The sequence below is a fragment of the Rhizobium sp. AC44/96 genome, from assembly GCF_001692185.1.
Classification (GTDB): domain Bacteria; phylum Pseudomonadota; class Alphaproteobacteria; order Rhizobiales; family Rhizobiaceae; genus Rhizobium.
Map to the genome: position 1 here is coordinate 563,114 of NZ_LXKO01000001.1, position 446,450 is coordinate 1,009,563.

Below are 446,450 nucleotides of genomic sequence, written 5' to 3' on the forward strand. Positions count from 1 at the left end.
AGGATGATGCGGATGACGCCAAGCGCGGCGCGGCGCAGTGCAAAGGGATCCTTCGAGCCGGTCGGCTTTTCGTCGACGGCCCAGAAGCCGATCAGCGTGTCCAGCTTGTCGGCCAGCGCGACAGTGATCGCGACCTTGTCCTGCGGCAACTGGTCGGACGGCCCCTGTGGCTTGTAGTGCTCTTCAATGGCGGTGGAGACGACGGCGTCTTCGCCCTGGAGGGTCGCATATTTCCGGCCCATCACGCCCTGCAGTTCCGGAAACTCGCCGACGGCTTCGGTGCGAAGGTCTGCCTTTGCCAGCACGACCGCGCGATCGACCAGCTTGTAGTCGGCGCCGGCAGGGAAGGCGACCTTCGCCGCCATTGCGCGGATGCGCTCGACGCGCTCCCCCTGGGTGCCGAGCTTGGCGTGGAAGGTGACGTTGAGCGAATCGAGCTTCGCCATGCGCTGGTCGAGCGGCTTCTTGAGGTCGAGGCTAAACTTCTTGGCCGAGGCCTCAAGCGTCTCCAGATCCGGCAGGTTGCCCTGGTCGCGCTTCCAGAAGTGCAGCGCGTCGGAAAGACGGGCGCGCACGACCTTGCCGTTGCCGTGAATGATTTCCTTGCCGCCGTCGCTCGCCTCGATGTTGGAAACGAGGATGAACTTGTTCGACAGCGTGTCGCCGCCGACGGGGCGCGTCACGAAGCACTTCTGGTTCGTCTTGATCGTCAGGCGGATGATCTCGGACGGGATCGAGAGGTAATCCTCCTCGAAGCTGCCCATGAGCACCTGCGGCCATTCGACGAGGCCGGATACTTCTTCGAGCAGGCCCTCATCTTCCACCAGTTCCAGGCCGTTCGCGAAGGCGACATCCCGGGCGTCGTGCAGAATGATGTCCTTGCGGCGCTCGCCGTCGAGGATCACCTTGGCCTTCTCCAGGCTCGCAACATAATCGTCGAAGCGCTTGACGGTAATCGCGTCCGGCGCGTGGAAACGGTGCCCGTAGGTCACGTTGGAGGCGACAATGCCGCCGACCTCGAACGGGATGACCGTCGTTTCCTCATGATCGGTGCCGAACAGGCAGATGATCGATTGCAGCGGGCGAACCCACCGCAGCGAACCCGGCTGCGCGGACGCTTTGCCCCAGCGCATGGGCTTCGGCCATGGGAAATCGCGGATGATGGCTGGCATGATGCCGGCGATGATGTCTTCCGCGTTGCGGCCCGGCTTGGAGATCACGGCGATGTAGAAATCGCCCTTCTTCGGGTCGCTCTGAACCTGCGCCTCGGAAATCGAGGCAAGGCCGGCGCCACGCAGGAAGCCTTCGATCGCCTTTTCGTTGGCGTCGGTGCGCGGGCCTTTGCGCTCTTCGCGCACGTCGGCGGAGCGGGCGGTGAGGCCGCGGATATCGAGTGTCAGCCGGCGCGGCGTCCAGTATTCGCGCGCACCTTCGTAGGAAAGGCCTGCTTCGATGAGTGCATCGGTCACGAGCTTCTTCAGGTCGCCGGCGGCCTTGCGCTGCAGGCGGGCCGGGATCTCTTCGGAGCGGAGTTCTAGGAGCAGATCGGGCATGTTACTTTCCTTGCCTTCTCGGGGGAAGGCGCCACAAGGCGGGGCTAAAACGGTCGCCTCTGCTAGCAAAGAATGGCGCATCTGCACAACCGCAAAAAAGGGATGAGGGAGGCGGGGAGGGGATTTTGGCAGCCAGTGTGCCGTGCCGCAGCCTTTGTTGTTTGGAAATAGACTCTTACCGCGCGCTCGAATGTCGATGTCGGCGATGGTCCGATGCTGTCATTTTGAAAGCAATGAAGCGATCAATGTGCACAGCGCCCAATGTTACGAGAGGTGTCGCAACGAACTCCGCCGAGTGCGACACCTCTCGTTATTGGCTAGAGCAGACGTACCGACATGCCCCCATCGACGATCATGGGACTGCCGGTCATGAACTGGGACCGATCGGAGAGCAGGAAAACCGCAGCCTGAGCAATCTCCGAGGCAGAAGCCATCCTCTTCATCGGGTGCAGGCCAGAAACGAAGTTCAAAGCATCCGGATTACCTTCTCCACCTGCAGGAGTAATGGTGCCTCCCGGCAAGAGCGCGTTGATCCGGATGCCGTCAGCGGCATGTTCCGAAGCAAGCGATTGCACGAGCCCGTTCAGCCCCGCCTTGGAGGCGGCGTAGGCTCCCATGCCGGGCAGCCCGCCGTTGCTGAACCCGACGAAAGAGGAGGTGAAAATAATGGAACCGCCGCCCTGTTCCTTCAGGGCCGGAACTTGTGCTTTCGCAGCCCAGAACGCGCTGGTCAGATTTGTCGCAATTACCGTATTCCAGTTGTCGATGGACATCTCAGGCACTGCGACCATATCGCCGACGATCCCGACATTGTTGAACGCACCATTCAGGCCGCCGAAGCTATGAAGAGCCAACTCGGTCAACATGGCAAGATAGGCTCCATCAAGCACATCGCCTGAGCACCAGACCGCTCGACCGCCGCTTCTGGTGATATCCTCCGCCACTGAGCGGAGTTCCTCCGACCGTCTTGCCGCCAAGACGACGTTCGCACCCTCGGATGCAAACAATCGAGCAGCAGCAGCTCCAATCCCGCTGCTCGCTCCGGTGACGATGATTGTCTTGTTTGTCAGTTCCATCTTTACCTCCTGATTGTGATGCAGGAGATGGCTATTGCTCCTTCCCATTCGCCGCCACCCGTTTCCTGCCAGTGCGATAGCAAACGGTGGATGGTCTGCTCGACACCGCTGTGTCTATCCCGACGCTGCCCTCAATCTTCGAATTCAGTAACCACCAATAGCGCAAAGCAGCCGACCGTCGATGTCGGCTATCGGCCGGAAGCGGACAACCGATGACGGGGCGGTGGAGGCGTAGGCGTCACGCCGATGTCACGCGACAGAGCCCGACTAGACGGACATAATTGTTGCCATGCTAAATTTGCTCTTCAACTTTCTGCGCAGTTTCTGGGGCCTCGATCAGCCACAACACTGGCGACGATGCTACACATCGGCCCCCGTAAAGACGATTGATGGCACGTGGACACCGACGAGCGGCAAGACGTGGCGACGACTAAGCTCGGAAGGCAAGTGGGAATATCGCCACGAAGCCTGATTTGTCGGAGGCAGCTTGATGGCGTCGTTGGTGAAAGATTGTCATCTGCCTATGGCCGCTGCCGGCCCAAAGCGGACTTCAGAACGCGCGTTTACCTCTAACGTTACCGTAACGTACTTCCATTTACCTGCTCCTGCTTGTCTCCTGCCGCCACGGCTTGCTCCGTTGCATTCCGTTGGCGAGACAGGAGACAGACAATGTTGAAATCGCATCTCTATTCGGCAACTGCCGTTTCGGTCTTGGGGCTTGTCGCGGCGTCCGTTTTGCCTGCCGCCGCACAGGACAATGCCGCGAAAATCCCGCCGCTGATGGAACAGATCAACAAGGGCAACTGGCTGCCGCAGCAGGAAGCGGAGTCGCTGGTTGATCAATTCTATTATCAGAACGCCGTGCAGGCTTACGTGCTCACCATCCCCATCCTGAATACGATCGGCATGAAGGATGGCTCCGAGGCTGCCTTCGGCGCTGGCTATAACGTGTTGCCGGTCTGGAAGGAGCGCATGGACAGCCGGACATGGGTTCCGACGCCGAATGCGGATGTCATCTACTCGATGAGCTATCTTGATCTGAAGAAAGACGGTCCGCTGGTTGTGGCCGCGCCGCCAAACGTCATCGGCATGTTTACCGACTTCTACCAGCGCACATTGACTGACGTTGGTGCGATCGGCCCCGACCGGGCGCGCGGCGGCCTCTACCTCCTTCTGCCGCCTGATTACGATGGCGAAGTTCCGAAGGGTTACTTCGCGTTCAAGTCGCCAACCTACAACGTGTTCCTGTTCTTCCGGACAATCATGGCGAAGGGCGAAAACGGACCTGATCCGGCCCCGGCCGCCGCAAATGCCGAGCGCACGCGTGTCTATCCTCTCTGGTCGCCCGAGAAGGATGTGAAGCCGATGCAGTTTCCTGACGCGAGCGGCAAGCGCGTCAACATGATGTATCCGACCGGCAGCACCTATTGGACCAAGCTGAAAGCCTTTGTCGATTACGAACCTGTCGCCTCGATCGATCCTGTAACGCGTGGCGTACTCGCCTCGATCGGTATTGTCAAAGGCCAGCCATTCGAACCGACGGACAAGCAGAACGCGGCCCTGCAGAAAGCCATTGAGACGGCTCCCAAGATGATCCTCGCCAGCCGTCAGCTCGGCCGCCCCGACAAGCGCAATCTCTACTATACGGACCGGCAGTATGAGAACATCTGGGCGGGCGGCACGGCCGAATGGATGCAAGACAGCTATCTCGATGTGCTGCAGCGTGCCTCCTATTTCCAGTTTGCCTATTCGTCGGCTCCCGCCATGGTCATGCGGACGCTGGACGCCGGTTCGAAATATCCCTTCACCGCCCGCGATGCCGATGGCAACTTCCTGAATGGATCGAATGGATACAAGCTGCACCTGCCGCCCAATCCCCCGGCAGCGCTGTTCTGGGCCGTGACCGCCTACAACGTCACCGATGGCTCAATGCCGGAGACGAAGCAGCTCCTGCCATCGATCAACGGCTTCTACAAGGTGAAGACGAACGACGACGGGTCGGTCGATCTCTATTTCGGGGCAACCAAACCGGCAGAAGCGCCCGACAGCAACTGGATACAGACGGTCGAAGGCCGTGACTTCATCGCGGCGGTTCGCCTCTACGGGACCGGCTCGGCATTCTTCGACCAAACGTGGAAGCCGGATGACGTCGTGAAGCTCAAATAGTGCCGACCGTGATTTCTTGCTGATCTCAAATCGAGGAAAGTTCAAGTCATGACCAAATCGATGGAAATGAACCGCCGCGACGCCATGAAGACCGGCCTTGGCGCGGCAACATTCGCCGCGCTTGGTGCAAGGGTAGCAACCCCTCTGGCCGTCTCCACCGCGCCGATCCTGGCGGCAAGCGCGATAGCGCAGGCACAGAATGTCGGTGCCGCGTCGGAACCGACCATGCCCGCGACGGGTGTTCTGCTGCAGCCGGGTTACGCCAAGACCATCGCGCAGATGGCCTACGTCTGGGGTTGGCCCATGGTCAACATGCTCAACCGCAACGCCAAGATCACACAGGCTCCATATCCGGGCCTGTTAGGGGGCATCTTGCCTGCCGCCCCGCGCGGCCAGGTCGGCATGCTGCACGACTACATCGAGCCGTCCGAAACCTTTGTGACATGCCCCAACCAGGATGTCGTCTATGGCCTCGGCTTCTTTTCGCTCGACGATGAGCCGGTCGTCGCGCAGGTGCCAGACTTTGGTGATCGCTTCTGGGTCTATGCACTATACGATCACCGCACCGACCAGTTCGGTCATGTCGGCAAACCATATGGAACGAAGCCGGGTTTCTACCTGCTTGTCGGCCCGAGATGGAACGGTCTGAAACCGAACGGAATTACCGACATCATCCGTTGCCCGACAGCGCTAGCAAACGCCATACCGCGTATCTTCCAGGACGACACGCCCGAAGACAAGAAGGCAATCCAGTCAGCAATCGACCAGGTCGTCTTCTATCCGCTGAAGGACTTCACCGGCGAGATGAAAACCATCGAATGGGCGACGGCGAAGGAAATTCCTGTGCCACAATCGACCGACCCCGATGGCGGTGGGGGCGAGACGAAATGGGTCGTTCCGGAAAAATTCTTCGATCAATTCGGCGAAGTTCTCGCCAAGGTCGATCCGCTGCGGGGCGAAGAGGCGATGTACGGCCAGTTCCGGCTATTGCTTGATGCAGCGGAGAAGGATGCGGAGCTGAAGAAGCTGCTTGTGGAGACAGCCGTTGAGACCGAGAAAAATGTCATTGGGCCGTTCTTCGAGTGGAAGCACAACGGTCGCCCGGCTGGCAACGGCTGGAACCGCTCGACCAACAATGCGCAATTCGGTCTCGACTACTTCAACCGGACCGGAACGTCGAAGTCGAACATGTTCGACAACCGGCCGAACGAGACGCAGTATTTCTACACCGACTATGACGCCGGGGGTAAACAGCTTTCCGGGAACGGCAGCTACGCCGTCACCTTCGCGGAGGGACAGGAACCGCCGGTCAATGGCTTCTGGTCGCTGACGCTCTACAACGACAAGCATCTGTTCCACGCGAATGACCTGAAGCGGTACTCTCTCGGTACGAAGAACAAGAACCTCAAGCGCAACAGCGACGGTTCGCTCACGCTTTACGTCGGTGCGAAGTCTCCCGGCAAGGACAAGGAAGCCAACTGGCTCCCGGCCCCGGACGGAAAGTTCTCGCTCTACATCCGCGCCTATTGGGGCAAGGAAGGCATTCTGGATGGTTCATGGCAACCGCCAAAGATCGAAGCAGTGAAGACCTGATAGCTCCCGCGTTTGGTCGGCATGGCGGGTACCGCGTTGGTGCCGGCCTTGCCGTCTTGTTCGTGAATGTCCCCTATTGGCGCAATGCGGCCGGCTGACGGTGCCGGTTGTCGGTCCAGTGCCGCCATATGGAACTCCTCTCGCTGATGAGCAATTTGCACTCCGCCTAACTTGGTCGGCTGCTCGGCCAAGCCGAAAGCGGGCGCTCCGGTTCCGGCGATTAACGGCATCAAAAGCATTTTGCCGTAACGGGGAGCGATGACTTCGAGCGGACTTCGAAACACACTTTCGGCGGCCTTCCTATTACTGGTGATGCTGGCGCAATTCAGCGCCGCATGGGCTGGCCCGGCGGATTCTTCTAAGATTCGCAGTTCTTGCTGGGCATCCGGCAGTCTGTCGGAAGACGTGGTCGCGATCGTCCGAAACGAAGAGCGATGGTCCTGCGGCACCCGGGAATTCTCGATCGACGCCGAACGGGTGCTGCTTCGCTTCGACATTTCCGGCGATACCCTTCCCAGATATCTCCTCTCCAGGCGTAGCGCACTTGAGGCAGTGCATCTGCTTGCAATCGATCGGGACGGCACGGTGCGCGAAAACACCATTCCCGCCGCCGCCTTGTCGAGTTCGATGGCCGGCGGCTACTTCAAGGCTTCCCTGCCGGATGTGACCAGCGAGACCCGGCAGGTCGTCGCCGCAATTGACCTGCCGAGCCACCGGATGACCCTGGAGAGGGCCTATCTGGCACCCGGGGACGCAGCCGACAGCATCGGTGATATGCGGTTCCTGCTCGTTCTGGCGGGACTTGCCGGCATGCTCGTCATGCCTCTCATCTTCAACGCAGCCTTCTATCGGGCGCTCCGCGAACCCTTCGTCCTCTGGCACTCGGCTCTCACATTGTCGCTGCTGATGACCATTCTGGTGTCATCCGGCCTGTCGGTCATGCTGTTCGATCCTCCAGCGATGACGCTGAGCTGGATGACGACGGCGATCTTCGGGATGACGGTCGCATCGGGTGCAATGTTCACCCATAGCTTCGTTGAATCGGGATTGATGCATCCGCTGCTGCGCCGCCTGCTGCCCTATTGCGCGGCATGGGCAATATTCCTGAGCGCGTTTCACGCCGCCTTCCCCTTTGTTGCGCGTCCCATCCAGTCGAGCGCATACACGGCGGCATTCGCGCCGGTGCTTGTCGTCTTCATGGTGTCGGTGATCGATGCATTGCGTCGCGGCAGCCGCGCCGCGAGGTACCAGGCAGTCGGTTACACGCCGATGGTTCTGGTCGGATTGATCCGTCTGGTGACGGGCGTCGTTCCCTGGCTGCACAGCACCGACGCCACCCTGCTGTTTTATATCGGTTGCGTCTGTGAAGTCGTTTTCACGACGCTTGGCGTGGCAGAGCGCTTCGTGACCATCAAGCGCGAACGAGACGGCGCACGCAACGAAGCCGAACTGCTCGAACGGCTGTCCGAAACAGACCCGTTGACCGGATTGCTGAACCGGCGGGCGATCGAGCGGCAATTCGAGCAGCTTCGAACCGACGGCTTCGCCGCGCTGGCTGTCATCGATATCGATCATTTCAAAACGATCAACGACGTAAACGGGCACAGCGTCGGAGACGAGGTGTTGAAGGCCGTGGCCGACGCGCTCCAAGCCGGCCCAAGTGTTCGCGCTTATCGTCTTGGCGGCGAAGAATTTGTGCTTCTTCTGCGCGGCGATGATGCCGACACCCAAGCCGAGCTTCGGCGCCAGGCGATTCCCGCGATTGTCGCCCGTACGGTGTCGGGCCTCGAGCGGCCCGTAACCGCCAGCATGGGTGTGACGGGTCTTTTCGGTAGCGAGGACTTCGTGACACTCTATGAACGGGCCGACAAGCTGCTGTACGAAGCCAAGAGCGCGGGGCGAAATCGAACTCGGAGCGCAATCAAGGCGACGTCGGCGCCGAAGCCCTTGCCGAGCGACCGCGCGATGATCGCCTAGCGAGGTAGGAAAGGTCGACAGAGGGGCGGAGTGCAACGTTCCGGCGCTAGACCGCCTATAACCCGATCGCTACTCTTCCGCTGTGGAAAGCCGACTAGGGCATTGCCTTGCCGCTTTTCGCCGCTATGGTCCCGCAACTTTCGTGAAACGCAGGAACTCTCATGGCCGCTGATCTTCGTTCGCTTGCCGCTGTCATCTCCTCTGAAATCAACGCCCGGCCGGATCAGGCCAAGGCGGCGATCGAGCTGCTGGACGAAGGCGCGACGGTGCCTTTCATCGCGCGCTACCGCAAGGAAGTGACCGGTGGGCTTGATGATACGCAGCTGCGCAATCTGGCGGAACGACTGGTCTATCTGCGCGAGCTGGAAGCGCGCCGCGACACGATCGTGGAGTCGATCACCGGCCAGGGCAAGATGACCGACGAGCTTTCGGGCAAGATCGCCGGCGCGGCCACCAAGGCCGAGCTTGAGGATCTCTATCTCCCCTACAAACCGAAGCGCCGCACCCGCGCCGAGATCGCTCGCGAGCGCGGCCTCGGTCCCTTGGCCGAAGCCATCCTCGCCGATCGCTCCAAGGAACCCGCGACGCTGGCGGAGAGCTACATCACCGCCGATGTGCCCGATGTGAAGACCGCGCTCGAAGGAGCGCGCGACATCGTTGCCGAAGGCATCGCCGAAAATGCCGACCTGCTCGGCAAGCTGCGCGCCCACATGCGCAGCGCCGCCTTGCTGAAGGCCAAGGTCGTCGATGGCAAGCAGGCGACGGGCGAGAAATTCTCCGACTATTTCGATCATTCCGAACGCTGGGCAACGGCGCCTGGCCACCGCGCATTGGCCATGCTGCGCGGCTGGAACGAGGAAGTGCTGACGCTGACGATCGAGGCCGACGCCGAGACCGCATCGCCGAACAAGCCGGTCGAGCGGATGATCGCCGCTGCCTACGAGATCGGCAACAGCCGCCCTGCTGACCGCTGGCTGATGGAGGTCGCCAGCTGGACCTGGCGCGTGAAGCTATCCATGTCGCTGTCGCTCGACCTGATGCGCGAGCTTCGTGAACGGGCGGAGGAAGAGGCCATCCACGTCTTCGCCCGCAACCTCAAGGATCTGCTGCTGGCGGCCCCTGCCGGCTCGCGCCCCACCATGGGTCTTGATCCGGGCATCCGCACCGGCGTCAAGGTTGCCGTGACCGACGCCACCGGCAAGGTGATTGCGACCTCCACCGTCTATCCCTTCCAGCCGAGAAACGACGTCCGCGGCGCCCAGATCGAGCTCGCTTCGCTGATCCGCAAACACAATGTCGAGCTGATCTCGATTGGCAACGGCACCGGCAGCCGCGAGACGGAAAAGCTGGTGGCCGACATGCTGGCCGACCTACCGGCGCCGAAGCCGACCAAGGTCATCGTCTCGGAAGCCGGAGCGTCTGTTTATTCCGCATCGGAGACCGCGGCGCTCGAGTTCCCAAACCTTGATGTGTCGCTGCGCGGCGCCGTCTCGATCGCCCGCCGCCTGCAGGATCCGCTGGCTGAACTCGTCAAGATCGAGCCGAAGTCGATCGGCGTCGGGCAGTATCAGCACGACGTTGACCAGCAGAAGCTGTCGCGTTCGCTTGATGCGGTTGTCGAAGACGCGGTGAATGCCGTCGGCGTTGATCTCAACACCGCCTCCGCGCCATTGCTCTCGCGCGTTTCCGGCCTGGGCGCCTCGATTGCCGACGCGATCGTCAAGCACCGCGATAGCGAAGGCCGCTTCGAGACCCGTCGCGACCTGCTCAAGGTTGCCCGCCTGGGTCAGCGGACGTTCGAGCAATGCGCCGGCTTCCTGCGCATCCGCGACGGCAAGGAGCCGCTCGATGCCTCTTCGGTTCACCCGGAGGCCTATGGTGTCGCCAAGAAGATCGTGGCTGCCTGTGGCCGTGACCTGCGCTCGCTGATGGGCGACAGCGCGGCTTTGAAGTCGGTTGATCCGCGCCAGTTCATCGACGAGAAGTTCGGCTTGCCGACAGTGAAGGACATTTTGGCCGAGCTCGAAAAGCCCGGCCGCGACCCGCGCCCAAGCTTCAAGACGGCGACCTTCGCCGAAGGTGTCAACGAGATCTCGGACCTGAAGCCCGGCATGATGCTCGAAGGCACCGTAACAAACGTCGCGGCCTTCGGCGCCTTCGTCGATATTGGCGTCCATCAGGACGGTTTGGTTCACGTTTCCCAGCTTGCCGATCGGTTCATCAAGGATCCTCACGAAGTTGTGAAAGCGGGAGATGTCGTCAAGGTTCGGGTCGTCGAGGTCGATGCGAAGCGCAAGCGCATTGGTCTGTCGATGCGCAAGGACGATGGCTCACAGGCTCCGGCGCCACGCGGCGAGTCGCGCGGAAATCCGCCGGTTCGCGGCCAGAATGACCGCCGTTCGGCGCCTCCGAAGCAGGAGAGCCAGGGTGCATTCGGGGCCGCCTTGGCCGAGGCCATGAAGCGGAAATAAGCGCTTAGCGGTCAGGTTTGCAAAAATGTCACACTTCGGCGACCATGTTGCCGAGGTGCGAAATACGGCGCTTGTAAGGCGGGAGAGAGGTACTAAGTTGAGTGGACTATCCTGTCACATTGCGAGGCCTTATTCATGGCGTCGGCATTCTTATCGATTGTCCAAAAACTCATCCGCAAGGGTAATTTGAAGCTCACTCTCGCCAATGGCGAGACGCACAAGGTAGGGGACGGAACCGGTGAACTGGTGATCGTCCGCATCGCCGACGAGGAAGCGGAAAAACTGATCCGCCGCGACCCGACCCTCAAACTCGGCGAAATGTACATGGACGGCCGGTTCATTCTCGAACAGGGCAATATCTATGACTTTCTGGAGATGGTGAAACAGAACACCACCAACGAAATCTTCGATATCCCGATGGCTGCCCTCCTGATCGGCCGCATTGCCGTCCAGCAAGTGAAAAGCCGCCTCCCGATCAATCACAACAAGCGCAACGTCGCCCATCACTACGACCTGTCAGAGCGTCTGTTCGAACTCTTTCTCGACGAGGACTGGCAGTATTCCTGTGCCTACTTCAACCCTCCTGGTATCAGCCTCGAGGAGGCGCAGGTCGCCAAGAAGCGCCACATCGCGGCCAAGCTGCTTCTGGAGCCCAACCAGCGCGTCCTGGAGATTGGGTCCGGCTGGGGTGGCATGGGCATGTACCTTGCCGAAGCGACGCCCGGTCTCGATCTCACCGGCATCACGCTCAGTGAAGAGCAGCTGAAGATCTCCCGGCAGCGTTCGGAAAAGCGGGGCCTTGCCGATCGCGTTCGCTTCGAACTGCAGGACTACCGGACGATGACCGGCCAGAAGTTCGACCGCATCGTCTCCGTCGGGATGTTCGAGCATGTCGGCATCGGTAACTTCGGCAGGTTCTTCAAGAAGGTACATGAGCTGCTTGCCGATGATGGCGTGATGGTCCTGCATTCGATCGCCCGCCCGAAACCGAGCTTTGGAACCAACGCCTTCATCGAAAAGTACATCTTCCCGCAAGGCTACGTTCCGTCGATCGGCGAGACGTTGCCGCCGATCGAGAGTGCTGGCCTGCTGGTCAGGGACGTCGAAGTCCTGCCGTTGCACTACGCCTACACGCTGCGCCATTGGCGCGAGCGCTTCGTGGCCCGCAAGGCCGACGCGGTCGCACTCTATGACGAACGCTTCTTCCGCATGTGGGAGTTCTATCTGGCGGGGTCCGAGATCGGCTTCCGCTGGGACGAACTGTTCATCATGCAGATCCAGATCTCCAAGAACCAGTTCTCCACCCCCGACAACCGCAACTACATCGCGGAGAACGAGACGAAGCTGAAGGAGTTCGAGGCAACGCGCCCGCCTTTGGAAAAGGTGATACTGTAAGCCACCGGGAAGGCGCGGCACGACCGCGCCTTTTCTTCTTGGAAAGGGCGAACGCATGAGCAGCGCATTTCCCGAGATCCATCTCGTCCGGCATGGCGAAACGGAATGGAGCCTTTCGGGAAGACATACCGGACGAAGCGATATTCCCCTCACGGCCAATGGCGAGGAGGCTGCGCGCAAGCTCGCCGCGCGCCTTGAAGGCCTCTCCGTCTCGGCGGTGTGGTCGAGCCCGTCGCAACGGGCAAGAAACACCTGCCGGCTTGCGGGGTGCGATACCGATGCCGTCATCAAGCCGGATCTCGCTGAATGGGACTACGGCGCCTATGAGGGGATCACTACCAAGGAAATCCTTGCCGGACGGCCCGGCTGGCAGCTGTTCCGCGACGGCTGCCCGAATGGCGAGACCGTAGCCGATGTCGGCGCAAGGGCGGACAGGATGATTGCCGAGCTTCGCCAGGCAAACACCCCGATCCTGATCTTCTCGAGTTCGCATTTCCTGCGTGTGCTCGCGGCCCGTTGGCTCGGGCTGCCCGCGCAGGATGGCTCGCGCTTCATCCTCGACACCACCAGCATCAGCATCCTCGGCTACGAACATGATTTGACCGAGCCGGTCATCAGACGGTGGAACCAGCGATAAAGCTTTCGCGGCTTTCTGCCGGGCGCGCGTATTGTCGCGGACCGTCGGGCTATACCTTGACCATCCGCTTCGCGCGTCGCTAGATGGCCGCATGCAACAGATCGGCGGAATCAACGGGCGCGTTGCGGACGCGCCTTCCAACAACTGGGTTTACAGGGTTTTGCCCCCGTGGCTCTGGCCCTATGCGCAGCTCGCGCGCTGGGACAGGCCGATCGGCTGGCAGCTGCTGATGTGGCCTTGCTTCTGGTCGGCGGCGATGGCGGCAAATGCCGCTGCTCATGTCGGCCTGTTTTCCGGTGGCCAGCTGATTTTCCATCTGATCCTCTATTTCATCGGCTCCGTTGCCATGCGCGGCGCCGGCTGCACCTACAACGATCTCGTCGATCACAAGATCGATATGGAAGTGGCGCGCACCCGCTCGCGACCCTTGCCGTCGGGCCGCGTGACGCGCGCGCAGGCCAAGCTGTTCATCGTGCTGCAGGCATTGGTCGGGTTACTGGTCGTCCTGCAACTGAACTGGTTTTCCGTCATTCTCGGCATCGCGTCGCTGGCGATCGTCGCGCTCTATCCCTTCGCCAAGCGCTTCACCGACTGGCCGCAATTTTTCCTCGGGCTCGCCTTTTCCTGGGGCGCGCTGATGGGGTGGGCCGCCATTTTCGGCAGCCTCTCGCTTGCACCCATCCTGCTTTACATCGGCGCGGTGGTCTGGACGATCGGTTACGACACGATCTACGCCCATCAGGACAAGGAAGACGACGAGCTGATTGGCGTACGCTCCACCGCTCGACTGTTCGGTGACAAGACCAAGCAGTGGCTGGTCGGGCTTTATGGCCTGATGTTGATCCTCACCTTCGCGGCCTTCGTGCTCGCAGGCGTCGGCATCATCGCCTATATCGGCCTGCTGATCGCCGCCGGTATGTTCGCCTGGCAGATCGTCACGCTTGATATCAACGATGCCGATCAGTGCCTGGCCTTGTTCAAGTCGAACAATCGCGTCGGCCTGATCATCTTCGCTGGCCTGTTCCTGTCGTTATTGTTCGTTCTGCCGTAGGCCACGAACGCAAAAGCCCGGCGCGATGGCCGGGCTTTTTGATCCGATCGGTACCGCCTAGCTGCGGGCGATGATTTCCTTGCCTTCGATCTTCATCGCGACGCCAAGCTTGCCGGTCGTGCGGCGTACCAGGAAGCGGGGGCGGCGGTTGGCGAAGTAGGAGTGGCGGCGGCGTGGCTTCAGCGTGTTGGTGCGCAGGTCACCGAGGTGTTCTTCCAGCGGGCGCGCAACGCCATCGGCTTCGACCATCAGCATCGGAATGCGGAAGGCCTCGGACCAGCCGCGCCAGTCGGCGGCGATATCCGAAAGGTCGTGGGCGACCAGCAGCGGAACGCAGAGCTCCGGGTCTTCATGGTGCAGTTCAAGCGTCACGGTCACTTCGCCGTTGCCATGATCGATGGCACGGGCGGCAACACCCTTGAAGGCGCGCTTCGGCAGGGCGATCGAAAGCGGCAGTCCGCTCGAGGGAAGGATCTTGCGCAGGACGGCGCCACGTTCGTCGATCGTTATGCTGACGTCACTTGTGGAGTCGTGAATGGCGTAGCTTACCTGCTGAGGAAAGCGCGACGGATCGAGACGCAGTGTCGTTCCAGCCCATGCGGGCTTCATAACGGTGTTGTTCATGTTCATTTCTACCCTTGTCTTACCTGAGAGCCGGTTTCCGGTCTTCTCCTCGGGGCTTTTCGCCCTCTATGGCTGAACAATAGGCGCCGCCTGTTCGAGACAGCTTAAAAATCGCGGTTAAGAAAACTTTGCCTCCTTGGATGGTTATCAAAACCGAACGTGGCAAGGTTTCCGGAGGGTGAACACGGCCTGTGCCGTTTTGCGACGGGCCGGGGGTAAGTCTCGGGTAAGGTTTTCATAGCAAAATGAGGCAGAACCTATGCGTCATTCTTTGAAGACTTTGCCGAAAAAGGGCGTCCTATGATTTCCGCTTCGATGGCCTACAATATTCTGTCAGGCGACATGCAGAAGAGCCTCGACCGTGTTGCCTCGCAGGCGACGGTCAAGCGGGATGCCGACTACTACAAAGAAAATATCAATAAAGTCAAAGACGTAGACGATTTCCTCGGCAATTACCGTCTCTATAGCTATGCAATGAAGGCCTATGGTCTGGAGGACATGACCTACGCCAAGGGCTTCATGAAGAAGGTGCTCGAAAGCGACCTGACGGATGCCAAGAGCTTCGCGAACAAGCTGACCGACACGCGCTACAAGGACTTCGCTGCTGCCTTCAACTTCAGCGATACGACGTCGGACGCGCAGAGCAGTGCGCAGGAAGATGACCTGATCGGTCTCTACACGCAGTCTTTCGCAGACGAGAGCAAGGCAGCGTCGACCGAGACGACCTACTACAGCAATGCGATCGACAAGGTGCAGACCGTCTCCGGTCTCGTCGGCGACAGCCGACTGCGCAACTATGTTCTCAAGGCCTACGGCATTGATCCGACCTATGTTTCAACGGACTTCCTGAAGCAGGTGCTGACAAGCGACGTCAGCGATCCGACGAGCTTTGTGAACGTCAACGGCAATGCCAAATACAAGGCGCTGGCGGCGCAGTTCAGCTTCAATGCTGATGGCACGGTCAACGGCACGGCCCAGACAGACACCCAGAAGAACGCCGTCATGGAACAGTATAACCTGACCGCGCCTTCGATCGTGACGCCCGCCGCTGCCGATTACAACAAGGCCTACTATCTGTCCAAGATCGGGACGATCACCAATGTGACCGATCTTTTGGCCGATAGCCGGCTGACGTCCTACATCAAGACAGCCTTCGGCATGGGCAGCAGCTTCAGCAATGCGGCGCTCAAACAGGTCCTGATCAGCCCCAGCTACGCGCATTCGCTCAACTTCGATGCGGTCAATCAGGCGTTCAATTTTAACTCGGACGGCACGATCGCAACCGGCACGTCGACCTACACGCCGCAGAGCTCCGAGCAGCTATCGGCCATGCAGAGCAAGGCTGATAGCAACGCCAGCTATTACCAGACGAATATCGCGAAGGTCACCAATGTCGATGACCTGATCTCCGACACCCGGCTGACGAGTTACATCAAGAATGCCTACGGGCTCTCACAGTCGCTGAGCGATGCGGATCTGAAAAGCATCCTGACGGATTCCACCTATGCCACTGCACACGGATACGACGCCGTACGCGCGGCGTTCAATTTCAACGCCGATGGCAGCGTAGCGGACAACACGTGGGCGCAAACGACCAGCCAGGCTCGCCAGACTGTGACGCGGGTCAGCGACAACGAGGACTACTACAAGGGCAAGATCAGCACGATCGCCAATGTCGATAGCCTGCTCGCCGACCAGAAGATGACGAGCTTCATCAGGGCCACCTATCAGGTGCCGTCCAGCCTGAGCGATGCGGATCTCAAGAGCGTTCTCACCGACCCGGATTTTGCGGCGAGCAACGGCCTCGACAGCCTCAACGCGGCATTCAGCTTTGCGGCTGACGGATCGGCGGCCGCCTCGTCCGGGCCGCAGAGCATCGGACAGCTGGCGACCATCACCACATTCTATAACGCCCGTTACGAGAACGTTCAGCAGCAGGCGATTGATGATGCTGTCTCCAACTACAAGGAGCGGCTGGCCGACGGCAAGGTCAACAAGATCGACGACTTCATGCGTACCAACGCAACGGCCGATCAGGACAAGTCGAACGACAGCCTTCCCGATCCCTATCAGATGGCGCTCCGCGCCTACGGTCTGACAGAGAATGATGTGTCGCGCACGATGATGCGCAAGCTGCTGGCGAGCGACCCGTACGATCCCAAGGGCTATGTCGCATCGCTGAAGGATGATCGCATCACCAACATGGTGCGCGCCTTTAACTTCGGCACCGACGGCAAGATTGCGCCGGAAGTCCAGGCGCTGTCGCCAGCCGTGATGGCCAAGTACGCGACCGACTACAAGTCTCGCGCGCTCATGGGCATGAGTGATGGCGCGCTGAAGGACAAGGCCTCCAAGGATGCCACGACGGCGGTCAACGATTTCGGCAACGGCATGGCCGAGGTGCGATCGCTCGATGACTTCCTGTCCAACGACAAGCTCACCAGCCTTGTTCTGAAGGCAAACGGCCTCGACCCAAAAAAGTACGACAAGGATACGCTGAAGAAGATCTTCACGTCCGATCCCACCGATCCGAAGAGCTACCTCAACACCAAGGCGGCATCCATCTTCAAGGAGATCGTATCGGACTTCAACTTCGATACCGATGGCAACCTGACGCGCGCGAAGATCGGCAAGATCCAGAACACCGGCGCGGAAGATCGCACACAGCAAAGCTATGTGCAGCAGACGCTTGAAACGCAGGAAGGCGAAACGAACGACGGCGTCCGTCTGGCGCTCTATTTCGCCCGCAAGGCGCCGGATATCACCTCGCTCTACACCCTGCTAGGCGACAAGGCGCTGTTTCAGGTGATCACGACAACCTTCAGCCTGCCGAGCCAGATCTCCAGCATGGACGTCGACAAGCAGGCAACCATGCTGAAGAAGTTCGTCAATCTCGACGATCTCCAGGACCCCAAGAAGGTCGACAAGCTGATGAAGCGCTTCACCGCGATGTACGATCTCGCGAACAACACGAGTTCGTCCCCGGCTCTGACCATCCTGACCAACGGTGGCACGACAACCAGCAGCAACGGCCTGTCGACTTAAGGCCGCGTCAATCGGGATCCGCACGCCTTCGCGCGGATCCCAATTCCGATCAGTCGATATTGATGACCTTGCCGGGGTTCATGATGTTGGCCGGGTCGAAGGCACGTTTGATCCTGCGCATCAGATCGATCTCGATGCCGGGCCGGATCGACGCAAGTTCGTCACGCTTCAGCTGGCCGATGCCATGCTCGGCCGAAATCGAGCCGCCGTGGGCCAGCACCAGGCCGTGCACGATATGGTTCATCTCGCGCCAGCGTCCGAGGAAGGCGGCCTTGTCGGCTCCGATCGGCTGGGAAATGTTGTAGTGGATATTGCCGTCGCCCATGTGGCCAAAGGCGCAGATCCGGGCGCCGGGCATCGCCTCCATGACGGCTTCGCCCGCTTCTCGCATGAACAGGGGGATGGTCGAGACGGGCACCGAAACGTCGTGCTTGATCGATCCGCCTTCCGGCTTCTGCGCATCCGACATGCTCTCGCGCATGTGCCAAAGGCCCTTCTGCTGCGCGACTGACGCGGCGATCGTCGCGTCCTGCACGAGGCCGGCTTCGAAACCCTGCTCGAGCAGCGCGTTCATCATGCGCTCGGCCGTTTCTGCTGAATCGGATGTCGAGATATCGATCAGCACATACCATGGATGCACGGATTCCAGCGGATCGCGCACGCCGTCGATATGGCGAGCGGTGATTTCGACGCCGAAGCGGGGCATCAGCTCGAAGCCGGTCAGAGAGGTGCCGCAGAGGCTGGAGGCGAGATTGAACAGCGCCAATGCGTCCTCGACGGAACTCAGGCCGGCAAAGGCTACCTGCTTGCCCAGCGGCTGCGGGAAAAGCTTGAGCACGGCGCCCGTGATGATGCCGAGCGTGCCTTCCGCGCCAATGAAGAGATCGCGCAGATCATAGCCGGTGTTGTCTTTCTTCAGTCGGCGCAGCCCGTTCCAGATCTCGCCCGTCGGCAGCACGACTTCCAGCCCGAGGCAGAGATGACGCATGTTGCCATAGGCGAGCACCGCGGTCCCGCCGGCATTGGTCGAAAGATTGCCGCCGATGCGGCATGAGCCTTCCGAACCGAGCGACAGCGGGAAAAGCCGACCATGCACCTCGGCGGCCTTCTGTACGTCAGCAAGGATCGCGCCGCCATCGGCGACCAGAACGTTCGCGACCGGATCGACATCGCGCACCTTGTTCATGCGCTCGAGCGAGATGATGATGTCCGCCTTGCCTTCGCGTGGCGTTTGACCGCCGACGAGGCCGGTGTTGCCGGTCTGCGGCACGACCGCGGTGCCCGTTTCGGTGGCGAGCTTGAGGATCGCCGATACTTCCTCGACGTTGGCCGGTTTCAGCAGGAGAGGGGAGGAGCCGTGGTAGAGACCGCGGTTCTCGATCAGGTGCGGGGCCAGATCTGCCTCGCTGCGCAATGCGTATTTGTCACCGACGATGGCCGTGAAACGGTCGAGAAGTTCGGGGGTAACGGTTGCGCTCATCGAGCCTTGATCCTCTTGGTTATTCTCTCGGAGCCGCGGCACGCCGCAGCCGGTCATTAATGGCCTCGCCCAGCCCTTCATCGGGGATGGTGGAAACCGCAATGGTCGCCGCGCCGCTGGCGTCGGCCTTCTTCATGTAGTCGAACAGGTTGGCGGCCGCTTCCGCTAGGTCGCCGTCATGACTGAGGTTGAGGACGATCCTGGCGTCGTCAGAGCCCGGCACCTTGGTCGTGCCGAAAGCGATGAGGGCTTCTCCAGCCACAATCTGCGTCGCGTCGAGGCGGACGGCCGCGCCCGGTGCATAATGCGAGGCGAGCATTCCGGGCGCCTCGATTGCGGCGGACGCCTTCTTCGAGCGCAGCAGCTTCTGTCCGGCGACACGCTCGATCTCGGAGGCCGGCAGCCCGCCGGGACGCAGCAGCCTGAGCTTGCCATCCTCGACCTTGACGATCGTCGACTCGACGCCCACGGCGCTTGCGCCTGCATCGAGGATGAGCTTGATCCTGCCGCCGAGGTCCGCCTCGACATGATCGGCGCTGGTGGCGCTGATCTTGCCCGAGGTATTGGCGCTTGGCGCGGCGAGCGGTCGGCCGAAGGCGCGGATGAGCTCGCCAGCGAAGCCCTTGGGTACGCGGATGCCGACGGTATCGAGGCCGGCTGTTGCCAGCGCGTGAATGTGGCTCTCGGCCTTCAGCGGCAGAACGATTGTCAGCGGGCCAGGCCAGAACGCTTCCGCAAGCGCGCGCGAGACAGGGTCGAACACCGCATGCTCTTCGGCCATCGCGAGATCGGACATGTGGCAGATCAGCGGGTTGAAGCGCGGGCGGCCCTTGGTCTCGTAGATCCGGGTGATGGCGGCGGGATTGGTGGCGTCGGCGGCAAGGCCGTAGACGGTCTCCGTCGGGATCGCGATCGGGAAGCCTTCGCCAAGCACCGCGCAGCTGGCATCGATGGCCCGCTGCCTGTCTGTTGTGATGTCGATGATATCAGCCATGTGCCGCCCGGATTTCCATCCGGCAGTCCATATGCCTTCCGCGCGCTGCGATCAATATCAGAGCTGGCGGATGATCCCGATCAGAGCGGGCGAATGATCCCGATCAGAGTTGGCGAATGATCTCGCGAAGCTGTTCGTTGCGCGCGCCAAGAAGCAGCACGTTCTTGATGGCGATCTGCGGATCGTGGGTGCGGAAAAGCAGGCCGTTGCCGCGAACCGTGCGATCGATCGTCATCTTCTCCGCGGTGTGCTCGCCCGGCCGGATGGCGACGGCGAAGTACATGCGGGAATACTGGACATCGATACGCTCGAAGAAGTTGTCGTTGTCGCCGATGTCGGCATAGAAATTGGCGATGTAGAATGCCCAGCTGACATCTTCGTATTGGGCAAACTTCGTCCGCGCCGCCGTTACGTGACAGTAGCCGAGATGCGGACTGTCCTTCAGTGTGCGATGGAACACCATCTTTGGAAACTGGATCGAACGGTGAAAGCCGTTGATGTTCTGGTGCGTCTTCACGCCGGCGGTCTGCAGCTTGCGGCCGGTTGCCTCCGCCACTTCGTCATGCGTGAGATAGCGGCGCTCGGCGGCGAGCCAGTGTGCCCGGTGTCGCGTGATCTTGCCTGTGCGCAGGAATTCGGAATGCGCGGCAACAGGCGATTTGTCCTGCTCGGTCGTATCGTTGCTGACGTCGAAGTAACGAAGTTTCGCCATGGTCCGCATTCCGCATGCTGCTGCTATGGCGGCAAGGATAGGCAATCATGCTTAACGGCCTGTTAAGCGCCCCGTGTGCCTGTCCCGGAGTAAGAAATCACAGTACACCATGTCGCAAACAGGATGCCCTATGCTGAGCAGCCGACGCTTCGCCATCAAGCTCAGTGGTTTTGCCATGTCGCAATTGCCAATAACTGCTTTATTCTCCGCGTGGATGCCGGATCTGCGTGGCGATCCCGCGATACCTTGCTGCCTGTCGTCATTTTCGAAGCCGATGTCGCTTTACAGCCACGAGCCCGGCATACGCGATGATTAAATGTAACTCATGAAGAAGGTCTCCTGGCGGAGAGGGAGGACGTGCTTCCTGCCTCTTCGTCCTCGACAGGAACAGTTCGACCAGACGAGGATATGCAGATGGATATTCGCAGCAACGCGTTGCGGCAGCTCAAGAACCGGCGCGAAGGTTTCAGCCTGGAGCAGCCTTTCTATATCGACGAAGACTACTTCAAGCTCGATATGGAGATGATCTACTACCGCGACTGGCTGTTCATGGGCCATGATTGCGAGCTGCCGAAGCCTGGCGCCTATTTCACGGTGCAGATCGGTCAGTATCCGGTGGTGATCGTTCGCGGTCGCGACAACGTCATTCGCGCTTTCCACAACAGCTGTCGTCATCGCGGTTCGCGCGTCTGCACCAAGGAGCACGGCTCGTCTGTCCGTCTCGTCTGCCCCTATCACCAGTGGACCTACGACCTAGATGGCACGCTCGCCTTTGCCCGGCACATGGGCGACGACTTCGACAAGACCGGCTACGGTCTGAAGCCCGTCCACTGCGAAAACTTCGCGGGCTACATCTTCATCTGTCTCGCCGAAAAGGCGCCGGACTTCCAGCCGGTCCGCGACATGGTCGCCCCCTACATGCTGCCGCATCATCTGAAGGATGCGAAGATCGCGTTCCAGAGCACGATCATCGAAAAGGGCAACTGGAAGTTGGTCTGGGAAAACAACCGCGAGTGCTATCACTGCGCCGCCAACCACCCGGAACTCTGCCGCACCTATCCCGAGGCGCCGAGCGTTACGGGTACGGACGGTGGTGCCGATGATCCTGAAATCGCCGGCCACTGGGCGCGTTGCGAGGCGGCGGGCCTGCCGAGCAAGTTCCAGATCTCGCCCGACGGCCAGTTCCGTACAGCCCGCATGCCGCTGATCGAGGATGCCGAAAGCTACACCATGTCGGGCAAGCGCGCCGTCAGCCGTCCGCTGTCGGAGGACGTCACGATTGACCGGATCGGCACCATGCTGCTCTTTCACTACCCGACGACGTGGAACCATATCCTCGGCGATCACGCGATCTCCTTCCGCGTCCTGCCGCTCAGCGCCAACGAGACGGCGGTGACCACCAAGTGGCTCGTGCACAAGGATGCAGTCGAAGGCGTCGACTACAACCTCGAGGAACTGACCCACGTCTGGACGGAAACCAACGATCAGGACCGTCGCATCGTCGAAGAAAATGCCTTCGGCATCCACTCGCCGGCCTACGAGCCTGGTCCATACTCGATGCTGCATGAAGGCGGCGTCATGCAGTTCCTTGAATGGTACGGGAACTTCATGATCAATCGCCTGCAGGGCGACCAAGCAAAGCTGTCGGTCGTCGCCTGACGAAACGCTGAGATCGGCTCCGCTCTTTCACAGAGGCGGAGCCGCATTACGCTTAGAAATCCTGGTAGTTCAATGCGTTGACCTCCGGTTTCGGCACTGACGACGTGACGAGCGGGTCAGGTGCGACAGCCGGTGGCGGTGCGGCCGCCACCGCTGCTTCAGGCTCCTCGCGCGGGTTGAATTCTATCTTCGCGAGGATTAGCGGTGGGTCGGGTTCGCGGGCAGGCAGCAGCTTTCCCTGTGCCCAGACCTTCGCGAGATCGGCCTTGCCCATCGGTGCGACATTGACGTCGATATCGGTCAGCGTCCCCGGCACCCGGTACGGGCAGCGGCGTTTGCTGCAGTTGAAGCCGGACGAGAACTGCCAGAGAAGGTAGTTGTCCCAATTCCCCATGGGAAACACGCCTTTGATCTCGGGCTTGTAGCGGGCATACCAGAGCGGCAGCCGCGCCAGGACAGGATAGTCGTTGCGGTAGGCGGCGATATACCGCGCGGTGTCGTGATTGGTGTAGAGAACCGGGTAGCGCCCGGTGCGCGCCTTGATATGGCCGACAAAGATCTGCGCATCTTCCAGCGACATGAATTTCTGCGGGTCGATACCCTCCAGGTCGAGGATCATCATCTCGTCCGGTTTCGGATCGGCATAGTCGAGGAAGTGGTTGGCCTGCTCGATCGGATTGCCGGGGCGGGCCAGGTGATAGGCGCCCCAGAGCAGCCCGGCAGCCCGCGCGACCAGCCGTCGGGTCTGGAAAAGCTCGCGGCTCACCGCATACTTGCGCCACATCGTCTTGCAGTGGGCGACGGTATCGCCGGCGTGATCGCCCGTGCAGGAGAAGCTTTCGGGCAATCCATCGGAGGCTTTCGAGATGAAGGCCGCGACACGCTTGTCTGACAGCAGCGTTTCCCAGTCGATTGTGTTGAGCTCGTAGGCATCGACGACGATCGAATTCGATGTGGAGGTCCACGGCAGCGTGTCGTCGGCGGCGGCGCGCTGCGGGGCTCCGGCCGCGAGCGCCAGAAGCAGGATGCGGAGAAGGAAATTTCCACCGGAGCGCTTCATGGAACGAGCGTGGTGAAAACTGGTTAATGTTCAGTTAATCCGATGTCTCTTATAAAGAAAATGCCGGCGAAATGCGAAGGCGGGACTGCCGGGAACATGTTTGCGCGGCGCGCGTTACGCTACGCGTAGGTTTTGAATCGGAGGTCTTATGCTCAGGTCATTTAAGAAGGCTGCTATTGGCATTATCTCGTCCGTCATGCTCGTGGCGGGCTTTACGCCGTCACAGGCGATGCCAATGCCCACCGCAGTGCAGGCCGAGAAGGCCGGCGATGTCCAGAATGTGCAATATTGCCGCTACGGTCGCTGCTCTTATCGTCCCGGTTACCCCGGCTATCGTCCGGGCTACTATCCAGGTTACCGCCCCGGTTACTATCCCGGGTACCGTCCGGCCTATCGCCCGGGCTGGTATGGCGGGTATCAAGGCTATCCATACTATCGCAGCGGCTACCGCTACTATAACGGCTACTGGTTCCCGCTTGCAGCCTTTGGTGCCGGCGCCGTGATCGGCGGTGCAATCGCCTCCGAGCCGCGCTACGTTGCGCCGCCTGCAGGCTCTGGCCATGTCGATTGGTGCTACAGCCGCTATCGCTCGTATCGCGCCTATGACAACACCTACCAGCCGAACAGCGGTCCGCGCAGGCAGTGTGTATCGCCCTATTGATCCGGCCTTTTGTCACAACACGAGCCCGGCAGTGATGCCGGGCTTTTGTTTTAAAGGATGTCGACCCGCTTGAGCAGCCACCAGGCAAGCACGATGGAGGCGATGATCAGGCCGACGGCATACTCGGTGCCGCCAGAGCCCTGCGCGAAGGGCAGGTTTGCCGTGTTCATGCCGAAGAAGCCGGTCACCAGCGTCGGCGGCAGCAGGAAGGCCGTCATGATCGAAAGGATGTAGAGGTGGCGGTTCGTCTCCGATGACAGCTTGGAGTCGATTTCTTCGTGCAGCAGCCGTGCCCGGTCCTGCAGGGCGTAGATGTCATGATCGACGGTTTCTAGGCGGCTGGTCAGGCGCCCGGCCACGTCCTCGAAGCCGAAAGGCATCTCGTCATCATGGGAGGCCGCGGCGCGCCGCATATGTGCAAGCACCGTTCTCAGGTGCCGATGGAGCCTGACAACGGTGCGGCGCACCGGAGCCAGCCGGCGGCGCTCGTCACGCGGCGTGTTGTCGTAGACGTAGTCCTCGATCACATTCAGCTCTTCCGTCATTTCCATGACGATCGCGATAAGCGTGCGCTGGAATTCGATGACGAGGGTCTCGAACAGGTCCACCGGCCGTTCGAACTTCCCCGGGTTCTTCTCCACGAGCGCGCGCGCCCGCTCGACGCTACGCAACGGCTGCAGCCGCGTCGTGATGATGAAGCGGTCGGAGATCGCAAAATGCAGCCACCCGAGATCGGCAGTCTCCTGATCGAACTCGCGCTGACAATCGACGAGTGTGCCGTACAGCATCTGTTCGTCGACGGTGATAGCGGCGTGCGTGTCGCGTGTTGTCAGCGCCGCCTTGGCGTCGTCGTTGAGGCCGTCGATCGTCTCGAGCAATGCCGGGACACGGGCATCGGCGAGATTGAGATGCAGCCAGTAGAAACCGCCTTCCGCCGTCAGGTCCGCTTGCAGGGCACTGTTCGGCAGCCGCACCGCCTTGCCTTCCTCCGGCGAGAACCGGTAGGCCCAGACAAGTCCCGGTATTTTGGCGGGCAGTGTATCCATATTCGCCGGTCCCCTTGTGATGGCGGCATGTGTCTTTAGATAATTTCCATGACGATAGTTTGTGCGGCGGCGCAAGAGCGAATGCAAATGTCATCATGCCGCAAGGCCAAGAGCGAAGAGTTTAAAATTGACGTTTACGTAAAAATCAATTAGCCCTACCACTGGAGGAAGCCTGAGGCGACGCGCACTCCAGGCGGTCATGCGAGGAGACTACCATGTACAAGGCACCTGTCGAAGACATCGCATTTACGCTGAAGCACGTTGCCGGGATGGGACAGGCGATCGAAAGCGGCCTGCTCGGTGATCTCGGTGAAGACCTGGTTGATGCCATTCTCGCTGAAGCCGGGCGCTTTGCGACGGACGAGGTTGCCCCGCTCGCGGAGATTGGCGATCGGCAGGGCGCCCGTCTGATAAACGGCGAGGTGACGACACCGGACGGTTGGCGCGATCTCTACAAGAACTGGATCGCCGGCGGCTGGAACGGGCTCACCGCGCCCGAGGAGTTCGGGGGGCAGGCGCTGCCGCACATGCTCAATGTTGCGGCTCTTGAAATGTGGAACTCCGGCTCGACCGCCTTCGCGCTCTGCCCGACGCTTACCATGGGATCCGTCGAGGCCATCTATACGCATGGTTCCGACGCCCTGAAGAGCCTCTATCTCGCCAAGCTCGTCTCCGGTGAGTGGACCGGCACGATGAACCTGACCGAGCCGCACGCAGGCTCCGATCTCGGCGCACTCAAGACACGCGCCGAACGTCGCAACGACGGCACCTACCGCATCTTCGGACAGAAGATCTTCATCACCTGGGGCGAACACGACGCCGCCGAGAATATCATCCACCTCGTGCTCGCCCGCCTGCCGGACGCTCCGGCCGGAACCCGCGGGATCTCCCTGTTCCTCGTCCCGAAGTTCCTGGTGAATGCGGATGGCTCGCTCGGCGCCCGCAACGATCTCTTTGCCCACTCGCTGGAGCACAAGCTCGGCATCCACGGTTCCCCGACCTGCACCATGATCTACGGCGACGGTCGGTTCGGCGAAGACAAGGGCGCGGTCGCATGGCTTGTCGGCGAGGAAAACAAGGGCCTCGCCTGCATGTTCACGATGATGAACAATGCCCGCCTGGCTGTCGGCATGGAAGGCGTGGCGATTGCGGAAGCCGCCACCCAGAAGGCGATCGTCTACGCCAGAGAGCGCACGCAGGGCAAGGCGCCGGGTTGGACCGGAACCGGCATGAGCCCGATCATCGAGCATCCTGATATCGCACGCATGCTGCTGACGATGAAGGCGCTGACGCAAGGGGCGCGCGCCATCTCCTACAGCTGCGCCCACGCCACCGACATGGCGCATCGTGCCGACGACAATACCCAGCATTGGCAGGAGCGGGCAGCGCTTCTGACACCGATCGCAAAGTCCTTCTCCACCGATGTCGGCGTCGATGTCGCGTCCCTCGGCATCCAGGTCCACGGCGGCATGGGCTTCATCGAGGAAACCGGTGCCGCCCGCTATCTGCGCGACGCACGTATCGCTCCCATCTACGAAGGTACCAACGGCATACAGGCGATCGACCTCGTCACGCGGAAGCTGCCATTGTCGGGTGGCGCGCAGGTGCATGGCTTTATCGAGGAGCTGAAGGGCATTGCTGACACAGTGCGAGCCGTCAATCTGCCGGGCTTCGCTTCGACGGCAAACCGTTTGGACGCTGCCATCACCGATCTGGGCGAGGCAACCGACTGGCTGCTGACACAGCTGGCCGACGGCAACACCGCGGCCGCCCTGAGCGGCGCCACGCCATATCAGCGTCTCTTCGGTCTCGTGCTCACGGGCTGCTACCTCGCCAAGGGAGGCCTTGCCGCCGTTGATAGCGGCGCAGAAGCGCGCGTGGCCCTCTGCCGCTTTGCCGCCGAGAACCTCTTGCCGGAGGTTACCGCCCTGAAAGATGCGGTCATAAGCGGAGCGCCGAGCCTGGCCGCCGCCAGAATTGCTCTTGCCTGAGGAATGCAGATGACCGAGCACATTCTCATCGAACGGCATGCCAGCCATCCCGATGTCCAGATCATTCGCTTCAATCGGCCGGAAAAGAAGAACGCGATCACCCGCGCCATGTACTCAAAAATGGCGGAGGCGCTGACCGCCGCCAACGACGACGCCACGATCCGGGTGACAGCATTCCTCGGCACCGAAGGCTGCTTCTCCGCCGGCAACGATCTTGGTGACTTCCTGGCCGTTGCCATGGGGGGCGGCATGCCGCGCGAGATCATCGATTTTCTCTACGCACTTGTCCGCTCGCAGAAGCCGCTGGTCTCCGGTGTGGACGGCCTGGCCATCGGCATCGGCACGACGATGAACCTGCATTGCGATCTGACGATCGCTTCAACCCGCAGCCAGTTCCGGACGCCATTCGTCGATCTCGCGCTGGTGCCGGAAGCCGCATCCAGCCTGATCGCGCCGCGTATCATGGGCCATCAGCGTGCCTTTGCCTTGCTCGCCGCCGGCGAGCCGTTCTCGGCCGAGGAGGCAAGGGACGCCGGGCTGGTCTGGAAGGTCTGCGCGCCCGACGAAGTCGAGGCCGCAACGCTGTCGGCAGCCGCGAAACTTGCGGCCAAGCCGCCGGAGGCACTGCGCATCGCCCGCGAACTCATTCGCGGCGATCAGGCGGAAATCATCGCCCGCATCGACGAGGAGGCCCGCCAGTTCTCGGCGCGGCTGCACAGCGCCGAAGCGCGGGCCGCGTTCGAGGCCTTCATGCGGCGGTAAGGTTAGAAAAATCTGATTTTCGTCAAATTTTAAGCGTGTCTTAAATTTCATTCTAATATGAGGATGTGACGGCTTGCATTTGCCGCAGCCGTCCGGGCGCATGAGGCGCCTTGCTTCGCTTTGCCCCAGCATTCTGCCGCATTGAGTGGCCCGCGTTCCGCCTTGAGCGACGCGGACCGTTCCCGAAAGGAAATTTCCTTGAAGAAGAAGACGAACCTGATGACGCGCATCCTGTTTGCCGCGTCTGCCGTTGTTCTCGCGGCTTTTGCCGCTTTCTCCTACTACATCAACTCAGTCGAACGGAATTCCGCGACCACCGCGATCGAGGCGAACATCCGCTCCTCGGGCGAGCAGGCCGCGCATAGCCTTGCCAACTGGATGAACGGCCGCGTCACGCTGACCGCCATGGCCGCGAACGCCATTGGCCGCGCCGGAGACCAGAAGGGCGTTGAGGGCGTTCTCCAGAACGATGTTCTCACCAGCCAGTTCGTCAGCACCTATTTCGGCGATGAGCAGGGCGTCTTCACCATGTGGCCGAAGCTGCCGATGCCGGACGGTTATGACCCGCGCAAGCGTCCATGGTATCAGGATGCCGTGAAGGCCAATGCCAGCATCATGACCGAACCCTACACCGATGCATCGAGCGGCGACCTCATCATCAGCGCTGCCGTCCCAGTCAGCCACGATGGCAAGCTTGCAGGCGTCGTCGGTAGCGACTTTTCGCTGAAATCGATGGTCGACATGATCAAGGAAATCGATCTTGGCGGCAAGGGAACGGCATTCCTCGTCAACAAGAGCGGCCAGATCCTCATTCACCCCGATGCAAAGCTGGTGACGAAGACGCTTGCCGACGCATTCCCGACGGCAACCCCGTCGATCGCCAGCGGCCTCGTCGAGACCGAATTCGCGGGCAAGGACGTCCTCGTCAGCTTCATGCCGGTTGCCGGCCTGCCGACCGTCGAATGGTACCTCGGCTTCGTCGTCGATAGCGATGCGGCATTTGCCTCGCTGAACGAGTTCCGGATTGCCGCGACCATTGCTACGATCCTGGCCGTCGGCCTGATGATCGCTGCCATGGCCTGGCTGCTGCACGGCCTCATTATTCGCCCGGTCACCGACATGACGGCCGCCATGCAGAGGCTTGCTGCCGGCGACCTTTCTGTTGCCATTCCCGGCGAAGAGCGCCGCGACCAGATCGGCTCGATGGCCGAGGCCGTTGCCGTCTTCAAGAAGAACGCCGTCGATCGCGAGCGGCTGGAAGGCGAAGCCGAGTCCGGCCGTGCGCTGACCGAACGCGAACGTCAGGACCGTGAGGTCCAGAAGAACCGCGAGGCAACCGAAATCCGCCATGCGGTCGATGCGCTTGCCGGCGCCCTGGGCGCGCTCTCCGACGGCAATCTCGCCCACCGCATCGACACACCCTTCGCGTCGCACCTCGACCGCCTGCGCACCGACTACAACTCGGCAGTCGGCAAGCTGCATGGCGCGCTGCAGATGGTCGGCAACAATGCCCATGCCATCGATGCCGGTGCCACGGAAATCCGCACCGCTGCCGATGGCCTTGCACGCCGTACCGAACAGCAGGCCGCTTCCGTCGAGCAGACGGCGGCAGCGCTCGAGGAAATCACGACGACGGTCAAGGATACCGCTCGTCGTGCTGAGGATGCCGGCAAGCTCGTCTCGCGGACCCGCTCGGGCGCCGAAGAGTCCGGCAACATCGTCAGCAAGGCTGTTTCTGCGATGACCGAAATCGAGCAGTCCTCGCAGAAGATCGGCAATATCATCAGTGTCATCGACGATATCGCCTTCCAGACAAACCTTCTCGCACTCAACGCCGGCGTCGAAGCCGCTCGTGCGGGTGAAGCTGGCAAGGGCTTCGCCGTCGTCGCGCAGGAAGTGCGCGAACTGGCCCAGCGCTCGGCTAACGCCGCCAAGGAGATCGAGAGCCTGATCACCGCCTCGAACGCCCAGGTCCGCTCCGGCGTGACGCTGGTTGGCGATACCGGCAAGGCACTCGAAGCCATCGTCGGCCAGGTGCAGGAGATCAGCCGCCACGTCGACGCGATCGTGACCGCAACCCGCGAGCAGTCGACGGGCCTCGCCGAAATCAACACGGCCGTCAACACCATGGACCAGGGGACACAGCAGAACGCTGCCATGGTCGAGGAGCAGACGGCTGCCAGCCACGGACTGGCGCAGGAAGCGGCCAAGCTCATGCAGCTTCTCGGCCAGTTCAACCTGCAGGCTTCGCATCACAGCATGGCATACAGCCGCCACGCCGCCTAATCGAAGCAGAGATGGAACAATCGAAACGCCCGCGCTCGTCGCGGGCGTTTTGCTTTGCGGGGCGCGCATCGCCAGAAGCCGTTCGGCGCTGATTAAAAAGTCATACTTTTAATCAAATCTTACGGATATTTGGCTTTAGTGACATGCAATGCATGACGCAGGCCGGATGTCATCCGGATACCCCCGCAACCCCATCAGAACGAGTGACCGTACGGGCGATCGATCGCGATCGGCTGTGCGAGATCCTCCGCAGTATGAGACCGCCGCATGTCCAAACTGAAGATCAAAACGCTCCTTCCGCTTCTCTTCCTGTCTCTCGTTGTCATTACGCTCGTGCAGGGCGCGATCGCGGCCTTCTCGCTGACCAATCTGGAGGCCAACACCCGGCAGATCGGCGCGCAGAACATTCCGAACACCGAGCGGCTCTATGCCATCGTCACGACGCTGAACGACGTTCGCCGCAGCTACGCCGACTATCTGCTCGCGACAGGCAAGACGGACTTCCGCAATGCCGAGACGACCCTGAAGACGCGCCGCCAGCGTCTCAACACGGCAATCGACGCTTTCGACAAGCAGCCGAAGAGCGACTACATGAGCCAGAATTTCGGCCGCCTGCAAAAGGCGCTCGCCAATGATGCGGCGCTTGCAGACAAGATCATCGCGCTCGCGCTCGACAACAAGCGCAGCCTGGCGAACAGCCTGTATCGCGGCGAACTCTCCATGTCCGCCAACAACATCCAGACCCTCGTCGACGGAATGCTCGCCAAGGATCGGCAGTCGACCGACGCCGCGCTTTCTGCAGCCGCTGGCAACTACAGTGCAGGCATCCTGTCGATCGTCGGTGGTCTTGCGGTCGCCCTGGCCGTTGCCGTCGCTGCCGCCTTCCTGGCATGGAAGCGCATTTCTCAGCCGATCTCGACGATTGCCGCCCGCATGGCCCGTCTCGCGGATGGCGATCTCGACGCCGCTGTTCCCTATGCCGGTCGCAAGGATGAGATCGGCGATATGGCCGCAGCCGTCGCGGTCTTCCGCGATAACTCCTTTGCGCGCCTCGATCTCGAACGCAACGCCGAGCACACCCGCGAACAGGCGCAGGAGGAACGCTCGCGCAACGAAGCCTCGAAGGCTCGCGAAGCCGCCGAAATCCAGCATGCCGTCGCAGCTCTTGCCGATGCCTTGGGCGCCCTCTCGGAAGGCGACCTGACGCGGACGATCGAGACGCCGTTTGCCGATCACCTCGATCGCCTGCGCAGCGATTTCAACGCCTCCGTCGCGAAACTGCGGGCTGTTCTTCAAGAAGTTGGTGAGAACGCACACGCGATCGACGCCGGCGCCGGAGAAATCCGCACTGCCGCCGATGGTCTTGCCCGCCGCACGGAGCAACAGGCCGCCTCCATCGAGGAAACGGCGGCAGCGCTCGAGGAGATCACCACGACCGTCAAGGACACCGCGCGTCGCGCCGAGGAAGCCGGCACGCTGGTCACCCGGACGCGCAACGGCGCCGAAGAATCCGGCAACATCGTCCGCAAGGCGGTTTCGGCGATGACGGAGATCGAGAGCTCGTCCGAAAAGATCTCCAACATCATCAGCGTGATCGACGACATCGCCTTCCAGACCAACCTGCTGGCGCTGAACGCCGGCGTCGAGGCGGCCCGCGCGGGTGAGGCCGGCAAGGGCTTTGCCGTTGTCGCCCAGGAAGTCCGCGAACTGGCGCAGCGCTCCGCGCACGCCGCCAAGGAAATCGAAAGCCTGATCACCGCCTCGAACAGCCAGGTTCGCTCCGGCGTGATGCTCGTCGGCGACACCGGCAAGGCATTGGAAGCGATCGTCGGGCAGGTCCAGGAAATCAGCCGCCACGTCGACGCGATCGTGACAGCAACCCGAGAGCAGTCGACCGGGTTGGCCGAGATCAATACGGCAGTGAACACGATGGATCAGGGTACGCAGCAGAACGCCGCGATGGTCGAAGAGCAGACAGCTGCCAGCCACGGGCTGGCGCAGGAAGCCGCCAAGCTGATGCAGCTGCTGAGCCAGTTCAATCTGCAGGCCGCATCCTACGGCACGGGATCATACGGCCGCTACGCCGCCTGATCGAGGCAGAGACCGAACAATCAAAACGCCCGCGCTCGTCGCGGGCGTTTTCGCGTTCCGGCCTTATTTCTCCAGCGTCGCCACGACCTCGACATGCGATGTCCAGAGGAACTGGTCGATCGGCGTGACGCTGGTGATGCGGTAGCCACCCTCGACCAGAATCGCGAGGTCACGGGCGAGCGTCAGCGGATTGCAGCTGACCGCCACGACCTTCTTGACGCTAGAGCGGGCTAGCTCCTTGCACTGGAACTCGGCGCCGGCGCGCGGCGGATCGAAGACGACAGCGTCGTAGACCTTGAGCTCGGCTGTCATCAGTGGCCGGCGGAAGAGATCGCGTTTTTCGGCGGTAACGGGCTTCAGGCCCTGCGCGTTGCGCGCTGCGTGGTCGAGGGCGGCGATCGCCTTGTCGTCCGATTCCGCGGCATGCACGCGCCCGATGCGCGCGAGCCTGAGCGAGAACGTGCCGGCGCCGGCAAAGAGATCGGCGATCCGCTTCGCCTTGCCGACGTGAGCAACGACAAGCTCCGCCATCGCGTCTTCGGCTTGCTTCGTCGCCTGCGTGAAACCGCCGGGTGGCGGCGAGACGTTGACGCCGCCGAATTCGACGATCGGCTTCACCGGTTCGACGAGGATCTCGCCATTCAGCGAAACGCGAGCGATGCCGCGAAGGGTCAGGATCGTTTCAATCGCCTTGCGACGCTGCTGGTCGGAAAGCTTCTTGACGCCATCGACCGCAAGGTCAAGACCGGACAGTGTTTCGAGAACGGAAATGCGGAAGGCTTCGGCGCTGGTCGCCAGCGCCGCACCGATGGCCTTGATCGCCGGCAGCCTGGCGATGACCGCTGCCGACGAGATGGGACATTCCTCGATCGCGACGATATGGTGGCTTTCGGCCTGGTTGAAGCCGATCAGCATGTCCTTTTCGGTCCGCCGGGCGGCGAAAACGACACGCCTGCGCTCGCCGGGACGGGCCGCCACGAGTTCGCCGACGTCAGGCGTCAGGCCCTTCGACTTCAGGGCGTCGATGACGAGTTGGCGCTTGAAGGCGCGGTACGGGGCATCCGTCAGATGCTGCAGCGTACAGCCGCCACAGGTGCCGTTCACCCCATCGGGGCCGAAATGGCGGCAGGACGGCTCCTGCCGATCGGGCGATGCCGTCGCAATCGACATGATGGTGCCATGGCTTTTGACGCGCGCGATCGCAACCGTCTCGCCAGGCAGAGCGAAGGGGACATAGATCGGGCCATCCGGGCTGTTGGCGATGCCATCGCCCAAGGCGCCAAGTTTCTGGATCGTAACGGTTTCTGCGCTCACGGCTTCGTTCCTGCGAGAAGAAATTCCAGATTGCCGTCGCCACCGGCGATCGGCGAGGGGATGAGGCCAAGGCTCTTCCAGCCCATGTCTTCGACGAACCAGCGTTCCAGCTCGGCAGCGACAGCAGGAGCGGAGGAGGGGTCCTTGAGCAGTCCGCCCTTGCCGATCGCATCGCGCCCGGCCTCGAACTGCGGCTTGACCAGCAGCACGACCGCGGTGGCGGGCTCAGCGAGGTCGAGTGCCGGTGCAAGCGCCAGCTTCAGCGAAATGAAGGAAACGTCGGAGACGATGAACGAGACCGCATGGCCGATATCGTCCGCGACGAGGTTGCGGGCATTCAGCCCCTCGATATTCGTCACGCGCGGATCGGCGGTCAGGCGAGGATGCATCTGGCCATGGCCGACATCGATCGCCGTCACATGCGCGGCCCCGCGCTCCAGCAGAACCTCCGTGAAGCCGCCGGTCGAGGCGCCGACGTCAAGACAGTGCTGACCTGCGGGATCGAGCTTGAAATGGTCGAGGGCCGCCGTCAGCTTCAAGGCGGCGCGCGAGACGTAGTCTTGCGCAGGATCGTCGATTTCGATGACCGCATCCTCGGTAAAGAGCGCGCCGGCCTTGACGACGACCTTGCCGCCCACCTTTACCGTGCCGCGTTGCACGGCATCGCGCGCACGCGAGCGGCTCGCGAAAAGGCCGAGGCTGACGAGAAGCTGGTCGAGACGTTGTGTGTTCTGTTCTGACATCGGCTGTCCATGACGGTCAAAGCCGCCAGTTGCAAGCCTTTTGTTGGTTCTCACAGCACGCGGACGTCTCGCTCAGTTCCAGGAATTCGTTCCGAGGTCCTTTTTGCCAACCATGACTTCGACCGATTTGTCGCCGGTCTTCACCCAGGTCTCGCAGATTTCCTTTCCGGCGTCCCGTCCGCCCTTCCACGTGCGGCAGAACTTGTCCTTCTTGATGGCCCACACGCCTTCGATCGGGATGACCTGCCCGTTGTCGAGCTTCACCTGGCCCTTTCCCTTGCCGTCCGCGCCAAGCGAGAGGGTGCCGGCATATCCCTTTCCGGGACCGCCGAGGATCAGCTCTTTGCCTTGGCCGAGCAGGGCCGTCAGCTCCTGGCCGGTCATCTTCTGCTTTTCAGCTGCGGCTGCGGCTCCGCCGATAAGCAAAGTGGCAGCCAGAACCCCGACGACGACACGCATGCCGATCCCCTCCTTGATTTATGGATCGCTAATATACATTCATCGAGTGAAGCCGGAAGAGAGATTCTTCACTGCTGAGTTGAAGTGGCCTATAGCGACCACCCGAGCGCCATAGGCTCCTGATTCACCGAAAAGAGCGTTGTCATGAGTTTTGTAACGGCCGTCCTTGTTCATGTCGCTTCGATGTCCGAAGGCATGGTGTGGTATCGGCGGGCGTTTCCTGACGCGGTCGTCGAGATCAGCGAGCCATCCGGCTTCGAATTCCTGAAGATCGGCCAGACGCAGCTGGAGATCGTTCCAGCCGACGAAAAGGTCGCCAGCGGCGCAGCCGGCTCTGTCGTCTACTGGTGGGTGGATGATTTCGATCGGACGCTCGCGCACCTCCAGAGCGTCGGCGCTGTTCTCTATCGAGGTCCCATGAAGATCGATGGAGAACTCTGGATGTGTCAGGTCCGCGATCCCTGGGGCAACTGCATCGGCATCCGAGGACCGCTGGCCAAACCTGAGAACAGCGAAGTCTCGCGATAACGCAATAGTGACTGGCGCGGTCGCCACCCGCGGCCGGGGCTAGTCAAGCGACTTGTTGCGCCGCACAATTTTTTAAATAAATCGAAAGCCTTGCCACCTATGGTTTGGCTGATTGCAGCGGTCCGTGGCCGCTTTTGCCATGATGGCCCTCAATCAGATCTGCCGATCATGTTCGCCGAATTACCAAAGTATGCCTCCGCATGCTCTGGCTTTGCCATGCCTGTGCGCTTCAAGAGAGATTGACTGATGTTGGCCAAGAACATGTCCCTGAACGGTAAGCTCGCCGCGACTTTCGCTGCGCTGATCCTTATCTTTCTATCCGTTTCCAGCTTTGTTTACTTCAAGGCGAATGTGGTTGCCGAAGCTGCCGTTCAGCAGAAGAAGTCGGAACTGCTCGTCAACCAGATCGACGATGCGCTGCAGGCGATGCTTGAGCAGGCCGTCAACCTGCGCGGCTTCCTGTTGTTTCGCAGCGACAGCACCTATGGCGATATTTTCGCGAACCGCGAGCGCATGCTGAAGGCGATCGATGCCGCACGGACGACGGCTGCCGGCAACGCTGATTTCGTCGGTCAGATCGACGCCATGCAGAAGGCCGCAGATCTCTATTTCCACCAGCTTGCCGAGCCGCAGTCGAAGGCTCGCAAGGAAACCGACATGCCGATCGACCAGATCGTCAAGATCGGCGTCAACGAGACCAAGGGCCAGCTCGATGGCTTCCGTCAGGCTTCCGCCAAGATCAAGGAGGCCGCACGTGATGAGTCGAACGCGCTTGCCGACAGCAAGGCGCAGGCGAGCCGGGCGCTGAACATCAGCCTCTTCACCGGCGGGATCGCCGCTGCCGCTGCTGCTGTCCTGCTTGCCTGGATGTTGTCGCGCAGCATCGTTCGCCCGATCGTCGGCATGACGTCTGCCATGGGCCGCCTGGCCGGCGGTCAGCACGATATCGACGTTCCAGCGCTCGATCGCCAGGACGAAGTCGGCCGGATGGCCCAGTCGGTTCTCGTCTTCAAGGATGCCGCGATCGAGAAGCTGCGTCTGTCGGGCGAAACCGATCGCATGCGTGGCGATGCCGAGCGCCAGCGCCAGATGGGCGACGAGCAGAAGGCACGCGAGGAAGCGGAACTGCGCTTCGCCATCGAAGGCCTCGCCAGCGGTCTGTCCGATCTTGCCAACGGCAATGTCGCCGTCCGCATCACGACGCCTTTCGCGTCGCAGTTCGATCGCCTGCGCAACGACTTCAACAATGCCGTCGAGAAGCTGCAGGCTGCCCTTCAGTCGGTTGGCCGCAATGCGTCTGCCATCAATGCCGGCGCCGGTGAAATCCGCTCGGCCGCCGACGATCTCGCACGCCGCACCGAGCAGCAGGCCGCAGCCGTCGAGGAGACGGCCGCAGCGCTCGAGGAAGTCACCACCACCGTTCGCGACTCCGCCAAGCGCGCCGAGGATGTCGGCCAGCTAGTCGAGCGCACGCGCCTTGGTGCCGAGAAGTCGGGCGATGTCGTCCGCAAGGCGGTTGCCGCCATGCAGGAAATCGAAAAGTCGTCCGATGCGATCAGCAACATCATCGGCGTGATCGACGACATCGCGTTCCAGACCAACCTTCTCGCCTTGAACGCCGGTGTCGAAGCCGCGCGTGCCGGCGAAGCGGGCAAGGGCTTTGCCGTCGTCGCGCAGGAAGTGCGCGAGCTCGCACAACGCTCGGCAAACGCCGCCAAGGAGATCAAGGCGCTGATCAACACCTCGGGCACGCAGGTCGATGCCGGTGTCTCGCTGGTTGACGAAACCGGCAAGGCGCTCGCCGAGATCGTCGGCGCGGTCCAGGAGATCAACAAGCACGTCAGCGCCATCGTCACTGCAACGCGCGAGCAGTCGGTCGGCCTGCAGGAGATCAACACCGCCGTCAACAACATGGACCAGGGCACGCAGCAGAATGCCGCCATGGTCGAGGAGCAGACGGCGGCGAGCCATTCGCTGGCACAGGAAGCAGGCGCTCTCGACGATCTGCTCGGCCAGTTCAATCTCGGTCATGCCCGCGCTGAAGCGCCAAGGGCGGCAGTCGCCAGCCCCGCGTCCCGCCCGGTCGCATCGCCGGCCCGCGCACTGACCCGCACGGTCGCCAAGGCCTTCGGCGGCGGCAGGGCTGCAACGGCGGCTGCGGTTCAGGAAGACTGGACGGAATTCTGAGCTGAAAAGCAGTGACCGGGAAAGAGAAGCCACCTTCTCTAATTCGCCACTGACTTGAACGCGGAAATCTGTACCTACGAGAAACGGGAAACGCTCGCAGCAAGCCGCTGCGAGCGTTTTCGTTTTCCGAAACCTGCTCTACGGTGTGATGGAGAAACCTACGGAATAGGAGATTGCGGACGCATGCTTCATCACATCTCTTTCGGCGTCTCGGACATCGAACGCTCAGCGGCGTTCTACGACGCCGCTCTAGCGCCTCTCGGCTATATTCGTGTCTGGGAGGATCTGAGGCCCGGAGAAGCGGATCAGGCCGTCGGTTACGGAATTGGTGGCGGCGGCGATAAGTTCGCGATCAAATTTCGTCCGGAGGGCCAGCGCCCGCCGGGGCCCGGCTTTCATCTGGCCTTCGCCTCCACGAGCAGACGAGCGGTCGCCGATTTTCATGAGGCCGCGATCGCACATGGAGGCATCGATAACGGGTCGCCTGGTCTTCGTGCCCATTACGGACCACATTACTTTGCGGCCTTCGTGGTCGACCCGGATGGTCACCATATCGAAGCCGTTTTCAATTCTCCTGACTAGCCGCAAGAAAGGTCAAAGGGCAGCGGGAGCTTTTCTCCGGTTGATGACGACGCCGGACTAGCCGGCGGCGCCGACGCCGAAGGCTGCAGGGCGTCCGAGCACCCGGAAGACCGTCGAGACGATCCCGGTGCGGTCGAGACCGGCATGGGCGTTCATCACCTCGGGCTTTGCCTGCTCCATCCAGAGGTCAGGCATCACAAGCGAGCGGATCTTCAGGCCGTTGTCGAGCAGGCCATCCGCCGCCAGGAATTGCATGACCTGGCTGCCGAAGCCGCCGACCGAGCCTTCCTCGACCGTGATCAGGATTTCGTGGTGGCGGGCAAGCTGGCGGATCAGATCATGATCGAGCGGCTTGGCAAAGCGCGCATCGGCAACCGTGGTCGAAAGCCCCGCTGCATCCAGATCCTCTGCGGCAAGCAAACAGTCGGCGAGCCGGGTGCCGAAGGAGAGCAGCGCCACCTTGGCACCTTCCTTGACGACGCGGCCCTTGCCGATCTGCAGGATTTCGCCGCGGACGGGCATCTCGATGCCGACGCCTTCGCCGCGTGGATAGCGGAACGAGATCGGGCCGGCATCATAGGCAGCGGCAGTGCGCACCATATGCTTCAGCTCTGCCTCATCGGACGCCGCCATGACGACGAAGCCGGGCAGGGTGGCGAGGAACGCCGTATCGAACGAGCCCGCATGCGTCGGGCCATCGGCGCCGACGAAACCGGCGCGATCGATCGGGAAGCGAACCGGCAGGCCCTGGATCGCCACGTCGTGGACCACCTGGTCGTAGGCGCGCTGCAGGAAGGTCGAATAGAGCGCGGCAAACGGTTTGAAGCCCTCGGCAGCAAGGCCGGCTGCAAACGTCACCGCATGTTGCTCGGCAATCCCGACATCGAAGCAACGCGACGGGAAGATGCTGGCGAGCTTGTCGAGGCCGGTACCATTCGGCATAGCGGCGGTGATGCCGACGATCTTGTCGTCGAGCTCGGCTTCCTGAACCAGTGCTTCGGCGAAGACGCTCGTATAGCTCGGCGCATTCGGCTTCACCTTGGCCTGCGCGCCGGTGATGACGTCGAACTTGTTGACGCCGTGATACTTGTCGGCTGCGGCTTCCGCCGGCGCATAACCTTTGCCCTTCTGCGTCACGACATGGATCAGCACAGGGCCTTCCGCATGGTCGCGCACATTGCGCAGCACCGGCAGCAGGTGTTCGAAGGAGTGACCGTCGATCGGGCCGATGTGGTAGAAACCCATCTCCTCGAACATGGTCCCGCCGGTCACATAGCCCCGCGCATGCTCGACGGCGCGGGTGATGGCACGGTCGACTTTCTTGCCAAGATAGGCCGTCAGCTTCTTGCCGAAATCGCGGAAGCCCATGTAGGTGCGCCCGGAGGCAAGGCGTGCCAGATAGGCGCTCATCGCGCCTGTCGGAGGCGCGATCGACATGTCGTTGTCGTTCAGGATGACGATCAGCCGGGCGTCGAGCGCGCCGGCATTGTTCAGAGCCTCATACGCCATGCCTGCCGACATCGCGCCATCGCCGATCACGGCGATCACGCGGCGGTCGGTCTTGTCGAGATCGGAGGCAACGGCCATGCCGAGACCGGCGGAGATCGACGTCGAGGAGTGAGCGGCACCGAAGGGGTCGTATTCGCTTTCAGCGCGGCGCGTGAAGCCGGAAAGACCGTCTTCCTGGCGCAGCGTGCGGATCCGGTCGCGTCTGCCCGTGAGGATCTTGTGCGGATAGCACTGATGCCCGACATCGAAGATCAGCCGGTCTTCGGGCGTGTTGAAGACGTTGTGGATGGCGATCGTCAGCTCGACGACGCCGAGACCGGCGCCCAGATGCCCGCCGGTCTTGGATACCGCGTCGATCATTTCATCCCGGACTTCGCGCGCCAGCTGCGGCAGGTCGCGATCCTCCAGCTTTCGGAGGTCGGCTGGATAGGTAACCTTATCCAACAGCGGCGTCTTCGGCGGTTGTGTCACGGGTGGGTGCTCTTTCTTGTCATTCTTGGGCAGGAAGCCTTTAAGGCATAAATTGCGGTGAAAAAAGTCGATTTCAAGAACCGCAGACTCCCTTTCTAAAGGAGATCAGCCTTCGGGCAAAGGTATGAATTCTTCCTCATCCCCCGGAACGATGTCGAACTTCCCAGTCCGCCACTCTTCCTTCGCCTTCTCGATGCGCTCCTTCGAGGAGGAAACAAAGTTCCACCAGATGTAGCGTTTCGAGTTCAGCGCGGCGCCCCCAAACAGCATCAGGTGACAGCCCTGGCTCCCTGCTTCAAGCGTGATCTGGTCGCCGGGACGGAAGACGAGCAGCTGATCGGCGGCAAATTTGTCGCCGGCAACGATGAGGTCGCTCGACAGGACATAGGCCGCTCGCTCTTCATGCCCGGCGCCAAAGGGAAACTTCACGCCGGCCTCGAGGCTGATGTCCGCATAGAGCGTATCCGAAAACACCTTCACCGGAGATTTCATCCCCTCGAAGTCGCCGATCACGACGCGCCCGCGGATCCCGCGTTCGTCGATGACAGGCATGTCGCTTTTTTCGGTATGCGTGAAGGACGGGTCGATCTCTTCCTTGTCGTCGGGCAGCGCCAGCCAGGTCTGCAGGCCCGACATCAGCAGCGGGTGGCCGCGCAGGTTGTCGGGCGTGCGCTCGGAATGCACGATGCCGCGTCCAGCCGTCATCAGATTGATATCGCCGGGACGGATGACCTTCTCGGTGCCCAGGCTGTCGAGGTGGCGGATTTCGCCATCGAAGAGGTAGGTGACCGTCGAAAGTCCGATATGCGGATGCGGCCGCACGTCGAGCGCCTCGTTCGGCTTCAGGATTGCCGGCCCCATGCGGTCGAAGAAGATAAACGGCCCGACCAGACGGCGATCGCGCGTGGGCAGCGCCCGGCGCACCTGGAAGCCGCCAAGGTCGCTGGTACGGGGAATGATGAGGTTTTCGATGGCGTCACACGCAAAGGCGTCGCCGGGCAGGGGGTCTTTACCAGGGAAGAAAGACATCGCAGATCTCCGATGAGCGTTGCGCCTACGCTAACCCTAATGATCGTATCGAACTAGGAAAACTTGTCGTGCCGGAATGGACGCAGCGTTCACGCCAACGAGGGTCATCGCATCCGGTGTAAGGAAATGGCTTATGCGCCGTCCAGCGGCTCTACGCCCTGCGGCTTGCCAGCGCGGTCGAGGCGGATCTTCTCGATACGGTTTTCAGCGGCCGACAGCAGCGTTTCGCAATGCTTCTTCAGCGCTTCGCCACGCTCGTAGATCTCGATGGATTCATCCAGCGCCACGTCGCCACGTTCGAGACGGGCCACGATGCTTTCGAGTTCGGCAACGGCCTTCTCGAAGGAAAGACCGGAAACCTCCGGCTTGACGCTGTCAGTCATACTCAACCCTTCATCATTCTGAGAATATGCAGGCCGGCCGATTCGGCGAGGCCTTCGAGATCATAGCCACCTTCGAGCAGGCTGACGACCCGGTTGCCGGCACTTTTGTCCGCGACCTCGAGCAACCGCCCGGTTGCCCAGTCGAAATCCTCGCCGACGAGATTGATCTGGGCCAGCGGATCGCGGTGATGCGCATCGAAACCGGCCGAGATGATGATCAGGTCGGGACGGAAATCGAAGAGCGCCGGCAGTACCCGCGACTTGAACGCCTCGCGAAAATGATCGCTGCCGACATTGGGCGAGAGCGGCGCATTGACGATCGTTCCGTGCTTGCCGCTTTCGTCCTTCGCCCCGCTGCCGGGATAAAGCGGCATCTGGTGCGTCGAGCAGAAGAGAACCGAGGGATCGTCCCAGAAGATGTCCTGCGTGCCGTTGCCGTGGTGTACGTCCCAGTCGACGATGGCGACGCGTTCGGCTCCATAGGCTCGCTGCGCGTGGCGCGCGGCGATCGCTGCATTGTTGAAGAAGCAGAAGCCCATCGCCTTCGATTTCTCGGCGTGGTGGCCGGGCGGCCGCGAGGCGACGAAAACGTTGTCGGCCTTGCCGGTGAAGACGTCGTCCACCGCAGCCATCGCCGCACCGACGCCCGTCAAAGCCGCCTGCAGGCTCTTCGGGCTGGCATAGGTATCGGCTTCGAGCTGATTGATCTCGCCGTCTTCCTCGGGAATCTGACGCATGACCGCCAGCAGATGCTCCTCCGGGTGCGCGAGGAGAACGGCATCCTCGTTCGCCTGCGGGGCCTGCTTGCGATCGAGCGGCGCGAAATTCGGATGTTCAAGCGCGACGTTGATCGCGCGCAAACGGTCGGACCGCTCCGGATGACCGTCGGGCGTGATGTGATCGAGGAAGATAGAGTGCTCGTAAAGGCGGGTGCTCATATTTCTACTGTATCGATCGGTCCCGTCGCGTTCTACAGCAGATGGCGCGGCACCGCAGGATTTCAACAGTCGCGCGATCCCGCCTACCTCGTATCGTCGCGTTTACTTCACCTTATCCCGGCATTACTGTCGCGGCAGGGGGAGATTTCGGCAACATGAACTCGACGACGCGCTCGAATACCGTGCACATGCATGTTCCGTTTCGCGATGTGGATATGAACGGCCAGATGTTTCTGGGGTCCTATATCTCGCATGCGGAGTCTGTGCTGGCGATTTTCTGGTTGTCCCGCCCCAAGCTGGCGGACGAGCCGCTTTACGTTGCCAGCAAGGTGACCTGTATCCTTCACCGTCCACTGCACTACGACGAAAAGGTCGTCTTTACCGCCTCTGTGGACAAGATCGGCGTCCGTTCCGCCGGCTTCAAGATCGCGGCCGACGCAGGCGGCGAACGCGCCGCCGAGGTCGAAATCATCTGGCAGGCGCAGGCGCCGGAAGACCGCTCCCCGGTTCCTATTCCCGAGGAGACGCGCGACTGGCTCTATAGCTTCATCGATTAGCTTCTGACCGGCAGCAGCGGATAGCCTGCCAATACCGCGCGACCGACGAGGGCCGCGACGAAGGCCTTGAGGACGTCGCCCGGGATGAAGGCCATCGAGCCGAAGAAGGCGGCGCTGAAGCCGATCTTTGCCACAAGCGCGAGATAGATGATGCCGCAGGCATAGAGAACGACGATGCCGCCGATCATTGCGGCCAGAAAGAAGCCGACAGTCTGGCGCGTCACACCCTGTTCGGCCTGCACGAGCCGTTCGCTGAGATAGCCGGTGGTGAAGGCAGCCAGAACCCATCCGATCAGGAAGCCGGTCGTCGGCGCGGCAAAGGCGGCCAGACCACCGCGACCGCCTGACAGAACGGGCAGCCCGATCGCCACCAGAACCAGCACGATCAGCACGGCGATCGTACCCCGGCGCGCGCCCAGCACCACGCCGGCCATCATTACGCCGAGCGATTGGGCGGTGATCGGTACGGGAATGAAGCCGAGCGTGATCGGCGGCAACATGCCGAGAGCCACGATGATCGCGGCGAAGAGGGCGCTGAGGACGAGGTCGCGAGTGCTCATGAACGACTCCAAATTGACGAACTGCTAATTGACATGCCGCCGAACGCCGCGGGCGTCAATCGCCGCCGCGATGTTATCCGCATCTCGCAGCGTCAGAATGATCAGCGGGACCAGTATGGTCGTCGGCTTCATCTTGATGCCGCGCGCTGCATGCGCCTCGCGGATCGCCTGGTAGCGGTTGACGATATCGGGCACGAACCGGACAACTAGGCCGACGGCCAGACCCACGTCATCGGCGCGGACCAGACGCACACGCTCGAGAGGACGGGCGAGCGCGGTGATCTCGTCGATGAACTGGGTGATGGTCGTGGTTGCGGTCACGCTGGCCGCAAAGAGCATCAGCGACGTCAGCCGCAACAGGGAAACGATCGCGGCGTGCCATGGGTTGAAGGCAAGGCTGAAGACCGCGACGATGAGGATCGTCAGGAACACCGGCTTCAACCGTGCAAGCGCCTGGCGAAGCGGGCCGCCGGCACTGAAGTAGATCGCAGCCGTCGCGATGACCGCGAGAACGAGCGGCGGAATGCTCGTCGTCGTAAAGAGAACGACGCCAAGGGCTGCAAGCACAATCAGCTTCAATCGTGCCGGGAGCCGATGCATGACGCTGCTACCTTCGACGAAAAGCGATTGCATCAGCCGACAATCTCCCTGTATCGGCGGATCGCGGCGGCAGCCGGCTCGTCGGCCACGAGCCTTGCCTCGTGGAACACCAGCACGCGTGGATAGGTCGCGACGAGATCGAGGTCGTGGGTGACGACGATGGCGCTCTCTGGCAGGCTGTCGATCAGGTTTTGCACCAGACCGCGGTTTCTAAGGTCGAGCTGATTGGTCGGTTCGTCGAGAATGAGGATCTCAGGGCCGGTTGCCAGGACGGAGCAGAGCGCGGCGATCTGCAGTTCGCCGCCGGACAGCTCGTGCGCGCGCCGATCGGCAAGGTGCGTCGCGCTGAAACGCTGCAGCACGCTTTCGACCCTCGCCTCGATCTCGGCTTTCGAGAAACCGCGGCTTTTCAGCCCGAACGCAATGTCATCCCGCACGATCGGCAGAATGATCTGGTTCTGGGGTGACTGGAAGATGAAGCCGACATCGGTGAGGACGGCTTTTTCATCCGCCGTATAGCGCCCGTTGACGCAGACGCTCCCGGCAGTCGGCTTGGTCAGGCCGTTGACGAGACGCGCAAACGTCGTCTTGCCGGAGCCGTTCAGTCCGATGATGCCAATGCGGCTTTCGGTCAATTCAAGCGTCAGCGGATGCAATGCAACACGCGCGCCATAGGTGACGCCAGCGCCTTCGAAGCGGATATTCAAGCCTGCCCCCTTACATTCAAGGCCGTTCTATAAATGAAAGGGGCGCATTGAAAGCCGAAAAATGCGGTTGACGGCAGCACCCGATCCATCTTTCCTCTCGCAACGGCCATCGCACATAGCGGGTGGCTAGGAACATTTTCCGGATTAATGTGCTTGGTATGACGAAACTTATTTCGAATTCCGATGCCCGCCGTGTCTTTCTCGCCAAACAGGGATTGAGCGCGCCACCGAAGACGGCCTTGACCAAATCAGGACTGCTGAAACTGATCGAGGATATCGGTTTCGTGCAGGTCGACAGTATCCAGACGGTCGAACGCGCGCACCACCAGATCCTGTTTTCCCGCAATCAGACCTACAAGCGCGAGCACCTGACGACGCTTCTGGAAAAGGACGGCGCGCTGTTCGAGCACTGGACGCACGACGCCTCGATCCTGCCGAGCGCATTCTTCAAGTATTGGAAGCACAAGTTCCGGCGACAGGAGAAGGTGCTGATCGAGCGCTGGCGCAAATGGCAGGGTGAAGGCTTCGAGCACGCGTTCGACGAAACCTACGAGCGCGTTGTCGCAAACGGCGCCATCCTTGCCCGCGACATCAAGGCGGACGGACACGTTTCCGGCGGTTGGTGGAACTGGCATCCCAACAAGACCGCGCTCGAATATTACTGGCACACCGGTAAGTTCGCGATCGCCGGTCGGTCGAACTTCCAAAAGATCTACGACCTCGTCGAGCGCGTCATACCGGCCGAATTCCATGAGCCAGAGGTGAGCAGCGAGGAGTTCATCGATTGGGCTTGTCGGAGCGCGTTGGCGCGGCTGGGCTTTGCAACGCATGGCGAGATCGCGGCCTTCTGGGATCTGCTCTCCCCTGACGAAGCGAAAGCCTGGGTCGCGGCACATCGCGACGAATTGACGGAGGTGCTGATCGAGCCTGCCTTGGGCGGCAAGCCGCGGCCATCCTGGGCATTCACAGACCTGCATGCGGAGCTGGAGGCTGCGCCAGCCGCACCGCCGCGTATCCGCGTCCTCAGCCCGTTCGATCCGATGATCCGCGACCGCAATCGCACCGAGCGCCTCTTCGGCTTCTTTTACCGTATCGAGATTTTCGTACCGGAGCCGAAGCGCGAATACGGCTACTACGTCTTTCCGCTGCTGGAAGGCGATCGTCTGATTGGCCGCATCGACATGAAGGCGGACCGCAAGCGCGGCGTCCTAGACGTCAAGCGGTTGTGGCTGGAACCGGGCGTGCGGCCGTCGACAGGCCGTATCGAAAAGCTGCATGCCGAGCTCGACCGATTGGCCAGGTTCGCCGGCGTCAATGAGGTCGTGCTGATGGACGGCTGGCAGGGCTGATCGAGGCCTGAAGCTAGACGGCATTTTACGAAATATCAACGCAATTACAGAGCGTTAACGTTGAGACGGGTTTACTATGCTTGTCTTGAACTTCTTAAGGCCCGGCTGCGTACGATGGCGTCATGAACACACGAGCCATCAAATTCGCCGTTCGGACGGCGCTAAACAGCCTTCGCCGTGAAGTGAGGGCCTTGCTGCGCAAGCGGCGCGATGCGCGCGCCGCCACGATCATCACCCGCGCTGGACGTGAGGCAAAGATGGAGCCGTTGACGGTGAAATCGACGCTGATCGACGCCGTCTATTTCAGCCAGGAGGATGGCCGGCTTCGCGTCTGCCTGAGCAATGGCCAGGAGCGGCAGTTCGAAGGCGTTGCCGAATCCGAGGTGATCGCCATGGTCACCTCGCAATCGCCGGGGCAATACTACCTCGAAAACGTCCGCGGACGCTTCAAGCGAATCGCGGCCTGATAGACCGGAGCCGGCTGCTTGTCGGCACCGCCGGTCCGAGTGTCTCGCCTCAATAAATCTCGGTCTTGGCGATCTTGATGCCAAAGCCTTCGAGGCCGACGTAGTGGCGTTCGCGGCTGGTGAGCAGCTTGATCGACGAGACGCCAAGATCCTTGAGGATCTGTGCGCCGAGACCGATTTCCAGCCATTCGCTTTCGCGGCTCTGGGCTTCGGCGTGCTCTTCGCGACCCTGCGAGCGCGCCTTCCGGCCGTTGTCGTGGTGACCGACGCCAACCGAGCCTTCGCGGAGATAGACGATGATGCCGCGACCTTCCTCGGCAATTCGCTTCATGTAGTGATCGACAGGACGACGGTTGCCGAAGATGTCTTCGGCAACGCTTTCAGGATGCAGGCGCACGGGAATGTCGATCCCGTCCCGGATGTCGCCGAAGACGACGGCGAGATGCTGCATCGGATCCCAGGGCAGGGAATAGGTATGTGCCTTGGCCTTGCCGAACGGGGTTTCGATGTCGAAGCTCGTTCCGAGTTCGATCAGCGTCTCCTTGCGCTGGCGATAGGCGATGAGGTCGGCAACCGAAACGAGCTTCAGCCCGTGCTGTGCGGCGAAATCGACGACTTGCGGGCCACGCGTGACCGTACCGTCGTCGTTGACCAGCTCGCTGATGACGCCGACCGGGGGCAGACCGGCCAGCCGGCAGAGATCGACGGCGGCCTCAGTGTGGCCGGAGCGCATGAGAACACCGCCTTCGCGGGACACGAGCGGGAAGATGTGCCCGGGGCGGACAAAATCGGCGGCGCCGACATTCGGGTTGGCGAGGTTGCGAACCGTAAGCGTCCGATCATCGGCGGAGATGCCGGTCGTCGTTCCATGCTTGAAATCGACGCTGACGGTGAATGCCGTGGTGTGCGCGGAGTCGTTCTCCGCCACCATGGCATTGAGGTTCAGGCGCTTTGCCTCTTCCTTCGGCATCGGCGTGCAGACGATACCGGAGGTGTGGCGAACGATGAAAGCCATCTTCTCAGGCGTGCAATGCACCGCCGCGACGATGAGGTCGCCTTCGTTTTCACGATCATTATCGTCCATGACAACGACGATCTCACCGGCTTCGAAGGCTCTGATCGCGTCCACGACGCGCTTCTGATCGTAGGACATTGATCGGTTCCTATTTCAAGCGGCCGGTCTGGCCGCGGTCACGAAGGTAGTGGTCGGCGATGGCGCAGGCGACCATGGCCTCGCCGATCGGCACGGCGCGAATGCCGACGCACGGGTCATGACGACCCTTGGTGCGAATATCGACGTTCTTGCCGTCCGCATCGATCGACTGGCGTTCCGTCAGGATCGATGATGTCGGCTTGATGGCAAAACGGGCAATGACCGGCTGCCCGGTCGAAATGCCTCCGAGAATGCCGCCGGCATGGTTGGACAGGAACAACGGCTTGCCGTCGTTGCCCATGCGCATTTCGTCGGCATTTTCCTCGCCGGTGATTTCGGCGGCTTCAAAGCCGTTGCCGATTTCCACGCCCTTGACGGCGTTGATCGACATCAGAAGCGAGGCGATATCCTGGTCGAGCTTGCCGTAGATCGGCGCGCCGAGACCTGCGGGAACGCCTTCGGCCACAACCTCGACGACGGCGCCGATCGAGGAGCCGTTCTTGCGGATACCATCGAGATACTCTTCCCAGACCGGAACGATGTCGGCATCCGGCGCGAAGAACGGGTTCTTGCCGACCTGTTCCCAATCCCAGTTCTGGCGATTGATCTTGTGCTTGCCGATCTGTACCAGCGCGCCGCGCACTGTCACTCCGGGCACGACCAGGCGGGCAATACCGCCGGCGGCGACGCGGGCGGCCGTCTCGCGGGCGGACGAGCGACCGCCACCACGATAGTCGCGGATGCCGTACTTTACGTCGTAGGTATAGTCGGCATGGCCGGGGCGGTACTGCCTGGCGATTTCGCCGTAATCCTTGGAGCGCTGGTCCGTGTTCTCGATCATCATCGAGATCGGCGTGCCGGTCGTGATCATCGTCTCGCCGTCCGCATCCAGCATCACGCCGGAGAGAACCTTGACGAGATCGTCCTCGCGCCGCTGCGTCACGAAACGGGACTGGCCGGGCTTGCGCTTGTCCAGCCATACCTGCAGCTCTTCGAGCTTGAAGCGGAGTCCGGGAGGGCAGCCGTCGACAACGCAGCCGAGGGCAGGGCCGTGGCTTTCGCCCCAGGTGGTTACGCGGAAAAGGTGACCGAATGTATTGTGCGACATATGTTCCGACCGGATCGCGCGCCGGCCGTCACCGGTCGCGCCTTTCTTTGAAAAGCGCGACACTCATAGGCCAAAAAGCCGCGACGGCAAACGGCTTTCTTTGCGCAAAACGGCTGCCCGGGGGAAATGCTGTCTCCTCGGATTGCGAACGGCGGGTTAGGACGCAAGCCGCCAGGAGGTTGCGGTGGCCGCGGCCGTGAAGTCTTCGAAGGACAAGGGCCGAGAGAATGCATAACCCTGCAGCAGGTCGCAGCCGAGCTCGAGAAGCAGGTTCGCATGTCCCGCCGTCTCGACCCCTTCGGCGATCGTTTCAACGCCGAGCGAACGGGCGATGTCGATTATGGAGCTGACGAGGGCGCGCTCCTGCGGGGAACTCATGATCGGTTGCACGAGCTGCCGGTCGATCTTCAGTCGCTTCGGCTTCAGTTTCAGCAGGCTGACGATCGAGGTATGGCCGGTGCCGAAATCGTCGATCTCGATATCGATACCCAGCGCCTTGATGCGTTCGAGATTGTCGGCCGCGACGTCCTCGCTCTCGTCGAGGAAGATCGATTCCACGAGTTCGAAGGAAATCTCGCCGGGCTGGATCTGCAGGCTTCGCAGGGACTGCACGAGGTTCTCGTCGTGCAACCGCCGCGCCGACACGTTGACCGATACCTTCGGAATGACGATACCGCGTGCGGCCCACAGCATCTTGTCGTGAAGCGCCTTCTCCAGCACGATACGGTCAAGCGCCTGCACGACGTTGATCTCGTCGGCGATCTTCAGGAACTTGTCGGGCGTCAGGATGCCCTTGGTCGGATGGTGCCAGCGGACCAGCGCCTCGACGCCGGTCAGGCGCATCGTGCGTGCGCAGAACTGCGGCTGGTACCAGGCCGTGAATTCGTGGTTCTCGATACCAGACAGGATCTCGTCGGCCATCCGCTTGTTGTTGATGATATCGGCCTGGAGATTGTGGTTGAAGAATTCGTAGCGGTTCCTGCCCTGGCTCTTGGCTCGATAGAGCGCGATGTCGGCATTGATGAGCACCTTGCGCGCATCGACATGGAGGCCGTTGGCGAGCGCGATGCCGATCGAAACGCCGCAACGGCAGGCGAAGCCCTGGAAATCGATCGGCTGGCGCATCTCCTCGATGATCCGTCCCGCGAGTGTGGCCATTTCCATGTCGCTGGTGTTCTGCGCAAGGATGACGAACTCGTCGCCGCCGATACGGGCAACGATGTCGTCTGCTCTCAGATTCCTCGATAGAACCCTGGATGCGTGAATGAGCATCGCATCGCCCGCCGCGTGGCCAAGGGTATCGTTGATCTCCTTGAAGCGGTCCAGGTCGATGTGAAGGATGGCGAACTTCTGGCGCGTGCCCCGGCCGTCGGCGGTCAGCCCTTCGAGCGCGATATCGAGCTTGCGACGGTTGGCCAGCGCGGTCAGAGGATCGTGAAGTGAATTGTGCTCGATCCGGCTCTTGGCGAGTTCCAGTTCCCGGTTTTTGGCGATGGCGTCGTCTTTCGCTGCCTTCAGCTGCGCCGTCATCAAGGCGTCTTCGGTCACGTCGAAGGCGACGCCGATGATCTTTAGCTGCCCGCTCGGCGTCTGGTGGACCTTGCCGGTGGAGCGGACGTAGCGGACGCCGCCATCCTCTGTCGGCACGCGGCAGATGAGCGTGTGGGTATCGCCCAGTTGCCGGAAGTGACGCGCGCTCTCGATCGCCAGTTCCCGATCTTCCGGCAGGATGCAGGAAAGCCATGTCGGTTCGAGCATGAAGCCGGTGCGCGGCTCCAGGCTGTAGAGCTCGTGCATGCGCTCGTCCCAGAGGGAGCCTTCCTCGCCAAGTGTGGCTTCCCAGATGCCGCACTGGTAGGAATCCAGTGCGAGATCGAGCTTCCCCGAAAGCTCCGCCAACTCTGCCTCGCGGTGAGAAAGCTCGTCCAGCGCAAGTTCCAGCTCCGCGTTCTTGATGTCGCTGGTGTCCTTGGCGCGGCGCAGGATCTCTGCGGCTTCAGCGTCAACGGTTACATCCCACACGATGCCGATCGTCTTGCCGGCGCCGGCGCCGTCGGTATAGGACGAACCGACCGAGCGCAGGTGGCGGACGCTGCCGTCCTCGAGGACGACGCGGTATTGCGCCGTGTAGGAGGAGCCGTTGGCGTAGTCGTTGAGCAGGTGAACTTCCGCAATGCTCCGATCTTCCGGTGAGATCGCGTCGAGCCATTCCTGCAGCGAGTGGCTCCCATCCTGCGGCGCCTTGCCGTGAAGGGCGGAAGCCTGGGCATCCCAGTAGAGGGCGCGACCCTGGTCGTGCAGCTCCCAGATGCCGATGTTCGACGTTTCCAGCGCCAGGTTGAGCCGCTGTGACAGCTCCAGCAAGGTTGCCTCTCGGGTCTCGAGCTGCCGGATGTTGCGATTGCGCTCACCCAGCAGCAATGTCGCGAAGAAGACCGGAATGATCGTGGCGCAACCGGCGACAAGGATGATCACGCGGAGCGAAAATTGGTTGTCGGGTATCGCGTTCCAGCCGTCCTTCGGCACCGCGGCGATTTCCCAGCGCCCGCCGGCAAAGCTGATCTTGCGGGTCATCGGCTGCTTCGCAAAGATATCCGGCGAGCCGAAGAATGGCGCTTGCCCTGCGTATGGAAGCCCGAGGTCCCGTACGGCGAGGGAGAGATGGTCGAGATGCGGATACTTTTCCTGGTTCTCGCTGTTGCGTGCCGGCCGCAGACCGGTGTTCTCGTAGAACATGTTCTGGTCGATCACGACCTCGACGGCTCCCCAGACGCGGCGAGTGCCGTTTTCCTTGACGAAGACCGGGAAGAATATCGCAAAGGCATCCGTGCCTTCCGAATCCTTGAAAGGACCGTAGAAGCGCGCTTGCTGGTCGCCGGTATTGCGCGCCACCGATTGCCGGCCGAACATGAATTCACGCACGTCCTTTCCAACGCGCGCTTTCGCGAACGTGGCGGGAAACACCGAGCTGACGGTGAAGTCCGGTGCGATGGCGATCTGCAGGAAATGGGGGTTCTGGATGAGCAGCCAGTTTGTCTGGCGCTCCAGTTCTTCGAGATTCACGCCGGAATTGATCGCCACCATGTTGGCGAGGTCGCGCACAACAGTAACGTCCATGTTGATCTGCGCGGAGATACGGGCGCGAATCAGACTTGTTTCGCTTTCTGTACGGATACTCAGCTCGCGCAAATGCGCCTCAGTATTGGCGCGGTCGAGAGCAATGCCGACAATGACGACGATGGCCGCCACAATGCCCGAAACCAGAAGGGATATGCGAGTTTTCCTGAACATGCTCCGCAACATGTTGCCGTTGGCCAGGCGGAATAACAAAACACAGTCTCCCATTTGCTGAAGAGACTTTAGGTAGAAGGAGTTAATTTACGATTTCGTTGAAAATGACCTTGGCTTTGCGCCGACGCATTTTGGGGTGTTTAAGCATTGCTATTGAATATTGTTAAAATGCGATTCACCAATGAGGCGCTGAAGGTCACTCTTCAGGGCAACTTTCGCCATATTCGGGAGATTATCTGTGAGCCGTTGGATGTTTGAGTCGTGCTTTCGAGGGAATGCTGTCATGCGGTTTGTAGTTGCTACGCTTTTGGCCACAGCGAGTTTTCTGTCGCCGATCAGTTCCTTTGCCGAGAGCGCCGATGTCGAGGCGACGATCAAGACTGTCGACATGACCAATCTCAGCCTGACGCTGGACGACGGGAAGACCTATCAGGCGCCCGAGGAGTTCAATTTCGAGGGGTTGAAGGCAGGCGTGAAGGTCATCGTCTTCTACACCGAGGTCGACGGCAAGCGCGTCATCAACGACCTCGATATCGTTCAATAACTGCCGCTCAGATCCAGCCGATCAGCTTGTCGGCTGTCTCTATCCTCAGGATGCGGTCCTGCGGGATTTCGCCTTCCGCCGCCTCGGCCTTCGGGACATCGGCAATCGTGCGGAAGAGACTGCGAATGACGCCGCCATGCGTCACGCACACCGTCGGACGGTCGACGGAATTCAGCCAGGACGCAACTCGCCACGACATGATTTCGTAGCTTTCGGCATCGTCTCCGGGCGGAATGAAATCCCATTTGTTGAGATTGCGCTCGGTGATCCGGTCGCGCGACGTGGCCTTCAATTCCTTGATCGTGTGGCCTTCCCAGTCCCCGAAGGAGACCTCCACCAGTCGTTCGTCGGTGCGGTAGTCCGCAGGTGCAAGGTTCATAGCGCCGCGCATGATTTCCATGGTGGTGCGCGTGCGCCCGAGCGGGCTGGCAACGAAATCGAAGGGAATTGCTTCGACCTTCAGGATTTCGGCAAGGTCGATGCCGTTCTGTCGGGCCTGTTCGCGACCGATGGCATTGAGCGGAATGTCTTTCTGCCCCTGGAGGCGGCGTTCCGCGTTCCAATCGGTCTGGCCATGTCGAATAACGTAGATAAGCAAAGATCGGCTCCGTATTGCGCACGGCCCCTGATCGCTAGCGCGTAACAGAAGGGGCCGCGAGCACGACGCAGTAAAGGAGTGCGATCAATCCTTTATGACGGAAATATCCGGCGCGTCCACCGCCTTCATGCCGATAACATGATAACCGCTGTCGGCATGGTGCACTTCGCCGGTAACCGAGCGCGAGAGATCCGAGAGCATGTAAAGGCCGACATCGCCCACTTCTTCGATGGTCACCGTACGGCGCAGCGGCGCGTTGTACTCGTTCCACTTGAGGATATAGCGGAAATCGCCGATGCCGGACGCAGCAAGCGTCTTGATCGGGCCTGCCGAAATGGCGTTGACGCGAATGTTCTTCGGTCCGAGGTCGACGGCCAGATACTTGACGCTCGCCTCGAGCGCTGCCTTGGCGACACCCATGACGTTGTAGTTCGGCATGACCTTCTCGGCGCCGTAATAGGTCAGCGTCAGCATCGATCCGCCGTCCGTCATCAGCTTCTCGGCGCGACGTGCAACCGAGGTGAAGGAGAAGACGGAGATCTGCATCGTCTTGGCGAAGTTGTCCGCCGACGTATCGATGTAGCGGCCGGTCAGTTCGTCCTTGTCGGAGAAGCCGATGGCGTGCACGATGAAGTCGATCTTGCCCCATACCTTTTCGATATTGTCGAAAACGGCGTCGATCGATGCTTCATCGCTAACATCACAGTGGCCTGCGAGAATGCCGCCAAGCTCTGCTGCAAGCGGCTCGACGCGCTTCTTCAGGGCGTCGCCCTGGTATGTAAAGGCAACTTCGCCGCCCTGCGCATGAATAGCTTTGGCAATACCCCACGCAATCGAGCGATTGTTGGCAACGCCCATGATGACGCCGCGTTTGCCTGACATGAGGCCTGATGCCTGAGCCATATTTTGCCCCCTAAGGAAATTGATCGATCCTGCCTATGGCATAGGCTGCTAAGCGGTTCAAGATTGGCCGCAATCATCAACTGTTAGGGAGCGTAATAAAGGGTGCTCTTGTCACCGAAATTTCATAAAAACAGCCCGTTCTTCATGCTGCGCATGAGATCCGTGACCTTGTCGTCGGGCTTTTCCCACAGGATTATGCGCAACTCGACGACGAGATCGCCCTTGCCGCCTTCGCCATTTGCGAGCCCCTGACCGGTGATTCTAATCGTTTTATCCGATCCCGACCATGCAGGCACGGTGACGGTCAACGCGCCATTCGGGCCGTCGATGCGAGCTTCGGTGCCGAGCACCGCGTTCTCGATGGTGACCGGCAGGACCGTGTGAAGGTCGAAGCCATCCACCGTAAAGCGGGGGTCGGTTGCGATATGGATGTTCACCACCGCGTCGCCGCGTTGCATGCCGACGAGCTTGTGGCCGTGGCCCTTGAGCCGCACCTGGTGTCCTTCGGTCGTACCCGCCGCCAGCGAGAAACCGGCTTCCCGGCCTTCGCCGAGGTCGACATTCACCCAGTTGCCTTTCAGGATGTCGTCGATGGTCACCGTCGCGGTCACGATCTGATCGGGCGCCTTTTCGGGGACAGGGGCGGCGGCGGTGCCTGTGAAGCGGCGAACCAGCGATGTCAGCAGGCTGAGCGGCTGCAGAATTGCCGAGGTCGCCGCTGCGGCTTCCTCCGCCGTTGGTTCAGCCTCGGCCTTTGCAGTGTCGGCAGGCTTTTCAGCTGTTGTCGCTGAGGGCTCGGGGCGTTTTCCTGCGGTAAAGCCCTGGGCTCGACCGCCACCGCTCGCCGCGCGAGCCTGTGTCCCGAAAATGCGTTCGATCATCTCTTCGGCAGGCTCGGCGGCGCCGGTCTGCTGTTGCTTGGCCGCGTCGGCGGCTGCCTTTTGTGCGGCGGCACGGGCAAGCTCTTCCATCACGCGTTCGGCGTTTTCCTGCGCCGCCTTGGCGCGAGCCGCGGCTTCGCGAGCGGCCTGCCGCTGCTGCATGATGGTGTTTTCGTTGCTCTTGGCTTCGGCCATGCGCGCGGCATTGTCGAAGAGGCTCCGCTTCTTGGGATCCTTCAAGGTGTCGTAGGCGCGGCCGATTTCGGCAAAGCGCGCGCCCGCCGTCGGGTCACCCTGATTGTGGTCGGGATGAACCGCCTTGGCCATGTTGCGCCAGGCCGCCTTGATTTCATCCTGTCCCGCGTCGCGCCTGACGCCCAAGATCTTATAAGGATCGCGCATGTTTAAACCGCCGGTGTCCGATACGGTGCGCCCTGTTCTTGCCGGGCACCCGAAGCCTATACAACTCATCTGGTGTGCCACCTCCTGCTTTCCCAGCAGAAAATGAACGCGCCAATTGAGATGATCGTCGGGTAAAGTTGCTAATCAGTCCTTATTTCGCCGATTGCCGTTCGACGGATTTGCGCCGAATGGTTAGCCTTTTGCTAAATCTTGAAGCAAAGTGGCGCCTGCGCCCGTCCCGCAGGCGCAGGACGCGGGAAATCAGCTTTCCGGCTGGAAGCTCAGGAGCTGCCAGTTGCCGCCGCCGACCAGGCATGTCTTGCCGTAGAACTTGGCAATGCCGACATAGGAATGGCGCGTGGTGCGGAATTGCCGGCAAACCTGGCCGGCATCGTTGTTCTCTACGATCGTGTCGATCACGCCGGCGCTGCCGGTCGAGGCGTTGGCCCAGGCGAGCGGGCGGCCTTCCAGGCGTTGGATGTCCGCGGAGGTCACGGCGTTGCCGACGGTCATTTCGTCGGAAATCGAATCGCTCGTGGGTGCAGGCTGCGGCACCGTTCCGGTGGCAACCGAACGGTCGACCTTGGCGCTGCTGAACATGTCGAACCCGCCGGACACGCAGCCGGAGAGCGAGAGCACCGTCATGCCGACAATGCAGAAGGCCGCGCTTCTACGCAGCAAGCCCTTTGTATGACGAACTGACTTTGCTATGACTTCCACCCTGCGTCCTGTCCAGTTGTAAAGATCTGGGCAAATCTCGAATAAACCCGGGGCATTTGAGCTAATATGTCGGCAAATGAGTTAATAAGCAGTGACTTCACGGAACGAAACGAACCGTTCGATCTTTTTGCCGACTGGCTGAAAGAGGCGGAAGCATCGGAGATCAATGACCCGAATGCGGTTGCGCTTGCGACGGTCGATAACGACGGCCTTCCCAATGTCCGCATGGTTCTCCTTAAGGGATTCGATCAGGACGGTTTTGTCTTTTACACGAATTTCGAGAGCCAGAAAGGCCAGGAAATTCTCAGACAGAAGAAAGCCGCCATGTGCTTCCACTGGAAGACGTTACGCCGGCAGGTAAGGCTGCGTGGCCCTGTGGAAATCGTAACGGACGACGAAGCCGATGCCTATTTCAAGACCCGCGCGCGCGGCAGCCGCATCGGCGCATGGGCCTCGAAGCAGTCGCGACCGCTAGAAAGTCGATTCGCTTTGGAGAAGGCGGTAGCCGAATACACCGCCCGATATGCGATCGGCGAGATTCCCCGCCCGGCGCACTGGTCCGGCTTCCGGATACGGCCGGTCTCCATCGAATTCTGGAAGGACCAGAAGTTCCGTCTGCACGACCGCATCGAATTTCGTCGCTCCTCGCCGGATGGCGATTGGGCAAAGGTGCGGATGTATCCTTAAGGTCGACGCATAGCCGACCACCTGGCCTCTATCCCCGATTGCCCATGAGCTTCAGCGGGATGCCCGAGGCAAGGCCGGAGATATAACGCGTCTTCTGATAAAGACCGTTGATGGACAGCCTCGGAAGGTAGGCGATGTTTTGCAGCGATCGCTGCGTCACGACACCGGGCTGTGTCGTGACGGCGACCGCGAAGCCGAGGTCGCGGGCGATCATGGCCTGGCGCTCGCCGACGGCCTCGCGGGTGCCATAGGGATAGGCCAGTGACAGTGGCCGCTTGCCGGTGATCGTTTCGACGTAGTCGCACGAAACCGCCATCTCGTCCCGAACATCAGCATCGGACAGACGCGAGACCGCCCTGTGGCTGACGGTGTGGGCGCCGAGCGAGGCAAGCGGGCTCGCCTCCAGCAGATTGAGTTCGGGTGGTCCCATCACGAGGTCGTCGACGATCTCGCGGGCATCGATCTCGTGTCTCTCGGCCAGTGCATCGATCGCGGTGACCGCTGCCGCTTCATCATTGCGATGCAGATACTCCGCAAAGCGCGCAAAGGCGCTGGCCTTCGCCACCGACGTGGCGAGATCGATCATCTCGCTGCCATTGCCGAAGTCGAAGGGAAGCTTGTCTTCCTTGCGCAGCAGTGCTGCCAGGGTTTCCCACCAGATCGTGTGGGTTCGCTCGGCCAGGCCTTTCGCGACAAAGATGGTAAAAGGCGCCTGATGTCGCTCGAAGACGGGTAGAGCATAGGCGAGATTGTTGCGATAGCCGTCATCAAGCGTAAAGGCCGCGAATGGCTGGCCCGGATTTGCTTCAGCCAGCAAGGCGGGCAGGTCGTCCAGCGAGACAAACCGATAGCCTTCGCTCTTCAGTTGCCGCAGCACGGCATCGAGGAAGGCAGGGGTGATTTCCAGATGCGCGTTCGGCGCAAACGCATTGTCTTCGCACAGGCGGACATGGTGCAGCGTGAAGATGGCGCCACGGCCACGCGCGCCGCGCATGAGCCCCGCCGCACGCAACAGGTTGGCTGCCTCGAGCCCGCCTGTAATGGCGATTCGTTTGGCAAGCATTCCCGCGCTCGCTCTCATCTTTGTCGCCTGCCTCCCGTTTTGAGCGCGAAACTACCAATCCCCAGGTTAAGTCTTACTGAACGCCGATATTTCGTGTGTGGGCTTTACGGTTTTTTCACCATGAAGGATAAAACTTGACAAAAATGGTATCAGTTGCCGCAAAGTCGCTCCAAATAGGCGCCTTCTGTAGCGGAACGGGACAATCCGAATGGCGCCGGTCGTTCGATCTTTGAGGGGAAGTGCATGAATAAGCTGTTGGCCGCGATTATGACCGCGACGCTCGTCGTCGTGGCGCCTCTGTCGGCGATGGCAGGCAGCGCCTCCCTGATCCTCGATGCCAGAACCGGCAAGGTTCTCTCCGCCGAAAATGCCGACGTGCTGAACCACCCTGCATCGCTGACGAAGATGATGACCATCTACATGGCCTTCGAAGCGATCAACCGCGGAAAGATGACCTGGGATACCCCGATCGTCATGTCGAAGTATGCCGCTTCACGGCCGCCGACGAAGCTCGGCGCGCGGGCAGGCACGTCAATCACCGTGCGTGAAGCGATCCTCGGCATGATCACCAAGTCCGCCAACGATGCGGCCGCGGCGATGGGCGAGAAGCTCGGTGGTTCGGAAAGCAATTTCGCACGCATGATGACCGCGAAGGCCCGCCAGCTCGGAATGAGCCGCACGGTATTCGTCAACGCCTCCGGCCTGCCTGACAACCGGCAGATCACGACAGCCCGTGACATGTCCACGCTCGCCGTTGCATTGATGAAGAACTACCCGAACGAATACCGTCTCTTCTCGACCGTGAGCTTCAATTTCCGTGGCCGGACGATCCGGGGCCACAACAATCTCATGTATCGCTACCAGGGGATGGACGGCATCAAGACCGGCTATACCAATGCCTCCGGCTTCAATCTCGTCAGCGCCGTCAAGGACGGCAACCGGCGTGTCGTCGGCGTGGTTCTCGGCGGTCGCACCGCCCGCAGCCGCGACGACAAGATGGCTGGCCTTCTCGACAAGTACCTCGGCCGCGCTTCCTCTGCCGGCAGCGCCAAGCTGGTGGCCAGCGTCAATGCGCGCCAGCCGGTGGAAGTCGCATCCGCCGCTGATGACAGCGATTTGCCGTTGCCTGCCACGGCGCCGCGCGTCGCGAATGTCGCCCCGGCCGCGCCGGAGATCGCCCGCAGCGAGCTTGCACCGCAGGCGCTCGGCTATCTCGGTGACACCGTTCCGCAGGAACGTCCGTCGGCGCTCGACGCCGTGACGCCGTCTTCCAAGCGTGCCCCCTCCGCAAAGTCGCTTGGATCAGTCGCATCGACCGGCGACTGGCAGATCCAGATCTCCGCCGCCCCGAGCGATGAAGCCGCCCGCGCGCTTCTCGCCCAGGCCAAGTCCGAAGGCGGCGCCGCGCTGAAGTCGGCCAACCCCTTCACGGAAGCCGTCGGCAAGGGCGCCAACAAGGTTTATCGCGCCCGCTTTATCGGCTTCCCGAGCCGCGACGCCGCGACCTCGGCCTGCGATGCACTGAAGAAGCGCTCCTACGACTGCATGCTGCTGCCCGACCACGGCTGAACCGCTAACCCATCCGACTGGACATTGCCGCTGAATCAGGGTTCTTCTACGTAAACGAAAGGAGAACATGATGCTGGATGATCTTGCCCTGAAGTTCGAGCGGGCCTCGAGTGCCTATGCCGGAGAAAACGGCATCACCCGCGATGCCGACTGGTTCCTGCTGAAGCTCCAGGAGGAGATGGGTGAACTGACCCAGGCGTGGAACCGTGTGAGCGGACGAGGGCGGCCCAAGGGGCGTTCCGGCGAGGACATGGCCCGCGACCTCGAAGATGAGGCCGCCGATGTGCTCGGCCACATCCTGCTCTTCGCGCACCGCAACGATCTCGACCTCGCCGCGGCGATCAAACGCAAGTGGCGGTTTTCGTTGGATGAATGTCTCTGAGCCTCAGGTGGCGCGGATGCGCAGCCTGTAGAATTTGCTGTCGACGGCCATGACAGGGAAGCTCTTCGGCAACGTGCTCTTCTCGACTTCGACGAAGCCGTTCTTTTCGTAGAAGCGATGCGCGGCGAGAAACTTGTCTGTCGTCCCGAGATAGATGTCCTGAAGCCCCTGCGTCTCGGCGTGCCGCACCAGTTCGGCGAGGAGTGCTGTGGCCACGCCACGGTCGCGGCCGCGAAAATCCACGGCCACGAACATCTTGCGCAGCGCCGCCTGGTCGTTGCCGATATCCTTGAGGCCGATCGTGCCGACCACGGTGCCACCCGATGTCGCCACCCAGAACTGCCCCTTGCCCGACTGGTAGAAATCAGGAATGGCCGCGAGATCCGGCTGGTCGGCGGCCGTGATCGCGATCCCGAACTCCTCGCTCTGGATCGGAAGAATTGTCGAGATCACGCCGTCCTTGTCTGACGGTACGAAGGGGCGAACGCGAATATCTGTCATCGGGGGAGGGCCGTCTTACGCCTTGGTACCGCCAACGGTGACCTGATCCATCCTGAGGTGCGGCTGTCCGACGCCGACAGGAACCCACTGGCCAGCCTTGCCGCAATTGCCGATGCCGGTATCGAGCTTGGTATCGTTGCCGATCATGGAAATCCGCTTCATCGCGTCGGGGCCATTGCCGATCAGCATGGCGCCCTTGACCGCGGGGCCGATCTTGCCGTTTTCGATCAGGTAGGCCTCGGTGCAGCCGAACACGAACTTGCCGGAAGTAATGTCGACCTGGCCGCCACCGAAGGAAACGGCATAAATGCCCTTCTTCACGGACGAGATGATTTCTTCCGGCGATTTGTCGCCGCCGAGCATGTAGGTGTTCGTCATGCGCGGCATCGGGACGTGGGCGTAACCCTGGCGACGACCGTTGCCGGTTGGTTTCATGCCCATCAGGCGTGCATTCTGCCGGTCCTGCATGTAGCCGACGAGCTTGCCGTCCTCGATCAGCACGTTGTAGGCCGAGGGCGTGCCTTCGTCATCGATGGTGATGGAGCCGCGACGATTGTCGATCGTGCCGTCGTCAACGACGGTGACGCCTGGAGCCGCGACCATCTGGCCGAGCAGGCCGGCAAAGGCCGAGGTCTTCTTGCGATTGAAATCGCCTTCCAGACCGTGGCCGACCGCTTCGTGCAGCATCACGCCGGGCCAGCCAGAGCCGAGGACAACGTCCATCGTGCCGGCCGGGGCTTCGATGGCCTCGAGGTTCACGAGCGCCTGGCGCAGCGCCTCGTCGGCACCATACTGCCAGCTACCTTCTGCGATGAAGTCACCGAAACCGATGCGGCCGCCGCTGCCATAGGAGCCCGTTTCCTGCCGATCGCCTTCGCCAACCATGACGGAGATGTTGATGCGCGTCATCGGGCGGATATCGCGGACGCGATGACCATCGGCGCGCAGGATGTCGACGACCTGCCAGCTGGCGGCGACCGAGGCCGTTACCTGCCGCACCTTGTCGTCCTTGCCGCGCAGGTATGCGTCGATGTCCTGCAGAACCTTGACCTTCTCCTCGAAGGTCGGGGAGCCGATCGGGTTCTCGTCGCTGTAGAGCTTCTTGTTGGTGCCCTGCGGTGCCGCGGCATAGCTGCCGGTGTAGCCGCGCGTCACCGCGCCGACCGCATCCGCTGCGCGCTTCAGCGCGGAAACGGAAAGATCCCCCGCATGCGCATAGCCGACCGCTTCGCCCGCCACCGCACGCAGGCCAAAACCCTGCTCGGTGTTGAAGCTGCCGCCCTTGAGGCGGCCGTTGTCGAACATCAGCGATTCCGCCTGGGCATGCTCGATGAAGAGTTCCCCGTCGTCAGCGCCGGACAATGCTTCGGCCACGAGCGAACGCATCTTCGCTTCGTCGGCGTCGAAAAGCGTCAGGAGATCGGTATTCATGTCTTTATGCTCCGCTGCAGCAGGAATGCTTTCAGCCGATGTAGGTCCGGTGGACGGTTCGAGCAAGTCCCGAAATCGAGAGGATCAAGGGAGGGCGTCGTAGCCTTCGGCAAAACCCTTGAGATCGACGGGGATGCCGATGCCTTCTTCGGGCGTCTGGAAGACGATGAAGGTGGCGCTGGCGCCGCTGCGGAAGGTTTTCAGCAGCTCGTCCTCGAGCACGACTTCGGCATAGCAGCCGTCAGCAAAGCAACGGACGAAATAGGCGCGACCGATATCCTTGCCGTCAACGTTGAGGCCGAGGCCATTCGGCAGCAGCACGCCGAGGGGTGCGAGCACGCGCAGGATCTTCGACTTGCGGTCGGCGGTCTTCAGCACGACGACGGAAAGGCCGACTTCCGGCCGGTCTTCGGCGATGACATTCTGCATCAGCGCGCACTGCTCGGTCGAAGCGCCGGCCGGCTTGTCGCACACGACAGACCATGCGCCGTGGTTGGACTTCACGGTGCCGGGCGCCTGCGGTTGCGTCTGCCCGGGTGCCGCCTGCGTCGCAGGTGCGGCGGGGGCGGGCTGCGCGGGCGCAGGTTGCTGTTGGGCGAAAGCGGGAGCAATCGCTGCGGCCGCAATGCACGCTGTCAGCACAACCGGCCGTGCGAGGGAACGGAAACCCATGAAAACCTCTGCAATTCGAATCAGTGCCGCTAAGTTGGGGCCCGCCATGCAAAATGAAAAGCCCCACCCGCTGAAAAGCCGGGGACTACGGCGGAAATGGGACGTTTGTCGAAGAATGTTGGTGCCGCTGGATGGTCTGTCGCGGCATTTTCCGTATCATTGCTAAAAAGATGGAACGTTTCGGTATGCTTGGGGGAATTCGTCTTCAGGCAAAAATGCCGCATAGACAAATGCTTTGGCCTGTTGCGGCGGATGCCAAACTGTGGTTTGAAGCGCAGAAGATGGCAAGGATTCTGCGCGTATTTTGCGCAGATCAGCGCTCGAGGGAGATATTAACGTGATTAAGAAGGCTTATGCAGCTCTGACCGCGCTGGTCTGTCTGCTTTTTGCTTCCGGCAGTTATGCCGACCAGCCACAGCCGTGGCAGGCAACATTGCAGCCGGCGGCCACGCCCATCATGCGGGACATTCATTGGTTTGAGCAATATACCCTGTGGTTTATCGTTCCGATCACGCTCTTTGTTTTGCTCCTTCTTATCGTCGTCTGTCTGAAGTTTCGCGCTAGCGCGAACCCGGTACCTTCCAAGACGAGCCACAACACGCTGATCGAAATTGCATGGACCGTGGGACCGGTCCTCGTATTGCTGTTTCTCGCCGTGCCGTCGTTCAACCTGCTCACCGCGCAGCTGACGCTGCCGGAAAATCCTGACGTCACGATCAAGGCGACCGCGACGCAGTGGCAGTGGAACTACGAATACGAAGGAACGGGCGAAAACCCGCTGGCATTCGATTCCTTCCTGCTCAAGGATGCCGACCGCGCAGCCGCCGGCAAGGAAGACAAGGCGATCTATCCGCGCCTCCTGACTGTCGACAACGAACTGGTTCTGCCGGTTAACAAGACGGTTCGAGTCCTCGTGACCGCGGCTCCGACCGACGTTATCCACGCATTCGCCATGCCGTCCTTCGGCGTGAAGATCGACGCCGTTCCCGGCCGTCTGAACGAAACCTGGTTCAAGGCAGAGCGCGAAGGCCTGTTCTACGGCCAGTGTTCCGAACTCTGCGGCAAGGACCATGCGTTCATGCCGATCGCCATCCGCGTCGTCTCCGAGGACAAGTACAAGCAGTGGCTGACAGCAGCCGCCGCTGATCTGCCCGGAGCCTACAAGGCACTCATGGCCGCAACCGATGGTCCTGCAAAGACCGTTGATGTTGCCGAAAACGTCGCACAGTAAGGGAAGAGGGAACGGGACTATGGCTGGACCTTCCGCACACGATCATTCGCATGATCACGATCACGGCGCACACGCCCATGACGATCATCACCACGACCACTCGCACAAGCCGAGCTTCATCAATCGCTGGTTCTTTTCGACGAACCACAAGGATATCGGCACGCTCTACCTGATCTTCGCGATCATCGCCGGCATCATCGGCGGCGCGCTCTCCGTTGCCATGCGCATGGAGCTGCAGGAGCCGGGCATCCAGATCTTCCACGGTCTGGCAGCCATGGTTTACGGCTATGAAGGCGACGCCGCCATCGACGGCGCCAAGCAGATGTTCAACATGTTCACCACAGCGCACGCGCTGATCATGATCTTCTTCATGGTCATGCCGGCGATGATCGGTGGCTTCGCCAACTGGATGGTGCCGATCATGATCGGTGCGCCTGACATGGCGTTCCCGCGTCTGAACAACATTTCCTTCTGGCTGATCGTTCCGGCCTTCCTTCTGCTCATCATGTCGATGTTCGTCGAAGGTCCTGCCGGTGCTTACGGCGCAGGTGGCGGCTGGACGATGTATCCGCCGCTGTCGAGTTCCGGTACGCCAGGCCCGGCTGTCGACCTTGCGATCTTCGCGCTCCACATTGCGGGTGCGTCCTCGATCCTCGGTGCGATCAACTTCATCACCACGATCCTGAACATGCGCGCTCCTGGCATGACGCTGCACAAGATGCCGCTGTTTGCCTGGTCGGTTCTGATCACCGCCTTCCTGCTCCTGCTGTCGCTCCCGGTTCTCGCCGGCGCCATCACCATGATGCTGACCGACCGCAACTTCGGTACGTCCTTCTTCGTGCCGGAAGGCGGCGGCGACCCGATCCTCTACCAGCACCTGTTCTGGTTCTTCGGTCACCCTGAAGTGTACATCCTGATCCTGCCCGGCTTCGGCATCGTCAGCCACATCATCTCGACCTTCTCGCGCAAGCCGATCTTCGGCTACCTCGGCATGGCCTACGCCATGGTCGCGATCGGTGCAGTCGGCTTCGTCGTCTGGGCTCACCATATGTACACGGTCGGCCTGTCGCTCGATGCGCAGCGCTACTTCGTGTTCGCAACGATGGTCATCGCCGTTCCGACGGGTGTGAAGATCTTCTCCTGGATCGCAACGATGTGGGGTGGCTCGATCAGCTTCCGCACGCCGATGATCTGGGCGATCGGCTTCATCTTCCTGTTCACCGTCGGTGGCGTCACGGGCGTTCAGCTCGCGAACGCCGGCCTCGACCGCTCGCTGCATGACACCTACTACGTCGTGGCTCACTTCCACTACGTTCTGTCGCTCGGCGCCGTGTTCGCCATCTTCGCCGGCTGGTACTACTGGTTCCCGAAGATGACCGGCTACATGTACAACGAGTTCCTGGGCAAGCTGCACTTCTGGGTCATGTTCATCGGCGTCAACCTGGTGTTCTTCCCGCAGCACTTCCTCGGCCTCGCAGGCATGCCGCGTCGCTACATCGACTATCCGGATGCGTTTGCTGGCTGGAACTACGTTTCCTCCGTCGGCTCCTACATCTCGGCTTTCGGCGTGTTGATCTTCCTGGTTTGCGTTTTCGAAGCCTTGGCCAAGAAGCGCGTTGCAGGTGACAACCCCTGGGGCCAGGGCGCCACGACGCTCGAATGGCAGCTGTCTTCGCCGCCGCCATACCACCAGTGGGAGCAGCTCCCGCGCATCAAGTAAGATGCGAGAAATTGCGACCGCCGCATGTTAGAGTGCGGCGGTCGCCTTCAAGTTTGCAGGACGAGATAATGACAGTAATCGGCAATCGCAAAACTCTTGCTCATGACGGCGAATTTCGCCTGTCGGAAGCAAGCGCACGCGATTATTTCGAGCTGCTGAAGCCACGCGTGATGTCGCTTGTGGTCTTCACGGCATTTGCAGGCCTGGTGGTAGCACCCGGTCACATCAATCCGGTTATCGGCCTGATCGCTATTCTCTGCATCGCCGTCGGTGCTGGCGCCTCTGGTGCGCTCAACATGTGGTACGATGCCGACATCGACGCCATCATGACCCGCACGGCCAAGCGTCCTATCCCCGCGGGCCGCATCGCACCGGGCGAAGCGCTTGCCTTCGGCCTGGTTCTTTCCTGTTTCGCCGTCACGATCCTCGGGCTCGCCGTCAATTGGCTCGCAGCCTCGATCCTCGCTTTCACGATCTTCTTTTACGCCGTGATCTACACGATGTGGCTGAAGCGCTCGACGCCGCAGAACATCGTCATCGGCGGTGCTGCCGGCGCCTTTCCTCCGATGATCGGCTGGGCATGCGTCACCGGTACCGTCACCATCGAGAGCATCGTCCTCTTCATGATCATCTTCCTCTGGACGCCTGCGCACTTCTGGGCGCTCGCGCTCTTCAAGATGGGTGACTACGAAGCGGTTGGCGTGCCCATGCTACCGAACGTATCGGGCGAACGCACCACGAAGAACCAGATCGTCGTCTATGCCGTTCTGACAGCCATCTGTGGCGTGCTACCGACCGTTCTCGGGTTTGCAAGCATCGGCTATGGCCTCGTCGCTGCCGCCCTTGGCGCCATCTTCATCTACTGTTCCACCGCCGTCTGGCGGATGCCGGATGGCGATGAGAAGATGGTGCCCGCGAAAAAGCTCTTTGCTTTCTCGATCTTCTACCTGTTCGCCATTTTCTCCGCGCTGATGTTCGACCGGCTGGCAGCCGTGTTGGTGTCGCACACGGGAGGTTTCCTTTGATCGATACTGTCAAGCTTACGGACGCGCAGCGCAAGTCGCGCCGCAACCGCAATGTCGCGTTGGGATTGGTGCTCGCCGGTCTCGTCGTGCTGTTCTATGCGATCACCATCGTGAAGTTTACGTCGGGGCACATGTAAGATGAGCGAGACGCAGCGCACTCCAGGAAAGCCGCGCAATAATGGCGCTGTCGTTTTCATGTGCCTGGCCTTCGTGGTCGGCATGGGTGCTGCGAGCTATGCCGCTGTTCCGCTCTATCGCATCTTCTGCCAGGTCACCGGCTATAACGGCACGACCCAGCGCGTCGAGCAGGCGTCCAACGTCGTGCTGGACCGCACGATGCGCGTCACCTTCGACGCCAATGTCGCGCCCGGCCTGGAGTGGGAATTCAAGCCGGTGGAGCGTGAGGTCAACCCGCGCATCGGCGAAACCATCCAGGTCAACTTCGTTGCGGTGAACAAGTCCGACAAGCCAGCCTATGGCCAGGCCGTCTTCAACGTGACGCCGGGCGAGGCGGGTGCCTATTTCAACAAGGTGCAGTGCTTCTGCTTCAACGAGACAGTGTTGAAGCCTGGGGAGAAGCTTGAAATGCCGGTCGTGTTCTACATCGACCCGGATATTACCAAGGCCGTTGAATCGAAGGACATTCATACGGTTACCTTGTCCTATACGTTCTATCCGAAAGAGGGTCCGAAGCCTGTTGCTTCGAACGAGGGTGGAACGGTGACGCTTGAAAAGAAACTTTGATTGAGGGTTCGTTTCCGGCTAAGCCGGGACGAAGAGGAAGAGATCCGGGGATAGCTTAGATGGCCGAAGCGCATCAGAAAAACCACGACTACCACATTATTGATCCAAGCCCGTGGCCGCTGCTGGCCTCGATCGGCGCCTTCATCATGGCGTTCGGCGGCGTGGGCTTCATGCGCTACGTCAACGGCGGTTCGCTGCACATCTTCGGCATCGAATGGGCCCATCCGTGGCTGTTCTTCATCGGGCTCGCACTGGTGCTCTACGTCATGTTCGGCTGGTGGTCGGATACCGTGAAGGAAGCACATGAGGGCGCGCATACCCGCGTTGTCTCGCTGCACCTGCGCTACGGCATGATCATGTTCATCGCTTCGGAAGTGATGTTCTTCGTTGCCTGGTTCTGGGCCTACTTCGATGCAAGCCTCTATCCGCATGAAGCCATTCAGGCATCGCGCCTTGCCTTCACGGGTGGCCAGTGGCCGCCGAAGGGGATCGAGGTTCTCGATCCTTGGCACCTGCCGATCTACAACACCGTGATCCTGCTCCTGTCGGGCACGACGGTCACCTGGGCGCACCATGCGCTGCTGCACAACGATCGCAAGGGCCTCATCCAGGGTCTGACCCTGACGGTTCTGCTCGGCCTTCTGTTCTCGAGCGTCCAGGCCTACGAATACGCGCACGCTCCGTTCGCCTTCAAGAACTCGATCTACGGCGCGACCTTCTTCATGGCGACCGGCTTCCATGGTTTCCACGTTCTGGTCGGTACGATCTTCCTGGTCGTCTGCCTGATCCGCGCGCTCCGCGGCGACTTCACGCCGAAGCAGCACTTCGGTTTCGAAGCGGCAGCCTGGTACTGGCACTTCGTTGACGTGGTCTGGCTGTTCCTGTTCTTCAGCATCTACGTCTGGGGCGGCTGGGGTGCGCCGCTGGCAGCCGGCTGACGAAAACAGCATCGAATTGAAAAGGCGGGTGCCACGGCACCCGCCTTTTTATTTGTCCTCAGCGCGCCTCGGCGATCCGCTCGAAGGCCGAAGGATCGGGAATTCCAAGATCAAGTTGATGGCGGATCGCCTCGGCGCATTCCGCCGGCGTCAGAACGGAGGTGTCCACCTCCAGATCGTAGATGCCAGGGATATGCACCTTCTCTTGCCAAAGCTGGACAGGCGCTGGAATGGCGCCGTTGCTGTCCGCTTTTACATAGAGGGCTTCGCGGCCGGGAACCACGATCTCGCGACGTTGCATGATGACCTCGATCGGACATTTCACGCCGACAAAGAGGACTGGAAACCCCTCAAGTCGCCGCGCGCAGTCCACCAGAATCCCGAGCGGCTGCGAGTATGCGTCATGGTGACCGAGATCGGCAACGACGTTGAGGCCGAGCCCTACGTGGATGGCGATCGACTCGTAGAGTGCTGCATAGAGGAACGGCACGATTTCCTCGAGATCCGGACGCTCGCCTCCCGGCCGCAGCCCGATGCCCGGCAGGTAGCGTTCCGGCGTCATGCCGTTGTAGGTATCGACGCCGAGGTTCATCCACGGGCCTTCGAATTGCTCCTGGATCGCCTTGGCGATCGAGGATTTCCCGCTACGCGGTGCACCGTTCAGGATGATGATCTGTCCGGCCGAGCTGTCATTGGTCATCAGTTTTCTTCTTCTGTTTGGCGCGAATCAGTGAGGCGAAAGCGCGCAGGCATTTCCTTTCGTTCTGCGAATACTTTATGGGTGAGTTAAGGCGGGTTCCTGGTGAACCACAGCTGATTGGAAGGATAGCATGAACGAAGACGATGCGCATTTCCCACCGGTTGATCCTGTCAAGACGGGCATCAGTGGCTGCTGCCCACGCTGTGGCCAGGGGAAGCTTTTCGACGGCTTGCTGTCGCTGAAGCCGCGCTGTGCGGCTTGCGGTCTCGATTATGATTTCGCGGATGCCGGCGATGGCCCGGCGGTCTTTGTCATCCTGATCGTCGGGTTTATCGTCATCGGCTCGGTGCTCTGGCTGGAGGTGAACTATGCACCGCCGATCTGGCTGCACATCCTTCTCTTCGCGCCGCTGACCATCATCCTGTCGTTGATCTCCCTGCGCTGGTGCAAGGGCATTCTCATCGCCATGCAATACCGCCACAATGCCCGCGAAGGACGCCTTTCCCGTGACTGACATTCAAAGCCCGGCGCCGCGCCGCAAGCTGCCGATCTTCACCGGCGCTGCGGTGCTGGTCGCATTCGCCATCCTGGTCTCGCTCGGCACCTGGCAGGTCGAGCGCCTGCAGTGGAAAGAAAAGCTGCTGGCCGATATCGCCGAGCGCCGTGCCGCTGCACCCGTCCCGTTGGCCGACATCGAGGCGATGGCGGCGAGAGGCGAGGATATCGAGTATCGCCAGATGACGGCGAGCGGCGTCTACGACAACAGTCGCGAACGCCACTTCTTTGCCACCTGGCGCGGCCAGACGGGCTACTATATCTACACGCCGCTGCAGCTTGCCGACGGGCGCTATCTGTTCGTGAACCGAGGCTTCGTTCCCTACGACAACAAGGAACCGGAGATGCGCATGCAGGGCCAGCTGACGGATCGGCAGACCGTCAACGGCCTCGCGCGGGCCAAGCTTCCAGGCAAGCCGTTTTGGGTGGTGCCTGACAACGACATCGCCAAGAATATCTTCTACTGGAAGGACCTCGACGTGATGGCGTCGAGCGTCGGCCTCGACACGGCGAACGTCGTGCCCTTCTTCATCGATGCGGACGATACGCCCAATCCCAAAGGCCTGCCGATCGGCGGCGTGACAGAGATCGATCTCCCGAACAATCACCTGCAATATGCCTTCACCTGGTATGGGCTTGCCGCCACGCTGGTGGTGATTGTGGTGGTTGCGCGGTTCCGCAAGCAGGGGGCAGCGCAATAGTATCGCTTCAATTCTCGCCTATATTGGGTTAGAGAGCGCTATCTTCACACACCGGAACAGACATGAATATTGCGGCCAAACCTCCCTTGACGATCAGGCTTTGCGGGCCGCGCGGCTTCTGCGCCGGCGTTGACCGCGCCATCCAGATCGTCGTGCTGGCGTTGAAGTCCTATGGCGCACCGGTCTATGTCCGCCATGAGATCGTCCATAACCGCTATGTCGTGGAAGGTCTGGAAGCCAAGGGCGCCGTCTTCGTCGAGGAACTCAACGAGATCCCCGAAGAGCATCGCGCCCAGCCGGTCGTCTTCTCCGCTCATGGCGTGCCGAAGTCGGTGCCGGAAGACGCCAGCGCCCGCAATCTCTTCTACCTCGACGCTACATGCCCGCTGGTCTCCAAGGTGCACAAGCAGGCGATGCGCCACAACAAGCTTGGCCGCCACGTGGTCCTGATTGGCCACGCCGGCCATCCGGAGGTGATCGGCACGATGGGGCAGTTGCCGGAAGGCTCGGTGTCGCTGATCGAGACGATCGAGGATGCGGACGTTTACGTGCCGGCCGATCCCGACAATCTCGGCTATGTCACGCAGACCACGCTTTCGGTGGATGACACCGCCGGCGTCATCGCCCGCCTGCAGGAGCGTTTTCCCAATCTGACCGCGCCCTCTGCCGATTCGATCTGCTACGCCACGACCAACCGCCAGGAGGTCGTGAAGCAGGCCGCGCCCGGCTGCGATCTCTTCATCATCGTCGGGGCGCCGAATTCCTCGAATTCGAGACGTCTGGTCGAAGTGGCGCTCAGGGCAGGGGCGACGAAGTCGCTGCTCGTTCAGCGCGCTTCCGAATTGAACTGGGACGAGATCGGCCCGATCTCGACGCTCGGCCTCTCGGCCGGTGCGTCGGCGCCGGAAGTGATCGTCAACGAGATCATCGAAGCTTTCCGCAGCCGCTTTGACGCGAAGGTGGAACTTGCTGAAACCGTTCAGGAAAACGAGCATTTCCTCGTCAACCGCGAACTGCGCAATATCGAGCTGACAACGGCCGACATGGCATTCGTCAATGGTTGAGCGGCGAGCTCGTTTGCCTCAGCGCGTCTGATATCAGCTTCAATCAATACAACATTTTTGCGGGACCTAAATTGGCAGTCTACACCGATATTTCAGAAGACGATTTGAAGTGGTTCCTGACGGAGTACGACACAGGCACGCTGCTGTCGTACAAGGGCATTGCCGAGGGCGTCGAGAACTCGAACTTCCTGCTGCATACCAGCAAGGATCCGCTGATCCTCACGCTTTACGAGAAGCGCGTCGAGAAGAACGATCTGCCCTTCTTCCTCGGGCTGATGCAGCATCTGGCCGCCGGCGGTCTGTCCTGCCCGCTGCCGCTGCCGCGCAAGGACGGCGCTCTGCTCGGCACGCTCTCCGATCGTCCGGCCGCTTTGATCTCCTTCCTCGAGGGCATGTGGCTGCGCAAGCCGGAAGCCAAGCACTGCCGCGAGGTTGGCAAGGCGCTGGCAAAGATGCACGTCGCCGGTGAAGGCTTCGAACTGCAGCGCCCCAACGCCCTGTCGGTCGACGGCTGGAAGGTGCTCTGGGAAAAGTCAGAGGCGCGCGCCGACGAGGTGGAAAAAGGCCTGCAGAACGAGATCCGCAGCGAACTGGATTTCCTCGCCAGCCATTGGCCGAAGGATCTCCCCTCGGGCGTCATCCACGCCGACCTCTTCCCCGATAACGTCTTCTTCCTTGGCGACGATCTGTCGGGCCTGATCGATTTCTATTTCGCCTGCAACGACCTCCTGGCCTACGACGTCTCGATCATTCTCAACGCCTGGTGCTTCGAGAAGGATGGCGCCTATAACATCACAAAGGGCATGGCTATGCTCGAAGGCTATCAGAGCGTGCGCCCGCTGAGCGACGCCGAACTAGCGGCGCTGCCGATCCTGGCGCGCGGCTCGGCGCTGCGGTTCTTCCTGACGCGCCTCTACGACTGGCTGACGACGCCCGAGGGCGCGATGGTCACCAAGAAGGATCCGCTCGAATATCTGCGCAAGCTGCGCTTCCACCGGCAGATCGCAAACGCTGCGGAATACGGGCTCTCCGCATGAAGCACGTCGATATCTACACCGACGGCGCCTGCTCCGGAAATCCCGGCCCCGGCGGCTGGGGCGCGGTGCTGCGCTATGGCGAGGTCGAAAAGGAACTCTGCGGCGGCGAGGCGGAGACCACCAACAACCGCATGGAACTGCTGGCCGCCATCTCCGCGCTGACGGCACTGAAGAGCGCCTGTGAGGTCGACCTCCACACCGACAGCAAGTACGTGATGGACGGCATCTCCAAGTGGATCTTTGGCTGGAAGAAGAACGGCTGGAAGACCGCCGACAAGAAGCCGGTGAAGAACGGTGAACTCTGGCAGGCGCTCGACGCCGCCAACCAGCGCCACAAGGTCACGTGGCACTGGGTCAAGGGCCACGCCGGGCACCCCGAAAACGAGCGCGCCGACGAGCTTGCCCGCAAGGGCATGGAGCCGTTCAAGAAGCGGTAGGGTGGCCGCTCAACCCGCGTAAAAACAGCCACATGAGGCGCTTTCCTGAATCAATCCGGCAAGCGCTTGAATCAACGCTTGAGGAGAGCTGCGGTGCGTGTGATCTCGTTGAACGTCTGGGGCGGCAAGCTCCATGAGCCGCTGATCCGCTATCTACGCGATGCTGATCCCGATGTCCTCTGCCTGCAGGAAGTGACCCGATCGGTCGGCGTCGCCTCCGACTGGCTGGAGTATCGCGACGGTGGCCACATCCTGCCGCAGCGCGCCAATCTCTTCGACGAGATCAAGGCGATCCTTCCCGATCACGATGCCTTCTTCGCACCGACTGCGCGCGGCACGCTCTTTGATGGTGAGACGCTGGTCTGGTCCGAGTTCGGCCTCGCCACCTTCGTGCGCAACCGCTATCCGGTTATCGGCCGCGCGGTGGATTTCGTGCATGGCGATTTTTCCGGTGATGGCTACGGCGAGCACCCGCGGCCGCGCAATGCTGATTGCATCAGGCTCTTCGACTACGCCAGTAACAGGCCCATCACGATCGTCCAGCTGCACGGCCTGCGCGACCTCGCCGGCAAGGGCGACACGCCGGCCCGCCACGCTCAGGCGCAGTCGTTGGTCTCGCTGATCCGTCGCCTCTGGCGTGCCGGCGAACGGCTCGTCGTTTGCGGCGATCTCAACCTCCTGCCCGATAGCGCGACCTTCACGGCGCTGGCCGAACTCGGCCTCACCGATCTGGTCACCTCCCGAGGCCATATCGATACCCGGACCTCGCACTACACCAAGGAGGGCCGCTACGCCGACTACATGCTGGTGACGCCGGATGTTGATGTGGCGATCTTCGACCCGGTGGCGCAGCCCGAGGTTTCCGATCACCGAGCGCTGCTGCTGGAGATCGAATAGGGCATCACTGCCCGGCAATGGCGAGATAGGCCGAGATCGTCGCGATCGACAGCACCGTCGAGGCAAGCACGACGCGCCCCGTCAGGCTCGCTTCCCGGCCATAGAATTCCGCCAGCATGAAAGGCCCGGTGCCGGTCGGCAGCGCCGCAAGCAGGACGGCGGTGTGCACGGCAACCGGCGGCAGCTTGAGCAGCGGACCGGCGATGATCCAGGTCACGGCGGGTTGCGCGATCAGCTTGAGCCCGACGAGGATGCCCGTCGTCGCCGCCCGTTCGGTGGCGGCCCCCGCCTTCGACCCGGCCAGGAACAGCCCAAGCGCGATCAGCGCGCAAGGCGAAGCCGCGCCGCCGAGAAGCTTCAGGAAGGAATGCATGGGCGCCGGCAACTGCACGCCGGAGAGCATGAACAGCGCGCCGATAACAGGCGCGATCAGCAGCGGGTTCTTGGCCAGCGAAACGACGGTCTTCGCCGCGATATCGCGCCGCCGCGTCTCCGACTGCAGCCCGCCTTCGATCAGCACGATCGCAACCGCGAAGAGCACGCAGACCGTCAGGATCGTCGAGATCAGAGTCGGCGCCATGCCGGAATCGCCGACCAGCGACAGCACCAGTGGAAAGCCGACAAAGCCCGTGTTGGCATAGCTGGCATTGAGGCTGTCGATCGCCGCATCGGCCAGCTGCCGTCCCTTGGCCATCCGCCACCACAGCGTCGCTCCGAAGATGATGGCACAGCCCGAGGTAAACGCCAGGATGAAGCCGGGCTGCCAGATCTGCCCAACCTTGGCATTGGCCATGATGTCGAAGAGCAGGGCAGGCAGCGCCAGATAGACCACCAGCCGGTTGACCTCCCGCGTCGCGTTCGGGCCGAGCGCGCCTGATTTCCGCGCAATCCATCCGGTCAGGATCAGGGCGAAGATCGGCAGGACGATCAGGAGATTGGTCAGCATGGGAGGAACTCGAGTTGCAAAGACCATTGTCTAGCGCCTGACATCGAGATAATCCAATGTCGGTTTGATGGCTGATCGATGCTTCTGAGGTATTGAATGGATACGCGCCACATGCGCTATTTCGTGGCTCTTGCCGAGACCCTGCACTTCGGCCACGCGGCTGCGCGCATGAACATGAGCCAGCCGCCCTTCAGCCGCCAGATCGCCTCGATCGAGCGGACCCTCGGCGCCCGGCTGTTCGAACGCAATTCCCGCAACGTCGCGCTGACGGCGGCGGGCAAGCATTTCCTGGAAGAGTGCCGCGCGGTGCTTAGCCATTTCGACGCCGCCTGCCGCGACGTGCAGCTGGTGGCATCGGGCGCAAAGGGCGAACTGAAGCTCGGCTTCATGATGAATGCGGCCTACAGCGTCGTGCCGTCCCTGGTGCGAATGTACTCTGAGACGCGTCCGGATGTGCGCCTCGTGCTCGAGGAACGCATACCGACCGATATCGAGGAAATGCTGATGGAAGGCCGCCTCGACGCCGCCGTCACCTTCGGCGGCAGTCCCGCGCCGCATCTGCGCACCGCACTTCTCGCCCGCGATCGCCTGCGCCTGATCCTGCCGGATCATCATCCCCTGGCGCGGGTCGAACAAGCGGGGCCTAAGCATCTGGAAGGCGAACGACTGATCGCCGCACCCGCAAGCGTCACGCCGACCCTGCGCGACGCCATCCGAAACTACTGCGTGGCCGCAGGCGTCGTCCCGCATTTCGCGCTCGAACCGCGCCTGCAGCACACCATCATCCGGCTTGTCGCCGAAGGCCTCGGCATCGCGCTGATCCCGCAATCACTGTGTACGGACCTTGCCGAGGGACTGGTGTCCAGACCAATCGCAAACGCCCCTGAATTCGACATCGTGCTCTGCGCCTCCGCTACCTCGAACAATCCGGCGGTTCCGCAGCTGTTCGAGGTCGCGAAGTCGCTCCATGGCTCTCTGACTCACCCGGATGGCCGCGACTAGGAGCAGGGGCTTCCTTTTCCGACCGGGAGCCCTCGTGGACATTCCCCAACGCCAATGGCAGTTTGAAAATGCACCATTGGAGAATTGGACATGATCATTCGCTCATGGCGGGCCGTTGCCGGGTCAGAGGCGGTCCTCGAAGCCTATGCACATCATCTGAAGACGACCACCTTCGTGGAGATGGCGGAGTTGCCGGGACATCTTGGTGCAACGCTCGCCCGCAAGGTGAAGGGCCACGACAATGAACTCGTCGTTGTCAGCCTCTGGGAAGACATGGAATCCGCGGCGCACTTCATCAAGGGTGAGTTCGATGACGCCGTCGTGAAGCCGAGCACGCAGAAACTGCTGAAGTCCTTCGATCTCAAGGTGGAGTTTTTTGAGACTCTGGTGTCGACAGGCGTGATCGCGGGACATGATTATCAGCCGTCGGCGGACAGCTTTATCGGCTGAGCGGAGAAGTGACGTGGCATCGACGCTCGGTCGCCTCGCGCCAATTGCTCGTCGTTGGGCCCCCACGGCGCCAGCTCGTTAGCGTCGGAAAACCACGGTGAGAATGGTCGAATAGGCGATGTTCTCCGCACATCATAGCAAGAGCCTCGTGCGCTGGCCTATTTCATCAGAGTACGGGCGATCTGCACGACGGCTACATCGCTGGCGTCCGCCCCTTTCGTCGGCTTCCCAGCCTGCAGCCAGGACGCAGTCATGACTTCCTGGACCTCTTCGTCGCACACAGGGATGCCGGCTTCATGGAAGTCTCGACGGATCGTCGCCAGGATGTCGTTGCGGTCAACATCGAGTGCATCCCTTGCGAGCCCATCAGAATAGGCCTTTGCCTCTTCTCGACTGAATCCCATCTTGTCCGCGGCCCACATGCCGACCAGCTTGTTGCGCCGGACCATTCTCATTGCATCTGTGCGCATCCCAGCCATCGAAATCTCCCGCATTGGCCTTGAAGTAGGTTAGCACAAATCTCAGGCGGGATTTCTGTCAATCGCTCTCGGACCAAACGTTTCGCTCGCGCCCATCCTGAGGGTTCACCAATTACACCGGCAGCCCACCGCCGGGCGATGCCGCCGCCCCCCAAACCGCTAGGCGCCTTGCCGCGTTGCGGTCAGCGCCTTTCGGTATGCCCTCTCATGCGAGAGGGAAGTTCAGGACCCTGTCAGAAAGCTCAGGCACACCGGCCGCTCGAAAGCAGCAATGAGGCCAATGATGTACGAGTTCGACGCGGCGGTAACCCACGCTATCAACGGTCTCTCGAACCGGAACCAGTTTGCCGACCTTGCGATGGTCTACGTTTCAATGATCGGGGTTCCGATCCTTGTCCTGCTTGTGGCCGTACAATGGTGGCGCCGGGACGATCGCAGCCATGTCAGACATGTGCTGGTTGCGTCCGGCCTGTCGTTTCTTCTCGGCCTTGCGATCAACCAGCTCATACTGCTCGTCGTGCACAGGATCCGACCCTACGATGCGGGTGTCACGCATCTGCTGATTGCGCCCAGCGCCGATCCGTCCTTTCCCTCCGACCACGCGACGGCAGCATTCGCGATAGCCGCGGCCCTCCTGTTCCATGACATGCGCAAACTGGGAGCGGCGTTTTTCGTGGCGGCGCTTGTGGTTGCCGTATCCCGCGTCTTCATCGGCACGCATTATGTCGGGGACGTTGTCGGCGGCGCGCTGACGGGTTTTGCCGCAGCGGCTATCGTTCGGTTGATCTACCGCGAAGATACGGCGCTGGATCGAGCGGTGGTGAGGATTCTCTAGCGCCCGTCTTGCCAGGCTCCGGCGCCTCATCTGCAAAGTGCCCGATGGGCACTGTTTCTCCAGCGAAATTTGCTTGGCTGGAGGAGCGGCTGTGTGACAGCCGCTCCAAGCCCTAACGACTTCAAGCGGCCTTCGCGACATCCCCGTGCGGGTCGAGCACGAATTTCGTCGCCGCCCCGTGGTCGAAGCTCTCGTAGCCCTGCACGGCTTCTTCGAGCGGGATCACCTTGGCGTTGACGATATCGGCGATCGGCAGGCGGTCGTGGAGGATCGCCTGCATCAGCTGTCTGTTGTACTTCAGCACCGGTGTCTGGCCGGTATGGAAGGATTGGGCCTTCGCCCAGCCGAGCCCGAAGCGCAGCGACAGGTTGCCGGTCTTGGCCGCACTGTCGACGGCGCCTGGGTCCTCGGTAACGTAGAGGCCGGGAATGCCGATCGAGCCCGCCGCACGGGTGATGTCCATCATCTGGTTCAAGACGATCGCCGGCTGCTCGCCGCCCGAATGGCCGCGTGCCTCGAAGCCGACGGCGTCGATCGCGCTGTCCACCTCGTTGCTGCCGGTCACCTGCGCGATCATGTCGCCCAGCCGGTCGCTCTTCGACAGATCGATCGGCTCGAAGCCGACCTTGGCGGCATGTGCCAGGCGATCCTTGTTGAAGTCGCCGATCATCACCACGGCGGCACCCAGGATACGGGCGGAAGCGGCCGCCGCAAGCCCGACCGGACCGGCGCCGGCGACATAAACCGTCGAGCCGACACCGACGCCCGCACGCACCGCGCCGTGGAAGCCGGTCGGCAGGATGTCTGAGAGCATCGTGAGGTCGCGGATCTTCTCCATCGCCCGGTCACGGTCCGGGAATTTCAGGAGGTTGAAGTCGGCATAGGGGATGGTGACGTAGCGGGCCTGGCCGCCAATCCAGCCACCCATGTCGACATAGCCATAGGCGCCGCCGGCGCGCGACGGGTTGACGGTCAGGCACACACCGGTGTCCTGTGACTTGCAGCAGCGGCAGCGACCGCAGGCGACGTTGAACGGCACCGAGACGATATCGCCGACCTCGAGCATCTCGACATCGATGCCCTTTTCGATGATCTGGCCGGTGATCTCGTGGCCGAGAACCAGCCCCGGCATCGCCGTGGTACGGCCGCGCACCATGTGCTGGTCCGATCCGCAGATATTGGTCGAGATCACCTTCAGGATAACGCCATGCTCTATGCGGCGCCCATCGGGTGCTTCGAGCTTCGGATCATCGATGTCATGGATTTCGACAACGCCGGGCCGCATATAGACGACGCCACGGTTCTTGCTCATTTTCATCTCCTCCGTTGAAAATGCTGCAGGGTTGCGCATGGCTCCTCTTCCTTGCGCAACATAGGGCAGAGCTTAGAGCAGAACAGGCGTGGCGTTGTTCCGTTTACGACGGTTACCGCATTTGAAATGGCCACCCCGTAGAAACGCTTGGGCGAGCCGCGCATGTTGCAGGAGATGCCTTCGTGGGTTGTCCTGTTATGTTTTCTCTCTATTGTGCCGACGATATTATTCGGGAGGTCACCATATGATTCTGCACTGCGTGCTGATGCGGCTGAAGGCCGCGATGTCGGGCGAAGAGAAGCAATCCTTGTTCGAATCGATCGTCGCGCTGAAGCAGTTGATCCCCGGCATCCTCGACATCAAGCATGGCCCGAATGTTTCGCCGGAGGGCCTGCACGCAGGGTTCGTCGATGGCTTCACGGTCACCTTCGAAAGCCCGGAAGCCCGCGATGTCTATCTTGTTCACCCCGAACACGTCGCCGTCGGCGAGCGCATAGTCTCGTCGACGGACGGCGGTCTGGGCGGGCTGATCGTATTCGATCTGCAGGTCTAGCCTTCGCGGGCGATCACATCGTCTTTGCGATCGCGGCGGCGATCTGGTCGACGTTGTAGCGGAACATCTTCTCGTAGGTCGGCGCCGGTCCCTTCGGTGCCGACAGTGACTCGACGTAGAGTTCGCCGCCCGGTTCCGCGCCCGTCGCCTTGGCGATCTGCTTCACTAGGCGCGGATCGTTGGAGTTCTCGAAGAAGTACGTCTTCACGTGCTCCGCCTTGATCTGCTCGATCAGCCTGGCGACGTCGGCCGCCGACGCTTCGCCTTCCGTCGATACGCCGAGCGGGGCAAGAAAGCCGACATTATACTCCCGGCCGAAATAGCCGAAGGCATCGTGGCTCGTCAGCACCTTGCGGCGATCGTCCGGTATGGCGTCGAATTTCGAATGCGCATAGGCATCCAGCGCATCGAGCGTCTTGCCGTAGGCCGCGGCGTTGGCCTTGAACGCGGCGGCATCAGCCGGATCGGCCGCCGACAGCGCCTTCTCTATATTGGCAACCCAGACCTTGACGTTGACAGGGCTGTTCCACACGTGCGGGTCGGTTACCGTTTGCCCGTCCTCTTCCATGGTGCGGGTATTGATGCCGTCCGATACCATGACCGGCTGGCCCTTGTAGCCCGAGGCGCTGATCAACCGGTCCATCCAGCCTTCCAGCCCCTCGCCACTGACAAAGGCGACCTTCGCTGCCTTGAGGTTCCTGGCATCGGCGGGCGATGGCTCGAACTCGTGGGGGTCGCCGTTCGGGCCGACGAGGCTCGTGACCTTCACATGCTCCCCACCGACATGGCTGACGACATCGGCAAGCACGGTGAACGACGCGACCACCTTCAAGGTTTCAGCCGAGGCCGGCATGGCCGAAAGGCTCATCAAGAGAGGGAGCGCAGCGGAAAGAAGCAGTCTGTGGGACATCATGAAAGTCTCCTGGATGTCAGCCCGTCAGATGCGGGCGGGGAAAATAGCGTCGGAGAAGCCCCGACGGTGCGAAAACGATGGAAAGTCCGTAGATCAACGCCGCCGTCACGATCACCGTCGGCCCTGAGGCGAGCTCGAGGTGGTAGGAGGCGATGAGGCCGAGGTAGCCTGATGCGGTGGCACTTGCGGCGGCAACGACCATCATCGATGCCAGGCTGCGCGCCCAGAGCTGGGCGATCGCTGCGGGCAGCATCATCAGGCCCACGGCCATCAGCGTGCCAAGCGCCTGGAAGCTGGCGACGAGATTGAGGACGACCAGCAGCAGGAAGAGCAGGTGATAGACCGAGCCGCGGGCGCCGATCGCCCGAAGGAAGCTCGGATCGAAGCATTCGACGACCAATGGCCGGTAGATGACCGCGAGCACGATGAGCGTCAGCGTCGTGATGGCGCCGATCTGAAAGAGGGCAGGGTTGCCGATCGCCAGAATTGTGCCGAAGAGAACATGCAGCAGGTCGATGTTCGACCCCCGCAGCGACACGATCAGCACGCCGAGCGCCAGCGATGCGAGATAGAAGCTGGCGAAGCTTGCATCCTCCTGCAGCACCGTCGCGCGGCTGACGGCGCCCGACAGGAGCGCCACCGCCACCCCGGCGATCAGTCCGCCCAAGCCCATTGCCGTTAGCGACAGCGATCCGGCGACGAGGTAGCCTATCGCGGCACCCGGCAGGATGGCGTGGCTCATCGCATCGCCGACCAAGCTCATCCGTCGCAGCATCAGAAACACGCCGATCGGGCCGGATCCGAGCCCCAGGCACAGGCAGGCGACGAGCGCACGGCGCATGAAGCCGTATTCGATGAAGGGCCCCCAAAGCAGATCGTGAAGCGTCATCATGCGGCCGGCTCGCAAATGTCCGCGTCCGCATCCCAGCGTTCCGCCATGGCGCGTGCTTTCAGCAGGTTTTGCGCCGACATCACGTCGACGGTCGGCCCCCAGGCGATCGGTTCGCGGGCGAGCAGCAAGGACTGCGGAAAGTGGGCGCGGATCTGCTCGAAATCATGAAGTACGGCAATCACGGTCCGGCGTTCGCCATGCCATCGTGCGATGATATCGAGCAGGTCACGCGTGGTTCGCGCGTCGATCGCGGTGAACGGCTCGTCGAGAAGGATAACCTTGGCATCCTGCAGCAACAGCCGGGCAAACAGAACGCGCTGCAGCTGGCCGGCCGACAGCGAACCGATCTGACGGGTCTCGAAGCCCTCCAGGCCGACAGCAGACATGGCTTGCAAAGCGTTCGTCATCTCGCATTTGCCGACGCGCCCAAACGCGCCGGTTTGCCGCCAGGCACCGACCAAGACCGTTTCGATCACGGAGATCGGGAAGCGTCGGTCGATGTCGGTCGCCTGGGGAAGATAGCCGAATTCGTTGCGCTGCAGGCCGTGTTTGATTGTCCCGGCGGCGGGTCGAAGCTCCCCTGCGATCGCCTTCAGCAGCGTTGATTTGCCGGCGCCGTTCGGACCGGCGATGGCGGTCAGGCTGCCCGCCGTGATCGTACCCGAGATATGATGGACCGCCGGATGCCTGTTGTAAGCGATGGTGACGTCGTCAAACCGGATCAGCTCGGAACTCATGGCAGGCGCGCGGCCCAGCTGATCGCTCCCCAGAGCATGCCGACGAGCAGAAGCACGCCGAGGACGCGCGTGGCGGCGGAATAGCCGATCAGTCTCGTTCTGATGCCCAACCGTGTCTTGCTCATCGATGCCTCATTAATGTAATAACATTACGTGTTATATTATAACGAATGTGGCAAAATGGTGGCGGAACGCAAAGGGTATCAAAAACAAAAAAAGCGGCCAAGGCGGCCGCTTTCGCTGGTCAATCGAGGGCGGCGATCAGAGCTGTTCGAGCATCGTCGCAGCGCCGGAAACCGTGGCCTGGCCAGGGTTCTCCTCGACGTTCAACGACTTTACGACGCCATCTTCGACAAGCATCGAATAGCGCTTCGACCGCACGCCGAGACCGCCGCCGGAGAGATCGGCATCCAGCCCCAGCGCCTTGGTGAAGGAGGCATCCCAATCGGGAAGGAAATGGATCTTGCCCAATCCGCCTGTCGATTGTGCCCAGGCGCCCATGACGTGCCAGTCGTTGACGGCAACGACGGCGATATCATCAACGCCCTTGGCGAGAATGGTATCGCGGTTTTCGAGATAGCCCGGCAGGTGGTTGAGCGTGCAGGTCGGCGTAAAGGCGCCGGGCACGGCGAACAGCACGACCCGCTTGCCCTTGAACAGGCCCTCGGTGGTCGTCTCGACCGGGCCGTCCGCCGTCTTTTCCTTGAACGTTGCCGCGGGAAGTTTGTCGCCGATTGCGATTGTCATGGCACTCTCCTGGTCTTGGCTGTAGGGCGGCCTGAGCCGCGGGATTGGTCGGTGGACTATAGAAACAGCTTAGTCGAAGGCAAGTGGCGTCTCGATCGCGCGAGCGCCATCGATCACCATCACGCTCCAATTCTTGCCCTGAATATCGTAGTTCTTGGGCAGCTTGCCGATGGCGACCGTCGTGGTGAAATCCCTGTCGTCGCGCTTGCCGTCCAGCTGCTCGGTGAAGACGTACCCGCTGGGGCCGGCCACGATCACATCCGGAACGCGGCTGCCGCCTTCAGGCAGGGTCACGGAAAGGCTCAACTCCTTTCGATCGGCAGAAAGCGCATGCGCCGTGACCTGGAAATCCGGGGAAGGGGCCTCTGGCAGGCGTGCGGCCGCAGCGCTCAATATCTGCTCTTCCTCCGGGCGTGAGCGCGCGGCTGGCGAAAGCTCCAGCGTCAGTTCGGCCTGGAATGGCACGCAGATATCCTTGCAGATGCCGATGAAAGCGTTCGCCTTGATTTCCTTTGGCGTCCCGCCCGTGGCCGACAGTTCGAGCGGAAAGGTCAGCGGTGCGTCGTAGGCGACCTCGTCGACGCGTCCGTCGGCGATGTGTTTGGGGATAGGGTAAAGCATCCGGTCGAGCGTGACGCCGCCGTCCGCCGCAATCGTTACCTGCGGCGGAATGCCGTTGTTTCCGGGCTCCCGCCAATAGGTGATCCAGCCCGGTTTCGGCTCGATTTGCAGCCCGGCCCGGATCTTTCCATCGGTATCCGGCGGCAAGGCCACCAGCCGCATCCGCCCGCCTTCGTTGTCGGCCCAGGCGGACATCTCCGCCCGCACGGGAGAAATGACGGACAAACATATGCCGGCCGAAACGACAGCGCGCTGCAATAGTTTAGGAAAGCGGGAAATAATGATCATGGAACAAAGGTTTATTGAAAACCCGGAAGTTCGGCCAGAAGACCGGGCCAATTTATTTTTCATTTTCAGTTGATTGATCTGTGAGATTGGCACATGTTTCATCTGTCGGGGCCTCGTGCGGTCTGGCAGCAGGAGGTACGGATGTCCTTGTCAACGCTGAAAAATGGACGTGAACGCGGCTTCTTCGATGGTCAGTTCCTGATTGCCATGCCAGGGATGGCGGACAGCAATTTTTCCCGAACCGTCATCTACATTTGTGCCCACTCGGATGCGGGCGCCATGGGTTTTGTCATCAACAGACCCCAGGATCTCACCTTTACCGATGTCCTTCTGCACCTGGAAATGATCAAGGACGAAGAGGCGATCATGCTGCCTCCGCATTCGCGCGATCTGCTGATCCAGACGGGTGGTCCGGTCGAAAGCGGTCGCGGCTTCGTGCTCCATTCGGACGATTATCTCTGCGAGTCCAGCATTCCGGTCAGTGACGATATTTGCATGACCGCGACGCTGGATATCATCCGCGCCATCTCGAAGGGCGCCGGCCCCAAGCGAGCGACCATGCTGCTCGGATATGCCGGATGGGGCGCTGGTCAGCTGGAGGCCGAGGTCGGCAACAATGGTTGGCTGAACTGCCCGGCCAACGAAGAATTGATCTTCGACCGCAATCTTGACGACAAATATGAGCGCGCTCTGGCGGGCATGGGCGTCACGGCCGCGATGCTGTCGACCGAAGCCGGTCACGCATAATTCTATCCGGAACGATTTGCGTATCATGGCGTTTCCATCTGGCAGGCGGGCATAAAGCGCGCCAACAAGGAGACACAAGATGGGTAGCACCACCGACAAGATTTCCGGTAAGACGAACGAAATCGCCGGCAAGGCGAAGCAGACAATCGGAAAGGCTTCCGGCGATAACTCCCTTCGAGCCGAAGGCGCGGCTCAGGAAGCAAAGGGCAAGGCCCAGGTTGCGACCGGCAAGGTCAAGGATAAGCTGAAGAATGCTGTAGACCGGCTCTGATCTGCCGATCTCGTTTTTGGAAGTGGCCCGTTGCGTTTTTGCGCAGCGGGTTTTTCTGATGGAGGCGCGCGGTGAGGCTCTTTGTATGTGACAACTGCGACCAGGTTGTTCATTTCGACAATCGCCAATGCGTCAGGTGCGGTCATCGCCTCGGCTTCCTGCCGAATGGCCTGCGGATGCATGCCGTCCAGCAGCAGGACGGAGATCTCTGGCAATACGTCGCCCAACCGGACTTGGTGCGGTTCTGCGCCAACGCTGGCCTCGATATCTGCAACTGGCTCGTCGAGGATGGAGAAGTGGGTGGCTACTGCGTCGCCTGCCGACATAATCGGCTCGTGCCGAATTCGGAGACGCAGGATGGCGTCGACCGTTGGCGCCGCATCAGTCAGGCCCAACGACATCTCTTCTACTCGCTGTTGCGTTGGCGGCTGCCGCATCCGGATCGCACGCAAGATCCCGCTGGCGGCCTTGTTTTCGACTTCCTCGAAGATGTCGTCCAGTCCGACGGTAGTGTGGTCCCGGCGATGACGGGACACGAGGAAGGCCTGATCGCAATTCGCGCCGCCGAGGCCGACGATCTCACGCGCGAACAGGCGCGGACCTCCATGAATGAACCCTACCGAACGTTGCTCGGCCATTTCCGCCATGAGACGGGCCATTTCATCTGGAACCGCCTTGTGCGTGATAGGGGCAACTTCGACGGTTTCCGGGCCGTTTTTGGCGATGAGCGGCAGGACTACGGTGAAGCACTTGCGCAGCACTACGCAAGTGGCCCGTCGGCGGGCTGGCAGGAGAGCTTCATCAGTGCCTATGCTAGCACCCACCCGTGGGAGGATTTCGCAGAATGCTTTGCTCACTATCTCCATATCGTCGACACTTTGGAGACCGCTCGCGCTTTTGGTATCGCGGTGGATCCTCGCGGTCACGAAGAGATGGCGGCGGAGGTGGATTTCGACCCGTACAGGGCGGCAAGCGCCGACCAGCTTGTGGATGCGTGGGTGCCCCTGAGCGTTGCGATCAACTCGATACAGCGCAGCATGGGGCAGCCCGATTCCTATCCGTTCGTGCTCTCAGCCCCGGTGGTGGCCAAGCTCGAATACATGCATCAGCTGATCGCCGGGGCCGCCACGCCGCGACAGGCCGCGGCATAGCTTGGCGCTCTCTGTTTAGGCGCGCCGAGTAAGAGGGAAGCGCTCTTTCAGCAGGCGCAGCACAGATTCCGAGGCCATTGGCGGTCCGAAAAGATAGCTCTGCCCATAGGTGCAGCCCATCTTCGCCAGCTCGATCGCGTCCTCGTTGGACTCAATACCTTCGGCCACCACCTTCATCTCGAGCTCTCGCGCCATCGAGATGACCGAGCGAAGCACGGTCGCCTTCTTGTCGCTGCCGTCGCGCACCAGCGTCTTGTCGAGCTTGATCGTATCGAACGGGAAGCGGGTGAGATAGGCAAGCGAGGAGTAGCCGGTGCCGAAATCGTCCAGCGCCAGTCCGAGGCCGGCGCCGCGCAGCTTTTCCAGAACGAGACGGGCTTGTTCCGGGTTTTCCATGACCATGGATTCCGTCAGCTCGAGCTTGAGGCGCGACGGCTCGCAATGCGTCTTGGCAAGGACCGAGCGAACGTCTTCGTAAAGCGAATTGTTCAGCAGCTGTGCACTGGACAGGTTGATCGAGACGAAGATCGGCAATTCGCCGGTCTGGCTTTCCCAGCTCATCAGGTCGTTCGTTGCTTGTTCCAGCGCGAAGATGCCGAGCGTGTTGATGATGTCGGACGCTTCCGCGATCGGAATGAATTCCGAAGGCGGAATACTGCCGCGCTTGGGATGCTCCCACCGCATCAGCGCTTCGAAACCGGCGATCTCCACATCCTCGAGCCCGGCGATCGGCTGGTACACCATCGAGAGTTCCTTGCGCTCGATCGCGCGGCGCAGGTCGGTTTCGAGCTGCAGCCGATCGGCGCCGAAGTCGCGGAAGGCAGGCTGGAACGGCTCGACGCGGTTGCCGCCGGCGCGCTTGGCGCGGTACATGGCAAGCTCCGCATCGCTCAGCATTCCGGACGCGCTTTCCTGCTGGTCGACAAAGGAGGTGAGGCCGATGGATGCCGTCAGGATGATCTCGCGGTTGGCGAAGTTGATCGGCACCATGATCGCCTTGCTGATGGCATCGGCAAAATCGGCGACCTTGGCCGGGTCTCGCTCCGAAACCAGGATGAGACCGAACTGATCGCCAGCAAGCCGCGCCAACGTATCTTGCGGCTTCAGCAGCCGCCGCAGCCGGCGCGTCAGCGCGATCAGGATGTTGTCGCCCGCGGCGATCCCCAGCGTATCGTTCACGAGCTTATAGCGGTCGATATCGATGACCATCACCGTCGGGCGAAACGCGTCGCCGCTCGGCGCCAGGGTCAGGACGCCCTGCAGGCGGTCGAGGAACAGTTGCCGGTTCGGAAGGCCGGTCAGATTGTCGTGCAGCGCGTCCTGCAGCAGGCGTTCGACGGAATTCTTCTGTTCCGTCACGTCAACGATCGTGCCGACGCAACGGATGATCTCGCCATTGGAACCGAGCACGGGCCGCGCGCGGATCAGCAGCCAGTGGAAGTGGCCGTCTTCGGCGCGAATTCGGAACTCGTGATTGAGGCGCCCGCGGCGATGCTCCAGCAGCACATCGAGCGTTGCCCGGAAGCGGTCGCGATCGTCGGGATGCAGACGCGGCAGCCAGTTGCGGGCCGCCCCGTGCATGGCACCGGCGGGGAGGCCAAGCTTCACCGAAACATCGGGGATCGTGACGACACGGTCGCGCGCTACGTCCCAGTCCCAGACCGTGTCGCCGGAGCCGGTCAGGGCCAGCGACTGCCGCTCGAGATCGGAAAACAGTCCTTGCTGGAACGCGCCGCCGGCAAAGGCGTGCTGCATCACGGTAAAGCCGATCAAGAGCACGATGAGAACCAGACCGCCACCCAGCGCCGGCTGGATGATGTCGTTGTCGAGTCGGCCGGTAATCGTCAGCCAGGCACCGAATATCCAGACGAGGATGAGCGCCCAGGCCGGCACGAGGAGAATTGCGCGGTCGTATCGGTTGAGGCCGAGATAGACGATCAGCAGCAGCCCGACCGTCGCGGTCAGGGCAAAGGAGAGGCGGGCCACGCCTGCCGCAATCGCAGGATCGTAGATCGCGACGCCAAAGAGCAGCGCGAGGCCAAGTACCCAGGCAAGCGTCAGGTAGCCGAGATGCGTGTGCCAGCGATTGAGGTTGAGATAGGTGAACAGGAAGATGACGAAGCTAGACGCCAGCGCGACTTCCGTACAGGCCCGCCATATTCGCTGGTCGGACGAGGCGATGCTGACAAGTTTGCCGAGAAAGCCGAAGTCGACACAGATGTAGCCGAGCACGGCCCAGGCGAGGGCTGCCGTCGCGGGCAGCATCGAGGTGCCCTTCACCACGAACAGGATCGTCAGGAACACCGCGAGCAAGCCGGCGATGCCGAGAACGATGCCGCGATAGAGCGTAAAGGCGTTGATCGTGTCCTTGTATGCATCCGGCTCCCACAGATAGATCTGCGGCAGTTCGGGGCTTGTCAGCTCGGCAACGAAGGTGATGACGGCGCCCGGGTTGAGCGTGATGCGGAAGACGTCCGCTTCATCGCTTGGTTGCCGGTCCAGTGCAAAGCCTTCGCTCGGCGTGATCGCGATGATGCGCTGCGAGCCGAGATCCGGCCAGAAAAGCTTGGAGTTCACCAGTCGGAAGTGGGGCGCCACGATGACGCGCTCGAGCTGTTCGTCGGAGACGTTGGCGAGCGCAAAGACCGCCCAGTCGCCCTGGTGGTTGTCCGAGCTGGCACGTACCTCAATACGGCGCCGAATACCATCGGCGCCTGCCGCGGTGGAGACCTGGAAGGCCTCACCCTGGTTGGCATAGATTTCGGTGGTGGCGGTGAGATCGAGAGCCGTGTCGTCGCGGGAAATCTTTACCGGTTCGGCGGCCTGCACGGCACCTGCCATGAGGGCCAAGGCTGACAGCATAAGCGCTGCGATCACCGCGATCACTCGTCCGGCCGGTGATGAGGGCAGCATACGTTTTTTCGTCATCGGCTGTCGGTTATCCTGCCTTATCGGCGTCGGTGGCCAAAAGTGAGAACATCACATGGTCATGCCACTGACCGTTGATCTTCAAGTATCCGCGCAGATAGCCCTCCCGCTTAAACCCGGCTTTCTCAAGCAGGCGGATGCTCCGAGCGTTGTCTGGAATACAGGCTGCTTCGATGCGGTGCAACTCAAGCGCTGCGAAGATGTAGGGTATAACCAGCCGAAGTGCGGCGAACATATGACCTTGGCCCGCGTGAGCCTCGCCCATCCAGTAGCCGATCATGCAGCTTTGCGCGGCGCCGCGCCTGATATAGCCGATCGTGATGCCGCCCAGCAGCGTCATCGTGTCCTTGCGAAACAGGAAGAGGGGGATCGCCTGCCCGGAGGCATATTCCTGTTTGCCGCGGATGACGCGGGCGCGATAAGCGCCCTCCGTCAGTTCGTCACGTCTCCAAGTTGGCTCCCAGGGCTCCAGAAACTGCCGGCTTGCCGCCCGCAGCTTGTGCCACTGGTTGAAGTCCTGATAACGCGGTAGGCGCAGCACATAGTGCTCGTTCTCAAGCTCGACTGCTTCCGGCTGCCGCGACAGGAACCGAAAAACCGATTTTGGCATCGATCACTCCCGGCAGGATCTACGTCGGTTCAGAGGCTCGCCTGTTTGCTTTGCGCGGCGGGAGCCGACAGGGAGGCGGCGATGTCCTCCATCGGAGCCAGATGCTCGAGCGGGCCGATTGCCGAAAGGGTCGGTACGGTGTCGAAGAACAGGCGTCCGGCAAGATCGGTGAGCCGGTCCACGGTGATGCCTTCCAGCCGTTCCATCATCTCCGGATTGGAGATCGGCCGGCCGTAGAGCATCATCTGGCGGGCGATCTGCCCGGCGCGTGCAGCAGGGCTTTCCTGGCCCATCAGCAGCTGGGCTCGGATCTGAGCGCGGGCGCGTTCGATTTCCTTGTTCTCGATCTTGGCCGACGACTTGTGCAGTTCGTCGATAATAACGGGAACAAGCTCCGGCAGGTTTTCGCCGCCGGTCGCCGCGTGGATCCCGAAGATGCCGGTGTCCGAGAAGCCCCAATGGAAGGCATAGATCGAGTAGCACAGGCCGCGGATCTCGCGCACTTCCTGGAACAGGCGGGACGACATGCCGCCGCCCAGGATGTTGGCGAGAATCTGCGAACAGTAGAAATCCCGGGCGTGGTAGGCCTTGCCCTCGAAGCCGAGCAGGATCTGTGCATCCATCAGGTCGCGCGTCTCGCGGATGTTGCCGCCGATATACTTGGCGGGCTCCATCACCGGCGGCGCGCTTGGCGTCGTCGGCAGCGATGCGAACCGGTCCTCGACCATGCGAACGAATTCATCGTGCTGGACGGCGCCCGTTGCAACGACGAACATCCGGTCGGTGGTGTAGTTCCGGCCGAGATAGCCGCGGATCTGCTGCGGGGTGAAGGAAACGACCGTCTGCGGCGTGCCGAGAATGGCGCGGCCGAGCGTCTGGTCGCGATAGGCGGTTTCGGAGAACTTGTCGAAGACCACATCGTCGGGCGTGTCGTTTGCCGCGTTGATCTCCTGCAGGATGACCTGCTTCTCGCGTTCGAGCTCTTCCTCGTCGAACGCGGATTCGGTCAGGATGTCGGCCAGAATATCGACAGCAAGCGGAACGTGATCCTTGAGGACGCGAGCGTAGTAGGAGGTGGTCTCGGTGGAGGTTGCCGCGTTTACTTCGCCGCCGACGTCTTCAATCTCTTCTGCGATTTCGCGCGCGCTGCGGCGCGCTGTTCCCTTGAAGGCCATGTGTTCGAGCAGGTGGGCAATACCGTGCTCATCTGTCGTTTCATTGCGCGAACCTGATTTGATCCACACACCCAGTGCAACGCTTTCCAGATGTTGCATGGTCTGTGTGACTACTGTCAGCCCGGATTTGAGCCGGGTGCACTCAACTGTCATTGGCTATCTTTCTGCGCCTGCCGTCTCTTAGGACCGGGTCTTCGTGCCGATGAAGGTTTCAACGGCTTTCAGCTCGGGCTTGACGATCTGGTAGCGCTCCTCCTTGTCCATCAAATCAGCAAGCCACGTCGGAAGCGCGGGGTCAATACCGGATGCAGATTTTACGGCTGCGGGGAATTTCGCCGGATGCGCGGTGGCGAGCGTCACCATGGGCGCGTTCGGCTTTTCGTTCTTTTCGGCTACGAAAACACCGATCGCCGAATGCGGATCGAGCAGGTAACCGGTCTCGGCCAAGGTCTTCTTGATGGTCTGCGCGACCTGCTTTTCGCTGGCGCGACCGGCGCGGAAACCCTTCTTGATGAAGGCAAGCGCTTCCGGCGCGATCTCGAAGCCATTCGACTGCTTCAGGCTGTCCATGGCAGCGCGAACCTTGGAGGCATCGCGGTCGTAGGCTTCAAACAGCAGACGTTCGAAGTTGGAGGAGATCTGGATGTCCATCGACGGCGAAGTCGTCGCCTTGACGTCCTTCATCTCGTAGCGGCCGGTCTTCAGCGTGCGGGCAAGGATGTCGTTCTCGTTGGTGGCGACCACCAGCTTGTCGATCGGCAGGCCCATGCGCTTGGCGCAGTAGCCGGCGAAGATATCGCCGAAGTTGCCGGTGGGTACGGTAAACGAAATCTTGCGGTCCGGGCCGCCGAGCGCGATCGCGGTGGTGAAGTAGTAGACGATCTGGGCCATGATGCGCGCCCAGTTGATCGAGTTGACGCCGGAAAGCTTGACCTTGTCGCGGAATGCGACGTCGTTGAACATCGCCTTCACGAGGTTCTGGCAATCGTCGAAATTGCCTTCAACGGCGAGCGCATGGACGTTCGATGCGGTCGATGTCGTCATCTGGCGCTGCTGTACCGGCGAGACCTTGCCGTGCGGGAAGAGAATGAAGATGTCGGTGCGCTCGCGGCCGGCGAAGGCGTCGATCGCCGCGCCGCCGGTGTCACCCGACGTTGCGCCGACGATCGTGGCGCGCTCGCCGCGCTTTTCCAGCGCGTAGTCCATCAGCCGTGCGAGCAGCTGCATCGCCACGTCCTTGAACGCCAGCGTGGTGCCGTGGAAGAGCTCCATGACGAAGCTGTTCGGGCCGGTCTGCACCAGCGGCGCGATCGCCGGATGGCGGAAGGTGCCATAGGCCTCGTCGATCATGGCGCGGAACGTTTCGTCAGGAATCTCGCCATTGGTAAAGGGCGACAGGATGGTGAAGGCGATATCCTGATAGCTTTTGCCGCGAAGCGCCCGGATCTCCTTCTTGGAGAACTGCGGCCATTCGCGTGGCACATAGAGTCCGCCGTCACGCGCCAGGCCTGCCAGCAATGCATCGCAGAAACCGAGGGAAGGGGCTTCACCGCGGGTCGAGATATAGTCCACTGTCGTCATCCTTGATGTGCCGGCCGGGAAAATTCCGGGAGTAAGGGAAGCCATGTCTCGTGGCCCATTGGGCTTGCGATGTCGCCCATCGCCGCTTGCGGTCCCGAAATGTGCATCAAAACAGTGCGTACCCAATCGATTTTTGTTTGCGCCGCTGATATAGACCATCGCAAACTGTCACGAAAGGCCCCGTCTGCAAGTCGTTGGGCCTCCCAAAAAACTTTCTGAAAAGGGTGGAATAATCGTGCTTCGCAAGGTCTCGCGTCTCATCGTTTCTGCATCGGTCGCCGCTATTTTGGTCAGCTGCAATTCGCTCGGCGTCGGCGGCGGGGACAGCGCGACGTCGACATCGACGCAGGCCGGCGGAAATGCCCAGATCATGCCGATGGCGCCTGCAAACCCCTCTTCGAACGATCCATCCATCGGTACCGCAAAGACGGCAACCGGCAATACCGCGCCGGTCGTGCAGGGCGCATGCCCTCAGATCTTCATGAAGGATGCCGAGGCGGTGTTCCGGAGCTATGCAGGCGGTGCGAAGACGGGTGACGCGCAGAAGCTGGCCTATCAGGCTTCGATCGGCGACTACACGCGCCAGTGCACGCTCAGCGAGACGAACCTCAACATGACCGTCGTCGCGCAATTGCGCGTTCTTGCTGGCCCGGCCGGCAAGGCGGGCACTGTGACGCTGCCGATCCGCATCACCGTGCTCGACGGCGAAGATGTGCTCTATTCGGAAGTCACGAATTTCCCGGCGCAGGTTTCCGCCGACGCGGCTACCCAGGTCCTGTTCCGCAAGGATGGCGTCAAGATGCCTGTCGGTTCGGGCTCGCTCGTGCGCGTCAACATCGGTTTCGACCAGGGCGCGCCGAAGGGCGCCAAGAAGAAGAAATAAGCCAGGATCTTCCTTGTCTTACTGAGGTCACCGTGGTCTCGGCCGGGCCGGGGAGAACTGCTGCGTGAAAATCGGACTGGTTTTGAATCCCGCCTCCGGACGGAATGGACGACGATCGTTTTGGCCGACACTGCGGCGTGCAATCGAAAAGCAGGGCGCAGATGTAAGCGTCCGGGAAACCCGCGGCCTCGGCGATGCGGAGCGGTTCGCGCGCGAACTGGCTGTGGAGACCGACTTGGTCGTGGCGGTTGGTGGCGATGGAACGATTGGAGAAGTGGCTGGCGGCGTTCTGAAATCCGGCCGTCCCGATGTCGCCTTCTCCTTCATCGCAACCGGGACCGGCTGTGACTTCGCACGCAACTTTGCGATCTCCCGAGATCCGGCCGCAATCGCCGAGCGTCTGACGTCGGCCACCGTGCGGCCGATCGATGCGGGGTTGCTGACGTGCGATGAGGGGAATGGAGAGACGGTCACGCGTCACTTCGCCAATATCGCCAGCTTCGGCGTCTCAGGCCAGATCGTCCGGGCGGTCAATGCCGCGCGCAAGGGCAGGCGACTTCCCGCTGCAATGATCTTCTTTTGCCATAGCGTGCTGCAGATCCTGCGCTATCGGCCCTGCAACATTCGCCTCCGGCTTGATGGGGAGGATGTCTATGAAGGGCCGATCACGGCTGTCGCCGTTGCCAATGGCGGCTGGTTTGGCGGCGGCATGAACGTCGCGCCCGCAGCGGACGTTGCCGATGGTTTATTTGACGTCGTGGTGATGCGCAGCGCGCCGCGCCTGAAGGTCGTGACGTTGATGAACAGCATATACAGCGGCGCTCATCTCGAGAACCCGCTGGTCAGCGTTCATCGCGCGAAGCTCGTCGAAGCCTGGCAAATCGGCAGCGAGGTTGCGTTGATCGACAGCGACGGCGAAGCGCCGGGCAGGCTCCCGGCGCGCTTCGAGGTTCTTCCAGGCGCGCTGTCGCTCAAGCTCTGATCAGAGAGCGCCTTCCCATTCGGCGAGCGCCGCAACGACGCCGGGGAGATCGATCATCCGCGAGATCACGGTTTCAGCGCCTGCTTCCGTCAGCTTGTCGGCATGGGCCGGATAGGTGTGCGACGCGCCGGTAAAGCCGATCACGCGCATGCCGGCGGCACGCGCCGCATGAACGCCGTGAACGGAATCTTCGACCACGACGGCGCGGTTGGTGGGCACGCCCATCTGCTTGGCTCCATGCAGGAAGATATCAGGCTTCGGCTTGACGCGATCCGCGCCGAGATCCTTGGCGGAGAATATGTTCGGCGCAAAAAGCCGCCCGAGGCCGACCTTGCCGAGCATCATGTCGAGACGTGCGCTGCTGGAGTTGGAGCAGATGCAGCGCTTGAGGTCCAGTCGGGCCAGCGCCGCTTCGACGCCCGCGATCGCCTGAACTTCCTTCTCGAGACGCATGTCGAGAAGCTTCTCGGATTTGTCGAGCAGCGATGCGGAAATCGGGATGCTCGCCTCGCGCTCGACCTGCAGCAGAATGTTCTGCCAGGTCATGCCGGCGAAACGTTCGCCCATTTCCTCGATGCTGATCGGGTAGCCCGCTTCGGTCAGAAGTGTGGACTCAACGTCCGCAGCAATGATTTCGGAATCGACCAGAACGCCGTCGCAGTCGAAGATGATGAGGTCGAAGCCGTCCATATACTCACGCCTTGTTTGGGATGATGCCGCTTTACACGATGCGCCGCCGAACCTCAACCGATGGAGCGGCATGGCTGGATTGCGCGACACGGGCGGCTGTCTCCTTGCCGCCGCAATTGTCTCGAGGGCGCGTTCCGTCTAGCCTCGACAAGCCGATTCAGGGCCTCTAAGGGATTGATATGGGTAAGGAACCTGAAGACACAATCGCCAGCCGTATCAGTCGTGTTCTCGCCGACCGTATCGTCCGCGGGGATCTGGCTGCCGGGGCGCGGCTGCGTCAGGATCATATCGCCGAGGAATTCGGCACCAGCCATGTGCCCGTCCGCGAGGCCTTTCGCCGGCTGGAAGCCCAGGGGCTGGCGATCAGCGAGCCGCGCCGCGGCGTGCGCGTAGCGTCGTTCGACCTCAAGGAAGTCCGTGAAGTGGCAGAGATGCGAGCCGCGCTTGAGGTGCTCGCCCTTCGTCACGCGGCTCCGCACCTGACGCCGGCCATTCTCGATGCGGCCGAAGATGCCGCGCGCGAAGGCGATGCTGCGGCCGATGTGCATGCCTGGGAGGAGGCCAATCGGCGTTTCCATCGCCTTATCCTGGCGCCTTGCAGCATGAGGCGCCTGCTGGCCTCCATCGATGACCTTCACGCGGCAAGCGCCCGCTTTCTGTTTTCTGCCTGGCGTTCAGGCTGGGAAAAGCGCACGGATCACGACCATCGCGCCATCCTGCTTGCGCTGCGCGAGGGGCGCTCGGACGAGGCTGCGGCGATTCTCGAGCGACACGTTCAGTGGATTGGGCGTGCGCCGCAGAGTGCTCAACCGGGCAAGACAGTCCGCGAAGCGTTCGCGATTGTCGGTTGATGTCGAAATTATAGATAATTTTTAGACGAAATTTTTACAATAAATAACAACGGGTTGTTGTCCTGTCCGCGTTGCCTTTGCTCGCCTTCTTTTGTGCGGGAGCGATTTGATCAATCGCTCCCGCTTGCGTTTGGTGCCATTCTCTCTCATAAAAATAGATGGAACTTGATAATTATCTATAATTTTGGAAGGAGAGTTGCATGTCCCTGTTTGAGTCGTCGACCCGTCTGGATTTCGACCCGCTGCGCCTGTCGGCGCGTCCGCTTGCCGTCAAGTCGGCGTTCGTGCTGGCCGGGACGCTGATCCTAGCGCTCGCGTCGCAGATTGCGGTGCCGATGGTGCCGGTTCCGATCACCATGCAGACCTTTGCCCTGACCATGATCGGCGCGCTCTATGGCTGGAGGCTTGGCGGCCTGACCGTGCTGGCATGGCTGGCCGAGGCGATGGTCGGCTTTCCGGTTCTTGCCAACGGCGCCGGTGGCCTTGCGCCGTTCATGGGGCCGACGGCGGGCTATCTCGTCTCGTTCCCGATCATTGCGGCGCTTGCCGGTTGGCTCGCCGCACGGGGATGGGCCGGTGATCGGGTCGTGCTGAGCTTCAACGCTCACCTTGCGGCCAATATCCTGTGCCTTGCGATCGGCGGCCTGTGGCTCGCCTACCTGCTGGGGATGGAGAAGGCCTGGATGTTCGGCGTCGCACCGTTCATTCTCGGTGCTGTCCTGAAATCGGCGCTTGCCGCCGCCGCGCTCAAGGCCGTCCGCGTCTACACCGGCCGCTGAGGTGACGGTTCGGCTACGGGCCCACCACCTGCTCTGCATGCTGACGTTCATCGGTGAAGGCTACACCCCTGCCTTCACCGAGAACTACCGTCGCATTGCGGCTCGGCTCTCGGCAGGCGAGGGGATCGAAATCGTCGCCGGGCCCGACGATATCTGCGCGCCGCTGCTATCGGGCGGCGCCGCGCATTGCCTCAATCCCAGCGTCGTCATGCGTGACGAGGCGGCCGCGGAGGCTGTCGGACGCTTGCTCGGCATGCCGGTCAGCGAAGGGACACGGCTGACGCCCGATGCTCCGATGCTCGCCAGGCTGCGTCGCAACTTCGCGTTCGGCACCATCCGCCGCGCCTGCGAGGATTGCGAGTGGACAGAACTCTGCGGGCATGTCGCGAACAACGGCTTCAAGGATGTCCTGATCGTCGCGCGGTAATCGGTCTTCACACAGGCAAACTGAGCTTCTTCTCGGCTTCGAGATAGAGGCGCTGTTTGTCGGTGACGTAGTCCCGGACAATCGGGGCTGCGTCGCGCGTGCGTGACAGCTGCATGTGGAAGACCAGCTGGCTGCCGGTGCGGAACATCATCTCCGCGCTGATCAGGTAGAATTCCCACATGCGCGCGAAGCGTTCGTCATAGAGCGCGATCACCTTGTCGCGGTTCTTCTCGAAACGTTCGCCCCAGTGCGCAAGCGTCGTCGCATAGTGAACGCGCAGGAATTCGAGATCCGTAACCCAGAGGCTGTTCTGCTCGACGACGGAAAAGACCTCGGAGAGGGCAGGTGAATAGGCGCCCGGGAAAATATACTTCCGCAGCCATGCGCTCGCCATCCCTGGCGGGCTCATGTGTCCGATCGAATGCAGCACCGCGAGGCCATCATCCGGCATCAGCGCGTTCAGCTTCTTGAAGAATTCATCGTAATGCTGGACGCCGACATGTTCGAACATGCCGACGGAAACGATCCGGTCGAACGGTCCCTGTACGTCCCGATAATCCTTGAGTTCGAACCGCACGCGGTCGGCAAGTCCGGCCTCCGCTGCGCGCTGCGAAGCCAGCGCCTGTTGCTCCTTGGAGAGCGTCACGCCGACAACCTCCACATCTTCCATCGCGGCAAGATAGAGGGCAAGGTCGCCCCAGCCGCAACCGATATCCAGGACCTTCATTCCCGGCTTGAGCCCAAGCTTGCTGGCGAGAAGCCGCAGCTTGTTGCGCTGTGCCTGTTCCAGCGTCTCGCCGGGCTCCCTGAAATAGGCGCAGGAGTAGAGCATGTTCTGATCGAGAAACAGTTTGTAGAACTCGTTGCCGAGATCGTAGTGGTGGGCGACATTCTGCTGTGCCTCGCCCTTGCGGTTCGATTGCTGGCGCTTGCGGAAGCGCATCTTGATCGCACGCAGCACCTTCTGAATCGGGTAGGAGCCGAGCGACAGGCGATTGATCGAAAAGAGCGTCAGGAAGTCGCGAAGCGTCGAGCCCTCCTCGAAGCGCATCGTCCCGTCCATATACGCTTCGCCCGCCGCAAGCTCGGCATTGAATACCAGTGTCCGGTAAAGCTTCTTGTCGGTCAGGCGCATCGTGACATGCGGCCCCGGCGACCCCTCGAATACATGGCGCTTTCCGTCAGCATCGATGACGGTCAGGCGACCCTTGCGTATGAACGACTTCATCATGTGGGACAGTGGAAACATCAACACCCCTATTGCTAATGCCGAATCCGACGCACTCATACTCAGCCCATCGATGGGAATTTGCAATGTGTGCTGGAGCGCCTGTGAATTGCCCGTTGAGCGGGTGTCATCGATGGCGCGCTGGTCGGTCTCGCGTCATCGATCCGGGGCTGTCCGTGACGGGGAAGGGGGCTAGGCCTCGACCGGAAAGAGCGACAGGAACTGCCGCTCTCCCTCCGGCGAAAAGATCACCGAGCGGCTGCCTGCCGTTCGCCGCGCCCATCCCTTATCGAAGAAGTTCGCAAGCAACGCCTTGCCGAGGCTGCCCGCCAGATGCGCTCGCCGCTCGCTCCAGTCGAGGCAGGAGCGGCACAGCGGCCTGCGCGACGACTTGAGATCATGCACATCGATGCCAATGCATTTCAACGTGCCTGCACCGGCTTCGGTCAGCGCCAGGCCATCGCCAACGGCGTCGATCGCTCCCCTGGCAACGAGGCTGTCCAGCATCCTCACACCATAGTCGCCCGCAAGGTGATCGTAGCAGATCCGCGCCTTGCGAAGCGCCGGTTCCTTCGGGCCGGGCCGGTGCCGCAACTGTCCGCGCCCGGCGGCAAAGCCCATGATGCTCTCGAGCAGCTTGCCGACACTCTCATCCGCAAGCGTGAAATAGCGGTGTCGTCCCTGCTTGCGCTGCGCCAGCAGGTGGCCGGCTTCGAGCTTCGCCAGATGCGTGCTCGCCGTCTGCACGGTGATACCGCCAACGGCCGCAAGTTCCGTTGCCGTCAGCGCCTTGCCGCCCATCAGCGCGGTCAGCATGTTGGCGCGAGCGGGATCGCCGATGAGCGCACCGATCTGCGCAATGTCGGGGCCTTCATTCATACTTCGCGCTTCCTCCATACTTCGATCGTAACCGAAGCATCGCTGCCGGGCAACATGCGAAAAAGGTCTCACAGCACAAGGAGACGACGATGATGACCTGCTTCATCCGCTATGAGATCGATCCGTTCAAGAAGGATCGCTTCGAGGAATATTCGCGCAATTGGGGGGAGGCGATACCGCGCAACGGCGCCGATCTGATCGGCTACTTCGCCCCGCACGAAGGCTCGGCAACGACCGCCTATGGCGTCTACAACATCGAAAGCCTCGCTGCCTACGAGGCTTACCGCGCAAGGCTCGCCGCCGATCCGTTGGGCCGGGAGAACTACGAACTCGCCAGGCGCGAGCGCTTCATCCTCAAGGAGGACCGCATCTTCCTGAAGAACGTGTCCCTCCCTCACGCAAAGCTGGTGCTGCCATGATCGCGGTCATCTTCGAGGTTCTGCCCTATCTGGGAGAACGCCACACCTATCTCGATCTCGCCGGCGAACTGCGGGCGGAACTGGAAAAGATCGATGGCTTCATCTCCATCGAGCGCTTCGAGAGCCTCACCGTCCGCGGCAAGCTGTTGTCGCTGTCCTTCTGGCGCGACGAGGACGCCGTGAAGGAATGGCGCAATCTGGAGGCCCACCGCGCCGCCCAGTCCGCCGGCCGCAACGGCATCTTCGCGGACTATCGCTTGCGGATCGGCCATATCGTTCGCGACTACGGCATGAAGGAGAGAGCGCAGGCACCCGATGACAGCCGGCTGGTGCATGATCCGGTGGCGACCTAGTCGCCACCGAAGCGCGCGTGACGATCGTCGATGGCAATACGCAACCGCGGAATTTCATCGGTGATCACGCCCCAGAGGATCTTGTCGGAAAGCCCGTGGTATTCGTGGCGCAAGACATTCCCGATCGCCTTGACCTGTGGCCACGGAACTTCCGGTCTCAGCGCCTTCACATCATCCGGCAGGGTGCGGCTTGCCTCGGATATAATTTCGACGGCTCGTTGAAGCGCATGCCGCAGCAGCCAGTCGTTCTGGTAGTCGGCAAGCGTTTTACCGACGATGGCGGACTCGATGCCGTTGATTGCGTCGCGCATGTCATCAATCACATGCCGAATCTCGCGTGGCATTAAAAAACCCGCGTTGCCGATTGTTCGATTTTCGACTTGAGCCTTGGATGCAGGCCGTCGCGCGTGGTGATGTCGACGGCGGTACAGAGCTTTTCTTCCAGCATCAGTTTGATGCTGATCAGGTCAAAAGCATCGAAGCGGCTCTCCGGATCGTAGTCGATGAAGAGATCTACATCGCTTGCCTGCTTCGCGTCATCGCGGGCGACGGAACCGAAGAGATAAAGTGAGGTCGCTCCGAGCGCTTTTATCGCTTCGGCGTTGTTCCTCAACCGTTCAATCGCTTCGTTTCTTTTCATGTTCCTTATCTACCGCATCTCGTTGTTCTTTTCCACGGCGCGTCGATGCCAGTCGATGACGGCCTTTAAGATAGACAAGTTGCACCTGCGATTTATAACGGCCTCTATGGAAAGCCTGTTCGCATTCGCTTCGCTGATTATTATCGCCGTCCAATCGACGGTGGGTTAGCGCGCGTCCGGATTTCCGAACTGCAACCCGCCCATGGAGGCGGGTTTTTCATGTCTGTCTCCTGGGATCACGACCGACAAAGGAGACACCCATGTCATCACATCCGCTCAAGGCGCTGATCGAGGCGGCCGACCGTGCCATCGGCGCGGAGGATTTCGACGCACTCATGGAATTCTATGCCGAGGATGCCACGCTCGTCGTCAAGCCGGGCCTGATCGCATCCGGCAAGGAGCAAATCCGCCGCGCCTTCGTCGCCATTGCCGACTACTTCGATCACAGCATCGTCGTCACGCAGGGCGATATGCAGGTCATCGAGGGCGCCGACACCGCGCTGGTCATCATGGAAACGGTGCTCGAGACGAGTGGCAAGGGCGGCTTGCCGTTGTCGATGACACGGCGCGCGACCTACGTCTTCAGGCGAGACGCGGATGGAAAGTGGTTGTGTGTGATCGACAATTCCTACGGCACCGACCTGCTGAACTCGTGAACGAGCACGCCATGAACGGCAACCCCTGCGGTCGTCGTTCATGGCGATGCGAGCCATTTCGAATAGACGAGCTGCATTTTTTTCCCGAAATCGATCAGCAATTCAGGCTTTGGTAACCAAGATGGGTAACCATAACAGACAGTAAAAAGCGTAATGTGTATGAGCGAGTTTCAAGATGGCGTCAGTATTTCCGCTTGCCGATCTCAAGGCCTCCGCAAAGCCGGGTTCCTGGATCGACACGATCATCAAGGGCGATTGCGTTGCTGCCCTTGAAGCCCTGCCAAACCACTCCGTAGACGTTATTTTCGCTGATCCGCCGTACAACCTGCAGCTCGGCGGCAACCTGCATCGTCCCGATCAGTCGCTTGTCGACGCCGTCGATGACGAATGGGATCAGTTCGCATCCTTCGAAGCATACGACGCCTTTACCCGCGCCTGGCTGCTCGCCTGCCGTCGCGTCCTGAAGCCGACAGGCACGCTCTGGGTGATCGGCTCCTATCACAACATCTTCCGCGTCGGCGCCACGCTGCAGGACCTGAACTTCTGGATCCTCAACGACATCGTCTGGCGCAAGACCAATCCGATGCCGAACTTCAAGGGCCGTCGCTTCCAGAACGCGCATGAGACGATGATCTGGGCGAGCCCGAACGCCAAGGCCAAGGGCTACACCTTCAACTACGACGCCATGAAGGCGGCAAACGACGACGTACAGATGCGCTCCGACTGGCTGTTCCCGATCTGCAGCGGCGGCGAACGCCTGAAGGGCGACGACGGCAAGAAGGTGCATCCGACGCAGAAGCCGGAAGCATTGCTTGCCCGCGTGATCATGGCCTCCTCGAAGCCCGGCGACATCATCCTCGATCCGTTCTTCGGCTCGGGCACGACGGGCGCCGTCGCCAAGCGTCTCGGTCGCCACTTCGTCGGTATCGAACGCGAGCAGGACTATATCGACGCGGCGGCCGCTCGTATCGAAGCGGTCGAACCGCTCGGCAAGGCTGAACTCACCGTGATGACCGGCAAGAAGCAGGAAGTCCGCGTGGCTTTCAATGTGCTGGTCGAAAGCGGCCTGATCAAGCCCGGCCAGGTGCTGACCGATGCGCGCCGTCGCTACAGCGCGATCGTTCGTGCCGACGGCACGGTCGCCTCCGGCGGCGAGGCTGGCTCCATTCATCGCCTCGGGGCAAAGGTCCAGGGCCTTGATGCATGCAACGGATGGACATTCTGGCACTTCGACGATGGGCAATCCCTGCGCCCGATCGATGAGTTGCGGTCCGTTATCCGTAGTGATCTGGCAAGCGCGGGCTGACCCGCGCTCAAACCAGATCGAGTTTGCCTTCTTCCGGTTTTTGTACCTCCAGTTGCGGAAGAAGGTAGAAAACGCCCGGGATCAGCCCCGGGCGTTTTCATTTTGGCCCTTGCGAAATCGCCGTTCCCTGCCATGAAGTAGCAGCTGCTGCTTGAAACCGGGCGAGGGGAGCCGCCATGTATCTCGCAATCCTTCTGCTTCTGATGCTTGTTCTGCCGGTCATATCTATAATCGCGGAAGCCACTACGGCGAACGGCGATCTCGTTTTCCTGATCGGCAAATGGTTTGTCTTCTGGGCTGTCGGCCTGCGCCTGCTGCTGGCAGGCGTCAGGCAGGTTACCAAGCCGTCCTTTACCGCCGAGACCATCTTCGGCGTCACCGACACCAAGGCCTTCCCACTCGTGCAGGAAATCGGATTCGGAAACCTGTCGATCGGCCTCCTTGCGATGGCAAGCATCCTTGTCAGGGAATGGATCACCCCTGCGGCCCTGGTGGGCTGCCTCTTTTTCGGCTTGGCCGGCGTGAAGCACCTGCTCAATCCTCAGCGCAGCCGAACGGAAAATATTCCAATGATCTCGGACCTCTGGATCGCAGCGGTGCTTGCCGTTTTCCTCATCGCCACCGCTGCGGGTTTTCAGGTGCCGATAACATAAAGAGACGCTCCTTGAGCGCCTCTTTGTCAGCTTCATGTCTGGACTGTCACCGGTGCCGCAGCGCCGCCGCTTCCGCTGTTAATGCCAGAAAAACAGGATCAGCAGGATCAGCGGAATCGGAACGCCTATAAGCCAAAGCAAGATACCTCTACCCATCGTAACCTCCCGTCAGCCAGGCTGACTTGTCTGTTGTTGATACGGGCCGTCATTTGCGCCGCTGCTATCAAAACAGTCGAGAATACTGATTGTTCCTGATGCGATGAGAGATTTGCGGGCTCTCATCGCCGGAGTTGGGTCCTAGAAGGTTTGGTAATCCGTCACTTCGACGTTGGTGATGCGGCCGTTCTCGTTGAAGGTGATCGTCTCCTCACCCTCGCGGACCAGCGGCTTGCCGGTCTTGCTGTGTGTGGCGCGGACCGACCAGACGGCGCGCCCGGCACTGGGGCTCACGCGCTCGACCAGCGTGTTGAATGCCGTCTGGTCGGGGTAGTCGTCAAAGTATTTGTGGAAAGCGACCATGATTTCGTCGCGGCCGGAAAGGCTGCCCACGCCGTTGGATATGTAGGTCGCATTGTCCGCGAAGTAGTCCTCGATCATCGCGTAGTCGAGCCGGTTGATGGCGTCGTGAAACAGCGTGATTTCCTTGATCGGATCGAAAGCCATCGTCAAACCCTCACGCCACGGGCGATGAGATCGGCACGCAGCTGGTCGGCGCCGGTAAACAGCACGGCATCCCAGCCGGCGGCCTTCGCGCCCTCGACGTTGGGTGCGGAGTCGTCGATGAAGATCGTTGCTTCAGGCTTCAGCCCGAAGCTGTTCGCATGCGTTTCGTAGATGGCGATGTCGGGCTTGATGAGACCGACATCGCCGGACACGGTGACGCCGCGCGGCTTGGTCAGGAAGGGAAAGCGAACCTGCGCCTCGCGGAACGTGTCGGAGGCAAAGTTGGTCAGCATCGTCACGTCCTGACCGTCGGCAATCAGGCCTTCCATGATCGCGACGCTGCCGTCGTAGGGATGCGACACCATCTCGTGCCAGTGCTTGCGAAATGCGCGGATGTGCTCTTCGCGGGTCGGGTGCGCCTCGATCAGCAGTGCTTCGGCATCCGCCCAGGTGCGCCCACGGTCCTGCTCGACATTCCAGTCGTGCGTGCAGACGTTGTCGAAGAACCATTTGCGTTCAGCCTCATCGGGAATGAGGCGGCTGAATGGAATATTCGGATCGTAATGAATAAGGACTTTTCCGATATCGAAAACGATATGATCAATAGACATCTATCATTCCTTGGAGTGTGTGAACGCGAGGGGAATAGCCGTTGTGATCGCTTTTTTCATGACCGTCGGCAGCGCTTGCGATTCAAGATTTGTAACCGGTTCCCACCAACCGTTATCCGTTTGAATCTGTGCAGGGATTGCGACGCGGTAGATTGAAAGCCGCAATTCGAAATGGGTGAACACATGGGTGACCGTCCCGCATGCCTCCCAGGCAGCCGGGAAGGGGGCGGCATCGGCCGAAGTCTCGCCGTCCAGTCGCGCGGTCCAGCCCGTTGTCGGGATCTCGGTCATTCCGCCCAGAAGACCGCTTTCGATCCGCCGCCGCAATAGAATCTCGCCGTCCTCCGTGACCGCCGCGAACGCCGCGCCGTATCGCACCGGCTTGTCCTTCTTGGCGGCCTTGACGGGAAAATGCTCCGGATCATGCAGCCGCAGCGCCTCGCATGATCCGTTGAACGGACAGAGCGCGCAGGCCGGACGCTTGGGCGTACAGATGGTCGCGCCGAGGTCCATCATCGCCTGCGCGAAATCACCCGGGCGATCAGACGGCGTCAACAGCGCCACCTTCTGCTTCATCAGCGGTTTGGACGCCGGCAGCGGTGTCGCGATAGCGTAGAGGCGGGAAATGACGCGCTCGACGTTTCCATCCATGACGGCGGCGCGGCGATTGAAGGCAATGGCGGCAACGGCAGCTGCGGTATAATCGCCAATCCCCGGAAGCGATTTCAATCCTTCCTCAGTGTCGGGAAAGACGCCATCATGGTCTTGTGCCACGGCTTCGGCACATTTCTTCAGGTTGCGTGCGCGAGCGTAGTATCCGAGCCCGGCCCAGGCGGCCATCACGTCCTCGCTCGGCGCTTCGGCAAGATCGTGCACCGTCGGCCAGCGCGCCAGGAAGTTGGCGAAATACGGCTTGACCGCTGGCACCGTCGTCTGCTGCAGCATCACTTCGGAAAGCCACACGCGATAGGGATCGGCCTTGATGCCGCGCGCCGCCATCGGCGGCGAGACGCGCCACGGCAGGTCGCGGTGGTGGCGGTCATACCAGTCGAGGAGGGGCTTTGCGGAAGGCGCGTCTAGGGTCGTTGAGGTCATCATTTGCCGTGCTGTGGGGAAGTGCCCTATACTTGGCGAAGCAATGCCGCCCGATCAAGGCAGCGGCGCTAAACAGCGGCGGCATATGAAGGTTTCGATGAGTTATCCACGCAAAGGTGAAAAACAGATCTCCGAACTGGCCAACGGCCTGATCGACCCCGTGCTCGCCAAACGCGCCGGCATCAACACCGCGCTGCTTGGCTCATGGGACGAGATCGCCGGCGAGGATTTCGCAGATTGCACCCGGCCAGAGAAAATCGCCTGGGCGAGAGGCAGTGACGACGGCAGCTTTCGCCCCGGTGTCCTGACCATCGCCTGCGAAGGCGCCCGCGCGCTCTTCCTCACCCATGCCCAGGGCGAACTCATCCAGCGCATCAACAGCTTCTTCGGCTTTTCCGCCGTGCATCAGATCCGCATCGTCCAGAAACCGGTCTCGCAGGCGACGAAACGCTTTCGCCCGCCGCCGCCCTTGAAGGGCGAGGCCGCGAGAAAGCTGGAGGACATGATGGAGGGGATCGAAGGCGACAAGCTGCGCGAAGCGGTAAAGCGTCTCGGCACAGCAGTGCTCGGAAAAAAGGGACGTTAGTGCACCGGAAGTATTGCAGTTCGCCAATTCTGTCCGAGATTTAATCCAGTCGTCCCATCTAGGTCACAATTCTTTGAAGAAAGTTAGTGAAGCGAGCCTTGTTCGCGGCTTCGCGCCGTTATATCGCACTCACAGCCGCCACTCTCATTTATGGGGAACTTGATGCCAATGTCCGAAATGCAACTGACGAAACGCCAGCTCCTGGGCGGCGTGGCTGCCGCGACGGCGAGCCTGGCGGTGTTCAGCACCGCGCATGCCGCAGCCGAAGTGCCGCAGCCCGATGGCGACGTTGATATGGCTGCCGTGCTGAAGCCGGGCGGTCTGCCGGAAATGGCGCTGGGCAAGGAAGACGCTAAGGTCACCATCGTCGAATACATGTCGATGACCTGCCCGCACTGCGCGCACTTCCACACGACGACCTTCGACGAAATCAAGAAGAAGTACGTCGACACCGGCAAGGTTCGCTTCATCATCCGCGAATTCCCCTTCGACCCGCGCGCCGCCGCTGCTTTCATGCTCGCGCGCTGCAACCCGTCGAAGCCGGAAGATCTGAGCACCGCCGAGCAGTATTTCCCGATGGTCGCCATGCTGTTCAAGCAGCAGCAGACCTGGGCTGCCGCCGACGATGGCCGTGGCGCACTCCTCCAGATGTCGAAACTCGCTGGATTTACTGAGGATAGCTTCACGAAGTGCTTGACGAACCAGAAGCTGCTGGATGAAGTGAACGCGACGCGGGAACGGGGTTCCAAGGAATTCGGCGTCAACGCCACGCCGACTTTCCTCATCAACGGGAAGCGCTACTCTGGAGACATGACGGTTGACACCATGTCGGCCCTTATCGACAGCCTGCTCTGAGCTGAGCCGTTTCCAATGGACGGGCGACGGCGGAAGCCGTGCGCCCGTTTTTTGTTGCGCCCTCCATGAGGCGGCCGCATGAAGTTCAACAAGCTTCGCGTCGTCGGCTTCAAGTCCTTCGTCGAGCCCACCGAATTCATCATCGAGCGCGGACTGACCGGCGTCGTCGGCCCGAACGGCTGTGGCAAGTCGAACCTTGTCGAAGCGCTCCGCTGGGTCATGGGCGAAAACTCCTACAAGAACATGCGCGCGTCCGGCATGGACGACGTCATCTTCTCGGGGTCTGGCAATCGTCCGGCCCGCAACACGGCCGAAGTCGCCCTCTATCTCGACAATGCCGAGCGTACCGCGCCGGCCGCCTTCAACGACAGCGACGAGATCCAGGTCACCCGCCGCATCGAGCGCGAGCAGGGCTCGATCTATCGCATCAACGGCAAGGAAAGCCGCGCCAAGGATGTGCAGCTACTGTTTGCCGATGCATCCACCGGCGCCCGCTCGCCGTCCATGGTGGGGCAGGGCCGCATCGGCGAGCTGATCTCCGCCAAACCGCAGGCCCGCCGCCAGCTGCTCGAAGAGGCAGCCGGCATCTCCGGCCTGCATTCGCGCCGCCATGAGGCTGAGTTGCGGCTCCGCGCCGCCGAGACCAACCTCGAGCGCCTCGATGACGTGACCTCGCAGCTCGAAAGCCAGATCGAAAGCCTGAAGCGCCAGGCGCGTCAGGCCAACCGCTTCAAGACGCTGTCCGCCGATATTCGCGCGCGCGAAGCGATGCTCCTGCATATCCGCTGGGTACAGGCCAAGGAGGCCGAGGCCGAGGCCGACAGCGCGCTCAACCAAGCCACCTCGATCGTTGCCGAAAAGGCGCAGATCCAGATGGAAGCGGCAAAGACACAAGGGATCGCCAGCCTCAAGCTTCCGGAATTGCGCGAGGACGAGGCACGGGCCGCGGCGGCGTTGCAGCGCCTGCAGATCGCCAAGACGCAGCTGGAAGAAGACGCGAACCGCATCCTGCGCCGCCGCGATGAGCTGACGCGCCGGCTTGCCCAGCTTGGCGAGGACATCCGCCGCGAGGAACGGCTCGTGGCCGACAATGCGGCGATCCTGGCGAAGCTCGACGCCGAAGAGGCCGACATCACCGAGATTCTGGCTGACTCTGGCCGCTATGCCGAAGAAACGCGCGAGGCTTTCGAAGAGGCAGCGATCAAGCTTGCCGACAGCGAGCGCGTCTTCACGGCGCTGACCGCGGAGCGCGCAGAAGCGGCCGCCGGGCGCAACCAGCTTGAACGCGCCATCCGAGACCTCGCGGACCGCAAGATGCGTCTCGAGCGCCAGATGGATGAAGCGGGCCGGGAGCTGTCCGCTGTCGCGGAAAAGATCGCTACCCTGCCGGATCCGGATGAAAAGCGCGCGATCGTCGAGGCCGGCGAGGGCGCCCTTGCCGAGGCGGAGGCTGGTATCCAAGCGATCGAACAGGCGCTCGCGGCGGCCCGCCAGACGGAATTGCTGTCGCGCCCGTCGGTCGAGCAGGCGCGGTCGAAATTGAACGCGGTCGAGACCGAAGCCCGCACGATTTCGCGGATGCTGGCGGCGGGAGCCGCTGCAGGCGAGTTCGCGCCGGTTGCCGAAGATCTGCGGGTCGACCGTGGTTTTGAAACGGCGCTCGGCGCAGCGCTCGGCGATGATCTGGAATCGCCGCTCGATCCAAAGGCGCCTGCGCATTGGTCTGGGAACGGCAATGGTTCGGCTGACCCTGTATTGCCGGATGGTGTTACGCCGCTCCTCAGCCACGTTCGCGCCCCTGCGGCCCTGACCCGCCGCTTGAAGCAGATCGGCCTGATTGCCGATGCGGATGGCCCGAAGCTGATGCCTGCCCTCAAGCCCGGCCAGCGGTTGGTGACGAAAGAGGGTGCTGTCTATCGCTGGGACGGTCACGTCACAGGCGCGGATGCGCCGAATGCCGCCGCCTTGCGGCTTGCGCAGAAGAACCGCCTTGCCGAGCTGGAAAGCGAAGCAGCGCTTGCCCGCGATGTGCTCGTCGAAGCAGAGGAGCAGCTTGCCGCCGCCGCCGAGGCGATCCGTGGCGAGGAGCGTCGCCTGGCCGATGCGCGCGACGTAAGCCGCCTGTCGGCGCGACAGCTTGCGGAAGCGCGCGAGGCGCTTGCAGCCGCCGAACGCGCCTCGGGCGATCTGATCCGTCGGCGTGATGTTGTCGCCGAGGCCGTAAGCCAGCTGCAGTCCCAGCTGGAGGATATCTCCGTTCAGGAGGAAAACGCCCGCATCGAACTTGAAGATGCGCCCGACCTGACTGGTATCGACGACCGACTGCGCTTGCAGCAGGCCGAAGTCGCGACCGATCGTGGCGCCCTTGCCGAAACGCGCGCTCGCCACGAAAGCCTGAACCGCGAAAACGAAGCGCGCCAGCGCCGCCTCGTTGCCATCGCCCAGGAGCGTGACACCTGGCGCCAGCGCGCAGCCAGTGCCGAAGACCATATCTCGACGCTTCGCGATCGCGAGGAAGAAGCGCGGGAAGAAGCAGCCGAGCTGGAAATGGCGCCCGATGAGTTCGACGACAAGCGCCGCGCGCTTCTCAACGAACTGCAAAAGGCCGACGACGCCCGCCGCCGCGCTGCGGATGTGCTTGCCGAAGCCGAACTCGTGCAGCGTGATGCCGATCACAGGGCGGCGACCGCGCTGTCCGAACTCGCCGAAAGCCGCGAGCGCCGCGGCCGCGCCGAAGAGCGTCTCGTCTCCGCGCGCGAAAAGCGGCAGGAGGGCGAAGCGCGTATTCGCGAGGTGTTGAACGTCGCGCCGCACGAGGCCCTGCGCCTGGCCGGTCTGGAGGCCATGCAGGCGGTTCCGGATCTGCGCGAGGTGGAGCGTGAGCTGGAGCGCCTGAAGATGGAGCGCGAGCGTCTCGGCGCCGTCAACCTGCGCGCCGAGGAAGAACAGAAGGAACTCAGCGAAAAGCTCGAGGCGCTGATCAAGGAACGTGACGATGTGATCGACGCGATCCGCAAGCTGCGCGGCGCCATCCAGAGCCTCAATCGCGAAGGGCGTGAGCGTCTGATCGCCGCATTCGATGTGGTGAACGGCCAATTCCAGCGCCTTTTCACCCATCTTTTCGGCGGCGGTACGGCCGAGCTGCAGCTGATCGAGTCCGATGATCCGCTGGAGGCCGGCCTGGAAATCCTGGCCCGCCCACCCGGCAAGAAGCCGCAGACGATGACGCTGCTTTCGGGCGGCGAGCAGGCGCTGACTGCCATGGCGCTGATTTTTGCGGTGTTTCTCACCAATCCGGCGCCGATCTGTGTTCTCGACGAAGTGGACGCCCCGCTCGACGACCACAACGTCGAGCGGTATTGCAACCTGATGGACGAGATGGCGGCCTCGACCGAGACGCGCTTCGTCATCATCACGCACAATCCCATCACCATGGCGCGCATGAACAGGCTGTTCGGCGTGACAATGGCGGAGCAGGGCGTGTCTCAGCTCGTATCGGTCGATCTGCAGACTGCGGAGCAGCTGCGCGAGATCGCCTGAGCCTTTTGGGAGAAAACCCCAAAAAAAGTCAGATGCGGCAGGCATTCTCACCCAATAGTGTGATGTCTTCCTACCAATCTTGTATTAGAGATTACTGCATGCACCGACCAAGATACCGGCTCACAAGCCAGCACGTATCGCGGTATGAATGTGCTGCGGGGGCAATGCGGCTCTCCGCGCCCCGCTGGCACATCTAGGAACCCCCCGTCCGGTTTTCCTGGCTGGACGGAAATAAGGCTTTGCGGGACTTTGTTGCAGTCCCGCAAAGCTTTATTGTTCTCTCGCTCTCTCCGACAAATCGACACACATTTGAGCCAATTTTGTGCGCTGCAACATTTCGGCCGTATTTGTCGATTTTCATTTGAGCACCAACGGATTAAGTTGTTTTCTGATTTGGTGTTCGGGGGGAAGATGACCAAGTGGGTCTACACATTCGGCGACGGTAGGGCGGAGGGGCGTGCCGTTGATCGCGAGCGACTCGGAGGCAAGGGGGCGAACCTTGCCGAGATGTGCAGCCTTGGCCTGCCTGTTCCCCCTGGCCTTACCATCATCGCCGACGCCTGCGCTGCCTATTACAAGGACGGGCGGCGGATTGCCGAAGCGCTCAAGGAGCAGGTCCGCGTTGGCATTGCGGGCATCGAAGCCATTACCGGGCGGCGCTTCGGCGCCGGCCAGAAGCCCTTGCTGCTGTCGGTCCGTTCCGGCGCGCGGGTATCGATGCCCGGAATGATGGATACCGTTTTGAACCTCGGCCTGAACGACGATACGGTTCAGGCGCTTGGCCACGATGCCGGCGATGCGCGCTTTGCCTGGGACAGCTATCGCCGCTTCATCCAGATGTATGCCGATGTCGTCATGGGGCTGGACAACGATGTCTTTGAGGAAATCCTCGAAGATGAAAAAGCCCGTCTCGGCCATGAGTTCGATACGGAATTGAGCGCCGCCGAGTGGCAGCACGTCGTCTCGCTCTACAAGGGCATCATAGAAGAGGAACTGGGCGAGGAGTTTCCCCAGGATCCAGAGATCCAGCTGTGGGGTGCCGTTGGCGCCGTCTTCTCGAGCTGGATGAGCGCGCGGGCCGTGACCTACCGCCACCTGCACAACATCCCGGAGATGTGGGGAACGGCGGTCAACATCCAGGCAATGGTTTTCGGCAATCTGGGCAACGCGTCCGCGACTGGTGTCGCTTTTACCCGCAACCCGTCGACCGGCGAAAAGACACTCTATGGCGAATTCCTTGTGAACGCGCAGGGCGAGGATGTCGTTGCCGGTATCCGCACGCCACAGAGCATCACCGAAGACGGGCGCATCAGCTCTGGTTCCGACCGGCCGTCGATGGAAAAGCTGATGCCGGAGGCGTTCAAGGAATTGTCGCGCATCTGCGGCCAGCTGGAATCGCACTACCGCGACATGCAGGATATCGAGTTCACCATCGAGCGCGGAAAGCTCTGGATGCTGCAGACGCGCGCCGGCAAGCGCTCGACCCGCGCGGCGATGAAGATCGCCGTCGACATGGTGGATGAGAAGGTGATCAGCGAGGCTGAAGCCGTTCTGCGCATCGAGCCCTCGTCGCTCGACCAGCTGCTGCATCCGACGATCGATCCGCGGGTGGCGCGCGAAGTGATCGGCACGGGTTTGCCGGCCTCGCCGGGTGCGGCGACAGGCGAAATCGTGTTTACGGCAGAGGAAGCGGTGGCTGCCTCGGAGGAAGGCCGCAAGGTCATCCTGCTCAGGGTCGAGACAAGCCCCGAGGATATTCATGGCATGCATGCCGCAGAAGGCATCCTGACGACCCGCGGCGGTATGACCAGTCACGCGGCCGTGGTCGCTCGCGGCATGGGGATCCCTTGTGTCGTCGGCGCCGGCACGATGCGTATCGATGCCCGCAACGAGCGCGTGATCGGCGTCGGCGTGACGCTCAAGAAAGGCGATGTCATCACCATCGACGGCTCGGCCGGGCAGGTTCTCAAGGGTGAAGTGCAGATGGTGCAGCCGGAGCTTTCCGGTGATTTCGGGCGCATCATGCGGTGGGCCGATGGGGCGCGCCGGATGACCGTGCGCACGAACGCCGATACGCCGGCGGATGCACGCGCTGCCCGCTCGTTCGGAGCCGAAGGCATCGGCCTCTGCCGCACCGAGCATATGTTCTTCGAAGGCGAGCGCATCCATGTCATGCGCGAGATGATCCTGGCCGAGGACGAGAAGGGGCGCCGCGCCGCGCTGGACCAACTGTTGCCGATCCAGCGGCTCGATTTCACCGGTCTCTTCAACGTCATGCACGGATTGCCGGTCACGATCCGCTTGCTCGATCCGCCGTTGCACGAGTTCCTGCCGAATACCGATGAGGAAATCGCCGATGTCGCGGCGGCCATGGGCATGGAGCCCGCCGCGTTGCGCCAGCGTGTCGATGCCCTGCACGAATTCAACCCCATGCTGGGTCATCGCGGCTGCCGTCTTGCCATCTCCTATCCCGAGATTGTCGAGATGCAGGCGCGCGCGATCTTCGAAGCTGCTGTCGCTGCCGCCCACGAGACGGGCGCGGCCGTGGTTCCCGAAATCATGGTGCCGCTTGTCGGTCTCCGCTCCGAGCTCGACTACGTCAAGGAGCGCATCGATGCGATTGCCCGGGATGTCATGACGGAAGCGGGCATGCGTATCGACTACCTGGTCGGTACGATGATCGAGCTGCCGCGCGCGGCTTTGCGCGCCCACGTCATCGCCGAAGCGGCCGAGTTCTTCTCCTTCGGAACGAACGATCTGACGCAGACGACGTTTGGCATCTCACGTGACGATGCCTCGGCATTCATCCCGACCTATCAGCGCAAGGGCATTATCGAGCACGACCCCTTCATCTCGCTGGATTTCGACGGGGTCGGCGAATTGATCCGCATCGCGGCCGAGCGTGGCAGGCGCACGCGCAACGACATGAAGCTCGGCATCTGCGGCGAACATGGCGGCGATCCGGCATCGATCCACTTCTGCGAAGAAATCGGGCTCGACTATGTGTCGTGCTCGCCGTTCCGCGTGCCGATCGCGAGACTGGCGGCCGCGCAGGCAGTGCTGCGCAACAATCAGTGATGATGGCGATAGTAGTACGGCCCGCCGTAATAGGGGCCGCCGATACCGTAGGACATATCCATCATGACCATGTCGCTGTTGTAGCGGGCCTGGGCGCGGCGATCGAGGTCGATCCGCTGTAGGCATGCGGCAAAGCCGTCTGTGCCGCGCTTGAAGCCGTAGCTCATGCACTGCCGTTCGTCGGCGGCACGGCGTTCCTCCGGCGTCATCGTCTGACAGGCAGCCAAGCCGATTGCAGTCGTGGCAAGGGCGAAAAAGAGGGTGAGCTTGCGCATTGTCATGTCTTCGAAGTTGTGAACCCGTGGAACTTAGATGAAGCCATACAGCTGCGCTCGTCAACCGCCAAAGACGGGGCCCGTCTCGACCGCGTGGTTTCACCTAAAACGCTGCATACAAAGCTTGGTTCCTGCTTTCACCTCCGGCCGATCGCCTGTAAGAAGGCTGCTTCGCACGAGTGGAAGGCATGCATGGCATTACGTGATCGATTCTCGAAAAAGCTGACCTGCCCGCAATGCGGCAACAGCGGTTTTGCCGAAGCGTCGGAAATCGACGACCCCAAGCGCAAGCATCCGGGCTTCACCGTCGATCATCTGCCGCGCGGCCTGTTCATCCAGCGCGCATCGAACCACCAGGAAACCTGCGTGATCAAATGCGAATGCGGGCGCAAGTTCCCGTTCCGGAGCCTGGCAGAGGCCGCAGCCGGCCGCGATTGAATCAGAACCGCTCGAGAACGGTGATGAACGCCTCGGCAAACTGCACGAGGTTGCCGCTTTCCGGCGGGGGCGCCTCGATACGGATTTCCGTTCCATTCTGATCGAGCACGGCAAGAACGATCCGCGTCCCTGCCTCGGCTGAGGGGATGCGCAGAACAGCAATTCTCTTGCAATTGTCCATCAGCCCGTCGGCCGGAAGGTCGAAGAGAAATTCGCCGCCGGCCCGGGTAGACGCAACCCGCACAGCTTCGCAGAAGTCCGCGTCGCCGTTGTAGGTCTCGAGCGAAAGCTCCAGCTCGAGAAGTTCCATGGGCAAGAAAGCGTCGCCGGGATCGATAGGGCCTAGCATCGGCGCCTGCGTGTCCGCTGCGAGCTCTGGTGCAATCATTGCTCTTCTCCTGTTTGTCCTGCCAAGCGGAGGTCGCCACACTGCGACAGATAGGGAATATCAGAAAATGCTCAAGCATGCCATCGTCGTCTTCGCCGTGGATTGCGGGCGCTCTTTCGAGACAACCGTTTCAATTTAAGCGAATCTTGCACTAAACAGAGTCATGGGCGATTTGCGTGTTCATGCGGGACGCGCCGCTTGCGAGTAACCGGTAAGTTTGATGGCAATCCGTTTCGACCGCCCCGTTTCCAGTGCCGCCCGCTTTTCGCGGCGCTTCGGGGCATTTGCGCTGGTACTTTGCCTGGCAGGCCTGGTCGGCCATCGCTTCGTCGGCCTTGCGACGCCTTATCTCGTACTGATTCTGCTCGTCTCCGCCGGTCTGGCGCTGCTGGCAACGTTCCTGGCCTTTACCGGGCTGCGAAGCCTGTGGCTGACAGGAGCCGAAGGCGGGCAGGATGCCATGAAGGCGCTGATCTTCGCGGCGCTGCCCCTGGTGCTTGGTGGGCTTGCGCTTGAACGCTATTTCGCGCTGCCGGCAATCTACGACGTCTCGACCGATCTGGTGTCCGAGCCCGAGTGGCTGAAGCCGCCCAAGGCCGATCAGATCTGGCTGCCGCGTTCCGATATCACGGCTGACGATCGCGAAAAGCAACTCGAGGCCTATCCGGAACTCACCGGTCGCCGCTATGACGGCGCCATCGATCGCGTGCTCGAGGCGGTGAAAAAGGTTGCCAAGCAAAGTGGCATCCGGATTACCCACGCCGAGGGTGACAGCGAACCGTCGCGGGATCCTGAGGACAAGCCGGTCAAGCCGCAGGCGGAGGACGGCGCCGTGGCCGACGCGCCGGAGGCCGTGCCCGTGCCGACGCCACGTCCCTATGACGATGACGTCGCCCAGCTCATCCGCCGCGCCAACGGCGTGACCCTGCAGGGCGAGACGCGAACTCTCGTCCTCGGCCTGCGCTTCGACATCATCATCCGTCTGCGCGAGGAGGCCGAGACCACATTCGTCGATGTTCGCGTTGCCTCCCGTTACGGCCCGTATGATCTCGGCTTCAGCGCCGACATTGCGGAGAACTACCTGAAGGCGCTCGATTCCGAACTGCTCGGCATCGCGGGCAGCTAGCCTACCGGCTCATGATTATCCAAGGAACCGGTTCCGCGCCACGAACTCATAAAGGCTATCCCGCAGCTTGCGCGGCAGGAGGCGAAAGATCCGCACAGCAGACCAAGGGCTGCCGAGTCCGGCAATCATCCGGATCGATCCGTCCGACTTGAAGAACGCCTGGCCGTTTTCGATCAGGATATTGGTTTCATAGTCGCGGTCATCCAGCCCGTAGTGGCGGTAAAGCGCGGCACCCAGCGGCGACTGTGCTGCCAGGAAGCGATACCGCCCGGCCTTGTCATGCTTGAGCGCGAATTGAACCCAAGCCGAGCAGAATACGCATTCCCCGTCGAAGACGATCAGTGGGTTGTCGTCCGCAAACGCCGGAACGGCGGCATCCTCGCGATAGCTGTAATCTGCCGGCATGGGTTACCTCCGGGCCGTCGGTCTGTATCGGCCGAGCAGGTGAGGGGGGCCGTCGGTCGTGACTTCGCCGCGCTCGATCAGGTCCTCGATATGGGCAAGCACGGAGAGGGCAGCGGCGCCATGCAGGCGCGGATCGGTATCCCGGTAGATCACCTTCACCATATCGAGAATGGAGCTATCGCCAGCACGGATCCGCCCGAGCACGGCGCGTTCTCGCATGCGCCGATGGGTCTTCAGTGCGCGCATGAATGACACCGGTTTCTTGACCGGGCCGCCATGCCCCGGAAGCAGCAGGCGATCATGCCGCTCGATAAGCTTGTCGAGGGACTTCATATAATCCGTCATCGAGCCATCCGGCGGAGCGACAATCGAGGTTGCCCAGGCCATGACGTGATCGGCGCAAAACAGGACGCCGGTTCCAGCCAGCGCGAAAGCCGTGTGGTTTGCCGTGTGCCCGGGCGTGTGAACGGCCGTCAGGTGCCAGCCATCGCCATCGATGGTCTCGCCATCGTAGATTGCGAGATCCGGCCGAAAATCGATGTCGGAACTTTCAGCGAAGGGATTGACCTCGCCTTCATGCAGCAGGCGTGCCGCCCGATGCGGCCCCTCCGCGACGATCGGGGCTCCGGTGGCAGCCTGCAGGCGCTTGGCCAGCGGAGAGTGGTCACGATGCGTGTGGCTGACGAGGATATGGGTCACCTCGCGTCCCTCAAGCGCCGCGAGCAATGCCTGAAAATGGTCGTCGTCCTCCGGTCCGGGATCGATCACCGCGACCGACCGGTCACCGACGATATAGCTGTTCGTGCCGTGAAAGGTGAAGGGGCTGGGATTGTTGGCGGTGATTCTTTGGACATGCGGGGCGACGGCCACGGGCTGCCCGTAGGCGGGTTCGAAGGCAAGGTTGAATTCCGGGTTCGGCATGTCGCGTCCATGTGGCCGTGAGGTCGCAATACTTATTTGTATTCGATCTCGATGAAGGACATGGGTTCGTCGCCTGCATTGACGACATTGTGTTCCATGCCGGCATCGCGCCGATAGGCGGCGCCTTTCGCGATGTCCACCCTGCGGCTGCCGTCCTTTTCCTCGAGCAGGAACCGACAATCCGTCATCGGCACGACGACATAGCCCATTCCATGCGTGTGGACGCCGGTATCGGCGCCCGGCTCGAAATCCCAGCGCGTGATCCGCACCACCGCGTCGTCGAGCAGGATGGTCGCAAGGGCAGGCGGGCGGGCGCGGTATTGGCTCATCGTCACTCCGGGGTGTGCAGTCACTGTCCGAACACCTAACATGGCGACGAAGAAAGCGCACAGAAATATGCCGCGCTCGAAACTTAATGATTGTGACCGCAAGCGAGCTTTGCTAATCAGGCGTCGATTTGGCAAGCGGCCTTCGCTGCCAAGCTCTGTTGGGGCGTCGCCAAGCGGTAAGGCACCGGTTTTTGGTACCGGCATTCCCAGGTTCGAATCCTGGCGCCCCAGCCACCTAAATCCAGCTGCATCTTGATGGCCCAGCTTCACTCAGCCGAGACTTATCGACGGCCGTCGATAGCATCAATGTTGTTGCTATTGTTCGCCGTTGGTCGCTGGTGCGTCGTTCAAGACATATTCCATCAGCCAAGCCTGTCGTCTTTCCATCCAGATCTGCTGCGTATTGGCCTTCGCGAAGGCCACTGCCTTGCGCGTCTGTTCCATCAGCGCGGTTCTATCTGCGTCGAGTGCGACGAAGGCATCTGCGAGTTTCTCCGGTGACGGCCAGGCGGCGGTGGTTACCGCGCCGCTCATCTCCGCGAGATCTTTGAAATAGTCGAGATCGAACGCCACGATCGGCAATCCCCTCGCCATGGAATCGAAGGCCGAGCGAGGCGTATCCTCCACCAACGGGCACGCGACAGAGGCATGAAAATTCGCCAGCAGGCGAAACAGTGGCTCACCGTATTTTACGGCCGGGGTGAAGCTCACAGCCTCCGACAGTCCAGCATCATCCGCCTGTCGGCGAAGTGAAGACAGCTCCGGACCATCCCCTATGATCGTCAACCGGATGTCTCTGCCTTTGGAACGCGCCAGACGGATGGCCTCAATGGCAAGGTTTATGCCTTTGTAAGACACCAACCGACCAAAGTAGGTCAGTTGCAGCGGCTGGGTACTGTCGGAAAGCCACGCCAGGCGCTGGTTCAATTCGCCTTCGGATAGAACCTGTTCCGCAGCGTGCGCTGTATCGAGGAAGTTCTTTACATGAGCCCGGCCGCCGCCGAAGTCGCGCACCAGTTGGGGACCCTTCAAGAGCACAAGCTTTGACAGTCTGACCGCCAGCCAGACCTGAAACCAACGTAGAGGATCGTGCACGAACCGATTGGTGAGATAGTTCTTTCGGCTCCAGATCCCGAGTTGCCGGAACCGCAGGCTGTTGTGCCGGAAATCAATATCGACGACGAACAATATGGGCTTCTTGCGGAGCCACGCGATGACATTCACCAACAGTAACATCGGTCGCCACGTGTCGTGAGACAACCCCGAATGAACGACGACCGCTTCGCCGAAGGTTCGGTTGAGAACGCCCACCAGTCGAGGCACATGCCGGAGCCAGAACTCCTTGGCGGATGCACTGGCCGGATATGTGGGCACCATCACAATTCCTTCATCGGCGGTGATGATGCCAAGCGACGGGTTACTATCGAAATCTTCCCGGCTGAGTTCTGGTGCCACCAGTATCACCTTGTCGGCATGTCCGCTGAGCTGCGCCCTGAGCTCTCTAAGGTGATGAGAAAAGGCGCCTTCGATCGCAAAAGAGCTGTCGGAGAGCCGGTAGGCGGGAGCTGGAACTGCGATGACATAAGCGTTGGACGGCGACGCGCTGCCGCCTGCCGAAGCTACTTCGATTGAAGTTTCTTGAGACGTTGGAGCGTTCATAGACCAAGCGATTTTGACTGAAATGGTCCCAGCATGTGTGATCCGAGTAAGAATTGGAAGCTGTTAATAAGGAGGTCTCATACCTCCTTCGAGGCCGCCATTTCGTCGCTGCAAGCGATTGCTCAGTACTGCACGCGAAAGCTTAGCTCGCCGTGCGTCAGCGATTGGGCAGTGGCTGGTACGGCGACGCCCGGGCATTGGCCTAAATGAAAAAAGGCGACCTCAGGCCGCCTTTTGTCGTCAGGTGCTTTTGGCTTACGACTGTGCCGGCGCAAGGAACTCGGCGCAATAGGATGGGCCGTTGACACCAGGGACGTCGCCGGAAACGCGGATGGTGCGGATCGTGTAGTCCGCATTCGTCGTGATTTCCGCCTGGCAGCGCAGGTACTGCTTGCGGGCCGGGGAGATCTGCTTGCCGCGCTTGCCGTCGGCGCCATCGGCATACTTCGCCGGAACCGTGACCGTCTTGTAGCCGCCCTTCCAGGTGTAGACGTTACCGTTGCCCGTGTCGGCATCGGTGAGCGGCGGGCCGAAGGCGGCAAAGAATTTGCCGGCCGACTGGCCAACCCAGCGGCTGGAGATCGGATCGGCGGCAGTCGGAATGGTCGTGCAGCCGGCCAGCGCAATAGCAAGCCCGGCCGCGGCAAAGGTGCGGAGTTTCATCATATCGTCCCTGAAATGGCGCGCATCCAATGCGGGAATCACTGTCTGCGCAGCGGTTCTGCGTGTCCCGATCAGGCCTTTAGCGCGTAACCCGGCAAAAGAAAATCGGCTCCTGTTCGCAAATGCAAAATTTGCCCGGGGTGTGGCTTTTTGCTCCACCTCAAGCGCACTTCGGCGCCTGTCATGGCAGCGTAAAAAAATGCGCCCGCTTTTGAATTTTGGTGCTTGCGCAATAAGATGGGCCGGTCTATGAAGGCGCCGCTGGTCACGGAGTGTAGCGCAGTCTGGTAGCGCACCACGTTCGGGACGTGGGGGTCGAGTGTTCGAATCACTCCACTCCGACCAGTCTGACCACTTGATGTGGTCCAATTATTTCCCGAACCTCTGAAAAATCTGCTCTTACCTTACGCGGGTAGCCGTTCGCAGCTGCGTGCACGCGGGCTGGGGAATTTGCCGCTCGTCGCGGCGGAACATCGACACGGCTGTGGAGTTGACTTCAAAAGAGGAGACAGTCACATGCCAGCCAAGTCCAAAGCCCAGCAAAGAGCAGCCGGTGCAGCCCTTTCCGCCAAGCGCGGGGAAACCCCGAAAAGCAAGCTGAAGGGTGCGTCTCGGGAAATGGTCGATTCCATGACCGAAAAGCAGCTGGAAGATTTCGCCTCTACCAAGAGGAAGGGTAAGCCGGAGCACGTGTCTCACTGACACCCGAAACTCCGAAGCTGTCGCAGAACGATGAGCGAGCCTTGACCGCGGACGACGCATGTCGACGGCTCGCTTGATTTATTGCGAGTGCCCGCATGGCAACTCAGAGTGCCAGATTGAAAACACAGCAGCTGCGATTGGGGAAGGTGGCCCGAACAACGTATGTTCAGGTCGATGTGGCACCTTTCATGCGAGGATGTCGGGGCAGTTGAGGATGTCGGGGCAGTTCGGGATGCCAGCGAAAGAGGGGCGCCTCGAATGTGTCCAAAGCGCCCGCATAGATTCTACCGGTAGCAGACTCGGGTCGATCGCGTGACCCAGCGATTGGCGTGTTCGCTGTAATATCGCTTGTTCTGTGTTCTGCAGGATGCCTTGTGCCGCGGGTATTGCTCACGATAGTAGCGAGGATACTCCGGTTCATAATATCGGCGGTAGGCCGGCCGGTAGCGAGGATAATCGCCGTAGTATCCGTCATGATACCCGGGGCTTCCGAATTGAAAATAGACGCCGTCTGCAAGGCTGGGAGCAGCAGTGGCGGTCAGCGAAGCAAGCGCAACGATTGCGCCGATAAGAAGCTTTTTCATTGTCATCTCCATCAGTTAGACAACTGCATGGATCCGAAAATGTTCCAGTTGGCCTGAATTGGCGATGAAGCCTATGTTCATGTTTCAGTCACGTCGCGCCCGGAGATTTGGGCGCCAGACGAGATGTTCCGAGCGCGCGCAAATGGCGGTTTCGGCAGGCGCGACCGGCAAGGAAAAGCCCCGCCGAAATGACGGGGCTTGCAGCGCGAGAGCGTAGCGGACTTAGAACTTGAAGCTGACGCCGAGCCGAAGCTCATTGGTGCTCAGATCGGTATCGATACCGACAGGCGCACCGGCAATGGTGTTGGTCTTGCTGCCGAAGTCCGTGTAGCGGTATTCGAAGCGACCGATAATGTTGTCGGTGACAGCGTACTCGACACCGGCACCGACGGTGTACCCGACAAAGGTGTCACTGAATTTTTGGCTGAGGCCCGGCACCACGATTGATGTGTCGACATCCGCGATGGCAACGCCACCCGCGACATAGGGCAGGAAGCGGTCGACGGCGTAGCCGACGCGGGCGCGAAAGGCCGCTGTCCAGTTGACATCAACCTGGCCGTCTACCCCTGTAATCGCAACACCCGGTACTGTGAATGCGGACCGGTCGTCCGCGCTGCTGGCCGATATGTCACTCTCCAGGCCGATGACGAAGGAATTTGGCGCCTGGAAATTGTAGCCGATGTAGGCGCCGCCGAGCCAGCCGTCCGGATCCGGATTGCTCTGCGCAAAGCCGCCGAAGTCTACCTTCGAATCGCCCCAGGCGTGACCGGCATCCAGACCCACATAGCCGCCGCTCCAGTCGAACGCCGATTTCGCTGCCGTGTCGGCGGTGAGATCCGCGGACAGTGCCGACCCAGCAGTGGCGGCAACGATGGCAACGGCGGATAAAAACGTCTTCATTTCAATTCTCCCAACACTCATAAACACTGAAGCAACCGGCAATCCTATTCTCCGCGACTCAGTCGAGCTTCACGTCGTATGGTTGCATCAATCTCTCGGCTATCGCGTGTCACGGCGCCAAGCAATAGCAGCGGTTGGAGTCCGCCACAGTTTCCGGGCCTCGTGGTTTGGAAGGCACACTTAGAATTGAGGGGTGGGAGATTCGGTTTTGATGGCGGCCGCGATGCCTCACGGTGCGATCACGATTTCGCAACAATCATTGATGTTTATCCGCCGAAAGGGATCGAGGTATTGGCGCCGCCGGCGTCTGGAAGCTGATGCATTCGGGACTTCCGGCCTGCTGTCCAAGCAGCTCGTCGTTCAGTGACAGTAGCTCTCCGGCGCGCTCTGACACGGGATCTTGTGGTCTCGATGAGAATATGTTGATACCACCACTGGTTTTGGAAATCATGTTGTCCATATTCTCTGCATCAACATTGGAGGTTTTGAATGAGGAAATTGGCGATTGTCGCTGTGGCGGTGTTGACGGCGGTGGGAAATTCCCTGCCGGCAGCTGCCTTTCCCGTGCCTGAAGCCGTTGCCGTTCGTGCTGTGACGGATGGGGACGTACAGCAGGTGCGCACCTGCAGCGGCCCGCACTGCAAACCGGCAAAACGACCTCCGCATGCCGGCAAACCCAATCGCCCGCCGCCGCATCATGCAAACCGGCCGAGCCGGCCTCCGCCACACAATTCGCATCGCCCGAGCAGGCCGCCGCCACACAACTCGCACAGGCCACGGCCACCGCAGAACGGCTGGTACAACGGGCATCGTGGCTACAGGGACTATCGGTACGGCTATCGTCGCGGCAACGATGGGTGGTGGTATCCGCTGGCTGCCTTCGGGACCGGCCTGATCATCGGTGGCGCGGTCGCCAGTCAGCCCAGCTATGCCCAGCCGAGCTATTCGTATGGCAGCGCGCATGTGCAGTGGTGCTACAACCGCTACAAGACGTACCGCGAATACGACAACACCTATGCGCCGAGCGTCGGCGTTCGGGCCCAGTGCGTATCGCCTTATTGAAACGGCGTTAGCGACGAAGAGAAGAAGCCCCGCCCCGCGTGCGGGGTTTCTTTTTTTTGAGCTGTCCCCTCTGCCTGCCGAACGGGAAAAGGAGTCTTGCCAATCTAGATGTTGCCTGCCGCATATCCGGCGCCTAAAGCTGGTAGGCAACTCCGTGTCATGAAAAGTGGATCGATGAGCAACTTCTATTCCAGCTTGGGTGGCCTGCCGCCGCAGACCGAACTACTGTCCAGCAAGGCCGTTTTTACGACCGCCTATGCCGTCATTCCCCGCACGGTGATGACGGATATCGTCACCAGCTTTCTGCCGCACTGGACCGGCACCCGCGCCTGGGTGATCTCTCGCCCGATGACCGGTTTTTCCGAGACCTTCTCGCAGTACATCATGGAAGTGCAGCCGGGCGGCGGCAGCGATCGACCGGAGCCGGAAAAGCGGGCCGAAGGCGTCCTCTTCGTGGTCGACGGCGAGATGACAGTCGAGTTTGAAGGTGCCACCCACCCGATGCGCCCCGGTTCATTCGCCTTCCTGCCGGCAGGCTCGAAATGGACGCTGTGGAACAAGAGCGGGGCGCCCGTGAAGTTTCACTGGATCCGCAAGGCGTTCCAAGAAGTCGAAGGGCTGGAGCCGCCACCCGCGCTCTTCACGCATGAAGAGCAGAATCCGCCGCAGTCCATGCCGGATACCAATGATGCATGGGCGACGACCCGCTTCATCGATCCCGCCGATCTTCGCTACGACATGCACGTCACCATCGTCACCCTGGAGCCCGGCGGCGTGATCCCGTTCATGGAAACCCACGTCATGGAGCATGGCCTCTATGTGCTGGAAGGCAAGGCGGTCTATCGCCTGAACTCCGACTGGGTCGAGGTCGAGGCTGGCGACTTCATGTGGCTGCGCGCCTTCTGCCCGCAGGCCTGCTACGCCGGCGGTCCCGGCCGCTTCCGCTACCTGCTCTACAAGGATGTCAACCGCCACATGTCTTTGTGGTAACCGCCACGGCGAGGTCTTGCATCGGCGCGCGGCACCGCACGGAGCAGACCTTTGTCAGGGCTGCGCGGCCCATGTGCTCCAAAGGAACAGGGAGGCTACGACTTTTTCTCCCGTTGTGACGGGCGGTCTCAGCCCGGAGAATAGGTGGAATGTCATCTTTCCCTGGAGGGCCTCGTGATCGTTGCCTACCTGCTTTTGGTGCATGCGAATTTGAAGCAAGTGACGCGGCTCATCTCGGCGCTTCCCGAGGAGTCGCCAGTCTTTATTCATGTCGACACGAACGCAGGCCGGTTCTACGAAGAATTGCGGGACGCGATGAAGCGTAGGGCGAAAACGTACTTCGTACCTCGCTTCCGCAGTCGATGGGCCAGTCCGGGCATATCGCGCGCAACGTTTTCGTTGATCAATGCAGCGATCGAAAGTGGCGTCGAATTTGACTATGCGACTTTGCTGTCCGGCGCGGATTATCCTATCAAGTCCAATGAACAGATAGCGGATTTCCTTGCGCGCGCGAAAGGAAACGAGTTCATCGAGAGCTTTGCTATGGAAAAGCCGAACCGGTGGACCGAGATGGGTGGCCTCTATAAGGCACCGGACAGGGCGCTTCGATATCACCTCCGCATTCGTGGCCGCGTTTACAACACGCCGATAACGCGGAGCATGCCCTACGGCCTCGTTGCTTACGGTGGCAGCCAGTGGTGGACGCTAACCAGAGCCGCGGTCGAATACATCGACGTATTCCATCAGAAGAGCCCCAAGTTCGATCGTTTTCTGCACGGCACGTTCATTCCCGATGAATTCGTTGTCCAGACCATACTGAGCAATTCGCCGTTCGCCGGCAGGATCGTGGGCGATGACCTGAGGTTTGCGATCTGGGACAGGCCGGTTCCTCCATATCCCGCGACATTGAAGTGTGCGGATGTTCCCGAACTGCTGGCATCAACTAAGCTGTTTGCCAGGAAATTCAGCGACAGCGTCGATTCCGATGTGCTTGATCACCTCGATGCGGCCATTGGCAACAAGGTCGTTGCTGCCTGAGATCACGAGAACCGCTGGCTGGTCGGCAATGCCTGCTGTGAAACGAGGCGCCAGCTCGATGCGCTGGAAGGCAAGCCGATCCGTCGTAGGAACTCAACCGGCTCGTCGAAGCAGGCATCTCATCAGCACGGAACGCCCACTGTTGCCCGCAAATGACATCCTTCGCCTTTCTCCCGTTTCAATATTGAGAAGGCGGCACTTGTCTGCGATGCTCAGGTTTCTATTGCTGAAGCTCCGGGAGACCAACATGAAAACGATCCTGTCCAACCAGAAAGGAAACATCCACCACAAGGACATGTCGCTTCATGATTTCTCGGTTCTCGCGTGCAAGGAAAAGCACGCCACGCCATAAACCCTCTCTTCGGTTCCTCCAGACCCGCCAGACCGACGCCGACCGCGAACGCCGGCGCTCGCGCTGGCGCAAGTTTCTCTCCTATTATCGGCCGCACCTGCCTTTGCTGCTGGCGGACCTGTTTTGCGCAATCCTCGTTGCCGGCACCGCAATCGCTTTGCCGCTGTGCGCCAACTACGTCACGCGCTATCTCCTGACGCTTACCGACACGCCGCAGGCCCTCAATGAGATCCTAGTCATCGGGGCTGCCATGCTCGTGATCCTCGCGGTCCAGAGCGTCGCCATCTTCTTTGTCGACTATCAGGGGCATGTGATGGGCGCCCGGATCGAGGCGGCCGTTCGTCAGGAGCTCTTCGAGCACTGCCAGAAGCTCTCGTTCAGCTTCCACGATACACAGCGCACCGGTCAGCTGATGAGCCGTATCACCAACGATTCGCTATGGTTGGGCGAGCTTTTCCATCATGGCCCCGAAGATCTCTCCATTGCCGTGCTCAAATACGGCGGCGCGATGATTGTGCTCTTCTATATCGATCCGCCCCTGGCCGGTATCATCCTTCTGCTCACACCGCTGGCGATCGCCTATGCGTTGCACTTCAATCGACGCATGAACCACGCGCTTGACGCCAGCAAAAAGCAGATTGCTGCCGTCAACGAGCGCGTCGAGGATGCTTTGGCCGGCATTCGTGTCGTCCAGTCCTTTGCCAACGAGGGGAGGGAGAAGGAGCGCTTCGCGGATCTCAACCAGGGCTTTTTGAGGAGTCGTGCGGACGGATACCGCAGCGAGGCCTGGTTCTCCGTCGGTACGGAGACCTTTGCGCAGCTCATCACCATCCTTGTCATCATAGTAGGGGCCATCCGTATCCTGACGGCGGAACTCTCGGTCGCCGACCTGCTGACATTCCTGCTGTGCGTCGCGGTGCTGGTCGATCCGGTGAGGCGGCTGGCCAACTTCGTGCGGCTTTGGCAGGAAGGCTACACCGGTTTCGTCAGGGCGATGGAGATACTGGAGATCGCGCCCGACATCACGGACCGCCCCGGAGCCCGGCCATTGTCGGTTCCGAACGGCGAAATCCGCTTCTCCGAGGTCACCTTCGGCTATGCCGAGGACGGCGCCACCGTGCTCGACGACGTATCCCTCACCATCGCGCCGGGCGAATTCGTAGCCTTGGTCGGGCCCTCGGGCGTGGGAAAGAGCACGCTTTGCGCGCTCATTCCACGCTTCTACGACATCCAGGCAGGAACGATCCGCATCGATGGCGTCGACCTACGCGACGTGACGCTGGCGTCGCTGCGCCGCCACATCGGCATCGTTCAGCAGGATGTCTATCTGTTTGCCGGCACGATAGCGGAAAACCTGCGCTATGGACGACCGGATGCGACGGATGCCGAGGTGGTGGCTGCCGCGCTTGCCGCGAACGCACATGACTTCATCATGGCGCTGCCGGATGGTTACGAGACCGATATCGGGCAACGCGGCGTCAAGCTCTCCGGCGGCCAGCGCCAACGGCTCACGATCGCCCGCGTTTTCCTCAAGGACCCGGCGATCCTGATCTTCGACGAAGCGACGAGCGCACTGGATAATGAGAGTGAGCGTGCGGTCCAGCGGGCGCTGCTTAGCTTGGCGGAGGGGAGAACCACACTGGTGATCGCTCATCGCCTCTCGACCGTTCGCCATGCCGATCGCATTCTGGTCCTCACGGGCGACGGCATCGTCGAGCACGGCACCCATGATGATCTCATGGCGAATGATGGGGTCTATGCCAATCTGCATCGGGTGCAGGCAAGCATGTAGAAATCGTGGCCCGCTCGATAGGAGCGGGCCACGATCAAGCCTATCGTTAGATATCGCTAGCGGCGTTCGACCAGAGATCGGCGGCCTGCGCGGCCGTCATGCGGCGCACTTCCGCCTCGTCACGGCGCTTGGCGAAGAGCTCGCTTGCCATGATCTGGTCGGCAAGATCCGCCGGCAGCGACAGGATCACGCGGGCATCGCCGCTATGGATACCACCGAGCTCCGAGCGCTTGCCCGTCACCATGCCGCCGGCGACCGTATTGTTGGTCTCAGGATCGATCAGGATGAAGGCGCCCGAGGAGCGGTTCTGCTCGTAGGGGTCGAAGATCGCCGCTTCGTCGAAGGTCAGGTGCACCTTGCCGATGGCGTTCATGTAGAGCGTCTCGGCCGAGGTCCATGTGCCGGTCTTCAGCTGCAGCTGCGCGACAGGTTGAACCTGAACGCGCTGGCGGCGGCTGCCGCTCTTCAGCCAGTAGCGCTTGCCGGACTCGATGCCCTCGGGCTGTAGCGCGACGATCTGGGCGTCGAAAGAGAGGCCCACCTGCGGCTGGCTGTCGATCGAAACGATCATGTCGCCGCGCGCCACGTCCACCTGGCGGTCGAGCACCAGCGTGATCGCGTCTCCGGCGACGGCGGCGTTGCGCACGAGGTCGAAGGTGACGATCTTGGAAACGTTGGCGACCATGCCCGACGGCAGGATCATGACGCTGTCGCCCGGCTTCACCGAACCGCCGGCAACCGTGCCCTGATAGCCACGAAAGCTCTCGCCCGGGCGCGACACGCGCTGGACGGAAAGGCGGAAGCCGACCGTCTGCGACGAGCGCACGGTGGCAAGCTCCAGCGTCTCGACAAGCGTCGGCCCGGCATACCACGGCATGGAGGCTTCGCCGGAATAAACGACGTTCTCGCCCTTCAGCGCCGACATCGGGATGGCGGTGATCTGCTTGACGCCCAGCGACAGCGCGAATTCGCGGAACTCGTGAACGATCTTCTCGAAACCGGCGCGATCGTAGTTTGTGAGGTCGATCTTGTTGACCGCAAGCACGAACTGCTTGATGCCGAGCAGCGAGGCGATCGTCGCGTGACGGCGCGTCTGCTCGAGAATGCCGGCGCGGGCATCGACCAGCAGGATGGCGAGATCGGCGGTGGAAGCGCCGGTTGCCATGTTGCGCGTGTATTGCTCATGGCCGGGGGTGTCGGCAACGATGAACGAGCGCTTGTCCGTCGCGAAATAGCGATACGCGACGTCGATGGTGATGCCCTGTTCGCGCTCGGCCTGCAGGCCGTCGAGAAGCAGCGCGAAGTCGGGCAGGCCGAGGTCGTTCTGCTTGCCGGTCGAATCCCGGCGCAGCGTCGCGGCCTGGTCTTCCTTGACTGCCTTGGTATCCCAGAGCAGGCGACCGATCAGCGTGGACTTTCCGTCGTCGACGCTGCCGCAGGTGATGAGGCGCAACGGTCGCGTGTCGCGCACGGCCTGGGCGGGCTCGGCGGCGGGGGCGGCGATGGCGCTTGCTGTTGCTGCTGCAGTCATCTCAGAAATATCCTTCACGCTTCTTTTTCTCCATGGAGCCGGACTGGTCGCGGTCGATGGCGCGGCCCTGGCGTTCGGAGACAGTGGCAATTTCAAGTTCGGCGATGATGTCGTCCATCGTCGTGGCGGTGGACTTGATCGCGCCCGTCAGCGGGAAGCAGCCGAGCGTGCGGAAACGGATGAAGTCTTCCTGCTTCGTCTCGCCGGGCAGCAGTTCCAGGCGCGGATCGGAGGCCGAAATCATCATGCCGTCGCGCTCGACATAGGGGCGCTTGGCGGCGAAGTAGAGCGGCACGATCGGAATATTTTCCGCCTGGATGTAGCGCCAGATGTCGACCTCGGTCCAGTTCGACAGCGGGAAGGCGCGCACACTCTCGCCGCTGCGGATCTGGCCGTTATAGATGTTCCAGAGCTCGGGGCGCTGGTTGCGCGGGTCCCAGCCGTGGTCCGGCGTGCGGAAGGAGTAGATGCGTTCCTTGGCGCGGCTGGCTTCCTCGTCGCGGCGCGCGCCGCCGAAGGCCGCGTCGAACTTGCCGGCGTCGAGCGCGTTGCGCAGCGCTTCCGTCTTCATGATGTCGGTGTAACGCGCCGAGCCATAGGTGAACGGCGTGATGTTTTCGGCCGCACCGCGCGGATTGATGTGCTCGATCAGGTCGAGATCGTATTCCTTCACGATTTTGTCGCGGAAGGTGATCATTTCCGCAAACTTCCAGCCGGTGTTGACGTGAAGCAGCGGGAAGGGCACGCGGCCGGGATAGAAGGCCTTGCGCGCCAGATGCAGCAGCACCGAGCTATCCTTGCCGATCGAGTAGAGCATCACGGGACGCTCGAACTCGGCCGCCACTTCGCGGAAAATATGGATGGATTCGTTTTCGAGCGCCTTCAGATGCGGATCGAGCGGTGGCTTGGTGCTCTGCGGATTGCTGAGTTCCGTATCCGGACGGGTATCGGGCATGTCTTACTCCAGACTTCGGTCGTTCCAGGCCGGATAGCCGGAACGCAATTTCGCTTGATCTTCGGGGAGCGGCGACGACAGCCGCGCTTCGGTCCCGAACTTCGGGTTACTGTCGGGCGGGGATTGCCGAGGCCTCTTCGGCAACATGCAGACCGCATTCGCGCTTCTCGTCCTGCTCCCACCACCAGCGGCCGGCCCGTTCGGGCTCGCCCGGCTTGATGGCCCGGGTGCAGGGTTCGCAGCCGATCGAGGGATAGCCGCGCGCATGCAGCGGATTGATCGGCACGCTGTTGTCGGCAACGTAGGCCTTGATCACGTCGATATCCCAGTCGGCCAGCGGGTTGACCTTCAGGAGATGGCGTTCCGCGTCATACTCGGCAAACGGCGTATCGGCGCGGTTGGTGGACTGGCCACGGCGCAGGCCGGTGATCCAGATCGTCGCCCCTGCCAGGGCTCGCGCAAGCGGCTTCAGCTTGCGCACGCCACAACAGGCATGTCTGGCTTCGACGCTTTCATAGAAACCGTTCAGCCCGTATTTGGCCGCATAGGCGTCGATATCGGCCTGTTCCGGCTCATAGCGGTTGATGTGTATGTCGTACTGCTTTTCCGTCTCGTCGATCAGGTTGAGCGTTTCGGGGAAAAGGCGGCCAGTCTGCAGCGTCACCACGTCGATCGGCAGGCGATGGTTGCCGATTTCCGCCGTGATCACCTGGTCCTCGATGCCGAGAGAGGTTGTGAAGACCACGCGCCCGCCAAGACCCGATACGAACGACAGGCGTTCTGCCAGGCTAAGGGTAGCAAGTTTCGCGTTCAGCGTTTCCGCTTCTTCGATTGTATGGGCAACAGTCATGGGAATCCTGTCCTTGATGTTGGCCGGAGTATCGCAGGTCAGGAAGGGATCGGACAGAAACGGGCATTTCGAATGCGGGCGCGAAAGGAGCAAATATCTCTCCCCGGCCGCTGCAATGCAGAAAAGCAGCCGCGCCGACGATGGAAATCGTCTGCGCGCCTCAATGTCTATTGATTTAGTAGAGTTACACGTTGCCTGTCAACCGGAAATGTGAATTGATGGCGCGGCAGCCAAATTTTAGCGTAGGGTCATATTCATTGGCCGAGGGCAAAAAACAAGGCCAAAAAACCTTATGTCTCAGGCGTTTCGCTTCTCTGTTCAAATTCCGTTCATGCTGGAAGTGCAATAGAGACATGGTCAGTATTTCGGTGGGTCGGGAATCGGTCTGCCCTGTGTGTGTCGACGGTCCAGAATGATAACGCAGAAAGCCAAATACGCGCTGAGAGCGCTCACCGTGCTGGCCCAGGCCGACAATGGCGAGCCTGTGATGATTTCCGATATCGCGGCGCAGCAAAAGATACCCAAGAAGTTTCTCGAGCAGATCCTGCTGGACCTCAAGCATCAGGGTATCGTGGTCAGTCGCCGCGGCAAGCAGGGCGGCTATCTGCTCCTGAAGCCCGCCGACATGATCACATTCGGCGAAGTGCTTCGCATCATCGACGGCCCGATCGCGCCGCTTCCCTGCCTGTCGATCACCGCCTATCGCAAATGCGATGATTGCGACGGCGAGCAGAACTGCGAAATCCGCCACGTCTTCGCCAAGGTCGCCGACGCCACCCGCAAGGTGCTTTTCTCCACGACCATCGCCGACGCGGTGGCTCCCGCCAAGGTCGCTCAGGTGACGAGGATGCTGGCTTAGAGCCGCCCACAGTCATCGGCTCCATCCGAGCCACTGAATTGTATTCATGCGATATGTGATATACATTGATGATATCATATATCGGAGTGCATGGTAGTGAGGACGCTTGTTGATATCGGCGACGATCATCTGAAGGCGCTGGACGAAATCGCCGCGACGAAAAACGTGTCGCGTGCCTCTCTCATTCGCGAGGCGGTCAGCGCATTCCTCGAACATAGCTCGATCGACGAACGAAGCCAGGCATTTGGGCTTTGGGGGAAGCGGAAGATCGACGGTCTCGCGTATCAGGAGGAGATCAGGGGCGAATGGTGAAGCCGCTGTTCGATACCAATATCCTCATCGATTACCTCAATGCTGTCCCACAAGCCGCTCAGGAGTTTGATCGGTACGACACGGCGGCTATCAGCATTATCACGTGGATGGAAGTGTTGGCAGGCGCCAGACCGGATGTCGCGGATGCCACGCGTCGTTTCTTGGCAGGCTTCCAGATCATTTCGCTGGAAGCCTCCGTTGCGGAGAGGGCCGTCGAGATCAGGCAGGAATATAGGATCAAACTGCCGGATGCCATTATCTGGGCAACCGCCGACACGAACTCGATGCTGCTCGTGACGCGCAACAGCAAGGGTTTCCCGACGGACACGCCGGGTGTGCGCATACCTTATGCGCTCTAGGCTAGCCCGTCGCTTCCTCGGCGTTTGCCTTGTGCTCTGCTGCCCGTCGCGCGCGGATCGTTGCGGCGATGAATACGCGCGACAGGCCGTGATAGAGCGGTTCGCGCGACAGGATGCGTGACGTGATGTAGCCGATCATCGACACGGCCATGATCGGAATCACGGCCTGATGGTCGCCGGTCATTTCGAGAATGATCACGAACGCCGTCATCGGCGCCTGTACGACGCCGGCAAAATAGCCCGCCATGCCGAGAATTGCCGCGAGCGCAATGCTGCTGCCGATCAGTGTGCCGACCGTGCTGCCGAAACCGGCGCCGACTGCAAGCGATGGCGCGAAGATCCCGCCCGGTATGCCCGAGATCATCGAGAGGAAGCTCGCAAGAAGTTTTTCCAGGAAGAAGAACAGCGGCAGGGCCTGTCCCTCGACAGCGCCTCTGGCCTGCTCGTAGCCGGTGCCGAACGTCGTTCCGCCCGAACCGATGCCGATGAGGGCAATGGCGAAGCCGCAAGCGCTGGCGAGAAGGAGCATGCGTTTCAGTGGCTGCGGTTGCGCCCAGCGCCGGACGCGCTGGCCCACATGCAGCGCAAAGCCGCTGAACCCGGCGCCGAGCGCTCCGCCACCCACGCCGCAGATCAGCACAAGCCCCCAATCCGCAAGCTGCATCGGCGCGATCGAGGTCGAGCCGAAATAATTATAGCTGCCGGAAAGGCCGAGTGCGGCAAGGCCCGACAGGATGACGGCCGTCAGGACGAGCCCGTTCGACCTGGATTCGTAGGTGCGGCTCATTTCCTCGATGGCAAAGACGATGCCGGCGAGAGGCGTGTTGAAGGCCGCCGCAATGCCTGCCGCCGAGCCCGCGAGGATCAATCCGCGCGCCTGCGCCATTCCCCCGAAGCGCGCCACGGCAAGCATGATCGAGGCGCCGACCTGCACCGTCGGCCCTTCGCGCCCGATCGATGCGCCGGAAAACAGGCCGAGCACCGTAAGCAGGATCTTGCCGAAGGCGATCCTCAGCGAAAGCAGCCGGGAGCGGTCCGCCTCGTCGTGCAGGTGCCGCGCCGCGATCGCCCGGGGTATGCCGCTCCCCTGCGAATTCGGAAACAGCGTTGCCGCAAGATAGGCCGAAAGCGCAAACCCCAGCGGCGTAATGAGCAGCGGCAGCAGGAATGCCCATTCGCCGGATGTGGTCACGCTGAAAAACGCCTTCTGCGCGAGGTCGGCCAGCTTGGCGAAGCCGACGCTGATCAACCCTATCGCCAACGCTCCGCACCAGAACACCAGTCTCGGGCGCCAAAGCGAAAACGAGCCCCAAAAGACGCGTGAGCGGCGGAGCAGTTTGGATTTGCGGTAGGATGGGGGCATGAACTGAGAGACCGGTAAGGCAACCAAAAATTGGTGGGAATGCTTGCTTCAGCAAAGCCTTATCGGCCTCTAGGGGACCGGGCGCAAGGTCCTAGTTGACCATACGGCCGTTTCTCCTATCATGCATCGCAATTGCAACGCGTGAGGTCTGCCATGAAATCCGCAACGCTTCCTTCGCTTCGCGTCGATCCCGAACTGCGTGCCGCCGCCGAAAGCGTGCTGGAGGAAGGGGAAACGCTCTCCGCCTTCGTCGAGAGTTCGGTCCGTGCGCAGATACATTTTAGACGCACACAAGACGAGTTCATCGCGCGTGGGCTGGCCTCTCGCGATGAAGCGAAGCGAACGGGCGTCTACCATAGCGCGGAAGACGTACACGCTGAACTCCGGCAGATGCTGGCTGACAAGAAAGCCGAGCTCGGCAAGTGAGCTACAAGCTGCGTTACTCGCCAGCGGCACGATTGGAGCTTCGGCGTCTCTACGGGTTTCTTTTGGATCGTGATCCCGTCGCTGCTGAAAAAGCGATCGATGCGATCGAACGCGCAGTCGGAGGCCTGGCGGATTTCCCGTTCTCATCGCGAAAAGCTCGCAACGACATGCCCTTGCTGCGTGAACTGGTCATCCCTTTCAGTAACTCGGGCTATGTCGCTCTTTACGAAATAGAGGATTCGGAAACAGTGACGATCCTCGCCGTCCGCCACCAGCGCGAAGACGACTACCACTGAACCCTACCGGTCACTCAGCTCCCAGCGCGGATTGATCCACGGCTCCTGGTTGGAGCGCGGCAACGGCTGCTTGCCGAGGATGTGATCGGCGGCTTTTTCTCCGGTCATGATCGAAGGGCCGTTGAGGTTGCCATAGGTGACATGCGGGAAGATCGATGAATCGGCGACGCGCAAGCCATCCACGCCGATCACCCGCGTTTCCGGATCGACCACCGCCATCGGATCATCCTTGGCGCCCATCTTGCACGTGCCGCAGGGGTGATAGGCGCTCTCCAGATGCTCGCGCAGGAAGGCGTCGATCTGGTCATCGGTCTGCACCCCTTCGCCCGGCTGGATTTCCGGGCCGCGATAGTGGTCGAAGGCCTGCTGGCCGAAGATCTCGCGGGTGAGACGAACGCAGTGGCGGAACTTCTCCCAGTCCTCCGGGTGGCTCATATAGTTGAAGCGGATGAGCGGATCGGCCTTCGGATCGGAGGATCGCAGTGTAACGTTGCCGCGCGATTTCGACAGATTGTAGCCGACATGCACCTGGAAGCCGTGGCTCTTGGCCGCCGCCTTGCCGTCATAGCTGATCGCGACCGGCAGGAAGTGGTACTGGATATCGGGTTGCTTCACGCCCGGGGCCGAGCGCAGGAAGGCGCAGGCCTCGAACTGGTTGGAGGTTCCGAGGCCGGATTTGGTGAACATCCATTGCGCGCCGGCGACACCCTGCCAGAACCACGGCAGCCACGAATAGAGCGAAACCGGCTTGGTGCTGACCTGCTGGAAATAGAACTCCATGTGGTCCTGCAGATTGGCGCCGACCCCCGGTCGATCGGCCTTGACCTCGATCCCCATGTCGTTGAGGTGCGCGCCCGGACCGATGCCCGATAGCATGAGCAGCTTCGGCGAGTTGAAGGATGAGGCCGAAACGATCACCTCGCGGTTCGCCTTGACGACCTCGACCTTGCCGCCGCGCTCGATCTCGACGCCGGTTGCCCGGCCGTTCTCGATCACCACTTTCTGCGCGTGGCCATAGACGAGCTCGACGTTCGGCCGCTTCAGCGCCGGCTTCAGATAGGCGCTCGCCGCCGACCATCGCCGGCCCTGAAAGATGGTCTGCTCCATCAGCCCGAAGCCTTCCTGCTTCGAGCCGTTATAGTCCTCGGTCGCCTCGAAACCGGCCTGCTTTCCGGCCTCGATGAAGGCGTGGAAAAGGGGGTTCTTGACGCCGCCGCGCTGCACATGCAGGGGGCCGTCGGTGCCGCGCCATCCCTCTTCGCCGCCGTGGCTATGCTCCATTCGCTTGAAATAAGGGAGGACATCGGCGTAGGCCCAGCCATTGGCCCCGAGCTCTTCCCAGCGATTGTAGTCTTCCGCATGGCCACGCACGTAGACCATGCCGTTGATCGACGACGAGCCGCCGATCACCTTGCCGCGTGGCGCGGTGATGCGTCGGTTGTTGAGATTGGGTTCCGGCTCCGAGAGGTAGCCCCAATTGTAGCGCTTCATGCTCATCGGCCAGGCAAGGGCCGCCGGCATCTGGATGAACGGCCCGAAATCGGAACCGCCAGCCTCGATGACGATAACGGTATTCTTGCCGTCTTCCGACAGCCGGTAGGCAAGAGCCGAACCGGCCGAGCCGGAGCCGATGATGACGAAATCTGCCTGCTGCATGATGAGTTCCATAGCTCTCTGTGTCGTGTCGAAGACCCCGCCCCAAACCCCTCCCCACAAGGGGGAGGGGCTTAACCTGCGGCGCCGTTTCAATTCTGCTTTCGATGCGGAGCCAGTGGCGCCGATATCTTGCAAAGTCGGTGCGGCGGGTTAGTCCCTCCCCCTTGTGGGGAGGGGTTGGGGAGGGGCCTTAAACCCTGGTCTCAATACGGCGCCTGCACCGGCCCCATGCCGACATAGACCGTCTTCAGCTCCGAATAGTGCTCGAGCGCGGCGAGCGAATTCTCGCGACCGAAGCCGGATTGCTTCGAGCCGCCGAAGGGGATTTCCACCGGGCAGAGGTTGTAGGTGTTGATCCAAAGCGTGCCGGCTTCCAGCTGGTCGACCACGCGGTGCGCGCGGGTCATGTCAGCGGTGAAGACGCCGCCGGAGAGGCCGAATTCGGTGGTATTTGCACGGACGATCACATCCGCCTCGTCATCGAAGTCGAGCACGCACATGACGGGCCCGAAGATTTCCTCGCGTGCGATCGTCATGTCGTCGGTGACGTCGGCAAACACGGTCGGCTGCACATAGTAGCCTTCGCCGGAGACGTTGTTCGGAATGCCGCCACCGGTGACCAGCGTCGCTCCCTCGGCTTTGCCTTTCTCGATGTAGTCAAGCACCTTGCCGCGCTGCGCCCAGGAGACCATCGGGCCGAGCTGGGTCGCCTCGTCCATCGGGTCGCCGATGGTGATCGCCTCTGTGCGTGCCTTCAGCCGCTTCAGGAATTCACCCTTGATGGCCTTGTGGACGAAGACGCGGGTGCCGTTCGAGCAGACCTGACCGGTCGAGTAGAAATTGCCGAGCATGGCGCCGCCGATGGCGCTGTCGATATCGGCATCGTCGAACACGATCAGGGGCGACTTGCCGCCGAGCTCCATGGTGACATGCTTGAGGCTGCCGGCGGCGGCGGCGGCGACCTTGCGGCCTGTCGGCACCGAGCCGGTCAGCGACACCTTGGCGACATCGGGATGATTGACCAGCAGCGGACCGGTGGTGCGGTCGCCCTGGATGACATTGTAGAGGCCCTTCGGCAGCCCCGCTTCGTGCAGGATCTCGGCGATGGCAAGCGCGCCCAAAGGCGTGTTTTCCGAAGGCTTGAAGACCATGGCGTTGCCGGCGGCCAGCGCCGGCGCACCCTTCCAGCAGGCGATCTGCTGCGGATAGTTCCAAGCACCGATGCCGACGCAGACGCCGAGCGGCACGCGCTTGGTATAGGCGAAGTCGCCGCCAAGCGGGATGTAGGAGCCATTGAGACCGGCCGCGATCACGCCACCGAAGAACTCGAAGCTGTCGGCGCCCGAAGTCGGGTCGGCGACGATCGTTTCCTGGATCGGCTTGCCCGTGTCGAGCGTCTCGAGTTCGGAGAGTTCGCGATTGCGCTCGCGCATGATGTCGGCGGCTCGCTTCAGGATGCGTCCGCGCGCCGTCGGGCTCATGGTCGCCCATTCCGGCTGCGCGCGCTTGGCCGCTGCGATCGCCTTCTCGACGATGGCTGGCGTTGCCGCATGGAGCCTCGCAATGACCTCGCCGGTTGCCGGATAAAGGCTTTCGATGATGCTGCCTGCTTCGTCTTCGACATATTCGCCGTCGATGAAGTGCGACGCCTTCGGTTGGGCTCTGAGGGTCATTGGTTCGGTCCTTTCGGAAAGGCGGCGAGCGCCGAATTGATGTAGTCCTCGGTCAGCGAGATCGACGCCTCGATGCTGATCGGCGCAGATTTCAGACTTTGGCGGATATAGAGCCCGTCGATCATCGCGGCCGCGCCCTCTGCGATGCGTTCTGCGGCATCCGCGGGTCCGAGCGCCTTCAGGCTGGCAAGCAGGTTGGAGCGCAGGCGCCTGGCATAGATGACCAGGAAGCGGCGCGTTTCTTCCGAGCGCTGCGCTTCGGCGTAGAAGGCGAGCCAAGCGGCAATGGTCTGCGGCGCGAATTGGTCGGCTTGGAAACTCACGCGGATCACGGCGGAAAGCTTCTCGCGTGGCGTATGCGCCGCCTTGAGTGCTGCCACGGCATCGTCGCGCAGCTGCTTCAGCAGAAAGCGCACGGTCTCGATCAGCAATTGCTCCTTGCTGCCGAAATAGTGATGCGCAAGGGCGGGGGAAACGCCCGCCTGCCGGGCTATCTCGGACATGGTGACGCTCAGCGAGCCGTGATCGCCGATCACGCGCAATGCCGCGTCTACAAGCGCCTTTCGGCGCACGGGTTCCATTCCAAGTTTCGGCATGAAGTCGCTCCAGATCAACGCATCTTAATTTTGATTGACTGATCAATCAATAAAAATACCGTCGGGTTTTCCGACTTTTATCCCTTTTCATCTATCTTGCTTGTGGCATATTTCCCTTACCAACCGGGAGGTGCATGATGACCGATGTTTCGAATGGAATGCCCTTTTCGTCCCTGCGGTCGAAATGGATCTGGTTCGTGGTGCTGGGCGTGCTTCTGCTGGCCTGCGGTATCATTGCCGCCGGGAATGTCGCGATGGCGACCGTGGTGTCCGTCTTCTATGTCGGCATCCTCATGCTCTCGGGCGGCGTCATCTACCTTATTCACGCGTTTCAGGTGCGCAGCTGGGAGCAGGTGCTGTTCTGGGCATTGAGCGGCGTGCTCTATGTGCTCGCCGGCGTCTTCGCCTTGATGAACCCCATTCTGGCATCGGCGGCCCTGACGCTCTTCCTGTCGATAGCGCTGCTGATCGCCGGCATTTTCCGCGTCTTCATCGGCTGGCGCATGCGCCCGCTGAAAGGCTGGGGCTGGGTGCTGGCAAGCGGTCTCATCACCGCGCTCGCCGGCGTTGTGATCTACCTCGGATGGCCCGCGAACAGCCTTCGGATTCTTGGTCTTTTCCTCGCCTGCGACCTTCTCATTCAGGGCTGGTCGATGCTCGCCTTCGGCCTTGCGATCCGCCGCTGACTTATGCCCGCAATCCACAGGCTCGTCTCACGGATTGTTTCTTTTTTGACAAGCATGTGAGCGGCGTCTAAAATTAAAGACCTGAAGGCAGCCGCGGAAACGGCGGTGTCCGTGGCATCTGCCTGAAGCTGATTGAGAATCCCCCGACTGGGCAGTCTTCTGTCCGACGAGGTAAAGGGAGGAATGTCATGCCTATGGTCACCGTTTCCATCTCCCCGTTGCAGGCGGCGGACATTCGTGCAGCAGTTGACGATGGTAGCTATGCATCGAGCAGCGAAGTGGTGCGTGAAGCATTACGCCTGTGGGATGCCGCCAGGAAGACGAGCGATGTTCTTCCCCACGACGACTATGCGCACGGCGAAGGCAAGTGCGTTGCGGACATGTTTGCCGATCACGAAGCAGCCCATCGCCGCTCCGCCTGATCCCAAATTTTTGGTCCATACGACACGGCCGCGTTGCGCTGATGCGGCCTACGCACCTTTCACAAAAGTTTCACATTGGTGAAAGCGTTCGTTGACTCTTCTCCAGCAAGGTCCCCGCATAAAATAATAAGTCATTGTGGAGATCGGCATGTCTTTGACTGCCGCCGTCGAACCGGCTCTTGTTCGTCGCTTTGCGAGCGATCAGATCGTAACGCTTGCCAAGCTTGTCGTTGAAAATGCCTTCCAGCCAATCGTGGAGGCGGGCACCGGCATCGCCTTCGGTTACGAGTCGCTCATGCGGGGGCAGGAGCGCCTAGGGTTCAATTCTCCGCTGGAGATCCTGGACGAGGCCCACCGGCACGATCAGCTGCTGCAACTGGAGCAGATGGTCGCAAGCCGGGCGCTGGCGAAATTCGCGGCCCTTCCAAACTTTGCCAATGCCACCCTGTTCCTCAATCTCGACGTTCGCCTCATACCCCATGGCGAACGGCTGGTCGAAAATCTGCTGCAGCACCTGAAGCTCGCCAATATCCCGCCATCATCGATCTGCTTCGAGTTCTCCGAGCGCTTCGACAACACCAGTGTTCCCGAGTTCGAAGCGCTCGTCTCGCTGTTGCGCAGGCGTGGCTTCAAGCTGGCGATCGACGATTTCGGCGTCGGTCACGGCGAAATGAAGCTGCTGTGCGACCATCCGGTCGACTATCTGAAGATCGACCGCTTCTTCATCGCCGACATGGACAGCAATCCACGCAAGCGTCACCTGCTGAAGAACATCGTCCATATCGCCCACGTGCTCGGCACGCGCGTGATTGCGGAAGGCATCGAGACCGAGGCCGAGTTCATTGCCTGCCGCGAATACGGCGTCGATCTCGTGCAGGGCTGGTTCATTTCCCGGCCGACGACGCACCTTACCGAGCTGCAGCCATCCTTTCCCCACCTGCAGGACCTCGGCAAGAGCAAGCGAAACACGCAGTCGCTCGATGAAATCCTGATCCGCAAGCAGATCGAGATGCTGCCGACAGTCTACGAGAACGATACGATCGACAGTGTCTTCGAGCTGTTCCGCCGCAATCCGCACCAGGCCTATTTCCCCGTGCTCAATGCCAACGGCGAGCCGCGCGGCATTCTCCACGAGCGCCACCTCAAGGAATACATCTACCAGCCGTTCGGGCGCGATCTTCTGAAGAACAAGGTCTATGAGCGCACCATCTCGCATTTCGTCGAAATGGCGCCGATCGTCGGCCTGGATTCGGATGCCGAGCAGCTGATGGCGATCTTCGCCAACATGGAAGGCAGCAACTGCCTGCTCCTGACGGAAAACATGCGCTATGCCGGCGTGGTGTCCGCCGCCTCGCTCATCAAGGTCATGAACGAGAAGAAGCTCAAGACCGCGCAGGACCAGAACCCGCTGACCGGTCTTCCCGGCAATCACGCGATCCGCGACTTCATGCGTGAATCCAGCCGCGACGGGGATGAGACGCGCCACTTCTGCTATTGCGACTTCGACAACTTCAAGCCGTTCAACGATGCCTACGGCTTCCATCTCGGCGATCACGCGATCTCGCTGTTCGCTGCCTTGATGCGGCGCTACTTCTTTGCCGAGCGCCACTTTCTCGGTCACGTCGGCGGCGATGACTTCTTCATCGGCGTGCACGGCTGGACGAGGGAGGAACTCACGGAAATCCTCGATCGCCTGATCAGCGATTTCCACGACGATGTACTCGATCTTTACTCCGACCTTGACCGCACCGCCGGTCGCATTCGCGGCCATGACCGCGCCGGCACCGAGGCATTTTTCCCGCTGATGCGCTGCTCGATCGGCGTGCTGGAGTTGCCGGAAGGACTTGTGCTCGACGATATCAATCGCGTCAGTGCCGCCATTGCCCATATCAAGGCGGAAGCAAAGGAAAGCGCGGAAGGATTGGTCTTCCATCTGCTAGGCGAGGCGAATTGACGCCTCTGGCAAATCCGGCCTTCTCAACCTCCTGAAGCTGAACTATCTCATGATTCAGAATGAGGAGTCGGGATCATGTCGTTGCCTGCGCAAATGCGCTTTGTCGCTCTGCCGAGCTTTGGCCCGCCGGAGGCCATGAACATTGTCACCGGGCCGCTGCCCGTCGCAGGTGAGGGGCAGATCCTGGTTCGCACCGAGGCAATCGGCATCAATCGACCCGACGTTGCCCAGCGCCAGGGTACATATCCGCCGCCAAAGGACGCAAGCCCGATCCTGGGCCTCGAGCTCGCCGGCGAAGTGGTGGCGATCGGACCCGGCGTCAGCGGCTATGCCATCGGCGACAAGGTCTGCGGTCTTGCGAATGGCGGCGCCTATGCCGAATATTGCGTGCTGCCCGCTGGCCAGGCTTTGCGCTATCCGAAGGGCTATGACGCGGTAAAGGCCGCAGCGCTTCCCGAGAACTACTTCACGGTCTGGGCCAACATGTTCCAGATGGCCGGTTTGACCGAAGGTGAAAAGGTTCTGATCCACGGTGGCACCAGCGGCATCGGCACCACCGCGATCCAGCTGGCGCGGGCATTCGGCGCCGAGGTCTATGCGACGGCCGGCACCACCGAAAAATGCGACGCCTGCGTGAAGCTCGGCGCCAAGCGCGCGATCAACTACAAGCGCGAGAATTTCGCCGAGGTCATCAAGGCCGAAACCGGACAGGGCGTCGATATCATCCTCGACATGATCGGCGCGGCCTATCTCGAGAAGAACCTTGCTTCGCTCGCCAGGGATGGCTGCCTTTCCATCATCGCCTTTCTTGGCGGCGCCGTGGCGGAGAAGGTCAATCTCGGGCCCATCATGACCAAGCGCCTGACGGTGACCGGCTCGACGCTGCGCCCGCGCACCGCGGAAGAGAAGCGGGCCATCCGCGACGATCTTCTGTCGCAGGTCTGGCCACTTCTCGACTCCGGCAAGCTCGCGCCCGTCATCTACAAGACCTTTGCCTTCGACGATGTCGTCGAGGCTCACAAGCTGATGGAAACCAGCAGCCATATCGGCAAGATCATGCTGCGTCTTTGAGCGTCATCGACGCAGCGATCGTGATCAGGCCGGGCAGCGCCATGATGATGTAGAGCCAGTGGGCGGCGGACATGCTGCCCGCGATGCCACCGGGATCAAGCAGGCCGGTGCTGTTGGCGATGACGCCGGCAATGGCGGCGCCGAAGGCGCTGCCGAGCGACTGCACGGTGGAAATCGCCGCCGAAGCCTTGTCCTGCTCGGCGCTGTCGACCAGCCGCAGAACCTTCGTCACCAGATGCGCCCATCCAAGGCCCACGCCAAAGCCCATCATGAACATGCCGACAACGGCCGGCCCGAGGAGCGATAGCTCGGTCGCCTGATTGTCCCTGGCGAGAAAGATCGTCAGCGAGGCGACCGCAACGGTTTCGACCACGCAGCCGATCACGATGGCGTTGCTGGCGCGCTTGCCCGAGAGCGTGCCGCTGAAGAAGGCGGCAAACGTCCAGCCGAGCGCCACGAGTGCGGTCAGGTAGCCGGAGATCAGCGGCGTGACGGCATGCAGGACCTGCAGGAAGTAGGGAATGTAGATGTCGCTCGTCAGCACCAGCAGCAGCAGGAACATGGTGAGATAGACGCGGGCGACGGGCTTGGAGAGCGTAAACGCCCCCGAGGGCAACAGGCGGTTGGCGCTGCGGCGCTCAAGCACGATCATCGTCACGATGGCAATGACCGAGGCGCCGACCAGCATCGCCTTGGATTGGGTCTCGTCGATGGTGCCGGCAAGGCTGACCAAGAGCACGGCGGCCAGCAGAAGGCCGATCTGCAGGATGGGGGTCTTGCCGTGCGCCCGGTCGTCATCGGCAGGCGGCAGAAGCCAGGGAGCAAGCGCCGCCATCAGCACGCCGAGCGGCACGATTAGCAGGAATGCATGGCGCCACGCGCTTCCCTCGGAAAACAATCCGCCAAGCGTCGGGCCGAGAAGGGTCGATACGCCCCAGATGGCGGCGTAGAGCGTCGAGGCCTTGCGCCAGAGCGGTTCGGGGTAGGCGAAGCGGATGAAGGCATAGGCGAGGCCGGCAAGCACGCCCGCGCCGAACCCCTGTACCGCGCGACCGGCGAGGACGACTGCCATCGCGGGCGCCGCCGCGCAGATCAGGCTGCCGGCGCCGAACACCAGCGCGCCGGCCACATAGACGCTGCGCAGGCCGGTTCCGCGCGGCCGCATTGCCACGAAGATCGAGCCGAGGACGGCTGCGGCAACGTAGAGCGTGGTCATCCATGAAAGCAGCGAGAGGCCGCCGATATCCCGCACGATCGACGGGGCGATGGTTGCCGTGATGTACGTCTCGACCGCGTAGAGCGTGACGCCACCACCCAGCATCAGCGTGGCAGGCAGGAGGGGTCGGGAGAAAAGACGAAAAACCGACGGCTTGTCGGGCGCGATTTCGATGCTGGTCATTGCGTATGCCTTGGTGTTTCCGGGGAATTTTCTTTTTACAAGTTATTGCTTGGAAAAATTGCACGAGCATGCTATTAAAGCAAGTGGAAACTTGGAAAAATAAATGCGCCAGTCGCCTGCCAGCAGAATCCTGTTGCTGATCAAGACGGAAGGGCCACAGCTTGCCTCCGCCATTGGAGCGGCACTGGGCATTTCGTCGGAGGCCGCGCGCCAGCAGCTCACCCGCATGGCGGAAGAGGGGCTGGTGGAAGCCATCAGCGAGACCTTGCCCGGCCGAGGACGACCGCCGCAGCTCTGGCATCTGACCGCTGCCGGAAACAACACCTTCCCGGATGGCCACGCCGAACTCACCAGCAGCATCCTGACGACACTGGTCGCTGAGTTGGGCCGGCCGGCTCTGGATACGATCATTGCCGCGCGCGAGACGGAAACGCTGGCCCGTTACCGCGAAGAGATCCGCGCTCCGGATCTCCTGAGCCGCGTGCAGCAGCTTGCGGCGGTTCGTACGGGTGAAGGCTACATGGCCGATAGCTGGGAGGACGCCGACGGATCGCTGCTGCTCGTGGAAAACCATTGCCCGATCTGTGCCGCAGCGACCGCCTGCGCCGGCTTTTGCCGCTCGGAACTCGATGTGTTTCGCACAGTTCTCGACGCGAAGGTGGAGCGCGAGGAGCATATCTTGCATGGCGCCCGCCGCTGCGCCTATCGGATCAACCCGCTCTAGGCGGGCTGCCCGGCCGGCTGCCGGTCGCGCTCGATGAAGAGCAGCAGGCAGACCGAGACGATGCCGACCCCCGCCGAAACCAGCGCCGTGCCGGAATAATCGGTGAACGCGGTGCCTGCCGCGAAAATGGATGCGCTCACACCATTGGCGATGAAGGTGTTGACCGAAATCAGTGAACTGCCGAGGCCAGGGCGATCGGCGATCAGATCCTGCATGTAGGTGATCGGAACGCTGAGGATCGCCGCCGCGCCGCAGGCATTGATGAGCACGAGCGAATAGATCTGCCATGGCGCCCAGACAAAGCCGAGCAGCGTCAAATAGAGGCAATAGATCGCCGCTCCCACGGCAAGCACGTGAACGCTGCGAAACCGCCGTTGCAATGCGCCCCACATCATCATGAACGGCATTTCCAGAAAGGCGACGAGCCCGGCCATGAAGCCGACATCGACCACCGTTCCGCCTGCTGCATGGGTGATGACGAGCGGCGATATCACGCTGTTCACGCGCTGAAGCCCCAACAGCAATGCCATCATGCCGACCCGCACCGCGACATGGGGCGAAAAGACCCTGCCGAGCGACGAGAAGAAGCCGATATGCTGCGTCGCGGGCCCCTCGCGCTTTGGAACCGGCTTGGCAAGAAACAGGTACAGGCAGAAGCAGGTAACGCTTGCTATGCCGGCAATGCCATAGGCCGGCATCATCGACTGCGAGTGCATCAGGTAAAGGCCGATCAGCCCCGGCGCCAGCGCCCAGGAGCCTGAAAACAAGGCCCGTACGGTCGAGGTGATAGCGGCGGCTCTTCCACGGTCCATCGTGTTCGTCGTTGCGCGGATGCTGGCGAACAGGATCGAATATGTCGAGTTGCTGATCGGGATGAACACCAGCATGGCGATCATGAACACCGCTGTCGTGCGAAACTCGTAGATCATTCCGAAGCCGAGCATGCCGCTGACGGAAAGCGCCAGAACCAGCGGCCGGCGATCGCTCAGCTTGTCCGACCAGATGCCGAGCGTCAGGCTGGTGGCGACGTTGACCAGCGCCGCAAGAAAGATCAAGCCGGAATAGGAGCTGTCCGACATGCCGAGTTCGTTGATGCCGATGATCGACTGATACGGCATCGTGGAGGCATAGGTGAAGGCCAGCGCAATGAGCGTCAGCGTGGGAATGCGAATACGAACGTCGCGGACGATGGAAGAAAAGGCGGATGGCATGGCGTGGTTCCCGATGCCCAAGCTTTAGACTGATGCGGCCAGCTTGCCCAACCAGAGTTTTTGATAGAGCACGTCAAATGCTGTGATGAATGGTCGCGCCAGCCCGTGTCGGCGGCTCGTCGCAGCGATTGTCGAAATGCCGTTTGCATTGTCGATGCGATTGGCTATGCCTGAGCACCGTCCAATCAATCCGGATTCTTCCCATGACCAATCCCGTTACCGTCGAAGTTACCCGTGGCGCTCTCGTGGAGAGCCGGCATCGCGGGGCGATCGTTGCCGTCGATGGTGATGGAAAGGTGGTCTTTTCCGTTGGCGATATCGACGCGGGCGTCTTTCCGCGTTCCGCCTGCAAGGCCATGCAGGCGCTGCCGCTGGTCGAAAGTGGTGCGGCGGACGCCTATGGCTTCGGTAACAAGGAGCTGGCGCTTGCCTGCTCCTCCCATAACGGCGAGGACGAGCATGTCGCGCTCGCGGCTTCGATGCTGGCAAAAGCCGGGCGCAGCGTGGAGACGCTGGAGTGCGGCGCGCATTGGTCCTCGAGCCAGCGGGTGCTCATCCATCAGGCGCGCACCATGGAGAAGCCGACGGCACTTCATAACAACTGCTCGGGCAAGCATGCCGGCTTCGTCTGTGCCTGCTGCCATCAGGACATCGATCCCAAGGGTTACGTCGGCTACGATCATCCGCTGCAGCAGGAGATACGCGCAACGATGCAAAGCCTGACGGGCGCCGTGCTTGGGCACGACAATTGCGGCACCGACGGCTGCTCGATCCCGACCTATGCCGTGCCGTTGCGTGGCCTCGCGCACGGCTTCGCGCGCATGACAACCGGGGTAGGCCTCGAACCACTCCGCGCCAAGGCCTCGCGGCGCCTGCTGGACGCCTGCATGGCCGAGCCCTTCTACGTGGCGGGGACCGGCCGGGCCTGCACGGCGCTGATGCAGATCGCGCCGGGCCGCATCTTTGCCAAGACCGGCGCCGAAGGGGTGTTCTGCGCAGCGGTGCCGGAGCAGGGGATTGCGATCGCGCTCAAGTGCGATGATGGACATTCTCGCGCCGCCGAAGCGATGGTCGCGGCCACACTCAGCCGATTCTTCGTGAAGGATGAACCCGTCCGGGCCGCCCTTGTGGCCATGGCGACGGTGAGTATGCACAATTGGAACGGCATCCACGTGGGCGACATTCGCGCGGTGGATGCGCTGACAGTGTAAAGCGTTCCGGAACGGAACACCCGGCCGGCGCAAAGCAGAAATAACTAATGTATGCGAAACTACAGCCCGCGAGAACGGATGCGGTTTCGTAGGTTTAAGCTACTCTTGGCTATGTACATCGAACGCCATGAGGGCAGGATATGTTTGCAGGCCGCTATCTTTGGTGGATGCTGATCGCAATCGCGGTATTCCTGTTCTTTACGATGTGTTTCGACTACGTGACGTGGGCGACGGTCGCGTCATCGGGTTGCGCGCGTGTCGCCGGCTCCTGCGGGCCGATCATCCTCACCATGTCCGGCTCGATGAAACCATCAGGCGTCTATCTCGCGGGCGGCATCATTCTCGTCGTCACCTTCGCCCGCATCCACTACATTTCCCTCCGCTGGATCTGGGTGCCGATCGTGGCCATCTGGTTCGTCGCGTCGGCGCCGTTCCCGCTGTTGCTTGCCAACGGCTGGACGGGTCAGCTGAAGGTCGAGGCCGTGCTCGAGGGGCTCCCCGTTGCCTTCCTTTTCCTCGTGACCTTCTGCCTTTATCTCAGCCTTGCCTTCGAGGAGAGCGGCGCGCGTCCGCTCGGGTCATGGCGCCCGCTGCGGGTGGCGATAGGTTTGTCTGCCGGCTACGGCGCACTGTATGCCTTCTCCCAGGCACCGGCCTTTGCCAGAATTCCAGGGCGCCTGCTGGATGATCCTGCGCTGGCGGCAGCGATCGCCGCTTTCCAGCCGCATCTCCGCGATGTGCTTACGCTCGGCCGTGAAAGTGAAGCGCTGGCATTCCTTGCCCTTGGCGTGTTCGTGCTTGGCCTCGCCGCGAGCCTGTTGCCGCAGAATCTTGAGGAGCTGAAGGCGCGTCTTGCAGCACCCTTCATGCTTCGAGGATCGCGGCATTGAGGTCGCGATAGGGCGCCAGCTGCGCCTCCGTCACTTCGGACGGAACGATCAGGCCGGACACATCAGAGACAGGCAGGATCTGGCAGGCTGAAACGCGATCGAGCTTGTCTTCCGTGAGCAGCACATAGGTATCGGCGGCGCAGCCTGAGATATGCCGCTTGATCGCCGCCTCCTCGAAATCGCCGGTCGTAAGCCCGTGTACCGGGTGGGCGGCTGTCACGCCGAGGAAGAAGATGTCAGGGCGAAGCTGCGAGATCGCAGCCATCGCCACAGCTCCCGTTGCCACCATGGAATGCTTGTAGAGCCGACCGCCGATCAGGACCACTTCGGCGGTCGGATGGTGCTCCAGTTCCGTCGCAATCGTCGGGCTGTGCGTGACGATGGTAAAGGCGAAGCTGCGCGGCAGGTGCCGCACCACCTCCGCCGTTGTCGTGCCGCCGTCGAGAAAGATCATCTGGCCCGGCTTGATCAAGCCCGCCGCCTTGGCGCCAAGCCGCTGCTTGCCCTCCAGCGATACGTCCTTGCGCGTCGAAAAATCCGGCAGCTCTGGCGAGATCGGCGTTGCGCCGCCGTGAACCCGCTTCAGCAGGCCGTCTGCCGCCATTTCCCGCAGGTCCCGCCGGATGGTGTCTTCCGACAGCGAAAGGCTCTCGGCGACTTGCTTGGCAATGACCTGGCCGTCACGGCGCAGAATGTCGAGGATCAGGGATTTGCGTTGCGAGGTCAGCATCGGGCTCACGAAGTTGAATGAATGATCACGAGTTTGCACGAAAAGATTCGACAATCAAGAAATTTCATGCATTTTCGCGCAATCCCGTGCATGAAGCCGGGACTGAAGGAGATGAACGATGTTGATTTTGATTGCAGGCCCTTACCGTTCGGGAACCGGCGACGATCCGGCCAAGATGGCGGCCAATCTGAAGCGCCTGGAGGCGCCGTCGCACGCGCTGTTTAACGCAGGTCATGTGCCGATGATCGGCGAGTGGATGGCCTTGCCGATCTGGCATGCTGCCGGAGGCAAGACGGTTGGCGACGAACTCTACGAGCAGATCTTTCATCCCGTGGCGGGGCGTCTGCTTCAGCTTTGCGAGGGCGTGCTGCGTCTGGAGGGCGACTCCAAGGGGGCCGACAACGATGTTCGCATCGCGCGGGAACGCGGCATTCCGGTCTGGTACCGTCTGGAGGATGTACCGGGCTGCGCCGAGGCGGCGTGATTGTCGAGGCCGGTTTTCCGGCCTCGCTTCCCACTTTTGCATTCGGTCGTCAGCGTTATATGCTTCCCGAAAAAGGGGGATTCGATCATGCTGACATTGTATTTCTCACCGGGTAGTTGTTCGCTGGCAAGCCTGATTGCCCTCGAGGAATCCGGCCTTCGCTTCGAGGCGAAGCGAGTCAATTTCGGCGAGGCCGAGCAGCGTTCTCCCGAGTATCTGGCGATCAATCCCAAGGGGCGCGTGCCCGCGCTGGTAACCGAGCGCGGTATCATCACCGAGACACCCGCGATCCTGGCCTACATCGCCGCCCTTGCGCCGGAGGCAAAGCTTGCTCCACTCTACGATCCTTTCGAATTTGCCCGCCTGCAGTCCTTCAACAACTACCTCTGCTCAACCGTGCATGTGAACCACGCGCATGGCCGCCGCGCCAGTCGCTGGGCGGACGAGCCGGTGGCGATCGAAGCGATGAAGGCCAAGGTCTCTGAAACGATGGCCGACAGTTTTGCGCTGATCGAGGAAAAGATGCTGGCGGGACCATGGGTGATGGGCGATCACTATTCCGTCGCTGATGGCTATCTGTACGTGATGACCGGATGGCTGCGTGGTGACGGCGTCGATCCGGCGCAATTCGCGAACATATCGGACCACCATGCCCGCATGATCCATCGTCCGGCGGTCCAGCGAGCATTGGCGCGTGAGCGTGCCTAATCCCGGAGCTGGGAACGGAAGGCGGATGCGAGCTTCTTCGGTGCACGAAAAAGCCAGGCGTTGATCAGCCTTTCCTTCAGTTCCGCGTCCCCGATCGCGGCGATGCGGACCGGCAGGTGCGGCCACCCAATGTAATGCGGCGTCTGATAGTAGATCTCCGGTGCCATCTCGATCAGCCACTCCTTGTCGTCGATGGGAACCGACAGGACGATTGTGTCGCCGTTCTTCACGGCTACGAACGACTTTCCTCCGACCTTGAGCGCTGGATTGCCATAGGATCTGCTTTCCTCGATGCCCGGCAGGCCGGCTTCCGCAACAAGTCGCAACAGTCGGCTGACGATGGCATCGACACTGTCCTGCATGTTCCACCCGATCTCCGTGTCGGGTGATACTAGCAGATCCTGCCCATCAAGCGCATCTATCGCTCAGTCGCGGCTCAAACTGGCGGGCGCGCGGTTGCGGCGAGAATGGTAGGTCGGCGAGTTCCGTCAGGGACATGCGGGCGACATCGGGATGCGTAAGCGGATCCTTCGCCGGGTTGGCGACGTAAGGTGTCTCAACGGTTTCAGAACTTAAGAAAAACTTCAACAGATCTATCATCTGCCTCACCCTCGCTGGTGCTGTGGGCATGCACGGTTGGCGTATAGGTAGGGACTATCATCGGCGCAGATGCGGAATTCAATTGAGATTAATCAGAGATCGCTTTAGAAAAACTATATGAGGAATCTGAATTCCGTTCACCTGAATGGATTGCGCGCGCTCGAGGCGGTTGGGCGGCTAGGGTCGTTGCAGGCCGCCGGCGACGAGTTGGGCGTGTCGATCGGTGCCGTCAGCCAGCAGGTGATCAAGGCGGAAGCTCAGCTTCAGCAGGTCATCTTCGAGCGCACGCCGAAGGGGATGGTGGCGACCGAGACCGGCGCACGGCTGCTCGCAATCCTGACGGAGGGCTTTCAACGCCTGTCACAGGCCGTCGCCTCGGTACAGCGCAGGGACGACAGCATCCTGACGATCTCGGTGGCGCCGGTTTTTGCGGCGCGCTGGTTGGTCTACAGGCTCGACCGCTTCGCAGAACGCCATCCCGACGTCAACTTGCGCATGGACGCGACCACCCGGCTTGTCGATCCCGCACTTTGCGACGTCGATATCGGCATCCGTGTGGGAGAAGGTCATTGGCCGGGCGTGAATGCCGATCTGCTACTGGCGCAGGAGGTCTTTCCGGTCTGCTCGCCGGCGATGGCCGCAAGGCTGAGCCAGCCGGCCGATCTCCTGGCCTTGCCAGCTATCATCGACGGACACGCGATGTTTGGCTGGGAGGTCTGGATGCGCGAAGCGGGGTTGCCCGGCGCAACGCTCGAAACGCGCCACGTCTTTAATGATGCGTCGCTATGCCTGGATGCGGCGATCGCCGGGCAGGGCGTCATGCTGGCGTGGCAGACGCTTGCCGGCTATGCGCTTGAACAGGGGCAGCTGGTCGCGCCTTTCGCGATCCGTGCCAAGACCGGCTTCGGCCATTATTTCATCACGGCCGAAGGCGCGCGCGAACCCAAGAAGGTGCGGGACTTCAAGGCCTGGATCCGCGAGGAGATGACCAGCACCTTGAAGCTCTTTCCCTGATCAGATCGGCTCCTGCGAGCGCGTCGCCTGCATGGCGATATAGGCCGGGCGGGCCTGGCAGCGCTTGATCCAGGCATCGACCTTCGGATGGGCCGCAAACAGTGCCTGCTCGGTTTGCGCATAGCGCAGCACCTCGGCAAGGTTCAGATCGGCAGCGGTAAAGCGGTTGCCGACGAGGTAGTCCGTGGTCGCGAGGTGCTTTTCCAGCACCGCGAACTGCCGCTTCAACGAACGGGTCGAGACAGCGATCGTCGCCTTGCCCTCGTCGGTGCTTTCCTTCTCGTTGTCGTAGGTCGTCACGATCTTGATCGTTTGCGGCTCGACCTCCGTCGCCGCCCACAGCGTCCACATCGTCAGCAAACCGTCTTCCTCGACGGTTTTGCCAGCAAACTCACCGCCATGCTTGCGCGCGAGGTAGAGAGTGATGGCCAATGACTCGTGCATCACGAGGTCGCCATCCTTTATGCTCGGGATCATCGACATCGGATTGATCGCCACGAATTCGGGCGACAGCGTGTTGATCGGTGCATCCGCGGCCAGCGGATTATCGATCCGCCTTGCCTGCAGCACCGGCACCGACGTGAACTCCAGTCCAAGCTCTTTTGCCATCCAGTAGACGCGCGAGGCGCGCGAACGATAAACGCCGTAGATCGTAAGCATGTCAGAGATCCCCTTGCTTGATATGCAGGGAAACTAGAACCCACATAGCCGCAGCGGAAGTGTCCTGCCCTGATTGATCAATGAAAGGTTTTGATACATCCGCCAACGCGAGGCGCGTTGATGAGGCATGCGTGGTCACGAGATCCGATTGCGCTCGACGGTGAGCTGCGGGTAGGGGTTCTGTCCGTTCGCCGCCAGTTCGTCGGACATCTTCTTGTCCCAGGCAAAGCCGACGACTGCGCCGCCAGCCGTTTCCTGAAACACGTTGTCGGTAATGACGGCAGTTCCCGCACCGTCTGCGACCGACACCACGCAGCCGACCCCGGCCTTGCGGATGATGTTGCCGTTGACGACGAGATTGCGCAGGTAAGGCCCCCAGCCGAGCTGCATGCCCCAGCGCGGCGCATTCTCGATGACATTCCCCGAAATGAGCGTGTCGGCCTCCGCCGCAATCCCGACACCGAAGCCGAGCTCGTGTTCGTAGGGTCCCTTCAGGGTGAGGTTGCGCACCACGTTGCCGGTCACGCTCGCGAGCCTGCCGCCCTTGTCGAAGTTGGCGATCGAGATGCCGTTGGCGGCACCGTCGATCATGTTGCCCGAGACGACGGCGCCCTGGAATTCGAACTCGACGTAGAGCGCCGTTTCGCCGGAGCGCAGGCACTGGTTGCCATTGATCTGGATATTGGAGGCGGAGTTCGCACGGATGGCGCTGAACGCGCAGTCGGAGACGTGGTTGTTCGTGACCGCAACGTTGTCGGCGCGGAAGATGTTGATGCCGTTGCCGTTCTGCCCTGTTCCGCCGTCGTTGGCCCGGATCCGATAGACGCGGTTGTTGCTGATGATGCTGTCGTCATCCGCCTTCTTCCAGCGGTGAATGAGGATGCCGCCGTTGCCGCAGTCGAAGACTTCATTGCCGGTGACGGAAAGCCCGGCGGACTCCACCGCATAGATCCCGGATTGCCCCGCGCCCGATATCCTGCTGCGCTCGATCCGTCCGCCGCAGCGCTCGAGCTGCAGCGCGTGCTTGCGGCTGCCGATGATCTCGCAATTGTCGATGAAAACCTCGTCGATGCCGGAGAATTGCACGAGCGCGCCGGCATAGTCGCCAAGCCAGCGGTTCTGGCCATCGATCACGATATTGGAGAGTTCGATGCGCTTGACGTTCTCGGCCGAAAACAGGTGCCCGTCGCCGGTGTAGACGATCCGCGATGCTCCGGGGACACCAGTGATGCGGGTGTTGTCCGGCAGTGTCAGGTTGGAGACCTTGTAGGTGCCGGGTGGCAGGAACACCGGCACGTTCGACTGCGACGCCTCATCGATCATCTTTTGCAGGCTGGTGCTCTTGCGGTCGCCGCTGGCGGGCAGGGTCTTGTAGCGGATAGCATCAATCGACCCGCGCAGGTCAGCCTGTTGGGCTGCCGCGAAGGCGGCAGGCGCCGACAGCGCCGCGGCCGCAAGGGCAGCAAGACGGAGGAGTTCGCGGCGGGACGGTGTCGAAAGAGGCTGGTTCATGCGCCTGCCATGCAGGAAGCGTGCCGCGACATCTGTATCATTTCGGGTCATTGCGGCGGCGTGAAGCAACGACTTTTAAATCAAGGCGTGAGCGGCGATCTCCCGGTCGGAACACTGCAGCCGGTGGCGTCTGGCATCGGCAGGAATTGCGCTGGCCGTTCCGGCGTTTGCCGCTATCTTAACGCCTGATGAGACCTGATGCGTTGCTCTACCCCGCACCCGAGGGGCTTTATTGCCCCGCCGGACAATTCTATGTCGATCCCGTACGTCCGGTTGAGCGGGCGTTGATCACGCACGGCCATTCGGACCATGCACGATCGGGCCATGCCAATGTGCTCGCCACCCGCCAGACGCTCGATATCATGCGCATCCGCTACGGCGATGGATTCTGTGGACGCGAGCAGGCGGCTGCCCTTGGCGAGATGATGACGGTGAATGGCGTCACCGTGAGCTTCCATCCCGCGGGGCATGTGCTTGGCTCCGCGCAGATCGCCATCGAGAAGGACGGCACGCGGATCGTCGTCTCGGGCGATTACAAGCGCCGCCCAGACCCGACCTGCGCGGCCTATGAGCCTGTCGCCTGCGATGTCTTCATCACGGAAGCGACCTTCGGGCTGCCGGTGTTTCATCATCCGGACCCCTCCGGGGAGATGGCCAAGCTCTACGCCTCGCTACGGCAGTTTCCCGAGCGGACGCATCTGATCGGTGCCTACGCGCTCGGCAAGGCGCAGAGGGTGATACGGTTGTTGCGCGATACCGGCTATGACCAGCCGATCTACATTCACGGCGCCATGGAAAAGCTTTGCGACTACTATGTCAGCCAGGGCATCGATCTTGGCGAATTGCGGCCGGCCACCATCGAAACCAGCGACAAGGCCATGTTCAATGGCGCCATCGTCGTCGGCCCGTCGTCGGCCTTCTCCGACCGCTGGGCGAGGCGCTTCAACGAACCGCTGCCGGCCTTCGCCTCTGGCTGGATGATGGTTCGCCAACGCGCCAAGCAACAGGGGGTGGAACTGCCGCTGGTCATTTCAGATCATTGCGATTGGCCGGAACTCACCGAAACCATATCGGAATTGCGCCCCGGGGAGGTCTGGGTCACGCACGGTCGCGAGGAGGCACTGGTGCGCTGGTGCGAGTTGCAGGGCATCAAGGCCAAGCCGCTGCACCTCGTCGGCTACGAGGACGAGGGCGATTGATGGTATCTTTCATCCTTGAAACCCCCTCCCCAACCCCTCCCCATAAGGGGGAGGGGCTTGCGCGCGCCGCCGCCCGAGGAACACCCGAGAGGGGACCAAGGGGCGGCGGGCGAAGCAGAAGCAACACAAGCCGGACGGTTCTCGCCTTCCCGCAGTGGCTCCCACGAGTTAGCTCCTCCCCCTTGTGGGGAGGGGTTGGGGAGGGGCCCTTGTCATGCCCCCGCAACGCTCTTTCCTCTTTCTCCCTGCCGGCGAGAAGGCAAGGAGGTTGCCGATGAAGGCTTTCGCCGATCTCCTCGATCGCCTCGTGCTGACCCCGAGCCGCAACGGCAAGCTCAAGCTGCTGGCCGATTATTTCAGGAATACGCCCGACCCCGATCGCGGCTACGGTCTCGCTGCCATTGCCGGCACGCTGGAGGTGCGCAACGTCAAGCCGGCCATGCTGCGCGAGCTCGTGCTGGAACGGATGGACGAGGTGCTCTTTCGCTACTCGTATGACTATGTCGGCGATCTTGCAGAGACCATCTCGCTTGTCTGGGACAATGAGAAGGACATCGAGCGCTCGGCGCTCGGTCAGCCGCGCCTCGGCGATGTCGTCGTGCAGATGAACTCGCTCGGCCGCACCGAGGTTCGCAGCTTCGTGCGTGACTTGCTGGATCGCCTCGATCCTTCCGGGCGCTTCGCCTTTATCAAGCTTGCGACCGGTGCGCTGCGCATCGGGGTGTCGGCGCGCCTGGCAAAACAGGCGCTGGCGGATCTGGGTGGCAGGGACGTGACGGAGATCGAAACCCTGTGGCACGGTCTGGCGCCTCCCTACGAAAGTCTCTTTGCCTGGCTCGAGGGGCGCGGCGGCAAGCCGGTGCTGGCGACGCCTGCCATCTTTCACTCCGTGATGCTGGCAAATCCTGTTGGAGAGGGGGATCTGGCCAATCTCGATCCGGGGGACTATGCCGCCGAGTGGAAGTGGGACGGTATTCGCGTGCAGCTGTCGCGCTCGGGCGAAACGCGCAAGATCTACTCCCGCTCCGGTGACGACATCACGACGGCCTTTCCCGATATCGTCGACGCGATCACCTTCAACGGCGTCATGGATGGCGAGTTGCTGGTCGGCGGCACGGCGCGCTCGAACAGTCCGACGAGAACATTTTCAGACCTGCAGCAGCGACTGAACCGAAAGACGGTTGCGGGCAGGATGCTCGAAGACTATCCGGCCTTTATCCGCGCCTACGACCTGCTGTTCGACGGCGACGAGGATGTGCGGGGCCGCACATATCTCGAACGACGCGAGCGTCTTTCGGAGATCGTCGAGGTGGCGCCGCACGACCGCTTCGACCTCTCTTCGCTGGTGGACTTCACCTCGTGGGACGAGCTGGACCGGTTGCGCTCCTCGCCACCCGATCCCGTCATCGAAGGGGTGATGATCAAGCGCCGCGACAGCGTCTATCAGGCGGGCCGATTGAAAGGGCCATGGTTCAAATGGAAGCGCAACCCCTACAACGTCGACTGCGTCCTGATGTATGCCCAGCGCGGCCACGGCAAACGCTCAAGCTACTATTCTGATTTCACCTTCGGGGTCTGGACCGAAACGCCGGACGGCGAACAGCTGGTTCCAGTCGGCAAGGCCTATTTCGGCTTTACCGACGCTGAACTCGAGATTCTCGACAAGTTCGTCCGCAACAACACCACCGAGCGCTTTGGTCCCGTCCGCGCCGTGCGTGCAGACAAGGACTTTGGTTTCGTCGTGGAGGTGGCCTTCGACGGCATCAATCGCTCGAATCGGCACAAGTCCGGCGTGGCCATGCGCTTCCCGCGAATCTCCCGATTGCGACAGGACAAGCCTCCCGCCGAGGCGGATCGCCTCCAAACTCTCATCGCAATGATCGATGCAACAACGGAATGACGGTTTTTCCCTGACGCAAAATGACGCAGGCAATCGATCCTCAACACAATGTGTGTTGGCGAAGCTGCATGCCGGGTGCAATTTTCCCGTTGGACGCGGGGAAAGACGGAATAGCGACATGACAAAAGACAAAGACAACACCTTTCTTCGCCAACGCCGCCTGCTGCTCGCAGGCATGGCCGGCGCGCTCGTTCTGCCGCGCGTGGCCGATGCGTTCGATGTACCCGCCGAGCCTCGCCTGATTACCCGCGACTACGCCAAGGTCCGCAAGCATTTCCACACCAAGCTGCTGCAGAAAGGCCCGGCTCCCGACAAGTACGAGCCGCTCGACGCGCCTGTCGGTGCCGACAAGATCTTCTACCGCTCCGGCTATGGCGGCGAACTCGAACTGATCGCCTGGGTCTCGAAATACAAGCGCGAGAGCAAGCCGAAGCCGGCCGTTCTCTTCCTGCATGGCGGCAACGCCATGGGGCGCGGGCATTGGAACCTGATGGATCCCTATGTCGATGCCGGCTATGTCGTGATGATGCCGACCATGCGCGGCGAAAACGGGCAGATGGGCAATTTTTCCGGCTTCTACGACGAAGTGGACGATGTGCTCTCCGCCGCCGACCGCCTGGCGCATCTTCCCGGTGTTGATGCCAATCGTCTTTTCATTGCGGGCCACAGCATCGGCGGAACGCTGACGATGCTTGCCTCGATGAGCACCGAGAAGTTCCGGGCGGCCGCGCCGATATCCGGCAATCCCGACGCCTTTCGCTTCTTCAATCGCTACCCGCAGGACATTCGCTTCGACGACGAAAACAGCCACGAGTTCGAGGTGCGCACCGCGCTTTGCTACGCGCAGAGCTTCAAATGCCCGGTCCGCGTCGTCCATGGCACCGACGAGTCGCATTTCAACGACCGCGCGGGGCTGCTGGCCAGTCGCGCGCGTAGCGCAGGCGTGCGGATCGAAACAGATACTGTGACAGGCAACCACACCTCGGCGCTGCCGGCGGAGATCGCGCAGAGCATCCGCTTCTTCCACGGAGTCGCTGCGTAGTCGTGCCGGCCGGCAGCGATGCCACCAGCTTCGCGCCAGCCGCGTTTGCCATTCTCGCGCCAGCTATACGTGTCGCTGTCATCGATGAGGGTGGTTTTATGAATGGTCTCAGCCGGGTGTCGTCCATTGCCGGGCTTGCTGTCGCAGCTCTGTGCCTGAGCGGCTGCAACATCCTTATTCCGGATACCGGCGCCACCGATCCCGCCCGTTTCGTGCAGGAGACCTCGCCGGTCTTCTACCAGCCGCCCGGCGTCGATCCCATGCGCGTCAAGCCGATCGATGCGCCGGTGCCGCAGCGCCCCGGCGTCCCGGCAACGATCTATAACCAGACCTATGGCATCCCGGGTGCGAACACGAGCAGGACCTACGGCCTGCCGGTGAGCAACCCCGTCAACGCCGCCCTTTACGGCCAGGTACGCGACACCGATTTCACCCTGCCGGCTATTCCGATCAGCCGCATCGACCCGCAATATCTGCGGCAGGAGGTCGATTATCCGACCAAGGAAAAGCCGGGTACGATCGTCGTCGATACGCGCACAAAGCACCTCTATTTCATCGAGCCCAACGGCAAGGCAATGCGCTACGGTGTCGGCCTCGGCCGCGAGGGCTATGCATGGTCGGGACGTGGCGTCATTCAGTGGAAGGCGAAATGGCCGCGCTGGACGCCGCCTGATGAAATGGTCGAGCGTCAGCCCGATATCCGCTCCTTCTCTGCTGCCAACGGCGGCATGAACCCCGGCCTCGGAAATCCGCTCGGCGCGCGGGCTCTCTATATTTTCAAGGGTGGCCAGGATACGCTCTACCGCATCCATGGAACGCCGGACTGGCAGTCGGTCGGAAAATCGACGTCGTCGGGTTGCGTGCGCATGCTCAACCAGGATGTGGTAGACCTTTACGATCGGGTTCCGGCCAAGGCGGAGATCGTTGTGATGTAGCCGTGCCACAGGGGATGTGAGAACGTTCGTTGAACAGCGGACACGTCTTCGTGAGGTTATGGTTTATTCAGTACAACGGGATAATTTCAATTCTGTCGTCACCGGCGTTGAACAACCCTCCAGGGAACGGCGTTCGTCGTTCCCGCGCTAAAGGAAACCAGACCCGCGTTATGAGCTTTGAAAAAACTATCTCCCGTCGCAGCTTCCTGTCCCTTTCGGCCCTGACCGCGGCGTCGGCGCTGGCAGGCTGCGCCTCCTCTTCGGGCAGCAGCGGGCCGATCGGCCAGCCGATCTCCTTCCCCAATCCGGTTCGCGCCTTCCAGACGACACCGGCACCCACCGACGCCGAACTGGCCGTCATGTATGGTCCCATCGAGGACGGCGGCTTCTTGATTCCCGCTGTTCCCTATCAGCAGATCGATCCGCGCTTCTATCGCCAGCAGGTGATCGATCCGACCGGCGAGGCACCCGGCACCATCGTTGTCGATACGCCTTCGCGCTTCCTCTATCTCGTCCAGCCCGGCGGCACGGCCATGCGCTATGGTGTCGGTATCGGTCGCGAGGGCTTTGCCTGGCAGGGCTCCGGCGTCATCCAGTGGCGTCAGAGATGGCCGCGCTGGAAGCCACCGAACGAGATGGTTGCGCGCCAGCCGGAGCTCGTCAAATACTCGATCGAGAACGGCGGCATGGAACCGGGCCTGAAAAACCCGCTCGGCGCCCGCGCGCTCTACATCTTCTCCGGTGGGGAAGACACTCTCTACCGCCTGCACGGCAATCCCGACTGGCGGTCGATCGGCAAGGCTGTATCGTCCGGCTGCGTGCGCCTGCTGAATCAGGACATCATCGATCTTTACGACCGCGTGCCGAACAAGGCGCCGATCGTGGTGAAGCAGTAATCTTTGAAATGGCCTCTTCCCGGCTACGGGGAGGGGCGTCCATCACGGGTGCTGGGCAACCTGGACCTCGGTGGATGGCGACAGCTCCCGCATCAGCTTCCGCCGGATTGCCTCGGCATAATCCGCAAGACTTCTGACCTCCATGACGAAAGCGTCATCGCCCAGGATCACCCGCTTTTCGTAATAGCCGCGAAGATCAGGCTCCTCGTCGGAAATCACCAATCCGTTGACGATCGTCCCCATCGCTGTCGCCCGCTGGCGCGCATCATAAAGCGATGGCGTCTTTCTGCGTTTCGGCGCGACGGTTTCCTTCCCGTCGCCCGAGACATTGATGATCGTCTTGATGGCGCAGAAGCTGGGATCGGACAACAGGTCGAGCGCCGACCATATTCCGTTGCCGATGTCCGTATTGCCGAACACCGTGCGGTGGTTGGCCTCGATGGCAAGGGCGAATGGCTCTGCACCGGCGCCGTCGGTGATCGAGAACCAGTCAAGTTTCTGGGTCGAGAACTCCCCATCCCCCCAGAAGACCGCCGACACGCGGACAGACCCGGCGTCTTTCAATGCCTTGAGCACGCCATCATCCCGGAAGGCGTCGGCAATGGCGGATTTCTGGAACGCATATTCCTCATCCGTGATGCTGCCGGATCCGTCGACGGCAAGCACCAGAGCGATGTCGGCGCAGGCCGAGGATTGCGACGCGGCCATCGTGAAAAACAACGCCGCAGCCGGCCAGATCAGCTTCCTGAACATCCGCATCCCTCCAGTCCTCGCACCCTCTGAAAATCACTATGACAAGGGCTCGCTTTCCTGCTGTTATATGAGCGTTATAGTAAATGCTAAATTAGAGATTGCACGGGGAAGCGATGCGGTTCACGCTGCGCCTGCATGGTCAATTCCAGCTTCTCTCCCCCGCGGGCGAGAATATCGTGATCGCGTCGCGCAAGCATCAGGCGCTGATCGCGATGCTCGCGCTTTCGAACGGGAAGCCGATTTCGCGCTCGAAGCTTGCAGGCCTGCTCTGGGCCGAACGCACGGAGGAACATGCCCGCAACAGCCTTCGCCAGGCATTCTTCACCATCCGCCATGCGGTCGATGGCCATGGCGTCTCGCCCTTTGTTTTCGACAGTGCATCGGGCTGGGCAAGGCGCGATGCTGTTGCGACCGACATCCACACGCTCGTCGAAAGCGCCGGCGCCGGACGTCTGCCGTCAGCGCTCGATGCATTCGACGGAGAGTTTCTGGAGGGACTGGTGTTCCACGACGAAACACTGGAGGCATGGCTGGTGATCGAGCGGAGCCGGCACCACAACTTGCTGGTCGATTGCCTGGCAGGCCTCGCGGACAAGCTGGAGAGGGCCGGTGACGTCGAGCAGGCTTGTCTTGCCGCACGATGCCTCCTGCGGCGCGATCCCTATCATGAGCCGTCTCATCGGACGATCCTGCGCTTCCATCAGACGCGCGGTGAACGCGCCCGTGCCCTCAAGCACTATGAGAGCCTGAAGGCTCTGCTGGATGCCAATCTCGGTGTCGCGCCGGACCAGGAAACACAGCAGCTGATCGATCGAATTCGCGAGCCACGGCCGCTGCCGCCGGAGGTGGCCAACGGCAAGCCGCGGATTGCGATCCTTCCCATCAGAAGCCTGTCGCACGGTGGCGATGACAAACTCACCGCCGAGACATTGACCCGCAAGCTGATCGGCGAACTCGGCCTGTTCTCTCCGCTTTCGGTAATTGCCGCCGCGACGATGCTGGCGCTGGACGCCCGCCATGAGACGGTCGAGGATATCGGCCAGCGCGTCGGCGCCGACTATGTCCTGGAGACCGCGGTTCAGGGGCAGGGCGAGACGGGATGGGCGCTGGCCCAGTTGATCTCCGTACAAAGCGGCACGCAGATATGGAGCCGCAAATACACGGGAGAAAATCTGGAATCTGCTGCCGGCCAGGACCGGCTCGTGCGCAAGATCAGCGGCAATCTCTATCACATCCTGATGCGACACGCGGCGGCCAGTTCGGCGATGGAGCCGGAGGGCGGGATCGGTACCGAGAAGCTCTACCTGCAGGTCTTCCACCACGTCGAGCGGCCGACGTTGAAAGGCATGATCCGCGCCCGACGGCTCTGCGAACGCCTTCTGGCGATCGATCCTAACCACGTGCTCGTGCGCGAAAGCCTTGCCTGGATAAATTTCCATTCCTGCTTCAACGGCTGGCTCGATGATCCTGATCGCGGTTTCAGGGAGGCGCACGAAATCGTGCTGGCAGGCTTGGCGCTGGATGATCACGAACCTTACCTGCTGAGCGCCTTTGGCCTTGCCGAAATCTACCTCGGAAACGCCCGTGCCGGTCTCGATGCACTGAAGAGGGCGGTGGACCTCAATCCCAATGATGCGGAGTTTCACACTTGGCTTGGCATCGGCCTGACCTTTTCCGGGGCAATCGGCGAGGCGCATCTGGCGTTCGACCAGGCCGATCAGGTCAGCCCCGACTATCATCCGATCTTCTTGTTTCGGGCCGATGCCCACTATACCTCCGGCAACTACGAGGATGCGATCACCTGCCTTGACCGGTTCCTGACCGTGCTGCCCGAATATAACTGGGGACGCCTGTTGAGAGGCGCGTGCTATCAGGCGCTGGACAGTAATGCGATGGCGCGACGCGACGTGGCGCATGTCGGGGAAAACGCGCTGTTGCTCAATGGCCGATATCTCGACCAGCTGCTGCAAGCCCGCACCGCATCCTTCCGGCAAGGTTTGTGGCAGAAGCTGGAAGCTGCGGGTTTTCCCGGGTGAAATGAAATCCTGCGGAATCGGGGAATGAAATGCAGAACGAGCAGGGTGTCCTTCGGGTCTCCATCATTGCGACCGTGCTGGTAGCGGGTATCGGGATCGCTTTCGGCATCCTGTCGCGATCGTCGTCGATAACATTCGATGGCGTCTATGCGCTGGCCGATGCCGGAATGACTGTACTGGCACTGTCCGTTTCCTCGCTGATCGCGAAATCAGCCCAGAACGACGCGCTATCCAGGCGGCTCGGCAACCGCTTCACGATGGGCTTCTGGCATCTCGAACCGATGGTCCTCGGCATGCAGGGCACGCTGCTTTTTGCGGTCGCGATCTATGCACTGATCAATGCGATCATCAGCATATTGAACGGTGGGCATCATCTGGAATTCGGCTTTGCCATTGTCTATGCGGTCGTCACACTTGTCGCCTGCGTGGCAATGGCGGCCTTCGGAACGCGCGCGAACCGCCGGCTGCAGTCGGACTTCGTGGCGCTCGACGTTCGCTCATGGATCATGTCGGGCGGAATTACCGCAGCACTCCTGTTGGCCTTTTTGATCGGCTATGCCGCCGATCAGGCCGGGCACGAATGGCTGTCTCCCTATATCGATCCCGTGGCGCTGGCGATCGTCAGCCTCGTCATCATTCCGATGCCGATCGGAACCATGCGGCAGGCGCTGGCGGACGTGCTGCTGATCGCTCCCGCCGATCTCAAGGCGCATGTCGATCAGGTCGCAGGCGACGTTGTGTCGAGGTTGGGGTTTCTCTCCTACCGTGCCTACGTCGCGAAGGTAGGGCGGGCGATACAGGTGGAGCTCTATTTCATCGCGCCGCAGAACTGGCCCGCCAAGAGCCTGGAGGAGTGGGACCACATTCGTGACGAGATAGGCGAGGCGATCGGTGGCGAGAGCAGCGATCGCTGGTTGACGATCGCCTTTACCACGGATCCCGAATGGGCCGAGTAGTCGACCCGGCTTTAGCCAGTGTAGCTTGAGCGATCCCGCAATGCTGCGTCATCCCCAGAAGGCAGACTTCGCAGCTTCCTTCCTGGCCTCCGAAGGGGAGAGGCCGATATCGTCCAGCTGGTCGCGTGTGAGCTCGGAGAGCGCAGCACGGCTGCGGCGTTTCTCGATGCTGTTCGCAATCATCTTGAGTGCCCGGCGGATGCTCTTCAGGAGCATCTCAAGCCGGCTCGCGTCCCGCCCGTCGGCTGCCGTTTCCATTGTCATGTCTTCAGTCTCCATTGCCTTTTCCCGACAATGCGCTGGAAGTCTGCCTTAATGAAGCTTATGGATCTTATGCAAAGCATAAGGGAAAATTTGCATGGCGTTCGGCTTCGACCAGCTTCAGGCCTTTATCCATGTCGCCGATCTGGGAAGCTTCACGGCAGCCGCTGACAAGGCGGGCGTGACGCAACCTGCCGTGAGCCTCCAGATCAAGCTGCTGGAGCAGCGGCTCGGCGTCCGCCTGATCGAGCGGGTCGGCAGACGCGCGCAGCCGACTGTGGCAGGCATGGATTTCCTGGTTTACGCGCGGCGGATCATGCAGGAACTGGCTTCCGCGGAGGAGGCCATGACACCGCACAAGAGCGGCCAGGCCGGCCGCGTGCGCATCGGCAGCGGCGGAACCGCCTCGGCCCATCTGCTGCCCATGGCAATCAAGATGGCCAAGGCCCGAATGCCTGGATTGGAGATCATTGTCCGCATCGGCAATACCGACGAAGTGCTGCGCGATCTGGAGGCGAATACCCTCGATCTCGCGGTGGTGACGCTGCCGGCTTCAGGACGATCGTTTGAGATCGAGGAGTTCTGCGATGACGAGCTTCTGGCGGTCGCGTCGCATGGTTCATCGTTTCCCGAGGGTGGGCCGGATGCGTCCTTCGTCAATGAGCAGATGCTGTTGCTCTATGACGGAGGCAACACGCGGCGGAGCATCGATGAATGGATGGGCTCTGCCGGTCTCGTGGCGCGGCCGGCCATGGAGTTTGGCAGTGTCGAGGCGATCAAGGAGCTGGTGGCAGCGGGGCTTGGCTGGTCGATCCTGCCTGCCATGGCCCTGAAGCGCGACCGTGCAGGTTTCCTCGAAATCTCGCCGGTCAATCCGCCGCTCGTGCGCAAGCTCGGCATGGTCATCCGCCGCGACAAGCATCTGAGCCGGGGGCTGCGCGAGATGATGAAGGCGCTCCGCGAGGTCGGCTGAGGCAGGCAACGCGCGTGACGAGGGCCCGACCTACGCCGCGGAGGTGAGGTTTGCCCGCAGGCCCTGCAGCATTTCGCGGATCGTCACCATTTCATCGAGCGTGCAGCCTGCTGCCTGGCCGATCGACGCCATGATGGTGTCGACGTCGCCTCTCATCGCATCGCCCTTGGCGGTCAGCGAGACAATGACCTGCCGTTCGTCCCTCGGATCGCGCGTCCGTGTAATGAGACCGTTCTGCTCGAGACGTTTCAGCAGGGGCGAGAGCGTCCCTGAATCGAGATCCAGCTGCTCGCCGATGATCTTGACCGGCAACTCCGATTTCTCCCACAGCACCAGCATCACCAGATATTGAGGGTAGGTGAGGCCGACCTTGTCGAGGATCGGCTTGTAGGCGCGCGTGAAGGCGTGCGCCGTCGAATAGACCGCGAAGCAGAGCTGCCGTTCGAGCCGTTTTTCCTCGTCGGGAATTTCCATTGTCTTAGCCGTCTGCGTTTTCATTTCCGTCATTCCTTACACCTGCATTCTCCGCCTTTCGGTTTCTGAATGCAATTTGCAAAATTAACTTGCGCACAATTTAATTGCGCATTATACAAAGTCCAACCCCAACGCAAAGGAGACTGACATGCCTATCCTCTACACGACCAAAGCTTCCGCCACCGGTGGCCGCGCAGGCCGCGCCGTTTCCGAAAACGGCGTTCTCGATGTCACGCTGACGGTTCCGAAGGAACTCGGCGGTGACGGCGCGACCGGCACCAACCCCGAACAACTCTTTGCAGCTGGTTACTCGGCATGTTTCCTCGGTGCGCTGAAATTTGTCGCCGCCAAGGAAAAGGTCAAGATTCCTGAAGACACCACCGTCAGCGCCACGGTCGGCATCGGCCCGCGCGAAGATGGCGGCGGCTTCGGCATCGAGGTTGCCCTGACCGTCAATATCCCTGGCCTCGACAAGCCGACCGCCGAAAAGCTCGCCGCGGCTGCCCACATCGTCTGCCCCTATAGCCATGCCATGCGTACATCGACCGAAGTTCCGGTCACCGTCGCCTGAGACACAATCCCATAGGCTGAAGAAAAAGAGCGCTGCGCAGATTCGCGGCGCTCTTTTCATGTGAAATAAAGTCGCTATATTCTTTCCAGTGAAAGGATATGCTCATGGTCGCCGTAAATCAGAGCGCCGGTGCGCGCCCCTCGGAAGCCACCGTCATTACCAAGGCGGCCGTCAATGCTGCCGATTGTCTCGGCATCAGCGCCCGTACGCTGTCTGCGGTTCTCGGCCTGTCCGAAGCGACCGTCTCGCGGATGAAGCGGCAGGATTACCTTCTCGATCGCGGTTCCAAATCCTTCGAACTCGCCATTCTTCTCGTTCGCCTGTTCCGCTCGCTCGATGCGATCGTCGGCGGCGATGAAGCCGTTGCCCGGCAATGGCTGCGAAACGCAAACACGGCCTTTGGCGCCACGCCGCTCGAAAAGATCGTCAGCATCTCGGGATTGACCGATGTCATTGCTTATCTGGACGCCCGCCGCGCTATCGTCTGAGCTGCGCGCCGTTTCCGGGCGTTTCTGGCGGCTGGTGGAGGCGCAGCACCAGATCTCGACGTTGAAGATCGTCGATACGCTCGAAGAACAGGCGCTCCTCGAAACACTCCTTGAGGAAAGCAAGCCGGCGCTGCCGCCCGAATGCATCGGGCTCGACTACCTGCTGGCGACCCCCTTCCGCTACGGCGCGGTCTATCCGCACGGTTCGCGCTTTCGCCGGGCAGGGCGCACGCTCGGCGTCTTCTACGCCTCGGAGAAGGTCGAAACGGCGCTGGCCGAAATGGCATTTTATCGCCTGTTGTTCTTTGCCGATTCACCGGCGACACCGCTTCCCGCCAATGCGGCCGAATACGCCGCCTTTGCCGCGTCGATCGAATCGGGCGCAGCTCTCGACCTGACCCTCCCGCCGCTGGACCAGGACCGCGCCGTCTGGACCGACCGTCTGCGCTATGAACCCTGCCAGTCATTGGCGGACGCCGCGCGCGAGGTGGGCTGCCAGGCAATTCTCTATGAATCCGTCCGGGATCCGCAACGCGGCCGCAACATTGCGCTGCTGACCGCTGCCGCCTTTGCCGCGCGCGAACCGGTCGAACGCCAGACCTGGCGCATCAGGCTGTCGGCAGCGGGTGTGCAGGCGCTGTGCGATTTCCCGAAGATCAGGATCGGCTTCGCGCGCGCGGATTTTGCAGACGATCCACGCATCGTGTCCGGCTAGGAAACTCTAGGCAAGGGCCAGCAGATCCTGCCGCAGCCTGTGGCCGTTGCCGTCGGGCAGGGCGTCTTCGAGCGCCTTGTGGGTGCTCTCCCAGATCGGTACGGCCGCAGCCAGCACGGCCTTGCCCTCCGCCGTCAGGCTGAGAAGCCGTCCGCGCCGATCTCTCGGATTGGTCGTGATATCGACCCAACCCTTGCGCTGCAGCGGCTTCAGGGCAGCGGTAAGGGTCGTCTGGTCCATGGCGAGCAGCTTGGCGACCGGCCCCATCGGTGGCGGTTCTGGCCGGTTGAGTGACATCATCAGCGAGAACTGGCCATTGGTCAGGCCGACGGGCCGCAACGCCTCATCGAAAAGGCGCGCCAGCGCCCGCGCTGCCCGCTGGGCATGCAGGCACAGGCAGGTGTCGCGCACCAGAAGGGTGGTTGCAAAGGGAATCTCGACCGCGTTTGACATGCTAAATTTCTATTGATATCAATATATATAGTCAAGGAAAAGGAGAATGGACCATCCCGGTCGCGCCGGAGGAGGGCGCAAGCGATGCAGAACCAGGTCGTTTCCCGTGAAGAATGGCTCGAAGCCCGCCGCGCGTTGCTTCTCAAGGAGAAGGAAGCAACCCACCTCAGAGACAAGGTGAACGCCGAGCGCATGGCCTTGCCCTGGGTCAAGGTCGACAAGGATTACGTCTTCGATACCCCGACGGGCAGGAAGAGCCTGTCTGACATGTTCGATGGTCGCAGCCAGCTGCTGGTCTATCACTTCATGCTCGGGCCGGAATGGAAGGCGGGCTGCCCCGGCTGTTCCTTCCTCTCCGATCACGTCGACGGCACGCTGCCGCATCTCAACAATCACGACGTCACCTGGGTCGCCGTGTCGCGCGCAGCTCTTGAGCGGATCGAAGCCTACAAGAAGCGGATGGGCTGGAAGTTTCCCTGGGCCTCCTCCTTCGGTTCCGACTTCAATTATGACTATCACGTCTCGTTCACCCCTGAGGATCTCGCCAGAGACAAGGTCGTCTACAATTTTACGGCCATTGAACCTGCCAATGCCAACGATGAGCTGCCCGGCATGAGCGCCTTCTACAAGAACGAGAAGGGCGAGGTGTTCCACACCTATTCGAGTTATGCCCGAGGCTTGGAGGAAATGGTCGGGACGTTGATGATCCTCGACCGCGCGCCCAAAGGCCGCAACGAGGAGGGGACAATGGATTTCATCAAGCGCCACGACGAGTACGCGCCGGCGCAACAGGCGTCATCGCACTGCCACTGAGTGATGTGACGATGTTGCCGCCTTGCCATTTCAGCGCCGTGGCGCATTTGGCAGGAATGGGCGGCCAGCCACCGGCTGCCTCAGACTGATCGAGAACTGAACGCATGGGCGTGAAAGGGAGATCACGATGTCCGCAACGCATGGAAAGTTCATCTGGTGTGAATTGATGACACCGGACACAGGTGCCGCCGTGGATTTCTACGGCAAGGTCGTCGGCTGGACGACAACGCAAATGAGCGTACCGGGTATGCCGCCGTATACGATCTTCGAGGCAAACGGTGTCGGCGTGGCTGGGCTCATGGAGTTTCCCGCCGAGCCGGAAGGCAAGGGCATTCCGCCGAACTGGACCGGCTACGTGGCGGTCGATGACGTCGACCAGTCGGCAAAGGATTTCGCCGCAAACGGCGGCTCCGTGCGCCGCCCTCCGGAAGACATTCCGACCGTTGGGCGTTTCGCGGTGGTGGCCGATCCGCATGGCGCGGTCATCTGCATCATGACGCCTGCGCCGATGGACAACCCGCCGCCGGAAGCGCCAATGGGGTCCCCCGGCCAAGTCGGTTGGCACGAGCTTTATGCCGGCAACGGCGAAGAAGCCTTCGCGTTCTATTCGAAGCTGTTCGGCTGGACCAAGGACCACGACTTCGACATGGGCGCCATGGGCGTCTACCGCATCTTCGCCGAACATGGCACGCAGACCGGCGGCATTATGACCAAGCCACCGACGGTGCCGATGCCGGCCTGGTGCTATTATTTCAACGTTCCGGCCATCGATTCCGCGATCGATCGCGTCAAGGCCGGTGGCGGCACCGTACTGAACGGCCCCATGGAGGTGCCCGGCGGCAGCTGGATCATTCAGGCATCGGACCCGCAGGGCGCGTTTTTCTGTCTCGTGGCTCCAAAACGCTAGCGCCCGACCCGGCGCACTCGTTAACGGTTGAGGGACGCCGACGGAGGCGTCCCGACTCACTGCATCGGCCGGCATTGCGCATCGATGCCGATTGCCTTTTCCCCATCTATTCGTTGCAAAAATAGGGGCGAATCGCCCTCGCACAACTTCTCGTTCAAGCGAGCGAGGAAGCCGTATTGCATTCATTTTATTAGAATTTTAGCGTTGTTTTTGGTGGTTTGGTTGCCAATACGGTTAACCGTTCCTGAATATTTTTGGGTGGGTGCATAACCGGCTATATCGGCGGGGTTTCGGGCATATTGCATTTAAAACACCGGCGTAATTGATTGGCCCCAGTTTCACTTTGGGGTATTTTGTATGTCTATCGAAGATCAGCGCATTTCGGCAGTTGACGGTGAACATGTCTCGAACGAGGTCATTTCCGGTATTCATGACGATGCAGCGCTTCAGGCTTCCGCCGCTCAGGGCGTAGAGGTCGCGCAGGCAGACGACGGCCAGCAGGCAGGCAAGACGGATCGCGTTCCGGCCGCTCCCGAGGCTCAAGCCGCCGCACATGCCACCGAAGTGGTTCCAGATCAGAATAACATCGCCCACCTGCCGGCCGGCGCGTCGATCGACGATATCCGGGTCGAAGGACACAACCTCGTTCTCGTTCAGGCCGACGGCACGGAAATCGTCATCGTCAACGGTGCGCTCCACGTTCCGACCTTCCTGCTTGGCGAAGTCGAGCTGCCGCAGCAGGCCGTGATCGCGGCGCTCGAGCAGAGCAAGATCAACGTTGCGGCCGGTCCGGACGGTTCCTATTCCGCCAGCTCCTCGCCATCGAGCTCCGGCGCGCAGTTCCAGGACGGCATCAACCCGGGCGCCCGCACGCCGATCGATATGGCGCGCCTTCTCGCCGACACGCAGCAGCCTGACAACACGCCCGGTAGAGACCGCGAGTTGTTCAACGGCGTGCCCCATATTACCTCGACCACCCTGCTCACAATCACGGAAACGGAAGGCAGCGAAGGCGGCTTCGATCCGCAGACAGTCAGGGGCAGGTTCGGCTTCGATGCCGGCTCGGATCGCGGCGTCATCACCAGCATCAAGCTTGCCGATTCGCTCGATATGGCCGAGGGAACGCAGAACGGCAGCCACCTCGATCTGAAGTCTGATGGCCAAAACGTCGTCATCACTGTCAACGGCCTGACGATCACGGGTACCGCCGGCGGCATTCCGGTGTTCCTCCTCACCGTTACCAATCCAACGACCGGTGCCTTCACCTTCACGCAGCTCGGACCGCTCGATCACCCTGACAAGGGCGACACCGGCGCGGATGACGTACTGCGTCTGCAGTTCAGCTATACGGTCACGGACAAGAGCGGCGACAAGGTAACGGGAATCGGCTCGATCGATATTCTCGACGATGGCCCGAGCCTCGGCGAAGGCGTTGGCCCTTCGGCCGTAAGCGAAGCCGCGATTCATAATGAGGGCGGCGCGAGCACGACCTCCGGCCTTGGCGTCGATTGGGGCGCTGACAACGGCGAACACCGCGATCTGAAGTTCGGTGACATCCAGGAGCAGCTGAGCGGCCTGTCTCACCACGATGTACCACTCACTTACCAAGTGACCGATGGCGGCCACACGTTGACTGCTTATGCAGGTGAGACCCCGGTTTTCATCGTCACGTTGGACCCGCAGGCATCCAACGGCTCGTACACCTTCACGCTTCTTCAAAGCATCGATCACATCGGCGAATCGAATGACAAGCAGGTCGATCTGACCTTCAATTTTGCCGCCAGCGATGCTGACGGCGACACCGTCACCGGTTCGTTCACCGTCATCGTCAACGATGACACGCCGACGATCGATGCCACACCGCAGGCCGTAAACCTGCTGTCCAACGGCGACTTCTCCGGCGGCGACACCAGCTGGACGCAGCATTCCGACTGGGGCGGCCCGCAGGGCGGCTCGGCAACGGGCGGTATCGGCTGGCACATCGAAGGTACGAACGACCCGGTTCAGCTGGAGCGCGTCGAGAGCGGCTATCGCGGCATCTCCTCTACGAACGGCAACCCGATGGTCGATCTCGGCGCCTCGCCGGGCGAGACCACCATCTCGCAGGACATCAGCGGCCTGACGAAGGGTCAGCAGCTGACCCTGACGTTCGAAATCGGTTCGCCGGAGCCGAATTCGGCAGGTCTCCAAGTCTATTGGAATGGCACGCTCGTCGGCACCTACTCGCCGGATGACGGTCAGGTGATGGACAAGATCACGATCACCGGCCTGACGTCGTCGGGCGGGGTCGACACGCTGACCTTCAAGGAAATCGGCAGCGATGCCAACGGCCATGCCATTGATAACACCGGTACCTACCTCGCAAACGTCAGCCTGACGGAGACGGGCGCCAGCGACGTGCCGGTCTTTACCGCCACGGCTGGCGAAGACAGCGAACACTTCTCCTTCCATTTCACCGAAGGCAGCGACTTCTCCTTCGGCGCCGATGGTGCAGGAAGCGTTACGCTGGGTTCCGCGACCGTAGCGACGGCCGGCGGCATCGCCCTCACGCTGGATTCGAAGCTTTATCACTACGATAGTGAGGCCGGCGCGATCATCATCAATCAGGGATCGTTCGAATCGCTGAATGCCGGCGAAATCGCAACGGTTACCATTCCGGTGACGGTCACCGACAGCGATGGCGACAGCACGACGACCGTCTACCAGATCCAGATCATCGGCGCCAACGACGTCGCTTCGATCAGCGGCGACGCTGCAGGGGCCGTTGTCGAGGATGGCGTTCAGCAGGCAAGCGGCACGCTGTTGGTGAAGGACGTCGATCACGGCGAGGCGCACTTCCAGAGCCCGTCTTCGCTCGATGGCGCCTACGGCAAGTTTACCTTCGATACGACTAGCGGCCAGTGGACCTACACGCTGAACAATGCTCTTGCTCAGTCACTGGGCGGGACGGACGTCGTTCAGGAAACCCTGACGGTCAAGTCCGCGGACGGCACTGCCTCGCAGACGATCACGGTGACGGTCACCGGCACCAACGACGTGCCTGTGATTTCGGGCACCGCGACGGGCTCGGTCAAGGAAGACGTCGAGGTCAACGTTCAGCAGCACACGCTGAACACCGGTGGTGCTCTGACTATCGTCGATGTCGATGCCGGCGAGAGCCAGTTCCAGGTACAGTCGAACACGAAGGGAGCCTACGGCACCTTCAGCATCGACAGCAAGGGCAACTGGACCTACACGGCCGACAATGATCAGGATGCGATCCAGCAGCTTGGTGCGAACAAGTCGCTCACCGAGACCTTCACCGTTACCTCCGCCGACGGCACTGCCACGCAGGTGATTACCGTCACGATCAACGGCACCAACGACGTGCCCGTGATTTCGGGCACCACGACGGGTTCGGTCCAGGAAGACGTCAATGTCAGCGCCCAGCACACGCTTGTCGCGACCGGTGCTCTTGGCATCACCGACGTTGATACCGGCGAAAGCCAGTTCAAGGCGCAGACGAACACGAAGGGCAGCTACGGCAGCTTCAGCATCGACAGCAACGGAAACTGGACCTACACGGCCAACAACGACCTCGATGCGATCCAGAGGCTCGGCGCCGATAAGTCGCTGACCGAGACGTTCAAGGTCACGTCCGCAGACGGCTCCGCTACGCAGACGATCACCGTCACGATCAACGGCACCAACGACGTACCTTCCATCTCCGGTGACAAGACCGGCTGGGTCAAGGAAGACAACGTCGGCTTCTTTCAGCATACGCTTGTTGCCAAGGGTGATCTCGATATCAACGACCGCGACACTGGCGAGAGCCAGTTCAAGGCACAGTCGAACACGAAGGGTGCCTACGGCAGCTTCAGCATCGACAGCAACGGCAAGTGGACCTACACGGCCAACAACGACCAGGATGCGATCCAGCAGCTCGGCGCGAACGATACGCTGATCGAGACGTTCAAGGTTACGTCAGCTGACGGCACTGCCTCGCAGACGATCACCGTGACGATCTATGGTACCAACGACGTACCCCTTATCTCCGGCGACAAGTGGGGCTGGGTCCAGGAAGACGTCAAGGTTACGGGCCAGAACACGCTCGTTGCCAAGGGCGACCTCGATATCTTCGATCGCGATACCGGCGAAAGCCAGTTCCAGACGCAGACGAACACGAAGGGCAGCTACGGCACTTTCAGCATCGACAGCAACGGCAACTGGACCTACACGGCCAACAACGACCAGAAGGCGATCCAGCAGCTTGGCGCGTATGACACGCTGACCGAGACGTTCAAGGTCACCTCCGCTGACGGCTCTGCCACGCAGACCATCACGGTGACGATCGTCGGCACCAACGACGTGCCTGTGATCTCGGGTGCGACGACGGGTTCGGTTCAGGAGGACGTCGGCGTCATCGGCCAGAACCTCGTTGCTAAGGGCATTCTTGGCATCGTCGATGTCGACGCCGGCGAGAGCCAGTTCAAGGCGCAGACGAACACGAAGGGCGTCTACGGCAGCTTCAGCATCGACAGCAACGGCAACTGGACCTACACGGCCAACAACAGTCAGACAGCGATCCAGCAGCTTGGCGCCAAAGACACGCTGACCGAGACCTTCAAGGTCACGTCGGCTGACGGCACCGCCAGCCAGACGATCACGGTCACGATCAAGGGCACCAACGATGTGCCTGTGATCTCCGGCGACAAGACGGGTTGGGTCCAGGAAGACTTCAAGGTCAGCGGCCAGCACACGCTTGTCGCGAAGGGTGACCTCGATATCAGCGATCGCGACACCGGCGAGAGCCAGTTCAAGGCACAGACGAACACGAAGGGCAGCTACGGCAGCTTCAGCATCGACAGCAACGGCAACTGGACCTACACCGCCGACAACGACCAGAAGGCGATCCAGGAGCTCGGCGCGAGCAAGTCGCTGACGGAGACCTTTACGGTGACCTCCGCCGACGGCTCCGCCACGCAGACGATCACCGTGACGATCTACGGCACCAACGACGTGCCTGTGATCTCCGGTGCCACGTCGGGTTCGGTCCAGGAAGACGTCAACGTCAGCGCGCAGAACACGCTTGTTACGAAGGGCATTCTGAACATTGTCGATGTCGACGCCGGCGAGAGCCAGTTCAAGGCACAGACGAACACGAAGGGCAGCTACGGCAGCTTCAGCATCGATAGCAACGGCAACTGGACCTACACGGCCGACAACAGCCAGGCGGCGATCCAGAAGCTCGGCGCCGACAAGTCGCTGACGGAGACGTTCAAGGTCACCTCCGCCGACGGCTCCGCGAGCCAGACGATCACGGTCACGATCAAGGGCACCAACGACGCGCCTGTGATCTCCGGCAACACGACAGGCTCGGTCCAGGAAGACGTCAACGTCACCAACCACACGATCGGGACGAAGGGCACGCTTAGCATCGTTGATACTGATACCAACGAGAGCCAGTTCAAGGCGCAGACGAACACGAAGGGCAGCTACGGCACCTTCAGCATCGACACCAGCGGCAAGTGGACCTACACGGCCGACAACGATCAGGCCGCGATCCAGCAGCTGGGCGCGAAAGATACGCTGACGGAGAAGTTCACGGTCACAACCGCGGACGGCACGACCACGCAGGTCACCGTAACGATCAACGGCACCAACGATGCACCTGTGATCACCTCAAATGGTGGCGCCGAAACGGTCGCTCTGACGATCGCGGAGAATTCCTCCATTGTGACCGCGGTGACGGCGACCGATGTGGATGGTCCCACGAAGACCTACAGCCTTGGTGGAGCCGATGCCAAGCTGTTCGACATCGATGCGTCGGGCAACCTCACCTTCAAGAATGCGCCGAACTTCGAGGCGCCGGCCGACGCTAATCATGACAACGTCTATAGCGTTGTCGTCACGGTTTCCGACGGTTCGCTGACTGACTCGCAGACGATCAATGTGAAGGTCACAGACGTCAACGAGGCACCCACTGCCGCCAACGACCAGGCGAGCGTGATTGAGAACAAGTCTGTTGTCGGCACCAATGTCCTGGCCAACGACACCGACCCGGATGCCGGCGACAAGCTCGTCGTCAGCGGCATCAAGGGCGCGAACGGCACGACCGTTGCCGTCGATGCGGCCGGCACGACCAGCCACGGCCAGTATGGCGACCTCGTCATCAAGGCGGACGGCAGCTACAGCTACACCGCCAACGGAATTGCCGCTCAGCTGCTGACCAAGGGCCAGCAGGTCGATGACGTCTTCTCCTACACGATCAAGGATACTTCGGGCGAAGTCTCGACCGCGACCATCACCATCCATGTCACCGGCGACAACAATATCCCGCTGGTTGGTGTGATCTCCGCTATCAACAACGTCGACGAACTGGCCGACGCCAGCGCCCAGGCCGTCCATGTGACCGGTCAGCTGATGGTGGCCGATTTCGATATCGGCGATGTCGAAACGGCATCCGTCACGGGTGCGACGGCGGTCTGGTCCGGCGGCACGCTCGACCCCGCCCTGCTTTCGGCGCTGACCAACAATGCAGCGCTGACCTTCGGATCTGCGCCGGTATCGAACGGTCTCTCGTTCATCGACTGGAAGTACGAGCCGGGTGCTCAGAACCTCGATTTCCTGGCGAAGGGCCAGACGCTTACCGTGACCTACATGGTGCAGGTGAGCGACGGCACGTCCGCGACACCGACGGCCATCACCGTCGTCATCCACGGCACCAATGATGCGCCTGTCGCTCCACCAGTGACGCTTGAGGCGATTGCTGAAGACAGCGGTGCGCATCTGATCACCCAGGCTCAGCTTCTGGCTGGCGCGACGGATGTCGATGGCGACAAGCTTTCGGTCAGCGGCGTTTCGGCTTCGTCGGGCACGCTGGTCGACAACCACGACGGCACCTGGACTTTCACGCCGGCTGCCAACGACGATACGTCCGTCAGCTTCAACTATACCGTGTCCGACGGCACGACGACCGTTGCCGGGAAAGCAACGCTCGACATCACGCCGGTCAACGATGCCCCGACAACGAGTGCCGTGACGCTTGCGGCGATCGCCGAAGACAGCGGTGCACATCTAATCACCCAGGCCGATCTTCTGGCAAACGCATCGGATGTGGACGGTCCGTCCCTGACTGCGACCAACCTGCAGATCTCTTCGGGTCATGGCACGCTGGTCGACAACCACGACGGTACCTGGACCTACACGCCGGCTGCCAACGACGACACTGGTGTCAGCTTCAGCTACACGGTGACGGACGGCACGCTGTCGGCTGTCGGCAGTGCAACGCTCGACATCACGCCAGTCAACGATGCTCCGACGACGAGCGCCGTGACGCTTGCGGCAATTGCCGAAGACAGCGGTGCCCATCTGATCACCCAGGCCGATCTTCTGGTAAACGCTTCGGATGTGGACGGTCCGTCCCTGACGGCGAGCAACCTGCAGATCGCTTCGGGCAGCGGCACGCTACATGACAACGGCAACGGCACCTGGACCTATACGCCGGCTGCCAATGACGACACCGGTGTCAGCTTCAGCTACACCGTGTCCGACGGGACGCTGACGGCTCCCGGCAGCGCGACGCTCGATATCACGCCGGTCAACGATGCACCGACGACGAGTGCCGTGACTCTTGCGGCGATCGTGGAGGACAGCGGTGTTCGTGTGATCACCCAGGCCGAGCTTCTGGCGAACGCCGTGGATGTGGACGGTCCGTCCCTGACGGCGAGCAACCTGCAGATCGCTTCGGGCAGCGGCACGCTACATGATAACGGCAACGGCACCTGGACCTATACGCCGGCTGCCAATGACGACACCGGTGTCAGCTTCAGCTACACGGTATCCGACGGCACGCTGTCGACGGCCGGCAGTGCGGCGCTCGACATCACACCGGTCAACGACGCACCTGTCATCAGCTCCAATGGCGGTGGCGACACCGCTGCGGTCTCGATCAATGAGAACACGACCGCGGTCACAACCGTGACGGCTACCGACGTTGATACGCCGGCGGCAAACCTCGTCTATTCGATTGTCGGCGGAAACGATCAGAGCTTGTTCAAGATCGACAGTGCCTCCGGCGTTCTGAGCTTCAAGGATGCACCGGACTTCGAACATCCGCTCGATAACGGTAGTGACAACATATACAACGTCATCGTTCAGGTGTCTGACGGCAGCAAGACTGACACTCAGGCGATCAGTGTCACGGTCAAGGACGTTCAGGAGAATATCGCGCCGGTTCTGACGCTGTCGAACAGCGCCTATGTTCTCGATCAGTTCAACCAGCAGACCTACAACGGCAATGATGGTACCGCAAACTGGAAGACGGACTGGATCGAGGTTGGTGAAAACGAAGGTAATCCTGCTACGACCGGCGATGTAAAGGTTGTAGGCGGTGCCTTGCTTCTCTCCGATACCGACGCCGAGATCGATAACGTCGGCGATTATGTCCAGCGTACGGTCGACCTTTCGGGTGCGACCCAGGCGACACTGACCTTTGATTACAAGCGCGTCGACATGGAGTCGAGCGATGCCATCCATGTGCAGGTGCTGAACAGCAGTGGCAAGTGGGAGGAAGTGGCCACTGTTAAGGGCAATGGCAACGATGACGCAGGCTACACGACGGTTACCGTTGATCTGTCGGACTACATCTCGTCCTCGACCACCATCCGCTTCTACGCAAATGACGACATCGACGACGGTGACAAGGTCTTCATCGACAACGTGAAGGTCGAATACACGACGACGCCGACCTTTATCGAAGGCGGTTCGGCTGTTGCGGTCGTTATCAATGCCGTGATCGCCGATGCCGATGCCAACATGACCTCGGCCACCGTCAAGCTGACCAACGGCCAGGCGGGCGACGTACTTTCGATCGCGGGCCAGGCTGGCACCAGCGGCACGATCGGCGGCATCACCTACAGCATCAGCGGCAACACCGTGACCTTCACGGGCTCGGCGACGAAAGCTGCCTACGAAGCTGCGATCGAAGCCGTCCGCTTTGCGAACAGCTCGGAAAACCCGAGCGGCGCTGACCGCACTTTCCAGGTGATCGTCAACGACGGCCTCGACTCGAACACTGCGACGACGACCGTCCACGTGACGGGTGTCAACGACGCGCCGGTCAATACGGTTCCGGGTTCCGCGGTTACGGCTGCGGAGGAGACCAGCACGGCCATCACCGGACTTTCCGTCTCCGACGTGGATGCAGGCTCCTCGACGCTGACGACGACGCTCTCGGTAACGCACGGCACGCTGACGCTTGCAGCACTTGGCGGCGCGTCCGTCATCGGCAGCGGAACCGGCACCGTGACGCTGAGCGGTACGCTTGCTCAGATCAATGCAACACTCGCCGGCAACAACGTCTCCTACAAGGGCGAGCTGAACTACAGCGGCTCCGACACGCTGACGATGACGACCAGCGATGGCGGCAATACGGGTACCGGCGGCGTCAAGACAGACACCGACACGGTCTCGATCACGGTGACGCCGGTCAACGATGCTCCGGTCAATACCGTTCCTGGCGCGACAGTGGCTGCAACCGAGGATACCAGCAAGTCGATCACCGGCCTGTCCGTGGCCGACGTCGATGCCGGCTCCTCGATCGTCACGACAACGCTCTCTGTGCTGCATGGCACGTTGACGCTCGGCGCGGTTGGCGGCGGCGCGTCGATCAGCGGCAACGGCACCGGTACCGTCACCTTGAGCGGCACCATTGCCCAGATCAATGCGTCACTCGCTGGCAGCAACGTCTCCTACAAGGGCGAGCTGAACTATAACGGCGCCGACACCCTGACGATGAAGACCGACGATGGCGGCCACAACGGTTCCGGCGGCGCCATGAGCGATACCGACACGGTGTCTATCTCGGTGGCTGCGGTCAACGATGCGCCGGTCGCCACTGACGATCGCATCATTACGAACGCCGGGTCGAGTGGGACGGTGATTGTTCCGGAATGGGCGTTGCTGGCCAATGACAAGGATGTGGATAGTTCCACGCTCGATGTGACGGCAACCAGCAACAATTCTAGCCTGACAAGCAGCCTTACCTCACATCCAGGGTCAGTTACGTTGACCGATACCGGCGGTAGCAGCGGTGGCACTTTTAACTATACGGTGTCTGACGGTGCCCTCACGGGAACCGGCAGCGTGTCGCTCACGCAAGATGTCTCTGGCAGCCTCGATGGAACCAACTCGGCGGATATTCTTGTCGCCGCTCCGATCATGGTATCGCAGATTACAACCCTCGGCTTCGCCGCGGGCGGCTATGACGCTGGCGACGTGGTGTCGATCACTGTGAACGGCGTGGTCTACAGCTATACGGTCGCTGCAGGCGGTCAGACGGCTGAACAGGTCTATGACGCGCTGAAGGCTGTAAACGTCGGCGGGGTCACTCTGGCTACCAGTCTGGCAGCTGACGGTGTCACCTGGGCGAGTGATTTGACCAATAATGCGGTAACGCTTACAAGCGCGCCCGGTGCGGACAACGCCTTCACTATTTCCAGTGCAGTTAACAACGGCGCGGATGTTGGGAAGAATTGGATATATAGTGTCGACTTCAGCGACAACATCTCCTCGTTCACGAACACGAACGAGCACATCGACATCGCCATAAACGGTACGACCTATAGCCAGTATATCTCCGGTGGAAGCAACAGCGGGGCAAATTTTGATACCGCTGCCAATGCCTTGGTCGCAACCCTCAACAATGTTTCGGGTGTCACTGCTAGCTATAACACTTCAACTAATACCTTCACGATCAACACCACATCTGCCGCGACAGTCACTGCAGCATCGACGTCGAATGATACGACAGGTGATGTAACAACTGTGCAGACCGGTACCCTGCCTACCGATCAGGCCGCTCCGACCGTAACCACGACGCAGGCTGCTACCGGTGGGACGCAGATTACAACCCTCGGCTTCGCCGCGGGCGGCTATGACGCTGGCGACGTGGTGTCGATCACTGTGAACGGCGTGGTCTACAGCTATACGGTCGCTGCAGGCGGTCAGACGGCTGAACAGGTCTATGACGCGCTGAAGGCTGTAAACGTCGGCGGGGTCACTCTGGCTACCAGTCTGGCAGCTGACGGTGTCACCTGGGCGAGTGATTTGACCAATAATGCGGTAACGCTTACAAGCGCGCCCGGTGCGGACAACGCCTTCACTATTTCCAGTGCAGTTAACAACGGCGCGGATGTTGGGAAGAATTGGATATATAGTGTCGACTTCAGCGACAACATCTCCTCGTTCACGAACACGAACGAGCACATCGACATCGCCATAAACGGTACGACCTATAGCCAGTATATCTCCGGTGGAAGCAACAGCGGGGCAAATTTTGATACCGCTGCCAATGCCTTGGTCGCAACCCTCAACAATGTTTCGGGTGTCACTGCTAGCTATAACACTTCAACTAATACCTTCACGATCAACACCACATCTGCCGCGACAGTCACTGCAGCATCGACGTCGAATGATACGACAGGTGATGTAACAACTGTGCAGACCGGTACCCTGCCTACCGATCAGGCCGCTCCGACCGTAACCACGACGCATCACGCATCCGATGGCGACACTGTGATGAATGGTCTGGATGGCAACGACATACTCATCGGAGCAGCTGGCGATGACACGCTTGTCGGTGGTTCGGGGAATGACATCCTCTTTGGTGGTGCGGGTAATGATACCTATCAATGGGGTGGCGAGGCGCTGAATGCTGCCAACGCCGACACGATCAAGGACTACGCTACCAACGAACGGATCGACGTTTCGACGCTGCTCAACAATGTCCAGTCGTTGGCAGGCTATGTGAAGATCGTCGTCGTTGGTGACGATCTGAGCGTGCGGATCGATCAGGATGGTGGCGGAGACAACTATGTCGAAGCCTACAAGCTGCTGGGGGCTGCGACAGGGGGCGTCGCCTCCGTCAATGTCTACTTCGGCGGCACGGATCATGCGATCGCCCAGTCCGGCTGGACCACGAACGCCATCGATCCGATCGTCCTCGATCTCGATCACAATGGCATCGCACTGACCTCGCTCGACCAGGGCGTCCAGTTCGACATCAATGCCGACGGTCACAAGGATCAGATCGCTTGGACGGCGGGCACGGATGGCATCCTTGCCTACGACGTGGATGGCAACGGCAAGATCGACAACGGCAGCGAGATATTCTCGCCGCACTTTGCCGGTGGCACCTATGTCGACGGCCTGGCGGCGCTGGCAACGCTCGACAGCAACCACGACGGCAAGATCGATGCCAATGACGAGGCTTTTGCAAAGCTCACCATCTGGCAGGACCTGAACCACAACGGTATCACCGACGCCGGCGAGCTTTCGAGCCTTGCGGATCATTCGATCGCCAGCATCTCGCTGGATGCCAACGCGGCCGACACCTCGGTCAACGGTCAGTCGATCCTGGCGGATGGCAGCTACACCCTGACGGACGGCTCTACCGGCCACTTCGTCGAGGTTGCCTTCGACACGACGCTTGGCGGCAGCACGGACAGCAACAGCGTCCACTCGCTGATCGGCAGCGATGGCGATGACGTCCTGTCGGGCGCCGGCGGTATGTACACGCTGACCGGTGGGGCAGGGGCTGATACCTTCGTCCTCGACACCGACGCGCTTGCCGACGTCAAGCTTGCCGACGTGATCACCGACTACAAGGCCAGCGAGGGCGACACGCTCGACGTGTCGAAGCTCCTCGACAGCCTGCTCGGCCACGAGGCGACCGAAGCCGAGGCGCTGTCCAGCGTCAAGACGACGGTATCAGGTGCCGACACGGTGGTCAGCGTCAATTCCAACGGCGCTTGGCACGATGTGGCGGTTCTCCAGAACACCACGGAAGCCGTCAAGATCCTCTATGACGACAAGCACGACGCGGTCACCGCGCCGCATGTCGGCTGATCCAGGATTGCCGGGCCGCACGGCCCGGCGCATGGAAACAGGAAAAGGCGCCTTGGGCGCCTTTTCTTATTGTACGGACTGTCGCATTGCGGGGTTCGCCCGGATCAGACCAGGTTGAACAAGGCCAGGAGCAACCGGCTTATGCGGCCGGCAGCCTCGAGATCGGCAGGGCCTCGTCGGTCTCCACGCCGCCGCGCTCCAGTGCCATTTCGTCGGCCAGCTGACGGATGTGGTTGAAGTCGGCAGGTCCGTCGAAGACGGCGCCGCCAAGCCGGATGCCGATTGAAAGCGGTGCATCGCCCGCTGTGAAGGCAGCTTCTGCGACACGGCGGCGAATGCGCATGCCGACATCCTGGGCATTCTCGACGCTGGCGCCGGGGAGGAAGACACCGAGCTCGTTGGTCGCAAGGCGTGCCACGAGGTCGCCGCTTCTGACCGAGGACTGAATGATCGATGCCAGAGACTGCATCACGGTGTCCGCCCATTGCGGTCCGTAGCGCCGGCTGATCGTGTCCAGGGTGTCGATGACGACCGCAATCATGACGCCGCCGGCATCGGTCGCGATTCGCTTGCGGCGATCCATGTAGTGTTCAACGGCGGCTGCGAAGGCTGTTCCGTTCAGCGTCTTCGTCACCGTGTCGTGCCGGGCTGCATAGGTCGCGGTTTCCTGGAGCTTTTTGAGCTCCCTGACCTTGACCCGCAGTATTAGAAGAAGCGGAAATGCAACAAATGCCGAAATTGCGGTGGCTCCGGCAAACCCTACCAAAAATGGTCGATCCGGTATTAGAAGGTTTAAGATAAGTAAAAGCCCAACAGAACAGGCCGCGTAGCAGACCGTGCCAAACAAGGCTGTTCTAATAGCTGAAATGATTGTGGCGGAAGAGTAACGCTGGCCGAAATTCATAGCGGGTCAAGGTCCGTTTCGAAGTAACGCCAGATAAACAGGTTCGTGAAAAGTCTGAGTAAAAAAATCCTGTAAAATTCTAGCTTTAGGTCGCTGCGTAGGGGAATTAACTGTCTCTGCAGGAAAGCCCGGCTGCGCAATTGGAATGTGGAAAGTTTGGTGTTACTTGTTTGCCGAAGTCAAATAATCGGTATACCTGTGAGCCGAGCTATTTTGATGTTGAGGGGCATCCGTCTTGTTTAAAGGCAAAAGAATTATCGCAGCTTTGTCTGCCACTGTTGCTGTGAATTTTGCGTTTTATGTTGACGCAAACGCAATGTCATTGCAGCAGGCCATCGAAAAAACGATGAAAACCAACCCGCAGATTCTGCAGGCTGCCAAAGATCGTGAAGCAATCGAGTTCGAATTGCGCCAGGCGCGCGGTTTGTACTTGCCGTCAGTTGATCTTGAGACCGGTATAGGCCGTCGTCGTCTGGACAATTCCAGCTCGGGTACTTTGAGCTCCGACCACGACTACTTGTCGCCGAGCGATGTGGGCGTCACCGTTACTCAGACATTGTTCGACGGTGGCAGCCGCAAGGCGCAGGTCGATCAGCAGGCCTCCCGTGTCGACGGGGCGTCCTTTCGGGTTCTCGAGCGTTCCGAGGCGCTCGCCCTCGAAGTGACCCAGGATTACCTGGAGTACATGCTCCAGAACCAGATCGTCGCTGCTGCCAAGGAAAACGTTGCGTTCCACACCGCGATGGTGGGTGACATCAACGAAAGCATCAAGGGCGGCGCGCTCACCGATGCAGACCGCCTGCAGGGCAGCGAACGTCTTCAGGCCGCCAAGGCTCGCCAGCGCGAAGCTCTGGAAGAACTGGAAGCGACGAAGATCCGCTTCCTCAAGGCCGTCGGCGAGCCGATCGTCAACCCGAGCTCTCCGCCGTCGCTGGCAAAGTATCTGCCGAAGACGCTGGATGACGCCGTCTTCGTTGCCAACAAGAACAGCCCGCGTATCTACTCCGCCAATGCGGACGTCGATGCTGCAGACGCTGGTGTTCGTGGCGCGCGCGCCAACTACCTGCCGAAGGTCAACCTTGAAGGTACGGCCCGGGTCGGCAACGACATCGACGGCGACGAAGGCAACACCAACGACTACGAAGTCCGCGTCGTCGCACGCTGGAACCTCTATCGCGGCGGCATCGATGTCGCGCGCGAACAGGAGCAGATCCGTCGCGCCGGCGAGCAGCGTTATGCGCTTGCCCAGGTTCAGCGTGAGGTTCAGGAATCCGTCCGCTCCGCATGGAATGAACGCGCAAGCCGTGGCGATCTTGCTGGCATTCTCGGCAAGCAGGCAGCGATCAACGATCAGCTGGTTGGCTCCTACCGCGAGCAGTTCAAGGTCGGCCAGCGCTCGCTGCTGGACCTGCTCGATGCGCAGAACACCAAGTTCAACACGAAGGTTCTCGCTGACACGGCGCGCGTCGCCTCCCTGTTTGCCGAGTACAAGATCCTGGCTGCCTCGGGCAACCTGCTTCAGACGATGAAGTTGAAGCCGGTCGACCAGAGCAAGCCATATGCGCGGGAAAATTTTGCTGTACCTGCGAGCGTCGCGAATCCTGGATATGTCGAGCTTGATTCACATCAGAATCCCGGCATGCCTTTGGACCTCCTGGCGCCAATTCGACAGCAATAGTCGAGATATGGCCACGGAACGATGCTGAACGTAGCGCTAGAAACGACCAGCGGAACGCCGCTCCAGACCTTCAAGGCGGCTTTCAAGTCCGTGGCCGCATTCTACGGCCGACCGAGCTCGGATACGGTTCTCTTCTCCGGTCTTCCGGACGAAGTGACCGAATCGTTGGATGGCGACGACGTCGAACGGATGGCCGAGCGCATCGGCCTCCAGGTCATCAAGCATAACGAGCGTGATTGCCGGCTCGGCAATTTCGATTGTCCGGCGATTGTTGCCTTTGGCGACGGCGGCGTTCTGCCGTTGCTTGAGGTGGCCGAGGACGGCTCCTACATCATCGATATCGTGCCGATCGCCGGAAGCGCGATCCGGCTGACGCGGGACGAATTCGTCGCGCTGCGGCCGCAGACAGCCTTTGCCTTCACCCTCTACTACCAGAACGCCTCGGAAGAGGCGCTGGTCGGCAATGCGGTCGAGATCGAAAAGCGGCATTGGCTGGCAACGACGCTGGCACCTTACTGGCGCACCTACATCCGCGTTATGGTCGCGGCGCTGTTCATCAACCTGATCGCGCTGGGATCTCCGCTGTTTACGATGAACGTCTATGACCGCGTTCTTCCCAACAAGGCCATTCCGACGCTCTGGGTGCTGGCGGCCGGCATTTCGATGGCCTACATCTTCGATTTCCTGCTGAAGACGGCGCGATCTTCCTTGATCGACTATGCCGGGCGCAAGGCGGACCTGCGACTGTCGCAGATGTTGTTCGACAAGGTCCTGAATTCGACGCTGGCGTCCCGGCCATTGTCGACCGGCGAATATGCCAACCGCATCACGCAGTACGAGTTCGTTCGTGAATTCTTTACCTCGAATACGATCGGCGTCCTGATCGACAGCCTCTTCGTTTTCGTGTTCCTGGCCGTGATCTATCTGATTTCCGGTTGGCTGGTGGTCATTCCCGCCGTTGCCTTCGTACTTTCCGTGATCATCGGCCTTTACGCTCAGGCCAAGATCGGCAAGCGCATGGCCGCCGCCGCGAACGAGGCCTCGCGCCGCCAGTCGCTGCTGGTTGAAACGATTTCGACCATCGAGACGCTGAAGAGCCTGCGGGCGGAAGCCACCATGCTGCGCCGCTGGCAGGAGCTCACGAAGTATTCGAGCCGCACCAGCGAGGAAATCAAGCACATCTCGACGAACGCCATCAACATGACGATGTTCGTTCAGCAGATGGTGAGCGTCCTCATCGTGATCGCCGGCACCTACGAGTTTTCCGAAGGCCGCATTGCCATGGGCGCGATCGTTGCGACCGTGATGCTGGCAAGCCGCGCCGGCGCGCCGCTCGGCCAGATCGCCATGACACTGGCTCGCTTCCGCCAGGCCACGATGTCGCTGCGGATCCTCGACAAGATCATGGAGCAACCGGACGATCGTCCGTCGACCGTCGGTTTCGTCAATCGCGAGATCACCCGCGGTGCCTTCAGCTTCCAGGACGTGTCGTTCCAGTATCCGGGTTCCGATTATCCCGTCATCAACAAGCTGTCCTTCAACGTTGCGCCGGGTGAACGGATCGGGATTATCGGTCGCATCGGCTCCGGCAAGACCACGCTCGGACGCCTGCTCGACGGCCTGTTTGCGCCTTCAGGCGGCCGCGTCATGATCGACGGCGTCGATATCCGCCAGTATCACATGGCCGAGGTGCGGTCCGCGGTTGCGGTTGCCGGCCAGTCGTCCGATCTCTTCTCCGGCACGGTGAAGGAGAACCTTCTGATCGGCCGGGCCGACGCGACCGATGAGGAATTGCTCGAGGTTGCGCGCATGACCGGTGTCGACGAGTTCGTCGGCAATCATCCGCGCGGTTTCGATATGCCGGTTGGCGAGCGCGGTACCAATCTGTCCAGCGGCCAGAAACAGGCGCTGACGATTGCGCGCCTCCTGCTGACAAAGCCGAAGATCGTCTTTCTGGACGAGCCGTCCGGCGCGATGGACCTTGCGACCGAGCGCCATCTGATCAACCGTCTGTCCAAGGCCTTCAACCGTGACACGACGCTTCTGATCGCCACGCACCGCTACAGCATGCTCGAACTGGTGGATCGCCTGATCGTTGTCGACAAGGGACGCATCATCGCCGACGGACCGAAGCAGGCCGTCATCGAAGCGATGCAGCGCAAGCCCGCGGGGCAACCGAAATGATCAACAAGGACGATCACCCACCATTGCTGGCGCGCTGGATCCTGGCGCTGGTGGCGCTTGTTATCGCGAGCTTCATTGCCTGGGCAGCCATCGCCGACGTCAACGAGATCGCTCGCGGCGAAGGCAAGGTCATTCCGGTCTCGAAGACACAGATCATTCAGGCGTCCGAGCCCGGCGTCGTGCAGCAGATTGCCGTCGTGCTTGGCCAGGTCGTGCGCAAGGGGCAGCTCCTCGTACAGCTCGACAACACGACAACGACGTCGTCGCTCGGCGAATCCGTGGCCAAGGCGAGGGCGCTCGGCGCCAAGGTCGCGCGCCTGAAGCTGGAAGAAGCGGGTGATTACGAATCCCCCTTCGTCTGCCCGGCCGAGATCCTGTCCGTCGCCAAGGATGTGTGCGCCAACGAAACGCAGCTCCTCGCCGCGGATCGCGCCAGCTACAAGAACAAGCTCGGCGTGCTGCAGGAACGCGTGCGCCAGCGCGAGAACGAACTGAACGAAGCACACGCCAATATCGATCGGCTGGTGCAGAATATCGACGGCGCACAGCGCCAGTATGATCTCATTAGCCCGCTGGCCAAGAAGAAGCTGGTTGCCGAGACCGAAGTCCTGAAGACCGAGCGCGATCTCACGGACCAGCAGGGCCAGCTGAAGGTCTATCAGGAAAGCCTCGATCGCCTGCAGGCGGCCGTGCAGGAAGCAAAGCTGCAGCTGGGCGATCTGGCATTGGAACTGCGCCAGCAGGCGTTGACCGACAAGGCGCAGGCGCTTGCCGAGCTCTCGGTGGTCGATGAGACCATCCGCGGCGCATCCGATCGCGTCAAGCGCACCGATATCCGTTCGCCGGTCGACGGCATCGTCAACACGCTCGAGGTCAATACCATCGGCGCCTATGTCGATCCTGGCCGCGTCATCGCCGGGATCGTTCCGACCGCCGATACGCTGCTCGTCGAAGCGAAGATCTCTCCGCGTGACGTCGCCTTCGTGCGCCGCGGCCAGAAGGCCGTGGTCAAGATCACTGCTTACGACTTCTCGATCTTCGGCGGCCTTGAAGGCGTTGTCGAAAACATCTCCGCCGACAGTTTGGTCGAGAAGGAGAAGGGTGAGACCTACTACCTCGTACAGGTCAAGACCGATCGCTCCGAGCTGGAGCGCAACGGCAAATCCTATCCGATCATCCCGGGCATGGTCGCCTCGGTCGAAATTATGACCGGCAACAAGACTGTGCTCAGCTACCTCATGAAGCCGATCAACAAGGCGCGCACCGAAGCGCTCACGGAGCGGTAAATGCTGATTGCCAAGCCAGGCAGTAACGCAGCATCCGATATCGAACCGGTCGAGGAGTCGTTGCCGGCGATCGACGCGGAGGAGATCGAACCGCGTTTCCGCGCGGTGGTCGGGCGAGGGGGCGAGCGTCGCGGTATCCGTCTCGAGCGGATCTATTGGGATGGCCTTGGCCGCATGTCGACGGCTGGCAAGATGTCGACCGCGGATCTGGTGCAATACACGGCATCGCAGATGCCGGAATCCGGAAATCTCGCCTCGCTGCTGCGCGTTCTCAGCCTGAAATGGGCGCTGCGCCGGCTGGACAGTGTCGAGGATATTTCGTCGATGGCGAACGTCAACGCCATCATCCAGGCCTCGCCATCGCCGACGATCCTGCTCACGCATGACAAGAAGATCCAGCTCTTCAACGATCCCTTCCTGTCGATGCTGCGGCAGCGTCTGCCCCTCAGCGATGCCTCGCAGCTCACCAAGAGCCTGCGCTTTTCCGTCGATACCCATATCGAGGAAGCGATCGAGACCTTGAACCGGAACAAGGGCAGGACGCTCAACACCGGTTTCACTATCACCGTCGGCACGCAGACGCTGAAAGGTCAGATCAATGTCGCCCTGGCACCGACGCATGAGAAGTCGATGCTGATCGGCTATATCTCGCGCTATTGATCGGCCACGTAGCACCGCGCGGCGTAAGCGCCTGCAGGCAGATGATCGCTACTTCAAGGGCTTGAAGGTCCATTTCACGACATACTTGCCGCCGCGCTTGGTTTTGACTTTCGTCTTTACCTGAACCGGGCCGCCCAAGGCAGCCTCGGCCTCCTCGAAGGCCTGACGCGCCTGCGCCATGGCCGTGTGATACGCGGTATTGTCGCGTCGGGGGCTGTCGGCCATCACCTTGAGAAGGGCGGCCATATCGGGCTTGTCGTCGGTCATGAACCGTTCGCGCTCCTTGCCGCAGTGTCGGGGCTGAAACCGATGGGTTCAATACACCAATCGACGCGCTTCGCAATCGGTCGCCGGCAGGCAAAGAGGCGTAGCTTAGAAGGTTACGCCTTCGCCCGGAGCCACTTTCTCGATCGGCATGGCCGATGCCATCTGGCTGCTGCCGACGCGCGACCCGTGGATGAAGCCCTTGCCGCCGGCAATCGAGTAGAGCGGCATATAGTCTGGCAGCCTGGTGTCGGGCAGCACCTCGTCACGCATGTTGTCGAGGATAAACCGGTTGCCGTTCACCGTTACCGAAAGGATGGAATGGTAGAAATGTCGCTTCTGGTCGAACAGAACCACGACAGCCATGTCCTTGAGATCGACACCCTCTGCATGCAGCGCCGCCATCTTCAGGATCGCGAAGTCCTCGCAGTCGCCCTGCTGCCGCGCCAGCGTTTCGGTTGGCGTCGCCCAGTAGTCGGCAACCTTGTAGGTGTCGATATCGCGGCTGTAGCGGATCGTGTGATTGACCGTAGTGTTGACCGCATTCATCTTGTCGCGGATCGATGCCGCGGAGGTCTTCACGAAGGCCGCCTTGATGGCGACGACGGCATTGGAGCACTTGCCGGCGCTGCAGTTGATTGCGGTGCCATCGTTCATCTCGGCCAGCGAAGGTGCAAGCCGCTTGAGCGCGGCGAGGCGCTTGAACGGGATCGCGACAGATCCGAAGACGGCCGTATCGGTCGGCGCGGACGCGATCGAAGGACGCGCGGCGGGCGCCGTCATCGTAGCGGTTTCCCTCGACCATCCAGCAGGCGCGGGCTCCAGCGATTGTGTCAGAGCGGCCGTTTTCACGGCGTCGATGGTGCTGGCGATGGAGCGCCCTGCGAGGCTGATCATCGCGGCGAAGCCGCCGATACTGGCGCTCTGCGCAAGGTTGCTGATAGCGTTCGACGAAGTAGAAAGAAAGTACGATCCGCCAGAAAATTGCGTATCGTAAAGTGTAGATGCCGACGAGGTTGATGGAATGAAAGAAGAAAATGCCGAAATGAATGCAATTGCGGCAAATGTCTTTGTTTTTATTCTTTTTGCCATTGGGCGTAAGTTCTCCGTGATTGGGAGAAATGTACCGAACGGCTATAAATATGAGGTTTGGAAGCGTGGATAAGTTTGAACGAAATTAGATGTTCAAAAAAGCAGAAAATTTTAGTGTTTCAATCAACCAAGTTTGGGTGAAGGGTTTGCTTTCGCGCAACGCCTGTGCAGATATGAAATCAAGAAATGGCCGCTGCAGGTGGCGAAAATACCGTGGGGGAAACAGTGACAGTGCATTGGAACGCGCGCGCGCGACATTCGCATGGTTTACAGCAGGCACGGCAGGTGTCGCCATTTTCCATCGGCAGGGCAACGGAAAGACTGAAGCGAGCAGTGGCGCTTTTGGTCGTCGTCTCCTGTGGCGCGCTGGCTTCCTGCCAGTCCGACGTCGACGGTATCGCCAAGAACGTCAAGACCAACGATGTCAAGCCGCCGTCCACGGAGGTCGAAGAGTCTTTCGGGGAGAACGGGGCCGAGATCACGCTGCTGATGCAGAAGGGGCCGAACGGGCTTTTTGAAGGGCCGTCGCGCGATATTCGCGATGCGGCCGGCTTGAGCGTCGGTGAGCTCGGTGGCAACCAGGCTTTCGTCAAGGTCGTGGAGGTCACCGGCGGTGCCGCGGGCGTTCAGGCGGCGGTTGCCGCGGCCAAGGCGCGAAACTCCGCCTTGCTTGTCAGCTACGCCCCGCCAGCCGTTACCGCAGCGATCGCAGCCACGCCGTCCGATCAGCGCCCGCCGCTGATCAATCTCGGCGCACCGGTGCCGTCCACCGCCGGCAATGTCTATAATCTGGTGTCCGACGAGATCGACAGCGCCATCGAGGGCATGCGCGCGGCTTTCGCCAGCGGCCACAAGAAGGTGATGGTTTTCGCGCAGAAGGACTTTCCGCAAGGCGGCGAGATCCGACTGGCCGATACCGTTCGCGCTGCCGGCGGCACCTTTGTCGGTATCGCCCGCTACGACCTGACGGATGCCTCCGCCGCCGACGCGGCGCAGCGAAGCAAGCCGATGCTGGCGACGGCCGATACCGTGGTCATTCTCGGGCGCACGGCGATTGCAACGACGGTCGAAGGCGCGATCAAGGCTGGCGGCCAGCCGGGTCTCAATTTCATCGGCACGAGCGCGTGGCCGCCGCAGGCCTATGCCGAGTCGACGGCCAACGGCACACTGATCGCGATGGTCGAGCCGGAAGGGGCCTCGCTGATCGCGGACCGCTACCAGCGCCACTACAAGCGGCCACTCTCCACAGATGCCGCCTATGGCTATGATGCAGTCGCCATCGCCTCGGGCATCATCCGGACCAAGGGAGCCGAAGGTCTGAACGCCCAGAACCTGACGAACAAGGTCGGCTTCCGCGGCGTCACCGGTCTCTTCAGGTTGACGCCCAACGGGCTCGTCGAGCGTCGGCTCAGCCTGTACACGATCAGCGGCGGCAAGCTTAACCTGCTGTCGGCTGCTCCCGTATCGTTCTGAGAGCCGCGGCGCCTGCGCGCCGCAGCTCCGTTCTCATGACAGCAGTGCGGCCGAGGCGAAAAAGCTCTCCGGGCTCTCCACCTCGATCAGCTTCTTCCGTTCTATCATCCAGAAGCGATTGCCGACGTTGCGGATGAACCGGCGGTCATGCGACACCAGCAAGCAGCTCGCCTGATGCGCCGTCAGCTCAGCCTCCAGCGCCTCCTGGCCTTCGATATCGAGATGGTTCGTCGGTTCGTCGAGCAGGTAGAAGTTCGGATTGGTGAGCCGAAGCGCCAGCATGCCAAGCCGAGCCTTCTGTCCGCCCGAAAGCCGTCCGACCGGCTTGTCCTGCATCTCGATCGTCATGCTGGCTCCGGCCAGAAGCGAGCGGGCGCGTTGATCGCCGATATCAAAGCGCCGGGTGATCGTTCGCATCGGCGTTTCGCTGTCGATCAGGTCGACCAGCGCCTGATCGCCGTAGCCAAGCACCAGCGAAGGCGTCGCCTTGATGCCGGCCTGCGCTGTATCCGCCCCCGATATGACCGCACGCAACATCGCGACGAGCCGGCTCTTTCCGACCCCGTTGGCGCCGAGCAGAACGATGCGGTCGCCCTGGCAGATGAACTGCTTTCCCGTGCGAAACAGCGGCGTGCCGTCGGGTGTTGAAATGGTCGCATCATCGAGCGTCACCAGCACCTTGGCATGCGTGCCGCTGTTGGTGAGGCGGATCGCGCCGGACGAGCGCTCGAGATGCGCGGGCTTTGCCGCGCCTTCGAGCTTTTCAGCCCGCTGCTTCAGCTGCTTGGTCTTCACGACAAGCAGGTCGCTGCCGGAGTTGATGCCGATATTGTTGAGCTTGGCTGCTTGCTGGCGAAGCTGCTGCGCGGTCTTCATGTCGCGTTGGTAGCGCCGCTCGTCCGAGGCATCGGCCTCGTCGAGCGCATCGCGTGCCTCCGTGTAGCGCAGCGCGAAGACGGCGGATTGCTCCGGGCGCAGGAAGAGCGTCCTGTTGGTCGTTGCATCCAGAAAGGCGCGGTCGTGGCTGGAAATGATCACCGGCACGTCGCGCGGCAGTCCGTTCATCCATTCCTCGAGCCGCGCGATCTTGCCGAGATCGAGGTGGTTGGTCGGCTCGTCCAGCAACAGCACGTCCGGTTCGGTTACCCAGACCCGGGCAAGCATCGCAAGTCGCTGCCAGCCGCCGCTGAGTTGCCCGACAGCGCGCTCCCGCAGGTCTTCCGGGACCTCGAGCGATTCAAGCGCGACATCGACGCGCCAGCCTTCATGCATCTGCTGGTCGGCAGGCAGTGCCTGCAGCACCGCTTCGTGGAAGGACAGCGGGAGAAGGGCAGGCGGCACATCCTGCTCGACATGGCCAACAGTCAAGCCGCGTGCGCGGGTCACGTCGCCCTGGGTCGGTTCAAGCGCGCCGGCAAGGCAACGCAGCAATGTCGACTTGCCGCGCCCATTGGCGGCAACAAGGCCGATCCGATCACCGGCGGCAACTGCTAGATTGAGTTTGGAAAACAGCGTCGTGCCAAGGGTGACGCCGAGATTGCGGATATTGATGAGAGTCATGATCTTGCCCTGGTCTTCCGAACAGCATCGCAGCGAGGGCCTCGGCCATCATCGCGCGTATGCTTGTGCTCGGTGGGTGGAAGTAAATGCAGGCGAGCGACGGCTCGGTTCTGCATAGCCACGAGGGGCAGACCAGGAAGAGATTTGCGAGAAACGGTCTCTGGTCAGCCCTGCAAACGCATTTGCAGGGCGTTGATCGGGCCACGCTGGCGATTGAAACGGAAATATGTCGTCACGCGCAACCCTCCTTTCTCGATACACGAACCACTAGCATTGGCGGCTTGAATTTTCAACCGTGCGCTTCGTGCGCGGTTACAAGAAACATCGCATCCGCATCGATTTCCCTCAAAATCACGCCACCGTCGCTGCGGTAGATCTGGAGCTCGCGCAAAAGACCTTCCGATTGGAAAAGCAGGATGTCGACCAGCGGACCGTAGGGATCGGCAAGTTCCTTGTCGTCGAAATAGGCCGATGCAACGGGGTGGATGGGCATGTCGGCCGCAAAATCCGCCTTGTCGCGCGGCTTCAGTTGCAGCGAACCGAATGTGTCGATTTCTGCCGCTCGATACTGTTCGACATCCCAGGCCGGCGGAATTTCGCCTTGGGAAGCGTTCCGCACCAGCCGTTCGATGATCCGCTTTTCAGCGGCGGTCAGTTCTCTCCAAGTCGCCGGCACAGTTGCTTCCCGATGGGTGAGATTACCGTTTCAAGCTGCCGAGAATGCCGCGCACCAGCGCCCGGCCGACCTGGGTGGCGACCGTGCGGGCAACGCTCTTCATCGCCGCCTCCACGACAGTTTCGCGCTGGTAGCCGGAAGAGCGTTGTCGCCCCTGGCTGGCCGGCTTGTCATCGGCGCTGTCGTCGCCGAAGCCTGGAAGCGACCAGCGGCCAGAGGCGCTGCCTTCGGTCGGCTGGGTTGGCTGCACCTGTTTTGCCGCATCCGAATCCGAGGCTTTCTGCGCGCGGGCCGCAAGGATTTCGAACGCCGATTCCCGGTCGATATCCTCGTCGTAGACGCCGAGAACGGGGCTCTTGTCCATGACCTGCTGGCGTTCCGCATCGGTGAGTGGGCCGACCCGACCGGACGGCGGCCGAATGAGCGTCCGCTCGACAATCGAGGGGGCGCCCTTGGCCTCCAGGGTGGAGACCAGCGCCTCGCCGGTGCCGAGCGTCGTGATCACGGTCGCGCAGTCGAAAGCCGGGTTCGGACGGAAGGTGTCGGCAGCGGTCTTCACGGCCTTCTGTTCGCGCGGCGAATAGGCGCGCAAGGCGTGCTGCACGCGGTTGCCAAGCTGGGCCAGCACTGTCTCCGGCACGTCGAGCGGGTTCTGCGTCACGAAATAGACGCCCACGCCCTTCGAGCGGATCAATCGAACGACCTGTTCGACACGCTCGGTCAGTACCTTGGGTGCATCGTTGAACAGCAGGTGCGCTTCGTCGAAGAAGAAGACGAGGTTAGGCTTCTCGGGGTCGCCCACCTCAGGCAGTTCCTCGAAGAGTTCCGAGAGCAGCCACAGCAGGAAGGTTGCGTAGAGCCGCGGGTTCATCATCAGCTTGTCAGCCGCGAGCACGGAAATCTGGCCGTAGCCGCGACTATTGGTGCGCATGATGTCGGCGATCTTCAGTGCCGGCTCGCCGAAGAAATGTTCGGCGCCCTGCTGCTCGAGCACGAGAAGTGCGCGCTGGATCGAGCCGACGGAGGCTTTCGAAATCAGCCCGAACTTGTTGGAAAGCTCGGTCGCGTTTTCCGCCATGTAGTTCAGCAGCGACGAGAAGTCCTTGAGATCCAGCAGCGGCAGGCCGCCCTGGTCAGCGATCTTGAAGGCAATATTGATGACGCCTTCCTGCGGTTCGGAGGCATCCATCAGGCGGGCCAGCAGCAGCGGCCCCATTTCCGCGATGGTGGTGCGGACACGGTGGCCCTTTTCTCCGAAGAGATCCCAGAAGATGACGGGGAACTGGTCGAACTCATAATCGTCGAAGCCGATCTGCTCGGCTCGCTTGGTCAGAAAGTCCTTCGGTTCGCCCTTGGCCGCGATGCCGGAGAGGTCGCCCTTGATGTCGGCGCAGAAAACAGGAACGCCTGCTTTCGAAAAACCTTCCGCCAGCACCTGCAGCGTCACGGTCTTGCCGGTGCCGGTGGCGCCCGTCACCAACCCGTGCCGGTTGCCGTATTTGAGGTCGAGGTACTCGGGCTTGTTGATGCTGTCATCCGGGTTGCGGCTGACGCCGACGAAAATCTTGCCTTCCTCGAGCATTCAAACGTCTCCCTGCCGGCGCTTTACGCCGATTGCGTCAAAATGCGGAGAGTAGAATCCGCATGTTCATTGTACTATCGTCTGCCTGTTATAAGCAGGGAGTTTCCTGCGGACAACTGTCTGCATTAAAAGGAAAACTAGGATAAACCCCGCCATAGCGGCAGGCGCCTTGAGTTGCCGTGCAAAGTCGATTAACGTTGACGTTAACGTCAAATAACCAGGAGGCTGACGATGAACGAAATGGTGGACCAGATTGCCGGGCGCGTGGGTATCCCCGCCGAAGTGGCCGAAAAGGCTGTCGGCATGATGCTCGGTTTCCTGCAGCGTGAGGCGGCCGATGGCCCTGTCGCCAAGATGATCGATGCCATTCCAGGAGCGTCCGATCTCGTTGCCAAGTACAACGGCGAAGGCGAGAGCGGCGGTGGCGGCCTCCTCGGCAGCATCATGGGCGCACTCGGCGGTGCCGGCGGCGTCATGGCGCTGGGGCAGCAACTGATGGGCGAGGGTCTCGGCATGGGCGAGATCACGACGCTGGCCAAGGAAACGATCGCGATTGCCGAGCAGCATGCCGGCAAGGAAGTCGTCGACGAAGTCGTCGCCTCCGTACCGGGCCTTAGCCAGTTCGTCTGAGCCAAGGCATTCGAATGGGATGACGGGCGGGCCAGTTCCGCCCGTTGTCGTTTGTGGGAACGGTTACTGCGCGATGCCCAGCAATTCCAGCCAGACCTTCGATTGGTCGCGGGCGGATTGCCGGTCGGCATCGTCAAGCGCATCGGACCCGCAATAGCGGGCGACGGCGGCGGTATCATCGGCAGTGAGCTGCGGGTGTTTCGAGCCGACGATCACCTGGCGCCAGGCACAGCCTTGAACATGGTTCGGGGTGATCGCCCCGTCGCAGCCTGTGCTGAGGCAAAGCGAAACCGACCGTTGGCTGTCGTAGGCGCCGTCAACGGCAGTCTTGTAGACATGCGTCCATGTTTCGCGATTGTGCCGGCAGGCGTCGGGCGCCGCGCTCAGCGTACAGCTGGTATTGGCAATATAGTCGTCGGCTGGGGGCCAGTCGGCGACTTCAGCCAGACTGACGCATCCGCAGGCCAGAAGAGCGGCAACCACCCACTGCAAACTTTATCTCCCGTCCTCGCGCAAACCAGCCACCCGGGAATCACCCCGAAGCATTTCACTTGATCTTTTACGTGTTGTTTGCGCTTGCCGGAAGCCGCCGCAATCCGGGCAATGAGCAGGGTGGGGAGCAATCAGTGCTTGCTCTTCGTTTCCCGCGATAGTTTCAATATCACGTCGTCGGCCGCATCGGCCAATGCCATTGCAATTTCTGCTGCTTTCCATCCTCTCTTCTCACCGTTGCGGATGAGTTCGAAAAGTATGGGTTCGAATTCGGACCGGCAGGTCTCCATTCGCTGGTCTGTATTAGAGCGAGTCTTGGAAGATTGAATATCTGTCATCTCAATACCCCAGATTTAGAGGGTAGGTTTAGCAAGGCGGCTGAAGAGCGCAAGTAAATATGTTAATCGAACATTAACAATTCGATTTTTTTGGCCGAGTCAACCGTAAGCAACTGGAAACACAATAGGGCTCGCCGGGGTTTGACGAGCCCCGCCTTCGTTGTCGCACTGGAAAAAGCAACGCGGTTAGCGTGAGAATCTTGCGGTCGACCAGACTGCCAGTCAATTCATCCTTATTTTGTATTGAAGGCCAGTCTAGACATAGGGGTGCGACTATATCTCTCGCCCTCATCCGGGAATTTATTCGGAAATTCAGGCGCAGCGCCGCAATGCCGGGCATAAATACTAAGTTCAGATTGTATTTTATTTACTGGCGCCAGCGTGGTTGTGCGACAGAACGCCCAATGCGTGCCACTGCCTTCCGTCCTGTGTGATCAGGTCGTCGGCGCAGGACGGTCCCATGGTGCCCGGGGCATAGGGCTCCGGCGCCTGGTCGCTCTTTGCCCATACGTCGAGGAACGGCTGAACGGCCTCCCATCCCGCCTCGATCCCGTCGGCGCGCTGGAATAGCGTCTGGTCGCCGATGAACAGATCGTAGAGCAGGGACTCGTAGCCGGTCATCTTGCCGATGTCGAACTTGTCGGCATAGCGGAAGTCGAGTGAAACTGGCACGGTATCGACCGATAGCCCGGGCGCCTTGATCGACAGCTCCACACTCAGGCCCTCGTCCGGCTGAACCTGGATGACCATTCGGTTCGGGGGCAGGTTGCGCTTGATATCAGTCTCGCGAAACTGCGCGAACGGCACCTGGCGAAACGTGACGACGATCTCGGTGTCGCGCGCCGTCATTGCCTTGCCGGTCCTGAGGTAGAAGGGCACGCCCGCCCACCTCCATGTATCGACATAGAGTTTCACCGCCACGAAGGTTTCGGTCTTGCTGTCCGGGGAAACGTCCTTGCTCTCGTGGAAGGCGGTAATGGGATTGCCGTTCAGGGTTCCCCCGGTATAGACGCCGCGCACCGCATGGCTTTGCGCCTCTTCCGGCGTGTAGATGCGAAGCGCGCTGAGCGCCTTGCTCTTCTCGCTACGGATGGCCTCGGCCCCGAAGCCGTTCGGCGCCTCCATGGCGATCATTGCGAGCAGCTGAAACAGGTGGTTGGGGACCATGTCTCGCAAGGCGCCGGTCGCGTCGTAGAACTTGCCGCGCATGCCGACATCGACCGTCTCCGCCGCCGTGATCTGCACGTGGTCGATATAGTTGTTGTTCCACAGTGACTCGATCATCATGTTGGCAAAGCGGGCCGTCAGGATGTTCTGTACCGTTTCCTTCCCGAGAAAATGATCGAGCCGGTAGACCTGGCTTTCGGCGACCTTGCTGAGGATCTGCGCATTCAAGGCGCGGGCAGAGGCGAGATCGGTTCCGAACGGCTTTTCAATCGCGATCCGGCGGAAGCCGCGGTCGCTCTCGGTCGTCAGCCCATGTTCCGCGAGCTTTTCGACCAGCGGGCCGAAAAACTGTGGCGGGACGGCAAAGTAGAAGGCCGCGTTGCCGCTCGATGCTGCCGCCAGCCGCTTCTTGATCTCCTCGAAGATGCCGTCCTTCGTGAAATCGCCGGAGATGTAGGAAATGCGCTGGCGCAGGCGCTGCCAACCCTCGCTTTTCTGGTGCGCGCCGTCGTCGTCGAGCTGCGAGAGAAAGCTGTCCAGCTTCTCCACCAGCATTGCGTCGTCGCCGGGATCGATGCCGACACCCAGGATATGCAGGTCGTCGCCGACCAGCCCGCTCTGCGTGAGGTTGATGATCGCGGGCACCAGCAGGCGACGCGTGAGGTCGCCTGTGGCGCCGAAGATGACCAGTGTGACCGGCGGGGTGGGGGCTGCTTCCATGGCGTTCTGCTCCTTGTGGCCGCAGTCAATGTAGGCCCGGTGGTCCCGCTGGCAAGTGCTTGGGCGAGGGCGGGAGGCTCAGCGCTTCACGGCCACCATGAACAGTCGCGGGAAGCGCAGCAGCACGCGCCCGTCCGACATCTCTGGGTAAGCCTTCTTCACCCGCGCCAGGTAATCCGCCAGGAAGGCATCGCGATGTTCGGCGCCTGCGTGGTCGAGATAGGGCCGCAGGCCCGTGCCCTTGACCCATTCGACGATCGCGGCCGCGTCGGCCATCGGATGATTGTAGGCGGTGTGCCAGATATCCACCCGCGCCGCCTTCTGGATCAGCCTGCTGTAATAGATCGAGGGGGCGGGCAGCGGCTTGCGGCGAACGCTTTTCGCCTCGAACGCGGCCTTCCATGGGCCGGCATGCGCGGTTTCCTCCATCAGGAGATGCGTGGGCTCGGTCAGATTATCAGGCATCTGCACGGCAAGGACGCCGCCCGGCGTAAGACCATCCATCAGCCGGTCGAAGATGTCGATATGGTTTGGCAGCCATTGAAACACGGCATTGGCAAATAGCAGATCCGTGGGTTCGCTCGGCTGCCAGGTGGCAAGGTCGGCTTCCAGGAAGGTCGTTCCCGGAAGGCGCTTGCGTGCCGCTTCCAGCATGTTCAGATCGCTGTCCAGCCCGGAGACGCTGGCGGCGCCATAGCGATCGATGATGAGCTCGGTGGAGTTCCCGGGGCCGCAACCAAGGTCCACGGCGCGGTCCACCCGGTCCAGTGGCACCTGCGCCAGCAGGTCCCGCGCCGGACGGGTGCGTTCATCCTCGAATTTTGCATACTGGCTGGCAGACCATGCCATAGACGTTCTCCATGTTTATGCGGGTTCGTCGATACGCTTGACGCGAACCTTGTCGATGTTGCGGCCGTGAAGCTTCACCACCTCGAAGGACAGGTCGTCCACGCGGAAGCTCTCGCCCTGATGCGGGAGATGCCCCAGCCGCCACAGGATGAAGCCCGCCAGCGTCGAGAAGCGATCGGCATCGTCGACGAGATCGACGTCCAGCAGCTTCGATGCATGGCGGATATCGATCCAGCCGTCGACGGTCAGCGAACCGTCGTCGCCGCGCTCGATCATCAGCTTTTCCTCGTCTTCGTCGGGGAATTCGCCGGCGATGGCTTCAAGGAGGTCGGTCGGGGTCACCATGCCCTCCAGGTCGCCATACTCGTCGAGGACGATGGCAACCGCCTCGCTGGAATGGCGCAGCTGCTCCATGAGCTTCAGCGCGCTGATGCTCTCATGCACGACGAAAGGCTGGCGGATGGATCGCTCCGGATTGATCGCACCATCGACGATGATGTCGCGCAACAGGTCGCGGGCGCTGGCGACGCCGATGAAATTGTCGAGGCTGCCGCGGGCGACCGGAAAGCGCGAATGGCCGAGCTCCACGATCAGGCGCTGCAATTCGGCCTGTGGTGCGTCAAGGTCCAGCCAGTCGATGTCGATGCGGGGCGTCATCACCGACTTTGCCGAGCGTCCGGCAAGGGTCAGGACACCCTGGATCATGTCTTTTTCCTCTGGCGAGAAGACCTCTTCCTCGGCGGTCTGCTCCGCGATCAGCTCGGCCGTCGAGCCGAGCGTCACTTGCGGGCGCTTGCCGCCGAGCAGGTTGAGGACCGCGTCGGCGGTGCGCTCGCGGATGTTGGTCGGCGTAATCAGCCGCTCGCGATTGTGGCGTGCCAGCTGGTTCAGCGACTCGATGATCACCGAGAAGCCGATCGCGGCGTAGAGGTAGCCCTTCGGCAGGTGGACGCCGAAGCCTTCGATGATCAGCGAGAAGCCGATCATCATCAGGAAGCCCAGGCAGAGAATAACCACCGTCGGGTGCTTGTTGACAAACGAGGTGAGCGGTTTGGAAAGCAGCAGCATGACGCCGATGGCGATGACAACGGCGATCATCATGACCGGCAGGTGCTGTACCATGCCGACGGCGGTAATCACGCTGTCGAGCGAGAAGATAGCATCGAGGACGACGATCTGGACGATGACCTGCCAGAAAACCGCATGCACGACCTTCTTCTCGGAGGTCTCCACATGGCCCTCGAGGCGCTCGTGCAATTCCATCGTGCCCTTGGACAGCAGGAACAGACCGCCGACGAGCAGGATGATGTCACGTCCCGAGAAGCCGAAATCGAGAACATGAAACAGCGGCGTAGTCAGGGTCACGACCCATGCGATCGAGGCGAGCAGTCCGAGGCGGATGATCAATGCCAGTCCGAGGCCGACCAGACGGGCCTTGTCACGCTGATGCGGCGGCAGCTTGTCTGCGAGGATCGCGATGAAGACAAGGTTGTCGATGCCGAGAACAATCTCGAGCACAATGAGGGTGGCAAGGCCGACCCAGGCGGAAGGGTCGGATATCCAGTCGAAGAACATCAATGGTTCAATGCGGTCAGGTGAAACAGACCGCTCCTTTTCAGATAAAAATGTGAAGAGCGGATGACACCGGACGCAGGCGACCTGTGGGAAACTACCGCATTGGAAAAGAGAGAGGCTGCCTCGTCGGCAGCCTTGCTGAGCCTGGTGCGGGCACGATTGTAATCGGGCCGTCTACAGTGGTCGCCGCCATCATCAGCCGGAAGTTCCCGGTCGGAATGGGCGGAGGTGGTACTGGAAGGGTCGCTGTCAGGCATGCTGTAATTTTGAAGGGGAACGGGGTCGAGCGCAAGGGGGCAGGTGAGAATTCGTGCGAACCGTCGTTTCGGGACGTCCGCGGCGCGTCGAACAATGGCCGCCAGTCAACCCGGCGGCCCCAGGCGCTCTGAATGGTTCGGTCAGGCTGCCAGAATGGTAATGCCGTGCGCGTTGGCAGCGGCCGTCACGCGCTCCAAGGTGTCGGCGGAAGGTGAGGCCTCCGGCGGTTCGCGGGAGCCGGTTGCTTCGAAAAATTCGGCCATGTCGTTGTCCACGATCGCCGAAAAGACCGCGGTCTCCGGGCCCGGATTCGAATAGCCATGCGCCTGGTCCGCGTCGATCCTGACGATGTCGCCGGCCGTCGCCTCGAATTCTTCAAGGCCATTGTCGGTCATGCGGCGGATAGTCAGGCGGCCTTCGATGATGCGGAATACTTCCGGGCTGGCGTGCCTGTGCAACGGAGTCCGGCTGCCGGATGGCACGGAAACGTCGAAGACGTTGAGCCAGGTGCCCTCGAGGCGAGCCCGTCGCTCGACCCGGTCGCCCATGACGAAAAAGACCTTCTCGCCCGATTGGGCATGCGTTTTCACAACTGAGTTGGACATCATGTCTCGCTTTTCTTGTTCTTGGTGGCGAGCCCGTTAGAACTTTATAAAGCTCTTGGCAACCGCCGGAGCCGCCGGCCTTTGGCCGCGGCTTGGTGCTCCTGATGTGGGCGATGGAGCCGACATCATCAAGATCCGGGCAGGCAGCTAACTGAATTTTGCGGCCAGAATGCGTCCTGCCCCGGCGGTCGGCGCCCTCAGAATTGCGTGATCACGCTGATGCCGGTCGCCTCGGCCTTATCCAGCGTCATCAGCGCGGGAATGGCTTCCGCCAGGCTGATCCGCCGCCGGATGAGCTTCTGCGGCGCGATCTTGCCGGCGGAAAGCATCGCCAGCATCGCGTCGTAGCGCCAGGCCTGCATGCCGTGGCTGCCGTAGATCTCCAGTTCGTGACCGATCACCTGTGCCATGGGGATTTGCGGCGTTGCATATTCGCCGAGCATCAGCCCTACCTGCACATGGCGGCCGCGCCGGCGCAGGTTCTTGATCGAGTTGAAGCAGGTGACGGGATGGCCGAGCGCATCGATCGACACATGCGCGCCACCCTTGGTGATCTCGCGCACCGCCTCGGCGACGTCGGCCACCGTGGTTGCGTTGATCGTCGCCACCGCGCCGCATTCACGGGCGAAGGCCAGCTTCTCGTCGGACACGTCGATGGCTATGGCGTTGGCGCCGAGTGCGGTGGCGATCATGATCGCCGACAATCCGACGCCCCCGCAGCCATGCACGGCGATCCATTCGCCGGGGCCTGTTCGCGCCTGATCGGCAACAGCGCGAAACGACGTCGCAAAGCGGCAACCGAGGCTCGCAGCCGTCGCGTCGTCGACGCTTTCCGGCAGATGTACGAGGTTGGTGTCGGCGTAGTCGATGGCGACATATTCGGCAAACGAACCCCAATGGGTAAAGCCCGGCTGGAACTGGTTCGGGCAGACCTGCTGGTTGCCGGAATGGCATTCGCCGCAATGGCCGCAGCCGGAAACAAACGGCACGGTCACCCGGTCGCCGATCTTGAAGCGCACGACACCCTTGCCCGTCGCAACAACCTTTCCGGCAAGCTCATGGCCCGGGACATGCGGGAGCTTAATGTCAGGGTCATGGCCCATCCAGCCGTGCCAGTCGCTGCGGCAGAGGCCGGTTGCGCCGATGGCGATGACCACGCCGTCTTCGGTCGGCGTCGGGTCGGGCAGGGTGCGGATCTCCGGAGCCTTTTCGAAGGCGTCGTAAAACATGGCTTTCATCGTCTGTACTCCGGTTTGGAACTGCTTCGTCAGGGGTGCATGATGGCATGCGGGCGGGGGGCGTTCCAACCATGCCATCGATGATTTTCGCTGATGCACCCATCGCCAACGCGTGAAGTCGGGCGCACGAATCTTACCCGTCATGAGGTCGCGGGGTATTTTTCTTGCGTAGCGATTCCGGCCCATGATTTCCGCTTGACCCGGCTTGTCGCTGGGGATTTTGCTCTCCGAACTTTGAAGGAGAGTCTCATGGCCGTCGATACATCGCCCCGTTCAAGCACCTGGACCTATGTCGAGGGAGAGTGGCTTACCGGCAATCCGCCGCTGATCGGCCCGACCTCGCACGCCATGTGGCTCGCCTCCACCGTTTTCGACGGCGCTCGCTGGTTCGACGGCATTGCGCCGGATCTCGACCAGCATTGCCAGCGCATCAACCGCTCGGCCGTCAACATGGGCCTGAAGCCGGTGAAGACCGCCGAAGAGATCGAAGCGCTTGCCTGGGAAGGCATCAAGAAGTTCGACGGCAAGACACCGATCTACATCAAGCCGATGTACTGGGGCGAGCATGGCTCGGCGGGCAGCGTCGTCACGGTAGACGGGGAATCGACACGTTTTGCATTGTGCCTGTTCGAGGCGCCTCTCGGCAACAATGCGCCGAATTCGCTCACCGTTTCGCCCTATCGCCGCCCGTCGCCCGAAACAGCGATGACGGATGCAAAGGCCGGCTCGCTTTATCCGAACAGCGGTCGGGCGATCGCCGAAGCAAGAAGCCGCGGCTTTGACAACGCCCTGATGCGCGACATGAACGGCAACGTCGCCGAAACCGCGTCCTCCAACGTCTTCATGGTCAAGGACGGCGTGGTGTCCACTCCGATCGCCAACCGCACCTTCCTTGCCGGCATCACCCGTGCGCGCGTGATCGGGCTGTTGCGCAAGGCGGGCTTCGAGGTTCGTGAAGTCACGCTTTCGGTCGAGGACTTCATGAACGCCGACGAGATCTTCACCACGGGCAACTATTCCAAGGTCGTCGGCGTCAATCGCCTCGACGGCCGCGATTTTCAGGCGGGTCCTGTCACCCGCAAGGCGCTCGAGCTTTACATGAACTGGGCCTTCGGCCGCAGCGAGCACGACAGCTGATCAAGCGTCTGCCTGCCTTGCTCTTGAGAACAATGGCCGCGCCCGCCGCGGCCATTCGCACGGCTGGGGAGGAGTAGCCGACATCCTGTAACTGCAAGAAGCGAAAAGCCTTCGTCATGATCGTGCGCTCACGTCCCACCCTACTTCGCCTGTTCTTCATTCTCCGCGGCTCGATCATCAAGCGGGTTCTGCCGCAGATCCTGCTGACTGCCATCCTCTCCTCCCTGGTCGTCCTCTGTCACAACCTCTGGCCAGGTGTCCTTCCTGTGTTCAACGGCGCTCCCTTCGCGCTACTCGGCATCGCGCTCTCGATCTTCCTCGGCTTTCGCAACAACGCCTGCTACGACCGCTGGTGGGAAGCGCGCCGGCAATGGGGCGTGATCGTCTTTTCCGCCCGCCATTTCGCCCGCCAGACCCTGATCCTCGAGACGACATCGGGTGAGGCGGGTGCCGTTGCCCGCAAGCGCGTGCTGACGCTGGTGATTGCCTTCGTTCAGGCGCTGGTTCCGCATCTGCGCACCGGCGTCGGTCGCGGCAAGGTCGAGCGGCTGCTGTCTCAGGATATCAACGCCCGCTACGACGCCAGCCGCAACCCGCCCGAGGCATTGTCGTTGGAAATTGCCCGTGAGCTGGCGGATCTGCGCGCCAAGGGCATGCTGACAGACATCAGTTACCAGATGCTGGACCGCACGCTCGCCGACCTGACGCTCGCCCAGGCCTCGTGCGAGCGCATCCGCTGGACGCCGGTCCCCTTCGGCTACACGCTGCTACTCCACCGCACTGCGCATCTCTTCTGCCTGATGTTGCCCTTCGGCTTCGACGATGTGCTCGGCTGGTTCATGCCCTTTGGCACGGCCCTTGTCGCCTACACCTTCTTCGGGCTGGACGCGCTGGGTGATGAACTGGAAGAGCCCTTCGGCAGGCAGCCGAACGCACTCCCGATCGAGGCGATTGCCGATACCATCGAGATCAACTTGCGCGAAGCCATGGGCGAAAAGAACCTGCCGCCACTCCCGGTCGCCGTGGATTATCTGCTGATGTAGGATTGAGGGGCGGAGATTACTCCGCCGCCTCTTTCGGCCTGACCAGCCAGGAATAGGCGGCACCGGCGATCAGCAGAACGCAGGTGCCGAGAAACACGGCGCGCATGCCGATGTGGCCGCCGACGAAGCCGCCGAGCACCGGCCCGGCCACCTGGCCGACATATTGCGACGAGACCGACAGGCCGAGGATGCTGCCCGCCGCGCTGTCCGGCACGCTATGGCGAATGACCGCCGAGATGCAGGGCAGCAGCCCGCCGAGCGCAACGCCCATCAGGAAACGCAGGCCGATCAGCTGCCAGCCGCTGGTGACAAACGCCTGAGGGATAAGCAGCACACCGGCGACAGCCAGAGCGCCGGCGATGACCGGCCAGTGCCCGATCCGGTCGGCGAGCTTGCCGAGCCGCGAGGCCGACAGGATCGCGCCGAGTGCGGCCGCCGACATCACGATACCTGCTGTCATCGTCACCTTGCCGGGGTCGTCGACCAGCTGCGCGACGTAGACGGTGATGATCGGCTCGATCGACATGTTGGCGAGCATCAGCAGCATTCCGGTTGCGAGCATGGCGATGACGGGCCGCTTGTCGGGAATGGACGCCCAGCCGCCGCTCGCCTTCGCCGCCTGCTTGCGGGCAGGCGACTTCTCCTCCTTGATCAGGAAAGTGGTGGCGAGGAAGGCAAGGAAAATCATCGCGCCGGCGGCGAGGAAGGTATTGCGGATGCCGATCAACGGCGGCAAGGCCCCGCCGATCAGCGGGCCGATCAGGTTTCCGGCCATGATGCCGGAGGCGAGCGTGCCCAGCGCCCAGGCCGAGCGGTCCTTCGGCGTCTGGGTCGCGACCAGCACCATCGAGCCGGACGAATAGCCGCCGGCCAGACCGACGAAGAGCCTCAGCGCCACCAGTTGCCAGACATTGCCGGCCATGCCCATCAGCGATATCGCCACCGTCATGCCGAGGCTCGCGCGCACGAGCATCAGCTTGCGGCCGTAGATGTCACCGAGCCGCCCCCAGAGCGGCGCGACGATCGCCGCGGCGAAGAAGGTCGCGCCATAGGCGATGCCCGACCACTGCGCGATGGCCGCGTGGTCGCTGACCCCGAGCTCCTCGACATAGAGCGGCAGGAACGGCAGCAGGAGGGTCATCGCGACGATGGTGGTGAAGGAGCCGATCAACGAAACCACAAGATTGCGCTTCCAGTGGATAGAGCCGGGTTCGGCTGCGGCTGCATCCCATTTCGTATCGCTCATTTCGTGGCCTTCGCATTGATCGTATAGGTCAGTTCCGCCGCACCGGACGAAACGATATGGCCCTTTGCCGCGACGAGGAAATCGGCGCGGGTGAAGGCCTTGGGAAGTGTGAGCCTGTCGGTATCGAGCGCATAGACCGTGACGCGGTAACGGTGGATGCGCAAGTCGTTCCAGGGAGGGCACGCGCCCATATAGCCCCCATGCGGCCCATCCTTCAAGAAGGCGGCGAAGCCGTTCTGCCCGCGCCGGCCGTGCTTGGTCATCTCAAGCGCAAGTCCGCCCGTCGGCATGCCGTCGCCATCCGCACCTTCGGCAAGTTCGGTGACCGATGCGGGGATGTCGGCAAGGATCCAATGGGTGAACTCCATGCGCGGCACATCCTTGTCGATTTCGGTCCCTTGCCTGTTCAGCAACGAAAGATCGGCCGGAACGTCGGGGTCGGTCATCGCTAGGGCATAGGAGCGGGTTCCCGCCGGACCTTTGGTCCAGGACAGGGCAGGGCTCTTGTTGTTGCCGGCCGCAGCCTGGCCGCCAGCCGCAATGCAGGATGCGTTTTCGGCGGGAAGCGTGGCGCCCGGCCCACTGTCGCGGAACGTCACCGTGATGTCGGCGGCCAGCAGGGGCGTGGACAGAGACAGGATAGCGGCGGCTGTTGCAATGGTTCTGATGTGCATGAGTTTATCCTCTCGTTCGACGGAAGAGCTCTAGCAATCTCGATGGAAAGCAAGCGCACTGAAACGCTCAAAAAGCGTCCGCGTGCGCTCAAATGTCTGCGGCTTGCTTCTCGCGTGCGCCGGACCGCATGCGCTCGGCAAAGCGGCGCGGCGACCGGTATCCCGTCGCCAGAGCGGCTTCACGAAGGGAAACGCCATCGTCGGCAAGCATCGCGGTTGCAAGCTCAACCCGGACCTCCGCGAGCAGCGTGCGCAGCGAGGTGTCTTCGCCGGCGAGCCGCCGTCTCAATGTGGCGTTGCTGGTGCCAAGCTCGGCGGCGATCATGTCGGCGGTCCAGGCTCTGTCCGGCTGCCAGCGAACCAGACCGCGAACGGCGTCTCCCGTCGTCTCCGCCTTGAAGGGCAGGGCGCCGCGCATGCCGAGAACCATCAGCACTTCCATCACACGGTGCTCGATCAGCGTGGCAGGCAGGTTGCCGGCAACGATGCCTTCGCCGGCGTGGTGGATGGCGCTTGAAAGCGCCGCGTCGAGCGGCAGGTCGAGCTGTCCGCTCTTGCGGTGTGGCGGAAAGGCGCGGCTTGCGCGCGCAACCAGTTCGTCCGGAAAATCGATGAAGATGGCGCGGTAGACACCCGTTGCGGGGTCCGGATCGTTGACCACGTCGCCGCGCCAGCCGCCGGGCAGGACGAGCACGGTGCCCGCCGCGAAGCGCAATTGCCGGCCCATCGTCACGACCTCTTTCGAGCCTTCCACGACCACGACGATCGAGGCGCGCGGAAAGGAACAGCCGGCGATGCGCTCGCGCTCGCGCGTGACGAAGGAAAACAGCGCTGACGCACGCACGGCGCCATCCGGCAATGCGGAAGGACGATTGTCCCTGGCTGCCAGTTTCAGCAGCCGCTCCAGTATGTGTTCGACGTCAGACATTGGCGGCCCGCGGTTGGTGTGACGGCGATTCTAGCGATCGCCGGCAATTTTCCAAGCCGTCAGGCACCAAGCAGCACTATTCTGCCGGCGTAATCCACGCCCGCTTGCCTAACCCGGCAGGCCTTTAGCCCGCGCGACCACATTTAGTGAACAGGAGGAGGAGGAGCAAGATGACGCAAGAAAACGACACGGCGCGCGTCAGAACGGTCCGCGCGCTCTACGCGGCCTATATCGAAGGCCACAAGGATATCGTCGCGGCGATGCTGACGGAGGATTTCACCTTCTCCAGCCCGCGTGACGACCACATCGACCGCGACACCTATTTCGAAAGGTGCTGGCCCAAGCCATCGCCATTTGCGCGCCTGGAGATCGAATATCTCGGCCTTGCCGACGACGAGGCCGTGGTTCGCTATCGCGCGATCAAGCGCGACGGCGGAGCGTTCCGCAACATGGAAACGTTCCGCTTCAAGGGGGATAAGGTCGCGGCCGTCGATGTCTACTTCGGCCGCGATGTCTAAAATGTCAGGTGCCCAAGGCCTCAAGCGACCACGCGTTTCGCCTGGCGGCGCGAGACGATGAAGGCCTGCGCAAGGCTACCTGCCGCGAAGAGCGCGACCCATGCAAGCAGCGCCGCCTTCACGGGCGGCGAATCCGGGCCGTTGCCGATCGGATTTGAGGGCGGCAGCCGCGACAGGGTCTCGTTTATTCCGGGAACCCAGAGCAGGAAGTAGGTGAAGGACAAGCCCAGGTTCCTGAGATAGGGGATCAGGCGGCCGAGAAAGCTGAGCTTCGGCAGAAGAAGACAGATGGCGGAAACGAGAAGCACGATGATGGCAAGCGCATGCCCGGCGTTGAAGCCGCCGGTGGACGACAGGCCGAAGGCGCTGATCGCGGAAAGCGCCAGCGAAGCGAGATAGATCTTGCCGACCGTCGTCTCCGGCCGGATCGCCCTATACTTCGCGAAGCTGTAGAGCCCGGCAACGGCGGGGATAATGCTGATGGCGGTGTGGATTTCTCCGAGAAGCGAAAGTGGATTGGCCATGTCGAATGCTCCTGATTGGACCGACTAGTCGGTCGGTAATTGGGTCGAAAAATGCGATATGCTGTGATCCATAATCTAGCCGTTAAGCCGCTGCAGCGCCGCCTGGGTGATGCTGGAAAACAGCTCCGCATCGCCGCCGGCGACGCGGGCGGCGAGCATGGCGCCATGCACGCTGGCGACCAGCACCCGCGCGCTCGTCTCGGCACTGTCGGGGCTCTTCAGTGCGCCGCTTCGCAACCCCTCGTCGATGAACATGGTAAGGCGGTCGATCAGTTCGTCGAAATGCGCCTTCACCTGTTCCGCGACCTCCGGCGGAAGGCTCGGCAATTCGGCCGCCAACAATGCGGCGATACAGAAGGGCGCGTTGTTGTCTCGGATGCATTGCTCCCAGAAGCCGACATAGGCGGCGAGCCGCATGCCGGGCTCCGTGACCTGCGCCGCCATCGCCCCCATCCCGTCCGCCGTCGCCTGCCGGTAGCGGGCGACCACGGCAACGGCCAGATCGGCCTTTCCGGGAAAGTGATGATGGATCGTCGCCTTACCGACGCCAACCTCGGCGGCGATATCAGCATAGCTGAAGGCGTTGTAGCCGCGGGTTACGATCAGCGATTGGGCGCTGTCGAGGATGCGAGTGTACGTATCGCTTGTCATGAGGGGCTGTCTACCGACTAGTTGGTCGGGAGTCAACGAGGCAGCGTATTGGCTCGCGGAGATGTGATGTCGGGCGGGACCGGTCGCGCCCAACATCGTCGCGGGAATTAGGTGAGTGTCACGGCGGGACCCGCACCGTGTCGGTCATGGTCCGGCCGAAAGGCCGGACGGCATTACTCTGCCGGCGGCATCCGGGCCGGCTCGCCCGAGGTCATGTCCTGCGCCTGCCGCAGCGATCTTTCCGATATGTCGATCATCGGCGTAAAGCTTGCCGCCGGCATTCTAAGGCCGCTGGCCGTGTCGTCGCCATCGTCTGAAGTCACGGGCGAGGGGATGCCGGCCCGCTCAGTGCGTGCCACTTCCAGCTGGCCGGTCAGGATTGCCCGCTCGGCGCGCAGCTGGCGGATCTCGGACTTGGCGATCTCCAGGCTGGTGCGCAGCTGCCCGATCTCGTAGCGATCCGAGTCCATGCGCGTGTCCATGTCGCGGCGGAGCGCATCGGCATCGCGATCGCGTCTGACCCGTAGGCTGTCGGTCTCGCGCAGCTTCAACGTCAGGTCGTTGTTGTGGGCAGCCAGTTCGCGGCGTGCGGATTCGCTTTCCGCGCCGGTCGTCCGTGCCCGCTGCAGCTCTTCCGACAGGCGCTCCGACCGCGACGTCATGGTCGCCAGATCGGATTTGACGCGCTTGAGTTCAGTGCGTGCGGCCTGCAGTTCTTCGTCGGTCATTCTGTTGCGACCGTTGGCGGTCACGAGCAGCTTCTCGACGAGTTCGGCCTTGGAGCCGACCGCCTCATGCTTGGTCGTCAGATGCGCGATTTCGAGCGCCGAGGACGCCTGCAGCGTTTCGAACTCGACTTCGAGGCGCTTGTGGCGCTCTTCGAACAGAGACAGGTCCTGCTTGGCGCTTGCGACGGACATCTGCAGGTTACGCACCAGCGCTTCCTGTTCGATGAGGCTGCTCTTCAGATGGCTGCGTTCCTCGTTGAGGCGCGCCATTTCACGCGCCTGGACACCGTTTTCCTTGCGCGAGGTTTCGATCAGCAGCTGATGGGCCGTGGTTTCGCTGTCCAGCTTCTCCCGCGTGATCCCGAGTTCCCGGATCCGCTGCTCGAGCTCCTGCTGCGCACGCTTCAGAAGGGTGGAGGCTTCGTCGAACTGGATCGCGCCGTCGCTGAGTTCGCGCTCCGCATCGAGCAAGCGCGTCTCAAGAATGGTGAATTCCTCGGACGTGATCTGATGCACGCCCTGCAGCTTGGTGAGCTCGTCGCGCAGCGCATCGATTTCCGTGCGAAGCTGCGTGTTGTCGGTGCGAAAATCCTTGTTTTCATTAGTCAGGCGCGAGTTGTCCTGATCGGCCTTCTGCCGGGCGCGGCTCTCATAATCCAGGAGCGAGCTGATGCGCGCGCATTCGGCGCGCAGGGCACCGGTCTCGGTGAGGGAGCGGTTGTGCGTTCCCAGCAGCGTCGACACGCGGTCCTGAAGCGATACCAGGCTCGACAGCAGATCTTCCGAAGTCCGCTGGTTCTCTTCGAGCGCCGAGCCGAATGCGGCGAAATCCTCGACATCCGGGATCGAGTAGCGCAACGGTTCGGCCGTGTCCGAACGCTGATCTGTTATGGATGCCGGTCTGTAACCTGTTGTCGGCAGCGACTTGCCGCCCTCTTCTCCGCGACGAAAAAAGCTCATGACCATGACTTGTGCCCCAAAAGTACCCTGTCAAAACGCCGGCGAAATATGGATTTTAGCTAATTAAGCGAAGCTTCTCGAAAATTGCTGTGATTCCGTACACGCATGCTGCGGGTTGCATCTAGGAATGGCTATGTGTCGCTGTCAAAAGACGGACGATGACAATCAACAGGTTTAACTGATGAACCTGTGACGTTTGCGCAACAGGGCGCGTTATACGTCATTCCTCGGGCAGAAGTCGCATCCGACCGGTCTCGATCTCGCTGCCGAGTTCGACCGATTTCGTCTGCTTGTCGTAGACGCAGAAGTAGCTGACGAAGCCGTTTGCGCCTTTCGGCTTGCCGGTGACGATCGCCATTCCGTAGTGCTCGCTGCCGAAGGGATCGACGACGGCGCGCGGAAATTCGACCGAGGTTCGTGCTGCCGTTTCGCACCGGCTTTGCACCTCGGTCGCGAATTCCTGCCACGCGTCCCCCGATGATGCGCAGGCACCGCCGGCGGACATCGTCAGGGCCACCAGGACGCAACAACCAAATCCGTTTCTTTGCATAATGAACCCCTTCATTCGGTATTTCGCCCGGACTCGCATCATGAGCGATTTGCGCCTTTGAAGCCAAGTCCTTAGCGAAGGCAAATTTTCCTCCGGCCACCTCTTTTTTGATAATTCGCAGGTTGCCTCCACCTGCTTGCGCTCCTATGTTCCGCCTCACCTGCCGATCACGCAAACTATTGCCAAGAGGAGACTACAATGGCTTTTGAATTGCCTGAACTTCCCTACGACTACGAAGCGCTGCAGCCTTTCATGTCGAAGGAGACCCTGGAGTTCCACCACGACAAGCACCACAAGGCTTATGTCGACAACGGCAACAAGCTCGCGGCCGAAGCCGGTCTCGCGGACCTCTCCCTGGAAGAAGTCGTGAAGAAGTCCTTCGGCACCAATGCCGGCCTCTTCAACAACGCTGCCCAGCACTACAACCACGTCCACTTCTGGAAGTGGATGAAGAAGGGCGGCGGCGGCAACAAGCTGCCTGGCAAGCTGGAAGCAGCGGTCAACTCCGACCTCGGCGGCTACGACAAGTTCAAGGCTGACTTCGTTGCAGCCGGCACCACCCAGTTCGGCTCCGGCTGGGCATGGGTTTCCGTCAAGAACGGCAAGCTCGAAATCACCAAGACCCCGAACGGCGAAAACCCGCTCGTTCACGGCGCGACTCCGATCCTCGGCGTCGACGTATGGGAACACTCCTACTACATCGACTATCGCAACGCTCGTCCGAAGTACCTCGAAGCCTTCGTCGACAGCCTGATCAACTGGGACTACGTCCTGGAACGCTACGAAGCCGCCACCAAGTAAGCGGTTTTCGCGAGACGGAATGGAACGCCCGGTGCCGCAAGCGCCGGGCGTTTCCGTTTTCTCCGACCGTCACAAGCCTGTCATTGCAGGCGCCTAAAGCACCGCCATGACACAATCTTTCGCCACTCCCATCCTCCGCTTCGGCATCATCGCAGACCCGCAATATGCAGCCATCGAGCCGCATGTCGGAATGGATCGCTACTACGCCAACAGCCTCGCCAAGCTTGGCGACGCCATCGAGGTCTTCAACGGCGAGGACCTGAGCTTCGTCATGACGCTCGGCGATATCATCGATCGCGACTTCGCCAGCTTCGACGATATCCTCCCGGTTTACGAGGAACTGAAGCACGAAAACCTCTTCCTGCTTGGCAATCACGATTTCTCCGTGGCGCCCGAACATCTCGCGCATGTGTCGGCAAGGGTCGGGCTATCGGCGCCCCATTACAGCTTCGTCCGCCATGGTTGGCGCTTCATCGTGCTGAACGGCAACGAGGTGAGCACCTTCGCGCCGCCGGAAGGCCATCCCCATCGCGAGATCGCCGCAGCCAAGCTCGCCGAACTGCGGGCCGCGGGCGCGATAAACGCCAATCCGTGGAATGCCATGGCAAGCGATGAGCAGTTTGCCTGGCTGGCCGCCGAGATCGAGGCCGCACGCGCCGCCAACGAACGCGTCATCGTCATGAACCACTACCCGGTTTATCCGCCCAACGAGCATGACTGCTGGGACCGCGAGCGCATCATTGAGCTGCTCTCGACCCAGGATCACGTCGCCGCCTATTTCAATGGCCACAACCACGTCGGCAACTACGGCGCCGTCAACGGCTGCCACTTCGTCAATTTCAAGGGCATGGTCGACACCGAAGCCGAGAACGCTTTCGCCATCGTCGAGATCTGGCCGGATCGGATCACGATCCGCGGCTTCGGCCGCGAAGATGACAGAACGCTGGCGCTGCGCGCCTAAGCGTGACTGCCATTGCCATCGTCCGCGTGGGTGGGCGATGGTGACCTAGGAGACCGCAGCAGGTCGTTCCGTCCAGCCTGATGTCCACAGCTGGCGCAGCTCGTCGCCTTCGCCCTTGAAATAGGACTGCGTCGCTGCGCAGTGCTCGACCCGGTCGCTGCGGAAATTGCGGATCGCCTGGCGCAGCTCGCACCAGGCGACGATGTTGGCTGTCTGCGAATAGTAGATCAGCGCGATCGGCCGGATCATCCGCTCGGTGGCCCGGCCGAGTTCGTCACGGTAAACCAGCGTGAGTTTCTGTTCGTCGCGAATGGCGCGGCGCACGAGCCCGAGATCCAGCCCCACCGGCGAGGGGGCGGCAGATCCCCAGGCATAGAGCGCCTTGCCCTCCATCGCCTGGCGCAAGGGCGCGGGCACCGCGCCTGCGATCTTCTGGTTGACGCGCTTGGCCGCCTGCTTCAACTCGTCGTCGCCTGTGCGCTCCAGCAGCGCCAGCGACAAGACGATGGCCTCCATTTCCTCGATGGAAAACATCAGCGGCGGCAAGTCGAAGCCGGGCCGCATGATATAACCGATGCCGCGCCCGCCCTCGATCGGCACGCGCATCGCCTGGAGTGCCACGATATCCCGATAGATCGAGCGAACGGTAACTTCGAGCGTTTCTGCCATGGCAGCTGCGGTCATGGGCTTCTTCGCGAGCCGCAGGATCTGGATGATCTCGAAAAGGCGCGAGGCCTTGCGCATTCTTCGTCTCCGCAATCAAACGCTACTGACAATACGCTGTCAGTACGGCCTGCGTATAGTTCCCATTATCGAATTGAAATTCAACAACCTATTCAGAGTTCACCTTCAATTTCATCATGGGCAACTGACATGACATATAGCCAAAACCTCTGGCTCTTTTTTACCCTCCTTTTCGGGATCATCATCGTGCCGGGCATGGACATGCTATTCGTGCTCGCCAATTCGCTGACGGGCGGCAGGCGTAGCGGCATGGCGGCGACGGCCGGGATCATGGCCGGTGGCGCGGTCCATTCGCTCTATGGCGTGGTCGGCGTGGGCATCCTCGCCAGCCTGTTGCCGTCGCTCTTCAATCCCTTGCTCGTGGTCGGCGCAGCCTACATGGCCTGGATCGGCTATACCCTTGTTCGCAGTTCCATCGTCGTCGACACGGTCGGGGCCGACGGGACGCGCTCCGGCTGGCGGGCGTTCCAGCAGGGGGCGGTCACATGCCTGGTAAACCCGAAAGCCTATCTGTTCGTGCTGGCGATCTATCCGCAGTTCCTGAAGCCCGCCTATGGGCCGATCTGGGTGCAAGGCGTCGTTATGGGGCTGATGACCATGGCAACGCAGGCGGCGATCTATGGCACGGTGGCCTTTACCGCGGCGGGAAGTCGGCGGGCGCTGATCTCCAATCCGCGGGCGACGATCTTCGTCGGACGCATCGCCGGTGGGCTGTTGATTGCCGTGGCAATGCTCACCGCATGGCACGGCTGGCGTGCATCGGCCTGAGGGGATGTCGTGCAAACCGATTAGATTCCTGAAATGATTGCATTATCACCCATTTGTTACTTCTTGGCCGAGATAATTTTGACATCATGCCCGCGTTAAAACGAAGCGCCGGGCTTCGAAGATCTCGGTTATCGAAGAGGAGTGAAGATATGAGACTGAAAGCAATCGCCGCAGCAGTTCTCGTTGCCGGCATGGGGGTAGGCACCGTCCTGGCGGCCGGTGAGGGAACGCATGACGCTCGCGTCGCGATGATGAAGAAGGTCGGTGGCGCCACTGGCGCCCTGGCGGCGATCGCCAAGGGCGAAAAGCCGTACGACGCCGACGCCATCAAGACCGCGCTGGCGACGATTTCGGAGACTGCCAAGGCATTTCCCGACCAGTTCAAGGCAGGCACGGAAACCAGCGACAAGGACAGCGAGGCAAGCCCGAAGATCTGGGAAAACATGGACGACTTCAAGGCCCGCTCCGTCAAGCTCGGCAGTGACGCGGACATGTTGCTCGCCCAGCTTCCGGCTGATGCGGCCGGCGTCGGTGCCGGCCTGAAGACACTCGGCGCGAGCTGCGGCGGCTGTCATCAGCTCTATCGCGTGAAGAAGGAATAATACCTTCGATCCATCGGCCGCGATCCGCCCCGGTCTTGCAGGCCCGGCGGATCGCTTTATGTTTGAGCGCCAGGATCGTGAATGGGAGAGCGGTGCGTGGTTCGAAGATTTATCCGATTTCTTCTTTGCATCGTCGGTGTCGTGGTGCTTAGTGGCGCCGCGTTCTACATGATCACCGCGCCCAATCCGCTTCCCGAGAGCCATTGGGCCAACCTCGGCGCGCCGGATGTGAAAAACGGCGAGCTTGTCTTCTGGGCCGGCGGCTGTGTCAGCTGTCATGCAGCGCCGGGCGCGCAGGCCGATGCCAGGCTGACACTTTCCGGCGGACTGGCGCTGAAGAGCCCATTCGGCACCTTCCATGTCCCCAATATTTCGCCGGATGAAAAGGCCGGTATCGGCCAGTGGACGCTCGCTCAGTTCGGCAACGCCATGAGGCGCGGCGTCGGCCCCGATGGTCAGCACCTCTATCCGTCGTTTCCCTATGGTTCCTATGCCCGCATGAGCGACAAGGACGTCAATGACCTCTTCGGCTATCTCAAGACGTTGCCGAAGAGCAGCAACGTCGCGCCGCCGCATGAACTGCCGTTCCCGTTCAATGTTCGGCTGGCGCTCGGCGGCTGGAAGTTCCTCTACTTCAACGAACAGCCCCGCGTCGTTCTTGCCAATGCCGATGACAGGCAGAAGCGCGGACAGCATCTGGTCGAAGGCCTCGGCCATTGCGGCGAGTGCCATACGCCCCGCAATAGACTCGGCGGCTTCCAGCCCGACATGTGGCTAGCGGGCGCTCCCAATCCCGAAGGCCCGGGCCAAATACCCAACATAACGCCGGGTTCGAAAGCCGTCGGCGGTTGGAGCGAGGCCGATATCGCCAATTATCTCGCAACCGGGTTCACGCCTGATTTCGACTCGGCCGGCGGCTCGATGACCGAGGTGCAGCAGAACATTGCCCATCTTCCAAAGGAAGATCTTGAGGCGATTGCCGCCTATCTCAAGGCTGTTCCGTCACATTAGGGGTTTCTAACCTAAAAATCGCCGCATTGCAGCATACGATCGCCGGGCCAACTGAATGCCCCGCGGCAGCCTTGTGGCTTGCCGCCGAACGACGAACGATCAACGTCTTCCGAAAGGCCAGCTGCATGCACAGCCCATCAGTGACTTCAGTGAACGACCTGGAATCCGTCGCCCGCAAGGGCGGCAAGCTGCGTCGCATGGCGGTGCGAATACCGACCTACATGGCCGATATCCGCGAGAACCCGGCCTGGTTGCCGATGTTTCTGCTGGCCCGCACCATTGCCGGGCGGCGTGCTCACTGGCTGACGGCGCGGCCGAGCAACGGCGCGATCGAGGGGCTTCCCTCGATATTCGCAGGTGTGGATCTCGACGCCGCCATCGATGGACTGAAGCGCGAGGGGCTGTTCCCGGCAATCACGCTGCCGAAGACCGTCACCGAAGAAATTGCCGAGTTTGCCAACGACACACCCTGTTTCGGAAATTTCGACCGCAACATCGAGTTCCGGGCCGTCGAACATCGCGCCGCCGAGGAACAGCACGGACGGGCGATCCTGAGCGGCCACCATTTCGAGCGCGCTCTCGATTGCCCGGCGGTACGTGCGGTCCAGCGCGATCCGCTGCTGTCCGAGATCGCCCGCAGATACCTTGGCGCACAGGCGCGCCTGATCACCACGCGGACCTGGTGGAGTTTCCCGACCAGGGCGACTGAGGCCGACTGCAGCCTGGCATCGCTCGACAAGTATCATTTCGATCTCGACGATTGGCGGATGCTGAAGTTCTTCTTCTATCTGGTCGATGTCGACACAGGGACCGGGCCGCACGTCTATGTCAGGGGCAGCCACAACAAGCGACGCCTCAAGCACCAGCTCACCTTGCTTGTCGGCCACCCCGCCAAGGAAATCCTCGACTTCTATGGTAAGGACAGCCCGGTTACGCTGACCGGCGAAGCGGGCTTCGGCTTCGTCGAAGATCCCTTCGGATTTCACATGGGCACGGTCGCAACGCATAAGCCGCGTCTGATGATGGAGGTCGGCTTCGGCGTATCCAAGCCGTCGCGCCGGCGTATCCACGGAGAGCCGGTCCTGCGCTGAGCTGGGCCGAAGGATTAAATGGCCTTCGGCTGGTGCTCCGCGCCGAACATCAGCACATACTGGTCGAGTTCGTCGCCGCCATGGCCGAGAGCCCGGTAGACTTCGGCGGCGAAGGTGACGGGGGCCGAACCTGCGGCGGTGATGACCTTGCCGTCGCGGATTGCGTAGGGGCTGTCCTTGTAGCGCGCCTTGCCGGAATAGCCGGGCACGTCCGCGATGAAATCGGCGGCATTGCTCGTATGCGCCGCCCGGTTCAGCGCGCCGGCCCGCGCCAGCGCCAGGGTCGCCCCGCAGATTGCAGCAACGACCTTATCGCGGCTGATGAAGTCGTCGATCACGCCGTTCAGATCAGGTGCCTTTTCGGTTTCCCACACGGTGCCTCCGCAAAGGATCAGGGCGTCGAACGCGTTGGCATGCAGGTGCTCCGTTGCGATGTCGGCCGCCACGCGCATCCCGCCCATCGAGCGCACCTCGGCTCCGTCTGGCGTTGCCGTCACAACGTCGAAGCCGAAATGGGTGCGCGCCGAGGCCGTCAGAGGGGCCACCTCCCAATCGGCAAAGCCCTCGGTGAGGACGATTGCAAGCCGCTTCATGGTTCCTCTCCTTCGTGGGGAGCGGAGGCGCAGCCGCCTCCTATGCCAGGGCCTGCATATAGCGCATGCCGGTGACCGGGCGAGGGACGAAGTCCATGTTCTCGTAGAAGCGGTGCGCCTGGACATTGCCTGTCGCGGCGCTGACCGAAAGGTAGCCGCAGCCGGCGCTGCGGGCTGTGTCGCGGGCGCGGTTGACGAGATGCTGGCCGACGCCGTGGCCACGATGACCGTCGCGGACGAAGAGGTGGTGCAGGTCCATGCCGCGCGCACCGTCCTGGGCCCTGTAGAGCGGCACGAGTATGGCGTAGCCGATCAGGCCTTCGGGCGTCTCGGCGACAAGGGCGGTGATCCAGGGCAGGGTACCGAAGAGGTCACGCTCGAGCTGTTCAGGCGTGGAGGCCGCTGCATCGCCGTGATGCTTGGCCAGAAGCGCGATCATGTCGCTGAGTTCGGGCAGGTCGCGCGGCTTGGCGGTACGGATGTTGATCACCGGCGGGCGGATCAACGAGATTTCGCTGTCTTCGATTTCAATCATGGTCCTGCGTCCTTTAGTGGTGTTCTGCCGTCAGGACGCTGCCGATACAACAAAGCCGCCTGACGGCGGCTTGTTGACAATATGATCTTGTCCGGCCGCCCTTTACAGGTACAGCCAAAAATACGAGCTGGTGATGTGCGCGTTCTTGATCATGAGCTGATACATCGGCGGAAAAGAGTCTTTTGTCAAGCGGCTGGCGGTCACTCCATCCTTGTGTTATTCAGATAGGGTACCCCCCTATATTATGAGCGAACGATGTCCCACACCACGCACCAGAAAAAGAAGCTGATCGCACGGATCAGTCGGATGAAGGGCCAGATGGAGGCCGTCGAGCGCGCGCTGGAAGCGGAGCGTCCCTGCGGCGAGATCCTGCAGTTGCTGGCGTCCATCCGTGGCGCGTTGAACGGCCTGACGGGGGAGGTGCTGGACGATCATCTGCACGAGCACGTGCTGCACGCGGCAGACGAGCAGGCCCGCAGCGAGGCGGTACAGGAGATTTCGGAAGTGCTGCGGACGTACATCCGCTGATTATTGTTTGAAAGGGTTGCGTGATGAATGCGCAAGTAGAGAAGCTGGAACACGAGCATGTTTTCCTGGGCGCCGACCACGATCGCAATGCGCATCGGGTCTGGCTGGTCATCGCCCTGACGGTGACCATGATGGTGGTGGAGATCGCTGCGGGCACCTATTACGGCTCGATGGCGCTGGTCGCCGATGGCTGGCATATGTCGACACATGCCAGCGCGCTGCTGATCACCGCGATCGCCTATGTCTACGCCCGCAAGCAGGCGCATAATCCACGCTTCACCTTCGGCACCGGCAAGCTCGGCGATCTGGCAGGCTTCGCCAGCGCGATCATCCTCGCCCTGATTGCCCTGCTGATGGCATGGGAAAGCATGGTACGCCTGACGCATCCCGTTCCGATCAGCTTCTCCCAGGCCATCGGTGTTGCCGTTGTCGGCCTGCTCGTCAACCTGGCGAGCGCCTGGCTGCTGAGAGGCGATCACCACCATCACGGCCACGCCCACGGACATTCCCATGGGCACCATCATGGCCACGATCACGCTGGCGACCATGCCCATCATCACAGCGCGCCCGCCCACCACGGCGCGGATAACAATATGCGCGCGGCCTATGTTCATGTGATTGCCGATGCCCTGACATCGGTGTTGGCGATCGTGGCCCTGCTGCTCGGCAGCTGGTATGGCTGGCTGTGGCTCGACCCCATGATGGGTATCGTCGGCGGCCTGATCATCGCACAATGGGCGTGGGGCCTGATGAAAACGTCCGGCGCCGTGCTTCTGGACGTCGTGCCCGAACGCGAGGACCTGCCGGAGGAAATCCGCGCGGTCATCGAGACCGGCGGCGAGCGCATCACCGATCTGCACGTCTGGCAGGTAGGTCCCGGCCATCATGCCGCCATCGTGGCACTGGTGACCCGCGAGCCGCGTGCGCCCTCCTTCTACAAGGACAAGCTGGAGCGGCTCACCGGGCTTTCGCATGTCACGGTCGAGGTTACGCAGGCGGCGGCTTGATCGACGCAAGCGGGCCACAATCTCTCTCTAGCTCTGTCATCCATTGATTCTGGCATTGATTCTGGGCAGAGGGTTTTCATGCATCGCTTTTCGATCCGCCGTCGCACGCTTCTTGGTTCGGCATTGCTGATGCCGACCCTGTTCAGCCCGATCGTGGCGCGGGCGGCCGAGAGCGATGACGAGATCGATCGGCGGATCGGAGCCCTGGAAAAGGCGATCGGTGGCCGCATCGGCGTTTCGGCGATCGATACACAGACGAACATCTCCTTCGGTTATCGCGAGACGGAGAGCTTCCCGATGTGCAGCACCTTCAAGGTGCTCGCCGCGGGCTTCGTCCTTGCCCGTGTCGACAAGGGCGAGGAAAACCTCGAGCGCCGCGTGGTCTACGACAAGGACAAGCTCGTGACCCACTCGCCGGAGACCGAAAAGCATGTCGGCGGCGAGGGGATGAGCGTCGGCGAGCTTTGCCAAGCGGCGATTACCCAGAGTGACAACACGGCCGGAAATCTGCTGCTCGAAAGTTTCGGCGGTCCCAAGGAGCTGACAAACTGGCTGCGCACGGTCGGTGATGGCTCCACCCGCCTCGACCGTTGGGAGACTGATCTCAACGAGGCGAAGAAGGGTGACCAGCGTGACACCACGACGCCGGATGCGATGCTGGACACGCTGGGCAACCTGACGCTCGGCTCGGTCCTCTCGGAACCCTCGCAGAACAAGCTGGTCGAATGGATGGTGGCAAACACGACCGGCGGCACGCGCCTTCGCACCGGGCTGCCTGACACCTGGAAGATCGGGGACAAGACCGGAACCGGTAACAACGGCACCGCCGCCGATATCGCCGTCGCCTGGCCTCCGGGGCATGGCCCGATCCTGATGACCGTCTACGTCGCAGACGCGACGGCGGAGATTTCCGAGATCAACGCGATCTTCGGCGAAGTCGGCCGGATCGCCGCCGAGATGATCTGAGCGGGCGTCTCCCAAAAAAAAGAGCTTTCGGCTCAAACGGATGCGACGCAAATGTGAATCTCCGTCGCATCCTGATGAATCAGTTTGTGAAGTGTATCAGGCTGTGATGACGCCGGTGTCCTGAGTATCGCTCTTGTTGTCATCGACGCCGGTCAGCTGCTTCTTGATCTCTTCGGCGATCTGCTTTTCGACCGCCGCGCGCTCTTCCGGCGGCATCGATGCCAGCTCGTCTTCCGAAATGCCGAGACGCTCCAGCATCTGTTGGCGAATGCGCTCTGCCGGCGTCATGTTTGCAAGCTCCGTGAACTCGCTGATGACAGCATCATGCCGGGCCTTGGCTTCGTCGTCACTGGCGTTGATCGTCGCGCTGCCGCCGCTTTGCAGAGCCCACATGGTGCTGGAGATAGACGGCGGCGTCGTGCTCGGCTGCAGAGCCGAACCGCTTTGGCGCACGCTGGTCTCGATGCTGAGAGATTGCTGCTTGTTGCGCTGGCTGAGCAGGCTCGTCAGCCCGTAGGCGCTGGAAATGCTATTATCGATCTTCATGAAAAATTCCCCGGAACAACATGTCGGGAGAATTGCGCAGGGAGCCTGTCTGAAACTTGTGGGCGAAAAGATAGCGGCCGCCAGATGGCGGCCACTATCGTGCTTTGGCGTGTTGCCGCTCAGGGCAGCGTGTAGGCAATCACGTAGTCGCCCGGCTTGGTCCCGATCGAGCCATGGCCGCCTGCGACCATGACAACATACTGCTTGTTGTCGCTGGTCGTGTAGGTCATCGGTGTTGCCTGGCCGCCGGCCGGCAGGCGGGCCTGCCAGAGCTGCTTGCCGTTGGTCACGTCGTAGGCGCGCAGGTAGTTGTCGACGGCGGCACCCAGGAAGGCGACGCCGCCCTTGGTGAGCATCGGGCCACCAATGCCGGGAACGCCCACCTTGAAGGGCAGCGGCAACGGCGTCATGTCATGGACGGTGCCGTTCTTGAGCTTGTAGGCGATCTTGCCGGTCCTGAGGTCGACGCCGGTGACATAACCCCATGGCGGCGCCTGGCACGGAATGTTCAGCGGTCCGAGGAACGGTCCCATGAAGACCCCGTAAGGCGCGCCGTCGTTGCGGTTCAGGCCCTGTTCGCTGCCTTTCTCATCCTGCCCCTTCGGTGGGATGTCGGCGGCCGGGACCAGCCGCGAGGTGAAGGCAAGATAGGTCGGCATGCCAAACATGATCTGGCGCTCGGGGTCGACGGCCACGCTACCCCAGTTGAAGGTGCCGAAGTTGCCGGGATAGATGATCGAGCCGACGAGCGACGGCGGTGTATAGCGCCCTTCGTACTTGTACCGATGGAACTGGATGCGGCAGGCGAGCTGATCGAACAGCGACACGCCCCACATGTCCTTTTCCTGTAGCGGTGGCGGCGAGAAGGTGAGGTCGGAAATCGGCTGTGTAGGCGACGTATGGTCCTCCGGGATCGCGCCACCCGGGGCAGGGATTTCCTTGAACGGAATGATCGGCTCGCCGGTCCGCCTATCAAGCACGTAGATGTCGCCCTGCTTGGTCGGGGCGACAAGCGCCGGGACCACCGTGCCATCGGCCTTCTTCATGTCGAAGAGGACCGGCTGGGCGGGCACGTCCATGTCCCAGAGGTCGTGATGCACGAACTGCTGGACCCACTTCATCTGTCCGGTATTGAGGTCAAGCGCCACGACCGACGACGAGAACTTCTCGACATTGGCGCTGCGGTTCATGCCGAGCTGGTCCGGCACCTGGTTGCCGAGCGGGATGTAGACCATGCCCAGCCCGTCATCGACGCTGAGGACCGACCAGCTGTTGGGTGAGTTCGTCGTATATGTCTGTCCTTCGGGGAGCGGCGCCGTCACATCAGGATTGCCCGAGTCCCAGTTCCAGATCAGCGCGCCGGAATTGATATCGAAGGCACGGATGACGCCGGATTGCTCATGCGTGGAGTAGTTGTCGTTGACCGCTCCGCCGATGATCAGCTTGCCGGCAACCGCGACCGGCGGCGATGTCGAATAGTAGTAGCCGGCCGGATTGTACTTCATGCCTTTTTCGAGATGCAGCACGCCCTGGTCCGCGAAGCTCGTGCAGACTTTGCCGTCCATGGCATCGAGCGCGATCAGGCGGGCGTCCGACGTCGGAAGGTAGACGCGGTCGACGCAAGGCTGGCCGCCGGCCGTTGCCGTATCGTGGTAATATGTGACGCCACGGCAGGTTTGGTGCTGCCGATCCGGGTTCATGCCGGAGTTGGCATCGTACTTCCATTTCTCCTTGCCGGTCTTGGCGTCGAGCGCGATGGCCCAGTTGTGCGGCGTGCACAGGTATAGCGTGTCGCCGATCTTCAGCGGGGTGACCTGATAGGTCGTTTCGCCGACATCGTCAGGCCGCTTCACGTCGCCGGTCTGGTAGCGCCATGCTTCCTTCAGATCCTTGACGTTGCTGACATTCACCTGATCGAGCGGCGAATAGCGCTGACCGAACGGCGTGCGTCCATATTGGTGCCATTCGCCATCGGGCACGGTGCCGCCGAAGGCCTGGGTGCCTGCGACATCGGTCGGCAGCGATCCGGTCTGGTCGTGTGGATTGGTGGTCATCGAGTAGCCGGCCACCACGATGGCGGCGAGAACCGGTATGGCCAGCGGCCACGCATTCGCTCCGTAGGAGGTTCCAGTCGGGCTGACAAAGCCGAGCGACCTGCGGATGACGCGCGTCAGCAGCCACAGCCCGAACAGGATGATCAGGCCGCCACGCGGGCCGAGTTGCCACCAGTCGAAGCCGACTTCCCAGATCGCCCAGACCAGCGAGACGACGACGAGCACCGCATAGACCCAAAGGGCCGCAGGCTTGCGCATCAGGAGCAGGATGGCCGTCAGCAGGAACATGACGCCCGCGAAGAGGTAGAAGACGCTCCCGCCGAGTATCACGAGCCAGAGCCCGCCGCCGCCGAGAGCAAGTCCGATGAGAATGAGGAGTGTCGAAGTAATGACGATTGCCATTATGAATTTCTCCCGCTGAATGTTCGGGTAGGACCGCGCGGGAAAAATGTCCGCTAATCAGCGAGATAGAGCGAGCGCAGTGGCTTTCAACTGCGACCGAAGGGCCAGGGAGCTTCAGGTGTTCTAGGTGCCGCAGAAGGTTTCCAGCACGCGTTCTTCCGGCTTCGGCGGTTCCATATAGGCGGCAAATGCCGGCTGGTCCTCGTATGGTCTGGCAAGCACCGTGAGCAGCGCTTCGAACAGCGAGAAATCGGCGTCCTCGACCGCGGCTGCGATCGCCTGCTCGATGCGGTGGTTGCGCGGAATGAAGGCGGGGTTCACGCGCAACATCGCCGCACTTCGCTGCGCGGCAGGCTCCATCTCGCGCTTCAAGCGCTGTCGCCAACGCTCGAGCCATGCCCGCGCAGCATCGGGATCTCTGAACCTGGCGAGGAAGGCCGGCTCGGCGCTGTCATCGGCCGCTAGATGCGACAGACGGCGGAAGGCAAGCGTGAAATCGGCCTGCTGGGTCTGCATGAGGGCCAGGAACGACTGCACGAGATCCAGATCGCCGTCCTCGACGGACGCGAGGCCGATTTTTTCGCGCATCCCGCCAAGCCAATGGGCCTGGAAGCGCTCTCCGTAATTGCCGATCACGACATTGGCGGCCTCGACCGCCTTTTCGGCGTCGGCATCGATCAGCGGCAGAAGCGTCTCGCCAAGCCTTGCCAGGTTCCATTGCCCGATGCCAGGCTGGTTGGCATAGGCATAGCGGCCCTGCTGGTCGATCGAGGAAAAGACGGTTGCGGGATCGTAGACATCCATGAAGGCGCAGGGGCCGAAATCGATTGTCTCGCCTGACACGGTCATATTGTCGGTATTCATGACGCCATGGATGAAGCCGACATGCAGCCACTTCGCAATCAGCGCGGCCTGCCGCTCGCACACCGCCTCGAACAAGGCAACATATGGATTGGCCGCGTCGCGCAGTTCCGGATAGTGCCGTTCGATGACATAGTCGGCGAGCGCCCTGACGCCATCGACGTCCCCGCGCGCGGTGAAGAACTGGAAGGTGCCGACCCTGACATGGCTGGCGGCGACACGGGTGAAAACGGCACCGGGCAGGATGCTTTGGCGATAGACAGGCTGTCCGGTCGAAACCGCGGCAAGCGCCCGCGTCGCGGGCACGCCCAGCGCATACATGGCTTCACTGACAACATACTCGCGAAGCACGGGCCCGAGCGCCGCGCGCCCATCGCCCCGGCGCGAAAACGGCGTCTGTCCCGCGCCCTTCAACTGGATGTCGCGGCGCTGGCCGTTTCGGTCAACGACTTCGCCAAGCAGGATCGCTCGTCCGTCGCCGAGTTGCGGCACGAAGCCCCCGAACTGATGGCCGGCATAGGCCATGGCCAGCGGATCGGCGCCCTCCGGCAGAATGTTGCCCGAAAAGATCTCCGCGCCATCGCGCTTGAGGAGGGCGACATCGAGGCCAAGCTCCTCTGCGAGAGGTTCATTGAGCTTGATAAGCCACGGCTCGGCGGCCTGCGATGGCGTCTGGCGCGCGAAGAAATGCTGCGGCAACCGCGCGTAGCTGTTGTCAAAGGGAAAAGCTGCGCTGTCGCGCATGTCTTCGAGGGTCTGGCTCATGATCCATAGGTAGTGCCCGACGCCGATTGCTGCAAGCCGGATGGTCTTCGCCACGTCGCCAAACATGCGGGAACATTCGTTTCCAGGCGGTGATGCGACCCATACCATCAGCTCACACCAGCCCTGCCAGAAAAGCATAACGCCGCCACATTTGCGGGCGTATACAGAAAGGCAATCCCCCTTTGGCATTATGCCATACCATACCGCGGCCATCGCTTCCGCGCCGGCCCGCGCCATTGCGAGTGATCCCAGACGATGTCGGATCAGATCTATCAGGCGGCTGCCATCGGGCGTCGCCAGCCTAGTTTCCGCGTGATTGCAATGATCGTTGCGAGCGCCATGTTCATGGAACAGCTCGATGCGACCGTTTTGGCCACGGCGCTGCCCACCATGGCCCGCGATTTCGGTGTCAGTGCGCCGTCGATGAGTATCGCGCTGACCTCCTACCTGCTCAGTCTTGCGATCTTCATTCCGGCAAGCGGGCTGATCGCCGATCGCTTCGGGTCGCGCACGGTCTTCCGTTCGGCCATCGCCGTCTTCATTGCGGGTTCGATCTTCTGCGCGCTGTCGCCCAACCTTCTCTGTCTGGTGCTGGCTCGTCTGCTCCAGGGCCTCGGCGGCGCCATGATGCTGCCGGTCGGTCGCCTCGTGCTGCTGCGCAGCGTCGATCGCAAGGACATGGTCAACGCCATGTCATGGTTGCTGGTGCCGGCCCTGATCGGCCCGATCCTCGGGCCTCCGGTCGGTGGTCTGATCGTCACCTATCTCGACTGGCGCTGGATCTTCTACATCAACGTGCCGATCGGCATCATCGGCTTCACCCTGGTCTCGATCTTCATCGAGGATTTCAAGGGCAAGGCGTCGGGACGCTTCGACACCATCGGCTTCATTCTCTCCGGTATCGCGCTCGGCTCGCTGCTGTTTGGCTTCGAGACGTCGAGCCGGCCGGGAGAGGGAAGCTTTTCGCTGTTCCTGATTGCCGTCGGCGTGCTGTTCGGCATCGCCTATCTCAAGCATGCCCGCAACCATCCATCGCCGATCATGGATTTCTCGCTGATGAAGGTGCCGAGCTTCGGCACTTCGGTGATCGCCGGCTCGCTCACCCGCATCACGCAGGGTGCGCAGCCCTTCCTGCTGCCGCTCTATTTCCAGCTCGGTTTTGGTCTTTCGGCCGCCAAGGCTGGCCAGCTCGTCACCGCGGCTGCTCTTGGCTCCATGGCGATGAAGGCGTTTGCGCCACGCGTGCTGCGCCGCTTCGGCTTCCGCAACGCACTGGTCGCAAACGGTGTCGTCGCAACGGTCGGCTATGCGCTGTGCGCCGCCTTCCGCCCCGATTGGCCCCTCGGCCTGATCTTCGCGATCCTCGTCATGTGCGGCTTCTTCATGTCGTTCCAGTTCACGGCCTACAACACGGTTGCCTATGACGAGATCGATCGTGACCGGATGAGCTCGGCGACGAGTTTCTACACGACCTTCCAGCAGCTGATGCTGTCGCTTGGCATCTGCGTCGGCGCGCTGGCGCTGCACACGTCCATGTCGTTCAACGGCAGCGAGACCCCGCAGCTCCACGACTTCTCGGCCGCCTTCCTCTTCGTCACCGCGATCTCGATCACGGCAACCTTCTGGAACCTGCGCTTCTCCCGCACGGCCGGCGCCGATATCAGCGGCCACCGCGGCGAGAAGCCCGCGCACGCCGAGCATTGACCGTTCATGCCCGCGCCGGCGCGGGCATGCAGGCCTCGCAGATTGCCGCGACATGGCGGTGATCGGTGCCGCAACAGCCGCCGACGATGCGCACCTGCGGCATCTCCTGCATCAGCTCGCGATATCGCTGTCCGAGGTCGGCGGGGTCCCCCGCATCCAGCTCCTCGCTCTCGTCAAGTTCCGCGTGGCTCATGCGTGAGGCATTCGCGCGCAACCCGTAGATCCGCTTCACCCAGCCGCTGCGGTGGTCAAGAGCATCGGCAAAATGCGAAGGATGGGCGCAATTGATCATGTAATAGGCCGGCGATGCGTCGGTCGCCGCATCCGTGGTCTCGATCGCATCCTGCATGCTGCGCCCGGTCACCAGCCTGCCGTCCGTCTCGACCGTAAACGAGATCGCGCAGGGCATGCCCCTTGCTGCCGCAGCGCGCGCGACGCCGATCGCCTCGTCGATATTGGTCAGCGTAAACGCCGTCACCATGTCGGCTTGGCTCTCCGCGAAGCTGCCAATCTGGATGCTGTGATAGTCCTCGCTCTCCGCCGCATTCATGTTGCCAGCCTTGTAGCCGTCACCGCGCGGCCCGATCGCGCCGCTGAGGACGATCGGCCGGTCCGGCTGCTCGTGTTTTGTGCGCAACTCGGCCAGCAGATCGATGCCTGCAACGTTTGCTGCGTGCAATGCTTCACGCGTGTAATGAAGCTTTTCGCCCCAATCCGGATTGGCGCGCCATGTCGGGGTGTCGAGGATGAAACCCGCGCCGTGTCTGCGGGCAATGTCGAGATAGCGGCGATAGTACGCCCTCAACCGGTCGCGTCCCTCTTCCGAGGCGAGCATGACGAAGGATGCAAAGTGGGGAAGCTGCAGGCCGTCGTGGAAAATGAAGGTTGTCTCCATGCCGCCATCGGTCACGAAGAGGCCGCCATCGAGTTGCGGCAAGCAGTGTCGGTAGGTCGCCATCGGATCTCTCCCGTGCCAAACCAAAGGAATGCTGCACCGCGAGATTGATTGTTAAGTTTGTTCTAAAATAGGCGGCGGGCGCACTCAGCGCGCTTCCATCGCCGCGGCCATTTCGGCGAGCTTGCGCACCGTGTTCATGTTGCGGGCGGTTCCGGGTTTGAGGGCGGCGAGCTTGAGCTTGGATTTGCCGGCACCGATAGGGAAGTGGACATAGATCTCGCGCCCGGCCACGACCGCTGCCTCGCGATCAGGCGCGACCATTCCGTCCAGAGCGTTCCTGGGTGCAGCCTCCGGCAGGAAGCTGACGAGCACATAGTTTGGCTTGGCGTCGGGGAAGGGCGCATTGGCGACGACCGCATCCAGCTCCTTCCTGCTGCGGAGCATGACGCCCGGCTTCTTGCCAAGCGCCTTTCCGAGAGCCTCGTCGAGCCGACGCTCGACATCGGCAGCGCTAAGATCGGAGCGGAACAGCACGTTGCCGCTTTGGATAAACGTCGTGACGTCTGCGAAGCCGAGAGCTTCGCAGATCGCCTTCAGCTCCGCCATCGGCAGCTTGCCGGTACCGCCGACATTGATGGCCCGCAGCAGTGCCACATAGACAGTCACAGGCGGCTCCCGCTCATCGGCCTACATCTTGCCCGCAACCTTGATCGCGAAGGCATATTCGAAGGCGATTTCCTCGAGGCGCTGGAAGCGTCCCGAAGCGCCGCCGTGGCCGGCATCCATGTTGGTCTTCAACAGGATCGGCGCCGAGCCGGTGGTCTTTTCGCGCAGCCGCGCCACCCACTTTGCCGGCTCCCAATAGGTGACGCGCGGATCGGTCAGGCCGCCAAGCGCCAGGATGGGCGGATAGGCCTTCTGCCCGACATTGTCGTAGGGCGAGTAGGCGGCGATCTGTTCGTACTCTTCCTTGCTGTCGATCGGGTTGCCCCATTCCGGCCATTCCGGCGGCGTCAGCGGCAGCGTATCGTCGAGCATGGTGTTCAGCACGTCCACGAAGGGAACAGCGGCGATGACCCCGGCGAACTTCTCGGGCGCCATGTTGGAGATCGCGCCCATCAGCATGCCGCCGGCGGAGCCGCCCTCGGCGATGATGTTTGCGTAGGACGTGAACTTCTGTTGATTCAGATAGTCCGCCGCGGCAATGAAGTCCTTGAAGGTGTTGGTCTTCTTTTCCATCTTGCCGTCTTCGTACCAGGCAAAGCCCTTGTCCTTGCCGCCGCGGATATGGGCGATGGCATAGACGAAGCCGCGATCGACCAGCGACAGGCAATTGGTGTTGAAGCTGGCAGGGATCGTGACGCCATAGGCGCCGTAGCCATAGAGCAGGCACGGTGCGGAACCGTCGAGCGGGGTCTCCTTGCGATAGAGCAGCGTGACGGGAACCTCGACGCCATCCCAGCCGGGTGCGAAGACACGACGGGTGACATAGTCATCCGGATTGTGGCCCGATGGGACTTCCTGCGTCTTCAGGAGCGTGCGCTCGCGCGTCACCATGTTGTAGTCGTAGAGCTGCGAGGGCGTCGTCATTGACGAATAGGAGAAGCGGATGACGTCGCTGTCGTATTCCGCCGCACCCTGCAGGCCGAGCGAGTAGGCCTCTTCCGCAAAGCCGATCGCGTGTTCTTCGCCGGTCCGGCGGTCCCGGATCATGATCTGCGGCAGGCCGTCCTTGCGCTCCAGCCACAGCAGGTGCCGTGCATAGGCCATGTGGCTGATGATCAGCGTGCCAGGCTTGTGCGGCACGACCTCGCGCCAATTGGCCTTCTCCGGCGCATCAACCGGAGTCTCCATGATCTTGAAATCTTTCGCATCGCCATCGTTGGTGAGGATATAGAAGACATCCCCGCCTTCGGTCATCGAATATTCGACGCCGTCCTCGCGAGCGGCAACGAGCTTGGGCTCCGCGGTGAGGTCCTTGGTCGAGAGCAGCCGATATTCGCTTGTCTCGTGGTCGTGGATATCGATGTAGATGACGTCGTCGAGCAGCGAGCCGCCGACCCCCATGAAGAAGCCGGCATCCTCTTCCTCGTAGACCAGCCGGTCCTCGGACTGCGGCGTGCCGACGATGTGATGAAACACCTTCGACGGGCGGTGGTTCTCATCCAGCGCGGAATAGAAGAAGCTCTTGCCGTCGGGTGCCCAGACGCCGCCGCCGCCGGTGTTCTCGATCACATCGGCCAGATCCTCGCCGGTAGTGAGATCGCGGACCTTCAGCGTGTAGAATTCCGATCCCTTGTCGTCATAGCCCCAGATGCCGCGATTGTGATCGGTCGAATGATCGATTCCTGCCAGGCGGAAATAGGCCTTGCCGCCCGCTTCCTTGTCGCCGTCGAGAAGCACGGTGCGGATCGTCTCGTCCTTGACGTCGCCATCGCGCGGGATGCGGAAATAGCGCGGCTGCTCGCCGCCGGTGACGAAAAATGTGCCGTAGGCGTAGGCGCCATCCTTCATCGGCACGGAGCTGTCGTCTTCCTTGATACGGCCGCGCATCTCGGCAAACAGCGTCTTCTGCAGCGGCTTGGTGTCTTCCATCGCCGCATTCATGTAGGCGTTTTCCGCCTCGAGATGCTTGCGAATTTCGGGGCCGAGGATCGACGGATCCTTGAACATCGCCTGCCAGTTGTCGGCCCGCAGCCAGGCGTAATCGTCGGTGCGGGTAATGCCGTGGCGCGTATCGGAAAGCGGCTTCTTGGGCGCGACGGGCGGGGCAGGCAGGTTTTTGAAGGCGGACAAGGAAATGCTCCGGGTCGGAATGACAGGTGGGCAAGAGATAGAGGCCCACAGGCCCCGGATCAAGCTCGGAAGACTGCTTGCCGAGCCAGCCTGTGAAAAGCGAAGGACTGCTCACGTTGCCTTGATGTCACCACATTGTTTAAGAAAGTCCGCTACCGTCGCGCGGAATTCGGATATCGTTCGGCTCGGTCCCAAGCGGGCGGGCGATGGCGAAATTCCCGAACGTGCATGCAAAGGAATTCCACATAATGCCAAAACGTATCGTGCTGCTCCTGTCGGCTCTAAGCCTTGCCGCTCCTGCCTTCGCAGTAGATCCCGCCATCAAGAAGCAGCTCGAGAAACTGGACCCCGCCACGCGGCTCGAACAGAGCTGCGATACAGAGGCGATGAGCCGAATCAATAAGGATCCCTCCGGCTACAAGCCCGACAAGGTGATTGCCTACACCTTCAAGGATCCGGTCGCAGGCGACGACAAGCTGGAAGCACCGGGCGCCGTTTTCCGCAGCAAGGGCGACTGGTATCATCTGTCCTACACCTGCATCACCGGCCCGCAGCACATGAATGTACGTGATCTGCAGTACTCGATCGGCGACAAGGTCCCGCGCGAGAAGTGGACCAAGTATTACCTCTACGATTGAGGCGGCAGCGGGTGCCGCCGGGCGGTCGCAGCGGCATCAGACCACATGTCGCGCCTTCGCGCGATGCGTTAACAAGTCGTCAAACATTCAACGGCATCTCTTTGATATGAATCGCACTCTTCTCGTTCCGGCGCTGTTGTTCGCGTCCGTTTCCATTGCCTCTGCAACGAGCGTGGCAACGACGGCGCAGCCGCCTGTTACCCTGAAGGGGGCCGCGTCTCCGAGGCTGGTCGAGCCACACCTGCGCATCGCCCGCTCGAACGTGAAAGGGCATGCTCGCATCGCCCTGACCTTCGATGCCTGCATGGGCAAGGCCGACGACCGCATCCTGTCGGTGCTCGTCAGCGAGCGGATCCCGGCCACGATCTTCGTCACCGCCCGCTGGCTGAAGCACAATCCGCAGGCGCTCGAAATCTTTCTGAAGAACCCTGACCTCTTCGAACTGGAAAACCACGGACAGAACCACGTTCCCGCCGTCGACAAGCCGGTCTCGATCTATGGGATCGCCGCCGCCGGCTCCCCTGAGGCAGTCCGGCAGGAGGTCCAGGGCGGCGCGGACGCGATGCTCGCTGCCGGTATTGCCGCGCCCCGCTGGTTCCGCGGCTCGACCGCCAAGTACGATCTGTCCTCGATCGAGCAGATCCGCGCTATGGGCTATCGCATTGCCGGCTATTCCGTGAACGGCGATGGCGGCTCGCTGCTTGGTGCTGCCGTGACAGAAAAGCGGATCTCGTCAGCCAAGGATGGCGATGTGGTGATCTCCCACATCAACCAGCCGACCCACGCAGCGGGTGAGGGTGTCGCCAAGGCGATCCTCGACCTCAAGGCCAAGGGCACTGAGTTCGTTAGACTAGAGGATGTCGACGACACCGGCGACGACCAGACGACGGAATAGCCTGGTCAGTTGAAGAGCGTCTCGCGTCGATCCTGCACGGGGCGGGCGGCACCGAAGCCGGGGCCATCCCGGTCCAGCGCGAAATCGTCGAACCAATCCCTGTAACCACCACTGATCATCACGCCGATCATCTGAGCGGCGAGATAGGAGAAAGTGATGCCGTTGCCGCCATAGCCGTAGGCGGCATAGACGCGGGGGAGGGACGGAACCGGGCCGATCAGCGGCAAGCCGTCAACGGTCTCCCCAAACGTCCCGCACCAGGCGTTTGCCACGCGCGTATCCGCTCTCGGCCAGAGCCGCTTCATCTTTTCCCGGATCGCCATGATCTTTTGCGGTAGCTTCGCATCCCGCATCTCAGGATCGACGGTGTCGTCATCCTCACCACCGGCAACGATCCGGCCGTCCGCCGTCGTGCGCATGTAGAGGTAGGGATGGCTGTCTTCCCAGATCAGAGCCTGATCGCGCCAGAGCGTTGCCGGATCCTGCGGCACGGTGGCCAGCGCCCAGCTCGAGGTCTTGCGATGCAGCTTCGACATTTCGATCCCGGGCATTGTGTAGCCGGTTGCGAGCACCGCGGCTTTCGCTTCGATCACGAATGACCGGTCGGTCTCGGCCGTCACGCGGCCGCCTTCGCTGGTCAGCCGTGTGACGGAGGCGTTGACCAGGCGCGCCTGCTGCTTGATCGCCATGTCCAGCAGGCTCCAGGTCAGGAGTAGAGGGTCGGCTTCGGCCGCGCCGCGAGAAAGAATGCCGGCATCGCGATCGAGCTCGAATTGGGTGAAGAGATCGCAATGCTCCAGATAGGTGCTCGGTAGTCCGGCACGCCGGCGCAGCTCGACTTCCCGCATCAGGTCACCGGCCCCCTCGCTGTTGCTGGTGAGGAACAGCGATTGGCGTGGCCGGAAATAGCAGGGAATGCGATGCGCCGTGATGAGTTTGGCAAGACCGGCGACCGATCCGGCACTGCGCCGGTAGATGCCGATAGCGCGCTCGTGTCCGTAGAAATGTTCGAGCTCCGTCAGCGTCCGGTCGATCTCCCACTGCAACAGCGCGGTGCTTGCCGCGGTGCTGCCGAGACCCGGCTCCTCGCGATCGACAATCGCGACGGAAAGGCCGCGTTCCGACAGGTGCTGACCCGTCAACGCGCCGGTGATGCCACCGCCGACGACCAGTACGTCGACCTTGATATTGTCTGCAAGTGGTTGGTAGGCTGGCCTGACGCCGGCATGGCCCCAAAGGCATGCGCCGCTCGTCAGACGATCGTGACTGGACTCTTTCAGATCAACTTCGGCCATCGTACGCTTCTTACCTCAATCATTTCGGCAATTGCGGCTGCACTTTTTCTTCGATGAAGAGTTCATCGATGATGGTCATTACGATCAGCGATAGTGGTAGAGCCAGCATAGCACCGACTGCGCCCCACATCCAAGTCCAGAAGAGAATCGCGATAAAGACCACGAAAGGATTGATTTCCAGCCGTCGTCCCATCACCGCGGGGAAGATCAGGTTTTCCATCACAAGGTGCACGCAGAAGAAGGCCGCAGCCGGGATCAGACCGATCAGCACGCCGTCATGCGTCAGGATGCCGGCGATGGCGACTGCCAGCGTCATCATGGTGATCCCGAGATAGGGCACGAAGCTCGACAGGAACGCGAAGAACCCCCACAGAACCGGCGAGGAGAGGCCACCGACATAGGCGATGACCATCATCGTTACGCCAAGGCAGACATAAATCAGCGATGCTGTGGCGAAATAGAAGCCGAGCGCCTGCTCGACGCCATTGATGACGCGGATGGCGGCAAGCCGCTGGGGCCTGGTCTTGAAAACCATGATGATCGATTTGCGCAGGTTGACGCGGCCCGCCAGAAACAGAAGCAGCGCTGCGAAGAAGATCAGCGCCTGGACGAGGGCGGGCGTCAGGTTGGCGGTGATGAGATGCAGGATGTTGCCGGTGTTCTCGAGCAGCTTGTCGCTGGACATCGGGCCGCTCTGGAAGGTCTCCGGCGTGATGTGCAGCCACTTGATGCGCTCCAGGTAGGGAAGCAGCCGCTCCATCGTCTTCTCGGCGAAGGCGGGGCCGTCATTGGCAAGGGTCGCCAGCGGCCCGGCCAGCGAATTGGCGAGCAGGAAGAGGATCAGCGCGACGCTTGACGACAGCAGCACCGCATTGGTGATGCGTGGCACGCCGAGCTTGCTGAGCTTCTCCGCCAGGATGCCGAGTATCATGCCGACGACGATGGCAAGCGTGAGCGGAATGAGGATCAGCGCCATCATGTAGACGCCCGCCAGAGCAAGGATGCCGAAAATGCCGATGATCGCCCAGGCCGTGAGGATATCGAGGCCGTCCTTTTCCACGCGGCGCACCGGAGCCTGGGGCATCAGGTCGGTCGCCTCCTGCATGGTGCGTGCCCATGTGCTGACGTGGCGTTCGCCGAGTGCGATCTTGTTGGCCTGTTTGCGTATCCCGTTGGCAATGCCCATCGATGAAAGATCCCCGGAAGCCCGATGCTTCGAGCGCAAAACGCGGCTTACCGAATTGGGTTCCTTGGGGCGCAGAAGATAAATGCCGCGATCTTGCCGCATCCTGCGTGCAAGGTGAGCAAAAGTTCGGCGGGGGAGCAGGGCCGCTTCTCGGTACGCCCGGAGAGGACGAGAGACTGCGGCCCTGCCTGCTTCGTTCGTCGCGCGCGACCGGCTACGTCGCCGCGCTCTCACACGCGATCGCCTCTGGTTCCCGCACCCTGCGGCCGAGGAAGAGGACGACGACGATGGCCGTCACGATCGTAATTGCCGTCAAAAGCAGGAGGAGGGTGGCAAAGGCCTGCCCGTATCCCTGAACCAGCCCGTCACGGCCGATGGCCGGCATGCTTGCGACAGCGGCCTTCAGGTCCCCGGTGACCAGCTGCTGGGCCGCGCTGGTTGCGTTGCCTTCCGTGCCAAGGTTCGAGCGGATGAGCGCGGAGAGAACCGCGCTGACGACGGCCAGCGCCACGCCTTCGCCGGCAACCCGTGTCGTGCTGAAAATCCCGGTCGCCATGCCCGCCCGCTCCGTGGGAACGACGGAGACGGCGAGGCCATCCATCAACCCCCACGGCAGGCTGATCCCGACGCCGATCGTCAGGAGTGGCGCGATCAACAGCGCCGGTTGCGCGGCCGCCTGCATATTCGAGAGCCAGAAGAGCCCGCCCGCCGAGATCATGAGCCCGGCGCCACAGATGGTGGCGGGGCTGAACCAGCGCGTCAGCAATCCCGCGACGATCGGCAGGACGAGAAGCGGCGACGACAGCGCAATCATCATCTTGCCGGCCGCAACTTCGCTCATGCCGTCGATGCCGATGAAACGCACCGGCAGCAGGATGAGCAGGACGACGAAGGCGTAGGCAGGTGCGGCCGCCAGCAACTGCACGCCAACGAAGCGCGGATAGCGGAACAGCGACAGATCGAGCATCGGCCGCCTTACGGTGCGCTCGATGACGCAGAAGGCAATCATCAGCAGGGCCGACGCGGCCAGCAGGCCAAGGACGGCAGGGCTTTGCCAGCCGCGTTCAGGCGCCAGCAGCACCGCGTAGGTGAACAGCGTGAGCGCCAGCGTAAAGCTGATGGCGCCAGGCCAGTCGAGGCCGGATGCCGCCGGATCGCGAGTCTCATGCAGGAACACGGCGCCGAGGATGAAGGCGATGGTGCCGAGCGCGAAGACCAACGCAAAGATGGCTGGCCAGCCGAAAGTCTCCACCATGAAGCCGGAGGCGATGGGGCCGAATGCCAGCCCGACCCCGAAGCTCGACCCGACGATACTGAAGGCACGCATGCGGGCATTGCCGTCGAACTCCTGGGCAAGCGACGCCATGCCGCCCGAAAAGGCCGCCGCGGCGCCCAGCCCCTGCAGCGCCCGCAGGATGTCGAACCAGATGATGTCGGTGGAGAAGGCAAGGGCCGCTGAAAACAGAAGGAACGCAGCCAGCCCACACAGGAATATGCGTTTGCGTCCATAGCTGTCGGCCAGCGCGCCGGCGGCCATCAGGCTGCTTCCAAAAGTGAGCATGAAGGCGTTGGTCACCCAGTTGAGGGCGATCGGGCTGCCGCCGAGATCCCGGGTGATCGAGGGAAGGGCAACCGCAGGGCCGGTAAATGTCAGCGGCATCGCGGCCGCGGCACAGCAGACGCCGATCAGCGCCAGCGTCTTGGTCCCCGCCTTCGCGGGGCGTGTCTTGTCGGGTCTTTTCATGAGGTTTCCGCCTGGTTGAAAATGACGTGCGCGCGGACGGGCATAGTCGAAACCCTGGAACTCGCGGCCAAGACAAGATAAATTTGCAGGAGTGATTGCATAAGATGGCGACCTTTCCGCCCATTGCGGAAAGAAACGCTCGAATAAGGAGTGGCAATGGATCAGTTGAACGGCTTGGCCGCCTTTGTCAGGACGGCCGACCTCGGAAGCTTCGTTGCAGCCGGCCGGGTGCTGGGTCTGTCCGCTTCGGCCGTCGGCAAGGCGGTGACGACGCTTGAGCGGCAGCTCGGCGTGCGACTGTTCCAGCGCTCGACGAGGAGCATCAGGTTGACCGAGGAGGGGCGTCTGTTCCACGAACGCTGCCGGCGCGTTCTCGACGATCTCGAAGACGCGCAGGCCTCGCTGGCCGAAGCCGTGGCGACGCCGCGGGGACGGCTGCGCCTCAGCGTGCCGCTGGTCAGCTATCATCTGCTGCTGCCGGTCCTGCCAGCGTTCATACGGCTCTATCCCGAGGTCGAACTCGATCTCGACTTCAACGATCGCATCGTCGATCTGATCGAGGAGGGCGTCGATGTGGCGATCCGCAGCGGCAACCTGCCGGATTCCCGCCTGATGTCGCGGGCGCTGCGGCCGTTGCAGATGCTGTTGTGCGCCTCGCCCGCCTATCTCGCGGAGCATGGCGTACCGAAGACGCCGCAGGATCTCTGCGGTCATCTCGGGATCCGCTTCCGGTTCCCCAACAGCGGCAAGATCCAGAACTGGCCCTTGACCCTGCCCGCAGGCGCTCCGGAGCTTGTGGTCCGCACATCGATGGTCTGCAACAACATGGAGGCCTTGCGGGGAGCGACGCTGAGCGGTCTCGGAATCGGCTGCATGCCTGATTTTCTCGCCCGCAGCCCGCTCGCCGAGGGGACACTCAGCACCGTGCTCGGCGACCATATCGACGGCCCTGGCCAATTCCACCTGCTTTGGCCGTCGAACCGGCATCTCTCGCCGAAGGTGCGCGTTCTGGTCGACTTCCTGACGGAGGCGCTGTTTGCTGACAGCTGCGACAGCCCCGCCACAACGACAAACGCCCACCGTTCGGTGGGCGCTGCCGGATGATTGCGAGGCTGAGAGTTAGGCCGTCAGCGTCAGGCCGATGCCCCACGGATCTTTCAGGAACACGCCGCCGTCGCGCTTCTCGCTCTTGATTTCGAGCTCGTCGAGCTTGGCGACCGCCTTATCGAGCGCCGCTGTATCGTTGAAACGAAGGGCATAGTCGGACAGTCCGGTCATGCCGTCGGCGCGGGTGCCGGCGCCACGACTGTTCCAGATATTGGCGGCAACATGGTGGTGGTAATCGCCGGTGGCAAAGAAGCTGGCGCCGGGGTAGCGCGCCATCAGCTTCAGGCCGAGCACGTCGCGATAGAATGTGTCTGCTTCCGGAATATTTCCGACCTGCAAATGGATATGGCCGATCGCAGTGCCGTCCACCATGCCGTTCCACGCATCCTGTGGCGCGCTGTTATAGAGTGCCTGGAGGTCGAGACGGAGCGTCGCCATTTCAACCTGGCCGTCCTGATGGAACTTCCACTGCTCGTGCGGCCGGTCGGCATAGATCTCGATGCCGTTGCCTTCCGGGTCGGAGAGATAGATCGCTTCGCTGACGAGGTGGTCGGAAGCGCCCTCGAGCACGACATTGTTGTGCGCCGCATGGCGCAGCCAGCGAGCAAGTTCCGTACGGTTGGGCATCAGGAAGGCCGTGTGGAACAGGCCCGCGGCATTGCGCGGCGCCGTGCGGATGTCCTTGCCTGTCGTCAGCGTCAGCAGCGGCGTGCCATCGACTCCGAGAACTTCGCCACTGGCTGTCTTCTCGATGACCTTGAGGCCCAGCATCGATTGATAGAAGCTGGACACCTGCGCCAGGTCAGTAACGACAAGATGCGAGTGGTCGACATAGGCAGGGCGCGTCAGCGCATAGGAAGTTTCGGTGGTCGTCATACGGATATCTCCTGCCTGTGAAAGAGTAGGCGTACCGGCGGTGGCAGCGAGCGCGCTGCCTGTAGCGATGCCAAGGAATTTTCGCCGATCCATTGCTTCTGAGCTCCCCTTGGCCGCTGTACTTGATCCCGTATATGGCGGATTTCCATCGTTCACAAAAGATCCCGTTTTGGCGATGAAGCGTTCGACGATCGTTGACGGTCCGCGGCGTGGGGGACTTGATCTTGATCAAAGCGCCTTATCTTCTTTCTGAGAAGATCGCGCAGCAAGGTCAGGCGCGACAGGAGGGCCGGAGTGTACAAGAAGATCATCGTAGCCATTGAAATCGGGGCACTGGCGGATGGAGAAGCAACGTTCCGCAAAGCGGCGACATTGCTCGACACGGGAGGGGAAATCATCCTCCTGAACGTGGTCGAGGATATCCCGACCTATGTCGCCGTCGACCTTCCCGTGGAGCTCGTCGAAAGCGCTGCGGCCGACGCACGCACCAAGCTGGAGGCTCTTATCGTCACGACCGGGATTCCCGCCAGCCTGCAGATCAGTCACGGCCGTCCGGCCAGCGGCATCCTCGCCGCAGCCGAAGCCAACCATGCCGATCTGATCATCCTCGCATCGCACATTCCCGATATTAGCAATTACTTCATCGGCGCGACTGCCGACCGGGTGGTGCGCCACGCGAAATGTTCGGTGCTGGTCGACAGGCAGCGCCGGGCGACAGCGGCATAAGGGAGGCAAGCCTATGAGTGACATGCAGGCATACGAGAAGATTTTGCTTGATCGTCAGCGGGAGCTGCAATCGCGCCTGAGCCGGATTGATGTCGATCTCGGCCGGCTCAAGGAGCAGGACAGCGATGATCGCGCGACCGAGATGGAAAACGATGAAGTGCTGGAGGGGCTCGGCCAGGCCGGTCAGGAAGAGTTGCGCGCCATTGCCGCGGCCCTGACCCGGATTGCCAACGGCACCTACGGCACATGCGCCAATTGCGGTCTGCCCATTTCCAAAGAGCGTCTCGCCGCCGTACCCTATGCGCCGCTCTGCGAAGAGTGCATGCCGCACTCGTAGGCCTGCGCAGCCGCGCGCCTCCTCACGAAGATGTATCACGACCGCAAAGCTGTTGTATTGCGCGCAAGCCGCTGAAGTGACACCATCAGCCGACCGAAAGAGGGCGTTCCGGCATGACGGAGTTCAACGGTATACGCTGGGCTTATGACAAGTACGAACTGATCGCGGATGGCATCGTCCACGGTATCGGTCTTGCTTTTGCTCTGGTCGGCGCCACCGCCCTGATCTTCTATGCGACCGTCTGGAGTTCGCATGGAGAGCTCGCGGCGGCGTGGATATATGCCGTCGGCCTTGTCCTCACGATCGGCATTTCGTTTTCCTATAACGCTTGGCCGGTATCGCGAACAAAGTGGTTCCTGCGGCGGCTCGATCATTCGTCGATCTTCATCCTGATCGCCGCCACTTACACGCCCTTCCTCCAGCGCGGCGCCGACAATCCGCTGCTGTTCGGCATGCTGATCGGCATCTGGGTCGTCGCCGCGGTCGGCGTGTTCCTGAAATGCGCTTTCCCCGGCCGCTACGACAAGCTGGCGATCCTTCTCTACCTCGCAATGGGTTGGAGCGGTGTGATGGTGGCCGGGCCAGTCGCCGAGCGCATTCCCTTTGCGTCCATGCTGCTGATCGTTATCGGCGGAATTATCTATTCGCTCGGCGTGATCTTCCACGTATGGGAAAGGCTGCGCTTTCAGAACGCGATCTGGCACGGCTTCGTCGTTGCCGCGGCCGCGGTGCATTATTCGGCGGTCTTCACCTGTCTCAGCATGGGCGCGTCAGGGCTCTGATCAGCCACAGCGCGGCGGTGCCGCCAGTGTCTTCACCATATGCGCGACGATCGGATCGTACTGCGTCAGTGCGGCTTTCGGGTAATCGAGCGTGAAGTACCCGATGGCGTCGTGACAGAGCGCAATCGCCCGGACATAGAGAATGCGATCCTTGCGGGAGCCGGAATAGCTTGCCCAGGTCTTTGACGACTTGTTGTAGCCGATCGCCCAGCCATCCTGCTTGTCCATCGCGACGCGGCTTTTGACCTCGGCTGCGAAATCGTCTTCCATCCTGTTTGCGCCGAAGACCCGCAGTTCGGCTTTTCCGTCCTTCGACGTCAGCGTCATACCGTCGCCGTTGTCGGCTTCGGCCGTAACCTTGAAGTCTCCCGGAAGGTCGATCGCGTAGCCGAACCGGGCGTTGGCATAGGGGCGCCAATCGTCCGCCAGCGCCGGCGTTGCGGTCAAACACAGCAGTAGGATGAAGCGGTTGATCATCGGGCGGCTCCTTGGTCGCGACGAAGCCTAGCGCATCGCGGCGATTATTTCAGCCTGTCTTGCTCAAGGTCACGACATAGCGGCAGTGGGCGGTGCTGCGGTTGCGGAATTCGCAGTCGGCCGCCGGCCCGAGCAGCAGGCAGTCGCCCGCGCCGAGATTATGCACGATGCCGCCCTCCGTGAAGGTGAGTTCACCCTCAACCACCCAGATACATTGCCTCAGGAAGACAAAAGAGGATGCCGGATAGGCCACGGAAGCGCCGGCAGGAAGATCGATCTCCACGATATCGAACGGACTGCCGCTTGCCGGCGAGACGTGACGGCGCGTATAGCCCGTTTCGGGATCGGTCCAGACCTGCTGGTCCGCGCGCCGGGCAAGCCGTTCGCTGCCGGCTTCGGCGCGGGCGATCAGCGCCGAGACGGTCAGGCTGAAGGCGCCGCAGAGTTTTCCGAGCAGCGACGCCGTCGGGCTGCTCTCACCGCGCTCGATCTTGTGGATCATGGCGCGTGACACGCCCGATCGGTCTGCCAGATCGCTAAGGGACCACCCGCGTATTTCCCGCTCGGCGCGGACGCGCTCCCCTAGACAGTAGTCAAAGTCGTTTGATATAGTGGACATATTGAAACAATAGTGGACTAACGCAAATGCCGCAAGCCATTCTCGTCCGTGACGCGACCGAAGCCGATCTCCCAGCCATTCGCGATATCTACAATCACGCGGTAGAGCACACGACGGCGATATGGAACGAGACGGTGGTCGACCTGCCAAACCGTGTGGAATGGTTCAAGATGCGCCAGGCGCGCGGGTTCCCCGTTCTGGTCGCGGTCAAGGACGGCCTGGTCGCCGGCTATGCCTCCTATGGCGACTGGCGCGCGTTCGAGGGCTTTCGACACACCGTCGAGCATTCCGTTTATGTGGAAAAGGACCATCAAGGCGCGGGTGTCGGCAAGTTGCTGATGCAGGCCTTGATCGAGCGCGCGGCCGCAAACGGTATCCACGTCATGATCGCCGGCATCGAGGCCGGAAACGCGGCATCCATCGGACTGCACGAGAAACTTGGCTTCCGCAACGGCGGCACGTTCTACGAAGTGGGCACGAAGTTTGGCCGCTGGCTGGATCTGACGTTCATGGAACTTCGCGTCTCCAAATAACGACGGCGTTGTGCCTCCTTATTTCCCGGGCTCGAACACCATTGCATGGCCGTTGATGCAGTAGCGCAGGCCGGTGGGTGGCGGGCCGTCGGGGAAGACGTGGCCGAGATGCGCATCGCAGGTTCCGCACCGTATTTCCGTGCGGACCATGCCATAGCTGCTGTCGCGATGCTCGGTCACCGCGTCCGGCGAAACCGCCTCGAAATAGCTGGGCCAGCCGCAACCTGCATCGAATTTGGTGTCGGATCGGAAGAGTGGCGCATCGCAGCCGACGCACCGGTAGAGGCCTGTCTCGAACGAGTCCCAGTAGGGGCCGGTAAAGGCGCGTTCGGTGCCGTGCTGCCGGGTCACCCGGTATTGCTCCGGCGTCAACTGTTCCTTCCATTCGGCATCCGTTTTCCGGACCTTGGCGGTGGTCGTTTCTGCCATGGGTGTTGCTTCCTTTCGGATCGGGCCTGCGGCGGCTGCGTCGATCGCAAATGTGGTGCGGCTTCCGGAAACGATCAAGAGATACGTCTTTCAGAGGGAGACGGTCTCACGGGGTACGCCGAATAGGGATGATATATTTTAGCGCAGTGTTGAAGTATTGTTAAGAATAAGTGGGGTGTTTGTTTGGGGAGCCTGGGTTTTGCCTGGTGTCTTTTGGGGTATATACGGTGCCGTTGTGGTCCTGTTCGTCATGATGTCCTTCCTGGAGGGGTGGGCTCATCACGATCGGTGGACGACGGCACGGCTCACCGGGCTCCTGTGTGCTCTCATCTGGCCAGTGATGCTGGCCTTTTTCCTGCTGCACAGCCGCCTCTCGCCACTTTTTTATGTCCGTGAGGTTGCCGTTCCCTGTGAGTATCGCGCGGCGCGGCCGAAGAAAGCTTGAGGCAGGGCGGTTCTTCTCCTAAACCTAGCTGGCACTTCTGATTTTGGTTGATTTGTTCATCGGCCATGCCAGCAGAGGAGGGGACATGGCCGCTGTCACGGCTTTGACATTCGCGGCCCTGTGCATGCCGTTTCTTGCAGCCGCCGTCGCTCCCTTCATCGTCCGGGCGTTGGGTGACAAGGCTGCATGGCTTCTGGCTGTCGCCCCATTCCTTGCTTTCCTGCACTTTTTCAGTCTGCTGCCCGTGGTGGCCGGCGGCACTGTCGTCACCGGCGGCTATGCCTGGGTGCCGAGCTACAATCTCGCGTTTTCCGTCCTGCTTGACGGCTTGTCGCTGACCTTCGCGCTGCTGATCACCGGGATCGGAACGCTGGTGGTGCTTTATGCCGGCGGGTACCTGAAGGGTCATCCTGACCTTGGACGTTTCTTCTCGTTCATTTTCCTCTTCATGGGCGCCATGCTCGGGCTGGTCGTGTCCGATAGCTACCTGATGCTGTTTGCCTTCTGGGAATTGACGTCGATCACCTCGTTTCTGCTGATCGGTTTCGATCACAGCCGCGAAGCGTCGCGCCGGGCGGCGCTGCAGGCGCTCGTCATCACCGGCGGCGGCGGCCTCTTGCTACTCGCCGGGTTGCTTCTGCTGTGGAGCGTCACCGGAACGACGGACCTCTCCACGCTGCTGCGTTCCGGCGATCTGTTGCGCGCAAACGCCTATTATCTGCCCATTTTGCTGCTGGTACTGGGTGGCGCCTTCACCAAGTCGGCACAGTTTCCGTTTCATGTCTGGCTGCCGAACGCGATGGAGGCGCCGACGCCGGTGTCCGCCTACCTGCATTCCGCGACCATGGTGAAGGCCGGTGTCTATCTGCTGATGCGGCTTCAGCCGCCAATGGGCGGAACAGCCGCGTGGGAAGCCTTGCTGCCGGTGTTCGGCGGCGCGACGCTGATCGTCGGCACGCTGCTTGCCGTTCGCCAGACCGACCTGAAGCTGAAGCTTGCCTACACCACCGTATCCTCGCTCGGCCTGCTGGTGATGCTGACCGGCTTCGGCACCCCTTACGCGATCGAGGCCGCGGTGCTTTATCTGGTGGCGCACTCGCTCTTCAAGGGCGCTCTCTTCATGGTCGCCGGCATCATCGACCACGAAACCGGCACGCGCGACATCACCCGATTGTCCGGCCTCCGGAAAGCGATGCCGCTGACCTTTGCCGCCGCGCTGGCGGCTGCCGTCTCGATGGCCGGCTGGCCGCCCTTCTTCGGCTTTCTCGCCAAGGAAGAGATCTACGCCGCACTCGCCCATAGCGACCCGCGCTCGATCATGTTCACCGTCGTTGCTCTCGCCGGCAATGCACTGATGTTTGCCGTCGGCTTTGCCGTGGCGCTGAAGCCCTTCATCGGAAAGACGGTGGAAACCCCGTTGCATCCGCACGAGGCACCGCCGCTCCTGTTGACGGGGCCAATCGTGCTGGCATTGCTCGGCCTTGTCGGAGCGGTCTTCTCCGGCACGGCCCATTACTATATCTCGACGCCGATGGCGTCTGCCGTGCGTGGCGCTGCCGCTCCCATCGAGATCTCGCTGGTCCCGCATATCGGCGTGCCGCTATTTCTCTCGCTGCTGACAGGCGTGATCGGCATCGGCGCCTATTGGCAGCTGGCTCGCGGGCGCATTCTGATGGCCGCGTTGCTGCGCAAGCTCGGGCCGGGGCCGGATCGCGGCTTCGACCATGCGATCACCGGCCTTGTTCGCCTTGCTGTTGCTGTCACCCGCTTCATTCAGCCAGGGCGTCTCGAACTCTATGTCACCACGACCTTCCTTTGTGTCGCGGCGATCCTGCTTGTTCCGCTCTGGCTCTATGGCGAATGGCCGTCGCTGCCGGCGATGCCGGATGGAGTTCCGCTTTACGAATGGGGGATTTTCCTCCTTGCCGTTGTCGGCCTGGCTGCCGTCGTCTGCGCCCGTGATCGCCTGACGGCCATCGTCTCGCTTGGCATCCAGGGCTTTGCCGTGGCCATCATCTTCCTGCTGTTCGGCGCCCCGGATCTGGCCTTCACGCAGTTCATGGTCGAGACGCTGTCGGTGGTGATCCTGGCGCTGGTGATGACGCGCCTGAGGCTGTCGCCGACCGACCGGCGCTCGCTGGGCCAGACGCTCCTCGATGGCGCGATCGCGCTTGCCTGCGGCACCGGCTTTGCCCTGCTGCTGATGAAGGCGACGGACGGGCCGTTCAACACGGGACTCGCCGATTTCTTCAACACCTATTCGAAGACCATCGCCCATGGCGCGAACGTCGTGAACGTCATCATCGTCGATTTCCGCGGCACCGACACGCTTGGCGAGATCGCGGTTGTCGCCGTCACCGGGCTTGCCATCCTTGCGCTGATCCGGGTGAGGGCGCAGACGGAGCGAAAGCTGGCTGAGAACGATCCCGATGCGCCCGAGGATCTCGGGGTGGAACGCCCATGAACACGCTGATCTTCAGAACCATCGCGCCGGTGCTCACAGCCTTGATGCTGCTCTTTTCGGTTTTCGTCCTGCTGCGTGGGCACAATGAGCCGGGCGGCGGCTTCATTGGTGGGCTGATTGCTGCCTCGGCGCTGGCGATTTTCGGCATTGCGCGCGGTGTCGGGGCAGTGCGCCACGCCATCGTCTTTCATCCGCTGGCGATCGCCGGCGCCGGCCTGTTGCTCTCATGCTGTGCCGGCTTGCTGTCCATCTTTTTGGCCGTGCCGTTCATGACCGGCCTGTGGATCTATCCGTCGGTCTTCGGCGTCGAGGTGCCGCTGTCGAGCGTCATGCTGTTCGATATCGGGGTTTATCTCGTCGTTGTCGGCGCCATCACGTCGATCGCGCTGGCGCTGGAAGAGCGGGAGGTCGAATGATGGAGCCGGTCTTTGCGATCCTCGTCGGCCTTTTCTTTTCCGCCGCGATCTATCTGATGCTGTCGAAGTTTTCCATTCGGATCATGCTTGGCATCGCCGTCCTCGGAAATGGCGTCAACCTGCTGCTGTTTACGGCAGGGCGGCTGACACGCGAAGTGCCGCCGATCATCCCCGGCACGCTCGATTCATTGCCCGCCGGCGCGGCCAATCCACTGCCGCAGGCCCTGATCCTGACGGCGATCGTCATTTCCTTTTCGTTTCTCGCCTTCCTCCTGGTGCTGACCTATCGCGCCTATCAGGACGTTGGCACCGACAACACCGATGAGATGCGGGTTGCCGAGCCCGTCAATCCGCCACTGCCGCCGATGGGGTATTAGACGATGGCTGCCCCGATCGAGAAAATCCCGGATCTCTCCGCAGCCGTCGTCACCGCGCCGGTTCCGGTCGGCGATTGGCTGGCGATTGCCCCGGTTGTGCTCTGCATCGCGCTGGGCGCTGTTCTCTTGATGCTGCGCGGCTCGATGCGCGTCCAGGCGTCGGTCGCCATTCCGGGGCTCGCGCTGCTGGCCCTCGTCGATGCCGCCTTGCTGGCGAAGGTGGTTGTCCACGGTCCGTTGACGATGGTCATGGGACGCTGGCTGCCGCCCTTCGGCATTGCCTTCACCGTCGACCTGTTTGGCGCGCTGATGGCGCTGACGGCAGCGCTTGCAGCGCTTGCGGGGGGCATCTATGCGCTTGCCGACATCAACGACAGCGCCCGCCGCTATGGCTTTTTCCCACTGCTGCTGATGCTGATGGCCGGCGTCACCGGGGCCTTCCTCACCGGGGACGTCTTCAACCTCTACGTCTGGTTCGAGGTGCTGCTGATTTCGTCCTTCGGCCTGCTGATCCTTGGATCGGAGCGGGGGCAGATCGACGGCGCGATGAAATATGCGGTGCTCAACCTGATCGGCACCACGCTGTTCCTGATCGCCGTCGGCATTCTCTATGCCGTGTTCGGCACGCTCAACATGGCCGATATCGCGATGAAGGCGCAGGACGCGCGCGACGGCGCCCCGTTGATGACGTTGTCCGCGCTGTTTCTGCTCGCCTTCGCCATGAAGGCAGCCGCCTTTCCCCTGAACTTCTGGCTGCCTGCCTCCTACCATACGCCGCGTATCGCCGTCTCGGCGCTGTTTGCCGGGCTCCTGACCAAGGTCGGCGTCTATGCGCTGATCCGGGTGATGGTCATGCTGTTGCCGGTCGAGCGCGAGCAGTTGAGCCTGTTGATCGCGGCTGTTGGCGCGGCAACCGTCGTCTTCGGCGCGCTTGGCGCGCTGGCGCAGGATGATATTCGCAAGCTGTTCGGCTACGTTGTCATCTCAGGTATCGGCAACATGCTGATCGGTGTGGCGATCGGTACGCCGGATGGTCTCGCCGGCGCGATCTTCTATGCCCTTCACTCCATGGTGCTGATGACCGCCCTCTATCTGGTCGCGGGCCAGGCGGCGGTTCTCGGCGGCAGTTTTTCCCTGAACAGTCTGGGCGGACTCTATCGACGCAACGCAGGCTTCGCGGCGATTTCCTTCGTCCTGTTCTTCGCGGCCTGCGGCCTGCCGCCGTTCTCCGGTTTCTGGCCGAAGGTCATGCTGGTCAAGGCCTCGTTCGACGTCGGCGCATGGTGGCCGGCGGCGGCCATCCTCGCCGGCGGCTTCCTGACGACGATCGGGCTCGGGCGTGTTTTCCTGCTGGCTTACTGGCGGCCGGCTACGTCGCCGGAAACGCGGCGATCGATGGGCTGGCGCACGGCGCTGCCGCTCGTCTTCCTCGCCGCACTGGTCGTCGGCTTCGGCGTGCTGCCGGAACGATTGCTGGCGCTGACGCAAACCGCCGCACGAGGACTTGCCGATCCATCCGCCTACCTGCAGTCGGTCTTCCCAGGGGAGGCGCCGCAATGATCCGTCTTCTTCTCAACCTTCTGCTGGCCATCGCCTGGGCGGCTGTCACCGGCAGCGTGTCGCTGCACAACCTCTTGTTCGGCTTTGCGCTGGGCGCGCTGGCACTTTTTATCGTGCGTGAGCCCCATGGCAGCGGCCGCTACGTCGGACGCCCTTTCGCCATCGCGGCACTCGCACTGCTGTTCCTCAAGGAGCTCGTGCTGTCGGCATGGAGAGTTGCCATGACCGTCATCCGTCCGAGGATGGATCTCAAGCCGGGCATCTTCGCCTTTCCGCTGACTGTCGAAAGCGATTTCGAAATCACCCTGCTTGCCAACATGATCACGCTGACGCCGGGAACATTGTCGGTCGATGTCTCCGATGATCGGCGGACGCTGTTCGTCCATGCGCTCGATTGTTCCGATCCTGACGCGACACGGCGCGATATCGCCAACGGCTTCGAACGCAAGATCATGGAGGCGTTCCGATGATCTCGCCGCAGGCCATTGTTTTGATTGCCGCCGACATCGCGCTTGTTGTTCTGGCGGCGGCATTCCTGCTGGCCGCCTGGCGTGTCGTATTCGGGCCGACGCTGGCTGATCGCGTGCTGGCGCTGGACACGCTCTCGGGCACCGCCATCGGCTTCATTGCCGTGATCGCCGTCAAGACCGGCTTTTCGCTCTACATCGATATCGCCATCTCGCTCGGCCTTGTCGGATTTCTGGCAACCGTTGCTTTCGCCCGCTTCGTCATGTCGCGAGGGGCAATCGCCACAGGAGTGGGCAAAACTCTCCCCGTTGCCTCGAAAAAGCCAAAGGCGGCAAGGAAAAGCAGCGGCAAGCAAGCGGCAAGAAAGGGCAAGCGATGATGGAGTATGCGATTGCAATCGCCGTCGCCGTCCTGTTGCTGACAGGCGCTTTCTTCGCATTCGCCGCTGCACTTGGCATCCTCAGGCTTCCCGATCTCTACACGCGCATGCATGCCGCCTCGAAGGCCGGGACGGTCGGGTCTGGTCTGCTGCTCTTTGCCGCCGGTATCGAATCAGGCGAGCCGTCTGTCTTTGCTCGCGCGGTGGCTGGATTCGTCTTCTTTATACTGACCGCACCGGTTGCCGCACATCTTCTTGCCAGAGCGGCACATAAGACAGGTTATCGTCTGTCGGCGCCTTCCGTGCGTGACGATCTTCTTGAAAGAAAAGACTGCTGACGATTCAGTATTTTAAGCGGATTTTTGCAGATTTGTGGCGCTCGAATGATGATTAATGTTTCCGTGCGTGCTTACCAATTCTTAAGACGTAGGCACTTTTCGACAGTTATATAAGAAATAATAATTGGCGTTTTCGCAAAACGGTGATATTTCAATGGCCAAGTAGAGTTCTGATATTGAATTAGAATCACGTTGCTTTTTTCCTCGGTCGCTTTGAATTTCAATGTCTAATTGAGGAAACTGCTTGCGTGACGACGTACTAATTCAGGATCAGGCAGTATAAGAACGGGTTTCGGCCTCAGGAATCTAGGGGTGGATTTCAGTTTTTCGAAACAGGTAGCCGCAGCCTGAGCTTTTTGCTGTTCGCTCTACGATGACGGTCTTGGCCGATCAGGTCTTCGACCATTGGAGCATACAAACAGGAGAAACGAAATATGACGGATACTGCAGCCGGTAGCGGGCCGGAATTGCTGGTAGAGCTTACCGCAGATATTGTCGCCGCTTATGTCAGCAACCATGTCGTGCCCGTTGGCGATCTCGCCAACCTGATTTCCGACGTGCATTCGGCTCTCAGCAATACGTCGACGCCGCAGACTGCAACGGCGGTCGTCGAAAAGCAGAAGCCGGCTGTCTCTGTACGTAAATCCGTTCAGGACGAACAGATTACCTGCCTTGAGTGTGGTGGTAATTTCAAGTCGCTCAAGCGTCACCTGATGACGCACCATAGCCTTTCGCCCGAAGAATACCGTGAAAAGTGGGACCTTCCGGTCGACTACCCGATGGTAGCGCCGGCCTACGCAGAGGCGCGCTCGCGCCTGGCCAAGGAAATGGGTCTCGGTCAACGCCGCAAGCGCGGCCGCGGCTAAGGCGCTCGATAGCGATCGTCCATCCGGTCGAAAGATCGGCGTTGCGATTGCCATGCGTTTTGTAGGCGCGGAAAGCGCCACATGAGAAACAAGCCGGGTGAAAGCCCGGCTTTCGTGTTTTTAAGGTTTGACGATAGAGGAAAATAATCCCATTTAATTTTGGGCGTTAATGAGAATTGTCAGCGAAAACAACAGATGGTTGCGGTTATTGGCTTTTGTTTATCCTCACGTCCGTATAGGGTGTATGAAATAATTCCTATTATAGGGAGTAGTCATATGCCGATTGAAGATTTTTCATTGCGACCTCGGCTGACGGCGCCCGCCGTTGTCGAGTGCATCGATACAAACCGCCATTCCTCCGGCGCCGTTTCGCCGTCCGCTTTGCCAATCCGCACGATCTGCATGATATGCGCGCAGATAACCACCGAAATGGTCATGCTGGCCGCAAGTCGCATTCAGGTGCGGCGCGACGGACGGCGCACCCTGTGCCACGTCAGGCAGATTGCAATGTATGTCTGCCATGTCACGTTGCAGATTCCGCTTTACGAGATCGGCAAGGCGTTCGGCCGGGATCGGACGACAGTCGGGCATGCATGCCATGTCGTTGAAGATAGGCGCGACGATCCCGCCTTCGATGAATTCGTTGCCGCTGTCGAGCGCACGGTCGGTTCGGTCTTTCGGTCGAGTGGAGTTCTCGGACATGAATAAGACCAATGCGACCGGCCGCAAGGCGATGGCGAAGCTGATCGGCATTCTTGCCCGCGGCGTGGTGTCGGAGGAGCCAGCCGACGGGCCGCATGTCGGCCTGCGCGCGGTCGATGGTCGCCTCCATCTTTTCGCCGCCGATCTTCTTGGCGAAGCCCTGTCCCTTGGCCTTGCCGAGAGGGGCGAGGGCGGGTTGCGCGCGAGTGCGGCCGCGCGATCCTATCTGCGGCGCGCCGCGTCCGAGCGCGACGAAGCGTTTCACGAGCAGCACGGCGACATCGCCGAGGTCGCCACCGACGTCGAGGGAGTACGACAGCAGCTTCGCGTCAACAGGTCGGAATCGCCGCTCGCAAGCATGACCCGCCTTAAGGAAAAGAACGGATCGCCCTTCCTGCCGGCGGAAGCGATCGCTGCCGGCGAACGGCTGCTGGCGGACTTCACCCGCGGCCAGCTCCAGCCACGGGTGACGGCTTCGTGGGAGCCGCGTCTTTCCGACCGTGCAAAGGGCGCGCGCGGCGGCATGGCTGATCTGACCGAAGGGGCGATGGCCGGCCGGCTTGCCGTCAACCGTGCGCTCGAGGCGATCGGCCCCGAGCTTTCGGGCGTGGCGCTCGACATATGCTGCTTCATGAAAGGACTGGAAACGGTCGAACACGAGCGCCAGTGGCCCGCCCGATCGGCGAAGCTGATGCTGCGAACAGCGCTGATGGCCCTGTCGCGCCACTATAATCCGCAGGCGCGGTCAAGGCACGCACGCATGGAGCACTGGGGTGCCGAAGGCTACCGGCCCGCGATGGGTTACTAGGCTGCCATCCTCACATGCGCTTCTTCACGGATCCTGTTGACCATGGAGCGCAGGCCATTCGACCGTTGCGAGGAAAGGTTTTCGACAAGGCCGATTTTCGAGAAGACCTCGAAGGCATCAAGGGCTGCGATTTCGGATGCGGTCTTGCCGGAATAGGTGGCAAGCACGATGGCGACGAGGCCGCGCACGATATGCGCATCGGAATCGCCTTCGAATGTCAGCGTGGGGTTGTCGGCATTTCCGTCCGCGTGGGTCACCAGCCAGACCTGGCTTGCACAGCCCATGACCTTGTTGGCCGAGGTCTTCTTCTCGTCGGCGAGATCCGGCAGGGCTTTGCCGAGCTCGATCACATAGCGATAGCGATCTTCCCAATCATCCAGGAAAGAGAAATCGTCGATGATCTGATCGAGGGACGTCATGGGTATACTGGCCTTTCGTTGTCTAGATTCCATATAGGTGAAAGACGGCCAGATTTGAACCATTAAAAAGAAGCGCCGCGAGGGATGGGCTTCCTCGCGGCGTAGCAACAAATGCTGAAAGTAAACAGGGCAGGCACGTCAGGCACAGGGCGTTCGCAGCAAGGCGAACCCACGGTGCAAGCTGGGTTGCGGGCGGACCCGCGGAAATCTCAAGTGGCGGGGCGGGGCGTCGGCAGCGGAATGGTACCCGTCGTGACCGTATCGGATACATTGCTGCCGTCATCGACCGGCGGGCGGTAAGGCATCGGCTGGTTCAGGGCGGCGGTCCGCTCGCCAAGAGCCTGGACGGTCGGTGCGAGAGCGGCGATCGGTGCTGCCGGGGCAGGAGTAGCAGCAGTATGCGGATGCGCCGCGCTACCGTCGCCAAACTGACGATCAAGCATCTCATAGGCGACAAACGCACCTTCACGGGCACGGTGGCCGAGTGCTGCCATCGTTTCCGCGCCCTTGGCGCAGACCTCAGGCTTCTCGCCGCACATGCCGGTCAGATAGTCGTAGGCGCCGGTCGCCGCCACGAAGGCGTCGGAAAACTGTAACTTCGGTCCGTTGGCCGTCTCAGTCGAGCTTCCGCCGCCAAAAAACGACAAGAGCACGAGCACAAGCCCGAACCAGAATGACCCTTTGATCAGAAACCACATCGTCGTTGCCCATCCTGTTTTCCCGTTCGGTCTTGTTGCCGAATCGGGCCGGTTCTCCGGTGTGAATTCACCTTAGCGAGAACTTGCGAATGCCGGTTTTCGAAACTCGTCGGCATTTGCGGCAAATTTAATTCGAATTTTAATGAACGGCATTTGCACCGCATTTCAGTCAAATTGTAGACATTGGCGTTAAGCATAGGAAGGCGCGTGTCCCGCAACTGCAGGGAATCCTTGGGCAGGCCTCGCCGCAATCGTTAACACGATGACGAAATGTGAGCGAAATCCGTCGCTTACCCCCTGTTAACCGTAAAACTCAAAGCCGCTTCCCGATGGCCCAAAATGGGACTTTTCGGCTTTTTGAGCTGTGGAGGCGGGCGATCCCTTATCCTTTCTTTAAGCGCAGCGGGCCTATTGTCGGCACTCGATAAAGAGCCTTTTTTGGGCGGGTATTGCGTGCGTGTATTGAGTAAGATCGCAGATCGGGCATCAGCCCTCGTAGACCGGGCAGCGGACAGCTGGCTCTCCCGGACGGGTGGTGGTGTGGCGGTGCGCCAGCGCGAACTGATGATCCTGCGCAGGCTCGCGATGCTGTCGTCCGCGGCCCTCGTGGCGGCACCCGTCGGGCTTTCGATGGTCACCAGTCCGGCCGTGGCGCTTCCGGCCGGCGTTGCCGCCGTGTTTGCTGGCTTCCTTTTTTCCGCTGTCGGCAGCATTGCGCTGTCGCGGCAGAGCGCTGCTGCCGCAAGCGTCGCGACGCAGCCTGCCGAAGACTTCTTCATGGAAGCGAGCGCCGGTCTCGCCTTCTTCCTCGATCCGCAGGGCAGCGTTGTCACCATCGGTGGCCGCGACAAGCGCGAATATCTCGCCTGGATGCGCGACCCGAGCGGCAAGGGCTTCATCGATCAGATCCACGTTTCCGACCGTATCCTCTTTCTCCAGGCGCTGGATGAGCTACGCCAGGGCGAAGACAGGGCGACGGTAGACCTGCGGCTCGAGCGGGCTGCTGTCTCGCGTGACAATCGCCAGTTCGTCCATCTCCGCGTGGACCTGACGGCGCGGCGCGATTTGGACGACACCCTGCTGAGCATCGTCGCGCAGCTGCGCGATGTCTCCGTCGAACAACGCCTGCGTTCCGAGGCCCAGAGCCGGGCCGCCGATGCGGAATCGGCCAATGATGCAAAGTCACGCTTCCTCGCTGCGGTCAGCCACGAGTTGCGCACACCGTTGAACGCCATCCTGGGCTTCTCCGACATCCTGCTCGGCGAATATTTCGGTAAGTTCGAGAATGACCGCCAGCGCGAATATGTGGGCCTCGTCCGGGATTCCGGCGCGCACCTGCTTTCGGTCGTCAACACCATGCTCGACATGAGCAAGATCGAAGCCGGACGCTACGAGCTGTGCCCCGATGCGTTCGACATCGCTGCCGCGGTTCGCTCCTGCGAAGCGATGCTGGCCCTGCAGGCAAAGAGCAAGGGCGTGTCGCTCACCAGCCGCATCCAGCGCGGATTGGACGACGTCGTGGCCGACCAGCGGGCAATCCAGCAGATCCTGATCAACCTGGTCGGCAATGCCGTCAAGTTCACGGACGCCGGTGGCGCGATCTCGATCGACGCCTCGGTCCGCAATGGCATCCTGACGCTGTGTGTCAGCGATACCGGCATCGGCATTCCTGTCGACAAGCTGGAAACGCTCGGCCAGCCATTCGTCCAGATCCAGAACGACTATACCCGCAAATTCGAGGGCACCGGCCTTGGCCTGTCTCTCGTGAAGGGGCTGGTGGCCCTGCATGGCGGCGATTTCGCGATCGCAAGCACGCCCGGCGCCGGCACCATCATCACGATTTCGATTGCAGCGGATGGCTCCGGCATTACCGAGGCGGCTACAGCCCGCCACGAGCCGGTCGAGTTTCCGCCGCGACTGAGGATCAAGCCCGGTCACGCCGGCGTTGTGGAAGAGGGGCATTTCGATGGCCGCGAGCAAGCGAAAATCGCCTAGGGGAAAGAAGGGTCGGCAGAAGCCGAGCCTTCTGCTTACGGGCGCAACCGTCGTGGGCGGTATCGGCCTGCAGGGCGCAACAGCGCTCGGCGGGGTGGTCGGCCGTAACCCTTCCGTTGCCGGCGGCACGGCAGCCTTTCTCGTGATCTTCAGCTTCGTTGCTGCCAATGCACTGTGGTACCAGCCCGGCAGCCATCCGCATCCCTTCCTGCGCACGCGCGATCCACTGTTTCCGAGCGTACTCGGCGTGCGCCCGACGACGACCGAACACACCGGCGATGTCACGACCTTCAAGATCGAGCGCCAGGATGAAGGCGACGCAGGCCAGACCACCAACGCCACGCCACCACCCGTGACAGGTACGCAGCCGGCAAGCCAGCTGGTGATGGATATCCAGACGGAACTCGTGCGCAAGGGGCTCTACAACGGCGCGCCCGACGGCGTCATAGGCCCACGCACCAGCGCCGCCATCCTGTTCTTCGAGGAAACCGTCGGCATGCCGCAGAAGGGCGATGCGACGCCCGACGTGCTTGCCGCGCTGAAAACCGGATCCGTGGGCGCCTCCACGATCCCGATCGAGAAGCCGCGTGAGAATATCACGCCCGCCGCCTTGGCGGAGGATCCCGTCGCCGCGGCCATTCGCAGCGCCGAAAAGAGCGTCAAGACCGCCCCGACCCCTGCAAGGCCCGCGCCGTCGGCGGCGCTCGCAAACGTCGATCTCGTGCTGAGCATCCAGAAGGGGCTCAGCAACATGGCCTACACCAATGTCGGGGTCGATGGCGTTGCCGGCGACCAGACACGCGCGGCGATCCGCCATTTCCAGAAGCACTACAGCCTTCACGAAGACGGCGAGCCCAGCGAGGCCGTGCTGAAGAAGCTGAAGGAAATCGGCGCGCTCTGAGGCAGACGCGGCGCTCATTGTCGCTGGCGACAGGTCGCGCTATACCGCCATCATGAGATTGCGCACCGATATCTATGTTTCAGCTCTTTTGCGCCGCGTCTTCGCCAACGGCGATTTCGCTGCAATCGAAAAGAAGGGCGCGGAAGAGGCCGGCGCGGTCTTTATCCGCCAGCAGTTTCGCGATGGACTGCAGACCCTTTACGGACCGGCCCCGCAGAGCTTCTTCGATGAGGAGAGCAGCGGAGACAGGCTATTTGAGGTCCGCCTGATGCGGCAGGATGCCGACAGCGTCAACGAGATGCTGGGACGCGAGCGCAAGTTCGATCCTGATCTGTGGATCGTCGAGCTGGAAGCCGAGGATGTCACGAATATCGTGCCCATGGCCGATCAGCGCCAAAACCCCTTGGGGTGACGGTCAGCGTGCGCGACCGACGACGCGTATGTCGCGGGCAGGCGGGACCTGACGCACGGGACGGCTGGGCGTCTCGCTCGGCGGTGCGGCCGCCTCGGGGTGATGGGTGTAGCTATCGGCGCGGCGCCATGCCTCGACACGGGCATTGCATTCTTCCGCATCCAGCACATCCAGCACCATCCAGGCGCGCGTGACACTGTGTTGCGGCTCCGCCAGATGCGGATAGAGCTTTTCGAGCACGAGGACGGCATCGCGAAAATCCATGCCGACACTGACCAGCGTGGTCGCAAGCTGCTGGCCGGACATGTCGAGCATGATGCGCTCGGCGAGCCACCGGCTTGCCGAAAGCGAGTCGGCCAAAGCTGACGCAAACAGCAATGCCTCTCGGTTGCGCGCGAAGCGGACGAGCAGCGCGGCCTGGATCGGCGAAATCGTCCTGAGGCCGAGGCGGTCGTTGTCGTCTCTTGCGAGGTGACGCGCCAGGCCTTTGATCCTGTCGCGCATTTCCTCTTCGCTGTGCCGTTTCGCATCTTCGTCGTCGTTGGAAGCCGGCGCAAGCGAGGGGGTGGGGATGGCGACCTCTTCCACGACGACTTCCGGCGCGACGCTCCGGGGCGCCGCCTGGCGCAATCCAACCAGGGCATCGATCACGCGCGGTGACAGGGAGTCGCGGCTGACGATCGCCTTCATGTGGGCGCTACCTTGCGTCCGCGCGATCGTGATCAAGGTCTCGTCGTCAATAGCAGGGGAGGCCGTAAGAAAGGGAGCCGCAATCTCGATCGGCTGGCTGCCGACGAACAGGGCGACGGCCTGCGGAATCTGGGGGCATTGAGAAAGAGCGGCCACCGCCTGCCGTTTGGCGTCGTTCGTCGATGCCTGGAAAAGCGGCGTGAACAATTCGGCGAACTGGCGAAGCTCCGACCGCGTTGGCGGCTGCAATCCCTCGAAGCTGCTGACAGTCGCCATGAGAACCACGTCCTTCTTCCGACTCGCGGATGGGGCCTCTAGGTCTCGGAACCGGTCACGCACAAGAACACACCCTGAAATACGCACAAAGGGATGCCGCAGGACTGGACGCGTTGAAGAGACGCCCTCTACCTCATACGGTTTATGAACAAATCCTACGCTGGCAGGGTTAATGCTTGTTGAAGATTTCGGGGGAACTGTCTCGAATCCAAGCACAATCATCCGCCGGCGGCCAAGCCGCCCGCACCTGGACAAAACGAGGGAAGGTATCGGCGGCTAGACGCCTTTGCGGCCGCGCAACGCGATCAGCAGCCTGTTGCTGTCCGTGTGGCCGGATTGGTAGAGGTCGAGTGCCATCGAGGCGGCGCACTGGGCTTCCGAGCTCTTGATGTCGATCCGGTTCTCCACGCACCACGCGTCGAGTGTGTCGCGCAGGACGTCGAGGTCCTCAGGGGAAAATGTAGATCCGATCATCAAAGACATTGTCGGCCACCGCGCTCAGCATCAAGAAAAAATAGCCAAAGTCTCGTTCGGTCGCTGCCTTGAACTGCGACCGTGAAGGCGACCTTACGCGCATTGTGAGGAACTGCAATTAGTATTTTCATGTTGCAAAAATACAACTATCCCACGATCGTCCTTTGCAGATGGCGCTCGGACGGTAACTATATGATTTAATGCTAAAATTTAGAACGCTTTCCAACGGCCAATCTTTCTGCCGAAGCTTGAAACCAAAAAGCGGTCCCGCGCGTTTACAGGGGGAGCCAGATGCGTCCTGCGTCGGGATCAAAAATTAGTAATCTGTTAACTGTCATATGTCTCAATTCGGCCAGGACCACGTGATCGCTGCTTCGATCAGGTGTCCAGGTCACGGTATTCGAACAGATGCCGTGGGAAGGCGTGGATGCCCCGAGAGCCGAGGTCGGCTCGAAGGACGCGCTGGCTCGCAGGGGGCGGGCAGGGTGAAATTCGCAGTTCATCCGTCTCAGGCAATGCGTGGAGACGAGAATGGCAATAGTGGTAGCATTGGCAGACCGTCTATCCAGGACGCAAAGCCGCAAGGACAGGAAACCGGTCGAGGCGCAAATCCTGCTTTTCACAGGCGTTCGGTACGAGCGTCTGAGCGAAGGGCCGAAGCGCACGACAGGCCGTCGGCCGTCACGGCTGAAGAAGTAGGCTGCGTCTAGTTGGACGCGCCGGTGAATTCGTCGCAGCCAGCTTCCGACAGGAAGTTGTTGGCCGCGGCGTCGAAGCTGGGCTGCGGCGCCAGCGTCCTCAGGACCGCGTAGCCTTCGGTCCTTGTCGTCTCGACCAGAATGGTCTTCTGCAGTTCCGGCGGCAGCGCCTTGCGAAGCTCCGTCAGCTGGATCGGAGAGCCAATCAGAATATCCAGAGCCCCGCCAACCGATGTCCGGTCGTTCATGCTGAAAACTTCGTTCGATGCTTCATCGTAGAGCGCGATGGACCAGAACGGGACGTTGCCCTTGGCGGTGAAGCGCACCGGATCGTCCTCGATGCTGAAGGAGCAGACCGCCGTTCGCACATAGGGATCGTCGTTCGACAGACCGGCGGTATCGTCCGTCTGTCCAAGCAGATAGAACTTGTCGATATCGCCTTCCGCCAGGATCCGCGTGGCGGCATCCTTGCCGGTAAAATGCGGTAGGGACAGGATGATGACGAGATGCAGAAGTGCCGCTCCGAACAGCCCTGCGAGCAGACCGAACAGCATTCTAAGCATTGCCGCACCCGGTCTTTTCAAGCTTCGGCATGGCAAGGTCGATCACGCCTGAGCTGCCGGCTGTCGGCGTGTCGAACAGGGTGAGCACAAGCTGGAAGGTGCCGGCGGCGGGCACCGCCAGCCAGTTGCCCGGACGCGCCTGGGCGGAGATGTCGATCGAAAATCCGCTGTCGGCCTGACGAAGGACTGTCCACGAGTTCATCGCGCCGGGAAGGCCGGTCTGCAGCGAAGCCGGATTACCGCCATTGTCCGCCGTGAAGAGCGTCCAGATGCGGGCAGGTGGCGTCTGGCCCCTGAGCCTGTAGCGACATGCCGCGTCCAGCCGGTTGCCCTGGTCATCGACCTTGGCGGTGAACATCAGGCCTTCGGCGCTGCCATAGAGCAGTCGCCCGGCACGCGCCCTGTGCGATTTGGCGTAGGGGTCGGCATCTTCGGTCTGCAGTTCGGGAAAGGCTTCCCAGGCGCCAAGCTTGATGGCACCGAAGCCCGAGGTCGCATCCAGCGCGTACAGCGAAATAAGGATACCGCCACCGAAGGCAATAATCAGGGTCATCGCTATGAAAAGAGGAAAACGAAACACCGGGCGCCCTTGAGAGACAAATCAGTTGCAAGGCGTATCACTGATTCTGATGAGGCGGAATGCTTGTGGCGGAAAACGCAGGTTTTACCACGTCATTCCGCACTCGCCACCTTCTGCGCCTCGAGCGGTGGCGCCGCCTTCAGCTTCTCGCCGATGCCCTTGAGAAGGCGCGTCGACTCGACCGACAGCATGCGCGGCCGCACGAGCGGCGGAGGGCTGCCCTCCGGTGGCTTGGCAGCGGCGACAATTTTGGCCTTCTTGTCCGGCGCAGGCGTCGGCACGCCGGGGATCGCGCGCAGGGTAATTCCCTGGTGCGCATAGTCCATCGCGCGCTTGAAGGTCATGGCCGGTAGCGAGCCGCCCGTCATCTTGTTGGTCGAGGTATAGTCGTCGTTACCGAACCAGACCGCGGTGGTGTAGTTGCCGGTAAAGCCGATGAACCAGGCGTCACGATAGGCCTGTGTGGTGCCCGTCTTGCCTGCGGTGAGGATGCCGTTGTCGAGCGCCGCCTTGCGGGCTGTGCCGACATAAGGCACCCGCGACAGCATCTGGTTCATGTAGGCATCGGCCTGTTCCGACAGAACGCGCTTGGCCGGCGGCTCGTCGCGGTCGAAATCGTAGAGCACGTCGCCGCCGTAATCGAGGATCTGCGTTATGCCATGGCGGCGAGACTGGTAGCCGCCGGCCGGAAACGTGGCATAGGCCGTCGCCTGGTCGAGAACCGTCACTTCGGAGGTGCCGATCGGGATCGTCACGTCGTCGCGGATCGGCGTTTCGACGCCAAGATTCTTGGCCATCGCCCGGATCGGCGCGATGCCGAACTTCTCCTTGGCCAGGCGCACGGGAATGGTGTTGATCGACTGTGCGATCGCGGTCGCCAGCGTCACCCGCCCGGCATAGCGGTTTTCGTAGTTGTGCGGGCTCCAGTTGCCCCAGTAGATCGGAGCGTCGACGACGATGCTGTCGGGCGTCATGCCGCTCTCCATGGCCACCGAGTAGGTGTAGACCTTGAAGGACGATCCAGGCTGGCGCAGCGCCTTGGTGGCGCGATTGAACTGGCTTTCGCCATAGTCGCGGCCGCCGACCATGGCGCGCACGGCCCCGCCGTTCTCGATCATCACCATCGCGCCCTGCTTGGCGTGGTAGCTATCGCCATATTCGCGCAGCGACGTCTCCACCGAATCCTCGGCGGCGTTCTGCAGGCCCATGTCGATCGTGGTGCGCACGATGAGCGAGTGCTGGTGGAAGCGCGGCGAAAGCCGCATGACTTCGTCGAAGGCCCAATCGAGGAAGAAGTCGGGCGATTCGACCTCGTTGCGGTCGACGACCGTTGCCGGGTTCCGGCGGGCGGCGATCACCTGGCCTTCCGTCATCAGCCCACTCTGGACGAGGTTGGTCAGCACTTCGTTTGCACGGCCGCGCGCGGCGGGCAGGTTGACATGCGGCGCGTATTTCGCCGGCGCCTTGAACAGGCCGGCAAGCATGGCCGATTCCGCGAGGTTCACATCGGTGATGCTCTTGCCGAAATAGAACTGCGCTGCCGCTGCCGCACCGAACGTGCCGCCACCCATGTAGGCGCGGTCGAGATAGGTCGACAGGATTTCCTTCTTCGACAGGTTGGCCTCAAGCCACAGCGCCAGGAAGGCCTCGGTGATCTTGCGGTCGATCGAACGTTCGTTCGACAGGAACAGGTTCTTGGCGAGCTGCTGTGTCAGCGTCGAGCCGCCCTGGACGACACCGCCGGCCTGGGCATTGGTGACGATCGCGCGGAAGAGGCCGATGACGTCGATGCCGAAGTGATCGAAGAAGCGCCGGTCTTCCGTTGCCAGCACCGACTTGATCAGGCTGTCCGGCAGCTCGTCGATCGGCACCGAGTTCTGGTGAATGACGCCGCGATGGCCGACAATGTTGCCGTAGCGGTCGAGGAAGGTCACGGCATAGTCGCCGCGATTGCGCCAATCTTCCTTGGTAGCCTCAAACGCTGGCTGGGCGAGCGCGAGCATCAGAACGGCGCCGACGGAACCCCATGTGAGACCTTCGCCGGCCAGTTCGAAAACCACGCGCTTCCAACCGCGCACACGGAAGCGGCGGAAGAAGATCGTGATGTCTTCCCAGATCTCGGCGGAGCGAAAACCGGCATTCCAGATGGTCGAATCGATCCACGAATCGATCTTCAGCAGGATGTGCCGTTTCTTTGCCGGTCGTTTTTCTGGATTGTCCGGATCCGTCACGTCTTATATTCCCGCCCGATCAGTCGCTTCGACGTCGGGTGAACCTGACGCCGGACTATGGCAAATCTGCCGACAGTGTCCGGACTAGCCGGACCATGGTGAATCATTGGTTGATTTGCCTGACAAGAACAAGAGAAATGGAAAGCTCTCACGCGATTTTGCGGGGGCTGTTGCAAGAACGGAATGATGGAACAAGCACCCTTCTGGAAGCAAAAGACGCTTGCCGAGATGACCAACGCCGAATGGGAAAGCCTGTGCGACGGCTGTGGCCTCTGTTGTCTCAACAAGCTCGAGGACTGGGATAGCGGCGACATCTATTTCACCTCGATCCGCTGCAAGCTCATGGACGGCGAAAGCTGTCGCTGTTCGAGCTACGAGAACCGCTGGGATTTCGTGCCGGACTGCGTGCAGTTGACCAAACAGAATGTCGATGACATTCCCTGGCTGCCGCCAACCTGCGGCTATCGGCTGATCAATGAAGGGCGCGATCTCTATTGGTGGCATCCGCTGGTGTCGGGCGATCCCGAGACCGTGCACGCCGCCGGCATTTCGGCACGCGGACGGACGATCAGCGAAACGGAAGTTGATGTCGAAGACTTCGAGGATCACGTCGTTGACTGGCCGTTGACGGTCGGGGACGAAGCACGGGCGCAGGAGCCGGAGACGGCCAAGTGATGCCGGGCTAGGCGATCGTCTGGAGGAACTGGCCGAGTTCGCCACGCACATAATCTCCGACGGAGCCTCTAGGCTCGAAACCCCACCAGAGCAGGCAGCCCTGCCACTGCGACAGCATCAGCCGTCCGAGCGGCGCTTTGCCTTGGGTGGCGCCAAGGCATCGATCGAGCGCTGCTGCCAGTGTGTTCCCCCAGGCCGCGCCGCGCGCCCGCAGAGCTGGGTCGCGCAGGTCCTCCCTGAGCACGAGCAGACCCTCTGCGTAGGACGCGGCATCCTCGCCGTAGTCCTTGGAAAGTCCAGTCAGCAGGTCGATGGCGCCTTCGGGCGTTTCCGGAACGGATTGGATCAGCCGGGCCGTTTCCATGTCCAGCCGGTCCCAGGCGCGCAGCAGGCAGGCCCGCAGCATCGCCGCCTTGGTACCGAAGCGCTGCACCAGCGTCGAGCCGGAAAGGCCGCTGATCTTCGCCACCGCACCGAAGCTCGCCGCATCGGGTCCTTCCGCATGCACAAGCCCGAGAACCATGTCGAGAAGCTGTTCGTCCGAAAGCGTGCGGGGGCGGGGCATGAAGTTTCCTCTTGCGTTTGCACTAATTATGAACGAACGTTCGTTTATATTCAAGCGAAATGGCGAGGCCCATTGAATGGGTTCCAGCGTGGAGGACAAGCACATGACCGCATCGCTTTCAGGAAAGATCGCCCTTGTGGCCGGCGGCACGCGCGGCGCCGGCCGCGGTATCGCGGTGGAACTCGGGGCCGCCGGCGCGACGGTCTACGTGACCGGCCGTACGACGCGGGCAACGCAATCGGAATATGGCCGGCCTGAGACGATCGAAGAGACGGCGGAGCTGGTAACGGCAGCCGGCGGCGAGGGGATCGCCGTTCGCGTCGATCATACCGTGCCTGAAGAGGTCGAGGCGCTGGTCGCCCGCATTCGCCGCGAACAGGGCCGTCTCGATATCCTGGTCAACGATATCTGGGGCGGTGAACACCTCACCGAATGGAACAAGCCGATCTGGGAGCATTCGCTGGACAAGGGACTGCACATGCTGCGGCTGGCGATCGACACGCATCTGATCACCGCGCATTTCGCCCTGGCGCTGATGATCGAACACCCCGGCGGACTGCTGGTAGAACTGACCGACGGCACCGCCGAATACAACGCCACCCACTATCGCCTTTGCCCCTATTACGACCTCGTGAAAACGGGTGTGATCCGCATGGCCTGGGCGCACGGCAAGGACCTCGCGCCGCATGGCGCGACCTCGATTGCATTGACGCCGGGCTGGATGCGCTCGGAAATCATGCTCGACATCTTCGGGGTCACCGAGGAGAGCTGGCACGACGCGACCGCGGCGCAGCCGCATTTCGTCATCTCCGAGACGCCGCGCTTCACCGGTCGGGCGGTGGCAGCCCTTGCCGCCGATTCCGAACGCGCCCGCTGGAACGGACAATCGTTGTCGAGCGGCGGCCTCGCCAAGGTCTATGGCTTTGACGACATTGACGGCTCTCGACCGGACTGCTGGCGCTACATGGACGAGGTGATGGAGGCGGGCAAGCCTGTCGATGCCAGCGGCTACCGTTGAATCAGATTAGCTGGATGGGATGATAACGAACTGTCTTTGCAGCGTTTTCGGCGCCGCATTCTGCCACGACTTGCGCACCAGACCTTGCACCAGCTCGTCGCTCGCCTTGCCGTAGAAGAGACGCGTCGAACCCCGCTGCCCCCAGCCACCCGGCACGGCAGCCGTATCATCGGGCGCCACGGCCAGCGTCATGTGCTGCTGGTCGGGCGTCAGGCGGACGACACAATAGTCCTGCTCCGGCATCGTCAGGAATATCTTGCTGCGCACGCGGAAATCACGCGTGCCATGATGCGCACTCTCGACTGCCTCGGGCAGGCTGAGCGCAAAGGAAATGAGCTCTTCCTGGTTCATGGCTGTGAAATTAGCATATGCTGATGGTCGGAGACCAATCAGAAAAACTCAAGCAGCACCTTATTGAGGAAAATTGTCATTTATAGGAAAATAATCCTTGACGGCGTGACGGTGGTTTGATAGGGTTATGGCATAGTCGGAAAGTTGCGGGTGCAGCGGTGGTGCGCCGAGGTGAGCACGGGTTCGGCCCAACTTGTTTTGACGGGCAGGACCAAAGCACCACGACGCCCTCACAGGCGAACAATTCCCTATTGTTTGGCTGTCGCGCTCTGCGCTGTGGGCGGTCCGAGGAGCGAATGCGAGAAGGCGGATACGTTCTCGCCCTCCAGAAAATAATCGCGACGTTCTCTCGTCAGGACTGAAAGGATCGAGTGGGCCGTGCCATGCCAGTTGGCGATGAGATCATGTGATTCAAAGACGATGAGGGGAGTTTGATCGACCCAATCGGTATTGCTCCGAAAGAGACTGACTTCGCTTCCCTCGATATCGATCTTCACAATGAATGGCTTCCCGTCGGGAACAGAGGAGATGAGGCTAGGTATGGTTTGCGCTTCGATCTCTCCGGATGCGCTTTCGACGGTTTGCCAAGCCCAGGAGCCGTATCCCGGGTCGTGCAGTGCAATGCGCCCCTGTCGATCGGATATGGCGGCCTTGATGGGCCGAATGTTCGGCCGGTTCTCGGCATTCCGGCACAGCACGGCGTAATTGTCGGGTTCCGGTTCGACCGCAATGATGACTGCACGTGGAAACAACTGCGAATACCAGATCGAAGCCAGTCCGGAATTTGCGCCGCAGTCGACGATGACGGGCGTTCCTCCTTCGTTGATAATGCTCTGGTAGTGACAGTTTAAAGCCTCGGCGTGTGCGGTGCTTTCGATGAAATACTCCTTGTCCATAAAGACTTGAATGAGAATTTCCCAATCGGTCGATCTGAGGCGCAGGAAAATATCGCCATCAACGTCAGGTATCCGGATCTTTCTGATCTCGGAAATTTCGCGCGTGGTCTGACGGGTGAAGTAGACAGAGAGAGCAGCCTGAAAGCCAAAATGCTTTATCAAAGTGTTTAGCGTTTGAACGTGCCACAGCATCAACGAGACCTGCTTTTGCTGATTAAAGTATTGAATGTACGTATGGATGAAATAGCGAAGGCGGGATTGGGCAAAGATAGCTTATAGCGGTATTCGGCATAGCGCTCGGCCTGATCGAGGCCGAAGTGCAAACGTTATGCCCGTTTCCTACCCCATGTCGCGGTCCCCCCGTTCACGGGCGTTCGCCTCCAAGCGAATGAAAGTCTTTCCGATTGCTTCGCCACGATCGTGTTGGGTGCTTCCTCGCGGTTAGCGCGGTTTGCCCTTGATAGATCTCGCGGCCAAAGAGGTTTCAACGATGGAAGTCGAGAGTTTCGTGCCCGAGCTTTGTGGCTTGTGGCCGCAGACGCGCGCCTACTGCTCTGGCTTGGCGGCGGTATCGGGCCGGGCGGATGTTCAGGCCGTCGTCGAGGAATATTTTCTTGAGACGAAATCCGGTGCGAGTGCCTCGCCGGAAGATTTGCGGGTGCTTCTGAACGAGATGACGGCGGAGATGCGCGAGCAGTTCGCGGCCTTCCGCGAGCTACGCAGATCGGCCGAGGCTGCGGCGTCGGCAAGCGGCGATGAGGCGGCGGCCAAGCTTGCCCGCACCGACCTCAAGGCCGCGACCGATGCCATGTCGCTCATCGTGCGCACGCTGGAGAAAATCGACCAGCTTCAACGGCAGTTCGCCCGGGATCGGGAACTGGCGATCGAGGAAAACGAGATGGCGATGGGGCTGGACGATGCGAAGACGAGCTTTCTCCGACGCATCGAAGAGCGAGCAACAGCCCGCGCATGGCAACTCTTTGAAGACTGGCAGCGCAACGGCCCTCCGGCAACTGACGAAGACGAGGCCGTCAGGGCAACCCGCGAAGCCGAACCGGGCTGAACGCCTGGCCGCCCTTGCCGACGAACGGCGAGCGGCAAGGTTGCTGGCGCGGCACGAACAGAGGATGGCAGGTATCGTGGCGCAACATTCGCAGGTGCGGCAGGCGATGGCGGCGATCACCGCAACCACCGACGCGCTCCTTAAGGGGACCGCTCAGCCGCTGTCGGCACCGCCACAGCAGGAAGAGCTGGTCGTCTCGCGCGATGCGGCGGCTTCGCCCGAGTTATTGGCCGAACGACACGATCTCTGGAAAACCCTGGCGGGGCTCTGGGAGTTCAACGCCCGTCCGGAGCAGCTACCGCCGCCGGGCGACTGGCGGATATGGCTGATCCTGGGCGGGCGCGGTTGCGGCAAGACGCGGGCCGGTGCGGAATGGGTACATGCCATCGCCAGCGCCGGGCGGCGATCCGATCTGCGGATCGCCCTGATCGCTGAAACGCTTGGCGACGCGCGCGAGGTGATGATCGACGGCATTTCGGGTATCTGTCGCATCGCGAGGCGTTGCCGGCCCGAGTTCGAGATCTCGCGGCGCAGGCTCGTCTGGCCGAATGGCGCAGTCGCCCAGATCTTCTCATCCGAGGATCCGGAAAGCCTGCGCGGCCCGCAGTTTCATTTCGCCTGGTGCGATGAGTTGGCGAAGTGGAAGCATGGGCAGGAGACGTGGGACATGCTCCAGTTCGGTCTGCGCCTCGGCAGTCATCCGCGCCAGCTGGTGACGACGACGCCGCGTCCTGTGCCCTTGCTGAAGGCATTGATTGCTGACACGGGTACACGACTGACGCGGATGAGCACGCTTGCCAACGCGGCCAATCTGGCGCCGGGTTTCATCGACGCGCTGGCCCACCGCTACGGCGGCACGCGGCTTGGGCGGCAGGAGCTCGACGGCGAACTGATCGAGGATCGCGACGATGCGTTGTGGCGGCGCGAGATGATCGAAGCGGCCACGATCCGCCTCACCGGCGAGATCAGACGGATCGTCGTCGCCGTCGATCCGCCGGCGGCGGCCGGCGCGCATTCCTGCTGCGGCATTGTCGTCGCAGGGGTGGAGGCGTCAGGCCGCGCCGTGGTTTTGGCGGACTGCTCGATCGAGGGGGCGAGCCCTGCCGGTTGGGCGAGCGCCGTGGTGCGCGCCTACCGACGCTTCTCGGCGGACCGGGTGGTTGCCGAAATCAACCAGGGTGGGGACATGGTGGCATCGATGCTGAAGAGCATCGACGAAAGCCTGCCGGTCTCGACCGTGCGCGCGACGCGCGGTAAGTATCTCAGGGCCGAGCCGGTCGCGGCACTCTACGAGCAGGGGCGGGTCGCCCATGCTGGTCGTTTCGTCGCGCTGGAAGACCAGATGTGCGACTTCGGTCCCGATGGCCTCTCCTCCGGCCGCTCGCCAGACCGGCTAGACGCGCTGGTCTGGGCGCTGACGGCGCTGATGCTCGAGGGAAACGGAGAACCGCGGGTGAGGGGTGTGTGACGCGACGATCTATCGCTGCGGTTGTTGGGACACGGGGCGAGGTGCCTCGCGCTCAGGGCGCACCTGACGCCACTCGTTTTCGAGCTGGTCGATCACGTGCTGGGGAATGGTCGGCTGGTTGCTGTTGGCAGGCTGCTGCATACTCTCCTCCGGCGGCCAGTTTTAACGCTGAGTTAATCACTGGCATGCCCCAAATGATCTGTAAATCAGGGGCTTAAACACTTTAAACGATTGAATTTAATTTAATCGATTAAGACGGACAATGACGTTGCAGTTTTTCGAGGTGAACAACATGGTTATCCACATCGACCGGCCATTTTTCTTCGACACCGTGCGTGATGCCCTTTTCAAGGGAGCGCTTAATCAGCCTCAGGTGGAGGGAATGACGGCGATTCTTGATTTCTGGGAAAGCCGGATGGCCACGGCCGATCGGCGCTGGCTCGCCTATATCATGGCGACGGCCTTTCATGAGACTGCCTATACCATGCAGCCGGTGCGTGAGACGCTGGCGGCGAGCGATGCCCGCGCCATCGAAATTCTCGAAAACGCCTATGCGTCAGGCAAGCTCTCCTGGGTGAAGACCCCATACTGGCGGCCGGACGAGGACGGCAAGAGCTGGCTCGGCCGCGGCCTGGTGCAGCTCACCCACAAGCGGAACTACGAAGCGATGAGCAAGCTTACGGGCATCGATCTCGTCGCCGAGCCGGACCGCGCGATGGAGATGGACGCCGCGGTCTCGATCCTGATCGAGGGCATGGTGCAGGGCAGCTTCGCCAACCACAAGCTCGCCGACCACCTGAACGAGACGACAGACGACTGGATCAACGCCCGCCGCATTGTCAACGGCACGGATCGGGCCGAGAAGCTCGCCGGCTACGGCAAGACCTTCATGGCAGCGATCCGCGACAAGGTGCCCGACGGGTGGTTCGCGCGGTTGAAGGCCCGGCTCGCGCGTGGTATCGCCCGCATATTCGGCTAGAGAGCAGGAGTTCCGCGTGATCCGCCACATCGTCTTCTTCACGGCGCCGGCCGAAAATCTCGAAAAGGTCCGTGCCGGACTGTCGATCCTGACAGCCATCCCGCATGCCCGCCTGCTGGAGATCGGTACCAACGTGAAGACCGACCAGCTTGGCACCGAGGTCGACCTCATCGTCTACGGCGAATTCGACGACGAGGCGGCACTTGCCGCCTACAAGGCGCACCCGGACTACCAGCGTTCGATCGATCTCGTGCGTCCGATCCGCGAAATGCGTATGGCGGCGGACTATGAAACCGAGGCGGCGGTCAAGCAGCCGCTGGGGTAGGCCGCGCTCACCGGACCATGAAGCCGATGACGGCTGCGTTGACGAGATCGATGAAGAAGGCGGAGACCAGCGGCAGGATAATGAATGCGGTTGGCGCCGGACCATGAGCCTTTGTCACCGCCGTCATGTTGGCGATCGCCGTCGGCGTTGCACCAAGGCTGATGCCACTGAAGCCGGCCGATAGCACCGCCGCCTGATAGTCGCGACCCATCGCCGGAAACACGATGAAGATCATGTAGAGCACCGCTGCGATCGTCTGGATGCCGAGAACGATGACAAGTGCCGTACCGAGGCCACCGAGCGTCCACAGCTGCATGCTCATGAGTGACATCGCCAGAAACACATTCAGCGAAAGGTCGGAGATCAATGCCAGTGAACGTGACCGCGATGGCCAGAACATCTGCGGCAGCACGCGTGGGATCGTGTTGGTCAGGACGATCGCGACCAGAAGGCAGACCACGAAAAGCGGCAGCTTGACGCCGGTTTCCTCGACCACCTCTTCGAGCGCGTAGCCGATCAGGATAGCGACGTTGAGGATCAGTACCGTACGCAGCAGGTTGACATAGTTGATGCTGCTGTCTTCCTCGGAGGTCGGCGCATCCGGAAGGCCGATGATGGGTGCTTCCGCCATCTGGCCACTGAGCTGGTAGCGATTGATGAGAAGGCGCGCGACCGGACCGCCGACGATGCTGGCGATCACGAGGCCGAGTGTCGCGGATGCAATGCCGATCTCGAGCGCATTGTTCAATCCGAAGCGGCTGGCGATCAGCGGCGCCCAGGCAATGGTCGTGCCGTGGCCGCCAATGAGTGAAATGGAGCCGAGAAGCGGTCCCATCCCATCAGGCAGGTTGAGCATTCTGACGGCGCCGACGGCGATGAGATTCTGGATGAGGACGAAGCACACCGTCAGCGCGAGCAGGATCACCAGCGGCTTGCCGCCGGCGGCCAGGTCCGCGACGCGCGCGTTAAGACCGATGCCGGTGAAGAAATAGAGGAGCAGCATGTCGCGCGCATCGAGATCGAAGATCACCTGCGTGCCGAGAAAGTAGAAGGCGGACAGCGTCAGGAGCGCCGCAACGAGCCCGCCGGAGACAGCGTCCGGAATGTTCCAGCGCTTGAGCGGCTTGATGACGTTATTGATGCCGGTGCCCAGGAAGAACACCACGATGGCGATCGTGAAGGTGAGAAGTCCCGGCGTCTCGATCGTCGTCATCGATGCTGTCCCTCTGATTCGTGGTGTCGGGAGGAAGGTATTCGCTGAAGCCGGTGAAAGGAATGAACGGCGCGTATGCTGATACGTTTCACGCCTTTCATCAAGTTGCGCTTATGACGTAAACAATGGGTAAACATGCAACGTTGGGGCGAATAAACGCGTGGCTGCATCGCGGTGCGGGAGACGGATAGCGCCTCACAGCGGGGCGAGCCTCGCGGGCCAAGCCAAACCTGAGGACGGACAATCATGAAACTCCGATCATTGCTGCCGTGGGCCTCCACGGCGGAGCGCAATCCCGCGACCGAGAAAAAGGCCGCCACCGGCTTCATGTCTCTGGCCGTGGATGGCCGGGCAAGCTGGACGGGCCGCTCCTATGCGGCGCTGTCGCGCGAGGGGTTCATGCGCAATCCCGTTGCGCACCGCTGCGTCAGGCTGGTGTCGGAGGCAACGGCGTCGGTGCCGATGCTGCTCTATGAGAGCGATCGCGAACGGCCGGATCATCCGCTGCTGGCGCTTCTGAGGCAACCGAACGGCCGCATGAGCGGGCCCGATTTCTTCGAGGCGCTCTACGGTCATCTCCTGCTGTCGGGCAACGCCTATGTCGAGCCGCTCGATGTCGCCGGGCAATTGCGCGAACTGCATCTGCTGAGGCCCGACCGCATCAGCGTCGTCGAGGGGCGGGACGGTTGGCCTGATGCCTACGACTACCGCGCCGGCGGCGTGCTCCGCCGGTTTCCGGTGGAGACGGCAGGGCTTGGCCTGCTGCACCTGAAACTCTTTCATCCACTTGACGATCACCTCGGCTTTCCGCCACTGGCCGCGGCACAGGTGGCGCTCGATCTCTCCAATGCGGCGGCGACCTGGAACAAGGCGCTGCTCGACAATTCGGCGCGGCCCTCCGGCGCGCTGGTCTACCAGCCCAAGGAGGGCGGCAATCTCTCGCCGGACCAGTACGAGCGGCTGAAACAGGAGCTGGACGAGGGCTATTCCGGCCCGATGCGTGCGGGCAGGCCGCTGTTGCTCGAAGGCGGGCTCGACTGGAAGTCGATGGGGCTCTCGCCGAAGGACATGGATTTCGTCGAGGCGCGCAACGGTGCCGCCCGCGACATCGCGCTCGCCTTCGGCGTCCCGCCCATGCTGCTTGGCATTCCCGGAGACAACACCTATGCCAACTACCAGGAGGCCAACCGCGCCTTCTATCGCCTGACGGTGCTGCCGATGCTGACGCGAACGACGGCCACGCTGTCAGCCTGGCTGGCAGGCAGCTTTGGCGACGGTCTGCGGCTGGAACCCGATCTCGACAGGGTCGCGGGTCTTGCGGCCGAGCGCGACCAGCTGTGGACGCGCCTGGGCGCGGCAGCGTTTCTCACCGACGAGGAGAAGCGGCAGGCGGTGGGGTATTGAGGTCTCGATAAATCGTTTGCTCCGCGAGAAGATCCGACGGTGTTGCCGCCGGATTCAATTCGCGAAGATGCCCGCTCAAGCGATTCAAAAGGCTGGAGGAAACCGGCATCCGACGTGGTCGGGTGCTGCATCCCTTTCGATCCGGAGAGTTTGACCATGACGGACCTTTCCAATGATGCCGGGCTCTGGGCAACCAGGGCGCTGGGCGCGTCGGCGGGCGCTGTTGTATCGCTCGTCTATCTCCTGCCGAAGAGCCGGCGTGAGGCGGCGAGCCGGTTCTTCACCGGGCTTTCGTGCGGGCTCATCTTCGGTGGGCCGACCGGTATATGGATCGCCGAGCGATTGGATCTTGTCGATCGATTGTCGGTGTCCGAGGTGATGCTGTCGGGATCGGCGGCGGCCAGTCTTTGCGCCTGGTGGGGTCTCGGCATTGTCGCGCGTATTGCGGGGCGATACGGCGCGCGCAACCGCTGACGCGCCGGTGAACATTTGACGGCCGGTGAGGTTGTCAGCGCCACGCCCCTGAACCCGGTGGCGGCACAATCACACAACGAGGAGAGCATCATGACCGCAAGCAGCGCGCTGGCGCGATCACCCATGGGCGCGGATACGCGCAAGTTCGCCAATCTTGAGCTCCGTGGATTGGGGCGCGACGGCAGCTTTTCTGGCTACGCCAGCGTCTTCGGCGAAGTCGATCTCGGCAAGGATGCGATCGAACGCGGCGCCTTCAGAAAGTCGCTGACGGAGCGCGGGGCAGGCGGGGTGCGGATGCTTTTCCAGCACGACCCATCCGAGCCGATCGGCGCCTGGAAGACGATCCGCGAGGACAGCCGCGGCCTCTACGTCGAGGGTGTGCTCGCCGAGGGCGTCAGTCGCGCCCGTGAGGTGCATCAGTTGTTGAAGAACGGCGCGCTGGACGGTCTGTCGATCGGTTTCCGAACGGTGCGGGCAAAGACCGACGCCAAGTCGGGCGTGCGCCGCATCCTCGAGGCCGATCTCTGGGAAATCTCTGTCGTGACCTTCCCGATGCTGCCCTCGGCCCGCGTGCAGAACATCAAGAATGCGCGGTGGTTCCGCGACAAGGAGACCGAGCTTGTCCGCGCCATGCGCCGGGCCGCCCGGATGATGCTGACTGAAACCTTCAGATAGGACGAACAGATGACCGACAAGCAGACCGCCGCAAAGACTGCACCCGAGATCAAGGCGGCGCCGGAAATGGCTGCCGCTTTCGATGAATTCATGGAGGCCTTCGAAGCCTTCAAGGAAACCAACGATGCCAGGCTCGGCGAGATCGAGCAGAAGCTGACCTCCGACGTCGTCACCCGCGACAAGGTGGATCGCATCAATCGCGCCATCGATGAACAGAAGAAGGTGCTCGACCAACTGGCGCTGAAAAAGGCGCGGCCGCCGCTTGGCCGGTCCGCTGCTGCTGGCATCGAGGCGACCGAGCACAAGGCTGCCTTCGAACAATATATCCGCCGCGGCGACGAGGCCGGATTGCGCGAGATCGAGGCGAAGGCGATGTCAGCGGGGTCAGGCGCCGACGGCGGCTATCTCGTGCCGCCGGAAACGGACACCGAGATCGGCCGCCGGCTCTCCGTCGTTTCGCCGATCCGCTCGCTCGCAACGGTGCGTCAGGTCTCCGGTTCGGTGCTGAAGAAGCCGTTCTCCATCGCCGGCATGGCAGCAGGCTGGGTCGCGGAAACGGCGGCTCGCCCGCAGACATCAAGTGCCCAATTGGCCGAGCTCTCCTTCCCGACCATGGAGCTCTATGCCATGCCGGCGGCCACCCAGGCGCTGCTAGACGATGCCGCGGTCGATATCGAGGCGTGGATCTCGGGCGAGGTCGACACCGTCTTTGCCGAACAGGAAGGGACCGCCTTCGTGAACGGCGACGGCACCAACAAGCCGAAGGGCTTCCTCGCCTACACGGCGGTGGCCGACAGTGCCTGGAGCTGGGGCAATCTCGGCTACATCGCAACAGGTGCCGCGGGTGCCTTCAAGGCGTCTGCCGCATCCGACACGCTCATCGACACGATCTATTCACTGAAGGCCGGCCATCGCCAGAACGCCAACTTCGTGATGAACCGCAAGACCCAGGCCGAGGTGCGCAAGCTGAAGGACGGCGACGGTCGCTATCTCTGGCAGCCGCCGGCAACGGCGGGCGAGGCGGCCTCGCTGGTCGGCTTCCCTGTCGTTGAGGCCGAGGACATGCCCGATATCGCGGCCAATGCGCTGTCGATCGCCTTCGGCGACTTCCGAGCCGGCTATCTCGTCGTTGATCGCACCGGGGTACGCGTGCTGCGCGATCCCTATTCCGCCAAGCCCTATGTGCTCTTCTACACCACCAAGCGCGTCGGCGGCGGAGTGCAGAATTTCGAGGCGATCAAGCTGGTGAAGTTCGCCGCAAGCTGATTGATCGCCCCATGCGGCGCCCCGCGTCTTCCTCCCACCGGGGCGCCGTACCCTCTTTGCTTTCGATACAATCCGGGAACCGACATGACCTATGCATCTATCACTTCGCCCGCGGCGGAGGCGCTGACGCTCGCCGATGTCAAGGCGCATCTGCGGCTCGACGACAGCAACGAAGACCCGCTGCTGGCCGCCTTGATCGCTACGGCCCGCGAGCACCTTGAACGCTCCACAGGGCTCTGCCTCATCACCCAGACATGGCGCCTCTATCTTGATTCAATACCTCAAGGCGGCGTGATTCAGATTGCCAGAGGCCCGGTGCAAGCCATTGAAAGCCTGACGCTTTATGATGCTGCAGGCGAGGAGGTGACGCTACCGCTCACCGGCCACATCCTGGATGGCAGTGCGCGGCCGGCTCGCCTGGTGCTGAGCCAGGCGATCGACATCACGCGCGATATCAACGGCCTGGAGATCGACTTTATCGCGGGTTTCGGCGAAAGCGGCGCGGACGTGCCCGACACGCTGAAGCGCGCCATGCTGATGCATATCGCCCAGATGTTTTCCTTCCGTGGCGCGGTCTCGGCGGAAGACCAGCCGGCGGACATTCCGCCGGGCTATGATCGCCTGATCACGCCCTTCGTGATGCGGAGGCTGTGATGCGCTCGGTGTTCTTCGATCCCGGCCAGATGACGGCGCGGCTCGAACTGGAAGCGCCGGAGGCAACCCCGGACGGACAGGGCGGCGCCACGGTCTCCTTTGTCGCGGTCGCGTCGCTATGGGCGCGCATCGAGCCCGTCAGCGAGATCCGGCAGGAGCAGGCGAGCGCTGATGTGTTCACCCTGACCCACCGCATTTGGCTCCGATTTCGAAGCGATATCACGGCCGGTATGCGGCTGCGCAAGGGTGAGCGGGTCTTCGTGATCGGCGCGTGGCGTGACCCGGATGAGAGGGGCAACTACGTCGTCTGCCTCTGCGAGGAGGAGAGCCAATGACGGAACCGCGAGCGTCCCTGGCGATCACTCTCCGGGACCTGGCGGCGGCATTGCTGGCGCTGATGCGCGGTTGCGAGAGCAAGCCAGACACGAAGGGAGCCGAGAAGGATGAGCACTGCCAATGAACTGCTGACGGCGATTCACGCACTCCTCAGTGAAGATGCCGAATTGACTGCCATGATCGGGCCGGATGCCATTCGCGACCGGCTGGTCGCGGGCAGGAAGCTACCCTGCATTGTCGTTGGCGAGCTGACCAGCAACGACTACTCGACCTCGACAGAGGAGGGCGAAGAGCATCTGCTGGCATTGGAAATCTGGTCGGATGCCGCAGGGCGCAGGCAGGTTCAGACAATCGTCGAGAGGCTCCATGCCTTGCTGCAGGACGCCGCGCTTGGTCTCGCCACCCATCACTTGGTCGGCGTGCGGCATCTGGCAACGCGCACGCGGCGTGAACCGAAGACCAGGCTGCATGTCGCGGAGATGCGATTCAGGGCAGTGACGGAACCGGCTGCGTGACGCCGCGCACCAGCGCCATCAGCATCATCACGAACCCGAGCGACAGAACCGCCAGCACAGCGCAGGTTGCGATCGCCATGCCAGCGCCCGCACGGTCCAGGATCGCGGTGAAGACGACGGGCGCGACGGCATTGGCGAGATTTTGAGGCAGGGAGAGGCGAGCGGATTGCAGGCCATAGTCGCGGGGTGAAAACAGCGCCAGCGGCAGCAACGCGCGGGCGACGGTCATGACGCCGGAGCCGAAGCCGTAGAGCAGGATGAAAGCGACCAGCAGCGGCGTCGAAGGCGGCAGAACGATCATCATCAGGAAGCTGAGCACCATGAGGCTGACGCCCATGGCGGCGCTGAGGATCGGATTACCGCGTTTGCCGAGCAGCATGTCCATGAAACGAGCTGAAATGCCGATGACGCCCCGCGCCGAACCGAGTTGGATGGCGAGCGCTGGCGAGGCGCCGGACTGGCGAAAGATCTCGAGCAGCGATGGCGAGACGCCGAAGGTGACGAAGGTCGAGATCGTTGTCGCCGCCGCGATCAGCAGGAAGGCCTTGCGCTGCTTTGCCGGCGAGAGCGGCAGTGGCGCTGTATGCGCGGCAGCGCCCTCGGTGTGGCTGACGATCGGCGTTGGCAGCGCGAAGAGGTGCAGCGGAAGGCAGATGCAGAACTGCAGGGCCGCGCAGATCAGGAAGGTAGATCGCCAGCCGACGGCATTGTTCAGGAGGCTGAGGACAGGCCAGAAGATCGCGCTCGAAAGTCCGGTGAACAGCATCAGGATCGCGATCACGCGTTTGCTGTTCGGCCCTTCGCGTTCCACCACGGCGGTATAGGCGGGCGCCGACAGGCCGAGCGCCCCGCCACCCCCTATGAGGATCCAGGCGAGCACGTAGAGAACGATGCCATTGGCCGCTGCAAGGAGGGCGAGACCGGCGGCAAAGACCAGCGACGCCGCGGCAAGCACGCGCGCCGCCCCGTAGCGCCCCAGCCAGCGGCCCGTCGTCGGGCCCATGAGCGCGCTGATGATCATCATCACCGTCAGTCCGCCAAAGACGATCTCGTTTGCAAGCCCGAGGTCCGGCGCGATGACGCGGCCCATGACGCCGAGCATGTCGAAGCTGGTGCCCCAGCCGATCAGCTGTGTGACGGCAAGAACGGCGACGGTGCGGGCTGTACGTGGGGAGAATGATCGGGACATCGGGCGGATGCCTTGGGGAATCGAGACTTCGGACGGGAATTCAACCGGTCGTACCAGCTTGGCCGACGGGTTGAAAGTGACAAGTAAATGACAGTGGCAGGCGTCCCAGGGGCGCCTTTTGTTTTAAGGGACAAAGCGATGGTTGCGCAAAAGGGCAAGGATCTGCTGCTCAAGATATTCAACGGGACAGCCTTCGAGACGGTGGCAGGCCTCCGCTCGAAACGGCTCGCCTTCAATGCCGAAACCGTCGATGTGACCGATGCCGACAGCGTCGGTCGCTGGCGTGAACTGCTGGGCGGCGCCGGTGTGCAGCGTGCATCCGTTTCTGGCGCCGGGATCTTCAAGGATGCCGCCTCCGATGCGCTGGTACGGAACGCCTTTTTCAATGCGTCGATCCTGAACTGGCAGATCGTCATTCCCGGCTTCGGCAATATCAGCGGGCCGTTCCAGGCGAGCGCTCTTGAGTATTCCGGCCAGCACAACGGCGAGGTGCTGTTCGAAATGGCGCTGGAATCGGCCGGCGCCATCAGCTTCGAGGCGCTTTGATGCGGGCGGCGGGTGCACGTGCAAATCGGCGACGCGGCGAGATCGAGGCGATGATCGATGGTGAACGGCGGATTCTCTGCCTGACGCTTGGCGCTCTGGCCGAGCTCGAGACGGCCTTTGCAGTCGACAGTCTCACGGGTTTGGCGGAACGCTTCGCCGATGGTCGCCTGAGGGCCGCCGACATGATCCGCATCATCGGCGCCGGCCTTCGCGGTGGCGGCAATCTCTATTCCGACGACGAGGTCGCGCAGGCCGATGTCGAGGGTGGCCTGGGCGGCTATGCCACGATCGTCGGCAGCCTGCTTACTGCCACCTTTGTCGGCGTGGAGGCGGAGACCGCCTCGCGCCCCCTCTAGCCGCAGCCGGCATCGAGGCTGAACGTGGTGCCGCGCCTTTCCCCTGGGCGCGGGTGCTGCATGTCGGTCTCTGCTTGCTGCGGCTTCCCCCGGTCGCGTTCTGGGCAATGACACCTCTCGAATTCCACGCAGCCGCAGGCGGGCTGGTGCCGCCTGGCGTCGGCACATCCCGCGCCGATCTGGAGGGGTTGATGGCCCGGTTTCCGGATTGATCCGCAGCGACCCAGAAGAAGGCAGGACAATGGACAGCGAAGAAACGGATTTTACCACCGCAACAGGGCAGGCGGAGACGCTGCAACGCGCTCTCGATGGTCTGGAGACGCGCTCACGCTCGTTCGGGGCAGCGCTTTCGAGCGCGCTTCGAAGCGCCGCCGACGGTAGCAAGAGCTTGGACGACATTCTGCGCAGTCTCGGCAACCGGCTGGCGGATATCGCGCTGTCGGCAGGTCTGAAGCCGCTGGAGACGATGATCTCGGGGAGTGCTTCGAGCCTGCTCGGCAGTTTCGGCAAGCTTCTGCCCTTTGCCGATGGCGGCGTGGTCTCGCAGCCGACCTACTTCCCGATGGGCGGCGACATGGGGTTGATGGGGGAGGCGGGCAGCGAGGCGATCTTGCCGCTGAAGCGTGGCGCCGACGGTTCGCTTGGCGTTGCTGCCGCAGGCGGCGGCTCGCAGCAGATCATCTTCAATGTCACCGCCGCCGACGCCCAGAGCTTCCAGAAAAGCGAGGCGCAGATTTCCTCGATGCTGGCGCGCACCGCCATGCGCGGCCAGCGCAACTTGTGAGGTGCCATGACAAGCGGGTTTCATGATGTGCGCTTTCCGCTGCGCCTGTCGCTTTCGACCAGCGGCGGGCCGGTGCGGCGCACCGATATCGTCAATCTGTCCAATGGGAGAGAGAGCCGCAACAGCCGATGGCGCGATGCGCGGCGAAGCTATGACGCCGGCTCGGGCCTGCGCTCGGTGGCGGATCTCTACGAGGTGCTGGAGTTTTTCGAAGCGCGCAGCGGCGAGCTCTATGGCTTCCGGTTCCGCGATCCAATCGACTGGTCATCGTCCAGGCCCGGCATTCCGGTAACGCCGGGCGACCAGCGGTTGGGCACAGGCGATGGGGTCACCGTGACATTCCCGCTCGTCAAGACCTATGGCGACGCGGCGGGCGGTAGCGTCCGACGGATCGCCAAACCGGCGGACGGTTCGGTCGTCGTTGCGCTGGACGGGGTACCCGTGCCCGGCGCGGCCTTCGACTGTGATACGGCAACAGGGACCGTCACATTTGCCGCCGGTCATGTTCCTGCGCCGGGCTCTTCGATAACGGCCGGCTTCGAGTTCGACGTACCCGTTCGTTTCGCCACCGGCCGGATCGAGGTCAACCTGTCCGCGTTCAATGCCGGGCGGATTCCAACCATACCGCTGACGGAGATCGCGCCATGAGAACGATCCCCTCAGCGCTGAAAGCGCATCTGGATGGAGACGCCACGACGGTCTGCCACGCCTGGCGGGTGATCCGCCGCGATGGCGTCGTGTTGGGCTTCACGGAGCACGACAACGACATCGCCTTCGATGGCACGATCTTTCTCGCTGCGAGCGGATTTTCCGCAAGCGCGGCGGAGGAAGAGGTTGGCCTGCCGGCCGCGACCAGCGAGGTCTCCGGGGGCTTCTCCAGCGCGGCAATCACCGAGGACGATCTGGAGCGGGGACGCTATGACGGCGCCCGTGTCGAGGTGTTCCTCGTCAACTGGCCGCTGCCCGAACAGCACATGATGCTCAAGGTGCAGGAAATCGGTGAGGTGACCCGCGACGCCGGCCGCTTCCAGGCCGAGCTTCGCAGCTTCGCCAGCCGTCTGAACGAGCCGCAGGGGCGCGTCTATGGACGTCGTTGCGACGCTGCGGTCGGGGATAACAGGTGCGGCGTGGATCTGTCGCTGCCGCAGTTTCGTGCGGACGGCGTCATCGTATCGGTACCGGATGCGAGCCGGCTGCTTCTGTCGGGGGTCAGGTCTGTTGACGACGGCTTCTTCCGTCTGGGAACGGCGACGTTTGTCGACGGCGAGAACCAGGGGCAGCGTTTGGATATAGACGCGCATGTGCGGGTTGGCGACCTGATGGAGGTCACGCTCTGGCTGCCGCTCGAGCGCGCGCCTTCTTCGGGCGATCGCCTCGTATTGACGGCAGGCTGCGACAAGTCCTTCGCCATCTGCCGAAGCAAGTTCTCCAACCGCCTGAATTTTCGCGGTTTCCCGCACATGCCGGGTGCCGATTTCGCCTACACCTACGCCGACGGCGAAAGCGTTCACGATGGGAAGGCGCTGTTCAAATGATGACGACGGCAGACCGCGTGCTCGCCTGTGCCGAAGGCTGGATTGGCACGCCCTACCGGCATCAGGCGTCGCTCAAGGGGGTGGGGTGCGATTGCCTGGGGCTGATCCGCGGGATCTGGCGCGAGCTCTATGGCGAAGAGCCCGAAGTGCCGCGCCCCTACGCGCCTGACTGGGCCGAACGCAGCGGCGAAGATCGATTGATGAACGCGGCGTACCGTCATTTCGATACGTCGCTGTCGCTTGCCGAAGCGCTGCCCGGCGATCTGCTGCTTTTCCGCTGGCGGCCCGATGTGGCTGCCAAGCATGCCGGCATTCTGGCCGATGAACGGCACTTCATCCACGCCTACGAGCAGGCAGCGGTAATCTCCTCGCCTCTCGTGCCGAGCTGGCGGCGTCGTGTCGCGGCTGTGTTTCGGTTTCCGGAGAAATAGATGGCAACACTTCTCTTTCAGGCAGCCGGTGCAGCGCTCGGCAGCGTCTTCGGTCCAGTCGGCGCGATCATCGGTCGCGCGGCCGGTGCCCTGGCCGGCAGCGTCGTCGACCACGCCCTCATCAACGGCAGTACCACCGTGCGCGGCTCGCGGCTGTCGACGGCACGCATTCCCGGCGCCGACGACGGCACGGCAATCAACCGTGTCTACGGCACTGCCCGCATCGGTGGCACGCTGATCTGGGCCACGCGGTTCGAGGAGCAGGTAACGACCGAACGAACGGGCGGCAAATCCACGGGTGGCACGCGGGTCGAGACCTATCGCTACTTCGCCAATCTCGCGATCGGTCTGTGCGAAGGGCAGGTGGCGCGGGTGCGGCGGGTGTGGGCCGATGGCAAGGAACTGGATCTCACCAAGATCGAGATGCGCCTCTATCGCGGCAGCGACGATCAGCAGCCCGATCCGCTGATCGAGGCGAAGCAGGGGACAGGCAATGCCCCTGCCTATCGAGGATTGACCTATGTCGTGTTCGAACGCTTGCCGCTTGATGCCTACGGCAACCGTATCCCGCTGCTGCAGTTCGAAGTGGTTCGTGCAATCGGCGCGCTGGAAAACAAGATCAAGGCGGTCTGCATCATCCCGGGCGCGACCGAACATGGCTACCGCGCGACCGCCGTCTCTGAAAAAACCGGTGCCGGCAGTGCACGTCTTCTCAACCGGAACACACTGCAGGGGACGACGGACTGGGAGGTCTCCATCGACGAGTTGACTGCGCTGTGCCCGACTCTGGAGCGCGTCGCCCTTGTCGTCACCTGGTTCGGAACCGATCTGCGCGCCGGCGAGTGCCGCGTCGTGCCGGGCGTCGAGGTCGCTCGCCGCAACGAAAGCAGGGATTGGTCCGTCTCGGGTGTCGAACGTGGCGACGCATATGTCGTCAGCCGGAACAATGGCGGCCCGGCTTTCGGTGGCACGCCGGATGATGAAAGTGTGGTGTCGGCCATTGCTGATCTCAAGGCGCGCGGGCTCAAGGTCTATCTGTATCCGTTCCTGATGATGGATATACCCGCCGGCAACAGCTTGCCTGATCCCTATGGCGACGATGCCCAAGCGGCCTATCCCTGGCGCGGGCGGATCACCTGTCATCCTGCCATCGGCCAGGTCGGCACGGCAGACCGTACGACACTGGCCCGCAGTCAGCTGCGCGCGTTTGCCGGTGCCGCGCGTGCCGGCCACTTTTCGGTATCCGGACACCGGGTCGTCTATGACGGCGATGAGGAAAGCTATCGGCGCTTCATCCTGCACTATGCGCAGCTTGCAAAGGCGGCAGGCGGTGTCAGCGGATTCATTGTCGGTTCCGAGCTGCGCGGGTTGACCCAGGTCCGGGACGATAGTGGTGCGTTCCCCTTCGTCGAAACGCTTGTTTCGCTGGCCGCCGACGTGGAGACCCTGTTGCCGGCTGCAAAGCTGACCTATGGCGCGGATTGGAGCGAATATTTCGGCTATCATCCGGCGGACGGCAGCGGTGATGTCTATTTCAATCTCGATCCGCTCTGGGCGTCGCCGGCAATCGACGCGATCGGTATCGACAACTACATGCCGCTCGCCGACTGGCGCGGCGATGATCTTGCCAATGCCAACCCCGACGGCTTCCGCCTCGCTGACGATCGCCAGGCCCTGATGGCCGGCATCGGCTCGGGCGAGGGGTTCGATTGGTATTATGCGACAGAAGCCGACCGCCGGACGCGCTTGCGGACCGCGATTGTCGATGGCTCCGCGGGCAAGCACTGGGTCTATCGCTACAAGGACATTGCCGGCTGGTGGAGCAATTCGCATTACGAGCGGCTTGGCGGCGTGGAGCGTGCATCTCCTACACCTTGGATCCCGGCCAGCAAGCCGATCTGGTTCACGGAACTTGGCTGCGGCGCAATCGACAAGGGGGCCAATCAACCAAACGTATTCGCCGATCCGAAATCGGCGGAAAGTGCTGCTCCTTATTTCTCCAGCGGAATGCGCTCCGACAGCATGCAGCGCCGGTTTCTGGAAGCACATCATGATTGGTGGAGCGGTGGCGCCGCGCCTGGAATGGTCGATCCCGCGCACCTCTTCATCTGGTCCTGGGATGCGCGACCCTATCCGGCCTTTCCGCAAAATACGACGGTCTGGAGCGACGGTGGCAACTGGCGAACGGGTCACTGGCTCAATGGCCGGATCGGCGGAGGGACGCTTGCCGACGTCATTGCCGCGATGCTGGGCGACCACGGCTTTGCCGATTTCGACGTTTCGGAAGTGAGCGGTGATCTGACGGGCTATGTCCAAGGTGATCTCGCCTCGGCACGCAGCCTGATCGAGCCCTTGCTACAGGCATTCCAGATCGATGTTTTCGAGGATGCGGGACGCTTGCGGTTTCGTTCGCGTGCGCGAGCAAGTCTTCCGGCCTGGCCGATCGAGACGCTCGTCGATCGCGAGGATGAACAGCTCTGGCAGGAAACGCGTGGCCATGACAGCGACTTTGCCGCGGAGGCGGTGTTGACATTCTACAATCCCGAACTCGATTTCGAGCAGGCGAGTGTGCGTTCACACCGTGCTGCGCAAACGACGAGCCGGGTCATCAAGCAGGATCTGGCAGCGGTTGTTGCAGAAGAGACGGTACTGGCCGCAGCCGAGGCGCTGTTGCGCGACAACAGGATTTCCCGCCGCTCGGTTCGCTTCTCGATATCGCCTGGCGAACTGCAGATCCAGCCCGGCGATATGGTGACTCTACCGGGTGGCCCGGCCGGTCGTTTCCTCGTCACGCGGATCGAGGAGAGCGAGGCGCGCCGTATCGAAGCACGCGAGTTCGCGCCATCGCGTGGTGGGAGCCCGCCCTCATCCCTGGATGGGCGCGAGGTCGGCACTGAGCCATCGAACCTTTTCGACCCGGTCGTCTGCCTCATGGATCTGCCGTGCATCGATGGCGGTGACGCCGCATCCTTTGCGCGAGGAGCCGTCTTTTCTCGGCCCTGGCACACGGTCGGGCTGTCGTCGTCGGCGACAGCGGAGGGGTATCAGGGCAGGGTATTGCTTGATCGTCCGGCCACGATTGGAACACTGGCTGTTGAACTGGGCAGTGGGGTCAACGGCCGTTTCGACTGGTCCCGACCGCTGGTGGTCGATCTCCCCGCAGGCGAGTTTTCCTCCTTGCCGGCCGTATCCGTGCTGAACGACGGCAACCTCATGGCGGTCCTGGCAACAAACGGCGCGTGGGAGGTTCTGTCCTTCCAGCAGGCCGAAGAGATCGAGAGCGGGCGCTGGCGCTTGAGCGGCCTGCTCCGCGCACTCGCCGGGACCGATGACGCGATGATGTCAGGTGCCGCCGCGGGGTCGGTGGCCGTCTTGCTCGATCAGGCGGTCAAGCCGCTGGGCCTCGGCAGCGATGAAATGGGACTGCGCTTGAACTGGATTGCCGAGGCTGCGGGGTCCGTTGAAAAGGCCGGCCCCTTGGCCTTCGAAGGAGGATTGCGCGCACGGACGCCACTGGCGCCCGTCCATTTGCGCTGCGCGCGCAATAGCGCCGGAGAGGCCGTCGTCTCCTGGATCCGCAGGGGGCGGGAGAACGCCGACAACTGGATCGGCGCCGATATCCCGCTCGACGAACCATTTGAACGCTATCGCCTCGAGATGCTGCGGGAAGAGACCGTTTTGAGAACTGTCGAGGTCGATACGCCCGAATGGACCTATTCGCTGGCTGACGAGACTGCGGATTTTGGTGCGCCGCAGACGAGCCTGACCGTGAGAATCCGCCAGATGGGGGCACGCGTTCCCCTCGGATTGCCCGCGATGCGCGCCTTTGTGCTGTGACTTTTGTTGAAAGGAGAAAGATGATGAGCGAATTGAAATTCTGGTACACCTCCAAGACGATCTGGGGTGCGCTGATCTCCGTTGTCGCATCCTTGATGCACTTTACGGGTGTGGATATTGCCGCTGCCGATCGCAGTCAAATCGTCGACTCGATCGTCAATATTGCCGGCGCGTTCGGCGGTCTGTTGGCCGTCTACGGTCGCGTCACCGCCAAATCCGCGATCAAATCCGCGTCATGAGTGGCAATGCCGGCGAGGGGTGGATACCCACCACCTTTCGCTGGATTCTACGTGGTTTGGCCCCGCCTATTCCTAGTCTTAAACAGTTCTAAACACTCGACGTTACAGTGCATTCATTTGCCATTCAGGTCGCTTGAGTACATAGTCGGGCCAAGTTGGTATCCATTGAAAGCATAGCACATGGCCTCTCCTCTGAGCGTCGCAGCGTTAGCCGCCGGGCTGGCGGTATCGTCGCCCTCACCGGATAATTCGCGCAACTTTATAGTGCGCGTAGCAGGCGATTGCAGCGCGGCCGCCCAGCAGGTTGTGGAGAAGACCGGCGGTCAATTGCTCTCCGTCCAACCCTCCGGCGACAGTTGCATCATCACGGTTCTGGTCCAGGGCAACGGTCAGCGTCCGCGCAAGGTAACCGTCAAGGTTCCGATCTAGGCAGAATCGGCCTATGAGACATCGAAGAGATCAAGCGGGGTAAAGCCGACCGATGCGAATTCTGGTAGTCGAAGACGACGTCAATCTGAACAGACAGCTGAGCGACACTCTTAAAGAGGCCGGATATGTCGTGGATCAGGCGTTCGACGGTGAGGAAGGGCATTTCCTCGGCGATACCGAGCCTTACGACGCGATCATCCTCGATATCGGTCTTCCTGAGATGGATGGCGTGACGGTGCTCGAGAAGTGGCGTGGCGCTGGTCGCGGCGTGCCGGTGCTGATCCTGACGGCGCGCGACCGGTGGAGCGACAAGGTTGCCGGCATCGATGCTGGCGCCGACGACTACGTCACCAAGCCGTTCCATGTGGAAGAGGTCCTGGCCCGTATCCGCGCCTTGATCCGCCGCGCGGCAGGCCATTCCTCTTCCGAAATCGTCTGCGGTCCAGTGCGTCTCGATACCAAGACCTCGAAGGCCGTCGTCAACGGAGTGACGCTGAAACTGACGTCGCACGAGTACCGCCTGCTGGCCTATCTGATGCATCACATGGGCGAGGTCGTGTCTCGTACCGAACTCGTCGAGCACATGTATGATCAGGACTTCGACCGCGATTCCAATACGATCGAGGTTTTTGTCGGTCGCTTGCGCAAGAAGATGGGCGTTGATCTGATTGAAACGGTGCGCGGTCTCGGTTACCGCATTCAAGCGCCGAGCAATGCGAATTAAGTCGCTCACCGCACGCGTTCTGCTGTTGACCACGATCTGGTCGACCGTTGCGCTGGTTGTCATCGGTCTCCTGATCTCGACGCTCTATCGCAAGAGCGCCGAGCGCGGCTTTCAGGATCTGCTGCGAGCCCAGCTCTATAACGTCATCAATTCCGTGGCGATCGGCGATCAGGGAGCCCTGAGCGGCAGTCCACAGCTTGGTGACCTGCGCTTCGCGCAGCCGAAGACCGGCTGGTACTGGGTGGTCGAACCGCTCGGCACCTACACGGCGCCGCCGCTGGTGTCGCCTTCTCTCGGATCGGCCACGATCCCGGTTCCATCGGTTCTAGAAGCGCCGTTCGACAAGAATTACGAACGCTATTATCAGGTGACCGATGCCTCAGGAAATCGGATCCAGGTCGCCGAAACCGAAGTCGTTCTCGACACGGACGGGCGAGCGGCGCGCTTTCGCGTGACGGGCAATGTCGATGTCGTGGAAGACGACGTCCGCAATTTCTCCCACAGTCTCTATCTCGCGCTCGCCGGCTTCGGTGTCGGCAGTCTCATCGTCAATGCGCTGGCCATTCTTTATGGTCTCAAGCCGCTCGACAAGGCGCGCGCCGCGCTTGAGCGGATCCGCGCGGGCGAGAGCGAGCAGCTGAAGGGGGACTTCCCTCGCGAGATCTTGCCGCTCGCCAACGAAGTGAATGCGTTGATCGATAGCAACAGGCGTATCGTCGAGCGTGCCCGCATGCAGGTCGGCAATCTCGCCCATTCTCTCAAGACCCCGATTGCCGTGCTGCTCAACGAAGCGCGCGTGCTCGAGCGATCACATGGGGATCTCGTGCGCAGCCAGGCTGAAGCGATGCAGGGGCAGGTCCAGTCCTATCTCAACCGTGCCCGCATCGCTGCGCAGCGCGAATCCGTTCTTGCCCGCACGGATGCCGAGCCGGCGATGGAGCGCCTGGTCCGCGTCATGCGCCGCCTGAACGTCGACAAGGAATTTGAGCTTTCCGTCGCGCCGCCGCATCTGGCCGTCGCGATGGAACAGCAGGATCTCGAGGAAATTGTCGGCAATCTCCTGGAAAATGCGGCACGCTTTGCGGCAACCAAGGTCCGCCTGTCGGTCGCGGAGGCGCCTGATGACATCAAGGGGAGCGAGGCCAGCGCGCGTCGCCACTGGGTCGAGCTGATCGTCGAGGACGACGGAAGCGGCCTCGAGCCCGATCAGATCCGGGAAGCGCTGAAGCGCGGGCGGCGGCTCGACGAAAGCAAGCCGGGCACCGGCCTCGGCCTGTCGATCGTGACGGAGATCGCCAATGAATACCAAGGGCGGCTCGAGCTGTCGCGCGGCGACTGGGGTGGACTTAAGGCACGCCTTATTTTGCCTGGTGTCACAAAGGATGTTGCGTGACGAACTGCTTGATGCCAGAAAGACATAGGCATTTGCATAGCATGCTTTGCCTTAATGCCGACATGGCGCGATGCGCCTGTGGCAGCGTATTTGACAGCTGAGTCGGGTTCCCCTGAATGATGTTCCGTTCGAAAGGCATGATTGTTTCCTCGTTGGCGGCCGCTGTGGCCTTGTCTGGCTGCCAGACAACGAAGAGTGGTGGCTCCGGCGGCCTTTTCGGAAGCAGCAAGCCGTCTGCATCCGCGTCCTTCATTGCTGCCCTGCAGGGCGGTATCGTCGGTCGCACGGGCATAACGTTGAGCGACAGTGATCGCCAGCGCGCGCTTGAAGCGGAATATCGTGCCTTGGAAGGTGCCGCCGTCGGCCAGCCGGTCGTCTGGAGCGGACGCAATGTCAGCGGCAAGGTCATTGCCGCCGCTCCCTATCAGGTCGGCTCGCAGAATTGCCGGCAATACACCCATACGGTCACGGTCGAAGGCAAGGAAACCGTTGCCCGCGGTTCGGCCTGTCGCAATGATAACGGCAGCTGGTCGCCTCTCGGCTAGTTGAGATTGGCCTGATTGCGGCCAAACGCCTCAAATCTCGTTCATCACGGCTTTGCTTGTTGGAAAGAAGCCGCGCTTCGAGTATTTGGCGGCTATGATTTTCTGGATTCTTGTGGCCGTTATGACGGCGGTTGTTGCCGCTATCCTGCTTTATCCGCTTTTGCGTGGAGCAAAGGCGGCTGACGATAGCCGGGCTGGCGAAGCCGCGGTCTATCGCGACCAGCTCCGCGAACTCGAGCGCGACCTTGCCGGTGGCCTGATTTCTGCTGACGAAGCCGAATATGCGCGGGCGGAAGTCGGCCGGCGGTTGATCGCTGTCTCGAACACTCCTGCGACGGTTTCCGGCCGGAAGAGTGGGCGTCATCGCCTGGCCGAGGCTTTCGTCCTCCTCTTGCTACCCGCAATGGGGCTCTGTCTTTACGTGGCGATGGGGCGGCCTGATTTACCGTCGCAGCCGCTGGAGGCACGTCTTGCAAATCCCGGCAATGACATGGCCGTGCTGGTCGCCAAGGCGGAGCGCCATCTCGCGCAAAATCCCGACGACGGCAAGGGCTGGGATGTCCTAGCGCCGATCTATTTCAGCACGATGCGTGTCGATGATGCCGAGGCGGCCTACCGCAACGCCATCCGCCTGCTTGGTCCGAGCGCCGTGCGGCTCGACGGCCTTGCCGAAACGCTCATGGCGAAATCAGGCGGTGTCGTGACCGACGATGCGCGTCAGGTGCTCGAACAATCGCTACAGCTGGAGCAGGACAATCCGCGCGCGCGGTTCTACTTGGCCCTCGGCATGGAACAGGTGGGCAAGGCGAGCGAAGCTCTCAGCGGCTTTCAGGCGCTCGCCAAGCAATCGCCCGTCGATGCGCCGTGGATGCCGCTGGTCAACGAGCACATCGCCAAGAACGGCGGAACGCCGGCAACAGCGTCGGCGCCGGCAGGTCCGACACAGGCAGATGTCGCCGCCGCCGAACAGATGACTGCCGGCGATCAGCAGCAAATGATCAAGGGCATGGTCGAAAGCCTGGACGCAAAGCTCGCCGAAAATCCGGATGACCTCGAAGGATGGTTGCGGCTGGTCCGCTCCTATGCCGTATTGAACGACAAGGATCATGCCGTTGGTGCCCTTAAGCGCGGGCTCGCGGTGTTCCCCGCCAAGAGCGACAAGGGAATGCAGCTTCTCGCGCTGGCGCGTGAACTTGGTATTGCAACGGAAGGATTGACGGAATGACGCGCAAGCAGAAGCGCCTTGCGGTAATTGGCGGCGGGATGACCTTCATTCTCGCGGCCGTCCTGCTCGTCATGTTCGCCTTCAGCCAGTCCGTGGCCTATTTCTACATGCCGGCCGATCTTGCCAAGAACCCAGTGCCCCCGGGAACGCGCATTCGCCTCGGTGGCCTTGTCGGCGATGGCAGCATCGTGCGCGGCGTTGGCTCGACGGTTCAGTTTGCCGTCACCGATGTCAGCGGTGACCAGATCCGCGTTCGCTATACGGGGATATTGCCTGACCTCTTTCGTGAGGGGCAGGGGGTCGTCACCGAGGGGCGTTTCGAGACGGGAAGCGATGTCTTCACCGCCGATACCGTTCTTGCCAAGCATGACGAGAAGTACATGCCTAAGGAGGTTGCCGATCGCCTGAAGTCGCAGGGACTGTGGAAAGAAGGAGAGGCGGCGCAATGATCATCGAGATCGGGCATTACGCACTCATTCTGGCGCTGGCCACAGCGCTCGTAGTCTCACTTGTACCGCTGATCGGGGCGAGGCGGCTTGATCAGGCGATGATGGACGTCGCGCCGGTCGGTTCGATTGCGCTCTTCGGGCTGGTCGCGTTCTCGTTCGGCGTGCTTACCTATGCGCACGTGGTTTCGGATTTTTCAGTCGCGAATGTCTGGGAAAACTCGCACTCGCTGGTGCCGCTGATCTACAAATACTCCGGCGTGTGGGGCAATCATGAAGGCTCCATGATGCTGTGGCTGCTGATCCTGGCTTTGTTCAGCGCCCTTGTCGCCGCCTTTGGCCGCAACCTTCCCGATACGCTGAAGGCGAACGTGCTTGCCGTGCAGGCTTGGATTTCGGTCGCGTTCATCCTCTTCATTTTGCTGACGTCCAACCCCTTCATGCGCCTCGATCCGGCGCCCGTCGAGGGGAAGGATCTCAATCCGGTTCTGCAGGATATCGGCCTGGCGATACATCCGCCATTGCTCTATCTCGGATATGTCGGCTTCTCCGTCTGCTTCTCCTTCGCCGTCGCTGCCCTTCTTGAAGGGCGCATCGATGCTGCCTGGGCGCGCTGGGTGCGGCCGTGGACACTTGCAGCATGGACCTTCCTGACGCTTGGCATCGCCATGGGCTCCTATTGGGCCTACTACGAACTCGGCTGGGGTGGCTGGTGGTTCTGGGATCCGGTCGAAAACGCGTCCTTCATGCCATGGCTTGCTGGTACAGCACTCCTGCATTCCGCCTTGGTCATGGAAAAGCGCGAAGCGCTGAAGATCTGGACGGTGCTGCTCGCCATCCTGACCTTCTCGCTGTCGCTGCTTGGGACGTTTCTCGTTCGATCGGGCGTCCTGACATCAGTCCATGCCTTTGCCAGTGATCCTTCCCGAGGTGTCTTCATCCTGTGCATCCTGCTGATTTTCATCGGCGGTGCATTGTCGCTCTTCGCATTCCGCGCGCCTCTGCTGACCGCCGGTGGTCTGTTCGCGCCGATCTCGCGCGAGGGTGCCTTGGTCGTGAACAATCTCATCCTGACGGTGGCGTGCGGGACGGTGCTGACCGGCACGCTTTACCCGCTGCTCCTTGAGACCCTCACGGGCGACAAGATCTCGGTCGGTCCGCCCTTCTTCAACATGACGTTCGGCCTCTTGATGGCGCCCTTGCTGGTGATCGTTCCCTTCGGACCGCTCCTGGCTTGGAAGCGCGGTGATTTGCTGGGAGCATTGCAGCGGCTTTACGTGGTCGCCGCGCTGGCCTTCGCCGTGGCGATAGCCTTCTTCTATGTCGAACACGGTGGGCCGGTGCTTTCCGTTCTCGGTCTTGCCGCTGGGCTCTTCCTCATCTTCGGTGCGATCGCTGATCTCTGGTACCGTTCGGGCGTCGGCAAGGTTGCCGCTGGCGTTGCCTGGAGGCGTTTTGCCGGACTGCCGCGCTCCGCCTTCGGAACAGCGCTTGCACACGCCGGCCTCGGTGTAGCGGTTCTTGGCATCGTCGCCGTTACGACGTTCGAGACCGAGCATGTCGTTCAGATGAAGAAGGACGAGGTCGTCGAGGCAGGCGGCTACACCTTGCGCTTCGACGGCATGCAGGCCGCGACCGGCCCGAACTATACCGAGGAGCGCGGTCATTTCAGCGTCGCCCGTGGTGGCGTCGAGGTGGCGGACGTATGGTCGTCCAAGCGCCTCTACACTGCACGCCAGATGCCGACCACCGAAGCGGGCATACTCAGCTTCGGCCTCAGCCAGCTCTACGTCTCGCTTGGCGATGCGACCAACGATGGTGGCATCGTCGTGCGTATCTGGTGGAAGCCCTTCATCCTGTGCGTATGGGGCGGAGCCGTGATCATGGCGATCGGCGGCTTCGTCTCGCTTAGCGACCGCCGACTGCGAGTCGGTGCCCCCAGGCGCAAGGCGAAGCCTGCGGCTCCTGCCATGGAGCCGGCCGAATGATTCGACGGTTCATCATGGTGCTGGCGATCCTGTTTGCTGCCGCTCCGGCGTTTGCAGTCAACCCTGATGAAGTGCTTGCCGATCCAGCGCTGGAAGCCCGTGCGCGTGCCATCTCCGCGGAACTGCGCTGCATGGTCTGCCAGAACCAATCCATCGATGATTCCAATGCCGAACTGGCCAAGGACCTGCGCCTGCTGGTTCGCAAGCGCCTTACGGATGGCGACAGCGATACCCAAGTGATGGATTATATTGTCTCCCGCTACGGCGAATTCGTTCTGCTCAAGCCGCGCTTCGAAATGAAGACGATGCTGCTTTGGGGCGCGCCGCTTCTGCTGTTTGTCGTCGGCGGCATCGCGCTGGCCGTGTTTGCACGGCGACGCGCGGGAAAGCCGACCGGGTCTGCATTGACCGCCGAAGAACAGGCACGCCTGACCGAATTACTCAGGAAGTGATCTCGGCTCGGCGCAGACGCTGGCGCAGCAGGGCCGCAACGATCACGGCTGTCAGCGTCAGCACGACGCTGCCCGCAGCGATCGGGCCTGCGGCCGGGGAGTAGATGTCCATGACGGCTCCGACCGTCGAGGAACCGGCCGCGCTGCTGACCGCATAGGCAAGAGCGAACGCCGCACTTCCAGCGACAAGCGTATCGCCGTTATACCGTTCACCCAACAGCGTGAGAGCGCAGGTATAGAGCGAAAAGCTCGCCGCACCCATGATGCCGAAGGCAATCAGGATTGCTGCCTGCGACTGAAGAAACGGAATGGCGATAAAACTCAATCCGGCTAGGCAACCCGAGCAGACGGCAACGCCCGATCGCGACGTCTTGTCGAGGAACCAGCCGACGAGCGGTTGAGCAAGCGCCGTCGGCAGAGCCAAGACGGACACGCTGATTGCCGCGAAGGCTTCCGAATACCCAAGCCGCACGAAGTAGACCGGCATCGCGGAAATTGCGGCGATATCAGCAAAGGCAAAAGCGGCGACCATGACGATCAGCATCGGGGCGCTCTTGGCAAACTTGAAAAGCGCTCCCGAGGCGGCCTGCTCCGGCTGCGTCCGCGCCCTTCTGCTGAGAATGACGGTCAGGAATGCGACGCAAGCCACGTAGACGGCAAGCAGCGCGAACGCAAAACCGTTCTCTGTTCCGAACAGCGGGATCGCGAGGGGGCCGGCGGCAAAGCCACCGCACATGCCGGCGCCGTAGAGACCGGACATTCGCCCCCGCAGACGATCGGGGCAGGCGGTGTTGAGCCAGGCTTCGCTCAGCATGAAGATGATGCTGACGCAGACACCCAGCGAGAAGCGAGCGAGACACCAGACCCAGAAACTGTCGAAGGTCGCAAACAGCGAAAGGCTGAGCGCACAGCCGATCAGGCCTGCAACGATCAGGCGATCTCCCCGCACCAGCCGCGAAAGCCATCCGACTGCGAATGTCGCGGTTGCCAGACCACCCGCGAAACAGCCTGCGTTGAAGCCGATCAGGCTCTGGGAGACGCCGCGGTGCTCGAGAACAAGAGAAATCAGCGGGTAGGTCAGTCCTTGCGCGACGGCAAAGGCCGTGACGCCCACGATCACGGCGGCGATTGCTGCCACGTCGGGCGCAAAATCATCTGCCGGAACAGCATGGGTCATTGATCGCTCCTCACTTGCGTCAGGGCAAGACGCTTAGCGGGTCACGGCGACTTAGTCGAGACGCCGGGATTGCGAACGACGCTGAAACAATTTTTGCGAGCGATTTCGCACATTACGAATTTTTCATCGCTCGGACAGTTCGCAGTAAGGTGTGCCGTCCTATATCTTCGTCCATCAACTGATCCGGTGTTTGCCGATCCCGTGGATGCAAAGAGAAAAGAAGGTGCCACTCATGTTCAAGAATATCAAAGCTCCGTCGCTGAACACCGCGCTCAAGGCGTCGACAGTCGCGGGGCTTGCCGCAGCAGTCCTCGCCACCGGTATTCCCCTTGAAATTACCCGTTCCTACGCAGAAGCAGTCAAGGTACAGGCTCCGTCCGTTCCGAGTTTCGCGAACGTCGTTGACGCCGTTTCGCCTGCTGTCGTGTCGGTTCGTGTTGAAAGCCGCGTCAATCCGGTTTCCGATGAAGACGGTGGCAATGGTTTCTCCTTCGACTTCAACGGCCGTGGTTTTGACGATCTCCCCGATGCACTGAAGCCGTTCTTCCGCCAGTTCGGCGAGCAGGGCCCGCAGGGCCCGCAGGGCCACCGTGGTCCTCCCGGCAAGCATTTCGGCCAGCAGGACAAGGAAGGTCGTCTTCGTCCCGTCGCACAGGGCTCCGGCTTCTTCATCTCCGATGATGGTTATATCGTCACCAACAATCACGTCGTTTCCGACGGCGCGGCCTTCGTCGCAGTCATGAACGATGGTACCGAACTCGACGCCAAGCTCATCGGCAAGGATCCGCGCACCGATCTTGCTGTGCTGAAGGTCGACGGCAAGGGCCGCAAGTTCACCTACGTGAACTGGGCAGACGACAACAACGTTCGCGTTGGTGACTGGGTCGTCGCCGTCGGTAACCCCTTCGGTCTCGGCGGTACGGTCACGGCCGGTATCGTCTCTGCCCGTGGTCGCGACATCGGCTCCGGCCCATACGACGATTACCTGCAGGTTGACGCTGCTGTGAACCGCGGTAACTCCGGTGGTCCGACCTTCAACCTTGCTGGCGAAGTCGTTGGTATCAATACCGCGATCTTCTCGCCGTCGGGCGGCAGCGTTGGTATCGCCTTCGCTATCCCGGCATCGACCGCCAAGGACGTTGTTGCCGATCTGATGAAGGACGGCCAAGTTTCGCGCGGCTATCTCGGCGTGCAGATCCAGCCGGTCACCAAGGATATTGCGGACTCGCTCGGCCTGTCTGAAGCAAGCGGCGCATTGGTCGTCTCGGCCCAGGCCGGAACCCCAGGCGAAAAGGCCGGTCTGAAGGCCGGCGATGTGGTCACGGCCGTCAACGGCGAAACCGTCAAGGACGCCCGCGATCTGAGCCGCCGTATCGGCGCGATGACGCCGGGCAAGAAGGTCGAACTGTCGGTATGGCGTTCGGGCAAGGCTACCCCTGTGACGGTTGAACTCGGCACGTTGCCGGCCGAACAGAAGGACGCCTCGGCTGACGAAGGCGATCAGGCACCTCAAGCACAGACGCCCGCCTCCGAAAAGGCGCTTGCCGACCTCGGCCTCAGTGTCGGCCCCGCCGATGATGGCAAGGGTCTGCAGATCACCGGTATCGATCCGAATTCCGATGCCGCCGACAAGGGCATCAAGGAAGGCGAGAAGATCACCTCGGTCAACAACCAGGAGGTCTCGAATGCTGACGATGTCGTCAAGGTTCTGAACCAGGCGAAGAAGGACGGTCGCACACGCGCACTGTTCCAGATCCAGTCGAAGGAAGGCAGCCGCTTCGTCGCGCTTCCGATCAACGGCCAGGGTTGATCTGTCCCAAATCCGAAGAACTGGAGCCGCGCCGCAGGGTGCGGCTCCTTTTTCACCAATACATCATGGGTGGCTGCAATGACTTCCGTTCAACAGGACACAGCTTTGAGCCTTGCCGAAACACAGCCTGCGGGTAATGTCGGCCGCATGAAGATTCTTATAATTGAAGACGATCTCGAAGCTGCGGTTTACCTGACGAAGGCGTTTCGTGAGGCGGGCATCGTTGCCGATCACGCGAGTGACGGGGAAAGCGGCCTCTTCATGGGGACCGAAAACACCTACGACGTCATCGTGATCGATCGGATGCTGCCGCGCCGTGACGGCCTCTCCGTGATCAGCGAGCTGCGCCGCAAGGGCATCCATACACCCGTTCTCATTCTTTCGGCGCTTGGCCAGGTCGATGACCGCGTGACCGGCCTTCGGGCGGGCGGCGACGACTATCTGCCGAAGCCCTATGCCTTCAGCGAACTGCTGGCGCGTGTCGAAGTGCTCGGCCGCCGCAAGGGTACGCCGGAACAGGACGTGGTCTACCGGGTCGGCGATCTTGAGCTTGATCGCCTGTCGCATGAAGTCAGGCGCGGGGGGAAGGAAATTCCGCTCCAGCCGCGTGAATTCCGCCTGCTCGAATACCTGATGAAGAACGCCGGCCAGGTGGTCACGCGCACCATGCTCCTGGAGAACGTCTGGGACTACCACTTCGATCCGCAAACCAATGTCATCGACGTACACGTCTCGCGCCTGCGCTCGAAGATCGAGAAGGACTTCAGCCAGCCATTGCTGAAGACCATTCGCGGCGCCGGTTACATGATCAAGGATGAGGGATGAGCCGTTTCTGGTTTCTCTTCAAGTCCACCGCAGTCCGCCTCTCGGCCCTCTACATTCTGCTCTTTGCCATCTGCGCGGCGACGCTGGTCTTCTATGTGACCGCGATGTCCGAGCGGCTGCTGACCAGCCAGATACGGGAAGCTGTGCAGCAGGAAGTCGACCAGGTGCAGCGCGCCTATGACGCGGGAGGCATGAACCTTCTGCTGCGCACGATGGAGCGGCGCGCGCGCCAGCCCGGTGCCAACCTCTACATCATCGCAGGCCCGTCAGGCGATATCCTTGCCGGCAACGTCGCGTCCGTTCAGCCGGGCGTGCTCGACGAGCAGGGCTGGACGACGTTGCCTTTCAAGTATCGGCGCTATGCCGAAGGGGGTGCCACCAAGCAGCACATGGCGGTTGCCAATATCGAGGTGCTCGACAACGGCTTGCGCGTGCTGATCGGCCGGGACCTTGGCGAGCCGGAGGCCTTTCGCGTGCTCGTGCGGCAAGCGCTGATGATCGCCTTGGCGATCATGGGACTGGGCGCGGTCATCATCTGGTTCGGCATTGGTCGCAATGCCTTGAAGCGGATCGATCGGATGTCGGCGGCGAGCAAGAAGATCATGGCCGGCGACCTGTCGCAACGACTGCCGGTCGGCGGCTCGGGCGACGAGTTTGATCGCCTCTCGGCATCATTGAATGCAATGCTCGGGCGAATCGAGAAGCTGAACGAAGGCCTGCGGCAGGTCTCGGACAACATCGCGCACGATCTCAAGACACCACTAACACGCCTGCGTAACAAGGCAGCCGATGCGCTGGATACTCCAGACACGGAGACACGTCGGATCGCACTGGAGGGCATCATCTCCGAGTCCGACCAACTGATCCGTACCTTCAATGCCTTGCTCATGATCTCCAGGGTGGAGGCAGGCTCCGCGGCAGCGGAAATGTCCACAGTCGATCTCTCGGCCATCGTTGCCGACAGCGCCGAACTCTACGAGCCGGTGGCCGAGGAGGCCGGACTTGCGCTCAATTCATCGATCGAGAAGGACATCGAGGTTCAAGGCAATCGCGAGCTGATCGGCCAGGCGATCTTCAACCTCATCGACAACGCCATCAAGTATTCGGCGGATGTGGAAGGCGGAGGCGAGGTCTCTCTGAAACTCACCCGCCGACAGGACGGCATATGTCTGCAGGTTGCCGATCGCGGGCCCGGAATTCCCGCGGCGAAGCGCGAAGAGGTCCTGAAGCGCTTCGTGCGTCTCGACGAGAGCCGTTCGAAGCCGGGAACCGGCCTCGGGCTTTCACTGGTCGAGGCTGTCATGGAACTGCACGGCGGCAAGCTCGAGCTTTCCGATACGGATCCCGATGATACGGCGAAGCCCGGCCTTGCCGTCGCCATGATCTTTCCCGCCAAATAGTTCGTCCATCGATTGCGCACGGTCGCTCAATTGATGGTTGGCCATTGTCCTCCCAGACCCTAACTTATCTGGCGGTGGCACGGAGTGATTGTGATTCCGTCCATATCTGATGCGGCGAGTGGGAGGGTGCATGCTGACGGAATCGAAGCACGGTCTCAAGGAGGTGGCCGACGGCCTGTTGAAGCCGTTGAGCAAGACCGAGTTGAAACTCGCGCTCGCCGATTTGCAGAAAATCGGGAAGTCCGAGCCCGCAGTGGCCGAGATGCTGAAGGATGAAGGCGCGCTCCGCGACTTCATCACCGCTGCGTTTAGCCTGTCTCCATATCTGCGTGACATCGCCAACGTGGACGAGGCCGTTCTTGCATCCGCGGTCTCCGGCCCGCTGGAGCCGCAGATCGCCGCATTGATCGGCGAGGCACGGCTGGCATGGCAGCCGACAGCAGACGGCGCATCGCCGACTGAGGCGGAGGTGATGACTCGCTTGCGCGTCATCAAGCGCCGGGTGGCCTTCCTCGTGGCGCTCGCCGATCTTGCCCGCATTTTCGATGGTCGGGCGACGACCATGTGGCTAAGCAGGCTGGCGGAAGCATCCGTCGCTGCGGCGATCGATCACTTGCTGCTATCTGCGCACGAGAGCCGAAAGCTTCACTTGAAAGATGTCTCCAGACCCAGTGAGGGCTCGGGGCTGATCGTTCTTGGCATGGGCAAACTGGGCGCCTCGGAGCTCAACTATTCGTCCGATATCGACGTGGTCGTGTTCTTCGACGAGCAGGCCGGAATTCTGCCCGATCCGGAGGATGCGATCGAGACCTTTCCGCGCATGATGCGCCGGCTTGTCAGGATCATGCAGGAGCGTAGCGCTGACGGCTATGTCTTCCGGACCGACCTGAGACTGCGGCCCGATCCGGGATCGACGCCGTTGGCCATCTCGGTCGATGCCGCGATGATCTATTATGAGGGTAGGGGGCAGAACTGGGAGCGGGCGGCATTCATCAAGGCTCGCGCGGTCGCCGGCGACATCAAGGCCGGCGAGCAGTTCCTGCGTGACCTCGTGCCGTTCGTATTTCGCAAGTACCTCGACTACGCGGCGATTGCCGATATTCATTCCATCAAGCGGCAGATCCACGCCCATAAAGGGCATGGCGCAATTGCTGTCAAAGGGCATAACGTCAAGCTCGGGCGTGGCGGCATTCGCGAGATCGAGTTCTTCGCCCAGACCCAACAGCTGATCGCTGGCGGGCGTATGCCCGTCCTGCGTTGCCGGGGGACGGAAGAGACGCTTGCGGAGCTCACCAAGGCGAAATGGATCGACGAAGAGACCCGCGATGAGCTGACGGAAGCCTACTGGTTCCTTCGTGATGTCGAGCATCGGATCCAGATGGTTCGCGATGAACAGACGCACCTGCTTCCGGAGACAGAGACAGATTTGAAGCGCATCGCTTTCATGATGGGCTTTAACGACACTCAGAGCTTCTCGGAGCGACTGGTGGAGGTGTTCAGGGCCGTGGAACGGCGCTATGCCCGCCTGTTCGAACAGGAAACCAAACTGTCGACGGAAACCGGGAACCTTGTCTTCACCGGACAGAATGACGATCCGGACACGCTGATCACCCTGAAGAAGCTCGGCTTCGAACGACCGTCGGACATATCGCGCGTTATCCGCACTTGGCACTACGGGCGATACAAGGCGACCCAATCGGTCGAAGCGCGCGAACGGCTGACAGAGCTGACGCCCGAGCTTCTGCGTGTCTTCGGGGAAAGCAAGCGGGCGGATGAAGCGATCTTGCGCTTCGATAATTTCATGTCCGGCCTGCCTGCTGGTATTCAGCTTTTCTCACTGCTTGGTAGCAATCCGGCGCTGTTGTCGCTCATCGTCAACATCATGTCCTCGGCTCCGAAGCTCGCCGAGGTAATCGCCGCCAAGCCGCACGTCTTCGATGGCATGCTCGACCCGGGCCTCATGGCGGAATTGCCGACCCGCGACTATCTGGCCGAGCGCTTGAAGGGATCGCTGCTACAGGCTCGCTACTACGAAGAGGTGCTAGACAGGTTGCGCATTTTCGCCGCAGAACAGCGCTTCCTGATCGGCATCCGCCTGCTCACCGGCACAATCAACGGCGTCATGGCGGCACGTGCCTTTACCCACCTCGCGGACCTGATCATCGAGGCAGCGCTCAACGCTGTCATCAAGGAAATCCGTGACGTCCATGGTGACTTTCCCGGCGGCCGCATCGCCGTCGCGGGCATGGGCAAGCTGGGCAGCTTCGAGCTGACGGCGGGCTCCGACATCGATCTCATTCTGCTTTACGACTACGACGAGCGTGCATCGGAGTCGGATGGTTCCAAGCCGCTCGATGCCGTGCGCTACTTTACCCGCGTGACCCAGCGGCTGATCGCGGCACTCTCCGCGCCGACCGCCGAAGGCGTACTTTACGAGGTCGATATGCGGCTTCGTCCGTCCGGAAACAAAGGGCCGGTTGCCACGCGCGTTAATGCATTCGAAAAGTATCAGCGCGAAGAAGCCTGGACCTGGGAACACATGGCGCTTAGCCGTGCCCGCCTCATCTGCGGAGACCAAGGGCTGATCGCGGAAGCCGAGCGCGTCGCGACGGAGGTGCTATCCCAAAGCCGCGATATCGCAAGTGTGACGCGTGACGTGGCTGAGATGCGTGAGTTGATCGAGAAGGAAAAGCCGCCTTCAAGCCTCTGGGATCTGAAGCTGATCCCGGGCGGAGTCATCGACATCGAGTTCATTGCCCAATATCTGGCGCTGATCGCACCGGCGAAGGGTGCCAAGGTTAGCGTTCGCGGATTGAACACGGGCGAGGCCCTGAAGCTGCTTGGCGGCAGGCTCATGGCTCCGGCGGATGTCGATACCTGCATCGAGGCATTTTCACTCTATACCGAGCTGTCGCAACTTATTCGGCTGTGCATCGACGGCGTGTTCGACCCGAAGGAAGCGCCATCCGGCCTCATTGACCTGGTCTGCCGCGCCGGTGATTGCCCCGACATCCGCACGCTGGAAAGCGAGGTCAAGCGCCTCTCCAAGGCTGTTCGCAAGATACTGCTGGCGGTCGTGAAGCCCTAGTTCTGCGTGTCGGGTATCCGCAGCGAGATGATCGTTCCGACGGCTTCGCGCGATCGGATCTTCATGCGGCCGCCATGCAGATCTGTGAGGGAACGGGAGATCGCCAGTCCGAGGCCAGAGCCGCCCTTGCTCTTCGCGTACTGGTTCTGCACCTGCTCGAACGGCTGTCCAATCTTGCTCAGCGCCGCCCGCGGAATGCCGATGCCGGTGTCGGCGATGGTGAGAAGGACATGACCATTCGTCCGGCGCGTCCGCACCGCGATACGGCCGCCGTCATTGGTGAATTTGACGGCATTCGAAAGCAGATTGAGCAGGATCTGTTTCATCGCCCGGCGGTCGGCCTTCAATGTCATGCCGGCGCAGATACGCTGTTCGATCCGGATGTTCTTTTCTGCTGCTGGAATAGTGGTGAAGCGTAGGCTTTCCTCGATCAGCGGCACGAGATCGATCGTCTCGCAATGCAGCTTCATATGGCCTGCCTCGATCTTCGACATGTCCAGAATGTCGTTGATGACGTTCAGCAGGTGCCTGCCGCTGTGGTGGATGTCGCGCGCATACTCGTCGTACTTAGCAGAGCCGAGCGGCCCGAACATCTCGTCCTGCAGGATTTCCGAGAAGCCGAGGATCGCGTTCAGCGGCGTCCGCAGTTCGTGCGACATGTTCGCCAAAAACTCCGACTTCGCCTTGTTGGCGGCTTCCGCGCGTTCCTTCTCGGCCTGATAATTGGCATTGGCGAGGGAAAGGGCGGCCTTCTGGCTCTCCAGCGTTTGCCGGGAGGCGGAAAGGTCCCCAATCGTTGCCATCAATCGTCGTTCGGAGTCACGCAGGCGCTCCTGGTTGCGCTTCAGCAAGGTGATGTCGGTGCCGACCGAAACCATGCCGCCATCACGTGTACGGCGTTCGTTGGTCTGGAGCCAGCGCTCGTCGGCGAGTTGAACTTCGGTGGTGCGGGAGTGGCCGGATCCATCGGCATCCGCGATGCGGCGCTCGATCACGGGACGAGCTGCGGCGGCGTTGACGACGTTCCGCTCCGTGCCCGGCACCAGCACATTGTCGGGCAATCCGTAAGCTTGCTGGAAGTGAGCGTTGCACATGACCAGACGATCGTTCTTGTCCCAAAGCACGAAAGCCTCGGACGTGCACTCGATGGCGTCGGCGAGGCGCTGGTCGGCCTCGGCGTAGCGCTGTGCAAGACGGTGCTGCTCCGTCACGTCCATCGCGATGCCGATCATGTGGACGCGACCGGCATTGGTCCGAATGACCTGGGCGCGGGCGCGCATCCAGACATAGTGGCCGCCTGCATGACGCATGCGGAAGATCTGGTCGATCTGCTCGGAATCGCCGCGAGAGATCGAGCGTGCGATTTCGTAGATGCCGCCATCGTCCGGGTGCATCAGTCGCGCTGCGTCACCGAAGCACATGTTGCCTTCGGAAGCGGGCAGGCCGAGCATTTCGTACATCGACCGGGACCAGAAGAACTCGCGGCGATCGAAGTCGAAGTCCCAAAGGCCGCAGCGGCCGCGAGACAGGGCAGTTTCGACCCGCAGGTTGGATTCCTGGAAGATGTCGTCGGCGTCGCGCGCCCGGCGGACCTGCATGTAATAGGCATAGAGAACAACAAGCAGGATCGACGAGATGCCAGCGAAAAGGCTGACATTAAGGGTCATCGTCTCGCGCCACAGGCTGCTGATGCGGTCGAGCGATGTGGCCGCGACGATATATCCGCCCGAGTCGCCAACAAGGGTGATCTCGGCGTAATGCGGCCGGCCGCTGATCGTCGTTTCGATGACGCCGGCACGATCGCCGAAGCGGCGGACCGCGGAGACTTCGGAGAAGAAGTCACCAACGCTGGCACCGATATAGGCGGCGCCCGCCGTCGAAGACGCGAACACTTTGCCGGATGGCTGCACCAGCAGCACGAACGCGTCATCGTCGAGACGGTCTTGTGGAAGGAAACGCGCCAGCCGCGTCTGCGCTACTGCGGCGTCGCCGGCTTCGAAAACGGCGGCGGAATCAGCAAATGCTGCGGCAGCGGTTGCCGCTGCCAGAGCGGTGGAGTGACGCGCGGCCGCCGTCATACGGCTGTACTCGGACATCATGCCAAAGAAATGCGATGCCGCGACAACCGCAAGGAAGGCGACGATGAGGATTGGAATGACGCGCTTCAGGACGGTCTCTGCGTGGTTGAGATTGCGAACAGGCGGTCGAAGGGGCGCGGAAGCGTTATCGGCGAAGCGGTCGCGCCAGGCGCGAAAGCCCTCGAAATCGACACGCAGCCGTCCTTCGGCCACGGTTGCCCGCCGCACGTCCATCATCTCTCAGCCTTGATCCCTCGTGTGATTCGCTGCGCCGCTCGCCCGAACCTGCATCAATGAATCATTGGTGATTCGCCTTGTCCAGAGGAAAAGGTAAAAATCTGTTAACCGATTCTAAGTGCTGATTATTCCTGGGGGACCTGAAGCGGCCTGCGTTTCGCAAAGCCGCTTCCTCATGCAAATCACCCCTTGAGGGTGCGCTCGACGATGTCTCTGACGTCGCTGGAAAGGCCCGAGCTCTGCTCGATCTCAGCCAGGGCTTTTTGCGCGTGACCGGCACGTACAGGCTCCAGAGAGCGCCACGAACGCATGGACGTGAGGATGCGTGCGGCGAGCTGAGGGTTGCGCTGGTCGATATCCAGAATCTCGCGGGCGAGGAACCGGTACCCTTCACCGTCGGCACGACCGAACCCGGTCGGGTTCGTGAAGGCGAACGTACCGATGAGCGAACGCACGCGATTGGGATTCGTCCGCTTGAACAGCGGGTTCTCCATCAGCTTGCGAATCCGGTCGAGCGTTTGCGCGCCAGGAATGGTCGCCTGGACGGAGAACCACTTGTCGATCACCAGCGCATTGTCGGCGAAGCGATCGCGGAACGTCGCAAGCGCTTGGATTGCCTCGTCGCTATCGGGGAAGCGATGAGCAAGGATCGTGAGCGCCTGCATCAGGTCGGTCATGTTGTTTGCGGCGTCGAAGGCGGCTTTCGCGCGCGCCGGAGCGTTTTCCGCATAGGACAGATAGGCAAGTGCAGTGTTTCGCAGGGCACGCCGGCCAGCGCTCTTTGCATCAGGGCTGAAATCGCCCGGCGTTGTCATCTTGTCGTGAAGGACGGCAAACGCATCCTTTCCGGCGTCCGCGACCTGCTTCATGACTGCCTGGCGGCCGGCATGAATGGCGTCGGGGTCGTTGTTACCACCAAGCTCCCGCGCAATATCGGCTTCGCTTGGCAATGCCAGCGCCTGCGCACGGAAGGCCGGCTCCAGGCTCTCGTCGGACGCGGCGGCGAGCAGCGTGTCGATAAAGGTCTGGTCAGCAACAATGGCCTTGCCTTCACGCGCATCGCGCGCCGCCTTTAGCAGCGTTGGCAGTGCCAGGTCTGTCAGCGCTTGCCAACGGGCAAAGTGATCCGTTTCGTAGCGCGCGAGCAAGGCAAGATCGGCTGGCGTCTGATCGAAATGCAGATTGATGGGTGCCGAGAAGCTTCGGTTTATCGAGACGACCGGCCGCGAGTCGATGCCATGGAATACTGCTGTCTGGGTTCTCTCGGTCAGGTGCAGGACATTGCCGCCGTACTCCGCGCCTTCCACGGAGGAGGGGGCAAAAGCAGCGCCGTCTTCGGAGAATAGCGCCAGGCTAAGCGGAATATGCATCGGCTTCTTGTCGCTCTGACCGGGCGTTGCCGGTATCATCTGCTCCAGAGCAAGGCTGAAGGTCTTGGCAGCGGGATCATAGGTGCCCGATGCCGTCACAAGCGGTGTGCCAGCCTGATGGTACCAGAGCGAAAACTGCTGGAGGTCACGGCCGCTGACGTCTTCGAAGCATTTGACGAAATTCTCGATTGTCACAGCCTCGCCGTCATGTCGTTCGAAATAGAGATCCATACCCTTCTTGAACGCTTCCTTGCCCAGAAGCGTGTGGATCATCCGCGTGACTTCGCTGCCCTTCTCATAGACGGTCGTCGTATAGAAGTTATTGATTTCACGATATTTCGTTGGCCTCACCGGATGAGCCAGCGGGCCGCCGTCTTCTGGAAACTGCTCTGATTTCAGGTGGCGCACTTCCGCGATGCGCTTGACCGGGCGCGAGCGCTGATCAGCCGAGAATTCGTGGTCGCGATAGACCGTCAGGCCTTCCTTGAGGCAAAGCTGGAACCAGTCGCGGCAGGTGATACGGTTGCCGGTCCAGTTGTGAAAGTATTCGTGTGCGATGATTGCTTCGATGTTGGCATAGTCGGCATCGGTTGCCGTTTCGGGATCGGCAAGGACATACTTGTCGTTGAAGACGTTGAGTCCCTTGTTCTCCATCGCACCCATGTTGAAGTCCGACACGGCGACGATCATGAAGATGTCGAGGTCGTATTCACGGACGAACACGTCTTCGTCCCACTTCATCGAGCGCTTCAGCGCGTCCATCGCATAGCCTGCGCGTGGCTCCTTGCCATGCTCCACGTAGATTTTCAGCGCGACTTCGCGGCCGGACATGGTCGTGAAGGTGTCCTCGATCACGCCGAGATCTCCGGCCACCAATGCGAAAAGGTAGCTCGGTTTCGGGTGCGGATCGAACCAGGCGGCGAAATGCTTGCCTTCGCCGTAGCCAGCACCGCCGAGGAAGTTGCCGTTCGACAGCAGCAGCGGATTGGCCGCCTTGTCGGCGATGATGTTGACCGTGTAGGGCGCAAGTACGTCAGGGCGGTCTGGGAAGTAGGTGATGCGGCGAAAGCCTTCGGCCTCGCATTGGGTGCAATAGATCCCGCCGGTGCGGTAAAGCCCCATGAGTTGGGTGTTCGCTTCCGGATTGATGATCGTCGTGATCGTCAGTTCAAAGGGACCGAACTCCGGCAGGTCGCGGACGGTGAGGCTTTCCGGCGTCGCGGTATATTGGCCGGCCGGCATCTCCATCTGATCGAAGAGCAGCCCTGCCAGCGCCAGTTCATCGCCGTCGAGGATAAGGGGCGCACTCGCATCAGCGCCCTCCCGCCGGTGGAAGATCAATCTTGATTCTACTTTGGTTTCAGTGGGATCAAGTTCGAACGTCAGGTCCACACGCTCCAGAACGAAGTCGGTGGGGCGGTAGTCTGCCAGATTGATGACCTGGCCGGTATCTGTGCGCATGGTGTTCCCTGAAGACCTTAAGACATAGATTTGCAGCGGAGTGGGCGCTCTGCAGCAAAATTTGACGACATGATTACATCAAAGTCTGAACCAAAGCTAAAGCGAAACATCAGGAGTGCAAGTTTCGGCAGTCGGACGCTGAGAGATACTTAACCGCGTATTCCTGCGTCGACGTACGATGCAAAGGATGTCTTCGGCGATTCCGATCTACCAAGACGTGCGAGCGAGGTGTCGCTTTTTTGATTTTTGCCCTGTTCATTAAGCATCGCGACTGCCACACTTGGGTTGCGTCGAGTCTGGCGCGCTCTCCCAAGCCTTTAGATGGCCAATTCGCGAGTTTCCTGACATGCGGTCGGTTTTCGGAAGTCCGATGAGAGGCATCGCGTTCAAAGTTGCCTCCGTCTGTGTCTTCCTTGCAATGCAAACCTTCATCAAGCTCGCTGGCAGCGATATCCAGCCGGGGCAGGTGACATTCTGCCGATCCTTTTTCGCGCTTTTTCCCATCATGGTGTATCTGGCCTATCGGGGGCAGCTGCGGTCTTCGTTCTACACTGCCAATCCAATCGGCCATCTGAAACGGGGGACGCTCGGCATCATTTCCATGGGCCTGGGGTTCTATGGGCTGTTGCACCTGCCGCTGCCTGAAGCGATTGCGCTGGGTTATGCCACGCCGCTTGTGGCGGTTGTCCTCGCGGCATTCTTTCTTGGAGAAACCGTGCGTATTTACCGATGGACTGCCGTTCTGGTCGGTCTCGTTGGTGTTGCGATCATCTCCTGGCCCAAGCTCACGCTCTTTCGGGAGGGCGGCGTCCAGTCCGATCAGGCGATCGGCGCAGTAACGGTGTTGCTAGCATCCGTCCTGGGCGGGATGGCGATGATCCAGGTTCGAAAGCTGGTGGAAGAGGAGAAGACCTCGACGATCGTTCTCTACTTCTCGATCACTGCATCGGTATTCTCGCTCGCGACCCTGCCTTTCGGCTGGGACCTTCTGGACCTTTGGCCGCAACTGCACCTGATTGCCGCCGGCTTCTGTGGCGGCGTGGCGCAGATACTGCTGACTGAAAGCTACCGTCACGCCGAAGTGTCGACGATCGCGCCGTTCGAGTACACGTCGATCGTGCTTGGCGCCATCATCGCCTATGTCGTCTTTGGTGATATCCCGACGGGGAGCATGTTACTCGGGACCGCCATCGTCGTGGCGGCGGGCATCTTCATCATATACCGCGAGCACAGGATCCAGCTCGAGCGCCGCGCCTCGGGCCGCTCCGCTCCCTGACACCGTCAGATTTTCCCGGAAATCGTTTCAATCTTGAGACTAACGCCGTGCGCGAATTGACTCGCGCGTAGATTGCGGCGTATGCGCGTGTTTTTAAAGTTGATGAAAATTCATTTATTCGCGAAGATACATATTACCGGTGAACGGTACTTGATACCGAATGAGTCCGGAATCCGGGAGAGAAATGCCTTTACGTGCTGAAGACCTTGCCGCCGACCCGAAATTTATACTGGGCATTCGCTTTCACGCTGAACGAATGCGCACCATGTACGAGGCAGGCCCACGGCTTGCGCGGCTCCTGGCATCCCAACAACGTTGGCTGCTGACTCAGATGGCCTATGCGCTGAGCGTGGAGCGTGATCCCGCTGATTCGTCTTCCGGCCTGACGGCGGTTAGGCTCACCAATGAGATCACCGCCTACAAGGTGGCCAGCCGCAACACCGTTCTGAGCTTTGTGGACGAGCTCCTGACCTACCGTTTCATTGCCTACGAGCCAGGTGAGGAGCGAAAGAGGCCTCGTCACTTCGAGCCGGCCGAGATCAGCCACCAGTCTATGTATGGGTGGCTCTGCTCCAATCTCGTTGCTCTCGACCTTTTGGACGGAGGTGAGAGGACCGCCTATTTCGAGAGTCATCCCGCCATGGCCCGGCAGATGCAGCCTCGAATCGCCCGCAATTGCCTGGCGGACCAGCGCTGGCGGGAGCCGCCTGAGCAAGTCGGTCTCTTTCTGTGGAGCGATGCGGGCGGTCTGATCGTCGACAACCTGATGTCTCGAATCGACATTCAGGAAACCGACCCGGAGCGCTTTTTCGTCGGTCCGGTGGACAGCCGAGCGCTGGCGGCCGATTTCATGATGTCACGGACGCACATGCAAAGGCTGTTTGCCAAGGCTGTGCAGAAGGGATGCCTGGGGTGGGAGGCTGGAAAGAAGCCCGTGCTGTGGATATCACGCGCGTTCGTGGAAGAATATTGCCGCTGGCAGGCGGTCAAGTTTGCCTATGTGGATGAGGCGTTCAGTTGGGCAAAGGCCGAACTCGATGGCGAGGCCACGTAGAGGCCGGACCGCCAAAGCCGAGGCAGGCGGGCTGCCCGCCTCGGGTCCACGTCAGTACTGTCGAAAATCCGCGAAAATTGCAGCCGGGCGCGAGATGCGTCCGCTGGCGCCAGTTCCACGAGCAATCATCTGCTCGTTGGTTGCGAAGCCTATGCGGTTACGGCTTTGTGCCGAGCGAACCGGGTCGCTGGCGACGCGCAGGGTTTCAAACCTGCAATGGATAGGACGAAGCAATGTCGGCATGGCCTTGGTTCCTGATTGATTCCTCCCAAGACACATCCGCAATATTGCAGTGCAGCATAGATTTAACAATAACCGAAAACACGCAACAGCTATGCAAAAAGCGCGTAGGTTTATTTATAAAACGTTCATATTCGTCTATTTTTTATGCACTACTGGCTTGAGCCGAGTTTTGCTCGGAAAGCCAGCAGATCGTTCCACGCCAGCCGCTTGTTGATTGGGGCGGTGAGCAGATCCTGCGGGTGAAGCGTCGCAATCGACGGAATAACCTTTCCATCAACGGCGATTTCGCGCCACTGACCACGAAGGCCGTGGATCGTGTCGCCTTCACCGAAGAAAACGCGTGCAGCAAAATTACCAAGAAGCAGGATCGCCTTGGGCTCGGCAAGCGCGATCTGGCGCTCGATGAACGGGCGGCAGATATCCATTTCCACCGCTGAGGGCACGCGATTGCCGGGGGGGCGCCAAGGGACGACTTGGGTCAGCAGGATACCCGAACGGTCGAGGCCGATCGCGGCCAGCATCTTGTCGAGCAGCTGTCCGGGACGGCCTGCGAATGGCTGTCCTTCCCGATCATCGTCGGCGCTCGGCGCCGAGCCGATCAGCATGACGCCCGAAGCCGCATCACCGGTGGCGAATATGGTCGAGCGCGCGCTGTTCTTGAGATTGCAGCCGCCGAATGCTTCGAGCGCCGTCTTCAGTTCGACCAGCGACCGGGCGCTTTCAGCTGCAAAGCGCGCCTGCTGAACGGCCTCGCCATCGGGAATGGCAGGATGCGGCCTCTGGGCCGAGCGGTCAGGGGCAGCATCGCGAGCGGATGCTTGAGGCGTGGCTCGCGAGGGCGCTTGTCGGTTTTCGGCGGCCTGCGAGGCAGCGGGGGCGCTACGTCGCGTCGCCTTTATTGTCTCGAATTCGGCGAACCGATCGACGGCCTCTTCCTCCAGCAGCCATTCCACGCCTGCATCCGCATGAAAATGGAGCAGTGCGGCAAGTTCGGCCGGGGAGAGGTCGTTGACGGAGATCATGATCGGAACTGTAGCGAAGCGGCAGCCTCAATGAAAGGGCGCAGGCGTTCTCGTGCCTGCTATTGCACCGTCCATTGCGCGATGTCGTCTCGTTCGCCGATCAACGCCAGACCATGTGCGATGGACAGAAGTTCGCCACCCGTCTCGATGCGGTCTGTGTCAAACCGTTCCGTGAAGATTCGGCGAACGGCGGGCACGAACGACGTGCCTCCTGTGAGGAACACCTTGTCGATTGCCGTCAATGGCGTGTTCGTCTTCTCGAGCACGTCATCAAGCGCCCTTTCGATTCGCGCGAGGTCGTCGGCAATCCAGGTTTCGAAATCGGTCCGACGGATCGTGCAATGACCACCGCTGCCCAGCGGCGCGAAGTCGAAAGCAGCGTCGTCGGCGGAAGACAGAGCCATCTTGGTGGCCGAGACGGCTTGATAGAGCGGATACCCTTCATCGTGATCGACGAGATCGACGAAGGTCTCCAGCTTCTCCGGCTCCAGTGCGGTGCGCACGAGTTTCTTCAGGTCCTGGAACTCGCGCGAGGTCTTGAAGATCGACAGCTGGTTCCAGCGGCCGAAGGCCGAATAGTAATTTGTCGGCACTTCAAGGATCTTGTCGAAGCTCTTGAAATGACTCCCCTTGCCAATTTGCGGCGAGACGATGTTGTCGATCAGGCGGTAGTCGAAGTGATCGCCGGCGACTCCAACACCGGAGTGGCCGATCGGTGTCGCTGTGAGCTTTCCAGCGATCGTCTCGAAGCGGATCAGCGAATAGTCGGTCGTACCGCCACCGAAGTCGGCAACCAGCACAGTCGCGTCCGCCTTCAGGTTCTGCGCGAAATAGAACGCTGCCGCCACAGGCTCGTAGACATAGTGGATCTCAGGAAACCCAAAACGGGCGAGCGCCTCGTTGTAGCGCGTGGTCGCCAATTGGGGATCCGGGTTGGCGCCGGCAAAATGCACCGGCCGGCCCGTGACGATGCGGGTTACATCACCCGGCCAGTTCTCGCCCGCATAGTGACGCAGGCGGCGGATGAAGACCTCCATCAGATCTTCAAAGCTCTGACGCTTTCCGAAGATGATCGTTCCCTGGAAGAGTGCGCTTGCCGCGAAAGTCTTGATCGACTGCAGGAAGCGGCTGTCGCCGGGGTTCTCGATGAACTGGCGGATCGCCGCGTGCCCGGCTTCCACCTTGAGTGCAGATGCGCCGAGATTGGGGTCCTTCATGAAGGAAAGAGCCGTGCGCATGCTGTCGGCCTTGCCTGCCGCGCTCGTAAATTCCATCGAATGGGTGGTCGCCCCATCCGCCATCGCAAGAACAGTGTTCGTTGTGCCGAAGTCCAAACCCAGCGCCTGAGCCATGCTCGCACCTCTCAATGTCGATTGTGTATGAGATCGGGGCAAAACCCCGCGAAGGCGCGGGAGGGGCGCCAATTCGAAGAGGGCGCGTGATGCCATAGGGGAACGGCAGATTCAAGGCCAAATCGAAAATGAAACGGGCGCCCTTGGCGCCCGTTGGATCATTCCGCGGCAATCGCCTCCGGAGCATTTTCATGCTCCTCTGCTGGCTTCTTTCGCCCGAAGCTCAGCAACCAATCGCTGAGCCGGCCCATCTCGACGAAGATAACCGGGGTGATGAACAAGGTCAGCGCCTGAGAGACGAGCAAGCCGCCGACCACCGCAATCCCGAGCGGCTGGCGCAGTTCGGAGCTCGCGCCCGAGCCAAGCGCGATCGGCAGCGCGCCAAGCAACGCGCAGAAGGTGGTCATCATGATCGGCCGGAAACGTCGCACGCAGGCTTCGTGAATTGCTTCCGACGGCGACATTCCATTGCCCGATCGGAGGTTCTCCAGCGCCACGTCGATCATCATGATCGCGTTTTTCTTCACGATGCCGATCAGCATCAGCAACCCGATCAAGGCGATGATGGATAGGTCGAAGCCCATTACCTTGAGGGCGAGCAACGCTCCGAGGGCGGCTGCCGGCAGGCCGGAGAGGATGGTGAGCGGGTGGATAAAGCTCTCATACAGCACACCCAGGACGACATAGATCGTCAGGACGGCCGCCAGAATGAGCAACGGTGTGTTGCCCTGAGATTGCTGGAAGATCTGCGCCGTGCCGCCGTAGGACGTGAAAATGTCCGTCGGCATGTTGATGTCCTTCTTGATCTGATCGATCGCAGCCGTGGCGTCGCCGAGAGCTTCGCCGGCCGGCAGGTTGAAGGAGACGGTGGTGGAAACGAGCTGACCGGTCTGGTTGATCGTCACCGGGCCCGTGTTCCGCCGCACGGTCGCAAAGTTGGACAGCGGAACCAGTGTTCCATTGCTGGATGCGACACGGATATCTTGAAGCTTCTGGTCGTCCCAGGGTCTGCCGGTGTCGTATTCGACAATCACGTCATAGCTTTCGCCGGTCGATTGGATCTGCGTCGCTGCATATCCGCTGAAGGCTTCCTGCAGTGTCGTGCGCAACTGGTCGTCATCGATGTTGAACGCAGCCGCCTTTTCGCTGTCCACGACAATGTCGGCCTGCAATGCATTGTTCTGGGCATCGGACGTGACGTCCGTAAAGCGGGGATCAGCCCGCAGCGCCTGCTGCATCTTGTCGGCCCAGAGGTTGGTCTGGTCGGCACTCAGGGCCTGGATCACCAGCTGATACTGGCTCGCCGTCTGCCGCCCGCCGAACCGCAAGCTTTGCTGAGGCGTAATGAACGCCTGCAGGCCGGCAATCTTGTTGATGCTCGCGCGCAACTCTCGCAGCGTCTGATCAAGCGGTACACGCTGGTCCTTGTCCTTCAGTTCGACGAACATCGTGCCGTTGTTCAAAGGACTGCGAGCGCTGCCGCCAACGATCGACATCACGTGGTTTACAGCGGGGTTCTGCCGTACCAGTTCTGCGGCCTGGTTCTGAAGCGCCTGCATCGCCGGATAGGAGATGTCCTGGCGCGCGCGGGTCGAAATGTTGAGGCGGCCGATATCTTCGGTCGGGAAGAAACTCGCCGGCAGTGTCATGAACAGATAGATCGTCAATCCGACGGAGGCGAGGAAGAGAGCGAGGATGGCGGGGCGGTGACGAAGGCACCAGCCGACAGCCGCGCCATAACCGCGAAGCGTCCAGTCGAACCCGGCATCGAACCAACGGATGAAGAACGGCGGCCGATCGTGGGCATTCCCCAGGCGGGATGCCAGCATCGGCGTCACGGTCAACGAGACGATCGCGGACGCGACGATTGCGATCGCTACCACCATGCCGAACTCGTTGAAGATTCGGCCCACCACCCCGCCCATCAGCAGGATCGGGATGAAGACGGCAATCAGCGAGACCGACATCGAAATGATCGTGTAGCTCACTTCGCCGGCGCCCTTGATCGCGGCATCCATGACAGGCATGCCTTCTTCGACGTGTCGAAGAATGTTCTCGAGCATCACGATCGCATCGTCCACGACAAGCCCGACCGCAAGTGTCAGTCCGAGCAGCGAGATGTTGTCGATGCTGTAGCCGAGCACATACATCATCCCGAAGGTCGAAATCAGCGACAGCGGAACAGCCAATCCCGGGATGAGGGTCGCGGTCAGGTGGCCGGTAAACAGGTAGATGACCAGAACGACAAGGCCGATCGTCAGGAGCAAGGTGAACTTCACGTCGGCGATTGCATCACGGATCGGCTTGGCCGAATCGTTCATGACCGTCGTTGTGACCGACGCCGGAATTTCCGCGTGGAGGGAAGGAAGCTTGGCGTTGATTGCATCGACCACCTCGACCGTATTCGCGTCGGGCTGGCGCTGAATGGCGAGAATGATGCTTTGCTTGCCGTCGTACCAGCTACCGGTGTTCAGGTTCTCGACACTATCCTGCACATCGGCAATGTCGCCGAGATGGATCGGCGCGCCACCCGGATTGGCGATCACCAAGGACCGGAATTCCGCGGCATTGGTCCGCTGAGTATCGGCATTGATGGTCATGCTCTGGCTGGCGTTCTGCAGGGTTCCCACGGGCACCTGGCTGTTTGCCGCGACCAGCGCCTTGTTTACGGTGTCGATACCGATGCCGCGATTGAGAAGCTTGTTCGGATCAACCTCGATGCGCACCGCATAGGTCTGCGCACCGAAGACCGACACTTCGGCCACGCCCGGGAGCGTCGAAAGCGACGGCGAGATGATGTTTTCTGCAATGTCGTCCAGCTTGCTGCGCGGCATCGTATTGCTTTGGATGGCAAGCAACATGACCGGCGCGTCAGCGGGGTTCGTCTTGCGATAGCTTGGCGGCGTCGTCATGTTGTCGGGTAGCTGGCGCGTCGCGTGCGATATCGCCGCCTGAACGTCAGCCGCCGCTGCGTCGATGTTGCGATTGAGATCGAACTGCAGCACGATGCTCGTATTGCCGAGCGAATTGGTCGCGCTGATTTCGCTGATGCCGGGGATTGTCTGGAATTGCTTGATCAGCGGTGTCGCCACGGACGTCGCCATCGTCTTCGGCGATGCGCCGGTCAGCGCAGCAGAGACATTGATGGTGGGGAAGTCGACCTGCGGCAGGGCTGCCACCGGAACAAGCTGGTAGCCTGCGAGGCCGGCAAGAACGACGCCGATCGCTAGCAGCGTGGTGGCAACTGGTCTCCGGATACAGAAATTCGGTATCATTCTTCGGTTCCCGCCGCTGTGGTTGCCTTGTTGTCCGGTAGGGTGGCCGAGGCGACATCCAGCGTCTTGGCGTTGAACTGTTCATTGACAGGCTGCTTGTCGACCAGCTGGGCCTGCCCCTCGACAACGACATGGTCGCCTTCCGACAGGCCTGACGAGATGGCGCTGAAATCGCCGTTTGCGCGTGCCACGGTCACCGGCATCTGCCGTACCTTTCCGTCCTTCACGACAAACGAGAAGAAGCCATCGGCACCAGGGCTCACCGCCACCGTCGGCACAACGACTTGCTGCTCATTGTTGTTGAAGTGAACGACAATATTGACGGACTGACCGGGCCAGAGTGCGCCGGAAGCATTCTCGAATTTCGCTTTGGCAAGGATCGTCCCAGAGGCCGGATCCACCGTATTGTCGTAGAAGCTGATATGTCCCTGCCGTGGCTTGCCCTTGCCCGATTGAGGCACGGTGCTGACATCGACGGGGCCCGTCGCCAGCGCCTGCTTCAGCTGCCGCAGGTCGCGCTCCTGAAGATGGAACTTGACATAGATCGGATCGAACTTCGCAATCGTCACGATTGCCGAGCCTGCGTTCACGAAGGCGCCGGGGCTGACGACGATATCTCCGAGCCGGCCATCGAACGGAGCTCGGATCTCGGTGTGTTCGAGCAGAACCTGATCTGCGGCAAGGGTTGCCTTGTCGGCTTGAACGGTTGCCGCGGCACTGTCTCGCGCGGCCTTCGCCTGATCATAGGTTTGCTGCGTTCCGGCCTGTGACGTCAAGAGATCATGGGCTCGCGTCAGCGCCGTATCGGTTTCCGCAAGTGTGGCGGTATCGCGAACGATCATGGCATTGTCTTTGTCGACGGTCGCCTGGGCCGTGCGGTTGTCGAGTTTGACGATCAGGTCGCCCTGCTTCACCATCGTACCGTCTGAGGCGATGATCTCGGTAACCAGTCCCTGTTCCTGCGCCGCGATTGTCGTATTGTCATCGGCGTCGGCCCAGCCGGACGCGGTCACGTCACGGGGCAGGGTGGTCTTGACCGCGGCGACCGTCTTGACGAGCGTAGGTCCGCCATTGTGCCCTTTTCCGCCGCCCTTTCGATTTCCGGAGTCCGGCGTCGCATCTGCATTTGCAGCCTTGTCGCCTCCCGCATCCGCCTGCTTGGCCGTCGTGTCGCCGAACTGGGAAAGATAGGGAATGCGATCCCTATACTGCCAGGCGCCGACGCCGGCTGCAGCAACAATGCAAATGGGGATCCAAAGTTTCTTCATGGTAGGACTGGTCTCGGGCAGTTGCGCTAAAGTGGAGCCTGCATTGAACCACATTTATTACGGCGCAAAAACGACACAATTCCGGAATGACCATCACTAAGTGGTTATTATAGCTTAAATTTTTGTAATAAAAGAATGTGTTGATATTATAATGTTTCCACCCGCCGAACGCCAGTGGGCAAGGGCGCGGATCGTCCGCGCCCAAATATCCTTTGCAATCAAACCGATCGCGCTGCGCCACCGTCGCAGCGGATGAGGCTGCCGGTGATGTAGCTCGCCGGTTGGCTGCACAGAAAGGCCGCTGTCGCTGCGAACTCTTCCACCGTCCCGTAGCGCCCCACGGGGATCAGAGCTTCCTTGCTCGCGCGGATATCCGCCATGTTTTTGCCTGTCCGCTTGGCGGCTGCACCGTCGAGATCGTCGAGCCGACCGGTCAGAATGCTTCCGGGAAGCAGGACATTCGTGGTGATTCCATAGCGACCGACCTCGGAGGCCAGCGTCTTGCTCCAGCCGGCAAGGGCCGGACGCAGCGTGTTGGACAGCGCAAGACTGGGGATCGGCTCGATGACGCCTGATGAGGCAACCGTCAGGATGCGACCCCAACCCTGCGCCTTCATCGCCGGCAGCAACGCATTGGTCAGCGTGATGACGCGCAGCACCATCGAGAAGAAATAGGTCTCCAGTCGGTCTGCCGTCATGTCTTCGGTTGTTCCCGGCGTTGGGCCGCCCGTGTTGTTGACCAGAATGTCGACACCACCGAGCTTGCTGGCAACTGCTGCCGCTACGGTTTCGGTAAAGTTCTCATCGGAAAGATCCGCCCAGATCCAGTCGGCCTTGCCCTTACCCGCGGCGTTGATCGCCTTGCAATTTGCTTCCAGCGTCTCGCCGCTGCGCCCACAGAGCAGGACGTTGGCGCCTTCGCGAGCAAGCGCCACGGCAATGCCGTGCCCAAGCCCCCGCGATGATGCCAGGATGAGTGCGCGCTTGCCCTTGATGCCGAGGTCCATTGTGTCGTCTCCTGTTGTTCTGCCCAATCTATAGGGTGCGCAAAGCTCAAAAGGGAAGGGTGGTTAGAGCCGCATTTCTGTTCGTTTTGTTGACGTTAACGTAAAGGTAATATACTTCTCTTGCACTTGAGAATATCATTGCGTGAAATGGGGGATTGGGTGTCGTTTCCCGGCTCGACAATGGTTCCGGGTTTTGCCAAGAGATACCCGATACGGGGAATATGGCCGCAATGTCGGCCGAATGGAGCGATGCATGACCGATAAGCCTGACCTGCCCGAACGCGAAAGCATGGAATTCGACGTCGTGATCGTCGGCGGCGGTCCTGCGGGTCTGTCGGCGGCGATCCGGCTGAAGCAGGTCAATCCTGAGCTGTCGGTCGTCGTGCTGGAGAAGGGTGCCGAAGTCGGCGCCCACATCCTCTCGGGTGCGGTCGTCGATCCCATCGGCATCGATCGCTTGCTGCCGGATTGGCGCCAGGAGGCCGACCATCCGTTCAAGACCGAGGTCAAGGACGACCACTTCCTGCTGCTCGGCCCGGCCGGCTCGGTGCGCCTGCCGAACATCCTGATGCCGCCTTTGATGAACAATCACGGCAACTACATCGTCTCGCTCGGCAATGTCTGTCGCTGGCTGGCGGGCCACGCCGAAGCGCTCGGCGTCGAGATCTATCCCGGTTTTGCCGCCACCGAAGTGCTCTACAACGACGAGGGTGCGGTGATTGGTGTCGCCACCGGCGACATGGGTATCGAGAAGAACGGCGAGCCCGGCCCGAACTACACCCGTGGCATGGAGTTGCTCGGCAAGTACGTGCTGATCGGCGAAGGCGTGCGCGGCTCGCTCGCCAAGCAGCTGATCGCCAGGTTCGATCTCTCCAGGGATCGAGAACCCCAGAAATTCGGCATCGGCATCAAGGAACTCTGGCAGGTCAAGCCGGAGAACCACAAGCAGGGCTTGGTGCAACATTCCTTCGGCTGGCCGCTCGGCATGAAGACCGGTGGCGGTTCCTTCCTCTATCACCTGGAAGACAACCTCGTCGCTGTCGGCTTCGTGGTGCATCTCAATTACAAGAACCCCTACCTCTATCCCTTCGAGGAATTCCAGCGCTTCAAGACGCATCCGTCGATCCGCGGTACCTTCGAGGGCGGCAAGCGCCTGTCCTATGGTGCGCGTGCGATCACCGAAGGCGGCTACCAGTCGGTGCCGAAGCTGTCCTTCCCCGGTGGCGCCCTGATCGGCTGCTCGGCCGGCTTCGTCAACGTTCCCCGTATCAAGGGCAGCCACAATGCGGTGCTCTCAGGCATGATGGCGGCGGACCGCATCGCTGCTGCGATTGCTGCCGGTCGCGCCAATGACGAGGTGGTCGAGATCGAGAACGACTGGCGTTCGAGCGACATCGGCAAGGACCTCAAGAAGGTCCGCAACGTCAAGCCGCTGTGGTCGAAGTTCGGCACGGCTATTGGCGTGGCACTCGGCGGTCTCGACATGTGGACCAACCAGCTGTTCGGCTTCTCCTTCTTTGGCACCTTGAAGCACGGCAAGACCGATGCCGCCTCGCTGGAGCCGGCCGCCAGGCACAAGCCGATCGACTATCCGAAACCCGACGGTGTTCTCACCTTCGATCGTCTCTCCTCGGTGTTCCTGTCGAACACCAACCACGAGGAAGACCAGCCGGTGCATCTCAAGGTCAGGGACATGGCACTGCAGGTCTCGTCCGAGCACGACATCTATGCCGGCCCCTCGACCCGCTACTGTCCGGCTGGTGTCTACGAATGGGTGGAGAAGGACGGCAAGGAGACCTATGTCATCAACGCCCAGAACTGCGTCCACTGCAAGACCTGCGACATCAAGGACCCCAACCAGAACATCAACTGGGTACCGCCGCAGGGCGGTGAGGGGCCAGTCTATCCGAACATGTGAGGCTGCGGCGTGAGCGAGACGCAGGCTGATGGTTTGAGTCTTCGGCCCGCTCGCCCCGACGAACTGTCGCGACTGGCCGACATCGAGATCGACGCGTTTGCGGCCCTTGCCGACGCGCTGGGCGTTGCACGGGATGCCAATGCCCTGCCGCAGGGCGTGCTTGGTCAATCGCGTGAGGAAGGGCTTCTTTTCGTCGCTGCCAACGAGGCAGACCGACCGATTGGGTTTCTTGCAGGCACCGAGATTGGAGAGACCTTCTACGTCATCGAGTTGGATGTCGTCATGCAATGGCAACGGCGCGGCGTGGGCCGCCGGCTGATGCTTGAAGCGGTAAAGGCGGCTCGTGTTCGCAAGCTCAATGGCGTGACCCTGACGACGGATCGCTACGTGGTCTTCAATGCCCCTTTTTATCGCTCGCTGGGCTTTGAACTGTTGGGCGACGAGCGCATGCCGCCATATCTGCGTCAGAAGCTCGACGACGAGATCGAAAACGGCATGGACCCCGATCGTCGTGTCGCAATGGCTTTGTGGTTCAAGTGATACTTGTCAAAGGGTGAAGTGTAGGCCGAAGCTCATCGGCTCCGGCCTATGATACCAGTGCGTCATGACTGGCGCCTCGCCATGATCCCCGTCGAAAGCGCAACACCAATTCCGGTGATTGCCGCAGCGGCGAGTTCCGCAATGCCCACATCCTCGCCGAGCAAGGCGGCGCCGCCGAGCGTTGCCAGAACCGGCGTAATCGCCGTGAATGCGGCTGCCTGCGTGCCACCCAGCGAGCGAACGGCAACGCCGTAGGCAAGCGTGGCAACAAGGCCGGACAGCACGCCCTGGCTCAGGATCTGAAGGCCGATTTCCGGAAGCGGTGCCTGCGCGATCGATGTTCCCAAGACCATGGCGAGCGCGACGTGGATGAGGAACGACCAGATGGCGATGAGTGCACTTGCCTGCAGCGCCGTCAGTCCGGAACGGCGAAAGGCGTGAGTATAAGAGGCCCAGAGCAGCGCGCCCATCGGCAGGAGCGCGAAGCTGCTCCAGGGAAGCATCGTCGTCGAGAGGCCGTGGACGAGCAGGATGACCATGCCGGCGACAATCGCCGCCAACCCCAGCCAGCGTGTCAGGTCCGGTCGCTCACCGAAAACCACGACGCCGATGAGGGCGGTGGCTAGCGGCATGGAACCACCGAGCAGGATCCCTGCGGAGGCGGCGGGCGTCGAATGGATCGCCGCGGTCGTCAGTTGGAAGAAGACCGCGCCTGCACCCGCGACCATTATTGCCAACAATGTCAGCGGAACGCCTTTCGGCAGCAGTCCGGTCCTCAACCAGACAGGCGCCAGCGCCAATGCCGGAACGCCGTAGCGGATCAGGCCGAGATCAACGGTGCTGAGCCGGGTCCCCGCACTGTGGCGGGTTGCCAGGATCCAGGTTGCCCAGATGAGCACGGTCACCACGGCACCAGCATATCCGGTGGCGACGGGCGAGGGCTTTGTGTTCGAAAATGCAAGAGTGGTCATGGGTCTATCCTCCAATGGCGTCCGGTTCACCGGTTGCATGAAGAATACCCGCGGAGGGCTCGGCATGTCCTTGCTATCTGTGGCGCCTATCGCATAGGCTACGCAATGATATGCCAATTCAGTCATTGGAAATTACTGAATATGCCAAATATGGATAAATTCGATATCGCGATCCTGAAATGCCTTCAGGAGGACGCACGGGCCACCAACGTCGAGATTGCGGAGAAGGTCAACCTGTCTCCATCGCCATGCCTGCGCCGGATCCGCAACCTCGAAAAGGCCGGCGTCATTCGCGGATATCGCGCCGATATCGACCGCAAGGAGGTTGGCCTGGGGCTCACCGTGTTCGTGGAGTTCAAGGTTGCCCATCACAGCCGGGAGAACTCGGAAGCGCAGCAGGCGGCTTTGCTGGCCATACCCGAAATCGTGTCCTGCTTCCTGATCTCGGGGACCGCGGATTTTCTCGCGGAGGTGGTGGTCGAGGATCTGGCAGCCTATGAGCGGCTTCTGACAGAGACGCTGCTGACGCTACCCAATGTCAGCGACATCAGGTCCAACTTCGCCATCCGCAGCATGAAGACGCACGGGGCTCTGAAGCTGCCCGAGCCGAAATGAAGACGGGGCCGCAAGGCCCCGTCTGAATTGTCATAGCAGCGTGCCGCTGAGGATCATCAGGGCAACCGAGAAGTAGATCACCAACCCGGTCACATCGACGAGCGTTGCGACGAACGGTGCCGAAGCGCTGGCGGGGTCGAGGCGCAGTCTCTGCAGCACGAATGGCAACATCGAGCCGGCGATCGAACCGAAGGTCACGATGCCGATCAGTGCAGCAAAGATCGTCCATCCGACCAGGATCCAGTGCTCGCCGTAGTCGTATAGCCCGATATTCTGCCAGAGTACGATGCGGGCGAACCCGACCGCACCGAGGATCGAGCCGAGCACGATGCCTGTCGGCAGTTCGCGCAGCAGCACACGCCACCAGTCCGACAGCTTCAATTCTCCGAGCGCAAGCGCACGGATAATCAGCGATGTAGCCTGTGAGCCGGAATTGCCGCCCGAGCTCATGATCAAGGGGACGAACAGCGTCAGCACGATGGCCTTCTCGAGTTCGCCCTCGAAGTGCTGCATGGCGCTGGCGGTCAGCATTTCGCCGAGAAACAGGGCACACAGCCAGCCGGCGCGCTTGCGTATCATGCCTGCGAAGCTGATCGTCATGTAAGGCTTGCCGAGCGCTTCCATGCCGCCGAACTTCTGCGCATCTTCCGTCTGGTCGGCGATCATCGTGTCGATCACATCGTCGACGGTTACGATGCCGAGCATGTGGCCGTTTTCGCCGATAACCGGAAGTGCGAGCAGATTATGCTTGCGGATCAGCCTTGCGACGTCTTCTTGGGGCATCAGCGGATCGGCCCGCACGATGGCGCCTTGCTGGGCGACGCTGAGAACCGGCTGTTGCGGTTCGCCGGTGATGAGACGGCGCAGGGTGACGACGCTGGTCAGCGCCTGCGTCTGCCCGTCGAGCACGTAGATGGCATAGACCGTCTCACGCGACCGTTCGACCTTGCGGACATGCTCGAGCGTCTGCGCGACGGTCCATGTCGCCGGCACGCTGACGAACTCCGTCGTCATGATGCTGCCCGCCGTACGCGGGGGGTAGCCCATCAGGTGCTGGACGGCGAGACAGGTGGTCCGGTCGAGCTTGGAGAAAAGGTGTGCTCGCGCGTCCTCGCCCATTTCCTGGAAGAGGTCGGCGACACGGTCGTTGGCGGTTGCATTCAGCAGCCGCGCTGCCTGGTCCGACGGCATTTCCGTCAGCATGGCAGCAGCATGGTGCAGCTCGGGGCGCCCCAATATACGGACGGCCTTCTGCTGAGGCAGCGTGGCGAGGATAGCCGCTGCTTCTGGTATTTCGAGCGCGTTCAGGCGTTCGACGCGTTCAGCCGTGGTGATGGCACCGAGGCTGTCGCTGGTAAAGAAACGGGCGGCATGGCCTGCCCGCAGAGGGAAGCGATTGATGTTCATTAAGCTCGCCTTTCCGTCGATCCGCCGTAGCGTCCAACGGGCGAGCCCGACAGAGATCGGTCAGCGCACGAGGGCCGCGTACGGCAAAGGCAATCGACTGCTACTGTCGCTTGGCATCGTGATGATGGCTCCGTTGATAACCGCGAAGAACGGTCGTTCCGCGCGTAAGGCAGTAGGTGGTCTCAAACGGCAAAAAAGTCAAGCTCCTTAGGCGCTTGAGGCAAGAATGCCGCACCCCTGGCGCGCCATTCTTCCTTGGTGTATCGCCGACCGGCTCGTTGGGCGGCGAACCGGTCATCTTGCAGCGGCGATATCTGATACTAGAAGCCCGAAAGAACGACCTTGCCCTTCATCCTGCCGCTCTCGACCATTGCATGTGCCGTCTTGAGGTTCTCGGCGTTGATCGGACCGACGGTCTCGTTCAGCGTGCTTCGGATCGTTCCTGCGTCCACGAGCTCGGCAACCTTGTTCAGCAGCTTGTGCTGCTCGATCATGTCGGGCGTCCCGAACAGCGGACGGGTAAACATCAGCTCCCAGTGGACCGAAATCGCCTTGCGCTTGAACGGCATGATGTCGAGCATCTTTGGGTCATCGATCAGCGCAAAGCGGCCCTGTGGTGCGATGGCTTCTGCAATGTCTTGAATATGGTCGGCGGTATTGGTCGTCGAGAAGATGAAGCCGGGTGCACCGATGCCAAGCGCGGCGACCTGTGGAGCGATCGGTCGCGTATGGTCGATGACGTGATGGGCGCCGAGCTTCTTGACCCACTCGCTGGTCTCGGGGCGGGAGGCTGTGGCGATGACGGTCAGGTCGGTCAGCGCACGCGCGAGCTGGATCGAGATCGAGCCGACCCCACCAGCCCCGCCGATGATCAGAAGCGACCGGGCCGCGCCGGGGACGGCATCCTGCACTTTCAGGCGATCGAAGAGCGTTTCGTAAGCTGTGATCGAGGTGAGGGGCAGTGCAGCCGCGGCCGCAAAATCGAGGCTTTTCGGTTTGCGGCCAACGATGCGCTCGTCGACAAGATGGAATTCCGCGTTGCTGCCGGGGCGATTGATCGCTCCGGCGTAGAAGACCTCGTCGCCAACCTTGAACAGCGTCACATCGGCGCCGACTGCCTTGACCACGCCGGCTGCATCCCAGCCGAGAACCTTGGGCTCATCGGCGGCGGGTGCGACGCCGGCTCTCACCTTGACGTCGACAGGGTTGACGGAGACGGCCCGCACTTCGACGAGCAGGTCATGTCCTGTCGGGCTGGGGGTGGGCAGTTCGATGTCGATCAACGACGTTTCGGCTGAAATGGGTTGCGGGACATAGTAGGCGACGGCGCGCATCGGAAACTCCTGTGTTCATTGCACACAAGCTAGATGCGTCCTATGTTCACCTGACGCAAGAATGCACAAATTATGTACGTAGTACCCAAAAGGATACCGTAAGATGTCGCGACCCCGGGCCAAGCTCACGACGAACTTTCCCGGTTGCCCTGTCGAGGCAACGTTGAGCTTTCTGGACGGAAAATGGAAAGGCGTGGTTCTCTTCCATTTGCTTGCCGGCACGTTGCGGTTCAACGAATTGCGCCGCAAGTTGCCGACCGTGACACAACGGATGCTCACCAAGCAATTGCGCGAACTTGAAGAGTCGGGGCTGGTATCGCGCACGGTCTTTGCGGTCGTACCGCCGAGGGTGGAATACGCACTGACACCGTTAGGCGGAACGCTGAAGCCGGTGATCGAAGCCTTGGCTGTGTGGGGCGAAGAAAACGTCTTTTGTCTTCCGGGCGGCCGTCACATGCGTAATGTAACGGCCGAAGATCCGTCAGTTCCGGCCGCGGCGATCCAGGCGTAGCGACGCTGCGAAGACGAACATGCCGAGGAACGACAGAATGGCGCCGACATAGCCTGTCGCCGCGAAGCCGTAACCCCAGGCGATGACCAGTCCGCCGAGCCATGCGCCGAGCGCGTTGGCGATGTTGAAGGCTGAGTGATTGGAGGCTGCGGCAAGCGTCTGCGCGTCGGCCGCGACGTCCATCAGGCGGGTTTGCAGGGCAGGACCTGCCGCAAAGCCGCAGCCGATGAGGAAGACGGAAAGCGCCAGCATGAAGGGGTTTGCAGCGGTTAGCGAGAACATCGTCAGCACGACGATGTTGAAAATCAGTGAGCCGCCGATCGTGCCCATGATCGACTTATCGGCAAACCAGGAGCCGACAAGGTTGCCGACGTTCATGCCGACGCCGAACAGAACCATCATCACGGCCACCATGCTTGGTTGAAGCATCGCAACCTTGACGGTCGTGTCGGCGATGTAGCTGAACATGGCGAACATGCCGCCATAGCCGACAGCGGCGACGCCGAGCGTCAAGAGCACCTGCGGCCGCTTGAAGGCGCCGAGTTCGCGCATGAAGCTCGCGCCTTCCGAGACCTGATCGCGCGGCACGTAGTACCAGATGAGGGCCATCGTCACGAGCCCGATAACGCCGACAGAGGTGAACGCGACGCGCCAGTCGAGCGATTGCCCGAAGAAGGTGGCAAGCGGCGTGCCGAGCAGCGTTGCGATGGTCAGGCCGAGCATGACGCGACCGACGGCGCGGGCGCGTTTGTGCACGGGCACCATGGAAGCGGCGACGATCGCGGCCACGCCGAAATAGGCGCCATGCGGCAAGCCGGTGATGAAGCGCAGCATGGTAAAGCTGTCGAATGTCGGCGCCATGGCGCTGAGAATGTTTCCGACCGCGAAGATGCCCATGAGCAGGAGCAGCAGCGAACGCCGCGCCATCTTGGCGGCGAGCACGGCGATGACAGGTGCGCCGATGACGACGCCGAGCGCATAGGCGCTGATCACATACCCCGCCTGTGGGGTCGTGACGGAGAAGGTGTCGGCCACATTGGGAAGCAGGCCCATGATCGCGAACTCTCCGGTTCCGATCCCGAAGCCGCCGCAAGCAAGCGCCAGCTGCACGAGCGCAACCGCCATCGGAGAGGGGGCTTCGACCGCCGTGCCGGCGTCAATGGAATCGTTTACGGCGATCTGGCTCAAGCGAGAGCTCCTTGGGCATGCATGCTTGTTTCCGAACGCTGGACGCAGGCGTAGCCATGACCGGCCGGATAAGCAGAAAATGATGGGAGGTGGAGCTTTGCCCCAACATCGCATTTATCGACGATTTGCGCGCCGCCGTCCCCTGCGTTTTATGCAGTGCAGCGTCCCTCATGGCGCATACGTAGGTCATCGATCGGCTGCCTGTTGTGCAGAGCGACCTGCCATTTGGTTGAAATCGATGACGGAAGGACCATCTTCTAGCAGGACGAGGCAGGCGCCTGCGAAAGGCGGCTAATGACAGGAACCGCATGAAGCTTATAGGTTTTTTCAATCGCGACGGCGGTACTTTCCGAACCACCGACATGTCTGCATACCAGAACCGCGCCGAGACCACCTTTGCCGAGGCCGGTCACGACTTTGAGGCTGTCGTGTTTTCCGGTAGCGAGATCGTTCCCGCCATGGAGCGTGCGGCGCGGCGGGACGATATCGACGGGATCGTTGCCGGCGGCGGCGATGGCACGATTTCTGCTGCTGCCTCCATAGCCTGGAAAAACGGCGTGGCGCTCGGGGTTGTGCCTGCCGGCACCATGAATTTGTTTGCACGGTCGCTGCGTGTCCCTCTCGATATATGGGAGGCGCTTGATGTGCTGGCGTTTGGCGAAGTCGATCACGTCGATATCGCGAGCGCCAACGGCAGGCCGTTCATCCACCAGTACTCCGCCGGCCTGCATGCCCGCATGGTGCGCTATCGCAATTCCTACAGCTATCGCTCCCGCCTGGGGAAAATACAGGCAAGTACGCGCGCGGCTTTCGGCGTCGTGCTCAACCCGCCCGAGTTCGATGTGGAATTCGAAGCCGCGGGTATCCGGGAGCGCCGCAAGGTTTCGGCCGTATCGGTCTCCAACAATCCGTTTGGCGAAAACGCGCTCCTCTATGCTGACAGCCTGACCGGTGGCGAATTGGGTTTCTACACCGCGAAACCATTGAAGCCGCTCGGCGTGGCGCGCCTTGCCATCGATCTGTTGCGCGGCAAGGTGCGCGAGAATGCCGACTTGATGATCATGCACCCCGCCGAAGTGCATCTGCATTTTCCGAAGCTTCATCCCAAAGCCAATTGCGTGATGGACGGAGAATTGCTGCCGCTCGAGCGGGACGTGGCATTGACCCTGCACCCGGGTGAGCTGAAAGTTCTGGTTAAACAGGGTCTTGCCGCCAAGATCGACGAGACGGAGCGGCGCGAGCCTGTCTCGTAACAACTTCAAGTGTTGCTTTTTGGAGCGATTTCAATCAAGCTTCGCGCGTTCAATCTACAGCAAGGCGGATACGACGATGCCTGTGCAGTGGAATACTCAAAGGATATCCGAATCTTTTTCTCGCGCGGCCATTGGAGAATGGGCGTGGTCTGAAGCCCTCGATGTCATATCGGAGGAGGCGTCCGGCGCTGGCGCGACCCTTGTGCGCCTAAAGGGCGGCCTGCCTCAGCTGCCGACCACCCCCTCGTTTCAAGAGGCGATCGACACATATATTCGAGACGGTTGGGCGAACCGTGACGTTCGCTTTCGCGGCGTCGGCCATATGATGCGCCACGGGGTCGCCACCGACCTCGATTTTATCAGTGACGACGAAATCAAGCGCAATCCCTATTATCAGGACTGGCTGGCTCGGTTCGGCCTGAAGTGGTTCGCGGGCGTCAAGATCGCAGGCCTGGAAGAGCTCTGGGTGCTGTCGCTGCAGCGGCGCGAAGATACCTTGCCTTTTGACGAGGAGGAGCGTCAATGCCTTGTCGACCTGGCAAAGGGCTTCGGCAATGATGCTGTCTTGGCCAGTGCCTTCGGCTTTGTCCGCGCGGATGAGGCGCTTGCGGCGTTCGACGCAAGCCGGAAGGCAGCATTCGTCCTCGATTATGCGGGCGTTGTCGTTCAGCACAACCAGGCGGCGGACAGTCTCCTCGGCGGCGACATCACGTTGCGTGAACGCCGACTCAGTTGCCGCGACGAGCGCTCCGACGAACGTTTGAGCGTTGCTGTTGGAAAGGCCCTGCTGCCACCCACCGGATCATCCTATGTTTCGATCGAACGTCCCGACGACTTTCCGCTGGTTGCGCACGTATTGCCCGTTCAGGGCGCCATGCACGACATTTTCTCGCCGTGCCAGGCGATCGTGATCGTCAGCGATCCCACCGCGCGCGCCGCACCGTCCACCTTGGCGCTTCAGGCGATCTTCGGCCTCACCCACGCCGAGGCCAAGGTTGCGTCCAAGCTGGCGGCGGGATGGGACCTGCGCGCCGTTTCGGATGAGCTTGGGACTTCGGTAAGGGCTTCGCGCAGTCATCTACGAAGCGTGTTCCAGAAGACAGGGTTCCGATCCCAGCCCGGGCTGGTCGCCGCTCTTCTGGAGCTGATGATGACCGAACACTAGGTTCGCACCAACGCCGCGCGTCGCTCTCTACAGGCGCGATAGATAGGTGCGATGGTCGAAGTCCGAGACCGTTCTGAGGAAGGTGATCGCTTCCTTGCGCTTCGTGTCGCCGTAAAGCCTCTGGTAGCGCTCGCCGAAGATGTCGGCGATGAATGGCGACCCACGAAAATCCTCCACTGCCGTGAGGAAATCGTGCGTCAACCGCGTGGTGTTCTCAGGGATATGTGACGGCGTGGTTTCCTCGCCCGGGTCCAGTTCGTTGTCGAGACCTAGCAGCATGCCGCCGAGGATGGCCGCCAGGAGCAGGTACGGATTGGCATCGGCGCCTGCGACACGATGTTCGACGCGCGCCGCCGGACCATTCAGGTCGGGAATTCGGATCGCGGTGCCACGATGACCATACCCCCAGGTCAGGTCGACGGGAGCAAAGGAATCCGGCTGGAGGCGGCGATAGGAGTTGGCGAACGGTGCGAAGACCAGTTGCGCCTCGCGCATGGTGCGCAACATGCCTGCACAGACGGACTTGAGCTTTTTCGGCTCTTCGCCCTTGGCGTCGAGAATGTTGCGCCCATCCCGGTCCACGACACTGGCATGCACGTGCAGGCCCGAACCGGCATGATCCGAATAAGGCTTTGCCATGCAGGTCGACTTGAGGCCGTGTTTGCGTGCCGCCTGTTCCACGATCCGCTTCAGGTAGATGCAATCGTCAGCCGCGGCCAGAGCGTCGGGGCGATGCAGGAGGTTGATCTCGAACTGCCCGGGACCAAACTCGGCGGTCGTCGCATCGGCAGGCAGACCTTGCGCCTTTGCGTAGGATCGCACGGTCTGCAGATAGCCGTCGAGGGCATCGACCGCGTTCATGTCGTAGAGCTGAAAGCCGTTCGGATCACCCCGATAGGTCAGGCTTGACGGCGGCGAGGGGCGGCCGGTGTCACGCCAGTCCTGTTCAACCACATAGAACTCGAGTTCCGTCGCAACCACCGGGGTCAGACCACGCTCCTCATATCGCTTCAGCACCGAGGAGAGGATGGCGCGCGGATCCATGAAGCTCGGTGTACCGTCGAACTCGTGCATGGTCGCCAGGACCTGCATCGAGCCTTCCGGCGCCCAGGGCATGGTCACGAGGCTGCGCTTGTCCGCAATGCAGTTTCCATCCGGATCGCCGACCGACAGCGACAGGCCGGTAATGTCGTCGTTGTCATCGCCCCAGATGTCGAGCGATTGTGTCGATGAAGGAAGCCGGACCTCGCCGGCCCATACCTTTTTCTGCGCATCGAGGGGAATTTGCTTGCCGCGTAGGTCGCCATTCATGCCAACGAGCATGATTTCAATGCGCGGTTCTCCGTCCGCAGCCTTTCCGTGCATTTTGTCAGTTGCCATGATCTTGTAAATCCCCTCGGACAAGGCCAAGGTCGTAGCTCATTGGGAAGAGGCTTTCAATCACCGAAGGTGTTTAGCAAATCATGTCTGATACTTACGCGCGTTCTAATCTTGCTGCCGTCGATGCCGCTCATCATCTGCATCCGTTCTCCGACATGAAGAAGTTGAATGCCGATGGCACGCGCATCATCCAGCGCGGCGAGGGCGTCCATATCTGGGATAATCACGGCCGGAAGTATCTGGATGGTTTTGCAGGTCTGTGGTGCGTCAATGTCGGCTACGGGCGTAAGGAAATAACCGATGCCGTTGCGCGGCAGATGAACGAGCTGCCCTATTACAACACCTTCTTCGGCACGACCACGACACCGACGACCCTTCTCGCCGAGAAGGTGACGTCTCACGCCGGTCCACGCTTCAACCATGTTTTCTTCACGGGCTCCGGCTCGGAGGCAAACGACACGTGGTTCCGCATGGCCCGCGTCTACTGGAGCGCGGTCGGCAAGCCGTCGAAGAAGATCGTCATCTCACGAAAGAACGGCTACCACGGCTCGACCGTTGCCGGCGCCAGCCTCGGCGGCATGAAATACATGCATGAGCAGGGCGATTTGCCGATCCCCGGTATCGTCCATATAGGTCAACCCTACTGGTACGGGGAAGGCGGCGACCTGTCGCCCGCGGAATTCGGCCTCAAGGTTGCTCGCGAGCTCGAGGCCAAGATCGACGAACTGGGCGAGGACAACGTCGCGGCCTTCGTCGCAGAGCCCGTGCAGGGCGCGGCCGGCGTCATCATCCCGCCGGAGACCTACTGGCCGGAGATCGCCCGCATCTGCAAGGCGCGCAACATCCTGCTTGTCACGGACGAGGTAATTTGCGGCTTCGGTCGTCTCGGCCAATGGTTCGGCCACCAGCATTTCGGCGTCGAGCCTGACCTCGCTCCGATCGCCAAGGGACTTTCATCGGGCTACCTGCCGATCGGCGGCGTGCTCGTCAGCGATCGCGTGGCGAATGTACTGATCAACGATGTTGGCGATTTCAACCACGGCTTCACATATTCTGGCCATCCGGTGTGCGCGGTCGCAGCGATCGAGAATCTTCGCATCATCGAGGAGGAGCGGCTGGTCGAGCGTGTTCGCGACGATATCGGTCCTTACTTCGCCAAGGCCTGGGGTGGTCTCGGTGAACACGATCTCGTGGGCGAGGCCGTCAGCATAGGCCTGATGGGCGCATTGCAGCTTACCGCCGACAAGTCTTCACGCACCCGCTTCGAAAAGCCTGACGCGGTTGGCACGCTGGTCAGAAATCATGCCCTCGCAAACGGACTGGTCCTGCGCGCCACGGGCGACCGCATGCTGGCATCGCCGCCGCTGGTTATCAGCCACGCTGAGGTCGATGAAATGGCTCGGATCACCAAGATCGCATTGGATGCGGCGTGGAAAGAGCTGCGAAGCTGACGAAACCACGATAGGTGCGGAAGGATCGCTGCTTTATTGGTTGGCAGCGATCCAGAAATAGGCGAACCGGACATGCTTTTCCGCATTGTCGGGGCTGTAGGGAATAGCCAGGTACTGGGGCGTGATCCCGTCTAGGGCGATGTCTCGTTTCTTGAGGAATGTCGCCACCCGGTCTGGCAGCTCTTCGCCATACTCACCTTCGACGCGCCAGACGACGAGCAACGGCTGTGAAAGCTCGGATGTGGCCAGCCCTCCAGGGGCCTCGACCAGGACATTTGGAAACTGTGTACGGAGATTTCCCGCGGTATTGCCGTCGGTGGTCAATATCCGCGCCGGCTCGCCATGCTCGGCCAGAATCGCATCCGCGAATGCGTGGTAGGGGGTGTTCACCCGCGAATAGTAGCCCAGCATGGGCCCTACAATCGCTCGTCCCGAAAGAACGGCAAGGGCAATCAGCACAAGCGCAGCGACGACGGCCGCGAAACGCGGCAGTTTCAGTTCCACGGCGTTGCCTGACGCGTCCACTTTCATCGCAAGATAGAGCGGCAGCAGCACGATCAGCAGCGAAAGCCACTTTTCGCGAATGTGTGTCGCGCCAACACCGATAACGACCAGCAGGACAAGGGTGAAGCAGGCGATCAACATCCTGCCCAGAACGCGGGTCCACTCGCTCTGTGCGCGGGCAATGGTCTTGATGTCCCGATAGAAGATCAAGGCAAAAACCGCGACCGTCGGTGCGATCGCCTGGATCGTTGCACTCGTCAGGGAGAGCGTGCCGAGCAGGAAGGTCGGGATGTGCCTGCTTGGTCCACCTTCCTTCATTTCCGCCAGTGTGTTGTTGCTCGCATTTCCAAGATTGTGCAGCAGCCAGTAGGCATGGGGGGCGGCAATGATCACGGCAGCCAAGACGGCCAGCAGAATGCGCCAATCGAAGATGCGCTTCCGAAGGGCAGCCTCCGGGAGGATTGCCAGAACGGCCGCAATCGGCACCACAACGAAGTTGTACTTGGATATGACGCCGATGCCGACGGCAATGCCAGTGATGAGGTAGGAACCGAAGCTCGGAGCCTTCAGCGTGCGAAGGAAACCGAACAGAAACAGCGATACGGCAAACAGCGCCGCAACCGTGTGAGAAAGATCTTTCTGGGCGAGAAAGAAAACCGGCGGCAGCGTCAACACGCCGAGCATTGCGGTGGCCGGTGTCGCACGGTTCGACGCGACCTGACGGGCGGCAAGGCCGTAGAATAGGCAGCACAGAAACAGCAGGCTGTTCTTCAGGATCGACAGGGTCGCGACCGAAATGCCGAAGAATTCGGCAAGTCCGTGCTGCAGCCAGCCGTAGAACGGCGGCTGCGAGCCGTAGCCGACGAGGAAATATTGCGAAAGAAATGCTTGCGTCGATTCATCGATCTCAAGCGCATCAGGTCGCAAAAGGCGGACGATGACGCAAAGCAGAAAGTAGCCGCCGACGAGATAGAAGGCGGCATCGGATCGACGTGCCAGCATATTACGCATTCGTTCTTTCGTCGAAAATCTGCCGGACGATGTAGTTCGGCGAGGCGTCGTCGCGATAGTAGGTTCGCGCGATCATCTCCGCGAGGATGCCGGTAGTGATCATCTGTACCGACGATAGCAGCAGCACGATGCCGACCATCAGCATCGGACGTGTGCCGATATCATTGCCGAGGATGAACTTGTCGAAGAACAGATAGACAAGGATCAGCGCTGAAATGGCACCGAGGCCAAGTCCAAGCGAGCCGAAGAAGTGGCCGGGGCGCGCCTTGTAACGCATGAAGAACATGACCGACAGCAGGTCGAGAATAACGCGGAAGGTGCGCGAGATGCCGTACTTGGACTGGCCGTGCTGGCGGGCATGGTGGGTGACGACCATCTCGCCGATGCGGGAGCTTGGCACAACGCCGGCGACCCAGGCAGGGATGAACCGATGCATCTCACCCATCAGCTTCACCTGCTTGATGATCGATGCGCGGTAGATCTTCAGGCTGCAGCCATAATCATGCAGCTTGACGCCGGTGATGCGGCCGATCAGGTAGTTGGCGCACCAGGATGGGATCTTGCGCAGGAAAAGACCGTCCTGACGGTTTTTACGCCAGCCGACGAGCAGGTCGAGTTCGCGGCGCTCCAGTTCGGCGACCATCGAGGGAATATCTTTGGGATCATTCTGCAGATCGCCGTCCATCGTCGCGATCAGCCGTCCAACCGCCGTGTCGATGCCGGCCTGCATTGCTGCCGTCTGCCCGAAGTTTCGCTGCAGTTCGACAATCCTCAGCAGCAGACCTTCGCGGCTGACATGCTTGCGCGCGTTTGCCAGCGTCGCATCGGTACTTCCGTCGTCAACCAGGATCAGCTCCCACTGTTCGGCATATCCGGTCATGGCCGTACAGATGCGATCGATCAGCGGGCCGACGCTATCCTCCTCGTTGAAAACGGGAACGACCAGCGAAAGCTCAACAGGTTTGGGAGCGTCGATGACGTTCGAAAGTGACTCAGCCGTTGTCTGCAACGCTTATTTCTCCTAAAACGCCGCGCAGCCGTGTTGGTGGCATCGCGGACGAAGTCAGGAAGCTAGTACATGAAGTCTCCGGTTGTTGCCAGCCGACAATCTTGGTTCGCTCGCAATCGGATGCTGTTGCTGACCGTAACGATTGTCGCGGCCTATGCGATTTTCATCGAGTGGTTCTGGGGATGGGCATCGATCCTTGGGCAATGGGCGGCAGTCGGCGCGCTACCGGTCGTCACGGCGCTCGTTCTGCTAACCAGCACTTACTTCCTCCGCACATGGCGCATCTACGACTATTTCCCGCGCGAAACCGCTGGCCGGTTTCAAACGCTCTTTCGGGTGACGCAGATCCACAATCTGCTCAATATCATGATGCCGTTTCGAACCGGCGAGACCAGCTTTCCCGTGCTGATGCGCACGGAATTTGGCATTCCCCTGACTCGCGCCACATCCGCGCTCCTGGTCATGCGACTCCTGGATCTTCATGCCTTGCTCGCCGCTGCCGGAATAGGCTTTGCGATAGGCTCCTCGCATAAGGCGCTTGCATGGCTGGCCTGGGGAGTGTTCCTGCTCTTGCCGGTGGCTGGCTTCACCGTTCGCAAGACGCTGCTCCGGTTTGCCGGCAAGCTGCTGCCATCGAAGCTTCAGCATTTCGTGGCGGAGATCGAAAATGGCCTGCCGGCCAATGCGTCCGCTTTCGCAAGAGCCTGGGCAATGACTGTTATCAATTGGCTCGTCAAGGTTCTGGTGCTTGCCTGGGCCTTGAGTCTGATGGGTGTTTTGCCCCTGGCAGCCAGCTTCGGTGGCGCATTGGGTGGTGAACTGTCGTCGGTGTTGCCGGTTCATGCACCAGGCGGCGTCGGGACTTACCCGGCCGGTATCACTGCGGGTGCAGTGGCCTTTGGCGCCTCTGGCGAAAGGGCAGCCGTGGCATCGCTGGCGCAGGCGAGCATCAACGCCCATCTGCTGATCATCGTTTCCGCCCTGACGGGTACAGCGGTCTCATTGCCGTTCGGTCGACGCCGCCGCGAGCTCTGAGATCCGCTTTTGCAGGAAAGCGCGCTCGGGAGCTTGCCGGCAGTGAGCGAGAGCCGTTTCATATGCCTCCAATGCCTGTTTCGTGTGCCCCAGCTGCCGCAGGAAGTCTGCACGGGCGGAATGCGCAAGATGATAGGAGCCGAGGTCTCCCGCCTGCAGGATCGTATCGACCAGCTGCAGTCCCTGTTCAGGCCCATCGAGCATCGCAATCGCTACCGCACGATTGAGCTCTGCAATCGGTGACGGCTGAACGGAGAGCAGAAGGTCGAAGTAGGCCGCGACCTGTCGCCAATCCGTGTCTGCTGGCGTTTGCGCGCGGGCGTGCTCAGCTGCGATGGCGGCCTGGAGGGTATAGATCCCGATTTCGCCGTGACGCATGACATCGTGAAGCAGTCGCAGACCCTCATTGATTTCGGCGCGATCCCAGAGGCTGCGATCCTGCTCTGCGAGAAGGATCAGATCGCCGTTGGCGTCGCGCCTCGCGAGCCGGCGTGAATCCTGCAACAGCATCAGCGATAATAGACCTGAGACGTCAGGGTGCGGCAGCAGCCCGCGCAACAGGCGGGCAAGGCGGATTGCCTCGACGGCAAGATCGGTCCGGATCATCTCGCTGCCGGATGAGGCTGAATATCCCTCGTTGAAGACGAGATAGATCACATACAACACGCGATCGAGGCGCTGTGGGAGCTCCTCATGTGATGGAACCTCGTAGGGGATGGCTTCCGCGCGGATCTTGCTCTTTGCACGGACGATGCGTTGCGCCACGGTCGGCGCTGGAACGAGGAAGGCATGCGCGATCTCTTCGGTGGTGAGGCCGCAGACCTCGCGAAGCGCCATCGCCATCTGCGCGTCCGCCGGAATCACCGGATGGCAGCAGGTAAAGATCAGCCGCAACATGTCGTCCTCGATAAGTTCCATGTCGCCGACCTCCTTTTCATCGGCAGACGGGTATAGAGTATCTTCTATGTCCCTCAGCGAAGCATCGAAGCGTGTTCGCCGACGGATGTGGTCGATGGCACGGAAGCGGCCGGTCGATACCAGCCACCCAAAAGGGTTGTCCGGCACGCCGTCTCGCGGCCAGGTGCGTGCCGCTGCCGCGAAAGCGTCGTGCAATGCCTCTTCAGCGCGGTCGAAGTCGCCCAGCAAGCGGATCAGGGTCGCAAGGACCCTGCGAGAATGCTTTCGGTAAACGTCCTCGATGAGGTCTTTCACGGTTCACTCCGGAAGGGTCAGCGTTCTCACCGGGCGCAACTCCACGGCTCCGACGCTTGCGCAGGGAATGCGTGCCACGATCGCCTTGGCCGCTTCCATGTCCTCTGCCTCGATGACGTATAGTCCAGCGAGATGCTCCTTGGTCTCAACATAGGGTCCATCGGTCGCGCTGAGCTCATTGTTTCGAAGTCGCAGGACAACCGCCTGCTCGGGTGGCTCCAGCGCGTCAGCGTGGATCAGCGTACCGGCGCGGATCAGTTCTTCGTCGACGCGAAAATGAGCTCGAACGATCTCCTCCGTTTCCGTTGTGGTGAGTGTGCCGTCAGTATCGGCGGAGTTGTAGATAAGGCAGACGTAACGCATGGCATCATCTCCCGTCATTGATCGAATAGGCCGGTCGGATTTCGATCGAGGCATATCTCAGGATGGGAAAGGTCGACGCGACCGCCTTTGCCTCGGCCATATCCGTGGCCTCGATCAGCACGAAGCCGCCGAGATGTTCCTTTATTTCGGCAAAAGGGCCATCGGTGGCGGTGACGGCGCCTGTTCCAGCACGCAGGGTGAGCGCCGTGTTCGGCGCGTGCAGCGCCAACGCGGTCTGGAGCACACCCCGGTCGCGCCAGTGATCGTCGCTCACGATGCATTCCTGCGTCAGGGCGTCCCACTCTTCCTGCGGCACGAGGTTGCTTTTCTCGGTGTCAAACCAGATCTGGCAGAGAAACTTCATGTCATCACCCCTGTTGTTCGACTGGAATCGTATAGATCGGCCTGACTTCGATTGATCCCGTCTTTGCAAGCGGAATACCGGCGGCCACACGGATGGCGTCGTTCAGATCTTTCGCCTCGATCAGGATGAAGCCGCCCAGCTGTTCCTTCGTTTCGGCATAGGGGCCGTCGGTGACCGACATCTCTCCGTTGCGAACCCTTACAGTCACGGCACTCCGAGGTGACTGCAGTGCCTGGGCGACGATCAGGTGTCCGCTCTCGAGGAGGTGATCGTCGTAGGCGAGCGAATCCCTGTCGAGCTTGCGCTTCTCGTCGCTCGTCATGGCATCGAGCCTGGCGGGCTCGAACCACACCTGGCAGAGATACTTCATGGCATTTTTCCTCCCGAGTTGCGCCGTGACATCTCCTTGACGAGCAGCCTAGGCGCATTTCGACAAGGTGGAAGAAAATCTTTCTGCACGCCCCGTGTCGAATTGAGGAGATCAAACGCGACTAGCAACCGTCAACAGCAAGGAGTGACGGTTATGAGCATCTTCGAGATTGTGCTGGCGAACCAGCTGTGGGCGCGTCGGCGCCAGGGAGAAAAGCCTGATCCGCTGGCGCAGGACGTGCCCACCGCCGGCGCCATCGCTGCGCGTCTTGCCGCGGTGCTGGCGGTTTTCGCGTTGTCCATAGCAACGCTGGATATGGCTGGCCACCGTGATGGCCAGCAAGCTTTCGCTGTCGGTCAGGTTGCCGCGTCGCGGCAGTAAGGAAACGGCCTACTGGAAGGCCGTCTCGAAGAAGCTTCTGAGCTTGCGGGAATGCAAGGCTTCCGGTGGCATGGCGGCAAGCTTCTGGACGGCACGGATGCCGATCTGCAGATGCTGGTTGACCTGCGTGCGATAAAAGGCGGTGGCCATGCCCGGAAGCTTGAGCTCGCCATGCAGTGGCTTGTCGGAAACGCAAAGCAGCGTTCCGTAGGGCACGCGGAAGCGGAAGCCGTTGGCGGCGATCGTGGCCGATTCCATGTCGAGCGCAATGGCACGGGCCTGCGACAGCCGCTTGACCGGTCCGCGCTGATCACGCAGTTCCCAGTTGCGGTTGTCGATGGTTCCGACCGTGCCCGTGCGCATGATCCGCTTCAGCTCGAAGCCCTCGTACCCGGTGATCTCGGCAACCGCGGCTTCCAGCGCAACCTGGACTTCTGCAAGGGCCGGAATCGGCACCCAGACCGGCAGGTCATCATCCAGCACGTGGTCCTCGCGCATGTAGGCGTGGGCCAGCACATAGTCGCCGAGGCGCTGGCTATTGCGCAGGCCTGCGCAGTGGCCGAGCATCAGCCAGGCATGCGGCCGAAGAACCGCCACATGGTCGGTAATGGTCTTCGCATTCGACGGACCGACGCCGATGTTGATCATCGTGATCCCGGCATGGCCCTTCTTCTTCAGGTGGTAGGCCGGCATCTGCGGCAGTCGGGCCAGCGTGACGTCTGTCTCCGGCTGGCCGCTGCCCGCATGGGTAACGATGTTGCCGGGCTCCACGAACGACGTGTAGCCATCGCCGCCATCCGCCATCAGCTTGCGGGCCCAGGCGCAGAACTCATCGATGTAGAACTGGTAGTTCGTGAACAACACGAAGTTCTGGAAATGCTGAGCGCTGGTCGCCGTATAGTGCGACAGGCGCGCCAGCGAGTAGTCGATGCGCTGGGCGGTAAACGGGGCGAGGGGAGATGGCTCGCCCGGCGGCGGAATGTACTCCCCGTTGGCGATCTCGTCGTCCGTCGTGTTCAGGTCCGGCGTATCGAACAGATCGCGCATCGGTATATCGAGGAACGCCGCCGCCGACGCCTCGACATGCGCACCTTCGCCAAAGGCAAAGTGCAGCGGGATCGGCGTCGTCGATTCCGACACGATGACGGGCACGTTGTGGTTCCGCATCAGAAGCCCGAGCTGCTGCTTCAGATAATGCCGGAAGAGCTGCGGACGGGTGATCGTCGTCGTGTAGATGCCTGGCGCTGTTACATGCCCGTAGGACAGGCGCGTGTCGATATGGCCGAAGCTGGTCGTCTCGATGCTGACCTGCGGATAGAAGGCCCGGTAACGCGAGGTGATCGGCGCGCCCTTGGCGAGAGACGTGAAATTCTCGATGAGGAAGGACGTGTTGCGCTCATAAAGCGCCGTCAGCGCATCGACTGCCTGAACTGGATCGTCGAAGCTCTTCGGCGAAAAAGGCGATGGTGATACAATGTCGAGAGGTGCAGATGGAGAGATTCGTTTGCTCATGACGCATTATAGGGTGTTGCATTTAACAAGCAAACGACGCGTTGAGCAGCAACGCATGGATTTTTACAAGCATTCCGACGGTGTTGGTCGGAATGCGTTACGTCATGGCCGGACGGCGCGGATGGGCTCGATCGAAGCCGTGTAGTTGGCGCCAAAGTGCGACTGGGCACCGCCGCCTGCATTTCGGCTGACTGCAGCCGAGAATGTGATGGCGAAGATTGCTGCGAACAGCGTGATGATGGTGAAACGCCTTGCCAAGACTAGCACTTCCATATCCTTGCCCCGGTACGAGGTTCTGGGTGAAAACCGCTCGGTAGCGTCGTTGTGACGATCTGCTCCTGAACGTGACACGGTTTTGCCATGGTCCTGCTGAACCGACGCTGAGATGCCGGTTCATCCAGCGTTCATGAAGACCAGCATGCTTGAAGCGGGCCGGGCGTTACTTATCTCTCAGTATCCGCCCAAGGAGATTTTCATGACGGCGCCAATTGAACTCTATTACTGGCCCACGCCGAATGGCTGGAAGATCAGTATTATGCTGGAGGAACTCGGCGTTCCCTACGAGGTCAGGTACGTCAACATCGGCAAGGGTGAACAGTTCGCGCCCGAATTCCTGAAGATCGCGCCCAACAACCGCATGCCGGCCATCATCGACCGCGAAGGCCCTGGCGGCGAGGCGATCTCCGTCTTCGAATCCGGAGCGATCCTGCAGTATCTCGGACGCAAGTACGGCAAATTCTATTCGATGGACGAGCGAACCCGCGTGCAGATCGAGGAATGGCTGTTCTGGCAGGTCGGCGGTCTTGGTCCGATGGCCGGACAGGCCCATCATTTCCGTGGATACGCCCCTGAGAAGATCGAATACGGGATCAATCGCTATACCAACGAAGTGAACCGTCTTTACGGCGTGATGAACAAGCGTCTCGCGGAACACGAATACCTCGCCGGCGACTACTCGATCGCGGATATGGCCTCCATCGGCTGGGTCGTACCCCACGAGCGCCAGGGGCAGGATCTGGCCGAATTCCCACATCTCAAACGTTGGTTCGACACGCTGATGGCTCGCCCCGCGGTCATCAAGGGCATTGCGATCGGCAAGGAAGAGCGTGAGCGCAGCAATCTGGCTGACGACATGGAAGCGCAGAAGATCCTTTTCAACCAGCGGGCACGCTGAACGGCGCGGTTGGGAAGTCCAATGCGCTCGGGGAACCGGCGCATTGCTCATGTCGTGCCTACAGTCGCGTCCAGGTCTGCGATTTGCAGAAGACCTTCAGTACGCAGCCTTTCATCTTCAGAGAGCCGCCGGAAACGGTGCCCGATCCGCTATAGGTCTTGTCGTTGCTTGGATCGGTAATCTCGCCGCTGTAGTCCGCGCCTGAACCTGCAAGGGTGCCGATTTTCCTGCCTGTATATTTGCCGGTTTTCAGGGTTATGCAGAAGTCGCCGCCGCAAGCGGCGATCAGCGCGGTTTCACCGGAAGCGGTCTTCCAGTTGCCGACGATGGGTTCGTCGGCATGGGCGAATGTCGCCGAGAACGCGATCACGCCTGCCAGAACGTACTTACGGATCATCTTTTACCTCCCTGATGTCGTGGCGGGCAAACTAACTGACGCGAACGTAAAGGTAAATAATTGTGTTTTCGGCGCCCAGAAATCACCGGTTCGGCGCGCAATAATTGACGGGCTTTCAGGTTCGCGGCTGATTTCGTGGTGAACGGAAGGTTGATTTCCAAATCTGAATTTTCGGTAAATCGAGCGCCAAAATCCTTAATCCGCAAGGATTCCGATGTTTAACAAAAATCCAATTTTACCAAGCGTTTGGACTTTATTTGTCTCAAATTAATCATGCATTTTAGGCATTTTTTGAAAGCCGTCCGGCATAGTGAAGGCATCAAACGAGCGGGGCAAACCCGCCGAACCGAAGGGACCAAAAAGCTGCGATAGACGGCAAGGCCCAGAGGTAAAACAGGGTAAGTCAACACAGGCTAAACAGGGATAAAACCGATGGCACGCTTTGAAATGCACAATGCAGAAATGGCCACCATGGGTGGCGAGAACAGCGCCGATGTCTTCTGCGAAATGGGTCTGATGTATGCAACCGGACGCGGCTGCCCCATCGATCTGGTGGCCGCTCACAAGTGGCTGAACATCGCCGCAATCAAGGGCAACGATCGTGCGGCTGAACTCCGCGCCGATCTCGCGGCAAGCATGGACAAGATGCAGCTTGCCCAGGCGCTCCGCGCGGCTCGCGAATGGATGACCGTTCACTGAGAACGGCCCGCAGCATCACTGCATGATAAAAACAAAAGCCTCAGAAGAGGAACCGGCGGGCTAGGCTCGCTCGGGAGATAGCAAAACCGCGACCGGCAGGAACAAGGCCGGCGCGGTTTATCTCATTTGCGCTCAGCCGAGCGACTTTAGGACCACCGGCAAGGCTTGCTCGAACAATGCCATATCAGCCTCCGGCCCGACGCTGACCCGGATGCAGCGGTTGAGAGGCGCGACACCCGGCATGCGGATGAAGACGCCGTGCTGCATCAGACCATCGACGATCGAACGGGCATAAGCACCGTCCCGCCCGGCGTCGATGGCAACGAAATTCGTCGCGGACGGCAGGGGAGCAAGCCCGTTTGCCTTGGCGATGCTGGCAATCCGCTCGCGGGCAGCATGGATCTTGGCAACCACCTCGGAAAGATAGGCCTGATCCTTGAGAGCGGCGAGCGCGGCGGCTGTCGCGAGGCGATTCATGCCGAAGTGATTGCGTATCTTGTCGAAGGCAAGCGCCGTTCCGGGAGTGGAAATAGCGTAACCCACGCGGGCGCCGGCCAGGCCGTAGGCCTTGGAGAAGGTACGCGTCCGGATGACGTTTGGCAGGTCGATCAGCGACGCGATCGACGGCAGCGAATTGGCGGGCCCGGTTTCGCTGTAGGCTTCGTCGAGGACGAGAAGAGTGGTCTCCGGTAGCGCCCGGGCGAAGGCGATGACGCTATCGGCGTCCCACCAGCTTCCCATCGGATTGTCGGGGTTGGCAAAATAGACAAGCGGCGGCGCCTCGCGTTTCACCGCATCGAGCAGACCGCCGAGGTCCTCACGATCCTGCACATAGGGAACCGTTACGAGTCGCCCCCCAAAGCCGGAGACATGGAAGTTGAACGTCGGATATCCGCCCAGCGATGTGACGACGGGAGCGCCCGAGTCGATCACCAATCGCACGATCTGGCCGAGCAGCTCATCGATGCCGCCGCCGATGGCGATATTCGCTGCGCCAGTGCCGAGATGGGCGGCGAGCGCTTCCTTCAGTTCGTAATTTTCGGGGTCGTTGTACTTCCAGATTTCGGGGGCATGGTCGCGGATAGCCGCAAGCACCGATGGCGCCGGTCCGAAACCGTTTTCGTTGGCGCCGATGCGCGCCTTGACGTGCAGTCCGCGCTGGCGCTCGATCGCCTCGGGGCCGACAAATGGGACAGTTGAGGGCAGGGCGCTGACGAGGGGGGTGAAGCGCGAGAAGGCAGACATTCTGAGGCGTATCCCAAGGCTATGAAAATCGCGCCAACAATAGGCGCTGGTAGAGCCAAGGCAAGGCAGATTATTCCCCGAAACGGCGATCTACATGCTGATCGTGCGGCGCGCGTCGATCGCTTCCATGTTGCCGATCATGAAGTCCGCGCGGACCACGCGGCGCAACACATCGGGCTCGATCGTGTTGATGAAGCGAACGCTGATCCTCTCGTTCCTGCGGTGCACCTCGGCGCAGCCGATACGGTAGGCGAGCCCTAGGATATTGAGATAGTAATGCTTCGGCAGGCCGGTCGTGGACGAGACGACGAAGGTGGCGCCGCCACGCGAGATGTCGATGATTTCGGCACTGCGCATCGAAATGCCCGTGAGGCATGGCCGGACGGCGATAATGCGCGCGGGACGCTTCACATTGAATTGCTCCCAACGCGTCTCGTAGACTTCCGATTTCACCGTCGCGAGGTGTGTGGCACGAAGCATCGACATAGACATCACAGGGCTCCTGAAAACAGGATCGTCCTGATCCTGCACTCAAAGCCTCACACGAATGGTTTTCGCATTTGTCAAAGAAGAAAATACAAGTTTAACGAAAGCGGATTTTGTTTCGGCCGCTTCAAGCGAATGCCCTGACCGCGAGATACCCGCCTGCCGCTGCCATTGCGGTGACGAAACCACCCCACAGCACGTCGACGATGCTCATCGCCAGAGGCCAATTCTTCAGCGTTGCGAGATTGGTCACATCATAGGTGCCGTAGGCCGCAAGTCCGAGAACCGCCCCATGGATGATCGCGATGGTAATCGAGGCCGAAGACAATCCCGGCCGCGTGGCGAGAAACACGATGGCAAAGGCAAAAAACACATAAAAGACGACCGCAATGCCGAAATTGGGAGAGGGGAGCATCAACTCGCCGAGCTGATCGCGATAGAAGGTACGGGCAACCAAGCCGAGCCAGATCGCGTCCAGGACAAGCAGTGTCATGAGCGCGCCGGCGTAGGCAATAACCTGTGTCTTCATCTCGATACTCCCATCGGTGTGCCCTTGTACGCGGATCAGGGAGATTGGATTGCCTGACCAGCGATTTATCCACCCTGACGCAGAACTCTTTCGTACCCTGCACGTTTTAATAGAGTTAGCGGGCGCAAGGGCGCTCTATCAAAATAGCAAGGAGACGAGGATGTCTGACATCATGTTGCAGCCGAAGTCATGGGTGGTCGTTTGCGATGGAGGGAAAGCCTTGATCATGCAAAATGCCGGCGACGCGAGCGGCATCAACCTGAAGGTCCAGGAGACCTTGACGCAGCCGAATGAGCCAGACCGCGAAATCGGCGCGGATAAGCCCGGGCGCACGCACGCCGCCGACGGATTGAGCGGAAGTGCCGTCGAAGAGACGGATTGGCACAAGCAGGCGGAAGTCGAGTTCCTGAAGCAGGTCGCATCCAAACTCGATCTGCTTGTGCGCGAAAGGGACGTCCAGCGCATCGTGATTGTTGCGCCACCGCGGGCGCTAGGCACGCTCAGAGCAAGCCTCAGTGCCGATGTGCAGGCAGCAGTCTCTGCGGAACTGGCAAAGGATTACATCAACTTGCCGGTCGAGCAGATCGAGCGACGACTGGCCGCCTAGACGGCATAAAGCAGGAGGGCGCAGCGGCAAGCTCGCCCACCCGCACGCTACGGCTTAGCTCTCGAAATTCAATCGCAGGACGTGGTGGAGGAACTCCGGATTGATCAGCATGTTGAAGCTGATCGTCACGAGATCGCCCTCGCGCTTGACGACCGTCGAACCGATCTCGTCGTGAATGCCGAGAATCTCGAGGAAGAAGTGGTTCGGCACTTCCAGGTTCGGATTGACCTCCAGCACGGCGCCGGCGAGCGTGATCGTGCGGATCAGGCAGCGGACTTGCGTTCCCGTGCTGAGGTGGTGTCCGACGAAGATGATCTTGCCGGGGCGATCGAGCGAAAACTCCCGATAAGCCTGTTCCGGCTGGGGGTGCTCTGTGTCGAGGTGCATCTGAAAGGCCATGTTAGCCTCCGCTTGTTGTACGCTTCTAGATTAGCGCAAGATTGCTGACAACTTCTGAACAATCTCCCTACAATCTGAAGCTTATGCCTGTCTGGAGAGCAGAATGGCTCATTGTTGGGCAAAGCAGGCAAGCCGCTCCTGCTTGACAGGCCGCCGCCCTTCAATCATATCGGACATGGCTCGAGGCGCCAGCCGCTCGCGGACGACAAGTCCATGGTGAAGTCCTCGGCAAGATTCAGTCACAGCCATTTGGTGCATGCTGACTGCAGGCAATGCGAGCTCCCTTGTGACGGTCGAAATGGCATGCCTTCCGAAAGGCTGAATCCGTGACCACTGCATATCCCTCAATCGATGAATTGAAGTCGCAGGCGAAGCGTCTCCGTCAGGCGATGGAAACACGCGGCGCCGCGATCTCACACAGCGCCGCCCTCGAGCTTGTCGCCCAGCAGCACGGCGTGCGTGACTGGAACACGCTTTCCGCGCTCGCGACACGGCCAAACGACGAGCCGATCGCTGCCCTTTCCGTCGGCGCGAAGGTCCGTGGCCGGTATCTGAACCAGACGTTCAGCGGCAAGATCCTGGCGCTCTCGGCACATGGCGGCGGCCTCCACAAGATCACGATCCACTTCGACGAGCCCGTCGATGTCGTGACCTTCGAGAGCTTCTCGGCGTTCCGGCAGCGCATCAATGCGCAGGTCGATGGCAATGGCGTGTCGCCGCGCAAGACGTCGAACGGCGTTCCCCACCTCGTTCTCGACATCTGAGCCGCTCCCGCTTTCTTCATCCCAGACGGCCGCAGCCGCGCGCCGTCGCTCTTCGGTATCCCTATGAAAAACAATGCTGAAAAGAACATGTTTCTGACCGCCCCGCTTGCCGCCGTCTTCGCGCGGACGGCGGCGCCGATCATCATGATCACGACGATCAATGGTCTCTTCGCGGTGGTCGACGCCTACTTTCTCGGTGCCTATGTCGGGCCGGCAGCGCTCTCGGCCGTCACGCTGATCTTTCCCGGTCTTATGATGATCATCGCCCTGCAATCCCTCGTATCGAACGGCATGGCAAGCATCCTTGCTCGCCAGCTCGGTGCGGGAGACAAGGCGGCCGCGCGCCGGACATTTGCCACGGCGCATCTCCTTGCGATCGCAGTCGTGGTCGCACTCAATCTCGTCTATTGGAGCATCGGCTGGCGGATCGTCGAGGCGGCCGCCGAAGGCAATGCGATGGTGGCTGCAAACGCTACGCTCTTCATGGCGATCATGATCGGCTCTGCTGTTATCGCCTTCTTCCTGTCGCTGAACATTGATGCCCTTCGCTGCGAAGGCCGGATCGGTTTCATGACGGCCGTGACGCTTGCAGCATCGCTCCTCAACATCGCAGCCAACTGGTTTTTCATGGCGGTGATGCAGTGGGGCGTAGCCGGTTCGGCGATCGGCACCGTCTCGGCGCAAGCGATCTGCCTTGCCGCAATCCTCGCCTATCGCTGGCGGAAGGCCGACGCCTTGCGACCGGCGGGCCGTGGTGCGGCTGGCGAATGGAAGGCCGTCCTCGCCTTGGGCATGCCGATGAGCCTCGGTTTCATCGGGATTTCGCTGAGCTCAGCAGCGGTGATCTTCAATCTTTCGCTTTGGGGCAAGTCGGACTATGTGGCGACGATCGGCGCCTATGGCATCATCACGCGGATCATGACCTTCGCCTACCTGCCGCTGCTTGGCCTCAACATCGCCTTCCAGACCATCTCAGGCAACAATTTTGGGGCGGGGCTTTCCGAACGTGTTGGGCGCAGCCTGCGGATCGCGATGGTCTCGGCGCTCGTCTATTGCGCAACGGTCGAGCTGGTCGTCGAATTGCTGGCCGGAAGGTTCGGGGCGATCTTTGTCAGTGATCCCATCGTGGTGGCCGAGGTGGCGCGCATCTTGCCATGGACGGTCGGCTGCTATTTCCTCTTCGGCCAGATGATCGTGCTTTCGGGCTATTTCCAGTCGATCGGCGATGCCCGGCGTGCGGCGATCTTCGGCCTGTCGCGGCCGTATCTCTTCACGCTGCCTCTGACGTTCCTGCTACCGCATGTCTTCGGTGAGATGGGGATCTGGATGGTGCCGGTCTTTGCGGAGTTATGCATGCTGCTGCTCGCCGCCTGGGTGCTTGTCCGCCTGGCGAAAAGCAAGGGCTGGCGCTACGGTCTGCTGCCCGCCTGAAGCATGGGCGCGGCTCTCCCGTTCACTCATTGTTGCTCGCTCTGGCCGTGGTCGCTGCAGCGTCGGCTTCCTTGAGCGCCTCGGCGCATTCCTGGCAGCAGACCTCGACGGTCTTCCCGCCGAGCTTGACACTGATGACATCCGGCCCGAGTTCACAGTCGCAGGCGGCACAGGTTGTTTTCTTCATGGCAATGATCCTCTGTTTGGTATCCCTTCGGGACAGGATCATAAGACCACTTACGCCGCCGGCGCCGCTGTCGAATTCTTTAGCAACTTCTCAGCGCCGAAGCCGCGCCGCGCGCTGGAATTCCGCGGGTGTCTGGCCGTAGGTCTGTCGGAAGGAGGAGGTGAAATGGCTGTGGCTGGAAAAGCCCAGCTCCAGGCCCAGCGCCGTCAGGTCGTCGTACTGTCCGAGCAGGTCCAGCGCCCTCGCAAGGCGCAGCCGCAGCTGGTAGCGGTAAAGCGGGGTCGCTTCGACCTGCTGAAAGACCTGTGTGAGATAAACAGGCGAAACGCCCACTTCCGCGGCGATTTCGGCCAGCGTCCACCGGCGGGCGATATCCGAGGAAAGGGCGAGCTTTGCCCGGTCGACAAGCTTCTGTCGCCCGACGCTGGCACCTGCGGCATGTGATGTTCGTTCACCGAGCGACCGGCGGACAAGAGTGAGCGCCAGCGTTTCTGCTTCGAGTGTCTCGGCAGCCTTGCGATGCAGGCCGTGGCGCAGCAGCGCCACGAGCGCCTGCGCTCGCGGATCGATCCGGCGTCGCTGCCGGCGGAAACCGAAGAGCTCTCCCGGCTGGATCTGATCTTTCGGCGCAAGCTCGGCAAGCAATGCCTTGCGCGGCATTGAAGAACAGCATCTGGTTCGCCTCAGCCACGGTGTCGTTGCGCCCGACATGGCGCATGAAAACACCGCGGTAAGGATAGACGAGGCTGGTCTTGTGGGCGCATTCCTCGTCGCTCTTATGCCGACACTCGCCATTGCAGACGACGTCACGGATCGTGACGGTGTTCGTCTTCAACAGCAGTTCGGTCGAAAATTGCGCCATGACATTTTCCGGAAGTTGCATGCGAGAAAGCCTGCTATCGGCATTGTAGCACAGTTCAGTCCCGGCAATAGACATGCACATCGCTCTCGGTCTGGTAGCGCGACAGGCCGATATCTTTCAGCTGCTCGTCGGAAAGCTCCATGACGGCGTTCAGGTTGCGTCGCTCCCTGAGTTTGCGCGCTGTCCAGCGATAAAAAGAGAGAAGGGCGGTCAGGAACCGCGATGGCTTGGCCGAACGGCGGCTCTCGGCCGCAAGAATGGTGGTTGAGCCGTGCATGGTAATCCTCCATCGGTTTTATTTCGATGGAGTCAGTGAACCATCTGCACGGCTCGCCCGCTGTCAGATTATTTAGCGATTCTGCGTCGGCTTATTTCAGGAGCCATTCGTGCTCCGGCGCATTGTGGAATTTCCACACCCGCTTCGGCCCGGCCATGACGTTGAGATAGTAGAGATCATAGCCGTGAATGGTGGCGCAGGGGTGATAGCCCTTCGGCACCAGCGTCACATCGCCATTTTCCACCGCCATTGCCTCATCGAGCGAGCGGTCGTCGGTGTAGACGCGCTGGAACGCAAAGCCCTGCGGTGGGTTCGTGCGGTGGTAATAGGTCTCTTCCAGCAGGCTCTCATTCGGAAGATTGTCCTGATCGTGCTTGTGCGATGGGTAGGACGAGGTGTTTCCGCTCGGCGTGATGACCTCGACAACCAGCAGCGAATGGGCGGAATTGTCGTCTTCGGGCATGATGTTGGTCACCAGACGCACATTCGAGCCCTTGCCGCGCTGGAACTGCGGATGCACGCCGGGCGGGATGAGCTTGGCCTTGTAGTCGCCACCGCCGGGCGCCGAGCAGACGGCGAGTTCGAGATCCGTCTCGGCCGTGACCGACCAGCCGGAGCCGGCCGGCACGTAGAGCGAATGCGGCGCACCCTCGAACGGGCTCATCCGCCCGCCGACGGTGCCGAAATCCTCGCCTGCCGCCGTTGCCTTGCCCTTGCCTGATACCCAAACAAGGCAGACTTCGCGACCGCTTGCATCGCCGGAGACGGTCTCACCCGGCTTCAGCCGATGCATGTCGAAGCCGACATAAGTCCAGCCGGCGCTTTCGGGCGTCACATGGGTGACGCGGCCGTGCGTGCTGGATGGTTTTACCTTCAGGTTTGGCATCGGTACTCTCCATTGCCTGCAAATTTCCCCATGGGGGAGAAGTTGGGCGTCCCGCCGTCAGACGAAACGCCTCGAGTTACCCCTTGGGAAAACCCTCGGTTTCGACGGTATAGCCAGCGGCCGTCATGACGCGCATCAGCTCGGCGTGGCCGATTTCCGCCATCTTCTGAGGCGGCGCCTTGCGTGGATCCTGTTCGGCCTCGACGACGAACCATCCTTCGTACCCGTAACCGGCGAACCGCTTCACAATCGCACCGAAATCGAGCGAGCCATCACCCGGCACGGTGAAGGCGCCGAGCGCCACCGCATCGAGGAAGGACTGCTTGCTACGGTCGAGCCCGTCGACGACAGCCTTGCGGATGTCCTTGACGTGAACGTGGTTGATGCGGGCGTGGTGGTTGTCGATGGCGCGGAGAACGTCGCCGCCGGCAAACGCCAAGTGCCCAGCGTCGAGCAGCAGCGGAATGCCTTCGCCCGAATTGCGCATGAAGGCGTCGAGCTCCGGCTCGGTCTCGACGACGGCCGCCATGTGGTGGTGATAGGAAAGCGGCATGCCCTGTTCGGCACACCATTCGCCGAACTGCGTGACCTTGCGCGCATAGGCCTTCATCTCGTCATCCGAGAGACGCGGCTTGGTCGCGAGAGGCTTGGAGCGGTCGCCCTGGATGGAGCGGCCAACTTCGCCATAGACGATGCAAGGCGCGTTGACGGCCTTGAACAGCTTGATCATCGGCGCGATGCGATCCTTGTTGGCGGAAAGATCCTCATCGACGAGCGTGCCGGAGAACCAGCCGCCGCAAAGCGTCACGTCGGCGGCACGCAGGATCGGCAGCATCTCGGCCGGATTGTTCGGAAAGCGGCGGCCCTGTTCCATGCCAGTGAAGCCGGCGCTACGCGACTGACGCAGGCATTCTTCCAGGGATACGTCGTCGCTGAGCTCGGGAAGATCGTCGTTCCACCAGGCGATCGGCGACATGCCAAGTTTGGCCTTCATCAATAGTCTCCTCAAAAGCATTGTTGGAAGAGCGGGCCCGCTCTTCCAGAAGATGAAATCAGTCGATCAGCCGATGCGCTGAGCGGCGCGCGCCTTGACATAAGCCGCGTGCGCCTTGTTGACCTGTTCGCGTGGGCTGACTTCGGGAACGGCGACGTCCCACCAGTAGCCGCCGGCATCCGTGGTGATCAGCGGATCGGTGTCGATCACGAAGACCGAGGTGCGATCGTTCTTCTTCGAGTCCGCAATCGCCTTTTCAAGCTCGGCGATCGAGGCAACCTTGACCGCAATCGCGCCCATGCTCTCGGCATGTGCCCGGAAGTCGATCTCCGGCATGACTTCGTAGTGCGCGTCCTTCAGCAGATTGTTGAAGTTCGCACCACCGGTCGCCATCTGCAGCCGGTTGATGCAGCCATAGCCTCGGTTGTCGAGCAGGACGATGTTGAGCTTCAGGCCGAGCATGACCGATGTCGCAAGCTCGGAATTCAGCATCATGTAGGAGCCGTCGCCGACAAGGACGAAGACTTCTTTCTCAGGATGCGCCATCTTGGCACCAAGGCCGCCGGCAATCTCGTAGCCCATGCAGGAGAAGCCATATTCCATGTGGTAGCTGCCTGGCGCGGTCGCCGGCCAGAGCTTGTGCATCTCGCCCGGCAGGCCGCCGGCAGCACATAGGCCGATTGCCTTTTCGAGATCGATCGAGCGGGTAACAGCGCCGATCACCTGGGCGTCGGAGGGCAGGGCGACATTGGTGCTCGCCATCGCCTTGGCGGCGGCGTCCATCCAGGCCTTTTTTTCTGCCTCTGCCTTGGCCGCCAGCGCAGCCGGCGCCTTCCAGCCTGCAAGCCCGCTCGAAACGGCCTTCAACCCCTCGCGGGCATCGGCCACCAGCGTCTGACCGTCATGCTTGGCTGCGTCGTAGGCAGCAATGTTGAGGCCGAGGATCTTCAGCTTGTCGTTCTGGAAGAGCGCCCACGAGCCCGTCGTGAAGTCCTGACAACGTGTGCCGACCGCGATGATCAGGTCCGTTTCGGTTGCAATCGCATTGGCCGCAGATGTCCCGGTGACGCCGACGGAGCCGAGCGCCAGCGGGTGCCGTTCGTCGATCGCCGACTTGCCGGCCTGCGTGACGACGACGGGGATCCGGTGTTCCTCGGCAAACGCCGTGAGCTCCTTGGTGGCCTGCGAATAGAGCACGCCGCCGCCGGCAATGATCACCGGCTTTTCTGATTTCTTGATGAGCGCGATGGCGTTCGCCAGCTCATCGGCATCCGGGCGAGGGCGGCGCGTGGTCCAGACACGCTCTTCGAAGAAGCTTTCCGGATAATCGAAGGCTTCGGCCTGCACGTCCTGGCACAATGACAGTGTGACAGGGCCGCAATCATAGGGATCGGTCAGTACCTGCATGGCGCGCTTCAGCGCCGAGATGATCTGCTCTGGCCGCGTGATGCGGTCGAAATAGCGGGAAACCGAACGGAAGGCGTCGTTGGCTGAAACCGTGCCGTCGCCAAAATCCTCGATTTGCTGCAGGACCGGATCCGGCGCGCGATTGGCGAAAACGTCGCCCGGCAGGAAGAGAACCGGGATACGGTTGACATGAGCGACGCCGGCAGCGGTCACCATATTGAGTGCACCGGGGCCGATCGAGGTGGTGCAGGCCATGAATCGCTGGCGGAAATTCGCCTTGGCATAGGCAATCGCCGCATGCGCCATGCCTTGCTCGTTATGGGCGCGGTAGGTCGGCAGTTCGCCACGGACCTGATACAGCGCCTCGCCGATGCCGGCGACGTTGCCATGCCCGAAGATCGCCCAGACGCCGCCGAAGATCGGGACCTTCTTGCCATCGACCACGGTCATCTGCTTCTTGAGGAAATGCGTGACGGCCTGAGCCATCGTCAATCGTACAGTCTTGCCCATGGGGCACCTCCCAAATGCTCTAATTAATGCAGGCCGCGGGTTTTCAACCAGGCCTCGGTCAGTTCACGGAAGCGTCCGGCCATGTCGGCGACCGCTTCCTCGTCGTTGATCTTGCCGGAAAGCCAGGCACGAGCGGCGTCGGCGAAAATCGTGCGCCCCACGGCGAAACCCTTTACCGATGGCGCGGCCAGCGTTGCCTCGAAGCCCTTCACCAGCTCGTCTGCCGGCGCCTCCAGCCCGAGCAGCACGATACCACGGCACCAGGGGTCGTTCCTGGCGATGACGGCGTCGATCTTCTTCCACGCTGCGCTCGATGCCTGCGGCTCCAGCTTCCACCAGTCCGGCTTAATCCCGAGTGTGTAAAGCTCTTCCATTGCCGTCGCGATCGTATCGTCGGTCAACGGGCCGTTCTTGCTGGAAATGATCTCTACCAGAAGCTCGCGCCCGACTTTGCGCGCCGCTTCGAACAGGGTGCGCAGCTTCTCCTGCTGTTCCTTTTTCAGTTCCGCCGGATCATCAGGATGGTAGAAGCAGAGGCATTTGATGCAATGATCGAGCGGCCACTCGACAAGCTGAGAGCCGATATCCTGGCTGAATTCGAAACGCAGCGGCTTTGAGCCCGGCAGCTCCACCGGCCGGCCGATCCAGGCGAAATTCTTGGTCGCTGCGTCAAAGAAGGCATCGCGGCCAAAGCGCTCGTCGATCAACATCCCATAGCCGTTGCGGCCATCGGCGACGCGCGCGGCGGCTTCCACGGCAAGTCGCTTGAAGGCGACAATCTTCTTGTAGTCGACGCCGAGCTCGTCGCAGACGCTTGTCAGCTGCGAGCGATGATCGATGGCGAGCGCCATCAGCAGCGGAATATCGCCCTTGCGGTTCGATGCCCAGTGAATGTGGTTGATCGCCTCATCCTTGCGCAGCGCTCGATGCTTGCTGCCGTTCTTCAGGAAGAAATCGAGTTCCGCCCAGGTCGGGTATTCAGGCGAGCAGAGCAGGCGGGATACCGCGAACGCTCCGCAGGCATTCGCCCAGGTCGCGCAGGTTTTCAGCGGCTCGTCCTTCAGCCAGCCGCGCAGGAAGCCGGACATGAAGGCATCGCCGGCGCCGAGCACGTTGAATACCTCGATCGGGAAACCTTCGCCGACGATACCGGCTTCGAGATCGTCCGAGATCGGACCGTCATAAACGATGCAGCCCATCGCGCCGCGCTTCAGCACGATGGTCGCGGGCGACAGCCGGCGGATCTCCTTCAGAGCGCCAAGTACGTCGTCAGCGCCCGATGCGATCAGGATCTCCTCTTCCGTTCCGACGATCAGGTCGCAATCCGGCAGGGTCTCCTTCATCTTGGAAGACACCCGGTCCGACTTCACGTAGCGCTCGAACCCTTCCGCATGGCCGGCAAGGCCCCAGAGGTTCGGCCGATAGTCGATGTCGAAGATCACCTTGCGGCCGTTGGCCTTGGCGATACGGATCGCCTTGCGCTGCGCCGCTTCCGTGTTCGGCCGGGAAAAATGCGTTCCCGAGACCAGCACCGCGCGCGAGGACTTTATATAGGCCTCGTCGACATCGCTCGCTTCGAGCGCCATGTCGGCGCAGTCGGAACGATAGAAGATCATCGGCGAAACGCCCTCGGCCTCGACGGCAAGAAGAACGAGTGCGGTCAAACGCTCCTTGTCGGTGATGATGCCATCTGTCGCCACGCCTTCGCGTGCCGATTGCTCGCGGATGAAGCGGCCCATCTGCTCGTCGCCGACGCGGGTGATCAAGCCGGACTTGAGACCAAGGCGGGCGGTGCCGATCGCGATATTGGCAGGGCAGCCACCGACCGATTTGGCGAAGGACGCGATGTTCTCGAGCTTGGAACCGATCTGCTGGCCATAGAGATCGACGGAGGATCGGCCAATCGTGATCACATCAAGCAACAGCCCCGGCTGAAGGCCCGGATTCGATTCTACCATCATGTCCTCCCGATCATTTTCAATCCGGCGCAAATGGCAGCCGGTGATTTCGATCAATGAAACATCGGTTCCGTTTGAATGTCAATTCAGAATATTTATTCCATTTTGGCTTTTTTAGGTTTCGCCTGTGCCAGCTTACGCCGCCGCTCGGCGATGGCCACCGGCAGCGCCATCGTCAGTGCCATGGAGGCCGAAAGGGAGCGAAAGCCCGCGAAATCCGCTTCCGCTACTTCAAACCAGCATGCAGCGCTGGCCGCCAGAGGTGAGAAGGCCGAATCGGTGATGACGACGACAGGGACACCACGCTCCGCCAGCATCTCTGCCTGGCCGAGACTCTCGGCGGCATAGGGCGAAAAACTCGCCGCGATCGCGGCATCCTTGGGCGTCGCGAACTGCACGGTTTCTGCATCGACACCATTCGGTGAGGCAACGATCTGGTGGCGGATGTTCAGCTTGGAAAAGGCATAACTCATATGCGCCGTCAGCGGGTAAGAGCGCCGCTTGGCAATGAGGTAGATGGTATCGGCACCTGCGAGAATATCGACCGCCTTGCTGAAGGCTTCCGGCTGAATGGTCGCTGCCAGCCGATTGATGGATTGGCCGGCGGCCGAAATGAAGCCGGAAAGAAGATTGGCATCCTCGTCCTCGCCGGTCGATTGCTCCAGCGTGACCAACCGCTCTTCGTAGCTCAGCGTTCGGTCGCGAAGCCGCTCGCGAAAGATGCTCTGCAGGTCGGAAAAGCCTTCATAGCCAAGGTGATGCGCCAATCGCACCAGCGTTGACGGCTGTACATCCGATGCCATGGCAATGCTGGCCGTCGTGCCGAATGCGATCTCATCGGGATTGGCGAGTGCGAACGCCGCCACCTGGGCCAGCCGCTTCGGCATCGTGGTCTTGCGTTCGATGATAGCGCTGCGCAGGCTTTCGAAGTCGCGCGGAACGCGCGCCGTCGCCTTGGAGTCGTTGTTCATGTGCTCATCCGAAAAATGAAACGTATATTCCAGTTTCAGACCATAGATGATTTCGAGCATGCGGCCTATTTGTTTTTTATGATTGGAAAACAAAGCGAATACATACTGTTAAGCTCTTCCATAGGTGCGTGGATTGAGCGGATTGCCTTAGCAAAATGATTCAGTCATTCCAAAATCCAATCCGGAGAGGGAGGAGATCATGAAGTCACTGGGCGTCGGCCTGATCGGCACGGGTTACATGGGCAAATGCCATGCGCTTGCATGGAATGCAGTCAAGACGGTGTTCGGCGATGTCGAGCGCCCGCGGATGGTGCATCTTGCCGAAGCGAACGCGGATCTGGCGGCGGCCCGCGCCGCTGAATTCGGCTTCGCGAAGGCGACAGCGGATTGGCGGGCACTGATTGCCGATCCCGACGTCGATGTCGTCTCCGTCACCACGCCCAATCAGTTTCATCCCGAAATGGCGATAGCAGCGCTCGAAGCGGGCAAGCATGTCTGGTGCGAAAAGCCGATGGCGCCGTCCTATGTCGATGCCGCGCGCATGGAAAAGGCGGCTAGGAGCGCAGGCAAGGTTGCCGTTCTCGGCTACAACTACATCCAGAACCCTCTCATGCGGCATATAAAGACGCTGATCGGCGAGGGCGCGATCGGCAGCGTCAATCACATCCGAGTCGAGATGGATGAGGACTTCATGGCCGATCCGGACGCCTTCTTCTATTGGAAGAGCGAATTGGCGGCCGGCTATGGCGCGCTCGATGACTTCGCCGTGCATCCGCTGTCGCTGCTCTGGTATCTCTTCGGTCATGTCGAGGCCGTCGTAACGGATATGGTGAAGCCTTATGCCGATCGGCCGTCGAAGGATGGTGGCCGCCGTCCCGTCGAAAATCACGACGCAGCCAGTGTGATGATGCGTCTTGGCGGCGGCATTTCCGGTGTGCTGATGGCGAACCGTGCCGCCTGGGGCCGCAAGGGCAGGATCGCCCTGCAGATCTTCGGATCGAAGGGCGCGATCGCGTTCGACCAGGAGCGCATGAATGAGTTCGAACTTTATCAGGCCGATGGCCGCGGCACCGAGCAGGGCTTCCGCAAGATCCTGGCGGCGCCCGCTCATCATCCTTATGATCGCTTCATTCCGGCACCGGGGCATAGCCTCGGCTTCAACGATTTGAAGATCATCGAGTGCCATGAACTCATTCGTGCGATTTCCGGTGAGCCGTCGTCCCTTGTCACATTCGAAGACGGTCTCAGGATAGAAAGGTCGGTTCATGCCATGGCACAGTCGTTCCACGAGCGCCGTTGGGTCGAGATAGGCTAAAGGCAGATCCGCCGCGGTTGACGACGCAAAGACCACCGGATAGGCCTTTGCGGAACGCGCAAAATGCAGAGCGGGAGTACGACAGTGACGGACAGACTGGTGATCATCGGCGCGGGTCAGGCAGGTTTTGCGCTCGCGGCCAAATTGCGCGCTCTCAAGGATACGCGCCCCATCACCATCATCGGTGCTGAAGACGCGTTGCCCTACCAGCGGCCGCCGCTGACCAAGAAGTATCTGCTCGGCGAGATGAGTTTTGACCGCCTGCTGTTCCGTCCGGAGCACTGGTATGCCGACAATGATGTCGAGATTCGAGTGTCCACCTGGGTCGAGCAGATCAAGCGCGATTCGAAGCAGGTGATCCTGCAGGACGGCTCGGTGCTGGATTACGGAACGCTCGCGCTGACGACCGGCTCGACGCCACGCGGTCTGCCGGCGGCGATCGGCGGCGATCTCGACGGCGTTTATGTTGCCCGAGACAAGCGCGATGCCGATCTGCTCGCCGAGGAAATGCGCCCGGGTCGTCGTGTCCTTATTATAGGCGGCGGTTATATCGGCCTCGAAGCGGCGGCCGTTGCCCGTCATCGCGGCCTTGAGGTCACCGTCATTGAGATGGCGGATCGGATACTTCAGCGTGTCGCTGCCAAGGAAACGGCCGATATCATGCGCGTGATTCACGAGGCGCACGATGTCGTTATCCGCGAAAAGACCGGCCTGAAGCATTTGGTCGGCCGCGACGGCAAGCTCGTCGGCGCCGAACTTTCCGATGGTTCGACCATCGATATCGATTTCGCGATCGTTGGCATCGGCGTTGTCCCGAACGATCAATTGGCCAAGGAAGCCGGTCTCGAAGTGACGAACGGCATTGTCGTCGATGAGTTCGCGCGAACCTCCGATCCATCGATTTTCGCGGCCGGCGATTGCGCGGTGCTTCCGTGGCAGGGTGGCCGCATCCGACTCGAATCGGTACAGAATGCCGTGGACCAGGCCGAAGCCGCAGCCGCAATCATCGCTGGTGGCAATGCGCCGTATGAACCGAAGCCCTGGTTCTGGTCGGATCAATATAACGTCAAGCTGCAGATCGCCGGCTTCAATCTCGGCTATGACGAGACGCTACTTCGCCCGGGCGCACGAGAAGGCGCGCATTCGATCTGGTACTTCAAGAGTGGCACTTTCATTGCCGTCGATGCGATCAATGACGCCAAGGCTTATGTAACCGGCAAGAAGCTGCTCGAATCGGGCATCAACCCCGACAAGGCCATCCTTGCCGACGGATCGGCGGATCTGAAGCAATTGCTGGCTTAGAGGTAAGCCGGCTTTTCTTCCGGGACAAAGGCGAAAAAGCGCTTGCGTCCCCCAGCGAATGACTCTATCAGGCTGTCGACCGGAGAGGTGGCCGAGTGGTCGAAGGCGCTCCCCTGCTAAGGGAGTATACCCGGAAGGGTATCGTGGGTTCGAATCCCATCTTCTCCGCCATTATCCTTAGATCTTACTTACATTCTTATTTGCCCGCGCAGCGCTCGCGTTTCATCGTACGCTGTACGTCAGCCGTGACATCTCAACGCCGGCCTTATCTCCCCGGAAATAGAATCGCCTCTGGAATCACTTCGCTCATGCATGATGATTCTCCGGCAGTGACCTCTATCGAGCTGCTCGATTTATGTGACAGGGTGCTGTCGACGCGGCAGTTGAAATGCCCGAATCCGACGGGAAGCGGGTGCCAATGTGGCACATCCCGCGTGTTTTCCACCGCGCCGGCATGTTCTAAACTCCCGCAAAATCAGCGCTTTCTTAATGAAGTATAAAGAAACGGCCGGGGCGGGTGCCGCATTTGTGACCTTTCAGCAACAGCGCATGGGGAAGGCTGTCGTAAATCCTCCAAACGGACAAGTTGGTGATTGCGTGACAGGCGCGGTCGAGTATTTTCAATCTCGGAAGCAAGGGCGGTTGATCGTCCGACTTCTTGAAACATGGGGATGGGGCAGGGAACGCTGCTCTAACGGCGAAAAACCCAGACCCGATCGAAACTTTGAATTGGAGGTCAATATGAACATCAAGAGCCTTCTTCTCGGCTCCGCTGCTGCTCTTGCAGTAGTTTCCGGTGCTCAGGCTGCTGACGCTGTTGTTGCTGCCGAGCCGGAACCCGTAGAATACGTTCGCGTTTGCGACGCATACGGCACTGGCTACTTCTACATCCCGGGCACGGAAACCTGCCTGAAGATCGAAGGTTACATCCGTACGGAAGCTCGCTTCGGCCGTGACAAGTCTGGCACGTCTGACTGGGACTTCTGGACCCGCGGTAACGTTCAGTTCACGGCTAAGAGCGACACCGAGTACGGCCCGCTCACCGGCGTTATCGTTCTGCAGGCTGATGCTGAAAACGCTTCGGACCAGAACACCTACCTCGACTCCGCTTACCTGGACGTCGCCGGCTTCCGCGCTGGTCTGTTCTACAGCTGGTGGGACGACGGTCTGAGCGGCGAAACGGACTCGCTGGCTTCTGACTCGACGCTGCACAACTCCTTCCGTTATCAGTACACGAACGGCGACTTCTACGCTGGTCTGTCTGTTGACGAACTGGAAGACGCGATCCACACCGCTATGGGCGAAAACGCCAACGACGTTGGTATCGCTGCTGCCATCGGTGGCAAGGCTGGCGCATTCAGCTACCAGCTGGTCGGCGGTTACGACACCGACACCGAAGAAGGTGCAATCCGCGGTATGGGTACGGTCGCTATCGGCCCCGGCACCCTCGGCCTCGCAGCTGCTTGGGCATCTGGCCCGAACGCTTACTTCGAAGAGTCTGAGTGGACTGTTGCTGCTGAATACGCAATTCAGGCAACCGACAAGCTTAAGCTGACGCCTGCTGTTCAGTACTTCGCGAACTACAAGAACGGCGACAGCGCAGCTACCGTTACGGACTTCTCGGATGTTGACATCTGGAAGGCTGGTCTGACGGTTGACTACCAGATCGTAGAAAACTTCTACGCTAAGGCTTCGCTGCAGTGGCAGGACCACACCAGCGCATCTGAAGACGACGATAACTTCTCTGGTTACTTCCGTCTGCAGCGCGCATTCTAATCTGATCTGACTTCGGTCAATCAGGGAAGCCCGGCTCTCGAGCCGGGCTTTTGCGTTATGGCGCATGCGTTGGGCTCTCAAATCTCGTTCAAGAGCTGGCGAATGCAGCTAAGCGCCGGTTCACTGTGGAGTAGGGGCGGATGTCCTTGGCCGGGTGCGACCACGACCCTTAAACCGGGATGCCGCATTGCCATCTCGGCGACGGCCGCTTCGGTAAGCAGTTCTGAATTCTCGCCGCGAATGACCATGAGCGGTCGTACGCCAAAAGCTTCGAAGTGCCGCCAAAGAGTCGGCAATGGCTTGCTGAAATCGATCGATGTCAATTGTTTAGCGATAGCTGGGTCAGCATCGGCAGCAAGCCTGCCGTCAATCTCACGATAGATCGCGACCGCCATGTCTTCCCAATCTTGGTCTCCAAGGATGGGGAAGTGCACGCCGTGCCGGCGCTTGAGCATTGCCACGGCTTCCGCCCAATGTTGCGGAGAGGTGCCATCGTTCAGATCGTCGCGAATCCTCATGAGGCCCTTGGTCTCGATCTCCGGGCCGATATCGTTGAGTATGGCAGCCGCAAGCAGCTCCGGCCGCATCTCGGCAAGAAAATGAAGGATCAGGCCGCCGCGTGAGGTGCCGATGAAAACGGCCTTTTCGATGCCGAAGTAATCGCAGGCCGCTAGGACATCCTGCGCCTCTGTGCGGACGTTATAGTTTTCCGTTTTCGGATCCCAGTCGGACAATCCACGCCCGCGGTAGTCGAGGGCGATAACCCGTCTGGGCTCGACCTCGTCTTGGGATAGAATAACAGCGAACTGATGGAAGTCGCGGGAATTGCGTGTCAATCCGGGAAGGCAGATGACGGGAAGCCGCGCCGCAGCCCGTGAGCCGGGATCGTAGTCGCGCAAATGGAGGCTTAGACCATCCTCGGAACGGTAGGTTCGGTCAACAAAGGCATTTCCATCTGTGTCGTTCATGCGCGCGCTCCTCGTCGTTACGAGGAGAGACTAGCGCCTTGCGCAATATTGGCAAACGCGCCTTATGACGAGCGCCCGCTGATAAGGTCGCGTTCGATATCGGCAGGCTGGCCGAGCCGCGCCTTGTAGACCTCGTAGTTCTCCATAACGCGCTGAACGTAGTTCCGCGTTTCGGGGAAGGGGATGCGCTCAATCCAGTCGACGACCGCATCGATCGATTTGCCGCGTGGATCGCCGTAGCGCTCGATCCATTCGGGCACCCGCTTCGGTCCGGCGTTATAGGCGATGAAGGTCATGATGTAGGAGCCGCCGAAGGCGTCGATCTGTTCGCCGAGATAGTGCGCACCGAGTGTCGCATTGTAGCTCGGATCCGCCGTCAGCTTGTCCTTGGAGTAAGCGATGTTGTGCCGCTGAGCGACGGCTTTCGCTGTTCCCGGCAGAATTTGCAGCAGCCCGCGGGCATCGGCTGCGGAAACGGCTGCCGGATTGAAGGCGCTTTCCTGTCGCGCGATCGCATAGGCGAGCGCCTTGCCGGAGCCGGAGATATTGGCATTCCCGGGGATGACGCCAAGCGGAAAGGCCAGCGCGGCAACGTCGACGCCGCGCGAATAGGCGATCTTTCCGATCTGCAGCGATAGGTGATGGTCGCCCGAGCGCTCAGCCTGGGCGCTGAGAATCGCAAGTTCGCCGGGGCTCTGCAGCTGGTCAGCCAGTGCCAGGTAGAGACCGTTCGCCCGCCAGCCATGGCCGGCGGCGTCAAGGCGGGCGATCGCCTGAACGGCTTCGCGGGATAGATAGCGTTGCCGATCAGCCGGGGTCGGCGAGGGGTAGCTGACGTTCAGCATTTTGCGTCCGAGCTTCTCGCCGGCCAGCTGGCCATAGAACGTCGTCGGGTAGCTGGCGGCCTTGGCGTAGTATTCGCCGGATTTTCCAGGCGCACCGGCTTCGGCCGCACGTCCCATCCAGTACCATGCTCGCGACACGGATATTGGGCCGTTCGAGAAACCGAGAATCTTGCGGAAGTGGCTTTGTGCGGCCGTCGCGTCTTGCAGTCCGCGCAACGCATACCAGCCGGCGTGGAATTCGGCTTCCACGATATCGGTCGGCGTGGTGGCGGCATAGTTGGAGACGATGCCGTAGGCCGTCTTGAACTGCCCTTGGTCGACAAGTCCGCGGCTGATGATCCGCTGCTCGTTCCACCATTCGCCGGCGTTGACCAATGCTTCGCGGTCGCGCGGCATCTGCTGCAGGAGCTTGGCAGCTTCAGGGTATTTCTCCTGCCGGCGCAGATATTCGATCCGCGCGAAGAGATAGCCCGGATCGCCATTCCACTTGCTGTCCACGCCAGCGAGCAGTGCCCCGGCATTGGGCGCCTTGTTGATGACCGCGGCCCACGCGTTGTAAAGCGACTGAGCCTGTCCCATGTCGCCGAAGCGCTTTGCCTGCGCTGCGCGGTTGCGGTACATCAGATATTCCATCCGGGCCCGGTGGTCGGCTACCGCCAGCAGGCCGGAGAATTCCGCGAGAATCTTGTCTTCGGTCGCCTTGTCCAGGCCTTCGCCTCGCCAGACCTTGCGCATATATTGCCCAGCCTGGGCCTGCTTTCCGGTCGCGACCAGCGCGCGCGACAGGATCATTGCGCCAGCTGTGGTCTCGGGCGCGGTCTCGCCAAAGGCGGCAAGCACGGCGCTCGGGGCGGGGTTCTCATCATAAAGCGCGCGCTCGGAATAGGCGCGCAGCTTGGCGAGGCCCGGCCAGCCTTGCAGTTCCTGCGCCGCCGCAGCGATTTCGACGGAAGGCACGCCCTTCTGCCCTGACATCGCGATCGCCCAGGTCAGGATATGGCGATCCAGCGTTCCGCGCGTCATGCCGTCGCGAATGGCAAGAGCCTGCGCGGGGTTCTTTGCGGTGAGGGCGTCGAGACCTGTCTTGAGGTCGCTGTTGACAGGTGCAACTGTCTGGCTGCGGGGGATCGCGCCAGTCATGATCGATTCAGGCATAGCCGTCTGGGGCACGAAGCCGATCGGCTTCACGTCGGGAACCGGGATGTCCTCGCTCGGAAGTGGCGACGCGACGCTGCTCCACGCGGCAGCCGTCAGGCCGAGGGCGGAGAGGATCAGGACAGCTCTCTTCATACGGGGTACTCGCAATGAAAACACGTCGCTCCATTTGGTGGGACGCATATTAACGAAACCTTACCGAAGCGGTTAAATTTCATTCACATTTGCTATCGGAATTTGCTCCAAACCGACCTCTGCGCGCTTGTCGCAGCGTTTTCGCCGCACTATGGTGCGCTCCTCATAGTCATGGAATGCGGCCGAAGCATGGATTGCGGTCGTAAGGAGTTCTGCATGTTCCAGGGATCCATTCCCGCACTCGTCACACCCTTCACTGATGCCGGACAAGTGGACGAAGCTTCGTTCGTCGCGCATGTCGAATGGCAGATCAAGGAAGGCAGCAGCGGTCTCGTTCCCGTCGGGACGACTGGTGAATCGCCGACGCTGTCGCATGCGGAGCACAAACGGGTGGTGGAACTTTGCATCGAGGCCGCCGCAAATCGCGTTCCCGTGATGGCCGGCGCCGGATCGAACAACACCCGCGAAGCGATCGAACTCGCCCAGCATGCTGAAAAGGCGGGCGCGGCAGCCGTTCTGGTCGTTACGCCCTACTACAACAAGCCGACGCAGAAAGGCTTGTTTGCGCACTTTTCGGCTATCGCAGATAGCATCAAGCTGCCGATCTATATCTACAACATCCCCGGCCGTTCGGTTGTCGACATGACGCCTGAGACGATGGGGGCGCTTGCCAAGGCACACTCGAACATCGTCGGCGTCAAGGATGCGACGGGCAAGATCGAGCGCGTCTCCGAGCAGCGCCTCACCTGTGGTAACGCCTTCCGGCAGCTGTCGGGTGAAGATGCGACCGCTCTCGGCTTCAACGCCCATGGTGGCGTCGGCTGTATTTCGGTCACGGCCAATGTCGCACCGCGCCTCTGTGCGGAGTTCCAGGCGGCAACGCTCGCCGGCGATTATGCCAAGGCGCTCGAGTATCAGGACCGCCTGATGCCGCTGCACAAGGCGATTTTCATGGAGCCAGGTCTCTGTGGCGCCAAATATGGCCTGTCCAAGCTTGGGCGGATGAGCCGCAACGTGCGATCGCCGCTGATGTCGACGCTCGAGCCCGGCACGGAATCGGCAATCGACGCGGCGATGCGCCACGCCGGTCTGCTGAACTGATCAAGCCGATCGCGGTCTTCACAACACGGAGCCGCACCCTTAGATATTAAAGCGAGAAGCGTGGGCGCGGTTGTCGCGCCCCCTGAGCAATTGGATTTTGTCATGGCCCCCAAAGGCAGCCAGCGCGTCGTCAATAAGATCGTGGCCGAAAACCGCAAGGCGCGCTTCAACTACGAGATCATCGACACCTACGAGGCCGGGCTCGTGCTCATGGGCACTGAGGTCAAGTCGCTGCGCGAGGGCAAGGCCAATATCGCGGAATCCTACGCCTCCGACGAAGGCGGCGAAATCTGGCTGATCAACTCCTACCTGCCGGAATACCTGCAGGCCAACCGCTTCAACCATGAGCCGCGTCGCCGCCGCAAGTTGTTGCTGTCAAGCCGGGAGATCAATCGTCTCCGCGCCGGTATCAATCGCGAAGGCATGACGCTCGTTCCGCTGAAGATCTACTTCAACGATCGCGGTCGTGCGAAAATGGAGCTCGCCCTCGCCAAGGGCAAGAAGCTTCACGACAAGCGCGAGTCGGAAAAAGAGCGCGATTGGAATCGCCAGAAGAGCAGATTGCTCAAGGACAACGGTTAAGAAGGCGACCCGAAGGCGATCGTCGCCACTCGGGTCTCACCAATCCATCCCACCTTTATTTTCAGGCTTCGAAATCGCTGGATGCGGTGGTTTCGGCGACGCGCGGCGGCCGTTCGGACGGGTCGCGGCCGATTTCGCTTTTCAGCGACAGCAGATCGATGAAGTGGTCGGCCTGGCGCCGCAGATCGTCGGCGATCATTGGCGGCTGTGTTGCCATCGTCGAGATGATGGAGACCTTGCGGCCCCGGCGCTGCAGCGCTTCGACAAGCGTCGTAAAATCGCCGTCGCCGGAAAAGATCACCAGATGGTCGACGGTCTCGGATTGCTCCATGGCGTCGATCGCAAGCTCGATATCCATGTTGCCCTTGATCTTGCGGCGGCCCATGGAGTCCGTGAATTCCTTGGCAGGCTTCGTCACGACCTTGTAGCCGTTGTAGTCGAGCCAGTCGATCAGCGGGCGAATGGATGAGTATTCCTGATCTTCGATAAGGGCTGTGTAATAGTAGGCACGGAGCAGATAACCGCGCTTCTGAAATGCTTTCAACAGTTTCCGATAGTCGATATCGAAGCCCAAACTCTTTGAAGCGGCGTATAGATTGGCGCCATCGATGAAAAGAGCAATTTTTTCGCGTGGGTCAAACATCGCGTACCAATCCACTTTGAGCAATCGAAAATGTCTTCTTAAAAATCCCATAAAAGCAATGGGTTATGTGGAAGACCAGAACAATTCTTAATTTACGAACTATTCATATAAGAAAGATTTAGGGCACGAATCGGGATATTCCAAGCAACTATTGGTGGAAATTCAGCATTCTCTTTCAAAATGGAAGCTTTATGAGGCGGCAAAGGGATTTTCACGAAAAACTTGAATTCGCCCGCTTTTAATTGTATCGCGATCCTCAATCCCGAGATCACGACCGCAAAGGACAGGCAATGGCCCGTGTCACCGTTGAAGACTGCATCGACAAAGTTGAGAACCGCTTCGAGCTGGTTCTGCTCGCCAGCCACCGCGCACGGCTGATTTCCCAGGGCGCGTCGATCACCATCGATCGCGACAATGACAAGAACCCCGTCGTGGCTCTTCGCGAGATCGCCGACGAAATGCTGTCGCCCGACGATCTGAAGGAAGATCTGATCCACTCGCTGCAGAAGCACGTAGAAGTCGATGAGCCCGAGCCCGATCCGGCAAGCCTCATCGCTGCAAACGCCGCGGCTGCTGTCGAAGGCGAAGAGCAGGACGATCTGCCTGAGACGGTTACTTTTGACCAGATGTCGGAAGAAGAGCTTCTGGCTGGTATCGAAGGTCTTGTGCCGCCAGAAAAGAGCGACGATTACTAAGAGAGCGACGATTACCAATCGTCAATCTTGCTTCAATAATGCTTCGGCATATGATTGATTGTCATGTGCGCCAATCCATGATTGGCGCGCTTTTCTTTTGTGATGGAGTGGCTTCGGGATGATGCGGCAGTACGAGCTCGTGGAGCGGGTTCAGAAATATAAGCCCGATGCCAACGAAGCTCTGCTGAACAAAGCCTATGTCTACGCCATGCAGAAGCATGGCCAGCAGAAGCGCGCCAGCGGCGATCCCTATATTTCCCACCCGCTCGAAGTCGCCGCCATTCTCACCGACATGCATCTCGACGAGTCGACGATCGCTGTTGCGCTGCTGCACGACACGATCGAGGACACGACCGCGACGCGCGCCGAGATCGACGAATTGTTCGGCGAGGACATCGGTCGTCTCGTCGAAGGTCTGACGAAGATCAAGAAGCTCGATCTCGTCACCAAGAAGGCCAAGCAGGCCGAAAACCTGCGCAAGCTGCTGCTTGCCATTTCCGACGACGTTCGCGTGCTCCTGGTGAAGCTGGCGGATCGCCTGCACAACATGCGCACGCTTGACCATATGTCGCCGGAAAAACGTGCCCGCATTTCCGAAGAGACGATGGATATCTACGCGCCGCTGGCCGGTCGCATGGGTATGCAGGATATGCGCGAGGAGCTGGAAGATCTCTCTTTCCGCCATATCAATCCCGAGGCCTACGAAACGGTCACGAAACGGCTCGAGGAGCTGTCTCGGCGTAACGAAGGACTGGTGAAGAAGATTGAGACCGAGTTGCGGGATCTCCTCGTCGCCAGCGGCTTGACGAATGCCTATGTGAAGGGGCGCCAGAAAAAGGCCTACTCGGTGTTCCGCAAGATGCAGTCGAAGTCGCTGTCCTTCGAACAGCTCTCGGACGTCTACGGCTTCCGGATCATCGTCGATGATATTCCTGCCTGCTATCGGGCGCTCGGAATCGTTCACACCCGCTGGCGCGTGGTGCCCGGGCGGTTCAAGGACTACATCTCCACGCCGAAGCAGAACGACTACCGATCGCTGCATACCACTATCGTCGGCCCGTCCAGCCAGCGTATCGAGCTGCAGATCCGCACCAAGCGCATGCATGAGATCGCCGAATTCGGCATTGCCGCGCATACGCTTTACAAGGATGGCGCATCGAACGCCGACGGCGATATCCTCTCGCGTGAATCCAATGCCTATTCCTGGCTGCGGCACACCATCGAAGCACTGGCGGAAGGCGATAGCCCGGAAGAGTTTCTGGAGCACACCAAGCTCGAGCTTTTCCAGGATCAGGTTTTCTGCTTCACGCCGAAAGGTAAGCTGATTGCTCTGCCGCGCGGCGCCACGCCGATCGATTTCGCCTACGCCGTTCACACGAACATCGGCGATACGACCGTCGGCGCCAAGATCAACGGTCGCATCATGCCGCTGGTCACCCGCCTTGCGAATGGCGACGAGGTCGAGATCATCCGTTCCGGCGTGCAGGTGCCGCCCGCCGCCTGGGAGGAGATCGTTGTAACAGGCAAGGCGCGCGCTGCCATCCGGCGCGCCACGCGCATGGCGATCCGCAAGCAGTATGCGGGACTTGGCCACCGCATTCTCGAGCGTACGTTTGACCGCGCCGGCAAGATATTCTCGCGTGAGGCGATGAAGCCTGCGCTCCACCGTCTCGGCCAGAAGGATGTCGAGGATGCCATCGCAGCCGTCGGGCGTGGCGAAATGTCCTCCCTTGATGTCCTGCGCGCGGTTTATCCCGATCATCAGGAAGAGCGCGTGACGGCAAAGCCGACCGGCGATGATGGCTGGTTCAACGTCCGCAGCGCGTCCGGCATGATTTTCAAGATCCCCGGCAAGGCGAAGGCAGGCGAGGGGGTGACGGCGCTGGAAGCAGCAATCGACGCCGACTCGGTTCCGATCCGCGGTATCTCCAGCAATGTCGACGTGCAGTTCGCGCCGACCGGCGCCGTGCCTGGCGACCGTATCGTCGGGATCATGAACACCACGGAAGACGCGAAGGCCATCACGATCTACCCGATCCAGTCGCCGATTCTGCAGCGTTTCGATGAACAGCCGGATCGCTGGATCGATGTGCGTTGGGATCTGGACGAGGCGAATAAGTCGCGCTTCATGGCGCGCGTCATGATCAATGCGCTGAACGAGCCCGGCACGCTTGCCAAACTCGCGCAGACGGTTGCCGGCGTTGATGTGAACATTCGCGTCCTGAACACGATCCGTGTTGCGGCCGACTTCACGGAAATGACGCTGGATGTCGAAGTTTGGGATCTTCGCCAGCTGAATCAATTGCTTGCGCAGCTTGCCGACCTCGAGTGCGTTGCGACCGTCCGACGTCTCTACGAGTAGGGAATAGGGTGGTTTCGGTGCCCTTGCACATTTTGTGATCGTTTTAAGACCGAAAACGTACAGATAAGAGGCTAGCCATGCGCATGACGCATGGCTGACTTTGACTTACAGCGTTGGTAATCGCGGTCGACAGCGCCTATCTTCTGGTCATCGGAAAATGAAACGAAGATGAGGCAAGCAAATGTTTACACCGATCAAGAAGTTCGCCCGTGCCCTGCGCGCTCCGAGCGCTGAAGACCGCGAATTGGCATATCTGAACGGCTCGTTTGACCGTATTGATCTGGAATATCGCCAGCGTCAGGTTGACCGTGGTCTGTTCCGTACCCGCTAATATCGGGTCTATACTTGAAGAATGTAAGGGGCGCATCTCATGCCGCGCCCTGGTGAATACTCAGTCGGCGCTAATCAAATAATGACTGAGGTGGTTTGACGCTCTTGTCATGCCCGTGCGCCTTGCACTACATACGCGCCATGTTGTTCCGACGTCGAAGACCTGCTGGATTTCGTGAAAAGTTGCGTGAGCTGCTGTGGCCGCGCAAGGGTTTTATGCGGCCAGCGCGATATCTTGTAATGCGTGTATTGAGGCTGAGAGCCTCGCCGCATGCTGTTGCCATGGGCGTGGCGGCCGGAATATTCGTCTCCTGGACACCGTTCATTGGCGTCCACTTTGTGATGGCGTTCATCCTTAGCTATCTGTTCGCAGGAAACATGGTGGCCGCGGCACTTGGTTGCGCGGCCTTTGGAAACCCGCTGACCTATCCCTTCATCTGGGGGACGACCTGGGAAATCGGCCATCTGCTGTTGAGCCGCAAGGACACTATGAACGGCCAATCGGTCGACCTTGCTGCCCTGTTCCACGAGCTCCATTTCACCGAGCTCTGGCGGCCTGTTCTCGAGCCAATGCTCGTTGGCTCTATTCCCCCCGCACTTCTGTCGTCTGTCGTCATCTATTTCGCGACCTTCTACACCGTCAAAGGGTTTCAGAGCCGCCGCCGCACGCGCCTGCTTGAGCGCGCTCGCCTGCGAATGGCAGAACCCGTTCAGGAAACCGTATGATCATCGGTATCGGCAGCGACCTCATTGACATCCGCCGTGTCGAGAAATCCATCGAGCGATTTGGCGAGCGCTTCACCAACCGGTGCTTCACCGAGATTGAGCGCGCGAAATCCGATCGGCGTGCCAATCGCGCCGCTTCCTATGCCAAGCGCTTCGCCGCCAAGGAGGCCTGCTCCAAGGCGCTGGGCACGGGCATCGCACAAGGTGTCTTCTGGAAGGATATGGGCGTTGTCAATTTGCCGAGCGGCAAGCCGACGATGGTCCTGACCGGCGGGGCAGGGGAGATCCTGCAGGCCATGTTGCCGCAGGGGCATCGCGCCGCCATTCATTTGACAATTACGGATGATTATCCCCTTGCTCAGGCTTTCGTCATCATAGAGGCCCTGCCGGTGAGCGCGTGATCAGCGACCAGTCGTCGCTTTTAATGTTCGCGCCATTGCCGCAATCGGTCGAAGCCGCTACAGAGAACCAAATAAAAGTTGCGCCTGTGAAGGTGCCCTGAAGGAACAAAACTGCGTGTCCGAAAAAGTTGAAACCAAGCCGAATGCCCTCTGGGAAAACATCAAGGTCATCGTTCAGGCGTTGATTTTGGCCATGGTGATCCGCACGGTGTTCTTTCAGCCGTTCACTATCCCTTCCGGCTCGATGATGCCGACATTGCTTGTCGGCGACTACATCTTCGTCAACAAGTTCGCTTACGGCTATTCGAAGTACTCGCTGCCGTTCTCTCCGAACCTGTTCAGCGGACGCATCTTCGCCAGCGAACCCAAGCGCGGTGACATCGTCGTGTTCCGCTTCCCGCCGAATCCTGAGATTGACTATATCAAGCGTCTGGTCGGCCTGCCGGGCGATCACATTCAGGTGACGGAAGGCGTGCTCTATGTGAACGGCAAGCCTGTTCCGAAGGTGCCGGACGGTACGTTCAATTCGGACTACGCGCAGGATCCTGGCCAGGACGTGCCGGTGTTCCGCGAAACGCTCGACAATGGCGTCAGCTACGACACGCTCGACCAGTCGCCGGTTTCTCGTGGTGACAACACCCGCGAGTTCATCGTCCCCGAAGGTCATTACTTCATGATGGGCGACAACCGTGACAACTCGCTCGACAGCCGCTTCGACGTCGGTTTCGTTCCGGCGGAAAATCTTGTCGGCCGCGCCAGCGTCATCTTCTTCTCGCTCGGCAACGACACGTCCTTCCGTGAAATCTGGAAGTGGCCAGCCAACATGCGTTGGGACCGCCTGTTTAAGGGCGTTGAATGAGCAAGGCGCAGACGCTCTCGACGGCGGACCGAACGAGGCTGGAAGCGCTTATCGGTCACGAGTTCGCCCAGAAGGAGCGCCTTGATCGGGCACTGACGCATGCCAGTGCCCGTACTCAAAAAGGTGCCAACTACGAACGCTTGGAATTTCTCGGCGACAGGGTGCTTGGGCTCTGTGTCGCCGAATTGCTTTTCCGCACCTTCGGAGCGGCGGCGGAAGGCGAACTGTCTGTCCGCCTGAACCAGCTTGTCAGCGCCGAGATGTGTGCTGAGGTTGCCGACGAGCTCGGGCTTCATCTGTTCATCCGCACCGGCGCCGATGTGAAGAAGCTCACCGGCAAGCGGATGATGAATGTGCGCGCCGACGTGGTCGAAAGTCTGATTGCAGCCGTCTATCTCGACGGTGGCCTTGAGGTGGCGCGGCGTTTCATCCTGAAATACTGGGAAAAGCGCGCCGTTCGGGCCGATGGCGCCCGCCGCGACGCCAAGACGGAATTGCAGGAATGGTCGCACGCCAAATTCGGCGTGACGCCAAACTACCGGGTTGAAGAACGCACCGGACCGGATCATGATCCGCGCTTTACGGTGACCGTCGAAGTTGCCGGCGTGAAGCCGGAAACAGGTGTCGAGCGCTCCAAGCGTGCCGCCGAACAGGTGGCCGCCACGAAGATGCTTGAACGCGAAGGAATTTGGCAGAAATCAGCTGCCGGAAATTGACAGGGACAATGACCGAAGAACACGATATCGCGGATAGCGCCGCAGAACCAGCTGGCCCGACGCATTCCGGCTTCGTCGCCCTGATCGGGCCGACGAACGCCGGTAAATCGACGCTGCTTAATCGCCTGGTCGGCGCCAAGGTGTCGATCGTCAGCCACAAGGTGCAGACCACGCGCGCCGTCGTTCGCGGCATTGCCATCCATGACAATGCCCAGATCGTCTTCATGGATACACCCGGTATCTTCAAGCCGCGCCGCCGCCTTGACCGCGCAATGGTGACATCCGCCTGGGGCGGTGCCAAGGATGCCGACGTTATCATGCTGCTCATCGACAGCGAACGCGGGCTTCGCGGCGATGCCGAAGCGATCCTCGAAGGTCTCAAGGACGTTCCGCAGCGCAAGATCCTGGTTCTCAACAAGATCGATCGCGTCCGGCGCGAGGATCTTCTTGCGCTTGCCTCCGCCGCTAACGAGAAGATCGCATTCGATCAGACGTTCATGATCTCGGCCGAGAATGGCTCCGGTTGCGATGACGTGATGGACTATCTGGCAAGGACCCTGCCAGAAGGTCCCTGGTACTACCCCGAAGATCAGATCTCCGATCTGCCCATGCGCCAGCTGGCAGCGGAAATCACCCGCGAAAAGCTGTTCCTTCGCCTGCATCAGGAGCTGCCCTATTCCTCGCATGTCGAGACGGAAAAGTGGGAAGAGCGCAAGGATGGCTCGGTTCGCATCGAGCAGGTGATCTACGTCGAGCGCGATAGCCAGAAGAAGATCGCGCTCGGCAAGGGCGGCGAGACGATCAAGGCTATTTCTTCCGCCTCACGCCGGGAGCTTTCCGAAATTCTCGAGCAGCCGGTCCATCTGTTCCTGTTCGTCAAGGTCCGCGAGAACTGGGGCGACGACCCCGAGCGGTTCCGCGAAATGGGTCTGGATTTCCCGCACTGACAGACTGGCGGGTGCCTGCCCGCCGCTGCAATCCCTTGGTTGTTGAGGGACCTGTGGAACGAAGTGCTGCGCCGCGTGTTTAAGAGAGCGGCGCTGCCTTGTTGGGGCGCCGTCTCGGGGCACCTGATAGGCATGGCGACAATAAAACCTACTCATTCGTTTAAGACACCCTGTGAGCGCTGTCCGTTGCGCGCTCTGTCGCATTTCAGGGAATTCACCCGTGAAGAGATCGAGTTCGTCGCGAAGTTCAAGACGGGTGAACTGGCCGCGGATGCCGGTGCCACGATCCTGGTGGAGGGTGCCCATAGCGCGCATCTCTATACCGTCCTCTCAGGCTGGGGGTTTCGCTACAAGGCGCTTGAAGATGGACGTCGCCAGATCCTGAACTACGTGATGCCCGGCGATCTGATCGGCCTTCAGGGGACGATCATGGGCGAGATGCAACATTCCGTAGAGGCTCTGTCGCCGATCTCGCTCTGCGTGTTCGAGCGCGACAAGCTGATGACGCTTTACGGCAACCATCCGTCGTTGGCGTTCGACATTACCTGGATGGCCGCGCAAGAGGAGCGAATGCTCGACGAGCATCTCCTCAGCATAGGCCGCCGCACCGCAATCGAGCGATCCGCCTATCTGATTGCTTTTTTGTTTCAGCGGGCGAGGCAATTGAAATTGTTCAATGGCCACAATGCGATACCCATTACGCAGCAACACGTTGCCGATACACTCGGTCTTTCCATAGTTCATACCAACAAGACATTGAAAAAGCTCGCGAAACAGGGATTGATCCGCTGGCAGGAGCGCACCTGCGAAGTGCTGGACGGCGATGCGCTGGCTGAGGTCGCGGGCTGGGAAGGATTGGACGAAAGACACCGGCCCTTCCTGTAAAGCACCCGCCGGTATGTCATATTTAAATGCAATTTTTCGGCTCTAGACCTATCCTCATCGTTCTGCCGATTTCCTCCTTATCGACCGGGACGGAAAAAACAGCTATGCAAGCAGGGATGGCATGTGCTGTCCGGCCAATGAGATGGGGCGTCAGGATTGAATAAGTGGGCCAAAGACAGGATGCGCAACACATGTGGCGCTCACCCAAGGACCTATGCACCATGAAGGCGGGTCGTGTTCTGCTTCTGGAAGACAGCCTGATCATTGCAATGGAAGCCGAGGATATTCTTCGGACCGTTGGCGTGGAGACTGTCAGCATTTTCAGCAGCCTTGACCCGGCGATGGAAGCTGTCAGGGCCGAGCGCTATGATTTTGCGCTGCTGGACGTCAATCTCGGCGAAGTCATGAGCTTTGATTTCGCCCGCTATCTCGCCGGCGCCAATATTCCCTTCGGCTTTGTCAGCGGCTATTCCGACACGGAAGATTTTCCTGAAGACCTCAGGGACATGCCGTTGCTGGTGAAGCCCTTCGACGAGACCGGGATGCGCACATTTCTCCAGCGGTTTTTCCTGCCCGAGATCTGAGCCCATTTCATGACAGACCGGCCCCGTTCCGCTAGAATGGAATCGCGGGCTTGAGGTTCAGTTTTCGATGCAGTGGCAGGATCGAGCGATCATTCTTGGTGTCAAACGCCACGGCGAGACAAGCGTCATCGTCGAGGTGATGACGCGCGAGCGCGGGCGCCATCTCGGCATGGTGCGTTCCGGCCGCTCGCGAGCGATGCAGCCCGTCCTGCAGCCCGGCAATGAAGTGGATGCGACGTGGCGTGCGCGCCTTGACGAGCACCTCGGCGAGTTCCGCATCGAACCTTTGACATTGCGTGCAGCGCGGCTGATGGAAACCGCGACCGCCGTTTACGGTGTCCAGGCAATGGGTGCGCTTCTGCGCCTTCTGCCCGAACGGGATCCGCACCCGCATCTGTTCGAGGCGTTGGAGGTCATTCTCGAGAATCTCCATAACCCGGTCGATGCTGGCGAACTGTTTGTGCGTTTCGAACTGGCCGTCCTGAACGATCTCGGCTTCGGTCTGGACCTTGCCGAATGTGCGGCAACGGGCGCCCGATCCGATCTTGCCTATGTCTCGCCGAAGTCGGGGAGAGCAGTCAGCCGCAGTGCCGGCGCCCCATGGGCCGACAAGATGTTTGCCTTGCCGCCGTTTCTCAGCGTCGAGCAAAGCCGCGCAGCCGATTTGGAAAGCCTGGCCGAAGCGTTCAGGCTGACTGGCTTCTTTCTCCACCGCCATGTCTATGAACCTCGCGGGATGGAGGTGGGCGCCGCGCGCGAAGGCTTCGTTCAGGCGGCGTTGAAGGCTCTGAAGGAGCCTGCACGAGCGGCTGGCGATCTGTCTGCCTGACCGCTGTTTTTCACGGCTGCAAAACATCCTGCAATTTCCAGGCCTTTACCGGTGTGGCCGGCCCACTTATCTGCGACAGGAATTTCGCGGAGGAGATAGGCGATGCTGACGAAGCCGGATTTGGACACTACGATCAAGCTCTGGAACGGGCGCGACATACCGAGGCTGGGCATGGGCTGCTGGGCGATCGGCGGTCCTTTTTACGCTGGCGATACGCCGCTCGGATGGGGTGACGTCGACGACAATGAGTCGATTGCGGCGATCGACCGCGCCGTGGCGCTCGGCATCAGTTTTTTCGACACGGCGTCGAACTACGGGGCAGGGCATTCCGAAGAGATTGTCGGTCGTGCGATCGGCAATCGGGATGACATCATCATCGCCACCAAGTTCGGCTTTGCCACCGATGAGGCGACCAAGCAGGCGACCGGCGCATTTGCGGATCCCGCATTCATCCGCCAATCCGTGGAAACATCGCTGCGACGGCTGAGACGCGAGCGCATCGATCTCCTGCAGTTTCACCTGAACGATTTTCCGTTGGCGCAATCCGACGAGGTTTTCGAAACGTTGGGCCTCCTGCGGGAAACAGGCAAGATCGACGCTTTCGGCTGGAGCACCGACTACGCTGATCGTGCCGCCCGACATGCCCAGCGCCCCGGTTTCGTCTCTGTGCAGCACACGATGAACGTCTTCGAGCCGGCGGACGAGATTGTCTCGGTCATCGAGCGACATGGGCTGCTGTCGATCAATCGTGGTCCCCTGGCCATGGGGCTGCTGAGCGGCAAATTTGCCGCAGATACGGCTGTGGGCCCGAAGGATGTGCGCGGCGCGAGCCTGGAGTGGATGGTCTATTTCAAGGATGGCCGCATTGCGCCCGAGTTTGCCGCGCGCCTGGATGCTGTGCGCGATCTGCTGATGTCGGGCGGCAGGACGTTGACGCAAGGCGCGTTGGCGTGGCTGTGGGCGCGGTCGTCCCGGACGTTTCCGATCCCGGGTTTTCGCACGGTCGCACAGGTCGAGGAAAACGCCGGCGCATTGGACAAGGGCGCCTTGCCCAATGAGGTGATGCGCGAGATCAACGAGGTGCTTGGGCGGGCCTGACGCCGCAGGGCTATGCCCGGCGGGTCTTGAAGGCCCAACCCTCTGGTCTCTCCTCGATCACCGTCACCTGATCGCCGCAGCTGACATGCCCTGATGCTCGCGGCGTGACGTTCCAACCAAACAGCGGGCCGGGGACGCGCCGGTCCGCCGACATCCGGATCCGACCCATGGCGGGCATCGGGTTCGGAACCTCGCGCGACCCTGTTATCTGGTCTTGGGTGGTCATGATACAACGCGCGCACGGCTTCACGAGGTCGAAGCGGATACCGGCGATTTCGATGGCGGCCCAGCGATCCTCAGGCCATGCTTCATCAGTGTCGATCACGATGTTCGGGCGAAAGCGATCCATGCCGACGCTTCCTTCGCCATGCGCTTCCAGATCGGCGTTCAACGCCTTCAGTGACCCGGTCGTTGTCACCAGGATCTGATAGCCGTCGGCGAAGGTCACCGGTGTGCCGTCACCGGCCCATTCGGCGCTCGCCGTACGCTTGGCATCCCGATCGAAGAAAACGAGCCTCACTTCGCGACCGAGCCAGCCCGAAAGCGTCTCGTTCGTCGTATCATCAGCCACCGCCGCGTTGACGATCGTTTTCCAGATCGAGACGTCCATCCGCTTTCCGGCCTCGGGAGGCGGCACGGCAATTTCCTGCCCGTCCATCAGCAACCGGAAAACAGACGCCTCCGGTCTCGTCTCGATTTGAGCGAGCGCCGGCAATTCACGCTGCGTGATGAAATGCCCGTCTGGGGCTGTGATCATCGCGCGCCGATCTCCCGGCAGGCCGAAGGCATCGATCGCCGTTGAGGGTAGGGCAATGCCTCGGCCGCTCTTGAGCGGGTAGATAAAGAGGTTGCTGACGCGCATTCGCTGCTCCTAGATTTCGTCCATGAAGGCTACGAGAAAATCGCGGAGCCTCTTGTCCCGTTCACCGGCCAATGCCCGACCGGCGTTCGTCTTGAAACCATCCGCCAGCTTGAAAAGCTTGGTCTGGAAATGGTCGATGGCGTAGCGACGATCGTCAAGCGGTCGATCGCTGCCGGAAGGATCGAATGGATCATATAGCGAGGAGGACATGCGGCCGGCAATGTAGAAGCATCGCGCGGCGCCCACCATGCCGATCGCATCGAGCCTGTCCGCATCCTGCAGGATCCTGGCCTCGAGGGTTTCCGGCTGAATGTTTGCCGAAAAGCTGTGCGTCACGATGGCATGGGAAACAGCTTCGATGTCGCCGGGGCTCCAGCCGAGGTCGGCCAGCACACCCGCGGCCTTTTCCGCGGCGAGGGCCGAAGCCTGGGCCCGAAGCGGTGAGCTTTTCTCCACGGCAACGCAATCATGCAGCAGGACGGCGGCGACAAGAATCTTTGCATCTCCGCCTTCGCTGGCTTGTATCCGCATTGCATTTTTGAAGACGCGCAGAATGTGCGCGAGGTCGTGGGAACCGTCATCGCCCTCGTGCGAATAAGGCACCAGCTGAGAGGCGAGCGTCTCGAACGGAGAGAAGGCTTTGGCGTCGAACATCATGGGCTCCGGAGTCGTGTCCTTCTCCTTAGAGCCCGGGACCGCGAGTCGCAATCAGGAGCGGGGCGCGGCGGTCTTTCCGAACGTCTGTTCGAGCAGATGGGGAACGTCTGCGGCGGGGCGTGGCGCGCTGATGTGGTATCCCTGAATCTCGTTGCAGGCTTCGCGCTCCAGAAGCGCCAGCTGTTCGGCGGTCTCGACGCCCTCGACCGTGACGCGCATTCCGAGCGCGCTGCCAAGCAGGATGATGGCGCGCATGATGGCAAACGCCTCTCGATTTTCGACGATGCCGGTGACGAACGACTTGTCGATCTTGATCTTGTCGAACGGAAAGCTGCTGAGATAGCTCAGCGACGAATAGCCGGTGCCGAAGTCGTCCATCGCGATCCGGATGCCGTACTGCTTGATGGCGTGCAGGATCGGCAGGGCCACAGCCCGGTTTTCCATGAGCACGCTCTCGGTAATCTCGACTTCCAGTCGCGCAGCCGGGAGTCCGGAGGTATCCAGCGCATCTCTGATATCACCGGGCAGATCGCTGTTGGTGAACTGGATCGGCGAGACGTTGACCGCCACCTTGATGTCTTCCGGCCACCGTGTCGCGTCGAGGCACGCGCGCTTCAGAACCCAGCGTCCGATATCGACGACGAGGCCGACTTCCTCTGCCAGTGGAATGAACTCCATGGGAGGCACGCGGCCCCGCGTCGGGTGATTCCAGCGGATCAGTGCCTCAAACCCGCAGATGCGTTGCGCAGTGAGATCGTAGAGCGGCTGGTAGTGAAGCTCGAACTCCTCGTTCTGGACTGCCTTTCGCAGGTCGCCTTCAAGCGCATGCCGTGCATTGAGCTTGGCCTCCATTTCCGCCGTGAAGAAGCGCTCTCCCTGCGGGCCATCAGCCTTGGCATGAGCGAGCGCAACGCCCGCGTGCTTCAGGAGAACGTCGGTATCCGTCCCGTCCTCGGGGCTGATCGCGACACCCATCGAGACGCTGAGCTCGACAGCCTTGTCCCCGCGGAAGAATGGTTCTGAGAGCTCGCGCCGGATCTGTTCGGCGAGCGCCGTGACGTTCCACGGCTGCTGGCGACCGCATTGGAGGATCGCAAACTCATCGGACCCCAGGCGAGCGAGCGTATTGGCGGCGCCGGCCGAAAGCCGGAGCCGCTCGGCGACCTGCCGGAGGATTTTGTCGCCGGCTGAAACGCCCATCGTGTTGTTGACGGATTTGAACCGGTCGAGATTGAGATGGACGAGAGCAATCTGTTCGTCCGGCTGCCGCGATGCGAGCGCGGCATCGATCTTCTCACGAAAACTGATGCGGTTGGGCAATCCGGTGAGCGGGTCATGATGGGCGAGATAAGCGATCCGCTCGGCTGCTTTCCGTTCGTCTGTGATATCGGCGTGGATCGAAATATTGCTGCCGTCGGACAGGATCGTCACGACGCTTTGGATGATACGCCCGTCATTCATCGTCCATTCGCGGCGACGAATACGCCCGCCGTCGGAGATGATGTCCCGGTGTTTGGCGCTCGCTTGCGCACCGGGTGTCTCTGCGCCTCGAATTCGTGCGATCAGAGAGCTGATCGGCGTTCCGGGGGCAGCTTCGTCTTCGCCGAAGCCGAACAGTTGCCTGAAACGTGGGTTGGCAACGATCAGCTTCTGTTCGGCGTCGAAGACGCTGAGACCAAGCGGAAGATTGGTCAGGACGACGTCAAAGAGCCGTCGTTGCTGGTCGAGGTCATTGTGGATGGAAAGAAGCGCGGCTTTCAGCGTGTCGTTGTTCAGAAGCGAGGAGTAACGCCAATCGTCCAGCTCGATGGGAGCGGCTGCGCCGAACTCCGCGAATGCCTCTGACGGCCTTGGATCGAAGTTCACCGCGGATTTCGCGGATGCGCTCTCAGGCATCTCGGCGAGCCTTCCGATGCAGTATGCGATCTCGACGCGGCGTGGCAGGCATGCAAGGAAAATCCTGAAACTTCCAAAACGACTGACTTAACATTCCATAGTAAAAGGCTGCGGAAGCAATAGACGGTGACACTCCCATGACGGAATTAACATTCGGTTGCATCGCCGCAAATATATCGCGTGGCTATATTTCGGGGTCGGTCGCGCTGTCGTGAAAAATCAATGAAAACAAAAGCATTCGACCTTGCCGGCGAGGGGTGCGGTGCAAAATGCAACAGTTTGTCAATGATGATTAATGAGCCGTTAACAACTTATTGACGTGCTGCGCAAATCAGTTTATCCGCCGTTCTGTAGTGATTTTTCTTTTTTCGTATTGCGTACAAACATCACCGGTTAGCCGGTGGACGGAGGTTTGTATGAGCCGTGTTTCATCAGTTGCCGATACGTCCTATGCGTATCTCGCAACTCTCTCGAGACTGGACACAAATGGCGACGGCATGTTGAGCCGTAGCGAGCGCGCGGCAGATGAGAAGCCCGGAATTCTAAAGCAGTTGAGCGAAAGCGATGTCTCGCAGGAAGTGTCGCCCAAGCTCTCCAATGGCGTCCTGTCTTTCATGATGGGGAGCCGGTCGGTTGGTAGCGTGGATTTCTTTTCGCAGGATACCGACGACACGACGAACAGTGTCTATCAGAATACCTACGGCCAGTACGATCTGGATATTGCATCCTGATTGGACGCGACCTGTTCGTTACCAAAGCCGGCCGATTGGCCGGCTTTTTCTTTGCAGCCTTCCCGGGAACGCGTTCGGCTCTCAAGCGTTTGAAGAGCAAAGGGGAAGGAGGGCGCTCACATGAAAATGCTATCCTGCATTGCTATCGCTGCCATCGCAGTGGCCGGTGTCGCGGCTGCCCAGGACCGACAGACCGCCATCGCAAATTTCGTCGGCAAGGACGGTAAGGAAGATGGGCGGGCATCGCTGACCGCAGCGGCAGGCGGTGGCGTCCTGATCGAGGTCGAAGTCTCGGGTCTTCCCGCGAACAAGTGGGTTGCCTTTCATGTGCACGAAACCGGCAAGTGCGATGCGGCGACACATCACGAATCCGCGGGCAAGCACTTCAATCCTGCTTCAGCCGAACATGGCCTGCTGGCCGCGAGCGGCCCTCATGCCGGTGACATGCCCAATCAGTATGTAGGACAGGATGGCGTGCTGAGGGCTCAGGTCTTCAATAGCATGGTCTCTCTCGACGGAAAGAAAGACGGGATCCGCGGGCGTGCCCTGATGATCCATGCCAATTCGGACGACTACCGCAGCCAGCCGGCCGGCGGCGCGGGGGAGAGGCTGTCATGCGGGGTGATAAAGTGACGACGGCTTAGGCGCGATCCGTCAACGGCAGGGTGAAGGGCGCGTTGCCGTTGGCATCCGCACCGCGTCCAATGGAGCGCACGGCTGCAACAAGCCTGCCGTTGCGCCCGAGGATGTCGTCAGCGAATTCAATCAATCGTGCGTTGGGGGTCGCATAGGGAGACACAGCCCGAAGCCGGCGGGCAAGCACCTCGTCGTCCTGATCCGGCTCCACCGCAAGTGCACTGATCAGCGCGGCTGCAGGCGATCGGGAAACGCCCATCCAGCAATGGATCAGCAGTGGCGCACCCTGATCCCAGCTCCGGGCGAAGTCGACGATCTTGCCAACATGAGTTTCATCGGGTGCCACGAGGTTACCCGTTCCCTTGAAGGCGATGTCGTTCATGTGGAGCAGCAGGTGACGTTCAGCCCGGATGACTGCGGGGCGGTGGAATGCCTGCTCCTTCGCCATCAGGCTGATCATCTCGCGAGAACGATGCCTTACGGCCATCTCGGCGATGCGAGCCAGCGGTGCCACGACGATCGTGGTCATGGCTTGCTGGTCCGCATGGCGTCGATTGCGTCGAACCGCTCGCAGAACAGACGCTGGGCCTCGGTCGCGGGCAGGGGGGTGATCAGCAGCATCTCCTTGGTAATGCCGCGCGGTTGACCGAAGAACTTCTGCCCTTCCGCCGCACTGAACCCGGCGAGCTCGGTCGCCTCGAAATAGGCAGCGATCGTGTCCGCTTTCTTTATCTTGTCTTTCAGCTCCCGCGACGCGTGCGGCGGAAGTCCGAAGCGCAGATGCACAGCCGCTTCCAGGCGCTTCTCGACCACCTTGTAGCCGCCGCCGACCACGGATTTGAAGGGCGAGATCATGTCTCCGATGACATATTCCGGAGCGTCGTGCAGCAAGGCCATCAGGCATTGGTCGGGCGTGGCTTCGCCCAGCTGCCGGAAAATATACTCAACGACGAGGCTGTGTTGCGCGACGGAGAATGCATGGTCTCCCGATGTCTGGCCGTTCCATCGGGCCACGCGCGCCAGACCGTGGGCGATATCGCCGACTTCGACGTCGAGCGGCGACGGGTCGAGCAGATCGAGCCGTCTCCCCGAAAGCATGCGCTGCCAGGCGCGCGGAACCTTTGCCGTCAAGCGCTGGCCTCATCCGTCGTCGAGGGGAAGACAAGACCGGACCAGGCGGGCAAGGCCAGCGTCACCGTCGTTTCGCTAGCAAGAAGCGGGGTGCCGAGCGCCATGGCTTCTCCAGCGCGATCGATACGAACGATGGCGAGACCAGTGTCACCGGCCACCGAGCCGAGCAAACCGACAGGCTTGCCCGCGGCCGTTATCTCAGTTCCGGCGGCTGGCAGATCGTGGCCGGTGACCGTGACGACCCGCCGCCGCGCCGTACCCCGATGCTGCATGCGCGACACGACTTCCTGGCCGACATAGCACCCCTTCTTGAAGGAAAGACCACCATTCAGATCCATCAGGACGTCATGCGGAAAGGCGTCCTGCAACGCGTAGTCCGCGCCAGAAACGGCAACGCCATTCGCTGCGCGCAGGGCGTCATAGGCGATCTGCTCGTCTTTTCCGTGCTCGCCAGGTTCCCTGAGGACGGTGATGCCGGCCTTGGCAAAGCGGCTGTCTTTCCAGCCTGCCTCGCGTTCCCCGTCCCAGGAAACCGTTACGCCGCTGCTTTCTGCGGAAAGGCTCACGGCTGCCCGCAGCTTGTACATGGTCAACCGCTTGATCAGAGCATCGCGCTGTGCGTCGTCGGTTTCGATGACAAAGTCGTCGCCATCCCGCCAGATCATGAAGTCGAACAGGATCTTCCCCTGCGGCGTCAGCAGCGCACCCGGGCGTGCTTCGTCAGCGCCTAGCGAAACGATATCTGTGGTAATCAAATTCTGCAGGAAAGACTGAGCTTCGACGCCGCTCACGCGAATGAGCGCGCGGTCTCTCAGGAATACGGCTGGCATGGTGTCACCTGTCGCGTTGTCATGGCTCAGAAGTATGTCTTTGACGACAGGATCGCAAGCATCAGTCGCCTGCGGTAAAATACTTCCATCTCCCGTCGGCGGTGATGCCGAGCCGGTAGAAATTGTAGCCGCCGAACTCCTGCATGTCGGAAAGGTCGCCTGCGGTAACGATCCGAAGCAGTTCCACCCTCTCAGGCGGGGTCAGCGTCTTGAGATCCTTTTGGGCGAAGTACGGCCATACATACATGTCTTCAGACGTGCCCTGGCCGACATGAACGAACCCGGTCGAGATGATGTCGAGCATGATCGCCAGAATCTCGTCGCCATCCGGGTCGCCGGACAGGTCCTTGAGCGCGCTGATCGGATCATCGGTCGGCTCGCCGACCGTCACCTGGGTCTGGCTTGCGCCTGTCCCGAGGAGAGGGCGCAGCCGCTCGAGATCACCCGACGCTGCCGCCTCGACAATCTGCTGGCGCATGCGGCGAACCGGTTCCGGAACCTTGCTGATGTCGTAGATAACTTCGACCGGCTTGGAATTGTCCTGTGAGCCGGGAGTGGTATCCGAACTCTGCCCGTTTGTCTTGTCGACGAGCGGGCTCGGCGCCGGGATGCCCGATGGGGACGCCGGCGAAGCAGCCGGCTTGTCGGTTCCGCCCTGAGCAGGCGTCGAATTGTCTGAAAGACCGGGAGTCTTGTGCAGTTCGGAGAGTGCGAACGCAGACGTTGCGGTCACGAAACTGCCGGTACCGACACTGATTGCAAGCAAAAGCGGCGCGATCGCGAGCCGCGAAGCATTGTCTCTATCGGTACGCATGAAACTCTCTGTAAAAATATTATTGCAGGGTGCGGTTGGGAGAAAATTCACCGGCCAGCATGCGCTCGCGCAACGAATCCAGCAGAGCTTCGGCACTATTCTCGCCATGAAGGCGAATGGTTTCGCGGATGGCATGGATGATTGCCGTATCAGCGATGATTTCAGGTTCAATGCCGTCGGCCATTCCGTCGGCCCAGGCTTCATTATGGTACTCCAAGGCCGCCTGAGTCTTCTCATGGACGATCATGTCGTCGATGTCATTGAGGCTTGGTTCCATTGTCTTTTCCTCAAACTGCATGCCTTACTGCCTAGTTAACAACTCTATCAGCCTTTTCCCAAAACGACACGTCCGAGACTGAAAAGAGGTTAATTAAATGTCAATTTCCGAAGCGCGAAGTAATTTCTGTGGTGAGTGTTGCACCTTCGTTACGGTAGCGCTCTTCTGCCACGATGGCCGCCCGTGTGCAATCCGTATAAACAGAGGCAAAGGCGCGATAGCCTCGATTGAATGCGGCCGTGAGCTTCTCTTTCCGCTGAGGCTCGTCTTTCGCTTCCGAATCAAGAAGTTGCTGCATGTCCCTACGCCATTCATCGCTGTTTTCGGCTTTGCACAACGTTCGCAGATAATGCACTGAACCCAGCACCTCGGCGAGGCGCGCGAGCTTGTCGTCATAAGGAGCAGGCACCGATTTCGGCGCAGCTTCCTCCGGAGTTGCCGGCGTTGTTTGACCCTGGGACATCGCGCAAACGGGCATGGCCGCACCGGCGCAGACAACAACACACATCAACACGCGACGCAGGGGAATCATGAGCTTTAGTTGATACGCAGGAGATGGCCGGAACAAGGCACGCAACCGGATTTCCACCGCTTATTCACCTTCCTCGGACAATCGCTCGGCGCACTCCAGCACGCTCTGCGGCGTCGGCAGTCCGCGAATTTCATCGAGGGTAAACCAGCCGATTTCCGCCGCATCGTCCGCGGCCACCGCGACCGCGTGGTGGTCCGCTTCAACGCGGAAGACCGAGAGGAAAAAGTGGCTGCTGAGCCTTCCATCGGGCGCATGTGTCTTCAGGTCATAGGTCGCAAAGAGCCGGGGATTGTGGGCCCGGATACCGGTTTCCTCCTCGAATTCGCGCAGGGCCGTGTCCGCCGGCGTTTCGCCTGCCTCGGCGCGTCCGCCCGGAAAAGCGTACATGTCCGCCGATGGCGGGTTGCGTCGGAGCACCAGCAGAAATCTTCCGTCGCGTTGCAGAATGCCCGAAGAGGCTGCCTTTGGAAGAGAAGTCATGATGGATGCCGATTTATGATTGCCGGTTGTTGGCCGTGCTCGCTTACGCTCTTGTTCATCCCGTAACGGCCAAGCGATTCGAGGGAGCCTTCGTGACTTATATCATCTATGCTGCGGCGGCTCTGTTCGAGATTGCGGGTTGTTTCGCCTTCTGGGCTTGGCTGCGAATGGGCAAGTCAGTGTGGTGGCTCGCTCCCGGCATGGTGTCGCTTGCGCTTTTTGCGTGGCTGCTGACGCTCGTCCCCAGCGAGGCGGCGGGACGCACTTTTGCGGCCTACGGCGGCATCTACATCGTCGCCTCGCTGATCTGGCTCTGGTCGGTTGAAAACCGCGTGCCGGACAGATGGGATATTGGCGGCGCGTTGATCTGCCTTTGCGGTACCGCGGTCATCCTCTTTGCGCCAAGGGCCTGACGAAGCCTTGACCGGATGGAAAGCCGGTGCAAAGAAACCTTATGTGTGGACGCTTTGCGCTGAACGTATCGCCGGAAGAGCTCGCGGAAGTTCTGGGACTTTTGGACCTGGAGGATTTCCCCGCGCGCTTCAACATCGCGCCGACGCAGCCGATTCTGGTCGTCGTCTCGGGCGAACCGTCGGAGCCGGGGAGCAATCGCCCGGACCGCCGCGCCGTGCTGGTGCGCTGGGGCTTTACCCCCGGTTGGGTGAAGGATCCCGCGCAGTTTCCACTGCTGATCAACGCGCGCGCGGAGACCGCGATCGGCAAGGCGTCGTTCCGCGCGGCGATGCGGCATCGGCGGGTGCTCGTTCCAGCTTCCGGTTTTTACGAATGGCACCGGCCCTCCAAGCAGACCGGCGAGAAATCCCAGCCCTATTGGATCAAGCCGCGCCACGGCGGGATCGTTGCCTTTGCCGGCCTGATGGAAACATGGTCTTCGGCCGACGGGTCGGAGGTCGATACCGGCGCGATCCTGACGACGGCTGCCAATGCGACCATCGCGCCGATTCACGACCGCGTGCCTGTTGTCATCAAGCCGGAGGATTTTTCCCGCTGGCTTGACTGCAAGACACAGGAACCGCGCGATGTCGCGGATCTGATGCGCCCTGTTGAAGACGATTTCTTCGAGGCGGTGCCGGTATCAGACAAGGTCAACAAGGTGGCCAACATGGGCGCGGATCTTCAGACGCCGGTGACACTCGATAAGTCACCGTCGCCGGCAGGGAAGAAAACGCCGGACGACGGCCAGCTCAGCTTCTTCTGATTCTCTATCTTCGCCTCTTCACATCCCGGAAAATTTCATGCCTCCCATCTCGGCCGCGCTGTCCGGCTTCTTCCTCGGTGCTTCACTCATCATCGCAATCGGCGCACAGAATGCCTTCATTCTGCGCCAGGGCCTGTTGCGCTCGCATGTCTTCGTGCTCTGCCTGATCTGCGCGCTGTCGGATGCTGTCCTGATCGCCGCTGGCGTCGCTGGCCTCGGGACGCTGGTTTCGCGATCGCCGATCCTGCTGTCGGTCGCGAGCCTTGGCGGCATGCTGTTTCTCGGAGCCTATGCCGTTCTGGCGTTTCGCCGGGCGCTTCATCCCGGCGCGTTGCAGACCGGAACGCCCAAGGCGGTCGGACTGAAGGCTGCGGTGGCGACATGCCTGGCGTTCACATTCCTGAACCCGCACGTCTATCTCGACACGGTCGTTCTCGTCGGCAGCCTGTCTGCCGGCTACGAGGGTGTCGGTCGCCTGGCGTTCGGCGCGGGCGCCGCCTTGGCGTCATTCATCTGGTTTTTTGGATTGGGCTACGGTGCGCGGCTGCTGCAACCGGTTTTTGCGAAACCCGCCGCGTGGCGGGTTCTCGATGTCTTCATCGGCATCGTCATGGCGTTGCTCGCAACCAGCCTGGGCGCGCGCCTCGTGACAGGCTGATCAGGCGATCTTCTTCACCAGCGTCGGCTTGCTCTTCAACATGAGTGCTGCGGCAAGAACGGCCTTGAGGCCGAGCGGGCGGTAGTTTGCGCTGAGGTCGGTCTTTGCCGGCTGTTCGACGCTTGTCTTCTTCGGGGTCACAATACTCTCCTCGCGTGCTGTCCCTAGACTCTTATAATTATTGCTCTTTTGTCTGTAATAACGACAAAATGGAGGCAAGGCTCATCAGGAATTATGTCTGTAAACCATAATTCGCGATCCTTGAGCCAAGCCTTCGCTCGCTAGGAATGGGAGATTTAGATGTGGCGTCCGATGTCGTCTTCGCCGACGCCGGGCTCTTCGATCGTCAGCGTCCCGTACTTGCGTTTCCACTTGCGGGCACCGAAGGGCAGGGTCAACAGGTAGACGACCGCAGTCACGACCATCACCTCCCAGGTGAAGCTCGAAAGCAACGCAACGTAGAGGACGACGCCGAGCATCATCGGCAGCACGAGATCGCGCCGCAGTCGCGTGCCCTCTGATTTTCCCGACCAGACGGGAAGGCGGCTGATGAGAAGGAAGGCGATCAGTACCGTGTAGGCCGCCGAAAGGTAGCCGAAGGTCTTGTCGGTAGTGAAGCCGAGGAAGCCGAGATAGACCGGCAGCAGCACAAGCATGGCACCGGCAGGGGCGGGCACGCCGACAAAATATTCCGATTGCCACGAGGCCTTGTTCTCGCGCTCGGACATGACATTGAAGCGAGCGAGCCGGAGCCCGGCCGCGATCGCGTAAATCAGCGCTGCGATCCAGCCGATCGAGCGAGCCTGATCCAGGGCGAAGACATAGACGACAAGTGCCGGTGCCACGCCGAAGTTCACGATATCGGCAAGCGAATCCATTTGCGCGCCGAATTTCGACGTTGCCTTCATCAGCCGTGCGACACGACCATCAATTCCGTCGAGAAACGCAGCCAGGAGCACCATGCCGACTGCGAGCTCATAGCGGTTCTCGAATGCGAGACGGATACCAGTCAGCCCGGCGCAGATCGCCAGGATGGTGATGAGATTGGGAACGACCAGCCGAAGCGGGATCTCGCGGAGGCGGGGACCACGCGCCGAATCATCAGGCGGACCATTCGGCTCGAAGGGCGGGAAGGGCGTTTCCATGTCGCGCTCCAATCGTTACTAGCTGCGACGGCTGACAACTGGTCCTTTGGCAGATCCGAATTCAGCCAGGACTGTCTCGCCGGCAATCGCCGTCTGGCCGAGGGAGACCCGCGGTGCAGCACCTGCCGGAAGGAACACGTCGAGGCGCGAACCGAAACGGATCAGACCGAAGCGTTCGCCGGCGTCCAGCGGCTCGTTCGCATTCGACCAGCAGAGGATGCGGCGCGCGACGAGACCTGCGATCTGCACGACGCCGATCTGGCCGTGCGCGGTCTCGATCACGAGACCATTGCGCTCGTTGTCTTCGCTCGCCTTGTCCAGTTCCGCGTTGACGAAACTGCCGGAACGATAGTTGACGCTGACGATGCGGCCGCGCATCGGCGCGCGGTTCACATGGCAGTTGAAGACATTCATGAAGACCGAGATGCGCAGCATCGGCTCGGAGCCGAGATTGAGCTCCGCCGGCGGCACGACCATCTGAACGGAAGAAACCTTTCCGTCTGCCGGCGATATCACCAGGTCGTCGTCCTGCGGCGTCATGCGCTCCGGATCACGGAAGAAATAGGCGCACCACAAGGTCAGGATCAGGCCGATCCAGAACAGAGGCTTGAACAGCCAGCCAAGGATCAGGGAGGCGACGAAGAAGGCGGCGATGAAGGGATAGCCTTCCTTGTGCACCGGAACGATCGTGTTGCGAACCGTATTGAACAAGCTCATGTATGCCGCTCTCCTAGCGTTTTCGTATCCGCTGGTTACAGCGAAACCTTGGCGGGGGCAATGCTGACGCCCCCTCATGCACATCTATGGCAGGGTTCTGAACAGCAAAACGCCCGGGACCACTGGCGGTTCGCCTCAGGTAGCCGGCGCCAATCTGTTCACGACGCCCATATCGTCGCTCTCGCGCACCTGCTTCAGATGTTCCTCTGCCTGCGTTGCTTCGCGCTGGCGGCTCCACATCGAAGCGTAGAGGCCATTTTTCAGCAGCAGTTCCGAGTGTGTCCCGCGTTCGGCGATTTCGCCGCTCTTCAGAACGATGATCTCGTCGGCACCGATGACGGTGGACAGGCGGTGGGCGATGACGAGCGTGGTGCGATTCTTCGAAACGACATCCAGCGCGGTCTGGATCTCGCGCTCCGTCGTCGTGTCGAGTGCCGAGGTCGCTTCGTCGAGGATCAAGATCGGCGGTGCTTTCAATATGGTGCGGGCAATTGCGACGCGCTGCTTCTCACCACCGGAGAGCTTCAGCCCGCGCTCGCCGACCTTGGTGTTGAAACCTTCCGGCAGAAGCTCGATGAAGTGTGCGATCTGCGCGATTTCGGCTGCTGTCTTGACCTCCGCATCGCCGGCGGCCGGCCTGCCGTAGCGGATGTTGTAGGCGACGGTGTCGTTGAATAGCACGGTGTCCTGCGGAACCATCCCGATGGCGGTTCTCAGGCTCTTCTGCGTGACGTTGCGGATGTCTTGTCCGTCGACCGTAATCGAGCCGCTTTGGATGTCGTAGAAACGATAAAGCAGGCGCGACAGCGTCGATTTGCCGGCGCCGGACGGGCCAACGACGGCCACGGTCTTGCCGGCCGGAACGTCGAACGAAATGCCCTTGAGAATGGGCCGCGCGGCGTCATAGGCGAAATGCACGTCCCGAAACGAGATGGCGCCATGGCCGATGTCGAGAGGAACAGCGTCCGGCGCGTCCTTGACCTCGGCCTGTACCTCGAGCAGGTCAAACATCTGTTCGATGTCGGTCAGGCCCTGGCGGATTTCGCGGTAGACGAAGCCGATGAAGTTCAACGGGACGGAGAGCTGCAGCAGCATGGCGTTGACGAAGACGAAATCGCCCACGGTCTGCTCGCCGCGCTGAACGGCGAGCGCCGACAGGATCAGCATCACGGTCGTTCCGAGGCCGAAGATGACGCCCTGGCCGAAGTTCAGCCAGCCCAGCGAGGTCCAGACACTGGTCGCTGCCTTCTCGTAGTGAGCCATCGACGCATCGAAGCGCTTGGCCTCCATCTCCTCGTTGCCGAAGTACTTCACGGTTTCGAAATTGAGGAGCGAGTCGATCGCCTTGGTATTGGCGTCGGTGTCGCTGTCATTCATCGCCTTGCGAATGGAGATGCGCCAATCGCTGGCGCGGATAGTGAACCAGATATAGGCCCAGACCGTGAAGGCGGTGACGGCAAGATAGGAGAAGCCGTAGCCCCACCAGAAGATCACGGCTGTCAGCAGGAACTCGATCAGCGTCGGAACCGAGTTCAGGATCGTGAATCGCACGATCGTCTCGATACCCTTCGTGCCACGTTCGATGATGCGGGAGAGGCCGCCGGTCTTGCGCTCCAGATGGAAGCGCAGCGACAGTTCGTGCATGTGCACGAAGGTCTTGTAGGCGAGCTGGCGCACGGCATGCTGGCCAACGCTGGCAAACAATGCGTCGCGCAGCTGGTTGAGACCAAGCTGGATGAGGCGGGTAAGATTGTAAGCGATCACCAGCGCGACCGCTCCAACCAGCAGATCGGGCAACTTGCCGGCCAGATCCATCTTGCCGTTCAACGCATCGGTCGACCACTTGAAGAAATAGGGGACCAGCAGCAGGACGAACTTCGAAACGAGCAGGAATACCGAAGCCCAAACCACGCGCATCTTCAGATCGGAGCGACCCGATGGCCACATGTAGGGCCAGAGATTGAAGAGCGTCTGCAGCAGATTGGATTCTGAAACTGTCTTGCCGTTAGCCATGTGTGTCTCCGGCCCGCAAGGGGCTCTGGCCGTGTCGCGATGTCGGCAAATGGGCAGAGCGGCGCTTGGAGCTGAAGCTTGGCCGTACATGATCGCCGTCACCGCCAAATGGGGTGTTGGCCGGACCATTACAACATGTTGGCCTGACAGGAAAAGAGCGGCCGGGTGTCATAATCACCCGGCCGCCTGTTTATCGTCGCTTAGAGATGTTCGCCCGAGAGCCGCTTGCGATGCAGCTCTTCGGCATTCGGCAGGGCGTCCTTCGGCAAGCCGAAGATCTGGCCAGGCAGAATGCGGTCCGGATTGCTGATCTTGTCTTCGTTGGCGACATAGATCGTCGTGTAGCGAACGCCAAGACCATAGACGCGGCGCGAGATCTGCCAAAGCGTATCGCCCCGGCGGATGATCACTGTTTCCTTGCTTTCCTGCAGCGGGGCCTGCTCGATCGTTGCCGGCTGGCCGTCGTTGCTGACGATTTCGTTCGTCGTCGGAGCAGCCGGAGCTGCGGCCGGAGGCGCCAGGTTGGCAATCAATGTACCAAGCTGCCCCAGCGCATCGCCAACGGATTTCGCATCCTTCGGCAGTGCCTGCAGCGTCTTCAACGCTTCGTTCGCTGCGGCCGCAGCCGAGTTGGCCTGCTGCTTGACGTCGGCAGTCGCATCGGCGGCTGGGCGGAACTCGATGATGGCGCGTAAAGCGAACTCGTTGGCCGAGCGAGCTGCTGCCAGCTGTTCTGTCTCCGGCAGCTTGCCATCCGCAAACAGTCCGCTGAGCAACGCGAATGCCTTGGTGGCATCGTTCTTCAGCTTGCCGAGCGCACCTTCGTCGAGCGTGACCATCGATGCGGTGCCGTTGCTGTTTGCACCGCCCTGTGCTGCGACAGTGACCTGGTTTCCTTCCGGACGATTGAAGTTGACCGAGGCGCGAACCGCGACCTTACCAGCGTCGTCGAGCGCATCGGCCCGGATCTTGTGGTCGCCGACAGCGAGAGGCATGACGCCATCGATGACGAAATGACCATCCGGTCCCGTCTTCGCCCTGCCGATCAGCTTGTCGTCCGCATAGGCAGCCACGTTGGTGTTGGGCTTTGCCGTGCCGGCAACAAAGATCTTGTCGCCTTCGATCTCGACGGCGTTGACCATGATATCGGCCGTTGCCGGTGCGGCGGCAGCCGGCGCGCTGGCAACGTCGGACGTAGCTGCAGCGGGAGCGGTTGGTGCAGTCGCAGTCTGGTTTGCCGTCGCATCAGCGGCGGGGGCGGTGGCGGAAGCCGGGGCTCCAGCCGTCGGCGCCGTGATGATGCGGCTTGCCGTACCCGGCTTGGAAACCATCGCCAGCAATTCCGAAGTCTTGCCGTCCGTCGGTACGGAAACGGTCGCGACTTCCTCGGAGGTCGTGCTCTTTCCGTCCTTGCCGGTCGTGCGGAGCACGATCTGGTGGTCGCCAGCCGCCAGCGGATTGTCGAGGACCGCAGCGAAGTCGCCGCTCGGGCCGACATCGGTTGTCGTGACGACCTTGTCGCCGTCCAGGATCTCAAGCTTGCTGTTCGGTTCGCCGGATCCTGCAATGACCGTCGAGCCGTCGGGCTCGACACGCAGCACGTCAAACGTCGGAAGCTTCGGGCCGGCGTTCTCCGTAGCCGGTGCCGGCGTAGCCTGCGGCTGTCCTTCGGCGGTCGCTGCCGCTTCCGGAGCGCCCGTCAGAGCAGCCTCGGCCTTGGCGATCGCCGCAGCCGCATCCGCGATGTTTTCAGGCAGCGCCTGCACGATGGCAAGCGCCTTTGTCGCTCCGTCCTTGGCCTTCTGGACTGCCGCGCCGGTTACCGGGTTCGTCCCTTCGGGAGCCGCAAAATCCACAAGAGCCTGCAGCGATGTCGTTGCCTTGGATTTCGCCGCGCCAAAAACCTCTTCGGTCGGCCCCTTGCCATCTGCAAAGAGCGCCTTAAGTTCGGTGAGTGCCTGTCCGGCTGCAGCGGTCAGCGTCCCAAGCTTTTGCGTCGTGGCGGCATCGTCTGGCGTCGCGGGGCGAGACGTCTTGGCCGCTTCGGTAACAGTATTCTTGACCTCGGAGCTAGCCTGGTTGATTGCGTCGCCAACTTTCGCCGCATCCCCGCCAATGCGGGGCATGACGAAAAAGACCATCAACAGAATTGCGATTACAAGCACTGCAAGGGCCAGCAAGCCGGCACGGTTTTTCATCATTCAGGTCTCCCAGGCGGCGAGTATGCCGGACTTCCTAAAATTGCTAGCGATTCCCGCTGCTTTGCACAAGCAGTCAAAGTAGCCCGACAAATGTAAGACACGGCTTTTCTGTCATTTTTCTTGACGAGAGGCAGAGAGAATAGTTGTTTGCCCCTATGACAGATCAATCTCATTCCATTCGCTCCATCTGTGTTTACTGCGGTTCACGTCCCGGCGGTGACCCGCGCCACATGGCTGCCGGCCGTGCGCTGGGCAAGGAGATCGCAGATTACGGCCTGCGACTCATCTACGGTGGAGGCACCAAAGGCATCATGGGGGCGGTCGCGAGCGGTGTGCTTTCGAACGGTGGTCAGGTCACCGGCATCATCCCGGAATTCCTGATCGACATGGAAGCGACGCGCCACTCCCTGGGCCAACTCAACGAGCTTATTGTAACCCCTGACATGCACACCCGCAAACATGCGATGTTCGAGCGTTCGGATGCGTTCGTGGCACTCCCGGGCGGGATCGGCACGCTTGAGGAGATCATCGAGATCATGACCTGGGCCCAGCTCGGGCGCCATGAGAAGCCGATGGTGTTCGCAAATGTCGGTGGGTTCTGGGATCCGATGATGGAGCTACTGCGCCATATGACTGACGAAGGTTTCGTGCACACGGCGCACCGCGTTCAGCCGCTGGTGATCGACGACGTGTCTGAGATCGTGCCGGCGATCATGGGGCGGGCGGCAGACCTTGCGTCGGCCGACCGTGACGGCGAAGAAGCCGTCATTTCGAAGATGTAAGACCGCGCGCTATTGCGCGCGGCTTCCTCGTAGCATCGACCATGTGTAGAGAAAAAGCCCCGCCCAGATGAGCGGGAAGGCGATCATGCGCGCGGTCCCAAGCTCTTCCTTGAAGACGAAGACAGCGATCAGGAAGATCATCGTCGGCGCGATGTACTGCATGATGCCGATCGTCGATAGCTTGAGCAGCTTCGCACCGTTGGCATAGATCATCAGCGGCACCGCGGTAATGAGACCACAGCCGAGCAGGAGCGCGGTATCGGCCCAGCCCGTGCGATAGAGGTGCCCGCTGCCGCCAATCTCGAGATAGAGAACGTAGAACAGGGCGGGGACGCTGAGGATCAGCACCTCAAGGAAGAAACCCTGGTTCGGACCAAGCGGCAGCGTCTTGCGGAAGAGGGCATAGAGACCCCAGGAGACGGTCAGCGTAATGGAAATCCATGGAACGCCGCCGCTGTCGAGCGCCAGTACGACGACTGCGAGCGCGGCGAGCGCAATTGCGGCGATTTGCAGGGGGCGAAGCCGTTCCTTCAGCACGACCGCGCCAAGAAAAATGCTGAAGAGCGGGTTGATGAAATAGCCGAGCGCCGCATCGAGCGAATGACCGGCGCCAATCGCCCAGACGTAAGTGCCCCAGTTGATCGTGATCAGCGCGGCCGTCAGCGATGCCATCGCGAGCATCCGCGGCGAGCGCAGCGCCAACCGGATATCCTGTGTCCGACCGAGAACGATCAACACCAGCCCGGCAATGGGAAGCGACCAGAGGATGCGGTGTGCGATCACCTCGGCCGGCGAAATATGGGCAACCGCCTTCATGTAGATGGGGAGAAAGCCCCATAACAGGTATGCCACGAGCGCGAATGCAAAGCCGCGTGGACTATCTTCATTCTTGATAACAGGAGCGCTTGCATCGACCGACATCGAGTGTTTCCATTATTTTTTGTGGTTAAGCATCCGATTAGCGCAACGGCCGTGAATAGGCCAATTCATTTCGGTGAATGGACGCGGCCGCCTTTCCGAGGTGGGGTACGGCAATGGATGAGAAGGCCCTTGCGATCTGCCGCCGGGCATTTGCGACCCAGATGCTCGAAAAGGAGGGAATCACCAACGATCCTCCGCTGTGGAATGCGTTTTCCACGGTGCCTCGCGAACGCTTCCTGGGAGCGCCGCCCTGGAAGATGGCGCGATGGGACGGCTATCTCGACATTTCGGCGGACGATCCGTCCGTCCTTTACCAGGACGCACTCTTTGCCCTGCAGCACGAGCGCCAGGTGAATAACGGCAGCCCAAGCCTGCACGCGCGCGGCCTGCACCGGCTCCAACTCCGCACCGGGGAGACGGTGTGCCATATCGGTGCCGGCAGCGGATACTATACGGCCATGATGGCGCTGCTCGTCGGTCCAGCCGGCCGGGTGATCGCGGTGGAGTTCGACGAAGCCTTGGCGGCCCGCGCCGCCGGTAACCTGAAGGACTACGGCAACGTGGAGGTCGTCAATGCGAATGGCCTCGAATGGCCGAAAGAGCCGGTCGATGCTGTCTATGTCAGCTTTGCCGTTCATCGTCCGGCAGACCCATGGATTGACCGATTGAAGATCGGTGGACGGCTGATCTTTCCACTCGGCGTGCCGGATGTCGATGGCACCGGCCAACCGACCGGTCTCAGCTCTTACGCCGGGTTCTTCCTGATCGTGCGAAAGGACCAGGGCTACGACGCCACGTTTTTGGGCCCCGTCGTCTTCGTGTGGGGCGAGGCTGTCGTCGGGACGCTCGACAGCTATCGGGCGCTGGAAGGCGCCTTCCGCAACGGCGGCATGCGCGGGATCCACGCGTTGCGTTGGAAGACAAGGCCGAGAGAGGGCGAGTGGTACACGCAGGAGGACTGGGGCCTCGAATGACCCCAGACCCGGCCGCCATCACTCGGCGGCGATCTTGCCGGCCAGCTGGCGGTTCTTCATCAGCTTGTAGATGACTGAGTCCATCAGTGCCTGGAACGACGCGTCGATGATGTTCTCGGACACGCCGACCGTCCACCAGCGAACCCCATCGCTATCCGTGGATTCGATCAGGACGCGCGTGATCGCTTCCGTGCCGCCGTTGAGGATACGCACCTTGAAGTCCGCAAGCACGAGATCGTCGATCTCATGCTGATACTTGCCGAAGTCCTTGCGCAGCGCGAGGTCGAGCGCGTTGACCGGACCGTCGCCCTCGGCCACCGACATGACCGTGCTGCCATCGATGACCAGTTTGACCACCGCCTCCGAGACGATCTTCACCCGACCGTGGGAATCGAAGCGGCGTTCGACCATCACGCGGAAGCCCTCGACAGAGAAGAATTCCGGGATGGTGCCGAGCGTGCGGCGTGCAAGCAGCTCGAAACTCGCATCGGCACCCTCATAGGCGTAACCGGACGCCTCGCGTTCCTTTACCAGTGCAATCAGCCTGTCGAGCTTCGGATCGTCCTTGCCGACCTCAATGCCGCGCCGCTTCAGTGCGTTGATGAAGTTCGCCTTGCCCCCTTGGTCGGAGACCATGACCTTGCGGAAATTGCCCACGCTCTCCGGTGTGACGTGTTCGTAGGTACGCGGATCCTTCAGCAGCGCCGAGGCATGGATGCCGGCCTTTGTCGCGAAGGCGGATGCGCCGACGTAAGGCATCTGGTGATCCGGCGAGCGGTTCAGCAATTCATCGAAGGCGTGAGAAAGCCGCGTCAGGTTCACCAGCCTGTCGGCGTCGATCGTGGTCTCGAACCGCGACGAATAGGTTTCCTTCAGCGCGAGCGTCGGGATCAAGGTCACGAGATTGGCGTTGCCGCAGCGCTCGCCGATGCCGTTGAGCGTGCCCTGGATTTGGCGAACGCCTGCTTCCACGGCCGCCAGCGAATTGGCGACGGCCTGGCCGGTGTCATTATGGGCGTGGATGCCAAGACAGTGGCCGGGAACGCCGGCCGCGATCACGGCCTCGACGATGGAGCGGATTTCCGGCGGCTGGGTTCCGCCGTTCGTGTCGCAAAGGACAACCCAACGGGCGCCGGAATCGTAGGCGGTCTTCGCGCAGGCCAGTGCATAGGCCGGGTTCGCCTTGTAGCCATCGAAGAAATGCTCGCAGTCGACCATTGCTTCCTTGCCGGCTTCGACGGTCGCCTTGACGCTTTCGGCGATGCTTTCGAGGTTCTCCTCGTTAGTGCAGCCGAGCGCGACCTTCACATGGTAGTCCCAGCTCTTGGCGACGAAACAGATCGCGTCGCTCTTGGCCTGCAGCAGGCTCGCCAGCCCCGGATCGTTGGAGGCGGAGATGCCGGCACGTTTCGTCATGCCGAAGGCAACGAAAGAGGCTTGGGCCGTACGCTTCTGGCTGAAGAAGGCGGTATCGGTCGGGTTCGCACCCGGATAACCGCCCTCGACGTAATCAAGGCCGAAGTCATCAAGCATGGTGGCGATCGCGATCTTGTCCTCGACCGAAAAATCGATGCCGGGCGTCTGCTGCCCGTCGCGGAGTGTCGTGTCGAAGAGGTAGATCTTTTCGCGTGTCATGGTGTTCGTCCCGTCGCGGCCCTGCGGCTCGTTATTGTTTTCCGGCAAACTGGTCGGTTGCGCGGATCAGCTTGTCGAGGATGCCGGGCTCTGAATAGGCGTGGCCCGCTCCCTCGATCAGATGAAAGTCTGCCTTCGGCCAGGCCTTGTGCAGTGCCCAGGCATAACGCGCCGGGCAGGGCATGTCGTAACGGCCATGCACGATCACCCCGGGAATGTCCTTCAGCCTGTAGGCGTCGCGCAACAACTGCCCTTCGTCCATCCAGCCGGCGTTGACGAAGAAGTGGTTCTCGATCCGCGCAAAGGCATAGGCGAAGTCGGCGTCTTCGAACTTGCCGCTGGTCGATTTCTCCGGCAGCAGCGTGATGGTTTCGCCTTCCCAGATGCTCCAGGCCTTGGCGGCTTCGAGCCGTACGGCCTTGTCTGCATGTGTCAGCCGCCTGTGATAGGCGTGCATCATCTCGTGGCGCTCCTCCGGCGGGATCGGCGCGATGAAACGCTCCCACTTGTCAGGAAACATCTCGGAGACACCGAACTGATAGTACCAGTCGAGCTCGGCCTTTGTCAGCGTATAGATGCCGCGGACGATCAATTCGGAAACCCGCTCAGGGTATTTCTCCGCATAGGCGAGCGCAAGCGTCGAGCCCCACGAGCCGCCGAACACCTGCCACTTCTCAACGCCGGCCATTTCGCGAAGCCGCTCGATGTCGGCAACGAGATCCCAGGTCGTATTGGCGTTGAGGTCGGCATGAGGCGTGGATCGCCCGCAACCACGCTGGTCGAACAAGGTGACGTCGTAGAGAGCGGGATCGAACAACTGCCGGTGCGTCGGAGAGAAGCCGCCACCAGGTCCGCCATGCAGGAAGACAGCAGGCTTGGCCCCAGGCGTGCCGGAGCGTTCCCAATAGATCACATGGCCGTCGCCGACGTCGAGGTGACCGGACGCATAGGGTTCGATTGCGGGATAGAGCGTACGCAGGACTTCAGTCATATCTTCACGCCTTCGGCTGGCCAAAAAGTGGTGTCGTGGTCCGGGTGCTGGAAGGAGATGATCGCCTCCTGCCGCGAATAGAAATCGGGGTCGGTGTGGACCGGTTGGTCGAAGATCGTCTCGACCCACGGAAGACGCGCCTCGTAGTTCACCTGTATCTGCGGTGCGAGATCGCTGCGATCGTCGAAGGTTCCGATTGCAAGCTCCAGTCCGCCCGGGTGCCGGTAGGTCATCGGCGTGCCGCAGTTCTTGCAGAAGCCGCGCTCGATATTCACCGACGATTGGAAATAGGTGGGCTCGCCGCGCGTCCATTCCATGCCTTCTTCAGGTGCCGTCACCAGAGCCGAGAAGAAGCCACCGAACTGTTTCTGGCACATGCGGCAATGGCAGATCGAGGGGCGTCCAAGCTTGCCGTTGATGCGAAAGCGCACTGCGCCGCACTGGCATCCGCCGGTTCGGATAGGTTCACTCATGGGATGCTCCGCTGGGCCAATTGGCCGTGTCGTGATCGGGATGCTGTTGGTTGCTGGCTGCGATCGCGTTTTCGCGATCGGGCGTTTCGGCCTCGGGCTCGATCGGCAGGCCGTCCAGTTCATGGAACCAGATCATCTTGCGTCCGGTGTTGGATTGCATCACCGGCTTGACGCTGTTCGGCTCGTCGAGGGATCCAAGCACGATGTTCAAGGAATCGGATTCGGCGCTGTCATAGAAGAGAGGTGTTCCGCACGTTCCGCAGAAGCCGCGGCGCACGAGATCGGAGGAGTGAAACCAGGTCGGCTCCCCTCGCGTCAGCATGAACTCGGATCGCTGTGCGGCAGCCAGCGGCATGAAATAGTTTCCGGCGGCCTTCTGGCACATGCGGCAGTGGCAAAGATGCGGGTAGGCGAGCGGGCCCGCGGCACGGTAGCGAACCGCGCCGCATTGGCATCCGCCGCTGTGTGCCGCTAGTGTCGCCACGGACGTTCCCCTTCAGGCCACGTCGCCGTGTCATGGGCGGGATGCTGATAGGATACGATCTCAAGCACGAAGGGAGCTGCTTCCGCATCCTCTTCGGTCTGCCGCGCGGGAAGTTCGTGGAGATGATCGACGAACGCGATCCTGCCCTCCGTCCCGAACTGGATAACCGGCGGGAGCTCCGAGGGATCGTCAAACGCGCCGGCGGCAATTGCTATGCCGTCGGGCGCCTCATAGGTCAAAGGCGTGCCGCAGTCGCCGCAGAAGCCGCGTTCGACATAGTTTGACGAGCGGAACTTCTTGTGTTCGCCGCGCGTCCATTCAAGCTCGGCGCCGCGCACCGAGACGAGCGGTGCGTAGTAGGCGCCGAATGCCTTCTGGCACATGCGACAATGGCAGATCGACGAATCTTTCAGCGTCCCGCGAACGCGAAAGCGGACCGCTCCGCATTGGCATCCGCCGCTATAGGTGGTCACCGCTTCACCTCCCATGTCGTGATGCGTTCCCCGGTCGCCGCGTCCTTACCGTCCTTCAGCTGGATGCCTTCCGCGAGCAATGTGTCGCGAATGCTGTCCGCCTCGGCGAAGTTCTTCGCCTTCAACAGCTCCAGCCGCGTCTTGACTCGCCTGTCGATCTCGATGGCTACAGCCTCGTCGATCTCGGCCGCTTGCGGCAGGACACCAAGCAACTGCGCACTTGCGGCGAACGTCGCACGGTCTCCGGATTGGGCAAGAGCGTGCAGCGCCTGGATGGCCGCGACGGTATTGAGATCGTCGGCCAGCGCGTTGACGACCGACGCATCGGGTTTTGCATCGCCCGGTTCCGCCGCCGGCCATTTGGACAGCAGCCGCTCAGCCTCTTCCAGTCGCTTGATCGAGAAATCGATCGGCTCGCGATAATGCGTCATCAGCATCGCAACGCGCAGCACATCGCCCGGCCATTGGCGGCCGCCGAATTTCTCGGTGTGCAGCAATTCGTAGATGGTGACGAAGTTGCCTTCGGACTTCGACATCTTGCGGCCTTCGACCTGCAGGAAGCCGTTGTGCATCCAGACATTCGCCATGACCTTGGTGCCGTGGGCGCAACGCGACTGCGCGATCTCGTTTTCATGGTGAGGGAAGATCAGGTCCAGCCCGCCGCCATGGATGTCGAACACGTCGCCGAGATAGCGTCCACTCATGGCCGAGCACTCGATATGCCAGCCGGGACGACCGCGACCCCAGGGGCTCTCCCAGCCGGGCTCGCTCTCGCTCGACAGCTTCCAGAGCACGAAATCGCCAGGGCTCTTCTTGTGGGCGTCGACGGCAATGCGGATACCCGCCTGCTGTTCGTCCAGATTGCGCTTCGACAGCTGGCCGTAATCGGCCATCGACTTGGTGTCGAACAGCACTTCGCCGGCAGCCGTGTAGGCATGGCCGTTGGCAAGCAGCTTTTCGATGATGTCGATCATCTGGGCGATGTTGTCAGTGGCGCGCGGTTGCACCGTCGGCTCAAGGCAGCCGAGCGACTTGGCGTCGTCGAGAAACTGCTTCTCGGTCTTCTCTGTCACCGCCCGGATCGCTGCGTTGAGCGACAGGCCCGGATAGTCCCGTAGTGCCCGGGCGTTGATCTTGTCGTCGACGTCGGTGATGTTGCGCGCATAGGTGACGCGATCGCCGCCATAGACATGGTTCAGCAACCGGAAGAGGACATCGAAGACGATGACCGGGCGCGCATTGCCGATATGGGCGAAGTCGTAGACCGTCGGACCGCAGACATACATGCGGACATTCTGCGGATCGATCGGCGCAAAGACCGTCTTTTCGCGTGTCAGCGTATTGTACAGTTTGAGTTCCGGCGTTGGCGATCCCGACTGGCCGTCCATGTCTACTCTCCCAAAATGCAATGATCCGAAAAATACTTCCACCGGCGGGCCGGGGCGTTTCTCATCTTGGGTATTTGGGAGACGAAAACGGCCAGGCCAGCGAGCGCGCTAGCGAATAATCTTCCGGCAGATAATGCAGATAACCGTTTTCATGGCGGGTTTTATGGCGCGGGAATGGGGTTTGGTCAAGAGGGTGAGAAGCGGTCCGGCGCTAGCCGGAGCAATCGATCCAGCGAATCGATTGCAGCGCCGAACGCCTGAAGCGGAAAGGCACGACCGGGCCATGCCAATCGCACAGACCTCACAAAATTCTGCTACAAAGCGCTGGGAAGTAGGAAAGACTCCTGACGTGAAAACCCTCGATCGAATGGTCCTCGCAACGGTGATTCTCGCTGTCGCGATTGCATCGTATCTGGCATACGATCACGCCATGGCACCATTCACCTCTCCGACGCTTGCAGACTATCCCATCCAGGGCATCGACATCAGCCATCATCAGGGTGCCATCGATTGGCAAGCGCTCGCGCGCCAAGGGAACGTCCGCTTCGTAATCATGAAGGCGACGGAGGGCGGCGACCACCGCGACAAGCGCTTTGCCGAGAACTGGAAGGCCTCAAAGGACGCGGGCCTTGTGCGTGGCGCCTATCACTTCTTCACCTTCTGTCGACCGGGTCGCGAGCAGGCACGCAATCTGATCGAAACGGTGCCGGTTGAAACCGACGCGCTGCCGATTGCCATCGATCTCGAATTTACCGGCAACTGCGGCAAGGTGCCGACTGTCGATGAGCTGAGTGCCGAGATCGGCGCTTTCTTTGCGGAACTGAACGGCGCCTATCCCGGCAAGCCGATCTTCTATCTGAACCAGCAGTTCTTCGAGCAGTATTTCAGGGGAAACGAAGCGCGTTTCCCTGATCACTATCTCTGGCTGCGCAGTATCGCGCAGGAGCCAGGTCAAAAGGATTGCCGGAATTGGTCAATCTGGCAGTTCGCCGACAATGGCACTCTGGACGGTATTCAAGGCCCGGTCGATCTGAACGCGCTGTGTCCATCGGAAACAGGCTTCGCACACCTGTTCCCGGCAATGGCGGTAGACTGACGCGTGCTTATTCCGGCAGGCGGTAGTCGACCAGCTTGTTCTCGCGCACGACGAACAGCTTGCCCGTTTCCGTCACGTCGGGGCCGACCAAGGGCAGGATCGCCTTGGCGATCTCGGATGGGTGAGGCAGGGTTTCGGGGTTCTCACCCGGTACCGCCTGCGCACGCATCGCAGTGCGCGTCGCGCCTGGATCGACGCTGGTGATGCGCAGCGGAGTGCTCTGGCTTTCTCCGGCCCAGGTGCGTGCCAGAGCCTCTACGGCGGCCTTGGACGCGGAGTAGGGACCCCAGAACGGGCGACACTTGTGAGCCGCGCCTGAGGAAAGGATAACCGCGCGTCCGGCGTCCGAGCGCATCAGCAGCGGATCGACGGAGCGGATCAGGCGCCACGTCGCGGTGACGTTGATGTTCATCACCTTTTCGAAGGTCTTCGCCTCGACGTGGCCGATTGGCGAGATCACGCCAAGCACGCCGGCATTGGCAACCAGGATGTCGAGCTTGCCCCAGCGTTCGAAGATCGAGGCGCCCAGCGCGTCGATGGCGTTCATGTCGGCAAGGTCGAAGGGGACGAGCGTCGCGGAACCACCGATGGCCTTGATGGCGTCGTCGAGGTCCTCGAGGCCGCCCACGGTGCGGGCGCAGGCAATCACGTGCGCCCCGGCCTTCGCCAGTTCCAGCGCCGTGAAATAGCCGATGCCACGGGAGGCGCCGGTGACGACCGCGATCTTGCCTTCAAGGTTGATAGTCATGGTCCCCCGGTTCCCCCGTAGCTGAAAAAGCAAGGGGCGCAATAAGCGCCCCTTGCTCAAATGTCAAAGCCAATGGCTATCAGCCGTTGGTCGCCAGCAGCGAAACCTTGCGGCCCATCGTCTCGCCTTCCTTGTCGAGGAGGCGGGTCGGGTAGTCACCGGTGAAGTAGTGATCGGTGAACTGCGGACGGGCATCGTTGCGATCCTCGCCGCCGACGGCGCGATAAAGGCCGTTGATCGACAGGAATTCCAGGGAGTCCGCGCCGATATATTTGCACATGGCTTCGAGGCTGTCGTACTGGTTGGCCAGCAGCTTCTCGCGATCCGGCGTGTCGATGCCGTAGAAATCGGGATAGTAGATCATCGGGCTTGCGACGCGCAGGTGTACTTCCTTGGCACCGGCATCGCGGATCATCTGCACGATCTTCAGCGAGGTGGTGCCGCGTACGACCGAATCGTCAACGAGCACGACGCGCTTTCCTTCGATCATCGCCCGGTTGGCGGAGTGCTTCAGCTTCACGCCGAACGCACGGATCTGCTGCGTCGGTTCGATAAAGGTACGACCGACATAGTGGTTGCGGATGATGCCGTATTCGAAGGGGATACCGCTTTCCTGGGCGTAGCCGAGGGCTGCCGGCGTGCCGCCATCCGGAACGGGAACGACGACGTCGGCGTCGACGGGCGCTTCCTTGGCAAGGTTGATGCCCATGTTCTTGCGCGCGACGTAGACGCTACGTCCACCGACGACCGAGTCCGGACGGGCGAAGTAGACATATTCGAAGAGGCAGAGGCGCTCCGGCAGGCCGTTGCCGGCTTTGCGGGCGTCGATCGAGATCGAACCGTCAGGCTGGATCTCGCAGATGATGACTTCGCCGTTCTCGACGTCGCGGATGAATTTGGCGCCGATGATGTCGAGTGCGCAGGTTTCCGACGCGAAGATCGGCTTGCCATCGAGCTCGCCCATGACCAGCGGACGAATGCCCGTGGGGTCGCGCGCTGCAATCAGCTTCGTGCGCGTCATGGCGAGCATCGAGTAACCGCCTTCCATCTGGCGGATCGCGTCGATGAAGCGGTCGGCCGTGGAGGTGTAGCGCGAGCGGGCGATGAGGTGGAGAACGACTTCCGTATCCGAGGTCGACTGACAGATGGCGCCGCCGGCGATCAACTGACGACGAAGCGTCAGGCCGTTGGTGAAGTTGCCGTTGTGGGCAATGGCGATGCCGCCGACTTCAAGCTCGGCGAAGAGCGGCTGCACGTTGCGGAGCGCGACTTCACCTGTTGTGGAATAGCGATTGTGGCCGATGGAAATATTGCCGGGCAGGCGGGCGAGGGTGGTTGGATCCGTATAGTGATCGCCGACCAGACCCATGTGCCGCTCGGAGTGGAAGCGCAGGCCGTCGAAGGAAACGATGCCGGCTGCTTCCTGCCCGCGATGCTGCAGGGCATGCAGGCCAAGCGCCGTCAGGGTCGACGCATCGTCATGGCCAAGAATGCCGAAGACGCCGCATTCTTCGTGGAGCGTGTCTCCATCGAGTTCGTCATTGAGCGTCACGGGATAAGACTGGTTCATCGATGCGGGCCTTTGCTCTCACAAGAATGGATCGGCTTCCATAGCATGACGCCGTGATCATGCGTTTTAAACGGCTGAGGCCCGGCGGAGCGGATGCCCGGCCGGACCTTTATTCACGTTCCGCTCAAATGGCAATTGCCAGGTGGCGGGTCAAGCTGTTGAACACTGCGTCAATTAGACGGCTGCTGTGCACCATTTGCAGGGGCGGGCGCTGCGTCTTCGGCTGGCGCTTGGTCGGATGCCGGCGCATTGCCGTTCTCCGCGTTGCCGCCCTGCGGCTGAATTTTCTCCATCACGCTCGCCCGAACGACCTGCGCAAGTTCCGCTGGCAGCACGGACTGCAACTTGACGACCATCGAGTCCAGGAACGGCTTCGACTTGGCGTTGTTCACCCAGTTCGGGCGATGATCCACGTCCACGAGCCAGTTCCAGAAGGCGACGGCTACGACAAGAAGAAGTATGCCCCTAGCCGCGCCGAAGAGAAAGCCCAAAGTGCGGTCGAGCGCGCCGATACGGCTGTCGATGATGAAGTCGGCGATCTTCATGGTGATAAAGGAGATCACGATCAGCGCGATCAGGAACACCACGGCAGCCGAGCCGACGATCGCGATACGGTCGTCGTCGGTGTACTTCTTCGCGTAGGGGACGATGTAGGGGTAAAAATAGTATGCGGCGGCTGCGGAGCCGCCCCAGCTGGCGATTGAAAGAACTTCGCGGGAGAAGCCGCGCACCATTGCAAGTACGGCGGAGAAAAGAACGACGCCGATAACAATACCGTCGAAAATCGTAATGGGCATATAAATTCTACTCCAGGACGGCCGCTTATCCGCGGCTCAGTCGCGCCTCATTGCGTGCTTCCTATATCATCACCGATAGCAGCGATGAAAGGATCAAACCTCATCTTCCACACGTCGCAGAGCGCCTTTCGAGCCCGCGATCCGTGCAACCAGATCCGGCAGGCTTTCGATCTCGCTCCAGCGACCACCCGTGCCCTTCGGCAGTTCGGCGGAACCCGACGGAAGCAGCGCTGCAGAAAAACCCAGCTTCTCGGCTTCTTTGAGGCGCTGGGTCGTGTGCGCAACCGGTCGAACGGCGCCCGACAGGCTGACTTCGCCGAAATAGACACAATCAGCGGGAAGGGCAATACCAGCCAGCGATGAAACGAGGGCCGAAGCGACCGCAAGGTCCGCCGCCGGTTCGGAAATGCGGTACCCGCCGGCAATGTTGAGATAGACGTCGTGCTGGCCGAGGCGGACGCCGCAATGCGCTTCGAGCACTGCCAGGATCATCGACAGCCGCGCCGAGTCCCAGCCGACGATCGCACGCCGTGGCGTGCCCAGCGATGTCGGGGCGACAAGCGCCTGCACTTCCACCAGGATCGGGCGCGTCCCTTCCATTCCGGCAAAGACTGCAGCGCCCGGTGATTTCTCGTTGCGCTCGCCGAGGAATAGCTCGGAGGGGTTGGCAACCTCGCGCAATCCCTTGTCCGACATTTCGAACACGCCGATCTCGTCGGTCGGTCCGAAGCGGTTCTTGACCGTCCGCAGGATGCGGTAGTGGTGGCCGCGATCGCCTTCGAAATAGAGGACGGCATCAACCATGTGTTCGACGACACGGGGGCCGGCGATCTGCCCGTCCTTGGTGACATGGCCGACGAGCACCATGGCGGCACCCGTCTGCTTGGCAAAACGGATCATCGCTTGGACGCCGGTGCGAACCTGCGTCACCGTTCCCGGCGCGGACTCGGCAAGATCGCTCCACAACGTCTGGATGGAATCGATGATGACCAGGTCAGGACGCTTGCCTTCCGCCAATGTCGCCAGAATGTCCTCGACGTTGGTTTCCGCAGCAAGCAGGACGTCGGTATCGGCCGCTTGCAGGCGCTGTGCACGAAGCCGCACCTGCGCCACAGCCTCTTCGCCTGATACGTAGATGATCCGGTGCCCGCGCCGGGACAGCGCCGCCGCCCCCTGCATCAGCAGCGTCGACTTGCCGATTCCCGGATCGCCGCCGATCAGGACTGCGGAGCCGCGCACGAAGCCGCCGCCCAGAGCCCGGTCAAGCTCCGATATGCCGGTATGAATGCGCGGTGCTTCCTCGATCTCGCCCGACAAGGCGGTGAGCGCGACGGCGCGGCCCTTCTTCGGCGTCTTTGCCGGGCCGCCGCCGATCCCGCCCATGGGATCTTCCTCGACGATGGTATTCCACTCGCCGCAGTTCTCGCACTTGCCGGCCCAGCGGCTGTGGATGGTGCCGCAGCTTTGGCAGATGAATTGTGTCCTGGCCTTCGCCATTGTTGCCGCTTCCTTCGCAGGCGCCGGTTTGCCGGCTCGAATCAGTCGTGTCGCTCAAATAATCATTCGCGGTACGGATCAAAACTAATGATTTCCCTATCAGCGGCTGCGGTGGCATCTCTTCTCCACTGTCTTGGAGTTGGAAGATGCTGGACTATTCTCTCGCGCACTGGATCACGTTTCTGACGGCGGCGGTGTTGCTCAATCTCTCACCGGGGCCGGATATGGCGTTTATTCTCGGCCACACGGTCAAGAGCGGCATCCGTACCGGCTTTGCAGCGCTGTTCGGGATCTGGACGGGGGCGTGCCTGCATGTGGCGCTGGCGGCCTTCGGTCTTTCTGCCATCCTCGCCGCGTCGGCATTGGCCTTCTCGGCGGTGAAGTGGATCGGCGCGATCTATCTCGTCTGGCTCGGCATCCAGGCCTTGCGCTCGAATAGCGATGGCGGGCTGGTCAACGCCGCACGCGATGTCCTGCCGTGGCATCGTGTCTATCGGCAGGGAATCCTCGTGTCGCTGTTGAACCCGAAGGTCGCGATCTTCTTCCTGGCCTTCCTGCCTCAGTTCGTAGTGGAGGGCGCAGGGCCGACATGGCTGCAGCTCGCGGTCCACGGCGTCCTGATCATTGTCGTCGCCGCGTTCATCGAGCCGCCGCTCATTCTCGCCGGTGGTCGTCTTGCCAATCTCATCAAGCGCAAGAAGAGCATTGGCCTGTGGCTCGATCGCGGCCTTGGCGCCTTGCTGGTTGCACTCGGCGTCCGACTGGCGTTGACGGCCCGCTAGACCGCAGCGCCGTCGTCTTCGACATAGCGGCGCTCATGCCGCAGCCCGATGCTGGTGAGGATTTCGTAGCCGATCGTCCCGGCGGCGCGGGCAACGTCGTCGACCGGCATGTTCCTACCGAACAGTTCGATGTAATCACCTGATCTTACAGAGTTTTCCGGAAGGTCAGTCACATCGAAGATCGTCAGGTCCATGGTGATCCGTCCGGCGACGGGCACCCTGCGCCCGGCAATGAAGCCCTGACCGCCCTGGGGAACGACCTGCCGCAAAGGCACGCCGCCGCTCGATTGGCTGCGCATATAACCGTCAGCATAGCCCGCCGAAACGATCGCAAGGCGGCTGTCGCGTGTCAGTTGCATTGCCCGTCCATAGCTTACGGCTTCGCCCGCCTTGACGGTGCGAACCTGGATTACCCTGGCCTCCGCCGTCACCACCGGTCGCATCGGGTTGGCCATCCCTGTGACAGCCTCGCCTCCGTAGATGGTGATGCCGGGACGGGTGACGTCGAAATGATAGTCGCTGCCGAGGAAAATGCCGCCGGAGGCCGCGAGGCTTGAATCGATACCTTCATAGGCGGCGCTAACCCTGCGGAATGATTCAAGCTGTTGCTTGTTGATCGGGGAAGTGTGGTCGTCCCCGCAGGTGAGGTGGCTCATGACAAGGACCGGCGAAAAGCTCGCCGGACGGGAGACGTCGTCGGCAAGGGCGATCGCCTCGTCCATGGCAATGCCCAGCCGGTTGAAGCCGGTGTCGATGTGCAATGCGCAGGGATAGTCCCCGTAGTCGGCAAGAACGGCCATCCAGAGAGCCAGCTGCTCCTCGGACGAGATCACCGGCACGAGATCGTTTTCGAAGAAACGCCGCTCGGTGCCGGGCCAGATACCGGAGAGGACGAAGATGCGGGCCTCTGGCGCATAAAGCCTGAGCGTCACGCCCTCATCGACGGTCGCGACGAAGAAATCGCGTGCACCTGCCAGATAGAGTGCTTCGCCTGCGTCCTCGATCCCCGTGCCGTAGGCGTCGGCCTTGACGACGGCTGCCGCACGCGCCCGTCCGGAGCGGCGTGCCATGTCCTTCCAGTTGTCGGTTAGAGCCGTCAGATTGACGGTAAGGCGCAAGCCGGCGGAATCGAAGGTGTTCTCGTCTTCAAAGGTATCGGAAAATTCTGTCATGGATGCGCCGCTGAAAAGGGGAATTGCAATGGAGACGCCAGTCTAAAGATCAATATGGCAAAGAGAAAGCGCCGGGGCAGGATATCCGCTCATTGATCACTTTTGTTCAAGACGCAAACAGCGCCGTGCGCTAAATAAGCGCTATGCAGAACATCTCGCAGAAACAGGCCGCGGAAGCGATGCCGCTCGCCAACGTCGAGAAAACACGCTTCTGGCGGGACCGAAGCTTCCGCGACATGGAATGTCTGACCGCCAGCTTCCTCACGCACGAATACGCGCCCCATGCGCACGATACCTTCAGCATCGGAGCGATCGAGAGCGGCAGCCAGATCGCAACGATGAAGGGACGGCGGGAGGAGACCGGTCCCGGTGACCTCTACCTCATCGACCCCGGCGTCGTTCACGATGGCCATCCCGGTGGCGAGGGCTATCGCTATCGAATGATCTACCCGGATACGAAACTCTTCGTCGATATCCTCGAGGATGTGAGCGGCAAGGCGTTCAACGCGACGCCTTCGTTTCCGAGGGAGCTTCCTCACGATCCACAGATGGCGAGCGATTTTCACGCCGCGCATCGGGCACTGGAGAGCGGTGCAGGGGCACTGGAATCCGAAGAGGGCATGTTCCGGGTTCTGGCCGCGCTGTTTTCGAGATACGGCAGTGCCATCGTCGTGCCCGTCGATACCCGCGAGCGCACGGCCGTCGGTCGCGCCCACGATTACCTGATCGACAATTTCGACACCGATATCGGGCTGGAGGAGCTTGCGGAGGTCACGGGCCTCAGTCGCGCTCACCTCATCCGCGCATTCCGCAAAGAGTACCACATCACGCCGCACGCTTTTCTCACGGACAAGCGGGTGCGCGAGGCCAGAAAGCTGCTGCGCGCCGGATGGACGCCCGCGGATGTGGCAGTTCGCTGCGGCTTTGCCGATCAGGCCCACTTCACCCGGCATTTCAAGGCGCGCACCGGCACGACGCCGGCACAATACCGCGCAGGCTGATCACTTTCGTTCAATACGACGGCTTCTCGTTCGCATAACACCTCCATTCCTTGAGACTACTGGAGGTCATGATGCTGAACCGGAAACAGGCGGCCGGCGAATTCTTCGCCGGAACGCGCGCCATCCTGCCATTGATTGTCGCCGTCATTCCGATCGGCTTGGTCTTTGGCGCCATATCGGCCACGAAGGGCCTGTCGACGCTGGAGGCGGCGCTGATGAGCGCGCTGGTTTTCGCCGGCGGTTCGCAGTTCGTCGCGATGGATATCTGGACCCATCCGGCAAGCTGGGCAGGCGTTGGCTTTGCCGCACTCCTCGTCAATATCCGGCACGTGCTGATGAGCGCCTCGATCGGCACCAAGATGAAGTCTTTTTCCGGCCTCCAGAAATACGCATCCATGTTGTTCCTTGCCGACGAGCTTTGGGCGATGGCCGAGTTCCGGGCCGCCGAGACACGCCTTACGCCATGGTGGTTTGCGGGTATCGCCGCGCCGTTCTATGCGGCCTGGGTCGGTTCGTCGGTTGCCGGCTCCCTGCTGGGGGCATTCCTCGGAGACCCGACAGTCATCGGACTGGATTTCGCCTTTCCTGCGGTCTTCGTCGTGCTCGTCATGGGCTTCTGGAAGGGGCGTGACACCGGTGCGGTGCTTGCCGCAAGCGGTCTCGCCGCGGTGTTGACGCATCAGTTCGTGCCCGGCGTCTGGTATATCGCCGCGGGCGCGCTTGCCGGGCTTGGTGCGGCTATGTGGACTGGCAAGGCAAGGGAAGTCGCAGCGTGACCGTCGATCTTCATACCGTCATCGCCATCATCGCAATGGCTGCGGCAACCATCTTCACACGCGTCAGCGGTCTCGTTCTCATTCGTCACGCGACGATGAATGAGCAATGGCGGACGGCGATCGAAGCGATCCCGCCCGCTGTGCTGATGGCCGTCATCGCGCCAACCGCGTTTTCCACCGGCTGGGCCGAGACGATCGCCTGTGCGCTCACCGCTGTGGCTGCTCGACGCCTGCCGATGCTGGCAAGCGTCGTCGTTGGGGTCGTCACCGTTGCCGCGCTGCGGGCAACAGGCATTTGATCAGGAAAGGCACTGAGGCGAGCCTTCGCCTCAGTGCTCCTCGTACTGGGTGAATGACGGATCGGCGAGGTCGGCGAAGCGCGTGTATTCCGACTGGAAGGCGAGCTTCACCGTACCGGTCGGTCCGTGACGCTGCTTGGCGATGATCACGTCGGCCGTGCCCTTCACCTTGTCCATATGCGCTTCCCATTCCGGATACTTCGGATCGTGGATGTCGCGCGGTTCGGAGTTCTTGACGTAGTATTCCTCACGGAACACGAAGAGCACCACGTCCGCGTCCTGCTCGATCGATCCCGATTCACGAAGGTCGGAGAGCTGCGGGCGCTTGTCGTCGCGGCTTTCCACGCCACGCGACAGCTGTGAAAGCGCGATGATCGGAACGTTGAGTTCCTTGCCCAGCGCCTTGAGGCCGGTGGTGATCTGGGTGATTTCCTGTACGCGGTTCTCGCCCGATTTGCCGGAGCCTGTCATGAGCTGGATGTAGTCCACCACGAGGCAATCGAGGCCACGCTGGCGCTTCAGGCGGCGGGCGCGGGCAGAGAGCTGCGCGATCGAGATACCACCGGTCTGGTCGATGTAGAGCGGCACCTTCTGCATCATCATCGAGCAGGCGACGAGCTTTTCGAAGTCGGCGTCGTTGATGTCACCGCGGCGGATCTTCGAGGAGGAGACTTCCGTCTGCTCGGAGATGATACGCGTGGCGAGCTGTTCCGACGACATTTCGAGCGAGTAGAAGCCGACGACGCCGCCCTGCTTGGCCTTGAAGGAGCCATCAGATTGCACTTCGCCTTCATACGCGGCGGCGATGTTGTAGGCGATGTTGGTGGCAAGCGAGGTCTTGCCCATGCCGGGACGTCCGGCCAGCACGATCAAGTCGGACCGCTGCAGGCCGCCCATCTTTGAATCCAGCGAGTGGATGCCGGTGGAGATGCCGGAGAGGCCGCCGTCGCGTTCCTTGGCGACAGCTGCCATGTCGATCGCCAGCGCGACCGCATCGTTGAACGCCTGGAAGCCGCCATCGTAGCGGCCGTTTTCGGCAAGCTCGAACAGGCGACGTTCAGTGTCTTCGATCTGCGACTGCGGCGGCATGTCGAGCGGCGCGTCGTACGCGATGTTGACGACGTCTTCGCCGATGGTGATCAGCGCGCGGCGCAACGCCAGATCGTAGATCGCGCGGCCATAGTCTTCGGCGTTGATGATGGTCACGGCTTCGCGGGCGAGGCGGGCGAGATATTCGGAGACCGTCATCTCGCCGACCTTGTCGTCGGCCTTCAGGAACGTCTTGATCGTCACCGGATTGGCGATCTTGCCCATGCGGATGATATCGCCTGCGACCTCATAGATCTTGCGATGCAGCGGCTCGTAGAGATGGATGGGCTTGAGGAAGTCCGAGACACGGTAATAGGCGTCGTTGTTCATCAGAATGGCGCCGAGAAGCGCCTGTTCGGCCTCGATGTTGTTGGGTGCCTCGCGGTAGTGCTGCTCCGCTGGGGTAACCGCGGCAATCTTTCGAGCAACGTCGTTCATCTTGATCCGTTCTGTGTTTTCAAGCTTCGGGTGTGCAATCCACGCACGAGAAAATCAAGTGCAGCGCGGCAACAGGTCTGCTCGAGATTCGAATCCGCCGGGGCTTTGCCCGTTGTTCGACTTCTCCACAGCGGCACTTGCGGTGCCGCTGAAAATAGCGAAAGTGTAACCGTCAGGACACGCGGGCAAAACGACTCACTGCGGTTCAGCGTTCGTGATATTTTAGCTGTTTGACAGCTACCTTGCATCGAAAGTCTGCAATTTCAGACTTGAAAAGCCTCCAAAATCATTGTAGATAGCAAAGATATAATTAGTGCACTAATTAAATTGGAGCTGAACTTTATGGTGAATGCCACTCTCGGACGCGAAATCATTGAGGATCTTGCGGCTTTCAATCGAAAGCTCCGGGCGGCCTTCGATTCCCTTGTGCGCGAGCGGAACATGACGCTTCCCCGCGCTCGGGTGTTCTTCACCCTGAACAAGAAGGATGGCATTAACCAGCGCGAACTCGCCGACCGGCTCGAGCTCGAGACGCCGACACTGGTTCGCATTCTCGATGCCATGGAAGGGCAGGGCTTCGTTCAGCGACGTGTCGCGGGCAACGACCGACGCGCCAAGGAGATCTACATGACCGAGACCGGACGGGTGGTCGCGGGCGAGATCAACGATATTGCCGTAAATCTGCGTGCACAGGTGATCGATGGTATTTCCGAAGGCGACTTGCGAACTACCTTGAATGTTATACGGGCCATGCAAGCCAACCTGCAGGGCATTCGCGAAGCGTGAGGGCCTTTGAATGAGCCTTGCCGAGAGCGCCAACGACAATGTCGCGCCCAAGCCCGTTGAACAGGCGGCTCAGCCTCAGCCATCGCCCGCGCCTCAGTTGTTAGCTCCCGCATGGCTGCCTGTATATATCGCGGCGTCGGCTCTGTTGTTCCTTACACAGGGTCTCGGCATGAACCTTGTGAACGCGAATATCTATCAGCTGCAAGGTTCGTTCTCTGCCACCACCAACGAGGTCTCCTGGCTGTCGGCTGCCTATATGGCTCCCTACGCCAGTCTCTCGATCGCGCTGTTCAAGATCCGGACCCAGTATGGACTGCGACGTTTCGCTGAACTTGGGATCATCTGCTTCGTCGTTGCCGCTGCGCTCAATCTGCTGGTCACCGATCTGCATTCGGCGATCGTCGTGCGCGCCATCAGCGGCATGGCCGCGGCCCCGCTTTCGACCCTCGGCTTCCTTTATATGCTGGAGCCTTTTCCGCCGGAGCGGAAACTGACCGTCGGGATCAGCTTTGCGCTCACCTGCACGCTGTTTGCATCACCGGTTGCCCGCATCATTTCGCCGTCGCTGCTGCAGTTCGGAGGTTACAACGCTCTTTACATGTTCGAGATGGGATTGGCATTGATTGCGTTTGCGATCATCTACACGCTGCCGCTCACCGCGCCGCCGCGGGCTGTCGTCATCCAGCGTCTCGATATCCTGAGCTATCTGCTGCTGGCGATCGGCTTCGGCTGTCTCGCCGTCGTGCTGACGCTTGGACGTCTGTACTGGTGGTTCGAAGCCCCTTGGCTCGGTGTCCTGCTCGCCGTTTGCGTGGGGTCCCTTGCGCTGATGCTGGCAATCGAACTGCCGCGTTCCAATCCGCTGATCGATTTCCGCTGGGTGTTGTCAGGACCAAACCTGCGGATGGCGGGTGTGCTGCTACTCTTCCGCTTCGTTTCATCGGAGCAATCGTCGTCCGCAGCCAGCTTTTACCAACAGCTCGGGCTCCTCAACGATCAGACCGTCACGCTGTACGCGATCATCCTGGTCGCGTCGCTTCTCGGCGGATTGTTATGCGCGGCGCTGATGACCACACGCTATGTGGAAACCGCGCATGTGCTTGCCCTGGCCCTGATAGCGGGCGGCGCCTATATGGATAGCCAGTCGACGAGCCTGACGCGCCCCGAGCAGATGTATCTCAGTCAGGCGATGGTGGCAGCCGGCGCGGCCATGTTTCTGCCCCCTGTTATGGCAAGGGGGTTCAAGTCGGCGATGGCGCGCGGCACGCCGTTCATTGTGAACTTTCTAGCGATCTTCACCTTCACGCAGAGTATCGGATCGCTGTTTGCGTCCGCGGTACTGGGAACGTTCGTCACCATCCGCGAGAAGTTCCATTCGAACGTGCTTGTCGAACAGATACTGCTGCAGGATCCGATCGTTGCCCAGCGCGTGTCGCAGCTGGCATCCTCCTATAGCAAGGTCATCACCGACAAGACGTTGCTCAATGCGGAAGGTTTGGCGCTCCTCGGTCAGCAGGTGACGCGCGAGGCCTTTGTCCTTGCCTACAACGATTCCTTCCTTGTCATCTGCTATGTCGCGCTCCTCGGGCTCGCGCTCATCCTGCTTCACCAGCTGTGGCTGCGTGTTGCCGATTGGGGGGCAACGCGGCAGGTCGGCATCACCGCGGCTCAATCGTAATCTTAGAGTTCATTCATGTTCAGGTTTCTTCGCTCTCCGTCCACGCTCATTGCGCTTCTCGCCGGCATCGTCGGTGTTCTCCTCGTGCTCTATGCCTGGCGGTTGCCACCCTTCGTGACGTCGGTGGAGACCACCGACAACGCCTATGTGCGCGGCTACGTGACGATCATGAGCCCGCAGGTCAGCGGCTATGTCGTTGACGTGCCCGTGAAGGACTATCAGCAGGTGAAGCAGGGCGATACGCTGGCAAAGATCGACGATCGCATCTATGCACAGAAGCTGAGCCAGGCGCGCGCCGCCCTCGACGGCCAGAAGGCGTCGCTCGACAATTCGCGCCAATCCGAGTTGTCCGCCAAGGCAACGATTGCCTCCAGCGAAGCGCAGATCGACAGCGCGAATGCGGCGCTCAAGAGGGCGCAGCTCGCCTGGGACCGTGTGAGCAATCTAAACGACCGCGGCATTGCGTCTGCAAGCGAAACTGAGCAGGCCCAGGCGACACTGGAGCAGGCCAAGGCTGCCCTGAACCAGGCGCAGGCCGCACTTGAGGTCTCCAAACAGAACCTCGCGACCATCATCGTCAATCGCTCGCTCCTGGAGGCAAACGTCGCGAGTGCGGAAGCGGCCGTGCAGCTTGCCGAGATCGACCTTCAGAACACCACCATCAGCGCGCCTCGGGATGGCCATCTTGGAGAGGTCGGCGTTCGCCTTGGGCAATATGTGACGGCGGGAACGCAGCTGATGGCGGTCGTGCCGGAGGATGTCTGGATCGTCGCGAATTTCAAGGAAACGCAGCTTGAGGGGATGCAGGCGGGGCAGCCGGTCTCCTTCTCCGTTGACGCGCTGGGTCGGCAGAAGCTGACGGGCCGCGTCGAACGCTTTTCGCCCGCCGCGGGCTCGGAGTTTGCGGTGATCAAGGCCGACAACGCCACGGGCAATTTCGTCAAGATCGCGCAGCGCATCGGCGTGCGGATCAGCATCGATCCGGGGCAGGAGCTGGCGAAGCAACTGACGCCAGGCATGTCGGTAGTCGTCAGCATCGACAAGAGCGCCGAGCCTGAGCAGGCGCCGGCACCACAATAGCAAAAAGGCCCGGCGTTGAACCGGGCCTTTCTGTTTCAGAGACTACTCTCCAAAAATCATGCTTCGTCTTCGAAGTTGCCGTCAGCTTCCGGATCGAAGAAGTCTTCCGGACGCAGAGCGTCTTCGTCAACGCCGTAGATCGCGTCAACGGAGGTGAGGGTTTCGCCCTTTGCCTGACGCTCAGCTTCTTCAGCCGAACGAGCGACGTTGAGCTCGATATGGATCTCGACTTCAGCGTGAAGCTGCAGTTCAACCTTGTGGATGCCGATCGCCTTGATCGGGGTGTTCAGGTGAACCTGGTTGCGGCCGATGTTGAAGCCTTCGGCAGCGAGGATTTCAACGACATCGCGAGCCGCGACCGAGCCGTACATCTGGCCGGTTTCGCCAGCCGAGCGAACGACGACGAAGGACTTGCCTTCGAGGGCGTCGGCAACCTTCTGGGCTTCAGACTTGCGCTCGAGGTTACGAGCTTCAAGCGTTGCGCGCTCGGATTCGAAACGCTTCTTGTTGGCTTCGTTGGAACGAAGAGCCTTGCCGAGCGGCAGGAGGTAGTTACGAGCAAAGCCGTCGCGAACCTTTACGGTTTCGCCCATCTGGCCGAGCTTGGAGATGCGTTCAAGAAGAATGACTTCCATTTGAGAGTTCCTTTCGTGTCTTTAGATTTTTGTGTCGGTCTGTTTGGGGGCATCGGCATCCTTGTTGGGGGTCAGTGCGATCGCCTTTCGGGTGTCGCCCAGGCCCAGGACCAGGATGAAGAAGGCTGGCAGCAGCAGAAGCAGCGAAGCCAGGTAGCAAAGGATGAGCGCGGGCAAGCGCCAGTCCTTGCCGCGCGTGCGAAAATGCAGTGCGGCGAAGCCGGAGAGCAGAAAGCCGGCACCGAATGTGCCGACGATTGTTGCTCCGACCATCGCCGGAATGCCGCCGAAGAAGGTGGCGGCGAGACCGACGAGGAAGACGAAGATCGAGTTGCGGTTCATGCGCAGCGCCGAGGGAATGTCCTCACGCGGACGCAGGCCGCGGCCGGAGACGCTGACGATGCGCGACGCGACATAGTAGGCGGCAAACAGCATCAGAACCCACATGCCGCCCTGGATCGCCGGCAGCATCAGCAGGACCAACGATTTGGTCTGGGCAATGGTGGCCGCATCAGGGGCAAATTCGGACTGCTGCTGCGAGATCGAGCTGAACAGCGCGTCGACCATGCGGTCGATCAGCTCCGGTCCGTAGCCGATCATGACGCCGACGACGATGACGGCGATGGTCACCAGCCCACACAGGTGCAGCAGAATGTCGGACAGCGGGTACCACGCCATCAGGTGATCCGGACCACCGAGCTCGGAGGCCGGACGGGCAAGGTTTGCAAGATGGCTCAGCCATCCGGCCGGCAGCAGCGTGACCAGCGTCATCAACAGCGCAAAGGAAGGCGAGATGGCGATCGCACCGAGCACGGCGGCGGTAATGACGGAAGAGATTGCCGCCAGATTGCCCCAACCGAGGCCGACAAGAAGAATGGGAAGGGCGGAAGCAGCGTAAAGAACAGCACTGAACGACGGCTGCATGCTTGCGCCGAGCACCAGAAGTGCGGCGGTCAATCCGGCGAGCGCGCCGATGCCTAGCGTTTTTGTGTTCAGTTGGTTCACGGTCGCTGTCCTGCTTCATCAAGCAGTTAGAGGGTTCTTCTGAATCGATTTCAGAATGCCTCAACATGGGTTTTAAGAATTCCGATCCGCGCCCATCGCGAAAGGGAGAAGGGAAGGCATTGCTGCCTTCCCTCGATTTGGTCTCGTCAGCTGATTAAGCGACGACGTACGGCAGCAGGCCGAGGAAACGAGCGCGCTTGATCGCCTGAGCGAGTTCGCGCTGCTTCTTCTGCGAAACAGCCGTGATACGGGAAGGAACGATCTTGCCGCGCTCGGAAATGTAGCGCTGCAGGAGACGAACGTCCTTGTAGTCGATGCGCGGAGCGTTTGCGCCGGAGAACGGGCAAGTCTTGCGACGACGGTGGAACGGACGACGTACCGGTGCGGAGGAAGATTCAGACATTCTCAGTTCTCCTTATGCACGGTCTTCGCGCGGAGCGCGATCAGGGCGCGGGCCACGCTGGAAGTCGCCGTCACGGCGCGGCGGACGATCGCCGAATTCGCGGCGCGGGCCACGGTCGCCGCCTTCACGCGGGCCGCGGTCGTCGCGGTCGCGCTTCTGCATCATGGCAGACGGGCCTTCTTCGTGGGCTTCAACAGCGATCGTCATGTAGCGCAGGACGTCTTCGCTGATGCGCATCTGACGTTCCATTTCCTGCACGGCAGCAGCCGGGGCGTCGATGTCGACGAGAACGTAGTGAGCCTTGCGGTTCTTCTTGATGCGGTAGGTCAGGGACTTGAGGCCCCAGTTTTCTACGCGCCCGACCTTACCGCCGTTAGCTTCGAGGACACCCTTGTACTGTTCTACGAGGGCATCAACCTGCTGAGCGGAAATATCCTGTCGGGCAAGGAATACATGTTCATAAAGAGCCATGACAGCTTTGCCTTTCTTGCGTTTATTCACCCGATATTCGGCGGCTAAGCCTCAACGACTGCTCCTGAATGGGCGGACCCAGGCAAGAAAAGCGTTTCCGAGACGGTCGAGAGCGGAGACACGGGAGGCTGGAACGCTTCCGTTCCGACGATTTTCTTTCGAAAATCGGCCCTCCGTTCAGCCACCAGCCAGAAGACCGGGTTTGCGAACAGGGCGGCTTATACGGATTTTTGACGGAAACGCAAGGGGTAGGGCGGAATGTCCTGCGATCAGCCCATGACAGGAAAGCCGGCCTTGCTCAGCCCGTCGCGAAAATGCGCATAGTGTGCGGCATCGACATAGGGCGTGAGGATCTTCCAGTAGTGCTCGATGTCGGCAGGAACATTCGCGAGCGTTTCCGGCAGCAGCCTGCGCGCATCGTCCTGACGGTTCAGTTGACCCAGACTTGCCAGAAACACCACGCGATTGAAATAGGCGCGGCGCAGGGAAAGTCCCCGCTCGGAATAGTGTGCCGCCTCTTCGTAGTTTCCGAGATGGTAGTGGGACAGCGCAATCCGATCGAGGATGAGATAGGTCAACGGGTCATGGGGGCTGAGGCGCAGCGCCATGTGGAGCGGATCCTGGGCCTGAGCAAAGTGCCCGGTGAATATCCTCGTCCAGCCGAGGACCATATGCGCGATCGCAAGATTCGGCGTGAGGTCGATCGCCTGCTGCGCCTCGGCAAGCGCCGCCGTTGCCCGCTGCACGACGAAATTGCCAAGGCACATCGCGTATCGGGCATAAGGATCGCGATCGTCGAGCGCCACGGCACGCTCGGCAGCGGCGCGGAGATCGGTGCTGTCCCTGTCGACATCGGTGCTGAAGCCATGGAAGCATCGTGCATAGAGTGAGCGGGCCAGCATCATGTGTGCGCGGCTGAAGTCTGCGTCCAGCGCGATGGCGCGGCGGTGCCAGGCGATGGCCTCGGTGAAATGCTCCGACGTGTCCTGCAGATTGTGCAGCCACATCCCGCGCATGTGGCATTCATAGGCATCGAGATTGTCGGTGGTTTTGAGCAGGGCGCGACTGCTCTCGCCGATGACGATCTCCGGCTCGATGGCGCCGACAACATGCTGGGTGAGTTCGTCCTGGATCGCGAATATGTCGCTGATCTCTCGGTCGTAGCGCTGCGCCCATAGATGAACGCCGGTCTCGGCCTCGATCAACTGCCCCGTGACGCGAATGCGGGTGCCGGATCTGCGAACGCTGCCCTCGACAATATAGCGCACACCCAGCTCTCGGCCGATCTGCTTCGCGTCGACCGCGCGACCCTTGTAGGCAAAGGACGAGTTTCTGGCGATGACGAAGAACCACCGATAGAGCGACAGTGCCGTGATGATGTCTTCGGTGAGCCCGTCGGCAAAGAACTCCTGCTCGGGGTCGTCGGACATGTTGACGAAGGGCAGCACGGCGATCGACGGCTTGTCCGGCAGTGTCAAAGGACCGCCGAGAGCACCGGTCTCCAGCGGGTCTTCGCGATTCCAGTTTACGCGGTGCACGAGCACGGGGCGGGGAATGTTCTTCAGCGTTCGCTCGCCAAGGCGGGTGATGGGAAAATCGAGCTTGCCCTCGATCTGGTCCCTGACCGTCCCAGAAATGCAGATGCCGGCGGGCTGGGCGACTTCCTGAAGTCGCGCGGCGACATTCACGCCGTCCCCGAGCAGGTCGTCACCCGACACGACGACATCGCCAAGATTCAGGCCGAGTCGAAACTCCATCCTCCGGTCGGCGGGCAAATCGGCGTTGCGTCGATGCAGAGCGCGCTGGATGGCGACGGCTGCACGCACCGCAAGGACGGCGCTGTGGAATTCGGCGACCACACTGTCGCCGGCCGTGCCGAAAATCCGGCCCCCGTGCTCGGCAACCAGGTCGCCAATCGTTGCGGTGTAGACGGCCAAGGTCGCAAGCGTTTCTTCCTCGTTGGCTGCAACAAGGCGGCTGAAGCCGGCTACGTCTCCGGCAAGGATGACTGCGAGCTTGCGTTCCACGGCATGGGCGCTCCTGCAGTGTCGCGAGGGCGAAATCAGGCTAGCTCAAATGCGGAAATTCGAGAAGCGGCAAATTGCAGTGGAAGATGTGGCAGCAAAACCTGCCGTTGTGTCCGAGAGGCCCGGCCCCCCTCGTTGGGGGAGGCCGGGAATCAATTGCTTAGATCGGCATCGGATACTGCCGATGAACCTTCTCGATCTCGTCCAGCACGTCGTGCGAAAGCTTGAGATTGATGGAACCGATATCGGTCTCGAGCTGCTTCATGGTTGTTGCACCGATGATGACCGATGCCATGAAGCGGCGCGTGAGGCAGTAGGCAAGCGCCATCGCAGACGGGTCGAGGCCGTGTCTGGCCGCGATATCGAGATACGCCTTTGTCGGCGCCTCCTGTAGTGGCTGAAGACGGCCGCCGATATCGCTGTTGATCGCGCCGCGCGAACCCTCGGGCTTGGCGCCGTCAACATACTTGCCGCTCAGGATGCCGCCGGCGAGCGGCGAGTAGGCGAGCAGCCCGACATCCTCGTGATGCGAAAGCTCGGCCATGTCGAGATCGTAGTGGCGGTAAAGCAGATTGTATTCGTTCTGGACGCTGGCAACGCGCGGCAGGCCGAGTTTTTCGGCCAGTGTCAGATACTTCTGCGTGCCCCAGGTCGTCTCGTTGGAAAGACCGATCGCGCGGACCTTTCCTTCCTTCACCAGCTCGCCCATCGTTTCCAGGATGTCGGTGATGTTGGCGAGTGCCTTGGCGGTGTCCTGCTTGAAGGGGTCGTAGTGCCAGGCTTGGCGGAAATGGAAGTGACCACGGCTCGGCCAGTGGATCTGGTAAAGGTCGATATAATCGGTCTTGAGCCGCTTCAGGCTTGCCTCGATCGCCAGGCGGATGTTCTTGGCATCAGCACCATCACCGCCGCGAATGTAGGAGCGGCCCGGTCCCGCAACCTTTGTCGCAAGCACGATATCCTTGCGCTTGCCGGTCTTCTCGAACCAGGTGCCGATGTAGTCCTCCGTCAGTCCCTGCGTTTCGGGAGAAACCGGCGTCGTGGGGTAGAGTTCGGCGGTGTCGAAGAAGTTCACGCCCTTTTCGACTGAATAGTCCATTTGCGCGTGCGCTTCGGCCTCGGTGTTCTGCGTGCCCCATGTCATGGTGCCGAGGCAGATTTCGGAGACCGAAATATCGGTACGGCCAAGTTTCTTGTATTTCATCTGGGAACCCTAGAGGTGATCTGAAAATGAATGGGTCTGGAAGGACGGCGCGAATTTAGGCCGGAATTGAGCGAGCGCAAGAGGGAGCCTCCAGCTTTCTCGCAGCCGCGAAAGCCTTGGAACGCAGGCTTCGAGTACTTGACTCTCCGGGAAAGAATGTCAATTGGAGGCGAAATAACCAGAGGTCCATATAAAAAGGACATAGGATGACCATCGCTTTCACATTCCCGGGCCAGGGCAGCCAGGCCGTCGGTATGGGCAAGGACCTTGCCGAGAATTTCGCTGAGGCACGCGCCGTTTTCCAGGAAGTCGACGAGGCCCTGGGCGAGAAGCTTTCGGAGACCATGTTCAACGGTCCGGAAGAAACCCTGACGCTGACGGCCAATGCGCAGCCGGCGCTAATGGCTGTTTCCATGGCGGTCATTCGCATCCTGGAAGCCAAGGGGCTCGATCTCAAGGCCAAGGTCTCTTACGTCGCCGGTCATTCGCTTGGCGAATATTCCGCACTCTGTGCCGCCGGCACCTTCTCGCTCGCTGACACGGCGCGTCTTCTGCGCATCCGTGGAAACGCCATGCAGGCCGCCGTGCCGGTTGGCGTCGGCGCCATGGCTGCTATCATCGGGCTCGAGCATGCAGATGTAGTTGCGGTTTGCGCCGAAGCATCTGCTGCCGGCTCCTGCCAGATTGCCAACGACAACGGCGGCGGGCAGATCGTCATCTCCGGCGAAAAGGTTGCCGTCGAAAAGGCCGCCGCGCTCGCGACTGAAAAGGGTGCCAAGCGCGCCATCTTGCTGCCGGTGTCGGCACCATTCCATTCGACGTTGATGGCGCCTGCCGCAGACGCCATGCGCGAAGCGCTCGCCGGCGTGGCAAAGTCGAACCCGGTCGTTCCTGTCATCGCCAACGTGCGTGCAGCACCGGTCACGGACGCCAACGAAATCGCCGCGCTTCTCGTCGAGCAGGTCACCGGCCAGGTTCGCTGGCGCGAGACGGTCGAGTGGTTTGCTGCCAATGGCGTTACGACGCTCTACGAAATCGGCTCCGGCAAGGTTCTGACCGGTCTCGCACGTCGCATCGACAAGACCGTCAACGGTATCTCGGTCAATACCCCGGCTGATATCGACGCGGCCGTCGCCGCCCTCATGGCCTGATTGATTTAACGATTACAAGGAACACTTCCATGCTCGATCTTTCCGGCCGCAAGGCTCTCGTTACCGGTGCATCCGGCGGCATTGGTGAAGAAATTGCACGCATACTGCACAAGCAGGGTGCCATTGTCGGCCTTCATGGCACTCGCGTTGAAAAGCTCGAGGCGCTGGCCAACGAGCTCGGCGATCGCGTCAAGATCTTCCCGGCAAACCTTGCAGACCGCGAGGAAGTGAAGGCGCTCGGCGTCAAGGCCGAAGCCGATCTCGAAGGCGTCGACATTCTCGTCAACAACGCCGGCATCACCAAGGATGGCCTCTTCGTACGCATGAGCGACGAGGACTGGGATAACGTCATCGAAGTGAACCTGACGTCGATGTTCCGCCTGACCCGCGAGCTGACGCATCCGATGATGCGCCGCCGCTACGGTCGTATCATCAACATCACCTCGATCGTCGGCGTCACGGGCAATCCGGGCCAGGCCAACTACTGCGCCTCCAAGGCCGGCATGATCGGCTTCACCAAGTCGCTGGCGCAGGAGATCGCGACCCGCAACGTCACGGTGAACTGCGTTGCCCCCGGCTTCATCGAATCCGCGATGACTGGAAAGCTCAACGACAAGCAAAAAGAAACGATCATGGGCGCGATCCCGATGAAGCGCATGGGCACCGGTGCCGAAGTGGCATCTGCGGTCGCTTATCTCGCCTCGTCGGAAGCGGCGTACATGACGGGCCAGACTTTGCATGTAAACGGTGGCATGGCCATGATCTGAAACGGGAAACTGCCCTTGGGGCATGTTTTCCCCGCAATAGCGTGTTGACCAACCCGGCGGGGTTGATTTTCTGGCTTTGCGGCAGACTTAAACCGTGTTAAGCGGGCCATGACTGTGAACAGTCTCCCGAGAAAGCAGACGGACCGGCGGGCTTTTGTGCAAGCCTGGGACATCTCTGGTAGCCGGGTTACAACGAGTTTGCCGATGGTCGCCTCCGGGCACCGCAGGCTGAAACAGGGTAGGGTGCCATAAAGGCTCTCTGATCAGGATTATAAGGTCGAGGAAACCGACATGAGCGATATCGCAGAACGCGTAAAGAAAATTGTTATTGATCATCTTGGCGTCGATGCCGACAAGGTTGTCGAAGGCGCAAGCTTCATCGACGATCTGGGCGCTGACTCGCTCGACACCGTCGAACTGGTCATGGCGTTCGAAGAAGAATTCGGCGTTGAAATTCCGGATGACGCTGCGGACTCGATCCTGACGGTCGGCGACGCCGTCAAGTTTATCGAAAAGGCACAGGCTTAATCCTGAGCAATTGAGAAAGGGCGGACCCGGAGTCCGCCCTTTTTGTTTTACGCATGGTTCTCCATAGAACACAAAAGGCGGGGGAATGCAGTCGATGAGACGGGTCGTTATCACTGGTACCGGCATGGTATCACCCTTGGGATGCGGAACAGAAGTGACGTGGGCCCGCTTGCTTGCGGGTCAGAACGGCGCCCGGCTGGTCACTGAGTTCGAAGTCGAAGATCTCGCAGCCAAGATTGCTTGCCGCATTCCTGTTGGTGATGGCACCGACGGCACGTTCAATGTCGACGACTGGATGGAGCCCAAGGAACAGCGCAAGGTTGATCCTTTCATCATTTACGGCATGGCCGCTGCCGATATGGCATTGAACGATGCCAACTGGCATCCTGAGACGGACGAGGACCAGATCTCGACCGGCGTCCTGATCGGTTCCGGTATCGGCGGTATCGAAGGCATTGTCGAAGCGGGCTACACGCTGCGCGACAAGGGGCCTCGCCGTATTTCGCCATTCTTCATTCCCGGACGCCTGATCAATCTCGTTTCCGGCCAGGTGTCGATCCGCCACAAGCTGCGCGGCCCGAACCATTCCGTCGTCACCGCCTGCTCGACCGGCGCGCACGCCATCGGCGATGCTGCCCGCCTGATCGCTTTCGGCGACGCGGACGTCATGGTCGCCGGCGGCACGGAATCGCCTGTCAGCCGCATCTCGCTTGCGGGCTTTGCCGCCTGCAAGGCTCTGTCGACCCAGCACAACGACAATCCGACGAAGGCTTCGCGTCCTTACGACAAGGACCGTGATGGTTTTGTCATGGGCGAGGGCGCCGGCATCGTCGTTCTCGAAGAGCTGGAACATGCCAAGGCGCGTGGTGCCAGGATCTATGCCGAAGTCGTCGGTTACGGTCTCTCGGGCGATGCCTATCACATCACGGCGCCGTCTGAAGACGGCGAGGGCGCCGGCCGCTGCATGGCCGCCGCGCTGAAGCGTGCGGGCCTGACCCCGGCTGATGTCGACTACATCAATGCGCATGGTACCTCCACCATGGCCGACACGATCGAACTTGGCGCCGTCGAGCGTCTGGTCGGCAATGCGGCCTCGAAGATCTCCATGTCCTCGACCAAGTCCGCCACGGGCCACCTTCTCGGTGCCGCTGGCGCGATCGAGGCGATCTTCGCAACGCTTGCCATCCGTGACAACATTGCGCCGCCGACGCTCAATCTCGACAATCCCGAGCGCGAGACGGCGATCGACCTCGTGCCGCACAAGGCGCGCCAGCGCGAAATCAACGTGGCCCTGTCGAATTCCTTCGGATTCGGCGGTACCAATGCATCGCTGGTGCTTCGCCGCTACGCAGCTTGAGCTCAAGCTCGACGCTCCTGACGGGCAAGGCAGCGCGACATCGGGCTGCCTACCTGCATTTTGCCGTATTGCTTCGCGAGAAGCGGGACTTGGGGCCTAGTTAAGAGGATTGCCGGTGAGCGATACCAACCAGACCAACGACACGATTGGCCAACAAAGCCAGCAGTCGCAGGGCGGGCCGATCATTCCCAAATCGCCCACGGAAGCCCTGCGTCCCGAGCGCGTTCCCGAGCCGCCACGGCGCTCGAAGAAGGCACGCAGCCAGGTCGTCATTTTCCTGAACTTCCTGATGACGCTCGTCGTGCTCGGCTGCGCCGCAGCCGTCGTCGTCTTCTACTACGCGATCTCGGCCTACCAGGAGCCGGGTCCGCTGGAAGCGAACACGAACTTCATCGTCCGAAATGGCGCAGGCATAACCGAGATCGCCTCGAATCTCGAGCGCAACAACATCGTCTCCGATGCCCGTGTCTTCCGCTATCTGACGGCAACACACCTCGATGAGGGCGAAAGCCTCAAGGCAGGCGAATACGAGATCAAGGCGCATGCGTCCATGAACGACATCATGGAACTGCTGAAGTCTGGAAAGTCCATTCTCTATTCCGTCTCGTTCCCCGAAGGCCTGAGCGTTCGGCAGATGTTCAACCGGATGAACGAGGATGCCGTTCTCGAAGGCGACCTGCCTGCCGCCCTTCCGGCCGAAGGCAGCCTGCGTCCCGACACCTACAAGTTCTCGCGCGGTACGAAGCGTGCCGAGATCATCGAGCAGATGGCTGCCGCCCAGCAGAAGCTGGTCGAGCAGGTCTGGGACAAGCGCGATCCTGCGTTGCAGCTGAAGTCCAAGGAAGAACTGGTAACGCTCGCCTCGATCGTCGAGAAGGAAACCGGTGTTCCGGACGAACGAGCACACGTTGCATCCGTATTTCTCAACCGCTTGGCAAAGGGTATGCGGCTGCAGTCCGATCCGACGATCATCTACGGATTGTTCGGTGGTGACGGCAAGCCGACCGACAGGCCGATCTACCAGTCCGATCTGAAGAAGGACACGCCTTACAACACCTACGTGATCAAGGGCCTGCCGCCGACGCCGATCGCCAATCCGGGCCGGGACGCGCTTGAGGCCGTTGCCAATCCGTGGAAGACACAGGATCTCTACTTCGTCGCCGATGGGTCCGGCGGGCATGTCTTCGCCGCGACGCTTGAGGAGCACAACGCCAACGTCAAGCGCTGGCGCAAGCTCGAGGCAGATAAGGGCGCTGATCCGAACATCGCGGTCGACGGCCAGCCCGACGGCGCGTCGGCTGCCGATACGCCTGCGGCACCCACCCAGAAGAAAAAGAAAACGAACTGATTTCGGAGGCGCGCATGGCTTTGCAGTCCATGACCGGTTTTGCGCGGCGTGAGGGGACCAGCGGCCGCTGGCGCTGGGCATGGGAGCTGCGTTCCGTCAACGGCAAGGGGCTGGATGTTCGGCTGCGTTTGCCGCCCGGTCTGGAGCGCATGGAAAACGACGTCCGCCGGATTGCAGGCGAACACTTCAGCCGCGGCAACATGCAGGTGTCGTTGTCGGTCTCTGCCGGCGAAAACCGCTTCGAAATGGTGCTGAACCAGGAGGCGCTGGCTGCCGTTCTTGCTCTGCGTGATCAGCTCGGCGGCATCATCGACCCAGTGCCTCTGCAGCTCGATACGCTGTTGTCCATCAAGGGCATTATCGAATTTCGTGAGACGGAAGATAGCGAAGAGGCAATCGCTGCCCGTGACGCCGAGATTACCGCAGGGCTCTCAGCCGCGTTGTCCGATCTGCGCTCCATGCGCGAAGTCGAGGGTAAGGCGTTGTCGCGCATTCTGCTGGACCACGTCTCTACGATCGAAGGCCTGACGCTGGCGATCGAGCGCGATCCTTCGAGATCGCCCCGCGAGATCGCAGCCCGGCTTTCCGCACAGGTCGCCATGCTGATGGACGGTGCTGGAAAGTTCGACGAGGATAGGCTGTACGCCGAGGCGGCCCTGCTTGCGACAAAGGCCGACTTGCGCGAAGAGGTTGATCGCCTGAACGCACATGTGGCGGCAGCCCGCGAGCTGCTCGCCAAGGGTGGTCCGGTCGGGCGAAAGCTCGATTTCCTTGCACAGGAATTTAACCGCGAATCGAATACGATCTGCTCCAAATCGAATGCGTCGGCGGTCACCGCTGCCGGTATCGAGCTGAAGGTGGTCATCGACCAGTTTCGCGAGCAGGTTCAGAATTTGGAGTGAGCCATGAGCCCGGCACAGTTGAGTAAGCCTGCCACGATCGCCCGCCGCGGGTTGATGCTTGTCCTTTCCTCTCCGTCAGGTGCCGGAAAGTCGACGATTGCCGGCAATCTGCTGCGAGACGATCACAGCCTTGAGATCTCCGTCAGTGTTACGACGAGAGCAAAGCGTCCGAGCGAAATCGCCGGAAAGCACTATCACTTTATTACGGTGCCGCAGTTCGAGAGAATGCGCGACGCGGGCGACCTGCTGGAATGGGCCGAAGTACACGGCAACTTCTACGGCACGCCGCGCGAACCTGTTGAAGCCGCGATGGCCGAAGGCCGTGACATGCTGTTCGACATCGACTGGCAGGGCGCCCTGCAGCTTCAGGAGAAGATGAAGGCGGATATCGTCTCGATTTTCGTGCTGCCGCCGACCATGACGGAACTCCAGTCGCGTCTGCATCGCCGCGCCGAGGATTCGGAGGAAGTCATCCGCACACGCCTGCTGAACTCCCGAGCCGAGATCGAGCGCTGGCGCGAATACGATTACGTCATCGTCAACGACGATCTCGACGAGGCGTTCCGCAATGTGAGCTGCATCGTCAATGCCGAGCGCGTCCGTCGCGATCGACGTCACGGCCTGTTCGACTTCGTCAATGGTCTGCTGACGGAAGAACCGAAGCTCTGATCGGTCCACTGATTGCCTGAACGCCGCGGGCGAGTGTCCGCGGCGGCGAGGTCGTCAGTCAGGCTTTCCTAGAGGCAGTTTGCCAGCCGTACGAACTCTTCGACGGACAGGGTCTCCGCGCGCCGGGAGGAATCGATCTCGGCCTTGCTGAGAAGAGTTTCTCCACCGAGCGACTTGAGGCTCTGCCTCAACATCTTGCGGCGCTGACCGAAGGCTGCGTGTGTCACCTTCTCCAGATTGGCGACGGAGCAGGGGATAGGATGCTCCTTCGGCGTTAAATGCACCACGGTGGACGTTACCTTGGGCGGAGGGGTGAATGCCTGCGGTGATATGTCGAATGCCATGCTTGCGTTCGTACGCCAGCCGCAAAGCACACCTAGCCGACCATAGTGATCGTCATCATTCTCCGCGACGATGCGTTGTCCGACTTCCTTCTGGAACATCAGCGTCAGCGATTGCCAGAACGGCGGCCATTGCTTTGGCAGCAGCCAGTTGACGAGCAGCTGCGTTCCGACGTTGTAGGGCAGGTTCGCTATGATTTTGACCGGTCGTCTGTCGGCAAGCGCCTCGAAGTCCGTTTTCAGGGCATCGCCCTCGATAACCTCGAGACGTCCCGGATAGTGGGCTCCGATCTCCGCAAGGGCGGGCAGGCAGCGAGCGTCGCGTTCGACGGCAATGACCTTCTTGGCGCCGAGCGCAAGGATGGCGCGCGTCAATCCACCCGGGCCTGGGCCGACCTCGAAAACAGTCACGTCCTCAAGCGAGCCAGCCGTGCGCGCAACTTTCTGCGTCAGGTTCAGATCAAGCAGGAAGTTCTGGCCAAGCGCCTTACGGGCATCAAGGCCGTGGCGCTGAATGACGTCGCGGAGCGGCGGCAGTCCATCGAGAGCTGCCATCAGCGAGCGCCGGCGGCTGTACGGCCGAGATGCGCGGCAAGCTTCATGGCGGCAACGAGGCTGGTTTCCCTGGCGACACCCTTGCCGGCTATGCCGAAGGCGGTGCCATGGTCGGGCGAGGTCCGCACGAAGGGTAGTCCCAGCGTGACATTCACCGAATCGTCGAAACCGAGTGCTTTCGCCGGGATAAGCGCCTGGTCATGATACATGCAGATCGCGACATCATATCGTGCGCGCGCCTCGTCATGGAACATCGTATCCGCCGGCAAGGGGCCGATCGCATCGATGCCTTCCGACCTCAGGAACTGAATGGCGGGGAGAATGATCGCATCATCCTCCTTGCCGATGGCACCGTTCTCCCCGGCATGCGGGTTCAGGCCCGCGACCGCAAGGCGTGGCCTCTCGATACCGAACCGTTGCTGCAAGTCGTTGTTGGCGATGCGGCAGGTTTCGATGATCAGTTCAGTAGTAAGTGCCTGGGGCACGTCCTTGATTGGAATGTGTATTGTAACAGGTATGGCGCGGAGCTTCGGCCCCGCAAGCATCATGACTGGGGTGACTGGAAGCCCCTTAGCCCGCGCTGCCAGATCGGCAAGAAATTCCGTGTGTCCCGGAAAACGGAACCCGGCTTCATAAAGAACGGCCTTGGAGATCGGGTTGGTAACGACACCGAGCGCCTCGCCGGCGATCGTCAGCGAAACCGCTGTCTCGATCGCAGCAATGGTGCCCTTGGCGGTGGCAACATGCGGTTCGCCCGGTGCAACCTCGACACCTGCCGTGATGGGCAGGACGGGCAGGGCTTCGGCAAATAGCGCGGCCGCCCCGGCGCAATCGGTTTCGCGAATGGATACGCTCAGATCCAGCAGCCGTGCGCGGGTGGCCAGCACGTTGGGGTCGCCGATGAAGACAAAAGGCGGAAGACCGAGCTCCCGCCGCTGACGCCAGGCCATGAGGGTGATGTCAGGGCCGATCCCGGCGGGATCGCCCTGGCTAAGCGCAAGCGGGCGGGAAAAAGGATTGGTCATGATGGCTCAGGGACGCAGGATCTGCGCCTTCTTGCGCAGTTCTTCGAGATACTTCGTCGCGTTGGCATTTTCCGGAGGGGCTTCCTTGCCTGACTTTGCCTTGTCGAGGTCTTCTTCGCGGAAGACCATCTCGGCGGCCTGGTCGTCGGAAACCTGACGCTGGCTGCAGATGGCAAGGTATTCTACGCCCTTGTCCGTAACCCGGGTTGCCGTCGTATTACCCTTGGCCTGCTCGATAAGCGGCTTCCACTCCGGCGGAAGCTCAGGAGCGAGGATACGTCCGAGGTCACGCACGGAGACGTCACGCATGGTGGCTGCAAAAACCTTGGCTTGGTCGCATCCGGGATACTTCGAGCGTGACGCTTCGGCTTCGCCCTTACGCTTGCCAACAATGCCCTTCTTGTTCGCCGGCACGACGAAGATCATCTGCTGAAGAATATACTCGGTGGTTTCCGGCTTCTGCTTGTTGTTCTGCATCATCCGGGCAACGAGGTCGGCATTCGACATCTTGCTGCTGTTGCCATAGCGAGCGTTGACCAGACGAGGCCAGCTCATCTGCACGGCAATGAAAGCCTTGAAATGGGCGACGCCGACACCTGCCTGCTCGAGGATCTGCGTCATCTGAGCTGTTGTGAGCTTGTTGCCGGTGGCGAAGCGCGCAAACGAGGCATCGACATCGTCTTTGGAGACCGACATGCGCACGCGCGAGATTTCCTGCTGTTTCAGGGTCTGTTCGACCAGCTGATCTTCAGCGGATTTTGCATCGGCCTTCTGATGCTGCAGGCGAAGGAAGGCTTGGCGCTTGGCAACGTCACCGCTGGTAATTGCCGTACCATTGACGACCACGCGGACCTCACTAGCGGCAAAGGCCGTTCCGGTCTGTGGCACGACCAAGCTCGTCAGCAGCGCGAAAGCCATGCCGGCGAGCATCGTTGTTACGGTTTTCCTGGCGCCAATCATCTATCGACCCTTCCCATTGACGCCGCACGTTCGTATTGCGGCGCTCCTAATTTATCAAGACAAACGGGCATTGCTGCTCTCGGAGCGTTCAGCGTATGCCTCAGATGTCGACCGGCGACAATGTCCTGCACAGCCATACGGCGAAAGAAAGGCTCCCTTTCTTCCGCCGCTGTTGAGGATCTTAGTTGTTGTAGATGTTCTTGTTAGGATCCGTGACGTCGCCGATGTTGAGATCGCCGAGCGTACGGAAGGTCAACCTCGCGCCAATCGTCCAGTCGCTGGCCGACTCGTCGCTGACGTCTCGCTTGTCCGAGTAGGCGATCGTGAAGATCGTGCATTCGTCTTCGTAAGACAGTCCGACCATCTTTCTGCTCACGACGTTGTTGTTCAAGTCATAAGCGATGCCACCGAAGATCGACCAGTAGTCCTTGAACTTGACCGTTGCCTTCGTCTGGATTTCGTCGTTGTCCGAATTGAAGCCATACTCAGGCTGCGCAGACACGTGCGTATAGAGCAGCTGGCTCTGGAACGCGTCGGTCTGGAAGCCGGCCGTCAGGTCGCCACGACGCAATTCCAGATCGTCGCGGTCCAGGCGATAGGACGCAGCAAAGGCAAAGCCCTGCGGCGTCTCGATGCCACCGAGACCTACATAGTCGGAGACGCTGTCCTGGAGGCCAGAATTCGCGCCGACATTGACGAGGTCTGGGCTAGCAAACGAGTTGTCGCCGGCGAGCTGATAGGACTGGCCGAAGATGCCGTGCAGCTTGTAGCCGTTATCGAACGTACCGGTGTACTGGAAGCCGACATTGGCCCGCGTACCGCCTTCGATGCGGTCATAGCCGGAAAACTTGTCGCGTTCGAAAAGGTTGGTCGCATCGAACACGAAGCTCTGCGAATCCTCGTTCGGCAACCCACCTGCCAGCTGTTCGTTCGGTCGTGCATAGATCTGCATGATCGGTTCGAACACGTGCGTACTGTTGTCTGTCGTTGCAAGGATCGGATAGCGCATCTCCAATCCAGCGGTGAACATCGAGCGCGTAGCGCTGTTGTTGTTGTCGTAATCGCCGTCGTAGGTGAAGCCCTGCGTGTTTGAATTTGGATTATCCATATTCAAGGCAAAGGCATCGCCGCGCGCCGCCAGAAGCGGCGTGATCAGAACGCCGGCCGGCGTCACGAACGTACGCTTCCACTGCAGCTCACCGGTCAGTCGAGACGTCTGTCCCTGGAGACCACGGAACCGATCGAAGCCGTCCACTTCATAGAAGTCGTCGTGCGTTCGCGAAATATTCGTGAAGTTGACGTCGGCGGAAAGCTCGCCTCCGGCAAGCGGCTGCGGCGCCACGAAGTGATAGTCCATCACCGGATAGACGATCGCCTGCTGCTTTTCAGCCGTGTTGGACGGATCGGCGTCCTGAACGTCGTAGTAGAACGAGCGCAGATCGAAGTAGTTTCGCTTTCCAAGACCGGTCAAATAGACTTGGTTGGTGTGCGTGCTCTGGTTCAGACCCTTGAGTTCGTAGGTGCGCGCGAAGTTGTTGTCGCTCTGCAGCATGACATCCCAACCGAACGTCCACCGCGGATTGATCTTGAACTGAGCCTGCGAGGCCACGAGGCCACGGAAATCCTTCTCCGCATCGCTTGTGCCCGGCGTGAACTGCTCGGGGCTCATCTGGTCGATCCCGGCCATGCGCAATGTATGCGTGCCGTTTTCGAAACGCTGGCGGAATTCGGCGTCGAGCAGGAAGCCCTGGGTCGTATAGCCGGTTCCGGTCACCGTTGCGTCCATGCTGGGCGAAATGACGTAGTAATAGGGAACCGACAGGCCGAAGCCGAGATTCTGTGACGTGCTGAAGCTCGGGAAGAGGAAGCCGGACTTCCGCTTCACTGTATTGTCGGGAACTTCCAGCCACGGAACATAAGCGATCGGATGCCCCAGAAGCTCGAAGCGAGCCTTCTCGAGGCGAATCGTGTGCTTTTCGCCGTTCTGAATGACGCGCTCCGCCTTCACCTGCCAGAATGGCGGCTTTTGCGGGTTTTCGGCGCAAGGCAAACAGGCCGTGTAGACGCCCTTGTGCAGGATCATCTGCGTGCCGGCGACGCGTTCGCCGCTCTCGGCAACCAGACGCGTGTTATCGGCCGTCTCGATTCGCAACGAATTGATGAATCCGTTCGCGAAGTCGTCGGTCACATCCAGCTTGTCGGCATACATGCGATTGCCGTCGGGGCTGATGAGCTCGACATTGCCGAGCGCCATCAACCGGCCGGTCTTCTGATTGTACTCGACGCGCTGCGAGACCATCTTGTAGCCGGCGTAGTTGATCTGCACGCCGCCTACCGCAGAAACAATCTCTGCGTCTTTGTTATAAATGAGCTCGTTGGCCGAAAGCAGCATTTTCGCTTCTTTCGGAATGTTGGGCTTTACGCTTTGTATAGCGTCCTGTGCGAATGCAATTGGGATGCCGCCTGGAAAGCTGCACAGGGCTACGCCTGCCAACAGGGCAACCAGCTGCTTACTGAAACTCTTGCGGTCGCCTGCCGCCACTAGCCGTCCTCCTGATGAAGCAGAATTGTTGCACCCAAAGCCAAGGCAACGGTGACCGGAATCCACGTTGCCACGAAAGGCGGGACAACCCCACTGCTTCCGAATGCTTTTACAAGCACGGTGACCACATAAAGCACGAAGCCCGAAAGGATTCCACCTAGAATCACAGACCTCGATTGGTTGAACCGGCTAAATTTTAGGGACACTGTTGCAGCAATGAGAGTCATCGCCACGAGCAACAGCGGTTGAGACAACAATGAGTGAAACTGGGTTTCGAGCGCCTTGGTCGGAATCCCGAAGGATTTCGCTGCTCGAATACGGTTTGGTAGATCAAAAAATGCAATAGTTTCAGGGGCTGTAAGCCTCTGTTGCACGAAGTCCTGTTTCAAATTGGTGCGGACTCGCACCTCGTCCTTACGGGCAGCGATCTCGCCGGGGCGACGCTCCACAACCGTCTTAAGAAGCCAGTAACCATCCTTCAACTTTGCCGATGCCGCATCCTGTCTCAGAATGATGTGGCCGGTCGAATCAAAGTGTATCAGGACGGCATCGACGAGCAGGGTGCCGTCTTCCAGAACCTTGTGCGCGCCGATGACAACGTCGTCCCGTCCACTGATCTGACGAATCCATGGAACCTGCGGGACGGTGTTGCTCGAGCCGGTATCTCCCCGCCAATTGCTTTCCACAAGCGCGGCCTGACGCTGTCCCCATGCCGCGAGTGGATTGAGAGCGGCCATCACAAGCAAGCCGAGCAGGAAGGCGCCGCCAACGAATGGCGACATGAACTGCCAAACCGAAATGCCGGCTGCTCGCGTGACGACAAGCTCGTATTTGCGGTTAAGGCCGATGAGGACGGTCATGCCGACGAAAAGGGCGACGAAGGGAACCGTCTGCTGCAGGATGAGTGGCAGGCGCACAGCCGTCATCAGTAGGCCGCCGGTCACGGTGTAGCCCGGCAGATTCGACATGCGACCGGCTGTCTCGCTGAAATCGACCATGAAGACGATCCCGGTCACGCCGAGAAAGAACCAGATGGTCGTTGTCAGATAGCGACGGAAGAAGTAGCGCCCGAGCGTTCCGAAAATCATGCGCCGCCTCCCGTCGATGGTCCGGCGGAGTTGGGGAAGCGTTGACGTAGCTTGCCCCATAGCGCGGCCGTCCGGTCGCTGATCGCAGCCAGAAGCGAAAGCCGCTTGTGGCTCGCCAGCGAAATGATAGCGAGCAAGCTGACCACGGCAGGGATCGCATAGAGAATGCCGATATAGACCGGCTTGGTGTCGATCTGGTTGGCTGCGTAGAAGGTCGCCCAGCGCAAGGCAAAGGCGAGAATCAGCGCGGAAACCATCGGATGCAGCCGCGCCTCGCGGTGCGATCGGGCATCACCCGCGATGGCCAGCGATACCAGTGTGAAAACCATCGGCAGGAGCCAGTCGGTCAGGCGCCGGTGCAATTCGGCGACATAGCTTCCCGGTCGCGCGATATAGTCCTTGTCGGTGGTATCTGGATTGAACAGGAACGGCAGTTCGCGGTCGGACGCGCGCAGGGTCGCCTGACCACGGTTCTGCGTCAGGTCGGATAGGTCGAAGGAATATGAATCGAATCGAATGACCGAGACTTCGCCATTCGGCGTTTTCCGGTGCACTTCGCCATCATGCATGATCAGCGAGGTGCCTTTTTCATCCACGGCGCCCTCGCGTGCATAGTAGATCAGCTCAAAGGAAGGGTCGCGTTCGTCCACCACGAACAGCCCCTTCAGGACGCGCCCGGCGAGGCGCTCCGAAATCTGGACGTAAAGGCCGGAATCGATGCGTCGGAAATTCTTCTCTTCGATGACGCTGGACAGCAGATCCGCGTAAGCGGCCGCGATCATCTGACGCGCGCCTGTTTTCGCCTTCGGCTCAACGACATTGTCGACCAGGAAGGAGAAAACACTGATGACGGCGGCCAGGATAAGAATCGGTCGGAGAATCACACTCCGCTTGGCGCCGGCCGCGTCGATCACAGCAAGCTCGGAGTCGTTGTTCATCGTCGTCAGCGTTTGAGTGACGCCGATGACGAGCGCAAACGGCAGGACGACGGGGATGATAGACGGCAGGATCAGCGTTGCGAGCTTCGCGAACGAACCCATCGACTGGCCGCTATCCGTCACCAGGTTGACGCGCTGCAGCACCTGAGTCGTCCATATGATCGCGAGCACAGGCAACAAGGCCACCAGAAACATCTGGCCGACGCGCCGCAATATATATGTTTCAAGCAGTTTCATGCACGCCCTTGAACGCTGTTTGCGAAGTGATGCCGCTCCGCAGCGAAAACCATCTACGCTCTTTGGTTCGCATTTGCGACAAGGGGACGTCGAAAATTCATTCAAATTTCAGATTTTTTTTCGACCTGTGGCGAATCGGCTAGCGCGAACAGACCCGCGAAAATGACGAGCGATGAAAGCCAGCCGAGAACGACATCCGAAAGATAGTGCGCGCCGAAGGCAAGGCGCATCGCCGGCGCCAGAAGCGAGATAGCCGCAAGTGGCAGGAAGACGGCCACCCGGAAGGGTGGGCGCACAAGGATGATCAGACAGAGCAACCAGCCGGCAGCGGCAGCCTCACCCGACACGAAGGAACAGTTGGAAGCGCATTTGCCGGCCATCGATCCGGCGCGGACGAAGTCGAGAGCGCCACCGAAATCCAATGTCGCTAGCGGCCGTGGCCGACCCCAATGCTCCTTGAGCAGCCCATTCACGAGCAATATCGGCCCCACGATAAGGGAGCCGAGCGCGATCTTCAATTCACGAGCGCGCCTGGCATCGAAGGTCGTTCCGTACTGGCCATAGCATTCCAGCAGTTTCCATAGCAGTATTGGGGCCACCACATAGGGAAGCCAAAGACAGAACGCCCGAAGCAGCTGTAGGTAGTAGTCTTCCCGATAGGGGAAATGGCCGCAGTTTTGGTTCGGATGAGCGCCAAGGCCACAAACCTCACGAACAAAAAAATGTGCGGAAATCTCGTAGTCGATCTGTGGAAAAAGGCTGAAGATGACAAGGAGGACCCACCACAGCGCCAGAAGCCCAACGAAGATGTCTGTCGCGCGATTGCGTCTGAATGCCTGCGACTTTAATGCTCTCAATGCGTAGTTCAATGCCCGATCCTTGGCGGATGAATTCGGTCGATGAATAACGGCTCGCAATGACACCTGTTTGACGAGAATTTACGTCTCCCAGGTCGTGAGCCTGATGCAAAGGCTTGTGTCGGGATATAAAACCCGGAATGAGTGTAGCAGAGGATTTTCAACAATCCCACTGGAGAAGACATGTCAGTAAAGTTCGAGATATCATTCGACAAATCAGCGGATCTCGCTGGTGGCTACGCTATCGTGCTGAAGGCGAGCGACGCGGACCTAGCAGCGGGCGCGCAGGCGGTGGATCCGTCCGGCCAGATTGCAAAAGCCGCCAAGGTTGCCGGGTTCGCCGCCAAATCCATGAGCGTTCTCGACATCGTTGCTCCAGCGGATTCCGCCGCCGAGCGCATCTTCGCTATTGGCCTCGGCAAAGCCCAGCAACTGACTGCGCATGATTGGCTGAAGGCCGGCGGGACGGCCGCATCTAAGCTCAAGAATGCAACCAAGGTTGCGATATTTGTTGATGCACCGGGCGTCGATGTCGGCGCCTCCGCGGTCGCGGATTTCGCGCTCGGCATGCTCCTGCGTGGCTATAGCTTCGACACCTACAAGACCAAGAAGAACGACGAGGAAAATAACGGCAAGAGCGGCAACAGCGTCGTCAAGGTCACCATCGTCACTGCGAATGCAAGCGAGGCGGCCAAGGCGTTCAAGGTCGCGCAGAGTGTTGCCGATGGCGTCAATCTCGCCCGTGACCTCGTCAACGAGCCACCGAACGTTCTCGGCCCGGTCGAATTTGCAGCAAAGGCCAAGGAGCTCGAAAAGCTCGGTGTCGAGGTCGAAATCCTCACCGAGAAGGAAATGCAGAAGCTTGGCATGGGCGCTCTGCTCGGCGTGGCTCAAGGCTCCGTGCGTCCGCCGCGCCTTGCCATCATGCAATGGAAGGGCGGCAAGAGCGGCGAGAGCCCTGTGGCCTTCATCGGCAAGGGCGTCGTGTTCGACACTGGCGGCATTTCCATCAAGCCGGCAGCCGGCATGGAGGAGATGAAAGGTGACATGGGCGGCGCGGCTGCGGTTACGGGTCTGATGTATGTGCTGGCCGCCCGCAAAGCCGCGGCGAATGTCGTCGGCATCATCGGCCTCGTGGAAAACATGCCTGACGGCAACGCCCAGCGTCCTGGCGACATCGTGACGTCGATGTCCGGCCAGACGATCGAGGTGATCAACACGGATGCCGAAGGCCGCCTCGTGCTCTGCGATGCCCTCTGGTACTGCAACGATCGTTTCAAGCCGAAGTTCATGATCAATCTGGCGACGCTGACCGGCGCGATCATGGTTGCGCTTGGAAGCGTGCACGCCGGCCTGTTTTCGAATGACGACCAGTTGTCGGAACAGCTGACAGCGGCCGGCCTTGCCACCCGCGAGAAGCTGTGGCGCATGCCGCTGGGCAAGGAATACGACAAGATGATCGACAGCAAGTTCGCCGATATGAAGAACACCGGCGGTCGCTATGCAGGATCGATCACCGCCGCGCACTTCCTGAAGCGCTTTGTGCAGGAGACACCCTGGGCGCACCTCGATATCGCCGGCACGGCCATGGGCTCGCCGCAGGATGAGATCAATCAGTCATGGGGATCCGGTTTCGGCGTGCGCCTGCTCGATGAGCTCGTGCGCGCTCACTACGAATCATGACGGAAGTCCTGTTTTACCATCTGACGGAATCCAAGCTGGAGGACGCGCTGCCGCCATTGCTCGACAAGAGTGTCGAGCGTGGCTGGCGCGTTTGCGTCCAGCTCAAGGATGCCGCCCGCCGTGACTTGCTTGATCAGCATCTCTGGACGTTTCGTGAAGACAGCTTCCTGCCGCACGGGACCGACGAAGCCGATCTCGCAGATCAGCAACCGGTTCTTCTCACGGTGACCACGGAAAACAGCAATGCGGCGACGGTGCGCTTCGTGGTCGACGGCGCGGAACCGCCGTCCGTCGATGCCTATCAGCGGATCGTTTTCATGTTCGACGGCTATGATCTGGAGCAGCTTGAAGGCGCCAGGGCGCAGTGGAAGAAGCTGAAAGGCGAGGGGCACACTCTCACCTATTGGCAGCAGACGCCCGAAGGCCGTTGGGAGAAGAAGGCCTAAGCTAGCTCACGCCGGCCTTGACCAGGACGGCGTCGATGAACTCGCCTTTCGCCTTCGTGTAGGCCGCGCGGCTTTCGGCGTGCTCGCCGGCGAGGCCGACTTTGAGCTGTTCGTAGGCCCGGGCAAGTCCGGCATCGTTGCGCAGGGCATCGCGAAAGACGAGCATTCGGTTCCAGTTGTTGCCGAGGTGCTCGACGACGTGGACGAGGTGGGTGCGACTATCACTGGCGTTTCCGCGGCCAAAAATATGATCGTCCGGTACGATGTCGCTACCGGCGTACTCGTAGCCGATCTTTTCCATCGGGCCGATGCAAAGCGGCCCGTCGTCGAAATGCTTGATGCCCACGAGAATATCGATGATCGGCTTGGCCTTGATCCCGGGAATGGCAGTGCTGCCGACATGCTGGATATCGATCGCCATGTCTCCGAGGGCGTCGCGTATCGCGGCCGCTTCGTGGGCGTAGGCACGCTCCCACAGGGCGTTGGGTTCTACCAGTGAAACCTTTGTCTGCTGCAGACCAAGGCCGAAAGATGCATCATCCCGCATGCCGAACCTCCGCGATACCTGTGACCATGTCACCGTATCACGAGGTTCGGCATTTTGGCATCAATCGTGGAAGGCTTCGACGAACTTGCGCTTGCCGAGCATGAAGGCATCGGCGACATGGCGCAGCGGCGCCAGATCGACGTCGGATTCGCCTGCCTTGATGATTTCAGCGAAACGGCGGTAGAGGCTGGGATACTCTTCTTCCGGCGCCGAGAACTTCAGTTCGCCGTTGACGGAAAGCTTGGAACCGCCCTCGGCGAGAACCATCTGGCCTGCTGCCGTTTCAGCGATAATGTCCCAGCTCTGCTTGCCCGTCTGCCGCCAGTCGAACTCAGCGCGTGCCGGTACGTTGTCGGCGTTCTTGAAGTAGAGGTCAGCCGCGATCGGCGCGTCCCGGTTCTCGGGGAACTCCAGCGTGGCGCTGGTCAGGAAGAGAGCCTTGGGCAAGATATGCGTGACGATCGACAGCGCATTGATACCGGGATCGAAAACGCCGAGGCCGCCAGCCTGCCAGATCCAGTCCTGATTCGGATGCCAGTGGCGAACGTCTTCCTTCCAGATGACGTGCACGCTGTTGATGGTAGTCGATGCCAGGAAGGACTTTGCAGCCTCGACGGCAGCGGCGTAGCGCGAATGCCAGCTGGCAAACAGCGAGACGCCCTTGGCAGCCGCGAGGCTTTCGAGGTCGGCAACTTCGCTGAGGGTCGCACCCGGAGGCTTTTCGAGGAAAACGTGCTTGCCTGCCGACAGCGCCTTGTGGGCTGCGTCGTAGCGATACTGCGGCGGCATGCAGAGAGACACGGCGTTGATCTCAGGCACGGCTTCCAGCATCGCTTCGATCGTGGTGAAGCTCTGGACACCGTCCACAGTGCCGTGACGGCTTGCCGTCGCGATCAGGTTGAAATCCGGATTCTCGGCGATGGAGGGGAGGTGCTGGTCGCGGACGATCTTGCCGACGCCGACGATGGCGAGGTTGATAGGTGACATGCTTGTGGCTCGCGTTCGGTGTTTCGGTCAAAAGTATGATTTATTTTGAGCCTGTTTTATCAGAAAGAAGCCGGCGGGCAAGCGCCGGCATCCGCATTAGAGCGAAGCGAGTTCCGCAGGTGCTGCAGGCTTCCTGAACTTCAGCGTTACCACCTTGTAGCCTTCCGCTTCGAGCTTCGACAGCAGCGTCGGCAGCATCGTTGCCGTGCGGTTGTGGATGTCGTGCATCAGAATGATACCACGTCCACGCTTGTGCAGAAGGTCCATCGTTCGCTTCGTCACCGCAGCTGGCGAAGTGTTGAAGTAATCCTTGCTGTCGACATCCACGTCCATCACGACCATTTCACGCATCGCAACGGCAGAGCGCAACTTCCTGGTGTCGGCGAGGTAGGGGAAGCGGAAGAAGTTGACGTCGACGCCGGTCGCCTTCGTCACCGCAGCTTCGCCGCGGGTTACCTCGGCCATTGCCGCGTCGAAGCTCAGCGTGGCCAGATCCTGGTGCTTGTAGGTGTGGCTGCCGATCGCATTGCCATCCAGGGCCACCTTGCGCGCAAGCGCCGGGTGCAGTTCGGCCATCTCGCCGACCATCATGAAGGCGCCCTTGACGCCGAATTGGTCGAGCGTCGCAAGCACGCGGTCCGTCCGGCCGGGAATCGGGCCGTCGTCGAAGCTCAGCACCACTTCCTTGTCCTGCAACCGCAGTTCGTGGATCGACGAAATGGTCAGCGTCCGGCCGGCCAGATTGTGCTTGCTGGCACCGCGCGCCGCAGGCGTTGCTGCGTCGCCGTCGGCGGCAGTCTGTTTGCCTTCCGGCGCGACAATCGATGAGGTCTTGATCGTCGTGTCCGGGGCAGGCTGTTTTGCCGTTTGGCAGCCGGCGAGGGCGGCACAGAGAAGGAGGCCGGAATAGATGGTGAAGCGATGCATGAAAGTTGGCTCAACAAATCAGTAATGAATGTTGAAACAACCTTTCGGATTATGGTTAACGATCGGTTTCAATCGCCGGGGAAAGCGTTGACGAATGCCAAATTCGCGATGCTCCATCAGGCGGTGTGACTATCCTGCCATAGCCTCTTCGTACTCGGACGACAGCTCCAGCCACTGTTCTTCTGCCGCGGCGAGCTTCGCGGCGGCTTCGCCACGCTGCTTTGCCTTTTCTGCGGCCTTTGCCGGCGCCTTTTCGTAAAGCACGGGGTCTGCAAGTTCCGCATCAAGTCCCTGAATCAGTTTCTCCAGCTTGCCCGTCAAGGATTCGATTTCGTTGATCTTTTTCTTGAGCGGCGCAAGCGAGGCGCGCCTGTCGGCATTCAGCTTGCGCTGATCGGCCTTCGAGGCGGCTTCTTCAACGATCTGTGGCTTCTCGTCCTTCTTCTTGCCGGAGGAGACCACGAGATCGCGATACTCATCCATGTCACCTTCGAAGGTCGTGACCGTGCCGTTGTTGACCAGCCAGAGTCGGTCGACCGTCGCCTCGATCAGATGTCGATCATGCGAGATCAGGATAACGGCGCCTTCATAGTCGTTCAGCGCCTCGATGAGCGCACGGCGGCTGTCGATATCGAGGTGGTTGGTCGGTTCGTCTAGAATGAGCAGGTTCGGCGCGTGAAACGCCGCGAGACCCATGAGGAGGCGTGCCTTCTCGCCGCCCGACAGATCCTTGGCGGCCGTCGACATCTTTTCCGTTGCAAGCCCCATCTGGGCAACGCGGGCGCGAACCTTGGCCTCCGGCGCCTCCGGCATCAGGCGGCGAACATGTTCCACCGGCGACTCGGCGGGGATGAGGTCGTCGAGCTGATGCTGGGCGAAAAAGCCGATCTTCAGGCTGGGCGCGAGCTTCACCTCTCCAGCCTCTGCCTCGAGACGACCGGAGATGAACTTGGCGAAGGTAGACTTGCCGTTACCGTTAGAGCCGAGCAAGGCGATGCGATCGTCGTTGTCGATGCGCAGATTGAGGTTCTTCAGGATCGGCTTGCCCGGCTCATAGCCTACCGCACCGCCGCTGATGGCGACGATCGGGGAGGCGGGCTGCTTCTCCGGCTCTGGAAAGGTAATGGGCTGCACGTGATCCTCGATCACCGAGGCTACGGTCCCCATGCGCTCCAGCGCCTTGACGCGGCTTTGTGCCTGTCGTGCCTTGGAAGCCTTGGCCTTGAAGCGGTCGATGAAGCTCTGGAGATGCTTGCGTGCCGCTTCGTTCTTGGCTTTCGCCTTGGTCTGCAATTCGTCCGCTTCGGCCTTCTGCCGTTCGAACTGATCGTAGCCGCCGCGGTAGAAGGTCAGCTTCTTCTGGTCGAGATGGACGATTGAATTGACGGCGTTGTTCAGCAGGTCGCGATCGTGGCTGATGATGATGACGGTATGCGGGTAGCGCCGCACGTAGTCTTCGAGCCAGAGCGTACCTTCAAGGTCGAGATAGTTGGTCGGTTCGTCGAGCAGCAGCAGATCAGGCTCGGTGAAGAGCACGGATGCGAGTGCAACACGCATCCTCCAGCCGCCGGAAAAAGACGAAGCCGGCCGCGCCTGCGCTTCCTGATTGAAGCCAAGGCCGGACAGAATGCTTGCCGCGCGCGCTTCCGCCGAATGCGCGTCGATATCGACGAGACGCATCTGGATTTCAGCAATCCGGTGCGGATCGGTAGCCGTCTCCGCTTCCTTGACGAGTGCGCTCCGCTCCTTGTCGGCGGCAAGAACGATTTCGATCAGGGAATCTTCCGTTCCCGGCGCTTCCTGGGCGACCTGGCCGATCCTGGCGTTCTTCGGGATGGAGATCGAACCCGTCTCCGCCCCAAGGTCGCCGGTTATGATGCGAAACAGGGTCGACTTGCCGGCGCCATTGCGGCCCACGAGCCCGGCCTTCGTGCCGGCGGGCAGTGAGACGCTGGCGTGGTCCAGAAGCAGACGGCCGGCAATACGGGCGGAAACATCGGTAATCGTGATCATGCTCGGCGTTTTGGCCGAAAGCATCGATCAGTGCAAGAGCCGGTCTGTCACCGCCCGAATGCCTGCACAGGTTGGCGTCGATTGGATTGCGCCGCGTGCAGGGCAATGCGCGCATTCGCCTGCAGTTGCGATGCGGTCGTTGCGTCCGCGCTCAGGGCGATGCCGAGAGAGATTGTCAGCTTGGTGGCAGCGACAGTATCGGTTGCCGCGAAGACGATGTTGTCCTCGACCGAGGAGCGCAGTCGCTCGGCGATCGCCATCGCTTCCTGCATGCCCACATTGGTGAACAGGAACGTGAATTCGTCGCCGTCGGTGCGCGCGACGAAGTCGTGTTTCTTGATCGACTTGCGGAAGAGATCCGCAAGCTTCTTCAGCAGCCGGCTTCCCGCCTGGGTACCATAGCGGGCGTTCAACGCCTTGAAGTCGTCGATATCGACCATGATGAGCGCATTGCCTGCTGCGCCGTCGTCGCTTTCGTAGAGGTCGAGCATTGTCTTGTTCAGCGCGATGCGGTTTGGAAGGCCGGTGAGCTTGTCCGTTGCCGATGCGGATTGCGCTGCCGCGACCCCACGCTCAAGGGCTTCCAGCCGCTCGATGTCGCTTCGCAGCTTGGCTTCCAGGTTCGTCTCGCCGTTGAGCAGTTCTCCGAGCGACGTCGACAGGAACTCCATCTCGCCCATGAAGGACGACAGGCTTTGGCTGGGGTTGTCGGAGATCGACCGCAGGACGGCTTCGGCCGCGCGCACGAAGGCGTGCTTCTGGCCAAGGCTCTCGGACAGGCGCTCGGCTGCATCCTGCAGGATCTTCCCGGTTTCCGCCTGTGAGGCGTTGCCGACGAGACCGCAATGGCCGACGAGGCGATACTTCAGGCCAAGCTCATCGAGTGACTGCTGTCGTGGGCTTCCCCCAAGCGCCGCGATGTCCTGCGCCAGCGCGGCGTTCTGCCCGATGATGGCTTCGTAAAGGAGCTCGTAGTTGCGCGGAATGCCGGCGATTCCGAGCCTGGCGATGTGCTGGCCGATCCGCTGGATATCACTGGCCGCAGCCGGGCGTGCGGCCTCGCGCTGAACCTGTGCATTCGAAGCTGCGTTTCGCATAACTGCCCCTCGCTCTGTGGCTCGTCCGGCCTGGCGTTGGTTCTGCTATGCCTCCCAGCATTTAAGATAGGCTGAATTTGCCTCGTTTCGGGCCACATCGGCCGTGTCGATCCCCAAACGCGGTTAATGCCCCCTTGACGATCAGCCCTCGAGCCACTTCTTGCCGTCTGCACGCAGGTAGTAGACCAGATCCAGGACAAGGCTGGGTTTGCCAAGCGCGGTGAGCGTCATGTGGCACTGTCCGCGATGATGGGTCTGGTGATTGAAGAAGTGGGAAACAGCCGCCCACAGCGGTTGAGTGATCTCGATCGGCTGCGTTATCGGCGTGTAGGTAAAGGTCCCGGCGAGCGTGCTTTCGTCCAGGCCGTTCACCCAGTCGATGATCCGCTGGTCTTCAACCCGTCTTGCCTGGCGCAGTGACGCGAAATCGTCATGCAATAAGGAATTGAGCTTCACCGGCGCGTCTCCTTGTCCGGTGAAACGCTTCATCCAGATGCGGTCGGCCGCGACAAGGTGGTTCAGCGTGCCAGCCAGCGACCCGAAGAAAGCGCCGCGGTTGTCGTGAAACTCCGCCTGCGTCAATTCCGATGCAGCATCGTAGACGAGAGCATTGGCCCACCGGTTGTAATCGGCAAACATCCTGTATTGCTTTAGCATTTTGGCCTCCATTCATTCTTCTTCGCAGTATAGCAGGCGTATGTCGCCTCTTTGGCGGTGATGATCTCATGAAATTGCGTGATGGTCGGTCGACGCGACCACATGCTCTATGACGGCATCGTGAAATTACCGGTCCCCCCTTGTTTTCAGGCAATCGGACGGGTAAACACCGCCCACTTTTCCCCGATAACTGAGGATTATTACAATGGCGATTGAACGCACCTTCTCGATGATCAAGCCGGACGCAACGAAGCGCAACCTGACGGGCGCTATCACCAAGATGCTCGAAGATGCCGGCCTGCGCGTCGTCGCCTCCAAGCGCGTCTGGATGAGCAAGCGCGAAGCAGAAGGCTTCTACGCTGTTCACAAGGAACGCCCCTTCTTCGGCGAACTGGTTGAAGGCATGACCTCTGGCCCGACCATCGTTCAGGTTCTGGAAGGCGAAGGCGCCATCCTGAAGAACCGCGAAATCATGGGCGCGACCAACCCGGCAAACGCTGACGAAGGCACGATCCGCAAGGTTCACGCTCTGTCGATCGGCGAAAACTCGGTTCACGGCTCGGACGCTCCTGAGACGGCTGCCCAGGAAATCAAGTACTGGTTCTCCGACACCGAAATCGTCGGCTGATTCAAGAGTTCAGCAAATCCGCTGAACGCATTGAAGTGACTCATGAAGCCGGGGCATAGCCCCGGCTTTTTCTATGTCGAAGGGCAGGTGTCGGCGCTATCGTAGTCCACCGTGCCGTCCGGTTTGAAGACCTCGGGGTTCTTCGTGTAGAACGGCCCGATTACAAGCGGCTTGCCCGGCATGACCGATTGATCGAGGCTGGAAATAACCTCCGTCTTCAAGCTTTGAAGCGTCTTTCCGCTTGTGTCGACCAACCGCACATTGACTGCGTAGGGCTTGTCTTTCTTGACGCAGTGCACTGCCGGGCTCTGCAGCGTGATCTTGTCCCAGAAGGGATAGATCTTCTCGTTGGTAACGAGGGGCGCGCCACCCGCGGGGTTCTCGAATTCGGCGATCGCCACTGTGCCCTCGGGGATTGCCATCTTCTTGTTGAGCGTCACGACATAGGTCGCGACGGCCACGCGATAGTTGAAGACGAAGACGCGGCCCGTCAGTTCAACCAAATTGTCGCCTTCGCGTTGGCATCCGGCAAGCAGGGTCGCAGCCGCGAGCATGGCTATCGATAGCGCTTTCATGGCGCTTCCTCCTCTTTTCTGCGGCGATAATGTCGGTTCGCCTTGGCGCGGTTGCCGCAGACGGCCATGTCGCACCAGGCGCGGCTCTTGTTCTTGCTGCGGTCAAGGAACAGCCAGCCGCAGTTCCGGCATATCTTCATCCGCTCGGGTTCGGGCATCGTGACCAACCGCAGCGCGGATTGTGCCGTTGCCTTGTCGAGACCCTCGGATCCCGGTCCGCCGCGAAGGATCAGCGCGATCGCCTCGAGAAGCTGGGCAAGAAGCGTATCGTCGCTGCCGGTCGATACGCGCTTGCGGAAGTACCGATCCGTTGCCTCGCGTAGCGCCAGGAAATTGCTCTGGTTTTCCGAAGCCACAGGGGCGATGTCCCCGAACAGCGTGCGCTCGACGCAGAATTCGGTGGCCGCTTCGGGAAATGCCTCTAGTTGCTCCGGCGCTGCAAAGCGATCGACGCGCCGTTCGTCATCGTGCCTGAGAATGACGCTGTTGGCGACGTCCAGGGCTAAGGCTCCGCCCGAGAAGCGATGTGCGGTCCACGAAAAGCTCATCTCAAAAATATAACTGGTAAAATGAGTTTTGCCAGTTATTATTTCGAACTGGGAGTGATCGATGGCCTACCTGCTGCAGCAATTGGCGAATGCGATACCATTGGCCGCGCTCTACGCCGCGCTTGCCTTCGGCTATGCGGTCGCCTTCGGCGTCACGAAGCGGGCCGACATCACCTATGGCGCGATTTTCGCATTCTCCGGCCAGATTTTGCTGCTGTTCACCGACTTCGGCTACAACCGGCTGTGGCTTATCCTGCCGGCAGCCTTGGCGCTCGGTGTGGCTGCCTCGCTGCTCTACTCGATGGGGGCGGGGGTATGGATCGGTCGGTCGATTATGATGCCGCTGGTTCGCCAATCATCGAATACCGTGATCGTCGCGGCCTTGGGGATTACGATCGTCCTGATGGAGACAGCCCGGCTGGCATCGGATACCCGCAGCCTCTGGCTTTCGCCTTTTCTGAATGACCGTGTCGTCTTCTGGCGCAGCGGCGGCTTCGAGGTGGTGCTGACCGAGATCCAGCTCGCCAACACGATCCTCATGTGCGCCTTCGTGGCGATCGGCGCTCTCATTTTGAAGCGAACATCCTGGGGGCGCGTGTGGCGGGCGGTGACCGACGATCCGCTGGCGGCGGAGCTATGCGGCACCAGCGCCGACAAGGTCTTTCTGCTCGCCTATGCCGCTGCCGTACTGGTCGCAAGCCTTTGCGGCATTCTCTCTACCGCCTATTACGGCACCATGGATTTCGGCGCCGGATTGATGTTCGGCTTGAAGGTCCTGATGGTCGCCGCCGTGGGAGGCTATTCCGATCCGCTGAAATCAGCGGGAGGCGCCGCCGGTCTCGGTTTGATCGAAACCTTGTGGACGGCCTATGGACCGTTCATTTGGCGCGATCTGGTGGTCTTCACGCTGCTCGTGCTGTTGCTGGTGCTCAGCAGGCGCGAACGCGCCATCCCGTGACTATTTCCACTTGTCGTGCGCCTTGTCGTCCGCGCTTTTCGCGGTAACCCAGTCGCCGGTAGCGCCGTCCTTACCATGTTCCTTTTTCCAGAAGGGCGCGGATGTCTTCAGGAAATCCATGACGAAATTGGCGCCGTCGAAGGCAGCCTGACGATGGGGAGCTGCGGCAACCACAAGGACGATATTGGCGCCGGCCACGATCTTTCCATAGCGGTGGATGACCGTCAGTCCCAGAAGGTGGAAGCGCTCGATCGCAAGCCTGGCGATCCGAGTCATTTCCGCTTCCGCCATGCCGGGGTAGTGCTCAAGCTCAAGGGCCGCCAAGGTGCCGCCTTCATCCCGGCACAGGCCGGAGAACGTCACGATGGCGCCGACGCCGCGCGTCTCATGCGTAAGCCGGTGGACCTCGCCTTGGAGATCGAAGTCCCCGGGCTGTACCCGGATATGAGGCTCGACCACGCCGGTCATGTCAGCCCCCGGTCATTGGCGGGAAAATGCCGATCTCCCGTGCGTCGCCGATCGGCTCGTCATGTTCGACATGTTCCTGGTCGAGCGCCACACGGATCACGTCAGGAAACTGAAGTGCCGTCTCATACTCTTCGCCCAGCGTCTTCAAATGACTCAGAAGATCGGAAACGGTCACCACTGATTGGGGCAGGGCGATGTCTTCCTCGCCCTTGCCGATCCGTTCACGCACCCAGGCGAAATAGACGAGTTTTGTCATTCTTCGTCATCCACGATGTGCTTCAGGCCGGCCCGGAAATAATCGTAGCCGGTGTAGATGGTCAGGATTGCCGCAATCCAGAGGAGGCCGATGCCGGTCTTCGTCGTGAAGGGGAAGATCTCGTCGCCGGCGGGGCCCGCCAGCAAGAAGGCGATGGCGACCAGCTGTACCGTGGTCTTCCACTTGGCGATGCGGGTCACCGGTACGCTGACCTTCAGCGCTGCGAGATATTCGCGCAGGCCCGATACCAGGATTTCGCGGCAGAGAATGGTGATCGCCGCCCAGATCGACCAGCCGGCAATGGTCTGGTCCGCAGCCACGAGCAGAAGAATCGAGGCAACAAGCAGCTTGTCGGCGATCGGGTCGAGCATCCGGCCGATATTCGAGGTCTGGTTCCATATGCGGGCAAGATAGCCGTCGAGGAAGTCGGTGATCGACGCAATGACGAAGATCCACAGCGCAACCCATCGCGCGGTGTTGCTGATCGCGAGCTTTCCTTCGAGGAAGAAGCACAGGACGATCAACGGTACCGCGAGGATACGGCCGTAGGTCAACAAATTGGGGATGCTATATGCGCGCGATGCCATGAACTGTTCTCTGAATTGATGCGCCGGTAGATGACGGCTTTGACTGCAAAGCGTCAACATTCTTTCTGTTTTTTTGCTTCCATTGCGTGGAATTTGCGACCGACGCCACCTATTTCGCGGCGTCGTCGTGAAAATGATTGTAAACCTGCTTGGCGACGGTTTCCGAAATCCCCTCGACAGCCATCAGATCCGACAGCGCCGCCCGCGAAACAGCCTTCGCCGTTCCGAAATGCTGGAGCAGCGCACGTTTGCGCGAAGGCCCAATGCCGCCGATCTCGTCGAGCGGATTCTTCACCATCTCCTTCTTGCGCCGTGCGCGATGCGAGCCGATGGCGAAACGGTGTGCCTCGTCACGCATGCGCTGGGTGAAATAGAGAACCGGGTCGCGCGGCGGCAAGGTGAAGCTCTCGCCGGCCGGCAGGAAGAACCGCTCGCGTCCCGCGTCGCGATCGACACCCTTGGCAACGCCGATGGCGATGACGCTGTCGGTAATCCCGAGCTCTTCGAGGATAGCCCGAACGG

General features: G+C 61.2%; 443 protein-coding genes, 3 tRNA genes and 1 pseudogene (2 of these 447 running past the window's edge). 231 read left to right on the forward strand and 216 right to left on the reverse strand.

Annotated elements, in window-relative coordinates; genetic code table 11:
* On the reverse strand, positions 1–1,553 hold the 5' portion of the coding sequence (gene glyS, locus A6U87_RS02710) for a glycine--tRNA ligase subunit beta (RefSeq protein WP_065689681.1). It extends 625 nt beyond the left edge of the window; the window shows 1,553 of its 2,178 coding nt (coding positions 1–1,553); the start codon lies at positions 1,551–1,553; its stop codon lies off the left edge, out of view.
* A gap of 317 nt (positions 1,554–1,870) precedes the next feature.
* The gene (locus A6U87_RS02715) at positions 1,871–2,629 is read right to left on the reverse strand and encodes an SDR family oxidoreductase (RefSeq protein ID WP_065689682.1); all 759 of its coding nucleotides are present in this window, start codon (positions 2,627–2,629) and stop codon (positions 1,871–1,873) included.
* 669 nt (positions 2,630–3,298) lie between these two features.
* On the opposite strand from A6U87_RS02715, the gene A6U87_RS02720 reads away from it, so the two are divergent.
* The 7 genes from A6U87_RS02720 (at position 3,299) to ubiA (ending at position 13,919) form a co-directional block, all read left to right on the forward strand.
* A complete protein-coding gene (locus A6U87_RS02720) occupies positions 3,299–4,795 on the forward strand; it encodes a DUF1254 domain-containing protein (protein WP_065689683.1) in 1,497 nt (498 codons plus the stop codon).
* A 48-nt stretch (positions 4,796–4,843) separates the two neighbouring features.
* Positions 4,844–6,388, forward strand: coding sequence for a DUF1254 domain-containing protein (locus A6U87_RS02725; RefSeq protein ID WP_141683899.1), 1,545 nt, complete (start codon positions 4,844–4,846; stop codon positions 6,386–6,388).
* Between the two features lie 405 nt (positions 6,389–6,793).
* Complete coding sequence (locus tag A6U87_RS02730) at positions 6,794–8,365, forward strand: diguanylate cyclase (protein ID WP_244499410.1); 1,572 nt, start codon at positions 6,794–6,796, stop codon at positions 8,363–8,365.
* A gap of 161 nt (positions 8,366–8,526) precedes the next feature.
* Positions 8,527–10,836: a Tex family protein gene (locus A6U87_RS02735; protein ID WP_065689685.1), complete on the forward strand. Its 2,310-nt coding sequence runs from the start codon at positions 8,527–8,529 to the stop codon at positions 10,834–10,836.
* A 135-nt stretch (positions 10,837–10,971) separates the two neighbouring features.
* Positions 10,972–12,231 (forward strand): cyclopropane-fatty-acyl-phospholipid synthase family protein, encoded by a 1,260-nt coding sequence (locus A6U87_RS02740; protein ID WP_065689686.1) that lies wholly within the window; start codon positions 10,972–10,974, stop codon positions 12,229–12,231.
* A gap of 55 nt (positions 12,232–12,286) precedes the next feature.
* Entirely contained in the window at positions 12,287–12,868 is a 582-nt protein-coding gene (locus tag A6U87_RS02745) for a histidine phosphatase family protein (protein ID WP_065689687.1), read from the forward strand.
* Positions 12,869–12,959: 91 nt separating this feature from the next.
* Complete coding sequence (gene ubiA / locus A6U87_RS02750) at positions 12,960–13,919, forward strand: 4-hydroxybenzoate octaprenyltransferase (protein ID WP_065690231.1); 960 nt, start codon at positions 12,960–12,962, stop codon at positions 13,917–13,919.
* Between the two features lie 57 nt (positions 13,920–13,976).
* Here the strand turns inward: ubiA and A6U87_RS02755 are convergent, their stop codons facing one another.
* Positions 13,977–14,543 (reverse strand): DUF6101 family protein, encoded by a 567-nt coding sequence (locus A6U87_RS02755; RefSeq protein WP_065690232.1) that lies wholly within the window; start codon positions 14,541–14,543, stop codon positions 13,977–13,979.
* A 300-nt stretch (positions 14,544–14,843) separates the two neighbouring features.
* Between A6U87_RS02755 and A6U87_RS02760 the strand changes: the two genes are divergently transcribed.
* On the forward strand, positions 14,844–17,588 hold the full coding sequence (locus A6U87_RS02760) for a DUF1217 domain-containing protein (RefSeq protein WP_065689688.1): 2,745 nt from the start codon (positions 14,844–14,846) through the stop codon (positions 17,586–17,588).
* A 49-nt stretch (positions 17,589–17,637) separates the two neighbouring features.
* On the opposite strand, the gene A6U87_RS02765 is transcribed toward A6U87_RS02760, so the two are convergent.
* The 3 genes from A6U87_RS02765 to A6U87_RS02775 all read right to left on the reverse strand — a co-directional run bounded on the left by A6U87_RS02765 (position 17,638) and on the right by A6U87_RS02775 (position 20,774).
* The gene (locus tag A6U87_RS02765) at positions 17,638–19,068 is read right to left on the reverse strand and encodes an FAD-binding oxidoreductase (RefSeq protein ID WP_065690233.1); all 1,431 of its coding nucleotides are present in this window, start codon (positions 19,066–19,068) and stop codon (positions 17,638–17,640) included.
* Positions 19,069–19,087: 19 nt separating this feature from the next.
* Positions 19,088–20,062, reverse strand: coding sequence for an L-threonylcarbamoyladenylate synthase (locus tag A6U87_RS02770; RefSeq protein WP_065689689.1), 975 nt, complete (start codon positions 20,060–20,062; stop codon positions 19,088–19,090).
* 103 nt (positions 20,063–20,165) lie between these two features.
* Positions 20,166–20,774, reverse strand: a complete 609-nt coding sequence (locus tag A6U87_RS02775; protein WP_065689690.1) for a DUF6656 family protein — start codon at positions 20,772–20,774, stop codon at positions 20,166–20,168.
* A gap of 414 nt (positions 20,775–21,188) precedes the next feature.
* Between A6U87_RS02775 and A6U87_RS02780 the strand changes: the two genes are divergently transcribed.
* Positions 21,189–22,433 carry an aromatic ring-hydroxylating dioxygenase subunit alpha gene (locus A6U87_RS02780; RefSeq protein ID WP_065690234.1) on the forward strand — a complete coding sequence of 415 codons (1,245 nt, stop codon included), beginning with the start codon at positions 21,189–21,191 and terminating at the stop codon, positions 22,431–22,433.
* Between the two features lie 52 nt (positions 22,434–22,485).
* Here the strand turns inward: A6U87_RS02780 and A6U87_RS02785 are convergent, their stop codons facing one another.
* Positions 22,486–23,493, reverse strand: a complete 1,008-nt coding sequence (locus A6U87_RS02785) for a glycoside hydrolase family 25 protein (protein WP_083199254.1) — start codon at positions 23,491–23,493, stop codon at positions 22,486–22,488.
* Between the two features lie 148 nt (positions 23,494–23,641).
* Here A6U87_RS02785 and A6U87_RS02790 point away from each other — a divergent pair, with 148 nt between their 5' ends.
* On the forward strand, positions 23,642–24,154 hold the full coding sequence (locus A6U87_RS02790; protein ID WP_065689691.1) for a BA14K family protein: 513 nt from the start codon (positions 23,642–23,644) through the stop codon (positions 24,152–24,154).
* A gap of 50 nt (positions 24,155–24,204) precedes the next feature.
* On the opposite strand, the gene A6U87_RS02795 is transcribed toward A6U87_RS02790, so the two are convergent.
* On the reverse strand, positions 24,205–25,200 hold the full coding sequence (locus A6U87_RS02795; protein WP_065689692.1) for a transporter: 996 nt from the start codon (positions 25,198–25,200) through the stop codon (positions 24,205–24,207).
* Positions 25,201–25,415: 215 nt separating this feature from the next.
* Between A6U87_RS02795 and A6U87_RS02800 the strand changes: the two genes are divergently transcribed.
* The 4 genes from A6U87_RS02800 (at position 25,416) to A6U87_RS02815 (ending at position 32,330) form a co-directional block, all read left to right on the forward strand.
* Positions 25,416–27,191 (forward strand): acyl-CoA dehydrogenase, encoded by a 1,776-nt coding sequence (locus A6U87_RS02800; protein ID WP_065689693.1) that lies wholly within the window; start codon positions 25,416–25,418, stop codon positions 27,189–27,191.
* Positions 27,192–27,200: 9 nt separating this feature from the next.
* The gene (locus tag A6U87_RS02805; protein WP_065689694.1) at positions 27,201–27,953 is read left to right on the forward strand and encodes a crotonase/enoyl-CoA hydratase family protein; all 753 of its coding nucleotides are present in this window, start codon (positions 27,201–27,203) and stop codon (positions 27,951–27,953) included.
* Positions 27,954–28,151: 198 nt separating this feature from the next.
* Positions 28,152–30,239 (forward strand): methyl-accepting chemotaxis protein, encoded by a 2,088-nt coding sequence (locus A6U87_RS02810; RefSeq protein WP_065689695.1) that lies wholly within the window; start codon positions 28,152–28,154, stop codon positions 30,237–30,239.
* Between the two features lie 267 nt (positions 30,240–30,506).
* The gene (locus A6U87_RS02815; RefSeq protein WP_065689696.1) at positions 30,507–32,330 is read left to right on the forward strand and encodes a methyl-accepting chemotaxis protein; all 1,824 of its coding nucleotides are present in this window, start codon (positions 30,507–30,509) and stop codon (positions 32,328–32,330) included.
* A gap of 63 nt (positions 32,331–32,393) precedes the next feature.
* Here the strand turns inward: A6U87_RS02815 and A6U87_RS02820 are convergent, their stop codons facing one another.
* From A6U87_RS02820 to A6U87_RS02830, 3 genes are all read right to left on the reverse strand, one after another.
* The gene (locus tag A6U87_RS02820; RefSeq protein WP_065689697.1) at positions 32,394–33,644 is read right to left on the reverse strand and encodes a class I SAM-dependent RNA methyltransferase; all 1,251 of its coding nucleotides are present in this window, start codon (positions 33,642–33,644) and stop codon (positions 32,394–32,396) included.
* Positions 33,641–34,387, reverse strand: coding sequence for a TlyA family RNA methyltransferase (locus tag A6U87_RS02825; RefSeq protein WP_065689698.1), 747 nt, complete (start codon positions 34,385–34,387; stop codon positions 33,641–33,643). The genes A6U87_RS02820 and A6U87_RS02825 overlap by 4 nt, the downstream gene beginning before the upstream one ends.
* Positions 34,388–34,459: 72 nt before the next feature.
* Positions 34,460–34,846 carry a hypothetical protein gene (locus A6U87_RS02830; RefSeq protein WP_065689699.1) on the reverse strand — a complete coding sequence of 129 codons (387 nt, stop codon included), beginning with the start codon at positions 34,844–34,846 and terminating at the stop codon, positions 34,460–34,462.
* Positions 34,847–34,990: 144 nt separating this feature from the next.
* Here A6U87_RS02830 and A6U87_RS02835 point away from each other — a divergent pair, with 144 nt between their 5' ends.
* The 3 genes from A6U87_RS02835 (at position 34,991) to A6U87_RS02845 (ending at position 38,143) form a co-directional block, all read left to right on the forward strand.
* On the forward strand, positions 34,991–35,374 hold the full coding sequence (locus tag A6U87_RS02835) for a glyoxalase/bleomycin resistance/dioxygenase family protein (protein WP_065689700.1): 384 nt from the start codon (positions 34,991–34,993) through the stop codon (positions 35,372–35,374).
* Positions 35,375–35,620: 246 nt separating this feature from the next.
* Positions 35,621–37,561, forward strand: a complete 1,941-nt coding sequence (locus tag A6U87_RS02840) for a methyl-accepting chemotaxis protein (protein ID WP_065689701.1) — start codon at positions 35,621–35,623, stop codon at positions 37,559–37,561.
* A 183-nt stretch (positions 37,562–37,744) separates the two neighbouring features.
* Positions 37,745–38,143: a VOC family protein gene (locus A6U87_RS02845; RefSeq protein WP_065689702.1), complete on the forward strand. Its 399-nt coding sequence runs from the start codon at positions 37,745–37,747 to the stop codon at positions 38,141–38,143.
* Positions 38,144–38,200: 57 nt separating this feature from the next.
* On the opposite strand, the gene dxs is transcribed toward A6U87_RS02845, so the two are convergent.
* The 4 genes from dxs to A6U87_RS02865 form a co-directional block, all read right to left on the reverse strand.
* Complete coding sequence (gene dxs / locus A6U87_RS02850; protein ID WP_065689703.1) at positions 38,201–40,123, reverse strand: 1-deoxy-D-xylulose-5-phosphate synthase; 1,923 nt, start codon at positions 40,121–40,123, stop codon at positions 38,201–38,203.
* Positions 40,124–40,228: 105 nt separating this feature from the next.
* On the reverse strand, positions 40,229–41,152 hold the full coding sequence (locus A6U87_RS02855) for a pirin family protein (protein ID WP_065689704.1): 924 nt from the start codon (positions 41,150–41,152) through the stop codon (positions 40,229–40,231).
* A 131-nt stretch (positions 41,153–41,283) separates the two neighbouring features.
* Positions 41,284–41,535 carry an exodeoxyribonuclease VII small subunit gene (locus A6U87_RS02860; RefSeq protein WP_057466674.1) on the reverse strand — a complete coding sequence of 84 codons (252 nt, stop codon included), beginning with the start codon at positions 41,533–41,535 and terminating at the stop codon, positions 41,284–41,286.
* Between the two features lie 2 nt (positions 41,536–41,537).
* Positions 41,538–42,473: a histone deacetylase family protein gene (locus A6U87_RS02865; RefSeq protein WP_065689705.1), complete on the reverse strand. Its 936-nt coding sequence runs from the start codon at positions 42,471–42,473 to the stop codon at positions 41,538–41,540.
* Between the two features lie 155 nt (positions 42,474–42,628).
* Here A6U87_RS02865 and A6U87_RS02870 point away from each other — a divergent pair, with 155 nt between their 5' ends.
* The gene (locus A6U87_RS02870) at positions 42,629–43,030 is read left to right on the forward strand and encodes a thioesterase family protein (protein ID WP_065689706.1); all 402 of its coding nucleotides are present in this window, start codon (positions 42,629–42,631) and stop codon (positions 43,028–43,030) included.
* Here the strand turns inward: A6U87_RS02870 and A6U87_RS02875 are convergent.
* Genes A6U87_RS02875 through A6U87_RS02885 form a run of 3 tightly spaced genes read right to left on the reverse strand, consistent with a single transcriptional unit; the run spans position 43,027 to position 44,897 of the window.
* A complete protein-coding gene (locus tag A6U87_RS02875; RefSeq protein WP_065689707.1) occupies positions 43,027–43,590 on the reverse strand; it encodes a biotin transporter BioY in 564 nt (187 codons plus the stop codon). The genes A6U87_RS02870 and A6U87_RS02875 overlap by 4 nt on opposite strands.
* Before the next feature lie 24 nt (positions 43,591–43,614).
* Positions 43,615–44,223, reverse strand: a complete 609-nt coding sequence (locus A6U87_RS02880; RefSeq protein ID WP_065689708.1) for an energy-coupling factor transporter transmembrane protein EcfT — start codon at positions 44,221–44,223, stop codon at positions 43,615–43,617.
* Positions 44,223–44,897, reverse strand: coding sequence for an energy-coupling factor ABC transporter ATP-binding protein (locus A6U87_RS02885; RefSeq protein ID WP_065689709.1), 675 nt, complete (start codon positions 44,895–44,897; stop codon positions 44,223–44,225). Before A6U87_RS02885 ends, A6U87_RS02880 begins: the two co-directional genes overlap by 1 nt.
* Before the next feature lie 158 nt (positions 44,898–45,055).
* Here A6U87_RS02885 and A6U87_RS02890 point away from each other — a divergent pair, with 158 nt between their 5' ends.
* Positions 45,056–46,246 (forward strand): winged helix-turn-helix domain-containing protein, encoded by a 1,191-nt coding sequence (locus tag A6U87_RS02890; RefSeq protein WP_065689710.1) that lies wholly within the window; start codon positions 45,056–45,058, stop codon positions 46,244–46,246.
* A 257-nt stretch (positions 46,247–46,503) separates the two neighbouring features.
* The gene (locus A6U87_RS30625) at positions 46,504–46,713 is read left to right on the forward strand and encodes a KTSC domain-containing protein (RefSeq protein WP_065690236.1); all 210 of its coding nucleotides are present in this window, start codon (positions 46,504–46,506) and stop codon (positions 46,711–46,713) included.
* Between the two features lie 49 nt (positions 46,714–46,762).
* Here A6U87_RS30625 and ribB read toward each other — a convergent pair whose 3' ends face one another.
* The 3 genes from ribB to A6U87_RS02910 form a co-directional block, all read right to left on the reverse strand.
* Positions 46,763–47,866 carry a 3,4-dihydroxy-2-butanone-4-phosphate synthase gene (ribB, locus tag A6U87_RS02900; protein ID WP_065689711.1) on the reverse strand — a complete coding sequence of 368 codons (1,104 nt, stop codon included), beginning with the start codon at positions 47,864–47,866 and terminating at the stop codon, positions 46,763–46,765.
* Between the two features lie 10 nt (positions 47,867–47,876).
* Positions 47,877–48,974, reverse strand: a complete 1,098-nt coding sequence (gene aroC, locus A6U87_RS02905) for a chorismate synthase (RefSeq protein WP_065689712.1) — start codon at positions 48,972–48,974, stop codon at positions 47,877–47,879.
* A 156-nt stretch (positions 48,975–49,130) separates the two neighbouring features.
* A complete protein-coding gene (locus A6U87_RS02910; protein ID WP_065689713.1) occupies positions 49,131–52,304 on the reverse strand; it encodes an EAL domain-containing protein in 3,174 nt (1,057 codons plus the stop codon).
* A gap of 244 nt (positions 52,305–52,548) precedes the next feature.
* On the opposite strand from A6U87_RS02910, the gene A6U87_RS02915 reads away from it, so the two are divergent.
* Complete coding sequence (locus tag A6U87_RS02915) at positions 52,549–52,809, forward strand: DUF1344 domain-containing protein (protein ID WP_065689714.1); 261 nt, start codon at positions 52,549–52,551, stop codon at positions 52,807–52,809.
* Positions 52,810–52,816: 7 nt separating this feature from the next.
* On the opposite strand, the gene A6U87_RS02920 is transcribed toward A6U87_RS02915, so the two are convergent.
* The 4 genes from A6U87_RS02920 to A6U87_RS02935 all read right to left on the reverse strand — a co-directional run bounded on the left by A6U87_RS02920 (position 52,817) and on the right by A6U87_RS02935 (position 56,313).
* Positions 52,817–53,407: a histidine phosphatase family protein gene (locus tag A6U87_RS02920; RefSeq protein ID WP_065689715.1), complete on the reverse strand. Its 591-nt coding sequence runs from the start codon at positions 53,405–53,407 to the stop codon at positions 52,817–52,819.
* Positions 53,408–53,491: 84 nt separating this feature from the next.
* The gene (gene fabI / locus A6U87_RS02925; RefSeq protein WP_065689716.1) at positions 53,492–54,310 is read right to left on the reverse strand and encodes an enoyl-ACP reductase FabI; all 819 of its coding nucleotides are present in this window, start codon (positions 54,308–54,310) and stop codon (positions 53,492–53,494) included.
* Positions 54,311–54,432: 122 nt separating this feature from the next.
* The gene (locus A6U87_RS02930) at positions 54,433–55,593 is read right to left on the reverse strand and encodes a DnaJ C-terminal domain-containing protein (protein ID WP_065689717.1); all 1,161 of its coding nucleotides are present in this window, start codon (positions 55,591–55,593) and stop codon (positions 54,433–54,435) included.
* 261 nt (positions 55,594–55,854) lie between these two features.
* Positions 55,855–56,313, reverse strand: a complete 459-nt coding sequence (locus A6U87_RS02935; protein ID WP_065689718.1) for an RT0821/Lpp0805 family surface protein — start codon at positions 56,311–56,313, stop codon at positions 55,855–55,857.
* Positions 56,314–56,379: 66 nt separating this feature from the next.
* Here A6U87_RS02935 and pdxH point away from each other — a divergent pair, with 66 nt between their 5' ends.
* Complete coding sequence (pdxH, locus tag A6U87_RS02940) at positions 56,380–57,000, forward strand: pyridoxamine 5'-phosphate oxidase (protein ID WP_065689719.1); 621 nt, start codon at positions 56,380–56,382, stop codon at positions 56,998–57,000.
* 28 nt (positions 57,001–57,028) lie between these two features.
* Here pdxH and A6U87_RS02945 read toward each other — a convergent pair whose 3' ends face one another.
* On the reverse strand, positions 57,029–58,063 hold the full coding sequence (locus A6U87_RS02945) for a polysaccharide deacetylase family protein (RefSeq protein ID WP_244499411.1): 1,035 nt from the start codon (positions 58,061–58,063) through the stop codon (positions 57,029–57,031).
* Between the two features lie 243 nt (positions 58,064–58,306).
* Here A6U87_RS02945 and A6U87_RS02950 point away from each other — a divergent pair, with 243 nt between their 5' ends.
* Together A6U87_RS02950 and A6U87_RS02955 are read left to right on the forward strand one after the other, a co-directional pair.
* Entirely contained in the window at positions 58,307–59,632 is a 1,326-nt protein-coding gene (locus A6U87_RS02950; protein WP_065689721.1) for a D-alanyl-D-alanine carboxypeptidase family protein, read from the forward strand.
* A gap of 70 nt (positions 59,633–59,702) precedes the next feature.
* Positions 59,703–60,014, forward strand: a complete 312-nt coding sequence (locus tag A6U87_RS02955; RefSeq protein ID WP_065689722.1) for a pyrophosphatase — start codon at positions 59,703–59,705, stop codon at positions 60,012–60,014.
* A 3-nt stretch (positions 60,015–60,017) separates the two neighbouring features.
* Here the strand turns inward: A6U87_RS02955 and A6U87_RS02960 are convergent, their stop codons facing one another.
* The 3 genes from A6U87_RS02960 to A6U87_RS02970 all read right to left on the reverse strand — a co-directional run bounded on the left by A6U87_RS02960 (position 60,018) and on the right by A6U87_RS02970 (position 62,618).
* The gene (locus A6U87_RS02960) at positions 60,018–60,515 is read right to left on the reverse strand and encodes a GNAT family N-acetyltransferase (protein ID WP_065689723.1); all 498 of its coding nucleotides are present in this window, start codon (positions 60,513–60,515) and stop codon (positions 60,018–60,020) included.
* Between the two features lie 15 nt (positions 60,516–60,530).
* Positions 60,531–61,946 (reverse strand): metalloprotease TldD, encoded by a 1,416-nt coding sequence (tldD, locus tag A6U87_RS02965; RefSeq protein WP_065689724.1) that lies wholly within the window; start codon positions 61,944–61,946, stop codon positions 60,531–60,533.
* 84 nt (positions 61,947–62,030) lie between these two features.
* The gene (locus tag A6U87_RS02970; RefSeq protein WP_065689725.1) at positions 62,031–62,618 is read right to left on the reverse strand and encodes an invasion associated locus B family protein; all 588 of its coding nucleotides are present in this window, start codon (positions 62,616–62,618) and stop codon (positions 62,031–62,033) included.
* Positions 62,619–62,955: 337 nt separating this feature from the next.
* Here A6U87_RS02970 and coxB point away from each other — a divergent pair, with 337 nt between their 5' ends.
* The 6 genes from coxB to A6U87_RS03000 all read left to right on the forward strand — a co-directional run bounded on the left by coxB (position 62,956) and on the right by A6U87_RS03000 (position 68,276).
* Positions 62,956–63,849, forward strand: a complete 894-nt coding sequence (coxB, locus tag A6U87_RS02980) for a cytochrome c oxidase subunit II (protein WP_065689727.1) — start codon at positions 62,956–62,958, stop codon at positions 63,847–63,849.
* Between the two features lie 19 nt (positions 63,850–63,868).
* A complete protein-coding gene (gene ctaD, locus A6U87_RS02985; protein WP_065689728.1) occupies positions 63,869–65,569 on the forward strand; it encodes a cytochrome c oxidase subunit I in 1,701 nt (566 codons plus the stop codon).
* Positions 65,570–65,637: 68 nt separating this feature from the next.
* Positions 65,638–66,594, forward strand: a complete 957-nt coding sequence (locus A6U87_RS02990) for a heme o synthase (protein WP_065689729.1) — start codon at positions 65,638–65,640, stop codon at positions 66,592–66,594.
* Complete coding sequence (locus A6U87_RS29860; protein ID WP_158007252.1) at positions 66,591–66,731, forward strand: hypothetical protein; 141 nt, start codon at positions 66,591–66,593, stop codon at positions 66,729–66,731. The genes A6U87_RS02990 and A6U87_RS29860 overlap by 4 nt, the downstream gene beginning before the upstream one ends.
* A gap of 1 nt (position 66,732) precedes the next feature.
* On the forward strand, positions 66,733–67,338 hold the full coding sequence (locus tag A6U87_RS02995) for a cytochrome c oxidase assembly protein (protein WP_065689730.1): 606 nt from the start codon (positions 66,733–66,735) through the stop codon (positions 67,336–67,338).
* Positions 67,339–67,397: 59 nt separating this feature from the next.
* Positions 67,398–68,276, forward strand: coding sequence for a cytochrome c oxidase subunit 3 (locus tag A6U87_RS03000; protein WP_065689731.1), 879 nt, complete (start codon positions 67,398–67,400; stop codon positions 68,274–68,276).
* A 58-nt stretch (positions 68,277–68,334) separates the two neighbouring features.
* Here the strand turns inward: A6U87_RS03000 and A6U87_RS03005 are convergent, their stop codons facing one another.
* Positions 68,335–68,976, reverse strand: a complete 642-nt coding sequence (locus A6U87_RS03005; protein WP_065689732.1) for a chloramphenicol phosphotransferase CPT family protein — start codon at positions 68,974–68,976, stop codon at positions 68,335–68,337.
* A gap of 130 nt (positions 68,977–69,106) precedes the next feature.
* Between A6U87_RS03005 and A6U87_RS03010 the strand changes: the two genes are divergently transcribed.
* The 6 genes from A6U87_RS03010 to A6U87_RS03035 all read left to right on the forward strand — a co-directional run bounded on the left by A6U87_RS03010 (position 69,107) and on the right by A6U87_RS03035 (position 73,667).
* Positions 69,107–69,490 carry a DUF983 domain-containing protein gene (locus A6U87_RS03010; protein ID WP_065689733.1) on the forward strand — a complete coding sequence of 128 codons (384 nt, stop codon included), beginning with the start codon at positions 69,107–69,109 and terminating at the stop codon, positions 69,488–69,490.
* Positions 69,483–70,232: an SURF1 family protein gene (locus A6U87_RS03015; RefSeq protein ID WP_065690237.1), complete on the forward strand. Its 750-nt coding sequence runs from the start codon at positions 69,483–69,485 to the stop codon at positions 70,230–70,232. Before A6U87_RS03010 ends, A6U87_RS03015 begins: the two co-directional genes overlap by 8 nt.
* Positions 70,233–70,294: 62 nt before the next feature.
* The gene (gene ispH, locus A6U87_RS03020) at positions 70,295–71,296 is read left to right on the forward strand and encodes a 4-hydroxy-3-methylbut-2-enyl diphosphate reductase (RefSeq protein WP_065689734.1); all 1,002 of its coding nucleotides are present in this window, start codon (positions 70,295–70,297) and stop codon (positions 71,294–71,296) included.
* Between the two features lie 71 nt (positions 71,297–71,367).
* Complete coding sequence (locus A6U87_RS03025; protein ID WP_065690238.1) at positions 71,368–72,333, forward strand: homoserine kinase; 966 nt, start codon at positions 71,368–71,370, stop codon at positions 72,331–72,333.
* Positions 72,330–72,770 (forward strand): ribonuclease HI, encoded by a 441-nt coding sequence (gene rnhA, locus A6U87_RS03030; protein WP_065689735.1) that lies wholly within the window; start codon positions 72,330–72,332, stop codon positions 72,768–72,770. Before A6U87_RS03025 ends, rnhA begins: the two co-directional genes overlap by 4 nt.
* 93 nt (positions 72,771–72,863) lie before the next feature.
* Positions 72,864–73,667 carry an endonuclease/exonuclease/phosphatase family protein gene (locus A6U87_RS03035; protein WP_065689736.1) on the forward strand — a complete coding sequence of 268 codons (804 nt, stop codon included), beginning with the start codon at positions 72,864–72,866 and terminating at the stop codon, positions 73,665–73,667.
* Positions 73,668–73,671: 4 nt separating this feature from the next.
* Here the strand turns inward: A6U87_RS03035 and A6U87_RS03040 are convergent, their stop codons facing one another.
* Entirely contained in the window at positions 73,672–74,613 is a 942-nt protein-coding gene (locus A6U87_RS03040) for an AEC family transporter (RefSeq protein WP_065689737.1), read from the reverse strand.
* Positions 74,614–74,709: 96 nt separating this feature from the next.
* Between A6U87_RS03040 and A6U87_RS03045 the strand changes: the two genes are divergently transcribed.
* Both A6U87_RS03045 and A6U87_RS03050 read left to right on the forward strand, forming a co-directional pair.
* Positions 74,710–75,615, forward strand: coding sequence for a LysR family transcriptional regulator (locus A6U87_RS03045; RefSeq protein ID WP_065689738.1), 906 nt, complete (start codon positions 74,710–74,712; stop codon positions 75,613–75,615).
* 90 nt (positions 75,616–75,705) lie between these two features.
* The gene (locus A6U87_RS03050) at positions 75,706–76,065 is read left to right on the forward strand and encodes an antibiotic biosynthesis monooxygenase (protein ID WP_065689739.1); all 360 of its coding nucleotides are present in this window, start codon (positions 75,706–75,708) and stop codon (positions 76,063–76,065) included.
* A gap of 158 nt (positions 76,066–76,223) precedes the next feature.
* Here A6U87_RS03050 and A6U87_RS03055 read toward each other — a convergent pair whose 3' ends face one another.
* Positions 76,224–76,544: an ATPase inhibitor subunit zeta gene (locus A6U87_RS03055; protein WP_244499412.1), complete on the reverse strand. Its 321-nt coding sequence runs from the start codon at positions 76,542–76,544 to the stop codon at positions 76,224–76,226.
* A gap of 283 nt (positions 76,545–76,827) precedes the next feature.
* Here A6U87_RS03055 and A6U87_RS03060 point away from each other — a divergent pair, with 283 nt between their 5' ends.
* Positions 76,828–77,379: a phosphatase PAP2 family protein gene (locus A6U87_RS03060; RefSeq protein WP_065689740.1), complete on the forward strand. Its 552-nt coding sequence runs from the start codon at positions 76,828–76,830 to the stop codon at positions 77,377–77,379.
* A gap of 121 nt (positions 77,380–77,500) precedes the next feature.
* On the opposite strand, the gene fdhA is transcribed toward A6U87_RS03060, so the two are convergent.
* Entirely contained in the window at positions 77,501–78,691 is a 1,191-nt protein-coding gene (fdhA, locus tag A6U87_RS03065) for a formaldehyde dehydrogenase, glutathione-independent (protein WP_065690240.1), read from the reverse strand.
* Positions 78,692–78,935: 244 nt separating this feature from the next.
* On the opposite strand from fdhA, the gene A6U87_RS03070 reads away from it, so the two are divergent.
* Entirely contained in the window at positions 78,936–79,244 is a 309-nt protein-coding gene (locus A6U87_RS03070; protein WP_065689741.1) for a Dabb family protein, read from the forward strand.
* 13 nt (positions 79,245–79,257) lie between these two features.
* On the opposite strand, the gene A6U87_RS03075 is transcribed toward A6U87_RS03070, so the two are convergent.
* The 6 genes from A6U87_RS03075 to A6U87_RS03095 form a co-directional block, all read right to left on the reverse strand.
* On the reverse strand, positions 79,258–80,157 hold the full coding sequence (locus A6U87_RS03075; protein WP_065689742.1) for a metal ABC transporter solute-binding protein, Zn/Mn family: 900 nt from the start codon (positions 80,155–80,157) through the stop codon (positions 79,258–79,260).
* Positions 80,158–80,173: 16 nt separating this feature from the next.
* Positions 80,174–81,046 carry a metal ABC transporter permease gene (locus A6U87_RS03080; protein WP_065690241.1) on the reverse strand — a complete coding sequence of 291 codons (873 nt, stop codon included), beginning with the start codon at positions 81,044–81,046 and terminating at the stop codon, positions 80,174–80,176.
* Positions 81,046–81,786, reverse strand: a complete 741-nt coding sequence (locus tag A6U87_RS03085) for a metal ABC transporter ATP-binding protein (protein ID WP_065689743.1) — start codon at positions 81,784–81,786, stop codon at positions 81,046–81,048. The genes A6U87_RS03080 and A6U87_RS03085 overlap by 1 nt, the downstream gene beginning before the upstream one ends.
* On the reverse strand, positions 81,783–81,911 hold the full coding sequence (locus A6U87_RS30555) for a hypothetical protein (RefSeq protein ID WP_275078367.1): 129 nt from the start codon (positions 81,909–81,911) through the stop codon (positions 81,783–81,785). Before A6U87_RS30555 ends, A6U87_RS03085 begins: the two co-directional genes overlap by 4 nt.
* Before the next feature lie 136 nt (positions 81,912–82,047).
* Positions 82,048–82,533, reverse strand: coding sequence for a peroxiredoxin (locus A6U87_RS03090; protein WP_065689744.1), 486 nt, complete (start codon positions 82,531–82,533; stop codon positions 82,048–82,050).
* A 69-nt stretch (positions 82,534–82,602) separates the two neighbouring features.
* Positions 82,603–83,442, reverse strand: a complete 840-nt coding sequence (locus A6U87_RS03095; protein WP_065689745.1) for a protein-disulfide reductase DsbD domain-containing protein — start codon at positions 83,440–83,442, stop codon at positions 82,603–82,605.
* A gap of 141 nt (positions 83,443–83,583) precedes the next feature.
* Between A6U87_RS03095 and A6U87_RS03100 the strand changes: the two genes are divergently transcribed.
* The 3 genes from A6U87_RS03100 to A6U87_RS03110 all read left to right on the forward strand — a co-directional run bounded on the left by A6U87_RS03100 (position 83,584) and on the right by A6U87_RS03110 (position 85,611).
* Positions 83,584–84,189, forward strand: coding sequence for a YqgE/AlgH family protein (locus A6U87_RS03100; RefSeq protein ID WP_065689746.1), 606 nt, complete (start codon positions 83,584–83,586; stop codon positions 84,187–84,189).
* A gap of 79 nt (positions 84,190–84,268) precedes the next feature.
* On the forward strand, positions 84,269–84,460 hold the full coding sequence (locus tag A6U87_RS03105) for a CsbD family protein (protein WP_065689747.1): 192 nt from the start codon (positions 84,269–84,271) through the stop codon (positions 84,458–84,460).
* A gap of 71 nt (positions 84,461–84,531) precedes the next feature.
* The gene (locus A6U87_RS03110) at positions 84,532–85,611 is read left to right on the forward strand and encodes a putative zinc-binding metallopeptidase (protein ID WP_065689748.1); all 1,080 of its coding nucleotides are present in this window, start codon (positions 84,532–84,534) and stop codon (positions 85,609–85,611) included.
* Positions 85,612–85,626: 15 nt separating this feature from the next.
* Here the strand turns inward: A6U87_RS03110 and A6U87_RS03115 are convergent, their stop codons facing one another.
* The 4 genes from A6U87_RS03115 to thrC are packed head-to-tail and all read right to left on the reverse strand — an operon-like array spanning position 85,627 to position 91,905.
* Entirely contained in the window at positions 85,627–88,539 is a 2,913-nt protein-coding gene (locus A6U87_RS03115) for a sensor domain-containing phosphodiesterase (RefSeq protein WP_065689749.1), read from the reverse strand.
* 10 nt (positions 88,540–88,549) lie between these two features.
* Positions 88,550–89,149, reverse strand: coding sequence for a GNAT family N-acetyltransferase (locus A6U87_RS03120; RefSeq protein WP_065689750.1), 600 nt, complete (start codon positions 89,147–89,149; stop codon positions 88,550–88,552).
* Positions 89,150–89,178: 29 nt separating this feature from the next.
* A complete protein-coding gene (locus A6U87_RS03125; RefSeq protein ID WP_065689751.1) occupies positions 89,179–90,477 on the reverse strand; it encodes a pitrilysin family protein in 1,299 nt (432 codons plus the stop codon).
* A 27-nt stretch (positions 90,478–90,504) separates the two neighbouring features.
* The gene (gene thrC, locus A6U87_RS03130; protein ID WP_065689752.1) at positions 90,505–91,905 is read right to left on the reverse strand and encodes a threonine synthase; all 1,401 of its coding nucleotides are present in this window, start codon (positions 91,903–91,905) and stop codon (positions 90,505–90,507) included.
* A gap of 232 nt (positions 91,906–92,137) precedes the next feature.
* Here thrC and A6U87_RS03135 point away from each other — a divergent pair, with 232 nt between their 5' ends.
* The gene (locus A6U87_RS03135) at positions 92,138–92,788 is read left to right on the forward strand and encodes a hypothetical protein (RefSeq protein ID WP_198928669.1); all 651 of its coding nucleotides are present in this window, start codon (positions 92,138–92,140) and stop codon (positions 92,786–92,788) included.
* A gap of 64 nt (positions 92,789–92,852) precedes the next feature.
* Positions 92,853–93,770 carry a diacylglycerol kinase family protein gene (locus tag A6U87_RS03140; protein ID WP_065689754.1) on the forward strand — a complete coding sequence of 306 codons (918 nt, stop codon included), beginning with the start codon at positions 92,853–92,855 and terminating at the stop codon, positions 93,768–93,770.
* Here the strand turns inward: A6U87_RS03140 and A6U87_RS03145 are convergent, their stop codons facing one another.
* Positions 93,771–94,460 (reverse strand): HAD family hydrolase, encoded by a 690-nt coding sequence (locus A6U87_RS03145; RefSeq protein ID WP_065689755.1) that lies wholly within the window; start codon positions 94,458–94,460, stop codon positions 93,771–93,773.
* A gap of 179 nt (positions 94,461–94,639) precedes the next feature.
* Here A6U87_RS03145 and A6U87_RS03150 point away from each other — a divergent pair, with 179 nt between their 5' ends.
* The 3 genes from A6U87_RS03150 (at position 94,640) to A6U87_RS03160 (ending at position 96,517) form a co-directional block, all read left to right on the forward strand.
* On the forward strand, positions 94,640–95,311 hold the full coding sequence (locus A6U87_RS03150; protein WP_065689756.1) for a GntR family transcriptional regulator: 672 nt from the start codon (positions 94,640–94,642) through the stop codon (positions 95,309–95,311).
* A 200-nt stretch (positions 95,312–95,511) separates the two neighbouring features.
* Complete coding sequence (locus A6U87_RS03155; RefSeq protein WP_065689757.1) at positions 95,512–96,090, forward strand: biotin transporter BioY; 579 nt, start codon at positions 95,512–95,514, stop codon at positions 96,088–96,090.
* A gap of 1 nt (position 96,091) precedes the next feature.
* Positions 96,092–96,517 (forward strand): DUF1284 domain-containing protein, encoded by a 426-nt coding sequence (locus tag A6U87_RS03160; protein WP_065689758.1) that lies wholly within the window; start codon positions 96,092–96,094, stop codon positions 96,515–96,517.
* A gap of 7 nt (positions 96,518–96,524) precedes the next feature.
* Here the strand turns inward: A6U87_RS03160 and A6U87_RS03165 are convergent, their stop codons facing one another.
* Both A6U87_RS03165 and A6U87_RS03170 read right to left on the reverse strand, forming a co-directional pair.
* Positions 96,525–97,766 (reverse strand): cyclopropane-fatty-acyl-phospholipid synthase family protein, encoded by a 1,242-nt coding sequence (locus tag A6U87_RS03165; RefSeq protein WP_065689759.1) that lies wholly within the window; start codon positions 97,764–97,766, stop codon positions 96,525–96,527.
* A gap of 171 nt (positions 97,767–97,937) precedes the next feature.
* Complete coding sequence (locus A6U87_RS03170) at positions 97,938–98,624, reverse strand: helix-turn-helix transcriptional regulator (protein WP_065689760.1); 687 nt, start codon at positions 98,622–98,624, stop codon at positions 97,938–97,940.
* 89 nt (positions 98,625–98,713) lie between these two features.
* On the opposite strand from A6U87_RS03170, the gene A6U87_RS03175 reads away from it, so the two are divergent.
* Both A6U87_RS03175 and A6U87_RS03180 read left to right on the forward strand, forming a co-directional pair.
* Positions 98,714–99,043 carry an NIPSNAP family protein gene (locus A6U87_RS03175; RefSeq protein WP_065689761.1) on the forward strand — a complete coding sequence of 110 codons (330 nt, stop codon included), beginning with the start codon at positions 98,714–98,716 and terminating at the stop codon, positions 99,041–99,043.
* Entirely contained in the window at positions 99,040–99,396 is a 357-nt protein-coding gene (locus A6U87_RS03180; RefSeq protein ID WP_065689762.1) for an antibiotic biosynthesis monooxygenase, read from the forward strand. The genes A6U87_RS03175 and A6U87_RS03180 overlap by 4 nt, the downstream gene beginning before the upstream one ends.
* On the opposite strand, the gene A6U87_RS03185 is transcribed toward A6U87_RS03180, so the two are convergent.
* Together A6U87_RS03185 and A6U87_RS03190 are read right to left on the reverse strand one after the other, a co-directional pair.
* Positions 99,393–99,740, reverse strand: a complete 348-nt coding sequence (locus A6U87_RS03185) for a DUF86 domain-containing protein (RefSeq protein ID WP_065689763.1) — start codon at positions 99,738–99,740, stop codon at positions 99,393–99,395. The genes A6U87_RS03180 and A6U87_RS03185 overlap by 4 nt on opposite strands.
* The gene (locus tag A6U87_RS03190) at positions 99,740–100,036 is read right to left on the reverse strand and encodes a nucleotidyltransferase family protein (RefSeq protein WP_065689764.1); all 297 of its coding nucleotides are present in this window, start codon (positions 100,034–100,036) and stop codon (positions 99,740–99,742) included. Before A6U87_RS03190 ends, A6U87_RS03185 begins: the two co-directional genes overlap by 1 nt.
* A 260-nt stretch (positions 100,037–100,296) precedes the next feature.
* Between A6U87_RS03190 and A6U87_RS03195 the strand changes: the two genes are divergently transcribed.
* From A6U87_RS03195 to A6U87_RS03205, 3 genes are all read left to right on the forward strand, one after another.
* Positions 100,297–100,692, forward strand: a complete 396-nt coding sequence (locus A6U87_RS03195) for an SgcJ/EcaC family oxidoreductase (protein WP_065689765.1) — start codon at positions 100,297–100,299, stop codon at positions 100,690–100,692.
* A 175-nt stretch (positions 100,693–100,867) separates the two neighbouring features.
* Entirely contained in the window at positions 100,868–101,998 is a 1,131-nt protein-coding gene (locus A6U87_RS03200; protein ID WP_065689766.1) for a site-specific DNA-methyltransferase, read from the forward strand.
* Between the two features lie 176 nt (positions 101,999–102,174).
* Entirely contained in the window at positions 102,175–102,651 is a 477-nt protein-coding gene (locus tag A6U87_RS03205; protein WP_065689767.1) for a DUF6790 family protein, read from the forward strand.
* A 297-nt stretch (positions 102,652–102,948) separates the two neighbouring features.
* Here A6U87_RS03205 and A6U87_RS03210 read toward each other — a convergent pair whose 3' ends face one another.
* The 3 genes from A6U87_RS03210 to mutY are packed head-to-tail and all read right to left on the reverse strand — an operon-like array spanning position 102,949 to position 105,020.
* Complete coding sequence (locus A6U87_RS03210; RefSeq protein WP_065689768.1) at positions 102,949–103,314, reverse strand: nuclear transport factor 2 family protein; 366 nt, start codon at positions 103,312–103,314, stop codon at positions 102,949–102,951.
* Positions 103,315–103,316: 2 nt separating this feature from the next.
* The gene (locus tag A6U87_RS03215) at positions 103,317–103,925 is read right to left on the reverse strand and encodes an HAD family phosphatase (protein ID WP_065689769.1); all 609 of its coding nucleotides are present in this window, start codon (positions 103,923–103,925) and stop codon (positions 103,317–103,319) included.
* A gap of 3 nt (positions 103,926–103,928) precedes the next feature.
* Entirely contained in the window at positions 103,929–105,020 is a 1,092-nt protein-coding gene (mutY, locus tag A6U87_RS03220) for an A/G-specific adenine glycosylase (RefSeq protein WP_198928654.1), read from the reverse strand.
* Between the two features lie 97 nt (positions 105,021–105,117).
* Between mutY and A6U87_RS03225 the strand changes: the two genes are divergently transcribed.
* The 4 genes from A6U87_RS03225 (at position 105,118) to ppdK (ending at position 113,079) form a co-directional block, all read left to right on the forward strand.
* Positions 105,118–105,606, forward strand: a complete 489-nt coding sequence (locus A6U87_RS03225; protein ID WP_065690242.1) for a DUF721 domain-containing protein — start codon at positions 105,118–105,120, stop codon at positions 105,604–105,606.
* A 162-nt stretch (positions 105,607–105,768) separates the two neighbouring features.
* Complete coding sequence (locus tag A6U87_RS03230) at positions 105,769–106,461, forward strand: DsbA family protein (RefSeq protein WP_065689771.1); 693 nt, start codon at positions 105,769–105,771, stop codon at positions 106,459–106,461.
* A gap of 78 nt (positions 106,462–106,539) precedes the next feature.
* Positions 106,540–110,001, forward strand: coding sequence for a chromosome segregation SMC family protein (locus tag A6U87_RS03235; protein ID WP_065689772.1), 3,462 nt, complete (start codon positions 106,540–106,542; stop codon positions 109,999–110,001).
* A 411-nt stretch (positions 110,002–110,412) separates the two neighbouring features.
* Complete coding sequence (gene ppdK / locus A6U87_RS03240; protein WP_065690243.1) at positions 110,413–113,079, forward strand: pyruvate, phosphate dikinase; 2,667 nt, start codon at positions 110,413–110,415, stop codon at positions 113,077–113,079.
* Here the strand turns inward: ppdK and A6U87_RS03245 are convergent.
* Positions 113,073–113,354 carry a hypothetical protein gene (locus A6U87_RS03245; protein WP_065689773.1) on the reverse strand — a complete coding sequence of 94 codons (282 nt, stop codon included), beginning with the start codon at positions 113,352–113,354 and terminating at the stop codon, positions 113,073–113,075. The genes ppdK and A6U87_RS03245 overlap by 7 nt on opposite strands.
* Positions 113,355–113,546: 192 nt before the next feature.
* Here A6U87_RS03245 and A6U87_RS03250 point away from each other — a divergent pair, with 192 nt between their 5' ends.
* Positions 113,547–113,792 carry a hypothetical protein gene (locus tag A6U87_RS03250; RefSeq protein ID WP_065689774.1) on the forward strand — a complete coding sequence of 82 codons (246 nt, stop codon included), beginning with the start codon at positions 113,547–113,549 and terminating at the stop codon, positions 113,790–113,792.
* A gap of 1 nt (position 113,793) precedes the next feature.
* On the opposite strand, the gene A6U87_RS03255 is transcribed toward A6U87_RS03250, so the two are convergent.
* Positions 113,794–114,180, reverse strand: a complete 387-nt coding sequence (locus A6U87_RS03255; protein WP_065689775.1) for a hypothetical protein — start codon at positions 114,178–114,180, stop codon at positions 113,794–113,796.
* A gap of 220 nt (positions 114,181–114,400) precedes the next feature.
* Between A6U87_RS03255 and A6U87_RS03260 the strand changes: the two genes are divergently transcribed.
* The gene (locus tag A6U87_RS03260; protein ID WP_065689776.1) at positions 114,401–115,306 is read left to right on the forward strand and encodes a DUF1499 domain-containing protein; all 906 of its coding nucleotides are present in this window, start codon (positions 114,401–114,403) and stop codon (positions 115,304–115,306) included.
* 15 nt (positions 115,307–115,321) lie between these two features.
* On the opposite strand, the gene A6U87_RS03265 is transcribed toward A6U87_RS03260, so the two are convergent.
* From A6U87_RS03265 to A6U87_RS29865, 3 genes are read right to left on the reverse strand one after another with little or no spacing between them, the layout of a single operon-like run.
* Positions 115,322–115,711 (reverse strand): thiol-disulfide oxidoreductase DCC family protein, encoded by a 390-nt coding sequence (locus A6U87_RS03265; RefSeq protein ID WP_065689777.1) that lies wholly within the window; start codon positions 115,709–115,711, stop codon positions 115,322–115,324.
* 3 nt (positions 115,712–115,714) lie between these two features.
* A complete protein-coding gene (locus tag A6U87_RS03270; RefSeq protein WP_065689778.1) occupies positions 115,715–116,632 on the reverse strand; it encodes an MBL fold metallo-hydrolase in 918 nt (305 codons plus the stop codon).
* A gap of 32 nt (positions 116,633–116,664) precedes the next feature.
* On the reverse strand, positions 116,665–116,961 hold the full coding sequence (locus A6U87_RS29865; protein ID WP_065689779.1) for a cupin domain-containing protein: 297 nt from the start codon (positions 116,959–116,961) through the stop codon (positions 116,665–116,667).
* A 159-nt stretch (positions 116,962–117,120) separates the two neighbouring features.
* Here A6U87_RS29865 and A6U87_RS03280 point away from each other — a divergent pair.
* A tRNA-Gln gene (locus tag A6U87_RS03280) sits at positions 117,121–117,195 on the forward strand.
* 81 nt (positions 117,196–117,276) lie between these two features.
* On the opposite strand, the gene A6U87_RS03285 is transcribed toward A6U87_RS03280, so the two are convergent.
* Together A6U87_RS03285 and A6U87_RS03290 are read right to left on the reverse strand one after the other, a co-directional pair.
* Entirely contained in the window at positions 117,277–118,620 is a 1,344-nt protein-coding gene (locus tag A6U87_RS03285; RefSeq protein WP_065689780.1) for a glycosyltransferase, read from the reverse strand.
* A 255-nt stretch (positions 118,621–118,875) separates the two neighbouring features.
* Positions 118,876–119,283, reverse strand: coding sequence for a hypothetical protein (locus tag A6U87_RS03290; protein ID WP_065690244.1), 408 nt, complete (start codon positions 119,281–119,283; stop codon positions 118,876–118,878).
* A 268-nt stretch (positions 119,284–119,551) separates the two neighbouring features.
* Between A6U87_RS03290 and A6U87_RS03295 the strand changes: the two genes are divergently transcribed.
* Together A6U87_RS03295 and A6U87_RS03300 are read left to right on the forward strand one after the other, a co-directional pair.
* Positions 119,552–119,628, forward strand: a tRNA-Pro gene (locus tag A6U87_RS03295).
* A 171-nt stretch (positions 119,629–119,799) separates the two neighbouring features.
* Positions 119,800–119,985 (forward strand): DUF3008 family protein, encoded by a 186-nt coding sequence (locus A6U87_RS03300; RefSeq protein ID WP_065689781.1) that lies wholly within the window; start codon positions 119,800–119,802, stop codon positions 119,983–119,985.
* 284 nt (positions 119,986–120,269) lie between these two features.
* On the opposite strand, the gene A6U87_RS03305 is transcribed toward A6U87_RS03300, so the two are convergent.
* Positions 120,270–120,569 (reverse strand): hypothetical protein, encoded by a 300-nt coding sequence (locus tag A6U87_RS03305; RefSeq protein ID WP_065689782.1) that lies wholly within the window; start codon positions 120,567–120,569, stop codon positions 120,270–120,272.
* Positions 120,570–120,791: 222 nt separating this feature from the next.
* Complete coding sequence (locus tag A6U87_RS03310) at positions 120,792–121,469, reverse strand: outer membrane protein (RefSeq protein ID WP_158007253.1); 678 nt, start codon at positions 121,467–121,469, stop codon at positions 120,792–120,794.
* Between the two features lie 489 nt (positions 121,470–121,958).
* Between A6U87_RS03310 and A6U87_RS03315 the strand changes: the two genes are divergently transcribed.
* The 4 genes from A6U87_RS03315 (at position 121,959) to A6U87_RS03330 (ending at position 126,703) form a co-directional block, all read left to right on the forward strand.
* Positions 121,959–122,531, forward strand: coding sequence for a BA14K family protein (locus A6U87_RS03315; RefSeq protein WP_065689783.1), 573 nt, complete (start codon positions 121,959–121,961; stop codon positions 122,529–122,531).
* A 174-nt stretch (positions 122,532–122,705) separates the two neighbouring features.
* A complete protein-coding gene (locus A6U87_RS03320) occupies positions 122,706–123,521 on the forward strand; it encodes a bifunctional allantoicase/(S)-ureidoglycine aminohydrolase (RefSeq protein WP_065689784.1) in 816 nt (271 codons plus the stop codon).
* Between the two features lie 144 nt (positions 123,522–123,665).
* On the forward strand, positions 123,666–124,559 hold the full coding sequence (locus A6U87_RS03325; RefSeq protein ID WP_083199257.1) for a beta-1,6-N-acetylglucosaminyltransferase: 894 nt from the start codon (positions 123,666–123,668) through the stop codon (positions 124,557–124,559).
* A gap of 305 nt (positions 124,560–124,864) precedes the next feature.
* Positions 124,865–126,703 (forward strand): ABC transporter ATP-binding protein, encoded by a 1,839-nt coding sequence (locus A6U87_RS03330; protein ID WP_065689785.1) that lies wholly within the window; start codon positions 124,865–124,867, stop codon positions 126,701–126,703.
* Between the two features lie 46 nt (positions 126,704–126,749).
* Here the strand turns inward: A6U87_RS03330 and cysN are convergent, their stop codons facing one another.
* The 3 genes from cysN to A6U87_RS03345 all read right to left on the reverse strand — a co-directional run bounded on the left by cysN (position 126,750) and on the right by A6U87_RS03345 (position 130,039).
* Positions 126,750–128,234, reverse strand: coding sequence for a sulfate adenylyltransferase subunit CysN (gene cysN / locus A6U87_RS03335; protein ID WP_065689786.1), 1,485 nt, complete (start codon positions 128,232–128,234; stop codon positions 126,750–126,752).
* A 1-nt stretch (position 128,235) separates the two neighbouring features.
* Positions 128,236–129,189, reverse strand: a complete 954-nt coding sequence (cysD, locus tag A6U87_RS03340) for a sulfate adenylyltransferase subunit CysD (protein WP_065689787.1) — start codon at positions 129,187–129,189, stop codon at positions 128,236–128,238.
* Between the two features lie 106 nt (positions 129,190–129,295).
* The gene (locus tag A6U87_RS03345; RefSeq protein ID WP_065690247.1) at positions 129,296–130,039 is read right to left on the reverse strand and encodes a phosphoadenylyl-sulfate reductase; all 744 of its coding nucleotides are present in this window, start codon (positions 130,037–130,039) and stop codon (positions 129,296–129,298) included.
* 412 nt (positions 130,040–130,451) lie between these two features.
* On the opposite strand from A6U87_RS03345, the gene A6U87_RS03350 reads away from it, so the two are divergent.
* The 3 genes from A6U87_RS03350 to A6U87_RS03360 all read left to right on the forward strand — a co-directional run bounded on the left by A6U87_RS03350 (position 130,452) and on the right by A6U87_RS03360 (position 131,569).
* On the forward strand, positions 130,452–130,898 hold the full coding sequence (locus tag A6U87_RS03350) for an Rrf2 family transcriptional regulator (RefSeq protein ID WP_065689788.1): 447 nt from the start codon (positions 130,452–130,454) through the stop codon (positions 130,896–130,898).
* A 90-nt stretch (positions 130,899–130,988) separates the two neighbouring features.
* Positions 130,989–131,210 (forward strand): CopG family transcriptional regulator, encoded by a 222-nt coding sequence (locus A6U87_RS03355; RefSeq protein WP_244499413.1) that lies wholly within the window; start codon positions 130,989–130,991, stop codon positions 131,208–131,210.
* Positions 131,204–131,569: a type II toxin-antitoxin system VapC family toxin gene (locus tag A6U87_RS03360; protein WP_065689790.1), complete on the forward strand. Its 366-nt coding sequence runs from the start codon at positions 131,204–131,206 to the stop codon at positions 131,567–131,569. Before A6U87_RS03355 ends, A6U87_RS03360 begins: the two co-directional genes overlap by 7 nt.
* Before the next feature lies 1 nt (position 131,570).
* Here A6U87_RS03360 and A6U87_RS03365 read toward each other — a convergent pair whose 3' ends face one another.
* Positions 131,571–132,932, reverse strand: coding sequence for a chloride channel protein (locus A6U87_RS03365; RefSeq protein WP_065690248.1), 1,362 nt, complete (start codon positions 132,930–132,932; stop codon positions 131,571–131,573).
* A 153-nt stretch (positions 132,933–133,085) separates the two neighbouring features.
* Between A6U87_RS03365 and A6U87_RS03370 the strand changes: the two genes are divergently transcribed.
* Complete coding sequence (locus A6U87_RS03370; protein ID WP_065689791.1) at positions 133,086–133,358, forward strand: YlcI/YnfO family protein; 273 nt, start codon at positions 133,086–133,088, stop codon at positions 133,356–133,358.
* Positions 133,355–133,654 (forward strand): type II toxin-antitoxin system RelE/ParE family toxin, encoded by a 300-nt coding sequence (locus A6U87_RS03375; RefSeq protein ID WP_065689792.1) that lies wholly within the window; start codon positions 133,355–133,357, stop codon positions 133,652–133,654. The genes A6U87_RS03370 and A6U87_RS03375 overlap by 4 nt, the downstream gene beginning before the upstream one ends.
* Positions 133,655–133,657: 3 nt before the next feature.
* Here A6U87_RS03375 and betA read toward each other — a convergent pair whose 3' ends face one another.
* The 3 genes from betA to betI all read right to left on the reverse strand — a co-directional run bounded on the left by betA (position 133,658) and on the right by betI (position 137,579).
* Complete coding sequence (gene betA / locus A6U87_RS03380) at positions 133,658–135,310, reverse strand: choline dehydrogenase (RefSeq protein ID WP_065690249.1); 1,653 nt, start codon at positions 135,308–135,310, stop codon at positions 133,658–133,660.
* Between the two features lie 203 nt (positions 135,311–135,513).
* Complete coding sequence (gene betB / locus A6U87_RS03385; protein WP_065689793.1) at positions 135,514–136,983, reverse strand: betaine-aldehyde dehydrogenase; 1,470 nt, start codon at positions 136,981–136,983, stop codon at positions 135,514–135,516.
* On the reverse strand, positions 136,980–137,579 hold the full coding sequence (gene betI / locus A6U87_RS03390) for a transcriptional regulator BetI (RefSeq protein ID WP_065689794.1): 600 nt from the start codon (positions 137,577–137,579) through the stop codon (positions 136,980–136,982). Before betI ends, betB begins: the two co-directional genes overlap by 4 nt.
* 137 nt (positions 137,580–137,716) lie before the next feature.
* Here betI and A6U87_RS03395 point away from each other — a divergent pair, with 137 nt between their 5' ends.
* The 4 genes from A6U87_RS03395 (at position 137,717) to A6U87_RS03410 (ending at position 141,712) form a co-directional block, all read left to right on the forward strand.
* Positions 137,717–138,265: an HdeD family acid-resistance protein gene (locus A6U87_RS03395; RefSeq protein ID WP_065689795.1), complete on the forward strand. Its 549-nt coding sequence runs from the start codon at positions 137,717–137,719 to the stop codon at positions 138,263–138,265.
* Positions 138,266–138,453: 188 nt separating this feature from the next.
* Positions 138,454–138,687, forward strand: a complete 234-nt coding sequence (locus A6U87_RS03400) for a type II toxin-antitoxin system ParD family antitoxin (RefSeq protein ID WP_065689796.1) — start codon at positions 138,454–138,456, stop codon at positions 138,685–138,687.
* A 148-nt stretch (positions 138,688–138,835) separates the two neighbouring features.
* Positions 138,836–140,641 (forward strand): GGDEF domain-containing protein, encoded by a 1,806-nt coding sequence (locus A6U87_RS03405; RefSeq protein ID WP_065689797.1) that lies wholly within the window; start codon positions 138,836–138,838, stop codon positions 140,639–140,641.
* Between the two features lie 75 nt (positions 140,642–140,716).
* Complete coding sequence (locus A6U87_RS03410; RefSeq protein WP_065689798.1) at positions 140,717–141,712, forward strand: NAD(P)H-quinone oxidoreductase; 996 nt, start codon at positions 140,717–140,719, stop codon at positions 141,710–141,712.
* Here the strand turns inward: A6U87_RS03410 and A6U87_RS03415 are convergent.
* Entirely contained in the window at positions 141,696–143,111 is a 1,416-nt protein-coding gene (locus tag A6U87_RS03415; RefSeq protein WP_065689799.1) for an MFS transporter, read from the reverse strand. The two genes, A6U87_RS03410 and A6U87_RS03415, sit on opposite strands and share 17 nt — an antisense overlap.
* 103 nt (positions 143,112–143,214) lie before the next feature.
* On the opposite strand from A6U87_RS03415, the gene A6U87_RS03420 reads away from it, so the two are divergent.
* Positions 143,215–143,835, forward strand: a complete 621-nt coding sequence (locus tag A6U87_RS03420) for a metalloregulator ArsR/SmtB family transcription factor (RefSeq protein ID WP_065689800.1) — start codon at positions 143,215–143,217, stop codon at positions 143,833–143,835.
* Here A6U87_RS03420 and A6U87_RS03425 read toward each other — a convergent pair.
* Positions 143,832–145,046, reverse strand: coding sequence for an MFS transporter (locus A6U87_RS03425; RefSeq protein ID WP_065689801.1), 1,215 nt, complete (start codon positions 145,044–145,046; stop codon positions 143,832–143,834). The two genes, A6U87_RS03420 and A6U87_RS03425, sit on opposite strands and share 4 nt — an antisense overlap.
* A 203-nt stretch (positions 145,047–145,249) precedes the next feature.
* Here A6U87_RS03425 and A6U87_RS03430 point away from each other — a divergent pair, with 203 nt between their 5' ends.
* Positions 145,250–146,257, forward strand: a complete 1,008-nt coding sequence (locus tag A6U87_RS03430) for an asparaginase (RefSeq protein ID WP_065689802.1) — start codon at positions 145,250–145,252, stop codon at positions 146,255–146,257.
* Between the two features lie 140 nt (positions 146,258–146,397).
* Entirely contained in the window at positions 146,398–147,147 is a 750-nt protein-coding gene (locus A6U87_RS03435) for a hypothetical protein (RefSeq protein ID WP_065689803.1), read from the forward strand.
* Here A6U87_RS03435 and A6U87_RS03440 read toward each other — a convergent pair.
* Positions 147,122–147,877, reverse strand: a complete 756-nt coding sequence (locus A6U87_RS03440; protein WP_065690250.1) for a DeoR/GlpR family DNA-binding transcription regulator — start codon at positions 147,875–147,877, stop codon at positions 147,122–147,124. The genes A6U87_RS03435 and A6U87_RS03440 overlap by 26 nt on opposite strands.
* 118 nt (positions 147,878–147,995) lie before the next feature.
* Between A6U87_RS03440 and A6U87_RS03445 the strand changes: the two genes are divergently transcribed.
* Positions 147,996–148,361 (forward strand): DUF4406 domain-containing protein, encoded by a 366-nt coding sequence (locus tag A6U87_RS03445; RefSeq protein ID WP_065689804.1) that lies wholly within the window; start codon positions 147,996–147,998, stop codon positions 148,359–148,361.
* A gap of 87 nt (positions 148,362–148,448) precedes the next feature.
* Complete coding sequence (locus A6U87_RS03450; RefSeq protein WP_065689805.1) at positions 148,449–149,069, forward strand: glutathione S-transferase family protein; 621 nt, start codon at positions 148,449–148,451, stop codon at positions 149,067–149,069.
* Here the strand turns inward: A6U87_RS03450 and A6U87_RS03455 are convergent.
* Entirely contained in the window at positions 149,066–149,431 is a 366-nt protein-coding gene (locus tag A6U87_RS03455) for an MmcQ/YjbR family DNA-binding protein (RefSeq protein WP_065689806.1), read from the reverse strand. The two genes, A6U87_RS03450 and A6U87_RS03455, sit on opposite strands and share 4 nt — an antisense overlap.
* 355 nt (positions 149,432–149,786) lie before the next feature.
* Here A6U87_RS03455 and A6U87_RS03460 point away from each other — a divergent pair, with 355 nt between their 5' ends.
* A complete protein-coding gene (locus A6U87_RS03460; protein WP_065689807.1) occupies positions 149,787–150,683 on the forward strand; it encodes a LysR substrate-binding domain-containing protein in 897 nt (298 codons plus the stop codon).
* Here A6U87_RS03460 and A6U87_RS03465 read toward each other — a convergent pair whose 3' ends face one another.
* Positions 150,684–151,343 carry a glutathione S-transferase family protein gene (locus A6U87_RS03465; protein ID WP_065689808.1) on the reverse strand — a complete coding sequence of 220 codons (660 nt, stop codon included), beginning with the start codon at positions 151,341–151,343 and terminating at the stop codon, positions 150,684–150,686.
* Positions 151,344–151,478: 135 nt separating this feature from the next.
* Entirely contained in the window at positions 151,479–152,855 is a 1,377-nt protein-coding gene (locus A6U87_RS03470) for a TIGR03808 family TAT-translocated repetitive protein (protein WP_065690251.1), read from the reverse strand.
* Between the two features lie 188 nt (positions 152,856–153,043).
* Here A6U87_RS03470 and A6U87_RS03475 point away from each other — a divergent pair, with 188 nt between their 5' ends.
* From A6U87_RS03475 to A6U87_RS03495, 5 genes are all read left to right on the forward strand, one after another.
* Positions 153,044–154,054: a ligase-associated DNA damage response exonuclease gene (locus A6U87_RS03475; protein WP_065689809.1), complete on the forward strand. Its 1,011-nt coding sequence runs from the start codon at positions 153,044–153,046 to the stop codon at positions 154,052–154,054.
* 274 nt (positions 154,055–154,328) lie between these two features.
* Positions 154,329–155,954, forward strand: coding sequence for a cisplatin damage response ATP-dependent DNA ligase (locus A6U87_RS03480; RefSeq protein ID WP_065689810.1), 1,626 nt, complete (start codon positions 154,329–154,331; stop codon positions 155,952–155,954).
* 118 nt (positions 155,955–156,072) lie between these two features.
* Entirely contained in the window at positions 156,073–156,996 is a 924-nt protein-coding gene (locus A6U87_RS03485) for a S9 family peptidase (RefSeq protein ID WP_065689811.1), read from the forward strand.
* Positions 156,997–157,094: 98 nt separating this feature from the next.
* On the forward strand, positions 157,095–157,931 hold the full coding sequence (locus tag A6U87_RS03490) for a L,D-transpeptidase (protein WP_065690252.1): 837 nt from the start codon (positions 157,095–157,097) through the stop codon (positions 157,929–157,931).
* Positions 157,932–158,101: 170 nt separating this feature from the next.
* Positions 158,102–158,827 (forward strand): L,D-transpeptidase, encoded by a 726-nt coding sequence (locus tag A6U87_RS03495; RefSeq protein ID WP_065689812.1) that lies wholly within the window; start codon positions 158,102–158,104, stop codon positions 158,825–158,827.
* A gap of 42 nt (positions 158,828–158,869) precedes the next feature.
* On the opposite strand, the gene A6U87_RS03500 is transcribed toward A6U87_RS03495, so the two are convergent.
* The gene (locus A6U87_RS03500) at positions 158,870–159,580 is read right to left on the reverse strand and encodes a DUF1194 domain-containing protein (RefSeq protein WP_065689813.1); all 711 of its coding nucleotides are present in this window, start codon (positions 159,578–159,580) and stop codon (positions 158,870–158,872) included.
* A 113-nt stretch (positions 159,581–159,693) separates the two neighbouring features.
* Between A6U87_RS03500 and A6U87_RS03505 the strand changes: the two genes are divergently transcribed.
* Together A6U87_RS03505 and A6U87_RS03510 are read left to right on the forward strand one after the other, a co-directional pair.
* A complete protein-coding gene (locus A6U87_RS03505; protein ID WP_065689814.1) occupies positions 159,694–161,616 on the forward strand; it encodes a BTAD domain-containing putative transcriptional regulator in 1,923 nt (640 codons plus the stop codon).
* 29 nt (positions 161,617–161,645) lie between these two features.
* Entirely contained in the window at positions 161,646–162,572 is a 927-nt protein-coding gene (locus A6U87_RS03510) for a cation diffusion facilitator family transporter (RefSeq protein WP_065689815.1), read from the forward strand.
* A 48-nt stretch (positions 162,573–162,620) separates the two neighbouring features.
* Here the strand turns inward: A6U87_RS03510 and A6U87_RS03515 are convergent, their stop codons facing one another.
* Entirely contained in the window at positions 162,621–162,836 is a 216-nt protein-coding gene (locus A6U87_RS03515; protein ID WP_244499414.1) for a DUF1127 domain-containing protein, read from the reverse strand.
* A 94-nt stretch (positions 162,837–162,930) separates the two neighbouring features.
* On the opposite strand from A6U87_RS03515, the gene A6U87_RS03520 reads away from it, so the two are divergent.
* On the forward strand, positions 162,931–163,806 hold the full coding sequence (locus tag A6U87_RS03520; protein WP_065689816.1) for a LysR family transcriptional regulator: 876 nt from the start codon (positions 162,931–162,933) through the stop codon (positions 163,804–163,806).
* Between the two features lie 30 nt (positions 163,807–163,836).
* On the opposite strand, the gene A6U87_RS03525 is transcribed toward A6U87_RS03520, so the two are convergent.
* A complete protein-coding gene (locus A6U87_RS03525; protein ID WP_198928655.1) occupies positions 163,837–164,313 on the reverse strand; it encodes a MarR family winged helix-turn-helix transcriptional regulator in 477 nt (158 codons plus the stop codon).
* A gap of 115 nt (positions 164,314–164,428) precedes the next feature.
* On the opposite strand from A6U87_RS03525, the gene A6U87_RS03530 reads away from it, so the two are divergent.
* The 3 genes from A6U87_RS03530 to A6U87_RS03540 all read left to right on the forward strand — a co-directional run bounded on the left by A6U87_RS03530 (position 164,429) and on the right by A6U87_RS03540 (position 166,054).
* Positions 164,429–164,851, forward strand: a complete 423-nt coding sequence (locus tag A6U87_RS03530; protein WP_065689817.1) for an organic hydroperoxide resistance protein — start codon at positions 164,429–164,431, stop codon at positions 164,849–164,851.
* Between the two features lie 104 nt (positions 164,852–164,955).
* Complete coding sequence (locus A6U87_RS03535) at positions 164,956–165,339, forward strand: MbcA/ParS/Xre antitoxin family protein (RefSeq protein WP_065690255.1); 384 nt, start codon at positions 164,956–164,958, stop codon at positions 165,337–165,339.
* Positions 165,299–166,054 (forward strand): RES family NAD+ phosphorylase, encoded by a 756-nt coding sequence (locus A6U87_RS03540; protein WP_065689818.1) that lies wholly within the window; start codon positions 165,299–165,301, stop codon positions 166,052–166,054. The genes A6U87_RS03535 and A6U87_RS03540 overlap by 41 nt, the downstream gene beginning before the upstream one ends.
* 6 nt (positions 166,055–166,060) lie before the next feature.
* Here the strand turns inward: A6U87_RS03540 and A6U87_RS03545 are convergent, their stop codons facing one another.
* Positions 166,061–166,507, reverse strand: a complete 447-nt coding sequence (locus A6U87_RS03545; RefSeq protein ID WP_065689819.1) for a MarR family winged helix-turn-helix transcriptional regulator — start codon at positions 166,505–166,507, stop codon at positions 166,061–166,063.
* 84 nt (positions 166,508–166,591) lie between these two features.
* Between A6U87_RS03545 and A6U87_RS03550 the strand changes: the two genes are divergently transcribed.
* The 3 genes from A6U87_RS03550 (at position 166,592) to A6U87_RS03560 (ending at position 181,115) form a co-directional block, all read left to right on the forward strand.
* Positions 166,592–167,320, forward strand: coding sequence for a thioredoxin family protein (locus tag A6U87_RS03550; RefSeq protein ID WP_065689820.1), 729 nt, complete (start codon positions 166,592–166,594; stop codon positions 167,318–167,320).
* A gap of 127 nt (positions 167,321–167,447) precedes the next feature.
* Positions 167,448–168,227 (forward strand): VOC family protein, encoded by a 780-nt coding sequence (locus tag A6U87_RS03555; RefSeq protein WP_065689821.1) that lies wholly within the window; start codon positions 167,448–167,450, stop codon positions 168,225–168,227.
* Positions 168,228–168,584: 357 nt separating this feature from the next.
* Positions 168,585–181,115 (forward strand): VCBS domain-containing protein, encoded by a 12,531-nt coding sequence (locus tag A6U87_RS03560; protein ID WP_065689822.1) that lies wholly within the window; start codon positions 168,585–168,587, stop codon positions 181,113–181,115.
* Positions 181,116–181,254: 139 nt separating this feature from the next.
* Here the strand turns inward: A6U87_RS03560 and A6U87_RS30560 are convergent, their stop codons facing one another.
* Entirely contained in the window at positions 181,255–182,019 is a 765-nt protein-coding gene (locus A6U87_RS30560) for a diguanylate cyclase (protein WP_065689823.1), read from the reverse strand.
* A gap of 316 nt (positions 182,020–182,335) precedes the next feature.
* Here A6U87_RS30560 and A6U87_RS03570 point away from each other — a divergent pair, with 316 nt between their 5' ends.
* Genes A6U87_RS03570 through A6U87_RS03585 form a run of 4 tightly spaced genes read left to right on the forward strand, consistent with a single transcriptional unit; the run spans position 182,336 to position 187,827 of the window.
* Positions 182,336–183,697, forward strand: coding sequence for a TolC family outer membrane protein (locus tag A6U87_RS03570; RefSeq protein WP_065689824.1), 1,362 nt, complete (start codon positions 182,336–182,338; stop codon positions 183,695–183,697).
* 21 nt (positions 183,698–183,718) lie between these two features.
* Positions 183,719–185,881, forward strand: coding sequence for a type I secretion system permease/ATPase (locus A6U87_RS03575; protein WP_065689825.1), 2,163 nt, complete (start codon positions 183,719–183,721; stop codon positions 185,879–185,881).
* Positions 185,878–187,167, forward strand: a complete 1,290-nt coding sequence (locus A6U87_RS03580) for an HlyD family type I secretion periplasmic adaptor subunit (RefSeq protein WP_065689826.1) — start codon at positions 185,878–185,880, stop codon at positions 187,165–187,167. The genes A6U87_RS03575 and A6U87_RS03580 overlap by 4 nt, the downstream gene beginning before the upstream one ends.
* On the forward strand, positions 187,168–187,827 hold the full coding sequence (locus A6U87_RS03585; RefSeq protein ID WP_065689827.1) for a ribbon-helix-helix domain-containing protein: 660 nt from the start codon (positions 187,168–187,170) through the stop codon (positions 187,825–187,827). It abuts the gene before it with no gap.
* Positions 187,828–187,875: 48 nt separating this feature from the next.
* Here A6U87_RS03585 and A6U87_RS03590 read toward each other — a convergent pair whose 3' ends face one another.
* Together A6U87_RS03590 and A6U87_RS03595 are read right to left on the reverse strand one after the other, a co-directional pair.
* A complete protein-coding gene (locus A6U87_RS03590; RefSeq protein ID WP_065689828.1) occupies positions 187,876–188,094 on the reverse strand; it encodes a hypothetical protein in 219 nt (72 codons plus the stop codon).
* 105 nt (positions 188,095–188,199) lie between these two features.
* A complete protein-coding gene (locus A6U87_RS03595) occupies positions 188,200–188,988 on the reverse strand; it encodes a transglutaminase-like cysteine peptidase (RefSeq protein WP_244499416.1) in 789 nt (262 codons plus the stop codon).
* A gap of 127 nt (positions 188,989–189,115) precedes the next feature.
* On the opposite strand from A6U87_RS03595, the gene A6U87_RS30035 reads away from it, so the two are divergent.
* Both A6U87_RS30035 and A6U87_RS03600 read left to right on the forward strand, forming a co-directional pair.
* A complete protein-coding gene (locus A6U87_RS30035; RefSeq protein WP_198928672.1) occupies positions 189,116–189,256 on the forward strand; it encodes a hypothetical protein in 141 nt (46 codons plus the stop codon).
* Between the two features lie 212 nt (positions 189,257–189,468).
* Positions 189,469–190,656, forward strand: a complete 1,188-nt coding sequence (locus A6U87_RS03600) for a hypothetical protein (RefSeq protein ID WP_083199274.1) — start codon at positions 189,469–189,471, stop codon at positions 190,654–190,656.
* A 33-nt stretch (positions 190,657–190,689) separates the two neighbouring features.
* On the opposite strand, the gene A6U87_RS03605 is transcribed toward A6U87_RS03600, so the two are convergent.
* From A6U87_RS03605 to A6U87_RS03615, 3 genes are all read right to left on the reverse strand, one after another.
* On the reverse strand, positions 190,690–192,216 hold the full coding sequence (locus A6U87_RS03605; protein WP_065689830.1) for an ABC-F family ATP-binding cassette domain-containing protein: 1,527 nt from the start codon (positions 192,214–192,216) through the stop codon (positions 190,690–190,692).
* A 289-nt stretch (positions 192,217–192,505) separates the two neighbouring features.
* Positions 192,506–192,892 (reverse strand): hypothetical protein, encoded by a 387-nt coding sequence (locus A6U87_RS03610; protein WP_065689831.1) that lies wholly within the window; start codon positions 192,890–192,892, stop codon positions 192,506–192,508.
* Between the two features lie 22 nt (positions 192,893–192,914).
* Positions 192,915–194,474 carry a helicase HerA-like C-terminal domain-containing protein gene (locus tag A6U87_RS03615; RefSeq protein WP_065689832.1) on the reverse strand — a complete coding sequence of 520 codons (1,560 nt, stop codon included), beginning with the start codon at positions 194,472–194,474 and terminating at the stop codon, positions 192,915–192,917.
* 231 nt (positions 194,475–194,705) lie between these two features.
* Between A6U87_RS03615 and A6U87_RS03620 the strand changes: the two genes are divergently transcribed.
* Positions 194,706–195,104, forward strand: a complete 399-nt coding sequence (locus A6U87_RS03620) for a hypothetical protein (RefSeq protein ID WP_065689833.1) — start codon at positions 194,706–194,708, stop codon at positions 195,102–195,104.
* 63 nt (positions 195,105–195,167) lie between these two features.
* On the opposite strand, the gene A6U87_RS03625 is transcribed toward A6U87_RS03620, so the two are convergent.
* From A6U87_RS03625 to A6U87_RS03655, 7 genes are all read right to left on the reverse strand, one after another.
* Entirely contained in the window at positions 195,168–195,587 is a 420-nt protein-coding gene (locus A6U87_RS03625) for a hypothetical protein (RefSeq protein WP_244499423.1), read from the reverse strand.
* A gap of 140 nt (positions 195,588–195,727) precedes the next feature.
* Positions 195,728–195,934, reverse strand: a complete 207-nt coding sequence (locus A6U87_RS29540; protein ID WP_065689835.1) for a hypothetical protein — start codon at positions 195,932–195,934, stop codon at positions 195,728–195,730.
* 363 nt (positions 195,935–196,297) lie between these two features.
* The gene (zwf, locus tag A6U87_RS03635; protein ID WP_065689836.1) at positions 196,298–197,821 is read right to left on the reverse strand and encodes a glucose-6-phosphate dehydrogenase; all 1,524 of its coding nucleotides are present in this window, start codon (positions 197,819–197,821) and stop codon (positions 196,298–196,300) included.
* Between the two features lie 78 nt (positions 197,822–197,899).
* Complete coding sequence (tam, locus tag A6U87_RS03640; protein ID WP_065689837.1) at positions 197,900–198,670, reverse strand: trans-aconitate 2-methyltransferase; 771 nt, start codon at positions 198,668–198,670, stop codon at positions 197,900–197,902.
* 15 nt (positions 198,671–198,685) lie between these two features.
* Positions 198,686–200,245, reverse strand: coding sequence for a TerC family protein (locus A6U87_RS03645; RefSeq protein WP_065689838.1), 1,560 nt, complete (start codon positions 200,243–200,245; stop codon positions 198,686–198,688).
* Positions 200,246–200,643: 398 nt separating this feature from the next.
* Positions 200,644–201,111 (reverse strand): cupin domain-containing protein, encoded by a 468-nt coding sequence (locus A6U87_RS03650; RefSeq protein WP_065689839.1) that lies wholly within the window; start codon positions 201,109–201,111, stop codon positions 200,644–200,646.
* A 194-nt stretch (positions 201,112–201,305) separates the two neighbouring features.
* On the reverse strand, positions 201,306–202,346 hold the full coding sequence (locus tag A6U87_RS03655) for a zinc-dependent alcohol dehydrogenase family protein (protein WP_065689840.1): 1,041 nt from the start codon (positions 202,344–202,346) through the stop codon (positions 201,306–201,308).
* Between the two features lie 249 nt (positions 202,347–202,595).
* Between A6U87_RS03655 and A6U87_RS03660 the strand changes: the two genes are divergently transcribed.
* Positions 202,596–203,483, forward strand: coding sequence for a branched-chain amino acid aminotransferase (locus A6U87_RS03660; protein ID WP_065689841.1), 888 nt, complete (start codon positions 202,596–202,598; stop codon positions 203,481–203,483).
* Between the two features lie 116 nt (positions 203,484–203,599).
* The gene (locus tag A6U87_RS03665) at positions 203,600–204,526 is read left to right on the forward strand and encodes a bestrophin family protein (RefSeq protein ID WP_065689842.1); all 927 of its coding nucleotides are present in this window, start codon (positions 203,600–203,602) and stop codon (positions 204,524–204,526) included.
* A 16-nt stretch (positions 204,527–204,542) separates the two neighbouring features.
* Here the strand turns inward: A6U87_RS03665 and A6U87_RS03670 are convergent, their stop codons facing one another.
* The 3 genes from A6U87_RS03670 to A6U87_RS03680 all read right to left on the reverse strand — a co-directional run bounded on the left by A6U87_RS03670 (position 204,543) and on the right by A6U87_RS03680 (position 207,374).
* Positions 204,543–205,772 carry a multidrug efflux MFS transporter gene (locus tag A6U87_RS03670; protein ID WP_065689843.1) on the reverse strand — a complete coding sequence of 410 codons (1,230 nt, stop codon included), beginning with the start codon at positions 205,770–205,772 and terminating at the stop codon, positions 204,543–204,545.
* A complete protein-coding gene (locus A6U87_RS03675) occupies positions 205,769–206,446 on the reverse strand; it encodes a YbhB/YbcL family Raf kinase inhibitor-like protein (protein WP_065689844.1) in 678 nt (225 codons plus the stop codon). The genes A6U87_RS03670 and A6U87_RS03675 overlap by 4 nt, the downstream gene beginning before the upstream one ends.
* A gap of 88 nt (positions 206,447–206,534) precedes the next feature.
* Entirely contained in the window at positions 206,535–207,374 is an 840-nt protein-coding gene (locus A6U87_RS03680) for a helix-turn-helix domain-containing protein (protein WP_065689845.1), read from the reverse strand.
* 170 nt (positions 207,375–207,544) lie between these two features.
* On the opposite strand from A6U87_RS03680, the gene A6U87_RS03685 reads away from it, so the two are divergent.
* Complete coding sequence (locus A6U87_RS03685; RefSeq protein ID WP_065689846.1) at positions 207,545–207,892, forward strand: nuclear transport factor 2 family protein; 348 nt, start codon at positions 207,545–207,547, stop codon at positions 207,890–207,892.
* A 20-nt stretch (positions 207,893–207,912) separates the two neighbouring features.
* Here the strand turns inward: A6U87_RS03685 and A6U87_RS03690 are convergent, their stop codons facing one another.
* The 4 genes from A6U87_RS03690 to A6U87_RS03705 form a co-directional block, all read right to left on the reverse strand.
* Positions 207,913–208,416 carry a hypothetical protein gene (locus tag A6U87_RS03690; protein WP_065689847.1) on the reverse strand — a complete coding sequence of 168 codons (504 nt, stop codon included), beginning with the start codon at positions 208,414–208,416 and terminating at the stop codon, positions 207,913–207,915.
* A 75-nt stretch (positions 208,417–208,491) separates the two neighbouring features.
* A complete protein-coding gene (locus A6U87_RS03695; protein ID WP_065689848.1) occupies positions 208,492–209,067 on the reverse strand; it encodes a TetR/AcrR family transcriptional regulator in 576 nt (191 codons plus the stop codon).
* A 173-nt stretch (positions 209,068–209,240) separates the two neighbouring features.
* Positions 209,241–210,761, reverse strand: coding sequence for a hypothetical protein (locus A6U87_RS03700; protein ID WP_065689849.1), 1,521 nt, complete (start codon positions 210,759–210,761; stop codon positions 209,241–209,243).
* Positions 210,762–210,975: 214 nt separating this feature from the next.
* Positions 210,976–211,305, reverse strand: a complete 330-nt coding sequence (locus tag A6U87_RS03705; protein ID WP_065690257.1) for a hypothetical protein — start codon at positions 211,303–211,305, stop codon at positions 210,976–210,978.
* A 198-nt stretch (positions 211,306–211,503) separates the two neighbouring features.
* Here A6U87_RS03705 and A6U87_RS03710 point away from each other — a divergent pair, with 198 nt between their 5' ends.
* A complete protein-coding gene (locus A6U87_RS03710; protein ID WP_065689850.1) occupies positions 211,504–212,106 on the forward strand; it encodes a superoxide dismutase in 603 nt (200 codons plus the stop codon).
* 106 nt (positions 212,107–212,212) lie between these two features.
* The gene (locus A6U87_RS03715) at positions 212,213–213,067 is read left to right on the forward strand and encodes a metallophosphoesterase (RefSeq protein ID WP_065689851.1); all 855 of its coding nucleotides are present in this window, start codon (positions 212,213–212,215) and stop codon (positions 213,065–213,067) included.
* Positions 213,068–213,112: 45 nt separating this feature from the next.
* Here A6U87_RS03715 and A6U87_RS03720 read toward each other — a convergent pair whose 3' ends face one another.
* Positions 213,113–213,811: a YafY family protein gene (locus A6U87_RS03720; protein WP_065689852.1), complete on the reverse strand. Its 699-nt coding sequence runs from the start codon at positions 213,809–213,811 to the stop codon at positions 213,113–213,115.
* A 129-nt stretch (positions 213,812–213,940) separates the two neighbouring features.
* Between A6U87_RS03720 and A6U87_RS03725 the strand changes: the two genes are divergently transcribed.
* The 4 genes from A6U87_RS03725 to A6U87_RS03740 all read left to right on the forward strand — a co-directional run bounded on the left by A6U87_RS03725 (position 213,941) and on the right by A6U87_RS03740 (position 217,283).
* Complete coding sequence (locus A6U87_RS03725; RefSeq protein WP_065689853.1) at positions 213,941–214,579, forward strand: LysE family translocator; 639 nt, start codon at positions 213,941–213,943, stop codon at positions 214,577–214,579.
* A gap of 149 nt (positions 214,580–214,728) precedes the next feature.
* Positions 214,729–215,181, forward strand: a complete 453-nt coding sequence (locus A6U87_RS03730; protein ID WP_065689854.1) for a cytochrome c — start codon at positions 214,729–214,731, stop codon at positions 215,179–215,181.
* Positions 215,182–215,277: 96 nt separating this feature from the next.
* Complete coding sequence (locus tag A6U87_RS03735) at positions 215,278–216,192, forward strand: cytochrome c (protein ID WP_065689855.1); 915 nt, start codon at positions 215,278–215,280, stop codon at positions 216,190–216,192.
* A gap of 125 nt (positions 216,193–216,317) precedes the next feature.
* A complete protein-coding gene (locus A6U87_RS03740) occupies positions 216,318–217,283 on the forward strand; it encodes a hypothetical protein (protein ID WP_065690258.1) in 966 nt (321 codons plus the stop codon).
* Positions 217,284–217,297: 14 nt separating this feature from the next.
* Here A6U87_RS03740 and A6U87_RS03745 read toward each other — a convergent pair whose 3' ends face one another.
* Both A6U87_RS03745 and A6U87_RS03750 read right to left on the reverse strand, forming a co-directional pair.
* The gene (locus A6U87_RS03745) at positions 217,298–217,876 is read right to left on the reverse strand and encodes a type 1 glutamine amidotransferase family protein (protein WP_065689856.1); all 579 of its coding nucleotides are present in this window, start codon (positions 217,874–217,876) and stop codon (positions 217,298–217,300) included.
* A gap of 40 nt (positions 217,877–217,916) precedes the next feature.
* Positions 217,917–218,411, reverse strand: a complete 495-nt coding sequence (locus tag A6U87_RS03750; protein WP_065689857.1) for a GNAT family N-acetyltransferase — start codon at positions 218,409–218,411, stop codon at positions 217,917–217,919.
* Between the two features lie 255 nt (positions 218,412–218,666).
* On the opposite strand from A6U87_RS03750, the gene dmeR reads away from it, so the two are divergent.
* The 3 genes from dmeR to bla all read left to right on the forward strand — a co-directional run bounded on the left by dmeR (position 218,667) and on the right by bla (position 220,912).
* Positions 218,667–218,939 carry a Ni(II)/Co(II)-sensing transcriptional repressor DmeR gene (dmeR, locus tag A6U87_RS03755; protein WP_065689858.1) on the forward strand — a complete coding sequence of 91 codons (273 nt, stop codon included), beginning with the start codon at positions 218,667–218,669 and terminating at the stop codon, positions 218,937–218,939.
* 23 nt (positions 218,940–218,962) lie between these two features.
* The gene (gene dmeF, locus A6U87_RS03760; RefSeq protein ID WP_065689859.1) at positions 218,963–219,946 is read left to right on the forward strand and encodes a CDF family Co(II)/Ni(II) efflux transporter DmeF; all 984 of its coding nucleotides are present in this window, start codon (positions 218,963–218,965) and stop codon (positions 219,944–219,946) included.
* Between the two features lie 78 nt (positions 219,947–220,024).
* Complete coding sequence (gene bla / locus A6U87_RS03765) at positions 220,025–220,912, forward strand: class A beta-lactamase (protein WP_065689860.1); 888 nt, start codon at positions 220,025–220,027, stop codon at positions 220,910–220,912.
* 96 nt (positions 220,913–221,008) lie between these two features.
* On the opposite strand, the gene A6U87_RS03770 is transcribed toward bla, so the two are convergent.
* The 3 genes from A6U87_RS03770 to A6U87_RS03780 form a co-directional block, all read right to left on the reverse strand.
* Positions 221,009–221,458, reverse strand: coding sequence for a hypothetical protein (locus tag A6U87_RS03770; protein WP_065689861.1), 450 nt, complete (start codon positions 221,456–221,458; stop codon positions 221,009–221,011).
* Positions 221,459–221,577: 119 nt separating this feature from the next.
* Entirely contained in the window at positions 221,578–223,914 is a 2,337-nt protein-coding gene (locus tag A6U87_RS03775) for a glucose/quinate/shikimate family membrane-bound PQQ-dependent dehydrogenase (protein WP_065689862.1), read from the reverse strand.
* Positions 223,915–224,037: 123 nt separating this feature from the next.
* The gene (locus tag A6U87_RS03780; protein WP_065690259.1) at positions 224,038–225,540 is read right to left on the reverse strand and encodes a YdiU family protein; all 1,503 of its coding nucleotides are present in this window, start codon (positions 225,538–225,540) and stop codon (positions 224,038–224,040) included.
* A gap of 255 nt (positions 225,541–225,795) precedes the next feature.
* On the opposite strand from A6U87_RS03780, the gene A6U87_RS03785 reads away from it, so the two are divergent.
* Complete coding sequence (locus tag A6U87_RS03785) at positions 225,796–227,244, forward strand: DHA2 family efflux MFS transporter permease subunit (protein WP_065689863.1); 1,449 nt, start codon at positions 225,796–225,798, stop codon at positions 227,242–227,244.
* 4 nt (positions 227,245–227,248) lie between these two features.
* Here A6U87_RS03785 and A6U87_RS03790 read toward each other — a convergent pair whose 3' ends face one another.
* The 3 genes from A6U87_RS03790 to A6U87_RS03800 all read right to left on the reverse strand — a co-directional run bounded on the left by A6U87_RS03790 (position 227,249) and on the right by A6U87_RS03800 (position 230,938).
* On the reverse strand, positions 227,249–228,202 hold the full coding sequence (locus A6U87_RS03790) for a homocysteine S-methyltransferase family protein (RefSeq protein ID WP_065689864.1): 954 nt from the start codon (positions 228,200–228,202) through the stop codon (positions 227,249–227,251).
* 84 nt (positions 228,203–228,286) lie between these two features.
* Positions 228,287–228,808 (reverse strand): DUF1697 domain-containing protein, encoded by a 522-nt coding sequence (locus A6U87_RS03795; RefSeq protein WP_065689865.1) that lies wholly within the window; start codon positions 228,806–228,808, stop codon positions 228,287–228,289.
* Positions 228,809–228,829: 21 nt separating this feature from the next.
* On the reverse strand, positions 228,830–230,938 hold the full coding sequence (locus A6U87_RS03800; RefSeq protein WP_065689866.1) for a S9 family peptidase: 2,109 nt from the start codon (positions 230,936–230,938) through the stop codon (positions 228,830–228,832).
* A gap of 248 nt (positions 230,939–231,186) precedes the next feature.
* Between A6U87_RS03800 and A6U87_RS03805 the strand changes: the two genes are divergently transcribed.
* Positions 231,187–231,576 carry a DUF930 domain-containing protein gene (locus A6U87_RS03805; RefSeq protein WP_065690260.1) on the forward strand — a complete coding sequence of 130 codons (390 nt, stop codon included), beginning with the start codon at positions 231,187–231,189 and terminating at the stop codon, positions 231,574–231,576.
* Between the two features lie 106 nt (positions 231,577–231,682).
* Positions 231,683–232,471, forward strand: coding sequence for a polysaccharide deacetylase family protein (locus A6U87_RS03810; protein ID WP_065689867.1), 789 nt, complete (start codon positions 231,683–231,685; stop codon positions 232,469–232,471).
* A gap of 5 nt (positions 232,472–232,476) precedes the next feature.
* Here A6U87_RS03810 and A6U87_RS03815 read toward each other — a convergent pair whose 3' ends face one another.
* From A6U87_RS03815 to A6U87_RS03825, 3 genes are all read right to left on the reverse strand, one after another.
* Positions 232,477–233,766 carry an FAD-binding oxidoreductase gene (locus tag A6U87_RS03815; protein WP_065689868.1) on the reverse strand — a complete coding sequence of 430 codons (1,290 nt, stop codon included), beginning with the start codon at positions 233,764–233,766 and terminating at the stop codon, positions 232,477–232,479.
* Positions 233,767–233,785: 19 nt separating this feature from the next.
* Positions 233,786–234,952 (reverse strand): AI-2E family transporter, encoded by a 1,167-nt coding sequence (locus A6U87_RS03820; protein ID WP_065690261.1) that lies wholly within the window; start codon positions 234,950–234,952, stop codon positions 233,786–233,788.
* Positions 234,953–235,166: 214 nt separating this feature from the next.
* A complete protein-coding gene (locus A6U87_RS03825; protein ID WP_065689869.1) occupies positions 235,167–236,696 on the reverse strand; it encodes an MFS transporter in 1,530 nt (509 codons plus the stop codon).
* A 156-nt stretch (positions 236,697–236,852) separates the two neighbouring features.
* Between A6U87_RS03825 and A6U87_RS03830 the strand changes: the two genes are divergently transcribed.
* A complete protein-coding gene (locus A6U87_RS03830) occupies positions 236,853–237,800 on the forward strand; it encodes a LysR family transcriptional regulator (protein WP_065689870.1) in 948 nt (315 codons plus the stop codon).
* Between the two features lie 15 nt (positions 237,801–237,815).
* On the opposite strand, the gene A6U87_RS03835 is transcribed toward A6U87_RS03830, so the two are convergent.
* Positions 237,816–238,772, reverse strand: a complete 957-nt coding sequence (locus tag A6U87_RS03835) for a VOC family protein (RefSeq protein WP_198928656.1) — start codon at positions 238,770–238,772, stop codon at positions 237,816–237,818.
* A 201-nt stretch (positions 238,773–238,973) separates the two neighbouring features.
* On the opposite strand from A6U87_RS03835, the gene A6U87_RS03840 reads away from it, so the two are divergent.
* The 3 genes from A6U87_RS03840 to A6U87_RS03850 all read left to right on the forward strand — a co-directional run bounded on the left by A6U87_RS03840 (position 238,974) and on the right by A6U87_RS03850 (position 240,524).
* Positions 238,974–239,405 carry a universal stress protein gene (locus A6U87_RS03840; protein ID WP_065689872.1) on the forward strand — a complete coding sequence of 144 codons (432 nt, stop codon included), beginning with the start codon at positions 238,974–238,976 and terminating at the stop codon, positions 239,403–239,405.
* Between the two features lie 13 nt (positions 239,406–239,418).
* Positions 239,419–239,742 carry a TraR/DksA family transcriptional regulator gene (locus A6U87_RS03845; protein WP_065689873.1) on the forward strand — a complete coding sequence of 108 codons (324 nt, stop codon included), beginning with the start codon at positions 239,419–239,421 and terminating at the stop codon, positions 239,740–239,742.
* A 113-nt stretch (positions 239,743–239,855) separates the two neighbouring features.
* Positions 239,856–240,524: a hemolysin III family protein gene (locus tag A6U87_RS03850; RefSeq protein ID WP_065689874.1), complete on the forward strand. Its 669-nt coding sequence runs from the start codon at positions 239,856–239,858 to the stop codon at positions 240,522–240,524.
* Here A6U87_RS03850 and A6U87_RS03855 read toward each other — a convergent pair whose 3' ends face one another.
* Both A6U87_RS03855 and A6U87_RS03860 read right to left on the reverse strand, forming a co-directional pair.
* A complete protein-coding gene (locus tag A6U87_RS03855; RefSeq protein WP_065689875.1) occupies positions 240,525–241,001 on the reverse strand; it encodes a hypothetical protein in 477 nt (158 codons plus the stop codon).
* Positions 241,002–241,050: 49 nt separating this feature from the next.
* Positions 241,051–241,620, reverse strand: coding sequence for an XRE family transcriptional regulator (locus tag A6U87_RS03860; protein WP_065689876.1), 570 nt, complete (start codon positions 241,618–241,620; stop codon positions 241,051–241,053).
* A 26-nt stretch (positions 241,621–241,646) separates the two neighbouring features.
* On the opposite strand from A6U87_RS03860, the gene A6U87_RS03865 reads away from it, so the two are divergent.
* Positions 241,647–242,153, forward strand: coding sequence for a GNAT family N-acetyltransferase (locus A6U87_RS03865; protein ID WP_065689877.1), 507 nt, complete (start codon positions 241,647–241,649; stop codon positions 242,151–242,153).
* Positions 242,154–242,171: 18 nt separating this feature from the next.
* Here the strand turns inward: A6U87_RS03865 and msrB are convergent, their stop codons facing one another.
* Positions 242,172–242,582 carry a peptide-methionine (R)-S-oxide reductase MsrB gene (msrB, locus tag A6U87_RS03870; protein ID WP_065690262.1) on the reverse strand — a complete coding sequence of 137 codons (411 nt, stop codon included), beginning with the start codon at positions 242,580–242,582 and terminating at the stop codon, positions 242,172–242,174.
* Between the two features lie 530 nt (positions 242,583–243,112).
* Between msrB and A6U87_RS03880 the strand changes: the two genes are divergently transcribed.
* The 10 genes from A6U87_RS03880 to A6U87_RS03925 all read left to right on the forward strand — a co-directional run bounded on the left by A6U87_RS03880 (position 243,113) and on the right by A6U87_RS03925 (position 251,405).
* Positions 243,113–245,491, forward strand: coding sequence for a putative monovalent cation/H+ antiporter subunit A (locus A6U87_RS03880; RefSeq protein ID WP_065689879.1), 2,379 nt, complete (start codon positions 243,113–243,115; stop codon positions 245,489–245,491).
* Positions 245,488–245,907 (forward strand): Na(+)/H(+) antiporter subunit B, encoded by a 420-nt coding sequence (locus A6U87_RS03885; RefSeq protein ID WP_065689880.1) that lies wholly within the window; start codon positions 245,488–245,490, stop codon positions 245,905–245,907. The genes A6U87_RS03880 and A6U87_RS03885 overlap by 4 nt, the downstream gene beginning before the upstream one ends.
* On the forward strand, positions 245,907–246,284 hold the full coding sequence (locus A6U87_RS03890) for a Na+/H+ antiporter subunit C (RefSeq protein ID WP_065689881.1): 378 nt from the start codon (positions 245,907–245,909) through the stop codon (positions 246,282–246,284). Before A6U87_RS03885 ends, A6U87_RS03890 begins: the two co-directional genes overlap by 1 nt.
* A 3-nt stretch (positions 246,285–246,287) precedes the next feature.
* Entirely contained in the window at positions 246,288–247,844 is a 1,557-nt protein-coding gene (locus A6U87_RS03895) for a Na+/H+ antiporter subunit D (protein WP_065689882.1), read from the forward strand.
* Positions 247,841–248,314 (forward strand): Na+/H+ antiporter subunit E, encoded by a 474-nt coding sequence (locus tag A6U87_RS03900; protein ID WP_065689883.1) that lies wholly within the window; start codon positions 247,841–247,843, stop codon positions 248,312–248,314. Before A6U87_RS03895 ends, A6U87_RS03900 begins: the two co-directional genes overlap by 4 nt.
* Positions 248,311–248,691 carry a cation:proton antiporter gene (locus tag A6U87_RS03905; RefSeq protein WP_065689884.1) on the forward strand — a complete coding sequence of 127 codons (381 nt, stop codon included), beginning with the start codon at positions 248,311–248,313 and terminating at the stop codon, positions 248,689–248,691. The genes A6U87_RS03900 and A6U87_RS03905 overlap by 4 nt, the downstream gene beginning before the upstream one ends.
* Positions 248,688–249,029: a monovalent cation/H(+) antiporter subunit G gene (gene mnhG / locus A6U87_RS03910; protein ID WP_198928657.1), complete on the forward strand. Its 342-nt coding sequence runs from the start codon at positions 248,688–248,690 to the stop codon at positions 249,027–249,029. The genes A6U87_RS03905 and mnhG overlap by 4 nt, the downstream gene beginning before the upstream one ends.
* Positions 249,030–249,463: 434 nt before the next feature.
* On the forward strand, positions 249,464–249,895 hold the full coding sequence (locus A6U87_RS03915) for a MucR family transcriptional regulator (RefSeq protein ID WP_065689885.1): 432 nt from the start codon (positions 249,464–249,466) through the stop codon (positions 249,893–249,895).
* A 276-nt stretch (positions 249,896–250,171) separates the two neighbouring features.
* Positions 250,172–250,603: a helix-turn-helix domain-containing protein gene (locus tag A6U87_RS29545; RefSeq protein ID WP_065689886.1), complete on the forward strand. Its 432-nt coding sequence runs from the start codon at positions 250,172–250,174 to the stop codon at positions 250,601–250,603.
* Positions 250,596–251,405: a DUF6456 domain-containing protein gene (locus A6U87_RS03925; RefSeq protein WP_065689887.1), complete on the forward strand. Its 810-nt coding sequence runs from the start codon at positions 250,596–250,598 to the stop codon at positions 251,403–251,405. The genes A6U87_RS29545 and A6U87_RS03925 overlap by 8 nt, the downstream gene beginning before the upstream one ends.
* Here the strand turns inward: A6U87_RS03925 and A6U87_RS03930 are convergent.
* Complete coding sequence (locus A6U87_RS03930) at positions 251,402–251,824, reverse strand: SufE family protein (RefSeq protein ID WP_065689888.1); 423 nt, start codon at positions 251,822–251,824, stop codon at positions 251,402–251,404. The genes A6U87_RS03925 and A6U87_RS03930 overlap by 4 nt on opposite strands.
* 209 nt (positions 251,825–252,033) lie before the next feature.
* The gene (locus A6U87_RS03935; RefSeq protein WP_065689889.1) at positions 252,034–252,522 is read right to left on the reverse strand and encodes a DUF5330 domain-containing protein; all 489 of its coding nucleotides are present in this window, start codon (positions 252,520–252,522) and stop codon (positions 252,034–252,036) included.
* Between the two features lie 453 nt (positions 252,523–252,975).
* Here A6U87_RS03935 and A6U87_RS03940 point away from each other — a divergent pair, with 453 nt between their 5' ends.
* From A6U87_RS03940 to A6U87_RS03950, 3 genes are read left to right on the forward strand one after another with little or no spacing between them, the layout of a single operon-like run.
* Positions 252,976–254,517 carry a HAMP domain-containing sensor histidine kinase gene (locus A6U87_RS03940; RefSeq protein WP_065689890.1) on the forward strand — a complete coding sequence of 514 codons (1,542 nt, stop codon included), beginning with the start codon at positions 252,976–252,978 and terminating at the stop codon, positions 254,515–254,517.
* Positions 254,489–255,418: a peptidoglycan-binding protein gene (locus A6U87_RS03945; RefSeq protein ID WP_065689891.1), complete on the forward strand. Its 930-nt coding sequence runs from the start codon at positions 254,489–254,491 to the stop codon at positions 255,416–255,418. Before A6U87_RS03940 ends, A6U87_RS03945 begins: the two co-directional genes overlap by 29 nt.
* Positions 255,419–255,470: 52 nt before the next feature.
* On the forward strand, positions 255,471–255,830 hold the full coding sequence (locus A6U87_RS03950) for a DUF1491 family protein (protein ID WP_065689892.1): 360 nt from the start codon (positions 255,471–255,473) through the stop codon (positions 255,828–255,830).
* A gap of 3 nt (positions 255,831–255,833) precedes the next feature.
* Here the strand turns inward: A6U87_RS03950 and A6U87_RS03955 are convergent, their stop codons facing one another.
* On the reverse strand, positions 255,834–256,859 hold the full coding sequence (locus A6U87_RS03955; protein ID WP_065689893.1) for a DUF2336 domain-containing protein: 1,026 nt from the start codon (positions 256,857–256,859) through the stop codon (positions 255,834–255,836).
* Positions 256,860–257,072: 213 nt separating this feature from the next.
* Positions 257,073–257,279, reverse strand: coding sequence for a hypothetical protein (locus A6U87_RS03960; protein WP_065689894.1), 207 nt, complete (start codon positions 257,277–257,279; stop codon positions 257,073–257,075).
* Between the two features lie 522 nt (positions 257,280–257,801).
* Here A6U87_RS03960 and A6U87_RS30040 point away from each other — a divergent pair.
* The gene (locus A6U87_RS30040) at positions 257,802–257,969 is read left to right on the forward strand and encodes a hypothetical protein (protein ID WP_198928658.1); all 168 of its coding nucleotides are present in this window, start codon (positions 257,802–257,804) and stop codon (positions 257,967–257,969) included.
* 7 nt (positions 257,970–257,976) lie between these two features.
* Here the strand turns inward: A6U87_RS30040 and A6U87_RS03965 are convergent, their stop codons facing one another.
* The 3 genes from A6U87_RS03965 to A6U87_RS03975 form a co-directional block, all read right to left on the reverse strand.
* Positions 257,977–258,531, reverse strand: coding sequence for a DUF1254 domain-containing protein (locus A6U87_RS03965; RefSeq protein WP_065689895.1), 555 nt, complete (start codon positions 258,529–258,531; stop codon positions 257,977–257,979).
* Positions 258,524–259,111, reverse strand: coding sequence for a DUF1214 domain-containing protein (locus tag A6U87_RS03970; RefSeq protein WP_065689896.1), 588 nt, complete (start codon positions 259,109–259,111; stop codon positions 258,524–258,526). Before A6U87_RS03970 ends, A6U87_RS03965 begins: the two co-directional genes overlap by 8 nt.
* Before the next feature lie 92 nt (positions 259,112–259,203).
* Positions 259,204–261,342, reverse strand: coding sequence for a transglycosylase domain-containing protein (locus A6U87_RS03975; protein WP_065689897.1), 2,139 nt, complete (start codon positions 261,340–261,342; stop codon positions 259,204–259,206).
* 186 nt (positions 261,343–261,528) lie between these two features.
* Here A6U87_RS03975 and A6U87_RS03980 point away from each other — a divergent pair, with 186 nt between their 5' ends.
* Positions 261,529–262,017: a YcgN family cysteine cluster protein gene (locus tag A6U87_RS03980; RefSeq protein WP_065690264.1), complete on the forward strand. Its 489-nt coding sequence runs from the start codon at positions 261,529–261,531 to the stop codon at positions 262,015–262,017.
* A 7-nt stretch (positions 262,018–262,024) separates the two neighbouring features.
* On the opposite strand, the gene A6U87_RS03985 is transcribed toward A6U87_RS03980, so the two are convergent.
* A complete protein-coding gene (locus A6U87_RS03985) occupies positions 262,025–262,582 on the reverse strand; it encodes a TetR/AcrR family transcriptional regulator (protein WP_065689898.1) in 558 nt (185 codons plus the stop codon).
* A gap of 103 nt (positions 262,583–262,685) precedes the next feature.
* Between A6U87_RS03985 and A6U87_RS03990 the strand changes: the two genes are divergently transcribed.
* Positions 262,686–263,600 carry an SDR family oxidoreductase gene (locus A6U87_RS03990; RefSeq protein ID WP_065689899.1) on the forward strand — a complete coding sequence of 305 codons (915 nt, stop codon included), beginning with the start codon at positions 262,686–262,688 and terminating at the stop codon, positions 263,598–263,600.
* A gap of 6 nt (positions 263,601–263,606) precedes the next feature.
* Here A6U87_RS03990 and A6U87_RS03995 read toward each other — a convergent pair whose 3' ends face one another.
* Both A6U87_RS03995 and A6U87_RS04000 read right to left on the reverse strand, forming a co-directional pair.
* Positions 263,607–263,951: an MmcQ/YjbR family DNA-binding protein gene (locus A6U87_RS03995; RefSeq protein WP_065689900.1), complete on the reverse strand. Its 345-nt coding sequence runs from the start codon at positions 263,949–263,951 to the stop codon at positions 263,607–263,609.
* Between the two features lie 248 nt (positions 263,952–264,199).
* Positions 264,200–265,039, reverse strand: coding sequence for an FkbM family methyltransferase (locus A6U87_RS04000; protein WP_065689901.1), 840 nt, complete (start codon positions 265,037–265,039; stop codon positions 264,200–264,202).
* Positions 265,040–265,337: 298 nt separating this feature from the next.
* On the opposite strand from A6U87_RS04000, the gene A6U87_RS04005 reads away from it, so the two are divergent.
* The 4 genes from A6U87_RS04005 to A6U87_RS04020 all read left to right on the forward strand — a co-directional run bounded on the left by A6U87_RS04005 (position 265,338) and on the right by A6U87_RS04020 (position 268,682).
* Complete coding sequence (locus tag A6U87_RS04005; RefSeq protein WP_065689902.1) at positions 265,338–265,910, forward strand: hypothetical protein; 573 nt, start codon at positions 265,338–265,340, stop codon at positions 265,908–265,910.
* A gap of 64 nt (positions 265,911–265,974) precedes the next feature.
* Positions 265,975–267,378 (forward strand): DNA-packaging protein, encoded by a 1,404-nt coding sequence (locus A6U87_RS04010; RefSeq protein WP_244499417.1) that lies wholly within the window; start codon positions 265,975–265,977, stop codon positions 267,376–267,378.
* Positions 267,379–267,670: 292 nt separating this feature from the next.
* A complete protein-coding gene (locus A6U87_RS04015; RefSeq protein WP_065690266.1) occupies positions 267,671–268,357 on the forward strand; it encodes a glycoside hydrolase family 19 protein in 687 nt (228 codons plus the stop codon).
* Positions 268,358–268,373: 16 nt separating this feature from the next.
* The gene (locus tag A6U87_RS04020; protein ID WP_065689903.1) at positions 268,374–268,682 is read left to right on the forward strand and encodes a Dabb family protein; all 309 of its coding nucleotides are present in this window, start codon (positions 268,374–268,376) and stop codon (positions 268,680–268,682) included.
* A 7-nt stretch (positions 268,683–268,689) separates the two neighbouring features.
* Here A6U87_RS04020 and gltS read toward each other — a convergent pair whose 3' ends face one another.
* On the reverse strand, positions 268,690–269,895 hold the full coding sequence (gltS, locus tag A6U87_RS04025; protein ID WP_065689904.1) for a sodium/glutamate symporter: 1,206 nt from the start codon (positions 269,893–269,895) through the stop codon (positions 268,690–268,692).
* A gap of 246 nt (positions 269,896–270,141) precedes the next feature.
* Here gltS and A6U87_RS04030 point away from each other — a divergent pair, with 246 nt between their 5' ends.
* The 8 genes from A6U87_RS04030 (at position 270,142) to A6U87_RS04060 (ending at position 275,219) form a co-directional block, all read left to right on the forward strand.
* Positions 270,142–271,299, forward strand: coding sequence for a phage portal protein (locus A6U87_RS04030; RefSeq protein WP_065689905.1), 1,158 nt, complete (start codon positions 270,142–270,144; stop codon positions 271,297–271,299).
* A gap of 156 nt (positions 271,300–271,455) precedes the next feature.
* Positions 271,456–271,773, forward strand: coding sequence for a DUF6107 family protein (locus A6U87_RS04035; RefSeq protein ID WP_065689906.1), 318 nt, complete (start codon positions 271,456–271,458; stop codon positions 271,771–271,773).
* Positions 271,774–271,863: 90 nt separating this feature from the next.
* The gene (locus tag A6U87_RS04040) at positions 271,864–272,448 is read left to right on the forward strand and encodes an HK97 family phage prohead protease (RefSeq protein ID WP_065689907.1); all 585 of its coding nucleotides are present in this window, start codon (positions 271,864–271,866) and stop codon (positions 272,446–272,448) included.
* A 9-nt stretch (positions 272,449–272,457) separates the two neighbouring features.
* Positions 272,458–273,714 carry a phage major capsid protein gene (locus A6U87_RS04045; RefSeq protein WP_065689908.1) on the forward strand — a complete coding sequence of 419 codons (1,257 nt, stop codon included), beginning with the start codon at positions 272,458–272,460 and terminating at the stop codon, positions 273,712–273,714.
* 84 nt (positions 273,715–273,798) lie between these two features.
* On the forward strand, positions 273,799–274,368 hold the full coding sequence (locus tag A6U87_RS04050) for a head-tail connector protein (protein ID WP_065689909.1): 570 nt from the start codon (positions 273,799–273,801) through the stop codon (positions 274,366–274,368).
* The gene (locus A6U87_RS04055) at positions 274,368–274,703 is read left to right on the forward strand and encodes a phage head closure protein (protein WP_065689910.1); all 336 of its coding nucleotides are present in this window, start codon (positions 274,368–274,370) and stop codon (positions 274,701–274,703) included. Before A6U87_RS04050 ends, A6U87_RS04055 begins: the two co-directional genes overlap by 1 nt.
* Positions 274,700–274,828, forward strand: a complete 129-nt coding sequence (locus A6U87_RS30565) for a hypothetical protein (protein WP_275078371.1) — start codon at positions 274,700–274,702, stop codon at positions 274,826–274,828. Before A6U87_RS04055 ends, A6U87_RS30565 begins: the two co-directional genes overlap by 4 nt.
* Positions 274,812–275,219 (forward strand): DUF3168 domain-containing protein, encoded by a 408-nt coding sequence (locus A6U87_RS04060; RefSeq protein ID WP_065689911.1) that lies wholly within the window; start codon positions 274,812–274,814, stop codon positions 275,217–275,219. Before A6U87_RS30565 ends, A6U87_RS04060 begins: the two co-directional genes overlap by 17 nt.
* On the opposite strand, the gene A6U87_RS04065 is transcribed toward A6U87_RS04060, so the two are convergent.
* A complete protein-coding gene (locus A6U87_RS04065; RefSeq protein WP_065689912.1) occupies positions 275,191–276,408 on the reverse strand; it encodes an MFS transporter in 1,218 nt (405 codons plus the stop codon). The genes A6U87_RS04060 and A6U87_RS04065 overlap by 29 nt on opposite strands.
* Before the next feature lie 138 nt (positions 276,409–276,546).
* Between A6U87_RS04065 and A6U87_RS04070 the strand changes: the two genes are divergently transcribed.
* The 17 genes from A6U87_RS04070 to A6U87_RS04145 all read left to right on the forward strand — a co-directional run bounded on the left by A6U87_RS04070 (position 276,547) and on the right by A6U87_RS04145 (position 291,338).
* The gene (locus tag A6U87_RS04070) at positions 276,547–276,954 is read left to right on the forward strand and encodes a phage major tail protein, TP901-1 family (RefSeq protein WP_065689913.1); all 408 of its coding nucleotides are present in this window, start codon (positions 276,547–276,549) and stop codon (positions 276,952–276,954) included.
* Positions 276,954–277,310: a gene transfer agent family protein gene (locus A6U87_RS04075; protein WP_065689914.1), complete on the forward strand. Its 357-nt coding sequence runs from the start codon at positions 276,954–276,956 to the stop codon at positions 277,308–277,310. The genes A6U87_RS04070 and A6U87_RS04075 overlap by 1 nt, the downstream gene beginning before the upstream one ends.
* 11 nt (positions 277,311–277,321) lie before the next feature.
* Positions 277,322–277,522 (forward strand): rcc01693 family protein, encoded by a 201-nt coding sequence (locus A6U87_RS29095; RefSeq protein WP_083199260.1) that lies wholly within the window; start codon positions 277,322–277,324, stop codon positions 277,520–277,522.
* A gap of 29 nt (positions 277,523–277,551) precedes the next feature.
* Positions 277,552–278,094 carry a phage tail tape measure protein gene (locus tag A6U87_RS04080; RefSeq protein WP_065689915.1) on the forward strand — a complete coding sequence of 181 codons (543 nt, stop codon included), beginning with the start codon at positions 277,552–277,554 and terminating at the stop codon, positions 278,092–278,094.
* 6 nt (positions 278,095–278,100) lie between these two features.
* Positions 278,101–278,742, forward strand: coding sequence for a DUF2460 domain-containing protein (locus tag A6U87_RS04085; protein WP_065689916.1), 642 nt, complete (start codon positions 278,101–278,103; stop codon positions 278,740–278,742).
* Entirely contained in the window at positions 278,739–279,629 is an 891-nt protein-coding gene (locus A6U87_RS04090; protein WP_065689917.1) for a DUF2163 domain-containing protein, read from the forward strand. The genes A6U87_RS04085 and A6U87_RS04090 overlap by 4 nt, the downstream gene beginning before the upstream one ends.
* Positions 279,626–280,060: an NlpC/P60 family protein gene (locus A6U87_RS04095; protein ID WP_065689918.1), complete on the forward strand. Its 435-nt coding sequence runs from the start codon at positions 279,626–279,628 to the stop codon at positions 280,058–280,060. The genes A6U87_RS04090 and A6U87_RS04095 overlap by 4 nt, the downstream gene beginning before the upstream one ends.
* A complete protein-coding gene (locus tag A6U87_RS04100; RefSeq protein WP_065689919.1) occupies positions 280,061–283,897 on the forward strand; it encodes a glycoside hydrolase/phage tail family protein in 3,837 nt (1,278 codons plus the stop codon).
* A 23-nt stretch (positions 283,898–283,920) separates the two neighbouring features.
* Positions 283,921–284,136 (forward strand): hypothetical protein, encoded by a 216-nt coding sequence (locus A6U87_RS04105; protein ID WP_065689920.1) that lies wholly within the window; start codon positions 283,921–283,923, stop codon positions 284,134–284,136.
* Between the two features lie 180 nt (positions 284,137–284,316).
* Positions 284,317–284,565 (forward strand): hypothetical protein, encoded by a 249-nt coding sequence (locus A6U87_RS04110; RefSeq protein ID WP_065689921.1) that lies wholly within the window; start codon positions 284,317–284,319, stop codon positions 284,563–284,565.
* A gap of 52 nt (positions 284,566–284,617) precedes the next feature.
* Positions 284,618–285,289 carry a response regulator transcription factor gene (locus tag A6U87_RS04115; RefSeq protein WP_065689922.1) on the forward strand — a complete coding sequence of 224 codons (672 nt, stop codon included), beginning with the start codon at positions 284,618–284,620 and terminating at the stop codon, positions 285,287–285,289.
* A complete protein-coding gene (locus tag A6U87_RS04120; protein WP_065689923.1) occupies positions 285,279–286,682 on the forward strand; it encodes a HAMP domain-containing sensor histidine kinase in 1,404 nt (467 codons plus the stop codon). The genes A6U87_RS04115 and A6U87_RS04120 overlap by 11 nt, the downstream gene beginning before the upstream one ends.
* Positions 286,683–286,798: 116 nt before the next feature.
* The gene (locus tag A6U87_RS04125) at positions 286,799–287,227 is read left to right on the forward strand and encodes a hypothetical protein (protein WP_065689924.1); all 429 of its coding nucleotides are present in this window, start codon (positions 286,799–286,801) and stop codon (positions 287,225–287,227) included.
* Positions 287,228–287,321: 94 nt separating this feature from the next.
* Positions 287,322–288,452 (forward strand): c-type cytochrome biogenesis protein CcmI, encoded by a 1,131-nt coding sequence (ccmI, locus tag A6U87_RS04130; RefSeq protein WP_065689925.1) that lies wholly within the window; start codon positions 287,322–287,324, stop codon positions 288,450–288,452.
* On the forward strand, positions 288,449–288,901 hold the full coding sequence (gene ccmE, locus A6U87_RS04135) for a cytochrome c maturation protein CcmE (RefSeq protein ID WP_065689926.1): 453 nt from the start codon (positions 288,449–288,451) through the stop codon (positions 288,899–288,901). Before ccmI ends, ccmE begins: the two co-directional genes overlap by 4 nt.
* Positions 288,898–290,886, forward strand: a complete 1,989-nt coding sequence (locus A6U87_RS04140) for a heme lyase CcmF/NrfE family subunit (protein ID WP_065689927.1) — start codon at positions 288,898–288,900, stop codon at positions 290,884–290,886. Before ccmE ends, A6U87_RS04140 begins: the two co-directional genes overlap by 4 nt.
* On the forward strand, positions 290,883–291,338 hold the full coding sequence (locus tag A6U87_RS04145) for a cytochrome c-type biogenesis protein (protein WP_065689928.1): 456 nt from the start codon (positions 290,883–290,885) through the stop codon (positions 291,336–291,338). The genes A6U87_RS04140 and A6U87_RS04145 overlap by 4 nt, the downstream gene beginning before the upstream one ends.
* Here the strand turns inward: A6U87_RS04145 and A6U87_RS04150 are convergent.
* Positions 291,328–292,515: an MFS transporter gene (locus tag A6U87_RS04150; RefSeq protein ID WP_065689929.1), complete on the reverse strand. Its 1,188-nt coding sequence runs from the start codon at positions 292,513–292,515 to the stop codon at positions 291,328–291,330. The two genes, A6U87_RS04145 and A6U87_RS04150, sit on opposite strands and share 11 nt — an antisense overlap.
* A 232-nt stretch (positions 292,516–292,747) precedes the next feature.
* Here A6U87_RS04150 and A6U87_RS04155 point away from each other — a divergent pair, with 232 nt between their 5' ends.
* The 4 genes from A6U87_RS04155 to A6U87_RS04170 all read left to right on the forward strand — a co-directional run bounded on the left by A6U87_RS04155 (position 292,748) and on the right by A6U87_RS04170 (position 299,638).
* Positions 292,748–294,325, forward strand: a complete 1,578-nt coding sequence (locus tag A6U87_RS04155) for a Do family serine endopeptidase (protein ID WP_065689930.1) — start codon at positions 292,748–292,750, stop codon at positions 294,323–294,325.
* Positions 294,326–294,403: 78 nt separating this feature from the next.
* Entirely contained in the window at positions 294,404–295,150 is a 747-nt protein-coding gene (locus A6U87_RS04160) for a response regulator transcription factor (RefSeq protein ID WP_065689931.1), read from the forward strand.
* Positions 295,147–296,550 carry a HAMP domain-containing sensor histidine kinase gene (locus A6U87_RS04165; RefSeq protein WP_065689932.1) on the forward strand — a complete coding sequence of 468 codons (1,404 nt, stop codon included), beginning with the start codon at positions 295,147–295,149 and terminating at the stop codon, positions 296,548–296,550. The genes A6U87_RS04160 and A6U87_RS04165 overlap by 4 nt, the downstream gene beginning before the upstream one ends.
* 130 nt (positions 296,551–296,680) lie before the next feature.
* Positions 296,681–299,638, forward strand: coding sequence for a bifunctional [glutamine synthetase] adenylyltransferase/[glutamine synthetase]-adenylyl-L-tyrosine phosphorylase (locus A6U87_RS04170; protein ID WP_065689933.1), 2,958 nt, complete (start codon positions 296,681–296,683; stop codon positions 299,636–299,638).
* On the opposite strand, the gene A6U87_RS04175 is transcribed toward A6U87_RS04170, so the two are convergent.
* A complete protein-coding gene (locus A6U87_RS04175; protein ID WP_065689934.1) occupies positions 299,635–301,953 on the reverse strand; it encodes a PAS domain-containing sensor histidine kinase in 2,319 nt (772 codons plus the stop codon). The genes A6U87_RS04170 and A6U87_RS04175 overlap by 4 nt on opposite strands.
* Before the next feature lie 182 nt (positions 301,954–302,135).
* Complete coding sequence (gene pepN, locus A6U87_RS04180) at positions 302,136–304,784, reverse strand: aminopeptidase N (protein WP_065689935.1); 2,649 nt, start codon at positions 304,782–304,784, stop codon at positions 302,136–302,138.
* Positions 304,785–305,130: 346 nt separating this feature from the next.
* Here pepN and A6U87_RS04185 point away from each other — a divergent pair, with 346 nt between their 5' ends.
* Together A6U87_RS04185 and A6U87_RS04190 are read left to right on the forward strand one after the other, a co-directional pair.
* The gene (locus A6U87_RS04185) at positions 305,131–306,060 is read left to right on the forward strand and encodes a DMT family transporter (protein WP_065689936.1); all 930 of its coding nucleotides are present in this window, start codon (positions 305,131–305,133) and stop codon (positions 306,058–306,060) included.
* Between the two features lie 184 nt (positions 306,061–306,244).
* Complete coding sequence (locus A6U87_RS04190; RefSeq protein ID WP_065689937.1) at positions 306,245–307,114, forward strand: hypothetical protein; 870 nt, start codon at positions 306,245–306,247, stop codon at positions 307,112–307,114.
* Between the two features lie 51 nt (positions 307,115–307,165).
* On the opposite strand, the gene A6U87_RS30330 is transcribed toward A6U87_RS04190, so the two are convergent.
* The 6 genes from A6U87_RS30330 to A6U87_RS04215 form a co-directional block, all read right to left on the reverse strand.
* Positions 307,166–307,357 carry a hypothetical protein gene (locus A6U87_RS30330; RefSeq protein ID WP_083199261.1) on the reverse strand — a complete coding sequence of 64 codons (192 nt, stop codon included), beginning with the start codon at positions 307,355–307,357 and terminating at the stop codon, positions 307,166–307,168.
* Positions 307,358–307,506: 149 nt separating this feature from the next.
* Entirely contained in the window at positions 307,507–308,379 is an 873-nt protein-coding gene (locus A6U87_RS04195) for a uracil-DNA glycosylase family protein (protein ID WP_065689938.1), read from the reverse strand.
* Positions 308,380–308,438: 59 nt separating this feature from the next.
* Positions 308,439–309,731 (reverse strand): Hsp70 family protein, encoded by a 1,293-nt coding sequence (locus A6U87_RS04200; protein WP_065689939.1) that lies wholly within the window; start codon positions 309,729–309,731, stop codon positions 308,439–308,441.
* 158 nt (positions 309,732–309,889) lie between these two features.
* Positions 309,890–313,006, reverse strand: a complete 3,117-nt coding sequence (locus A6U87_RS04205) for an efflux RND transporter permease subunit (protein ID WP_065689940.1) — start codon at positions 313,004–313,006, stop codon at positions 309,890–309,892.
* Positions 313,003–314,274 carry an efflux RND transporter periplasmic adaptor subunit gene (locus tag A6U87_RS04210; protein WP_065689941.1) on the reverse strand — a complete coding sequence of 424 codons (1,272 nt, stop codon included), beginning with the start codon at positions 314,272–314,274 and terminating at the stop codon, positions 313,003–313,005. Before A6U87_RS04210 ends, A6U87_RS04205 begins: the two co-directional genes overlap by 4 nt.
* A gap of 218 nt (positions 314,275–314,492) precedes the next feature.
* Positions 314,493–315,281 (reverse strand): SDR family oxidoreductase, encoded by a 789-nt coding sequence (locus A6U87_RS04215; protein ID WP_065689942.1) that lies wholly within the window; start codon positions 315,279–315,281, stop codon positions 314,493–314,495.
* Positions 315,282–315,534: 253 nt separating this feature from the next.
* On the opposite strand from A6U87_RS04215, the gene A6U87_RS04220 reads away from it, so the two are divergent.
* Together A6U87_RS04220 and A6U87_RS04225 are read left to right on the forward strand one after the other, a co-directional pair.
* Positions 315,535–317,199 (forward strand): electron transfer flavoprotein-ubiquinone oxidoreductase, encoded by a 1,665-nt coding sequence (locus tag A6U87_RS04220; RefSeq protein WP_065689943.1) that lies wholly within the window; start codon positions 315,535–315,537, stop codon positions 317,197–317,199.
* Positions 317,200–317,208: 9 nt separating this feature from the next.
* Positions 317,209–317,739, forward strand: coding sequence for a GNAT family N-acetyltransferase (locus A6U87_RS04225; protein ID WP_083199262.1), 531 nt, complete (start codon positions 317,209–317,211; stop codon positions 317,737–317,739).
* A gap of 62 nt (positions 317,740–317,801) precedes the next feature.
* On the opposite strand, the gene A6U87_RS04230 is transcribed toward A6U87_RS04225, so the two are convergent.
* The gene (locus A6U87_RS04230) at positions 317,802–318,710 is read right to left on the reverse strand and encodes a DMT family transporter (protein WP_065689944.1); all 909 of its coding nucleotides are present in this window, start codon (positions 318,708–318,710) and stop codon (positions 317,802–317,804) included.
* Between the two features lie 141 nt (positions 318,711–318,851).
* Here A6U87_RS04230 and A6U87_RS04235 point away from each other — a divergent pair, with 141 nt between their 5' ends.
* Positions 318,852–319,325: an Lrp/AsnC family transcriptional regulator gene (locus tag A6U87_RS04235; protein ID WP_065689945.1), complete on the forward strand. Its 474-nt coding sequence runs from the start codon at positions 318,852–318,854 to the stop codon at positions 319,323–319,325.
* 30 nt (positions 319,326–319,355) lie between these two features.
* Here the strand turns inward: A6U87_RS04235 and mgtE are convergent, their stop codons facing one another.
* Together mgtE and A6U87_RS04245 are read right to left on the reverse strand one after the other, a co-directional pair.
* Complete coding sequence (gene mgtE / locus A6U87_RS04240) at positions 319,356–320,732, reverse strand: magnesium transporter (RefSeq protein WP_065689946.1); 1,377 nt, start codon at positions 320,730–320,732, stop codon at positions 319,356–319,358.
* Positions 320,733–321,052: 320 nt separating this feature from the next.
* On the reverse strand, positions 321,053–322,066 hold the full coding sequence (locus tag A6U87_RS04245; RefSeq protein WP_065689947.1) for a zinc-binding alcohol dehydrogenase family protein: 1,014 nt from the start codon (positions 322,064–322,066) through the stop codon (positions 321,053–321,055).
* A gap of 103 nt (positions 322,067–322,169) precedes the next feature.
* Between A6U87_RS04245 and A6U87_RS04250 the strand changes: the two genes are divergently transcribed.
* Positions 322,170–322,577, forward strand: coding sequence for a helix-turn-helix domain-containing protein (locus tag A6U87_RS04250; RefSeq protein ID WP_065689948.1), 408 nt, complete (start codon positions 322,170–322,172; stop codon positions 322,575–322,577).
* On the opposite strand, the gene A6U87_RS04255 is transcribed toward A6U87_RS04250, so the two are convergent.
* Complete coding sequence (locus A6U87_RS04255; RefSeq protein ID WP_065689949.1) at positions 322,548–323,765, reverse strand: MFS transporter; 1,218 nt, start codon at positions 323,763–323,765, stop codon at positions 322,548–322,550. The genes A6U87_RS04250 and A6U87_RS04255 overlap by 30 nt on opposite strands.
* A 308-nt stretch (positions 323,766–324,073) precedes the next feature.
* Between A6U87_RS04255 and A6U87_RS04260 the strand changes: the two genes are divergently transcribed.
* Together A6U87_RS04260 and A6U87_RS04265 are read left to right on the forward strand one after the other, a co-directional pair.
* Positions 324,074–325,018, forward strand: a complete 945-nt coding sequence (locus A6U87_RS04260) for a diacylglycerol kinase family protein (RefSeq protein WP_065689950.1) — start codon at positions 324,074–324,076, stop codon at positions 325,016–325,018.
* 76 nt (positions 325,019–325,094) lie between these two features.
* Positions 325,095–326,183 (forward strand): hypothetical protein, encoded by a 1,089-nt coding sequence (locus A6U87_RS04265; RefSeq protein ID WP_065689951.1) that lies wholly within the window; start codon positions 325,095–325,097, stop codon positions 326,181–326,183.
* A gap of 27 nt (positions 326,184–326,210) precedes the next feature.
* Here A6U87_RS04265 and A6U87_RS04270 read toward each other — a convergent pair whose 3' ends face one another.
* A complete protein-coding gene (locus A6U87_RS04270; RefSeq protein ID WP_065690268.1) occupies positions 326,211–327,563 on the reverse strand; it encodes a glutamine synthetase family protein in 1,353 nt (450 codons plus the stop codon).
* Positions 327,564–327,646: 83 nt separating this feature from the next.
* Here A6U87_RS04270 and A6U87_RS04275 point away from each other — a divergent pair, with 83 nt between their 5' ends.
* Positions 327,647–329,014 carry an aspartate aminotransferase family protein gene (locus A6U87_RS04275; protein ID WP_065689952.1) on the forward strand — a complete coding sequence of 456 codons (1,368 nt, stop codon included), beginning with the start codon at positions 327,647–327,649 and terminating at the stop codon, positions 329,012–329,014.
* Positions 329,015–329,047: 33 nt separating this feature from the next.
* Here A6U87_RS04275 and A6U87_RS04280 read toward each other — a convergent pair whose 3' ends face one another.
* Complete coding sequence (locus A6U87_RS04280) at positions 329,048–330,529, reverse strand: glycosyltransferase family 39 protein (protein ID WP_065689953.1); 1,482 nt, start codon at positions 330,527–330,529, stop codon at positions 329,048–329,050.
* The gene (locus A6U87_RS04285; protein ID WP_065689954.1) at positions 330,522–331,538 is read right to left on the reverse strand and encodes a glycosyltransferase family 2 protein; all 1,017 of its coding nucleotides are present in this window, start codon (positions 331,536–331,538) and stop codon (positions 330,522–330,524) included. The genes A6U87_RS04280 and A6U87_RS04285 overlap by 8 nt, the downstream gene beginning before the upstream one ends.
* Positions 331,539–331,607: 69 nt before the next feature.
* On the opposite strand from A6U87_RS04285, the gene A6U87_RS04290 reads away from it, so the two are divergent.
* Positions 331,608–332,573, forward strand: a complete 966-nt coding sequence (locus A6U87_RS04290) for a lysylphosphatidylglycerol synthase domain-containing protein (RefSeq protein WP_065689955.1) — start codon at positions 331,608–331,610, stop codon at positions 332,571–332,573.
* On the opposite strand, the gene A6U87_RS04295 is transcribed toward A6U87_RS04290, so the two are convergent.
* The 4 genes from A6U87_RS04295 to A6U87_RS04310 are packed head-to-tail and all read right to left on the reverse strand — an operon-like array spanning position 332,538 to position 334,882.
* Complete coding sequence (locus tag A6U87_RS04295; RefSeq protein WP_065689956.1) at positions 332,538–333,785, reverse strand: RNA polymerase sigma factor; 1,248 nt, start codon at positions 333,783–333,785, stop codon at positions 332,538–332,540. The two genes, A6U87_RS04290 and A6U87_RS04295, sit on opposite strands and share 36 nt — an antisense overlap.
* Before the next feature lie 3 nt (positions 333,786–333,788).
* Entirely contained in the window at positions 333,789–334,148 is a 360-nt protein-coding gene (locus A6U87_RS04300; RefSeq protein ID WP_065689957.1) for a YciI family protein, read from the reverse strand.
* A gap of 4 nt (positions 334,149–334,152) precedes the next feature.
* Positions 334,153–334,512, reverse strand: a complete 360-nt coding sequence (locus tag A6U87_RS04305) for a YciI family protein (protein ID WP_065689958.1) — start codon at positions 334,510–334,512, stop codon at positions 334,153–334,155.
* 4 nt (positions 334,513–334,516) lie between these two features.
* Positions 334,517–334,882, reverse strand: a complete 366-nt coding sequence (locus A6U87_RS04310; RefSeq protein WP_065689959.1) for a YciI family protein — start codon at positions 334,880–334,882, stop codon at positions 334,517–334,519.
* Between the two features lie 153 nt (positions 334,883–335,035).
* Between A6U87_RS04310 and A6U87_RS04315 the strand changes: the two genes are divergently transcribed.
* Positions 335,036–335,263 carry a hypothetical protein gene (locus A6U87_RS04315; RefSeq protein ID WP_065689960.1) on the forward strand — a complete coding sequence of 76 codons (228 nt, stop codon included), beginning with the start codon at positions 335,036–335,038 and terminating at the stop codon, positions 335,261–335,263.
* Between the two features lie 9 nt (positions 335,264–335,272).
* Here A6U87_RS04315 and amn read toward each other — a convergent pair whose 3' ends face one another.
* Entirely contained in the window at positions 335,273–336,775 is a 1,503-nt protein-coding gene (gene amn, locus A6U87_RS04320) for an AMP nucleosidase (RefSeq protein WP_065689961.1), read from the reverse strand.
* A gap of 102 nt (positions 336,776–336,877) precedes the next feature.
* On the reverse strand, positions 336,878–337,042 hold the full coding sequence (locus tag A6U87_RS30045) for a hypothetical protein (protein ID WP_162764245.1): 165 nt from the start codon (positions 337,040–337,042) through the stop codon (positions 336,878–336,880).
* A 208-nt stretch (positions 337,043–337,250) separates the two neighbouring features.
* Here A6U87_RS30045 and A6U87_RS04325 point away from each other — a divergent pair, with 208 nt between their 5' ends.
* The gene (locus tag A6U87_RS04325; protein WP_065690269.1) at positions 337,251–337,949 is read left to right on the forward strand and encodes a glutathione S-transferase N-terminal domain-containing protein; all 699 of its coding nucleotides are present in this window, start codon (positions 337,251–337,253) and stop codon (positions 337,947–337,949) included.
* 58 nt (positions 337,950–338,007) lie between these two features.
* Here the strand turns inward: A6U87_RS04325 and A6U87_RS04330 are convergent, their stop codons facing one another.
* Positions 338,008–338,346, reverse strand: a complete 339-nt coding sequence (locus A6U87_RS04330; RefSeq protein WP_065689962.1) for a DUF2147 domain-containing protein — start codon at positions 338,344–338,346, stop codon at positions 338,008–338,010.
* Positions 338,347–338,778: 432 nt separating this feature from the next.
* Here A6U87_RS04330 and A6U87_RS04335 point away from each other — a divergent pair, with 432 nt between their 5' ends.
* On the forward strand, positions 338,779–339,045 hold the full coding sequence (locus A6U87_RS04335) for a sel1 repeat family protein (RefSeq protein WP_065689963.1): 267 nt from the start codon (positions 338,779–338,781) through the stop codon (positions 339,043–339,045).
* A gap of 132 nt (positions 339,046–339,177) precedes the next feature.
* Here A6U87_RS04335 and A6U87_RS04340 read toward each other — a convergent pair whose 3' ends face one another.
* The 3 genes from A6U87_RS04340 to A6U87_RS04350 all read right to left on the reverse strand — a co-directional run bounded on the left by A6U87_RS04340 (position 339,178) and on the right by A6U87_RS04350 (position 341,305).
* On the reverse strand, positions 339,178–340,290 hold the full coding sequence (locus A6U87_RS04340; RefSeq protein WP_065689964.1) for a pyridoxal phosphate-dependent aminotransferase: 1,113 nt from the start codon (positions 340,288–340,290) through the stop codon (positions 339,178–339,180).
* A 90-nt stretch (positions 340,291–340,380) separates the two neighbouring features.
* Positions 340,381–340,776 (reverse strand): pilus assembly protein PilZ, encoded by a 396-nt coding sequence (locus tag A6U87_RS04345; protein ID WP_065689965.1) that lies wholly within the window; start codon positions 340,774–340,776, stop codon positions 340,381–340,383.
* 127 nt (positions 340,777–340,903) lie between these two features.
* Entirely contained in the window at positions 340,904–341,305 is a 402-nt protein-coding gene (locus tag A6U87_RS04350; RefSeq protein WP_065689966.1) for a DUF2177 family protein, read from the reverse strand.
* A gap of 160 nt (positions 341,306–341,465) precedes the next feature.
* Between A6U87_RS04350 and A6U87_RS04355 the strand changes: the two genes are divergently transcribed.
* Positions 341,466–341,912, forward strand: coding sequence for a host attachment protein (locus A6U87_RS04355; RefSeq protein WP_065689967.1), 447 nt, complete (start codon positions 341,466–341,468; stop codon positions 341,910–341,912).
* Between the two features lie 54 nt (positions 341,913–341,966).
* Here A6U87_RS04355 and A6U87_RS04360 read toward each other — a convergent pair whose 3' ends face one another.
* Positions 341,967–342,299, reverse strand: a complete 333-nt coding sequence (locus A6U87_RS04360) for a hypothetical protein (RefSeq protein WP_065690270.1) — start codon at positions 342,297–342,299, stop codon at positions 341,967–341,969.
* Positions 342,300–342,637: 338 nt separating this feature from the next.
* Here A6U87_RS04360 and A6U87_RS04365 point away from each other — a divergent pair, with 338 nt between their 5' ends.
* Positions 342,638–343,075 (forward strand): glyoxalase superfamily protein, encoded by a 438-nt coding sequence (locus A6U87_RS04365; protein ID WP_065689968.1) that lies wholly within the window; start codon positions 342,638–342,640, stop codon positions 343,073–343,075.
* Positions 343,076–343,138: 63 nt separating this feature from the next.
* The gene (locus tag A6U87_RS04370; RefSeq protein WP_065689969.1) at positions 343,139–344,506 is read left to right on the forward strand and encodes an MATE family efflux transporter; all 1,368 of its coding nucleotides are present in this window, start codon (positions 343,139–343,141) and stop codon (positions 344,504–344,506) included.
* A 22-nt stretch (positions 344,507–344,528) separates the two neighbouring features.
* Here the strand turns inward: A6U87_RS04370 and A6U87_RS30050 are convergent, their stop codons facing one another.
* The 8 genes and pseudogenes from A6U87_RS30050 to A6U87_RS04405 form a co-directional block, all read right to left on the reverse strand.
* Positions 344,529–344,693, reverse strand: a complete 165-nt coding sequence (locus tag A6U87_RS30050; RefSeq protein ID WP_189635569.1) for a hypothetical protein — start codon at positions 344,691–344,693, stop codon at positions 344,529–344,531.
* Between the two features lie 90 nt (positions 344,694–344,783).
* Positions 344,784–345,555 (reverse strand): annotated as a pseudogene (locus A6U87_RS04375) (helix-turn-helix transcriptional regulator).
* Positions 345,556–345,610: 55 nt separating this feature from the next.
* The gene (locus A6U87_RS04380; protein WP_065689970.1) at positions 345,611–345,832 is read right to left on the reverse strand and encodes a DUF1127 domain-containing protein; all 222 of its coding nucleotides are present in this window, start codon (positions 345,830–345,832) and stop codon (positions 345,611–345,613) included.
* Positions 345,833–345,923: 91 nt separating this feature from the next.
* Entirely contained in the window at positions 345,924–346,718 is a 795-nt protein-coding gene (gene iolB / locus A6U87_RS04385; protein WP_065689971.1) for a 5-deoxy-glucuronate isomerase, read from the reverse strand.
* Between the two features lie 76 nt (positions 346,719–346,794).
* Positions 346,795–347,712, reverse strand: a complete 918-nt coding sequence (iolE, locus tag A6U87_RS04390) for a myo-inosose-2 dehydratase (RefSeq protein ID WP_065689972.1) — start codon at positions 347,710–347,712, stop codon at positions 346,795–346,797.
* A gap of 66 nt (positions 347,713–347,778) precedes the next feature.
* Positions 347,779–349,629, reverse strand: coding sequence for a 3D-(3,5/4)-trihydroxycyclohexane-1,2-dione acylhydrolase (decyclizing) (iolD, locus tag A6U87_RS04395; protein WP_065689973.1), 1,851 nt, complete (start codon positions 349,627–349,629; stop codon positions 347,779–347,781).
* A gap of 23 nt (positions 349,630–349,652) precedes the next feature.
* A complete protein-coding gene (gene iolC / locus A6U87_RS04400; RefSeq protein WP_065690271.1) occupies positions 349,653–351,587 on the reverse strand; it encodes a 5-dehydro-2-deoxygluconokinase in 1,935 nt (644 codons plus the stop codon).
* 95 nt (positions 351,588–351,682) lie between these two features.
* Entirely contained in the window at positions 351,683–352,558 is an 876-nt protein-coding gene (locus A6U87_RS04405; protein WP_065690272.1) for a MurR/RpiR family transcriptional regulator, read from the reverse strand.
* 199 nt (positions 352,559–352,757) lie between these two features.
* On the opposite strand from A6U87_RS04405, the gene A6U87_RS04410 reads away from it, so the two are divergent.
* From A6U87_RS04410 to A6U87_RS04425, 4 genes are all read left to right on the forward strand, one after another.
* Positions 352,758–353,873 carry a Gfo/Idh/MocA family protein gene (locus A6U87_RS04410; protein WP_065689974.1) on the forward strand — a complete coding sequence of 372 codons (1,116 nt, stop codon included), beginning with the start codon at positions 352,758–352,760 and terminating at the stop codon, positions 353,871–353,873.
* Between the two features lie 84 nt (positions 353,874–353,957).
* Positions 353,958–355,175, forward strand: a complete 1,218-nt coding sequence (locus A6U87_RS04415) for an NAD(P)/FAD-dependent oxidoreductase (protein WP_065689975.1) — start codon at positions 353,958–353,960, stop codon at positions 355,173–355,175.
* An 81-nt stretch (positions 355,176–355,256) separates the two neighbouring features.
* Positions 355,257–355,346 (forward strand) — tRNA-Ser (locus tag A6U87_RS04420).
* A gap of 570 nt (positions 355,347–355,916) precedes the next feature.
* Positions 355,917–356,951, forward strand: a complete 1,035-nt coding sequence (locus A6U87_RS04425) for a porin (RefSeq protein WP_065689976.1) — start codon at positions 355,917–355,919, stop codon at positions 356,949–356,951.
* A 77-nt stretch (positions 356,952–357,028) separates the two neighbouring features.
* Here A6U87_RS04425 and A6U87_RS04430 read toward each other — a convergent pair whose 3' ends face one another.
* Both A6U87_RS04430 and A6U87_RS04435 read right to left on the reverse strand, forming a co-directional pair.
* Positions 357,029–357,919, reverse strand: coding sequence for an alpha/beta fold hydrolase (locus A6U87_RS04430; RefSeq protein WP_065689977.1), 891 nt, complete (start codon positions 357,917–357,919; stop codon positions 357,029–357,031).
* Between the two features lie 62 nt (positions 357,920–357,981).
* Positions 357,982–360,054, reverse strand: a complete 2,073-nt coding sequence (locus A6U87_RS04435; RefSeq protein WP_065689978.1) for a lytic transglycosylase domain-containing protein — start codon at positions 360,052–360,054, stop codon at positions 357,982–357,984.
* A 216-nt stretch (positions 360,055–360,270) separates the two neighbouring features.
* On the opposite strand from A6U87_RS04435, the gene dapA reads away from it, so the two are divergent.
* Both dapA and smpB read left to right on the forward strand, forming a co-directional pair.
* Positions 360,271–361,155 (forward strand): 4-hydroxy-tetrahydrodipicolinate synthase, encoded by an 885-nt coding sequence (gene dapA / locus A6U87_RS04440; protein ID WP_065689979.1) that lies wholly within the window; start codon positions 360,271–360,273, stop codon positions 361,153–361,155.
* 102 nt (positions 361,156–361,257) lie between these two features.
* The gene (gene smpB, locus A6U87_RS04445) at positions 361,258–361,737 is read left to right on the forward strand and encodes an SsrA-binding protein SmpB (RefSeq protein WP_065690273.1); all 480 of its coding nucleotides are present in this window, start codon (positions 361,258–361,260) and stop codon (positions 361,735–361,737) included.
* Between the two features lie 61 nt (positions 361,738–361,798).
* Here the strand turns inward: smpB and A6U87_RS04450 are convergent, their stop codons facing one another.
* Positions 361,799–362,380 carry an NYN domain-containing protein gene (locus A6U87_RS04450; RefSeq protein ID WP_065689980.1) on the reverse strand — a complete coding sequence of 194 codons (582 nt, stop codon included), beginning with the start codon at positions 362,378–362,380 and terminating at the stop codon, positions 361,799–361,801.
* A 290-nt stretch (positions 362,381–362,670) separates the two neighbouring features.
* On the opposite strand from A6U87_RS04450, the gene rpoZ reads away from it, so the two are divergent.
* The 12 genes from rpoZ (at position 362,671) to A6U87_RS04510 (ending at position 372,812) form a co-directional block, all read left to right on the forward strand.
* A complete protein-coding gene (gene rpoZ / locus A6U87_RS04455) occupies positions 362,671–363,075 on the forward strand; it encodes a DNA-directed RNA polymerase subunit omega (RefSeq protein WP_065689981.1) in 405 nt (134 codons plus the stop codon).
* Between the two features lie 118 nt (positions 363,076–363,193).
* Entirely contained in the window at positions 363,194–365,437 is a 2,244-nt protein-coding gene (locus tag A6U87_RS04460; RefSeq protein WP_065689982.1) for a bifunctional (p)ppGpp synthetase/guanosine-3',5'-bis(diphosphate) 3'-pyrophosphohydrolase, read from the forward strand.
* Between the two features lie 181 nt (positions 365,438–365,618).
* The gene (locus tag A6U87_RS04465; RefSeq protein ID WP_065689983.1) at positions 365,619–365,768 is read left to right on the forward strand and encodes a DUF3563 family protein; all 150 of its coding nucleotides are present in this window, start codon (positions 365,619–365,621) and stop codon (positions 365,766–365,768) included.
* Positions 365,769–365,908: 140 nt separating this feature from the next.
* Positions 365,909–366,493 carry a DUF2062 domain-containing protein gene (locus A6U87_RS04470; RefSeq protein ID WP_065690274.1) on the forward strand — a complete coding sequence of 195 codons (585 nt, stop codon included), beginning with the start codon at positions 365,909–365,911 and terminating at the stop codon, positions 366,491–366,493.
* Positions 366,490–366,894, forward strand: a complete 405-nt coding sequence (acpS, locus tag A6U87_RS04475; protein WP_065689984.1) for a holo-ACP synthase — start codon at positions 366,490–366,492, stop codon at positions 366,892–366,894. Before A6U87_RS04470 ends, acpS begins: the two co-directional genes overlap by 4 nt.
* A gap of 115 nt (positions 366,895–367,009) precedes the next feature.
* Positions 367,010–367,753, forward strand: a complete 744-nt coding sequence (gene lepB / locus A6U87_RS04480; RefSeq protein WP_065689985.1) for a signal peptidase I — start codon at positions 367,010–367,012, stop codon at positions 367,751–367,753.
* The gene (gene rnc, locus A6U87_RS04485; protein ID WP_065689986.1) at positions 367,750–368,469 is read left to right on the forward strand and encodes a ribonuclease III; all 720 of its coding nucleotides are present in this window, start codon (positions 367,750–367,752) and stop codon (positions 368,467–368,469) included. Before lepB ends, rnc begins: the two co-directional genes overlap by 4 nt.
* An 8-nt stretch (positions 368,470–368,477) precedes the next feature.
* Entirely contained in the window at positions 368,478–369,416 is a 939-nt protein-coding gene (gene era, locus A6U87_RS04490) for a GTPase Era (RefSeq protein ID WP_065689987.1), read from the forward strand.
* 132 nt (positions 369,417–369,548) lie between these two features.
* Positions 369,549–370,301: a Crp/Fnr family transcriptional regulator gene (locus tag A6U87_RS04495; RefSeq protein ID WP_065689988.1), complete on the forward strand. Its 753-nt coding sequence runs from the start codon at positions 369,549–369,551 to the stop codon at positions 370,299–370,301.
* A gap of 191 nt (positions 370,302–370,492) precedes the next feature.
* Entirely contained in the window at positions 370,493–370,885 is a 393-nt protein-coding gene (locus tag A6U87_RS04500) for a response regulator (RefSeq protein ID WP_342587877.1), read from the forward strand.
* 67 nt (positions 370,886–370,952) lie between these two features.
* On the forward strand, positions 370,953–371,714 hold the full coding sequence (gene recO, locus A6U87_RS04505) for a DNA repair protein RecO (protein WP_065689990.1): 762 nt from the start codon (positions 370,953–370,955) through the stop codon (positions 371,712–371,714).
* Positions 371,715–371,816: 102 nt separating this feature from the next.
* Entirely contained in the window at positions 371,817–372,812 is a 996-nt protein-coding gene (locus tag A6U87_RS04510; RefSeq protein WP_065689991.1) for an aldo/keto reductase, read from the forward strand.
* A gap of 10 nt (positions 372,813–372,822) precedes the next feature.
* Here the strand turns inward: A6U87_RS04510 and A6U87_RS04515 are convergent, their stop codons facing one another.
* The 3 genes from A6U87_RS04515 to A6U87_RS04525 are packed head-to-tail and all read right to left on the reverse strand — an operon-like array spanning position 372,823 to position 376,227.
* A complete protein-coding gene (locus A6U87_RS04515; protein WP_065689992.1) occupies positions 372,823–373,674 on the reverse strand; it encodes an MOSC domain-containing protein in 852 nt (283 codons plus the stop codon).
* A gap of 9 nt (positions 373,675–373,683) precedes the next feature.
* Complete coding sequence (locus A6U87_RS04520) at positions 373,684–374,328, reverse strand: HD domain-containing protein (RefSeq protein WP_065690275.1); 645 nt, start codon at positions 374,326–374,328, stop codon at positions 373,684–373,686.
* 54 nt (positions 374,329–374,382) lie between these two features.
* Positions 374,383–376,227 carry a bifunctional diguanylate cyclase/phosphodiesterase gene (locus A6U87_RS04525; RefSeq protein ID WP_083199264.1) on the reverse strand — a complete coding sequence of 615 codons (1,845 nt, stop codon included), beginning with the start codon at positions 376,225–376,227 and terminating at the stop codon, positions 374,383–374,385.
* A gap of 416 nt (positions 376,228–376,643) precedes the next feature.
* Between A6U87_RS04525 and A6U87_RS04530 the strand changes: the two genes are divergently transcribed.
* Entirely contained in the window at positions 376,644–376,958 is a 315-nt protein-coding gene (locus tag A6U87_RS04530; RefSeq protein WP_065689993.1) for a hypothetical protein, read from the forward strand.
* Positions 376,959–377,078: 120 nt separating this feature from the next.
* A complete protein-coding gene (locus A6U87_RS04535) occupies positions 377,079–377,591 on the forward strand; it encodes a superoxide dismutase family protein (protein ID WP_065689994.1) in 513 nt (170 codons plus the stop codon).
* 7 nt (positions 377,592–377,598) lie between these two features.
* Here A6U87_RS04535 and A6U87_RS04540 read toward each other — a convergent pair whose 3' ends face one another.
* The 7 genes from A6U87_RS04540 to A6U87_RS04570 all read right to left on the reverse strand — a co-directional run bounded on the left by A6U87_RS04540 (position 377,599) and on the right by A6U87_RS04570 (position 381,658).
* On the reverse strand, positions 377,599–378,123 hold the full coding sequence (locus tag A6U87_RS04540; protein WP_065689995.1) for a tyrosine phosphatase family protein: 525 nt from the start codon (positions 378,121–378,123) through the stop codon (positions 377,599–377,601).
* On the reverse strand, positions 378,120–378,692 hold the full coding sequence (locus A6U87_RS04545; protein WP_198928670.1) for a YfbR-like 5'-deoxynucleotidase: 573 nt from the start codon (positions 378,690–378,692) through the stop codon (positions 378,120–378,122). The genes A6U87_RS04540 and A6U87_RS04545 overlap by 4 nt, the downstream gene beginning before the upstream one ends.
* 29 nt (positions 378,693–378,721) lie before the next feature.
* Positions 378,722–379,555 carry a folate-binding protein YgfZ gene (locus A6U87_RS04550; protein ID WP_065689997.1) on the reverse strand — a complete coding sequence of 278 codons (834 nt, stop codon included), beginning with the start codon at positions 379,553–379,555 and terminating at the stop codon, positions 378,722–378,724.
* Between the two features lie 61 nt (positions 379,556–379,616).
* A complete protein-coding gene (locus tag A6U87_RS04555) occupies positions 379,617–380,369 on the reverse strand; it encodes a hypothetical protein (RefSeq protein ID WP_065689998.1) in 753 nt (250 codons plus the stop codon).
* 19 nt (positions 380,370–380,388) lie between these two features.
* Positions 380,389–380,646 (reverse strand): hypothetical protein, encoded by a 258-nt coding sequence (locus tag A6U87_RS04560; RefSeq protein WP_065690277.1) that lies wholly within the window; start codon positions 380,644–380,646, stop codon positions 380,389–380,391.
* Between the two features lie 100 nt (positions 380,647–380,746).
* Positions 380,747–381,178, reverse strand: a complete 432-nt coding sequence (locus tag A6U87_RS04565; protein WP_065689999.1) for a TIGR02301 family protein — start codon at positions 381,176–381,178, stop codon at positions 380,747–380,749.
* 60 nt (positions 381,179–381,238) lie between these two features.
* On the reverse strand, positions 381,239–381,658 hold the full coding sequence (locus A6U87_RS04570) for an NUDIX hydrolase (protein ID WP_065690000.1): 420 nt from the start codon (positions 381,656–381,658) through the stop codon (positions 381,239–381,241).
* A 92-nt stretch (positions 381,659–381,750) separates the two neighbouring features.
* Between A6U87_RS04570 and A6U87_RS04575 the strand changes: the two genes are divergently transcribed.
* From A6U87_RS04575 to A6U87_RS04585, 3 genes are read left to right on the forward strand one after another with little or no spacing between them, the layout of a single operon-like run.
* Positions 381,751–382,071 carry a YnfA family protein gene (locus A6U87_RS04575; RefSeq protein WP_065690278.1) on the forward strand — a complete coding sequence of 107 codons (321 nt, stop codon included), beginning with the start codon at positions 381,751–381,753 and terminating at the stop codon, positions 382,069–382,071.
* A 41-nt stretch (positions 382,072–382,112) separates the two neighbouring features.
* Positions 382,113–382,877 carry an SOS response-associated peptidase gene (locus tag A6U87_RS04580; RefSeq protein WP_065690001.1) on the forward strand — a complete coding sequence of 255 codons (765 nt, stop codon included), beginning with the start codon at positions 382,113–382,115 and terminating at the stop codon, positions 382,875–382,877.
* A 37-nt stretch (positions 382,878–382,914) separates the two neighbouring features.
* Entirely contained in the window at positions 382,915–383,535 is a 621-nt protein-coding gene (locus A6U87_RS04585; RefSeq protein WP_065690002.1) for a LysE/ArgO family amino acid transporter, read from the forward strand.
* On the opposite strand, the gene A6U87_RS30055 is transcribed toward A6U87_RS04585, so the two are convergent.
* The 5 genes from A6U87_RS30055 to A6U87_RS04605 all read right to left on the reverse strand — a co-directional run bounded on the left by A6U87_RS30055 (position 383,536) and on the right by A6U87_RS04605 (position 389,611).
* On the reverse strand, positions 383,536–383,676 hold the full coding sequence (locus A6U87_RS30055; RefSeq protein ID WP_198928660.1) for a hypothetical protein: 141 nt from the start codon (positions 383,674–383,676) through the stop codon (positions 383,536–383,538). It lies immediately after the preceding gene.
* A gap of 155 nt (positions 383,677–383,831) precedes the next feature.
* Positions 383,832–384,680: a CDP-diacylglycerol--serine O-phosphatidyltransferase gene (pssA, locus tag A6U87_RS04590; RefSeq protein WP_065690003.1), complete on the reverse strand. Its 849-nt coding sequence runs from the start codon at positions 384,678–384,680 to the stop codon at positions 383,832–383,834.
* 18 nt (positions 384,681–384,698) lie between these two features.
* Complete coding sequence (locus A6U87_RS04595; protein WP_342587878.1) at positions 384,699–385,481, reverse strand: phosphatidylserine decarboxylase; 783 nt, start codon at positions 385,479–385,481, stop codon at positions 384,699–384,701.
* 51 nt (positions 385,482–385,532) lie between these two features.
* Complete coding sequence (locus A6U87_RS04600) at positions 385,533–387,410, reverse strand: ABC transporter ATP-binding protein/permease (RefSeq protein ID WP_065690005.1); 1,878 nt, start codon at positions 387,408–387,410, stop codon at positions 385,533–385,535.
* Between the two features lie 200 nt (positions 387,411–387,610).
* A complete protein-coding gene (locus A6U87_RS04605) occupies positions 387,611–389,611 on the reverse strand; it encodes a LysM peptidoglycan-binding domain-containing protein (protein ID WP_065690006.1) in 2,001 nt (666 codons plus the stop codon).
* A 155-nt stretch (positions 389,612–389,766) separates the two neighbouring features.
* Here A6U87_RS04605 and A6U87_RS04610 point away from each other — a divergent pair, with 155 nt between their 5' ends.
* The gene (locus tag A6U87_RS04610; protein ID WP_083199265.1) at positions 389,767–390,393 is read left to right on the forward strand and encodes a TIGR00730 family Rossman fold protein; all 627 of its coding nucleotides are present in this window, start codon (positions 389,767–389,769) and stop codon (positions 390,391–390,393) included.
* Positions 390,394–390,402: 9 nt separating this feature from the next.
* Here A6U87_RS04610 and rarD read toward each other — a convergent pair whose 3' ends face one another.
* On the reverse strand, positions 390,403–391,314 hold the full coding sequence (gene rarD / locus A6U87_RS04615; protein ID WP_065690008.1) for an EamA family transporter RarD: 912 nt from the start codon (positions 391,312–391,314) through the stop codon (positions 390,403–390,405).
* A gap of 113 nt (positions 391,315–391,427) precedes the next feature.
* Here rarD and A6U87_RS04620 point away from each other — a divergent pair, with 113 nt between their 5' ends.
* Positions 391,428–392,288 (forward strand): protein-L-isoaspartate O-methyltransferase, encoded by an 861-nt coding sequence (locus A6U87_RS04620; RefSeq protein WP_065690009.1) that lies wholly within the window; start codon positions 391,428–391,430, stop codon positions 392,286–392,288.
* Between the two features lie 18 nt (positions 392,289–392,306).
* On the opposite strand, the gene cimA is transcribed toward A6U87_RS04620, so the two are convergent.
* The 6 genes from cimA to cysS are packed head-to-tail and all read right to left on the reverse strand — an operon-like array spanning position 392,307 to position 397,732.
* Positions 392,307–393,923, reverse strand: coding sequence for a citramalate synthase (gene cimA, locus A6U87_RS04625; protein ID WP_065690279.1), 1,617 nt, complete (start codon positions 393,921–393,923; stop codon positions 392,307–392,309).
* Positions 393,924–393,954: 31 nt separating this feature from the next.
* The gene (gene pip / locus A6U87_RS04630; RefSeq protein WP_065690010.1) at positions 393,955–394,914 is read right to left on the reverse strand and encodes a prolyl aminopeptidase; all 960 of its coding nucleotides are present in this window, start codon (positions 394,912–394,914) and stop codon (positions 393,955–393,957) included.
* Complete coding sequence (locus A6U87_RS04635; RefSeq protein ID WP_065690011.1) at positions 394,911–395,387, reverse strand: GFA family protein; 477 nt, start codon at positions 395,385–395,387, stop codon at positions 394,911–394,913. The genes pip and A6U87_RS04635 overlap by 4 nt, the downstream gene beginning before the upstream one ends.
* The gene (locus A6U87_RS04640; RefSeq protein WP_065690012.1) at positions 395,380–395,871 is read right to left on the reverse strand and encodes a GFA family protein; all 492 of its coding nucleotides are present in this window, start codon (positions 395,869–395,871) and stop codon (positions 395,380–395,382) included. Before A6U87_RS04640 ends, A6U87_RS04635 begins: the two co-directional genes overlap by 8 nt.
* On the reverse strand, positions 395,859–396,344 hold the full coding sequence (locus tag A6U87_RS04645; protein ID WP_065690280.1) for a GFA family protein: 486 nt from the start codon (positions 396,342–396,344) through the stop codon (positions 395,859–395,861). The genes A6U87_RS04640 and A6U87_RS04645 overlap by 13 nt, the downstream gene beginning before the upstream one ends.
* The gene (cysS, locus tag A6U87_RS04650; RefSeq protein WP_065690013.1) at positions 396,341–397,732 is read right to left on the reverse strand and encodes a cysteine--tRNA ligase; all 1,392 of its coding nucleotides are present in this window, start codon (positions 397,730–397,732) and stop codon (positions 396,341–396,343) included. Before cysS ends, A6U87_RS04645 begins: the two co-directional genes overlap by 4 nt.
* A 349-nt stretch (positions 397,733–398,081) precedes the next feature.
* Between cysS and A6U87_RS04655 the strand changes: the two genes are divergently transcribed.
* Positions 398,082–398,828: a GH25 family lysozyme gene (locus A6U87_RS04655; RefSeq protein ID WP_065690014.1), complete on the forward strand. Its 747-nt coding sequence runs from the start codon at positions 398,082–398,084 to the stop codon at positions 398,826–398,828.
* A 7-nt stretch (positions 398,829–398,835) separates the two neighbouring features.
* On the opposite strand, the gene A6U87_RS04660 is transcribed toward A6U87_RS04655, so the two are convergent.
* From A6U87_RS04660 to radA, 4 genes are all read right to left on the reverse strand, one after another.
* Positions 398,836–399,576, reverse strand: a complete 741-nt coding sequence (locus A6U87_RS04660; RefSeq protein ID WP_065690015.1) for an SDR family NAD(P)-dependent oxidoreductase — start codon at positions 399,574–399,576, stop codon at positions 398,836–398,838.
* 79 nt (positions 399,577–399,655) lie between these two features.
* A complete protein-coding gene (gene purF, locus A6U87_RS04665) occupies positions 399,656–401,146 on the reverse strand; it encodes an amidophosphoribosyltransferase (RefSeq protein ID WP_065690016.1) in 1,491 nt (496 codons plus the stop codon).
* A 170-nt stretch (positions 401,147–401,316) separates the two neighbouring features.
* Positions 401,317–401,943 (reverse strand): CvpA family protein, encoded by a 627-nt coding sequence (locus tag A6U87_RS04670; protein ID WP_065690017.1) that lies wholly within the window; start codon positions 401,941–401,943, stop codon positions 401,317–401,319.
* Between the two features lie 93 nt (positions 401,944–402,036).
* Positions 402,037–403,440 carry a DNA repair protein RadA gene (gene radA / locus A6U87_RS04675; protein WP_065690018.1) on the reverse strand — a complete coding sequence of 468 codons (1,404 nt, stop codon included), beginning with the start codon at positions 403,438–403,440 and terminating at the stop codon, positions 402,037–402,039.
* Positions 403,441–403,586: 146 nt separating this feature from the next.
* Here radA and A6U87_RS04680 point away from each other — a divergent pair, with 146 nt between their 5' ends.
* Complete coding sequence (locus tag A6U87_RS04680) at positions 403,587–404,222, forward strand: LysE family translocator (RefSeq protein WP_065690019.1); 636 nt, start codon at positions 403,587–403,589, stop codon at positions 404,220–404,222.
* Here A6U87_RS04680 and alr read toward each other — a convergent pair.
* Positions 404,219–405,394 carry an alanine racemase gene (alr, locus tag A6U87_RS04685; protein WP_065690020.1) on the reverse strand — a complete coding sequence of 392 codons (1,176 nt, stop codon included), beginning with the start codon at positions 405,392–405,394 and terminating at the stop codon, positions 404,219–404,221. The two genes, A6U87_RS04680 and alr, sit on opposite strands and share 4 nt — an antisense overlap.
* 179 nt (positions 405,395–405,573) lie before the next feature.
* Here alr and A6U87_RS04690 point away from each other — a divergent pair, with 179 nt between their 5' ends.
* From A6U87_RS04690 to A6U87_RS04700, 3 genes are all read left to right on the forward strand, one after another.
* Entirely contained in the window at positions 405,574–406,395 is an 822-nt protein-coding gene (locus A6U87_RS04690; RefSeq protein WP_065690281.1) for an AraC family transcriptional regulator, read from the forward strand.
* A 71-nt stretch (positions 406,396–406,466) separates the two neighbouring features.
* A complete protein-coding gene (locus A6U87_RS04695; protein ID WP_065690021.1) occupies positions 406,467–407,171 on the forward strand; it encodes an AzlC family ABC transporter permease in 705 nt (234 codons plus the stop codon).
* Complete coding sequence (locus A6U87_RS04700; RefSeq protein WP_065690022.1) at positions 407,168–407,470, forward strand: AzlD family protein; 303 nt, start codon at positions 407,168–407,170, stop codon at positions 407,468–407,470. The genes A6U87_RS04695 and A6U87_RS04700 overlap by 4 nt, the downstream gene beginning before the upstream one ends.
* Positions 407,471–407,500: 30 nt before the next feature.
* On the opposite strand, the gene A6U87_RS04705 is transcribed toward A6U87_RS04700, so the two are convergent.
* Entirely contained in the window at positions 407,501–408,997 is a 1,497-nt protein-coding gene (locus tag A6U87_RS04705; protein WP_065690023.1) for a replicative DNA helicase, read from the reverse strand.
* 342 nt (positions 408,998–409,339) lie between these two features.
* Here A6U87_RS04705 and A6U87_RS04710 point away from each other — a divergent pair, with 342 nt between their 5' ends.
* From A6U87_RS04710 to A6U87_RS04720, 3 genes are read left to right on the forward strand one after another with little or no spacing between them, the layout of a single operon-like run.
* Positions 409,340–409,783: a MarR family winged helix-turn-helix transcriptional regulator gene (locus tag A6U87_RS04710; RefSeq protein ID WP_065690024.1), complete on the forward strand. Its 444-nt coding sequence runs from the start codon at positions 409,340–409,342 to the stop codon at positions 409,781–409,783.
* A gap of 10 nt (positions 409,784–409,793) precedes the next feature.
* On the forward strand, positions 409,794–411,461 hold the full coding sequence (locus A6U87_RS04715; RefSeq protein ID WP_065690025.1) for an MFS transporter: 1,668 nt from the start codon (positions 409,794–409,796) through the stop codon (positions 411,459–411,461).
* A gap of 15 nt (positions 411,462–411,476) precedes the next feature.
* On the forward strand, positions 411,477–412,541 hold the full coding sequence (locus tag A6U87_RS04720) for an HlyD family secretion protein (protein ID WP_065690026.1): 1,065 nt from the start codon (positions 411,477–411,479) through the stop codon (positions 412,539–412,541).
* A 56-nt stretch (positions 412,542–412,597) separates the two neighbouring features.
* On the opposite strand, the gene rplI is transcribed toward A6U87_RS04720, so the two are convergent.
* The 6 genes from rplI to A6U87_RS04750 form a co-directional block, all read right to left on the reverse strand.
* Complete coding sequence (rplI, locus tag A6U87_RS04725) at positions 412,598–413,176, reverse strand: 50S ribosomal protein L9 (protein WP_065690027.1); 579 nt, start codon at positions 413,174–413,176, stop codon at positions 412,598–412,600.
* Positions 413,177–413,197: 21 nt separating this feature from the next.
* The gene (locus A6U87_RS04730; RefSeq protein WP_065690028.1) at positions 413,198–414,181 is read right to left on the reverse strand and encodes a DUF2232 domain-containing protein; all 984 of its coding nucleotides are present in this window, start codon (positions 414,179–414,181) and stop codon (positions 413,198–413,200) included.
* A 154-nt stretch (positions 414,182–414,335) separates the two neighbouring features.
* Positions 414,336–414,584: a 30S ribosomal protein S18 gene (rpsR, locus tag A6U87_RS04735; protein ID WP_007531286.1), complete on the reverse strand. Its 249-nt coding sequence runs from the start codon at positions 414,582–414,584 to the stop codon at positions 414,336–414,338.
* A gap of 12 nt (positions 414,585–414,596) precedes the next feature.
* Positions 414,597–415,055, reverse strand: a complete 459-nt coding sequence (rpsF, locus tag A6U87_RS04740) for a 30S ribosomal protein S6 (protein ID WP_037134580.1) — start codon at positions 415,053–415,055, stop codon at positions 414,597–414,599.
* Positions 415,056–415,324: 269 nt separating this feature from the next.
* A complete protein-coding gene (locus tag A6U87_RS04745; RefSeq protein ID WP_065690029.1) occupies positions 415,325–417,082 on the reverse strand; it encodes an adenylate/guanylate cyclase domain-containing protein in 1,758 nt (585 codons plus the stop codon).
* A 160-nt stretch (positions 417,083–417,242) separates the two neighbouring features.
* Positions 417,243–418,286, reverse strand: a complete 1,044-nt coding sequence (locus A6U87_RS04750; RefSeq protein ID WP_065690030.1) for an aldo/keto reductase — start codon at positions 418,284–418,286, stop codon at positions 417,243–417,245.
* 206 nt (positions 418,287–418,492) lie between these two features.
* On the opposite strand from A6U87_RS04750, the gene fabD reads away from it, so the two are divergent.
* From fabD to gmk, 7 genes are all read left to right on the forward strand, one after another.
* The gene (gene fabD, locus A6U87_RS04755) at positions 418,493–419,437 is read left to right on the forward strand and encodes an ACP S-malonyltransferase (RefSeq protein WP_065690031.1); all 945 of its coding nucleotides are present in this window, start codon (positions 418,493–418,495) and stop codon (positions 419,435–419,437) included.
* 29 nt (positions 419,438–419,466) lie between these two features.
* Positions 419,467–420,204, forward strand: a complete 738-nt coding sequence (gene fabG, locus A6U87_RS04760) for a 3-oxoacyl-[acyl-carrier-protein] reductase (RefSeq protein WP_065690032.1) — start codon at positions 419,467–419,469, stop codon at positions 420,202–420,204.
* Between the two features lie 291 nt (positions 420,205–420,495).
* Positions 420,496–420,732: an acyl carrier protein gene (locus A6U87_RS04765; RefSeq protein WP_003502080.1), complete on the forward strand. Its 237-nt coding sequence runs from the start codon at positions 420,496–420,498 to the stop codon at positions 420,730–420,732.
* A 94-nt stretch (positions 420,733–420,826) separates the two neighbouring features.
* On the forward strand, positions 420,827–422,089 hold the full coding sequence (gene fabF, locus A6U87_RS04770) for a beta-ketoacyl-ACP synthase II (RefSeq protein WP_065690282.1): 1,263 nt from the start codon (positions 420,827–420,829) through the stop codon (positions 422,087–422,089).
* A 115-nt stretch (positions 422,090–422,204) separates the two neighbouring features.
* Positions 422,205–423,437, forward strand: a complete 1,233-nt coding sequence (gene mltG, locus A6U87_RS04775; RefSeq protein ID WP_065690283.1) for an endolytic transglycosylase MltG — start codon at positions 422,205–422,207, stop codon at positions 423,435–423,437.
* Between the two features lie 14 nt (positions 423,438–423,451).
* Complete coding sequence (locus tag A6U87_RS04780; RefSeq protein ID WP_065690033.1) at positions 423,452–424,339, forward strand: YicC/YloC family endoribonuclease; 888 nt, start codon at positions 423,452–423,454, stop codon at positions 424,337–424,339.
* A gap of 3 nt (positions 424,340–424,342) precedes the next feature.
* Positions 424,343–425,008, forward strand: coding sequence for a guanylate kinase (gene gmk, locus A6U87_RS04785; RefSeq protein ID WP_065690034.1), 666 nt, complete (start codon positions 424,343–424,345; stop codon positions 425,006–425,008).
* Positions 425,009–425,076: 68 nt separating this feature from the next.
* On the opposite strand, the gene rsmA is transcribed toward gmk, so the two are convergent.
* The 7 genes from rsmA to A6U87_RS04820 form a co-directional block, all read right to left on the reverse strand.
* Positions 425,077–425,904, reverse strand: a complete 828-nt coding sequence (gene rsmA, locus A6U87_RS04790; protein WP_065690035.1) for a 16S rRNA (adenine(1518)-N(6)/adenine(1519)-N(6))-dimethyltransferase RsmA — start codon at positions 425,902–425,904, stop codon at positions 425,077–425,079.
* Positions 425,904–426,929, reverse strand: coding sequence for a 4-hydroxythreonine-4-phosphate dehydrogenase PdxA (gene pdxA / locus A6U87_RS04795; protein ID WP_065690036.1), 1,026 nt, complete (start codon positions 426,927–426,929; stop codon positions 425,904–425,906). Before pdxA ends, rsmA begins: the two co-directional genes overlap by 1 nt.
* Before the next feature lie 6 nt (positions 426,930–426,935).
* Positions 426,936–427,889: a peptidylprolyl isomerase gene (locus A6U87_RS04800; protein ID WP_065690037.1), complete on the reverse strand. Its 954-nt coding sequence runs from the start codon at positions 427,887–427,889 to the stop codon at positions 426,936–426,938.
* A 181-nt stretch (positions 427,890–428,070) separates the two neighbouring features.
* Positions 428,071–430,431 (reverse strand): LPS-assembly protein LptD, encoded by a 2,361-nt coding sequence (locus tag A6U87_RS04805; RefSeq protein ID WP_065690038.1) that lies wholly within the window; start codon positions 430,429–430,431, stop codon positions 428,071–428,073.
* Positions 430,431–431,519 carry an LPS export ABC transporter permease LptG gene (gene lptG / locus A6U87_RS04810; protein ID WP_065690039.1) on the reverse strand — a complete coding sequence of 363 codons (1,089 nt, stop codon included), beginning with the start codon at positions 431,517–431,519 and terminating at the stop codon, positions 430,431–430,433. The genes A6U87_RS04805 and lptG overlap by 1 nt, the downstream gene beginning before the upstream one ends.
* Complete coding sequence (locus tag A6U87_RS04815) at positions 431,516–432,694, reverse strand: LptF/LptG family permease (protein ID WP_065690040.1); 1,179 nt, start codon at positions 432,692–432,694, stop codon at positions 431,516–431,518. The genes lptG and A6U87_RS04815 overlap by 4 nt, the downstream gene beginning before the upstream one ends.
* A 101-nt stretch (positions 432,695–432,795) precedes the next feature.
* A complete protein-coding gene (locus A6U87_RS04820) occupies positions 432,796–433,503 on the reverse strand; it encodes a phosphatase PAP2 family protein (protein ID WP_065690284.1) in 708 nt (235 codons plus the stop codon).
* 231 nt (positions 433,504–433,734) lie between these two features.
* On the opposite strand from A6U87_RS04820, the gene A6U87_RS04825 reads away from it, so the two are divergent.
* Together A6U87_RS04825 and A6U87_RS04830 are read left to right on the forward strand one after the other, a co-directional pair.
* Positions 433,735–435,234 carry a leucyl aminopeptidase gene (locus A6U87_RS04825; RefSeq protein WP_065690041.1) on the forward strand — a complete coding sequence of 500 codons (1,500 nt, stop codon included), beginning with the start codon at positions 433,735–433,737 and terminating at the stop codon, positions 435,232–435,234.
* Positions 435,231–435,680 (forward strand): DNA polymerase III subunit chi, encoded by a 450-nt coding sequence (locus A6U87_RS04830; protein WP_065690042.1) that lies wholly within the window; start codon positions 435,231–435,233, stop codon positions 435,678–435,680. Before A6U87_RS04825 ends, A6U87_RS04830 begins: the two co-directional genes overlap by 4 nt.
* Position 435,681: 1 nt before the next feature.
* On the opposite strand, the gene A6U87_RS04835 is transcribed toward A6U87_RS04830, so the two are convergent.
* The 6 genes from A6U87_RS04835 to A6U87_RS04860 all read right to left on the reverse strand — a co-directional run bounded on the left by A6U87_RS04835 (position 435,682) and on the right by A6U87_RS04860 (position 441,908).
* Positions 435,682–436,227 carry a GrpB family protein gene (locus A6U87_RS04835; protein WP_065690043.1) on the reverse strand — a complete coding sequence of 182 codons (546 nt, stop codon included), beginning with the start codon at positions 436,225–436,227 and terminating at the stop codon, positions 435,682–435,684.
* A 60-nt stretch (positions 436,228–436,287) separates the two neighbouring features.
* Entirely contained in the window at positions 436,288–437,214 is a 927-nt protein-coding gene (locus A6U87_RS04840; RefSeq protein WP_065690044.1) for a Gfo/Idh/MocA family protein, read from the reverse strand.
* Positions 437,215–437,310: 96 nt separating this feature from the next.
* The gene (locus A6U87_RS04845; RefSeq protein ID WP_065690045.1) at positions 437,311–438,141 is read right to left on the reverse strand and encodes a polysaccharide deacetylase family protein; all 831 of its coding nucleotides are present in this window, start codon (positions 438,139–438,141) and stop codon (positions 437,311–437,313) included.
* A gap of 129 nt (positions 438,142–438,270) precedes the next feature.
* Positions 438,271–440,154 (reverse strand): ABC-F family ATP-binding cassette domain-containing protein, encoded by a 1,884-nt coding sequence (locus A6U87_RS04850; protein ID WP_065690285.1) that lies wholly within the window; start codon positions 440,152–440,154, stop codon positions 438,271–438,273.
* 47 nt (positions 440,155–440,201) lie between these two features.
* Positions 440,202–441,251: a diguanylate cyclase gene (locus tag A6U87_RS04855; RefSeq protein ID WP_065690046.1), complete on the reverse strand. Its 1,050-nt coding sequence runs from the start codon at positions 441,249–441,251 to the stop codon at positions 440,202–440,204.
* Positions 441,252–441,392: 141 nt separating this feature from the next.
* Positions 441,393–441,908: a DinB family protein gene (locus tag A6U87_RS04860; protein ID WP_065690286.1), complete on the reverse strand. Its 516-nt coding sequence runs from the start codon at positions 441,906–441,908 to the stop codon at positions 441,393–441,395.
* Positions 441,909–442,113: 205 nt separating this feature from the next.
* On the opposite strand from A6U87_RS04860, the gene ndk reads away from it, so the two are divergent.
* Positions 442,114–442,536 (forward strand): nucleoside-diphosphate kinase, encoded by a 423-nt coding sequence (gene ndk / locus A6U87_RS04865; protein WP_016553456.1) that lies wholly within the window; start codon positions 442,114–442,116, stop codon positions 442,534–442,536.
* 71 nt (positions 442,537–442,607) lie between these two features.
* On the opposite strand, the gene A6U87_RS04870 is transcribed toward ndk, so the two are convergent.
* The gene (locus A6U87_RS04870) at positions 442,608–443,111 is read right to left on the reverse strand and encodes a hypothetical protein (RefSeq protein ID WP_065690047.1); all 504 of its coding nucleotides are present in this window, start codon (positions 443,109–443,111) and stop codon (positions 442,608–442,610) included.
* Positions 443,108–443,659 (reverse strand): CGNR zinc finger domain-containing protein, encoded by a 552-nt coding sequence (locus tag A6U87_RS04875; protein ID WP_065690048.1) that lies wholly within the window; start codon positions 443,657–443,659, stop codon positions 443,108–443,110. Before A6U87_RS04875 ends, A6U87_RS04870 begins: the two co-directional genes overlap by 4 nt.
* 61 nt (positions 443,660–443,720) lie before the next feature.
* Here A6U87_RS04875 and A6U87_RS04880 point away from each other — a divergent pair, with 61 nt between their 5' ends.
* Positions 443,721–444,617, forward strand: a complete 897-nt coding sequence (locus tag A6U87_RS04880) for a branched-chain amino acid ABC transporter permease (protein WP_065690049.1) — start codon at positions 443,721–443,723, stop codon at positions 444,615–444,617.
* Here A6U87_RS04880 and A6U87_RS04885 read toward each other — a convergent pair whose 3' ends face one another.
* From A6U87_RS04885 to uvrC, 4 genes are all read right to left on the reverse strand, one after another.
* Complete coding sequence (locus tag A6U87_RS04885; RefSeq protein WP_065690050.1) at positions 444,618–445,085, reverse strand: molybdenum cofactor biosynthesis protein MoaE; 468 nt, start codon at positions 445,083–445,085, stop codon at positions 444,618–444,620.
* A gap of 1 nt (position 445,086) precedes the next feature.
* Entirely contained in the window at positions 445,087–445,341 is a 255-nt protein-coding gene (gene moaD / locus A6U87_RS04890) for a molybdopterin converting factor subunit 1 (protein ID WP_065690051.1), read from the reverse strand.
* Entirely contained in the window at positions 445,338–445,928 is a 591-nt protein-coding gene (pgsA, locus tag A6U87_RS04895) for a CDP-diacylglycerol--glycerol-3-phosphate 3-phosphatidyltransferase (RefSeq protein WP_065690052.1), read from the reverse strand. The genes moaD and pgsA overlap by 4 nt, the downstream gene beginning before the upstream one ends.
* Before the next feature lie 109 nt (positions 445,929–446,037).
* Positions 446,038–446,450: the 3' end of an excinuclease ABC subunit UvrC gene (gene uvrC, locus A6U87_RS04900; protein ID WP_065690053.1), read on the reverse strand. 1,627 nt of this gene lie beyond the right edge of the window; 413 of the gene's 2,040 nt are visible here — the last part of the coding sequence; its start codon lies off the right edge, out of view; its stop codon occupies positions 446,038–446,040.

Excerpts from the sequence above, each read along its gene's own strand:
- A6U87_RS02715 (WP_065689682.1), bottom strand. The coding sequence starts at position 2,629 with ATGGAACTGACAAACAAGACAATCATCGTCACCGGAGCGAGCAGCGGG.
- A6U87_RS02720 (WP_065689683.1), top strand. The coding sequence starts at position 3,299 with ATGTTGAAATCGCATCTCTATTCGGCAACTGCCGTTTCGGTCTTGGGG.
- A6U87_RS02725 (WP_141683899.1), top strand. The coding sequence starts at position 4,844 with ATGACCAAATCGATGGAAATGAACCGCCGCGACGCCATGAAGACCGGC.
- A6U87_RS02735 (WP_065689685.1), top strand. The coding sequence starts at position 8,527 with ATGGCCGCTGATCTTCGTTCGCTTGCCGCTGTCATCTCCTCTGAAATC.
- A6U87_RS02740 (WP_065689686.1), top strand. The coding sequence starts at position 10,972 with ATGGCGTCGGCATTCTTATCGATTGTCCAAAAACTCATCCGCAAGGGT.
- A6U87_RS02745 (WP_065689687.1), top strand. The coding sequence starts at position 12,287 with ATGAGCAGCGCATTTCCCGAGATCCATCTCGTCCGGCATGGCGAAACG.
- ubiA (WP_065690231.1), top strand. The coding sequence starts at position 12,960 with ATGCAACAGATCGGCGGAATCAACGGGCGCGTTGCGGACGCGCCTTCC.
- A6U87_RS02755 (WP_065690232.1), bottom strand. The coding sequence starts at position 14,543 with ATGAACAACACCGTTATGAAGCCCGCATGGGCTGGAACGACACTGCGT.
- A6U87_RS02760 (WP_065689688.1), top strand. The coding sequence starts at position 14,844 with ATGATTTCCGCTTCGATGGCCTACAATATTCTGTCAGGCGACATGCAG.
- A6U87_RS02765 (WP_065690233.1), bottom strand. The coding sequence starts at position 19,068 with ATGAGCGCAACCGTTACCCCCGAACTTCTCGACCGTTTCACGGCCATC.
- A6U87_RS02770 (WP_065689689.1), bottom strand. The coding sequence starts at position 20,062 with ATGGCTGATATCATCGACATCACAACAGACAGGCAGCGGGCCATCGAT.
- A6U87_RS02775 (WP_065689690.1), bottom strand. The coding sequence starts at position 20,774 with ATGGCGAAACTTCGTTACTTCGACGTCAGCAACGATACGACCGAGCAG.
- A6U87_RS02780 (WP_065690234.1), top strand. The coding sequence starts at position 21,189 with ATGGATATTCGCAGCAACGCGTTGCGGCAGCTCAAGAACCGGCGCGAA.
- A6U87_RS02785 (WP_083199254.1), bottom strand. The coding sequence starts at position 23,493 with ATGAAGCGCTCCGGTGGAAATTTCCTTCTCCGCATCCTGCTTCTGGCG.
- A6U87_RS02790 (WP_065689691.1), top strand. The coding sequence starts at position 23,642 with ATGCTCAGGTCATTTAAGAAGGCTGCTATTGGCATTATCTCGTCCGTC.
- A6U87_RS02795 (WP_065689692.1), bottom strand. The coding sequence starts at position 25,200 with ATGGATACACTGCCCGCCAAAATACCGGGACTTGTCTGGGCCTACCGG.
- A6U87_RS02800 (WP_065689693.1), top strand. The coding sequence starts at position 25,416 with ATGTACAAGGCACCTGTCGAAGACATCGCATTTACGCTGAAGCACGTT.
- A6U87_RS02805 (WP_065689694.1), top strand. The coding sequence starts at position 27,201 with ATGACCGAGCACATTCTCATCGAACGGCATGCCAGCCATCCCGATGTC.
- A6U87_RS02815 (WP_065689696.1), top strand. The coding sequence starts at position 30,507 with ATGTCCAAACTGAAGATCAAAACGCTCCTTCCGCTTCTCTTCCTGTCT.
- A6U87_RS02825 (WP_065689698.1), bottom strand. The coding sequence starts at position 34,387 with ATGTCAGAACAGAACACACAACGTCTCGACCAGCTTCTCGTCAGCCTC.
- A6U87_RS02830 (WP_065689699.1), bottom strand. The coding sequence starts at position 34,846 with ATGCGTGTCGTCGTCGGGGTTCTGGCTGCCACTTTGCTTATCGGCGGA.
- A6U87_RS02835 (WP_065689700.1), top strand. The coding sequence starts at position 34,991 with ATGAGTTTTGTAACGGCCGTCCTTGTTCATGTCGCTTCGATGTCCGAA.
- A6U87_RS02840 (WP_065689701.1), top strand. The coding sequence starts at position 35,621 with ATGTTGGCCAAGAACATGTCCCTGAACGGTAAGCTCGCCGCGACTTTC.
- A6U87_RS02845 (WP_065689702.1), top strand. The coding sequence starts at position 37,745 with ATGCTTCATCACATCTCTTTCGGCGTCTCGGACATCGAACGCTCAGCG.
- A6U87_RS02855 (WP_065689704.1), bottom strand. The coding sequence starts at position 41,152 with ATGTCTTTCTTCCCTGGTAAAGACCCCCTGCCCGGCGACGCCTTTGCG.
- A6U87_RS02860 (WP_057466674.1), bottom strand. The coding sequence starts at position 41,535 with ATGACTGACAGCGTCAAGCCGGAGGTTTCCGGTCTTTCCTTCGAGAAG.
- A6U87_RS02865 (WP_065689705.1), bottom strand. The coding sequence starts at position 42,473 with ATGAGCACCCGCCTTTACGAGCACTCTATCTTCCTCGATCACATCACG.
- A6U87_RS02870 (WP_065689706.1), top strand. The coding sequence starts at position 42,629 with ATGAACTCGACGACGCGCTCGAATACCGTGCACATGCATGTTCCGTTT.
- A6U87_RS02875 (WP_065689707.1), bottom strand. The coding sequence starts at position 43,590 with ATGAGCACTCGCGACCTCGTCCTCAGCGCCCTCTTCGCCGCGATCATC.
- A6U87_RS02880 (WP_065689708.1), bottom strand. The coding sequence starts at position 44,223 with ATGCAATCGCTTTTCGTCGAAGGTAGCAGCGTCATGCATCGGCTCCCG.
- A6U87_RS02890 (WP_065689710.1), top strand. The coding sequence starts at position 45,056 with ATGACGAAACTTATTTCGAATTCCGATGCCCGCCGTGTCTTTCTCGCC.
- A6U87_RS30625 (WP_065690236.1), top strand. The coding sequence starts at position 46,504 with ATGGAGCCGTTGACGGTGAAATCGACGCTGATCGACGCCGTCTATTTC.
- ribB (WP_065689711.1), bottom strand. The coding sequence starts at position 47,866 with ATGTCCTACGATCAGAAGCGCGTCGTGGACGCGATCAGAGCCTTCGAA.
- aroC (WP_065689712.1), bottom strand. The coding sequence starts at position 48,974 with ATGTCGCACAATACATTCGGTCACCTTTTCCGCGTAACCACCTGGGGC.
- A6U87_RS02915 (WP_065689714.1), top strand. The coding sequence starts at position 52,549 with ATGCGGTTTGTAGTTGCTACGCTTTTGGCCACAGCGAGTTTTCTGTCG.
- fabI (WP_065689716.1), bottom strand. The coding sequence starts at position 54,310 with ATGGCTCAGGCATCAGGCCTCATGTCAGGCAAACGCGGCGTCATCATG.
- A6U87_RS02930 (WP_065689717.1), bottom strand. The coding sequence starts at position 55,593 with ATGCGCGATCCTTATAAGATCTTGGGCGTCAGGCGCGACGCGGGACAG.
- pdxH (WP_065689719.1), top strand. The coding sequence starts at position 56,380 with ATGTCGGCAAATGAGTTAATAAGCAGTGACTTCACGGAACGAAACGAA.
- A6U87_RS02945 (WP_244499411.1), bottom strand. The coding sequence starts at position 58,063 with ATGCTTGCCAAACGAATCGCCATTACAGGCGGGCTCGAGGCAGCCAAC.
- A6U87_RS02950 (WP_065689721.1), top strand. The coding sequence starts at position 58,307 with ATGAATAAGCTGTTGGCCGCGATTATGACCGCGACGCTCGTCGTCGTG.
- A6U87_RS02955 (WP_065689722.1), top strand. The coding sequence starts at position 59,703 with ATGCTGGATGATCTTGCCCTGAAGTTCGAGCGGGCCTCGAGTGCCTAT.
- A6U87_RS02960 (WP_065689723.1), bottom strand. The coding sequence starts at position 60,515 with ATGACAGATATTCGCGTTCGCCCCTTCGTACCGTCAGACAAGGACGGC.
- tldD (WP_065689724.1), bottom strand. The coding sequence starts at position 61,946 with ATGAATACCGATCTCCTGACGCTTTTCGACGCCGACGAAGCGAAGATG.
- A6U87_RS02970 (WP_065689725.1), bottom strand. The coding sequence starts at position 62,618 with ATGGGTTTCCGTTCCCTCGCACGGCCGGTTGTGCTGACAGCGTGCATT.
- ctaD (WP_065689728.1), top strand. The coding sequence starts at position 63,869 with ATGGCTGGACCTTCCGCACACGATCATTCGCATGATCACGATCACGGC.
- A6U87_RS02990 (WP_065689729.1), top strand. The coding sequence starts at position 65,638 with ATGACAGTAATCGGCAATCGCAAAACTCTTGCTCATGACGGCGAATTT.
- A6U87_RS02995 (WP_065689730.1), top strand. The coding sequence starts at position 66,733 with ATGAGCGAGACGCAGCGCACTCCAGGAAAGCCGCGCAATAATGGCGCT.
- A6U87_RS03000 (WP_065689731.1), top strand. The coding sequence starts at position 67,398 with ATGGCCGAAGCGCATCAGAAAAACCACGACTACCACATTATTGATCCA.
- A6U87_RS03005 (WP_065689732.1), bottom strand. The coding sequence starts at position 68,976 with ATGACCAATGACAGCTCGGCCGGACAGATCATCATCCTGAACGGTGCA.
- A6U87_RS03010 (WP_065689733.1), top strand. The coding sequence starts at position 69,107 with ATGAACGAAGACGATGCGCATTTCCCACCGGTTGATCCTGTCAAGACG.
- ispH (WP_065689734.1), top strand. The coding sequence starts at position 70,295 with ATGAATATTGCGGCCAAACCTCCCTTGACGATCAGGCTTTGCGGGCCG.
- rnhA (WP_065689735.1), top strand. The coding sequence starts at position 72,330 with ATGAAGCACGTCGATATCTACACCGACGGCGCCTGCTCCGGAAATCCC.
- A6U87_RS03040 (WP_065689737.1), bottom strand. The coding sequence starts at position 74,613 with ATGCTGACCAATCTCCTGATCGTCCTGCCGATCTTCGCCCTGATCCTG.
- A6U87_RS03045 (WP_065689738.1), top strand. The coding sequence starts at position 74,710 with ATGGATACGCGCCACATGCGCTATTTCGTGGCTCTTGCCGAGACCCTG.
- A6U87_RS03050 (WP_065689739.1), top strand. The coding sequence starts at position 75,706 with ATGATCATTCGCTCATGGCGGGCCGTTGCCGGGTCAGAGGCGGTCCTC.
- A6U87_RS03055 (WP_244499412.1), bottom strand. The coding sequence starts at position 76,544 with ATGGCTGGGATGCGCACAGATGCAATGAGAATGGTCCGGCGCAACAAG.
- A6U87_RS03060 (WP_065689740.1), top strand. The coding sequence starts at position 76,828 with ATGTACGAGTTCGACGCGGCGGTAACCCACGCTATCAACGGTCTCTCG.
- fdhA (WP_065690240.1), bottom strand. The coding sequence starts at position 78,691 with ATGAGCAAGAACCGTGGCGTCGTCTATATGCGGCCCGGCGTTGTCGAA.
- A6U87_RS03070 (WP_065689741.1), top strand. The coding sequence starts at position 78,936 with ATGATTCTGCACTGCGTGCTGATGCGGCTGAAGGCCGCGATGTCGGGC.
- A6U87_RS03075 (WP_065689742.1), bottom strand. The coding sequence starts at position 80,157 with ATGATGTCCCACAGACTGCTTCTTTCCGCTGCGCTCCCTCTCTTGATG.
- A6U87_RS03080 (WP_065690241.1), bottom strand. The coding sequence starts at position 81,046 with ATGACGCTTCACGATCTGCTTTGGGGGCCCTTCATCGAATACGGCTTC.
- A6U87_RS03085 (WP_065689743.1), bottom strand. The coding sequence starts at position 81,786 with ATGAGTTCCGAGCTGATCCGGTTTGACGACGTCACCATCGCTTACAAC.
- A6U87_RS30555 (WP_275078367.1), bottom strand. The coding sequence starts at position 81,911 with ATGAGCAAGACACGGTTGGGCATCAGAACGAGACTGATCGGCTATTCC.
- A6U87_RS03090 (WP_065689744.1), bottom strand. The coding sequence starts at position 82,533 with ATGACAATCGCAATCGGCGACAAACTTCCCGCGGCAACGTTCAAGGAA.
- A6U87_RS03095 (WP_065689745.1), bottom strand. The coding sequence starts at position 83,442 with ATGATCATTATTTCCCGCTTTCCTAAACTATTGCAGCGCGCTGTCGTT.
- A6U87_RS03100 (WP_065689746.1), top strand. The coding sequence starts at position 83,584 with ATGTCCTTGTCAACGCTGAAAAATGGACGTGAACGCGGCTTCTTCGAT.
- A6U87_RS03105 (WP_065689747.1), top strand. The coding sequence starts at position 84,269 with ATGGGTAGCACCACCGACAAGATTTCCGGTAAGACGAACGAAATCGCC.
- A6U87_RS03115 (WP_065689749.1), bottom strand. The coding sequence starts at position 88,539 with ATGACGAAAAAACGTATGCTGCCCTCATCACCGGCCGGACGAGTGATC.
- A6U87_RS03120 (WP_065689750.1), bottom strand. The coding sequence starts at position 89,149 with ATGCCAAAATCGGTTTTTCGGTTCCTGTCGCGGCAGCCGGAAGCAGTC.
- A6U87_RS03125 (WP_065689751.1), bottom strand. The coding sequence starts at position 90,477 with ATGACAGTTGAGTGCACCCGGCTCAAATCCGGGCTGACAGTAGTCACA.
- thrC (WP_065689752.1), bottom strand. The coding sequence starts at position 91,905 with ATGACGACAGTGGACTATATCTCGACCCGCGGTGAAGCCCCTTCCCTC.
- A6U87_RS03145 (WP_065689755.1), bottom strand. The coding sequence starts at position 94,460 with ATGGACGGCTTCGACCTCATCATCTTCGACTGCGACGGCGTTCTGGTC.
- A6U87_RS03150 (WP_065689756.1), top strand. The coding sequence starts at position 94,640 with ATGGGTAAGGAACCTGAAGACACAATCGCCAGCCGTATCAGTCGTGTT.
- A6U87_RS03155 (WP_065689757.1), top strand. The coding sequence starts at position 95,512 with ATGTCCCTGTTTGAGTCGTCGACCCGTCTGGATTTCGACCCGCTGCGC.
- A6U87_RS03165 (WP_065689759.1), bottom strand. The coding sequence starts at position 97,766 with ATGTTTCCACTGTCCCACATGATGAAGTCGTTCATACGCAAGGGTCGC.
- A6U87_RS03170 (WP_065689760.1), bottom strand. The coding sequence starts at position 98,624 with ATGAATGAAGGCCCCGACATTGCGCAGATCGGTGCGCTCATCGGCGAT.
- A6U87_RS03175 (WP_065689761.1), top strand. The coding sequence starts at position 98,714 with ATGATGACCTGCTTCATCCGCTATGAGATCGATCCGTTCAAGAAGGAT.
- A6U87_RS03180 (WP_065689762.1), top strand. The coding sequence starts at position 99,040 with ATGATCGCGGTCATCTTCGAGGTTCTGCCCTATCTGGGAGAACGCCAC.
- A6U87_RS03185 (WP_065689763.1), bottom strand. The coding sequence starts at position 99,740 with ATGCCACGCGAGATTCGGCATGTGATTGATGACATGCGCGACGCAATC.
- A6U87_RS03190 (WP_065689764.1), bottom strand. The coding sequence starts at position 100,036 with ATGAAAAGAAACGAAGCGATTGAACGGTTGAGGAACAACGCCGAAGCG.
- A6U87_RS03195 (WP_065689765.1), top strand. The coding sequence starts at position 100,297 with ATGTCATCACATCCGCTCAAGGCGCTGATCGAGGCGGCCGACCGTGCC.
- A6U87_RS03200 (WP_065689766.1), top strand. The coding sequence starts at position 100,868 with ATGGCGTCAGTATTTCCGCTTGCCGATCTCAAGGCCTCCGCAAAGCCG.
- A6U87_RS03205 (WP_065689767.1), top strand. The coding sequence starts at position 102,175 with ATGTATCTCGCAATCCTTCTGCTTCTGATGCTTGTTCTGCCGGTCATA.
- A6U87_RS03210 (WP_065689768.1), bottom strand. The coding sequence starts at position 103,314 with ATGGCTTTCGATCCGATCAAGGAAATCACGCTGTTTCACGACGCCATC.
- A6U87_RS03215 (WP_065689769.1), bottom strand. The coding sequence starts at position 103,925 with ATGTCTATTGATCATATCGTTTTCGATATCGGAAAAGTCCTTATTCAT.
- mutY (WP_198928654.1), bottom strand. The coding sequence starts at position 105,020 with ATGACCTCAACGACCCTAGACGCGCCTTCCGCAAAGCCCCTCCTCGAC.
- A6U87_RS03225 (WP_065690242.1), top strand. The coding sequence starts at position 105,118 with ATGAGTTATCCACGCAAAGGTGAAAAACAGATCTCCGAACTGGCCAAC.
- A6U87_RS03230 (WP_065689771.1), top strand. The coding sequence starts at position 105,769 with ATGCCAATGTCCGAAATGCAACTGACGAAACGCCAGCTCCTGGGCGGC.
- A6U87_RS03235 (WP_065689772.1), top strand. The coding sequence starts at position 106,540 with ATGAAGTTCAACAAGCTTCGCGTCGTCGGCTTCAAGTCCTTCGTCGAG.
- ppdK (WP_065690243.1), top strand. The coding sequence starts at position 110,413 with ATGACCAAGTGGGTCTACACATTCGGCGACGGTAGGGCGGAGGGGCGT.
- A6U87_RS03245 (WP_065689773.1), bottom strand. The coding sequence starts at position 113,354 with ATGCGCAAGCTCACCCTCTTTTTCGCCCTTGCCACGACTGCAATCGGC.
- A6U87_RS03250 (WP_065689774.1), top strand. The coding sequence starts at position 113,547 with ATGGCATTACGTGATCGATTCTCGAAAAAGCTGACCTGCCCGCAATGC.
- A6U87_RS03255 (WP_065689775.1), bottom strand. The coding sequence starts at position 114,180 with ATGATTGCACCAGAGCTCGCAGCGGACACGCAGGCGCCGATGCTAGGC.
- A6U87_RS03260 (WP_065689776.1), top strand. The coding sequence starts at position 114,401 with ATGGCAATCCGTTTCGACCGCCCCGTTTCCAGTGCCGCCCGCTTTTCG.
- A6U87_RS03265 (WP_065689777.1), bottom strand. The coding sequence starts at position 115,711 with ATGCCGGCAGATTACAGCTATCGCGAGGATGCCGCCGTTCCGGCGTTT.
- A6U87_RS03270 (WP_065689778.1), bottom strand. The coding sequence starts at position 116,632 with ATGCCGAACCCGGAATTCAACCTTGCCTTCGAACCCGCCTACGGGCAG.
- A6U87_RS29865 (WP_065689779.1), bottom strand. The coding sequence starts at position 116,961 with ATGAGCCAATACCGCGCCCGCCCGCCTGCCCTTGCGACCATCCTGCTC.
- A6U87_RS03285 (WP_065689780.1), bottom strand. The coding sequence starts at position 118,620 with ATGAACGCTCCAACGTCTCAAGAAACTTCAATCGAAGTAGCTTCGGCA.
- A6U87_RS03290 (WP_065690244.1), bottom strand. The coding sequence starts at position 119,283 with ATGAAACTCCGCACCTTTGCCGCGGCCGGGCTTGCTATTGCGCTGGCC.
- A6U87_RS03300 (WP_065689781.1), top strand. The coding sequence starts at position 119,800 with ATGCCAGCCAAGTCCAAAGCCCAGCAAAGAGCAGCCGGTGCAGCCCTT.
- A6U87_RS03305 (WP_065689782.1), bottom strand. The coding sequence starts at position 120,569 with ATGAAAAAGCTTCTTATCGGCGCAATCGTTGCGCTTGCTTCGCTGACC.
- A6U87_RS03310 (WP_158007253.1), bottom strand. The coding sequence starts at position 121,469 with ATGAAGACGTTTTTATCCGCCGTTGCCATCGTTGCCGCCACTGCTGGG.
- A6U87_RS03315 (WP_065689783.1), top strand. The coding sequence starts at position 121,959 with ATGAGGAAATTGGCGATTGTCGCTGTGGCGGTGTTGACGGCGGTGGGA.
- A6U87_RS03320 (WP_065689784.1), top strand. The coding sequence starts at position 122,706 with ATGAGCAACTTCTATTCCAGCTTGGGTGGCCTGCCGCCGCAGACCGAA.
- A6U87_RS03330 (WP_065689785.1), top strand. The coding sequence starts at position 124,865 with ATGATTTCTCGGTTCTCGCGTGCAAGGAAAAGCACGCCACGCCATAAA.
- cysN (WP_065689786.1), bottom strand. The coding sequence starts at position 128,234 with ATGACTGCAGCAGCAACAGCAAGCGCCATCGCCGCCCCCGCCGCCGAG.
- cysD (WP_065689787.1), bottom strand. The coding sequence starts at position 129,189 with ATGCCCGATACCCGTCCGGATACGGAACTCAGCAATCCGCAGAGCACC.
- A6U87_RS03345 (WP_065690247.1), bottom strand. The coding sequence starts at position 130,039 with ATGACTGTTGCCCATACAATCGAAGAAGCGGAAACGCTGAACGCGAAA.
- A6U87_RS03350 (WP_065689788.1), top strand. The coding sequence starts at position 130,452 with ATGATAACGCAGAAAGCCAAATACGCGCTGAGAGCGCTCACCGTGCTG.
- A6U87_RS03355 (WP_244499413.1), top strand. The coding sequence starts at position 130,989 with ATGGTAGTGAGGACGCTTGTTGATATCGGCGACGATCATCTGAAGGCG.
- A6U87_RS03360 (WP_065689790.1), top strand. The coding sequence starts at position 131,204 with ATGGTGAAGCCGCTGTTCGATACCAATATCCTCATCGATTACCTCAAT.
- A6U87_RS03365 (WP_065690248.1), bottom strand. The coding sequence starts at position 132,932 with ATGCCCCCATCCTACCGCAAATCCAAACTGCTCCGCCGCTCACGCGTC.
- A6U87_RS03370 (WP_065689791.1), top strand. The coding sequence starts at position 133,086 with ATGAAATCCGCAACGCTTCCTTCGCTTCGCGTCGATCCCGAACTGCGT.
- betA (WP_065690249.1), bottom strand. The coding sequence starts at position 135,310 with ATGCAGCAGGCAGATTTCGTCATCATCGGCTCCGGCTCGGCCGGTTCG.
- betB (WP_065689793.1), bottom strand. The coding sequence starts at position 136,983 with ATGACCCTCAGAGCCCAACCGAAGGCGTCGCACTTCATCGACGGCGAA.
- betI (WP_065689794.1), bottom strand. The coding sequence starts at position 137,579 with ATGCCGAAACTTGGAATGGAACCCGTGCGCCGAAAGGCGCTTGTAGAC.
- A6U87_RS03395 (WP_065689795.1), top strand. The coding sequence starts at position 137,717 with ATGACCGATGTTTCGAATGGAATGCCCTTTTCGTCCCTGCGGTCGAAA.
- A6U87_RS03400 (WP_065689796.1), top strand. The coding sequence starts at position 138,454 with ATGCCTATGGTCACCGTTTCCATCTCCCCGTTGCAGGCGGCGGACATT.
- A6U87_RS03405 (WP_065689797.1), top strand. The coding sequence starts at position 138,836 with ATGTCTTTGACTGCCGCCGTCGAACCGGCTCTTGTTCGTCGCTTTGCG.
- A6U87_RS03410 (WP_065689798.1), top strand. The coding sequence starts at position 140,717 with ATGTCGTTGCCTGCGCAAATGCGCTTTGTCGCTCTGCCGAGCTTTGGC.
- A6U87_RS03415 (WP_065689799.1), bottom strand. The coding sequence starts at position 143,111 with ATGACCAGCATCGAAATCGCGCCCGACAAGCCGTCGGTTTTTCGTCTT.
- A6U87_RS03420 (WP_065689800.1), top strand. The coding sequence starts at position 143,215 with ATGCGCCAGTCGCCTGCCAGCAGAATCCTGTTGCTGATCAAGACGGAA.
- A6U87_RS03425 (WP_065689801.1), bottom strand. The coding sequence starts at position 145,046 with ATGCCATCCGCCTTTTCTTCCATCGTCCGCGACGTTCGTATTCGCATT.
- A6U87_RS03430 (WP_065689802.1), top strand. The coding sequence starts at position 145,250 with ATGACCAATCCCGTTACCGTCGAAGTTACCCGTGGCGCTCTCGTGGAG.
- A6U87_RS03435 (WP_065689803.1), top strand. The coding sequence starts at position 146,398 with ATGTTTGCAGGCCGCTATCTTTGGTGGATGCTGATCGCAATCGCGGTA.
- A6U87_RS03440 (WP_065690250.1), bottom strand. The coding sequence starts at position 147,877 with ATGCTGACCTCGCAACGCAAATCCCTGATCCTCGACATTCTGCGCCGT.
- A6U87_RS03445 (WP_065689804.1), top strand. The coding sequence starts at position 147,996 with ATGTTGATTTTGATTGCAGGCCCTTACCGTTCGGGAACCGGCGACGAT.
- A6U87_RS03450 (WP_065689805.1), top strand. The coding sequence starts at position 148,449 with ATGCTGACATTGTATTTCTCACCGGGTAGTTGTTCGCTGGCAAGCCTG.
- A6U87_RS03455 (WP_065689806.1), bottom strand. The coding sequence starts at position 149,431 with ATGCAGGACAGTGTCGATGCCATCGTCAGCCGACTGTTGCGACTTGTT.
- A6U87_RS03460 (WP_065689807.1), top strand. The coding sequence starts at position 149,787 with ATGAGGAATCTGAATTCCGTTCACCTGAATGGATTGCGCGCGCTCGAG.
- A6U87_RS03465 (WP_065689808.1), bottom strand. The coding sequence starts at position 151,343 with ATGCTTACGATCTACGGCGTTTATCGTTCGCGCGCCTCGCGCGTCTAC.
- A6U87_RS03470 (WP_065690251.1), bottom strand. The coding sequence starts at position 152,855 with ATGAACCAGCCTCTTTCGACACCGTCCCGCCGCGAACTCCTCCGTCTT.
- A6U87_RS03475 (WP_065689809.1), top strand. The coding sequence starts at position 153,044 with ATGAGACCTGATGCGTTGCTCTACCCCGCACCCGAGGGGCTTTATTGC.
- A6U87_RS03480 (WP_065689810.1), top strand. The coding sequence starts at position 154,329 with ATGAAGGCTTTCGCCGATCTCCTCGATCGCCTCGTGCTGACCCCGAGC.
- A6U87_RS03485 (WP_065689811.1), top strand. The coding sequence starts at position 156,073 with ATGACAAAAGACAAAGACAACACCTTTCTTCGCCAACGCCGCCTGCTG.
- A6U87_RS03490 (WP_065690252.1), top strand. The coding sequence starts at position 157,095 with ATGAATGGTCTCAGCCGGGTGTCGTCCATTGCCGGGCTTGCTGTCGCA.
- A6U87_RS03495 (WP_065689812.1), top strand. The coding sequence starts at position 158,102 with ATGAGCTTTGAAAAAACTATCTCCCGTCGCAGCTTCCTGTCCCTTTCG.
- A6U87_RS03500 (WP_065689813.1), bottom strand. The coding sequence starts at position 159,580 with ATGTTCAGGAAGCTGATCTGGCCGGCTGCGGCGTTGTTTTTCACGATG.
- A6U87_RS03505 (WP_065689814.1), top strand. The coding sequence starts at position 159,694 with ATGCGGTTCACGCTGCGCCTGCATGGTCAATTCCAGCTTCTCTCCCCC.
- A6U87_RS03510 (WP_065689815.1), top strand. The coding sequence starts at position 161,646 with ATGCAGAACGAGCAGGGTGTCCTTCGGGTCTCCATCATTGCGACCGTG.
- A6U87_RS03515 (WP_244499414.1), bottom strand. The coding sequence starts at position 162,836 with ATGACAATGGAAACGGCAGCCGACGGGCGGGACGCGAGCCGGCTTGAG.
- A6U87_RS03520 (WP_065689816.1), top strand. The coding sequence starts at position 162,931 with ATGGCGTTCGGCTTCGACCAGCTTCAGGCCTTTATCCATGTCGCCGAT.
- A6U87_RS03525 (WP_198928655.1), bottom strand. The coding sequence starts at position 164,313 with ATGACGGAAATGAAAACGCAGACGGCTAAGACAATGGAAATTCCCGAC.
- A6U87_RS03530 (WP_065689817.1), top strand. The coding sequence starts at position 164,429 with ATGCCTATCCTCTACACGACCAAAGCTTCCGCCACCGGTGGCCGCGCA.
- A6U87_RS03535 (WP_065690255.1), top strand. The coding sequence starts at position 164,956 with ATGGTCGCCGTAAATCAGAGCGCCGGTGCGCGCCCCTCGGAAGCCACC.
- A6U87_RS03540 (WP_065689818.1), top strand. The coding sequence starts at position 165,299 with ATGTCATTGCTTATCTGGACGCCCGCCGCGCTATCGTCTGAGCTGCGC.
- A6U87_RS03545 (WP_065689819.1), bottom strand. The coding sequence starts at position 166,507 with ATGTCAAACGCGGTCGAGATTCCCTTTGCAACCACCCTTCTGGTGCGC.
- A6U87_RS03550 (WP_065689820.1), top strand. The coding sequence starts at position 166,592 with ATGCAGAACCAGGTCGTTTCCCGTGAAGAATGGCTCGAAGCCCGCCGC.
- A6U87_RS03555 (WP_065689821.1), top strand. The coding sequence starts at position 167,448 with ATGTCCGCAACGCATGGAAAGTTCATCTGGTGTGAATTGATGACACCG.
- A6U87_RS03560 (WP_065689822.1), top strand. The coding sequence starts at position 168,585 with ATGTCTATCGAAGATCAGCGCATTTCGGCAGTTGACGGTGAACATGTC.
- A6U87_RS30560 (WP_065689823.1), bottom strand. The coding sequence starts at position 182,019 with ATGAATTTCGGCCAGCGTTACTCTTCCGCCACAATCATTTCAGCTATT.
- A6U87_RS03570 (WP_065689824.1), top strand. The coding sequence starts at position 182,336 with ATGTCATTGCAGCAGGCCATCGAAAAAACGATGAAAACCAACCCGCAG.
- A6U87_RS03575 (WP_065689825.1), top strand. The coding sequence starts at position 183,719 with ATGCTGAACGTAGCGCTAGAAACGACCAGCGGAACGCCGCTCCAGACC.
- A6U87_RS03580 (WP_065689826.1), top strand. The coding sequence starts at position 185,878 with ATGATCAACAAGGACGATCACCCACCATTGCTGGCGCGCTGGATCCTG.
- A6U87_RS03585 (WP_065689827.1), top strand. The coding sequence starts at position 187,168 with ATGCTGATTGCCAAGCCAGGCAGTAACGCAGCATCCGATATCGAACCG.
- A6U87_RS03590 (WP_065689828.1), bottom strand. The coding sequence starts at position 188,094 with ATGACCGACGACAAGCCCGATATGGCCGCCCTTCTCAAGGTGATGGCC.
- A6U87_RS03595 (WP_244499416.1), bottom strand. The coding sequence starts at position 188,988 with ATGATCAGCCTCGCAGGGCGCTCCATCGCCAGCACCATCGACGCCGTG.
- A6U87_RS30035 (WP_198928672.1), top strand. The coding sequence starts at position 189,116 with ATGAAAGAAGAAAATGCCGAAATGAATGCAATTGCGGCAAATGTCTTT.
- A6U87_RS03605 (WP_065689830.1), bottom strand. The coding sequence starts at position 192,216 with ATGACTCTCATCAATATCCGCAATCTCGGCGTCACCCTTGGCACGACG.
- A6U87_RS03615 (WP_065689832.1), bottom strand. The coding sequence starts at position 194,474 with ATGCTCGAGGAAGGCAAGATTTTCGTCGGCGTCAGCCGCAACCCGGAT.
- A6U87_RS03620 (WP_065689833.1), top strand. The coding sequence starts at position 194,706 with ATGAACGAAATGGTGGACCAGATTGCCGGGCGCGTGGGTATCCCCGCC.
- A6U87_RS29540 (WP_065689835.1), bottom strand. The coding sequence starts at position 195,934 with ATGACAGATATTCAATCTTCCAAGACTCGCTCTAATACAGACCAGCGA.
- zwf (WP_065689836.1), bottom strand. The coding sequence starts at position 197,821 with ATGGAAGCAGCCCCCACCCCGCCGGTCACACTGGTCATCTTCGGCGCC.
- tam (WP_065689837.1), bottom strand. The coding sequence starts at position 198,670 with ATGGCATGGTCTGCCAGCCAGTATGCAAAATTCGAGGATGAACGCACC.
- A6U87_RS03645 (WP_065689838.1), bottom strand. The coding sequence starts at position 200,245 with ATGTTCTTCGACTGGATATCCGACCCTTCCGCCTGGGTCGGCCTTGCC.
- A6U87_RS03650 (WP_065689839.1), bottom strand. The coding sequence starts at position 201,111 with ATGATGTCCAACTCAGTTGTGAAAACGCATGCCCAATCGGGCGAGAAG.
- A6U87_RS03655 (WP_065689840.1), bottom strand. The coding sequence starts at position 202,346 with ATGAAAGCCATGTTTTACGACGCCTTCGAAAAGGCTCCGGAGATCCGC.
- A6U87_RS03660 (WP_065689841.1), top strand. The coding sequence starts at position 202,596 with ATGGCCGTCGATACATCGCCCCGTTCAAGCACCTGGACCTATGTCGAG.
- A6U87_RS03665 (WP_065689842.1), top strand. The coding sequence starts at position 203,600 with ATGATCGTGCGCTCACGTCCCACCCTACTTCGCCTGTTCTTCATTCTC.
- A6U87_RS03670 (WP_065689843.1), bottom strand. The coding sequence starts at position 205,772 with ATGAGCGATACGAAATGGGATGCAGCCGCAGCCGAACCCGGCTCTATC.
- A6U87_RS03675 (WP_065689844.1), bottom strand. The coding sequence starts at position 206,446 with ATGCACATCAGAACCATTGCAACAGCCGCCGCTATCCTGTCTCTGTCC.
- A6U87_RS03680 (WP_065689845.1), bottom strand. The coding sequence starts at position 207,374 with ATGTCTGACGTCGAACACATACTGGAGCGGCTGCTGAAACTGGCAGCC.
- A6U87_RS03685 (WP_065689846.1), top strand. The coding sequence starts at position 207,545 with ATGACGCAAGAAAACGACACGGCGCGCGTCAGAACGGTCCGCGCGCTC.
- A6U87_RS03690 (WP_065689847.1), bottom strand. The coding sequence starts at position 208,416 with ATGGCCAATCCACTTTCGCTTCTCGGAGAAATCCACACCGCCATCAGC.
- A6U87_RS03695 (WP_065689848.1), bottom strand. The coding sequence starts at position 209,067 with ATGACAAGCGATACGTACACTCGCATCCTCGACAGCGCCCAATCGCTG.
- A6U87_RS03700 (WP_065689849.1), bottom strand. The coding sequence starts at position 210,761 with ATGGTCATGAGCTTTTTTCGTCGCGGAGAAGAGGGCGGCAAGTCGCTG.
- A6U87_RS03705 (WP_065690257.1), bottom strand. The coding sequence starts at position 211,305 with ATGCAAAGAAACGGATTTGGTTGTTGCGTCCTGGTGGCCCTGACGATG.
- A6U87_RS03710 (WP_065689850.1), top strand. The coding sequence starts at position 211,504 with ATGGCTTTTGAATTGCCTGAACTTCCCTACGACTACGAAGCGCTGCAG.
- A6U87_RS03715 (WP_065689851.1), top strand. The coding sequence starts at position 212,213 with ATGACACAATCTTTCGCCACTCCCATCCTCCGCTTCGGCATCATCGCA.
- A6U87_RS03720 (WP_065689852.1), bottom strand. The coding sequence starts at position 213,811 with ATGCGCAAGGCCTCGCGCCTTTTCGAGATCATCCAGATCCTGCGGCTC.
- A6U87_RS03725 (WP_065689853.1), top strand. The coding sequence starts at position 213,941 with ATGACATATAGCCAAAACCTCTGGCTCTTTTTTACCCTCCTTTTCGGG.
- A6U87_RS03730 (WP_065689854.1), top strand. The coding sequence starts at position 214,729 with ATGAGACTGAAAGCAATCGCCGCAGCAGTTCTCGTTGCCGGCATGGGG.
- A6U87_RS03740 (WP_065690258.1), top strand. The coding sequence starts at position 216,318 with ATGCACAGCCCATCAGTGACTTCAGTGAACGACCTGGAATCCGTCGCC.
- A6U87_RS03745 (WP_065689856.1), bottom strand. The coding sequence starts at position 217,876 with ATGAAGCGGCTTGCAATCGTCCTCACCGAGGGCTTTGCCGATTGGGAG.
- A6U87_RS03750 (WP_065689857.1), bottom strand. The coding sequence starts at position 218,411 with ATGATTGAAATCGAAGACAGCGAAATCTCGTTGATCCGCCCGCCGGTG.
- dmeR (WP_065689858.1), top strand. The coding sequence starts at position 218,667 with ATGTCCCACACCACGCACCAGAAAAAGAAGCTGATCGCACGGATCAGT.
- dmeF (WP_065689859.1), top strand. The coding sequence starts at position 218,963 with ATGAATGCGCAAGTAGAGAAGCTGGAACACGAGCATGTTTTCCTGGGC.
- bla (WP_065689860.1), top strand. The coding sequence starts at position 220,025 with ATGCATCGCTTTTCGATCCGCCGTCGCACGCTTCTTGGTTCGGCATTG.
- A6U87_RS03770 (WP_065689861.1), bottom strand. The coding sequence starts at position 221,458 with ATGAAGATCGATAATAGCATTTCCAGCGCCTACGGGCTGACGAGCCTG.
- A6U87_RS03775 (WP_065689862.1), bottom strand. The coding sequence starts at position 223,914 with ATGGCAATCGTCATTACTTCGACACTCCTCATTCTCATCGGACTTGCT.
- A6U87_RS03780 (WP_065690259.1), bottom strand. The coding sequence starts at position 225,540 with ATGAGCCAGACCCTCGAAGACATGCGCGACAGCGCAGCTTTTCCCTTT.
- A6U87_RS03785 (WP_065689863.1), top strand. The coding sequence starts at position 225,796 with ATGTCGGATCAGATCTATCAGGCGGCTGCCATCGGGCGTCGCCAGCCT.
- A6U87_RS03790 (WP_065689864.1), bottom strand. The coding sequence starts at position 228,202 with ATGGCGACCTACCGACACTGCTTGCCGCAACTCGATGGCGGCCTCTTC.
- A6U87_RS03805 (WP_065690260.1), top strand. The coding sequence starts at position 231,187 with ATGCCAAAACGTATCGTGCTGCTCCTGTCGGCTCTAAGCCTTGCCGCT.
- A6U87_RS03810 (WP_065689867.1), top strand. The coding sequence starts at position 231,683 with ATGAATCGCACTCTTCTCGTTCCGGCGCTGTTGTTCGCGTCCGTTTCC.
- A6U87_RS03815 (WP_065689868.1), bottom strand. The coding sequence starts at position 233,766 with ATGGCCGAAGTTGATCTGAAAGAGTCCAGTCACGATCGTCTGACGAGC.
- A6U87_RS03820 (WP_065690261.1), bottom strand. The coding sequence starts at position 234,952 with ATGGGCATTGCCAACGGGATACGCAAACAGGCCAACAAGATCGCACTC.
- A6U87_RS03825 (WP_065689869.1), bottom strand. The coding sequence starts at position 236,696 with ATGAAAAGACCCGACAAGACACGCCCCGCGAAGGCGGGGACCAAGACG.
- A6U87_RS03830 (WP_065689870.1), top strand. The coding sequence starts at position 236,853 with ATGGATCAGTTGAACGGCTTGGCCGCCTTTGTCAGGACGGCCGACCTC.
- A6U87_RS03835 (WP_198928656.1), bottom strand. The coding sequence starts at position 238,772 with ATGGATCGGCGAAAATTCCTTGGCATCGCTACAGGCAGCGCGCTCGCT.
- A6U87_RS03845 (WP_065689873.1), top strand. The coding sequence starts at position 239,419 with ATGAGTGACATGCAGGCATACGAGAAGATTTTGCTTGATCGTCAGCGG.
- A6U87_RS03850 (WP_065689874.1), top strand. The coding sequence starts at position 239,856 with ATGACGGAGTTCAACGGTATACGCTGGGCTTATGACAAGTACGAACTG.
- A6U87_RS03855 (WP_065689875.1), bottom strand. The coding sequence starts at position 241,001 with ATGATCAACCGCTTCATCCTACTGCTGTGTTTGACCGCAACGCCGGCG.
- A6U87_RS03860 (WP_065689876.1), bottom strand. The coding sequence starts at position 241,620 with ATGTCCACTATATCAAACGACTTTGACTACTGTCTAGGGGAGCGCGTC.
- A6U87_RS03865 (WP_065689877.1), top strand. The coding sequence starts at position 241,647 with ATGCCGCAAGCCATTCTCGTCCGTGACGCGACCGAAGCCGATCTCCCA.
- msrB (WP_065690262.1), bottom strand. The coding sequence starts at position 242,582 with ATGGCAGAAACGACCACCGCCAAGGTCCGGAAAACGGATGCCGAATGG.
- A6U87_RS03880 (WP_065689879.1), top strand. The coding sequence starts at position 243,113 with ATGGCCGCTGTCACGGCTTTGACATTCGCGGCCCTGTGCATGCCGTTT.
- A6U87_RS03885 (WP_065689880.1), top strand. The coding sequence starts at position 245,488 with ATGAACACGCTGATCTTCAGAACCATCGCGCCGGTGCTCACAGCCTTG.
- A6U87_RS03890 (WP_065689881.1), top strand. The coding sequence starts at position 245,907 with ATGGAGCCGGTCTTTGCGATCCTCGTCGGCCTTTTCTTTTCCGCCGCG.
- A6U87_RS03895 (WP_065689882.1), top strand. The coding sequence starts at position 246,288 with ATGGCTGCCCCGATCGAGAAAATCCCGGATCTCTCCGCAGCCGTCGTC.
- A6U87_RS03900 (WP_065689883.1), top strand. The coding sequence starts at position 247,841 with ATGATCCGTCTTCTTCTCAACCTTCTGCTGGCCATCGCCTGGGCGGCT.
- A6U87_RS03905 (WP_065689884.1), top strand. The coding sequence starts at position 248,311 with ATGATCTCGCCGCAGGCCATTGTTTTGATTGCCGCCGACATCGCGCTT.
- mnhG (WP_198928657.1), top strand. The coding sequence starts at position 248,688 with ATGATGGAGTATGCGATTGCAATCGCCGTCGCCGTCCTGTTGCTGACA.
- A6U87_RS03915 (WP_065689885.1), top strand. The coding sequence starts at position 249,464 with ATGACGGATACTGCAGCCGGTAGCGGGCCGGAATTGCTGGTAGAGCTT.
- A6U87_RS29545 (WP_065689886.1), top strand. The coding sequence starts at position 250,172 with ATGCCGATTGAAGATTTTTCATTGCGACCTCGGCTGACGGCGCCCGCC.
- A6U87_RS03925 (WP_065689887.1), top strand. The coding sequence starts at position 250,596 with ATGAATAAGACCAATGCGACCGGCCGCAAGGCGATGGCGAAGCTGATC.
- A6U87_RS03930 (WP_065689888.1), bottom strand. The coding sequence starts at position 251,824 with ATGACGTCCCTCGATCAGATCATCGACGATTTCTCTTTCCTGGATGAT.
- A6U87_RS03935 (WP_065689889.1), bottom strand. The coding sequence starts at position 252,522 with ATGTGGTTTCTGATCAAAGGGTCATTCTGGTTCGGGCTTGTGCTCGTG.
- A6U87_RS03945 (WP_065689891.1), top strand. The coding sequence starts at position 254,489 with ATGGCCGCGAGCAAGCGAAAATCGCCTAGGGGAAAGAAGGGTCGGCAG.
- A6U87_RS03950 (WP_065689892.1), top strand. The coding sequence starts at position 255,471 with ATGAGATTGCGCACCGATATCTATGTTTCAGCTCTTTTGCGCCGCGTC.
- A6U87_RS03960 (WP_065689894.1), bottom strand. The coding sequence starts at position 257,279 with ATGTCTTTGATGATCGGATCTACATTTTCCCCTGAGGACCTCGACGTC.
- A6U87_RS30040 (WP_198928658.1), top strand. The coding sequence starts at position 257,802 with ATGGCAATAGTGGTAGCATTGGCAGACCGTCTATCCAGGACGCAAAGC.
- A6U87_RS03965 (WP_065689895.1), bottom strand. The coding sequence starts at position 258,531 with ATGCTTAGAATGCTGTTCGGTCTGCTCGCAGGGCTGTTCGGAGCGGCA.
- A6U87_RS03980 (WP_065690264.1), top strand. The coding sequence starts at position 261,529 with ATGGAACAAGCACCCTTCTGGAAGCAAAAGACGCTTGCCGAGATGACC.
- A6U87_RS03985 (WP_065689898.1), bottom strand. The coding sequence starts at position 262,582 with ATGCCCCGCCCCCGCACGCTTTCGGACGAACAGCTTCTCGACATGGTT.
- A6U87_RS03990 (WP_065689899.1), top strand. The coding sequence starts at position 262,686 with ATGACCGCATCGCTTTCAGGAAAGATCGCCCTTGTGGCCGGCGGCACG.
- A6U87_RS03995 (WP_065689900.1), bottom strand. The coding sequence starts at position 263,951 with ATGAACCAGGAAGAGCTCATTTCCTTTGCGCTCAGCCTGCCCGAGGCA.
- A6U87_RS04000 (WP_065689901.1), bottom strand. The coding sequence starts at position 265,039 with ATGCTGTGGCACGTTCAAACGCTAAACACTTTGATAAAGCATTTTGGC.
- A6U87_RS04005 (WP_065689902.1), top strand. The coding sequence starts at position 265,338 with ATGGAAGTCGAGAGTTTCGTGCCCGAGCTTTGTGGCTTGTGGCCGCAG.
- A6U87_RS04010 (WP_244499417.1), top strand. The coding sequence starts at position 265,975 with ATGGCAGGTATCGTGGCGCAACATTCGCAGGTGCGGCAGGCGATGGCG.
- A6U87_RS04015 (WP_065690266.1), top strand. The coding sequence starts at position 267,671 with ATGGTTATCCACATCGACCGGCCATTTTTCTTCGACACCGTGCGTGAT.
- gltS (WP_065689904.1), bottom strand. The coding sequence starts at position 269,895 with ATGACGACGATCGAGACGCCGGGACTTCTCACCTTCACGATCGCCATC.
- A6U87_RS04030 (WP_065689905.1), top strand. The coding sequence starts at position 270,142 with ATGAAACTCCGATCATTGCTGCCGTGGGCCTCCACGGCGGAGCGCAAT.
- A6U87_RS04035 (WP_065689906.1), top strand. The coding sequence starts at position 271,456 with ATGACGGACCTTTCCAATGATGCCGGGCTCTGGGCAACCAGGGCGCTG.
- A6U87_RS04040 (WP_065689907.1), top strand. The coding sequence starts at position 271,864 with ATGACCGCAAGCAGCGCGCTGGCGCGATCACCCATGGGCGCGGATACG.
- A6U87_RS04045 (WP_065689908.1), top strand. The coding sequence starts at position 272,458 with ATGACCGACAAGCAGACCGCCGCAAAGACTGCACCCGAGATCAAGGCG.
- A6U87_RS04050 (WP_065689909.1), top strand. The coding sequence starts at position 273,799 with ATGACCTATGCATCTATCACTTCGCCCGCGGCGGAGGCGCTGACGCTC.
- A6U87_RS04055 (WP_065689910.1), top strand. The coding sequence starts at position 274,368 with ATGCGCTCGGTGTTCTTCGATCCCGGCCAGATGACGGCGCGGCTCGAA.
- A6U87_RS30565 (WP_275078371.1), top strand. The coding sequence starts at position 274,700 with ATGACGGAACCGCGAGCGTCCCTGGCGATCACTCTCCGGGACCTGGCG.
- A6U87_RS04060 (WP_065689911.1), top strand. The coding sequence starts at position 274,812 with ATGAGCACTGCCAATGAACTGCTGACGGCGATTCACGCACTCCTCAGT.
- A6U87_RS04065 (WP_065689912.1), bottom strand. The coding sequence starts at position 276,408 with ATGTCCCGATCATTCTCCCCACGTACAGCCCGCACCGTCGCCGTTCTT.
- A6U87_RS04070 (WP_065689913.1), top strand. The coding sequence starts at position 276,547 with ATGGTTGCGCAAAAGGGCAAGGATCTGCTGCTCAAGATATTCAACGGG.
- A6U87_RS04075 (WP_065689914.1), top strand. The coding sequence starts at position 276,954 with ATGCGGGCGGCGGGTGCACGTGCAAATCGGCGACGCGGCGAGATCGAG.
- A6U87_RS04080 (WP_065689915.1), top strand. The coding sequence starts at position 277,552 with ATGGACAGCGAAGAAACGGATTTTACCACCGCAACAGGGCAGGCGGAG.
- A6U87_RS04085 (WP_065689916.1), top strand. The coding sequence starts at position 278,101 with ATGACAAGCGGGTTTCATGATGTGCGCTTTCCGCTGCGCCTGTCGCTT.
- A6U87_RS04090 (WP_065689917.1), top strand. The coding sequence starts at position 278,739 with ATGAGAACGATCCCCTCAGCGCTGAAAGCGCATCTGGATGGAGACGCC.
- A6U87_RS04095 (WP_065689918.1), top strand. The coding sequence starts at position 279,626 with ATGATGACGACGGCAGACCGCGTGCTCGCCTGTGCCGAAGGCTGGATT.
- A6U87_RS04100 (WP_065689919.1), top strand. The coding sequence starts at position 280,061 with ATGGCAACACTTCTCTTTCAGGCAGCCGGTGCAGCGCTCGGCAGCGTC.
- A6U87_RS04105 (WP_065689920.1), top strand. The coding sequence starts at position 283,921 with ATGAGCGAATTGAAATTCTGGTACACCTCCAAGACGATCTGGGGTGCG.
- A6U87_RS04110 (WP_065689921.1), top strand. The coding sequence starts at position 284,317 with ATGGCCTCTCCTCTGAGCGTCGCAGCGTTAGCCGCCGGGCTGGCGGTA.
- A6U87_RS04115 (WP_065689922.1), top strand. The coding sequence starts at position 284,618 with ATGCGAATTCTGGTAGTCGAAGACGACGTCAATCTGAACAGACAGCTG.
- A6U87_RS04120 (WP_065689923.1), top strand. The coding sequence starts at position 285,279 with ATGCGAATTAAGTCGCTCACCGCACGCGTTCTGCTGTTGACCACGATC.
- A6U87_RS04125 (WP_065689924.1), top strand. The coding sequence starts at position 286,799 with ATGATGTTCCGTTCGAAAGGCATGATTGTTTCCTCGTTGGCGGCCGCT.
- ccmI (WP_065689925.1), top strand. The coding sequence starts at position 287,322 with ATGATTTTCTGGATTCTTGTGGCCGTTATGACGGCGGTTGTTGCCGCT.
- ccmE (WP_065689926.1), top strand. The coding sequence starts at position 288,449 with ATGACGCGCAAGCAGAAGCGCCTTGCGGTAATTGGCGGCGGGATGACC.
- A6U87_RS04140 (WP_065689927.1), top strand. The coding sequence starts at position 288,898 with ATGATCATCGAGATCGGGCATTACGCACTCATTCTGGCGCTGGCCACA.
- A6U87_RS04145 (WP_065689928.1), top strand. The coding sequence starts at position 290,883 with ATGATTCGACGGTTCATCATGGTGCTGGCGATCCTGTTTGCTGCCGCT.
- A6U87_RS04150 (WP_065689929.1), bottom strand. The coding sequence starts at position 292,515 with ATGACCCATGCTGTTCCGGCAGATGATTTTGCGCCCGACGTGGCAGCA.
- A6U87_RS04155 (WP_065689930.1), top strand. The coding sequence starts at position 292,748 with ATGTTCAAGAATATCAAAGCTCCGTCGCTGAACACCGCGCTCAAGGCG.
- A6U87_RS04160 (WP_065689931.1), top strand. The coding sequence starts at position 294,404 with ATGACTTCCGTTCAACAGGACACAGCTTTGAGCCTTGCCGAAACACAG.
- A6U87_RS04165 (WP_065689932.1), top strand. The coding sequence starts at position 295,147 with ATGAGCCGTTTCTGGTTTCTCTTCAAGTCCACCGCAGTCCGCCTCTCG.
- A6U87_RS04170 (WP_065689933.1), top strand. The coding sequence starts at position 296,681 with ATGCTGACGGAATCGAAGCACGGTCTCAAGGAGGTGGCCGACGGCCTG.
- A6U87_RS04175 (WP_065689934.1), bottom strand. The coding sequence starts at position 301,953 with ATGATGGACGTGCGGCGGGCAACCGTGGCCGAAGGACGGCTGCGTGTC.
- pepN (WP_065689935.1), bottom strand. The coding sequence starts at position 304,784 with ATGCGCACAGATACCGGCCAGGTCATCAATCTGGCAGACTACCGCCCC.
- A6U87_RS04185 (WP_065689936.1), top strand. The coding sequence starts at position 305,131 with ATGCGGTCGGTTTTCGGAAGTCCGATGAGAGGCATCGCGTTCAAAGTT.
- A6U87_RS04190 (WP_065689937.1), top strand. The coding sequence starts at position 306,245 with ATGCCTTTACGTGCTGAAGACCTTGCCGCCGACCCGAAATTTATACTG.
- A6U87_RS30330 (WP_083199261.1), bottom strand. The coding sequence starts at position 307,357 with ATGCCGACATTGCTTCGTCCTATCCATTGCAGGTTTGAAACCCTGCGC.
- A6U87_RS04195 (WP_065689938.1), bottom strand. The coding sequence starts at position 308,379 with ATGATCTCCGTCAACGACCTCTCCCCGGCCGAACTTGCCGCACTGCTC.
- A6U87_RS04200 (WP_065689939.1), bottom strand. The coding sequence starts at position 309,731 with ATGGCTCAGGCGCTGGGTTTGGACTTCGGCACAACGAACACTGTTCTT.
- A6U87_RS04205 (WP_065689940.1), bottom strand. The coding sequence starts at position 313,006 with ATGATACCGAATTTCTGTATCCGGAGACCAGTTGCCACCACGCTGCTA.
- A6U87_RS04210 (WP_065689941.1), bottom strand. The coding sequence starts at position 314,274 with ATGAAGAAACTTTGGATCCCCATTTGCATTGTTGCTGCAGCCGGCGTC.
- A6U87_RS04215 (WP_065689942.1), bottom strand. The coding sequence starts at position 315,281 with ATGGACCTCGGCATCAAGGGCAAGCGCGCACTCATCCTGGCATCATCG.
- A6U87_RS04220 (WP_065689943.1), top strand. The coding sequence starts at position 315,535 with ATGACCGATAAGCCTGACCTGCCCGAACGCGAAAGCATGGAATTCGAC.
- A6U87_RS04230 (WP_065689944.1), bottom strand. The coding sequence starts at position 318,710 with ATGACCACTCTTGCATTTTCGAACACAAAGCCCTCGCCCGTCGCCACC.
- A6U87_RS04235 (WP_065689945.1), top strand. The coding sequence starts at position 318,852 with ATGCCAAATATGGATAAATTCGATATCGCGATCCTGAAATGCCTTCAG.
- mgtE (WP_065689946.1), bottom strand. The coding sequence starts at position 320,732 with ATGAACATCAATCGCTTCCCTCTGCGGGCAGGCCATGCCGCCCGTTTC.
- A6U87_RS04245 (WP_065689947.1), bottom strand. The coding sequence starts at position 322,066 with ATGCGCGCCGTCGCCTACTATGTCCCGCAACCCATTTCAGCCGAAACG.
- A6U87_RS04250 (WP_065689948.1), top strand. The coding sequence starts at position 322,170 with ATGTCGCGACCCCGGGCCAAGCTCACGACGAACTTTCCCGGTTGCCCT.
- A6U87_RS04260 (WP_065689950.1), top strand. The coding sequence starts at position 324,074 with ATGAAGCTTATAGGTTTTTTCAATCGCGACGGCGGTACTTTCCGAACC.
- A6U87_RS04265 (WP_065689951.1), top strand. The coding sequence starts at position 325,095 with ATGCCTGTGCAGTGGAATACTCAAAGGATATCCGAATCTTTTTCTCGC.
- A6U87_RS04270 (WP_065690268.1), bottom strand. The coding sequence starts at position 327,563 with ATGGCAACTGACAAAATGCACGGAAAGGCTGCGGACGGAGAACCGCGC.
- A6U87_RS04275 (WP_065689952.1), top strand. The coding sequence starts at position 327,647 with ATGTCTGATACTTACGCGCGTTCTAATCTTGCTGCCGTCGATGCCGCT.
- A6U87_RS04280 (WP_065689953.1), bottom strand. The coding sequence starts at position 330,529 with ATGCGTAATATGCTGGCACGTCGATCCGATGCCGCCTTCTATCTCGTC.
- A6U87_RS04290 (WP_065689955.1), top strand. The coding sequence starts at position 331,608 with ATGAAGTCTCCGGTTGTTGCCAGCCGACAATCTTGGTTCGCTCGCAAT.
- A6U87_RS04300 (WP_065689957.1), bottom strand. The coding sequence starts at position 334,148 with ATGCGTTACGTCTGCCTTATCTACAACTCCGCCGATACTGACGGCACA.
- A6U87_RS04305 (WP_065689958.1), bottom strand. The coding sequence starts at position 334,512 with ATGAAGTTTCTCTGCCAGATCTGGTTTGACACCGAGAAAAGCAACCTC.
- A6U87_RS04310 (WP_065689959.1), bottom strand. The coding sequence starts at position 334,882 with ATGAAGTATCTCTGCCAGGTGTGGTTCGAGCCCGCCAGGCTCGATGCC.
- A6U87_RS04315 (WP_065689960.1), top strand. The coding sequence starts at position 335,036 with ATGAGCATCTTCGAGATTGTGCTGGCGAACCAGCTGTGGGCGCGTCGG.
- amn (WP_065689961.1), bottom strand. The coding sequence starts at position 336,775 with ATGAGCAAACGAATCTCTCCATCTGCACCTCTCGACATTGTATCACCA.
- A6U87_RS04325 (WP_065690269.1), top strand. The coding sequence starts at position 337,251 with ATGACGGCGCCAATTGAACTCTATTACTGGCCCACGCCGAATGGCTGG.
- A6U87_RS04330 (WP_065689962.1), bottom strand. The coding sequence starts at position 338,346 with ATGATCCGTAAGTACGTTCTGGCAGGCGTGATCGCGTTCTCGGCGACA.
- A6U87_RS04335 (WP_065689963.1), top strand. The coding sequence starts at position 338,779 with ATGGCACGCTTTGAAATGCACAATGCAGAAATGGCCACCATGGGTGGC.
- A6U87_RS04340 (WP_065689964.1), bottom strand. The coding sequence starts at position 340,290 with ATGTCTGCCTTCTCGCGCTTCACCCCCCTCGTCAGCGCCCTGCCCTCA.
- A6U87_RS04345 (WP_065689965.1), bottom strand. The coding sequence starts at position 340,776 with ATGTCGATGCTTCGTGCCACACACCTCGCGACGGTGAAATCGGAAGTC.
- A6U87_RS04350 (WP_065689966.1), bottom strand. The coding sequence starts at position 341,305 with ATGAAGACACAGGTTATTGCCTACGCCGGCGCGCTCATGACACTGCTT.
- A6U87_RS04355 (WP_065689967.1), top strand. The coding sequence starts at position 341,466 with ATGTCTGACATCATGTTGCAGCCGAAGTCATGGGTGGTCGTTTGCGAT.
- A6U87_RS04360 (WP_065690270.1), bottom strand. The coding sequence starts at position 342,299 with ATGCACCTCGACACAGAGCACCCCCAGCCGGAACAGGCTTATCGGGAG.
- A6U87_RS04370 (WP_065689969.1), top strand. The coding sequence starts at position 343,139 with ATGAAAAACAATGCTGAAAAGAACATGTTTCTGACCGCCCCGCTTGCC.
- A6U87_RS30050 (WP_189635569.1), bottom strand. The coding sequence starts at position 344,693 with ATGAAGAAAACAACCTGTGCCGCCTGCGACTGTGAACTCGGGCCGGAT.
- A6U87_RS04380 (WP_065689970.1), bottom strand. The coding sequence starts at position 345,832 with ATGCACGGCTCAACCACCATTCTTGCGGCCGAGAGCCGCCGTTCGGCC.
- iolB (WP_065689971.1), bottom strand. The coding sequence starts at position 346,718 with ATGCCAAACCTGAAGGTAAAACCATCCAGCACGCACGGCCGCGTCACC.
- iolE (WP_065689972.1), bottom strand. The coding sequence starts at position 347,712 with ATGAAGGCCAAACTTGGCATGTCGCCGATCGCCTGGTGGAACGACGAT.
- iolD (WP_065689973.1), bottom strand. The coding sequence starts at position 349,629 with ATGGGCAAGACTGTACGATTGACGATGGCTCAGGCCGTCACGCATTTC.
- iolC (WP_065690271.1), bottom strand. The coding sequence starts at position 351,587 with ATGGTAGAATCGAATCCGGGCCTTCAGCCGGGGCTGTTGCTTGATGTG.
- A6U87_RS04405 (WP_065690272.1), bottom strand. The coding sequence starts at position 352,558 with ATGAACAACGACTCCAAGGCGACGGCGCGCGTTCCGCGCGACTTCGAA.
- A6U87_RS04410 (WP_065689974.1), top strand. The coding sequence starts at position 352,758 with ATGAAGTCACTGGGCGTCGGCCTGATCGGCACGGGTTACATGGGCAAA.
- A6U87_RS04425 (WP_065689976.1), top strand. The coding sequence starts at position 355,917 with ATGAACATCAAGAGCCTTCTTCTCGGCTCCGCTGCTGCTCTTGCAGTA.
- A6U87_RS04430 (WP_065689977.1), bottom strand. The coding sequence starts at position 357,919 with ATGAACGACACAGATGGAAATGCCTTTGTTGACCGAACCTACCGTTCC.
- A6U87_RS04435 (WP_065689978.1), bottom strand. The coding sequence starts at position 360,054 with ATGAAGAGAGCTGTCCTGATCCTCTCCGCCCTCGGCCTGACGGCTGCC.
- dapA (WP_065689979.1), top strand. The coding sequence starts at position 360,271 with ATGTTCCAGGGATCCATTCCCGCACTCGTCACACCCTTCACTGATGCC.
- smpB (WP_065690273.1), top strand. The coding sequence starts at position 361,258 with ATGGCCCCCAAAGGCAGCCAGCGCGTCGTCAATAAGATCGTGGCCGAA.
- A6U87_RS04450 (WP_065689980.1), bottom strand. The coding sequence starts at position 362,380 with ATGTTTGACCCACGCGAAAAAATTGCTCTTTTCATCGATGGCGCCAAT.
- rpoZ (WP_065689981.1), top strand. The coding sequence starts at position 362,671 with ATGGCCCGTGTCACCGTTGAAGACTGCATCGACAAAGTTGAGAACCGC.
- A6U87_RS04460 (WP_065689982.1), top strand. The coding sequence starts at position 363,194 with ATGATGCGGCAGTACGAGCTCGTGGAGCGGGTTCAGAAATATAAGCCC.
- A6U87_RS04465 (WP_065689983.1), top strand. The coding sequence starts at position 365,619 with ATGTTTACACCGATCAAGAAGTTCGCCCGTGCCCTGCGCGCTCCGAGC.
- A6U87_RS04470 (WP_065690274.1), top strand. The coding sequence starts at position 365,909 with ATGTTGTTCCGACGTCGAAGACCTGCTGGATTTCGTGAAAAGTTGCGT.
- acpS (WP_065689984.1), top strand. The coding sequence starts at position 366,490 with ATGATCATCGGTATCGGCAGCGACCTCATTGACATCCGCCGTGTCGAG.
- rnc (WP_065689986.1), top strand. The coding sequence starts at position 367,750 with ATGAGCAAGGCGCAGACGCTCTCGACGGCGGACCGAACGAGGCTGGAA.
- era (WP_065689987.1), top strand. The coding sequence starts at position 368,478 with ATGACCGAAGAACACGATATCGCGGATAGCGCCGCAGAACCAGCTGGC.
- A6U87_RS04495 (WP_065689988.1), top strand. The coding sequence starts at position 369,549 with ATGGCGACAATAAAACCTACTCATTCGTTTAAGACACCCTGTGAGCGC.
- A6U87_RS04500 (WP_342587877.1), top strand. The coding sequence starts at position 370,493 with ATGTGGCGCTCACCCAAGGACCTATGCACCATGAAGGCGGGTCGTGTT.
- recO (WP_065689990.1), top strand. The coding sequence starts at position 370,953 with ATGCAGTGGCAGGATCGAGCGATCATTCTTGGTGTCAAACGCCACGGC.
- A6U87_RS04510 (WP_065689991.1), top strand. The coding sequence starts at position 371,817 with ATGCTGACGAAGCCGGATTTGGACACTACGATCAAGCTCTGGAACGGG.
- A6U87_RS04515 (WP_065689992.1), bottom strand. The coding sequence starts at position 373,674 with ATGCGCGTCAGCAACCTCTTTATCTACCCGCTCAAGAGCGGCCGAGGC.
- A6U87_RS04520 (WP_065690275.1), bottom strand. The coding sequence starts at position 374,328 with ATGTTCGACGCCAAAGCCTTCTCTCCGTTCGAGACGCTCGCCTCTCAG.
- A6U87_RS04525 (WP_083199264.1), bottom strand. The coding sequence starts at position 376,227 with ATGCCTGAGAGCGCATCCGCGAAATCCGCGGTGAACTTCGATCCAAGG.
- A6U87_RS04530 (WP_065689993.1), top strand. The coding sequence starts at position 376,644 with ATGAGCCGTGTTTCATCAGTTGCCGATACGTCCTATGCGTATCTCGCA.
- A6U87_RS04535 (WP_065689994.1), top strand. The coding sequence starts at position 377,079 with ATGAAAATGCTATCCTGCATTGCTATCGCTGCCATCGCAGTGGCCGGT.
- A6U87_RS04540 (WP_065689995.1), bottom strand. The coding sequence starts at position 378,123 with ATGACCACGATCGTCGTGGCACCGCTGGCTCGCATCGCCGAGATGGCC.
- A6U87_RS04545 (WP_198928670.1), bottom strand. The coding sequence starts at position 378,692 with ATGCTTTCGGGGAGACGGCTCGATCTGCTCGACCCGTCGCCGCTCGAC.
- A6U87_RS04550 (WP_065689997.1), bottom strand. The coding sequence starts at position 379,555 with ATGCCAGCCGTATTCCTGAGAGACCGCGCGCTCATTCGCGTGAGCGGC.
- A6U87_RS04555 (WP_065689998.1), bottom strand. The coding sequence starts at position 380,369 with ATGCGTACCGATAGAGACAATGCTTCGCGGCTCGCGATCGCGCCGCTT.
- A6U87_RS04560 (WP_065690277.1), bottom strand. The coding sequence starts at position 380,646 with ATGGAACCAAGCCTCAATGACATCGACGACATGATCGTCCATGAGAAG.
- A6U87_RS04565 (WP_065689999.1), bottom strand. The coding sequence starts at position 381,178 with ATGATTCCCCTGCGTCGCGTGTTGATGTGTGTTGTTGTCTGCGCCGGT.
- A6U87_RS04570 (WP_065690000.1), bottom strand. The coding sequence starts at position 381,658 with ATGACTTCTCTTCCAAAGGCAGCCTCTTCGGGCATTCTGCAACGCGAC.
- A6U87_RS04580 (WP_065690001.1), top strand. The coding sequence starts at position 382,113 with ATGTGTGGACGCTTTGCGCTGAACGTATCGCCGGAAGAGCTCGCGGAA.
- A6U87_RS04585 (WP_065690002.1), top strand. The coding sequence starts at position 382,915 with ATGCCTCCCATCTCGGCCGCGCTGTCCGGCTTCTTCCTCGGTGCTTCA.
- pssA (WP_065690003.1), bottom strand. The coding sequence starts at position 384,680 with ATGGAAACGCCCTTCCCGCCCTTCGAGCCGAATGGTCCGCCTGATGAT.
- A6U87_RS04595 (WP_342587878.1), bottom strand. The coding sequence starts at position 385,481 with ATGTGCATGAGGGGGCGTCAGCATTGCCCCCGCCAAGGTTTCGCTGTA.
- A6U87_RS04600 (WP_065690005.1), bottom strand. The coding sequence starts at position 387,410 with ATGGCTAACGGCAAGACAGTTTCAGAATCCAATCTGCTGCAGACGCTC.
- A6U87_RS04605 (WP_065690006.1), bottom strand. The coding sequence starts at position 389,611 with ATGATGAAAAACCGTGCCGGCTTGCTGGCCCTTGCAGTGCTTGTAATC.
- A6U87_RS04610 (WP_083199265.1), top strand. The coding sequence starts at position 389,767 with ATGACAGATCAATCTCATTCCATTCGCTCCATCTGTGTTTACTGCGGT.
- rarD (WP_065690008.1), bottom strand. The coding sequence starts at position 391,314 with ATGTCGGTCGATGCAAGCGCTCCTGTTATCAAGAATGAAGATAGTCCA.
- A6U87_RS04620 (WP_065690009.1), top strand. The coding sequence starts at position 391,428 with ATGGATGAGAAGGCCCTTGCGATCTGCCGCCGGGCATTTGCGACCCAG.
- cimA (WP_065690279.1), bottom strand. The coding sequence starts at position 393,923 with ATGACACGCGAAAAGATCTACCTCTTCGACACGACACTCCGCGACGGG.
- pip (WP_065690010.1), bottom strand. The coding sequence starts at position 394,914 with ATGACTGAAGTCCTGCGTACGCTCTATCCCGCAATCGAACCCTATGCG.
- A6U87_RS04635 (WP_065690011.1), bottom strand. The coding sequence starts at position 395,387 with ATGAGTGAACCTATCCGAACCGGCGGATGCCAGTGCGGCGCAGTGCGC.
- cysS (WP_065690013.1), bottom strand. The coding sequence starts at position 397,732 with ATGGACGGCCAGTCGGGATCGCCAACGCCGGAACTCAAACTGTACAAT.
- A6U87_RS04660 (WP_065690015.1), bottom strand. The coding sequence starts at position 399,576 with ATGACTATCAACCTTGAAGGCAAGATCGCGGTCGTCACCGGCGCCTCC.
- purF (WP_065690016.1), bottom strand. The coding sequence starts at position 401,146 with ATGAACCAGTCTTATCCCGTGACGCTCAATGACGAACTCGATGGAGAC.
- A6U87_RS04670 (WP_065690017.1), bottom strand. The coding sequence starts at position 401,943 with ATGCCCATTACGATTTTCGACGGTATTGTTATCGGCGTCGTTCTTTTC.
- radA (WP_065690018.1), bottom strand. The coding sequence starts at position 403,440 with ATGGCGAAGGCCAGGACACAATTCATCTGCCAAAGCTGCGGCACCATC.
- A6U87_RS04680 (WP_065690019.1), top strand. The coding sequence starts at position 403,587 with ATGCTGGACTATTCTCTCGCGCACTGGATCACGTTTCTGACGGCGGCG.
- alr (WP_065690020.1), bottom strand. The coding sequence starts at position 405,394 with ATGACAGAATTTTCCGATACCTTTGAAGACGAGAACACCTTCGATTCC.
- A6U87_RS04690 (WP_065690281.1), top strand. The coding sequence starts at position 405,574 with ATGCCGCTCGCCAACGTCGAGAAAACACGCTTCTGGCGGGACCGAAGC.
- A6U87_RS04695 (WP_065690021.1), top strand. The coding sequence starts at position 406,467 with ATGCTGAACCGGAAACAGGCGGCCGGCGAATTCTTCGCCGGAACGCGC.
- A6U87_RS04705 (WP_065690023.1), bottom strand. The coding sequence starts at position 408,997 with ATGAACGACGTTGCTCGAAAGATTGCCGCGGTTACCCCAGCGGAGCAG.
- A6U87_RS04710 (WP_065690024.1), top strand. The coding sequence starts at position 409,340 with ATGGTGAATGCCACTCTCGGACGCGAAATCATTGAGGATCTTGCGGCT.
- A6U87_RS04715 (WP_065690025.1), top strand. The coding sequence starts at position 409,794 with ATGAGCCTTGCCGAGAGCGCCAACGACAATGTCGCGCCCAAGCCCGTT.
- A6U87_RS04720 (WP_065690026.1), top strand. The coding sequence starts at position 411,477 with ATGTTCAGGTTTCTTCGCTCTCCGTCCACGCTCATTGCGCTTCTCGCC.
- rplI (WP_065690027.1), bottom strand. The coding sequence starts at position 413,176 with ATGGAAGTCATTCTTCTTGAACGCATCTCCAAGCTCGGCCAGATGGGC.
- rpsR (WP_007531286.1), bottom strand. The coding sequence starts at position 414,584 with ATGTCTGAATCTTCCTCCGCACCGGTACGTCGTCCGTTCCACCGTCGT.
- rpsF (WP_037134580.1), bottom strand. The coding sequence starts at position 415,055 with ATGGCTCTTTATGAACATGTATTCCTTGCCCGACAGGATATTTCCGCT.
- A6U87_RS04750 (WP_065690030.1), bottom strand. The coding sequence starts at position 418,286 with ATGAAATACAAGAAACTTGGCCGTACCGATATTTCGGTCTCCGAAATC.
- fabD (WP_065690031.1), top strand. The coding sequence starts at position 418,493 with ATGACCATCGCTTTCACATTCCCGGGCCAGGGCAGCCAGGCCGTCGGT.
- fabG (WP_065690032.1), top strand. The coding sequence starts at position 419,467 with ATGCTCGATCTTTCCGGCCGCAAGGCTCTCGTTACCGGTGCATCCGGC.
- A6U87_RS04765 (WP_003502080.1), top strand. The coding sequence starts at position 420,496 with ATGAGCGATATCGCAGAACGCGTAAAGAAAATTGTTATTGATCATCTT.
- fabF (WP_065690282.1), top strand. The coding sequence starts at position 420,827 with ATGAGACGGGTCGTTATCACTGGTACCGGCATGGTATCACCCTTGGGA.
- A6U87_RS04780 (WP_065690033.1), top strand. The coding sequence starts at position 423,452 with ATGGCTTTGCAGTCCATGACCGGTTTTGCGCGGCGTGAGGGGACCAGC.
- gmk (WP_065690034.1), top strand. The coding sequence starts at position 424,343 with ATGAGCCCGGCACAGTTGAGTAAGCCTGCCACGATCGCCCGCCGCGGG.
- rsmA (WP_065690035.1), bottom strand. The coding sequence starts at position 425,904 with ATGGCAGCTCTCGATGGACTGCCGCCGCTCCGCGACGTCATTCAGCGC.
- pdxA (WP_065690036.1), bottom strand. The coding sequence starts at position 426,929 with ATGACCAATCCTTTTTCCCGCCCGCTTGCGCTTAGCCAGGGCGATCCC.
- A6U87_RS04800 (WP_065690037.1), bottom strand. The coding sequence starts at position 427,889 with ATGATTGGCGCCAGGAAAACCGTAACAACGATGCTCGCCGGCATGGCT.
- lptG (WP_065690039.1), bottom strand. The coding sequence starts at position 431,519 with ATGATTTTCGGAACGCTCGGGCGCTACTTCTTCCGTCGCTATCTGACA.
- A6U87_RS04815 (WP_065690040.1), bottom strand. The coding sequence starts at position 432,694 with ATGAAACTGCTTGAAACATATATATTGCGGCGCGTCGGCCAGATGTTT.
- A6U87_RS04825 (WP_065690041.1), top strand. The coding sequence starts at position 433,735 with ATGTCAGTAAAGTTCGAGATATCATTCGACAAATCAGCGGATCTCGCT.
- A6U87_RS04830 (WP_065690042.1), top strand. The coding sequence starts at position 435,231 with ATGACGGAAGTCCTGTTTTACCATCTGACGGAATCCAAGCTGGAGGAC.
- A6U87_RS04835 (WP_065690043.1), bottom strand. The coding sequence starts at position 436,227 with ATGCGGGATGATGCATCTTTCGGCCTTGGTCTGCAGCAGACAAAGGTT.
- A6U87_RS04840 (WP_065690044.1), bottom strand. The coding sequence starts at position 437,214 with ATGTCACCTATCAACCTCGCCATCGTCGGCGTCGGCAAGATCGTCCGC.
- A6U87_RS04845 (WP_065690045.1), bottom strand. The coding sequence starts at position 438,141 with ATGCATCGCTTCACCATCTATTCCGGCCTCCTTCTCTGTGCCGCCCTC.
- A6U87_RS04850 (WP_065690285.1), bottom strand. The coding sequence starts at position 440,154 with ATGATCACGATTACCGATGTTTCCGCCCGTATTGCCGGCCGTCTGCTT.
- A6U87_RS04855 (WP_065690046.1), bottom strand. The coding sequence starts at position 441,251 with ATGCGAAACGCAGCTTCGAATGCACAGGTTCAGCGCGAGGCCGCACGC.
- A6U87_RS04860 (WP_065690286.1), bottom strand. The coding sequence starts at position 441,908 with ATGCTAAAGCAATACAGGATGTTTGCCGATTACAACCGGTGGGCCAAT.
- ndk (WP_016553456.1), top strand. The coding sequence starts at position 442,114 with ATGGCGATTGAACGCACCTTCTCGATGATCAAGCCGGACGCAACGAAG.
- A6U87_RS04870 (WP_065690047.1), bottom strand. The coding sequence starts at position 443,111 with ATGAAAGCGCTATCGATAGCCATGCTCGCGGCTGCGACCCTGCTTGCC.
- A6U87_RS04875 (WP_065690048.1), bottom strand. The coding sequence starts at position 443,659 with ATGAGCTTTTCGTGGACCGCACATCGCTTCTCGGGCGGAGCCTTAGCC.
- A6U87_RS04880 (WP_065690049.1), top strand. The coding sequence starts at position 443,721 with ATGGCCTACCTGCTGCAGCAATTGGCGAATGCGATACCATTGGCCGCG.
- A6U87_RS04885 (WP_065690050.1), bottom strand. The coding sequence starts at position 445,085 with ATGACCGGCGTGGTCGAGCCTCATATCCGGGTACAGCCCGGGGACTTC.
- moaD (WP_065690051.1), bottom strand. The coding sequence starts at position 445,341 with ATGACAAAACTCGTCTATTTCGCCTGGGTGCGTGAACGGATCGGCAAG.
- pgsA (WP_065690052.1), bottom strand. The coding sequence starts at position 445,928 with ATGGCATCGCGCGCATATAGCATCCCCAATTTGTTGACCTACGGCCGT.